Below are 461,373 nucleotides of genomic sequence, written 5' to 3'. Positions count from 1 at the left end.
GCGACCGAGCCGACCGCCACCGTCATCCGCTCCTGCGGCAGGTTGTGGCCGAGGTAGCCGAAGGCCGCGCCCTCCTCGCCCAGCCGGTTGGCCACCGGGACCCGTACGCCGTCGAAGGCCAGCTCGACGGTGTCCTGGACCTTGATGCCCATCTTGTTCAGCACCCGGCCGCGCGTGAACCCCGGCATACCGTCCTCGACGACCAGCAGAGTCAGGCCCGCCCGCCGGTTGCCGGGATCGGTCGACGTCCGCGCCACCACGATCACCAGGTCGGCGAGAAGGCCGCCGGTGATGAACGTCTTGGCCCCGTTCAGGACGTACGCGTCCCCGTCGCGCACGGCGGTGGTCCGGATGCCCGCGAGATCGGAACCCGTGCCCGGTTCGGTCATGGCGATGGCGGTCAGGAGCGTGCCGGCCGCGAGACCGGGGAACCAGCGCCCGCGCTGCTCCTTGTCGGCGTAGGCGAGGAAGTAGGGGAGCACGACGTCGAGTTGGGTGCGTACGGTGCCGAGCGTGACCAGGGCGCGTGCGGCTTCCTCCTGGAGCACGACGTTGTAGCGGTAGTCGTCGAGGCCCGCTCCGCCGTACTCCTCGGGGACGGCCATGCCCAACAGCCCCAGTGAGCCCAGCTGTTCGAAGAGCGCGCGGGGCAGCCGCCCGGCCTCCTCCCACGAGGCGTAGTGCGGGACCACCTCGTTCGCCACGAAGTCCCGCACCAGCCGCCGGAACGCCTCGTGGTCGGGGGTGAAGAGCTCTCGGCGCACGACGGCCTCCGGTTCAGGGCGTGGTCATCGACTTCACGGCGTGCTCGGGTTCGGCTTCAGGGCGTGATCAGCTCGACAAGGGTGGCGTTGGCGGTGCCGCCGCCCTCGCACATGGTCTGCAGGCCGTGGCGGATCCCCTGATCGCGCATGTGGTGGATCATGCGGGTCATCAGGACGGCACCCGACGCGCCGAGCGGGTGGCCCAGAGCGATGGCACCGCCCAGCGGATTGAGCAGCGCCGGGTCGGCGCCGGTCTCGGCCAGCCACGCCAACGGCACAGGGGCGAAAGCCTCGTTGACCTCGAAGACCCCGACCTCGGACAGCGCGATGCCCGCCTTCCGCAGGACCTTCTCGGTCGCCGGGATCGGACCGGTGAGCATGAGCACCGGGTCGCTTCCGGTGACAACTCCCGCGCGGTAGCGCACGATCGGCCTCAGCCCCAGCTCGCGCGCCTTCTCCGGCGTCGTCACCAGCAACGCCGCCGCCCCGTCCGAGATCTGGGAGGCGTTGCCCGCGTGGATCACCCCGGCGTCGGCGAACGCGGGCTTCAGCGAGGAGAGACTCCCGACGCCGGTCCCACGCCGGATCCCCTCGTCGGCCGCGACCGTCGTGCCGTCCGCGGTCACCGGGACGATCTGCGCGTCGAAGACCCCGGCGTCCTGCGCCGCCGCCGCCCGCTCATGGGAGAGCGCCGAGAACGCGTCGAGCCGCGCTCGCGAGAAGCCCCACTTCTGCGCGATCTTCTCGGCGGACAGTCCCTGGTTGAAGGAGAAGTCCTGGTAACGGGCGAGGACTTGGGGCCCGTACGGCATTCCGGTGGCCCGCGCGGAGCCGAGCGGGACCCGGCTCATCACCTCGACGCCGCCCGCCACGACGATGTCCTGCTCGCCGGACATGACGGCGTGCGCGGCGAAGTCCAGCGCCTGCTGGCTCGACCCGCATGCCCGGTTGACCGTGGTTCCCGGGATGCTCTCGGGCCATCCCGCGGCGAGGACCGCGTAGCGCCCGATGTTGCTGGACTGGTCGCCGACCTGGGACACGCATCCCCAGATCACATCGTCGATGACCTCCGGATCGATCCCGGCCCGTTCGACCAGCGCGCCCAGTACGACGGCGGAGAGGTCGGCCGCGTGCATGCCGGACAGCCCACCGTTCCGCCTCCCCACCGCGGTCCGGACCGCTTCCACGATCACCGCTTCACGCATGACGGCCTCCGTTGTCGGCCCGGGCACTCGGCGCGGCCCAGCGCCCGGTGAACGTCGGTTCGCGTTTCTCGGCGAACGCCGCGTACGCCTCGGGGACGTCCGCCGTGGCGAAGTTGACCGCCTGGGCGCGTGCCTCGCCCGCCAGCGCGTCGCGCATCGTGCGGTCGGAGCCCTCGTTCAGCAACGCCTTGTTCTGGGCGAGGGCGATCGAGGCGCCCGCCACCAGCCGCGCCCCGAGGTCGGCCACGAAGGCGTCGATCTCCTTCGGGGACACCACCCACGTCACCAGGTTCAGCGCCCGGGCCTCCTCGGCGTCGATCGTCTCGGCGAGCAGCGCGAGCCGCTTGGCCTGCTGCAGTCCGACGAGCTTCGGCAACAGCCACGAGCCACCGCAGTCCAGCGACAGCCCGCGCCGCGCGAAGATCTGCGAGAACCTCGCCTGAGGGGTCGCCACCACCAGATCGCAGCCCAGCGCGAGATTCCATCCCGCGCCGACCGCGACCCCGCTCACCTTGGCGATCGTGGGAACCGGCAACTCGTGGAGCAGCAGGGCGACTTCGCTCAACGTCCGCATGCGGTACAGCGGATGGGCGCTGCTCACCCCCTTCGAGATGTCGGCGCCGGAGCAGAACGCGCCCCCGGCTCCGGTCAGCACGATCGCTCGTACGGTGTGATCGCGTCCGGCGTCCGAGAGCCCGTCCCGCAGCGCGGTCCACAGCTCTTCGTCGATCGCGTTCTTGCGGTGCGGCCGGTTCAGCGTCAGGGTGCGTACGCCGCCGATGTCGCTGGAGAGCAGAACGGGCTGGTCGCTCACAGCACTTCCCCTTCGTCGCTGATGCCCAACTCGGCGAGTACGGCGGCGGTGTGCTCGCCGAGCGCGGGGATCGCGCCCATCGGCGGCTCGTAGCCGGAGAGCACGGCGGGCGGCAGCAGAGCGGGTACCGGGCCGCCGGGTGTGTCGACCCGGCGCCACCGGTCGCGGGCTGTCAGCTGCGGATGCGTGAGGACGTCGCTCGGGGAGTTGAGCCGGGAATTCCCGATCCCGGCGGCGTCCGCGCTGTCCTGCACATACGCCAGATCATGGCGGGCACACCACGCGCCGATCTCCGCGTCCAGGGCGGAACGGTGCTCCACCCGGCCCGAGTTGGTCGCGAAGCGCGCGTCGTCCGCCAGGTCGGGACGGCCGAGCAGCTCGCGCGCCAGCCGCTGCCATTCGCGGTCGTTGGTGGTGCCGAGGACGACGGTGTGGCCGTCGGCCGTGGCGTAGGCCCCGTACGGCGCCACGGCGGGCGACCCCATGCCCACCGGCTCCTGATCGACGCCCGTGTGCCGGGTGTAGGTGAGCGAGTACCCCATCAGCTCCGTCATCGTGTCGAACAGACTCACCGCGACCGAGGCGGGACCGTCGCCGCGACCGCGCGCCCTCTCATGGAGCAGCGCCATGACCGACAACGCGGCGTACAGGCCGCTGCACACGTCCGCGATCGGCGGACCCGCCTTGGCCGGCGCACCGGGACGGCCGGTCGTCGCGCACGCTCCCGACTCCGCCTGGACGAGCAGGTCGTAGGCGCGCTTGTGGGAGAGCGGGCCGCCCGCACCGTACCCGTCGATCTCCACCGCGATGAGCTCCGGATGGCTCACGGCCAGGTCGGCCGGGGAGATGCCGAGTTTGGCCGTCGCCCCGGGAGCGAGGTTGGACACCAGGACGTCGGCGCGGTCGAGCAGCCGGTGCAGTGCCGTCATGCCGGCCGGAGTCTTCAGATCCAGCGCCACCGACTCCTTGCCGCGGTTGGCCCAGACGAAGTGCGCCCCGAGGCCGCCCACCACGTCGTCGTAGTGCCGGGCGAAGTCGCCGCCCTCCGGGTTCTCCACCTTGATCACCCGGGCCCCGAAGTCCCCCAGGGTGCGGGTGCACATCGGAGCGGACACGGCCTGCTCCAACGCCACCACCGTGATGCCCGCCAGCGGGCCGGTCGTTCCCATGTCAGTCCCCGCTCACGAATCGCGCGCGCAGCTCGTCCTTGAGTACCTTCTGGCTCGCGTTGCGCGGGAGCTGACCGCTGAACCGGACATGGCGCGGGACCTTGAAGTTGGCCATGTTCTCGCGCGCCCACTCGACGATGTCCTTCTCGGTGACGTGGTGGCCGGGCTTCACGACGACGAAGGCGCAGCCGACCTCGCCGAGGCGTTCGTCGGGAACTCCGATGACGGCGGCCTGTTCGATCAGCTCGTGCCCGAGCAGCGATTTCTCTATCTCCGCCGGATAGGCGTTGAATCCGCCGACGATGTACATGTCCTTCTTGCGGTCGACGATCGACAGATTGCCGTCCTCGTCGAGCCGCCCGATGTCACCGGTGCGCAGCCAGCCCTCCGGATCGATGGCCGCGGCGGTGGCCTCCGGATCCTCCCAGTATCCGCGCGTGACGTTGTAGCCGCGGACCAGGACCTCCCCGTCCTGTCCAGGGGGAGCGCTCTTTCCCCCGGCGCCGGAGCTTTCGTCGTCGGCGATCCTTATCTCGACATCCGGAATGACCCGTCCCGTGGTGCGGGCGACGGTCTCCTCGGAATCCCCGATCCGGGTGGTCGTCACCAACGCGGTCGACTCGGTCAGCCCGTACGCGCTCATCACGATGTCGAAGGACAGCTCACTCTTCATCGCACGGATCAGTGATTCCGGAATGGTGGTGCCGCCGGTCATGGAAACCCGCAGCGACGACAGGTCGTACGACGGGCGGTCCGGGTGCCTGATCAGGTCCTGGAAGATCGTGGGCGGGCCCAGCAGAATGCTGACCTTCTCCCTGGCGATGATGTCGAGCGCCCGTCCGGCGTCGAAGACGGGCATCGGAATGACCGTCACCCCGTGCATCAGGGAGGCGAGCCAGCCCGCCTTGTATCCAAAACAATGGAAGAACGGCGGAATGACCAGAAAACTGTCGGAACGGGCGAAAGTGTATTCCTCGGCCATCCAGCCGTACGCGCGCAGCGACTGGCCGTGCGTCAGGACGACCCCCTTGGGATGACCGGTGGTTCCGGACGTGAACATCACGTCGGAGACGTCGTCGGGGGTCAGTTGGTCGATGAGCTCGTGCACCAGGGAGGTGGAGACACCCCGGCCGCGCAGGAGGAATTCCGGCCATGAGGGAATCGACACCGTCTTGCGCAAGGCCGGCAGTCCGGGGTCGGTTTTTCTCAGCTCGGCGATGTAGTCGTTGCCGAGGAAAGGCGAGGCGATCAGGGCCTTGGCGCCGGATTTCCGCAGAATGTACGAGATTTCCGGAGCCTTGAACCGTGTATTCAGGGGCACGATCACGCCCCCGGCCCCCTGAATGCCCAGCGCGGCGAAAATCCACTCCGCCGAGTTGGGCGCGCACAGCCCGACCCGATCGCCCGGCTCGACCCCCAGCGCGACGGTCGCTTTCACCGCCTCGGCCATCTGCCGCTCCAGCTCGCGGAAACTCCACCGCCGGGATCCGTCGATCAGCGCGGTGTCGTCGCCGAAACTCCTGGAAGCGATCCTGATGGCGTGCGGAATGCTCAGGAAGGTGTCGTCGTAGCGCATCACGTCGCTCCAGGGTTGGGGGGCTTCGAGAGCGAAGGCAGGTGCAGGACGCGTTTCGCGATGATGTTCCGCTGGATCTGCGAGGTACCGCCGTACACGGACGCGGCTCTGGAATAGAGGTAGTCCCCGAAGAGTTCCCCGCCCTCTTCGTGGAGTTCCCCGGGAAACACCTTGAGCGCCGTCTCGTAGAGCCGTTGTTCGGTCCGGGTCATCAGGAGTTTGTCGATGGACGACTCGGGCCCCGCGGCCTGCCCGCCGAGCCGTTCGGCGGTCCGGCGCCGGGCGTGCGCCACGAGGACCTCGTAGTCCACGAAACACCGCCCGATCTCGGAGAGCAGCCCGTCCGGCAGCTCGCCCCGACGGTCACGGGCGACGCGCCGTAGACGCTCGACGAGCAGCCCGTACTTCGAGATGTGGCCGGTGTCGAGTGCGTTGCGCTCGTACGACACCGTCGTCATCGCCAGCGGCCAGCCGTCGCCCTCGGCGCCGATCCGCTCGGACTCCTCGATCCGTACGTCGTCGAGGAACAGCTCGCAGAACTCGTCGTCGCCGTTCATCGCCCGCAAGGGCCGTACGGTCACGCCCGGACGGTCGAGGGGCAGGGCGAACGCGGTGATCGACCGGTGCGCGGGCGCCCCTCGGTCCGTCCTGGCCAGCAGCAGACAGAGGCCGGAGTACTGCGCGTAGCTGGTCCAGAGCTTCTGTCCGCGGACGCTGTAGTGGCCGTCGTGCCGGGTCGCGAGCGTGCTCATCCCGGCGAGGTCCGACCCGGCACCCGGCTCGCTGAACCCCTGGCACCAGACGTCGTCCCCGGCGAGCATCCGCGGCAGCCACCGCCGACGCTGGTCCTCGCCCGCGAACTCCATGAGCGCGTGGGCGAGATAGCCGATGCGGGGGATGCCCGGCGCGTGGCAGGCCCCGAGTTCGTCGCTGATCGCGACCTGGTGCAGCGCGCTCAGGCCCCGCCCGCCGTAGCGCTCGGGGACATCGAGGCCGACCCAGCCGCCGGAATGCAGCTGACGGTGCCACCGGTGCAGGAAGACCGGCAGCGGCTCGTCCGGCCGGCGCTCGGGAAGCGGGTGTCCGGCCAGCCAGGCACGGAAGTCCCGGCGCAGCCGGTCCAGGTCGGCGGGGTCACCGAAGTCCAGGGGGGTGTCGGTCATCGTGTGACCTCCGGTTCGGCCAGGGGCACCAGCAGGTCGGCGGTGGTCGCCAGGACCGTGGCGCCCAGCAGGACCTTGCGGAGGTAGAGGTGCGCGATGTGTTCCCAGGTCTGGGCGATGCCACCGAAGACCTGCATACCGGCCTGGACCGCCTCCACGGTCGACCGGTTCACCTCGGCCTTCGCGACGCGCGCGGCCGTCAGGGCGCGCTCCGGGGGTTCGTTGTCGAGGCACCAGGCGGCATACCGGGTGGCGCTGACGCAGGCTTCCAGGGCGACCGTCGCGTCCGCGAGCAGATGCTGGACCGCCTGGAACTCCCCGATGGCCTGCCCGTACTGCCGGCGCTCGCGGGCGTAACCGACGCTCAGCTCGACGAACTCCCTGGCCGCGCCGACGAGTTCACCGCTCACCATGACGAGCGCGTACGCCTGCCAGTGCTGATGCCCCGGTGCGTCGAGCCGTCCGATGATCCGCTGCGGAGACCGCACGGTCCGGATGCCGCGCAGGAGGTCCGCGCTCGGTGCCAAGGGGCCCAACTCGGCTTGTGTGACGGCCCCGTCGGGGGTGACGCAGAGCGCGCTGTCCGCGCCCTCGCAGTCCCAGGCGACCAGTTCGGAGGTGTCCGCCCGCGGGAACCGCAGATCGCGGGCGAGCGCGACCGTCGCAGTGGTGCCGCTGTCCGATCGCCGCCCGGCGCCCAGGACGCGGAGGAGTTCCGGGGCGAGGAGAACCGTCCCCAGCAGGGACGTCGTGAGAGGCTGTCTCCCGTGCTCCTCCGCGAGCAGGGCGCACTCCTGGACGGTCGCGGCCGGCGGTGAGGAGCGACGCAGCTCGCCGAGGCCCAGCTCCGCGAGTGCCCGTTGCGCGGCCGCTCGCGGCGATGGCTTCACTTCGTCGGCCGAACCGATGCGGAAGCGCCCGGCGAACGAGCGGAACAGGTCGCGCACCAGCAGGAACTCCTCGGCCTCCACGGTCAGTCCTCCCCGGCCGCGGTGGCCGCCGGTCCCGCGGAGGGTGCCGTCGACCGCCGGCGGGCTCCGGATGCCAGCTCGTCGATGATCCGTATGTGGTCCGGGCTGGTCATGGTGGCCCGCTCGGCCATGAGGGCCGCTTCCATGGCGCCCCTCGACACCTGCTCCACCAGCACGGCGAGCGCCGCCTTGGTGGCGCGCAGCGCCTCCGCGGGCTGCGCCGCCAGCCGTCCGGCCAGGGCGAGGGCCTCGCGCTGGAGGTCCGCGGCGGGGACCGTGCGGTTGGCCAGGCCCAGTTCGACCGCCGTGGCGGCGGGAATGCGGTCTCCGGTGAAGAGGTACTCCTTCACGCGGAGCAGACTCGTGAGCAGAGGCCACAGGGACACACCGCCGTCGCCCGCGACCAGACCGACCGAGACATGGGGATCCGCGAGGTAGGCGTCCTCGGCCATCAGCACCAGATCGCAGGCCAGCGCCAGGCTGCAACCCAGCCCGACCGCAGGGCCGTTGACCGCCGCGACGACGGGCAGCGGGAACCGGATCATCTCCGTCTGGATGGTCCGGTCGAGCCGGATGGAGCGCTCCCGCAGGTCCGGATCGGTGTGGTGCCGTCGCAGATGGTCGAAGTCGCCGCCCGCGCTGAACGCTCGGCCCGCGCCGGTCAGGACGACGGCCCGCGCCTTCGGATCCGCCGCGAGCTCGCGCCAGACCTCGGCCAGCCGCTGGTGGAGCTCCTCTGAAACGCCGTTCAGCCGCTCGGGCCTGTTCAACGTGACGACGCGGACATCACCGTCGGCCACCACGGTCAGGACGGGATTCGGCTCGCCCATGGGACCCCCTCTCCACCTCGGATCCTATTTAAGGTCAGACCAAAAGTGAAGAGTGGCGTTCGCGTGATGTGAATATGGCGTTCTCGTTCGGGCCCCGGGCTGGATGTGGGCCCGGGCCGTTCGAGCCCGGGCCTACACGTGGGCCCGGGTGATGCTCACTCGTCGGGCGGCCCCGACAGCTCCACCTGGTCCCGCCGGTCGACTCGCGCGGCCGCGTCCGCGAAGCCGCACACGTGCCGCGCCATACGCCGCATCGCCGCCGCGCCGTCCCGCTCGCGGATCGCCTCGGTGATCTTCGCGTGCGCGCGGGCGGTGACCTCGCGGATCTCCGCGTCCATGAACTGTTCGAGGTTCGTGGCGGCGTAGATCGACTGCGACAGCGCGCTCATGAACCCGATGAGCAGTTCGTTCTCGCTGGCCCGCGCCACGGCGCTGTGCCAGCGGATGTTGGCCCGCAGGAACCGCGGGATGTCGTCGCCGGCCTCGACGAGGTCGACCTGTGCGGCGTCCAGCTCGGCGAGGTCCTGGTCCGAGCGGCGTTGCGCCGCCAGCGCCGCGCAGGTCGGCTCGATCGCCTCGCGCGTCTCGTGCAGCGCTTCGAGCCGGATCCGCTGCCCCCGGATGACCAACTGCACCGTACTGGCCACGGATTCGCGATTGGGCCGGTGCACGAAGGCGCCGCCGCCCCGCCCCGGCCTGATCTGGAGGAGCTTCTCGACCTCCAGGATCCGCAGCGCCTCCCGCACCGTCGCCCGGCTCAGCCCGGTCTGCTCGACCAGCTGGCGCTCCGGCGGCAATGCCATGCCCTCGGTGAACTCGCCGGAGAGAATGCGCTCGCGAACCTCCGACGCCAGCACGTCCGAAGCCTTCGGGACGGTCAGCGCGTCGAAGTGCGGATGGGACCTAGCCGACATGGGACCTACCGGACATCTCTCGTACCCCTGAGTCGTGCGACCACTTTGGCCGAACCATTTCAATCATCCGGAATGGTACGCGCGCCCATGGTCACCCCAGGTCCTCACATGACCATTCCCCCGTCCACCGGCAGCACTTGACCGGTGATGAAGGACGCGGCGTCCGACGCCAGGAAGACGAAGGCCCCGGCGATCTCCTCGGGCTCGGCCCACCGCCCCAGCGGGATCCGCGCGAGCATCGCCTCGGCGAACTTCTTGTGGGTGCGGATGGTCTCCGTCATCGGGGTCGCGGCCAGCGGTGCCAGCGCGTTCACCTTGATCTGCCTGCCCGCCAGTTCGCGCGCCAGTGACTTCGTCAGGCCGATGATGCCGGCCTTGGCGGCGGAGTAGTTGACCTGCCCGAGCGTGCCGACGATGCCGGCCGACGACGTGACGTTGATGATCCGCCCCGTGCCGTCGGCCGGCAGGAACGGCAGGGCCGCCTGCGCGCAGTGGAAGGCGCCCACCACATGCACGTCGAGCATGCGGCGGAAGGCCTCCTCCTGGAGGTTCTCGAACATGTCCGGTGCGATGGCCCCGGCGTTGTTGACGAGGATGTGCAGGGTCCCGCCGGTGAGCCCGGCCGCCCGTGCCGCCGCGGCGTCGGCGGCCGCCCGGTTCCGTACGTCCAGGGCGGCACTGTCCGCCCGTACGCCGGTGGCGGAGATCTTCTCGGCGACGGCGGCGGCCGCCGCCCCGTCGACATCGGTCACGAGGACCGCGGCTCCGGCCCGGGCGAGCGCCTCGGCCACCGCCGATCCGATACCGCCCGCGGCTCCCGTGACCAACGCCGATCGTCCCGTGAGATCGAACAGCCCGGAATGGTCGGCCATCAGTAACTCCTCGGCATTCCCACCATCAGTAACTCCTCGGCATTCCCAAAGTATGTGATCCCAGATAGTTCAGGATCATTTCCTGACTGATCGGTGCGATGCGCATCAGACGGGCCTCGCGGAAATAGCGGGCGACGTTGTACTCCTCGGAGTAGCCCATTCCGCCGTGTGTCTGCAGTGCGCGGTCCGTGGCGGTGAACCCGGCGTCCGCGCACAGGTATTTGGCGGTGTTCGCCTCGCGTCCGCAGGGCCGGCCGTTGTCGTAGAGCCAGGTCGCCTTGCGCAGCATCAGTTCGGCCGCGTCGAGGCGGGTCAGTGAGTCCGCGAGGGGGAACTGCACGGCCTGGTTCATGCCGATCGGCCTGCCGAACACCACCCGCTCATTGGCGTAGGCGACGGCCTTGTCCAGTGCCACTCTGCCGAGCCCGAGCGCCTCCGCGGCGATCAGCATGCGTTCCGGATTCAGGCCGTCGAGGAGATACCGGAACCCCTGGCCCTCTTCGCCGACGCGGTCCTCGACCGGAACGCGCAGGTCGTCGATGAAGAGTTCGTTCGAGGTGACGGCGTTGCGCCCCATCTTCGGGATGGGGCGGACGTCGATCCGGCTCCGGTCCAGATCGGTGAGGAAGAGCGTCATTCCGTCGGTCCTCTTGGTGACGTCACCGAGTTTCGAGGTGCGCGTCAGGAGAAGGATCTTCTCGGACTCCATGGCCTTGGAGATCCACACCTTGCGGCCGTTGACGACATAGCTGTCGCCATTCCGCCGCGCGAAGGTGGTGATGCTCGTGGTGTCCAGTCCGGCTCCCGGCTCGGTCACCCCGAAACAGACGTGGAGATCGCCGGTGGCGATACGCGGCAGCGTCCGGCGCTTGAGTTCTTCGGAGCCGTGCACCACGACGGGGTGCATTCCGAAGATCGACATGTGAATGGCGCTGGCGGCGTTCATTCCGCCACCGGACCGCGCGACTTCCTCCAGCAGCAGCGAGGCCTCGGTGATACCGAGCCCATGGCCGCCGTACTCCTCGGGAATCGTGATGCCGAGCCAGCCGCCGCTCGCGACGGCGGCGTAGAACTCCTCGGGAAACGCGTGCTCCCGGTCCTTCTCCATCCAGTACCGGTCGTCGAATTCACGCAAGAGGCCGGCGACGGCCTTGCGGATGGTCTCCTGGTCTTCGCTCAGCTCAAAGTCCACAGCATGGACCCCTCCGCAGCCTCGGTATCGCTGAAACATATCAAAGGTCAGACCGAATGCCTAGGTGAGGAACAGCGGGGTGGCGAGGGCGAGTTCTGGGTGCCGGCATCGTGCTCGATCGAGGTGCCGGGAGGGGTCGGCGAGAACCGGGACCATCAAGTCGGCGTGTTGGTGATCGGTGGCATGGTCCGGGCCGTGGGTCTGAGAGCGGAGTGGGTGCTGTGACGGAAGTGGCGAAGGATCCGCAGGATGTCGGGGCGGAGACCGAACGTCCGAGCCTGTGGCGTCAGCGGGATTTCATGCTGCTGTGGAGTGGCCAGACGGTCAGTGAGATGGGATCGGCGGTCACCCAGATCGCCCTTCCGCTGGTCGCTGTCGTCGCGCTCAACGCGAGCACGTTCGAGGTCGGGCTGCTGGCCGCCGCCACCACAGCGGCGTTCGCGGTGATCGCGCTGCCCGCGGGGGCGCTCGTGGACCGCGGCTCCAAACGTTCCATCATGACCATCTGCAACATTCTCCGCCTGCTGGTCATCGGCTCGGTCCCAGTGGTGGCTGCCCTCGGCACCCTGACGATGACGCAGCTCTACCTCGTCGCCGTGACAGCCGGCGTGTGCACGGTGTTCTTCGACGTCTCCTACCAGAGCTATGTGCCGTCGCTGATCCGCGTCGATCTCCGGATGGACGCCAACGGCAAGCTGGGGACCACCCAGGCGTTCGCGCAGCTCGGGGGCCCCGGCCTGGGCGGGGGACTGGTGGCGGCGTTCGGCGCCGCGGGAGCCATGACGGCCGACGCGATCTCTTACCTGGTCTCGGTCGTCTCCCTATGCGGAATCAGGGCACGCGAGGAGCCGCCGCCCGCGCGGCGGGCGGACGAGACGCTGCGGAGCCAGATCGCCGAGGGACTGAGATTCGTCGTCGGGCACAAGATATTGCGGAGGGTCGTGGCGTGCACGGGCACCGCGAACCTGTTCAACGGCATGAGTTCGGCGCTGGCGATGGTCTTCCTCGTTCGGGTGCTGCACGTGCGTCCCGGGCTGACCGGGCTGGTCATGGCGGGCGCGGCCGTCGGCGGGATCGCCGGGGGAGTGTTCGCCGGCCGGCTCGCCAAGAAGATCGGCTCGGCACGGATCATCTGGATGTCGATGCTGGTGTTCAGCGCGCCGCAGGTCGTCGCGGCGGCCGCCTGGCCGGGCTGGGGGGTGCTGCTGTTCCCGCTGGGCTGGGGCATCGCGTACTTCGCCGGGATGGTCTACAACGTCGCGCAGCTCAGCTACCGGCAGTCGGTGACACCGCCTGAGCTGATGGGCCGGATGAACGCGGCCGTGCGCTGGGTCGTGTGGGGCACACTGCCGCTCGGCAGCATCCTCGGCGGGGTACTTGGCACACTGATCGGGGTGCGGCCCGTGCTCTGGCTGGCGTTCATCGGTTCCTGGGCGGCCGGCTGGTTCGTGTTCTTCTCCCCGCTCCGCCACCTGCGCGATGTTCCCCAACCAGCGCCCGCGTCCGCCCCCGTTGCCACGCGTTGATGGCGACTTGATGGCGACATCAATCCCGTTGTGCGAAGCGGCATTTCATGACCTGTCAGAGAGGTCGGTACGGTCGGATTCATGGATGGGAATTTTCATTCGGCCGAAGAACTCGCGGCCGCGTTGCGTGCCGGTGAGGTGACCTCGGCGGAACTGACCGACGAGGCGATCGCCCGTATCGAGCGGGACGACAAGGCGATCAACGCGATCTGCGTGCCGGACTTCGACCGTGCGCGGGCCGCCGCGCGCGGTGCCGACCAGGCGCGCGCCCGCGGCGAGGACCGGCCGCTGCTCGGCATTCCGGTGACGGTCAAGGAGTCCTACAACATCGCCGGGCTGCCCACGACCTGGGGCATGCCGCTGCACCGGAACTACATACCGGCCGAGGACGCCGTGCAGGTGTCGCGGCTCAAGGCCGCGGGCGCGGTGGTGCTCGGCAAGACCAATGTGCCCTTGGCGCTGCAAGATGTGCAGAGCTTCAACGAGATCTACGGCACCACCAAGAACCCGTGGGATCACGGTCGCACGCCGGGTGGGTCCTCCGGCGGATCGGCGGCGGCCCTGGCGTCCGGATTCGGCGCGCTGTCCATCGGCTCCGACCTCGCCGGTTCGTTGCGCACCCCCGCACACTTCTGCGGTGTCTACGCGCACAAGCCGACACTCGGGCTGGCGGCACCCCGCGGTATGGTCCCGCCGCCCGCGCCGGCATGGCCGGCCGACCTTGACCTCGCCGTCGTCGGTCCGATGGCGCGCACTGCCCGCGACCTCGCGCTCCTGCTCGACGTCATGGCCGGACCGGACCCGCTGACGCTCGGTGTGGCGCACGACTTGAGGCTGCCGCCCGCGCGCCACGAGCGGCTCTGCGACTTCCGGGTCCTCGTCCTCGACACGCATCCGCTCATTCCGACCGGGGCCGCTGTGCGGGCGGGCGTGAACCGGGTGGCCGACGCGCTTGCCGACGACGGCGCCCGCGTCGAACGGCACAGTCCGCTGCTGCCCGATCTCACCGAAGCCGCGCTGCTCTACACGCAGTTGATGTTCTCGGGCGCCGTCGCACGCTTTCCCGCCGAAGCGTACGAGCAGCTGCGGATCAGCGCCGCCGGACTGAGCGCGGACGACCGGAGTCTCGATGCGGCGCGGCTGCGCGGCATGGTGTTCAGCCACCGCGACTGGATCGAGGCGAACAGCCGTCGCGAGCTCCACCGCCACGGCTGGCGGCAGTTCTTCGCCGAGTTCGACGCCGTGGTGTGTCCCATCACGCCCACTCCCGCGTTCCCGCACGACCACAACCCCGATCTGAGGGAACGCCGTCTCGACATCGACGGCGTCGAGTACCCGTACCTCGACCAGCTCGTCTGGGCCGGTCTGGCCACCATGCCCGGCCTGCCCGCCACCGCCGTACCAGCGGGCCGGTCCCCCGAGGGTCTGCCGGTGGGAGTGCAGCTCATCGGTCCGATGTTCGAGGACCGCACCCCGCTACGGCTGGCCGAGCTGCTGGAGCACAGGATCGGCGGCTTCCGGGCACCGCGGTAGGGCGTACTAGTGGTGAGGCGTTCCCGGCGGTGGGTGGGCGTCGTTGAGTTGCTCGCGGACCTGGGCGTTCTGAGCGTTCACCGCGGGATGCGCGTCACCGCTGTCCGCGCCCAGGCCCGCGAGCAGGCGCAGCCCGTCCTCGGCGGGGCTGCCGGGGGCCGCGGACAGCACCAGCAGCTCCATGCTTGATTCGTCCGGTAACGCGAAGTTCTCCTGGTGCAGTTCTAGCAGTCCGACCAGCGGGTGCCGGTATGTCTTGCGTCCATGTGTGCGGGCGCGCACGTCCGCGCGGGCCCAGAGGCGGCGGAAGCGCTCGCTGCCCATCGCCAGTTCGCCGATGAGCGAGGCCAGGCGGGGATCCTCGGGATATTTGCCGGCGGCCAGGCGCAGGTGCCCGACCACGTCGAGGGTGCATTTCTCCCAGTCCGCGTAAAGGCCGCGCTCGGCCTCCTCGAGGAAGATGTGCCGGGCGGTGTTCAGGCCCGGCATCGGCCGTCCGTAGAGGAGCCCGGCGAGGCGGTTCCCGGCGAGCACGTCCAGCCGGTGGTCCATGATCAGCGCGGGTGCGTCGGCGACCAGGCCGAGGACGCGCAGCAGCTCCGGCCGGACCCGCCCGCCCGGAGCCTTCGCGCGGCGGCGCCGCTGCCGGGCGAGCCGGTAGAGGTGCCCGCGTTCGGTCTCGTCGAGGCCGAGGACGCGGGCGAGCGCGTCGAGAACCTGCTCGGACGGCTGGGTCGCGCGGCCCTGCTCCAGGCGTACGTAGTAGTCGACGCTGACTCCGGACAGGTGCGCGACCTCTTCGCGGCGCAGTCCTTCGACCCGGCGGCGGCTGTCGGTGGGGATGCCGACGGCTGCCGGGTCGACGCGGGAACGCCGGGTCCGCAGGAAGCCCGCAAGATCATCCATGCCCCCAGTATGGCCTCGCTGGCGCCCGCGAAGGTGGTCCTGCCGTTACCAGGAAGTCCCGTCCGACGGAAGAGGCGCCCCTGAACGCCGCGCGCCGCGGAGCCCAGGATCGAAGGCACCGATCCGAAGGAGTTCCTATGAAGACGCTGGTCGTCTACGCCCACCCGGAGCCGAGGTCGCTCAACAGCTCGCTGAAGGACCTCGCGGTGTCCACATTGGAGACCGCCGGGCACGAGGTGCGGGTGAGCGATCTGTATGCGATGAACTGGAAGGCGGTCGTGGACGCCGCGGACTACGGCCCCGACGCCTCAAGTCCGCTGAAGGTCGCCCTGGACTCGGGCCGGGCCTTCGACGCCGGGACGCTCACCCCGGACGTCCTCGCCGAGCAGGAGAAGCTGCTGTGGGCCGACACGATCATCTTCCAGTTCCCGCTGTGGTGGTACACGATGCCCGCGATCCTCAAAGGCTGGGTGGACCGGGTGTTCACCTACCACTTCGCGTACGGCGTCGGCGAGCACAGCGACACCCGGTACGGCGAGCGCTTCGGCGAAGGCACCCTCAAGGGCAGGAAGGCTCTGCTGTCGGTGACCGCCGGCGGCCCGGAGTCGCATTACGCCGCTCGCGGGATCAACGGCCCCATCGACGATCTGCTGTTCCCGATCCAGCACGGCATCCTCTACTACCCGGGCATCGAGGTACTGCCGCCGTTCGTGCTGTACGGCACCGACCGGATGACCGGCGAGGACTACCCGGACGTCGCCAAGGCCTGGGAGCAGCGCCTGCTCACCCTGGAGTCGACCGAGCCGATCGCGTTCCGGCGGCAGAACTTCGGTGACTACGAGATCCCCTCGCTGCACCTGAAGGAGGGACGGGAACCCGCGGGCCGCACGGGTTTCGGGCTGCACGTGCGCGGCTAGCCGCTGGCCACGGACAGGACGAGCTGGGGTGTACGGCCGTGATGGACGGCGATCTGACGGGGTCACGGACCGAGGGCCGACAGGTCGACGTCCGTGCTCGACAGGGTCATCGGTGCCGCCGAGACGGCCCGTACGCGGATCCGGACGCCCGCACGGGGCAGGACGAACTTCCCGTCGGGCGGCCGGAGTTCGTAACTCGCCGAGCCGTGAGCGGGGAGCGTGGCCGGGCCGGCCGCCACGGACCAGTAGCGATTCATGCCCGAGCCCGAGGTCAGGGTGAAGTGGGGGTTCAGGGCCGCGCCGCCGAGGTTGGTGACGCGCAGGGTGAGTCCGGTCAGCGCCCCGGTGGCCCGGCGCGCGCCGACGACGTCCATACGCAGGGGCGGTGACCCCGACACGGCCAGGGTCGCCGCTGCCGCCGCCGGGGCCATCAGGAGCACGGCCGCCGCCACCCGGGCCCCGCGCCGGTGCCGGCCGTGCAGGAAGGCGGGGCGGGGCTGCCACGCGCTGGTGAAGGACTGCCAGGGCGCGGTGACGGCCGCGGCCAGCCACAGCGGGGTCATCAGCAGGTAGTAGCCGTCCTGCGAGCGCGTCGCCACGAAGAACGCGCACCAGGGCAGCACCGTCGCCGCCGGCCCCAGCCGTCGTACGAACAGGACGAAGAGGCCCAGCAGACCCGCGGCCAGCAGCAGACTCGCGTGGGAGTACCAGGCCAGCCGGTCGCTGCCGTCGGTGAAGTAGAGCGAGATGTCGACCAGACCCTGGCCGTGGATGTCCGCCTTCTGCGTGAGCGGCAGCGCGATGCCGGAGACCCAGGAGCCGGGTTCGCTCACGATGAAGTACGCGTTGATCAGCAGCCAGGTCGTCGCGGCCACGCCGGCGATCCGGCCCACGGCGGCCGCCGCCGCGCGCGGGCCCAGCTCACCGCGGCGCAGCGCATAGACCCCGGCCAGCAGGAACGGCGCGAGGAACCAGGGCAGTTGCTGAGCCGCGCAGGCCGCGCCCAGACACACCGCGCGCGTCCAGTCGCCCCGGCCGCCGCGCCCCATCCGCGGCCAGTTCACCACCACCGGGATGAGCAGCGCGCAGGCGACGATCGCCGGATAGCCGAGCCGGGCGTACGCCGGCAGCAGGCCGAAGCCGAGGCAGACCAGCGTGGCCGCCGAGCGCCACGGCACCGGCAGCAGCCGCCACATCACGATCGCGCCCACGATCAGGGCCCCGGTGCTGACCAGCGTCGCCGCGGCCGAGCCATGCCCGATCCAGAGCAGCGGCGCGGTGAGCATCAGGGGCAGTGGCGGATAGCCGTACGTGAAGTCGTAGCCGCCGTTCATCGTCGCGGTGAGGGCGATGCCGTGGCCGAAGAGCCAGGGCCACGGCCGGTCGTAGACCTGGTGTCCGGCGAGGAACTCGTGGGCGGCCTGTGTGGTGAGGACCGACTCGTCGCTGCCGCCGTGGTTCATCGCCCACCCGCACACGGCGAGCGCCACGGCGGTCACGAGGACGCACAGGTCGAGCCGCGCCAGCGTGCGGCCGCGGCGTACGACCAGGGTCAGGACGCCCGTCACGAGGATCGAGGCGTAACAGAGCGAGACGACCGCGGCCACGACGAGACGGTGGCTCGCGGCCTGCGTCCACAAGGGGCGCGTACCGATGAAGAGGCTGATGTCGGCGAGCAGGGTCAGGACACGGTGCCACTGGGCGGGCGCCTCGTCCGGATGCCACTGCGCGGGCGCCCCGTCGGGCGATGCCTTCGAGGGGGTCTGCCGACCGGTGGGCGACAGCCTGGTTTCTGCCAAGTACACGGCTCCAGACGCTAATTCCCGCAGGTGAGCGGGGCGCGGCAGGACGTGAAGAGTCCGGTGTGAGGCAGGTAAGAAGGGCGGCCGCCCACCTGGTGCGTCACGCGTTGGACAGTGACACCTCGGTGGACTTGATGAGCGCCACGACCTGGGCGCCGGCGGCCAGACCGAGCTCCGTGACGGCGTCCTTGGTGATCGCGGAGGTCAGCTCACCGCCCGCGACGGTGACCTTGACACGGGCCATCGCGCCGCCGACGGCGACGTCCGTGACCGTGCCCGGCAGCTGGTTGCGGATGCTCACCCCGTCCAGCGGGCCGGTGGCCAGGGACACCTCCGTCGACTTGACCAGGGCGCGAACCGTGGACCCCGCGGTCAGGCCCAGGTCCCCGACGGCCTCCAGGGTGACGGCCGCGGTGATCTCCTGACCGCCGCCGAGACGGACCTTCACCGTCGCCATCACCTCGCCCGGAGTGACGGAGATGACAGTGCCGGGAAGCTGGTTGCGGATGCTCAGGCTCATGGGGGGAGGCCTCGATTGCGATGAAGGGGGATGAGTTTGGACAACTATGCGCAGTTTGCCGTAGCCGCCGCTCCCCGGACCGCGTCGCGGACCGTGTCGCTGTTGAGCCGAACGGGTGACCATGCGTAAGAATTGGCCGGTGCAGATAACGAGTGCGAGCCAGGACGGGGTGGTGTGGTGAACAGCCGCGACGTCACCGATGAACAGTGGGAGGGGCTCGCCCAGGTCGTTCCGTTGCGGGGCCGGGACGCGTGGCCGTCGGCGGTCGACCACCGGTCGATACCCGAGGCCCCGACCGAGGCCCGCCGCCGTTTCGTGGTCCTGCGGGTCAACATCTTCGCGGACGCCCGCGATGTCGCCGAGACGCTGATGGCGGGCATCCCCGTGCTGCTCGACCTGACCGGCGCGGAGACCGAGGTCGCCAAGCGGGTGCTGGACTTCAGTACGGGCGTGGTCTTCGGCCTCGCGAGCGGCATGCACCGGGTGGACCGGAACGTGTTCCTGCTGACGCCACCGGGGACCGAGGTACGGGGGCTGATGGAGGGGGCGGGGGTTCCCGGGGTCTGATCGCGTGACGGGATCCGGCGGCCGTACGACGGCTTCCGGGTTCCGGCTGCCGCGAGAAGACGGCGTCCGGCTCCCGGGAGCAGGGGTCGGGAGGAGAGGCCTGGAGCAGGGGTCGGGAGCAGAGGCCAGGAGGAGAGGTCGGGAGGAGCGGTCGGGAGAAGGGGACCGGGAGAGGGGAGCTGGTCCCTCGATCGTAGGAAGGTCTCCGGGGTGGAACGGTTCGCCTGGCGATGGAGGCCTACCGTCCGGATATGACCGTGTCATCCCTGGAGGCCCCCGCGGCGGCTGAGGCGCGCCCCGACCGACCGGGCCTCACCGAGCTGCGGCTCGCCGCCTTCGCCACGCATCGCCGCGTCCGGTTCCCGCTCGGACCGCTCACCCTCGTCGCCGGCCCGAGCGGCAGCGGCAAGACCGTCGCCCTGCGCGCGTACGAGGCACTCGCGCGACTCGGCAGCGGCGCCGGGCTCGCGGAGGTGTTCCCCGACCCGGTCACCTGTGTACCGGAACGGGCCCGGCCCGATGCCCAGCGCAGACGCGGCTTCCGTATCGGCTGCACGGTCGACGGCCCCGAGGGCCCCGTACGGCTCGACATCGCCGTACAGGCCGAGCCCGAACTGCGCATCGTGGGCGAGCGGTTGACGGCGGGCGGACAGACCCTGCTGGAGACGGCGCTGCGCGATCCGGGCCGCCCGGTCGTCCAGGCGGCCTGGCACACGGCGGGCTCGTCCGCGGTGACCCGGGTCCCGCTCCCCGACGACCGCCTCGGCACCGCACTGCTGCCGCTGCGCGTCGCGGGCCGCACGGACGGCGAACGCCAAGTCCTGGCCGCCGCCGAACAGATGGTGCTCGCGCTGCGGTCCGTCTACGTCTGCGACCCGAGCCCGCAGTACATGCGTACCCCCGCCCCGCTCGGCTCGGGCCGCCTGCTGAGGGGCTGCGACAACCTCGCCGAAGTCCTTTGGCGTACGCGGTCGGAGTGCGGCCACCGCTACCAGCACCTGGTGGCAGCGGTCCGGGCCGGATGCGCGGGCCCGGTCGCGGACGTGCTGGCCGAGCCGCTCGGCGACGGCACGGTCCGCGCGCTCCTCGACCGCGGCGACGGTGTCCGTACGCACCTCGGGCTGCTCGGAGACGGCGAGTTGCGGTATCTCGCGCTGGCCCTGGTGCTGCTCACCGGGCCCGGCGTGCTGGAGGTGGACCTGGCGGGGGAGGTCCCCGCGGCGCTCCAGTCGCTGACGGTCCTGGCCGACGGCTTCGACCGCTGCCTGGACGCCCGGCAGGCGGGGGAGCTGGTGCGGCTGGCGGCGCGGATGTGCGAGCGTGGGCACATCCGGCTGCTGGGTGCGGTGAACGACGCCTCGGTGGCCCTCGGGGTGGCCGGCGCCACGGTGGTGAACCTTGAGCGGTAGATCTACGGCAGACCTGCGGTAGATCTACGGCAGACCTGCGTCAGACCTGCGGTAGACCTTTAGCCGTGACAGAACTGGACGTAGCGAAGTTGCAGCGCCGACTGGCCGAGTTCGCGGCCGCGCGGAACTGGCAGCCCTACCACACCCCCAAGAACCTGGTCGCCGCGCTGAGCGTCGAGGCGTCCGAACTGGTCGAGATCTTCCAGTGGTTGACGCCGGAGGAGTCGGCCCGGGTCATGGACGACGCGGACACCGCGCACCGCGTCACCGACGAGGTCGCGGACGTCCTGGCGTATCTGCTCCAGCTGTGCGAGGTGCTCGGCATCGACCCGCTCGCGGCGCTCGACGCGAAGATCGACCGGAACGAGCGGAGGTTCCCGGCGCCGGAGGGCCCGTGACGACGACTCGATCCCTCACCGACTCCATTCGTCACCGACTCCATCCATCACTCTCCGGAGTCATTGAGCTGTCTACATTCGATTGCGTGTCCACAGATTTCGGTCTTCCTCTGGCTTTTCGTCTCAGGGGCTCTCACTCTGGGTAGTGGACAAGGGAGTTCGGGCGGACGTGCGACCAGCGCGTCGGGACAGACGGGGGCAGCGCATGGAAGCGGTGCGGCTCATCGTGGCGAGCAGGCGTGCCCTGGCGGAGAGCGGTGACACTCCGGAGGTGATGAAGGAAGCCTGGCAGGCACAGTCCCTCGCCCAGGCGATAGGCAGCCGCCTAGCCGTCTCCGGCCCCCCTGAACTCCGGGGCGAGGCCCTCGGACTGACCGAGCTGGCGGGCCGGGGCTGTGGTGTTCTCGACGCCCCCACCCTCGGCATCGGCGCCCTGCGCGCCGCGCAGCTCACGGAGTTGGGTGACGCCCGCGAGGCGCTGCTCTGCCTGGGCGGGCTGCTCGGCGAGGTCGGCATCGCCCTTGTCGGGATTGCCTGCGCGGCGGATGACGAGGGTACGTACTGGCAGTGCATGGAGGCCATCGATGCGGCGGACGAGTCCCGGGATCGGGTGCTCGAGATGCTGAGACGGCTGGCGGTGCGGGATCAGAAGGCGGTGGTGGAGCGGGATTCGGCGGCGGGGTAGGGGGTTGGTTTTTTCGCCCCCGCCGCCCCTACCCGTCCCATCCCGTTCCTGGGGCTCCGCCCCAGAACCCGGGGTGGGTTCTTCGGCTGCGGGCTGGTGGGGGCTGGTCGCTCAGTTCCCCGCGCCCCTTGCGGGGCGCTCCTGTCGGCGAGGCCTGCAGCCTTCAGCCCGTGTCGCAGGCCCGGCAGACGCGGGCGCTCATGACGCAATGCTCCGGCGGTGACAGGCGCAGCCGCAGCGATGCACGAGAAGGATGCCGTTGGAGTGCGGCAGCGGTACGTCCTTGGTCTGTCTGCACTCGGCATGCAGGTCTTCATAGCCCCGCCGCTCCGCCAGAGTGCATTCGGTCGACAGTGTCACCTCGCCGGACGCGGTAGACGTCCTCACAGCCGCTCACCCCGGCTCGTCGCGTTGACCAGTGCAAGATCACAGGACAGCCGTTCCGCCTGCGTGGCGGGGCGCAGGGGGCCGTGGGCGTCCCATTCGCGGCCACCGCCCGGGGGCTTGAGCTGCCAGTAGGGGCCGACGTGATCGACGATCTCGCCGACCTTGCGGGTTGCCTCGTCGAACACGAGATCGCCGACGTCCGGCTCGTACGCGTTCATGCGCACCCCCGCCGGACAGCGTCGGCGAGCCTGAGTGCGACGTCGGCGTGCACCCGGCCCAGGTTGATCAGGTTCAGGGCAGGGGAGGCCGTGTCGGCTCCCAGGGACGGTAGGACGATCCCGGCCTCCGTCAGCGCTCCACGCAGCACTTCGACCGCATTGACGGCTTCGGTCGTGCCCGACTTCTGTGCAGTGGTCATGAACTCAGCTTTGGGATGCACCAGTTGAGGCACTAGCGGATATTCATGAATATCCAGGGGTATCGATGACTTATGCACGAGCTTTCTCATGCGGCAGCACGCGAGCCGTAGCCGACGAGCAAGTGGCGACGCAAAGCTGATCGAAAGCCCAACGAGAGGGGCACGATCATGAGGCGACTGCGCTTCAACGGCACCGGCAGCGGTGAGGGCGGCTGCCCGTCCGTGCACGAGGACTTGGACAGTGGCGAGATCATCGTCCACGGGCCGCCGCTCGCCGATGCCCAGGACATCGCGCAGCTCCGGCACCTCGGAGAGGGAGAGGTACCGATCGTCGTACCTCGCGAATTGCTTGTGGACTGGGGGCCCAGGGACGTGACGCGCAGCGCAAGGATCATCGACTTGGACGCGTTCGGTCAGCTCTTCGAGCGATTCGAGCACACAGCCTGGCGGCTGGAGACCCGGCGCCGCTACGCCTCCGACGAGACCACCGACACCTACGCGCAGTTGCTCCGGGGCGAGACGCCGACGTGGGACCTGAGCACCCCGTGGTCCGTGACGATCAGGGACAAGACCGCAGGCGGCGCGAGGGTCGGCCGGGTGCGCCTGGTAGACGCCCCGGCGACGGAGGGGCAGCGCTACCTGCTCGCGCACGCCGAGAAGAACACCGCCCTCGGCGAGGACATCCGCAACCTCTCGCGTGCCGAGGCTGATCGCCTGAGTCTCCCCGCTGAGGACTTCTGGATCTTCGACTCCCGGCTGGTCGCGCTCCTTCGCTTCGACGCCGACGACAACTTCGTCGACGTCGAGCTGATCACCGAACCGGCCGAGGTGATCAGGTACTCCATGGTCCGGGACGCTGCTATGCACCACGCTGTCCCGTACAAGGAGTTCGCAGCTGACATGACCTCCAAGGAGCAGTGATCACGGAGTGCCGAAGGATCAGGACCGGTGAGCACCGACTTCCAGCAGGCACGCGCAGCCCTCGGCGAGCGGCTCCGAGAGCTGCGCGAGTCCGCCCCCGGAGGTCGGCTCACCGGCACGATCCTGGCCCAGCGGCTGGGCTGGCCCCAGTCGAAGATCAGCAAGTTGGAGAACGGCAAGCAGACGGCCACGGCTGACGAGCTCCGGGCATGGGCCGAGGCGACCGGCCAGCCGGAGGCGGACGGCGAACTCATCGCCCGTCTCCGGGGACTTGAGTCCCATGTCCGGTCCTGGCGGCGCCAGCTCGCCTCCGGCCACAAGGCCGTGCAGGACGCCCACAACGCGGCGCAGGCACAGGCGGCGGTCCTCCACGCGTGGGAGTCATCGTGGATCGTCGGCGTGCTCCAGACGCCGGACTATGCGCGGGCGATTCTCAGCCGGTTCACGGAACTTCACGGCTCGGTGCGGGACATCGAGGAGGCCGTGCGCTCCCGCATGAAGCGTCAGGAAGGGCTCTACAGCGCGGGCAGGAAGTACCACATCCTTCTCTGGGAGCCGGTCCTCCGGACGCTGATCTGTCCGCCCTCGGTGCTCGCCTCGCAGCTCGACCGCATCTCCGGCGTGATCGGCCTGGACACGGTCGAGCTCGGGATCGTTCCGATCGGCGCGTCTCTGAAGATCCCGCCCGGCGGCGGCTTCTGGATCTACGACGAACAACAGGTCGTCGTCGAGAACTGGCATGCCGAGCTGTGGCTCGACGACGCCGACAGCGTCGCGACCCATCTGAAGGTCTGGCGCACGCTGCGCGAGTCGGCCGTGTTTGGCAAAGATGCATACCGGATCATCACTGCCGCGCGTCAGGCGCTCAACGTCTGACAATTGACTTGGGAAGCAGGACGCTGGGACTCCGGTCGGGGCGGGCGGGGGATCGCGGGGCGAAGCCCCGCGCCTTCAAGGGCGCGGGGAACTGCGCGAACGGCCCCCACCGGCCCGCAGCCGACACACAACCCCCGGGGTCTGGGGCGGAGCCCCAGAAGGATGGGACGGGTAGGGGCGGCGGGGGCGAGGAACCGGCTTGTGGTCAGGGGCGGTCAAGGCCGGACGGAAGCGTGGGGCGGGACCCGGAAAGGCCCGCGTTCAGCGCAGCCATCAGCTCCTCCATCTGCTGGAGCAGCCCCTTCGGCGGTGCGGGCGCGCCCTGCTGTGGCACGGCTTCCTGGGACACGGCGGCCTCCTCGGCCCCCGCGCAGGGAGGGCTACTGACGAGCGTGACGCCCCGGCAACCGCCGGCGACGGGTGCCGGGCGGTCCGGCTCCGCCCGAGCCAACGATCACCGCTGACCCGGTCACTGCCACGGACCCGCCCCACACACGGGGTTGACGGATTTTCATCCGACCGAGGACGACCGCGCCCACCAGGGCCGACCGAGTTGACCAGCCGAGTGACCGGCCGGCCCAGGGCCACCCCTACCCGAGCTGGCGCATCACCTCGGACGCGATCAACTCCAGATGATCCAAGTCGTCCAGGTCCAGCATCTGCAGATACATGCGCTGCGATCCGACGGCCTCGAACTGAGCGATCCGCTCGACGACCTCCGCGGGCGACCCCGCAAGCCCGTTCGCCTTCAGCTCCTCGACATCACGCCCAATGGCATCGGCCCGGCGCTTCACCTCGGCGTCGGTCCTCCCGACACAGGCCACGAGCGCGTTGGAGTACATCAGCTCGTCGCTCTTGCGCCCGGCCTGCTCGGCCGCCGCGCGCACCCGCGCGAACTGCTGCTCCGTGTCCGCGACCGAAGCGAAGGGGATGTTGAACTCATCCGCGTACCGCGCCGCGAGCGCCGGGGTCCGCTTCGCGCCATGACCGCCGACGAGGACGGGCACCTTCGACTGCGCCGGCTTCGGCAGCGCGGGCGAGTCCTTGAGCTGGTAGTACGTCCCGTCGAAGGAGAACCGCTCGCCGGCGGGCGTGCTCCACAGGCCCGTGACGATGGCGAGCTGCTCGTCCAGCCGGCCGAACTTCTCCTTGGGGAACGGAATGCCGTACGCCTCGTGTTCGGCCTCGTACCAGCCGGACCCGAGACCGAGTTCCACGCGCCCGCCCGACATCTGGTCGACCTGCGCGACCTGGATCGCGAGGACACCAGGCAGCCGGAAGGTCCCGGCGGTCATCAGGGTGCCGAGGCGGATCCGGCTGGTCTCACGGGCGAGACCGGCGAGCGTGATCCATGCGTCGGTCGGCCCGGGGAGGCCGCTGACGGATCCCATGTGCAAGTAATGATCCGAGCGGAAAAAGGCTCCGTAATTGAGGTCTTCAGCGGCCTTGGCGACGCGGAGCAGCGTCTCGTAGGTCGCGCCTTGCTGGGGTTCTGTGAAGACTCGAAGATCCATGTATCCATCATGCACCGGTCACAACTACCGCCCCACCTTGAACCGCTGGCACATCCGTAACACGGTCCCCGCCGATGTCCGTTCAACCGGTTCAACCGTTCGGTTGAACCCGGCTTCCACCTCTGGCACGCGTCCCGCTCCGTACGGGCGACGTGCGCGTCCTCTCCGCGGCGAAAGACTCACCACAGGCCATGGCGCCGGGTCCCCGCCCATGTCCGCACCCCCCAGCAGAGAGGTCCCCGCAGAGTGTCCAGCTTCCTCAGTAGACGACGTGTCCTTGCCACCGGAGCCGGTGCCGCCCTCGGCCTCGGCGCGCTCGGCGCCCCGGCGACCCCCGCCGCCGCCTCGCCCGCCGCCTCCCGGCGGGCCGCCGGGACGGAGGAGACGAGGACGCTCGACGAGCTGTACCAGGCGGCCCTCGCGGAGGGCGGCAAGCTCGCCATCTACGCCGGCGGGGACACCCCGACCCAGCAGGACGCCACCAAGGCGGCGTTCCTCAAGCGCTTCCCCGGCATCGACCTGACGCTGATCGTCGACTACAGCAAGTACCACGACGTGCGCGTGGACAACCAGTTCGCGACCGGCACCCTCGTCCCCGACGTCGTACAGCTCCAGACGTTGCAGGACTTCACGCGCTGGAAGGAACTGGGCCGCCTGCTGCGCTACAAGCCGGCCGGCTTCGCGAAGGTCCACGACGCCTTCAAGGACCCGCACGGCGCGTGGGTCGCCATCGGCGCGATCGGCTTCAGCTTCCTGTACGACGTCGCCGCGGCCGGCGCGGACGCCCCGCGGACCCCGCTCGATCTGACCGACCCGAAGTGGAAGGGAAAGATCGCCTCGTCGTATCCGCACGACGACGACGCGGTCCTCTACCTCTTCACCCTGTACGCCGAGCAGTACGGCTGGGACTGGGTGGCCGCGCTCGCCGCCCAGGACGTGCGGTTCGCCCGGGGCAGCAACTCCCCGGGGGAAGCGGTCTTCGGCGGGCAGAAGACGATCGGCATCGGCACGGCAGGCTCGCTGGCCGCACCGGCGTCCTCGCCCGCGAAGTGGGTCGTCGCCGACGGCCACCCCTTCATGGCCTGGGGCCAGCGCGCCGCGATCCTCAAGCAGGCCAAGAACCCGACGGCCGCCAAGCTCTACCTGAACTGGCAACTGTCCACCGCCCAGCAGCAGTCGTCGTTCAACGGCTGGTCCGTACGGACCGACGTCACGCCCGCCGCCGGCCTGAAGCCGATCTGGGAGTACCCGAACGCGCATGTCGACGGCTTCCCCCGCTTCATGGCCGACCGCGCGCAGGTCGAGCGCTGGAAGCAGACCTTCGCCCTCTACTTCGGCGAGGTGAAGGGCGATCCCACACCGGGCTCGCTCGGACTGCACCCGGGCGCCTAGCGGCCAGTGGGGGCCGTGGGGCTGTGGGGCTGTGGGGCCGTGGAGTTGTCACATGGACCAACAGCCCCACTCCTCACATGAGTCATACAGGCGGTCGATAGACTCGGGGGCCCTGCCCGACCGGACCAGTCCGCCCAAGGGGATCTGCCGTGCCCGACCGCGCTCCCGCCCGATCACCGCTGAGGATCCGCGGCAGCCGGCCCACCTTGGAACAGGTCTCGCATCTGGCGTTCTTCCTCGTGGTCGGCGCCGCCCTCGTGCGCCTCACCCAGCTGCGCTCACCGCTGTGCTGGGACATCGTCGCCGTCAGCGGGCTGCTGGCACTGGCGTACGCGGGCGGGCCGGCGTGCTGGAACCGGCTCGGCGCGATCGGCCGCCACGCCTGGGTCGCGGTGCTGCTCGTGCTCTGGAGCGACCTCGTCTTCCTCGCCCCGGCACCGCTGACGACCGCCTATGTGTGGTGCGCCGTTCCGCTGGCGTGTGCGGCCCTGCGGGTCCTCGGCCGCCGCTCCGCCCTGGTCGCGGTGGCCGTGATCACCGCCGTACTCGTCTGGGCGTTGATCCGGTCCACGGGCCGGTTCGACCTGGAGGTCGTGCTCGTCCCCGTGACGGCCGTCTGGGGAACGGTCGCCCTCTACCGGTCCCAGCAGCGGGACGCCGCCGTCCGCCAACGCCTCGTGGAGGAACTGCGCGGCACGCGGGACACCCTGGCCAGGCAGCAGCGCCAGGCCGGTGTCCTCGCCGAGCGGACCCGTATCGCCCGCGATCTGCACGACACCCTGGCCCAGGAACTCGCCGGCGGCCTGATGCTGCTCCAGGCCGCCGAGCGCGACTGGGAGGAGCGGCCGGACACGGCGCGCACCCGCGTCCGTGCGGTGGCCGACGGGCTGGGCACCAATCTCGCCGAGACCCGGCGGATCATCCGGGACCTCACCCCGTCGGCCGTCGCCGAGGCCGGTCTGGAGGGCGCTCTACGGCTGCTGTGCGCCCGCGCCCAGACGGACGGGACCGCGGCCCGGGTCCGGTTCCGCACGGTCGGAATGGCTCGGCCCGTCCTCGACGAGCACTCGGCCACCACCTTGTTCCGCGTCGCGCAGAGCACGCTGGCGAACGTCCGCGAACACGCCCGCGCGGTGAATGTGCTGGTCACCCTCCACTGGCACCGGGACCGGGTGGACCTCGACATCAGTGACGACGGAATCGGCTTCGACCCGGCGGAGGTCCGCGCGGTCGTGCGGCCGGACCGCGGAATGGGCCTGCCCGCCGCCCGGGCACGCCTGCGCGAATGCGGCGGCGACCTCGATGTCGGCAGCGGACCGGGCCGGGGCACCAGGATCCGCGCCACCGCGCCGGCCGTGCCCGAGCGCCGGCCGACCACACCCACTGCACCCACCGCACCGGTCACCACGGCGGCGACCGCCGGATGACCGCCGAACCGCTTCGCGTCCTGATCGCGGACGACCACGCCGTCGTACGTGCCGGACTGCGCGCCCTCCTGGAGGGCGAACCCGACCTCGATGTGGTCGCCGAGGCGCACAGCGGTGAGGAAGCCGTCCGCCTGACCGCCCAGCTGACGCCGGACGTCGCGCTGATGGATCTGCGGTTCGCCGGGCCGGGCGACGGCATCGACGGCGTCGAGGCGACCCGCCGGCTCGCCGTCAGGGCCCCGCGCGTGGCCGTGGTGATACTGACCAGCTATGCCGGACGGGCCGACGTCGTCCGCGCGTTGGAGGCAGGCGCCCGTGGCTACGTACTCAAGGCGGGACCGCCCGAGGAGCTCTTCCGGGCGGTCCGCACCGCCGCCGCCGGTTCCATGGGGCTCGCCCCGGAGATCGTCGGTGAACTCGTCGGCCAAGTGGTCAGCCCGCGGCACGACTTGAGCGACCGCGAGATCGAGGTCGTCCGGCTGATGGCCGAGGGTCGCAGCAACCGCGCCATCGCCGAGGCCCTGTTCCTCAGCGAGGCCACGATCAAGACCCATCTCGTCCGCGTCTACCGCAAACTCAAGGTCGACAACCGGGCGGCGGCGGTCGCGGAGGCCGTCCGCCGAGGCGTCCTCGAACTCACCTGACCTCGCACTCCCTCACCTGACCTCGCACTCCGCGCGATGAAAATTCCCGGGTCCACCTGGGGCTTTCGCTGTACGTTGTGCAGGCGCGCCGGAGAGGGGCGTTGCGCGGGCGGATGACCGCAGCGCGGCGTACACACCGCTACGAGGTTGAGAAAGGGCCAGGAGCAGTGATCACCGAGGCGCGCTTTCCCCTCGCTGTGGTTCACCGGCATGCGGCGCATGCGCACATCATGTGCGCGGCGACACTCAGCCCGGTGAGTTTCCGCAGCTCAGAAGACCTATCGAGGCACCCACTGTGTTCCTGACGATCAGTACCACCGGTACCCCAGAGCGCCCCGCCACCGACCTCGGCTTCCTGCTGCACAAGCATCCCGACAAGGCGCAGGTGTTCTCGACCTCCTACGGCACGGCGCACGTCCTGTATCCAGAGGCGTCCGTCGAGCGGTGCACGGCCGCGCTGTTGCTTGAGGTCGATCCGGTGGCGCTGGTCCGGCGCGGCAAGGGCAAGGGGCGCGGCGGCGCGCCCGACGCCGCGCTCGCGCAGTATGTCAACGACCGCCCGTACGCGGCCTCGTCCCTGCTCGCCGTGGCGCTGAGCGGTGTGTTCTCCAGCGCGATGAAGGGCCAGTGCACCGCGAAGCCGGACCTTCCCGGGCAGCCGCTGCCCCTCCGGATCGAGGTGCCCGCGCTTCCCGCGCGCGGCGGCGCCGACCTCGTACGGGCGCTGTTCGAGCCGCTCGGCTGGACGGTGACGGTCGAGGCCGTGGCGCTGGACAGTGAGTTCCCCGAGTGGGGCGACTCGCGGTATGTGCGCCTCGTCCTGGAGTCGGCGGAGCTCACGCTCGCCGAGGCCCTGCGCCACCTCTACGTACTTCTCCCGGTGCTCGACGACGCCAAGCACTACTGGGTGTCGTCCGACGAGGTCGACAAGCTGCTGCGGGCCGGTGAAGGCTGGCTGCCGGACCACCCGGAGCAGAAGCTGATCACCAGCCGGTATCTCTCGCGCCGCTGGTCGCTGACCCGTGAGGCGATGGAGCGGCTGGAGCTGGTGCGGCTCGCCGAGGCCGACGACAGCGACGTCGAGGAGATCGACAACGCCGTCGAGGAGGAGACGGAGGCCGAGGAGAAGCCGGCGCCTCTGGCCGTGCGGCGCCGGGACGCGATCGTCACCGCGCTCAAGGCGTCCGGGGCCGCCCGGGTCCTCGATCTCGGGTGCGGACAGGGCCAGTTGGTGCAGGCGCTGCTCAAGGACACGCAGTTCACCGAGATCGTCGGTGTCGATGTGTCGATGCGCGCGCTCACCATCGCCTCGCGGCGGCTCAAGCTGGACAGGATGGGCGAGCGGCAGGCGTCGCGCGTGCAGCTCTTCCAGGGCTCGCTCGCCTACACCGACAACCGCCTCAAGGGGTACGACGCCGCCGTGCTCAGCGAGGTCGTCGAGCACCTCGACCTGCCGCGGCTGCCCGCCCTGGAGTACGCGGTGTTCGGCTCCGCCCGCCCCAGGACGGTCCTCGTGACGACGCCGAACGTCGAGTACAACGTCCGCTGGGAGACCCTCCCGGCCGGACACTCCCGGCACGGCGACCACCGCTTCGAGTGGACGCGGGAGGAGTTCCGGGACTGGGCCGGGCGGGTCGCCGGGCGGCACGGCTATGACGTGGAGTTCGTACCCGTCGGACCCGACGACCCCGAGGTGGGCCCGCCCACCCAGATGGCCGTTTTCTCTCTGAGCGCGGCCACACCGACCACGAAGAAGGAGGAGAAGGCCGCATGACGGACGAGACCAAGAAGGCGCGCACCCTGCCCGTCACCGACCTCTCCCTCGTGGTGCTGATCGGCGCGTCGGGCTCGGGCAAGTCGACCTTCGCCCGCAAGCACTTCAAGCCGACCGAGGTCATCTCCAGCGACTTCTGCCGCGGCCTCGTCGCCGACGACGAGAACGACCAGAGCGCCAGCGGCGACGCCTTCGACGTACTCCACTACATCGCGGGCAAGCGGCTCGCGGCCGGCCGGCGCACCGTCGTCGACGCGACCAATGTCCAGCAGGAGAGCCGCCGCCAGCTGATCGACCTCGCCAAGAAGCACGACGTGCTGCCCATCGCGATCGTGCTGGACGTGCCGGAGGACGTGTGCGCCAAGCGCAACGCCTCCCGCACCGACCGCGCCGACATGCCGCGCCGCGTCATCCAGCGGCACACCCGCGAACTCCGCCGCTCCCTGCGGCACTTGGAGCGCGAGGGCTTCCGCAAGGTGCACGTCCTGCGGGGTGTGGAGGAGATCGAGAGCGCCGAGGTCCGCACCGAGAAGCGCTTCAACGACCTGACCCACCTCACCGGCCCGTTCGACATCATCGGCGACATCCACGGCTGCGCCTCGGAGTTGGAGACCCTCCTCGGCAGGCTCGGTTACGTCGACGGCACGCACCCGGCGGGCCGTACGGCCGTCTTCGTCGGCGACCTCGTCGACCGCGGCCCCGACTCGCCCGGTGTGCTGCGCCGCGTGATGTCCATGGTCACCTCGGGCGACGCGCTGTGCGTGCCCGGCAACCACGAGAACAAGTACGGGCGTCACCTCAAGGGCCGCAAGGTCCAGCACACGCACGGCCTCGCCGAGACCATCGAGCAGATGGCGGGCGAGAACGACGAATTCCGGGCACAGGTACGGGAGTTCATCGACGGGCTCGTCAGCCACTACGTCCTCGACGGCGGCCGGCTGGTGGTCTGCCACGCCGGGCTGCCCGAGAAGTACCACGGCCGTACGTCGGGCCGGGTGCGCTCGCACGCGCTGTACGGGGACACGACGGGGGAGACCGACGAGTTCGGGCTGCCCGTGCGCTACCCGTGGGCGGAGGACTACCGGGGCAAGGCGGCCGTCGTCTACGGCCACACCCCGGTCCCGACGGCCACCTGGCTGAACAACACCATCTGCCTCGACACGGGTGCCGTGTTCGGCGGCAAGCTGACCGCGCTGCGCTGGCCGGAGCGCGAGCTCGTCGACGTACCGGCCGAGCAGGTCTGGTACGAGCCGACGAAGCCGCTGGCCTCCGAGGCGCCCGGCGGCCACGAGGGCCGTCCGCTGGACCTGGCGGACGTGCACGGACGGCGGGTCGTCGAGACGCGGCACGCCGGACGGGTCTCGGTCCGCGAGGAGAACGCGGCGGCGGCCCTGGAGGTCATGAGCCGCTTCGCCGTGGACCCCCGGCTGCTCCCGTACCTGCCGCCGACCATGGCGCCGACCGCGACCTCGCACATCGAGGGCTACCTGGAGCACCCGGCCGAGGCCTTCGCGCAGTACAAGGAGGACGGGGTCGCCCGGGTCGTGTGCGAGGAGAAGCACATGGGCTCGCGGGCGGTGGCGCTGGTCTGCCGGGACGCGGGGGTGGCGCGTGAGCGGTTCGGTGTGGACGGGCCCACGGGCTCGCTGTACACACGCACCGGCCGTCCCTTCTTCGACGACGCCGATGTCACCGAGGAGATCCTCGGCCGGGTGCGGGCCGCCGCGACCGAGGCGGGACTGTGGAAGGAGCTGGAGACCGACTGGCTGCTGCTCGACGCCGAGTTGATGCCGTGGTCGCTGAAGGCGTCCGGGCTGCTGCGCGGTCAGTACGCGGCGGTCGGCGCCGCCGCCGGGGCCGTGTTCCCGGGGGCGCTGGCCGCGCTCGAAGGCGCCGCGGCGCGAGGTGTCGACGTGACCGGCCTGCTGGCCCGGCAGCGCGAACGGGCCGCCGACGCCTCGGCGTTCACCGACGCCTACCGGCGCTACTGCTGGACGACGGACGGCCTGGACGGCGTCCGCCTCGCCCCGTTCCAGGTCCTCGCGGTCCAGGGGCGCAGCCTCGCCGGGCTCCCGCACGACGAGCAGCTCGCCCTGCTCGACCGCCTTGTGGAGCACGACGGGACCGGTCTGCTGCAGACGACCCGACGGCTGTATGTCGACACCGGTGACCCGGAGTCGGTGCGGGCCGGCATCGACTGGTGGCTGGAGATGACCGGCCGCGGCGGCGAGGGCATGGTCGTCAAGCCGGTTGGCGCCCTGGTGCGCAGCAGTGAGCAGGGCCGACTGGTCCAGCCCGGCATCAAGTGCCGGGGCCGCGAGTACCTTCGGATCATCTACGGTCCGGAGTACACCCGTCCGGAGAACCTCGCGCGGCTGCGGGGGCGCTTCCTGAACCACAAGCGGTCGCTGGCGATCAGGGAGTACGCGCTGGGGTTGGAGGCCCTGGACCGGCTCGCGGAGGGTGAGCCGCTGTGGCGGGTGCACGAGGCGGTGTTCGGGGTGCTGGCGCTGGAGTCGGAGCCGGTGGATCCACGTCTGTGAATCTTTCGCCCCCGCCGCCCCTACCCGTCCCATCCCCAGGGGCTCTGCCCCTTCGACCCCGGGGTGGGTGGGGGCTGGTCCAAAAGATTGCGCAGTTCCCCGCGCCCCTAAAAAGGGGCGCGGGGAACTGCGCAATCTTTTAGGGGGGTCTGGGGGCGCAGCCCCCAGGAACGGGATGGGACGGGTAGGGGCGGCGGGGGCGAAGAACCCCCGCGCGGCGCGTCGTGTCACCCCACCAACCGCAGCCGAACCCCCGCCACCCCCACCCGCACCGTCTGCCCCCACACCAGCTGCACCGCGTCCCCCTCCATCCCGTCCCCGAACACGATGAGCCGGTCCGACTCCACGGTGAGGGACAGCTGCGCGGACGCGGTGAGTTCGCCGGAGACGAGTGAGGTGCCGGTGGCCGGTGACGGCCAGGCCTCGCGGACGAACCAGAGGAGGCGTTCGTCCGTGGGGCCCGGCAGCGGCACAGTGCCGCCCCGCTCCTGCCAGACCGAGCGGAGCCAGCCGCTGGCCCCCGTCCCGGTGCCCACGAGGACACCGGAGGAGGCCTGGGGCTCGACGGCACCCCCGTACTCGTCGAGCCCCAGCCGATAGCGGGCCGTCTGATGGCCCGCGGCTCCCAGGTAGATCTCGTTGAGCGCGACCAGCCGCTGCGTGTCGTCCGCGACCGCCTCGACCATGGTCAGCTCGTCGGCCCGGCCCCCGTGCGCGGAGGCGAGCAGCGTGCCCGCGTCCCGGGGGCGGTGCCGCACCAGCACCCCTGGATTGCGTCCGGGGTCGGCGTCGATTCCCACCACCGGCTGCCCCGCCAGGTACTTGGCCACGTTCGCGACCAGCCCGTCCTGCCCGACCACGACCACCACGTCCTCCGGCGCGAAGAGGAAACGATCCAAGTCTCCGCGCTCCACGCGTGACTGACGCCATGTCATCGGCACCGCGGACACCACCTCGGCCAGCGCCTCCCGGGCCCGCCGGTGCCGCTCGGCCACCTCCTCGATGTCCCGGCCCCGGGAGGAGAGGAAGAACGCCGCCTGCCCGTGCGTGCCGTGCCGGGCCACCAACTCCTCGTACTCCGTGGTGCGATGGACGAGGACGACCCGCGGGGCGAGACTCACGCCGGTTCCCCGGAGGCTCCGTTGCCCAGCTTGGCGAGCAGGCCTGTCAGGACGTCCGGCGACACCGTCAGGCTCTCGATCCGCGGCAGGTTCTCCGCGAGCCGGGTGCCGGTCAGGGCGTGCAGCGTGGCGACGTCCGCGTCGCCGTGGACCCGCAGCCAGGCCGCCTGCGCCTCGGCCTGTGCCTCGCCGACCTCCCGCGCGGCCTGTGCCTCGGCCCCGGCGAGCCGCACCTTACGGGTGGCCTCGGCCTCGGCGAGCCGCAGCGACCGGGTGGCCTCCGCCTCCGCGAGGCGCACCGTGCGCGCCGCCTCCGCCCCGGCGCGCACCGCGTCCGCCGCCGCGTGCTCCTCCGCCTCGCGCCGCGCGTTCGTCCCGCGCTGGTCGACCAACTGCTCCTCGCGCCGGGCGAGTTCGATCTGGCTGTCGAGTTCGTTCTCGGCGATGGCGCGCTCCCGCTCGACGGCGACGGCACGGCGTTCGTACGTCGCCTTGTCCGCCTCCTGCTGGATCTGCTCGCGGGCGGGGGTGCGCAGCGCCCGCTCCACCTCGGGCTCCGGGCGCAGCGCGACGACCCGTACGGCCACCACCTCGATCCCCGTCGCGGGCAGCCGGGGTTCGGCGTCGAGACCGCCCGCGATCCGTTCCCGTACCGCCGCGACGCCGTCGACCAGGGCGGCCGCCAGCGACGTACGGGCCAGCACGTCCAGCGCGTGCTGCTGGGCCGTCTCGGTCAGCAGTCCCGCCAGCTGCTCCAGGGGAGTGCCGCGCCAGGCGCCCGTGTCGGGGTCGATGGAGAAGTCGAGGCGCGCGGCCGCGATCGCGGGATCGCTGATCCGGTAGGTGACGGTCGCCTGCACCGCCACGTCCTGGAAGTCGGACGTACGGGCATGGAAGGTCATGGCCAACTCACGGTCGTCGACCGGGACTTCGGAGAGCGCGGCGGTCAGGGAGCGGTACCAGAAGCTGAGCCCGGGGCCGTCGTGCACCAGGCGGCCCGAACGGTGGTGCCGTACATGGGCGGTCGGCGCCCCGCGCAGATGGCGCCAGCCGAGACGCCGGGTGATGTCGGCCATGAGTACCCCCTTGTCGCCGGGCGGTCCCGGCGACCCCTCGCTCCTTGTTGTCGTCAGTAAGACGATAATGGCTCGGTCCACTTATCGTCAAGGGGACGAAATGAAAGAGACCCGGGTCGGTCGATCAGCGGGTGAACGGGCGTTTGGATGGTCAGGATGGAGGCATGGGATTCCACGTCGACTCCGAGGCCGGGCGGCTGCGCCGCGTCATCCTGCACCGACCGGATCTTGAGCTCAAAAGGCTCACCCCCAGCAACAAGGACGCCCTCCTCTTCGACGATGTGCTGTGGGTGCGCCGGGCGCGCGCGGAGCACGACGGGTTCGCCGACGTGCTGCGCGACCGCGGGGTCACCGTCCACCTCTTCGGCGACCTGCTCACCGAGGCCCTGGAGATCCCGGCGGCCAGATCGCTCGTCCTGGACCGCGTCTTCGACGAGAAGGAGTACGGACCGCTCGCCACCGACCACCTGAGGGCCTCCTTCGAGACCCTGCCCGCCCCGGAACTGGCGTCCGTGCTCGTCGGCGGCATGACCAAGCGGGAGTTCCTGGACGCGCACGAGGAGCCGACCTCCGTGCGCTTCCACGTCATGGACCTCGACGACTTCCTGCTCCGGCCGCTGCCCAACCACCTCTTCACCCGGGACACCTCCGCCTGGATCTACGACGGTGTCTCCATCAACGCCATGCGCTGGCCGGCCCGGCAGCGCGAGACCGTGCACTTCGAGGCGATCTACCGGCACCATCCGCTCTTCCGCGACGAGACCTTCAACCTCTGGTCGGAGGGGCAGGCCGACTATCCGTCCACCATCGAGGGCGGTGACGTGCTCGTCATCGGCAACGGCGCGGTGCTCATCGGTATGAGTGAGCGGACCACGCCGCAGGCCGTGGAGATGCTCGCGCACAAGCTGTTCGCCGCCGGGTCCGCGCGCACCATCGTGGCGCTCGACATGCCCAAGCGGCGGGCCCTCATGCATCTCGACACCGTGATGACGATGGTCGACGGCGACATCTTCACGCAGTACGCGGGGCTCGGCATGCTCCGCTCGTACACCATCGAACCGGGCGCCGGGGAGAAGGAGTTGAAGGTCACCGACCATCCGCCGGAGCACATGCACCGGGCGATCGCCGCGGCGCTGGGGCTGAGCGAGATTCGGGTGCTGACCGCCACGCAGGATGTGCATGCGGCGGAGCGGGAGCAGTGGGACGACGGGTGCAATGTCCTTGCGGTGGAGCCGGGGGTGGTCGTGGCGTATGAGCGGAACTCGACGACCAATACGCATTTGCGGAAGCAGGGGATCGAGGTGATCGAGATTCCTGGGAGTGAGCTGGGGCGGGGGAGGGGCGGGCCTCGGTGTATGAGCTGCCCGGTGGAGAGGGATGCCGTGGGGGCTTGATGTCGGGTGCCGGCCGGTGGGGGCTGGTCGCGCAGTTCCCCGCGCCCCTGACGGGGCGCTGATGCTCCCGGTCCCCGAATAGGTGCCGTATAGAAATGTGGGCGATCGTATAGACTTCCAATCGTTTCCTTGTTCGCCCTCGTCCTCGTACCCCTGGAGCGCTCCCCATGGCGACAGTCCCGACCGCCCTCGCCGGCCGCCACTTCCTCAAGGAGCTGGACTTCACGGAGGAGGAGTTCCGCGGTCTGATCGAGCTGGCCGCCGAGCTGAAGGCGGCCAAGAAGGCCGGGGCCGAGACCCAGTACCTGCGGGGCAAGAACATCGCGCTGATCTTCGAGAAGACCTCGACCCGTACGCGCTGCTCGTTCGAGGTCGCCGCCGCCGACCAGGGCGCCTCGACGACATACCTCGACCCCTCCGGCTCGCAGATCGGGCACAAGGAGTCCGTGCGGGACACCGCGCGCGTTCTCGGGCGGATGTTCGACGCGATCGAGTACCGGGGTGACAGCCAGGCCTCCGTCGAGGAGCTGGCCGCGTACGCCGGAGTGCCCGTCTACAACGGTCTGACCGACGACTGGCACCCCACCCAGATGCTCGCCGACGTGCTCACGATGACTGAGCACTGCGCCAAGCCGCTCGGCGAGATCGTCTTCGCCTACCTCGGCGACGCCCGCTTCAACATGGGCAACTCGTATCTGATCACCGGCGCGCTGCTCGGCATGGACGTCCGCCTCGTCGCCCCGCGGGCCTACTGGCCCGCCGACGAGATCGTCGCGCAGGCCCGCAAACTCGCCGAGAACAGTGGTGGCCGCATCACGCTCACCGAGGACGTCACCGAGGGCGTGCTCGGCGCCGACTTCGTGGCGACTGACATCTGGGTCTCCATGGGTGAGCCCAAGGAGGTGTGGGACGAGCGCATCGCCGCCCTGGCCCCGTACGCCGTGACGATGGACGTCCTGCGCGCCACCGGCAACCCCGGCGTCAAGTTCCTGCACTGCCTCCCGGCCTTCCACGACCTCGGCACCAAGGTCGGCCGCGAGATCTACGAGACCCACGGGCTCGACTCCCTGGAGGTCACCGACGAGGTCTTCGAGTCGGCCCACTCGGTCGTCTTCGACGAGGCCGAGAACCGGCTGCACACCATCAAGGCGATCCTGGTCGCCACGCTGGCCTGACGCGAGGTCGGTCGCCGTCATTCCCGGCTGGCCGAAGCCGGGGCTAGGCAGGCCGTCGCTGCGGAGGAACCACGGGCAGTCTGAACCAGACCGCCTTGCCGGAGTCGGTGGGCCGGTGGCCGCAGGACGAGCTGAGGGCGCGGATCAGCAGGAGACCGCGCCCGTGCTCCTGCCAGGGGTCGGGTACGCCGATCGGGTGGGGGACCGTGAGATCGGCGGGCGGCACCGGGTCCGGGTCGTGCACCTCGACCCGGCAGCCGCCCGGCATCAGCTCCACGACCAGCTCTATGGGGCCGTCGCCCGCGGCGTGCTCCACGGCGTTGGCGACCAGTTCCGCCGTGAGCAGCTCAGCGGTGTCGCTGTCGGCCGCGTGCTCCACCTCTGCCAGCGCCGTGCGAACCAGGGCGCGGGCGACAGGCACGGCCGCGACGGTGTGCGGCAGTGCGATGCGCCAGGAGGCTGGGGCGGGGGTGTCGTGCAAGGCGAGTCCGTTCATGAGCAGGCTGTCCTGCTTTCAACTTTAGAAATGGTACGGCGCGTCCGGACAGAGGAGCTCGGCGGGCGCTGTCCGGGTCGTTCGGTGGGCGTTCCGCCGGGACGTTCGGCCCGGCATGAGGCTGTGTACCCAGGTGAACGGTCCGTCTCCCGCGCGGTGCTCCCGCTGTTACGGGGCTATCGAGGACCCGTGACTCGGTGACGGGAAGCGGTCATTTCGCGACAGGTCTATCGCGCACTCATGACGACAGTCACAGATCGGTGATAGCTTCGAGGAGTAGTCGCAGAGCGCCGCCCCCGCCCGAGGAGGCCGCACGTCATGAGTCCCTTCACCGGCTCCGCCACCCGCACCCCCGACTGGCAGCACCTGAGGTGCGAGATCGCCGACGGGGTCGCCACGGTCACCCTGGCCCGCCCCGAGAAACTCAACGCGCTCACCTTCGGCGCCTACGCCGACCTGCGCGATCTGCTCGCCGAGCTGTCCCGGGAGCGATCCGTCCGCGCCCTGGTGCTGGCCGGCGAGGGACGCGGCTTCTGCTCCGGCGGCGACGTCGACGAGATCATCGGCGCGACCCTCTCCATGGACACCGCCCAGCTCCTCGACTTCAACCGGATGACCGGGCAGGTCGTCCGGGCCGTACGGGAGTGTCCGTTCCCGGTGATCGCGGCGGTGCACGGGGTGGCGGCGGGCGCCGGAGCCGTGCTCGCGCTCGCCGCCGACTTCCGGGTGGCCGACCCGAGCGCCCGCTTCTCCTTCCTCTTCACCCGCGTCGGGCTGTCCGGCGGCGACATGGGCGCGGCCTATCTGCTGCCCCGGGTCGTCGGCCTGGGCCACGCGACCCGGCTGCTGATGCTCGGCGAACCGGTGCGCGCGCCCGAGGCCGAGCGGATCGGCCTGATCAGTGAACTCGCCGACGAGGGCAGCGCCGACGAGGCCGCCCAGCGACTGGCCCGCCGCCTCGCCGAGGGCCCGGCCCTCGCCTACGCCCAGACCAAGGCCCTGCTCACCGCCGAACTGGACATGCCGCTCGCCGCCTCCGTCGAACTCGACGCCTCCACCCAGGCCCTCCTGATGAACGGCGAGGACTACGCCGAGTTCCACGCCGCCTTCACGGAGAAGCGGGCGCCGAAGTGGCGGGGGAGGTGAGTACGGGATGCGCGTGGGTGAGCAGGCGATGCGCGTGGGCGCGAGTGCGATGCGCGTCGCGGTGATCGGTGGCGGACCCGGTGGCCTCTACGCCGCCGCCCTTCTCAAGCGTCTCGACCCCGGCCGCGAGGTCACCGTCTGGGAGCGCAACGCCCCTGACGACACGTTCGGCTTCGGCGTGGTCCTCTCCGACGAGACGCTCGGCGGCATCGAACACGCCGACCCGGCCGTGTACGCGGCGCTCCAGGACGAGTTCGTCCGCTGGGACGACATCGACATCGTGCACCGCGGAGTGCGCCACACCTCCGGCGGCCACGGCTTCGCGGCGCTCGGCCGGCGCCGGCTCCTGGAGATCCTGCACGCACGCTGCGACTCGCTCGGCGTCGAGCTGCGCTTCCGGTCACCGGCCCCGCCGGTGGCCGAGCTGATGACTGCGTACGACCTCGTCGTCGCCGCCGACGGCGTGCACAGCCTCACGCGCGCGGCGTACGCGGAGGTGTTCGGGCCGTCCGTCGAAGAGCACCGCTGCCGCTACATCTGGCTCGCCGCCGACTTCGCCTTCGACGCCTTCCGCTTCGAGATCGCCGAGACCGAGCACGGCGTGATGCAGCTGCACGGCTACCCCTACTCGGCCGAAGCCTCCACCGTCATCATCGAGATGCGCGAAGAGGTCTGGCGGGCGGCCGGGTTCGCTGACCTCGACGAGGAGGAATCCGTCGAACGGTGCGGCAAGATCTTCGCGGACGCGCTCGGCGGGCGGCAGCTGCGGTCCAACGCCTCGGCCTGGACCACCTTCCGGACGGTGGTCAACGACCGCTGGTCGCACGGGAATCTGGTCCTCCTCGGCGACGCCGCCCACACCGCCCACTTCTCCATCGGCTCCGGCACGAAGCTCGCCGTCGAGGACGCGCTGGCGCTGGCCGCCTGCCTGGAGGAACGGCCCGCCCTCGAAGAGGCACTTCTCGCGTACGAGGAGGAGCGGCGCCCGGTCGTCGCGTCCACGCAGCGGGCGGCGCGCGCCAGCCTGGAGTGGTTCGAGAACCTGGGGCGCTATCTCGACCAGCCCGCCCGCCAGTTCGCCTTCAACCTCCTCACCCGCAGCCGCCGCGTCACCCACGAGAACCTGCGGCTGCGCGACGCGCACTTCACCGCGGCGGTCGAGCGCGAGTTCGGCTGCCCGCCCGGCACCCCGCCGATGTTCACGCCGCTGAGACTGCGCGGCCTGAGGCTGCGCAACCGCGTCGTCGTCTCGCCCATGGACATGTACTCGGCCGTGGACGGCGTCCCCGGCGACTTCCACCTGGTCCATCTGGGCGCACGGGCACTCGGCGGGGCCGGACTGGTGATGACCGAGATGGTGTGCGTGAGCCCCGAGGGCCGCATCACACCCGGCTGCGCGGGGCTCTACACACCTCGGCAGGCCGAGTCCTGGCGGCGGATCACCGACTTCGTACACCGGCAGGCGCCGGGTACCGCGATCGGCATCCAGCTCGGCCATTCCGGCCGCAAGGGTTCGACGAAGCTGATGTGGGAGGGCATCGACGAGCCGCTGGAGGACGGCAACTGGCCGCTCATGGCCGCCTCCCCGATCCCGTACAAACCGGAGAGCCAGCCACCCCGCGCGCTGTCCCGTGCCCAACTCACCGATCTACGGGAGCAGTTCACGGCAGCCACCTGGCGCGCCGCGCGCTGCGGCTTCGATCTGCTCGAACTGCACTGCGCGCACGGCTACTTGCTCTCCGGCTTCCTCTCACCGCTGACCAACCGGCGCACCGACGCCTACGGCGGCTCGCTCACGAAGCGGCTGCGGTTCCCGCTCGAAGTCTTCGACGCCGTACGGGCCGTGTGGCCCGAGGAACGGCCCATGACCGTCCGTATCTCCGCCACCGACTGGGCCGACGGCGGCACCACCGGGGACGACGCCGTCGAGATCGCGCGGGCCTTCGCCGCGCACGGCGCCGACGCGGTCGACGTGTCGACGGGCCAGGTGGTGGCGGACGAGCACCCCGAGTACGGGCGGTCGTACCAGACTCCGTACGCGGACCGGATCCGCCACGAGACCGGCCTCCCCGTGATCGCCGTCGGCGCGATCTCCTCCTGGGACGACGTCAACTCCCTGATCCTGGCCGGTCGTACGGACCTGTGCGCGCTCGCCCGGCCGCATCTGTACGACCCGCACTGGACGCTGCACGCGGCGGCCGAGCAGGGGTACGAGGGGCCCGGTGTCGCCTGGCCGATGCCCTACCGGGCGGGCAGCCGGCGCCCGCAGACCGGACGCACCGACGCCCCCAAACCCCGGCTTTCGCTGGGGACTTGAGGGCGTCGCACGTAAGGCCTGCGTACAGGGAGTGGCTACGACAGGTCGGCCATCCCGGCCGTCAGCGTCGAACCGTCCGCCGGGTCGACCAGGATGAACGCGCCCGTGCGGCGGGAGTCGGCGTAGTCGTCGAGCGCCAGCGGCTCGGCGGTGCGCAGGGTGATCCTGCCGAGGTCGTTCGCGGTCAGCTCCAGGGCGCCGCCCAGGTCCTTGACGATCGCCTTCACGGTCCGCGTCGTGTGCTTGACCAGCACCCGGTCACCGACCCGCAGCGCACGGTCGGCCAGATGACAGACCGCCGCCCGGACGTCCTGCGTGAGCGCCGGCGCGTCGGGACCGGCGGTGATCATGTCGCCGCGCGAGACATCGCGCTGGTCGGCCAGGCGCAGCGTCAGCGACTGGGGCGCGTACGCCATGTCCGCGTCGTTGCCGAGTACGTCGATGCCGATGATCTCGGAGGTCTCGCCGGACGGGTGGACAGTGACACGGTCGCCGACGCGCAGCTGGCCGGAGACCAACTGGCCCGCGTAGTGGCGGACTTCATCGTGCCGGATCACGTACTGCACCGGGAAGCGCGCCGGGGCGGCCGACACGTCGGAGCCCACCGGCACGGTCTCCAGGAAATCGAGGAGCGCCGGACCCGTGTACCAGTCCATGTGTGCCGAACGCTCCACCACGTTGTCGCCGCACAGCGCGGAGACCGGGATCGGCGTGAAGCCGGGCAGACCCAGCTCGGCGGCGTGGCCGGCGAAGTCCTCGACGATGCGGTCGAACTCCTTCTCCTCGTACCCGACGAGGTCCATCTTGTTGACGGCGAGGACGACGTGCGGGACGCGCAGCAGCGCGGCGACGGCGGCGTGCCGGCGGGTCTGCTCGACCACGCCGTGGCGGGCGTCGACCAGGATGATCGCCAGCTCGGCCGTGGACGCGCCGGTGACCATGTTCCGCGTGTACTGCACATGGCCCGGGGTGTCGGCCAGGATGAACCGGCGCAGGGGCGTGGCGAAGTAGCGGTAGGCGACGTCGATGGTGATGCCCTGCTCGCGCTCGGCGCGCAGACCGTCGGTGAGCAGTGCGAGGTCGGGGGCGTCCTGGCCGCGGCTGGCCGAGACGCGCTCGACGGCCTCCAGCTGGTCCGTCAGGACCGACTTGGAGTCGTGCAGCAGACGTCCGACGAGCGTGGACTTGCCGTCGTCGACGGAACCGGCAGTCGCGAAGCGCAGCGTGTCGATGGTGGCGCCGGTCACGGCGGTGGTGGTGCTGGTCATGTCTAGAAGTACCCCTCGCGCTTGCGGTCTTCCATCGCGGCCTCGGACACCTTGTCGTCGGCGCGGGTGGCGCCCCGCTCGGTGAGGCGGGAGGCGGCGATCTCGGCGATGACGGCGTCCAGCGTGGTGGCGTCGGAGTCGACGGCGCCCGTGCACGACATGTCACCGACGGTCCGGTAGCGGACGAGCCGCTTCTCGACGACCTCGTGCTCGCGGGGCCCGCCCCATTCGCCCGCGGTCAGCCACATGCCGCCGCGCTGGAACACCTCGCGCCGATGGGCGAAGTAGATGTCGGGGAGTTCGATGCCTTCGCGGGCGATGTACTGCCAGACGTCCAGCTCGGTCCAGTTGGAGAGCGGGAAGACGCGGACGTGTTCGCCGGGTGCGTGGCGGCCGTTGTAGAGCTGCCAGAGTTCGGGGCGCTGGCGGCGGGGGTCCCACTGGGAGAACTCGTCGCGCAGGGAGAAGACGCGTTCCTTGGCGCGGGCCTTCTCCTCGTCGCGGCGTCCGCCGCCGAAGACGGCGTCGAAGCGTTCGGACTGGATCTTCTCGGTGAGCGGCAGGGTCTGCAGCGGGTTGCGGGTGCCGTCCGGGCGTTCCTTGAGGACGCCGCGGTCGATGTAGTCCTGCACGGAGGCGACGTGCAGGCGCAGGCCGTGCTTTTCGACCGTGCGGTCGCGGTACTCCAGGACCTCGGGGAAGTTGTGTCCGGTGTCCACGTGCAGCAGGGTGAAGGGGATCGCGGCGGGGGCGAACGCCTTCAGTGCCAGGTGCAGCATGACGATGGAGTCCTTGCCGCCGGAGAAGAGGATCACCGGCCGCTCGAACTCGCCCGCGACCTCGCGGAAGATGTGGACGGCCTCGGACTCCAGCGCGTCCAGATGCGACAGCGTGAAGGCACGCTCAGTCGTGGGGGAGGTCACACGAGCCCCCTCGCCGCGAGCACCGCGTACACGGACGCCGCGGACTCCTCGGGTGTCTGCACGTGCGTCTCCAGGGTGAGCGCCGGGTCGAGCGGCGGCTCGTACGGATCGTCGACGCCGGTCAGCCCGCTGAGCTGACCCGCGGCCTGCCGGGCGTACAGCCCCTTCACATCGCGCTCGCTGCACACCTCGACCGGGGTGGCGACATGCACCTCGATGTACGGCGTCCCGCTCGCCTCGTGCCGCTTGCGGACGGCCTCGCGGCTGTCGGCGTACGGCGCGATGACCGGCACCACGGCGAGCACGCCGTTGCGTGCGAGGACCTCGGCGACCAGGCCGATGCGCTGCACGTTGGTGTTGCGGTCCTCGCGGGAGAAGCCGAGCCCGGCGGAGAGGAAGCGGCGGATTTCGTCACCGTCGAGGACCTCCACGCGGTGCCCCTCGGCCTTCAGGCTGCTGCCCAGAATGCGAGCGATGGTCGTCTTGCCCGCGCTCGGCAGGCCCGTGAGCCAGACGGTGGCTCCCTGAGCCCTTGCCGTGGTGGTCATACGTGCTGTCCTCTTCCTGTCCTGGCGTGCGGCTCACGACGCTAGGTAAGAAACATGAGAAGAGGGATGGAGGAGCCTGAGGGTTCCCTTAGCGACTGGTGATGTAACTGAGGTCACATCCCGGTGGACTCCGGGGGAACGGCGGCGAAACGCGCCCCCGCGTCCCGCAGCCGCTCGTGCAGCGCCCGGAAGACGGCGGCCGAGCGGGCGCCCGGCCAGTCCTGGGGCAGCAGCGCGGCGGGCAGTCCCGGGTCGGCGTACGGGAGGTGGCGCCAGGAGTCGAGGGCGAGCAGATAGTCGCGGTACGCCTGCTCGGGAGGGGTGTCCGCGCGCCGCTCCCAGGCGTGCAGCACGGGCGCGTGCTGGTCGAGGAACTCCTCGTGCTCCTTGGCGATCGCGGCCAGGTCCCACCAGCGCGCGACCGCTTCCGCCGTCGCCGCGAAGCCCAGGTGCTCCCCGCGGAACAACTCCACGTACGGATCGAGCCGCAGCCGCTCCAGGGTGTGCCGCGTCTCCTCGTAGAGCCGCGCCGGGGCGAGCCACACTCCTGGGGCCGCCGTCCCGAAGCCGAGACCGGCGAGCCGTGAGCGCAGCACGTGCCGCTTCTGGCGCTCGGACTCCGGCACGGAGAACACGGCGAGCACCCAGCCGTCGTCCTCGGGAGGTGCCGTCGCGTACACCCGCCGGTCGCCGTCGTCGAGCAGCTGCCGCGCGTCCGGCGACAGCGCGTACCCGGCCGCGCCGGACGCCGTGCGCGCCGGCTCCAGGAGGCCGCGGCGCTTGAGCCGGGACACCGACGACCGTACGGAGGGCGCGTCTACGCCGACCGCGGCGAGAAGCCGGATCAACTCGGCCACCGGCACGGGGCCGGGCATGAAGCGGCCGTACGCGCCGTAGAACGTCACGATGAGGGACCGGGGGGCGTGCTGCTCTGACACGTTGATCACTCTAGTGCTCGAAGATCACTTGGGGCCGCCGCCTGTGGACAAGTCACCCTCCGGCGCGGGCGGCGGCGGTGCGTCCGGATCGCCCGGCTCCCGCAGCCGGAACCGCTGGAGCTTTCCCGTCGCGGTGCGCGGCAGCGCGTCCAGGAAGACGAACTCCCGGGGGCATTTGTAGGGTGCCAGCTCGGCCTTGAGAAAGGCGCGCAGCGCCTCCGTGTCCTTGCGCGCACCGGGTCGCAGTACCGCGTAGGCCACCACGACCTGTCCGCGCGACTCGTCCGCCTGTCCCACGACCGCCGTCTCGACCACGTCCGGGTGGCGCAGCAGCGCGTCCTCGACCTCCGGGCCCGCGATGTTGTACCCCGCCGAGATGATCATGTCGTCGGCGCGGGCGACATAGCGGAAGTAGCCGTCGGGGTCGCGCACATAGGTGTCGCCGGTGATGTTCCAGCCGCCGCGTACGTACTCCCGTTGCCGGGGGTCGGCGAGATAGCGGCAGCCGACCGGGCCGCGCACGGCGAGCAGCCCGGGCTCGCCGTCCGGCACCGGCACCCCGTCGGCGTCGACCACGCGCGCGTGCCACCCCGGTACCGGGATGCCCGTGGTGCCGGGGCGGATGTGCTCGTCGGCGGCGGAGATGAAGATGTGCAGCAGCTCGGTGGCGCCGATGCCGTTGATGATGCGCAGCCCGGTGCGGGTGTGCCAGGCCCGCCAGGTCGCGGCGGGCAGGTTCTCGCCCGCGGACACACAGCGCCGCAGCGACCCGGTGTCGTGGTCCTCCAGCTCCGCCAGCATCGCCCGGTACGCGGTCGGCGCGGTGAACAGCACGGAGACGCGGTGCTCGGCGATCGCCGGCAACAGCTGCTTGGGGCCCGCCTGTTCGAGCAGCAGGGAGCTGGCCCCGGCGCGCATCGGGAAGACGACGAGACCGCCGAGCCCGAAGGTGAAACCCAGCGGGGGACTGCCCGCGAAGACATCGTCCTCATGTGGCTGCAACACATGCTTCGAGAAGGTGTCCGCTATCGCCAACACATCGCGGTGGAAGTGCATACAGCCCTTGGGCCGGCCGGTCGTGCCCGACGTGAACGCGATCAGCGCGACGTCGTCGGCGGCCGTGTCGGCGGCCTCGAACGGCTCGTCCGGCGCGCCCGTGATCCGCAGCAGCAGGTCGTCGGGCGCGTCACCGCCGTACGTGGTGACCCGCAGCCCCGGGATCTCCGCCTTGACCAGGTCGTCGACCGAACGGATGTCGCACAGCGCGTGCGTCACCCGGGCGATCTCGCACATCGTGGTCAGCTCGTGCGGCCGCTGCTGCGCCAGCACGGTGACGGCGACCGCGCCCGCCTTCAGCACCGCCAGCCAGCACGCGGCCAGCCAGGGAGTGGTGGGGCCGCGCAGCAGAACCCGGTTGCCGGGGACGACGCCCAGTTCGGTGGTGAGCACATGGGCGATGCGGTCGACGCGGGCGCGGAGCTGTCCGTATGTCCACAGGCCGCCGGACGCGGTGCGGAAGACGGGGCGCTCGGGCAGGGTCCGGTGGAGGAGCTCGGCGGCGCAGTTCAGCCGTTCGGGGTAGCGCAGCTCGGGCAGATCGAAGTGCAGTTCGGGCCACTGCGCGGGGGGCGGGAGGTGGTCGCGCGGGAAGGTGTCGACGTGGGCCGAGGTCGTCGGCTCCAAGGTGTCCCTGGGGTCCATGGCGGTTCCCCCCTTGCCTTGGTGGGCGTCGTGGTGGGCTCGCACAAGGAGCGTATCGTGTTAGTGACGACAGTCAACGGTCCGCGATAACGTGGGAGAGGTGTCCGACGGGGAGAGAGGGCCGGCAATGACCGCATTCTCGCTTGATCCGGCGCAAACCGCCTGGTGTGCCGAGCTGCGCACCCTGGCCGCGGAACACCTGCGGCCACTGGCGGAGAAGGGTGAGGCGGGCCACGTCAACCGCCCCCTCGTCGCCGAACTGGGCCGACTCGGCCTGCTCGCCCGCCTGTTCACCTCGGGCGCGCTGGAGCTCTGCCTGATGCGCGAGTCCCTGGCCCAGGCGTGTACCGAGGCCGAGACCGCCCTGGCCCTTCAAGGGCTCGGCGCGCACCCGGTCCACACGTACGGGACACAGGCCCAGCGCGAGCACTGGCTGCCCCGGGTCTCGGACGGCGGCGCGGTGGCCGCCTTCGCGCTGAGCGAGCCCGGCGCGGGCTCCGACGCGGCCGCGCTGGCGCTCGGGGCGGCCGAGGACGGCCCCGACGGCTGGCGGCTCACCGGCGAGAAGTGCTGGATCTCCAACGCGCCCGAGGCCGACTTCTACACCGTGTTCGCGCGGACGACCCCCGGCGCCGGAGCCCGCGGCGTCACCGCCTTCCTCGTCCCCGCCGACCGCCCGGGCCTCACCGGCACCCCGCTCGACATGCTCTCGCCGCACCCCATCGGAGCCCTCGCCTTCGACGCCGTACCGGTGACGACGGACGACGTGCTCGGGGAACCGGACCACGGCTTCCGGGTGGCCATGCACACCCTCAACCTCTTCCGGCCGAGCGTGGGCGCCTTCGCGGTCGGCATGGCGCAGGCCGCTCTGGACGCGACCCTCGCGCACACCGCGGGGCGGGACGCGTTCGGCGGCAAGCTGAAGGACCTGCAGACGGTGGCCCACCAGGTCGCCGAGATGGCGCTGCGCACGGAGGCGGCCCGCCTGATGGTGTACGCGGCAGCGGCGGCGTACGACGAAGGGGCCCCCGGCGTACCCGGGCGGGCGGCGATGGCGAAGCTGCTGGCCACCGAGACGGCCCAGTACGTCGTCGACGCGGCGGTCCAGCTGCACGGCGCCCGCGCCCTGCGCCGCGGCCATCTCCTCGAACACCTCTACCGGGAGGTCCGCGCACCCCGGATCTACGAGGGGGCGAGCGAGGTCCAACGGGCCGTCATCGCCAAGGAGTTGTACCGAGGGACCGAGCGGACGGCGGAGGCCTCATGAGCACCGAGCGCGTCAATCCGCCCGAGCTCTCCCCGCCCACCGGCTTCTCCCACGCCGTCGTCGCGACGGGCACCCGCGTCGTCTTCCTGGCGGGCCAGACCGCGCTCGACACGGACGGAAAGGTGGTCGGCGGAACGCTGCCCGAGCAGTTCGCGCTGGCGCTGACGAACCTGCTGACCGCGCTGCGGGCCGCGGGCGGAACCCCGGCCGACCTCGCACGGGTCACGGTCTACGCCACGGATGTCGCCGACTACCGCGCCCATGCCCCCGAACTCGGCCGTATCTGGCGCGAGTTGGCGGGCCGTGACTACCCCGCGATGGCCGTCATCGGCGCCGCCCGCCTCTGGGACGAACAGGCCCTGGTCGAACTCGACGGCTTCGCGGTGCTGGACTGAGCGGTTCCGGGAGCGGGCCCGCGCTTCCCCGGTACCGCTCGGCGCGGACTCAGGCGGCGATGACCAGCTGCTCGGCGTACACCCGGTGCGGAGCGACCACGCTGCCGTCGGGAAGCAGTTCGCCGGTGTCGTCGAAGACGATCGCGCCGTTGCACAGGAGGTTCCAGCCCTGCTCGGGGTGGGCCGCCACGATGTGCACGGCGCCCGGGTCCACGGACGGGCACGAAGACTGGTGGGAACACATGGCGCACCTCCAGGTCGGATGCGATGGACGGCGGCGGCTGTGTCGCCGCCTCGCATGGTTAGACCATGCGCGCGCGGCGAACTCATCGGAACAGCCGGTCGTGAAGCGTGACAACACACGGACAACACTCGGACGTCCCCAAGACGGACGGTGCCAACTCGCCACCAAAGGGGTGATGATCACCGCCCTCGGGGCGCCGGACCGGTACCTCTGGAGCGCCCGTTCCGGGCCCTACCCCGGCCCCATTCCAGGCCCCGTTCCAGGAGGTACTCCCATGTCCATGCGCCAGGCCGTCGGCGCGGCCGCCGCCGCCGCACTGCTGCTGCTCGTCGCCCCGTCCGCCGTCGCCCTGTCCGACCCGTACGACGAGGTGACCGTCGACCCGACCGGCTACGTCGCGGCCGACGGAACCGTCACCCTCTCCGGCACCTACCGCTGTATGAGCGCCGCCGGGCCCGTGTTCGTGTCCTCCTCGGTGTCGCAGGGCGACCCGCAGGTCCGCCACGGGATCGGCGGCACCTCGGCGGTCTGCGACGGCGTGGAACACCGCTGGACCAACTCGGAGAAGCGCACGCCCGGCACCCTCACCCCCGGCGCCGCCCACGTCGAGGCCACCCTCATGGAACTGAGCGCCACGGGCCTGCCGCTGCCGGCCTTCCACGCGACCCAGCAGCAGGACATCACCGTCGCCCAGGGATGAGCACACGTGCGGAGAGCCGCCGCCCCGAGAACGGGCGGCGGCTCTTTGCACGCTGCGGGACGGTTTCCGTACGAGGACGAGGAGCGGTCCGCCGCCGGCTCGTGCCTCGCTCCGGCCTCGACCGCCCGGCTGGTCGGCGGCGGGCCGAACATCGGGCGATCTTCGGGTGGGGGTTCACGCGGTGAGAGGTCCGCTGCTTCGCTGGCGCTGTGGCGGAACAGGGATGGAGGCCGCGTGGACGTCAGTAGCACGACCGCTCTCCTGGTCGCGGTGGTAGGAGTCGTCGGGACGCTGCTGTCCGCGCTGTTGACCCAGCGAGCGGCGGACCGCAGCCGGCAGCGCGAGCGGGAGCGGGCCGAACGGTTGCGGGAGCGGCGCAGCGAGGCCCAGGAGCTGCGGTCGTGCTACGTGGCGCTCAACACCTCGGCCCGGCAGTATCTGGCCGCGCTCACCGACCACGTGCACGCGCTGGGCCGCGACGAGGAACTGCGGTCCGTGCGGCAGCGGCTGGCCGAGGCGCGTGACCAGCACCGGGACGTGTACGCGGAGGCTCAGATGCGGGTGCCGGAGCGCGTGCTCGAACTCGCGGGCGGCCTCAGCCATGACCTGGGCGCGGTGTTCGGCATGGTGCGGCGTCTGGACGACGGCGTGCCGCGAGCGGGCGACTCGCCGGTCGTCGCGAAGGAGAACCTCGACGCACTGTGGGGCCGGCTGCGGGAGATCCGGCGCGAGATGAGGGCCGAACTGGGCGCGTCCCGGGCGGATTTGGGGCGTTGAGGAGGAGAAGCGCGGGATCTTGTCGCCATGCGGCCGGCGGATCGGCATAGTGGCGTTGATTCCCGGGGCGGTCGAGGTCCGGGGGGAGGGGCAGGGTGCCGGTGCACGACGAGGAGAGCGGCGGCGTACAGGGGCTGCGCGCCTGGGCGGCGGACGCCGCGGAGCGGGTCAAGCGGCTGACCCCCGCCATGGGCGCGAGAGACGTGCCGCCTCGGGCGTACGACGCGTCGATCGCCGAACTGGAACAGCTGGCAGGGCTGCTGGACCACGACCCCGCCCTCCGCGGCGCGGTGAGCGTATGGCTGGGCGGTGCGCTGGCCATGCGGCAGTCCGCCGGGGGCGGTGGGCCCGCGGACGGCGAGCGCGCGGAGCGGCTGCTGCGGGAGGCGCGGGACCGCGGGACGGCACTGGGAGCCGCGACGGCCGAGGAGGACCGGCGATGGGCGGCCTTGTACCTGGTGTCGATCATTACGCCGATACGGTCGCAGCAGGGCGGGTACGGTGCCGTAACCGACCTCTCCGCCTTCGTCGACTGGGTCAACCGGGCGGGACTCGCCGGGATGACGGCCTTCACGACGGAGCTCGAGGAGCTGACCGCGGAGGTGCTGGAGCTGCCGTTGCCGCCGGAGTTCCTGGGGGAGTTGCGGCGGATGCGGGGGATCTTCTCGACTCCTCCGGGGGCGGAGTTCACCGACCTGCTGACCAGCATGATGCCTGCCGGGGATCCCTTCACGGACCAGCTGCGGCGGATGATGAGTCAGATGTCCGGCCCGTCCCCCGAGCCCGAGCCGGAGCCGGATCCTGAGCCCGCCCCCGACCCCGAGCCGACTCACACGCTCACCCCCGACGACCTACGTCGGCTCGCCGCTGGCCTGGACGCCATCCACGCCTCCTCGCACGGCCTCGCCGACGTACTCAAGAGCGGCGATCCCGAGGCGCTCAACGAACTTCTCCGCAGGCTGGACGCCGTCCAGAAGGACCCGCCCCCCGGGCCCGACCCGGCCTCCGGGCTCGAGGCCGTCAGGGCGCTCCTCCTCAACATCAGTCCCTACGTCGGCGGCTCCATCAAGGACCAGTCGGCGGGCCGGGCCCACCTGGAGCAGATCGGCCGCGCCATGGAGAACTTCGAGGAGGCCGTGGGGAAGCTGCCTCCGGGAATGGAACATCCCGCCGTCGTGGGGCGGACGTTGACGCTGTACGCCCGGGTCATGGACGCCGGGGAGGCGGAGGACGTCCAGGCGCTCCGGGACCTCGTGGACGAGGCCGAAGAGCTGGAGCGGAACGTCCCCGAGGACAATCAGTACCGCTTCACCGTCCTCGCGGCCCTGGGTGCGGCCTACGGCAGGCTCGGCGCCCTCACCGGGGACAAGGAACTGCTGCTGCGCGCCCTGCCGTACATGGAGAAGGGGCTCACCGGCGTCAAGGAGAGCGGACTGCCGTTCGCCGACGAGATCTCCCTGCCGTATGTCCCGGACCTCGATCTGCTGCGCCGCGGCCTCTCCGGCGACGGCACGGAGGAACTGCCGGAGCACGTCCCGCCGCCCGCCGGGGCCTCGACGGAGGATCTGCACAGATCCGCGGGCGCGTTGGCCGTGCGCTTCTCCCTCACCCACGACCGCGCGGACCTCGACATCCTGATCGACGAACTGGAGCGGGTCCGTGACGGCGTCCGGGCGGGGATGGCGCCGCGGATCGCCGTTGACGCGCTGTGGCAGCTGGCGATGGCCTACCGCGAGCGCGGAGTCCTCAATCAGGACGTGAAGGACATCAGGGCCTTGGAGGCCGCCAATGAGGCGCTGGCCGCGCTCGCCGCCGACGTCCTCCTCCAGTCCGGTGCGGAGCACGGGCTGCGGGCGGCCCGTTCCGGGGCGAGCAAGGCCGTACAGGCCGCTCTGTGGGCGGGCTCGCAGGGACGGCTGCACGAGGCCGTGGCCTCGCTGGAACTGGGCCGGGCCCTGGTGCTGCACGCCGCGTCCACCTCGTCCGCCGTACCCGAACTCCTTGACGCGGGCGGGCACCACGAACTCGCCGAGGAGTGGCGGTCGGTCGGCGCGGCCACCCAGGGCCCCGGAGCGGGAGCCGGGGCCGGAGCCGGCGTCCCCGGTGAGCTGCCCAGCATCCTGCGCCGCCGGGCTCTCGAAGCCCTCGGCTACCGCCGGGAGGGCGGACTCCTCGCCACGCCAACGCTGAGCGACCTCGCGGACGGGGTCGAGGAGAGCGGCGCCGACGCGCTCCTCTATCTGGTCCCCGGCGAGGACGCGGACGCCGGCGTGGTCATCACGGTGGCCCCGCGGCTCGGCGCCGGACTGGCGGTGCGGAAACAGCTGTCCGGCGCCGAGAGCGGCCCGTTGGAGCGCTATCTCGACGCCACCGCCGTACGCGATGCCGCGGCACGCGACGGCGGCCGCAGCGACCCGTCCGCCGAACAGGCCTGGGAGGAGGCCCTCAAGGCGCTCTGCGAGTGGGCCTACCAGGTGCTCGGCCCCGTGCTCGCCGAGGTGGACAAGGGGCTCGCGGCCAACGGCCGGCCGCTCCGAGTCGTCCTGGTGCCCTGCGGCCGACTCGGCATCGTCCCCTGGCACGCCGCGCGTTATACGGAAGACGCGCCCTACGACTACCTGTGCCAGACCGACGTGATCAGTTACGCGGCGTCCGGCAGCCAGTTCCTGCGTACGGTGAAACGCGCGCCGCGGGATCCGGCGGCCGCCCCCGTTCTGCTGGCCGACCCGACCATGGACCTGACGTATGCCGAGGTCGAGGTCATGGCCCTGAGGGACGCCTTCTACCGGCAGGCCCGGATGTGCGGGGGGATCTTCGAGCTGCCCGAGGAGGAGCTGGTCCCCGGCACACCCGACGACGTCCTCGGGTTCCTCGCCGACGGGGCCTCGCTGCTCCATATGGCCTCGCACGGCTCGGCCGGCACGCGTCCCACGGTCTCGGCCCTGCACCTCGCCGCCCCCGAGCACGGTGGCGACGGGCCGGATCCGGGCATGCTGACGGTGACTCGGCTCCTCGACCGGCCGGATGCCCAACAGGCCTCCGAGGGCGGGCCGTTGGTCGTGCTGAGTGCCTGTCAGACCGACCTGAGCACCCGCGACCACGACGAGGCGCTGACCCTCACCACGGCGTTCCTCGCGGGCGGAGCGCGGGACGCCATCGGATCACGGTGGACGACGAATGACAGCGCGTCGGCGCTGCTGATGGCGGTGTTCCACCACCACCTGACCGTCGACGGGCTCAGCCCCGTCGACGCGCTCAGGGCCGCGCAGCTGTGGATGCTCGACCCGTGCCGCCAGAACCCGGGCTCGCTCCGCGGTGAGCTGCTGCGGCAGATGGAGCGACCGGATCTCGACCGGATATCACTCTGGGCCGCCTTCATTCATCAAGGGCACCCGGGGCAGCAGGAGAAGCAGGAGGAAGAAAGGGAGGGGGGAACGGATGAACGACGGTCATGAGAGTGCAGCCGGCCGGCTGTTCGCCCTGATCGGGGAGCACCAGGTCACCATCCGCGAGGCGCTCGACGACGAGCAGTACGCGCAGCTGCTGGCCAGGCTGGAAGCCCTCACCGGTGTGGCGCCCGACGACGACAGGGCGGTCCGCAGGGCACTCCGCGGCGTGCAACTTGCCCTGCTGCTGCCGCTGCCGCTCGGCCATCCGGTGCGCACCGAGCTCGACGCGGTGCGGCTGGTCGCGGCGCCGCCCGGGCCGACGGCCGTGGCGGGAGCGCGGGAGCTGATGGCCGCGCTGGCGAGCCCCTCGCCGGCCCCCGGCACTGAGGGCGTCGCAGCCGGCGCGCAGGACGAGTTGCTCCGGGCGCCGGCCCTCTCGGCGGACGAGGCGCGGGCCCGCTGCGGCGGCGCCGCACCGCCGCCCGAGTTGATCAGGCTGTCGGACCCGGGCGGTGACCGCTACCCGGAGTTCCAGTTCGCCGCGGGCGGCGGTACCCCGTACGAGGTGGTCCTCGAGGTCAACCGTCTTCTCCTCGCGGACATCGACCCCCGGGGTGCCGCGGCCTGGTGGTTCAGCGGGAACACCTGGCTGGGCGGGACACCCGCGTCGCTCCTCGGCCGGCTGCCCGATCAGCAGCTGGTCGGGGCGGCCACCGCACTGGTGGAGGGGGACTGATGAGCGGCCTCTTCCCCATGACCCCGTTGGAGCTGCGACCCAACCGTCATGTGATCCCGGCCGGCACGGAGCTGTGGCGCGTCCACAGCACCAAGTACGTGCCGAACGAGTTCAACCCGAAGCTCGCTGACCCCTTCGAGTTCAAGGACGGCAGCCGCTTCGACGGCACGCTGCTCGATCCGTATCACTGTCTGTACCTGGCGGACACGGCGACCACGGCCCTCGCGGAAAGCGTGCTGCGCTCCAGGCCGTTCGAACCGTCGGCGGGCATGCGGCTCATCCCCTACGCCGCGGTCTGGCGCCGGTCGCTGAGCGTGCTGCGCACCAGGTGCGAGCTGAACCTGGTCTCCCTGATCGAGTCGCCCGATCTGGCCGCCGTCTGCCAGGACTCCACACTCCTGGAGGACGAGCGGAACTACGTACAGGCAAGGCGCTGGGCGAGCGAGATCCGGGCGCAGGTACCCGACGTCATGGGGCTGATCTGGCAGTCCCGGCACAACCGGCCCCGGCGCGCCCTGGTGCTCTTCCACGACCGGTTCGGCCAGGGCGACGGCGAGCCGCTGGAGGTGCTGCCGGAGAAAGGTATTGCGGACCTCGACTCCGATGCCGGCATCGAGAAGGCGAACCAGCTGCTCGAACCGCTGCGGTCGGAGATCTCGCGGCCGAGACGGGAGTGACGTCCTCGGGCCGGCGGTCCCGCTTGTCCGCGGGTGAAGCGTGATGCCATGGTGAACGCATGGCATCGTCCCTTCCTGACCCTGCGTCACTTCTCTCTGAACTGAGGGAAGTCAGACGCGCGGGCCTGGTCCGGCTGCGTGGGCGTGCCCTGCCGGCGCTGGAGGCGGCCGCGGAAGCGGTGACCGCGACCGCGGCCCGGAGTCCGGGCGCGGCCGTCGAGGCGCTGCTGCGGCTCGCCGTGTCGCGCCTCGACGCGGGCACGCTGCGCACCGCCGCCGAGTACACCCTGGGGCTGGCGCAGGGCACCCGGGACTGGCCGGCGTCCTCGCGTCGCGCCCGGGCGGCCTCGGTGTACGGCGTGAGCGTCGAGCGCTTCCGCAAGGACCACGAGGTGATGGTCCTCGGGCAGGTCGCCGAGCACGTCCTCCGGCTGGTGCCGCAGGAGACAGGGGTACCCGGTGCCGAAGGGGACGAGTGGGGCGTCGGTACACACCGGTTCGTTCACGTCCGGGCCGGCGGCCGACAGGTGAGGCTCACCCTCCATGTGCATCCCGTGGACCTGCTGCGGGACGTGGACGTGGTCGTCTCCCCTGCCAACGTCCACCTCGCGCTCCCCGAGCAGTACAAGTCGTCGGTCGCCGCGTCGCTCCGCCGTGCGGCCGCCGTCCGCGGGGTGACCGGCGATGTGCTGGACGACCCGGTCCACGACGAACTGCGCAAGTGGGCGGCCCGGCAGGGGACCGCGGGACGCCCGGTGCTGCCCGGCACGGTGGCGGCCACCAGCTCGGGGGCCCTGGCCGGACAAGGTGTGCGGCGGATCTACCACGCCGCGGTCGCCGTTCCCCGGGCCGGGACCAACGACTACGACGTGCTCCCGGCCGACGTGACCCGGGCCGTGTCCCGGGCCCTCGCGCTCCTGGCCGAGGAGTGCGACCGCCACGCGCCGCCGCTGCGCTCGGTGTGCTTCCCGCTGCTCGGCTCGGGGCGCGGCGGGCTCCCGTACCGCGTCAGTCTGGCCGCCATATGGGCCGCCGTCGAGGCGGAGTTGGCGCGCGGGGCGCGGTGGGACGTCCATTTCGTGGTGCGCACCCCCGAGGCGGCGGCGCTGGTCGAGCGCGTCCCGGCCGGGATGTGACCGGCCCGCGACCGGTCCCCGCCCGGGCGACCCGGTGGAATGGAAGGACGTCCTTCCGCTCCGCATGAGGAGATGCCGGGGGCGCGAGGGGGGATGCGGAGCGGAAGGACGGGTGAGTGGGTTCATGGAGTGTGACGCCTGGACGGTCGCGGAGCCCGGCGGCCCAACAGATCGACGTCGGTAATCCGCTTCCCCGCGCGGTGAATTGGCCAGGTGAATCGGAGTATGGAGTTCCGGCGACTGAACCCGGACGGGGTTGTCAACGGATTGTCGGCGAACTGTGGAACCGGGGAATTGATCACGGCGTCGTGTCATCATGATGCGTCCATGGAACGGGTGTTGCGTGAAGTGCTCGTCCGCGCCTTCCGGGGCGGGGCGGGGCAAGGCTCGGACCGAGGCGGGGAGTCGGGGGAGTGGACAGATGACGGGGGCCTGTGATCCGCAGGCCGCCTGCCCGGTGTGTGCGACCCCGGATCAGCAGGGCGACTTCTGTGCGGATCAGCGGAGCGCCTTCTGTGCGGTGTGCGGATGGCAGCTCCAAGACGACCCCGTACTGGGGGAGTTGACCGCCCGGGACCTGGAGGCCGCCGGGGCTGAGCTCCTCGCGGCCGAGCACGCCTGGGACATCCGGGCGGCGGCCCTGTCGGCCCGGCGCCCGGAGGGCAGCGAGCGGGTCGCGGAGGTGACCAGGGGAGGTCCGCCGGGACGGGACGAGAAGAAACCGCCCGAAGTCGCTTCGGCCGACCTCGGGATTCCGTCCGGACGCGGCGATCTCCTCGACGACCTCCACCAGGGCCTTTTCAAGGAATTGTCGTTCGTGGAATTCACGGCCGACGGCCTCCACATGATCAAAGTGACCATCGGGGAGGCCGGAATCCCGCTGCAGAACGACGCGGGAAGCAAGACATGGCATTTAGTCGTACCGGAGTTCGATTTCGACGAGGATGTGTGCCGTTTCCAGCTCGCGGGCGGAATAGGCACCCTGCCGCCCGTGGACCGCGGGGAATTCGACTCCGCCGTGCTGGAGTGGCTCAAGGCATGCCTGCCGGCGGTTCCCGACCCCCCGGTCGTCCTGCTGCGGCCCCCGCCCGGGTGGGAGCTGCTGGAGCGTGCGGCCGCCGCCGTGTGGGACGCCGGCGTCTCCCGGGTGGAACTGCACGCGGGCAGTACGGAGTTGGCTGAGGGCATACCGGCCCGCCGTACGACCGCCGACGCGGTGCGCCGTCTCGTGCGAACCCTGCCGCTTCTGGCCGACCACACGCTGCTGCTGGCCCGGGCCGACCGTGACACCGGCGCCGTGCACCCCCACAGCCATGTGCTCTTCCCCGCAGGCTCTCGGCTCGCCCCCGGTGAGACCGAGACCGCCGAGGTCACTGTGCACGGCGGAGTGACCGGCCGCGACGCCCTGTACCTTCCGGTGCTGGCCGGTGTACCCGCCGCCGACGGGACCGGTGCTCCGCCCGTGAGCGTGCATCAGATCGAGGTCGGGGCCCTGGAACCGGCGCGGCTGACCTTCGTCCTGCGCGGACCGGGGGAGGTGGACCTCGTCACCCCCGGCGCCCCCGTTGCCCGCCCGCCCGGCGGGCGCCGGAATCCGGCCGCCGTCGACGTGCCGGGTCTGTTCTCTTCCCTGCCGCGGCGGATCGTACGGCCGCCGCGGCTGGAGCTGTTCCTCACCGTCGAGCTCAGCGGCGCCGATCAGGCCGAGACCGAGGAACGCCTCACCTTCGTGCGGGACGTCGCCGCCCTGCTGGCCCGGCGGGATCGCGCCGGCACCGCGATCCGCGTCGGAGCCGTCGGCCACTACGACCACACCGTCTACGAGAGCCGTTTGGCCAAGGAGGGCATCCTGCTGCAGGCCCCCGTCTCCGCGCGCCCGCCCGCCGCGTTGCCGGCCGCCCTGGACGGATGGTCGCACGCCCGGCGCCGGCAGGACGCCGTGTCGTCCCTGGAGGAGGCTCTGTGGGAAGTGGCCCGGCTCGCTGCCGAGGGCCGGGGCGCCACCGAGGACCCGGGCGCCGCCGACGTACGGAGGGTGGTCCTGATCGTCGCCCGCCGTCCGCCCGCGCCGGCCCGCCAGCAGGGCCTCGTCCCGGCCTGTCCGCACGGCGTGAACTGGCGGACGGCCCTCGACCTGCTGCACTTCCACGAATTCCAGGTGATGACCCGGGCGGATCCCCCAGCCGGGCCGCCACCGCCGGACCTTCCGGGCCGCGAGGCCCGGCGTTACGCCGACGAGGCCTGGAGCGCCCTCGGCGCCGACGGCGTCTTCCGGCCGGGCGCCGACCCGGCGGAAGCCGTGGCCCAGAGCCTCGCCCCACCTTGGGGGGTGGAGGGCCCGGACTGCCCTCTCGCCTTCGCCGACCCGCTCGTGTGACACCGCCCCGCGTCCCCTCCGGCCCTCCGCCCCTGCGTCCCCGGTACGAGGAGAGTTCATGTCCGATCTCTACAACCCGAACAAGAAGGAGTCCGGCGGCCCGGAGCCGGCCCCCGTGACCGCGCCGGCCGGGGGCGGTCTCCCGCCCAGCGCACCGCCGAGGCAGGCCCTCACCGGCGCGGGCGATGCCCCGGAGCCCGCGCCGGTACCGGATTCGGTGCCGGTCTTGGAAGCCGTGCCGGTTCCGTCAGCGGGCCAGGCGAACGGGACGGCCCCGGACCGCATAAGAATCGGGCTGTGGGGCGCACCCCGCTCAGGCAAGACGACGTATCTCACCGCCCTGCCGATCGCCGCGATGCAGTACCAGCGGCACAACGAGGGCAGCTGGAACATCGCCGGCATGACGCAGGAGGCCAACGCCTTCCTCACCCAGGGCGTGGACCTGCTGACCCGGCGGCGGGCCTTCCCGCCGGCCAGCATGGGTGTCCACGGCATGGCCTGGTCCGTCCAGGGGCCGGAGGAGAAGGGAAAGCTGGGATTCCGGAGCCGGCGGCCCAACTTCGTGCTGGAGATCCAGGACGCGGCCGGGGAGGTGTTCCGGCACGATCATCCCCAGCAGGCCCAGCTCGTCGGTCATCTCGCACGGTCCCATGGGCTGATCTATCTCTTCGACCCGGTCGGTGACGCCGAAGAGGCCACCGAGAGCTTCACCTATCTCCAGGCGACTCTGATCCAGCTGGCCGCGAGGGTCCGGGACCAGGGCGAGCTCGTCGACGGCAGGCTTCCGCACCATGTGTCTGTCTGCATAGCCAAGTTCGACCACCCGGACGTCTTCCGGCCCGCGGTGGAGGCGGGCTGGGTCACCCAGGACACGGTGGGCTCACGGCTTCCCCGCGTGCCCCGGGAACAGAGCGAGAAGTTCTTCCAGTGGATGTGCGACGAGTTCCGCGGATCCAACGCCCGGCTGGTACGCGACGCCCTGTACGCCCATTTCGACCCCCGGCGCATCTCCTACTACGCGGCCTCCGCCGTCGGCTTCCGGCTGAACCCGCAGCACGTGTTCGACTACGGGGACTACGTCCAACCGGTCGCGGTGGACGGGACACTGCGCATCCGTACGTCCCCGGTGCCGATCAACGTCCTGGAACCGCTGATCGACCTGGAGAGCCGGATTCACCGGGACCGCGGCCGGGGCGGCGGCTGGCGCGTGGGGAAGCGGCGGTGAACGAGGGCCTCGGAGAGGAACGACTGACCGCGCACTGGGCGGTGCTGGGCAAGCATCCGGGGCAGACCATGGGCTACGAGGTGTTGCGGAGCAGCCTTCCGGACGACCGGGCGAGCACCTACCTCTGGAAGGCCTCTGCCACCGGCGCACCGGGCGGCCGTGACCCGGAGGGCGAACTGCCGTGGCGGGTGTTCCTCGGCGGAACGGACACGCATCCGGAACCCGTCTGCGCCTGCGTGGAGACCACATGGGACGGGTCGACCGACGGCACCGGCGCCCCCAGTTACGCCTGGAGGCTGACCCTGCTGGAGTGGGCGGAGGCGGGCCGGGCCGCCCTGACCTGGTCCGGGATCGACCGTGCGCTGCTGTCGGATCCGCCGGCGCTTCCCGGCGACGCGGTCCCGATGACCGTCGCTGTGCCTGGCACGCCTCCCGCTGAACTCGCCGAAGTGATCGATCAGTTGGGCTTCGACTGGGCGGCCGGCGTGGCCGCGCTGCTGCTCGGCAACCGGCAGGTGGCGATCACGCCGAGTCCGGGTAAGGCACTGCCCGACGTCACCGACCGCGTCCGCGTGCTCGACGCGGTCTGCTCTCTGCTGCCCTACGAATGCCGGGCCTGGCTCAGCGCCGCGACCTGGACCGGCCCGTCGCAGCACGACCTGAGGCTGTTCTTCGCGTCCGCGGCACGGACAGGGCAGGTCACGTCGGTGCTCGGCGGCAGCCCGCCGGGTGAGCCGCGGGACGAGACCGCCCGGGCCTATCTGCACGGGCTTCGCAGGCTGCGGGCGAAGACCGGCGACACCACCGAGATCGTGGCGTATCTGCTCACGGCCGCCGTGGAACCGGCCGCGGCACCACGCCCCGGGGCGGCTCTCAGGACCCTGCGCGAGGCGGACCTGATGGACGTCGTGGTCGAGGAGATCCGGTCGGGCGGAGGGCAGTTCGGGGACGTCCGCCGGGTCCTGGAACGGTATCCGGCCGCGTCCCTGAACGAACATCGCCTGGGCGCGCTGACCCTCTTCCTGGTCCGATGCGCGCACGGCGGCAACGCGGTCGCGGGGAGCCTGCTGGGGGAGCACTGGTCCGAGCGCACCCCGTCCCTGCTCGTCCGGGAGGTCCTGGGCGCCGGCACTCCCACCCTGTCCTTCGAGCGCGCCAAGCAGTACCTGGGCGTCGTCCACAACACTGTCGAGGCGTGCCGCCCCGGCAGCTTCGACGAACTGTTCAGCACCCTGGTCGAGGCCCCGGAAGCGACGCACGAATGGACCGGGACGCTCATCTACATGGCTGACAACGAGTGGGGCCGCCACACAGACGGCGCCGACCGCCTCCTCGTCAGCGAGTCCGCCGTCGGGAAGACATGGCTCAAGTGCCTGCTGGACCACGAGGACCGCAGCCTGGCACCGCTCCACCGCCTGGTGCAGCGAGCGCGGGACGACATGGCCGCCGACGTCACCCCTGGCTGGCTGCGCTTCGCGGCCGTACTGCTCGGCGAATCCCTGGACCTGGCCACCGCCACGGACGCGGCCGAGTTCGCCGGGGCACTCGAGGGCGGCGGGCGGATCACCCTGGAGATCGCCCGGGCGCAGAGGCGGCCGGAGGTGCTCGCTCTGATGTGGCCGCGGCTCTGGAGGGTCGCCCGCACGGAGCGCGGACTGGGGGAAGCCGTAGAGCAGTTGGTTCCTGTCGGGGAGCCGCAGACGTCCGGGATTGTGGCAGCCGACGCCGACCTCTTCTGCGCGGCTGTCCGAGGCGGAGCCACGGCGGGAATGCCCCGGCTGGAGCGGCTCACCGCGGAAGAGGCACTGCACGACTACGTGTCTGTTCTGATCCGCCGGATCGAGTCCGACGGAGAACTCAGGAGGGTGGCGGTCGAGGCACTTCTGGGCGGGGAGTTGTCCGGGAACACATGGTGGGCGATCGAGGAGCTGAGCCGCGCGCTGCCGGACAGCCTCCTGCGCCAACTCTGCGAGGAACTGCACAGGCGGCTCACCGGACGGGGCAGGCCCCTCAACGATCTCGACGTTCCCGAGTACCTCATGGAGGAACTGGAGAAGCGGTACGACCTGGGATGGCTACGGCCGGTCCGTGACTTCCGGAAGGCGGCTCAGGATCAGGGCCGGGCGCCGTACCAGGAGTTGGCCCGGATCGTTCTCGAAGCCCATGAACAGGGTCGTCTCCCCGCACCGCTGCTGGACGCGATCGCCGCGTGGACGCTCGAGGTCGGAGCGGACGGCCTGGAGCGGGTCGCCTGGCACATGGACGGCCTCGTGGCGGGCTTCCCGGGGCTGGAACTGTACGCGGCCCTCGCACGCGGGGACCGGCACGGAGAACTGCGTGACCAGCTGATGAATCACAGCGAGATCCAGAAAGCCCGGCACGAATGGATCCTGACGGAACTGCAGGGCCGACAGGATTCGTGGCCCCCGCCGCCCGGAACCGCGACGGAGCGCCGGGGGGTCCTCAAGAAGATAAGTCGGCATCTGCCCGGGGGATCCCGATGACGACTCGCGCCGCGCCCGCCATCGCTGTCGACGCCGGCACACGGTTCCTCCGGGTCGCGCGCACCCGTGCGGACGGGACGCCGGAGTTGGTGGAGCTGCCCGGGACGGTGCCCGGAGAGGGGCTGCCCACCCCCGTCGGCGTCCGCCGTGACCGCGGGGCGGCGCTGAGGGCGGCGTACACCGCGTACCGCGAGCACTGCGGTACGCCCGGTCAGGTGGTGCTGGTCGTCCCACCGCAGGAGCGGGCCGTGCCGCCGCCCGGGGACGGCCGGATGCCGCGGCCCCGGCTGCTGGACACCCCGCACGCGGTGCTGGCGCTGCTCCGGCATGCGGGCACCCGGACAGCACCCCGCCTGCTGGTGTGCGACTTGGGCGCCTTGGCGGCCGAGGTCACGGAGTGCTCCGTCGTCGGTGGGGCCGTGACCGTGGCCCGGGTCGGCGGGTACGCACCGGGCGGCGACGGCTACGGCGCCGCGTTCGACGCGGCGGTGCTGGCCGGGGCGGGGCTGCCGACCGACGACCCCGAGGTGCTGCGGAAGCACTGCGAGGCCCGGGCGCAGAGCGTCCGGCGCATAGAGGTCGTGCTCGACCGGATGGCGGACCGGCCCGACCGGGCCGACCGGTTGGCGGACACGGTGCTCTACGAGGTGGCCGGCCGGGCGATCACCGCGGGCATGGTGTACCGGGCGCTGGACCGGCTCACGGACGGGCTCGAACGGGCCCTGGACGGCCTGACGGAAGCCCGGGCCACCGGTCCGGCCTCCCCCCGCACAGGGGTGATCGCGGTGGGCGGTCCGGCTCGGTCCGGGGCGCTGCTGCGGCACCTGACCGGCCGTCTGGGCCGGCCGGTTCCGCTGCCCGACGGGACGGACCCCGCGCTGGCCGCGGTGTTCGGGGCCGCCCTGGTCGCCGGCGGGCACATCGACCCGGCCGACCGCTATCCGCATGCCGTGGCCGTGCGCGTCCACCGGACCGTGGTCGGCAGACCCCGGGACGAGGAACTGCTGATCAGCCCGCCCGGGACGCTGGAGCCGGGTGGTGCCACCGTGTTCGCCGAGGCCGGCGGAGACCGGGTGCGGGTCCGGACCGGATCCGCCGACGGGGCGGGTGGACGCGCCGAAGGAACGGCCGGACCTGCCGACAGGACGGGCGGACGGGCCGACGGGACGGCCGGACCCGCCGGGGGGACGGGTGGACGCGAAGTCCGGATCGTGGTCCGCGCGGCCGGGAGCGGCGCCGTCGCCCCGGCCGGTGTGGTGACCGTCCCTCCGTCCGGCGACGGCGCGCGCTTCCACGTCGGCGTGCGCCTCGCCGTCGACGGGACGGCCCGCCTCGTCCTGCAACCGCTCGGGCGGAGCCGCCCCGGCGTGCACCCGGCCGAGGACGGCATGGCCGCGCAACCCCCGTGCGAGGAGTTCGAGTTGGGCGTCCTGCCGAGCGATCTCCAGCCCGACTCCCCATCCGACCCACCGCCCGACAGCGAGGGAGCCCCTACGTGAAGCGATCCGTCCGGTCACCGCGCGCGGTGACCGCGCTGCGGCGCGGGGCCGCCGTGGCCACAGCCGCACTGTTGGCCGTCCTGACTGCGACTGCCGTTCCGGCGACCGCCGCCGGGACGGCGCCGACCCGGGACGAGATCTACCGGGAACTCGGCGTGGCCGATCAGCCGGTCGACTACGTCGTCCTGGTGGACACCTCCGGTTCGATGGCAGCCAAAGGCCGCTACAGCACCGTACGTTCCACCCTGCGCGTCTTTCTGGACGGGCTGACGCCTGCCGACCATGTCGCCCTCATCACCTTCGACAACCGCCCCGAGGAGCGGTACATCGGACCGGCCGGCGACGCGGCGAAGATCGTCTCCCGGCTGCCCAAGGCACCCAACCGGTCCGGTGCGACCGACATCGGGGCCGCTCTGGACCAGGGCCTGCACGAACTCGAACGGACGGACGCCGCGGACGTCGCCTCCGTGGTCCTGCTGACCGACGGCAAACACGATCCGCCACGGGGGTCCGACTACCCCAAGTCGTCCGGCGCCCCCTGGGACAAGCTGCGCAAGCGGGCCAAGGCCCTCGGCGGGCGCACCGAACTCGCCGGATACGCACTGCCGTTGGGCAGCGGTGCCACCGGCGTGAATCTGCTCGGGAAGGTCGTGGAGAACACGCTCGTCCTGCGCCCGGACAGCATCCAGGACCTCAGCGCCTATCTGCGAAGGGCCGGGGACAGCACCCGGGCCCGGTCGGCGGCGCGGCTGCTCGTCGAGGACAAGGGGAAGGGCGTCACGGCGTCCTGGACGGACACCGGCGTCCGCGATCTCACCGACGGCTCCGCCACCGCCTCCGTCACCTTCCGGTCGGCCACCCGGCACGTGCCGCTGACGGTGAGGGGTGTGCGGGTCTCGGCGGACGGTGTCCCGCTCGACGTCACCGGCGTGCCGAAACAACTGACCCTGAAACCGGGCGAGTCACGCACGTACACCGTCCGACTGGCCGGGGGTCCTGGCGCGGGCGCACTGCCCTACCGGCGGACCGAGGACGGCAGGGCCGCGTTGCGGGTGTCCGGCCAGGTGTCCTCCACGTGGCAGCGGGCGCTCGCCCCCGACGTGGACCTGAGGATTCCGGACGGGGTCGCCGTCACCGGTGATCCCCTGGTGGCGCGGGCCGAGGTCGGCTCGGTGTACTTCCTGCCGGCCGTCCTCTTGGCGCTGGTGGCGGCCCTGGTGCTCGGGTGGCTGTGGTGGCGGAGTGTCAACCGGCCTCCGCTGCACGGGGTACTGACGGCCGTACCCGTGTTCGGCGTGGAGATCCCGGACCGGATCGCGCTGTCCGGGAGGCGGGTGGGGTTCCAGCCACGCCGCGGCGGGCAGGGCACGGTGCACGGCCGGCGCCGCCGGACGGCCGAGGGGTCCCGGGTCGATCTGCTGATCCGCTACACGCCGGCCGGCGCCTCCGGACGGCCGGACCAGGTGACCTGCGAGCCGGGGGGCGAGGCCATGGTCGGCGGCCTGTCGTTCACCCATCTCCCGCACGAGCCGGCAGCCGGCCCCGGTTCCGGGGCCGACGCCGTCGCGCCGGGCACGGGACGGTCCTGATGACCACTCAGCCGCTGCTCAACGTGGCGGCCACACACGTCGGCACCCGGGCGCTCGGACCCGGCGTCCGGTCGGTGGTGTGGGTGCAGGGGTGCCCCTTCCACTGCGCCGGGTGCGTCGCCCCGGAGTGGATTCCCGACCGCCCCGCGCGGCAGGCCGGCCCCGGGGAGCTGGCGGCCGAGCTGCTCGCCGACCCCCGGGTCACCGGCCTGACCCTGTCGGGAGGCGAGCCGATGCAGCAGGCGGCCGGGCTGGCCGAACTGGTCCGGCAGGCGCGGGAGATCCGGGACGTCTCCGTGATCTGCTTCACCGGCCATCGCCTGGAACGGCTGCTGGCCCGGCCACCGTCGGAGGGCGTACCGGACCTGCTCGCCGTCGTCGATGTGCTGATCGACGGGCTGTACGTGGCCGGGCTGAACGACGGGCGCGGCCTGCGCGGCAGCACCAACCAGCGGATCCACCATCTCACCCGGCGGCTGGCGGACAGCGGATACGACTTCGCGCACCGGGCCCGCGACGCGGAGATCGCCGTCAACGGCCCGGAGACGCTGCTCATCGGAGTGGCGCCGAAAGGGTTCCCCGCGGTGTTCGAGACAGCGGTCGACATGGTTCGCGCCCGGATGTCGGGAGCGGACACCAGCAGCCCGAATCCAGGAGAGGAAGGGTGGTCATGAGCGGCAGGAAACGCATTCAGGTCGACCAGTCGGAGTGGTACCGCCTGCAACAGAGGGCGCGGCAGCTGCGGGAGGTCAAGCGGGACATCCCACGGCTGTTCGCCGATGTGAGGGCACAGACCCGGGCCGACATCGACCGGGCGTTCTCCCCCTTGCAGGACCGGCAGCGCCGCCAGCAGGAGGCGGTCGACAGGCTGAGCGACCGGACACGCCATCTGGAGGCCGACACCACCCGCAGGCTTCAGGAGCAGGCCGATCGCCTCCACCAGGACCTGCGGGAGACGGCCGGCCGGATCGAGCAGGACACCCGGCAGCGGCTGGAACAGCAGCGCAAGGAGGCCGAGAAAGCCCTCGCCGCCGAGCGCGCCGAGCGTCGCGCCGAGACGGCCCGGCTCGCCCAGGAGATCGACGCCTTCAAGGAGGACCGGGCGCGCGCCGAGACCACCGTACGGACCTGGCTGGTGGACGCCCGCACCATGGCGGACCTGGTCGACGGGGAGCTGCCCCACGACCGGTATGCGCCCGGCCGGCTGGACAGGCTGCGGCACCGGATCGCCACGGCCGAGGAGAACGCCGCTGACGGCCGGTTCGACGCCGCTCTGGCCGTGGCGCAGGAGACCTTCCACGAGCTGAGCGATCTGCGGGTGGACATCGAGCAGCGGGAGTTCGAGCGCTGTCTGGCCCAGAAGGAGGCGGTCGAGGCCCTGGTGCAGATCGAGATGCTGGCCGAGGAGAACCGGCAGCGTCCGGTCGTCGGACCCGACGCCGAGGTCATCGCCGGCTATCTGCTCGACGTCGTGCACTGGTCCGAGGGCGAGTACGACCGGGTACGGCAGGACACCGGTCAGGCGCTTGCCCGGGCCCGTGACCCGCGCACGGGCGTGGAGGACCTGCGCGGCCTGCGCGACGAGGAGGCGCCCCGGCTCGAACGGAGCCTGGGCGAGGCCGTCGAGCGGGCCGGGATGCGCCAGCTCACCTCGCAGCTGCGGGTGAACCTGGCCGACGTCGTGGCCGAGACACTCGCCGAGGTCGCCTATTACGACCTCGTGGAGGAGGAGTCCGGGTACGACGACGGTGATCCGCGGGGAGCGTTCCGGGCCCGGCTCCGCCACGCCGGCGGCAACGAGATCACGGTCGAGATCGAGCAGGCCGACAAGGACTCGCCCCAGTGCGTGATCCGCGTGGTGTCCCACGACCACGACAGCACCGCCGAGGCCGATCTCCGGGACCGGGCGGACGCGGTCTACCAGGCGCTGCGGGAGCAGGGCGTGCCCATCGGTCTTGAGGCGTCGGCGCCCGAGGCGGAGCGCGGCACTCCGGTCCTCCGTCCCGGGGAGCAGCACCGGGCAGGCAGGGAAAACCCCGGCACATGAACAGGAGCCTGACGAAGCAGAGCCGTCCTCCCCGTCCGCCGGGGACGGAACGGCTGGACCCGGCGGCCGTCCGCACCGGCGAACCCTTCACCGTCCTGTACGGGCCCGGTGTGGGCGACGCCTTCGTCGACACCGCCGCCCAGGTGTGCTCGATGGAGCAGGCGCTCTGGCGCGTGCTGCGTGCCGCCGGGTTCGAGCGGATCGTCTTCAGCACCCTGACCAGCCCGGTCTACTTCCGGGACAGGGCGTCGTGGGATCTGTCCCGCCGGCCGGCCCGCCGTACCGCGGAGATGGCCGGCCGACGCGTGCCGCGCACCATGCGACACGCCAGTCTGCAGGGGCCCCTCGGCGGGACGCGGCTGCTGGGTGCCGCACCCCGCTCCGCGGCGGAACCTGCCCCGGAACCGGCCCGAGGAGCCGGTGCGGCACCCACGGCCGGGATCTCCGATCCGTTCGGCGTGATGACCCTCACCGCTCATCTCCGCGACCCGGAACACCGTACGGCCGTGGTCTTCCCGCACGCGGACGCGTTCCTGCTCCACAACCGGGCCCCGCGGCAGCTGGCCGGAGCCATGGCCGAGTGGGCGGCCGACACCGTGGCGGGAAACCAGTGGATCCTCGTGTTCCGCAACCCCTCCCTGGACGGAGTGTCCGAGCTCCTGGCGGGGCTCGGCCACTATCCGCAGCTGGAGACCTTCGTGCGGGAACGGCGGGACGAGCCCGCCCGCGGCGGCACCTTCCGGGTCGAACTTCCGCAGGCGGCGGAACTGGAGCGCCTTGTGCACTCGGTACGGCTGCGGAAGGGGCTGCGGGTCGAGTGGCAGGACCTGGACCGGGTGGTCCGGGCGATGGCCGGCCAGCCCGAGACGGTCCGCGTCTGGAGTGAGCGCCTTGAACAACTGCCGACGGACGGGGCGTCGTTGAGCCACCACTCGGTCCGGCGGTGGGTGGGAGGAGCCGTGTCCGACGAACGGACGCCCTGGGAGCGGCTTGCCGCGATGCCCGGCATGGAGGATCTGATATCTCGTTTCGAGGCCATCCGGAACGAGACGGAGGCGGCCGAGGAACTGCGCGCCCGCGGGCTGGCCACCGTCGATGAACCGCCCGCCCGGCACCTGGTGTTCACCGGCAACCCCGGGACCGGCAAGACGACCGTGGCCCGGCTGGTCGGCGAAATGTACCGGGACCTGGGAGTGCTCAGCCGTGGGCACTGCGTGGAGGTGAAGGTCAGCGACCTGATCGCCGGGTACGTGGGGCAGACCGCCATCCAGACCAACGCGGTGGTCGACCGGGCCCTGGACGGCGTGCTGTTCATCGACGAGGCGTACGCGCTCAGCGACCAGAACGACGGATTCGGCCAGGAGGCCATCCAGACGCTTCTCACGCGCATGGAGAACGACCGCGGCCGCCTGGTGGTCGTCGTGGCCGGCTACCCGGAGAAGATGAAGGAGTTCGTCGAGGCGAACGTCGGCCTCAGGAGCCGGTTCCCCACCACCGTCGAATTCCCCGACTACGACCCCGGCACCCTGCACACGATCCTGCTGGGCCGCCTGGAGAAGCACGGCCTGCGTCCCGGGGAGGAGGCGGCACAGGCGCTGCGGCAGATCGTGGAGGGCATGCACCGCTCCCGGGACGAGGGCTTCGGCAACGCCCGGGAGATGCGCACCCTCGCCGACGCGCTCCGCACCCCGTGGGCCGTCCGCGTGCGACGGGACGTGGAACAGCCCGTCATCGTCGACGACATCCCGGAGAGGTACCGGGACCACCTGCCGCGCCCGGTGCCCGAACTCGCCGAACTGCTCGCCGGACTCGACCGGTACATCGGCCTCGGGCCGGTGCGCAGGGAGCTGGAAGGACTCGCGAACCGGCTGCGGATGCGCCAGGAGCGTGGCACGGAGGCGTTCGCCCCGCCCCACCTGCTGTTCACCGGCCCTCCGGGCACCGGCAAGACCACGGTGGCCCGGTTGATCGGCGATCTGTTCCGTGGACTGGGGCTGCTGCACAAGGGGCATGTCGTGGAGGTGACCCGCACCGACCTGGTGGCCGAGTTCGTGGGGCAGACCGCGCCCAGGGTCCGCGAGGCGGTCGAGCGGGCGCTGGACGGCGTGCTGTTCATCGACGAGGCCTACAGCCTGGTCCGGGACACCGGGGGTCACGGCGGTTTCGGCGCGGAGGCCGTGGACACCCTGCTGCGTGAGATGGAGCACTGGCGCGGCCGGCTGGTCGTGATCGCGGCCGGATATCCCGAGGACATGGAGCGGCTGCTCGACTTCAACCCGGGGCTGCGGTCACGGTTCACCACCGAGGTGCCCTTCCCCGGCTACACCCTGGACGGCCTGGTGGAGATCCTCCACCGGATGGCTGCCGAGGCCGGCTACACCCTGGGCCCCGGGACCGCGGAGCGCGCCAGGCTGTGGCTGGAGACGACCCGGCAGGCCCGTCGGGCCTCGTTCGGCAATGCCCGGGAGGTGCGCAGGCTGCTGGAGCTGATGGAGGGCCGCAAGGCGGCGCGGTGGAGTCAGGGGGACAAGGGTGCGGAGTATCTGCCCGAGGACGTGCCTGATCCGCCCGCCGGTCAGGGCTGAGCGCCGGTGACTTTCGTCCCGCCGTCCTCCTCCGCCCCCTGGCGATCGGCCAGCACGCGGCGCAGGGTCTGATCCGCGAGGCCGAGCTGCTCCTCGACGGTCCGGGTGAGGGCCTCCACCTCCTCCAGGGAGAGGCTCCGCTCCGGCGCGGCGCGGCGGGAGTCCGTACCGGCGGCCTTGAGCAGGGCTTGCGCCAGCTCCTGGTCGGCCTGGGCATAGCGCTTCAGGGATGTGATGACTTTGCCGTGTTCCTCCTGGATGCGCTCCAGTTCCTCCTGGATACGCTCCAACCGGTCCTGGTCGGCGGTGAGTTGGTGGGAGACCTCGCTCAGCTCGTGCTCCGTGGCCGCCAGCACGTGCTGCGCCGCCGCGGCGTCCTCCAGGCTCTGCCGGGTCCGTGGCTCCAGCACGGCGAGCTGCTCCTTGGTGAGCCGCAGCAGGTCGTCGGCCCCGGTGCGCAGCTCCCGGTCGGCCGCTCCAAGGTCCCGGCCGCGCAGCTCCCGCAACCGTGCGTCGACGACTTCGCGCTGCGCCTGGAGCCCGTCCAGCTCCTCCGCCAGCCGTTCCAGCCGCCGAAGCTCGTCGGCCTCCTGCCGCAGCTTCTCGTGCTCCGCGAGGCGGCGGCGCAGCTCCTCCTCCCTCTCCACGAGGCTTTCCAGAGCCGCCCGTTGCGACGCCACCCGCTCGGTCGCCGCGGTGAGTTCGTTCATCACGTCACGGGTGCTCTGTGCCACACTCTCGCCCGGCCGGGCCTCCGCCAGCAGTTCGGGCAGTGCCTTGGCCGCCAGGTCACGGGTGTCGGCCAGTGCGTCGTCCAGCGCGAACAGGGTCTCCAGAGCGTCGGCCCCGTCGGTGTCGTCCGAACTGCCGCCATCGGATGGGGAGTTCAGCCGGCCGAGGGCGTGTGCGGCCCACCGGGCGGCGGATCCCAGTACGTGGAGGGCCGTTTCCCGGTCGGTGCGCCCTGAGTCCGCCAGCGCATCCGCGATCTCTCGCCTGTGGTCGTGCACGACGCCCCCTCGCGTGAACCCTCGGCGGGGCCGCTCGGCGACCCAGGCTGCCCTGATCGCCAGCGTATCGCCGTGAAGCGGGCGCTGAAGGCCCACTTGTGTGACTGTCCTGTCGCAAGCGACCTTCAGCACGAGGCGCGCGAGATCGTCGTAGCGCGCGGCCACGGTGGTCAATCGCCCGCGTGGGGTGCAGGATGCGGAGGGGCCCGTACGGCCTGGAACCACCGCGTCCCTCGGCACTGTGAGAGAGCCCGTCGACCTGCGCGGTGAGCCGGCCCTTGGAGACACGGGGACGAGGCAGGCGCACGGCGGGGGGCCGATGGTCAGCGAAGCGCGACAGGGCGACGACGGCACTGGGTCGGCGGAGCTGCGGGAGAAGGCGACCGGCGCCGTTCTGGAGGCCCGACGGCTGCTGAACGTCTCGGGAGCCCGGCCGTCCGCCGAGAGTCTGGGGCCGGTGATCGACCAGTTGGCCGGTGTCGAGGCCGCGTTGGCGAGGAAGAACGAGGATTTCTCCACCGTCTTCGTGCACTTGGGCCGCCTGCTCGGGGCGCGTTGCCTGAACGGGAAGGAAAGCGCGACGTTCGATTCCGGGGAGCGGGCGGAAGCGCTACGGCGCCTGCGGTGGGCGGACCGCATCGGGCCGTCGGCCAACCCGCTGGTGGTGGAGGCCCGGATGATGCTGATCTTCCTGCTCGCGCCCTGGGCCCTGCCCCGCACCGACGGCACCCGCACCGCCCTCTTGGACGCGCTGCTCGCCGCCGCCGACCAACGGGTGCTGACCGAGTCGTTGCTCCGGGATCTCACCGAGGCCAAGGACGTGGTCGACCGCATCGCCGAGGCCCCGCTCGGCCCGGAGTTCCAGCGGCAGACCGCGAGAGTCAAGCGGGACATCGAGCAGATGCTCGCCGCCGGCTCCGCTTACCCCGACACGACGGAGGAGACGGCAGCGGCGGCTGCCAGGGCCGCGGCTCCCGAGGCGGCGACCACGGGCACGGCGGTACCCGGCCACGACCAGGACACCGTTGCCCCCGATGACGCCGACGCCCCCGAGAGCGCGCTGCTCGACGCAGTCCGCGGCTTGGTGGCCCTGGCCGGCTCACGCAGCACGCCGCAGTTCACCCGCGTCCTGGTCTGGCTGGTCAACGCGTTGCGGCCGCAGACCGGCGGTCACGACGGCGAGATCCTGGAGCTGGACCCGGAAGTCGCAGCGCTGCTGCGCCGGGCCGCCGCCGGCAGCGGAGCTGGCGCCGACGGCGTCCGCGGCGGCGCCGACCTGGCACTGCGAGCGCTCCGCGCGTTGCCACCGGACGCACCCGAGCGGGCCCGGACCGCTCGGCTCCACGCCTACCTGCTGGTCGCGGCGGAGCTCCTGGAGCCCGGATCGGTCGACTTCTCCACGGCGGAGCGGCCCACGCCAGAACCGGGCGGCGACGGCGGCAACCCCTTGGACGACTGGCCGGTCAGCCTCACCCTGGAACCGGGTCTGGTCGCCTATCTCGACAGTCATCACGGCCATCTGCGGGCCTTCGCTGCCCACCTCGGCGTCCGCGAGCGGCGCTTCGCGGCATACTTCGACCGGCTGCTGGCCTACCGAACCGGTGATCCCGGCTACCTGGAGGACGCCGCCACCCTGCTCAGGGAGGCGGTCGACGCGAGCCCCGCGGATTCCTGGTGGGCCCTGGCCCTGCAAGCGGAGCTGGCAGAGGTCCTGGGGCAGGCCGCCTCGCTCGGCGGCAGCTTCCACGACGCCGACGTCTCCCTGGCCACCATGCGAGGGCTGGCCGCCACCCTCGAACGCGACGGCTCGCTGCCGCCCGACGCGCCGTTCAGCCTCAGCCTCGCGCTCTCCACCGCCGACGGTGAACTGAGCCACGCGCAGCGCACCGGAAACCACGAGGCGCTGCCGCGTCTGATCGACGAACTCCGTGGCCGGTACGCCGCCCTGCCACCGGACAGCAGCTGGCGCGGCGAGTTGGCGAAGCGGCTGAGCCGGCTCGAGGAGCTGCGCGGGGACACGCAGGAGGCCACCGGGCGCGCTCTGCCCGGAGCGGCCGGAGCAGCCGGAGCGGCCCGGACGGGAGACCACGCCGCCGAGCGAGAGGTCGCCTCCGAGCGAGAGCTTCTGGAACGCGAACTCGCGGAAATCCGCCGCGAGTCCGACAAACCGCAGGTCTACCACGAGCAGGAGTACGACCGGCGCGCCAGGCTCGGCCTGCGGCTGCTCCTCGCCGTCGTGCGCGGCGATGACGACCCGGCGCTCCTGGACGAGGCCATCGCCGAGCTGACCCGCGTCCGCGTCCTGCTCGCCGAGGGGCGTGGCCGGACGCAGTGCGTGGACGTCCTGACGAAGCTGGCCGAGGCCCACATGATGCGCGCCGCTCGGGGCGGCCCGCGTGCCGACGACGACAGGCGGGCGTTCGTGGAGATCACCCGCGAGGCGCTGGACGAACTGGCCGCCGACGTCCTGCTCCAGATCGGCGCCGACCACGGCCTGTCGTCGGCCCTCAACGGCGCCCTGCTGTCGCGGCGACTGGCATTCGTCGCCTTCCTCACCCACCGGCCGGCCGACGCGGTGGCCGATCTGGAGAGGGGACGTGCCCTGGTGCTCCAGGCCGCCGACGCGTCCCGGAGCATCCCCGAGCGCCTCGACGCCGCCGGTCACCCCGAACTGGCCCGGAAGTGGCGGGCCCAGGTACCCCCAGCCCCTCTGCGGCCCAAGACCCATCACGCACCGCCCCCGCCGGCCGGCGGCCCGCCGATCCCCAGCGGCCTGCGGCGCGGGGCACTGACCGCGCTGGGCGTCCGCCCCGGTGCCGGAGAAGGCTCAGGCACCCGGCAGTTGGTGGGCATCGCGGATGTCGCCGAGCTGACCGCCGGCCTCGCCGCCACGGGCACCGACGCGTTGGTCTACCTGATCCCCGGCACGCCCCTGCCCAGTCGCTCGTTCCCTGGCCACGCGCTGATCCTGCGCCCCGGCGCCGGTCCCGCCATACTTCCCCTGCCGGAGTTGCTGACCTCGGACAGCCCGCCGCTGGAGCGTTACTTCTTCGCCGCGGCGGAACGCTCCCGGTCGCTCGCCGACCCGGCCATGAGCGCGTCGTGGAGGGCCGCCTACGAGGTGGAGTGGCAGGCCGCGCTGTCCGCGGTGTGCGACTGGGCCTGGAAGGCGGTGATGGGCCCGGTGCTCTCGGCCGTGCGCCCGGTACTGGCGGCGCGGTGGCCGCTGGCCCGGCCCCCGCGGATCGTGCTGGTGCCATGCGGCCGGCTCGGCGCCGTCCCGTGGCACGCCGCGCGCATCCGGGGTCTCGGCCAGCACGGCCACCGGTACGCCTGCCAGGAGGCCGTCCTCAGCTACGCCCCGTCCGGCACCCAGTTCCTGGCCGCGGCCACCCGGCGGCGGATGCCTCCAGCCACCGGGCGGCAGGTGCTCGTCGCCGACCCGGAACTGACCCTCCCCTGGGCCGAGGTGGAGACGGCCGCGCTGCGTGCCGCCTGCTACCCCGACGCGCTCTGTTACGGCGAGTTCGTCACCACCGGCGAGGTACCGGACGCCGCGGGCACGCCGGCGGAACTGCTCGCCGTGCTGCCCGGCGGCGCGTCGCCGGCGTCCTTGGTCCACCTGTCCTGCCACGCCATCGCCGCACCGCGCCCCACCGACTCCGCGCTGTGGCTGGCCGGCCCGCCCGGCGCGAGCCAGGACGCCGGCCGGCTCACCGTGGCCGGCATCCTCGACGGCGCCGCCGGCCGCCGGACGGACACCGCCGGCCCGTTGGTGGTGCTCAGCGCCTGTGAGACAGACCTGAGCACGCGCCATCACGACGAGGCGTTGACCCTTGCCACCGCGCTGGTCGCGGGCGGCGCCGCCGACGTCGTGGGGTCCCGCTGGGCGGTGCGTGACGGTCCGACCGCCGTGATGATGGCGGTCTTCCACCACCACCTCACCACCGGCGCGCTGGCCCCGCCGGATGCCCTGCGCGCCGCCCAGCTGTGGATGCTCAACCCGCACCGCGAGCTCCCCGACACCCTGGACGGCCCCCTCCGCCGCGAGGCCACCCGCCCCGACCTCCACCGCCTCCATCACTGGGCCGCCTTCACCCACCAGGGCAACCCGGCGTCCGCGCGGACGGGGTGAGGGCCCCGAGGGGGGCCGCCTCTCAGATGTCCCGGAAGATCTCGATCTGCGCGCCGATCGAGTTGAGCCGCTCGGCGAGGTCCTCGTAGCCCCGGTTGATGACGTACACGTTCCGCAGCACGGACGTGCCGTCGGCCGCCATCATGGCCAGCAGGACGACCACGGCGGGCCGCAGCGCGGGCGGGCACATCATCTCGGCGGCGCGCCAGCGGGTCGGGCCCTCGACCAGCACGCGGTGCGGGTCGAGGAGTTGGAGCCGGCCGCCGAGGCGGTTGAGGTCCGTGAGGTAGATCGCGCGGTTGTCGTAGACCCAGTCGTGGATCAGCGTCTTGCCCTGCGCGGAGGCCGCGATGGCCGCGAAGAACGGGACGTTGTCGATGTTCAGGCCCGGGAACGGCATCGGGTGGATCTTGTCGATCGGCGCCTCCAGCTTGGAGGGCCGGACGGTCAGGTCCACCAGGCGCGTACGGCCGTTGTCGGCGAAGTACTCCGGAGTGCGGTCGTGGTCGAGGCCCATCTCCTCCAGGACCGCGAGCTCGATCTCCAGGAACTCGATCGGCACCCGGCGCACCGTCAGCTCCGACTCGGTGACCACGGCGGCGGCGAGCAGGCTCATCGCCTCGACCGGGTCCTCGGACGGCGAGTAGTCCACGTCCACGTCGATGTTCGGCACGCCGTGCACGGTGAGCGTGGTCGTGCCGATGCCGTCCACCCGTACGCCCAGGGCCTCCAGGAAGAAGCACAGGTCCTGGACCATGTAGTTGGAGGAGGCGTTGCGGATGACGGTCACGCCCTCGTGGCGGGCGGCGGCGAGCAGCGCGTTCTCGGTCACCGTGTCGCCGCGCTCGGTCAGCACGATCGGGCGGCCGGGGACGACCGAGCGGTCCACCTGGGCGTGGTACAGGCCCTCGGTGGCGGCGATGTCGAGCCCGAACCGGCGCAGCGCGATCATGTGCGGCTCGATCGTCCTGGTCCCCAGGTCGCAACCGCCCGCGTACGGCAGCTTGAAGTGGTCCATGCGGTGCAGCAGCGGGCCGAGGAACATGATGATGGACCGCGTACGACGCGCGGCCTCGGCGTCGATCGCCTCCATCTCCAGCTCGCCCGGCGGCACGATCTCCAGGTCGACCCCGTCGTTGATCCACCGGGTGCGGACGCCGATCGAACCGAGCACCTCCAGCAGGCGGTACACCTCTTCGATGCGGGCCACGCGGCGCAGTACCGTGCGCCCCTTGTTGAGGAGCGTCGCGCACAGCAGCGCCACGCACGCGTTCTTGCTGGTCTTGACGTCGATCGAGCCGGACAGACGACGCCCGCCCACGACACGCAGATGCATCGGACCCGCATAGCCCAGAGAGACGATTTCGCTGTCCAGGGCTTCGCCGATTCGGGCGATCATCTCAAGGCTGATGTTTTGGTTGCCGCGCTCGATGCGATTGACGGCGCTCTGGCTGGTGCCGAGCGCCTCGGCGAGCTGCGACTGTGTCCAGCCCCGGTGCTGCCGGGCGTCACGGATGAGCTTGCCGATACGTACGAGGTAGTCGTCTGCCATGGCGCGACCGTATATCGGATGTGAGATAAAGAAAAATGGAGTGCGTCCTTCCGAGTGGGGGTGCTCAGGCAGTGGCCATCACGGGCCGGTCACAGGGGAGTTCGGGCGCTGTGCTCCAGCAGTGCGGCGACGGTGGTGGTGCAGCCGGGCCGCAGCCAGTTGACGTCACCGCCGGTGAGTGCCGCGAAGAGACGCTTCCATGACGGTTCATCGATATTGAGGAGTTTTGTCGCAAGTTCCGCCACTTCGTCGGTGGCCTCCCTCACAAAGGCGCGCACGGCGTCGGGGAGTTCGCGGCGTACGGCGCCCTCGGCCAGGTAGTGGAGAACGCCTGCCGCCCCCGAGGCGTGATGGACCAGGTCGGCGCCGGTGATCAGGCCGTGCTCGCCGAGGAAGTCGAACATCGCGCTCCGCGTGGCACGGCTGCCCGCGCGGTGGCGGTGCGCCACGGCGGCGCGAGCGCAGTCGGGGCCGCGGCCGATGGCGGCGCGGTCGCGCAGCCGCTCCCAGGTCATGCTCGCCGCCGTGACCGCGTCGGGCGCGTCCGGCAGATCGCCGAGCGCACTCCACACGGCGGACGAGAAGGGCTCCTGTTCGTGCGCTTTGAGCAGTACGTCCCAATCGCGCATGTACGGCAGTTCGAGGACGCGGACCGGCTCGCCGTACTCCACGCACGCCCGCAGCCGCGTCACCAGCCGCTCCGGCCCCAGCTCGCGGTCGAGCCGGTCGTCGATCACGGCGTCCGGGTCGGCCGACTCCAGCGCCTTGACGGCGAACTTCGCCGCGGCGGGCTTGAGCAGCCCTCGCTCGGCCAGCGACCGCAGCTGGTCCCGGCCGCCGTACCGCAGTGAGGCACGCGCGGCGAGCAGATGGTCCAGCAGCGGGCGCCGCTTCCCCCAGGAGGCGAGCGCGTGTTCGACTATCTCGGGGTCGGCGGCTTCGAGCTGAACGCGCTGGCGGTGCTCCGAACCCGTCACGAGGTACGACGACTTCAGGAGCGTCTCCCGCAGCTCCGGCGCGAGCGGCACGAGGTCGCCCGGGCCCTCGGCCACACGACCGCGCGGCCGGCGGGAAAGGATCATCCGGCGGACCGCGACGGAGGCCGGGCCGTTGAACGCGTTCCCGTACAGGGCCGCGTTGACGCCGGGGTCGTCCAGACCGAGGAGCCGCAGTTGCAGCGCACGGTCGCGGTACAGCTCGCGCCACGACCGGGTGAGGGCGAGCAGCGCGGCCCGGTCGTCCGCGACGAAGAGATACGTCACGAGGTCGTCCGGCAGGAAGGAGCTCGCGCACGCGTGCTCGGTCAGCGCGACCGTCGCGTCGGGACCGAGCAACGGCATCACGGCCGTCAGGGCGGCGACGTCCGCGTGCAGCAGGAGCCGCCCGCCCAGCGGAGTGAAACAGGTGGCGTCCCTCCCGGAGTCGCCCTCGGAGAGCACCTCACCGAAGGTCCGGTCGGCCCAGCCGTTGTTCATCGCCGACAGGGCGCGCACCCAGCGCCCGGTGTCGGTGCCGAGCCGCTCGGCGACCAGAGCGCGGGCGGCCCGCAGCTGCGGCTCCTCCGCGTGGTGCGTACGCCACTGCTTGGGCACGGGATTCATCTCGCGCGCGGGCGTGCGGGCGACCAGCTCGCTCGGGGCGACGAATCCGTGCCGGTAGTCGTCCAGGGCGGAGAGCGGGATACCGCGGCGCTCCTTGGGAACCAGCGGCTCCCCGGTGGTGGAGGAGTTGTGGGCGGCGCAGGCCTCGATCAGCCAGTCGGGGCGTTCGACGCCGGGGACGCTGTAGGGGGCGGCGTCCGCCAGGGTGCGCAGGACGCCGGCGCCGGTGGGCAGGGGCGAGCCCGGCACGAGCGTACGCAGCAGATGCACCGCGGCCTGGGTCGACAGGGGCTCCAACTCCTCCCGCAGGGCGCGCTCTTCCGCCGGTGTGAGCCGGGGGGCGGCCGCGACGGGTTTCAACTCCGCCGCCACACGAGCGAGTTCACCCGCATCGCGGCGGGCCAGCTCCGCCGCGTCGGGCCGGGGCCCCGCCACCTGCGCGGCCACCTGGATCAGTTCGGCGAGCGTCCCGGCGTACGTGCCCACCAGGCCGAGCGCGACGACCCAGCCCTCCGGATGGCCCGCCAGGTGTTCCCGTACGAGTTCCGCGGTGTACCGGCGCGCCCGCCCGGCCACGGCGTCGTCGAAGTGCCGCAGGCTCCCCAGCACCTCGTGGGCGGGGTGGGCGGTGTCGACCAGCCGCTCGGGATCCACGAAACCGCCTTCGACCGCCCGGGTGAACCACTGCCACCCCGGGTACGGCGTGGAGCGCAGCAGCTCGACCGGATCGGCTCCATGGTCCTTGGAGTCGAGCCACTGGTTGACGTTCACCACGGTGAGCGCCTCCCGGGCCGCCTCGTCGACGTCCTCGTGGCGCAGCAGCTCGGCGAGCGGCTCCGGCTGGAAGGGCACTTTGCGGTGCGAGGCCGCCAGACGGGTGAAGTCGTAGGCGTACGGCTCGTGGACGAGCGTGTACACCAGACGCCGGGTGGCGTTGCGTCCGCGCGGCTCCGTGAGGATGCCGCACAGGGTGTCCGGGTCGTCGAAGGGGTGGAGGTCCTCCCTCAACCGGCCCAAGTCGCCTGTGGCGGCGGCCCGTTCCAGCACGGGATGGGCGGTGAGGACGTCCTCCGGGAACAGGCCGAGCAGCCGGCGCACCCCTTCCTCCCCGGCGCGCTCCCAGACCCGTACGACGGCGTAGTGCTGCCCGTCCTCGCTCAGGAACCGCCAGGCGTGGTGGACGAGTTCGGGGTCCCCACTGGTGACGAGCGGCGTCCGCCGGTGCTTGTGGGTCTCGCCGAGCAGCTCGGCGCGCAGCCCCGCGTCGAGCGGGACGGGCTCGGTGCGGCCCGGAGTGCGCGGGACGCCCGAGGCGATCGCGCGGCACAGCGAGAGCGTGACCTTCTGATGACGGAACACGGCGGCGTTGACGGCCGGTTCGTCCAGCTCGGTGAGCCGGCGCAGTTCGCGCACGCCGAGCGCGACATTGCCGCCGATGGCGGCCACCACGCGCGGATCGCCCGCCGCGAGCGCGGTGCCGAGGGCGTGCGGCGGCAGCGAGCCCTTGCCGAGCAACGCCGTCAGCAGCTCATCGGGCAGCCGTGGCAGCAGCCTGCTCAGATCGCCCGGCTCGGTGGCGTACAGCAGAAAGCGGTACGGCTTCGTCAGCGCCGGAGGCTTGGCCGAACCGGCGAGCGGCTCGCCGTCGGCGATGGCCGCGAGCAGGGCGGCGAGCGTGCCCTTGTACCGGGACAGGGTGGTCCGCAGCGTGGCCCAGTGCCCCGGGTCGGCCCCGAGCCGCCGGTGCAGGGACTCGCGCAGGGGCCCGGACGGGCCGAGCTCGGCGAGGGCGGTGGCGGCGGTGCGGGCGGGGGTGACGGTGTCGAGGATGAGGGAGGAGAGGGAGGAGAGGTCTTCGTCCGAAGGGGCGGCGATGTCGGGCTCGTCCGGGCGACCGACGGCACCGGCTTGGTCGGCGCGGGCGTCGGTACCGGTGCCCGCGCCGTCCGGGCCGACGGAGTGATCGGCTCCGTCGGCGCTCAACGCCGTGCAGATCCGCACCAGTTCGGGATGGCCCGGAGTCCCGGCGGCGGCCCGTACCAGCGCCGCACAGGGCCGGGCGACCCCGGCCACGACCGTCGGGTGGGTGCGGTACAGCTCCGCGAGCACCGGCTCGGGGCATTCGGGCCGCTGGGCGAGGAACCGTACGGCGGCCTCGGGCAGCGGATCCGCGAGGTGCGCGGAGACGAGCGCGTCCCACTCGAAGGCCCGGCGCCAGTGCGGCTCGGCCTCGCTTGCGCGCAGGCCCGCGACCAGACCCTCGGCGCCCTCGGCCGCGGCGACGGCGGCCCGCAGTGCGGCGCCGTCCGTGCCGAGCGCGGCGCCTGCCTGTTCGGCGACCGCCGGACGCAGTGGCGCGTCCGCGCTGCCGAGCAGAGCCCGCAGCCGATCCGGGTGGTCCAACAGGCCCAGCACACCCCGGAGTTGCTCGGCACTGGTCATCGCCCGACCACAGACACGCAACGCGTGCTCGACCACCTCGGGCGCGTCGCTGACCACCCCGGCGGCCACGAAGTGCGCGATGGCGGGCAACTCCCGCTGGGTGGAGAGGATCCGCTCACTGAGCGGCGCGAGAGCGGCCGGATCCGCGTGGCGCCCCGGCGTGAGGACGAGACGGCGCATCCACGGCCGCGCCGAGCGATGCTCGTACACCTGCCGGTCGGTGACCGGGTCCGGGCGTTCGAGCAGCGTGGCCAGATCGTCCGCGGTCACGCCCTCGGCCCTGATCAGTGCGCGGCGCACCAGCGGATCCGGATCCCGGGCCGCGTTCGCCCGCGCCTCGGCGGACAGCGGGACCCAGGTCAGATAACGCGGCTCCGCCTCCCCGAGCCGCCGCCGCATCCGCCCGGCCTCACCCGGTTCGCCCCCGGCGAGGAGCAGGGCGAGCAGATGGGCGCCCCGGTAGTCGTAGCCGCTTGTCGTCGAGTCCGCTGCCACGGATCGTCCCCCTGCGCACGTCGTCCGCGTACGCCATGCGCGTACGCCGCCTGTGTTCGTCACCGTTGCCGTGCCCACTTCATCACAGGGGCCTGTGACACCCGAAGGTCACCGCCCCCGCCGCCCCTACCCGTCCCATCCCTTCTGGGGCTCCGCCCCAGACCCCGTTGGGTTGTGTGTCGGGTGCTGGTGGGTGGGGGCTGGTCGCGCAGTTCCCCGCGCCCCTAAAAGACCGCCGGTCCGCCCCGGGTGCTTTTAAGGGGCGCGGGGAACTGCGCGACCAGCCCCCACCCACCCGCAGCCAAAGAACTCACCCCGCCGCAGGTGTGTGGAGGACGAAACACGGGACACCCGGGGGAGGCCGGGCATGACCAGCCCGCCCCCATGTACTAGAGTTATCTCGACATCGAGATATCTGCCGAGGCGCACCGCAGCCGCACGCATCATCGGTCTGGCAGTAAGGGTTACCTAACTTAGCCTTACCTTAGCGGATCGGCCAAGACGTCGTGGCGGCAGGATGCGGTGGGAACGCGCACATCAATGAAGGAGACTGTCGTGTCGGCGAACAGCTTCGACGCCCGCAGCACGCTGCAGGTGGGCGACGAGTCGTACGAGATCTTCCGGCTGGACAAGGTGGAAGGCTCGGCTCGCCTTCCGTACAGCCTGAAGGTGCTGCTGGAGAACCTGCTCCGCACCGAGGACGGCGCGAACATCACCGCCGACCACATCCGGGCCCTCGGCGGCTGGGACTCGCAGGCCCAGCCCAGCCAGGAGATCCAGTTCACGCCGGCCCGCGTGATCATGCAGGACTTCACCGGCGTGCCCTGTGTCGTCGACCTCGCCACCATGCGTGAGGCCGTCAAGGAGCTCGGCGGCGACCCGGCGAAGATCAACCCGCTGGCCCCGGCCGAGCTGGTCATCGACCACTCTGTCATCGCCGACAAGTTCGGCACCAACGACGCGTTCGCGCAGAACGTCGAGCTTGAGTACGGCCGCAACAAGGAGCGCTACCAGTTCCTGCGCTGGGGCCAGACCGCCTTCGACGAGTTCAAGGTCGTCCCGCCGGGCACCGGCATCGTCCACCAGGTGAACATCGAGCACCTGGCGCGTACGGTCATGGTGCGCAACGGCCAGGCGTACCCCGACACCCTCGTCGGTACGGACTCGCACACCACCATGGTCAACGGTCTGGGTGTCCTGGGCTGGGGCGTCGGCGGTATCGAGGCCGAGGCCGCGATGCTCGGCCAGCCGGTCTCCATGCTCATCCCGCGCGTCGTCGGCTTCAAGCTCACCGGTGAGCTGCCCGCCGGCACCACCGCCACGGACCTCGTGCTCACGATCACCGAGATGCTGCGCAAGCACGGCGTCGTCGGCAAGTTCGTCGAGTTCTACGGCGAGGGTGTGGCCGCGACCTCCCTCGCGAACCGCGCCACCATCGGCAACATGTCGCCGGAGTTCGGTTCCACCGCCGCGATCTTCCCGATCGACGACGAGACCCTGAAGTACCTGCGCCTGACCGGCCGTGACGAGCAGCAGGTCGCGCTCGTCGAGGCGTACGCCAAGGAGCAGGGCCTCTGGCTCGACCCGGCCGCCGAGCCCGACTTCTCCGAGAAGCTGGAGCTCGACCTCTCCACGGTCGTCCCGTCGATCGCCGGCCCGAAGCGCCCGCAGGACCGGATCATCCTCGCCAACGCCTCGCAGCAGTTCGCGCAGGACGTCCGCAACTACGTGGACGAGGACGACGAGGCGGGCAAGGAGTCCTTCCCGGCCTCCGACTCCCCGGCCGCCGCCAACGGCGTACCGACCCGTCCGACCACGGTCACCGCCCCCGACGGCTCGACCTACGAGATCGACCACGGTGCGGTGACGGTCGCGGCCATCACCTCCTGCACCAACACCTCGAACCCGTACGTCATGGTCGCCGCCGCGCTCGTCGCGAAGAAGGCCGTGGAGAAGGGCCTGACCCGCAAGCCCTGGGTCAAGACCACCCTCGCGCCCGGCTCCAAGGTCGTCACCGACTACTTCGACAAGGCGGGGCTCACCCCCTACCTCGACAAGGTCGGCTTCAACCTCGTCGGCTACGGCTGCACCACCTGCATCGGCAACTCCGGCCCGCTGCCGGAGGAGGTCTCCAAGGCGGTCAACGAGCACGACCTGGCCGTGACGTCGGTGCTCTCCGGCAACCGCAACTTCGAGGGCCGGATCAACCCCGACGTCAAGATGAACTACCTGGCCTCCCCGCCGCTGGTCGTCGCGTACGCCCTCGCGGGCTCCATGAAGGTGGACATCACCCGCGACGCCCTCGGCACCGACCAGGACGGCAAGCCGGTCTTCCTGGCCGACATCTGGCCCTCCGAGGCCGAGGTCAACGACGTCGTGGCGAACGCCATCGGCGAGGACATGTTCAACAAGTCCTACGCCGACGTCTTCGCGGGCGACGCCCAGTGGCAGGCGCTGCCGATCCCGACCGGCAACACCTTCGAGTGGGACGCGCAGTCGACGTACGTCCGCAAGCCCCCGTACTTCGAGGGCATGACGATGGAGACCACCCTGGTCTCGGACATCGCCGGCGCCCGTGTCCTCGCCAAGCTGGGCGACTCGGTCACCACCGACCACATCTCCCCGGCCGGCGCCATCAAGGCCGACACCCCGGCGGGCAAGTACCTCACCGAGCACGGCATCGAGCGGCGTGACTTCAACTCCTACGGCTCGCGCCGAGGCAACCACGAGGTCATGATCCGCGGCACCTTCGCCAACATCCGCCTGCGCAACCAGGTGGCGCCGGGCACGGAGGGCGGCTTCACCCGCGACTTCACCCAGGCCGACGCGCCGGTGTCGTTCATCTACGACGCCTCGCGCAACTACATCGAGCAGGGCATCCCGCTGGTCATCCTGGCCGGCAAGGAGTACGGCTCCGGCTCGTCCCGCGACTGGGCGGCCAAGGGCACCGCGCTGCTCGGCGTCAAGGCCGTCATCGCCGAGTCCTACGAGCGCATCCACCGCTCCAACCTCATCGGCATGGGTGTCATCCCGCTGCAGTACCCGGCGGGCCAGTCCGCCGAGTCCCTCGGCCTGACCGGCGAGGAGGCCTTCTCCATCGCCGGCATCACCGAGCTGAACGACGGCACCACCCCCGGCACGGTCAAGGTCACCACCGACACCGGTGTGGAGTTCGACGCGGTCGTCCGCATCGACACCCCCGGTGAGGCGGACTACTACCGCAACGGCGGCATCCTGCAATACGTGCTGCGCAACCTGATCCGCAACTAAGCGGTACGGCAGGGCAGTTACCAGCGGTTGAGGGCCGCACCCCCGGTGAACGGGGGTGCGGCCCTTCGCCGTTCGTCCGCGTCCTTCGCCCGTCTCGTTCCCCCGAGATCATCGGCAGGGCTCAGGTGGAACACAGGGTTCCCTCAGCGGACCGGGACACGATTACTACATGTCTGGCACTTCTGGGGTCCATGGCGGCCGCGTCCGTGTGCTGATCGTCGACGACGAGCCGGGGCTCACCGAGCTGCTGTCCGTCGCCGTGACCGAGGCGGGCTGGCGGCCCTATCCGGCGGCCGACGGGCAGAGCGCGCTGCGCGTGGCGCGCGGCTGTGCCCCGCACGCCGTCGTGCTCGACGGGATGCTGCCCGACCTGGACGGACTCCAGGTGCTGCGGCGGCTGCGGTACGAGAATCCCAGGCTGCCCGTCCTCATGCTCACCGCGCGCGACGCGCTGGAACACCGCATCGACGGGCTCGCCGCGGGCGCGGACGACTATGTGACGAAGCCGTTCTCCCTGGAGGAGGTCGTGCTGCGGCTGCGCGGGCTGCTGCGCCGCTCCGGTGCCGAGGAGCCGCAGCCCGACGGGGCGGCGCTCGTACTCGGTGATCTCGTCCTGGCCGACGAGACCCGCGAGGTGCACCGCGACGGCGTGTCCGTCCAGCTCACGGCCAAGGAGTTCGACCTGCTCCGGCTGTTGCTGAGCCATCCGCGGCAGGTGCTGAGCAAGGCCCAGATCCTCGACCACGTGTGGAGCAGCTCCTTCGACGGCGGCGGGAACCTCGTCGAGGTGTACATCTCCAGCCTGCGCCGGAAGATCGACAAGGGCCGCACCCCCATGATCCACACCGTGCGCGGGATGGGGTACGCCATCAAACCGCCGGAGGACGGGAGATGAGCCCCCGGTTCCGCGGTCGTTCGCTGACCGCCCGGCAGCCGCGGACGCAGCCCTCGGCGCGCTCGCGCGGGCAGTCCTGGTGGGCGCGTCTGCGGGGGAGGTCCCTGCGGACGCGGCTGCTCGTCTTCATCTGCGCCGCGCTGGTGGTGGTGTGCACGGCCATGGCGCTCACCACCGTCTTCGCGCAGCGCGCGTATCTGCTCGGCAACCTCGACCAGCGGGTCAGCGACGCCGCTTCGCGCAGCCAGGGCGGGGTCCGTATCGGGCCGAGCGGTGACACGGACCTCGGGTTCCTCAACGAGCAGGGGCAGCCCATCGGCACCGTCGCCGCCAGGCTCGGCGACGACGGGCAGGTCATCGCCGCCAAGGTGGTGAGCCGCGCCGGCGGGCTGGAGATTCTCAACCCTGCCCAGCGCGCGGCGCTCTCCGGCATCGAGGCCGACGGCTCGCTGCACACCAGGACCGTCCCCGGCCTCGGCACCTATCGGGTCACCGCCCTCGATGGCGGCGGTGAGCAGGCCGTCATGACGGGGCTTCCGATGGACGACGTACAGGACATGATCCGCGGCCTGGTCGTGGTGGAGGCCGTGGTGGCGGCCGCCGGGCTCACCGTGGCCGGCTGTGTCTGCGCCGTCGTCATCCGGAGGCAGCTGCGCCCGCTCGGGCGGGTCGCCGCCACGGCCGTCGAGGTGTCCCGATCCCCGCTGGGGCACGGCGAGGTCACGGCCCTCATCCGGGTACCGGAACGCGACACCGACCCGGGCAGCGAGGCAGGCCAGGTGGGCGCCGCGCTCAACCGCATGATCGACCATGTCGAGACCTCGCTGGCCGAACGCCAGCGCGGCGAGGAGGAGATGCGCCGCAGCGAGGAACGCATGCGCCGCTTCCTGGCCGACGCCAGCCATGAACTCCGTACGCCGCTCGCGTCCATCGCCGGATACGCGGAACTGATGAACCGGGGCACCCAGAAGATCGAGCCGACGATGGCCTGGCGGCGGGTCTCCGCCGAATCGGCGCGGATGACGGGCCTGGTAGAGGATCTGCTGCTGCTCGCCCGGCTCGACGAGGGACGGCCGTTGCAGTCGGCCGAGGTGGACCTCGCGGCGCTGGTCGCGGAGGCGGTGTGGGACGCGCGGGCCGCGGGCGACAGCCACAACTGGCAGCTGGCGCTGCTCCTGGACTCCCCGGCGCTGGTCGTCGGCGACGAGGCCAGACTCCATCAGGTGGTGGCCAACCTGTTGGCCAACGCCCGTGTGCACACGCCTGTTGGCACGACGGTCGTGGCCTCGGCGGAGGCGACGGACACGCACTGCACGATCCGGGTGCGCGACGACGGCCCCGGCATCCCGCCCTCGCTCCTGCCCAGGGTCTTCGAACGCTTCACCCGCGCCGACGCCTCCCGCTCCCGCGCCTCCGCCGAACACGGCGGCTCGGGTCTCGGCCTCGCCATCGCCGCGGCGATCACCACCGCCCACGGCGGCACCATACGAGTGGAAAGCGCCCCGGGCCGTACGGAGTTCACCATCGAGCTGCCGTCGGCCGAGGTCCTCACACCGGCGGCCGGGGCGGGAGGGAAGACCGCCGTCTCCCCTCGGGTGTGAACCTGAACGTGTCGCGGAACCGCCCGTCCCCGAAGCACACGGCCGGCAGCCGGGGCTCCTGAGACCGCGGCCACTCGCCGTCGGGGGACATGCCGCTCCGCAGAAGGAAGACGACGATCGGTTCGTCCGGGTCCTCGCTCAGACAGCCGAGGGCCTTGCCGTGCCGGGGACGGGTCCCGCCGGACAGGGCCGAGGGCTCCCCGAACGCGTCGCTCGCATCCGCCCGCACGCGGCCCTCGCCGGCGGCGGATCCAGCAGCAGGCGCGGCCCCGACGCGCCTCCGCACCTGCTCAGATCCACCCCATCGCCTGCCCCACCACGAACGGCACGGGGATCAGGAGCGCCATGCCCAGCCAGGACCCCACCGGGCCGCCCTCCTGGTGGGGCATCAGGATGTCCACCACCAGCACCATTCCGAGGACGAATCCCAGGCCCAGCACGGCGCCGGTGATCATGCCGAGCGCGCTGTGGGAGGTGCCCCCGTGGCAGCCGACGCCGCTGCCGCAGTGCACCGACGGGTACTTGGTCAGCAGCCAGCGCAGGCACAGCCCCGGGACGATCGCGACCAGCCCGATCAGGAGATTCGCCAGCGCGGGCGCCCACAGGCCGCGGCCGACCCTCGGGCCGCGGCCGGCACCGCTCTCGTCGTCACCACCCGTTTCAGACCTCCGCACCGGCCCGCCCTTTCCCCTTGCCCGTATTCATGTCGTTTTCACAGGTAGAGGGAGCGAGCGCGCACGAGGTTCCGGAGAACCCCAGTTGGGGCGGCGTCCCACGGGAAATACAACGGTTGTTTGTCATGCTCGGCTTCAGCTTCGCCTCAGGTTCGCCCAGAAGAGTCAGCGGCGCGCGGCCGTTCGTCATGGACGCGCCCATGACGACGGGAGCCTGTGACGATGACGGAGCTCGACACCGGGGAGCCGACAGAGCCGACGGAGCCGCAGTCGGAGCCGGGCAGGCGCGCCCACGCGAGCCGTCGCAACTTCATGCGGAAGGTCTTCTTCGCCAGCGGCGCCACTGCCGTCGCGACGATGGGCGGTGCCGGTGCCTGGCCCGCGATGGCCGACGACGGCACCACCGCGACGGCGGACGCCTCCGCCACGCCGAGCGGCGCGCCCAGCGGCGCCCCCGGCGGTGGTACCGGTGGACCCGGCAACCAGTCGATCACCGAGGAGTTCTTCGGTCTGACGACCGACGGCAAGCGGATCGACGACCTTTACACCATCCACTCCACCGGCGTTGCGACCGCACCGGTGGTCGCCGCCGCGAATGCCTTCCTGGCGGGGCTCACGGACACCCAGAAGACCGCGACGCAGTTCACCGTCCGCTCCACCGAGTGGCGGCTGTGGAACAACGTCGACTCCTACGAGCGCCAGGGCGTCACCCTCGCCGACATGACGGACGATCAGAAGGAGCTGGGCACCGCCCTGTTGAAGTCGGCTCTCAGCGCCGACGGCCTGGAGACCAGCGAGAAGATCCGCAAGATCAACCAGGCGGCCGGCGAGGCGATCGACAACACCAACTCCTTCAACGAGGACGCCTACTACTGGACGCTGATGGGCACCCCGTCGGCCACCGAGCTCTGGGGCTTCCAGTTCGACGGCCACCACCAGGTCATCAACTACTGCCCAGAAGAAGAAGCTGCTCGGCATCGTCGAGGCATTCGTCGGCCGCGCCAAGGCCGATGTCGCGAAGGTGCGGATGGCCGAGGTCCGTAAGTACATCGACGACACGTACGTGACCTGGGCGGGCGGCATCGCCGACGACTCCGCCTTCTATGTCCGGGTGCACAGCCCCGTGGTCTGGGTCGAGGTCGACTGCCAGGCTCCCGGTCCGCCGGCGGGAGCGTACGGCGCCTCGCAGGGCAGCGGCGCGACCCAGAAGCACGTGCACTCCGTCATCCGCACGCCCAACGGCAACGACTACGGAAGGGAGCTTCTTCGACAGCACTATCTGACGTCACCTCACCACCAGTGACCTGACACCGGTTTTCAGTCATCGCGAGGGCCGCACCCACCACTGTGGGGTGCGGCCTTTGTGTGTGAGCTGTGCGATCCGCTCTGGTGCGCGAGGTGTGCGGCGGGCGTTTACAGAGGTTCGAGTGCGCGCTACTTTCCGAATGAGGTGGGAGCGCTCCCATCCATGCGGACCGGAACCCGCCCCGGGAGTCGCTCCCGCCTCACCCAGGACGAACACGACACCCGCGAAGAGGTTATTTGTCATGCCCCCACCAAATACAACGGCCTCGACGGCCTCGGTGACTTCCCGATTACCGCTCCCCACCCGCCGCAGATCCCCACTCCTCATCCTGCTCGCCCTGTTGGCCGTGCTCCCGGCCCTCACCCTCATCGTCGCCACTGGCGGCCGGGCCGAGGCCCACGGCACCCCCATGAAGCCCGGCAGCCGCACCTTCCTGTGCTGGCAGGACGGGCTGACCGACACCGGTGAGATCAAACCCGTGAACCCGGCCTGCAAGGCGGCGCAGCAGGTGAGCGGCACGACGCCGTTCTACAACTGGTTCTCGGTGCTGCGCTCCGACGGCGCCGGCCGCACCCGCGGCTTCGTCCCGGACGGCGAGCTGTGCAGCGGCGGCAACCCCAACTTCACCGGCTTCAACCTGCCGCGGAACGACTGGCCGCTCACCCACCTCACCTCGGGCGCGACCGTCGACTTCTCGTACAACGCCTGGGCCGCGCACCCGGGTTGGTTCTACGTCTACATCACCAAGGACGGCTTCGACCCGACCAAGACGCTCACCTGGAACGACATGGAGGACCAGCCGTTCCTCACGGTCGACCACCCGCCCCTCAACGGCACCCCGGGCACGGTCGAGGCCAACTACTCCTGGAGCGGCAAGCTCCCCACCGACAAGTCGGGCCGCCACATCATCTACATGGTCTGGCAGCGCTCGGACAGCGCGGAGACCTTCTACTCCTGCTCCGACGTCGTCTTCGACGGCGGCAACGGCGAAGTGACGGGCATCCACGACCCGGGCAACCCGACCGAACCCCCGCCCGGCGTGTGCTCCGCGACCCGCCGTACGACCAACAGCTGGCCCGGCGGCTATCAGTCCGAGGTGACCGTCACCAACACCGGTGACGTGCCGATGCTCGGCTGGATGGTCGACTGGACGCTGCCGGGCGGGCAGTCGGTCGCCAGTCTGTGGAACGGTAACGCGACCTACGACGGCCAGGACGTGATGGTGCACAACGCCGACTGGAACGGGTCGCTGGATCCGGGCAAGAGCACGACGTTCGGGTACGTCGTCCAGGGCACCGGTGACGATCCGTCAACGAGCCTGCCCTGTCAGGTGGGTTGACCGCGCAAGGCTCAGGGCGGACCGGGTGGGTGATCGTACTCACCCGGTCCGCGAGCCCGGGCGGGGTCGGGGGAGGCCCGGCCCGGGATGGTGCGGCTTGTGGTGACCAGGGTGTGCGACAACGTTGTCGGATGGTCTGTACATGACTCTACCGCCTCAACGGACAACGATGTCAAGCCAGTTGACCTTCGACGGGGCGCGCGCTGCGCCAATGGGGTGTGCGCCGGTCGCGTCTCCCGTGCCGGAGGCGGTCTTCCGTGGTACCCGTGGCGCACGTTACTGTCCCTGCGGCTTGTGCGACCTGTGGTGCGCGACCCGTCCGAAGGAGGAGGGGCCGCGTCATGCGTTTCCGTCCGTCATCCGTCCTGCTGGCCGTCGCTCTGACGGTCGGCGGCGCCACCCCGGCGCTCGCCGCGACCGCCGCACCACCGGACCCAGGCGGTCCTGGGGAAGTTCAGGCACGCCCCCACGCCGCCCGGCACGCACTCTCGCCGCACCGGACGAAGGCCCAAGTAGCTCCGCTACGAGGACCTTCGTCCGGCACGCCGAGAGCACGCACCGAACGACGCGGGAACGCACCCGCTCTTCCCCAGGACCGCCTGGTCCGGGACCCCACCACATACGTCGATCCGCTCATCGGCACCAAGAACGGCGGCAATGTCTTCCCCGGCGCCGTCATGCCCTTCGGGATGCTCTCCTGGAGCCCCGAGAACACCCGCGGGGACGCCACCCGCACCGCCGCGCCCGGCGGCTACCAGTACGACGCCACCCGCATCCGGGGCTTCAGCCTCACCCACATGTCCGGCACGGGCTGCGCCGGCGGCAGCGGCGACATCCCCTTCTTCCCGTACGCCGGTGAGGTCACCTCCTCCCCGGCGAGCGACACCAAGGACGCGGTGTACGCGTCCGACTTCACGCACGCCGACGAGACCGCCGAGCCCGGCCACTACAAGGCCGGGCTGGCCTCGGGCGTGACCGCCGACCTGACGGCGACCGCGCGCACGGGCTCGGCCCGCTTCGCCTACCCGGCCGACAAGCCCGCCTCGCTGCTGATCCGCACCGCCAACTCCGAGGTCGGGTCCACGGATTCCTCCGTCACCATCGACCCGGCGACGCGCACGGTCTCCGGCTCCGTCACCTCCGGGAACTTCTGCGGCTACCTCGACCCGGAGGGCCGACGCGCCTACTACACCCTCTACTTCACCGCCCGCTTCGACCGCGACTTCAAGGCGACCGGCACCTGGCAGGACGACAGGCTGAGCCCGGGCAGCACCGAGGCCGCCGGCGGCACCGGCGGATTCGGACAGGGCGGCCGGCCCGTCGCGGGCAAGGGCGCGGGCGGCTATGTGGAGTTCGAGCCCGGCGCCGACCCGGTGAACGTCAAGGTCGGCATCTCGTACGTCAGCCGGGCGGGCGCCGAGGCCAACCTCGCGGCCGAGAACCCGCCCTCCCGGTCCTTCGCCTCGGTCCAGGACGCCGCCCACCGCGCCTGGCGCGACCGGCTCGGCGCGATCAGGGTCGGCGGTGGCAGCGACACCGACCGCACCACCTTCTACACCGCGCTCTACCACGCCCTCCTGCACCCGAACGTCATCAGCGACGCCGACCGCAGATACCGGGGCCCCGACGACAAGGTCCATGTCGTCACCCGCGGCCACCAGGCGCAGTACGGCACCTTCTCCGGCTGGGACGTCTACCGCTCCCAGGTCCAGCTGCTCACCCTCCTCAACCCGGACACCGGCTCGGACATCGCACAGTCCCTGCTCGAACTCGCCCGGCAGAACGGCGGAGTCTGGGACCGCTGGCTGCATGGCGCGAGCGGCACACACGTCATGAACGGCGACCCGTCGGCACCCGCGCTCGCGGGCATCCGGGCCTTCGGCGGCACGGACTTCGACCTGCGGGGCGCGCTGGACTCGCTCGTCACGGCGGCGACCGTGCCGACCGGGCAGGACCTCTCCGCGGCGGGCAAGCCGGTCCTGTCGGTGGGCCAGCGGCCGTCGCTCGACAAGTACCTGAAGCAGCACTACATGCCGTCCGTGTCCAACGCCTGGGGCGGCGCCGCCGAGACCCTGGAGATGTCGGGTGCGGACTTCGCGATCTCCCAACTCGCCACGGCAGCAGGGGAGAAGAAGACCGCCGCCGACTTCGCCCGCCGCTCCCAGTGGTGGCAGAACAACTTCAACATCGCGGCCGACCCGAGCGGCGGCTACGTAGCCAACCGCAAGGAGGACGGCAGCTGGGTCACCGGATTCACCCCGGCCACCGGCAACGGCTTCGTGGAGGGGACGGCGGCCCAGTACACCTGGATGGTGCAGCACGACCCCGCCGGGCTCTTCGCGGCCATGGGCGGCCGCGACAAGGCCCTCGACCGCCTCGACACCTTCTTCCACGAGGCGGACGGCAGCTGGGCCTTCACCGGCAGCGGCGGCGACAAGTCCGAGCTGGACAACGAGCCGTCGGTCAACGTGCCGTACCTGTACGACTACGCGGGTGCCCCCTACAAGACGCAGGCGACCGTCCGCGCGGCGATGAGCCGGCTGTGGTCGACGCAGCCGGGCGGCATCCCCGGCAACGACGACCTCGGCGAGATGTCGTCCTGGTACGTCTTCTCGTCCCTCGGCATGTACCCCCAGGTGCCCTCCCGCAGTGAACTCACCCTGTCCTCACCGCTGTTCCCGAGGGTGGAGATCGAGCGCCCGGGCGGCGGCGACATCGAGATCCGGGCGACGGGCGCGGCCGCCGACTCCCCGTACATCCGCTCCCTGAAGGTCAACGGCCGTACCAGCGACCGGCCGTGGCTCCCGGCCTCCTTCGTCCGGGACGGCGGCACGCTCGACTACACGCTGAGCGACACCCCCGACCAGCAGTGGGGCAGCTCCGAGGCCGCGGCCCCGCCCTCCTTCCGCGAGGGCGAGCAGCCGTACCAGATCGGCGTGGGCCCGACCACGGCCACCCTCGCCCCCGGCGGCAGCACGAAGCTCGACATCCGCGCCCTCGCCCTGAGCGGCGGCGCGGGCCCCGAGGTCCGCTTCCACGTGGACGTGCCGCAGGGCGTGACGGCGACTCCCGCCGAGGGCACGGTGACCGACGGCGCCCAGCAGATCACCCTGTCGGCCGGAGAGGCCGCCCAGCAGGGCTTCTACGACGTCTTGGTCACGGTCACCTCGGCCGACACGTCGTACGAGCAGCCGGTGGCCCTCACCGTCGCGGCCCCCGGCTCCCTCCTCGCCGCGTACAACAACACCGGCGTCTCGGACGACTCCGGTGACCACGACGAGGCCGACTACGACGGCGGAGGCTGGAGCTACTCCCGCCAGGCCCTCGCCGACGCGGGCCTCACGCCCGGCAAGCAGGGCACCGTCGACGGCCTCACCTTCACCTGGCCCGACTCCCCGACGGGCCGCCCCGACAACGCCTCGGCGACCGCCCAGACCATCGAACTCGCCACGCCCGCGACCCAGTTGTCGTTCATCGGCAGCGCGGTCAACGGCAACCAGCAGACCAAGGCGACCGTCACCTACACCGACGGCACCACCGACTCCATAGACCTCTCCTTCACCGACTGGACCGTCGGCGGCGGGGGCGGCACCGTCCAGTACGGCAACGAGACCGTGGCCAAGACCGCGTACCGCAATGTCGCGGGCGCCGACAAGGACCCGGTCGCGACCTACGTCTTCGCCACCAAGCCCTTCCAGGCCCCGCAAGGCAGGACCATCAAGAGCGTGAAGCTGCCGGACAACGCGGATCTGCACGTCTTCACCCTCGCGGTGGGCTGAACCGCACCGGCGAACGAGGGGCGGGCGCGGAGAATCTCCGCGCCCGCCCCTCTCCCATGGGGGGTACGTCAGGCCAGCAGTTCCACCTCCGCCAGCGTCGCCTCACCGTCGAGGACCAGACGGTAGTGCGCGTACGAGCCCGGGTCCGCGACCGTGAAGGCGCGGGTCTGCCGGTCCCAGGTGAACGACTCTCCGGAGCGCTGGTCGACGTCGGTCCACCGGGTGCCGTCCGACGAACCCTGGAGGGTCCATCCGGTGGGGGCCTTGGTGCGGTCCGACGATGTCAGGGTGTACTGAACTCCCTTGGCGGCAGCGGAGACCGGCAGGTCCACCGAGGTGACCGTCGCGTCCGTAGCCGACGTGTTGTCGAAGAGCGCGCCCTCGCCCTTGAGAGCGTCCGTGCGCGGCGTGGGCACCTGGTCGTCCTGGGTGATCGACACGGGCGCCGCGTTCTTGCCGGAGCCCCACGAGGACGGCTTGGCGCCCATGTCGAACTCCAGTACTCCGCCACGGGAGATGAGGGAGTGGGGGAGTGAGGTCGAGCTCCATTTCTTGCCGTTGACCCTCACACCCTGCACGTACACGTTCTTCGCGCTGTTCTTCGGGGCCTTGACCACCAGGTCCTTCCCGTTCTCCAGATGGACCGTCGCCTTGGTGAACAGCGGTGAGCCGATGGCGTAGTCGCCGCTGCCCATCACCAGCGGGTAGAAGCCGAGCGAGGAGAAGAGATACCAGGCCGACTGCTCGCCGTTGTCCTCGTCGCCGTGATAGCCCTGGCCGATCTCGCTGCCGGTGTAGAGGCGGGAGAGGACCTCACGGACGTTCTTCTGGGTCTTCCACGGCTGTCCCGCCGCGTCGTACATGTAAGTGACGTGGTGGGCCACCTGGTTGGAGTGCCCGTACATGCCCATCCGTACGTCACGGGCCTCGGTCATCTCATGGATGACCCCGCCGTACGAGCCCACGAAGTCCGGCGAGGCCGTCTCGGGTGTGGCGAAGTACGCGTCCAGCTTCTGCGCCAGCCCGCTCCGGCCGCCGTACAGGTTGGCCAGACCCCGGCTGTCCTGCGGCGCCGTGAACGCGTAGCCCCAGCCGTTCGTCTCCGTGTAGTCGTAGCCCCAGACACGCGGGTCGTACGCCGACGACTCGACCCGCCAGTCGCCCTTCTCGTCGCGGCCCTGGAAGAATCCGGCCTTCGAGTCGAAGAGGTTCACATAGTCCTGGGCACGGTTGAGGAAGTACTCCGCCTCCTCCTCGTAGTGCTTCTCGCCGGTCTTCTTGTAGAGGGCCTGGCCCATCTTCGCGATGCCGTAGTCGTTGAGGTAGCCCTCCAGCGCCCACGACAGACCCTCGTGGGTGTCGGTGCTCGTGTAGCCGAGGAACGGCGAGGTCGACATGCCCTTGCGGCCCACGCCCGACGTCGGCGGGACGACCGTCGCGTTCTTCAGGGCCGCGTCGTACGCCGACTCCGCGTCGAAGCCGACCCCCTTCACATACGCGTCCGCGAACGCCACGTCCGACGACGTACCGGTCATCAGGTCCGCGTACCCGGGGGAGGACCAGCGCGAGGTCCAGCCGCCGTCCTTGTACTGCTGCACGAACCCGTCGACCATCTCCCCGGCCTGACCGGGTGTCAGCAGGGAGTACGCCGGCCAGGTCGTCCGATAGGTGTCCCAGAAGCCGTTGTTGACGTACACCTTGCCGTCGACGATCTTCGCGCCGGTGTGGGTGGGGGTGTCCGGACCCGGCATCGGCGAGAACGGCGACGCGTACTGGTCCTTCGAACCCACCCTCTCGAAGCCGGAGTTGGGATACAGATACAGCCGGTACATGCTGGAGTACAGCGTCGTCAGCTGGTCCGGTGTCGCGCCCTCGACCTCGACCTTGCCGAGCAGCCTGTCCCACTGCTGCTGCGCCCGCGCCTTGACCGCCCCGAAGGACGTGCCGTCGGGGATCTCCTGGCGGAGGTTGTCCTTGGCCTGGTCGACGCTGATGAGGGAGGTGGCGAGGCGCAGGGTGACGGTGTGGTCCTCGGACGGCGTGAACCGCAGATAGCCCTTGACCCCGGCGGAGTCCCCGCCGGTCACCTTCGCGTCGAACACCCCGTACACGAACAGCCGCGTCGCCCCCGTCGACAGCCCGGACTTCACGTCCGAGTACCCGGTGACGATCCCGTTCTCCTTGTCGAGGGTCAGACCGGCCTGCTCGGTGACGTTGTCGAAGAGCACGCTCGCGTCCCCACCCGGATAGGTGAAGCGCAACGCCGCCGCGTGATCCGTCGGCGCCATCTCGGCCTTGAGCCCGTTCTCGAAGGTCACCCCGTAGTAGTAGGGCCGCGCGGTCTCGTTCTCGTGCCGGAAGGTGAGCGCGCGGGCGGTGCGGCCGGTGTCCGGGGTGCCGGAGGCGGCCGACGGCATCACCTGGAAGGTCTGCCGGTCGCCCATCCAGGGGCTGGGCTCATGGCTGGCGCTGAACGCCTGGATGGTCGGGAGGTTGTCCGCGTTGTTCGCGCGGGCGTAGTCGTAGAGCCAGCTCAGCGAGCCCGCGTTGGTCACCGGCGTCCAGAAGTTGAAGCCGTGCGGGACGGCCGTCGCCGGGAAGTCGTTGCCGCGCGAGAAGCCACCGCTGGAGTTGGTGCCGCGGGTGGTCAGCGCGTAGTCCGACAGATGCGCCCTGGGCTTCTCCGGAGCGACCGTCTTCAGCGACACGTCGTCCAGCCAGCCACGGAACTTCGCGGGCCCCTTCGGCGAGTCGTACGCCAGCACGATCCGGTCGACGGTCCGGCCGGCCGCGACCGAACCGATCCGCGAGACCACGTTGTTCCACTGGTTGACGTACAGCGCCTTGGCCGCGCCCTGCCCCTGCGGCGTCAGCGCGAAGCCGTGCTGGTCGGTCGGGTTCAGGCCGCTCAGCGAGGTGCCGTCCGTGAAGACCAGGTCCACGGACACGTTCGCGGCGTCGTAGTCCCGGTCACCGTCCGCCATGGACGGGAAGATCCGGTACGACAGCTCGGTGTCGCGACCGACGGCCACGTTCACGTCGAAGACCTTGTTGTACGAGTACGCCCTGCCGTCCGCCTTGTGCGTACCGGCGTAGCGCAGGGCCCGCTTGCCCGTGAAGCCCGCGCCCGCCTTCGCGGTGGGCGAGCCGCTCGGGCCGCGGTCCACCAGCGAGAGCATGTCCTTGGGCGCCGGGTCGTCGCTCGGGCCCGTCGAGAACTGGACATCGGCGAGCTGGAGGATGTCCCCGCCGTTGTTCTTGGTGACGTCGAGCCGGAAGTGCTGGTACTCGACGGGGCTCGCGATGTCGTACGACTTCGTCTGGAACCGCTCGCCGAAGGACTCGCCGGAGCGTGTGTCGAGGGTCTTCCAGTCCTTGCCGTCCGTGGAGCCCTGGAGGGTCCAGTCCTTCGGGTCGCGCTCGTCGTGGTCGTTGGCCGAGGTAAGCGCGTACGTGACCGCCTTGACCGGGGCGTCCAGGTCGAACTCCGCCCATCCGGTGGGCTCGAAGGTCAGCCACTTGGTGCTCGACTCGCCGTCGGCGAGGTTCTCCTTCACCTCGCCCGCACCGGTGTTCTCGCCGCTCGCGCGGACGTCCGTGACGTGGTCGGTGACATTGCCGGGGATGCCGGTGCTGTAACCGCCGTCGACACCGGAGGCCCGCTTTGTTCCATCCGCCGATGTATCGACGGTATTCAGCCAGTCCGGTGCGGGATCGCCGGATTCGAAAGAGGAGGCGAACTCGCGGTCGGCGACCGCCGCTTGGGCGGGAAGGGCGATCGCCGCGCCCTGCGAGGCCGCCAGGAGAGAAAGCGCTATCACCCCCAGCGCCGTTGGAGAAAGCCATCTCTGGCGGGTTGAAGAACTCCGTCTGTACCGGGTTCCGTGCTGCATGCGCGAGCACCCTCCCTGCGCCTGGACAACGTTGTCAACTTTGCTGCGCAAGGATCAGTAGGGGGTCAAGTTGTCAGTGATGTCAAGGGTGTTGGGTGTGGCATCCAGGGTGAATACGAAGCGACGAACTGCGCATTGCGTTCAATGCGGGAGGTTGGCACCTGTCGATCTTCGCTGGGGTGGTGCACAGGTGCCCCATATTTCCGGGAGGTCTCAACTCGGAAAAGACCCACCGGCAAACCTGCATTCGATCTTGCTCCGCTGGCGGGAAGTGGACTATACCTGTCGGCGTCTGCTCAGTCGTTCGACGGCCGTGGACAGGCAGGACCCAGGGGGGAAATCGGGAGGCGACGGACCGTGTCACATACACCTACCGTCGCGTCGTCCCACTGAATCCCCCACGTACAACCCCAGCTTGACCTAATCGCGGTGCCGGGGAGGATCCGGTTCACCGCCTGAGTCCTGGAGAAGGCGAGGACTTGAGCATGGGATCCACTTCCGCCGAGAACAGCAACACCGAGGGTGTCGGCCGCCGCGATCTGATCAAGCGGTCAGCGGCGCTCGGACTGATCTCCGTTCCCACGATGAGCTTCCTGTCCGCGTGTGCGAGCGGCGGAGGCGACGACAGCAACTCGGGCGACAAGGGCACCGGCAAGACCAGCAAGACCAACCCCTTCGGCCTGAAGAAGGGCGGCAAGCTCGAAGTCGTCGTCTTCAAGGGCGGTTACGGCGACGACTACGCCAAGGCGTGGGAGGCCGCGTTCGACAAGAAGTGGGGCACCACCACCGCCCACACCGGCACCCAGGAGATCACCGGCAAGCTCCAGCCGCGCTTCAACGGCGGCACCCCGCCGGACGTCGTCGACGACTCGGGCGCCCAGCAGATCAAGCTGGACGTGCTCTACAAGGCCGGCCAGCTCCTCGATCTGGCCTCGGTCCTCGACGCGCCGTCCATCGACGACCCGAGCAAGAAGGTCCGCGACACCCTGATCGCCGGCACGCTCGACCCGGGTCTCCAGGGCGGCAAGGTCGTGTCCCTGAACTACATCTACACGGTGTGGGGTCTGTGGTACTCCGGCAAGCTCTTCAAGGAGAAGGGCTGGGAGGTTCCGAAGACCTGGGACGACTTCCTCGCCATCTGCAAGGACGCCAAGTCGCAGGGCATCGGCGGCCTCGCCCACCAGGGCAAGTACCCGTACTACATCAACGTCGCCATCATGGACCTGATCGCCAAGAAGGGCGGTCTGGACGCCATGAAGGCGATCGACAACCTCGACCCCAAGGCGTTCGTCGGCAGCGACGCGGCCGCGGCGGCCATCGACGCGATCTACGAGGTCGTCGAGAAGGGCTACCTGCTGCCGGGCACCAACGGCCTGACGCACACGGAGTCCCAGACCCGCTGGAACCAGTACAAGGCCGCCTTCATCACCTGCGGTTCCTGGCTGGAGAACGAGCAGCTCAAGCAGACCCCGGCCGACTTCGACATGAAGTTCATGCCGATGCCGAGCCTGCCCGACAGCAAGCTGCCGTTCGAGGCGATCCGGGCCGGCTCCGGCGAGCCCTTCATCATCCCGGCGAAGGCCGCGAACCTCCCCCAGGCCAAGGAGTTCGTGCGCTCGATGCTCTCCAAGGAGTGGTCGACGCTCTTCGCGCAGAAGGCCAACTCGCTCACCATCCTCAAGGACGGCGTCAGCGAAGGCGTCACGCTGCGTCCCGGTACGCAGTCGACCGTTGAGGCCTCGAAGGCGGCGGGCGACAATACCTTCAACTACCTGTACCCCAACTGGTACAGCGAGATGGGTACGTCTCTGGAGAACGCGTCCAACGAGCTCATGGCCAAGCGAATTCAGCCGAAGGAATGGCTGAAGCGAGCCCAGGCGGCCGTCGACAAGGCGGCCAAGGACCCGGAGTCCAAGAAGAACCACCGCGACTGATCTCGGAAACCCGGAACACCAGGGTCACGCACACCCGGCACACCAGGGGCAGGATGCCATGCGAAAAGGGCAGTACCGGTTCGTCGCGGGGTTTCTCCTCGCACCTTTGGCGCTGTATCTGATCTTCGTGATCTGGCCTTACATACAGACCATCGGCTACTCCTTCACCGACTGGAGCGGCCAGTCCCAGAGGTTCAGTTTCGTCGGCCTGGACAATTACAAAGCGTTGTTCCAGGACGACGCGTTCATGGGAGCCATCTGGCACAACGTCCTGTTCCTGGTGTTCATCCCCGTGATCACCATCCTGCTCGCCCTGTTCTTCGCCTTCATGGTGAACGCGGGCGGGCGGGGCGGCTCCGGCGGCGTGTCGGGCGTCGCCGGCGCCGGCTTCTACAAGATCGTCTACTTCTTTCCGCAGGTCCTGTCGCTGGCGATCGTCGCGGTGCTCTTCGGAGCGCTCTACCGCAGCGACGGCGGCGGCCTGCTCAACGGCGTCCTGATCAAACTGGGCCTCGTCGACGCGAACAATCCCATCGAGTGGATGAACGAGCCCAAGCTGGTGCTCTGGTGCCTGATGGCGGTGGTCGTCTGGCACGGCGTCGGCTTCTATCTGGTGCTGTTCTCCGCCGCCATGCAGTCCATCCCGAAGGACATCTACGAGGCCGCGCTGCTCGACGGCGCGAACCGCACCCACACCTTCTTCCGGGTCACCCTGCCGCTGCTGTGGGAAACGGTGCAGACCGCCTGGGTCTATCTCGGCATCATCGCGATGGACATGTTCGTCCTCGTCTCCACGATGACCCAGGGAACGGGTTACGGCGGCGGCCCCGACCACCACAGCGACGTCATGGCGAACGTCATGATGCGCAACTTCCTCTACTTCGGAAAGAGCGGTTACGCCTGCGCCATGGGCGTCGTCATGCTCCTCCTCACCCTGGTCCTGTCCGTGGTCACGCTGCGCGCCACCCGCCGCGAGCGCATCGAGTTCTGAGCGGGAGACAGACGACTATGAGCGCACCCATCACCGAGCCGACGAAGGTCGACGGCAACGGCGTACCTCCCCAGCGGACGGTCAAGAAGGCTCCACCGCGTCCCGGCGACCGGCGCAGCGAGGGCCTCACCCTCAACGTCTTCTCGCACGGCTTCCTCGTCCTGTGGGCCGTACTGATCATCCTGCCGCTGCTCTGGCTGGTCCTGAGCTCCTTCAAGACCGACGCGCAGATCGGCGGTTCGGCCCTCGGCTGGCCCTCGAACTGGCAGCTGGACGTGTTCAGCAGGGCCTGGAACAAGGGCATCGGCGACTACTTCACCAACACCCTCATCGTGCTGGTGTTCTCCGTCCCGCTGACCATGCTCTTCGGCTCGATGGCGGCCTACGTGCTGGCCCGCTACGAGTTCCCGGGCAACCGGCTCATCTACTACTTCTTCGTCGGCGGGGCCATGTTCCCCGTCTTCCTCGCCCTCGTTCCGCTGTTCTTCATGGTCAAGCGTCTCGACATGTTGAACACGTACCAGGGTCTGATCCTGGTGTACGTCGCCTACTCGATGCCGTTCACCGTGTTCTTCATGCACGCCTTCTTCCGCACACTGCCCACGGCGGTCTTCGAGGCGGCCGTGCTCGACGGGGCCTCGCACACCCGGGCGTTCTTCCAGGTCATGCTGCCGATGGCCAAGCCCGGCCTGCTGAGCGTCGGGATCTTCAACGTGCTGGGTCAGTGGAACCAGTACATCCTGCCGTCGGTGCTGATGCAGCCCCAGAACAGTTCGGAACCGGAACGCTACGTGCTCACCCAGGGCCTCATCCAGCTCCAGCAACAGCAGGGGTACGCCACCGACCTCCCCGTCCTCTTCGCGGGCGTGACCATCGCGATGATCCCCATGCTCGTCGTGTACCTCTCCTTCCAGCGCCAGGTCCAGGCGGGCCTCACCTCGGCGACCCTCAAGTAGCACTCAGCGACCGTCGAGTAGCACCCCGACACCGCTTGCGCGTACGCCACCTCCGACCCGGGGTGGCGTACGCGTGTCCGCATGGTGACGGAAATGGAACATGACTCGGTGGTCCCGATTTCCGTCAAGGACTTGACTGCGGTAACCCGTTCAGCGGAGCTTGGAGTTCACAACTTGTAAGTGGGCCGGGCTCAGATGCCGTGACCCGGATCACACGGACGGCATCGGGGCCGTCCGGCTGAGGGCAGGAGTGGATGAGTCGATGGAGACTCCGGGGTCGCAGTCGTCGCTGCACCGAGCCAATCTTGAGCGCGTCGTACGTGCGGTGCGCCTTGCGGGTTCGCTCACGCAGGCGGAGATCGCGAGGACGACGGGCCTGTCCGCCGCGACCGTTTCCAATATCGTCCGAGAGCTCAAGGACGGCGGAACGGTCGAGGTCACACCCACTTCGGCGGGCGGTCGCAGGGCCCGCAGCGTCAGTCTGAGCGGGGACGCCGGCATCGTCATCGGGGTCGACTTCGGGCATACCCATCTGCGCGTGGCGGTCGGGAATCTCGCCCATCAGGTGCTGGCCGAGGAGTCCGAGCCACTGGATGTGGACGCCTCCGCGGCGCAGGGCTTCGACCGGGCGGAAGAGCTGGTCAGCCGCCTGATCGCGGCAACCGGCGTCGACCGTTCCAAGATCGCCGGGGTAGGTCTCGGCGTGCCGGGCCCGATCGACGTCGAGTCGGGGACCCTCGGCTCCACCGCGATCCTGCCGGGCTGGACCGGGGCGAGACCCGCCGAGGAGCTGGGGCGCCGGCTCGGAGTGCCCGTACACGTGGACAACGACGCCAACCTGGGCGCACTGGGCGAGATGGTCTGGGGCAGCGGGCGCGGGGTCAGGGACCTGGCCTACATCAAGGTCGCCAGCGGTGTCGGCTCGGGCCTGGTGATCAACGGGAAGATCTACCGCGGCCCGGGGGGCACGGCGGGGGAGATCGGGCACATCACCCTGGATGAATCCGGCCCCGTCTGCCGCTGCGGCAACCGGGGTTGCCTGGAGACCTTCGCGGCGGCGCGCTATGTCCTGCCGCTCCTCCAGTCCAGCCACGGCACCGATCTGACCATGGAAGGCGTCGTCCGGCTGGCGCGGGACGGTGACCCGGGCTGCCGTCGCGTGATCGCCGATGTCGGACGTCATATCGGCAGTGGTGTCGCAAATCTCTGCAACCTGCTGAACCCGAGCCGGGTGGTTCTCGGCGGCGATCTGGCCGAGGCCGGGGAGCTGGTTCTCGGGCCGATCAGGGAGTCCGTGGGCCGCTACGCCATCCCCAGTGCGGCACGTCAACTGACCGTTCTCCCAGGGGCACTTGGGGGCCGCGCGGAGGTGCTCGGAGCGCTCGCTCTCGCGCTCAGCGAGATGGGCGATGCGTCCCTTTTGGACGGCACGCTGACAGCAGCTGCCCCCGCGTTCACTTAGAGAACGCATAGGGCCGTTGCCATCTCGTTAAGTATTTACTTCTTGACGTCTTACCTGCGGCCGAGTTGACTTCGAGCCACCTCGGCCGCAGCGTTGCGGCCCTGTCAGGGAGGCACACCCCCAATGAACGCAACGATGCGTAGAGTCGTGATCGGTACCGCCGCGGTTTCGATGGCCCTTTCCGTGGCCGCCTGTGGCAAGGCCGGTGACAAGAGCTCTGACAGCAGCAGCTCGGACAGCAAGACCATCGGTCTTCTCCTTCCCGACAGCGTCACCACGCGCTACGAGAAGTTCGACCACCCGCTGTTCGACGCCAAGGTCAAGGCGCTGTGCTCCGACTGCAAGGTCGAGTACGCGAACGCCGCCGGTGACGCGGCCAAGCAGGCCCAGCAGGTCAGCAGCATGATCACCAAGGGCGTCAAGGTCCTCGTGATCAGCGCTCAGGACTCCGCGGCCATCAAGTCCTCGATCCAGACCGCCGTCGACAAGGGCATCAAGGTCGTTGCGTACGACCGTCTCGCCCAGGGCCCGGTCTCCGCGTACGTCTCCTTCGACAACGTGAAGGTCGGCGAGCTCCAGGGTCAGGCGCTGCTCGACTCGCTCGGCTCCAAGGCCACCACGAAGTCCAAGGTCGTCATGATCAACGGTGACGACGCCGACCCGAACGCCGGTCAGTTCAAGAAGGGCGCCCACAACGTCCTCGACGGCAAGGTCGACATCGCCTACGAGCAGTCCGGCCTCTGGAAGGACACGGTCGCCGCGCAGAAGATGTCCGCGGCCATCACCCAGCTCGGTGCCAAGAAGATCGCGGGCGTCTACTCCGCCAACGACGGCATGGCCGGTGGCATCGCCAACACCCTCAAGGGCGCCGGCATCGACGGTATCCCGCTGACGGGTCAGGACGCGGAGCTCGCGGGCATCCAGCGCATCGTCGCGGGCACCCAGTCCAGCACCGTCTACAAGGCCTTCAAGCCGGAGGCGGACGCCGCTGCCCAGCTCGCGGTCAACCTGCTCGAGGGCAAGAGCATCAAGGACCTGGCCACCCAGACGCTGACCAGCGGCTCCGGCACCAAGGTGCCTTCGCAGCTGCTGACCCCGGTGTCGGTCACCAAGGCCAACATCAAGGACACGGTCATCGCCGACAAGCTCTACACCGTCGCCGATATCTGCACCTCCGAGTACGCCAAGGCCTGCAAGGCCGCCGGCCTGCAGTAATCACTCGACACCGGCCTGCTGGAGATCGACTTCTCCAGCAGGAGGTCGAGTAAGGACCGCTCGGCGGTCCCGCGAAAACCTGTCCGACGCCTGCCCCACCTACATACCCCGCTGCGGGGTGGGCGTCGGACGGAACCGTTGCCAAGCGCAGCGGATTCGCGCATGTTCATCTTGTAAACCTTGTGCGTCTCGCACATCCCTCCGCGCCTGTCCCCCCATGCGCGGCATCCCCGCCGGTCAGGCGGCGAAGGAGATGGTTCACGTGTCCGCTACGCCCGTGCTGGCGTTGCGCGGAGTCTCCAAGCGATTCGGTGCGGTCCAGGCACTCACCGACGTCGAGCTGGAGGTCCAAGCCGGAGAAGTGGTCGCCCTGGTGGGCGACAACGGCGCAGGAAAGTCCACCCTGGTCAAGACGATCGCGGGTGTCCACCCCATCGATGAGGGCGTCATCGAGTGGGAGGGCAAGCCGGTCAGCATCAACAAGCCGCACGACGCCCAGGGACTCGGCGTCGCGACGGTCTACCAGGACCTCGCCCTGTGCGACAACCTCGATGTGGTCGGCAATCTCTACCTCGGCCGGGAGCTGCTGCGCCGCGGCGTCATCGACGAGGTGACGATGGAGCAGAAGGCTCGCGAGCTGCTGAGCACTCTGTCGATCCGCATCCCGAGCGTCCGCATCCCGATCGCGAGTCTGTCCGGTGGTCAGCGCCAGGTCGTCGCCATCGCGCGCGCCCTGATCGGCGACCCCAAGGTCGTCATCCTCGACGAGCCCACCGCCGCCCTCGGCGTCGAGCAGACCGCGCAGGTCCTCGACCTGGTCGAGCGGCTGCGTGAGCGCAACCTCGGCGTCATCCTCATCAGCCACAACATGGCCGACGTCAAGGCGGTCGCGGACACCGTCGCCGTCCTGCGGCTGGGCAAGAACAACGGCTCCTTCCCTGTGAAGAACACCAGCCACGAAGAGATCATCGCCGCCATCACGGGAGCCACGGACAACGCCGTGACCCGTCGTGCGGGGCGTCGCAGCACGGAGGCGGCAAAGTGAGCGACACGTCCAAGGTCACGAAGTCTGACCCCGAGCCGGAGCTGCGGGACACGGTGGCTCCCGCCGACGACCCCACGGCCGCGCCGGTGACCGTCGTGGACCCGCGACTGCTGGTCCGCGAAGAGGGTCTGAAGGGCTACGTCACCGAGTTCAAGCGCAAGGTGAAGGGCGGCGAGCTGGGCTCGCTGCCGGTCTTCGTCGGTCTGATCATCATCTGGACGATCTTCCAGTTGCAGAATGACCGTTTCCTCAGCGCCGACAACCTGTCCAACATCAGCTACTTCATGTCGGCCACCGGCATGCTGGCCATCGGCCTGGTGTTCGTGCTGCTGCTCGGAGAGATCGACCTCTCCGTCGGCTCGGTCAGCGGTCTGGCGTCCACGCTGTTCGCCGTCTTCGTGGTCAACCACGGCGTGAACGCGTGGCTGGCCCTGGTCCTGGCCGTCCTGACCGGTGTCGGCATCGGCGCGCTGCAGGGCTGGTTCTTCGCCAGGATCGGCGTACCGGCCTTCGTCGTGACACTGGCCGGCTTCCTCGGCTGGAACGGTCTGATGCTGTGGCTGCTCGGTTCGAGCGGCACCATCAACGTCCCGTCCGAGTCGGGCCCGGTGCACCTCCTCGGCCAGAACTCCTTCTTCATGGACCAGGCCGTCATCGGTGCCTACGTCCTGGCCGGCCTCGGCGTCCTGTCCATGCTCGTGGGCTCGTTCGGCGAGCAGCGCCGGCGCCGTGCCGCCGGTGTGCCCTTCCGGCCCACCAGCGAGATCCTCGTGCGGGTCGGCGCGCTCGCCGTGGCGTCCTTCGCCGCCGCGGTCGTGCTGAACAACGCCTCGGGTGTGTCCAACGCCCTGGTGATCTTCCTCGGGGCCCTGGTGGTCGTCGACTTCGTGCTGCGGCGCACCACGTACGGCCGGAAGATCTTCGCGGTCGGCGGTGGCATCGAGGCGGCCCGCAGGGCCGGTATCAGCGTGCCCATGGTTCGTATCACCGTGTTCGCCATCTCCGGCGGCTTCGCGGCGGTCGGCGGTATGTTCTTCGCCGGTCAGACCGCGAGCGCGACGCTGAACGCCGGTGGCGGCAACACGCTGATGCTGGCCATCGCGGCCGCGGTCATCGGTGGTACCAGCCTCTTCGGTGGACGGGGCAGTGTCTGGTCGGCCCTGCTGGGCATGCTGGTCATCCAGTCCATCCAGACCGGTCTTGACCTGCTGAACATGAACACGTCGATCCAGTACATGATCACCGGTGCGGTGCTGCTGGGTGCCGTGGTCATCGACTCGGTGTCGCGCAAGTCGCAGAAGGCTGCGGGGCGCGCATAACGCGGGGGTTTCGCGGGAGCGCCGTCGGAGTGCGGTGGGTCTGCGGCTGACCGTCCGTCGTGGCTGGTCGCGCAGTTCCCCGCGCCCCTGACGGGGCGCTGCAGTCCCGCCCGCTGAAGAGACGCGGAAATCCTGGCCCCTCTTGAACCTGTGCCCGGTACCAATGGCGGTGCCGGGCACAGTCATGTTCGGGGGCGGGGGGAACGGGTGTTCCCCTTCGTGCGACCGTTCGTGTGGCGTAGATCGCCAGGGGCGGGCCACGTGCGTAAAGGCGGAACATTAGACTCGACTAGCCCGGCAACAGCTCTACTGCAAGGAGGCACGGGTGCCGCTGCTGACCCGCATCAGGGGACCGCGTGATCTGGACCGGCTCAGCCTGGAGCAGCTGGACCAGCTGGCAGGCGAGATCAGGACCTTTCTCGTCGACGCTGTCTCCAAGACCGGCGGCCACCTCGGCCCCAACCTCGGTGTCGTGGAGCTCACCATCGCCCTGCACCGGGTCTTCGAGTCACCCAAGGACAGGGTGCTGTGGGACACGGGCCACCAGTCCTACGTCCACAAGCTGCTCACCGGCCGCCAGGACTTCTCGAAGCTGAAGATGAAGGGCGGCCTCTCCGGCTACCCCGCGCAGGCCGAGTCCGAGCACGACGTCATCGAGAACTCGCACGCCTCCACGGTCCTCGGCTGGGCCGACGGCCTGGCGAAGGCGAACGAGGTGCTCGGCAGGAACGACCACGTCGTCGCCGTCATCGGTGACGGTGCCCTCACCGGCGGTATGGCCTGGGAGGCGCTCAACAACATCGCCGACGCCAAGGACCGCCCCTTGGTGATCGTCGTCAACGACAACGAGCGGTCGTACGCGCCGACCATCGGCGGCCTCGCGAACCACCTGGCGACCCTGCGCACCACGGACGGCTACGAGCGCTTCCTGGCCCGCGGCAAGGACCTCCTGGAACGCACCCCGGTCGTCGGCAAGCCCCTCTACGAGACGCTGCACGGCGCCAAGAAGGGCCTCAAGGACTTCATCGCCCCGCAGGGCATGTTCGAGGACCTGGGCCTGAAGTACGTCGGCCCGATCGACGGCCACGACATCGAGGCCCTGGAGTCGGCGCTCGCCCGCGCCAAGCGCTTCGGCGGCCCGGTCATCGTGCACTGCCTCACCGAGAAGGGCCGCGGCTACCAGCCCGCCCTCCAGGACGAGGCGGACCGCTTCCACGGCATCGGCCCCATCCACCCCGACACGGGCCTGCCCATCAAGGCTTCCGGCGCCGACTGGACCTCCGTCTTCGGCGACGAGATGGTCGAGCTCGGCAGGGAGCGCAAGGACATCGTCGCGATCACCGCGGCGATGCTGCAGCCGGTCGGCCTGAAGAAGTTCGCGGACGCCTTCCCGAACCGCATCTACGACGTCGGCATCGCCGAGCAGCACGCCGCCGTGTCGGCGGCGGGCCTGGCCACTGGCGGACTGCACCCCGTCTTCGCCGTCTACGCGACCTTCCTCAACCGCGCCTTCGACCAGGTCCTGATGGACGTGGCCCTGCACAAGTGCGGCGTCACCTTCGTACTGGACCGCGCGGGCGTCACCGGCACCGACGGCGCCTCGCACAACGGCATGTGGGACATGTCGATCCTCCAGGTCGTCCCGGGCCTCAGGCTCGCCGCGCCGCGCGACGCCGACCAGGTCCGCGCACAGCTGCGCGAGGCCGTCGAGGTGACCGACGCGCCGACCGTGGTCCGCTTCTCCAAGGGCGCGGTCGGCCCGGCCGTGCCCGCCGTGGGCCGGATCGGCGGCATGGACGTGCTGCGCGCGCCCGGCACCGACGCCCCCGACGTCCTGCTCGTCTCCATCGGTGCGCTCGCGCCGATGTGCCTGCAGATCGCCGACCTTCTCGACAAGCAGGGCATCACCACGACGGTGGTCGACCCACGCTGGGTCAAGCCGGTCGACGAGGCCATGGCCCCGCTCGCCGAGCAGCACCGCGTGGTCGTCACCGTCGAGGACAACTCCCGCGTCGGCGGCGTCGGTTCGACGATCGCGCAGGCCCTGCGCGACGCGGGCGTCGACGTCCCGCTGCGCGACTTCGGCATCCCGCCGCGCTTCCTCGACCATGCCTCCCGCGCCGAGGTCATGACGGAGATCGGCCTGACCGCACCGGACATCGCCCGCCAGGTCACCGGCCTTGTCTCCAAGCTCGACGGCCGCTTCACGGCCCCCGCGCAGGCCGTGGACTCGGTGGAGCCCGCGCGCGACTGACGTACACCGCAGGTCCAATGGGCCGGTTTCTCCACCCCCTACGGGTGGAGAAACCGGCCCATTCGCGTGAACCCACTCATGTCGGGGCGTACGAAGCGCCCGCCCTCCCGATCATGTCGAGGACGACAAGCGTGGGAGGTACGCCCGTGAGCAGCACCCTCTTCAGAACGAAGAAGGTCGAACAGTCGATCTTGGACACTGAGGAGCCGGAGCACGCACTCAAGAAGTCGCTGTCCGCTCTGGATCTCACCGTCTTCGGCGTCGGTGTCATCATCGGCACCGGCATCTTCGTCCTCACCGGCAAGGTCGCCAAGGAGAACGCGGGCCCCGGGGTGTCCCTCGCGTTCGTCGTGGCGGGCATCGTCTGCGGTCTGGCGGCCCTCTGCTACGCGGAGTTCGCGTCCACGGTCCCGGTGGCGGGATCGGCGTACACCTTCTCGTACGCCTCGCTCGGCGAGCTGCCCGCCTGGATCATCGGCTGGGACCTGGTCCTGGAGTTCGCGCTCGGCACGGCGGTGGTCGCCGTCGGCTGGTCGGGGTATGTGCGCTCGCTGATGGACAACGCGGGCTGGCACATGCCGGTGGCGCTCAGCGGCCGGGAGGGCGCCTCGGGCTTCGGCTTCGACATCCTCGCCTCGGCCCTGGTGCTGGTGCTCACCGGCATCCTCGTGCTCGGTATGAAGCTGTCCGCGCGGGTCACCGAGGTCGTCGTCGCCATCAAGGTGACTGTCGTCCTCATTGTGATCATTGCGGGCGCCTTCTTCATCAACTCCGACAACTACAAGCCGTTCATCCCGAAGGCCCAGACGGTGGAGGCGGGCGGCAGTCTCAAGGCGCCGCTCATCCAGCTGATGTTCGGCTGGGCGCCCTCCAACTTCGGTGTGATGGGCATCTTCACCGCCGCCTCCGTGGTCTTCTTCGCCTTCATCGGATTCGACGTCGTGGCCACCGCCGCCGAGGAGACCAAGAACCCGCAGCGGGACATGCCGCGCGGCATCCTCGGCTCGCTGTTCATCTGCACCGTGCTGTACGTCGCCGTGGCCATCGTGGTGACCGGCATGCAGCACTACACCGAGCTGTCCGTGGACGCCCCGCTCGCCGATGCCTTCAAGGCCATCGGGCACCCCTGGTACGCGGGCGTGATCAGCTTCGGCGCCGCCGTCGGCCTGACCACCGTCTGCATGATCCTGCTTCTCGGCCAGACCCGGGTGTTCTTCGCGATGAGCCGTGACGGACTGCTGCCGCGCTTCTTCTCCCACGTCCACCCCCGCTTCAAGACCCCCCACCGGCCGACGATCCTGCTCGGTGTGATCATCGCGGTCCTGGCCGGCTTCACCAGCCTCAGCGAACTCGCCGAACTGGTGAACATCGGCACGCTCTTCGCCTTCGTCGTCGTCGCCCTGGGCGTGATCATCCTCCGCCGTACCCGCCCCGACCTGCACCGCTCCTTCCGTACGCCGTGGGTGCCGTTCCTCCCGATCGTGTCCGTCCTCGCCATCCTGTGGCTGATGCTGAACCTGCCCTCCGAGACCTGGCTCCGGTTCGTCATCTGGATGGTGATCGGCATCGTCGTCTACTTCCTGTACGGGCGCTCGCACAGCCGTCTCGGCCGGCAAGAGGAGACGACGGTGGGCGAGGTGCTGAAGGGGCGGCACCATGAATCCGAGTAATCGGCCCAGTTGACGCTCCGGCCCCGTATGTCCCGCTTCGGTGGAGACTGCGGGGCCGGATAGCGTGCACCGTATGCTCGCCGAGCTCCTGGAATCATCACGCCCCGTAGTCAAGTCGCCGGCATCGGACCACGGCTACTGGAGACGGGTCCTGCCCGTGCTGACGGTGCTCGCCTGCGTCACCCGCGCCCCCTCCTTCATACGGCCGCTGTGGAACCCGGACGAGGGCTATCTCGCCGTACAGGCGCGGATGCTGGCGCACGGGGGAGAGCTGTACGAGACGGTCGTCGACCGCAAGCCGCCGCTCGTGCCGTGGCTGTACGAGGCGGCGTTCGCGGTGTGCGGCTCCGGCTCGCTCACTTCCGTGCGGGTTCTCGCGGTGCTGGCCCAGCTGTCCACCGCCGTGCTGCTGGCGTCCCTGGCCCGGCGCCGCTGGGGCGGGGCGGCCGGGTGCACGGCGGGCGTGCTGTATCTGCTGGCCTCCATCGGGCTCAACCCCGAGGATGCGCAGGCCGCGACGTTCGAGGTCTTCATGCTCCCGTGCACGGCCGCGGCGATGTGGTGCGCGGACCGGCGCCGCTGGGGTGCGGCCGGACTCGCCGTCGCCTGCGCGTTCCTGGCCAAACAGACGGGCGGGGCGGTGCTGGTGCCGGTGGTGTGGCTGCTCTGGCAGTCCGGGGCGCCGCCCCGAAACGCCCTGGTACGGCTGGGAGTCGGGGCCGTCCTCCCGGTCCTCTGCGCGGCGCAGCTCACCGACCCCGCGGGTTTCCTGTTCTGGACGGTCACCGGATCGGGCGCGTACGCCTCCTTCACCGGGTCCGAACTCCATGTCCTCGCACGGGGGTTGACCAACGCGGCGATCCTGGCGGTGGCCTGCGCGGGCCTGATCCCTCCGGTCGTACGGGTGCTGCGCATCGCCCGTACCGGATCGGCGGAGCTGTGGCTGTGGCTGGCCTCGTCGGCGGTGGCGGTCGCCCTGGGCTTCCACTTCTTCGGCCACTACTACCTTCAACTCATCCCGCCGGTGGCCCTGTTGGCGACGGCGGCGCTGCAGATCCTGCCCCGCGACCGAATGGTGACCGCGCTGCTCACCTCGGCCTGCTGCTGCACCCTGTTCCTGGCCTGGGGGCTGCTCGCGCCGCGCCCCGAACTCGCCCACGCGCAGCGCCTCGCGGACGCGCTCGCCCATCGCACGGATCCCGGTGACCGGGTCCTGGTCTGGGGCATACACCCGGAGACGTACTGGCTCGCCGACCGCGCCCCCGCCAGTCGCTACCTGACCGCCGGCCTCCTCACCAACTACAGCGGCGGCCGCAACGGTCCCCAAGTCGGCGAGAAATACGCCGTCGAGGGTGCCTGGCCCGTCTTCCGCGAGGAGATGACCACCCACCCGCCCGCCCTCGTCATCGACGACTCCACCGACCAGCCCTACGCCCCGGACCGTGTCCCGTCCCTCCGCCGGCTGCTCGCCGCGGGGTATGAGCAGGCGGGGGTGGTGGACGGCGCGACCTTGTACACACGAACACCGCCCGCCGACTGAGGGCCCGTCTTCGCCCCCGCCGCCCCTACCCGTCCCATCCCTGGGGGCTGCGCCCCCAGACCCCCGCTAAAAGATTGCGCAGTTCCCCGCGCCCCTTTTAGGGGCGCGGGGAACTGCGCAATCCTTTAGATCAGCCCCCACCCGCCCGCAGCCGAAACACAACCGAACGGGGTCGAAGGGGCGGAGCCCCTGGGGGATGGGACGGGTAGGGGCGGCGGGGGCGAGGAACGGCTCATGCGTCACCGCGTGCGGCCCGCGGCCCCGTGACCTCCGCCCCCAGCTCACCCACCCGGCCCCGAAGCTCACGGTCCGCCGTGATGACGAGGACGGAACGGTCGCCGGCCTCGGCGACCAGTTCCACGATCTTGTCGTCGCCGCTGCGGGGCGCGGCGACGACGCGTACACCCGGGACGGACTCCACACCCTTGGCCGCGCCCTCCACCACGAGGACGAGCTCAACGGGGGAGGAGCGCCCGGGAAGACCGTCCCGGGCGAGCCGGTCACGGAGGCGCTCCGCGGCTCCACGCCGGTCCCGCCACCACCCATCGGGCACGGAACCGACAACATTCGCACCGTCGACGATCACGAGCAAGGGGCTGGCCATGGCCCAAGAATCGCACGGCTCAGCGGCTGAAGTCCTCGCCGAAGTGGGCAGCGCCCGACGGCCCGGAGAGCGCGGAGAGGTTGAAGCTGGTGCTGCCCGTTCCGGTGACGCCCCCGGCGGTGGCAGGCAGCCGCCAGACGCGGCCCTTCCAGCCGTCCTCGCCGTTCCCGCCGACCAGGAGCTCACCCGCGGCCACGTGCACCGCCGCACCGAAGTGGTCCAGCACCTCCGACGTACTCGGCACGCCCTTGGTGTTCTGCGTGAGCACCTGGGCACCCGTGGTGGTGACACCCTGCGGACCGCCGCGCAGCACGGTGACCGCTCCCGCCCGGAACGTGCCCTCGGCGTCGCTGCCGGTCTCGAACGGCGTGCCGATGACCAGGTCCGCGTAGCCGTCGCCGTTCGTGTCGCCCAGGGCGACGCTGTCGCCGAACCGGTCGTCCTTCTCGTCGGTCCCCGGTACTCCGGCGGTGGCCTGCGTGATGGTTCGTGCCGCCCGGGTCGTGCTGAGGCCCTTCGGACCGCCGTACGTCACATAGACGGCACCGCCGGGCGCCGCGGCCGTCCCCGCGTCGCCGTTCCCGCCGACGAAGTCCTGGTAGCCGTCGTGGTCGAGGTCGCCGAACGCGCCCGTGCCGGTGGCCTTGATGGTTCCGGCGTCGGTGAGACCCGCCGCCGAGCCCACGTAGAGGCGCCCGGTCGAGGCGAAGTCCCGCGTGTTGCCGCTGGTCACGATGTCGGCCACGCCGTCACCGGTCATGTCGCCCACGAACACGGCGCCGGGCGCGTACCCGGCGTCCTTCGTCACGGTGTCGCGGAACCCGATGCGCGCGGGGGCGCCCGTCCGGTCGAACGGGCCGTAGTACACGGCCAGGCCCCACGCGCCGTCCGCCTGGGCGGGCGCGGCCACGTCCGCCGTGCCGTCGCCGTCGATGTCACCGACGTCCGCCTGGTAGTTGAACAGCCACGGGGAAGTCGCCGTACCCTCGCCGCCCTCACCCGCGGGCAGTTGGCCGGCGCCGCTCAGCCCGTCCGCGCCGCCCCACAGGACCGTCCAGTGGGAGCCGTAGCGGATGAGAAGGTCGTCGTGGCCGTCGCCGTTCAGATCGCCGTTGCCGCCGAGGTGGCCCCAGCGCCGTTCGGCGGTCGGGTCGCCGGGCACACCGTCGGTCGCCTGCGTGATGATCTGGCGGTGCGCGGTGTCGTATCCGCCGGCGGAGCCGTAGACCACGGTCACCGCCCCGGCCTGCTTGAGTCCGTTGACCGTGGCGGTGGGCGCGGTGATCGCGAGATCGGGCAGGCCGTCACCGTTGAAGTCCGAGGTGAGGTCCGACGAGGCGCTGTCGGGCGCGGCCGGAGCGGCGGTCGCGGCGCCGGGAGTCAGTCCGATCACACCGAGAACCGTGGCCGCCGACAGGGCCACGGCCGCGGCGGAACGGGTGTGGGCGCGGGTGCGGGTGGTCATCCAGGTTCCCCCTGTGTCACTTTCGCATCAGTGGACGCTCGCGTTCGAACATCCAGTGAACAGACCGCTCGGTGATCAGAAGGTTGTACGCCGGACCGGCTCAGGCACGCTTCGTCCAGCGTTCGGTGATCGTGTCCACGGCGGCCGCCGCTTCGGCGAGGCGCCGGTCGTCCGCGCGCACGGAGCGGGCGAACTCGATGTGCAGGAACGGCACGTGCTCCGCGGCGGCCTTGCGGCCCTGGACGTTGTCGTGGCCCTCCAGCGGGCAGGAACGGACCCAGGCGCGGCACACCGAGAAGTCCCGCGCGCCGAGCGCGGTGGCGAGCCGGCGGCCGTCGGCGCGGCCCTCCGTGCCCTGTCCGGTGGAGGCGACGACATCGTGGCCGGGGACGGAGTCGTCGGCGAAGCCGTGCAGCTGGATGCCGGGCAGCCGCCGTTCGGCCAACTCGTCGCACACGGCGTCGAAGACGGAGTCACGGCGGTGCGCCATGTCGGCGGCGTCGCCCTCCCCGGCTCTGCGGTGCGCGCCCGCGAGAACCAGCACCCCGCCGGGCGAGCCGAGCAGCACCCGGGCGCCGAGCCGTTCGGTCTCCGCGTCGGCGACGGGGTGCGGCACCTGCACCGACCAGCGGACCGGGGCGGACAGGTCGATGTAGACACGGCCCCAGCCGCGCGGCGCGGTGCTCGCCTCCGTGCGGTCGGACAGCTCCGCGTACCGGCGTCCGGTGGTGGAGTCCGTGAGCGTACGCAGCTGGAAGTCGATGTCGGAGAGCAGTGTGCGGGCACGGTCGGGGTGGCCGTCGAGGATCTGGCCCACGGCGTCGGCGACCGCCTGCCGTTCGGAGCGGTGCGGCTCGCGGTACCCGGTGTCCGGGCCGAACCCGGCGGTGTAGTCGGTGATCCGCCGTTCCAGGCGGACGCCCGCGGGAGTGGCGGCGCCGGTCCGGTCCGGGGACGGGCCGTCCCCGCGCGCCTGGTTCGCGCGGCCGAATCCGTACGCGACGATCCCGGCCGCGAGCACGCCGAGCACCACGACCGCCGCCGCCAGGCTGATCGACTTCGCGCTGTTCACGTTCACTCTCATGGCCGCACCCAAGATAGTCACAGGGCAGGCACAGGGATCACGGGGGCCCGCACGGTGGGCCGAATGCGGTGGACCGGGTGCGGTGGGCTGGAGTGAAGCATGGGAGGCAAAGACTCCGTATGCCCAGATGTGATCGATGTCAATCAGAGTTTCCTCAATGTTTCCTGAGCGTGTGCAACCCTTTTCTTAGTTAAACGGTCTGAACTGACCGAGTCGCACTCTTGTGCGCTCTGGGGTGCGATGTGTCTCCCGTGGCACGCGCACCACCTGTAACTGCATGAGAGGAGCACCCCGTTGGCCGCTGCGCGTCCGAAGCGGCGACACAAGGTCCGCCGAAGGGCTGACATGTCCCTGATTGGTGGGATACGTCCACCCATAGCTGTCTTGTCCGTTCTGCTCCTCACGCTCGCGGGCATCACCGCGCTCACCCTCGGCAAACCGGACAACGTCCTTGTCCCGAAGGCCGTCCTGACCTCACAGCAGTACATCGCCGAAGACGGCGCCGTCGCCCTGCGGACCTCGCTCGACGAGTCGATCAGCGACCTCACCAACACGGCCACCCTCTTCAACGAGGGCCAGCCCGTCTCCGCGGACACCGTCCTGGACAAGGTCGGCGACGTCTACCAGAAGTGGCGCGGCACCGCCGTCGTCGAGATCAAGTCGGGCGACCTGCTCGCCGCCCGGGGCGAGAGCGTGCCGCTCTCCGCGATCGACCGGAGCAAGCTCTCCGCCAAGGACGGCCTTGCCCCGCGCATGGTGCGCATGGACAACGGCCAGACCCGCCTGGTCATCCTCGCCCTGCTCTCCTGGAAGGGACAGCCGCAGCAGCTCCTGGTCGCCTCCAGCAGCCTGACCTTCCCCGGCGTGAGCCTCTCCGGCGGACGCGCCATCGGTGTCGTCGACTCCACCGGGCGGCTGCTCAGCAGCCACGGCAACCTCGACGCCAAGCGCGCCCAGCAGCAGCTGAAGTCCTTCGCCGGCGTCGCCGCCAAGAAGGCCGAGCAGAACCCCATCACCGCGAAGAAGCCCGGCTCGGGCGGCTACACCGGCGTCAGCGGCCATCTGACCGGAGACGCGGCCAAGAGCCTGCGCACCGTCGGGGGATACGCCACGCTCGCCGCACCCGTCGCCGGCGAGTCCACCGTGGCCAGCGGCCTCGGCCTCACCGTCGTCACCCAGGTCGACGTCAAGGAACGCACCTCACAGCTGACCCGGCCGGCCTTCGGCATCGCGGCCGCCGGCGCCCTGCTGCTCATCGGCGGACTCGCCGTCATGCTGCTGCTCGGCACCGTGCAGCGCCCGCTGATCCGGCTGTTCCTGGAGAGCCGCCGCCTCACCCGCGGCGACCTGGCGCGCCCGGTGACCGTCCCGAAGGCCGGGGAGGCCGCCCGGGTCGGGGCCGCCCTGGAGCGCCTGCGCCAGCAGTTGCGGGGCGCCCCTGTCGACGCGGACGGCCCCACGCCCCGCAAGGGCCTGGGCGCCCGCGCCCTGCTCGCCGTCTGCGCGGTCCTGCTGCTCGTCTGGTCCGCGCCGCTGATGCTGGTGCTCAACCGCGCCGACAGCTCCGTACGCGTACCGAACCAGATCGTCCGGGACCAGAAGTCGCGCACCGCCACCGTCAGCGACCGGGTGCGCCGCGCCCTCAACGAAGGCCACGCGGACCTCTCCGCCGTCGCCGCGCTGATCGGCGACCGCACCTCGGCCGACGACATGCGCACCGTCCTGGAGCGCACCCTGGAGGACCACCAGCGCTACCAGTCGCTGTACGTCCTCGGCGCCGACGGCACGATCCTCGCCCAGGCCGGCCACACCCCCCACCACACGGCCGGTAAGGGCCCCTCCTCGAAGTCCCTCGAAGTGACCGGCGAGGGTGGCAAGAAGCCCGTCATCACCGCCACCGCCGAGGCACCCGGACGCGACGGGGCCGCCGTGGTCGGCGAGTTCCGCATCGAGTTCCTGAACGCGCTGCTCAGCCGCCAGGGCATGGGCGACGTACGGGTCCTCGACGCCGAGAACCGTGTCATCGGCGGCGACTCCGGCTACCTCGCCTTCCAGAAGGCGCCCTCCCACCTCACCGCGCTGCTCGGCAAGAAGGACGCGTACGCCACTGTCCAGCGCGGCGGTACCGTGCGCGTCGCCGCCGTGGCGCCCTTCACCGGCGGCGGCGAGGCCAAGGTCCTGCAGTGGAAGGTCGTCAGCTGGCAGCCCGCGTCGGGGCTCGCCATCCCCGAGTACAGCCTCCAGAACCGCACGGTCCTCGCCGGACTGCTCGGGCTGACCGCCGCCGCGGCCTGCCTGGGCTGGCTGCACATCGTCGTCGTCCGCCCATTGCGTGAACTGGCCCGCCAGGCCGAGACGCTCGCGGGCGGCGACCGCAAGACCGTGCTCTACCCACGCCACCACGACGAGGTCGGCGCCGTCGCCCGCAGCCTGGAGCTGATCAGACAGCAGCTCCAGGGGCAGCGGCGCGGACGTGACGGCGGGGCACGCACCCCGGCCGGAGTCGGAAGGAACCAGGACTAAACCGTGCTTTTCCTCTACGCCGTGCTCGTGGTGTGCGGAACCATCCTGCTGATCGCCGGAATCGTCGAACAGCGGCGCCACTTCGTGAACCTCGACCACATCCCCTCCCGCGTGCTCGTCAACGGCATCCGCGGCAAGTCGTCCATCACGCGCCTGTGCGCGGGCGCCCTGCGCGGCGGCGGGCTCACGACAGTGGCCAAGACCACCGGCACCGCGGCCCGGTTCATCCACCCCGACGCCACGGAGGAGCCGGTCTACCGCAAGTTCGGCATCGCCAACGTGGTCGAGCAGATCGGCATCGTGCGCCGGGCGGCTGCATACAACCCGGACGCCCTCGTCATCGAGTGCATGGCCGTCATGCCGGCCCTCCAGGAGATCAACCAGTCCAAGCTGATCCGCTCCACGATCGGCGTGCTGTGCAACGTCCGTGAGGACCACCTCGCCGAGATGGGCCCCACCCTCGACGACGTGGCACGCTCGCTGTGCCGGTCCATGCCCGAGGGCGGCATCTGCGTCACCGCCGAGAAGGACCGCTTCCACATCCTTCAGGAGGAGGCGGACGCCCGGGACTGCAAGCTGATCTACGCCGACCCGGAGATCGTCAGCGACGAGGAGCTGCGCGGCTTCAGCTGGTTCACCTTCAAGGAGAACGTCGCCATCGCGCTGACCGTCGCCGACCTCCTCGGCGTCGACCGGCACACCGCCCTCCAGGGCATGTACGACGCCCCGCCGGACCCCGGTGTCCTCTCCGTCGAGCGGTACCTCACCCACGACGACAAGAAGCTGCGCTTCGCCAACGTCTTCGCGGCCAACGACCCCGAGTCGACGCTGATGAACATCAACCAGCTGCTCGACCTCGGCGCCATCAACCGCCCGCTGAACGTCGTCATCAACTGCCGTCCCGACCGCGTCGAACGCAACGGCCAGATGGGCGAGATCATCCCCGAGCTCGACCCCGAGCAGGTCTTCGTGATCGGCCACCCGGCCAAGTCCGCCATCGACGCGATCCCGGCCGCCTACCGCGACCGCGCCGTCGACCTCGGCGGCGACCGGCGCGACCCCGAGGAGTTCATGGAGCAGCTCCTCGGCCGCCTCGGCGCCGACTCCTCACTCGTCGCCATCGGCAACATCCACGGCCAGGGCGAGGTACTCCTGGAGCACCTGGCCGAACTCCCGGCCGACGAGAGCCCCGACGACGCGCCGACCCGGCCCGCCGGTGCCGGTGCCGCACCGGCGCCGGTCCAGCAGCCGCGGACGCAGCAGCCGCAGCACGTCGAGACGGTGCAGTTGTACGCGCCGCACCTCGACCCGTTCCAGCCGTACTCGGAGGCGTACGAGGCCCGGTACACGCCGCACGCCGGCATCCATGTGCCGACGCAGCGCGACGCGGAACGCCCGTACCCGCAGGGGCAGCCGCAGCCGCAGCCGCCCGAGCCGTACGCCCCTCAGCAGTACGCGCGGCCCCAGCAGGGCGGGCACCCCCAAGAGCCCTGGCCGACCGTCGTCCAGGCGCCGGCCGCACCCCAGCAGTACCAGGGGGAACCTCAGCAGTTCCAGGGGGAGCCTCAGCAGTTCCAGGCAGAACCCCAACAGCACCGGGAACCCCGACCGCGGCACCCCGAACTCCCGCAGCACCCCGAACCGCCGCAGCACCGCGAACCCCCGCAGTCCCGTGGCCTGTTCGAGCCCCGCATCCCGCCCGCGTCCCCCGCCGACGACTCGCAGCAGTGGCAGAACCCAGGAGAGCAGCACCGTTGATCCCCTCCGTCCTCACCCCCGAGATCGCCGCGATCGGCATCGCCATCGGGCTGCTCTTCTCCCTGGTCTGCTACCTCACGACCAACCTCTCGCCCGGCGGCATGATCACCCCGGGCTGGCTGGCGCTGACCCTCGTCGAGGACCTCCAGCGCGCCGCGATGGTGGTCGGCGTGACCGTGCTGACGTACGTCGGCACGCTGCTGATGCAGAAGTTCGTGATCCTGTACGGCAAGCGGCTGTTCGCCGCGGTCGTGCTGCTCGGCGTGACGCTCCAGGCGACGGTGATGATCGTCCTGTCGCTGGAGTTCCCGCTGATGTACGCGAACCAGACCCTCGGCTTCATCGTGCCCGGCCTGATCGCCTACCAGCTCGTCCGCCAGCCCAAGGGTCCCACCCTGCTGGCCACCGGCTCGGTGACGCTCATGGCCTATGTCGTCCTCACCGCCGGAATCCTCCTCGGCGTCATGCCGTCCGCCTGACCACCGGAGTCGACTCACATGCCCCCCAAGAAGAAACGTCCCGTAGTCCACGCCGTGACCGTGCTCGCGCTGCTCGGCGCCAGCGGCTACCTCACGGTGGAACTGCGCAAGGACGAGCAGGCCAAGGCGCCTTCGGTGCAGGCCGTCACGGACGAGCCGAACCTGGAGTCCAACACCGGGCAGCAGGGCGGAAAGCAGAGCTGGGAGCGCCTGAAGAACCCCGAGCGCACGGTGCTGCGCGGCGCCAAGGGCCAGGTCCTCGCCACCTTCACGGACAACGCCCGCACCGCCACCCTGCGCGGCCCCTCCCGCACCTTCAGCGAGCCCGCCAGCACCAAGTCCAAGGTGGTGACGGAGGACTGGGTGCGGCTGATGCCCGAGCCGTGGACCAAGGGCGCCGAGAAGGAGAAGTGGTTCAAGGACTGGTTCAAGCAGAACTACGGGAGCCAGGAGGACGACATCTTCGCGTACGCCTTCCAGTACGTGCAGGGCGCTCCGGTCAAGAAGGACGACGAAGGCATCCCGTACGCGGGCGACGCGGTGTTCGGTCCGTTCAAGGCGGACGGCGTCGACCGTCTGGAGCAGAACGACTTCTACGACTACCTCGGCATCTCGTACACCTTCCGCAGCGGCACCACCATGCCGGCGCGCAAGGAGCGCTACCGGGCCCTGGACTGCTCCGGCTTCATGCGGATGATCTGGGGCTACCGCGCCCGCTATCCGCTGATGGCCACGAACACCCTGGGCGACGGCCTGCCGCGCACCGCCGACGGCATGGCCCGCTCCAAGGTGGGCGTCGACATCATCAAGATGCAGGGCCCCGCCCCCTGGTACACGCGTCCGAAGAACATCGACGTCCTGCAACCCGGCGATCTGCTGTTCTTCAAGATGGACCACCGCACCGGCAACCACATCGACCACGTCGCCCTGTACCTGGGGCTGGACACCGACGGCCACCGCGTCTTCATCTCCAGCCGCAAGGAGGTCAACGGTCCGACCATGGGCGACACGGGCGGCGCCTCGCGCATCGACGGCAACGGCTTCTACGCCGGGCTGTTCCGCAGCGCCAAGCGTCTGTGAGCGGGGCGGGGGTGGGCCTCGGCGACCGGCCCGCCCCCGACTAAAGTGAACCGGTGAACGGCGACTGGCTCATACGCGGCCGCGACGGCAGGCTCTGTGTGTACCTGCTGTCGGAGGCCGCCGTCCGCTGCCGGGCCGAGCGCGGCCCCGGCGGCCCCTGGGATCCTCAGCGCACCGTGGGCGGCGCCCAACGCCTGCATCCCGTACTCGCCGTGGGCCAGGGCCCCGACGGCTACGCCCATCTCGTCTCGTGGCGCCCGACCGTCACCGGCGAGTCGGGCCTGGTCCACTCCACGCACTTCCGTCCGCGTCTGGCCGCCCTCGACTGGAATTCGATCGGGCACCCCGACAAGAAGGGCGACCGTACCGGGACGCCCGCCGTCGCGGTCGACGCCGAGGGACGCGCCCATGTCTTCGTACGCAACAAGGGCGGCGGAGTGAGCATGGTCGCGCAGAAGGCGAAGGGCGGCTGGGATCCCTGGCGCGACCTCAAGGGGCGTGACGTACACGGGGACCTGGCGGCCGTGACCGGGGAGTCCGGGCGCGTCGAGCTGTACGCGGCCGTCCCGGACGGCATCCTGCACTGGCGCCAGGAGGAGCCGGGCGCGCAGCCTGTCCTCCAGGAGGCCCTGGAGACCCCGGTACGCCCGGGCACCCTCCGCGCCCTCGCCACGTCCCCCGACTCCACCACCCTCTTCTTCACCGACGAGCGGGGTGACCTCTGCGCCTGGCGCTCCGGCAGCAAGCCGGTGCCCCTGCTGGCCGCCGCCGGGCCCGGTCCCGTCTCGGCCGTTCGCTGCGAACTCGACGGCTACGACTGCACGTTGCTCGCTCAGCGTTCGGCGAGCGGGCGGGTTGCTTTCGCCGCGTACCCGACCGAGGAGGAGTCGGCGGGGGCGTGGTGGGCGGAGTCCGGGCCGCAACTTCCCGCCGACGCCCAGGTGTCCCTCGCGGAGGACGACGCCGGCCGCGTCGTCGCGGCGAGCCTCGCACCGGGCAGCGGCGACCTCCTCCTCACCCGCCGCAAACCCGAACCGGGCCTCGCCCTGGAGGCCTGGCGCCCGGTGTAACTCCGGGTTTCCTCGCCCCCGCCGCCCCTACCCGTCCCATCCTTCTGGGGCTCCGCCCCAGACCCCGTAGGCCGGTTCGTCGACTGCGGGCCGGTGGGGGTTGTTCGCGCAGTTCCCCGCGCCCCTTCGGCGGGGCTTCGCCTCGATCCCCCGCCCGCCCCGGTTTCTTTGGCTGCGGGCCGGTGGGGGTGCCCCTAAAAGGGGCGCGGGGAACTGCGCAATCTTTTAGGGGCACCCCCACCGGCCCGCAGCCGACGAACTACCCGGGGGCGCAGCCCAACGCCGGGTGCCCTGCACACCAAGAAGGCGTGCAGGGCACCCGGTGAACCCAGTGGAACGCTTACGCGGGGACGGAAGCCGCGCCCGGCGAAAGGAACCGCTTCCCGTTCACCCGCTCGGAGACGCCCTCACGGTCCAGGTACGGAGTGATACCGCCCAGGTGGAAGGGCCAGCCGGCACCGGTGATCAGGCAGAGGTCGATGTCCTGGGCCTCGGCGACGACACCCTCGTCGAGCATCAGACCGATCTCCTGGGCCACCGCGTCCAGGACGCGGTCACGGACCTGCTCCTCGGTGAGGACGACGTCGCCCTGCTTCAGCAGCGCCGCGACCTCGGGGTCCAGCTCCGGCTTCCCGCTGTCGTACACGTAGAAGCCGCGCTTGCCCGCCTTGACGACGGCCGCGAGGTTCGGGGAGACCGTGAAGCGGTCCGGGAAGGCCCGGTTGAGGGTCTCGGAGACGTGCAGACCGATGGCCGGGCCGACCAGCTCAAGGAGCACCAGCGGCGACATCGGCAGACCCAGCGGCTCGACCGCCTTCTCCGCGACCTCGACCGACGTGCCCTCGTCGATGACGTTCTGGATCTCGCCCATGAAGCGCGTGAGGATGCGGTTCACGACGAACGCCGGGGCGTCCTTCACCAGAACCGCCGTCTTCTTCAGCTTCTTGGCGACACCGAACGCCGTGGCGAGCGAGGCGTCGTCCGTCTGCTCGCCGCGCACGATCTCCAGCAGCGGGAGGATCGCGACCGGGTTGAAGAAGTGGAAGCCGACGACCCGCTCGGGGTTCTTCAGCTTCGACGCCATCTCCGTCACCGACAGCGAGGACGTGTTCGTCGCGAGGATCGCGTGCGCCGGGGCGACGGCCTCGACCTCGGCGAACACCTGCTGCTTGACGCCGATCTCCTCGAAGACGGCCTCGATGATGAAGTCGGCGTCGGAGAAGCCCTCGGCCTTGTCCAGCACACCGGTGACCAGGGCCTTGAGGCGGTTGGCCTTGTCCTGGTTGATACGGCCCTTGCCGAGCAGCTTGTCGATCTCGGCGTGGACGTAGCCCACACCCTTGTCGACGCGCTCCTGGTCGATGTCCGTGAGGACGACCGGCACTTCGAGGCGGCGCAGGAAGAGCAGGGCGAGCTGCGAGGCCATCAGGCCCGCGCCCACGACGCCCACCTTGGTGACCGGACGCGCGAGGGACTTGTCCGGGGCGCCCGCGGGGCGCTTGCCGCGCTTCTGGACCAGGTTGAACGCGTAGATGCCGGAGCGCAGTTCGCCACCCATGATCAGGTCGGCGAGCGCCACGTCCTCGGCGTCGTAACCCTTCTGCAGGTCACCGTCCTTGGACGCCTCGATGATGTCCAGGGCGCGGTACGCGGCCGGAGCCGCCCCGTGCACCTTGCTGTCGGCGATGAAACGGCCGCGCGCGACGGCCTGGTCCCAGGCCTCACCGCGGTCGATCTCGGGGCGCTCGACGGTGACGTCACCCTTGAGGACGGACGCCGTCCACAGCAGCGACTGCTCCAGGAAGTCCGCGCCCTCGAAGATCGCGTCGGCGATACCGAGGTCGAAGACCTGCTGGCCCTTGAGCTGCTTGTTCTGGTTGAGCGAGTTCTCGATGATCACCGAGACGGCCTTGTCCGCACCGATCAGGTTCGGCAGGATCGTGCAGCCGCCCCATCCGGGTACCAGACCGAGGAAGACCTCGGGGAGGGAGAAGGCGGGCAGCGCCTTGGAGACCGTGCGGTACGCGCAGTGCAGACCGACCTCGACGCCACCGCCCATCGCCGCACCGTTGTAGTACGCGAAGGTCGGGACCGCGAGGCCCGACAGGCGCTTGAAGACCTCGTGGCCGCCCTTGCCGATGGCGAGCGCGTCGTCGTGCTTCTTCAGCAGCTCGACGCCCTTGAGGTCGGCGCCGACCGCGAAGATGAACGGCTTGCCGGTGACGCCGGCACCGACGATCTCGCCGGCCGCCGCCTCCTTCTCGACCTGGTCGATGGCGGAGTTCAGATTCGCCAGCGACGCCGGGCCGAAGGTGGTCGGCTTGGTGTGGTCGAAGCCGTTGTCCAGCGTGATGAGCGCGAAACGCCCGGCGCCGAACGGCAGGTCGAGGTGGCGTACGTTCGCCGAGGTCACGACCTCGTCGGGGAACAGCTCGGCCGCGCCCTTGAGGAGTTCGGTGGTGCTCACTTGTCGCCTCCGGCGTCCTTGTGGTGCGGGTTCTCCCAGATCACCGTGGCGCCCATGCCGAAGCCGACGCACATGGTGGTGAGGCCGTAACGGACCTCCGGCTGCTCCTCGAACTGGCGGGCCAGCTGCGTCATCAGACGGACGCCGGAGGAGGCCAGCGGGTGGCCGTACGCGATGGCGCCGCCGTACTGGTTGACGCGCGCGTCGTCGTCGGCGATGCCGTAGTGGTCGAGGAACGCGAGGACCTGGATGGCGAAGGCCTCGTTGATCTCGAAGAGGTTGATGTCCTCGATGGAGAGACCGGCCTTCGCCAGCGCCTTCTCCGTCGCCGGGATCGGGCCGTAGCCCATGACCTCCGGCTCGACGCCCGCGAAGGCGTACGAGACGAGCCGCATCCTGACCGGCAGGTTGTTCTCGCGGGCGAAGTCCTCGGACGCGATGATCGACGCGGTGGCGCCGTCGTTCAGACCGGCCGCGTTACCGGCGGTGACCCGGCCGTGGACGCGGAACGGCGTCTTGAGCCCGGCGAGGTTCTCCAGGGTGGTCCCCGGACGCATCGGCTCGTCGGCGGTGACGAGGCCCCAGCCGGTCTCACCGACCTCCGCGTTGGTGTTGCGCACCGAGATCGGCACCAGGTCCTGCTGGATCTTGCCGTTGGCGTACGCCTTGGCGGCCTTCTCCTGCGAGCGCACGGCGTACTCGTCGGCGCGAAGCTTCGTGATGTGCGGGTAGCGGTCGTGCAGGTTCTCGGCGGTCATGCCCATGAACAGGGCGGACTCGTCGACCAGCTTCTCGCTGACGAACCGCGGGTTCGGGTCCACGCCCTCACCCATGGGGTGGCGGCCCATGTGCTCGACACCACCGGCGATGACGGCGTCGTACGCACCGAAGGCGATGGAGCCCGCGGTGGCGGTGACGGCGGTCAGCGCGCCCGCGCACATGCGGTCGATCGAGTAGCCGGGGACCGACTGCGGCAGCCCGGCCAGGATGCCGGCCGTGCGGCCGAGCGTCAGGCCCTGGTCACCGATCTGCGTGGTCGCGGCGATGGCGACCTCGTCGATCTTCTTCGGGTCGAGACCCGGGTTGCGGCGCAGCAGCTCCCGGATCGCCTTCACGACGAGGTCGTCGGCGCGGGTCTCGTGGTAGATGCCCTTCGGGCCCGCCTTGCCGAACGGGGTGCGGACGCCGTCGACGAAGACGACGTCCCTGACGGTACGAGGCACGATGGCTCTCCTCCAGATGCGGGATGGCACTGCTGCGCGACACACGCGACTGAGCGCGCGCTCACCCCCACATGCTACTTACGAGTAACCACCCTGCCCAGTCCCGAGAGCGGGAGCGGCGAACGTCACACAAAAACGAGCCTGTGCAGGAGCGCCCCTTAAGGGGCGCGGGGAACTGCGCGACAAGCCACATACGGCCCGCACCCCGCATCAGACCCCGGACTGTCACCCCCTGGGCGGCGCAGTAGACCCCCGAGGAGTCAGCACAGGCGTAGCCACAGGATGCGACCCCCCACCCTCCCCAGTGATCACCCCGAACAACGTCCGAGCCACATCCGCCCCGAACCCATGCACGTCATGACTCATCGCGGACAACGTGGGATGAGTGAGCCGGCACAACTGAGAGTCGTCCCACGCCAGCAAAGAAACATCCCCCGGCACCGACAACCCCATCTCGGCCGCCACCGACAACCCCGCCACAGCCATGATGTCGTTGTCGTACACAATCGCGCTGGGCCGATCAGAAGCCGCGGCGGTCAGCAAGGACCGCGTCGCCCGAGCCCCCGCATCCCCCGAGAAATCCGTAGCCACCTGCCACGCCCCCTCAAGCCCCAGCCCCCGCCCCACCTCGTCGAACGCGGCCGTACGAATCGACGTATGCCCCAGCGCCGCCGCACCCCCCACCCGGGCGATCCTCCGATGCCCGAGCGCCGCGAGATACCGCACGGCCTCCGTGACGGCGGTCGCGTCATCGGTCCACACGGAGGTGAGGCTGCCGGTGAGCGACGGATGCCCGACCGCGACGACGGGCATGCCCAAGCGCTCCACCGCCGCCACCCGAGGATCGCCGTCCCGGAAGTCGACCAGAATCGACCCGCTGACCTGCTTCCCCTTCCACCACGCGTCCTGGAGCCCGACCTCCTCCTCCAGATTCCGTACGAGCCGCAGCAGCAGCGAGCACGCATGCTCGGTCAGCACGCTCTCCACCCCGGAGATGAACTCCATGTAGAAGGGTTCGAGCCCCAGCAGCTTCGCCGGCCGGCAGATCGCCAGCCCGACGACGTCCACCCGCTGGTTCGACAGCGACCGCGCGGCGAGATTCGGCACCCAGCCCAGCTCGCGGGCCGCCTCGAAGATCCGGTCCCTGGTGGCGTCGGAGAGCCCCGGCTTGTGGTTGAAGGCGAGCGACACCGCCCCCTTGGACACGCCGGCGCGCGCGGCGACGTCCTTGATGGTCACGCGGGGGGTCGGCGCTGTCGTCATCGGGTCGGCTCCACGCAGTACAGGGCGGACCGGGCGGTGGCCGCGTCAGGAGTCTCCCAGCCGCGTACGCCCATGGTGACCTGTTCGCCGGGGAGCAGGGTGACCAGCCCGGTGTCGGTCTCGGCGCCGGGGTCGAGCCGGTCGGCCTGCAACAGCAGATCCCGTACGAGGGTGTGGGCCGTCACGGTCACCGCGCCCGGCGCGACCCTCACGTTGAACTCCGGCCTCGGGTAAGGGACTTCGCGGTCCGGCACGGGGAAGTGCAGCGCGCGCAGCCCGTCCGCGTCCGCCACGAGGAACTCCTTGGGCCCCACGGGCTCCAGCTCTCGCTCCACGCGGACCTCGGCGACCGTACGCGCGGCGGCCGACAGATCGACGCTCGCCTCGGCCACGACGGCTCCGTCGACGGACATCCGCCGCAGCGCGAGTGACGGTGTCCATGCGTCCGCCGCCTGGTTCACGGCGGCCAGCACCAGTACACCGCCCCGGGGTTGCAGCGTCAGTAGCCGGTCCGCGTACAGCCGGCGCAGCTCGTGGTAGAGCGGTTTGGTCCGCCCGTCCCCGTCGATCGCGGCCCAGGACGTCACCGGCCAGCAGTCGTTGAGCTGCCAGACGATCGTGCCCGCGCACACCGGCCAGTGCGAGCGCCAGTGCTCGATCCCGGCGGCGACGGCGCGGGCCTGGTTGACCTGGGTGAGGTAGTGCCACCGGTCGAAGTCGCCTGCCGAGAAGCCCCCTTGGGGCACGGGGAAGTGCCGGGCGAGTCCGCGCTCCAGCTTGCCGTTCCCGTCGTCCGCCTTCTGGTGGTGCAGCATGCCGGGGGAGTCGGGGGCGAGCGTCTCGCCGGGCAGCGCGCGCCGCAGTGTCGCGTACGCGGGCGGTGCCTGCCAGCCGAACTCGGCCACGAAACGGGGGACTTGGAGCCGGTAGCCGGCGTAGTCGTCGCGGTTCCAGACCTCCCAGGAGTGGTGCGTCCCGTGCGCCGGGTCGTTCGGGTGATGGTCCCAGGAACCGGACCAGGGGCTGCCCGCCGTGTACGGCCGCGTCGGATCCAACTCGGCGACCACACGAGGCAGTAGCCCCAGGTAGTACCCCTCACCCCACGAGTCCCCGGCCAGCCGCCGCTCCCAGCCCCAGTCCCGGAAGCCCCACAGGTTCTCGTTGTTGCCGTTCCACAGCACGAGCGAGGGGTGCGGCATCAGCCGTACGACGTTCTCGCGCGCCTCGGCCTCCACCTCGCCGCGCAGCGGCTGCTCCTCCGGATAGGCCGCACAGGCGAAGGGGAAGTCCTGCCAGACCATCAGCCCCAGCTCGTCACAGGCGTCGTAGAAGTCCTCGCTCTCGTAGATTCCGCCGCCCCAGATCCGTACGAGATCGACGCCCGCGCCGGCTGCCCGCGCGAGACGTTCGCGATACCGCTCGCGGGTGATCCGGGACGGAAAGACGTCGTCAGGGATCCAGTTGACGCCCCGCGCGAACAGCCGCTCACCGTTCACGACGAAGGTGAAGCCGGTGCCGTGGTCATCGGCCGACGTGTCCAGCTCGACGGTCCGGAAGCCGATCCGTCGCCGCCAGACATCGAGCGGGCCGTGCGCATCGGAGAGCGTCAACTCGATGTCGTACAGCGGCTGTTCGCCGTATCCGCGCGGCCACCACAGCTCGATGTCCGGGACCTCCAGCCGTACGGAGCCGCTCGTGCCGTCGACCGTCGCGCTCGCGCGCACCCCGCCGACCCGGGCCTCCACGGTGAGGTCGGCCTCGACCCTGCTCCGCTCGACCTCGACGGCCAACTCGACGTGCCCCAGAGCGTGTTCGACGGTCACCAGCGGCCGTACGCCTGCGATCCGCGCCGTCGACCAGTGCTCAAGGCGTACCGGCCGCCAGATACCGGCCGTCACCAGCGTCGGCCCCCAGTCCCAGCCGAAGGAGCACGCCATCTTCCTGAGGTACTGGAAGGGCTCGGGATACGCGTTCGGCCGCTCGCCGAGCCGGTCCCGCACCGCCTCGGCCGCGGTGTACGCGGAGGTGAAGCGCACCGAGAGCGGGCCCTGGAGGCCGGTGACGTCGAAGCGGTACGAGCGGTGCATGTTCCGTACAGAGCCCAGGAGTCGACCGTCCGGACCGCCCAGACGGATCTCGGCGGCGGTGTCCAGACCGTCGAAGACGAGGTCGGTCTGCTCGTGCCCCGAGAAGGCGGGCACTTCGATCTCGTACGTCCAGTCCCGCCGCCCCACCCACGCCACCTCGGTCTCGTTCCGCCCGAGGAACGGGTCCGGAATGACCCCCGCCGCCAGCAGATCCGTGTGCACACAGCCCGGTACCGCGGCCGGAAGTACGGCTCCCTCGTGCCGCAGGGTCCATCCCTCGGTGAGCGGTGTGACGTCCAGCATGCGCACTCCCTAAACCGGTCGAGTCAGAAGATGCCCAGGGCCGCGAAAGATTTCGAAATCGTTGGCGGAATAAGGACTTTACCGGTTTAGCAGCGGCTGTCAGAGTGCCGAATCAGCCAACCGACGTGAACGGAGCTGGTGCAGATGAACCACCGCACGACACTCGCCGGAACACTCCTCGCCGGGGCCCTGTTGGCATCGGGCTGCACCGGGACCGGAGGCTCGTCGCAGGGCGCGGACGCCAAGGCACCCGACGACCCGAAGACGGTGTCCGGGACCATCAAGGTCCTCACCCAGCGGACCGACCTCGTGCAGGACGGCACGATGAAGAAGTACGCCGCCGCGTTCAACAAGACGTATCCGAAGGTCAAGGTCGAGTTCGAGGCCCTCACGAACTACGAGACCGAGGCCAAGATCCGGATGAACACGGAGAATTACGGCGACGTCCTGCTGATCCCCGCCGTGATCAAGAAGACCGACTACCCGAGATTCTTCGCCTCCCTCGGCACCCGGGCCGAGCGCGCCAAGAAGTACCGGTTCACCGACTTCACCACCGTCGACGGCAAGGTCTACGGGCAGAGTCCGATCGGTGTGACCCCCGGCTTCCTCTACAACAAGAAGGTCTGGCAGCAGGCCGGGGTCACCCAATGGCCCACCACTCCGGCCGAGTTCCTCACGGACCTCAAGGCCATCAAGTCCCGGACCGACGCGACCCCGTACTACACCAACTTCTCCGCCCAGTGGCCGCTGACCTCGTGGACGGCCGTCAACGGCTCGGTCGGCTGCGACACCGAGGCCACCACCAAGCTGGCCGACGGCGATCCCTGGGCGAAGGGCGCCGACCTGAGAGTCGGCGACACGCTCCTGTACGACATCGTGCACCAGGGGCTGATCGAGAAGGACCCGACGACCACCAACTGGGAGGCGTCCAAGCCCCGGTTGGCGAAGGGGCAGATCGCCACGGAGTGGCTCGGCACCTGGGCGATCGTCCAGTTCCAGGACGCCGCCCGGCAGGCCGGGATCGATCCGGACGACATCGGGTTCATGCCCTTCCCGGCCCAAGTGGGCGGAAAATTCTGCGCGGTGGTCGGCCCGGACTACAACCTGGCCGTCAACGTCCACTCCCCGCACAAGGAAGCGGCCCGTGCCTGGATCGACTGGTTCACCGACAAGTCCGGCTACGACAAGGACAACCTGGCGATCTCGCCGCTCAAGGACGCGCCGCTGCCCGACGTCCTGAAGCCGTACGAGGACGAGGGCGTGAAGTTCATCGAGGTCTCCGACGCCAAGGGCGCCGAGGTCAAGGCGATCGACGACCAGTCCGAAGTCGGCATCAACAAGCCCGAGTACCGGCAGAACCTCGTCGACCTCGCACGCGGAGCCAGGAAGGGCAGCCTGGACAGCTTCCTGGGCGACCTCTCCAAGAAGTGGGCCGACGCCCGGAAGACCGTGGACTCCCGATGACGGACACCACCGAGAAGGCGGCCGCCACGGCCGCGGGGGCGGTCGCTCAGGCCGCCCCCGAACCGGCGCCGCCCCCGCGCACGGCACGGCTGTGGCGGGGCCTCACCCCCTGGCTCTTCCTGATCGCCCCGCTCGCCCTGCTGATCACGTTCACCTACGCGCCGATCGCCAACATGATCGCGTACAGCTTCACCGACTGGGACGGAGTGAGCCCCGAACTGCACTACATCGGGGGCCAGAACTACACCGAGATCTTCACCCGGGAAGACCTCTTCCAGGTGTTCTTCGTCAGCGGCTACTACCTGGCCGCCTCCGTGGTGCAGATCGTGGCCGCGCTCTATTTCGCGACGATCCTGAGCTTCAACGTCCGCTTCCGGAACTTCTTCAAGGGCGTGCTCTTCTTCCCGTATCTGATCAACGGGGTGGCGATCGGTTTCGTCTTCCTCTACTTCTTCCAGGACGGCGGCACCCTCGACGCGGTGCTCGCCCTGTTCGGCTACCACGCGGACCACGCCTGGCTGGGCACCCCGGCCTCCGCGAACGTCTCCCTCGCCGGCGTCTCGGTCTGGCGCTACATGGGCCTGAACTTCGTCCTGTTCCTGGGCGCGATCCAGTCCATCCCGGGGGAGTTGTACGAGGCCGCCGAACTGGACGGCGCGGGCCGCTGGCACCAGTTCCGCTACATCATCGCGCCCGGCATCAGACCGGTCCTGAGCCTGACCGTGATCCTCTCGATCTCCGGTTCGCTGTCGGTCTTCGAGATCCCCTACATCATGACCGGCGGAGCGACCGGCACCGAGACCTTCGTGATCCAGACGATCAAGCTGGCCTTCCAGTTCAACAAGACGGGGCTCGCCTCGGCGGCCGCGGTCGTGCTGCTGCTGATCATCCTGGCGGTGACCTGGGTGCAGCGACGCCTCGTCCCCGACTCCGCCGACAACAGGATGGACCTCGGATGACACGCCGCGCGCTGGCCCGCACTCTCGTGTACCTGTCGCTGATCCTCGCGGCGGTCGTCGTGCTGCTCCCGCTCGGCGTGGTCGTCCTGACGTCCCTCAAGTCCTCGCAGGAGATGGCGGACGACAGCGGAGCCCTCACGCTCCCCGACAACCTGCTCAACTTCCACAACTACGTGACGGCGTTCCAGGACGGCCGGATGCTCTCGGCGTTCGGCAACACGGCCTTCATCCTGCTCTTCGCCATCGGCGGCACGGTCCTCATCGGCTCGATGACGGCGTACGCCATCGACCGCTTCACCTTCCGCTTCAAGAAGCTGGTGGTGGCCCTGTTCCTGATCGCCGCCCTGGTCCCCGGCGTGACGACCCAGGTGGCGACCTTCCAGATCGTCAACAGCTTCGGCCTCTTCGACACCCGCTGGGCCCCGATCGTGCTCTACATGGGCACCGACATCGTGTCGATCTACATCTTCCTGCAGTTCGTCCGGTCGATCCCGATCTCCCTGGACGAGTCCGCCCGCCTCGACGGCGCCAATACCTTCACGATCTACTGGAAGATCATTCTTCCGCTGCTCAAGCCCGCGATCGCGACGGTCGTGATCGTGAAGGGGATCACCGTCTACAACGACTTCTACATCCCCTTCCTCTACATGCCGTCCGAAGATCTTGGCGTGATCTCGACGTCGCTCTTCCGCTTCAGAGGCCCTTTCGGAGCCCACTGGGAGACGATCTCGGCAGGAGCGGTCCTCGTCATCCTGCCGACCTTGATCGTCTTCCTGTTCCTCCAAAGGTTCATCTACAACGGCTTCATGCGAGGGGCAACGAAGTAGCCGCCGGGTGAGGCAGCGCCCCTTAAGGGGCGCGGGGCTGTGACATATGCGGCTCCGCCGCGTGGGCGCGACCAGCCACAGACAACCCGCACCCGCCGTACGTCAGACCCCCCTACGGAGCCGAGGCACCCTTCACAGCCAGCGCAGCAACCAGCACCGGAGCAACCAGCTCAACCTGCCAAGCCCGCGCCCCGTACCCGGCAAGCGCGGCAGCCACGGCCCCCGAGTCCAGCGAACCCGGCGGCTCCCAGCAGACCCTCCGCACCGTGTCCGGAGTGATCAGGTTCTCCTGAGGCATGTTGAGCTCCTCGGCCAGCGCCGACACGGCGGCCCGCGCGGCGGACAGCCGAGCCGCGGCGGCCGGGTCCTTGTCGGCCCAGGCTCGCGGCGGCGGAGGCCCGGTGACGGGCTGCCCCGGCTGCGGCAGCTCGGAGTCCGGCAGCGCCTTCGCGCGATCCACGGCGGCCTGCCACTGCTCCAGCTGGCGCCGCCCCATGCGGTGTCCGAACCCGTTCAGCGCGGCGAGCGCCTGCACGTTGACCGGAACAGAGAGCGCGGCCTCCACAATGGCCGCGTCCCCGAGCACCTTGCCCGGCGAGATGTCGCGGCGCTGCGCGATCCGGTCCCGGGCCTCCCACAGCTCCCGTACGACCGCCATCTGCCGGCGGCGGCGCACCTTGTGCATCCCGGACGTACGGCGCCAGGGGTCCTTGCGCGGTGGCGCGGGCTCGGCCTGCGCGATCGCGTCGAACTCCTGCCGGGCCCAGTCCAGCTTGCCCTGCCGGTCGAGCTCCTTCTCCAGGGCGTCGCGCAGGTCGACGAGCAGCTCCACGTCGAGCGCGGCATAGCGCAGCCACGGCTCGGGCAGCGGACGCGTCGACCAGTCGACCGCGGAGTGCCCCTTCTCCAGTACGAAGCCGAGCACGCTCTCGACCATCGCGCCGAGGCCCACCCGGGGGAACCCGGCCAGGCGTCCGGCCAGCTCGGTGTCGAAGAGCCGCGTCGGCACCATGCCTATCTCGCGGAGACAGGGCAGGTCCTGGGTGGCGGCGTGCAGCACCCACTCGACTCCGGAGATGGCCTCGCCGAGGCCGGAGAGGTCGGGGCAGGCGACGGGGTCGATGAGCGCGGTGCCCGCGCCCTCGCGGCGCAGCTGCACCAGATAGGCGCGCTGGCCGTATCGGTACCCGGACGCGCGTTCGGCGTCCACGGCGACGGGGCCGGATCCGGCGGCGAAGGCGGCGATCACCTCGGCGAGCGAGGCTTCGTCGGCGATCACGGGCGGAATGCCGTCTCGGGGCTCAAGCAAAGGGATCGGCGCCGGTTCGACGTCGTCCGGAGGGGCGCCTCCGGTGGTTCGCAGTGAGCTGTCTGCTGCGGTCTCTTGGGCGTCGGTCACCTGTCAAGGGTATCTGTGTATGGACAACGCCCGCCGACGGAACGTTCCGTCGACGGGCGTCTGAGGGTCGTAAACCAGTCAGGTCAGTGAAAGATCCGGTTCACGGTCGGTGGGGACGGGGTGCGGGGTCGGCGGAATCGGTGGTTTCGGCGGGCTCACAGGTCACGGGGCCCGGCTGGGCCAAGTGGACTCGGTGTGGGCTCAGTGTGGGCTTAGTGGATGATCCCGGTGCGCAGGGCCACCGCCACCATCCCGGCGCGGTCGCCCGTGCCGAGCTTGCGGGCGATGCGGGCGAGGTGGCTCTTGACGGTCAGTGCGGACAGGCCCATGGAGACGCCGATGGCCTTGTTCGACTGGCCCTCCGCGACCAGGCGGAGCACCTCGACCTCACGGCCGGACAGCTCGCGGTAGCCGCCCGGGTGGCTCGGGGCACCCGGGGGGCGGCGGTGCATACGGGCTGCGGCCGAGCCGATGGGCGCGGCGCCCGGCCGGGTGGGGAGGCCGACGTTCGTACGGGTGCCGGTGACGACGTAGCCCTTGACGCCGCCCGCGAGGGCGTTGCGCACGGCACCGATGTCGTCGGCGGCGGAGAGGGCCAGGCCATTGGGCCAGCCGGCGGCTCTGGTCTCGGAAAGGAGGGTGAGGCCGGAACCATCCGGCAGGTGGACATCGGCGACACAGATGTCGCGCGGGTTGCCGATTCGGGGACGGGCCTCCGCGACGGACGACGCCTCGATGACGTCGCGCACTCCGAGCGCCCACAAATGGCGGGTGACGGTGGAGCGGACCCGGGGGTCGGCCACGACCACCATGGCGGTCGGCTTGTTCGGGCGGTAGGCGACCAGGCTTGCGGGCTGCTCGAGGAGAACGGACACCAGGCCTCCTGGGGTGCGGGACGGTACCGGCTCTGGGGATGAAGCCGGGGACGAACCGTGCTTTCAAGGTCACAGACCTCTTCGGCACTAAACCCGTCCTCCTTTAGAGAATGATCACGATTTGGTGAGTAACAATCCGTGCAATTCGGACACGCGATCGATCATCCGAAGATCGAACCGAGTCGCTCGACGTCGATACGCGGCCGAAAGTGGTCGTATCGACAAAGAACCGGTAAGGACCGGTAATGAGGTGCGCGAGTCGGCGTGCCGGCCGGCCGGTTCGGCGGGACCGTGGGCAGGGCATGGCGGGCCCGCGGACCCAGGGCGGGCCCGCGGGAACCAGGCGGAATCAGCGCGACTGCGGGCCGCGGCGCTGCGGAAGGGAGACCACCGACGCGTCGCCCGGGTTCACCGGCGGGAGCCCGGCGATCTGGCACAGCAGGTCGCACCATGCCGCGAGGTGCGCGGCGGTGTCCGGGACATCGCCCAGGCCCTCGCGCGGTGTCCACGACGCCCGGATCTCGATCTGGGAGGCGGCCGGGCGCTCCGCGAGGCCGCCGAAGTAGTGCGAGCTCGCGCGCGTGACGGTGCCGCTCGGTTCGCCGTACGACAGACCACGGGCCTGGAGCGCGCCAGTCAGCCATGACCAGCAGACCTCGGGGAGCAGCGGGTCGGCGGCCATCTCCGGCTCCAGCTCCGCGCGGACCAGGGTCACCAGGCGGAAGGAGCCCTGCCAGGCGTCGTGTCCCGCCGGGTCGTGCAGCAGCACGAGACGGCCGTCGGCCAGATCCTCGTCGTCCGCGACGACCGCGGCCTCCAGCGCGTACGCGTACGGGGCCAGGCGCTGTGGTGGGCGCGTCGGGTCGATCTCGATCTCCGGCCGCAGCCGCGCGGCCCTCAGCGCGTCGACGGCGGCCCGGAAGGGCGGCGGAGCCGTCTCCATCGCATTGCGGTCCCCCTCCTTCGAATCGTCCATTCCGCCAGCGCCGTCCGACAGTCGTCCCTGAGCCGCAGCCATGCGGGGAAGATTAAGGGGAACGGAGCCTTTGCGCAGGGAGAGACACCCCTGCCTCCGGCGGTTCGGCGGGAACGGGTTGGTTTCGCCGTGTTCGTGACCGTGACTGTGGGTGGTCGTTCGCGAGTTCGCCGTGGGTTGTTCGCTTCTACGGCGGCCGCAGGTAGTTGTGGGTTGCTCGCGCCCACGCGGCGGAGCCGCACAGTGTCACAGCCCCGCGCCCCTTTCGGGGCGCGGCTGCCCCCGGGCCTGGTTGTCTGTGCGGCGTGGGAGACTTTGCGTCGTGAGTGATAACCACGGCCCTTCCGGCCAGCCGCCGACCGCCACGTACGAGTCCGCCTTCCTCAAGGCGTGCAGGCGCGAGCCCGTGCCGCACACGCCGGTGTGGTTCATGCGGCAGGCCGGTCGCTCGCTGCCCGAGTACCTCAAGGTGCGCGAGGGCATCCCCATGCTGGAATCGTGCACACGGCCCGAGCTGGTCACCGAGATCACGCTCCAGCCCGTGCGCCGGCACAACGTGGACGCGGCGATCTACTTCAGCGACATCGTGGTCCCGCTGAAGGCCATCGGCATCGACCTCGACATCAAGCCGGGCGTCGGCCCGGTCGTCGAGAACCCGATCCGCACCCGCGCCGACCTCGCCCAGCTGCGCGACCTGACCCCCGACGACGTGTCGTACGTCACCGAGGCGATCAAGCTGCTGACGGCCGAGCTCGGCTCCACTCCGCTCATCGGTTTCGCGGGCGCGCCTTTCACCCTCGCGAGCTACCTCGTGGAGGGCGGTCCGTCCAAGAACCACGAGCACACCAAGGCGCTCATGTACGGCGACCCGCAGCTGTGGGCCGACCTGCTCGACCGGCTCGCCGAGATCACCTCCGCGTTCCTGAAGGTGCAGATCGAGGCGGGCGCCAGTGCCGTCCAGCTCTTCGACTCCTGGGTCGGCGCCCTGGCCCCGGCCGACTACCGCCGCTCGGTGATGCCGGCGTCGGCCAAGGTCTTCGAGTCCGTCGCCGGGTACGGCGTCCCGCGCATCCACTTCGGTGTCGGCACCGGTGAGCTGCTCGGCCTCATGGGCGAGGCGGGCGCCGACGTGGTAGGCGTCGACTGGCGTGTCCCGCTCGACGAGGCCGCCCGCCGCGTCGGCCCCGGCAAGGCGCTCCAGGGCAACCTCGACCCGGCCGTCCTGTTCTCCTCGACCGAGGCCGTGGAGACGAAGACCCGCGAGGTGCTCGACGCCGCCGCCGGTCTCGAAGGCCATGTCTTCAACCTCGGCCACGGCGTCCCGCCGACCACCGACCCGGACGCGCTGACCCGGCTCGCGGAGTACGTCCACGAGCGCACGGCCCGCTGACGCCTCACCAGCTGTGCCGCGCCTGCCTGCCCCACAGCAGGCGGCGCGGTTCCGGTGGGGGCGGGGTGCCCGGGCGCAGCGGCCAGGCGAGCAGCATGCCCGCGAGGAAGCCGACCACGTGCGCCGAGTACGCCACCGTTCCCGCGGTCGAGACTCCGCTGCCGGACGAGTACACGGCCTGGAGCACGAACCAGAAGCCCAGCACGATCCACGCGGGCAGCCGCAGCGGCAGGAAGACCAGGAACGGGACCAGAACCCAGACCCTGGCCTTCGGATAGAGCACCAGATAGGCGCCGAGGACCCCGGCGATCGCTCCCGAGGCGCCGATCAGCGGGTCGGACGAGGTGTCGTTGAGGAGCGCGAAGCCGTATCCGGCCGCGTAGCCGCAGGCCACGTAGAACAGCGTGAACCGCACATGCCCCATACGGTCCTCGATGTTGTTGCCGAAGATCAGCAGGAACAGCATGTTGCCCAGCAGATGCAGCCAACTCCCGTGCAGGAACATCGCCGTGAACACCGACAGCGGCGGCGACTTGTCGTAGCCCGGCGGGCCGACCACACAGCCGGTTCCCCGCGGCCCGGCGCCGACCTCGCCCGTGGGCACCGTCCGGGGCAGCTGATGGTGGATCAACTCCTGTGGCACCGCGGCGTAGTGGTCCAGGAACGCGTGGAGGTGGCACAGCTGCGACAGGGCGCTGTCCCCTGCCACCGATCCGGCTATGCCGGGGGTGTAGAGGAATACGAGAACATTCGCGGCGATCAGCGCGTACGTCACATAGGGCGTGCGCCGTACCGGGTTCACGTCATGGACGGGGATGACCACAAGGAATTAGTGCCCTCGACGCGCCGTCGCTGAACGCCGACATCCCCTCGTGCGTATGTCTCCTCAACCGCCCGCGCCGCGACGAAGACGCGACGCGAGGAAGACGTGAGGACACAGGCGATGAACGACCGAGTTACTCCTCCGATGCATGCCCTGCCCGACGGCGAGGCGGAAATCGCCCTGGTGCTGCACCTCCCGTGGGAGGACGTCGCCGCGCTCGGCCAGGAGGCGGGACGCCTCGCGGCGCGGATGCAGCGGCCGGTGACGCTTGACGAGGCCGTCAGCCATCGGTTGCGGTCCGCCCGGTCGGCGGCCCATGCGAAGCCGGCGCAGGCGCCTCCGGCGGTTGTGGCGCCGGCGTCGGTCTCGTCGCTGCCGGCGCGGCCGCCTGCCGAGCAGGCCCGGCAGGCGATCGACCGGATCAATGGGAGCGCCGGGCACGAGTCGGCGTAGTCGCGCCGCGGGGGCTGGGGTCGAGTGTTGGCTGCCGGTTGTGTGTGGCTGGTCGCGCAGTTCCCCGCGCCCCTTTGGGGCGCTCCTGTTACCCGGCGTTTTTACGTACCTTTGCTACCGCCTTGCGGGCCGCGACCAGCACGGGGTCCCACACAGGTGAGAACGGGGGCGCGTAGCCCAGGTCCAAGGCCGTCATCTGTTCCACCGTCATGCCCGCGGTCAGGGCCACCGCGGCGATGTCGACGCGTTTCGCGGCGCCCTCGCGGCCGACGATCTGGACGCCGAGGAGGCGGCCCGTGCGGCGTTCGGCGAGCATTTTCACGGTCATGAGGGCGGCGTTCGGGTAGTAGCCGGCGCGGCTGGTCGACTCGATGGTGACGGTCTCGAACTGGAGGCCCGCCCTGTGAGCGTCCTTCTCGCGGAGCCCGGTGCGGGCGATCTCCAGGTCGCAGACCTTGCTCACCGCCGTGCCGACGACGCCGGGGAACGTGGCGTACCCACCGCCCACGTTGGAGCCGATGACCTGCCCGTGCTTGTTGGCGTGCGTGCCCAGCGCGATGTGCCGTTCGCGCCCGGAGACCAGGTCGATCACCTCGACGCAGTCGCCGCCCGCCCAGATGTTCTCGTGCCCACGCACCCGCATCGCCAGGTCGGTGAGCAGCCCGCCGTGCTCGCCGAGGGGCAGCCCGGCCGCCTTGGCGAGCGTCGTCTCGGGGCGTACGCCGATACCGAGGACCACCACGTCCGCCGGGTACTCGGCGTCCTCCGTGGCGATCGCGCGGACCCGGCCGTCCTCACCGGTGAGGATCTTGGTGACCTCGGCGTCGTCGACCATGGTGATGCCCATGGCCTCCATGGCCGTGTGCACCAGGCGGCCCATGTCCGGGTCGAGCGTGGACATCGGTTCCTTGCCACGGTTGACGACCGTCACCTCGTACCCGCGGTTGATCAGCGCCTCGGCCATCTCCACACCGATGTAGCCCGCCCCGACGACCACCGCGCGACGGCCCTCCGTGGCCGCCAGCGTGTCCAGGAGGGCCTGGCCGTCGTCCAGGGTCTGCACACCGTGCACGCCCGGAGCGTCGGCGCCCGGCAGGTCGGGGCGGATCGGGCGGGCGCCGGTCGCGATCACGAGTTTGTCGTACGACGTCCACTCCTCGGCCCCGGATTCGAGGTCCCGGGAGCGCACCCGGGCGCCCGCGACGTCGATCTCCGTGACCTCCGTACGCATCCGCAGGTCGATGGCGCGTTCCCGGTGCTCCTCGGGTGTCCGCGCGATCAGCCGGTCCCGTTCGGGGACGTCGCCGCCCACCCAGTACGGGATGCCGCACGCCGAGTAGGAGGTGAAGTGCCCCCGCTCGAACGCCACGATCTCCAGCTCGTCCGGCCCCCGCAGCCGGCGTGCCTGTGACGCGGCGGACATGCCCGCCGCGTCACCGCCGATCACGACCAGTCGTTCCCCGGCCCCGTCCTTACCGCCCGTACGGCTCATGCTCATACGAACACGCTACGGGGGCCCGGCATTTCAGTCCTCCTCACCACCCTCTGCGGACACCGGCGGAGCCGTGGGCAGCGAGCCCGTCGTCGCCGGAACGGGAGCCGTCGCCGGTGCTGTGCGACGCGAGAGGCGGGGCAGTACCAGACGTACCCACAGCAGCACGAGCAGTGCCGCGCCCGCCGCGAACGGGAGGATCGCGCCGAGCGCCATGGCGATCCAGCGCAGCATCGTGACGAAGGCGTTCCAGCCGCCCGTGACCGCGTCCACGAAGCCCGGGTCGTCGTCCTTCTTCTCGGCCTTCTTCACCGGGGTCTCGGACAGCGAGAGCGTGATGGTGGCCAGGCTGGTGCGGTCCTTCAGGGACGCCTGCTGGGCGAGCAGCGCCTCCAGGTCGGACTCACGGCTGCTCAGCTCGCCTTCCAGGGTGACCACATCGCTGAGCTTGGTCGCCCGGTCCATGAGTTCGCGGACCCGGGCCACGCTGGCGCGCTGCGACTTGATGCGGCTGTCCACGTCCACGACCTGGTCGGTGACGTCCTGTGCCTTGGCCGTCCGCTCGATGACCTTGCCCGCGCCCTCCAGGTCGGCGAGTACCTCGTCGTACCGCTCGGTGGGCACGCGCAGCACGACGCGCGTGCGCTCGTGGCCCTTCCCGTCGCGGGTGGTGGTCTCGTTGCCGACGTAGCCGCCCGCGTTCTCGGCCGTGGTGCGGGTGTCGTCCAGGGCCTTGGGCACGTCCTTGACCTGCACGGTCAGGGAGGCGGTGCGGATGATGTGGCTCGCGGTCAGCTTCGGCGGAGCGGTGGCCTTGGAGCCGTTCGCCCGACTGCTGCCCGCGGCGCCGGGGTCGGCCTTCCCGGCGTCCTGGGCGGCCGCCTTGTCGGCAGCGCCGCCGGCGTCGCTGCTGCTCGCGCTGTCGTTGGCACCGCTGCAGCCCGTCAGCGCCAGGGCGGCGGCGAGGAGCATCCCCGCCAGGACCTGGACGGGCCGTACGGAGCGTGCGGAGTTTCGTGTGCGCATAAGGGCCTACCCCCGAGGATCGCGTCGACTGACGCTCCTTCGACGCCCGGACGGGCCGGGACGTTGGCCTGATCCGGTCCCGATGCGGTCACGGTCAGGACTCGTGCGGGACACCGGACTCCTGAGGGGAGTGTCGGTGGGGTCTGAGAGGGTGGAGGCATGCGCGAAGAGGAGACTCGTACGGGTACGGGACACGTCGTGGTCATCGGGGGCGGGATCGCCGGTCTGGCCGCCGCTCACCGATTGCTGGGCCGCGGCGCGCGCGTGACCGTCCTGGAGGCGTCGGACCGCGTCGGCGGCAAACTGCTGCCCGGCGAGATCGAGGGCGCGCGGGTCGACCTCGGCGCCGAGTCGATGCTCGCGCGCCGCCCCGAGGCGGTGGCCCTCGCCCACGAGGTCGGCCTCGCCGACCGCCTCCAGCCGCCCGCCACGGCGACGGCCTTCCTGTGGACCCGCGGCGCGCTGCGCCCGATGCCCAAGGGCCATGTCATGGGCGTCCCCGGCACCGCCTCCGCCCTCTCCGGGATCCTCTCCGACGAGGGCCTGCACCGCATCGAGCGCGACGCCGACCTGCCCCGCACGGAGGTGGGCGACGACGTGGCGGTGGGGGAGTACGTGGCGGCCCGCCTCGGCCGCGAGGTCGTCGACCGCCTGGTCGAGCCCCTCCTCGGCGGTGTCTACGCGGGCGACGCGTACCGCATCTCCCTGCGCCTGGCCGTCCCCCAGCTCTTCGCGGCAGCCCGCACCCACACCTCCCTGACGGAGGCGGTCCGCGAGATCCAGGCGAAGGCGGCGGCGGCCCAGCAGACCGGCCCGGTGTTCATGGGCATCGAGGGCGGTGTCGGTCAACTGCCGCTGACGGTGGCCGAATCGGTCCGCGCGCGGGGCGGCGAGATCGTCACCGGCGCCCCGGTGACAGAGCTGCGCCGCGCCGGCGGGGGTGCCGGCTGGCAGGTCGTCGCCGCAGGCCGAGCGCTCCGCGCGGACGCCGTCGTCCTCGCCCTGCCCGCCCCGGCGGCCGCCACGCTGCTGCGCGCCGAGGCACCCGCCGCCGCGACCGAGCTGGCCGCCGTGGAGTACGCCTCCATGGCGCTGGTCACCCTCGCCTACCGGCGCGGCGACATCTCCCTCCCCGAAGGGAGCGGTTTCCTGGTGCCGCCCGTCGACGGGCACACCATCAAGGCGTCGACCTTCGCCTCCCAGAAGTGGGGCTGGATCGCCGAGGAGAACCCCGGCCTGCTCGTCCTGCGTACATCCGTCGGGCGGTACGGCGAGACGGAGATCCTCGGCCGGGAGGACGCCGACCTCGTGAAGGTGTCCCGGCACGACCTGCGGGAAGCGACCGGCCTGGCCGCCGAGCCCCTCGCGACCCGGGTGACACGGTGGGACGACGGGCTGCCGCAGTACCCCGTCGGGCACCACGCGCGCGTGGCCCGCATCCGCGAACACGTCGGCAAGCTCCCGGGCCTCGCCGTGTGCGGCGCCGCGTACGACGGGGTCGGCATCCCCGCGTGCATCGCGAGCGCGTACGCCGCGGTCGACCAGCTCGGCGGCGACGGCACAGGCCTGGACGCGCTGAGGGCGAACCCGGTGCAGAGCCTGCACGGCGGAGCGGGAGAATAGCCCCATGAGTGACGACGCCCCCACCACCGGCCCCGCCAAGATCCCGAACAAGGGCAAGCTGGCCAAGGACCTCAACGAGGTCATCCGCTACACCCTGTGGTCCGTCTTCAAGCTGAAGGACGTGCTGCCGGAGGACCGCGCCGGTTACGCCGACGAGGTCCAGGAGCTCTTCGACCAGCTCGCCGCGAAGGACGTCACCGTCCGCGGCACGTACGACGTGTCGGGGCTGCGCGCCGACGCCGACCTCATGATCTGGTGGCACGCCGAGACCGCCGATCAGCTCCAGGAGGCGTACAACCTCTTCCGCCGCACCAAGCTGGGCCGCGCCCTGGAGCCGGTCTGGTCGAACATGGCGCTGCACCGCCCCGCCGAGTTCAACCGCTCGCACATCCCGGCGTTCCTCGCGGACGAGACGCCGCGCAACTATGTGAGCGTCTACCCCTTCGTGCGCTCCTACGACTGGTACCTGCTGCCCGACGAGGACCGCCGCCGCATGCTCGCCGACCACGGCAAGATGGCCCGCGGCTACCCGGACGTGCGCGCCAACACGGTCGCCTCGTTCTCCCTCGGTGACTACGAGTGGCTGCTGGCCTTCGAGGCCGACGAGCTGTACCGCATCGTCGACCTCATGCGCCATCTGCGCGCCTCCGAGGCCCGCATGCACGTCCGCGAGGAGGTCCCGTTCTACACGGGCCGCCGCAAGGACATCGCCGAACTGGTCGCGGGCCTCGCCTGATCAGGGCGCCTGCCGGGCGGTCTTCGAGTGCTCGGAATGCGATGAACTCTTCGAGCTTTCCGGGCCCGCTGAGCCCGCGGAGGTCTCCGCGCTCTTCGAACGACCGCCCGGCGCCGCCGGCTTCGGCTGCGCGTGCGGCGCGCACGCCGCACTGCGCTCCGGGAGCCGGCCCTCCAGCACATACGCGTTGAGGTAGCCGTTGACGCACTGGTTGGGCCCGCCCCCGATACCGTGCGTCCCGGCCCCGTTCTCGGTCACCAGGACCGAGCCCGACAGCCGCCGCTCCAGCTCCAGGGCCCCGTCGTACGGCGTCGCCGCGTCCCGCTCGGCCGCCAGGATCAGGGTGGGCGGCAGCTCCCCGGGCAGCGCCCGCACATCGAGCGGTTCCTGTCGCGGCACCGGCCAGTACGCGCACGGCAGGTTCATCCACACGTTGTCCCACGTCTCGAACGGCGCCCTGCGCGCGAGGCGCGTGTTGTCGCGGTCCCAGGTGCGCCAGTCGGTCGGCCAGGACGCGTCGTTGCACTCGACGGCCGTGTAGACCGCGTTGCCGTTCTCCTGCTCGGCGGCCGCCTCCGGATGCGGACCGGCCTGCTCGATCAGCGGCTTCGGGTCGCCCTTCAGATAGGCGGACAGCGCCATGGCACTCTGCGGCCAGTAGTCGTCGTAGTACCCGGCCTCCAGGAACGCGCCCTGCAACTGCCCCGGCCCCACCTTGCCGCCCGCGGGCGACGCGGCCAGCTGCGCCCGCGCCTTCTCGTAGCTGTGCAGCACCTCCTCGGGGGTGGCGCCGAGCCCGTACACCTTGTCGTGCCGGGCGATCCAGGCACGGAAGTCCTCCCAGCGGCCCTCGAACGCGGCCGACTGGTCGAGGTTGTTCCGGTACCAGATCTGGTTGGGGTCGGGGTTCACCACCGAGTCGAAGACCATCCGGCGTACGTGCGAGGGGAACAGCGTCGCGTAGAGGGCGCCGAAGTACGTCCCGTACGAGGCGCCCATGAAGGTCAGCTTCCGCTCGCCGAGCGCGGCGCGCAGCACATCCAGGTCACGGGCGTTGTTGAGCGACGTGTAGTGGCGCAGGGCGCTGCCCGAGCGCCGGGCGCAGCCGCGCGCGTACGCCTTCGCCTCCGCGATGCGCTCCTTCTTGTACGACTCCGAGGGATGCGTCGGCGACTGCGAGGGCGCCTTCACGAAGTGCTTCGGGTCCTGGCAGGACAGCGGAGCGGAGCGGTCGACACCACGCGGGGCGTAACCGACGAGGTCGTAGGCCGCCGCGATCGGTTTCCACTCGGGGAGGAAGCCGATCAGCGGGAAGTACATGCTGGAGGCGCCCGGGCCGCCGGGGTTGTAGACGAACGCGCCCTGGCGCGGCACCTTCCGCTTGGAGTTCTTGGCGTCCTTGCCGGTCGCCTTGACGCGGCTGACGGTCAGCTTGATCCGCTTGCCGTCGGGATGGGCGTAGTCGAGGGGCACGGTGACCGTGCCGCACTGGAGATCACCCGGGATCGGCTGTTCCTTGGAGCACTTCCCGAAGTGGATGCCGGCGGCCGCGGCGCGCTGGGCGGCGACGGCGGTGCCGTGCATCTCGGCCGCGCCCGCCGGGTCCGGCCAGATGGGTTCGCCGCCCGCCGGGGCGGCGACGAGGGCGGTCAGGATCATGGACCCTGCGGTTCCGTATAGGACGGCGGCTCTCATCGGGAATCCCTTCGGCGCGCGGCAGCGACAAAAGGGATGTTTCGTTCGACGGTTGGCGAAGTAAAGCACCGGGCCGCCGGTGTCGGCCCCAATGACCCCGATGCGCCCCCTGGGGCGCCCCTCAGCCCCTTTCCCCGGCCTCGCGCCCGGGGCCGCGGTCGCGGTGCGTGAAGGCCGCGCGCAGGTCCGGCTCGCCGATCGCGCGAATGCCGCGTACGGCGATGGAAGTGAGGTACGTACGGTCGTCGCCGGTGTCGTCGCCGCGCCGGGCGAGGGTGCCCAGCAGCCGCTGACCGGCCGGGGAGGCCCAGCGCGTGTAGGGGTGCACCTCGATGCGGGCGATGGCGAGGCAGCTCAGTGTGAGGATGAGCGGGAGCAGGAACCAGACCGCGACCGGCACCGCGTTCTCGGTGGTCTGTGCGGGCAGCAGCACGGCCACCGCGCCCAGCGCGAGGACGGCCGCGGTGGCGGCCTGCACCTGGCGGACCGCGCCCGCGACGGTGGTGCGGGCGCCGTCGGGCACGGCGAGGCCCGCCGCGACCAGGTGGTCGGCGAGGTGGCGTACCGAGTCTGCGGCGGCCGTGGTCGCCCGTACCGGCGCTATCCGGGACTGGCCCTCCGGGCCGATGGCCCCGATGACCGAGCGCTCCATCTCGTCGCGCCCGCGCGGGTCCACGACGGTCGCCCAGCCGGTGTGCGCGAGCAGCAGCCGGCGCTGGCGGGCCATCGACACCAGGGTCAGATCGGCGACCCGGTCGGGGCCGCCGCACAGGAACGCCGCCTCGTACAGCGTGAGGTCGTGACCGCGCGCCGCGTCCGCGTCGACGGCCGCCGCGCGTACGGCGGCCAGGCACAGCCGGGTGCAGGAGGTGCCGGCCGCGGCCCAGGCCAGGAGCAGGAGAAGGACCCAGAACATGGCGTGTTTCTATGCGAACGGCCGGGCGGGCGCCATGGTTTGTTCACTATATGGACGGAGTGTTGTCGGGGCGTGACGTTCCGCTTGACGTCCGGGGAGCCCCGAGTGGCTGTGGATGGCCAGGGGGAGCTACGGGGTTGAGGAGGGATTGGCGCGCGAGGCGGCCGGCGGGAGGGAATAACCCGCGGCCGGGGTCACCGGGATCGGCGAACCCGGCGACCGCGTCGGGCCGGGCGGGGCCGGGGAGTTGGTGAGGGGCGGCGGGCTCGCGGTGGCCGCGTCCTGGGCGAGGGCGTCGAAGTCGACGTATCCGGTGGCTTCCAGGACCTTGATGTGGTCGAGCACGGTGGTGTTCGCGTCGTCGGCGAGATCGCGTACGAGCGAGTTGCGGGTGTTCGCGCGGACCTGGGCGACCACGGAGAAGACCTTGCCGTGGGCCTTGCGCAGGATGTTCGCGAACTTCCGGTCGTAGTCCGTGCCGTGCGCCGCGTCGAGCGTGGCCAGCCACTGACGCTGCTGCGGATTGGGCTGGTTGGGCAGCTCCAGACCGAGCCGCGCCGCCACGTTGCGCACACGGGAATCCAGGAACGTGTGACCCTCGATGAGGTGCTCGCCCGCCGCCCGCACGGCCTGGGTGGTGCCGCGCTCCTGGGCCTGCTGGCCCGCGGGCAGCTCCCACAGCCCGGCGAGGCGGACCTTGGTGATGAACTCCCGGTCCAGCGCCGACAGCGGACCGAACTGGGTCGACACGGTCTGCGCGTTCAGCGTGTCCAGGCCGGTGCCGGAGCGGTCCGCGTACGACCAGATCGGAAAGACCAGCGCGACGAGCGTCGCCGTGAGGGCCGTGATGATGAGCCCTGTTCCACTGACCAATCCGGTGCGGTTGATGGATCGCATGGTGCCTCCTGTTGCGGCACCGCACGCTAGTGCGCTTCGGGTGCGGCTTGGCATATTACTGCGGCCGCTACGCCAACTGCCGTACGAGGAGAAGGGCTTGGACGGTGGGTGGAACGCGCGGGATGGGGTACTTCGGGCGTACGCCAGACCATCCGAAACACCCGCAAACCACTCCCCGACAGCAGCCGCACAGGGAGCGGTGTTAACCCCGGCACACTCCGCGGCGGGGCCGGGCCACAAGGCGCGTACTCAGGGGCGGTCGCCCGGCGCCGCGCGCGTACTCAACGGCGCAGCAGCACCCGGCGGGTGGCGCGGGCCAGCCGGGCCGTGGGGCGCCGCGACAGCGGGGCGGGGCCCGAGCGCTCCAGCCACCAGTCGCGCAGCCGGCTCCGCCTCTCCGCGTCCTCGGGACGACCCGCGAGGAGCAGCTGCTCGGCGAAGTCGAGGGCGTCGCGCCGGTAGCCGCCGGTCATCGGATGACCCTGCGCATACGCGAGAAACGCCGGCCGGTACCCCGTGCCCAGGATCTCCGGCAGCTCCGCCGCCACCTTGGCGACGACGTCCGCACGCTTGGCCGCGAGGGCTCGCGCCTGCACTCCGAGCCGCACCCGGTCGAACCCTTCGGGCACGGGGGTTCCCGCGACGAGCGCGGACAGCACGGCGGCCTGCGCGAGGGCGAGGCGCTGCCGGGCTCCGGTGTCACCGGGGGGAGGGTTCGTGACGTCACCGGCCGGCGCGGCCGTGCCGCTTTCGGCCGCTCCGGCCGCTCCGGCCTCGGGGGAGGGGCCGTCCGTACCGGAGCGCCCTGCCGGAGCCGCTCCCCGGGTGACCGTCACCCCGGCCCCCGCCTTCTCCAGCGTTTCCCGAATCGCCCCCAGTTCCCGCTCCAGCTCGCCCGGCTCCGGGAAGTTCTCGTCCCGTTCGAGGAGGACCCCCGGTGGGGACACGCGGGAGGCGAGGTCGGCCAGGATGTCGAGGACGGGCCGGGGGACGGGGTGGGCGTGGCTGTCGTGCCAGACGCCGTCACGTTCGAAGCCGCCGGCGACATGGACGTACGCGATGGCTTCGACGGGGAGTTCGTCGAGGGCCTTGGCGGGGTCCTCGCCCCGGTTGACGTGGTTCGTGTGGAGGTTGGCGACGTCGATGAGGAGGCGTACGCCGGTGCGGTCGACCAGGTCGTAGAGGAACTGGCCTTCGGTCATCTCCTCGCCGGGCCAGGAGATCAGCGCGGCGATGTTCTCCACCGCGAGGGGAACGGGCAGGGCGTCCTGCGCGATCCGGATGTTCTCGCACAGGACGTCGAGAGCGTCCCGGGTGCGGGGAACCGGCAGCAGGTGCCCCGCCTCCAGCAGCGGCGACGCGGTGAGGGGACCCCCGGCCCGCACGAACGCGATGTGCTCCGTGACCAGCGGCGAGCCCAGCGCCTCGGCCCGCTCGGCGAGCGCGACGAGCTGGGACGCGTCGGGCCGGTCCGCACCGCCGAGGCCCAGCGAGACCCCGTGCGGCACCACGGTGACCCCACGCTCGCGCAGCCGCAGCAGCGACTCGGGGAGATGCCCGGGGCACACGTTCTCGGCCACGGCCTCGACCCAGTCGATGCCGGGCATGCGCTCCACGGCCTCGGCGATCTCCGGCCGCCACCCGATTCCCGTCCCCAGCCGCTTCAGCTGCTTCATGTCCCCGGCCCCCTTTTCCGTCTTCTCTGTCCGTTACGACCCGACCAGACCTTGCGTGTCGTCTCCTTACGACGGACCTGTGTTCCGGCGTGACGGAGTCATGGCCCCGGGACCCGGGGCCGAACCCATGGAAGAGGACGTTCAGAGCAACATTTGAGGTTTCGCGTGGCTGCTGGAGCGTGGCTACTGCAGCACGTTGTCGGAGTCCTTGGGATCCGGCCGACTGGTGTTGATGTCGGCGCCGGCCGTGGGCAGCGCCGACGGATTCGACGAGACGTCCACGCCGTTGCCGGGCTGGACGGGCGGCGCGGAGGCCGCCGACGCCCCGATGGTCGGTGCCGGGGGACCGGTGGGGCTGGCCGTCGTGGTGGCGGCCGCGGCCGCGGCGATGGCGTCGAAGTCGACGTTCCCGGTCTTCTCCAGCATTGTGATGTGGTCGAGCACGGTCAGGTTGGCGTCGCTGGCCAGCTGTCGCACGAGCGTGTTGCGGGTGCTGTTGCGGACCGCGCCGATCGCCGGAAAGATCTTGCCGTGGGCGGCCCGCAGCAGGTTCGCGAACTTGTACTCGTACTCCTTGCCCGACGCCGCCGTCAGCTCCTGCAACCAGCCCTGCTGCTGCTCGTTCGGCTGGTTCGGCAGCTCGACATTGAGCTGGGCCGCCACGATCCGCACCCGCTTGTCGAGGTCGGTGTGCCCGACGATCAGATGGTCGCCCGCTTCCTTGATGGCCTTGGTGGGGGCCCGCTCGATGGCCTGCTGCCCGGCCGGCAACTCCCACAGCCCGGCCAGCCGCACCCGGACGATCAGATCCCGGTCCGCGGCGGTCAGCGGCCCCCAGCGTGTGTTCACCGTCCCGGCGGCGACATTCGCCGCGCCCGTGCCGGAACGGTCGGCGTACGACCACACGGGGAACGCGAGCGCTCCGACGGTGGCGACGAGTGCCGCGATGACGAGGGCGCTGCCGTTGATACGCCGCAAATTGAGCCTCCCGGGGCAAACCAACTGGTCGTTGGGATCCATTACTTGGCCAGTGCCAGGAGGTACGTACGGGACGACCGTGCTGTTCAAACGTGTGGGCGGAAGGCGCGGGGCATCCTGGCGGAGACGCCGGACCGGAAGCCTCCTACTTCGCCGGCGGCCACTTCTCCGGGTCGCGTCCCAGCAGCCGCAGCGCCTCCTCCAGGGGGTCCGGCCCGGCCGGCCCGTCGAGGACCGGCGCGAACGCGAAGCCCGGCCCCCTGCCCGCCGGATCCGTCGGCACGCGCCGCGCGACGGCGAGCGCCACGTCGAGGACATGGCCCGGCAGGCCGATGCCGACGCCGAGCGCGGCGGCCACGTCCCACGCGTGCACCACGTAGTCGATGAAGTGGAAACCGACGGCGACCCGCCCGGGAAACCCGGCCCCGAGTTCAGGCAGCGCGAACTCCCGCTCCGTGAGGCCCGGTTCGGCGAACGCGGCGAGCACCGTCGTCGCCGCGCCCCGATACGTCCGCCCCGGATCGCTCATGTCCTCCGGCTCCCGCCAGTACGCCGCCTCGCGCCCCGCCCCGCGTGCGGCCGCCGCGAACCCGTAGTGCTGTGCGGCCATGTGCGCCACCAGCCGCCGCAGCGTCCACCCCGTGCAAGGGGTGTCCCGCTCCCAGTCCGCCTCCTGGGCCAGCCCCACGACCCTGAGCGACTCCTGTACGGCGATCCGGTCGAGCTCGACGATGTCCGGTCCGGTCGTTCTCGTCATGTGCGGTGTCCTCCAGCCTCGCTGTTCCGGTCAGGCGCGTGCCCGATCGGACGCGTTCTTCGGCAGGTGCCGTTGTTGATCAGGTGACGTGCGTGCGCCCAGGCCTCCGCCGCGTCGAAGCGCTCGGTCTCCCATCCCGCCGACCGCAGCACTCCGCGACCGCGGTGCGCGCGCACGATCCGTACGTGGTCGGGCCGGCCGACGAACTCCTTGAGCCCCACCGCGTCCGCCCAGACCGAGACCGACCCCGAGCGCCGCCGCATCGGATCGGCCCACAGCCACATGCCGATCGCGCCGGGGGTGTCGGGCCAGGTGCCGCGCAGCCGCAGTCCCGCGAGGGCGACGGACCAGGACTGCCGGAAGGTGTCGGCGGTGAAGTCGGTGAAGCTCACCACCGCCGGTCCGGCGGGGAAGTGCCCCTGGGGGCCTGGCTGCCAGCGCGAGCGAAGGATCCTTGGGTGGCTCATGGAACCGAGCATAAAACTAAGCGAACGGTCGTGCTACTTGTTTCATCGAACCGTGAGGGCTGCTCAATTGCCGTACGTGTTACGAGACTTCAGGAACCGCGGACGGATCCGTCGCCGCCGCCCGCAGCCGGGAGGCGATCGCGACGCGGGCCCTGCGGTAGGCGACCGTCTCGTCGCGCAGGACGGAGATGGCGTTGGCCGTCTCCATCAACGCGATGAGTTCGAAGGCGAGTTGGGGGGCGTCCGTGTCGGGGTGGAGGTCGCCGAGGTCGCGGGCCTCGGCGACGGTGCGCTCCACGTGGTCCGTCCAGTCCCGCTGGGCGCGGACCACCGCGTCGTGCACCGGCCCCGGCCGGGCGTCGAACTCGGCGACGACCTCGTAGAAGAAGCAGCCGCCCGGGAAGACCCGGCCCTGGGAGTAGTCCAGCCAGAGTTCGCACAGGCGCCGGACGCGGGCGATCCCGGCCGGGGCCTGGGCCGCGGGCCGGATCACCTGCTCGACGTAGACGCGCCCCGCCTCCCGCACGGTGGCCAGTTGCAGTTCCTGCTTGGAGCCGAAGAGGGCGAAGACGCCGCTCTTGCTGAGCTGGAGCTCGGTGGCGAGACGCCCGACGGACAGCGCCTCCAGGCCTTCGACGGAGGCGATGTCGACGGTGCGGCGGAGGACCAACTGCCGCGTACGGTTGCCGCGTTCGACCCTGCCGTCCAGCCGGGTCCCGGCCATCGTGCCCTCCCCATGTTCGTACCTGTGGGAAAAGCCTAGCCCGGGCCCCTTCTCACGCCGCGAAGAGCAGTGCGGCGCTGACGAGGACGACCACGGCGGTGGCGAAGTGGATCCCGAAGGCGACGGCCTTGGTGCCGCCGTGGCGCAGCACTATCAGTGTGTCGCCGAGCGGTGCCAGCGCCACGATCAGCATGAACCACGCCTCGGCGGTGGCGCCGGCGAAGGCGAGCAGGGCCAGGCCCATGACGCCGAAGGTGGCGTCGCGCAGACCCTTGATCTCCAGGTAGGCGGCGTCGCCGTGCGGCTTGGCCGGAACGCCGTAGCCGGTGGCGGCGGGCACTGGCTGGAGCAGGAACCGCGCGCCGATGAACAGGACGAGGAGGTCGAGCACGAGGGCAAGGCCGTAGGCCGTGGGAGTAAGCACGTCGGATCTCCTTGCTAGCAACGCTAGGGACAAGAGCGAAGGTAGCATAGCGTCGACCTGAATACTAGCGATGCTAGAATCGTGGCCATGTCGATCCAGACGCGCCGGGAGCGCGAACGAGCGGAGCGTGAGCGGCTGATCGTCAGGGCCGCGCGGGAACTGGCCGAGGCCGAGGGCTGGGACGCGGTGACGACACGACGGCTCGCCGCCGAGATCGAGTACAGCCAGCCCGTGCTGTACAGCCACTTCAAGGGCAAGGGTGCCATCATGGCGGCGGTCGCGGTGCAGGGCTGCGCCGAGCTCGTGGAGGAGCTGCGCGAGGCCCGCACGTCGGCGCCCGATCCCGGTGCGGCCCTCGCCGCGGTCGGCGCGGTCTACGCGGATTTCGGTGAGCGGCGCCCCGCGCTGTACGACGCGATGTTCACGTACGCCGTCGACCTGCCGTTCGCGACCGCCGAGGCACCCCCGGTTCTGTGGGACGCCTTCGGCGAGCTGTGCCAGGCCGTCCAGCCGTTCGCGGGCGACGACGACCCGGACATCCTCACGGAGACCTTCTGGAGCGGCCTGCACGGCCTCGTCACGCTGATGCGCGGCGGACGCCTGCCCCGCGAGGGCCACGCCCACCGCCTGTCCCTGCTGGTCGGGCACTTCGCCCCGGCCGCCTGACCGTCTTGGCTCGGGACGTGCCGGGGCCGGTGTCGGTGTCGGTGTCGGTGTCGGTGAGGAGTGTGGGGGTCAGCCGCGCAGTGCCGGATGGTCCGCGACCACCGTGCACGAGCCCGGTGCGATCTCCGTGAAACCAGCGTCGCGGACCAACGGGAGCCCGGAGGTGGTGAGTTCACGCCAGCGGGCCGGGTCGGCGGTGCGCACGGCGAGCGGGAAGCCCTCGTCGCGCCAGGCCGCGCGCTCCTCGTCGGACAGGTCCCACCAGGCCAGCTGGGCGCCGTGGCCCGCCTGCGCCATCGTCTTGCCGGCCGACATGCCGAGGTCGGGGTTGAGCCACAGCACCGGCGCCGTCGCGTCGGCGTCCAGCGGCGGCTCCGGGTCGTCCAGGTCCGTGCCGGAGACCTGGAGCCGGGCCAGGTCCTTGGGCCAGCCGTCCAGCGGGACCGGCGGGAAGACCCGCACCTCGGCGGACTTCCCGGTCACCGTGATCCCGGGCAGCGCCTCGGCCCGCCGCCACTCGGCGCCCCGGGCCCGTCGTACGACCTTGCGGATCCGCGCGTCCTGCCAGTCCCGCATCGCCTGCGCCCATTCCCCGTCCCCGAGGGACCGCTCGTCGCTGAGGACGGTCAGCACGGCGCGGGCGGCGGTCTCCAGCGCGTCGGTACGCGCCGGGGGAGCGGCCTTCTCGATACGGACGACCAGAGGCAGCACGAACTGAGGTGCCTCGTCGCGCGCGGTGCGCTCGGAACGGAAGGGGCTGTCGCCTGCGGGGGTCGGGTCGCTGCTCACGCCCTCCAGTCTGCCAGGCGGAAGATCCGTTCTTCCGGGAGTCCGCCGGGCGGAAGATCCATTCGCCCCCGGGCGCCCGTCCGCCCGGGAGAGGATGGTCCCCATGCGAGACGATCTACGGCTGGCGGGCGTCGGCCGCCGCTACGGGCTGCACGGCCCCTGGGTGCTGCGCGGCATCGACCTCACCCTGGCACCCGGCACTCTGACCCGTGTCGAGGGCGCCAACGGCACCGGAAAATCAACCCTGTTGCGCCTCCTCGCCGGGATCGACGCGCCCACCGAGGGCCGGATCACCGGGCGTCCGCGCACGGCGTACGTCCCCGAGCGCTTCCCGGCCGCGCTCCCCTTCACCGCGACCGGTTACCTCACCCACCTCGGCGCGGTCCACGGCCTGTCCCGTACGGCCGCCGCCCGCGCCGCCGACGTATGGCTGGAGCGGCTCGGCGCCGCCGCGTACGCCCGTACGCCCATGGCGGAGCTGTCCAAGGGCAGCAGCCAGAAGGTCGCCGTCGCCCAGGCCCTGCTCGCCGATCCGGATCTCCTCGTCCTCGACGAGGCCTGGACCGGCCTCGACACCGCGGCCCGCGCCGAACTGGAACGCGCCGTCGCGGAACGCACCGCCGCCGGGGCCGCCGTGGTCTTCGTCGACCACGACCCGAGGCGATTGGCGGGGGTGCCGGACGCCACCTACGCGGTGATCGGGGGGTCCCTCAACCGCCGTACGGAGCAGGCCACTTCGGTGGCGACCGGACCGCACGTCGTCGTCGAGGCCGAAGGCCCGCCGGACGCGGAGCCGCCCGACCGGGCAGTCGCGCCGTCGACGTCCGTCGAGCGCACCGCAGCCGGGACGACACGCTTCACCGTCCCCGAGTCGCACTCCGACGTGCTGCTCAGGTCACTGCTGGGCGAACGGCCGCCCTGGCATGTGGTGAGCGTGAACCGGCCACTCCCGAAGGACTCCTCCGCGTATTCCGAGAGTTCCGAGACCTCCGAGTCCTTCGGCAGCGCCGAGAGCTCCGACAACGCCGTACGCCCGCTCGAAAGCGAAAGCCGCCGATGACCGCCCTCCTCCGCTACCAGACCGCCCTGCTCCTGCGTTCCCAGCGCTGGCTGCCGCCGTTCATCCTGTACGCGGCGTTCCTCGGGATCGGTGTGCAGAGCGGTCAGCCGGTGCTCGACTCGCTCGGTTACTCGGCGGCGGCCGTGCTGCCCGTCGCCGCCTGGCTGGTACGGATCTGCGCGACCAACGAGCCGCCCGCGGCCCGCAGTTGTGTGGGCGCGGCGGTCGGTCCCGCGCGGGCGCACCTGGCCTGTCTGTCCGTCGCGCTCGGCGTGGCCGTGCTCATCGGGGCGGCGGCGACACTGGTCGTCACGGTGATCAGCGATCCCACGAGTACGGACCACCAGAAGCGGGTGCCGGTGCTCGCGGCGGGCGGCGCCGGGCTCCTCGCAGCGCTCGTCTGCGCGCTGCTCGGCACGGCCGTCGGCGCGCTCACGACCTGGCCGCTGCTGCGCTCACCGGGCCGCGCGGTCCCCGCGATGCTGCTCGCGGCGCTGCTCGCCCTGGTGGTGACGGGCTCACCTGCCCACGCCGCGCTCACCGACCTGATCACGGGCTCGCAGGCGGGCACGGTCCCCGTACCGCTGCTGCCCCTGGCGGCCGCCGCACTGCTCACGGCGGCCGCGATCGCCGCGGCCTGCGCGCTCACCTCGCGCCGGTCAGCCTGAGCAGGCGGTGCGCTGTGCCTCCTGCCACTCGCAGACGGGGCACAGCGTGATCCCCTTGTGCGACTCCGGGTACTCCGTCGGCTTCCGGCACAGCACGCACTCGGCGAACGGGGGGCCGTCCGCCGGAGAGGAAGCCGGTGCCGGTGCCGGATCCGCCCCGGTGTCGCAGTAGTCGCTCATGGCTCCAGGGTAGGACGGGCGGCCGAGCCGCTCAGCGGTGGCGGCCCTCCGCCCGCCCGATCAGCTCGGACACCTTCACGAACCGGTACCCCTGCTCGCGCAGCTCGGGGATGATCGTCCGCAGCGCCTTCTCGGTCGCCGGAGCCGCGCTTTGCGTGCAGTGCATCACGACGACGGACCCGGGCCGTACGCCCTCAAGGACCTGCCGCGCCACGGCATCCGCGTCCGTCGCGAACGCGTCCCCGCTCACCACGTCCCACTGCACGGCGGTCACGCCGACCGCGCTCAGCGCCCGCAGCGCCGTCCGGTCGTAACACCCGCCCGGGAAACGGAAGTACGGCATCGCATGGCGCACCCCCGCCTTCTTGAACGCGGTGTACGCCCGCTCCACGTCCGCCCGCATCTCGTCCTCGGGCACGGTCGGCAGCCCGTAGCAGTCGTCCGTGAAGGCGTAGTGGCTGTACGAGTGGTTGGCGACCTCGAACTGCGGGTCCTGCCCGATGTCCCTGGCCTCCTCGGGATACTCGTCGGCCCATCGCCCCGTCATGAACACGGTCGCCGGCACCTTGAACCCGCGCAGCGTGGCGATCAGCTTCGGATTGTCGAAGTGCTCCCCGGCCGCCGCGCGCGCCCCTTGATCCGCGGTCATGTCCGCGTCGAAGGTCAGCGCGACGGTCTTGTCCGGCGTCCTGGGGCCGTTCTTGAAGACGGGGGTCAGTCCGGCGGGACCGGGGGCGAGCGTCGGGGGCCGCGACGGCGCGGCACTGGCGGACGTGGGGTGCCCCGGGCGGGCGTGCGGGGTGTCGGGGGCACCACAGGCGGCGAGCGCGACGCCGAGGGTGCCGAGGGCACAGGTCGCGGCGAATCGACGTACAGGAATGATCACCCGATGAAGATATCTGCGTAAATGTGACGATTCGCCCCTCTCGTGCACGTGCCGCGCGTATCCGGTCCTGAAGTCACCCGCCTAGAGCCGCCTCGGTGCTCTGTGGGCGGGTGGTCAAGCGGGCAGCCGCTTCTCGCGGCTCTCCTTTACATCGAAGTCCACCGGCGTTCTCGCAGGTCGGCGAGGCGGGAGCCGTGCCCTTGGCCTTCCGGCCGCCTCCCTTGATGGTGCGCCGGGCGGCTTGGAACCGCTACTCGCGCTTCAGGCCTCCCGGCTGAGCGGATCGGTGGTGTGTACGTCGATCAACTGTGCGAATTGGCACGGGTTCGGGATGGGGGCCCGGCGGCGGGCCGGTTTGCTACCGGGCCCGGCGTACGCCCGTCCGGTCAACTCCCGTGCTGTGCGGGCTTCTTCTGTGGCTCCCAACTCGGCCATGTGAAGGGGTAGTTCGAGCCCGAGGGCGGGCGCTCGGTCGCAACATCACGTGCTGCCCGCCGGGTTGGTGGTGGTCCTGCACCCGCATCGGTAGTCGGCGTGCCGGGATGCACTCCGGCGTCGAGCGCGGGGTCACGCGACGCGAAATGGGCGTCAATTGCTCCGTGGTGAATGGGAGTTGCGCAGGGTGCCGTGGGTTTCGCCAGGTGCGACGGTGGGGTGCCCGTCCAGCTTGACTTCTATGTATGCGTATGCCTAGTTTGGATGTGGATTGAACGAAATACACCGTCTTTTGCCTGGTGAGAGACGAGCAATCTGAACATTCCGTTCGACGGTCACCTGGCCGTCGAACGTCCGACGGACGGATGCTCCGCCGCGGGGTCTGCTGCACTGGGCAGCCCGGGCGGGCCCGATGCCGCGCATACAGCGCGTGAGTCGACGGCGGGAACTCCCGCTCACTTTCACAGTCGATGAAACCGGACCCCCCTTCGAGGTCGATGAACCGGACCCCGCGAACGCTGTACGGGGCCCGGGCCCGTCCACGCTCCCTGGAAGGGAAAGGATCATGCGGGTTACGACATCCAGGATCATCCGGCTGGTCGGCGGCGGCTTCGCTGCCCTGGCTCTGGCCTTTGGCGGAGCCGGCATAGCCAGCGCCAACAGTGACTCCCACTCGGACTCTCACCACTCGTCCGACTACTGCTGGGGCAACTACGGCAACAGCTGGCGCGGTCACGACGACAACTGCCGCGGCGACAACGGACGCGGCGACAACGGACGCGGCGACCACAATGGGTACGACAACGGGCGTGACAACGGCCGTGGCGACCATGGTGGGTACGACAACGGACGTGGTGACAACGGACGTGGTGACAACGGTGGCTACGGCAACGGCCACGACAACGGTGGCAACGGCCACGGCAACGGAGGTTATGGCAACGGAGGGCACGGCGGTCGCTGACGCTTGAACATCGACGGCGAATCGTCTCGGCAAGGCCGGCTGTGCCTTCCCCAGCGGTCCCGCGCAGCGAGAGCTGCACGGGACCGCTTGTGTCATGTGTGTCGTGGCGTCACCCGTTGTCCTGGGGTTCGTCCTTCCCCTCGTCCCTCTCTTCGGGAGTGCCGCTCTCTTCGGGAGTGCCGCTCTCTTCGAGAGTGCCGCTCTGGTGATCGTCGCCCTTGGGGGCTGTCTGGTGCGGCGCCTCTTCGACCGCCGCCGGACCCGGTTGGGCCGAACCCGGTGGGACTTGGGCCCGCTCCAGGAACCGCAGCAGCTCAACGGGGAACGGGAGTACCAGCGTCGAGTTCTTCTCGGCCGCGACCGCCACCACCGTCTGCAGCAGCCGCAGTTGGAGCGCGGCGGGCTGCTCCGACATCACTTCGGCGGCCTGCGCGAGCTTCTTGGAAGCCTGGAGCTCCGCGTCCGCGTTGATGACCCGGGCCCGCCGCTCACGGTCGGCCTCGGCCTGCCGGGCCATCGACCGCTTCATCGTCTCCGGCAGCGACACGTCCTTGATCTCGACGCGGTCGATCTGCACACCCCAGCCGATCGCCGGGCTGTCGATCATCAGCTCCAGCCCCTGGTTGAGCTTCTCGCGGTTGGACAGGAGGTCGTCGAGGTCGCTCTTGCCGATGATGGACCGCAGCGAGGTCTGTGCCATCTGCGAGACGGCGAAGCGGTAGTCCTCGACCTGGATGACCGCGTCGGGGGCGTTGACCACCTTGAAGTAGACGACCGCGTCGACCCGGACGGTGACGTTGTCCCGCGTGATGCCCTCCTGGGCCGGCACGGGCATCGTCACGATCTGCATGTTGACCTTACGAAGCCGGTCGACGAAGGGCACGATCAGGGTGAACCCCGGAGAGCGTGGGAGGCTCATCACGCGTCCCAGCCGGAAGACCACGCCGCGCTCGTACTGCTTGACGACCCGGGCCGCCGCCGCGAGATACACCAACCCTGCGGTACCGGCTGCCACGCCCGCGACCAGGAGTTCTTCGAGCATCACGACCCCCTTCCGAGCCGCCCATTATGTCTAATAGGTCCACTTTACGTCGAAGGGCCGGGCCCGCCATGAGACGGGCCCGGCCCCAGGTCAGGCCCCCGGCGTGACCTTCACCGGCTCGATCCCCGTCGCGCTGTGCCGCGCCGACCAGTTCTCCAGCGCGGTCCGGCACGCATGGTCGAGGTGGTGCAGACCCGAGAGGTCCAGCTCGACCGGCCGGTCCTGCGGCAGCGCCTCCAGGCTGTCGAGTATCTTCGGCAGCCGCAGGAAGGTCGCGTTGCCCGAGAGATACGCCTGAACGGGCCCGGCGCCCTTGTCCATGACCTCAAGGCGCACATGCGAGGCCTCCCAGGCCGTCTTGGCGACGGCCAGCGCCAGCCCGACGAGGACGCCCTCGAACATACTGACGGCGACGATCGACACCGCGGTGACCACGAGGATCAGCGCCTCACCCCGGTGCGCACGCCACAGCGCGGCGATCTCGCGCAGCGGGATCAGCTTCCAGCCCGCGTGCACCAGGATGCCGGCGAGGGCGGGCAGCGGAATGACCCCGAGCACGGCGGGCAGCAGCGCCGCGAACAGCAGCAGCCACACCCCGTGCAGCACCCGGGACGCCTTCGTCCGCGCGCCCGCCTGGACGTTCGCCGCGCTGCGTACGATCACGGCGGTCATCGGCAGCGCGCCGAGCAGCCCGCACACCGTGTTGCCCGCGCCCTGCGCCATCAGCTCCTTGTCGTACTCGGTCCGCGGCCCGTCGTGCAGCCGGTCCACGGCCGCCGCGCTGAACAGCGACTCCGCGGAGGCGATCAGGGTGAAGGCGAGGACCGTGCCGAGCACACCGACGTGCGCCAGCTCGCCGAAGGCGCCGAGGGAGGGCAGCTGGACGGAGCCGACCAGCCCCCGCACCTCGACCTTGGCCACGGGCAGCCCGAACGCCGACGTGGCGAGAGTGGCCAGCGCGACCGCGCCGAGCGCCCCCCGGCACCGTACGCACGCGCCGCGGCAGCCGCTTCCACAGGACCAGTACGGCGACCGTGCCCGCCCCGAGCCCGGCCGAGGCCAGCGCCTCGGTGCTCCGGGCCGCGGCGGCGAGCGCCTCCGGCAGCCCGGTGAGCTTGTCGAGCCCGGACGCCGGAGCCTTGAGGCCCGCCATCGAGTAGAGCTGGCCCGCGATCAGCACGAGCCCGATCCCGGCCAGCATGCCCTCGACGACAGCCACCGAGATCGCCCGGAAGTAGCGCCCCAACTTCAGAGCGCCCATGAGGAGTTGGAGAACGCCCGTCGCGAGCACCACGACTCCGAGGACGGCGAGCCCGTACTCCCGTACGGCCTCGAAGACCAGCACGGTCAGCCCCGCGGCCGGCCCCGACACCTGGAGGCTGCTGCCGCGCATCAGCCCGGTGACGAGACCGCCCACGATGCCGGTGACCAGGCCGAGTTCGGCCGGAACACCGGAGGCGACGGCGACGCCCACGCACAGCGGCAGGGCGACGAGGAACACCACGATCGACGCGGCGAAGTCCTGCCGCAGGTGGGGGAGTCGCCTGGTGGGATTCGAGAGGGTCATCGCGCGGCTCACAGCGCCTCGAAGGAGTCGGTGTCGGGGCTGTGCACGCGTACGGCGCCGGTGTGGACCTCGTAGTACCAGCCGTGCAGGCGCAGTTGACCTGCCGTCAGGGCCCGTGGCACACACGGGTACGCACGGAGCCGGAGCAGTTGCGCGAGGACATGGTTCTGCACCGCCCCGGCGACGGCCGGGTCGTCGTCCGGCGCCTCGGACGGGGGTTCGGCCTGTGCGAGCCAGTCGCGTACGGCCGGTACGGCGGTCAGGTCCTCGCCGCGCACCAGCGCGCCCACGGCGCCGCAGTGCGAGTGGCCGCAGACCACGATCTCGGTGACGCCGAGCACGTCCACCGCGTACTCGACGGTGGCCGCCTCGGAGGTCGGCCGGTCAAAGACGTACGGCGGGACGATGTTGCCCGCGGTGCGCAGCTCGAAGAGCTCGCCCGGGCGGGCGCCGGTGATCAGGGCCGGGACGACCCGGGAGTCGGAGCAGGTGACGAACAGGACCTGCGGGGACTGGCCTTGGGCGAGTGAGGCGAAATCCTCGGGCCGCCGGCCGAAGGAGCGGGCATGGTCGATGAGGGGCTGCATGTCAGTTCCTCCTGGCGCGCCATGAGGGCGCGTCGGCTTACGAAACGGAGCGTGGGGGGACGCGCTCCGCTCAGCAGCGGAAGACCTGAAGTCCCGCGGGGGACAAGGCCGTTGAGGCCATCGACGTACGGGGGTGCGCGGCGGTGAGCGACGCCGGCGGATACGCCTCCGCGGGATCGCCGGCCAGCAGGGCGCGCGCCGGTGTCTCCGGTACGAGGTCGTCCTCGTCACGGACGTGCCGGCGGGCACCCAGCGGCGGGGCCGCCTTCTGCGGATGCTCGGCCTCGGCACAGGAGGCGACCTCGCCTTTGTGCGCGGACGCGAACGACTCGGTGGGAGTGAAGAGTTGCAGGGCGATCAGGACGGCGGCGAGTACCACGAACAGGGTCCGGGCCGTCGTACCACGTAACATGCGCCCCCTCCGGCACCTCATCCACCACTGCGCTCAAGGTCGACTCACAGAATAACGTGGCGAGTTGTTTGCAGGGTTAACTCGACGTTTCACCTGTGAAGAGGAGCTGAAACGGGAGGGGGAGTGGCCTGAATCAGCTCTCCACGAGCTTCTTCGCGTCCCGCGCCAGCGCCGTGAGCCGGGATATCGCGCGGAAGTACTTCTTGCGGTAGCCGCCGTTCAGCATCTCCTCGCTGAAGAGCTTGTCGAAGGGCATTCCGGAGGCGAGGACCGGCACCTCACGGTCGTACAGCCGGTCGGCGAGCACGACGAGCCGCAGCGCCGTCGACTGGTCCGGGACCGGCTGGACGTCGGTGAGGCAGACGGCCCGGACGCCGTCCGTCAGGGCGCCGTACCGGCTGGGGTGGACGCGCGCCAGGTGGTCGAGCAGATGCGGGAAGTCGTCGAGGGACGCGCCGTCGGTGGCGTACGCCGCCTTCGTGACCTGCTCGTCGGAGAACGGTGCCGGGGCCTCGGGCAGCCCCCGGTGGCGGTAGTCCTCGCCGTCGATGCGCAGCGGCCGGAAGCGCGCGGACAGGCCCTGGATCTCGCGCAGGAAGTCGGCGGCGGCGAACCGGCCCTCGCCGAGCTTGCCCGGCAGGGTGTTCGAGGTCGCCGCGAGCGCGACACCCGCGTCGACCAGCTTGCCGAGCAGGGTGGAGACGAGGACGGTGTCGCCCGGGTCGTCCAGCTCGAACTCGTCGATGCACAGGAGCCGGTGCCCCGACAGCGTCTGCACGGTCTTCTGGAAGCCGAGCGCGCCGACCAGGTTCGTCAGCTCCACGAAGGTGCCGAACGCCTTGAGGGTGGGCTCCGCCGGGGTCGCGTGCCACAGGGAGGCCAGCAGATGGGTCTTGCCGACGCCGTAGCCACCGTCCAGGTAGACACCGCGGGGACCGGCGGGGGCCGCCTTGGGGGCCTTCCCGAAGCCGAACAGCCGGCGCTTGGCGCCGCCGATGGCGTGCGCCCCGCCGAGACCGCTCGCGAAGCCTTCGAGGACGCCTACGGCCTCGGTCTGGCTGGGCTGGTTCGGGTCCGGGATGTACGTGGCGAAGCGGACCGAGTCGAAGCGGGGCGGCGGCACCATCTCGGCGACGAGCCGGTCGGCGGGGACGTACGGCTCGCGGGCGGACAGGGACAGCGGGGCCGCTTCGGCTATCGGGTCGATCCCGGAGGCGGTGGTGGAGGACGACACGGTTCCCCACTCTAAGGGCCGTGCCACACTGCACGTCATGCGACGCCTGTTCCCTGTGACGTACGAAACAGCAGCCCAGGCCTCGGGCGGGGCCCCCGAGGCGGATGCGGCGGACCGCGAGTGGGGGCTTCAGGAGCTGGCGGAGGTGTACGCCTACCCGTCGGTGAGCGGGCTCTGGCTGCGCGCCAACATGGTGTCCACGCTCGACGGCGCGGGCCAGCACGAGGGCCGCTCGCAGCCCATCTCCGGCGACACCGACATGCGGATCTTCGGGGTGCTGAGGGGGCTCGCCGATGTCGTGATCGTCGGCGCGGAAACGGTACGCCAGGAGGGTTACCGTCCGACACGCGCGCGTGAGGCCTTCGCGGCGCTCCGGGAGGCCGCCGGGCAGGGCCCCGCGCCCGCGATCGCGGTGGTGACCGCGAGCCTCGACCTGGACTTCTCGCTTCCGCTTTTCACCTCGCCCCTGGTGCCCACGCTGGTGCTGACGGGTGCCGGGGCCCCTCCGGAGCGGGTCGCGGCGGCCGAGAAGGCCGGCGCCCAGGTGGTGATCGCCGGGGACGGGAAGGGCGTGGACCCCGCCCGCGCCGTACGGGCCCTCGGGGATCTCGGCTTCACCCGGCTGCTGACCGAGGGCGGACCCCGGCTGCTGGGCCAGCTGGTCGCGGCCGGAGTGCTCGACGAGCTCTGTCTGACCGTGTCCCCCATGCTCACCGCGGGTGACGCGCAGCGCATCGCCGGAGGGCCCTCGATCGCGGTCCCGAAGCGGTTCGAACTCGTGTCCCTGCTGGAGGAGGCCGGGTTCCTCTACACCCGATACCGTCGGTCGTGACAAGTCGGCGGAAATGCCCCGTTCCGTTTTTCTTCCACTCGGCACACTAAATCTCGCAGACCCCGTGCGGTCTCGGGGCAGGATGGTTTCCGCAGGGGCCTACGGACGGCCCACGGAGGAGAAGGGCGCCTGTCGTGTTCACAAGCGTATTGATGATCGAGAAGGCCCTGACGTCCGCCGACGTGGAGTTCGTCACCACCTTGCACGGTGACGAGACGGTCGCCTTCCACGTGCTGCTCCAGCCCCGTGGCGACCAGGCGGACCGGCTGCTGCGGGCCATCGACGACGTCGCGCTCGGTGAGCTGGACGAAGCGGCGCGCGAGCGGGAGACCCCGGAGGGCGCGGACGCGGCGGCCCTCGGTGGGCAGGCGCTGGAGGTGTCCCTTGAGGCCCTGCACGCGTCGGGCAGCCAGGCGGTGGGCCGGCTCATCGAGGACCATCCGCTGGACGCGCTGAAGGCCCTGGTCGACGAGACCGGCGCCGACGAGGTCATCGTGCTGACCGACCCCCACTACGTGGAGGAGTTCTTCCACCGGGACTGGGCCTCGCGGGCTCGGCACAAGGTGGGGGTGCCGGTGTTGAAGCTCTTCTCGCACAGCAAGGCGTGATCGCTGCCGCTTTGGCTTGTCTGTGGGTGCCGTAGGGGTTGCTCGGGTTTATCGGGTGCGACTGGTACGTGGCTGGTCGCGCAGTTCCTCGCGCCCCTTACGGGGCGCCTGTCGCCGTACGCAATAGGCTGGGGGTGCGTGCCTTCACTCGGGCACGCCTGTCGTCGTACTGGATCTTGGGAGAAACGCGCATGGCACCCGGCCTTCCTACCGCCATGGACCGACCGCACTTCATCGGCATCGGCGGCGCCGGGATGTCGGGTATTGCGAAGATTCTCGCGCAGCGCGGGGCCAAGGTGGCGGGGAGTGACGCGAAGGAGTCGGCTACCGCCGAGGCGCTGCGGGCGCTCGGTGCGACGGTGCATATCGGGCACGCGGCCGACCACCTCGCCTCCGACGCCACCTGCGTGGTGGTCTCCTCGGCGATCCGCGCGGACAACCCGGAGCTGGCCCGCGCGGCGGAGCTCGGCATCCCGGTCGTGCACCGGTCGGACGCCCTCGCCCGGCTGATGGACGGCCTGCGCCCGATCGCGGTCGCCGGCACCCACGGCAAGACGACCACGACGTCGATGCTGGCGGTCTCGCTCTCCTCCCTGGGCCTGTCCCCGTCGTACGCGATCGGCGGCGACCTCGACGCCCCCGGTTCGAACGCCCTGCACGGCGACGGCGACATCTTCGTCGCCGAGGCCGACGAGTCGGACCGCAGCTTCCACAAGTACGCGCCCGAGGTCGCGATCGTCCTCAACGTAGAGCTCGACCACCACGCCAACTATGCGTCCATGGACGAGATCTACGAGTCCTTCGAGACGTTCGCGGGCAAGATCGTCCCCGGCGGCACGCTGGTGATCTCGGCCGACCACGAGGGCGCGCGCGAGCTGACGCGGCGCCTGCCCGACGACGTCCGCGTGGTGACGTACGGCGAATCGGCGGATGCCGACGTCCGTGTGCTCTCCGTGGTCCCGCACGGTCTGAAGAGTGAGGTGAAGGTGCTCCTGGACGGCTCGGAGCTGACCTTCGCGGTCTCCGTGCCCGGCCGCCACTACGCGCACAACGCGGTGGCCGCCCTCGCGGCGGGCGTGGCGCTCGGCATCCCGGCGGACCAGTTGGCCCCCGCGCTCGCCTCCTACACGGGGGTGAAGCGCCGCCTCCAGCTGAAGGGCGAGGAGGCGGGCGTCCAGGTCATCGACTCCTACGCGCACCACCCGACCGAGATGACGGCGGACCTGGAGGCCATGCGTGCGGGCGCTTCCGGCCGCATCCTCGTGGTCTTCCAGCCCCACCTGTTCTCCCGCACCCAGGAGCTGGGCAAGGAGATGGGCGAGGCCCTGTCGCTGGCGGACGCCTCGGTCGTCCTGGACATCTACCCGGCCCGCGAGGACCCGATCCCGGGCGTCACGAGCGAGCTGATCATCGAGGCGGCGCGGGCGGCGGGCGCCGATGTGACGGCGGTCCACGACAAGTCCGAGGTTCCCTCCGTGGTCGCGGGAATGGCGAAGCCCGGTGATCTGGTTCTCACCATGGGTGCGGGCGACGTCACGGACCTCGGCCCCGAGATCCTGACCCGCCTGTCCAAGTAGCCGTAGCTCTTGTGAGCTTCCTCAGCTGTGTAAGGGGTTGAGCTTCATGTCGTACGACATCGAAAAGCCGGACGAGCAGTGGCGCGCGGAGCTGACCCCGTCCGAGTACGCGGTGCTGCGGAAGGCGGGTACCGAGCCCGCCTTCACCGGTCAGTACACCGACACCAAGACCACGGGCGTCTACTCCTGCCGTGCCTGCGGCGCCGAACTCTTCACGTCCACGGAGAAGTTCGAGTCGCACTGCGGCTGGCCGTCCTTCTACGACCCGAAGGACACCGACGCGGTCGAGCTGATCGAGGACCGGACGCTCGGGATGGTGCGGACGGAGGTGCGGTGCGCGCGGTGCGGGTCGCATCTTGGGCATGTGTTCGAGGGGGAGGGGTATGCGACGCCGACCGATCAGCGGTACTGCATCAACTCCATCTCGTTGCGCCTGACGCCTGACGCCTGACGCCTGACGCGGGCTGAGACGGTACGCGCGAGGACGAGTGTGGCCTCCGCGTCAGGGCTTTGTCAGCCCTTCTCAAAGTGCGTTGCCCGCGCCGGGAGCGCGCGCTGATCCTGAGCCGATGCGCATACTCATACTCGGTGGATCGGTGTTCCTGGGGCGGGCGTTCGCCGAAGAGGCGACCCTCCGCGGCCATGCCGTGACGGTGTTCAACCGGGGCCGCTCCGGGCCGGACGTGCCCGGCGCGGAGGCCCTGCGGGGAGACCGTGAGAACCCCGCCGACCTCGAACGGCTCGCGGCCGCCGGGCCCTGGGACGCGGTTGTCGACACCTGTGGCTTCCAGCCCCGGCCGGTGGGCGACTCGGCCCGGGCGCTCAGCGGCCGGGCCGGCACCTATCTGTTCGTGTCCTCCTTCCACGCCCACTCCGACTGGCCCGCCGCCCCGGTGGACGAGACCGCGCCCCGGCACGTCTGCGGGCCCGACGCCACACCGGACGAGGTGCCGGGCAACGCGCTGAAGGCCGGCTGCGAACGCGCGGTCGAGAAGTACTTCACCGGCGGCACCCTGATCCTCAACCCGGGCCTGATCGTCGGTCCCTGGGAGAACACCGGACGGCTGCTGTGGTGGCTGGAGCGGGCCGCCCGCGGCGGGGAGTTCCTCGCCCCCGGCCGCCCGGAGCAGCCCGTACAGCTCATCGACGCGCGCGACGTCGCCGCCTTCGGCCTGGACCTGCTCGAACAGCGCGCCACCGGCCGCTACTTGGTGACCGGCCCCAAGGACGGCGCCACCTTCGGCGAACTGCTCGGCCGGTGCGCCGAGGTGACCGGTTCCGGCGCCGAACCGGTCTGGGCGGACGACGACTTCCTCCTGGACCAGGGCGTCGGACCGTGGACCGAACTGCCCTTGTGGGCACCGGACGAGCCCGCCATGGCCGGCACCTGGGCGGTCGTCCCCGCGAAGGCCGAGGCGGCCGGGCTGCGCCGCCGCCCGCTCGCCGAGACCGTCGCCGACACCTGGCGCTGGCTCGGTGAACGCGGCCCCGCCACCGGCCCGTACAAACAGGGCGAGACCGTCCTCGGCATCGCCCCGGACAAGGAGCAAGAGGTGCTGCTGGCCTGGCACGCGCGGACCGGTGTCCGATGAGCGCCCCGCGCCGCGAACCCCGCACCCTGTACGAGTGGTTCGCCACGACCGCCGAGGCGTACCCGGACCTGACCGCGCTCGAAGTGGACGGTGAGCGGCTGACCTACCGTGAGCTCCGCGAGCTGGCCGAGGCGCTGGCCGGCGAGATCGTGACGGCCTGCGGGGGCCGGGCACCGCGCCGGGTGGGTCTGGCCACGAGGCCCGGCGTCGGCACGTACGCGGGTTATCTGGCGGTACTGCGCCTGGGTGCCGCCGTGGTCCCGCTCAACTCGGCCTTTCCCGCCGCGCGGATGGCCACGATCGCCGAGAACGCGGCGCTCGATCTGTTCCTGACCGGCAGGAGCGCTCCCGAGGGCTGGTCCGTGACGCCGGTGCTGCACCTGAGCGAGGAGCGGCTGACCGCGCTGCGAGCGGACCGGGATCGGGGCCGGGACCGGGACCGGGTTCTGACGGGGGCGCCGGACGAGTCCGCCGCCGTACCGGACGACGACGGTCTCGCCTATCTGCTGTTCACCTCCGGCTCCACCGGGACCCCCAAGGGCGTCCCGGTCAGCCACCGCAACATCTCGGCCTTCCTGCGCTACGTCATCGACCGGTACGAACTGGGACCCGGCTGCCGCATGGCGCAGAACATCGGCCTCGCCTTCGACCCTTCGGTCTTCGAGCTGTTCGGCGCCTGGGGCTCGGCGGCGACGCTCGTGGTGCCGCCCGCCCATGAGCTCGCCAAGCCCGCCCGGTTCGTGGCCCGCGAGGGGATCACGCACTGGTTCTCCGTGCCCTCGGTCATCACCATGGCCGACCGGACGGGGGGACTGGCGGCCGATTCCATGCCCTCCATGCGGTGGAGCCTGTTCGGCGGGGAGCAGCTGACCGCCCAGCAGGCCGCGGCCTGGAAGCGGGCGGCGTCCCGCAGCGTCGTCGAGAACCTCTACGGGCCGACCGAGGTCACCATCGTCACCACCCAGTACCGGCTTCCGGAGCGGGTCGAGGACTGGCCGCGCTCGGCGAACGGCACCGTTCCCATCGGCGCTGTCTTCCCCCATCTGGAGTCCCTGGTACTCGACGAGAGCGGGAAGCCGGCCGGCGAGGGCGAGGAGGGCGAGCTGTACGTGCGCGGGGTGCAGCGGTTCGCCGGGTATCTGGACGAGGCCGACAACGAGGGACGGTTCCTGGACGCTTCGGGCGTGGCCGGTACCCCGCCGGCGGGTGGGGTGCCCGGTGAGAAGGACTGGTACCGCACCGGGGACCTGGTCCGGGTGCTCGCGGACGGGGTGCTCGTGCACCAGGGCCGGGTCGACCAGCAGGTCAAGATCATGGGGCAGCGGATCGAGACCGGTGAGGTGGAGGCGGCTCTGCGCGCGCAGGACGGCATCGTCGAGGCCGCCGTGCTCGCGCTGCCGGGACCGGACGGCCAGTTGAGGCTCGAAGCGGCCTGCACCGGGCGGCCGCGGACCGCCGCCGAGCTGCGGCAGGCCCTCACCGCGACCCTGCCGCGCTACATGTTGCCGCAGAGGTTCTCCCACCTCGACGGCCTGCCGCTGAGCGTCAACGGGAAGCTGGACCGGCGGGCGCTGGCCGAGATCCTGGCCGCGGCGCGGGACTGAGTCCGCGGGCGTCGTCGTCCCCCGTACGGACCCTGACAGGACGTCTCCGGCCCGGCACCGATCAGGTGCCGGGCCGGAGGCATTCAGGTGCCGGGCCTGGGGGGATCAGCGGGATGTCCGACGTTCCCTTGACGCTCCCCGGGTGTCTCACGCCTCCCGGTGGAGTACGGAGCCGAGAGTTTTCCAGAGCAGGGGCCAGTCCTCGCTGAAGTACATGTGCCCGCCGGGCAGGTCGATCAGTTCGCTGCCCTCCGTGGTGCACGCGTCCCAGTGCGCGGCGTCGGCGCGGCCGACGAGGTCGTCATCGATGCCGCGCAGGACGCTCACCGGTACGGGCAGCGGGCCGCCCGGCGCCGGGACGTAACGGTCCTGGATGCCGAGGTCGGCGCGGAGCGCGGGCAGTAGCAGTTCGCGCAGCTCCGGCTCGTGCCAGGCCTCGTGGTCGTAGCCGACCAGACTCCGCAGCCGGGCGACGAACGCCTCGTCGTCGAGCGCGTCCCCGTCCATCCGGGGGCGGGGCAGACCGGGGGCGGCGGCGCCGCTGACGATCAGCCGGACCGGCAGGCGGTCTCCGCCGGCGGCGAGCAGCCGGACCGTCTCATGAGCGAGCAGCGCGCCGAAGCTGTGCCCGAACACCGCGTACGGTCCGCTGCCGGCCGCCTCCCTGATCTGTTCGGCACACTCCCGGGCGGCCTCCGCCATGGTCGTGCAGGGCTCCCGCACGAACCACTCGTCCCGGCCGGGGAGTTGGACCGGCACCACGCGGAACGGCAGACCGGGATCGTCCTGCCAGGGGCGGAAGAGCCCGGCGCCGGCTCCGGCGTAGGGCAGGCACATCAGGGTGAGCGTCATCGGGGCTCCAGGGAGAAGGGGGAAAGGATGAGGGAGGTACGGGGCCCGGGGCGAGCGGTGTCCGGGCGGGCCGCTCGCCCCGGATACGTCAACGGCGTGCCCGTGGGGCCCATTGGCCCAGGGCCCGCGCCCGCCGTGCCCCACGCCCGGAGCCGTCGGTCCGGGCGGCGGGGACGGCGTCAGCGGTGTCCGCCGGCTCCTCCCGCGCGTCCGCCCGGGTCAGGTCCGTCAGGTCCGTCAGGTGCGCGGCCAGGGCCCGCGCCGTGGTGTGCCGGAACAGGCCGGCCGGCCGCAGGTCCGGGTAGCGGGGCTGGAGCAGGGCGAGGACGCGGATGATCCCGGCGGAGGTGCCGCCCAGGTGGAAGAAGGTGGCGCCCGGGTCCGTCACCCGCTCGCCGAGCACCTGCTCCCAGACCTCCAGGACGACGCTCGCCGCCGAACCGGACAGCTCCTCCGTGCCCGTACGCGGGGCGGCCGGGGCGCTGCGCGCCGCCCAGTCGGCCAGGGTCAGCCGGTCCAGCTTTCCGTTGGGCGACTTCGGCAGGACGGCCACCGTCTGCCAGACGGTGGGCAGCATCGCGCCGGTCAGCCAGCCGGCCGCGTGGCGGCGCAGCCCGGCCGTGGCCGCGGCGGACAAGGGCACCGGCGACGCCCCCGCCGCGGCGTCGCCCCGCGGGACGAGATCCGCGGCACCCTCCTCGGGGACGAGGAAGGCGGCGACCCCGGTACGGTCGGGCAGGACGGCCACCGCGGCGTCCCGTACCCCCGGGTGCAGACGCAGCGTGGCCTCGATCTCCCCGGTCTCGACGCGCTGTCCGAGGACCTTGATCTGCTGGTCGGCGCGGTGCAGGAACCGCAGGCCGGTGCCCGGGGCGAAGGACACCACGTCGCCGCTGAGGTAGCCGGTGTCGCCGCCGGCCCAGGGCAGGGCGGGGAAGCGCTCGGCGGTGAGTTCGGGGCGCCGCCAATATCCGCCGCCGATCCCGGTGCCCGTGATCACCAGGTCGCCGGGGCAGCCCGGCGGCATGGCCCTGCCGTGCGCGTCCACCACGTGGCAGCGCACCCCGGGCAGGGGCAGGCCGATGTGCACGGGGGTGTCCGGGCGTACCCGCCACAGCGTGGTGTAGACGGTGGCCTCGGTGGGCCCGTACCCGTTGACGACCGGTCCGGGGACCAGCCCCGCCAGCTCGGCGGCGAGGTCCGCGTCGAGCGGTTCGCCGGCGACGACGAGCGCGCCGAGCCGCCCGAGCAGCCGGCGGCCCTCGGGGGAGGAGGTGTGCAGCCGGGCCGCGGAGGGCGTGCACTGGTAGAACGTGCCGTCGGGGACGCCGTCCTCGTCGAGCACGGTGCGATGGCTGGTCAGATGCACGGCGCAGCCACGGGTCAGGGACCAGAACAGTTCGATGAGGCAGATGTCGAACGACAGGCTGGTGCCCGCCAGGACGACGTCGGGTATCGCGTCGAGCACGTGGTCGAAGCCCGCGAAGAGGGCCCAGAGGTTGTCGTGCCGTACGACCGTGCCCTTGGGCCGTCCCGTGGAGCCGGACGTGTACATCACATACGCCGGTGAGTCGGCCGGAACCTGCGGCCAGGCGGCGGGCAGCGGCGCCTCGGCGTCCGGGGCCAGCGTCGGCACCCCGGGCAGCAGGGGGGTCTCGGCGATCACGGCGGCGGGGGCGGAGTCCTCCAGCATGTAGCGCAGGCGGTCACCCGGATAGTCGGGGTCGAGCGGCACATAGGCGGCGCCGGCCCGCCAGGCGGCCAGCACCGCGACGACCAGGCCGGCCGAGCGTTCCAGGCACACGCCCACCCGGTCGCCGGGCCGTACACCGGCCGCGATCAGGGCCGCGGCGAGGCGCTCCGCACGGGCGTGCAGCGTGGCGTGGTCGAGGAGTTCGGCGGAGGTGACGAGGGCCGTGGCGTCCGGGGTGCGCCGGGCCTGCTCCTCGACGAGCCGGTGGACCGGTGCCGGGGTGCCGGGGACGGGGGCGCCGGTCAGCGCCGCGAGCTCGGCCCGCTCCCCGGTGGACAGCAGGTCGTGTCCGGTGAGGGGTACGGAGTGCGGCGCGGTGAGCGCGTCGAGGGCGGCGACGAGATGGGCGAGGAACCGTTCGGCGGTCCGCCCGTCGAGGGCCTGCACGGGGTGGGCGACGACCAGGTGTTCCTCGCCCCGCGGGCCGTGCAGCAGGGTCACGCTCAGGTCGTACTCGACCTGGTCCGACTCGGGCGGGTCCATCCGCCACAGCAGCCCGCCGCTCTCGGCCTCGGTGAACAACTCGCCCTGCGTGCACATGAGCTGGGTGAAGGGCTTGCGGTCCGGGTGCCGTTCGGCGCCGGTCGCGGCGAGGATCTCCTCCAGGGGCAGCTCGGAGTGCTCGACCGCGTCGAAGAGGGCTTCCAGCGTGCGGTCGAGGAGCTGTTCCGTGGTGGCGCCGGACAGCGGGACACGGACGGGGATGGTGTTCTGCAGGCAGTTGATCACCGATGCCCCGCTGGTGTCCCGGCCCGCCCCGCTGGCCGTGGCGATCACCACGTCGTCGGTGCGCGCGTACCACCCGGCGACCCAGGCGAGGGACGCCATCACCTGAGTGAAGACGCTCGCCCCCGTCTCCCTCGCGCGGTCGCGCATCCGGGACACCAGGGCGGCGGGCAACTGGGCCGTGACCGAGCCGCGGGTGCGGTCCGCGCCCGGGACCAGTTGCGGCAGGGTGCAGTCGGCGGGTGCGTCCTTGAGGGTACGGGTCCAGAACTCCCGTAGCGCGGTGGCCTGTTCACCCTGCGGCGGGGCCGGCAGCTCCCCGGCGTCGGGCAGCGCGTCGGGGCCCTGCGCGTACGCGGTGGTGAGGGCGTCGAGGAGCGCGGCGGCGGAGCCGTCGTCGAAGATCCCGTGGTGGACGCCGAAGAGGAGCTGCGCCCGGTCGTCGCCGAGCAGCACGGAGACCCGGCACAAGGGGGCGCCGGCGTGGTCGAAGGGGGCGCCGAGCGCGTCGACCCGCTCGCGGAGCAGCCGCCCGGCCGACGCGGCGTCCGCGGGCAGCCGGTGCACCTCGACTGGGACGTCGGCCACCGGATGGACGCGCTGCATCAGCCCGGCCGGCTCCGGATGCAGGGAGAGGCGCAGCGCGGGCTGGGCACGCAGCACCGCGCGTACGGCGGCGAGCAGCCGGTCACCGTCCACGGGGCCGGTCGCGGTCAGCCGGTGCACGATGGCGGGCCGCGGCTTCTGCAGGTCGAGCGTGAAGAAGCGGAGCTGCCCAGGGATCGCGGGTTTCTGCATGTGGATTCCTCCGAAAGTCCATGCCATTCCCGCACCGCTGAATTACCTGGCGCCGTGCGGCTCGTTTCATCAATCCAGGCGGATACTAATCAGTCGCACGTCAGCTTTGCGTCAACTATGTGTGAATAACATCCAGAAAAGTAAATGGATCTCCAAACTCCCAGGAAGGGGCGTTGACGCTGCTCGATTCCGGTCGCCATGCTCCTGTTCGGTCCACTGCGATTCGCCGAATTCAAAAAGAGCGCACAAGCGGGATGGGTGAGCACTTATGCCGGAAGAGCGGACGTCCGTCGATTCTCCTGAGGTATCCGCGGAGCAGGATCTCTCCCAGAGAATTCTGGATCTGTGGTACGAGTCTCTCGGGCCGGATGCCGATATCTCCCAGGGGTTCATCGAGAACGGCGGCGACTCCTTCAAGGCGGTGCTTCTCGCCCATCAGCTCTTCGAGCTGACCGGCGAGGAGCTCGACTATCTGGACATCCTGGAAGCGCCGGACGCCGCCGCGCTCCAGGGCGCCGTCCGCGCCGTCCGCCATGGCTGAGCGGCACCAGGGAGACCAGGAAAACGGGGCCACGCACCGGCTGACCCCCGGCCAGGCCGATCTCTACGCCGCCGACCAGCAGGCCGAGTTCCCCGCCACGTACAACTCCTCACTCGTCCACCGCGTCGACGGCGCCCTCGACGAGGAGCTGCTGCGCGACCGGTTCGCACGGCTGCTCACCGCCCATCCGCTGCTCGCCTCCCGGGTCGCGGAACGGGACGGTGCCCTGCTGTTCGCCCCGGCGCGGCGGGCTCCGCGGCTCCACACCATGACGGCCCCGGTCGACCCCGAAGGCCCGCTCGCCCGCGCCCGGCTGCGGCGCGAGGTGCTGCGCCCGTTCGACCTGGAGCGCGGTCCCCTGCTCCATGCCGTCCTGGTCCGCTACACCCCCCGTACCGCCGATCTCGTCCTGACCGCACACCACTTGGTGGTGGACGAGACGTCCATGGCACTCATCGCCCAGTGGCTGCTGGCCGGCGAGGAGGCCGCCGCGGTCCAGTCCTTCGCCGATTGGGCCGACGGCCGGCATCAACTGCCGCCCGCCCGCGAGGAACGGGCCGCCGCCCTGCGCGCCGAACTGGCGGGCGGGGTGTCCTGCTCGCTCGACTGGGCCCGCACCCCGGCCGGCGGACCGGCCCCCACCGCCACGGCGCCCGACGAGGCCGTGGGCCTGCGCGTCCCGGAGGAGTCCTGGGAGGGCGCGGCCAAGCTCGCCGCCGAGCTGGGCATCACCCAGCACTCCCTGATGACCGCCGCCGCGGCCCTGGTCCTCGGCCGCAACAGCGGCACCACCCGCCCGGTGCTCGGGGCGGCCGTGTCACGGCGCACCCCGCGGCATGCCTCCACCGTCGGCTACTTCAACGCCACCGTGCCGGTCCCGCTGGACCTGGACGACGAGCAGTCCGTCGCCGACTGGCTGCGCCGCGCGCACCGCCGCTGCCTCGACGCGTACCGCGACGCCGATCTGCCGCTGTCGTCCGTGCTGCCCGCCACCGACCGCGCCGGACTGTCCCTGGTCGTGGTCCCCTGCCGGACCCTGCCGGAGATCACCGCACCGGACCTCACCGCCCACCCGCTCCCGGACCCCGGCTTCGGCCCGGCCCAGTTCCCGCTCGCCCTCTATCTCCGCCAGGACCTGGGCGGGGAGCTGCGAGGGCTGCTGCGGTACCGGCACGACCGGGTCGACGCCCGAGCGGCCGAACAGTTCTGCCGCCAACTGGAGGCCACGCTCACCGCCATGGTCGGACAACCGCACACCCCGCTCGGCGAACTCTCCGTCCTGCCGCCCGCCGCCCGCGCCCGCCTGCTGACCGCCGAGGGGCCCACCGGGGCGCCCGAGGAACCGGGCGGCGCGCCCTCGGCGAACCCCTTCACCGCCCCCGCGGCCGATCTGCCCACGCTGTTCGCCGCCCGGGCCGCCCGGCTGCCCGACCGCACCGCGGTCGTCTGCGAGGACGAACGGCTGACCTACCAGGAGCTCGACGAACGCTCCACCGCGCTCGCCCTCGCCCTGGCCGAGCGGGACGTACGGCCCGGCGACCGGGTGGGCGTCTGCCTGGAGCGCGGCCTCGACCTCGTCGTGGCGCTGCTCGCCGTACTGAAGGCCGGTGCCGCCTACGTTCCGCTGGACCCCGGCTACCCCCAGGACCGGCTCGCCTTCATCGCCGAGGACACCGGCCTCGCCACCGCCGTGACCGACCGCGACCCCGCCCTGCTGCCGCCGGGCCTGACGCTGCTGCTGCCCACGGCCGTCCCCACGGGGCCGGGCCGTGAGCTGCCCGCCGCCGACCCGGAGCGCGTGGCCTACGTCATCCACACCTCGGGCTCGACGGGCACCCCCAAGGGCGTGCTGGTGCGGCACCGCAACGTCACCGCCCTGCTGGCCGCGACGGCCGGCCCCGAGGGCTTCGCCTTCGACGAGCACGACGTGTGGTCCTTCTTCCACTCCTTCGCCTTCGACTTCTCGGTCTGGGAGATCTGGGGCTGCCTGCTGACCGGCGGGCGGCTCATCGTCGTACCGCACTGGAGCGCCCGCGACCCCGAGCGGTTCCACGCCCTGCTCGCCCGTGAGCGCGTCACGGTGCTCAACCAGACGCCCTCCGCCTTCGCCCAGTTGCTAGGGCCTGTGTCGGAAGTGGCGCCTGCCGGCCGACGCCCGGCACGCACTCTCGCCGCACCGGGCGAAAGCCCAAGTACGTCCAGTACGAGGGCTTCCGCCCGGCACGCCGAGAGCACGCACCGGACGCCGCCCGGCCCGCCCTTCGGGCGGACGACGCCACTTCCGACACAGGCCCTAGCCGCCGACGAGAGTGCCGAAGTCCCGCTGTCCGTACGGCTGTTGATCTTCGGCGGTGAGCCGCTCGAACCCGCGCTGCTGCTTCCGTGGTTCGACCGCTACCCGGAGCGTGTCTGCCGGGCGGTGAACATGTACGGCATCACTGAGACCACCGTGCACTGCACCTGGCGCACCCTCACCCGGGCCGACGCGCTGAGCGGCACGCGCTCGGTGGGCCGGGCGCTGCCGGGCTGGCGGCTGTACGTCCTGGACGAGGAGGGCCGCCCGGCCGCCCCCGGCGTTCCCGGGGAGATCCATGTCAGCGGCGCCGGTGTGGCCGCCGGGTACCTCAACCGCCCGGAACTGACCGAAGGGCGCTTCGTCCGGGGACGGCTCGCCGAACGCCCCGACGAGCTGCTCTACCGCTCGGGGGACCGGGGCCGGCTGCTGCCCGACGGGGAGCTGGAGCATCTGGGGCGTCTCGACGACCAGGTGAAGATCCGCGGCCACCGCATCGAACTCGGCGAGATCCGCGGCACGTTGCTCGCCCATCCCGCCGTCACGGCGGCCGCGGCCGTCGTCCGCGACGCGCACGACGCGGCCGCCGCACGGATCGACGCCTATCTGGTCACCCCGGAACAGCGGGCGGACACGGCGGAGATCCGGCAGTGGCTCGCCGAGCGGCTGCCCGCGCACGTCCTGCCCGCCACGCTCACCGTGGTGCCCGCGCTGCCGCTGACCGCCAACGGAAAACTCGACGCGGCCCGGCTGCCCGCCCCCTCACCCCGGCAGGCGCCCGCCCGGCCGGCCGAGGAACCGTCCGGCCGAGCCGCACTACCGGCCTCGTCCGGCCCGCACTCCGCCGCACCCCGGGCCGGAGGCACGGCGGACACGCCGGACACCGCGCACCAGCTGTGCGAGGTGTGGCAGCAACTGCTCGGCGTCCCGGTGGGCGTGGACGACAACTTCTTCGAGATGGGCGGCAATTCGCTGCTCGCCGTGCGGCTCAACGCCCTGCAGCGCTCGACGGGCTTCACCGGCTCCCAGCTCAAGGACATTTTCCGCAACCCGACCCCGCGCCGACTCGCGGCCGTCATCGGTCCGCCCCCCGCCGGGCGCCACCCCCAGGAGGAAGCGTGAGCGACCAGCACACCGTGAACGACGCGGACGGCACTGGCCCCGGCTCCGGCGCCGCGGACCACGCCGTCGCCGTCGTGGGCATGTCCCTGCGGGTGCCGGGGAGTTCGCAGCCGCAGGAGTTCTGGGCGTCCCTGGTCGCCGGCACCGTCAGCCTGCCGGCCGCCGTCCGCACGGACTCCGTCGGCGCGGACGGCGCCGGCTCAGACGCCCCGGGGAAGCCGCCGACGCGCGCGGGCCAGATCGACCGGTACGACCGCTTCGACGCCGAGCTGTTCGGGATGCTGCCCGCCCAGGCCGCCGCCACCGACCCCCAGCACCGCGTGCTGACCGAACTGGCCTGGCACGCCCTGGAGGACGCGGGCATCGACACGACGCGCACCGCCGACCGGGTGGGTGTGTTCGTGGGCTGCGGCACCGACGCCTACTTCCGCGACCACGTGCTCAAGGACGAGAAGACCGTACGCGCCCTCGGGCCCGAGCAGCTCGCCCTCGGCAACTCCCGCGACTTCCTCGCCACCGGACTGTCGTACCGGCTCGGCCTGACCGGCCCCAGCATCACCGTGCAGACGGCCTGTTCGACCTCCCTGGTCGCCGTCCACCAGGCCATCCGCAGCCTGCTCACCTACGAGTGCGACATCGCGATCGCGGGCGGTGCCACGGTCCACACCAGCCAGGACCCCGCGTACGAGTACACCGAGGGCGGCATCACCTCGCCCGACGGCCGCTGCCGCGCCTTCACCCGGGGCAGCGCGGGCACCGTGCCGTCCAGCGGTGCGGGCATCGTGGTGCTGCGCCGCGCGGCCGACCTGCCGGACACCGGCGAGCGGGCCCGCGCCCTGCTCCTGGGCAGCGCGGTCAACAACGACGGCGGCGACCGGATGAGCCAGACCGCGCCCAGCCCGACCGGCCAGACCGAGGTGCTGCGCGAGGCGCTCGCCGCCGCCGGGCTCGACCCGCACGACGTGGGTTACGTCGAGACCCACGGCACCGGCACCCAGCTGGGTGACCAGGTCGAACTGTCCGCTCTCGCCGAGGTGTACGGGCGGTCGGCCGCACAGCCCGCTCTCGCCCTGGGATCGGTCAAGCCGAACATCGGCCACTGCGACACCGCCGCCGGAGTCATCGGGCTGATCAAGGCCGTCCTCGCGGTGGAGGCGGGCGTGCTGCCCCCGACGCCCGCGCAGCCCGGCGACGGCCCGGACGCGGACCTGGGGTCGCCGCGCTTCGAACTGCCCCGCACCGCCCGGGCCTGGCCGGCCGACCGGCCCCGTACCGCCGGGGTGAGCTCGTTCGGTCTGGGCGGGACCAACTGCCATGTCCTGCTCACCCGGGCACCGGAGTCCGCCCCCGAGAGCGCACCGGCCGACGTCACCCCGTCCACCGTCGTGCTCTCCGCGGCCGATTCCCGGGCCCTGCGCCACAAGGCGCGCGATCTGACCGCGTGGCTGGACGGTCCGGGGGCCGAGGTTCCCCTCGACGTGCTCGCCGGAACCCTCTGGCACCACCGCCGGGTCCTGCCCGAGCGCTGGGCCGTCACCCTGCCCGCCGATCCTTCCGCCGCCCGGCAGCGGCTGCGCTCCGCCCTCACCACGCTCGCCGAGGAGGGCGGCGGCCGCCGGGCCGAACCGGAGCCGCTGCTCGGCGTCGTGCTGCCCGGCCAGGGCATCGACCTCGCCGCAGCCGGGGCCCGACTGGCGGACGCGGACCCCGAGTTCGCGGCCGACCTCGCCGAACTCGCCTCCGTGGTCCGCGATGCGGGCGGACCGGACCTGGGGGACGCCCGGGACTGGCCCGCCGGCGACCCGAGGCTGCTCGACACCGCCGTCGTACAGCCCCTGCTGTTCGTGCTCGGGCTGTCCGGGCTGCGGCTGCTCGAACGCCGGGGGATCCGCCCCGGCCTGCTGCTCGGGCACAGTGTCGGTGAGCTGACCGCCGCCGCGTACGCCGGTGTCTTCACCGTCGAGGACGCGGCCGCCGCCGTCGTCCACAGAGGCCGCCTGATGGCCGCCGCGGAGCCGGGGGCGATGGCCGCCGTACGGGCCGGGGAGAGCCTGGCCGTGGAGCTCTCGGCCGGACTCGACGTGGACGTCTGCCTGCTCAACGGGCCGGACAACACGGTCTGCGGAGGCCCCGAGGAGGCGCTCGCCGCCTTCGAGGAGCGCTGCCGCGAGGCCGGGGTGCGCACCACCCGGCTGCCCGCGACCCGCGCCTTCCACTCGCGCATGATGGCCCGGGCCGCACGGGAGTTCACGGAGTTCGTCGCCACGCTCCCCGCGTCGGCGCCGGCCGTCCCCGTTCTCTCCGGTCTGACCGGCGCCCCGCTCACCGGCCAGGAGGCCACCGATCCCGCGTACTGGGGACGGCAGTTGGAATCCCCGGTCCGCTTCGCCGACGCGGTCACCGCCCTCCTCGACGCCCGTCCCGCCGCCGTGTTCGGGCTGCACCGCGCGAACGCCCTGACCGCGCTCGTACGGCAGGCGGCCCGGGGCGCGGGACGCGATCCGCTCGTCGTGGACGCGGCCGGGCGCGCCCCGCAGGGCGGCGCCGCCGCCGACGAACCCGCGGAGCTGCGGGCCGCGCTCGCCGCGCTGTGGACCGCCGGGTATCCGCTGCCCGCCCCGGCCCGGCCCGCCGAGGCCGTCCCGCTGCCGGGCTACCCCTTCGCCGACGACCGGCACTGGGTGGCGGCACCGGCCGACGAGCCCACGGCGGGCGGCGCCCAGGATCCGTACGCCTCTCCCGCACAGGCCTGGTCCGCCAAGGACGTGACGCACCAGGCGCCGGACACAGCGGCCGGCCCGGGTGACATCCCGGCCGGCGCGGACGCCGAGGAGACCACCGCCGACGCCGTCCGCCGCATCTGGGCGGAGGCCTTCGGCGTCACCCACCTGCGCACCGAGGACAACTTCTTCGACCTCGGCGGCACCTCCCTGCACGCCGCCCAGCTGGTCAGCGTCGTCAACGACGCGCTGCTCGTCGAGGTGCGTCTGCAGGACCTGTACGAGCACTCGTCGCTCGCCGGGTTCACCGCCCGGATCGACGAACTCGCCGCACAGCGCGACGACGCCGAACTGCTGCGGCTGCTGGAAGAGATAGAGGCAGAGAGCGGGCAGCACGATGAGTGACCTCTCCGCGCGCCTCGGCGCGCTCACCCCCGAACAGCGGCGCAGGCTGAGCTCGGGCCTGCGGGCCCGGCAGACACGGCAGCCGGAGGCGGCCACCGCGCCGCCCGCCCGGCTGCGGCACAGCCTGTACTTCTTCGCGAGCGCCGACCACGCCGACGCGTCCGCGTACTATCCGTTCGTCCTGGAGGCCGCCGCCCGCGCCGACGAGGCGGGACTGCACGCGGTCTGGCTGCCGGAGCGCCACTTCGTCGACTTCGGCGGTTTCTCCCCCAACCCGGCGGTGCTCGCCGCCGCGGTGGCCGCCCGTACCCGCTCCATCGGGATCCGGGCGGGCAGCGTGGCCGCACCACTGCACCACCCGGCGCGCGTCGCCGAGGACTGGGCGCTCGTGGACAGCCTCTCCGGCGGCCGGGCCGGGATCTCCTTCGCCAGCGGCTGGCACCCGGATGACTTCGTCCTGGCCCGCACCGACTACGCCGGCCGGCGCGAGACCACCTTCCGGTCCATCGAGGAGATCCGCGCCCTGTGGCGCGGCGACGCCCTGCCCTACCCCTCCACCGCGGGCACCAGCCCGCAGATCCGCACCCGTCCCCGCCCGGTCACGGCCGAGCTGCCCGTCTGGCTCACCGCGACCGGTACGCGGCGCACCTTCACCGACGCGGCCCGGGCCGGGTACGGCGTGATGACCGCGCTGCTCGGCCAGACGATGACCGCGCTGCGCGAGAACATCGCCCACTACCGGCAGGCCTGGCGGGACGCCGGACACCCCGGCGAGGGCGACGTGGTGGTCATGGCCCACGCGTACGTCAGTGAGCGGGACGACCTGGAGGACTTCCTGCGCCCGGCGATGCACGCCTATCTGCGGTCCTTCCGCAACCAGACCGGCGGCGGGGACGACGAGGTCCTCGTGGAGAGCGCCTATCTGGACTTCCTCACCGGCCCTTCCCTGCTCGGTTCCCCCGCCAAGGCCCGCGGCGTCCTCGCCGAGCTGGCCGCCGCGGGCGCGGACGAGGTGGGCTGCCTCGTCGACTTCGGCCTGCCCGCCGCCGACGTCCTCGCCGCGCTGCCCGCACTGTTCGGCCTGCGCACGGCACCGGCTCCGACCGCCGCGCCGGACCAGCCGGCCCTGATCCCGGAGGTGTCCGCGTGAGCGCGCCCGTCGACAAGTCACGCCTGGCCGGCCGGCTCGCCCGGCTCAGCCCCGCCCAGCGGGCCGCCCTCACCGCCCGGCTCGCCGAGCGCGACGGCCCGCAGCTGCGGCGCAGGCCGGGCCCCCGCGACCGGTTCCCGCTCGGCATGGACCAGGAACGCCTGTGGATCCTCGACCAGTTGGACCCCGGGACCACCACCTACACCCTCGGGTACGGGCTGCGCGTGGCCGGCGCGTTCGACCTGGACACCTTCACCCGGGCCGCGGACGCGGTGGTGCTCCGGCACGAACTGCTGCGCGCGAACGCCGAGTCCGAGGGCGGCAGACCCTATCTGCGGGTCCACCAGGACCGGCGGGCCGAGATCAGCTACGCCGACCTGTCGGCCGCCGACCCGTCCCAGGACTCCGACGAACGGATCGAGCGGCGCCGACAGGAGTTCATCGCGGAACAGGTGCGCCGCCCCTTCGACCTGGCCCGTGACCCCGTCCTGCGGCTCGCCGTGGCGAAGGTCGCCGAGGGAGACCACCAGATCGTCGAGACGATGCCGCACTCCTTCGTCGACCAGTGGTCGTACGTACGCCTCAACGACGAACTCCTGGAGCACTACCGGGCGCTGTCCGAGGACCGGGAACCCCAAGTGGCCGAGCTGCCCGTGCAGTTCGGCGACTGGGCGCACTGGCAGCGCGAACGCTTCGCCGGCCCGCACGGCGAGCGTCACCGGGAGTTCTGGCGGACCTTCCTGGACGGGGTGCCGGAGCGGCTCGCGCTGCCCTACGACCACAGTCCCGACACCGCCGACCATGCCGGGGAGCACTACGGCTTCATCCTCGACCGGGAAGTGGGCCTCGCCTTCGCCGCCCGCGCCCGGGCGGCGCGCACCACCCCGGCCACGGCGATGACGGCCGCGTACGCCGCCCTGTTGTACGAGCGGACAGGTCTGCGGGACCTGGTCGTCGGGATCCCCGCCGCCACCCGGGGCGAACCGGAGACCACCCCGCTCATCGGGTTCCTGCTCACCAGCATCCCGCTGCGGATCCGGCTGCCCGAGAACCCCACCCCGAACGACGTGCTCACCGCCACGGCCGCGGCCGCCGCAGCGGTGGCCGACCACCGTGAGGTGCCCTTCGGGGAGATCGTCCAGGCCGTGGCACCCGACCGGTCGGCCACCCGGCATCCGCTGCTCCAGACCATGCTGGTGCAGCTCGACATCGACGACTCCAAGGCCCTGGGGCTGCCCGGGGCCGAGGTGTACGCCAACGCCGTGCCCGAGGGCGTCTCCACCATGGACCTCACCACCGCCTGGTGGCAGGTGGGCGACGTGGTCTACGGGCGCATGGAGTACCGTACGGCGCTCTTCGACCGCGCCACCGTCGCCTCGCTCACCGGGCGGCTGCTGCAGATCGTCGAGCAGTTCGCCGAGCGGCCCGACGAACCGCTGCGCCGGCCCGCTCCCCGGCCCGCGCAGCCCCCCGTCTCGCTGCTCTCCCCGCCCGCCGAGGCGGGGCCGCGAGCGGAGCCGGGACGGGCCGGGGACGAGGACCTGAGCCGGGTCACCGACGCCTGGTGCGAGGTGCTCGGCACGGACCGGGCCGCCCCCGAGGACGTCTTCTTCACCTCCGGCGGCACCTCCCTGCTCGCCGTGCGCCTCGCCCACCGGCTCCGGGAGGCCGGGTTCACCGCCACCCTCAAGGACGTCTTCACCCACCCGGTGCTCGGCCGGCTCGCCGAGACGCTCGGCGCCCGTCGCGCCGGAGCCCCGCAAAGCGGCCCGGTGCCGGCGGCGGGTCCGCTCGGCCCCGAGCAGGAGATGCTGCTCGGCCGTGGCCTGGACCGGGTGGAGTCCTTCGCCCACAGCTACGTCCTGGAGGCGGCCGGGCCGCTGGACGCGGACCGGCTGCGGGACGCGGCACGGGCGGTGGTGCGCGCCCATCCGACGCTGACCACCGCCTATCAACCCGCCGCCGGTTCCGGCGAGTTGGGACCGCGCATCGTGCCCGGCGAGGCCTGGCGCTGGTCGGCCGAGCCCGCCGGGGCCGACCCGGAGCGGGTCGTCGCGGCCCAGCGCGCGGACTTCGACCTGACGGCCGGCGTGCTGTTCGCGGTCAGCCATCTGCCCGGGGCGTCCGGCGCCCCGGACCGTGTCGTGCTCGGCGCGAGCCACCTCGTCATCGACGGGATGTCGTGGGGCATCGTCATCGCGGACCTGGCCCGGGGCTACCGGGGCGAGCCGCTCACCGGCGAGAAGGCGGGCTACGCGGAGCACGCGGCGGCCGTCAGGGCCCTCGACCCCGCCCCGCACGCCGCGTACTGGCGGGCCCAGCTGGCCGGAGCGGGCGCGTACCGCTGGAGCCTCGACGGGCCCAACGTGTACGGCGGCGAGCGGCAGTTCGAGGTGGAGGTGGAGCTGCCCGCCGAGTGGCACGGGCCACTGGAGGCCGTGACACTGACCGCCGTCGCCCGCGCCCTGCGCCCCTGGGCCCCGGACGAGCAGGCGTCGTACTGGCTGATCGGCCTCGGCCGCGATCCGCTGGCCGCGCTGCCCGGCTGGGACCCCGACCGGGCCGTCGGCTACTACTCGGCGCCCTTCCCCCTCCGGGTGCCGCTCACCGGCGGCAGCGCGGCGGACGACCTGCGGGCCACCGCCGCGGCACTGCGCGCCGTGCCCGACTCCGGCAAGACCTTCGGGCTGCTCGGCTGTGCCGCGGACGCCCGGCTGCGCGAGGAGTTCGCCGCGCTCGGCGAGCCCCGGGTGATCGTCAACTACGTCGGCGAACTGGCGGATCCGGCGAACGGAACCGGCGGGCTCTTCACCCGGTCCACGGAGACCGCGGCGACCGGCAACGAGGACGTCGAACGCCCGGTGGACGTCGACGTGGCGATCGCGCTGCGCGACGGCGCCCTGGTCCTGCGCTGGCTCCACAACCCGGACGCGGTGGACCCCGAGGCGGTCCGCGCCACCGCGGAGCTGGCGGCACGAGAACTGCGCGATCTGCTCAACGCGCCGCAGCAGCCCCAGGATCCGGACGGTGTCCCGGGAGTGACAGGAGTGATGGAGGAGACCATGGAACGCCTCTTCGAGCGGCTCAGCCGCGAGCGTCGCGACCGGCAGGGGGTACGGCGATGAGCGCGGCGCCCGGCACGACGGTGAGCGGCGCCCGCACCGCGTCGGCAGGCCGCCGAAGCCCGCTCGCCGCTCTCCTCACGGCCCAGTACCTGTCGGCGTTCGGCAACGCGATCACCGTGGTGACCGTGCCGTTGTACGTGCTGCACACCACCGGCTCCACCGCCACCACCGGTCTCGCCGGCTTCATCGGCGCGGTCCCGCTGATCTTCGCGGGGGCCGTCGGCGGCGTCCTCGTCGACCGCTTCGGCGGGCGCCGGCTGAGCGTGCTGTCGGACCTGGCGGCGGGTCTGCTCGTCCTGCTCGTGCCACTGCTCGACGCGACCACGGGGCTGCCCATCCCGCTGCTGCTCGCCCTGCTCTTCGCGCGGACCGTGGTGGCGACACCCGCGACCGCGGCCCGCATGACCCTGCTCAAACCGGTCACCGAGAACGCGGGCGCGCGCCTGGAGAGCGTCAACTCCTGGTACCAGGCCGCCCCCCGGCTCGGCCTGGTGGCCGGTGCTCCGCTGGCGGGTGTGCTGGTCGCCGCGACCGACTCGGTCGTCGGCATGTACGTCGACGCCGGCACCTTCCTGGTCGCCGCCGCCCTGGTGACGTTCGCGGTGCCCGGCGGCGAGGCCAACAAGGGCTCCGCGCAGAGCGGCTTCGGCTTCTTCGGCCAGCTGCGGGAGGGCATGGCACTGGTCAGGACGATGCCGGTGATCGGCGCCATGACCGCGTTCGTGGTGGTCACCAACTTCCTCGACGACGCCTTCACCCCGCTGTTCCTGCCGGTGTACGCGCAGGACGTGCTGCACAGCAGCGCGGCCATGGGGTGGTTCCTCGGGGCGGTCGGCATCGGCTCGATCGTGGGCACCTTCCTGTACGGGCCCGCCAGCAGGACCTTCCTCTCCAGCCGCCGCTACACCCTCTTCGGCTGCTTCGCGATGGTCGCGGTGCTGCGGCTGCTGCTCGTACTCCAGCCCGGCGCCGTCGGCGTCACGGTGATCTGTTTCCTCACCGGTGTGGCCGGCGGGCCCCTCAACCCGATGCTGTCGACCGTCATGCTCGAACGCGTCCCCGAGGAGCTGCGCGGCCGGGTCTTCGGCCTCACCGGGGCCATGGCCCTCACCTCGGCCCCGCTCGGGGTCCTGACCGCCGGCTGGCTGGTGGACCTGGCCGGGCTGCGCGTCCCGATGCTGTGCTTCGCCCTCGTCTACCTGGTCCTGATCGCGGCGAGCTGGCGTCGGCCCGCGCTCAAGGACATGGACGTACGGCCGGCCGCCGACGGGCCCCGCGCGGCCGAGGAGGCCGACGGAGCCGTGACGTTCACGTCAACTGCCTCCGCCGACAGCTCCGTTGAGACGGACCGGGCCTTGGACACGGGCCCGGGAAAGGTGCGTACCCGATGACCCCGCTGCACCCCGCCCCGCCCACCGGCCGCCTCGAAGGCCGCACCGCGGTGATCACCGGAGCCGCCCGCGGGGCCGGACGTGCCTGCGCGCTCGCCTTCGCGGCCGAGGGCGCCGACCTGGTCCTGCTCGACACGGCCGCCGACATCGCCGGGGTCCCGTACCCGCTGGGCACCGAGAGCCAGCTCGCGTACACCGCCGAGCAGTGCGGCAAGCTCGGCGCCGCCGTCCTGACCGCGGCCGTCGACGTACGGGACCTGGACGCGCTGACCCGGCTGCGGGAGACGGCGACCGCCCGCTTCGGTCCGCCGGACCTGCTGGTCAACAACGCGGGCGTGGTCGCTCCCTCCGGGCGGCCGGTGCACGAAACGGCCGAGGAGGACTGGCAGTTGATGCTCGACATCGACCTGAGCGGGGCCTGGCGCACGACCAAGGTGTTCGCGCCCGCGATGGTCGAGCGGCGCCAGGGATCGATCGTGAACATCGCCTCCACCGCCGGCCTGGTCGGCTACCGCAACTTCGCCGGGTACGTCGCGGCCAAGCACGGTCTCGTCGGTCTGACCAAGGCGAGCGCGCTCGACTACGCCTCCCACCGGGTGCGGGTCAACGCGGTCTGCCCGGGCAACATCCGCGACGAGCCCGCGATGGACGGCCGGATGCTCTCGGAGGTGGCGCGCGCCCTGGACATCCCCGCCCAGGAGCACGAGGCGCTGTTCACCGCGGACCAGCCGATGCACACCCTCGTCGACCCCGAGGACGTGGCCGCCGCCGCCCTGTGGCTGGCGAGCGACGCCTCGCGCCATGTCACCGGCACCACCGTGACGGTCGACGCCGGATACACGGTGCGGTGACGCGATGAGACTCGAACTCCCTTCGCAGCAACAGCAGCAACAGCACCAACAGCCGCACCAGCAGCCGGAGCCGGAGCCGCAGTCGCAGTCGCGGCCCGTCTCGCCGGCCGAGCGCCAGTTCTGGTTCGCCGAGCGGATCGCGCCGGGTTCCCCCGCCTGGCGCGTGCTCAGCGCGATACGGGTCGAAGGGCCGCTCGACCGGGCGGCGCTGACCGAGGCGGCCCGCCGGGTCGTCGCGCGCCACCCCGCGCTGCGCTCGGTGTTCACCGCCAAGGGCGGGCGACTGCTGCGCACGGTCGTCCCGGCGGCGGCCGAACCGCCGCTGCTGCCGCTGGCTCCCTGCGCCGGCTTCCGGGACGCGGAGCGGGCACTGTCCGCCCCGGACCTGCTCGACCTGGACCACGGCCGCCATCTCGCCCTCGCGCTCGCCCCGGACCCCGGTGCGGCCACGGCGGACGGCGGCCCGGACACGTACGGCACCGCCCCCGTGCCCGCCGCCACGCTCTATGTGCTGACGCACCACATCGCGTACGACGGGCTGTCCCACGAGGTGTTCACGGCCGACCTGGCCCGTGCCTACGCCCGGACGGTCGCGGGCGAGCCCGAGCCGCCCGCGCCGCCCCGGTCGCACGGCACCCCGCCGGAACCGTCCGCCGCCCGCGGGGAAGAGCTCGTCGCCTACTGGCGTGCCGCACTCGACGGCGTACCCGATCTGCCCGTCGAAGGCCCCGGCCCCTCGCAGCGCGAACTCGCCGGTGCCGAGGTCCGCACGCATCGCGTCCGGTTCGCCGACGGCCTCGGCCCCGCGGTGCGGGACGCCGCCCGGCGCGCCGCCTGCCCGCCGTTCGCGGTGCTGCTCACCGCGTACGGGCAGGCGCTCGCCGAACTCAGCGGCGCGGACGACTTCTGCGTCGGTACGCCGGTCTCCCTGCGCACCCCGGACCAGGCCGACGAGATCGGCTGTCTGCTCACCACGCTGCCGGTGCGGCTGCGGCACCTCGACGCGCCCGCCGCGCTGCCCCGGGTGTGGGAGACGTTCACCGACGGCGTCCTGCACATGGAGCTGCCGTACGACGAGACGGTCCGCGCCACCCGGACGCGGCCGAGCCGCCGGATGCCGCTCCACCAGGCCCTGTTCGCCTACGAGAGCTGGCAGCGGCCGCTGCATCCGGCGGGACCGGTACGGATGCACACCGTTCCCGTGTACCCGCTGGGCGCCCAGGCGGAGATCCAGTTCCAGCTCAACGAGCTGCCGGGCGCCCGCCTCGAAGGCGTCCTGCAGGCCCCGGCCGACGGGGTCTGGGCAGGCAGGCTGCCCGCACTCGCGGCGGCCGTCACCCGTCGGCTCGTCGCGTCGGCCCCGAACGCACCGACGATTGAGGAGAAGGTCCGATGACACAGGTCATGTGTCTGCCGTACGCGGGAGCGGGAGCGGGGGTGTACCGCCCCTGGAAGGCCCTGGCCTCGGACCGCGCACGCGCCGTGCCCATTCAACTCCCCGGCCGCGAGGAGGAGTTCACCAAGGCGTGCTGGACCGACTTCGCCGAGGCCGCGGCGAGCACCGCCGAGCGGATCGTCGCGGCGGCGGCCGGACAGCCGTTCGTGATCTTCGGGCACAGCTTCGGCGCGCTCCTCGCCTACGAGACCGTCCGTCATCTGCTCGCCACCGGCGGCCCGTTGCCACGGCGGCTGATCGTCAGCGGCTCGCGCAGCCCACGGCACCGCGGCTACCTCCCGCTCAGCGACAACGACGACGAAGCCGTCGCCGGCCTGGAACTGGACGGGCAGCGGGGCTTCGAGGCGCTCAACCACCCCGAGCTGCGTGCCCTGTTGCTGCCCGTGCTGCGCGCCGACGCGCGGCTGCTGAGCACCTACGAGCCCAGCGGACTCGACCCGCTGCCGGTGCCGCTCACCGCGCTGCGCGGGACCACGGACACCGTGGCCGCCCCCGTCGAGGAGTGGGACGACTGGAAGACCTTCACCACCGAGGAGTACACCGCCCTGCATCTGCCCGGCGGTCACCTCTATCTGCTGGACGCCATGCCGGAGCTGTGGCGCGTCATCGAGGAGCAGCTGTGACCCCCACGACGACCACGCGGCCGGCCGCCGCGTCGGCACAGGACGCCCAGAACACCCAGGACGCGCAGGAGGCGCGGGGTGCCCAGGACGCGCTCCTGCGCACCGGGATGACCGCCCTGCGCCACACGGACCCCGAACTCGCCGGGCTCCTCGACGCGGAGGTGCACGACCAGAACACCACCCTCGCGATGGTCGCGTCCGCGAGCATCGCCGACCCCTCGGTGCTCGCCGCCGGCGGGGCGGCCCTGTCCAATGTGACGGCCGAGGGGTATCCGGGGGCCCGCTACCACCCCGGAGCGGGCAACTTCGACGGGGTCGAGCGGCTCGCGGTGGAGCGCGCCAAGCGGCTGTTCGGGGCCCGGTACGCCAACGTCCAGCCGCACTCGTGCTCCTCCGCCAACCTCGCGGTGCTCGCCGCGCTCATGTCCCCGGGCGGCACCCTGCTCGGCCTGGACCTCGACGCGGGCGGGCACCTCACGCACGGCTCCCCGGCCTCGGTCAGCGGACGGCACTACCGCGCGATCGCCTACGGTCTCGACGCACACGGCCGTATCGACTACGCGCGCCTCGCGGACCTCGCCGCGGAGCACCGCCCCACGGTGCTGATCGCGGGCGCCAGCGCCTATCCGCGCGTCCTGGACTTCGCCCGGTTCCGGGCCGTCGCCGACTCCGTCGGGGCCTATCTTGTCGCGGACATCTCCCACATCGCGGGCCTGGTCGCCACCGGTGAACACCCCAGCCCCGTCGACCTCGCGCACATCACCACGACGAGCACCTACAAGCAGCTCGGCGGACCGCGCGGCGGTCTGATCCTCAGCGGGCGCGAGCATCTGACGCCCGGGCCCGACGGAAGGACACCGCTCGCGCGGCTGATGCAGGGGGCGGTTTTCCCGCGGTCGCAGGGCACCCCGGCCCCCGCGTCGATCGCCGCCAAGGCCCGCGCCTTCGCGCTGGCGGCACAACCGGAGTTCGCCGAGACCACGCGCCGCATCGTGGCCGACGCCGGCGCGCTCGCCGGGGAACTGTCCCGCCTTGGCCACCGGGTGCTGACCGGGGGCACCGACAACCACATGGTCCTGATCGACCTGCGGAGCACCGGCCTGACCGGAGTGATCGCGGAACGCGCCCTGGAGGAGTGCGGCATCCTCGTCAACCGCAACCGGATCCCCGGGGACACCCGCAAGCCGCTGGTCACCAGCGGCATCCGGCTCGGCACCAACATCCTCGCCCAGCGCGGCCTCGGCCCGGACCGGATGCGCGAGTGCGCCGCGCTTCTGCACCGGGCCCTCGCCGCCACCACCGCGCTGAGCGACACCGAGTACCGGATCGACTCCCGCGCCCGCGCGACGCTGCGTGCCGAGGTCCGCGCCCTGTGCGCCCGCCACCCACTGCCGCGGGCCGGCACCGCCACCCCGGTGACGCCGCACGCCGACCTGCTCGCCGAGGCCGCCCTCGCGCCCCCGGACAGCACCCTCGCGACCCCGACAGGAGCACGCCTGTGACCCCCGAGACGTGGCCCCGTACGGAGGACTCCCGCACCGCCGCCAGGGACAACTGGCCCCCCGCCCTGGTACCCGCCGACCGGCCGCGCCGGGCCGGGCACGAGCCGCTCGCCTCCGCCCTGCTCCGTGGCGAGCTGCCCGCGCCGCCGGCCCTGCCCGGTGTCTCCCCGCAGGACGCGCTGACCGCGTGTGTCGCGGCGCTGCTGCACCGGCTCACCGGCCAGGACCGTATCGCCCTCGCCCTCGAACGGCCCGGCGGGGAACCGGAGTTCGCCGGGTTCGCGGTCACCGGCCGGCCTACTCTCGCGGACCTCTCCGCCGGCCGCGTCACGATCTCCGCCGCACCGGAAGAGGGCGCGCCTCCCGTGGGCCTCCGGATCACCGACGGCACCGACGCGCCCGGATCCTCCGCCGCCCCCGCCCACGAGCTGCACCTCACCGTGCACCCCCGGGCGGACGGCTGGGTCACCGAACTCCGTTACGACGAGCGGCTTTTCGACCGGGAGACGGTCCAGCGCCTGGCCGACCACCTCGTGACGCTGACGACGGACGCCGCGCGCACCCCCGACCGCCTCGTCGCCCTGCTGCGTCTGCTCACCGCCGAGCAGACGCACCACACCCTGGTGGAGTGGAACCGCACCGCCGTCCCCCTGCCGGACAAGGCGTGTCTGCACGACGCGTTCGAGGAGCGGGCGGCCCGGGAGCCCGGGGCGGTCGCCTTGATCCAGGGCGAACGGCAGTGGACGTACGGCGAGATCAACGCGTCCGCGAACCGGCTCGCGCACCACCTGCGGGAGGCGGGCGTCGGCCCCGACACCAGGGTCGGACTGTGCCTGGAGCGCTCGGCCTCGCTGCTGACCGGTGTGCTCGGCATCCTCAAGGCCGGCGGCGCGTACGTTCCGCTCGACCCGGACTACCCGGCCAAGCGCCTGGCCACCATGCTCGACGGCACGTCCTGCGCCGTCGTGGTCACGGACACCGTACGGGCGGCCGCTCTGCCCGCCACGCAGACGCCCCGCCCGCTGGTCCTTCTCGACGTGGACACGGACGCCCTGGCCCGGCACCCCGCGCACGATCCCGTCCCGGCGGCGGGTCCGGACAACCTCTGCTACATCATCCACACCTCCGGTTCCACCGGGCAGCCCAAGCCGATCGCCCTGCGCCACCGCGGGGTCGTGAACAACCTGGCCGACCTCAACTCCCGTTACACGGTGGGCGATCAGGACCGCGTCCTCGCCCTGTCCTCCCCGAGCTTCGACATGTCGGTGTACGAGTTCCTGGGCATCACCGCGGCCGGCGGCACCGTCGTCGTCCCCGATCCGGAGCGGGCCAAGGACGTCGCGCACTGGGCCCGGCTGCTCGTCGAACGGGACATCACGGTCTGGAACTCCGCCCCCGCCCTCCTCGAACTGCTCACCGACCACCTGGAGCGCACCGGCCACGGCCGGCTCGGCCGGCTGCGTCTGATCATGCTCGGCGGCGACTGGATCCCGGTCCGGCTGCCCGACCGCATCCGGGCGTTCGCCGGCCCTGTGCGGTTCATCGCGCTCGGCGGAGCCACCGAGGCCTCGATCCACTCCACGGTGTACGAGGTGGAGAAGACGGACCCCGACTGGACGAGCATCCCCTACGGCCGTCCCATGGCCAACCAGCGCACCTACATCCTCGACGACTTCCTCCAGCCCGTACCGCCCGGCGTCGCGGGCGAACTCCACCTGGCGGGCACCGGCCTGGCCCGCGGCTATCTGGAACGGCCCGAACTCACCGGCGAGCGCTTCCTCGACTGGTCGTACGACGGTGTGAGCGACCGGCTGTACCGGACCGGTGACCTGGCCCGGCACCGGCCGGACGGCCTGATCGAACTCCTCGGCCGCAAGGACTTCCAGGTGAAGATCCATGGTCTGCGGGTGGAACTGACCGAGATCGAGGCCGTGTTGCGCGGCCACGAGGAGGTGAAGGACGCGGCCGCGGCCGCCGTCACCTCCGCCGCGGGCGGGTCCCGGCTGGTCGCCTATGCCGTCCCGCACCCCGGCCGGACGCCCCGCCCCGAAGATCTCCGGGCCCATCTGGCCCAGCTGCTCCCGGCGTTCATGGTGCCGGGATCCGTACGGGTCCTGGACGCGATGCCGCTGAACGCCAACGGAAAACTGGACCGCAAGGCCCTGACCGCCCTCGCCCCCGAGGTGCCCGCGGCGGATTCCCCGGGGGCTCCCGAACCCGCTCAACTCCCGGTCGGCGACTGGGAGCAGCGGATCGCGGCGGTGTGGCAGGAGACCCTGCGGACGGGGCCGGTCGGCCGGGACTCCGACTTCTTCGCCCTGGGCGGCGACTCGATGTCGGCCCAGCGGTGCCTGCCCGGCATCGATCCGGAGCTGCGCTGGGCCGAGCTCTACAAGTACTCCACGGTCCGCGCCCTGGCGGCCCACCTCACCGCCCGCGGACGTACTCCGGCCGGCCCCTGACCGGTGCCCGTCCGCCGTACCCGGTGACCGCGGTGACCGGTCGCCCGACCCCGCACACTCAGACCGAGAGGGCAGGAACATGACCGAAGCGCCACCGTCGCCCCACACCGTTCCGGGGCTCAGGACTCCCCTCGGTCCGCGCCACGCGGACCAGCCGTGGTGGAACGCCCAGCGCGGCTCCGCCATGCCCTACGGACGGTACGCGCGGCCCGCCCGTCCCCAGGCCGACCCCACCGGCCGTACCTGGCCGTCGAATTCGCTGGTCAAGGCGCCGCTGTGGGCGTCGGTCGACCTGCGCGACGGGAACCAGGCGCTGAGCAGCCCCATGGACGTCGAGCGCAAGAGCCGGATGTTCGACCTCCTCGTCCGCATGGGGTTCAAGGACATCGAGGTCGGCTATCCCTCGGCCGGCGACGCCGAGTTCTCGTTCGTCCGCACGCTGATCGAGCAGGACCGCATCCCCGACGACGTGACGATCTCCGTCTTCACGCCGGCCCGCCCCGAACTCATCGACCGTACCTTCGAGTCCATCGAGGGCGCGGACCGCGCGATGGTGCACCTGTGCCACGCGACCGCCTGTCTGTGGCGCGACGTCGTGTTCGGTATGACCCAGGACGAGGTACGGCGGATGGCGCTGGACTCGGCCGGGCAGGTGGCCCGCAGGGCGGACGCCGCCAAGGGGACCGGGCTGCGCTTCCAGTACTCCCCGGAGACGTTCAACGTCACCGAGCCGGAGTTCGCGCTGGGCATCTCCGACGCCGTCACCTCGCTCTGGGACGCGAGCCCGGAGCGGCCCGTCACCCTGAACCTGCCGACGACGGTCGAGACCGACTCGCCGAACGTCTTCGCGGACCAGATCGAGTGGATGCACCGCAACCTCGACCGCCGCGACGGGATCATCCTGTCGGTGCACCCGCACAACGACCGCGGTACGGCGGTGGCCTCGGCGGAGCTGGCCGTCCTCGCCGGCGCCGACCGCATCGAGGGCACCCTCTTCGGCAACGGCGAACGCACCGGCAACGTCTGCCTGGTGACGCTGGCCCTCAACCTCTTCAGCCAGGGCGTCGACCCGCAGCTGGACCTCTCCGACCTCGACGAGATCCGTCGCACGGCCGAGTACGCGACGCGGCTCCCCGTCCCCCCGCGCCACCCGTACGGCGGCGACCTCGTGCACACCGCCTTCTCCGGCACCCACCAGGACGCCATCGCCAAGGGTCTGGCCGCGACCGACCGCCGGATCGCCGAGACGGGCGACGCGCGGGCCGTGCCGTGGAACGTTCCGTATCTCCCCATCGACCCCAAGGACATCGGCCGCAGCTACGAATCGGTGGTCCGGGTCAACAGCCAGTCCGGCAAGGGCGGGGTGGCCCACGTCCTCAAGACGGCGTACGGCCTCGACCTGCCCCGCGGGATGCGCGTGGAACTCGCGCGCGAGGTGCAGCGCGTCGCCGACGGCGACGGCGCCGAACTCACCCCGGCCGACCTGCGCGCCGTCTTCACGCGGATGTACCTCGACTGCGCCCAGCCGGCCCTGCTTCTCAAGGAGTTCGAGATCTCCCGTGGTCCCCGGGTCACCGTGGACGCCCTGGTCGCGCACGCCGCCGGGAGGACCACGCGGCTGACGGGCTCGGGCCCCGAGGTGCCGAGCGCGTACGCGGCAGCTCTCGCCGGCGCCGGCCTCACGGTCGAGGTCACCGAGGCGCACGGGCACCCGGTCGGCGCCGGCACCAGGTACGCCGCCTACGTCAGGATCACCCTCGACGGCACCCCCTGGTACGGCGCCGCCCTGGCCGACTCGGAGGAGGAGGCCCACCTGTCCGCCGTCAACTCGGCGGTGAACCGCGCCCATACCTGAGCGCGCGTTCACCAGGTGCCGGTTCACAGCACCTTGCGATGGACGAGGGCCGCGAGCACCAGCGTGCCCGCCAGCAGGGGCACCCAGACCGTCAGGACGCGATAGCCGATGACGGTCGCCGTGGCCACGTCCATCGGTGCGCCGAACGCGGCCATGGTGAACACCAGCGCCGCGTCCACGGGGCCGATCCCGCCCGGCGCGGGCACGGCCCCGACGGCGGTACTGGCGAGGAGGAGCGCGAGGACCACCTGCGCCCAGGACAGTGGCAGCCCGAGCGAGAACCCGACCGAGGCGATCACACTCCCCTGGAGCAGGGGTCCGGCGGCAGCACCGCCCCAGAGCGCGAGGACGCGGCTGGGCCGGGTGTGCAGGAGCCGTGCGTCGGTCAGGGCGGTGCGGACGAGTCCGAGGGCCGGGCCACGCAGCGGACGGACGACCGCCAGGAGCAGGGAAACGGCGGCGGGGCCGAGCAGCATGCCGCCGGCGGCCAGGAGCAACGTCCACTGTTCCGGGACGAGTTCGCCGAGCCGCAGCAGGTCCGGGAAGGCCACGAGGAAGACGACCAGCACCAGTGTCTTCGCCAGCGGCTTGACCAGCGAGTACAGGGCGAGCGAGGCGGTGGCCCGGGCCAGGGGCACGCCGCGGCTTCGCAGGAAGCGCAGGGTGACGGCATGGGCGCCGATGCTCGCCGGGAGTACGTGGTTCGCGGCACCGGCGGCGAACTGCGACGCGAGCAGCGGTCCCGGCGGCAGCCTTTCCGGCAGGGCCCCCTGCCGGGCGCACGCGGCGGCCACCCAGCCCAGGCTGGTGAACAGGATCCCGGCCAGCAGCCACCAGGGGTCGGCGGCGGCCAGCCGGGCGGCGCCGTCGCGCACCGTGTGCCGGTCGACCGCCGCCCACACGCCGATCAGCACGAGCGGGAGCAGGGTCAGCGCCGGGCGGATGAGGCGTACGAACGTGGGGGAGGGGGAGGAGGAGGAGGGGGAGGGGGAGGGGAGCGCGGTGGGGAGATCGTCGAGCGGGAGCGGGAGCGGGAGCGGGAGCAGGGACACGGCGCACGTCGTCCTTCCGCGGTGGGGACGCTGGAAGCGTTCCCGCCCGGTGTGACGCCACGGTGTCCGGCAGTGGAAGCCGCACCAGCGGGTGGGCGACGCGGCCGGCCCCCTGCCCGCGCCCGTTACGACGTGCAGACGCTCTTCAACGCGTCGGCCGCGTCGTCGATCTTGCTGGAGTCGGGGTTCGTGTCGCCGTTCAAAATGGCCTTGTTGTAGTCCGCGATCGCCTTGTCGAGGTCGTCGACGGCCTTGTCGACCTTGTCGTTGTCCGACTTGTCGCCGATCTTGGCGTCAATCTCGTTGAGGTGCTCGTCGATGCTGTCGATGGATTCGTCGGTCCGCGTCGGGTCCTTCGCCGCGTCCACGCCCGCCTCATGGATGGCCTTGAGGCTGTCGGCGATCGTGTCGGCGTTCCGCAGGCAGCCCAGTGAGTTGTCGACGTCGTCGCAGCCGGTGACAAGCCCGGCGGTCAGCGCGACGGCGGCAACGGTGGTGGCGATGGTGGCGGTGCGGCGTCCACGTCGGCGGTTCGCGGCCATGGATGGGTCCCCTCCTGGATGGGCTGTGCGGTGACTTGGGCAGGCGTTCGACGGGTGCGGGGACCTCAACGCGACGCGGTGGGCAGTCCGGCAGGCTTCCGGCGGCTCGCGATCAGACCGCCGGCCGCGCCCAGCGAGACCAGGCCCATGCCGGCGGCGGCCATGATCCCCTTCGCGCCGTCCATGGTGAGGTAACAGACGGCGGCGACGGCGCCGTTGAACAGGAACAGGAACCAGAGCACCGGCGGCGTCGACAGGAACGCCTTGATCCTCGGCTTCTTCGCGATGCGCGAACCGGCCAGCAGCGAGACGGCGATACCGGCGTAGGTGGCCACATCCTTCTGGGTGCCGTCGAGGACGGCACCGGACGCGGAGCTCGCGGCGAGTCCGCCCACGAAGAACGACCAGAGCAGAAGGTTGGCGACGAACGCCTTCACGGCGGCGAGCAGCGACTTCACGGAGGTTTCCTTCTGAAGGGGAGACGTGGGCCTGTCGCGATCCGTGGATCTCTTGCGATCGCTGTCGACTACGATCCCGTCGCCCGTTCCCCGCCACGAGGGGCCGGCCTCCCGATTCCATGGTGCAGCCCGCTGCACCATGGCATGAGCGCGCACGTCTGGGACCCCAGCAGCGTCACGCCCCCTTCCTCATGCGTCGAGGGGCCGCAGCAGCCGGAGGATCATCTCGACGGTGCGCTCGATGGGGCGGTGCCGTGCCGTGACCGCGAAGAGCAGGGTGCGGGTCAGGACGGCGCCGAGGAGCAGGTCGAAGACGTCGTCGGGGTCCACGTCGGGGTCGACGCTCCCGGGCGGAGCGGCGCGCAGGATGTCCTGGAACTGCGGTCGCGCCGACACCCGCAGGTACATCTCCGGCGGACGGGCGCGGCCCGCTGTCTGATAGTGCGTGAGGAGTCCGGCCGCCGCCGCACGTGCCGCGGGCGCGCCGAAGGCCGCCAGGTAGGCGCGGATGAACCGGCGCAGATCGCGGCGGAGGTCCCCCGTCGGCTGGACGCTCACCGGGCTGAGTCCGGGAAACGTGGCCTCCTCGATCAGCTCGATCCGCGACGGCCAGCGACGGTAGATGGCGGAGGCGTGTACGCCGGAGTGGTCCGCCACGGCCTGGATCGTCGTCGCCTCGAAGCCGCGTCCGACCAGCAGCTCGCGCGTTGCCGCGAGGGCCCGTTCATTGATGCTCGTGTCACGTGGACGGCCCGGGCGACGGCGAGGCTCTGTCATGGGGGCCATCGTAATGACCAGGGGTGCAGGCGGCCCATTTCAGGAGATGGTCTTCTATAACTCCCGTCGCGTCGCTACAGTCCCAGGACCGGATGGTGTGCCTCTCGAAGAGGGGAAGCCGATGCGTGCTGCGGACCTGGAGTGAGGATCGGATTCCTCGGGCCGGGCCGGATGGGCAGGCCGATGCTCGACCGTCTGGTGGCCGCGGGTCACGACGTCACCGTCCTGGTGCGCCGCCCGGGGGCCCGCGCTGCCGCCGAGGCCGACGGGCGACCGGTCCTTCACCGCTCGGCGCGCTGAGCCGCCGCGACGCGGTGCTCGCGATGAGCCGGGGCGCGTCCGCGAGCCGCCAGGGGAGCACTCCATAACGCGTAGGGGCGGGCCGCCGGTGGGGATGTCCGGCGGCCCGCCCTGGTGGGAGGAACGGTGGGGTCAGCTGACGTCGGAGGCGTCCAGGCGGTAGAGGCCGCTGGAGCTGGAGCTGGAGCTGGAGCTGGAGCTGGAGCTGGAGCTGGAGCTGGAGCTGGAGCTGGAGCTGGTGGATGAACTCGTGCTGTACGCCGAGGACTTGACGGCGGTGCCGTGCTTCGCGACCCAGGTGGCGATCTCGGAGTCGGTGCCCTGGCCGCCGGTGCTGCTGATCATGATGTAGTGCAGCTTGCCGGACTTCACCAGGCTCTTGAGCTTGGCGAGGGTCATGGCGTTGTCGCTGCCGGACCAGCCGCCCATGGAGATGACGGGCTGTCCGGACTCCAGGATGATCGAGGACGCGGTCTGGTCGGTGGCCACCGCCAGCAGCCAAGTGGCGCCGTCCTGGTGCTTCTTGAGATACGTGATCATGTCCGACGAGACCTGGCTGTCGCCGCCCATCTGACCACCGCCACCGCCGCCCGTCTGGCCGCCGCTCGGCCGGGTGCCGGACTCGGCCGTGGACGACGAGCCGCTGCCGGACGGGGGCTCGCCCATGGACTGGCCGCCGTCGGCACCGGTCGGTGCCTCACCGCCCATGGCGCCCTTGCTGCCGCTGCCGCCCGGACCGCCGCCCGTACCGCCCATGCCGCCGCCGGTGTTCGGGCCGGCCGTCGGGTTGGTGCCGTTGCTGGAAGCACCGGTGGCCGCCGAGAGCGAGTACGCGGTGGGCCCCGCCAGCAGGGCGACGACGGCCGCCAGGGCCGCGAAGCCCAGGAGCCGCTGCCGCTTCATGAACCGTCCGGCGAGCAGACCGAGCACCGAGAATGCGCCCGCGACACCGACCACGACCTCGGCGACGGTGTAGAGCGTGCCGGAGCCCGAGACCCGCTGGAGCAGGACGATCGCCCAGCCCGCGCTGGCCGCGACGGCGGCCGGGAGGACCCAGCCCCACTTCGCCGCCGAGCCTTCACGCAGCGCCTTGTACAGCATCACGCCGCCGGCACCGGCCAGGGCCGCGATACCGGGGGCCATGGCGGTGACGTAGTACGGGTGGAAGGTGCCCTCCGCGAGGGCGAAGGTCAGGTAGTGCAGGACGAACCAGCCGCCCCACAGCATCAGCGCCGCGCGCTTGGCGTCGGTGCGGGGCGCCCGGCCGCGCAGGATCAGGCCCGCGACGAGGGCGATGGCCGCGAAGGGGATGAGCCAGGAGATCTGGCCGCCCATGATCTCGTTGAAGAGCCGGTAGACGGACGCCGTACCGCCGAAGCTGGCGCCGTTGCCGGCCGAACCCACCGACGAACTCGCGCCGAAGATGCGGCCGAAGCCGTTGTAGCCGATGACCAGATCCCAGACCGTGTTGTCGGTCGAGCCGCCGATGTAGGGGCGGGAGGAGGCGGGGATCAGGTCGACGATCACCATCCACCAGGCGCTGGAGACGACCAGCGCGACGGTGGCGACGCCGAGGTTGCGGATCCGGCGGCCCACGGAACCCCGCGCGGCCCAGAGGTAGACCAGGAAGAACACCGGCAGGACGACGTACGCCTGCATCATCTTGGTGTTGAACGCGAAGCCGATCGCGACCGCCGACCAGACCAGCGGCATCAGCCGGCCGGTGCGGACGGCCTTCAGCAGGCCGGCCGCGCCGAGCAGCATCAGGAAGACCAGGATCGGGTCGGGGTTGGTGTCGCGGGTGATGGCGACGGTGATCGGGGTGAGGGCCAGTGCCAGCGCGGCGATCGTCGCCGCCACCGGGCCGAAGTCCCGCTTGACCAGGCGGTGCAGCAGAGCCACGGATCCCGTGCCCACCGCGACCATCGGCAGCATCAACTGCCAGGTGCCGTAGCCGAAGGCGCGGGCCGACAGACCCATCACCCACAGCGCGAACGGCGGTTTGTCGACGGTGATGAAGCTGCCGGAGTCCAGGGCGCCGAAGAAGAACGCCTTCCAGCTCTTGGTGCCGCTGTAGACGGCGGCGTTGTAGAAGGTGTTGCCGGTGAGGGAGGACAGGTTCCAGGCGTACAGGGCCGTGGCGAGGAGCGCGATCGCCCACAGGGCCGGGCGGGCCCAGCGCGGGTCGTCCTCGGGTCCGGTGAAGACCCTTCGGGCGCGGGCGGCGATGCCGCCGTCGGCGGGCGGGGCGGCCCGGTGCGAACGCCGGGAGCCCTCCTGCTGGGGCGGCGGGGCGAGGGTCGTCATGACGCATACTCCAAGTGATCCGAGCGGGACGAGGTGCTTGCGTCGGCCGCCTGAACAGGCGTGACCTCGGCGGTCTTTCGGGTGGCCGGTACCTGCGGGACGCTGCCGCGGCGCGGTACGGCGGCGATCCGGGCGCGGCCGGTCAGGGTGGCCTTCAGCATCCGGCCCATGCCCATGAGGTCGTCGACGGCGGTGCGGACGATGTCGACCCGGCTGTCGGGGTCGTCGACCCAGTCGACCGGGACCTCGTGGATGCGCAGCCGGTTGCGCTGGGCGAGGACCAGCAGTTCGGTGTCGAAGAACCAGGCGTTGTCCTCGATGTGCGGGGCGAGCGCCCGGAACACGTCGGTGCGTACGGCCTTGAACCCGCACTGCGCGTCCGAGAAACGGGCCGCGAGCCCCGCCTTCAGCAGCAGGTTGTAGGAGCGGGAGATGAATTCACGCTTCGGCCCGCGCTCCACCGCCGACTGACGGTGCAGCCGGCTGCCGATGGCCACGTCGCTGTGGCCGGAGAGCAGGGGAGCGACCAGGGGGAGGAAGCCCTCAAGGCCGGTGGACAGGTCGACGTCCATGTAAGCGACCACATCCGCGGTCGACTGGCTCCACACGTGCTTCAGGGCTCGGCCCCGGCCCTTGGCGTCCAGGTGGACCGCGTGCACATGGGGCAGCCGGTGGGTCAGGTCGATCGCCGTCTGCCAGGTGGCGTCGGTGCTCGCGTTGTCCGCGACGGTGATGCGGAACGGGAACGGGAAGGAGGCTTCGAGGTATGCGTGGAGACGGCCGATGCTGTCGGCGAGGACATGAGCCTCGTTGTAGACCGGCACCACGATCTCGACCGAGCGCTGCCGGACGCCTCCTGCGTTCTGTTCGTTCATGGCAGCGACCATCCAGCCCGCGTCTGGGGCATCGGTGAGGCTTCACTGAGGGCCGGATGAGAATCAGCAAACCCACAGGTTGCCCACAGTCGCCCCACGCCGGACCCCAAGGAACGCGAACGCCCGCTGCCCATAAGCGAGTTCCCCGCGCCCCTTTTAAGGGGCGCGGGGAACTGCGCGATCTTTTAGCGGGGGTCTGGGGGCGCAGCCCCCAGGAAGGGATGGGACGGGTAGGGGCGGCAGGGGCGATCAGATCGGGTAGTGCGCATGGCCGACGGCCTGCGCGGTGACCCACCGCGTGTCGGTGAACGCCTCCGCGCCCGCCTGCCCACCGAACCGCCCGTACCCGGAACTCTTCACACCACCGAACGGAGCCTGCGGTTCGTCCGCGATGGACTGGTTGTTGACATGCACGATGCCGGTACGCAGGCGGGCGGCGACCGACAGTCCCTGCGCCAGGTTCTCCGTAATGACACCCGCGGTCAGCCCGTAGGGAGTGTCGTTGGCGAGCACGACGGCCTCGTCGACGCTGTCCACGACATGGATCACGGTCGCCGGGCCGAAGATCTCGTCGTAGTAGACCTTCATCTCCTTGGTGACCCCGGTGAGGACGACCGGCCGGATCAGCGTGCCCGGCTCCTCGATCTCACCGGTACCCGCGGCCAGTTCGGCGCCGCGAGCGACCGCGTCCGCGACGAGCGCCGCGACCCGCCGCGCGGCGGCCGCGTTGACGACCGGGCCGACAGCCGTGCCCGGATCGGCCGGATCGCCGTACGGGAGTGCCTGGACGCGGGCGGCGAACTTGGCCGTGAACTCCTCGGCGACCGCGCGGTGCACGACGACCCGGTCCACGCACATACAGATCTGTCCCGCGTTCATGAAGGAGCCGAAGACCGCGGCGTCCACCGCGTAGTCGACGTCCGCGTCCTCCAGGACCAACAGGGCGTTCTTGCCGCCGAGTTCGAGCACGGCGGGCTTGAGGTGCTGGGCGGCCTGGACGCCGATGGTGCGGCCGACCTCCGTGGAACCGGTGAAGTTGATCATCCGTACCCGGGGGTCGGCGATCAGCGCGGAGACCACCTCGGCCGCGTCGGCACGGTCGTTGGTGACGACGTTGAGCACGCCCGCGGGCAGCCCGGCCTCGTGCAGCACGTCCGAGATCAGCAGACCGCAGGCGATCGGTGCGTCCTCGCTGGGCTTCATCACCACGGTGTTGCCCATCGCGATCGGCATCGCCACCGCGCGCACCCCGAGGATGACCGGCGCGTTCCACGGCGAGATCGCGGCGATCACGCCCTTGGGCACCCGCACCTGCGCGGAGTAGACGCCGTCGGAGTTGGTGGCGAGGGTCTGCCCGGTCGGTCGGCTCACCTCCGCCGCGGCTTCCAGGAAGATGTCGGCGGCCAGGTGGGCGTTGAACCCGGCCCAGGGCGCGACGCCGCCGACCTCGGCGGCCATCAGGCGCACAATCTCCTCCGTGCGCTCGGCCATCAGCTGCGCGGCGCGCAGGAAGATCCGGCGGCGCTCGGCCGGCCTGGTCGCGGCCCATGCCTCGAACGCGGCGTCGGCGGCGTCCACGGCACGGCGTACGTCGTCCGTGGTGCCGGCGGCGACCTCGGCGCAGACGGCGCCGGTCCAGGGGTTGATGTCGGACGCGGTGCGGCCGGAGGAGGCGGGGACCTCCTGGCCGTTGATGATCAGTCCTCGGGTGGTGGACACGGGGTGCTCCTGAGGTGAGGAAGGGGGGAGGCTCACGCCTCGGCGGACGCGGACGCCGGCGAAGGTGCGGCGGCCCGGCGGGTGAGCAGGGCGCGGTGGGCGAGGCCGACAAGTGCCGGGGCGACCAGCGGCGCGATCATGTAGTTCCAGAAGTGCTCGTGGTGACCGGAGAGCAGGGCCGGACCGAAGGCGCGCGCCGGGTTGATGCTCGCCCCGGTCACGGTGCCCAGCGTCGCGATGACCACGCCCACACCGATGCCGATGACCGCCGGGATCAGACCGCGCAGGGCGGGCCTGGCCATCACCAGCGCCACCGCGACGAACACCGCGGCGAGCGCTGCGCCCTCGATGAGGAACAGTTCGACCGCGCCGGTCCCGGGCGCGGGCGCCACGGCGCCGTAGCCGACCTGGCGCACGGGTTCGCCCCACACCGCTCCGGCCAGCGCGGTGCCGGCCACCGATCCGGCGAGCTGCGCGGCGAGGTACGGGAGGACCGCGCGGGCCGGGAAGAGACCGCTCGACCACAGGAAGACGGTGACACCGGGGTGGAGGTGGCCGCCGGAGGCGCGGCCGGGCGGCGAGTACATCAGCGCCGCGATCAGCGCGGCGACCGCGATTCCCGCGACGGCGAACAAGGTGTGCGGATTGCCGATCGTCAGTGACGAGCCGGGGAGGGCCAGCCAGCGGACCAGGCTCACTACGACGAAGAGAAGCACCGTGGTCAGCGCGAATTCATAGGCGCTGTGCCGGACGAGGTCCGCGCGGCTCTGGGCGGAATTGCTCATGGGAGTCCTCAAGGCAAGGGCAGGGGCAGGGGCAGGGGCAGGGGCAGGGGCAGGGGGAGGGGCGAAGGAGAGGGGCGGGGCCTGGTGGGGTGCGTCCCGCACCGCGCCGAGCTATTATTTTTCGCTGAGTGAACTTAGATTCATTGAGCGAGTGCGCCGAGTCTGCGCGATCGTCGTGACGGCTGTCAATGGCCGGTAGCGTTCTCCGGACGACGGGTACGGCCTCATGCGCCGGAGAGCGGAAGTACGGGAGGAGAAGCCATGGCGCCGGGCGTTCCGGGGGCGGCATCGCGGACATCGGCGTCGGCGGACCCTTCGCCGACGGACACCGGAGCGGAAGCCGCCGGCCCCCTGGAGCGCGGCCTGGCCGTGCTGCGGATCATGGCCGACGCCCCGCACCCGATGCGCCCGGGCGACCTCGCCCGCGCCACCGGCCTCGCCCGTTCGGCCGTCGACCGGGTCACGGCCACGCTCACCCACCTCGGCCATCTGCGGGCCGAGGGGCGTGAACTCGTGCTCGCCCCGCGCCTGATGGAATTCGGCAACGCCTACCTGGACGCGAGCGGCCTGTCCCACGCGCTGCGGCCCGGCCTGGAGCGGCTGACCCGCACCCTGGACGAGTCGGTCTCGGCGATCGTCCTGGACGGCTGCGACGCGCGCATCGTCGGCAAGGCCGTCCCGCCGGGCCGGGTGATCCCCCTCGGCTTCCGCGTCGGCGACCTGCTGCCCGCCGAGCGCTGCGCGGCCGGCGCCGTACTCGCCACCGGGTGGGAACCGGACACGTACGACGTCTGGCGGGCCCGCCGGGCCGCCGACCCCCTCGACACCGGGTTTCCGGCCGTCCCCACGCGCCGCACCGCTCCCGGCCCCGAACGGACGGAGGCCGACTTCGCCGCCTGGACTTCGGCGGCGGCCGCGAACGGCTGGGCGCTGGACGACCAGCTGGTCGCCCCGGGCCTGGTCGCACTGGCGGTCCCCGTGCGCGACCCCGACGGCCGGCCCGTGTGCGCGATCAGCGTGCTCGCGCACACCAGCCGCCACGGCGGCGACGAACTGCGCGCGCACGCCCTGGCCGCGCTGACCGCCGCCGCCCAGGACATCGCCGACGAGCTGTACGGCACCGCGCCCGCGGCAGCCCCGGCGCCGCCCGCCGCCCCCGCCTACACGGACGCCAAGCCCGAACTGGGCCCGTCCTTCCTCCAGGCGCTGGCCAGGGGCCTGGCCGTACTCGCCGCGCTCGGTCGGCGGCGCGGCGGACTCACCCTCGCCGAGGCCGCCGAGGCCGCCGGGCTGTCGTACCCCAGCACCCGGCGCAATTTGCTGACACTGCGTCAACTCGGTTACGTGGAGCAGCGCGCCCGCCGTTTCCTGCCGGCCCCGCGCGTCCTGGAGCTCGGCTACGCACGGCTGTCCACCCTCACCCTCGCCGACATCGCCCAGCCCCATCTCGCCGACCTGGCCGGACAGGTGAGGGAGTCGACGTCGCTGGCGGTCCTCGACGGTGCCGAGGTCCGCTATGTGGCCCGGGTGGCCGCCGAGCAGATCACCAGCGCCCGCATCACGCCCGGCACCCGGCTGCCCGCGTACGCCACCTCCATGGGCCGGGTGCTGCTCGCGGATCTGCCCGAGGCGGACCGGCAGGAGCGGATCGGTGCCCTTCGGCCGCAGGCTCTGACCCCGCACACGCTCACCTCGGCCGCCGCGCTCGGCGCCGCCCTGGACCGCGTCGCGAGCGAGGGATTCGCCCTGGTGGAGCAGGAGTTGGAGGCGGGGCTGCGCTCGCTCGCCGTACCGGTCAGGGACCGGAGCGGGCGGGCCGTCGGTGCCCTGAACGTCGCCCTGCACGCCGGACCGGAGTCGCCCGAGCACACCCGCGACACCGTGCTGCCCGCCCTCCGCGCGTGTGTCGCCCGCATCGAGGCCGACCTGGCCGTCGCGTTCGCCGAGGCTCCGGTACAGACCGGCTGACCGCCACCACCTGACGGTGTGACTACGGGACGGGAAGCGCCTGTTCGGCCCAGATCGTCTTGCCGGTGCCCGTCGGGCGGGTGCCCCAGCGGTCGGTGAGCTGGGCGACGAGGAGGAGCCCGCGGCCGCCCTCGTCGTAGGTGCGGGCCCGGCGCAGATGGGGCGAGGTGCTGCTGGCGTCGGAGACCTCGCAGATGAGGGCGCGGTCGCGGATGAGCCGGAGCTGGATGGGGGCGCCGCCGTAGCGGATGGCGTTGGTGACCAGTTCGCTGACGACGAGCTCGGTGACGAAGGCGGCCTCGTCGAGCCCCCATGCCGTGAGCTGCTCGGTGGCGTACTGCCGGGCGGTGGCCACCACCGCGGGATCGGCGGGCAGGTCCCAGACGGCGACCTGCCCGGTGTCCAGGCCGCGGGTGCGGGCCAGCAGCAGGGCCACGTCGTCCGCGGGGCGCTCCGGGAGAAGAGCCCTGAGTACGTTGTCGCAGGCGTCCTCCAGGTTCCCGGCCGGGGCCGCCAGGGCGGCGCACAGCACGGCGGTGCCCGCGTCCACGTCGAGGTCGCGGGCCTCCACGAGCCCGTCCGTGTAGAGGGCGAGTACCGCGCCCTCGGGCACGTCCAGCTCGGTGGACTCGAACGGCAGACCGCCGACTCCGAGCATCGGCCCCGCGCTCACCTCGACGACCTCGACGGTTCCGTCCGGGAACAGCACGGCGGGCGGCGGGTGCCCCGCGGAGGCGATCGTGCAGTGCCGGGACACCGGGTCGTACACGGCGTACAGACAGGTCGCGCCGATCTCGGCGCCCACCCCGCTGTCGTCGGCCGCCAGGTGCTCGACCAGATCGTCCAGGTGGGTCAGCAGCTCGTCCGGGGGCAGGTCGACATCGGCCAGCGTCCACACCGCCGTACGCAGCCGGCCCATCGTGACGGAGGCGTGGATGCCGTGTCCGACGACGTCTCCGACGATCAGCGCCACCCGCGTGCCGGACAGCGGGATCACGTCGAACCAGTCGCCGCCGACGCCCGCCTGGGACAGCGCCGGAAGGTAGCGGGAGGCGAACTCGACCGCGGCCTGGCCCGCCACCGCCTGGGGCAGCAGGCTGCGCTGGAGCGCCAGCGCGGTCGTGTGCTCCTTGGTGTAGCGGCGGGCGTTGTCCACGCAGACGGCGGCGCGGGCGGCCAGCTCCCGTGCGAGCGACACGTCGTCCTGGTCGAAGGGGTCGGGGCTCTGCGGGGTGAGCAGCCGTACGAAGACCGACACCCCGAGCGTCGTACCGCGTGCCACCAGCGGTACGGCCATCAGGGAGAAGTCGACGTTGTCGCTCTCCCGCAGTTTGGCGGACCGGCCGTCGTGCCGTGCGACCCAGTCGTCGAGGTCCGCCTCGCCGGTTCTGGTGAGGACCGCGTGACCGGTGGCCAGCGCGCGGGCCGGCGGCGAGGCGGGCGGATAGACGTCCGCGGTGCCCAGGCCGATCGCCGCCTCGGGCACCCCGGCGGTGCGGGAGTGATGGGCGACGCGGCGCAGCTCCAGATCGCCGCCCACCGGGCCGACGGCGGGTTCCTCGCCCTGGAGCACCGAGTCCAGCAGGTCCACGCTGACGAAGTCCGCCAGCCGGGGCACCGCCAGTTCGGCCAGCTCCCGGGCGGTGTGGATCACGTCCAGCGTGGTGCCGATGCCGGTGGCGGCCTTGTTCAGCAGGGCGAGCCGCTCCTTGGCCCCGTGCTGCTCGCTGCTGTCGAACGCGGCCAGCGCGACCCCGAGCAGCTGCCCCGAACGGTCCCGCAGCGGCCACATCTCGGTGTTCCAGGCATGCATCCGCATCCCGGAGGGCGCGCGGGTCCAGCTCTCGTAGTGCACCGGCTGTCCGGTCTCGACGACCTTCCGGAGGTGGCGCAGGAAGCCGCGGCTGTGCTCCGCGTCCTCCACGGTGTCGGGGAAGAAGCGGCCGGTGAACTCCGTCTCCGGCCGTCCCATGATCCGGGACGCCGTGTCGTTCATCCGCAGATACCGCTGCCCGGTGTCGAAGATCGACATCGATATCGACGCCTGCCGGAACGCCAGCTCACCCAGTACACGACCCTCGTCGTCCGGCACCGCGGAGATCACATATCCCCCCGGCTCCCCCTTGGCGCCCCGCAGCGGGCACACCCGCAGGGCCAGTTCCGTCCGCCGCCCGTCCCGACGCCGTACGGCCACCACCGCGCCGCCGCTCGTCCGCAGCTCCCGCCGGACCGCGTCGGCGTCCCTGTCCACCAGCTCCGACACCGGCCGTCCGGTGATCTCCTTTGCCGTGTATCCCGTCAGCAGGCGAGCCCCCTGGCTCCAGCCCGTGACCACTCCGTGTGCGTCGACCACCACCATGGCGTCACCGGCCGCGCTCTCCCGCCCCGCATTGCCCGGCAATATCACCATATGTACAAGGATGATGCGATCGGTCAGCCGTATCAACCCAAGGGCCGGGGCGCGCCTTCATCCCTGGGGCCGGGCAAAGCCTGTGCCCGCCTGAGCCTTGTACGGGGACTTCGCCGGCCTGGTCAGGACCAGGGGAAAGGCCTTGGGGTGCCGGAGCGCGGTGGCCCGGAAGGCGGTCGCGTGTGCCCGTACGCGATCCTGCCGGGCGCCGGATATGACTTACACGGCAAGTCCAGCGTCGCGAGGAACCGCGACGATCACGGCCGCCTCGCCGAGCCGTACCGACGCGGGGATCCCGGCCCGGCGATCTTCTCGGCTCACGATCCGGTGTTGGACGAGAGGGTGCGGGCGCAGGCGCAACGACCGCGCGGAGCGCCGTACGGCCGTGGTGTTCTCGGCCGTGTCGCGTCGGCGCGAACCCGTCGCCCGCGACCGGGGATTCGGCGAGTCGCCGAACGCCTCACCGCCGTACGCCCCATGCTGACCGGGGTGGGCGGCTCCCGGACGTCCGGGAGCCGCCCACCCCGTACGCCGGTCCCGTTCCGCCCCGGAACCCCTGGAGAACCATGGACGCCGACAGCAACCACCGCGACGACGCCCACCCCGACGCCCCCGTCCAGGCTCGTGCCGCCGCGCTCCTGCGCCGTCCGATGCTGTGGCTGGTGCCCACCGTCCTGACCGGGCTGCTCGCGCTGCTGCTGTCGCTGCTCTATATGGGCGGCATCGTCAACCCGAACCAGCACCTGCACGATCTGCCCATCGGCATCGTCAACGCGGACACGGGCACACCGCTGCCCGGCCAGAAGCAGAACGTGGGCACGCAGGTCACCGAGGCCGTCATCTCCGGCGACCCCTCGGGCAAGGCGGACTGGCGCCGGCTCACCCAGGCTCAGGTCCAGGCGCAGCTGTCCTCCGGCAAGGTCTACGGCGCCCTGGTCATTCCCCCGGACTTCACCACCTCCGTCGCGGCGCTCACCACCGCGAACGCCACGGCCCGGCCGAAACTGACGGTGCTGACCAACCCCGGCATGGGCAGCCTGGGTTCGTCACTGGCGAGCCGGATCACCACGGCGGCCGCCCAGCAGACCTCCACGACCATCGGCAAGCAGCTGACGGCGGCGCCCGCCGCCGCGCAGGCCGATTCCACCACGCGTCTGCTGCTGGCCGACCCGGTCCAGGTCATCACCGCGGTCGGCCACCCCATCGGCGAGCACAGCGGTCTGGGGCTGAGCGCGTTCTACTACACCCTGCTGCTCGTGCTGGCCGGCTTCATGGGCGGCAACCTCATCAGCACCGGCGTCGACACCGCCCTCGGCTACGCGGACAGCGAGATCGGCCCCTGGCACACCCGCCGCCCCACCGTGCCCATCAGCCGTACCCAGACGCTGCTGCTGAAGATGGTCATGACCGCCGGGATCACCGTGCTCACGACCACGCTGGTCATGCTGGCCACCATCTCGATCCTCGGCATGGACGCCTCGCATCTGCCGCTGCTGTGGATCTACTCCTACTGCGCGAGCCTCGCGGTCGGCCTGGGCGTCCAGGCCATCAACGCCGCCTTCGGCGGGATCGGGCAGCTGGTGTCCATGTTCGTGTTCATCGTGCTGGGCCTGCCGTCGTCGGGCGCCACCGTCCCGCTCCAGGCCGTCCCCGGCTTCTACCGCTTCCTGTCGATCTTCGAGCCGATGCGGCAGCTCAGCGACGGAGTACGCGCCATCCTCTTCTTCGACGCCCGCGCCGACGCCGGTCTCTCCCGCGCCTGGACCATGATCGCGATCGGTACCGCCCTCGCCCTGATCTTCGGCTTCGCGATGACCCGCTACTACGACCGCAAGGGCCTGCACCGCCTGACTCCGCAGCCCGCCTGACGGGTGCTCAGGCGCTCCGGCCGGCCGACGGGAGCGTGACGAGCCCGGCGCGCAGAAAGGCCATCGCTGCGTCTCCGGTCAAGTCATCGCTCACGCCGTGGAGCCGGGAACCGTCCTCTGCCGGGACGGGGGCGGGCGAGTGATCAGGAGACCCGCACAGGGAGGGAGCGGTGGCCGTTGGATATGAAGGAGTCCACCGGCCGCAAATCCTCCTGGGGGACGGCGAGTTGGAGGTCCGGGAACCGCTCGAAGAGTGCCGGGAGCGCGATCCGGGCCTCCAGGCGGCCGAGCGGGGCGCCGAGGCAGTGGTGCACGCCGTGGCCGAAGGCGAGGTGTTCCTTGTCGGCGCGGGTGACGTCGAAGCGGTCGGCGTCCTTTCCGTGCCGCTCGGGGTCGCGTCCGGCGGCGGCGTACGCGGCGAGAATGGCCTCGCCCTTGCCGATGAACGCCCCTTGCGGACCGCCCAGTTCGGCGATGTCGAGGTCCTCCACGGCATACCGCAGCGGCAGGCTGGCGACCGGCGCGTCGACCCGCAGTGTCTCCTCGACCACGTCCTCCCACGAGGCCCGGCCGTCCCGCACCGCCGCGAGCTGCTCGGGATGGGTGAGCAGAGCGTGGACGGCGTTGTCGATGAGGTTGACCGTGGTCTCGTGCCCCGCGCTGATCATCAGCACCAGGGTGTCGAGCAGTTCCTGCTCGCTCAGCCGGGTGTCGCCCTCCTCGTCGCGGGCCGCGATCAGGCCGGAGGTGAGGTCGTCACCGGGCGACTCCCGCTTGGCGGCGACGAGTTCGGCCAGGACGACGTACAACCGCTCGTACGCGGCGGTCATCTCACCCGGGTCGGCGGAGGTGGCGAAGAGGCGGTCCACCAGCTGTCGCAGCTCGGGGCCCCGCTCCTCGGGCAGGCCGAACAGCTCGCTGATCACCTGGATCGGCAGCGGGTAGCAGAACTCCTCGCGCAGATCGACGGCCCGGGACCCGCGCCCGGCCTCCTCGATCCGGTCCAGCAGTCGCGCGGTGATCTCCTCGATACGCGGCTGGAGCGCGGCCGTCCGGCGCGCGGTGAACGCCTTGGAGACCAGAACGCGCAGGCGTTTGTGCTCGCCGCCGTACGTGGTGAACATGTTCCGTACGGCGACCCATGTGAACAGCGGCCACTCCGGCGTGATCTCTCCGCGGGCGAACCGGGGCCAGTGCTGCCGGGCGTCCTTGGACACCCGGGGATCGGTCAGCAGCCGCTTGAGCAACTCCGGACTGCTCACCGCCCAGGCCTCCACACCACCGGGCAGCACCACCCGCGTCACCGGCCCGCCCTCGCGGATACGGGCGGCTTCTCCATGGATGTCGCGCCCGGTCGCGTCGATCACTAAGGGACTTGGATTTCCCATCGGGAGCCTCCCTGGCCCGCGGACGTCAATACGGCACGTCACGCTACGCGAGGGTACGGTGCCTCAGCGAGACCGCCTGGGCGCCCGGTGCGTACTAGGGCAACTCTGGCCTGCGCGTACGGGGGTAACTTCCCTGCGCGTACAGGTCAGTCGGTCGGGGGTGTGGTGCTCGGAAATTGCGGAAGGTCCGCGACGCGCGCAGTCTGAAAGTAGTGCACCCTGCCCTGCGACCCTGAGGGTGGCAGGCGGTGCGGAGGAGGATCGTCATGACGAACTATGCCGCCCCTTCCTCTCCGAGGGGGAAAGGCCTCCATATCTCCCTGGACGTGTCCCATGACTGGCCGTTGCTGGCTTCCGCGGTAACTGCCCTTCTCAGCTTCCTCATGCTCTTCGTTCCCTGGATATCGGGCTACGTCAGTCCCAACGCCTTCGGCACAGGCATGCAGGCGGCTGGACCCGCACTGATCATCGTCATGGTGGCCGCCGTTCTCGCGCTGGAATTCATGGCTCTGGCGGTGGACAGGAAATACGCGCCCGTGGCTCTGATTCCCGCGAGCTGTCTTCTGGTGGTCTACATCATGAAACTCGGCGACGTGGGCGACCTGATCAACTTCAATCAGCAGGTCACCGGGATAAGTGTGGGCTCCATCGGGGTCGGCCTCTGGCTCGGTTTCTTTTTCGCCCTGGCAACCTTGATATTTCTCATTCTGTCCCTTGTGCTGGCCGCGAGGACACGACCGGGGCAAGCGTCCCGGCAGTCCCCGCCACCACCCCCCGACCATCCGCCGCGGCCCCCTGCGGAGTAGCCGCGACGATGCCCGCCTTGAGCGGTAGGCCGGTCTCGCTACGCCGTTCGGCGCGGGCGCAACCGCAACCGCCGCCGGCGCGGTTCCTGGTCCGGGAGCCAGCCGAAGGTGAGGCAGCTGCCGATGGCTCCGAGCAGGAGGCCGATGAGGAAGCCGCCGAGGTTGGAGGTGAGCCAGGTACCGAGGGAGAGCAGGATGCCCAGGAGGGAGTAGAAGAGCCGCTGGGCCGGGTTGAAGAGGATCAGCAGGCCGCACAGCAGCATCAGGGTGGGGAGCAGATAGCCCGCCAGCCCCTGCATACCGATGTGCATGACGACCTTCAGGGACGCCTTCTCGGTGAGGAGGATCTCCGCCCCGGCCAGAGTGAGCAGCAGCCCGCCCCAGAAGGGGCGGTGCGCGCGCCACTGCCGGAAACCGGATCTCAGGTTCCGGACGGAGGACATCAGCAACCCGAGTCGCTGAAGCGGAGCTTGAGACCGGGGAGCTTGAACACCGCTGCCGTGGTCGCGTAGTTGGTCTGCCGCAGGTTCGCGATGTGCACGGTGTCGGCCTGCTGGCTGAACACACCCTTGGGGCCCTGGACTTCGGCCTTGTCGAGTGTGCTGGCGTCGTTGCCGATCTCGATGTTGCCGAACGACGCGTCGCCCGACAGCTCCGTGGAGTCGGTGGTGAGGTGGCTCGCCTGCACCTTGTCCGCTCCGCTGCCCGCCGTGATGAGCAGGTTCGTGCCGCCCAGGTCGACGCTCTGGCACAGCTTGGTGAGCGTGGCGCTCTTGATCGCGGAGGTGACGATCAGGACCTGGCCGCCGGTGTCGCCGGCGTTCGGGCTGCCGTCCGCCATGTTGTCGAGGCCGCCGAACTGCTCGAAGCCCGTGCCGTCGAGGTCCGTCGCGGTGACCGTGAACGCCATGCCGGAGATGGCGAACTGGACGCCGAGCGCGCCCTGGGCGGTGAGGATCATCAATCCCGCGGCGATCGCGGTGGCGGGCACCGCCATCACGGCGGCGCGACGCAGGCGGACCCGCCCGCGTCTGTCCGGAGTGTCGGCGGCTGAACCGCTTTCCGTGTTCTCGGGGGTCTCGGGGCTGGAACCGTTGGATGCCGTGGCGTCCGAGGACGAGGCCATGTCTGCTCCCTGGGCATGTTCGATGCGGGTAGGGGTCCAGTGGCCCGTTGTCCTGGCGCGGACAGCGGCTGCCGCGCACGCCTCCTCACCTCTCCCGGCTCGGGCAAGGGCTTTCTGGTTACGCAGCAGTAGCCGCCGAGGAAGTTACCCGGGGTTACATTCGCGGGTCAAGGGACTTGTGGGAAAAGGGTGTTGGTTGTGCCGCACCTGTGAACCCGCGCCGCGACAGGGCCGCGTTGACCTTCAACTTCCTTGCTACGCCTTGACGTTGACCATTCATCAGGTCTACAACTCTCCCTTGTTTCCCATGGATCCGTGGCGCCGGATCCATTGCGCGACGCGCAGGTCACCTCCCGGCCCCCACCCCTTCCCGGGGCATGCCGTGACACGTCTGAACGCGCGGAGCGCCACCTCGTCCCACCCCCCACCCCGCGGCACCGGCACGGTCGCCTTCCCCCCTGGGCCGTGCCCGGTCGCCCGGCTGTCGCTGCCGGCCCGTGGCGTACGGAGAAGGCGCCACGGACCGGCAGCGGTCTCTCCGTTCACCCCCGCACACGCATGTCCCGCACGGACACCCCGCACCAAGGCACCCCACACCCCCCTTCGGAGAAGAGGCACCCCCATGCGTACTCGATCCCTCCTTGCCCTTGTCGGCGTCGCCGCAGCCCTCTCGGTGTCCGCGACCGTCCCCGCCTCCGCCGCCGACACCCCGGTGCTCACCACCGGCAGCGCCGGCGGGACCGCCGTGGCCGGCGGTGACGTCCTCAGTGCCTCGCTGGCGAGCGGCACCGCGGCCACGCTCTACTCCAGCAGCACCGGCACGAGCGGCGTCTCCTGCTCCGCGTCGACCTTCACCGCCACCGTCACCGACAACCCGGCGGCCCCCGGTACGGCGACCGAGTCGCTCACCGGGCACACCTTCGACAGCAGCACTTGCACCAGCAACGTCGTCGGCGTGCTCGGCGTCACCAGCATCACGGTCGACAACCTGCCGTACACCACCACGGTGGCCTCCGACGGCACCGTCACCGTCACTCCGGCCGCCGGCTCCGTCATTCAGACCACGGTCAAGCTGCGCACCCTGCTGGGCAGCATCACCTGCGTCTACCAGGCGTCCAGCCTGTCCGGCACGGCGTCCAACACGGACAACAGCATCGCCTTCACCAACCAGCAGTTCGCGAAGACCTCCGGCTCGTCCCTGTGCTTCAGCAACGGCTACTTCACCGCCAAGTACGCGCCCGTCCAGGACACCAGCCAGTCCGGCAGCCCGTCGGTCTACGTCAACTGACCGCTTCGAGGCCTGAGTTCAACTCGGCCTCCGGGCCCGGTCGATTCAGCGGCGGCGCCGGAGTGAGACGGCGGCGCCCGCGGTGAGAAGCAGTGCCGCGGTTCCCCCGGCGATGAGGGGGAGCGCGGCGCTGCTGCCGCCCGAGGTGCTGTCGGCGGCCGGTGCCAGGTGGTCCGGCGAGGTCGCCTCGGCCGGTGAAGTGGTCGCCGGCGTCGGGGAGGCGGTCGTCGGTGACGGCGAAGCGGTCGTCGGCGTGGGAGTGGGTTCCCGCTCGGCCGGAGCCGTCGTCTTCTGGGCGCCTTCGCCGCTCGTCCCCGCCTGCCGCGTGGGCGTCGAGTGCCCGCCCGACAGCACCACGTCCGAGCACGAGTAGTACGTATCCGTCGTGCTCGAGTTCTGCCAGATCGTGTAGAGCATCTGACGGCCGGTCCGGTCGGACGGCAGCGTGGCCTTGATGCGGTAGGCGCCGTTCACCAGAGCCGGGTCCGTGGCTGTGGCGAACGGCTGCGCCGGCAGGTCGGACCACTTCAGTGGCCGGGCCGGGTCGTAACCCGGCTTGGTCAGAAACAGCTTGAAGGTCCCCGTGTGCGGAATCGTCGAGCTGTACGTGAGGGTGAAGGTGCCGCCGGGAGTCAGCCGGGTCGACGGCCAGTCCGCGCGGGCGAGGTCGAGGCCCTTGTAGGCGGCGAGGCCCCCGCTGCACAACTGTCCGTCGGGGATCACCTGGCGGTCCCTGCCGTTGACGCCGGCCACCCGGAGGTTGTCCCAGGCGGTGAAGGGCGCGCCGTTCGCGGCGATCGCCGCCTGGCAGGCCGCGGTCCGGATCAGGCTGCCGCCCTCGGGCGAGCACGCCGCCACCCGGCTGACCGGATACGTCGGCGCGCCGTGCGCCTGGGCGGGCCCCGCGGCCCAGGTCGCGAGGAGCAGCGGAGCCGCCACGGCGACAGCGGCCGCGGTGGCGGTGCGGTAGGCGGTCATCCGGTGGGTCTCCTCGGTACGTCGGCGAAGCGGATCGGGATTCCGCCGCCATGGCTGAGCGCCGTCAGGCGGAAGCCACCGCGCGCGGCATGGACGTACTCCTCGCCCGGGGCACTGTGAAGTACGGGTCCACGCGGCCGTACGTTCAGAGCGGGGGTGCGGTGCCGTAGGGCACCGCCGCGATAGGTGCGAAACGGAACCTTCCGGCGAACTGCCCGCATATGAGGGTCGGTTACCAGCCAGATCGAGGGTTTCCCCTATATCTCTCTTACCTGCTCTTTGCTTATCGTTCGAGCACAGCCGACCCACAGGTAACCCCTCGCCGGGTCGTACGCGCATGGCCGGCCACCGCGCCGCTTTCTGGTTCTGCACCCCCCGCCGCTTCGACGACGAAGCGAATCGACCGCTGCTCCGCATCGCACCGTGCTGCCCGGAGCCGGCCCCGAAAGGCAAGCCCTTGCGTCCCTCCCCCACCCGCGACGCCCGGCGGAAGCTGATCTCCGTCGCCGCGATATCCGCCGCCCTGCTGGCCGGAATGACCACCACGGTGGCTGCCCAGACGTCGACGTCCCCCTCTGCCTCCACCTCCACCTCCACGGAGAAGGCGGACGTCACTCCCGCCGCGCAGGCCGCCGCCGCGCCCGCCGAGCGCCTGATCGTCGGCTACAAGTCCGGCGCCGCCGAGGCGAAGTCCAACAAGGCCGCCGACGCCGACGCCGAGGCGAAGGGCAAGAAGGCGGGCGAGGACCTCGACTTCCAGCGCCGTCTCGGCACCGGTGCTGCCCTGGTCGACCTCGGCGCCGAGCTCAGGAAGGCGGACGTCGCCGACGTCATCGCGCAGTACCAGGCCGACCCGCAGGTCGCGTACGTCGTCCCCGACCGGCTGAACAAGCCGCAGGCCGACCCGAACGACACCGAGTACAGCAAGCAGTGGGACCTGTTCGAGTCCACGGCGGGCATGCGCGTCCCGGGTGCCTGGTCCACCTCCACCGGCAGCGGTGTGACCGTCGCGGTCATCGACACCGGTTACGTGGCGCACTCCGACGTCGCCGCGAACATCGTCGGCGGCTACGACTTCATCTCCGACACGGCGGTCTCGGTCGACGGCGACGGACGCGACAGCAACCCTGCCGACCCGGGCGACTGGTACGCGACCGACGAGTGCGGCACGGGCACCGGCTCCAGCAGCTCCTCCTGGCACGGCACCCACGTCGCCGGCACCATCGCCGCCGTCACCAACAACAGCAAGGGCGTCGCGGGCATCGCGTACAACGCGAAGATCTCCCCGCTGCGCGTCCTCGGCAAGTGCGGTGGCTACGACTCCGACATCATCGACGCCATCACCTGGGCGTCCGGCGGCACGGTGTCCGGCGTCCCGGCCAACACCAACGTCGCCAAGGTCATCAACATGAGCCTCGGCGGCTCCGGTGCCTGCACCTCCGCCACCCAGACCGCCATCAACGGCGCCGTGAACCGCGGTACGACGGTCGTCGTCGCGGCGGGCAACGACAACGACAACGCCTCCAAGTACTCCCCGGCGAGCTGCAGCAACGTCATCACCGTCGCCGCGACCGGCCGCAGCGGCTCCCGGGCCTCGTACTCCAACTACGGCTCGATCGTCGACATCTCGGCCCCGGGCGGCGACATGAGCACCGCCACCGCCAACGGCATCTACTCCACGCTCAACTCCGGCACGAAGACCGCGTCCACGGAGTCGTACGCCTACTACCAGGGCACCAGCATGGCCACCCCGCACATCGTCGGCCTCGTGGCGCTGATGAAGTCGGCGAACCCGTCGCTGACCCCGGCGCAGATCGAGTCGGCCATCAAGACCAACGCCCGTGCCCTGCCCGGCACGTGCTCGGGCGGCTGCGGCGCCGGTCTCGCGGACGCGACCAAGACCGTCCAGGCGGTGGCGACGAGCGGCGGCTCCACCGGCGGCGCCACCTTCTCCAGCACCGCGGCCGTCTCCATCCCGGACGCCGGCTCCGCCGTCGAGTCCCCGATCACCGTCAGCGGCCGCAGCGGCAACGCGCCCTCCACCCTCCAGGTCGGCGTCGACATCACCCACACCTACCGCGGTGACCTGGTGATCGACCTGGTCGCCCCGGACGGTTCGACCTACCGCCTGAAGTCCTCCAGCACCTCGGACTCCGCGGACAACGTCAGCGCCACCTACACGGTCGACGCCTCCAGCGAGACGGCGAACGGCACCTGGAAGCTCCGCGTCCAGGACACGGCCGCGCAGGACACCGGCACGATCAACAGCTGGAAGCTGACCTTCTGACCTGGCTGACCTGCTGAGCTCTACGGGGGGAGGGGCCGTCCGGCGCGGAAACGCGTCGGCCGGCCCCTTCTGCTCAGCCGGTACGGTGAGCCGCATGCCCGAGACCAGCGAGTCCAGCGAACCCAGCGTGATCCTCAGCAACACAGTGGGTTCGTTCCCCTGGAGCGTGCTGGCCGAGCGGCATCCCGCGCTCATCCGAAAGGTGCGGGACGCCTTCCCGTACGGCCCCGAACAGCGCCGCGCGCTCGACGCACTGCTGAAGAGCGGCTCCGAGGGCGTCATCGAACCCCTCGGAGCCGAAGCGGAGGACCGCGAGCAGTGGGAGACCTGGGGGCGGGAGTACTACGGCCGCTCCTGGTTCGACGTGCCCTTCCTGTGGTCCGAGAGCTACTTCTACCGTCAACTCCTGGAAGCCGTCGGCTACTTCGCCCCGGGACCGTGGAAGGGCATCGACCCCTTTCGCCCCTTCAAACTGGCGGAGCTGGACACCCCCGAGGCGGACGAGGAACTGGCCGCACTCGACGAGCTCGCCCTCCGGCCGGCCGAGGACCAGGAGGAGGCGCTGCTGCACGGCTCACTGTGGGGCAACCGCGCGGACCTCGGCTTCAGCCTGGCGGGCGGGGTGGGGGAGCAGGCCGACTTCCAACTCGTCGCGAACGACGGCGAGTTGCTCCGCTCGATGTTCGCCGGCGGCACCCTCTGCCTGGTCGCGGACAACGCGGGCCGGGAACTCATCCCCGACCTGCTCCTGATCGACCACCTGCTCCGCCACGGCCGCGTCGAGCGGGCCGTTCTCCAGGTGAAGCCGTACCCGTATTACGTCTCGGACGCCACGACGGCGGACGTGATCGACGCATTGCGCCGCTTGACCGCCGCGAAGGGAGCGGCCGGTCAGTCGGGCCACCGCCTCTGGTCGGCCCTGACCGACGGCCGCCTCACGGTCCGGGCGCACCCCTTCTTCTGCGCCCCGCTGCCGTTCGCCGACATGCCCGACGACCTGCGCCAGGAGTTCGCGGCGGCCGACGTGACCGTCATGAAGGGCGACCTGAACTACCGCCGCCTCATCGGCGATCGCCTCCGCCCCGCCACCACGCCCTTCGCGGTCCCCACCGCGTACTTCCCCGGCCCGGTGGCCGCCCTGCGCACCCTGAAGTCGGACGTGATCGTCGGCCTCGACGCCCGCACCGAGGCCGCACTCGTCGCCGCCGAGGAGCAGCGCTGGCGCACCAGCGGCACGCACGCGCTGATCCAGGTCAGGACGTGAAACCGGCACGGCACTCTCTAATCTGATCTCCATGCATTCGATGATCAGACGATCGCTCGTCGCGTCCGGAGTCCTCGCGCTGCTGGCCGGTTGCGCCGGTTGCGCCGGTGGAAACGGTGGCACCGGCGGCTCGGGGTCCGGCACCACCCCCACAGGGGAGGTGAAGCCGAGTTCCGCCCCGGCGTCCGCCGGGGGATACGGCGACATACTCGTCGGCGGAAAGCCCGTCACCGGATCGAAGGCGATCGCGAACACCAAGTTTCCCTATCGACGCACCTACACGGACGGTGAGTTGTACGCCCCTGTCACGGGCTACAGGACCCTCATGTACGGCACGGCCGGCCTGGAGAGCGTGTACGACGACGCCCTGGCCAAGCGGTCCGAGGACGTAGTGACGACAGTCGACCCTGACGTGCAGAAGGCGGCCTTCGCGGCGCTCGGGGACTCGCGCGGGGCGGCGATCGCCCTCGACGCCAAGAGCGGCGAGCTGCTCGCCGTCGTGAGCACGCCCTCGTACGACGCGACGAAGTTCAGCAACAACACCCCCAGGGATCTGGCCACTTGGAAGGAGCTGAACAACGACTCGCGGCAGCCGTTGTTCAACCGGGCGCTGCGGGAGGCCACCGCCCCGGGGGAGACGTTCGACGTGGTGATCGCGGCCGCGGCTCTGGAGCACGGGCTGTACACGGGCGTCGACGAGCGCACGGCCGGCGGATCAGGAGCGTGCGAGCGCGCCTCGATCCGTACGGCGCTGAAGAACTCCTGCGATGCCGTCTTCACGAAGATGGCCGCGGACCTCGGGGAGTCCCAACTCCGCGAAACCGCGGAGAAGTTCGGCTTCAACCAGTCCGACCCGAAGATCCCTGTCCGCACCAACGCCGGCACCTTCGAGGGTGACGGCAGCACCGCGACACCGCTTCAGATGGCCAGGGTGACGGCCGCCCTCGCCGACGGGGGCCGCCTCGCGGCCCCGCATCTCGTAGAGCGGTCGTCGACCGGCGAGGCCCGGCGGATCCTCTGGGCGAAGACGGCGGAGTCACTGCGTTCGGCCCTCCAGGACAAGACGGAGTGGACGCCCACTGACGCGGGGGAAGGGAGCCCTTCCTCGTGGTCCCTCGCGTACGCCCGCAAGGGGAACGGCGATCTCGTCGCACTCGCGGTCCGGGTGACGGGGCAGGACGCAGGGGCGGCCGCACTCGTCGCCGAGAAGATGGCCGGGGCGGTTTCCTGAAGGAGGGCTGTCGGTGTCTGCGGCCTCAAGTCACCTGAACTGGCAGTGACTTGAGGCCGTTGATGAAGTTCGAGACGAGATGGCGAGGAGGCCCGGCGGTCCGGAGGGACGGCAGGGCTCGCACGGTCTCCTCGTACAGCACACGGAGTTGCAGGCGGGCGAAGTGCGCGCCGAGGCAGACGTGCGGGCCGTCGCCGAAGGAGACGTGCGGGTTCGGGCTCCGGGCCAGGTCGAGCCGGTGCGGGTCGGTGAAGACGCGTTCGTCGTGGTTGGCCGAGGCGTGGAAGACGACCACCTTGTCGCCCGCGCGGATACGCTGCCCGGCCAGCTCGGTGTCGACGGCCGCCGTACGGCGGAAGCTGAGGACGGGAGGATGCCTGCGCAACAACTCGTCCACCGCTGTGCCGAGTTGGACGCGGCCCACGCGTAGTTCCTCGTACGCGTCCGGATGCTCCGCCAGCGCCAGCAGGCCTCCGGGAGCCGCGCTGCGTACGGTGTCGTTGCCCGCGACCGTGAGCAGGAAGAAGAACATCTCCAGCTCGGCGGGGGCGAGTTCGGAGTCGGTGGCGAGGGTGGTCAGCACGTCGTCGCCGGGATGGTTCCTCTTGTGGAGGGCCAGCTTCCGCGCGTACGCGAACATGTCCCGCAGCATCGCCGGGGAGCGCGGATTGACGGGCCGGCCACGCCCGTCGAGCACGGGTTCGCCCGCCTCGTCGGGGTCCTGGTAGCCGATGACGCGCTGCGTCCAGTGCAGCAGCAGCCCCCGGTCGCCCTCCGGCACGCCGAGCAGGTCGGCGAGGTTCAGCAGGGCGTAGTCGTCGGTGACGGTGGCGACAAGGTCGCAGGTGCCGTCGCCCGCGCGGGCCCGCTCCACCGCCCGCCCGAGCAGCGTACGGGCCCGCTCGCGCACGACCGACTCGAAGCGGTCGACGCGCCGCGGCGTGAACGCCCGGCTGACCAGCCGCCTCAACCGGCCGTGATCCGGAGGGTCCTGATTGAGCATCATGCGCCGGATGAACGGCAGATCGTCCGGGTCGGGATCGCGGATCTGGGTCGCTCCGAGATACGAGGAGTACGTTGCCGAGTCCTTCAGCACCCGGACCACGTCCGCGTGCCGGGCGACCGCCCAGAACCCCGGTCCCGCCGGCCAGCCGAGCACGTCGGGCTCGTCCTGCCAGGCGACCGGGTGATGGTCGCGGAGCGTTCGGTACGCGGCGTGGGGGACCCCATTGGCGTACCGCCGAGGATCGAAGACGTCCGGCACGGGCGGCGCGGTCCGTCGTGCGACGCTCACGCCTGCTCGCCCTCGCCTACCCCGTCGCTGTCGCCGTCATCGCGCAGGAAGGCCTCCACGACGCGGATCAACTCCAGCGGGGTCTCGTCCATCGCGTAGTGGCCCGCCCCGAGCAACTCGTGCACCTCGCCGCCCGGGTACCAGCTCAGCCAGGTCTCCCGCATCAGGGCCGCCGAGAGCGCGGGATCCAGCGCGCCCGTCACGGCCAGTGCGGGCACCCTGGCCCCCTCGACCTCGGCATGGAAGTCCTCCCCGGCCCAGGAGTCCAGCCAGGCACGGAACGCCTTCGCGTCGCTCAGGGCGATCGAGCGCGCGACCATCCGGTCGAGCCAGACCGCGGGACGGCGGCTGCCGGTCGTGAAGTCGATGATGGCGCGCCGGTTCTCCGGCTTGTGCGCGGCGTCGGCGAAGAGTTCCCACTGATCCGCGGGCATCGGCAGCCCCGACGCGGGCACCGGAGAGACGCCGACCAGACGGCGCAGCCGGTCCGGGACGAGGGCCAGCAGGCGCTGGGCCACGGCACCGCCCATCGAGTGACCGATCACCGAGAACCGCTCCCAGCCGAGCCGGTCCGCCAGCTCGGCGAGATCGGCGGCGGCCTCGGCGGTCGTGTACGCGCCGACCGCGTCCTTCGCCTCCCCGTAGCCGCGCAGATCGACCAGCGCGTACTGGAACGTCTCGCGGTCGAGATCCGGCAGCACCGCCGCGTACGCGGACCGGTCGGCGAACCAGCCGTGCACGGCGAACACCTTGTGGGCGCCGTCGCCGTGCACTTCATGGGGGAGCACGAAGGAGGTCATGCGACCACGGTGACCGGGCGGGCGCGGGTCGGCAAGGGGGAGGACACGGCGCCGCGGTGTTGACCCTGACGCTAGTGTCAAGGTCGTAGCGTCGCGGCGTGCGAAGGGATTCCATCGACATGCGCATCGGGGAGCTGCCCCGCAGAACCGGCGTCAGCACTCGGTCACTCAGGTACTACGAGCAGCAGGGCCTGCTGCGCGCCGAACGGGCGGCCAACGGCTACCGGGACTACGACGAGTCCGCCGTGACCCGCGCCGCCAACATCCAGGGCCTGCTGCGGGCGGGCCTGACCGTCGACGACATCCGTGAGCCGCTGGACAACGGATGTCTGAACGAACCGCTCGGCCAACTCCCCTTGTGCGAAGGCGCGTTGCAGACCGCCACCGACCGGCTCGACGAGCTGGACCGGCGCATCGGCGCACTGCGGCAGCTGCGCGAGCGGCTGGCGGAGCAGGTGACGCGGACACGGAACGCACTGGCCGCGAGTGAGAGGAACTGAGGGATGCGTATCGGAGTGGGCCCGCACCGGCTGTGGCCCGGGCGGGAGAGCGAGCTCGACGAGGTCCTGGAGACCGCCCGGACCGCAGAGCGCCTGGGTTTCGACCACCTCATCGCCGGGAGCCACCTCCTCGCCGGTGACCTGGGGGTGACTCCGGACCCGCTGGTGCTGCTGTCGGCGATCGCGGGCGCGACGGAACGGATCCGGGTGGTGACCAGCGTCCTGATCCTGCCGCTCTACAACCCCGTCGTCCTCGCCCACCAGGCCGCCACCCTCGACCGCCTCTCGCGCGGCCGCTTCACCCTCGGCGTCGGCACCGGCTGGGACACGGCGGAGTTCGCCGCCGCGGGGGCGTCGTTCGGCGGGCGCGGCAAGCGGCTGGACGAACAGCTGGCCACCATCAGGGAGTTGTGGGAGGACAGGGCCGAGGGAATGCGGCTGGGCGTACGGCCGCGCACCGCCGGTGGCCCCGACGTGTGGATCGGCGGGCAGAGCGACGCGGCCCTGCGCAGGGCGCTGCGGTACGGCGACGGATGGCACGGTTCGGCGGTCGACGCGGACGCCCTGACCGCCGTACGGGAGCGTCTCGCGGTGCTCGGCAAGGAGGCCGGCCGGGATCCGGACACCCTGACCCTGACCTCGGGCACGCTGCTGCTGCCACCGGGTTTCCCGCCCGCGGTGGACCTCCCGTGGCGCCCCCTCGGCGGCGAACGGGCCACCGCCGGCAGCATCCGCCACGAACTCGCCCAGCTGGAGGCGGCCGGCCTCTCCTCCTGCTCCCTCTGGTTCCCGGTAGCCACCGAGGCACTCCCGGACGCCCTGGAGTGGACGGCGCAGGAACTGCTACTGACGGCTCCCGCCGACTGAGCGGCCCGCTTCCTCGCCCCCGCCGCCCGTACCCGTCCCATCCCTGGGGGCTGCGCCCCCAGACCCCCGCTAAAAGATTGCGCAGTTCCCCGCGCCCCTAAAAGGGGCGCGGGGAACTGCGCGACAAGCCCCCACCGGCCCGCAGTCAAGGAACCGGCGGCCGTTGCCCGTACACCAGGCCTGCGCGTGTGTCTTTGGCATCGATTCACGCGATGGTGTGATCATGTCCCGGCTCGTGGATGTCGCCGGAGGGCCCTGGGTAGGGCCCCGGCCATGACGCAGCCGTTCGCACTCCCGCACTTCTACATGCCGTATCCCGCGCGGCTGAACCCGCATCTCGACGAGGCGCGGGCCCATTCCGTCGAGTGGGCCCGCGGAATGGGCATGCTGGAGGGCTCCGGCATCTGGGAACAGTCCGACCTCGACGCGCACGACTACGGACTGCTGTGCGCGTACACGCACCCCGACTGCGACGGGCCCGCGCTCTCCCTCATCACCGACTGGTACGTGTGGGTCTTCTTCTTCGACGACCACTTCCTGGAGACCTTCAAGCGCAGCCAGGACCGCGACGGCGGCAAGGCCTACCTGGACCGGCTGCCCCTCTTCATGCCGCTGGACCTCTCGACTCCCGTACCGGAGCCAGAGAATCCGGTCGAGGCGGGCCTCGCCGATCTGTGGGCTCGTACGGTGCCCTCGATGTCGATGGCGTGGCGCGAGCGGTTCGCCGTCTCCACCGAGCATCTGCTGAACGAGTCTCTGTGGGAACTCTCCAACATCAACGAAGGGCGGATCGCCAACCCCGTCGAGTACATCGAGATGCGCCGCAAGGTGGGCGGCGCCCCCTGGTCGGCGGGGCTCGTCGAGTACGCGACCTCCGAAGTGCCCGCCTCCGTCGCCGAAGCCAGGCCCTTGCGGGTGCTCATGGAGACCTTCTCCGACGGTGTGCACCTGCGCAACGACCTCTTCTCCTACCAGCGGGAGGTCGAGGACGAGGGCGAGCTCAGCAACGGCATCCTCGTCCTGGAGACCTTCTTCGGCTGCACCACCCAGGAGGCCGCCGAGACCGTCAACGACATCCTCACCTCGCGGCTCCACCAGTTCGAGCACACGGCCCTGACCGAAGTACCCGCGCTGGCCGTGGAGAAGGGCCTCACCCCGGACGAGGTTGCTGCGGTCGCCGCGTACACGCGGGGCCTGCAGGACTGGCAGTCGGGCGGCCACGAGTGGCACCTGCGCTCCAGCCGCTATATGAACGAGGGAGCCCTGGAGGCGGAGCGGCCCTTCGGCGTCGCCGCGTTCGGCACGTCCGCCGTCGACATCGGTGCCCTGCTCTCGGCGGCCGGCGCGGAGCGGCTGCGCTCGTACACCCATGTTCCCTTCCAGAAGGTCGGCCCCTCTCAACTCCCCGACTTCTCCATGCCGTTCGAGGTGACGCTCAGCCCGCATCTGCCGGGCGCCCGCGACCGTCTCACCGGCTGGATGCACGCCATGGGCATGCTCCAGGAGGGCGTCTGGGACGAGGACAAACTCGCCGCCTACGACCTGCCGTTGTGCGCGGCCGGCATCCACCCGGACGCGACGCCGGAGGGCCTCGACGTCAGCTCCCAGTGGCTGGCCTGGGGCACCTACGGCGACGACTACTACCCGCTCGTCTTCGGCAACCGTCGCGACCTGGCCGCCGCCAAGCTGGTCACCGCACGCCTCTCGGCCTGTATGCCCATCGACGGCGAGGAGGTCCCCGTCGCGGTCAACGGCATGGAGCGCGGCCTCATCGACCTCTGGCAGCGCACGGCCGCGGGGATGACCCCGGACGAGCGACGACAGTTCCGGGCCGCGGTCGATGTGATGACGGAGAGCTGGCTGTGGGAGCTGTCCAACCAGATCCAGCACCGCATCCCCGACCCCGTCGACTACCTGGAGATGCGCCGCGCCACGTTCGGCTCCGAGCTCACCATGAGCCTGTGCCGTCTGAGCCACGGCCGAAAGGTTCCGCCCGAGGTCTACCGCAGCGGTCCCGTCCGCTCGCTGGAGAACGCGGCGATGGACTACGCGATGCTCATGAACGACGTCTTCTCGTACCAGAAGGAGATCGAGTACGAGGGCGAGGTCCACAACGGCATTCTCGTCGTGCAGAACTTCTTCGGCTGCGACTACCCGACCGCGCTCGGCATCATCCACGACCTGATGACCCAGCGCATGCAGCAGTTCCAGCACGTCGCCGCCCATGAACTGCCCATCCTGTACGAGGACTTCAAGCTCTCCGAGGAGGTGCGCGGGATCATGGAGGGCTATGTCGTGGAGCTGCAGAACTGGCTGGCCGGGATCCTGAAGTGGCACCAGGACTGCCACCGCTACGGCGCGGCGGACCTGGCCCGGCGCGCCCACGGATTCGTACCGGACAGGGTGCCCGCGCTGCCGTTCAGCCGGCCGGGGACTCCGGTATCGGCCGCTGTCTGACGCTCGCCCGGGCCGCTTCGGAGAGCTCCGCGAGGATCTCCGCGGCGGCCCGGGTGACCTCGCGGACCTCCTCGGCGAGGCTCGCGTCGGCCGAGGCGGCGCGGACCACCTCGTGGTGCTCCTCGACGATGAACGCACCCAGGTTGGTACCGCGCCAGTGCCGCAGGGTGTCATCGGCGGGCTTGGCCAGTGTGTCGCGCAACCGCGCCAAGGTGCCTATGGCTTCTCGGAGTTGATGCCCCTCCCGCTCCATCCGGGTGAGGGTCAGGAGTGCCGAGACGCGGTCCTGCGCGGTGTCCTGGAGGCGCGAGTAGAGGCGCTGGGCGCGCAGTGCCTGGAAGGCGTCGCCCAACTCCTCGAACGCGTAGGGCAGTGCGCGGAGCGGGTGTGCGTCTCGTCTCTTCGGCGGCATTGCGTCGTAGCGACGCCCCCCGAAGTCGATGTCGTCCAGCAGGCGGATCAGGGCGGTGCGGGCCAACTCGGCCATCCCCTGTTCGAGCGCCAGGCCGGTCCAGGTGAGCAACGGCTCGTCCGAAGGGTCGGTGCCGAAGAGCGAGTCGTCGAGCCCCAGAGCCCACTCCCGCAGTTCCTCCCCGCTCGCCCCCGGCTCCGGCATGCCGCCGAGGCCGCACCAGGTGTCGTATGTCGTCTCGCGGACCTCGTACAGCAGCGGCAGGTCCTCGGCCAGGCCGTGCAGCCCCACCAGGACGGCGGCGAGCCGCAGTTCGTCGGTCATCGACGCCTCCGCCTCGTGCTTCAGCAGGTGGCGCAGCAGCGCCAGATCGTTGTCCTGGCGGTCGTACTGGGCGGCGTGCAGGGCGAGTGCGCGGCGCCCCCGGTCCCGGGCCACCTCGTCCCACGACGAGCCCTCTCGCAGCAGCGCCAGATCGGCACGGCCCGGTGCGAGAACCGTCTCCCACAGCGGCGGGCGGGGGTGCCGGTCGAGGAGGCTGTAAGCACACCCCTCCACCCCGTTGAGCAGCAGAAAGTCGGGCTCGGTGCGCAACAGCGCGGCGTGCAGCCTGCCGATCAGCTCCACGGGCGAGCGCACGGGCAGCCCCAGCGCGGCCCGGAGTTCGTCCCGCTCGGCGTCGATCCCGTGGTACTCCCGGATCTCCTCCTCCGTTTCGGCGATCGCGGCGAGGATCTTCTCCTCGCCGTCGCTCGGCGCGAGGTCCACGTAGTCGTGCCAGCCGGGCAGCCCGACCAGGATCTCCAGCGCCTCGTCGACACTGTCCCCGATGATCCCGGCCGAGCCCTCGGAATCGGCGTACAGCACGGAACCGTCCGCGCACACGAAATACGTACCGCCCGTGTCGTCCCCGGCTATCGGCTTCAGTGGGCCGTCCGAGGCCAGCCTGACGTCCTCGACGTGGTCCGCGCGGGCCATGTCGAAGTTGAAGGGGAACGCGGCCAGTTCGGCCAGGTGAGGGTTCTCCTGGAGCAGCCGCAGGGCGTGATCGGTCATGTCACAGAAAGTAACAGCCGCCACTGACAACGGCGGAGTCCGCGCCCGGACGCGGCTGTCGTGAGGGTCACACGGGCAGGCTCTGTCGCGCGCCGGCCGCGTGGGCCACGGCGGCCCGGGCCAGCGCCCGCACGATCGGATGCGGACGCGAGCCGTCCCCGGACAGCTCCGGCTGGAAGAGGGTGGCCAAGTAGAAGGGGTGGCCGGGAAGTTCGGCGATCCGGAGGTGCCCGTCCTCGTCGTGCCCGCTGAAGCGCAGCCCGTGCGCACGCAGGGTGTCGAGGTGGCGGGAGGGCCCGTACGCGCAGAAGTAGCGCTCGACCGTCCGCTCGGAGCCGATCACCGACTGGGCGAGCGAGTCCGGTTCGACGACGACCGTGGCCTCGTGGCCCACGAGGGAGCAGGCGAGCGGCTCGATGAGGAGGTCGTCGGCGTCGGGGTCGTTCTCGGCGTGCGCGACCTTCGTGAGACCGCACACGTTGCGGGCGTATTCGAGGAGCGCGTGCTGGAAGCCGCCGCACGTGCCGAGGAACGGGATGCCGTCCTCGCGTGCGGTGCGGACCGCCGTGAGCACTCCCGCCTCACTGCGGTACGGGCTGCCGGGCAGCACCCATACGGCGTCGAAGCCGCGTACCGCCTCCTCGTCCTCGGCGTCCTCGGACGGGATCCAGTAGGCGTCCAGGACGATCCGGTCGCGGGTGGCGAGCGCGTCGAGCAGGAGCGGGATGCGGGTGTGCGAGACGACGTTCGGGGAGCGGTCGCCGACCAGGGCGATCCGGGCGGTCCGCGCCGAGCCGGCGGTGACGTCGTTCGTGGAGGCGTTCGCGGTGTTCGTGGTCATGCCGTTCATCCTGGGCGCGCCCCGTAGTTCACGTCCAACGATGATTTCTGCATCCTCGATAAGCAACGCTGATGACGTGCGGCATCCTGGAGCGCATGGACCCGCATCTCCTGCGTACGTACGTCACCGTGGCGCGGCTCGCGTCCTTCTCGGAGGCCGCGCGCGAGCTCGGTTACACCCAGTCCGCCGTGTCCCAGCACATCGCCGCGCTGGAGCAGGACCTCGGCACGTCTCTGCTCACCCGGCGCCCCGTCACACCGACCGCGGCGGGCGAGCGGCTCCTCGAACACGCGGGACCGCTGCTGCTGCGCCTGGACGCGGCCCGCGCCGACGTCGCCCGGATGGCGGCGGCACCCGAGCACGGACTGACGCTCGCCGTCGCGCCGACCGCGCTCGGACCGCGTACTCTCGCGGCGCTCCCCGCCGCCGGCGTGACCCTGCGCGTGCTGGCCCGCGACGAGATCCCCGCGGCGGTCGCCACCGGAACCGCGGACCTGGGCCTCGTCGACGGTCTCGCCGCGCCCAGCGACCCCCTCCGGCTGCCCGACGTGGCGCCGCTGACCACGCACAGCGCGGGCGAGGAGCCGGTCTGCGTACTGCTGCCGCGGGCCCATCCGCTCGCCCGGCGCACGGGACTGCGCCTCGGCGACCTGGTCGACGCCCGCTGGCTGGACGCCCCCGGCGCGGGCCTGCCGCTGGCCCACCTCCGTGCCGCGAACGGCGGCGGTGGCTTCCGCCCGGCCCTGCGCTACGAGGGCACCGACCTCCGCACCCTCACCGCGCTGGCCGCCGCGGGACACGGCCTGACCCTGCTGCCGTGTACGGCGGCGGCCGGCGTGCCCGGAGCGGTGGCCGTCCCGCTCGTGGCGCCACGCGTCGTGCACCGCGTCGAGCTGGTGCACGGCGCGTCGCTGCGGGGAGCGGCGGCGACGATGGCGGACGGACTTCTCGAACGCGTGTGACAGTCTCACTCGTTCGTGAATCGTCGCGCGCCGGGGCGCCGGGTAGAGCAAGGGCCGGAGGCGGTCCGTAGAGCATCTGCCGGAGGCGACCCATGGAACAGACCGCGTTGCGTCCCAAGCCGATGCCCGGTCAGGAACCGGGCGGCGGCGGCCGTCCGTCCGCCGACCCCCGGCGCCCGCATGCCGCACGGAGGCGCGGCAAACGGTTGATGACTTTGCTGTTCAGCCTCTTCGTCGGGGCCGTGCTGGTCCTGTCGGGTGTCGGGCTCGGCACCGTGGGCGCCACGGTGATCGGCATGAGCAAGCTGGCGGACCTTCAGAAGCAGGCCGCGGAGCAAGGCGCGGCGGGGAAGCCGGGGCGGACCTCCGGCACGCCCCAGGCCGGTGACTCCAAGTCGGCGCCCGGCGCGGGCGGTCCGACCCCCTCGGAGGAGCCCGTGCGGGCAACCCTCGGGGTCGAGGCCGTCGATGCCGTCAAGGACGCGGGCGCACTCGTCGTCGGTGTCCACGTGCCCGGCCCGGGCTACACCGCGGGTCTGGTCCGCGGCGATGTCCTGATCGCCTTCGGCGGGAGCCGGATCGCATCGGCCGCCGAACTGGCGGGGGCCGTCGCCGCCGCGCGTCCCGGACGCGCCGTCACCTTCACCGTGCGGCACGCGAACGGCGGTCGTCAGCAACTGTCCGTGGTTCCCGGGGTCGTGACGTGAGAGCCATCGCTCTTGCGTCGCCCTTCAGGCGACCCTGAAGTGGCTCGTCAACCGTCGCTCGTCGTCGAGCACATGGAACGCGAACCCAGGAGGAGCATCCCGGTCCGCGGCACCCTCGCCCTCCCAGGGCAGCCGTAGCGTCCACGTCACACCGGGGCCGACGACCAGCGGCCGTCCGGCGAAGGTGGTCGCCGCGGGCGTGTGCGCGTGGCCGGTGATGAGCCCGACGACCTCGGGCCTGCGCTCCAGCAGTGCGGCCAGGGAACGCGGTTGGCCCAGCTGGTACGCGTCCGGCAGAGGGTGGTGGAGTGCGACCGGCGGGTGGTGGAAGGCGAGCAGCGCCGGAAGGCTGCCGTCCAGTTCGGCGAGCGTCGCCTCGATCCAGGCGTACGTCTCCCTGTCGAACTCCCCCTCGTCCCGGCCCGGAATGCTGGAGTCGCACATCAGCACGGCCGCCTCGTCGAAGACGTGGACGCTGTTGACCGGCCCCTCGGCCGCGGGGTGTCCGAGCAGCGCCTTGCGGTAGGGCGCGCGGCTGTCGTGGTTGCCCGGGCAGGTGAGTACGGGGAAGGGGGCCCCGCCGTCGCGCAGCCCGAGCATGCGGGCCGCCTCCTCGTACTCCGCCTCCGCGCCGTGATCCGCGATGTCCCCGGTCACCAGCAGTGCGTCCACCTTCCCGGGCAGCTCCCACAGCCGGTCGCGCACGCGCTCGGCCCGCTCCGTGGCCCGCTCGGTCCCGTCCAGATGGAGGTCGCTGATGTGCGCCAGTACGAGCATGCTCATCCCCTCGTTGCCCTAATGGAACACGCTCATCTAAGCATTAGTGCTAACGGCAGGGCAACGCTCAACCGTTAGGCTGGCGGCTGGATAGGGACACGCCGCACGAAACCGGAACGGGCCGGCCGCTGGCGTCGGAAAAGGAGTTGGTGCACGAAAGGCGGCACGCCACGATGGCCGCATGCTGAGCACCCTTCTCGCCTTCCTCGGCGCCTGCACCCTGATCGCGGCCTCGCCCGGCCCGAGCACCGTGCTGATCATCAAGCAGTCGCTGCGCAGCCGGCGGTCCGGCTTTCTGACCGTGCTCGGCAACGAGACCGGCGTCTTCATCTGGGGCGTCGTCGCCGCGTTCGGCCTCACCGCGCTGCTCGCCGCCTCCGAGATGGCGTACGACGTCATGCGGATCGTCGGCGCCGTCGTACTCGTCGGCTTCGGCGTCCAGACGCTCCGGCAGGCGCGCCGCTCCAACGGGGCCGTGGACGGAGGTGGCTGGGAGGGCGCGGAGAAGAGCGGCTGGGCCTCCTATCGGGGCGGGCTGCTCCTCAACCTCGCCAACCCCAAGGCGGCCATCTTCGCGATGTCCTTCCTGCCGCAGTTCGTGCCGGAGGGTGCCCCACAGCTGCCCTCCATGGTCGGCCTCGCCGCGCTCTGGGCTGTCTACGAGGTCGGCTACTACGGCCTGTACGTGTGGTTCGTCGGCCGTATGAAGGCCGTACTGTCCCGGACCGGTGTCCGCCGACGACTGGAGCAGGTCTCCGGAGGCGTACTGCTCCTCCTGGGCGCCCGCCTCGCCCTGGAGAGCTGACGCGGCGGAGGTAACCGGCTCGCGCGTGCCTCACCGGAAGGGCAGGATGCTGCCCGTAGCCCCCTGGGGAACTCCGGACAGACGGAGGCATGCATGACCGCCACGCCCGCGCCCTTCACGGCCGGTGACTACGAGGCCCGTATGCGGCGCGCGGCCGAGGCCGCCGCGGACGCCGGGCTCGACGGCGTCCTGGTCGCGCCCGGGCCCGACCTGGTGTGGCTGACGGGCTATCGGCCCGTGGAGACCGAGCGGCTCACCCTGCTGGTGCTGAGGGCCGGACAGGACCCTGTCCTCGTCGTGCCCACCCTGGAGGCCCCCGACGCGGCCAAGGCGGTCGGCGCGCCCGCGCTGACGCTGCGCGACTGGACCGACGGCAAGGACCCGTACGAGGCGGCCGCGTCCCTCCTCGACCGCGCGGGCCGCTTCGGAGTCAGCGACAACGCCTGGGCCCTGCACCTGCTCGGCCTCCAGAAGCGGCTGCCGGACACCCGCTACACCGCCCTCACCGAGGCCCTGCCGATGCTGCGGGCCGTGAAGGACGCGGCGGAACTGGAGCGGTTGGCGGCCGCCGGGGCGGCCGCGGACGCAACGTTCGAGGAGATCCGGAAGGTTCCCTTCGCCGGCCGCAGGGAGACCGAGGTGGCCGCCGACGTCGCCGGTCTGCTGCGGCGGTTCGGGCACTCCCAGGTCGACTTCACCATCGTCGCCTCGGGCCCCAACGGCGCCAACCCGCACCACGAGGCCGACGACCGTGTCATCGAGCGCGGCGACATGGTCGTCCTGGACTTCGGCGGCCTCAAAGAGGGCTACGGCTCCGACACCTCCCGCACGGTCCACGTCGGCGAACCCGACGACGAGGAGCGCAAGGTGCACGACATCGTGCGCGCCGCCCAGGAGGCCGGCTTCCGTGCGGTGCGGCCCGGTGCCGCCTGCCAGGACGTCGACCGCGCGGCCCGAGCGGTCATCACCGACGCCGGGTACGGCGACTACTTCATCCACCGCACCGGGCACGGCATCGGCGTCACCACCCACGAACCGCCGTACATGATCGAGGGCGAACGACAGCCCCTCGTCCCCGGAATGTGCTTCTCCGTGGAGCCCGGCATCTATCTGCCCGGCCGCTTCGGGGTGCGCATCGAGGACATCGTGACGGTGACCGAGGACGGCGGACGCCGCCTCAACACCACCTCCCGCGAGCTGGTGATCGTCGACTGACGTGCATGACCCGACCGTGCGGCAGCAGCTCCGCCCACGCCCCCGAACGACAAGGGCGCGACCATGACCCAGGCACCGACACCGACCGCGGACACCGTCCGCCGACTGGTCCGTTCGCTGCTCGCCGATGCCGCCGCGGCGGGCGGGGGACCCGATGTGCGGCCCGTCCACGAGGGCGGCGGGCACTCCACCTGGTGGGTCGGCACGCGCCATGTGCTGCGGCTCGCCCAGGACCGGGAGGCCTCCGTACGCCAGCGCCGCGAACTGCGCCTGCGTGACCTGGTCCGCCCGCACATCGGGATCGCGGTCCCGGTGAGCGTCGCGCAGGGCGAATGGGCGAGCGGACTGAGCTGCACCCTCGACAACAGACTGCCCGGCGTCTCCGGCGAGGAGCAGGACGTCTCGGCCGTCGGCGAGGCCGACCTCGCGGGACTGCTCACCGGACTGCGCGAAGTGCCCGTACGCCAGGCCGAGTCGCTCGGCGTCCCGCGCGCCGCGCCGCGCTCCCTGGAGGAGCTGCGGACGGCCGCCGCACACGCCGCCGAGGAGCTCGCCGCCGCCGACGAGTTCGACCCCGCGCGCCTCGCCCAGCTCACCGCGCCCGCCGCCGTCCAGCTCGCCGCACAGCCCGGCGCCGCGGTGCTCGTGCACCACGACCTCAAGGGCGAACACCTCGTGGTCAGCGCCGACGGGCGGGTGCGCGGCGTCCTCGACTGGACCGGCACGGTGATCGGCGACCCCGCCGAGGACATCGCCGGGCTCGCGATCGCCGTCGGCGCCCCCGCGGCCGTACGCGCCGCCACGCTCGCCGGGTACGGCGCCCGTCCCTGTCTGCGCGGCCTGTGGCTGTCCCGCTGCGACACGGTGATCCGCCTCGCAGACCGCCTCCAGGGCCGCGACGACAGCCCCGTCCCACTGCTGGAGACACAACTGCGCCGCGCCTGGGAGGCGATCCTGCTGGAGCGGGTCACCGACCTGCGGGACGGCGGGCCGGACGAGGCGCCGTAAACGCTTGCGTAAGCCTTTACGTGAACGCCTACGCCTACGCCTGGGTCAGCACCACACACGACTCGCCCGGCACGTTCAACACCCCGTCCGCGCCCGGCGCTTCGACCGGTTCCCAGGCGGCCAGCACGCGTGCGTGGCGGATGCCGAGGGGGATCGCCGCGGTCGCCTTGGAGAGGTTGACGGCCACCCGGACGTCACCGCGCCGCAGGGCCAGCCAGCGGGCCTGCGCGTCGTGGGCGACCCTGACCGCCGCGAGATCGGGGTCCGAGAGGTCGGCCTGGCGGTGGCGCAGGGCGATCAGGTCGCGGTACCAGGCCAGCACGCGCGCGTGGAGTGCCTTTTCGGGTTCCGACCAGTCGAGACAGGAGCGGTCCCGGGTCGCCGGGTCCTGCGGGTCGGGGACGTCCCCCTCGGCCCAGCCGTGCGCCGCGAACTCCCGGCGCCTGCCCCGCCGTACGGCCTCCGCGAGCTCGGGATCGGTGTGATCGGTGAAGAACTGCCAGGGTGTGCCCGCGGCCCACTCCTCGCCCATGAACAGCATCGGCGTGAAGGGCGCGGTGAGCGTCAGCGCGGCGGCGCAGGCCAGCAGCCCGGGGGAGAGGGAGGCCGAGAGCCGGTCGCCCTGGGCGCGGTTGCCGATCTGGTCGTGGGTCTGGGCGTAGCCGAGCAGGCGGTGCGCCGACACACGCGTGCGGTCGAGCGGCCGTCCGTGACGTCGCCCACGGAAGCTGGAGTACGTGCCGTCGTGGAAGAAGCCGGACGTCAGCGTTTTCGCGAGCGCCGTGAACGGGGCCCGTGCGAAGTCCGCGTAGTAGCCCTGCGCCTCGCCTGTCAGCGCGGTGTGCAGGGCGTGGTGGAAGTCGTCGTTCCACTGGGCGTGCAGCCCGAGACCACCCTCCTCGCGGGGCGTGACGAGCCGAGGGTCGTTCAGATCCGATTCGGCGATCAGGAACAGAGGCCGGCCGAGGTCGTCGGCGAGCGTGTCCACGGCCGTCGACAGCTCCTCCAGGAAGTGCACCGCGCGCGTGTCGCGCAGCGCGTGCACCGCGTCCAGGCGCAGCCCGTCGAGCCGGTAGTCGCGCAGCCACGCCAGTGCGCTGCCGACGAGATAGGCGCGCACCTCGTCCGAACCGGGCGCGTCCAGGTTCACGGCGGAGCCCCAGGGCGTCTGATGGGTGTCCGTGAAGTACGGCCCGAACGCGGGCAGATGGTTGCCGGACGGCCCGAGGTGGTTGTGCACGACGTCGAGGACGACGCCCAGACCGAGCCCGTGCGCCCGGTCGACAAAGCGCTTCAGCGCTTCGGGGCCGCCGTACGGCTCGTGCACCGCCCACAGCGACACACCCTCGTACCCCCAGCCGTGCCGCCCCGGGAACGGGCACAGCGGCATCAACTCGACGTGTGTGACGCCCAGTTCCTTGAGATGGCCGAGCCGCTCGGCGGCCGCGTCCAGCGTGCCCTCGGGTGTGTACGTCCCCACGTGCAGCTCGTACAGGACCGCGCCGGGCAGCGGGCGCCCCGCCCACTCGGTGCGCCAGGCATGGCGCGTCTGGTCGACCACCGCGCTCAGCCCGTCGGGACCGTCCGGCTGCCGCCGTGAACGGGGATCGGGCAGCACGGGCCCGTCGTCCAGCGCGAACCCGTACCGCGTCCCGTCCTGCGCGTCCGCGTCGCCCGTCCACCACCCGGCTCGCTCCGGATCGCGCTCCAACGCGCGCGTGGTGCCCGCGCAATGGAGCGTCACCCGGTCGGACTGCGGTGCCCACACATCGAACCGCACAGACGGTTCCCCCTTGTCAGCTCACCGTGACCTAGCCCGTCCATGGTGCTTCACGGGAGATCAATTCGCTTTCGAATCCACCCTTTTGCCGCGTGTTTGCCGCGCGTTTGCCGGTAGGAACGCTCCGATCGGCCGCAGTGGCCGTTTCCTTGTTTTCTGGACACCCCGCTCTCGCTGCCCGACAATCACGAGCGTGACGTCGTCTTTCGAGTTCCACACGTACCCCGCGCGGCTGTCCGACGCGGAGCGCGACCGGGCGCTCAAGTCGCTCCGTGACGGCGTCGCCCTCGGCCGCCTCTCGCACGACACGTTCATCCGCCGCATGGAGCTGGCGCTCGCCGCCCGCATGCCGGACGAACTGGCCGTGCTCACCGCCGACCTGCCCACCGAGGGCCGCTGGTCGAAACTGGTGTTCGGCACCGTGGAGGCGGTCTCCGGCTTCACCGTACGGCTGCGCAGGGCCTGGCAGGCCGAGCGGCTCCCGAAGCTGCAACTGCCCCACCCGGGCAACCCGTACCCGCTGCGCATCGGCCGCGACCCCGCCAGCGGACTGCGGCTCAACCACGAGACGGTGTCCCGGGTGCACGCCGAGCTGAGCCGGCAGGGCGGACGGTGGGTGCTGCGCGACCTCGGCTCGACCAATGGCACCACGGTCAACGGACGGCGTGTCATCGGCGCCGCCGTCGTCAAGGACGGCGACCAGATCGGCTTCGGGCGGATGATGTTCCGCCTCGCGTCCGACTGAGCCACGGCCCCGCCGACCTTTGGCCTGGGTTTCACACACCGGCGTCGTCAACATCCCTTACGTTCCGTGGTGTTGACGTACCCCAAGAGCCGTGACTGACTGTGCGTACACCATGCACATCAGGTGAACCGACGGCACCACATAAGTGGAGGTGTGCCCTGCCGCCACTCCTCCGCTACCCGACTGTGGACGAACTGGGAGCCCGTGCGGCCGCGCTCGTCGCCCGCCGTCCGCGGGACGCCCGGCTGCGCCGCGTCGGCACCTCACGGGCGGGCACGCCGCTGTTGCTCCTGTCCGTCGGGCACGGCAGCCGCCAGGCCCTCGTCGTCGCCGGACCGCACGCCAACGAACCCGTCGGCGGCGCCACGGCCCTGCGCCTCGCCGAACGGGCGCTCGCCGACCCCCGGTTGACCGAGGGGGCGGACGCCACCTGGAACCTGCTGCTCTGCCTCGACCCGGACGCCGCCCGCCGCAACGAGGCCTGGCTGTCGGGCCCGTACACCCTCGGCCACTACTTCCGGCACTTCTTCCGGCCCGGCTTCCTGGAACAGCCCGAATGGCTGCCCGAGGGCGCGGACGGCGCCGTTCTGCCCGAGACCCGCGCCCTCCTCGGCCTCCAGGACGAACTGCGGCCCTTCCTGCAGTGCTCCCTGCACGGTGTCGACGTCGGCGGCGCCTTCGTCGAGCTGACCCGAGAGCTGCCCGGGCTCGCCCAGCGCGTCGCGCACACCGCCGCGCGCCTCGGCATCCCGCGCGAACTCGGCCCGTACGACACTCTGTACTGGCCGATGCTCGGGCCCGCCGTCTACCGCATCCCACCGCCCCACAGGGGAGACCTGGCCGCCGCCATCACGGAAGCCGCGGTCGAGTCCACCTGGTTCCACCCGCACCCCTACGGCACGGTGACGGCCGTCGTCGAGGCCCCCATGTGGGGTGTCCCGGCCGTGGAGGACCCCGCGCGGCCCGCCGACGCCGACGCGATGCTGCGCACTGTCAGCCGTACGCTGCGCCACGACACACGGCTCCTGGAGGGCATCCTCGCGCGCGTGCGGTCCGGCCTCGGCACCTCCCCGGACGTGGCCTGCCTCCTCGCGCCCGTCGACGACTATTTACTGGTCGGCCCCGGGCTCGCCGACTCCTGGGACCCCGACACATACGACCCCGACGCGCGCCCCCTGCCCCCGCTCGACACGGCCCGCCTGACGGCGCTGCGCCTCGCGGGACGCCGGGTCGCGCTGCGCACGGCCGGGCTGCTGCACCAGCTCGTGACCGGCTCCGAGCGCGACCAGCATGGCGTGCTGCCGGAGCTCGACCGGCTCATCGACGAGTGGTGCGCCGACTACCGCGACGGCTGCGGGGCGCGCTGGATCCCGGTCGCCCGCCAGGTCGAGTACCAGGCGCGCGTGGTGCTCGCCGCGTTCGAACTCGCCGGGCGGCACGCGCCCGTGCACTCCCGTTCGGGTGAGTCCGGGTGGGGTTCGCAGGCCGCGGTGCCGATGCATCAGGAATGACGAACGCACCTGGATCGACCAACGCACCCGGATCGACGAACGCACCCGGAACGACGAACGCACCCGGAATGACGAAGACCCTTCGAGCGGTACGTGCCGGTCTGCTGGCCTCGGTCGCGCTCCTCACGACGGGTGCGGCCCCGGCCCACGCGGCGGCGGCCCAGGAGTCGATCCCCGGCAACGGGCTCTACCTCACCGTCACCCACGGCGACGCCCGGTCCAGCGACACCCGCGGCACCCTGCTGCTCTGCGACCCGCCCCAGGGACACGCGCACGCGGAGGAGGCCTGCGAGGAACTCCGTGCCGCCGGGGGCGACATTGACCGGATCCCACCCAGGGCAGACGTCCTGTGCCCCCTGATCTACGCCCCGGTGACGGCCTCGGCGCGGGGCGTATGGGACGGCCGCCGGGTCGAGTACACCCACACGTTCTCGAACTCCTGCGTGATGGGAGCCGAGACGGGAGCGGTGTTCGCGCTGTAGCGCTGAGGCTCGGGACAGCCCTCACGCCGCGTTGTCGCGCGCGTGCCGGGCCGCCGCCAGTACCGTGCGGGCCTGGTGCTCGACCTGGTGCTCCAGCGGCACCCAGCGGGCGCGGAACCGTTCCGCGAAGGCCTCGCTCCAGACGGCCACGAGGCGTTCGAGACGCGCCGCCTCGCGGTCGTCGGCCTCCTGAAGGACACGCAGCAGCATCGCGGCGGCCCGCAGCGGGAGCCGGCGGCCGAACGCGTCGACACTGCCGACGTACGCCATCGTCGTGTCCGGAGGCGGTGTCTGGACCCAGTCGTCGGCGAGGCCGGGCACCAGTGCCAGCGCCCACTTGGCGGCCCTCAGGAGCGGCCCGTCGGGGCCCGGCAGCCTCGGCAGCGCCTCCGCGAGCACCGCCTCCACCTGGAGTGCGTCACGCAGCAGCCGGCGCGCCAGACGCCGCATCGCCGCCGTCGGGGCGGGGTGCGGCGCCGGATCGTCCACCAGGTCGCTGGCCCACATCGGCACCTCGACGACGGCGGTCAGACCGCCGTACAGGTGGGCGTGGTACCAGGTGCTGTGCCGCGCGTCGTCGGGCATGCTCGGGTACGCCGTGTCCGAGCCGGGCGCCGGCATGACATGCACCCCGGGCCCGGAGGCGGGCCAGCCCGCGGCGTCCGACGCGGCCGTCTCCACCGGGATGTTCAACTCCGCCGCGGACTTGGCGAACGGCTCGGCGAGCCCTGGGATGTCCTTGGTCAGCTGTACCCAGCTGCCGCCCAGATCGGTTCCGTGCAGCGTCACCTGGAGGTAGGGCCGCAGTTCGTCGATGACCCGGGTCAGGGCGCGGGTCTCCGGCGGCAGCCGGTCGGGGGGCAGGACGGACGGCGACCACTCGGGCTGCTCGGGCCCGGCCGGACGGAAGAAACCCAGGTGGTAGTCGAGCAGGGTGCGCGGCGCCGGCGTCACATGGAGGCTCGCCCCGTCCGGGTCCGCGCAGAGCAGGAAATGCCAGGAGGTCCCGTCCCGCAACTCCCGCTCGTGCAGTGCGCGTTCGGCCAGGGCCAGCAGGGTCGAACCGCCCGTCGGTTCGTTCGCGTGGGCGCCCGCCACGACGAGGACCGCGCGCCGCGCGTGGCCGACGGACAACAGGTGGAGGGGCCTGCCCGCGCGCGAGACGCCCACTTGTCTGAGGACGCACAGGCCGGGTCGGTGAGCCGCCAACGCCCGGGCGGACGAGACGATTTCGGTCACACTGGGGTAGCGCAACTCCGGCAGGAGACTCACCCCCGACTTGTCCGCCCTGCGTCGCTTTTGGCAGTACTCCACGGACTGAGTGAACTGTCAAGGAGATGACGGGGCGGCTCCAGGGGGCGCCATGTGGCATTTACCGCTGGCAGGGGGGTGTGCACCGTCAGAGGGGGAGTCTCCGTCGGCTCCGCGGGGGATGCGCCACGGGCCGGGCAGCCGACCGGCACGCGTCGTCCAGGACCTCGGCGTGGAGCAGCTGGGCGCCCGTCCGCACGTTCATGGCTTTACGGAGAGGGGCTCTACGGAGACGGGCCTTTCAGAGACGGCTCTACGGAGACGGGCCTTATGGAGTGGCCTCCCACGGAGTGGCGCCCGTTTCACCCGTTCGGGTGTACGGGGACTGCGGACCGGAGGCCGCGGTGGTCGGCTGGGAACAACCGCGCGCGGGTCCTGCGCGCACATCCGAGGTGGGAGGCCGGCGGTGCTGTGTCCTCACGGCCTTCCGGGCGAAGGCGCGCCCGCTGCCACGCCGACGGGACCGCCGCCCGTACGGCTGCTGTCGGCACCCCCAGGGATCGGAGCACGGAACCCGTCCGCGCCACCGAGCCCGCTCCCCCCGGAGACCCCCTTCACGCCGCTGAGCCGGTTCGAGCCACCCAGCCCGCGCCCGGTGAGCCCGTCGGTGCCGCCGAGCCTGCTCGCGCCCGGAACCGAGCGTGACCCGTACCCGCTGTACCGGACCCTCCGCGAGCGCCACCCGCTCGTGTACGACGAGCCGTTCGGTGCCTGGCTGGTCAGCAGGTACGCCGATGTGCGCGCCGCGCTCGCGGACCCGCGACTCGTCGCTCCGCCTCCCGGACGCACCCTGACCCACCTGGAGGGCGGCACGCACAGCGCGCACCGCGCCCTCGTCTCAGCGGCGTTCCGCGGGCGCGCGCTGGCCGCCCTGACCGCGGGTGTCGCACGCACGGCGTACGTCCTCGCCCGCCGCCTCGCCGCCCGCAGGGAGGCCGATCTCGTCGCCGAGTTCTGCCACTGGCTGCCCACCGCGGCGGCCGTAGCCGCGCTCGGGCTGCCCTACGAGGACACCGCACGCGTGCACGCGTGGTGCCGCACGGGCCTCGACCACCTGGGCGGCCACCACCCCGAACTCGACGCCTTCCTGCGCCCGTACATCGCCCGCCGCCGCGCCCACCCGGGCGCCGATCTGCTGTCCGCGCTGTGCACGGCCCGGGCGGACGGGCGCCCGCTGTCCGACGAGGCCGTGGCGGGGCTGGCCGGGACGCTGCTGGGCGCGGGCGGCGAGGCGACCGCACGGGCGCTGGCGTCGTTCCTCGCCAATCTGCTCGACCACCCGGGCCAGTTGGGGGTGATCCGTGCCCGCCCCGAGCTGACGGCCGGCGCCTGGGCCGAGTCGCTGCGCCGCGATCCGCCACTGCACGTCGTGGCGCGCCAGGCCGTCGAACGGGTGGGTCCGATTCCCGAGGGCGCCACCGTGGCGTGTCTGCTGGGCGCCGCCGGCCGTGACCCGGCACGGTTCGCCGACCCGGACCGCTACGACGCCTTCCGCGCCGACCCGGGAGAGCTCGCGTACGGCTCCGGACGGCACTTCTGCCCGGGTGCCCCGCTCGCCCGGCTCACGGCGGAACACGGCCTGCACGCCCTGCTGACCGCCCTGCCCGACCTCCGCTGGGCCCCTGGTTTCCGGCCCGCTCCGGAGGGCCTGGTCAGCCGCTCGCCCCGGACCCTGCTGGTGCGCCTGCGCTGACCCGCTCCAGCAGCACCACGGGCAACCGCTCGAAAAGCTCCGCCACGCGCGCGTGCCCGGTGAACTCCCGCTCTGGCGAGAGCACATCGATCCAGCGCCCCTCGGGGAGCACGAGACGGGTGTCGCGCCAGCCGCCGGCGTCGGCCAGCCGCAGCGACATCCGCGTGACGGCCGTGACCACCTCTGCGGACCGGACGAACGCCACACAGTGCGCGGCGCCCGGGCCCGTTGCCGACAGCGGCGCGTACGTCGCCGAATCGCCGAAGACGGCCGGGCGCCGCCCGCGCAGTCGCAGCGCGGCCGTGGTCAGCGCCGCCTTCTCCGAGGGGTGCCCTCGCGGCTCCTGGGGCTCCTGGGGCTCCTGGGGCTCCTGGGGCTGTTGGGTCTCCTGCGACTCCTGCGACTCCTGCGGCGCGAACGGCTGCCGGTTGTCCGGGTCCACCAGCGCGAGGTACTCGCCCTCCGTTCCCTGGTAGACGTCCGGCACCCCGGGCATCGTCAGATGGACCAGAGCGGCCCCCAGGACGTTCGCCCGCACATGCGGCGCCAGGGAGGCCCGGAAGTCGGCCACGCGCCGTCCGGGCGCCCCGCACGGACCTTCGGCGACGAACGCCGCGACCGTGTCCTCGTACCCGGGATTCCGCTCGGTCCAGGCGGTGTGCAGTCCGGCCTCCCTGACATGCTTCAACAGGGCTCCCTGGACACGCTCCTCGGAGGCCGGGCCGAGTCCGAACACCGTCTGCCACGCGGCCCACGCCAGCTGCGGGTCGGGCACACCCGTGCCGTCGCGCGTCACCTCCGCCAGGACATCGGCCCATCGCTCGGGGCACTGGGTGAGCACCGAGAGGGCCGCGCGTACGTCGGCACTGCGTTTCGTGTCGTGCGTCGACAGGACGGTTCCGGTGGCGGGCCAGTCGCGCTGCACGCGCGCGCAGTAGGCGTGGAAGTCCTCGGGGAACACGGCCGGACCGCCCGGGGCGCCGCCCACCTCGTTCGCCGACAGCAGGGGCACATAGCGGTAGAACGCCGTGTCCTCCACGGACTTGGCCCGCAGGGCGGACGAGGTCTGCGCGAACCGGGCCCGGAACTCCGTGTGTCCGGGCCCGTCACCGGCCCGCCCGGTCACCAGGTCCCGTACGACATCCACGGCGTGTGCCTCCTCGGGCACCGCGAAGACCGCCCGGGCCTCGTCGGCGGCCTCCTCGGTCACCACCAGGGAGGCGTCGGTGGAGGGGTAGGGCCGGTACACCTCAAGGCGTACGAGGAGTTCCCGCAGCGCGGTGCCCAGGGCCCAGGGGGCGTGATCGCGCGACGCCGGGTCCGCGGACGTGGCGCACACCTCGCTCACCTCGCGCGTGAGGCGGTCGATCTCCGTGGCCAGCTCGTGCGTGACCACCTTGTACGCCGCCCTGCGCACCGTCGCTCCCCAGTGGCCGCCCCGGTCGGCCTGCGGGGCCGCGAACCGCCGGTACTGGCCGAGGAGTTCGCCCGCGCCCGCCGGGTCCGTGAACAGGCCGTCGATGTGCCGCAGCGCGTCGTAGCCGGTGGTGCCCGCGACGGGCCACGCGGCCGGCAGCGGCTCGCCGTCCGCGAGGATCTTCTCGACCACCGTCCAGCGGCCTCCGGTCGCTGCGTGCAGGCGGCGCAGATAGGCGTCCGGGTCCGCGAGACCGTCCGGGTGGTCGATGCGCAGCCCCTCGACCACGCCGTCGTCGAGCAGCTCCAGGATCTTCGCGTGGGTCGCCGCGAACACCTCCGGGTCCTCGACGCGCACTCCGATGAGCTCCGAGATGCTGAAGAACCGGCGGTAGTTGAGCTCGGTGCGGGCCAGCCGCCACCACGCGGGGCGGTACCACTGCGCGTCGAGGAGCTGCGGCAGCGGCAGCTTCGCGGTGCCCTCGCGCAGCGGGAACACGTGGTCGTAGTAGCGCAGTACGTCGCCGTCGACCTTCAAGTGGTCGATTTCCGCGCCGAGCCGATCCCCGAGCACCGGCAGCAGCAGCCGGCCGCCCTGGGCGTCCCAGTCGATGTCGAACCATCGCGCGTACGGCGACTCGGGGCCCTCGCGCAGCACCTCCCACAGGGGGCGGTTGTGGCGCGGGGCCATGGCCATGTGGTTCGGCACGATGTCCACGACGAGGCCCAGGCCGTGCTCCCGCGCGGTGCGCGCCAGGGAGCGCAGCCCCTCCTCGCCGCCCAGTTCGGCCCGCACGCGCGCGTGGTCCACCACGTCGTAGCCGTGCGTCGAGCCCGGGACGGCCTCCAGGACGGGCGACAGGTGCAGATGCGAGACGCCGAGCGAGGCCAGATACGGCACGGCCGCCTCGGCGGCCCCGAAGGGGAACTCCGGCTGCAGCTGCAGCCGGTACGTGGCGGTCGGCACGGCGGGAACCACCGGGCCGGGGACCACCGAGTCCGGAATCACCGGGTCGGGACGCTCAGGTGTCATGCGAACCTACGTACCCGCCCCACCGTGTTTCGTGTCATCGACGCATGCATACGGGCCCGCGCGCGTGGCTAACGTCGAACGATGGGGAGCGCGGGGCGGGGCGGCAGACGGGGTGTCAACCGGGGCACGCACGGCGCGAACAGAGCGCAGGAGGCGCACGAAGACGCGCACACCGCACTCGACGTGCCCCTAAGCGTCGGCGATACGCCCCTCGGCACCGACGACACGCCGGCCGCGACCGACGGCGTGAACGGAACGCCCGGAGCGCGTCGCGGCGCGAACGCGCCCCCGGACCCGCCGCCTCCCGGTGCGCACAGCACTCTCGACACCTACCGCCGCGTCGTCGCTCTCACCGGTGCCGCACTCCCCGTCGTCTCCTTCCTCGCACGGCTGCCCACCGCCACGATCCAGTTCGGCAGCGTGCTGCTCGTCGCGCGGACGAGTGGCTCGCTGGGCACGGCGGGCCTGGTCGGTGGCGCGCTCGCCGTCGGACAGGTCGGCTGCGGGCCGCTCGTGGGCCGCCTCGCGGACCGGCACGGCCAGCGCACCGTCGTCCTCGTCTTCTCCTTCGCCAACGCCCTCGCGATCGCCGCCCTGGTGACGGGCGCGCTCACCCATATGGACCCGGTGCCCCTGGCCCTGCTCGGCGCCCTCGCCGGAGCGAGCGTCCCGCTCATCGGTCCGCTGGCCCGTGCCCGCGTGGTCGCCCTGGCCCGCGGCACCGGCACCGGCGACCGCACGGTGAGTACCGCCCTCTCCTTCGAAAGCACCCTGGACGAGATCTCCTTCGTGCTGGGCCCGGCGCTCGTGGGGCTCGCGGCGGTGCTCGCGCACCCGGCGTACGCGCTGGGCGCCGCGACGCTCCTGGTGGCCGTGTGCGGAACAGGCTTCGCGCTGCACCCCACGGCCACTGCCGTGAGCCCCGCGCGCACGGCTCGCAAGCGGGCGCCCATGAATGCCGCACGCCCCCACATTGCCCTGCCCGCTCCTCCCCGCATCCCGCGCTCCGTCCACGCCCTGCGCGCCGCCCTCGCGCTCCAAGGCGCCATGTTCGGCGCCTGCCAGGCCGGAATCACCGCGCTCACCGAGCGGCTGGGAGCGGCGGACCAAGCCGGGCTCGTGTACGCCGCGATGGGGGTCATGAGCGCCGTCGCGGGACTCTCGATGGCCGCCGTGCCCGCACGCGTCGGGCTCCGAGCGCGCTGGCGTGCGGCCACCGCGGCGGCCCTCGTCCTGTCACTGCCGCTGCTCCGGGCGGACAGCCTGTGGAGTCTGTACGCCGTTGTCACCGTCCTCGGTGTCGCGTACGCCCCGCACCTGATCACCGTGTTCGGGCTCACCGAGCGGGCCGTGCCACCGGCGCGGCTCGCGGAGGCGATGGCCTTCGCGACGAGTGCGATCGTCGGAGGCCAGGCCCTCGCCGTGGCCGTCACCGGACGCCTGGCGGAGGCCTACGGCCCCGGCGCGGCGTTCGCGGTGGGGAGCGCGGTCGCCGCACTGGCCTGCGCCATCGCACTGACGGCACGCCCGACGACGTACACGGAAACCGAAAAGACCCTCCACGCGCGCGTGCACACCGAGACGGCGGCGGAGACGGAGGACGATTCCCACGCGCGCGTGCCCCAACAGGACACGTCCCCCTAGGCAGGCCGCTGCAGCACCGTCATGCTCCGGTCGATCAGCGTCAGCCGGTCGCCGGCCTCGACCTTGGCGCCCGTCCCCGGGGCCACTCCCTCCGGGCGGGCCGTGTCGACGACGACCTGCCACTGCCGGCCGTGGTCGACCGGTACCAGGAACTCCAGCGGCTTCGGTGAGGCGTTGAACATCAGGAGGAAGGAGTCGTCGGCGATGCGCTCCCCGCGCGGGCCCGGCTCGGAGATCGCGTTGCCGTTGAGGAAGACGGACAGCGCCCGCGCCTGCGCGGAGCCCCAGTCGCGCTGGGTCATCTCCTTGCCCTCCGGGGTGAACCAGGCGATGTCGGACAGCTCGTCGTGGGTGCCCTGCACGGGCCGTCCGTGGAAGAAGCGGCGCCGTCGGAAGACCGGATGGTCGCGCCGCAGCCACACCATCGCGCGCGTGAAGTCCAGCAGCTCGCAGTCGCCCTCCGGCCACGGCACCCAGGCCAGCTCGCTGTCCTGGCAGTACGCGTTGTTGTTGCCCCCCTGGGTGCGCGCGAACTCGTCGCCGTGGCTGAGCATCGGCACGCCCTGGGAGAGCATCAGCGTCGCGATGAAGTTGCGCATCTGGCGCGCCCGCAGCGCCAGCACGGTCTCGTCGTCGGTGTCGCCCTCGGCGCCGCAGTTCCAGGACCGGTTGTGGCTCTCGCCGTCGCGGTTGTCCTCGCCGTTGGCCTGGTTGTGTTTGTTGTTGTACGCGACGAGGTCGTGCAGGGTGAAGCCGTCGTGGCAGGTCACGAAGTTGATGGACGCCAGGGGGCGGCGGCCGTCGTCCTGGTAGAGGTCCGAGGAGCCGGTCAGCCGGGACGCGAACTCCGCCAGCGTGCGCGGCTCGCCCCGCCACATGTCCCGTACGGTGTCGCGGTACTTGCCGTTCCACTCGGTCCACAGCGGCGGGAAATTGCCCACCTGGTAGCCGCCCTCGCCGACGTCCCAGGGCTCGGCGATCAGCTTCACCTGGGAGACCACCGGGTCCTGCTGCACCAGGTCGAAGAAGGACGACAGCCGGTCCACCTCGTGGAACTGGCGGGCGAGGGTGGCGGCCAGATCGAAGCGGAAGCCGTCGACATGCATCTCGGTGACCCAGTAGCGCAGCGAGTCCATGATCAGCTGGAGGACGTGCGGGGAGCGCATCAGCAGGGAGTTGCCGGTCCCCGTGGTGTCCATGTAGTAGCGGGGGTCGTCCGCGAGGCGGTAGTACGAGGCGTTGTCGAGGCCCCTGAAGGACAGCGTCGGGCCCAGGTGGTTGCCCTCGGCCGTGTGGTTGTAGACGACGTCCAGGATGACCTCGATACCGGCCTCGTGCAGTGCCCGGACCGCCGACTTGAACTCCAGGACCTGCTGGCCGCGGTCGCCCCAGGAGGCGTACGCGTTGTGCGGGGCGAAGAAGCCGATCGTGTTGTAGCCCCAGTAGTTGCTGAGGTCCATCTCCACCAGCCGGTGGTCGTGCACGAACTGGTGTACGGGCATCAGCTCCAGCGCCGTGACGCCCAGTTCCGTCAGGTGTTCGATGATCGCCGGGTGCGCCAGCGCCGCGTAGGTGCCGCGCAGCTCGTCGGGCAGCGCCGGATGCTGCATCGTGAGGCCCTTCACATGGGCCTCGTAGATCACTGTGTGGTGGTACTCGGTGCGCGGGCGCCGGTCGTCGCCCCAGTCGAAGTACGGGTTGACCACGACCGCCGACATGGTGTGCGGCGCCGAGTCCAGGTCATTGCGCTTGTCGGGGGCTCCGAAGGGATAGCCGTACACCTCCTCGCCCCATGTGACCGAGCCGCTGATGGCGCGCGCGTACGGATCGAGGAGCAGCTTCGCGGAGTTGGTGCGCTGCCCGCGCTCGGGCGCGTACCGCCCGTGCACCCGGAAGCCGTACCGCTGTCCGGGCATGATCCCCGGCAGATACGCGTGCCGGACGAACGCGTCGGTCTCGCGCAGCTCCACCGCCGTCTCCGAGCCGTCGTCGTGCAGCAGACACAGCTCGATACGGTCGGCGGCCTCCGAGAAGACCGCGAAATTGGTACCGGCACCGTCGTACGTGGCACCGAGTGGATATGCCTCTCCAGGCCAGACCTGCATGGATACGACTCTTCCAGTAGTGCCGTGCCCCTGGGGGCGACTCCGAGCCGAGTCTCCCCGAAAGTGATGGAACCTCCTATGACTTACGTCCCTCTTACCCGATGACCAGGCATACGTCGTATGCCGAACCAGTGGGGCTCAAGCGACTCCTGATGACATAGGGGGAGTAGGGGGAAATGTGCGCAAGATAGTGCACCGCCACCTGGGCAAGGTGGTGGCAGGTGCGGCCATCGCGGTGGCCGGGACGGCCGTGATGGTCGGCATCACCCTGCCGGGCACGGCGGGGGCCGACGACTCGGGCGGGACCAAGGGCGGCACCGGGACCTCGCAGCAGGCCGGACAGCAGGGGCAGGCCGCGGCGCAGCCGGGCGTCGTCGAGCAGGCGCCGGCCGAGGGCCAGAAGGGCAAGGGCCGTGACCCGCTGACCGACGACGAGATGAAGCGGGTCGAACAGATCGCGCGGAACCAGCAGTCGTTCAGCGCCAGTGAGAACGTCGAGGGCAAGCGCGGCCCGCAGCGCGTCAGCCTCAACCTCGCCGAACCCGACACGAACGAACTGGACGACCCGAACGCGCCCAGGCGTGCCGACGTGTCCTTCTACGACTACAAGAACGACACGCTCGTCACCAAGACCGTCAACCTCGACACCGGGAAGGTCGAGCAGACGGGCACCCAGCGGGACGTCCAGCCGCCCATCAGCCGCGACGAGATGACCGAGGCCGCCAAGCTGCTGATCGCCGACCCGCTCGGCGCGGGTCTGAAGGCGGACTTCAAGGATGCCACCGGCAAGGAACTGACCTCGCCCGACCAGCTGATGCTCAACAGCATGGTCTACCGGGCGACGTCCGGCGCCCAGCCCGCCGTCCTCGACGCATGCGGCAAGCACCGCTGCGTACGGCTCTTCCCGAAGGTCAAGAACGGGCCCTGGATCGACAGCCGTGACCTGGTGATCGACCTGAGCGCCCGCAAGGTCGGCAAGCTCGGCTGAGCGCCGCTTCTCCGGCCTTCCCTCTGACCTCCCACCCTTTCCTGCTTTCCGCAAGGAGTCACTTCTTCATGCGCGTCAACAGAAACAGCCGTGCCCGCAGCCGGACGGCGGTGGGCCTCTCCGCGCTCGCCCTCGCCGCCGGGGCGACGACAGCCGCGGGACCGGCCGTCGCCCAGCCCAAGGCCGCCTCCGCGGCGGCCGCCGACTGCAGCGCGGCGTACAAGATCGAGCAGAAGCTCTCCACCGGCACCACCTGGCGGATGTGCTGGCACTACGAGAGCGAGGCCGGGCTCGTCCTGGAGAACATCTCCTACCAGCCCCCCGGCGAGGCCCAGCCGATCAAGGTCCTCGCCAGCGCGAAGCTCGCCCAGATCGACGTCCCCTACGACGACGGCTCGGTCGAGTACAGCGACCTCACGGGCGCCGGCTTCGGTCAGGGCCTGGTCGACATGGTGCCCGCCGAGTGTCCGGGCGGCACCATCAAGACGGTCAAGGTGCCCGACGCCTGGGACCCGACGCACGCCAACGTCAAGGGCCTGTGCACCACGACCCGTTCGCGCGGTCACGCCTACCGCATGGAGGCCGACACGGGGAACAAGGTCTTCCAGAAGCAGGGCAAGGACCTGTTGATCTACACGGTCAACAAGGTCGGCTGGTACGAGTACATCACCGAGTGGCGCTTCCAGGACGACGGCACCCTCAACATGAACGTCGGTGCCACCGGCAGCCTCTCGCCCGGTGACTACGACGCGGGCGACGGCCGCGGCTGGCCGCTCGGCAAGGGCGCCAAGGCTTACGCCACCAGCCACAGCCACAACATCTTCTGGCGGCTCAACTTCGACCTCGACGGCTCCTCCAAGGCCAAGGTCGAGCAGTACGACTCCGCGGTCAGCCCTCCCGCGCAGGGCGCCGAGGCCCCGAGCAAGAAGACCACGCTCACGAAGATCACCAAGGAACTCGCGGGCGACGCGAAGAACTCGCGCTGGTGGCGCCTCGTCAGCAACACCGGCAAGAACAAGGACGAGCACGCCCGCTCGTACGAGATCGTCCCGGGCGCGACCACCAAGTACCTCGGCCGCCCCTTCACCAAGCACGACATCTACTTCACCGAGTACAACAAGTGCGAGCAGTTCGCCAGCGACAACCTGCGCAACTGCGGTGCCGGACACGGCAAGTCGGTCGACAAGTGGATCGGCGGGCAGACGCTCACGCACCCCGTGGTCTGGGTGAACTCGGGCTTCCACCACATCGCGCGCGACGAGGACCAGCAGCCCATGCCGGTCCACTGGCAGGGCTTCTCCATCGCCCCGCGTGACGTCACCGCTATGAATCCGCTCACTCCGCCGGAGCTGGCGGACCAGAACGGGCATGTGGAAAACGGTAGTTGAGAAACGACCTGTCCATCGGGCTGCACCGCCCGCCGCTCCCGGAGTACCCTTCCTTGATCGTTGAGTAGGGGAGAGCTCGGGGGAGCGGAAGGCGGTGCGCGGGTGGGCTCGGGAGGGCTGGAGTTGCCTCCTGGTGACGAGGGTCACGAGGGGAACTCCACAGATGTCCCACCCGGCGCGGTGTCCCTGGCGCGGCCGATGGAAATGGGATCCATTGGACCGGAGTTGGACTGGGGTGCCGACGCCTGGCGCGAGGTGCGTACGCGCGCTCAGCGAGCCGGGCGCGCCTACATCTGGCTGAACCTGGTCGAACAGCGGCTGCGCGCGGTCGTGGCCGCTGTTCTCCGTCCCATCTACGAACCCGTCCACGGCGACGAGTGGGTGGTCGCCGCCGCCGGGCCCGCCGGGCAGGAGTGGGTGCAGCGCGCGGTCGCCGTACGCGAAGTCAGCCGCCGCAAGGGGTACTTGCTCGATCCCGCCGACGACAACGTGCTCAGCTTCCTTACGCTGCCGCAGCTGCGCGAGCTGATGGTGCAGCACTGGCCGTGCTTCGAGCCCTACTTCGACGAGCGCCGCGACGTCGAACTCGCGCTGGACGAGCTGGAAGTCACCCGGAACGTGGTCTCCCGCAACCGGGCCCTGTCCGAGGCGGTGCTGGGCCAGGCGGAGCGGGCCGCGGCGAAACTCCTGGAGATACTCGGCGCGGGCAGCGATGTGCCCTCCGCGCGACGGCTGCCCGTCGACGCGGTGGAGGACCTGGTCGGCGACCGGTACGCGGACGTCGTCGGCGTGCACTCGGACCGGGTGCGGCTGCTGCGCCAGTTCCCCGCCGAGGACCTCTTCGGCGGCGCCCGCCGCCTCGACGCCATCGGTATCGGCCTCAACCTGCTGGTGCAGAACTTCTCCGGGCGGCGGCTCGTACGCCTCGCCGAGTCCGGCTGCCGGGTACGGCTGCTGTTCCTGAACCCCGCCTCCAGCGCGGTCAAGCGGCGCGAGCGCGAACTCGGCATCAAGCGCGGAGAGTTGAGCCGCGCCGTCGAGATGAACATCCTGCACATGCGCCGGGTGCGGTCCAAACTGCGTGACCCGGGCGCCTTCGAGATCCAGGTCTTCGACGAGACGCCCCGCTTCACCGCCTACCTCGTGGACGGCGACGGCTCGGACGGCGTCGCGGTCGTGCAGTCGTATCTGCGCCGCACGCGCGGCATGGAGGCGCCGGTGCTCGTCCTGCGTGGCGGCGGCCGGGTGGTCAAACCGGGCGACACGGACGAAGAGGGACTTTTCCCGACCTATCGCGAGGAGTTCGAGGTGGCTTGGGCGGATTCGCGTCCTGTGTCCTGAGCCCCCGCCTCTTCCGGAAGCGGAACGCGGTCCTCGAATTGTCAGTGGCTCATGGGATCGTGGAGACCACTGGGGGAAAGCACCACGAAGAAGGGGGGCCGCCCATGGGCTGGCACCGGGAGCTGCTGATCGGCTTCGACCTGGAGACGACCGGGACCGATCCGCGCGAGGCGCGCATCGTCACGGGTGCCGTGATCGAGGTCAGGGGCGGAGAGCCGATAGGGCGCCGCGAATGGCTGGCCGATCCGGGCGTGGAGATTCCGGTGGACGCGGTGGCCGTGCACGGGATCACCAATGAGCGGGCGGCCGCCGACGGCAGGCCCGCCGACCAGGTCGCCGACGCGATCGCGGAGGTCCTCGTCGGGTACTGGAAGACGGGCGTTCCGGTCGTCGCCTACAACGCGACCTTCGATCTGACCCTGCTCTCCGCCGAACTGCGGAGGCACGGACTGCCGTCGCTGCGCGAGCGGCTCGGCGGCATCGACCCCGCCCCGGTCATCGACCCCTACACGATCGACCGCTCCGTGGACCGCTACCGCCGGGGCAAGCGCAACCTCGAAGCGGTCTGCACGGAGTACGGGGTGGCGCTGGAGTCCGCCCACGACGCCTCGGCCGACGCGCTCGCCGCGGCCCGGCTCGCCTGCGCGATAGCCGGCCGCCACCCGAAGGTCGCGGCTCTCGGCCCGGCGGAGCTGCACCGCCGCCAGATCGAGTGGTACGCCGAGTGGGCCGCCGACTTCCAGAGCTTCCTGCGCCGCAAGGGGGACGCTGAGGCGGTGGTGGACGGGACATGGCCGCTGCGGGACCTGGCGGACGAGAAGGTCTGACCGGCCTTCCGGTTCAGAAGACCGGGGCCCGGGGCCCGGGGCCCGGCACAGGGTCGACAGGCGTCGGTGCAGGGCTGGTAAGGGCCGGCTCAGGGTCGACAGAGGCCGACGGGGGCCGGCGCACGGTCAGAAGGAATACCAGCGCACCGTCTCGTCCCCGTCCCGCAGCGACGCCACCCGGCGTTCGAACTCGGCGAGGGCCTTGGGGTTGGTCGGCGCGTGCTGGGCGACCCAGGCGCAGCTGGCGGTCTCGCGGGCTCCCCGCAGCACGGAGCAGCCCTCCCACTCGCGGACATCCCAGCCGTATGCCTCGGTGAACGAGTCGTACGCCTCGGCCGGGAGCCCATAGCGGTCGCGGGACAGGGCCATGACCACCAGGTCGTGCTCGCGCAGGTCGGCGGAGAAGGTCTCCAGGTCGACCAGGACCGGGCCGTCGGGGCCGACATGGACATTGCGGGGCAGCGCGTCGCCGTGGATCGGGCCCGGTGGCAGATGCGGGGTGAGCGCGGCCGCGGCATCCGCGAAGCCGTCGCGCCTGTCCCGCAGATACGCCGCGTCCGCGGGGTCGATCGCGTCGCCCGCCAGGCGCAGCCAGCGCTCCACACCGCCCAGCAGCTCGCGGGGCGGCAAGGCGAACGAGGGGGAGGGCAGCGCGTGCACCACCCGTAGCAGTTCGGCCAAATCCCGCGGCTCCGCGGGGCGTACGGAGTCGGGCAGCCGGTGCCACACCGTCACCGGGTGACCCTCCACCAGCAGCGCCTTGGCCTCGGCGGCCCGCACCGCGGGGACGCCCGCGTCGGCGAGCCAGGCCGCGATGTCCAGTTCCCGCCGCGCACGGTCGAGGAGTTCGGCGTCGCGCCCCACCTTGACCACCAGGTCACCGGCGGCGAACACCGCGTTCTCGCCCAGGGCGAGGAGCGTTGCGTCCCGTACCGGCCCCGGCAGCACACCCGCCATGGCCAGTACGTCCCGCGCCCGTGCCTCGTCCATCCTTCGCCTCCGTGTCCTCGCGGTGTCTTCGCCGTCTCGCCGTGACCGCGGTGTTCGCCGTCCGCGCGCTCCGCGCGCGCACGGCGTCGTGTTCACGCCATTCGCTGGCCAGTGTCGCATTCCCGCAGGCCGGACGGCGTGCACGGTGTCTTGACGACCCACCGTGCCTTCACGACCATGACGGGGGCCGCGTGGGCGTTGGGCCTGGTCGTCATGGTGGCGCCTGCCGGGCGGCGTCTGGCATGCCCTCCGGGCGGACGACGCCACCGTGACGACCAGGCCCAAACCATGACGAGCCGCCCGAAGGAGCCGATTCCATGACATTGGCGACCGCGACGAGGCGGTCGGTGAAGCAGGCGACCGGCAGGGGCGGGGACCGCCGTCCCGTCGATCACGGGGCGTGGTTCCTGGTGCTGCCCGCGCTGATCCCGATCCTGGTGCTCAGTGTCGGACCGCTGCTGTACGGGATCGCGTTGGCGTTCACCGACGCGCAGTCCGGGCGGACCGCGTCCACGCGGTGGATCGGGGTCCTCAACTTCCAGGACCTGCTGCACGACACGCTGTTCTGGGACTCGTTCCGGATCGGTCTGCTGTGGGCGGTCGGAGTGACCGTGCCGCAGTTCCTCCTCGCGCTCGGGCTCGCCCTGCTGCTCAACCAGGAGCTCCGATTCCGCTGGCTGGCGCGTGCCCTCGCGATCGTCCCCTGGGCGATGCCCGAGGTCGTCGTCGGCATCATGTGGCGGCTCGTCTACAACCCGGACGCGGGCATCCTCAACGAGACCCTGCGCGACCTCGGCCTCGGCGACGGCCGCGACTGGCTGAGCGGCCTCGGCACCGCCCTGCCCGCGGTGATCGTGGTCGGCGTCTGGGCGGGCATGCCGCAGACCACGGTGGCGCTGCTCGCCGGGCTGCAGAACACCCCGCGCGAACTCCACGAGGCGGCTGCGATGGACGGCGCGGGCGCCTGGCGCCGCTTCCTGACGGTCACCTGGCCCGCCCTGAGACCGGTCGCGCTCGCCATCACGGCGCTCAACTTCATCTGGAACTTCAACTCGTTCGCGCTGGTCTACGTGCTGACCAACGGAGGACCGGGAGGGCGTACCCGGCTCCCGATGCTCTTCGCGTACGAAGAGGCCTTCCGCTACGGGCAGTTCGGCTATGCGGCGGCGATGGGCTTTGTGATGGTCGCGGTGATCTCGGTGATCCTCGCGGTGTATCTCGTGGGCCGGCTGCGGGGAGATGAGGACGCGTGAAGACGAGCAAAGGGGCCCGCGCGGGCCAGTACCTCGCACTGCTCGGTTATCTCGTCTTCCTGGCCTTCCCCTTCCTCTGGCTGATCTCCACCGCCTTCAAACCGGCCCGCGAGCTGGCGAGCCTGCACCCCACCTGGATACCCAAGGACCCCACCCTCGCCAACTTCCGCCAGGCCTTCGACGAACAGCCGCTGCTTCGCGCCGCGCTCAACTCGCTGATCGCGGCGCTCGGCGCGGCGGTCGTCGCCGTCGTCATCGCGACCCCGATGGCGTACGTCATGGCGCGGCACCGGACGCTGCTGGCGAAGGCCGGCACGGGGTGGGTCGTGGTGAGCCAGGCGTTCCCCTTCGTCCTCGTGATCATTCCGCTGTTCCTGGTGCTCAAGAACCTCCGGCTGATCAACTCACTGCCCGGGCTGGTCATGGTGTACGTGGTGTGGGCGCTGCCGTTCGCGCTGTGGATGCTGGTGGGGTACGTACGGGCCGTGCCCACCGAGCTGGAGGAGGCCGCCGCGGTGGACGGCGCGGGCCGGGTGCGGACGCTGGTCTCGATCACGGCACCGCTGCTCGCGCCGGGCATCGTGGCGACGGCGCTGTTCGCGTTCATCAGCGCGTGGAACGAGTTCTTCTTCGCGCTGGTGCTGCTCAAGACGCCGGAGAAACAGACTCTGCCGGTCGTCCTCACTCACTTCCTCGGGGCGGAGGGCGTCGCGGACCTCGGCCCGCTGGCCGCGGCGGCGTTCCTGGCGACCCTGCCGTCGCTCGTCATCTTCGCGATCATCCAGAAGCGGATCACGGGCGGCATGCTCGCCGGGGCGGTGAAGAGCTGATGCGGACGAGACTCCTGGCCGTCCTGGCCGTCTTCGGCCTGCTGCTCGCCGCGTGCACGGGCGGCAGCGGTGGCCGATCGGGCGGAGTGATCACCCTCCACTTCCAGTCCCTCGCCTGGCAGCAGGAGTCCGTCGCCGCCAACAAGGAGCTCGTGAAGGAGTGGAACGCGGCGCATCCGGACGTCAAGGTCGAGTACGTACAGGGGAGTTGGGACAGCGTCCACGACCAGCTGCTCACCTCCTTCGAGGGTGGTGAGGCGCCCGACATCATCCATGACGCCTCGGACGACCTCGCGGACTTCGCGTACGGCGGCTATCTCGCCGATCTGCGGGAGCTGCTGCCCGAGCGGCTCAAGTCCGACATCCCGCAGCACAGTTGGGAGACGGCGACCTTCGGGGGAGGGATCTACGGCGTGCCGTTCCTCCAGGAGCCGCGCGTTCTGATCGCCAACGCCAAGTGGCTCCGTCAGTCGGGCGTCCGCATTCCCACTCCGCGGAAGCCGTGGACCTGGGACGAGTTCCGCACGATCGCGAAGCAGCTGACCGGCGACGGTAAGTACGGCGTCGCGTGGCCGCTCAGGGAACCGGTCTCGGCGACGCTCAATCTCTCCCTCTCCACGGGCGGGCAGATGTTCCACCGGGGCGAGGACGGCAAGGTGACGGTCCGCTTCGACGCGGCTGACGAAGTGGTGCCGCGGACCGTGCGCGACGAGGTGAACGCGGACCAGAGCGCGTCGGGCGCGACCCTCGGCATGGGCGGCTCCGACACCCTGCCCGGATTCTTCGGCGGCAAGTACGCGATGGTCCCGCTCGGCTTCTCCTACCGCCAGCAGATCGCGCAGCAGGCCCCGAAGGGCTTCGACTGGCAGGTGCTGCCCGCCCCGGCCGGCGCGGACGGGCTCACCCAGGGCGTCAGCCCCCAGACCCTGTCCATCGCCGAGGACAGCCCGCACAAGAAGGAGGCCGCCGAGTTCATCGACTTCCTGCTCCAGCCGAAGAACATGGTCCGGCTCGCTCTTGGCGACTGGATGCTGCCCACCGGTACCGAGGCCCTCAAGGACCCCGCCCTGCACACCGCCAAGGACGACTGGGCGACCGGCACCGCCCTCGCCGCCCACCTCCGCTCGGCGCCCGCCCAGTCCGTCCGCGGCTACCCGGAGTGGAAGGACAAGGTCGCGACCCCCGCGTTCCAGGAGTACTACAGCGGGGCGATCGATCTCGGGGAACTCCACCAACGCCTGGTGAGGGACGGCAACCTGGTGCTGGCCCGCTATCAGCGCTGAGGGTCGTCCCGGGATCAGGGCTGAGGATCGTCCCGGGATCAGCGCTGAGGATCCGGGGACGCCGGCAGGGCCCGTACCTCTCGCATGTCGCAGCTGTTCCGGAGCTTTCGCGCCTCCTGGAAGTCCGCGTACGCGTCGGCGTACCTGTGGCCCGCCGTGAGGGCGCTCGCCCGGTCGAAGAGGGCACGCGCCGACCGTGCCTCGTCGCCCAGCCGGCGGGCCAGTGACACGCCCTCGTCGAAAAGCGGCAGCACGGGTTCCAGGAAGCGGCTCCCGCGGCGGAGTTCGGACTGGAGCGCGGAGCGGATCGTCAGCTTGCGGTGCGCCTCGACCCGGTCGGCGGGGTCCTCCGCACGCTCCACGGCCTCCCGCAGCGCGGGCAGCTCCGCGAAGTGGCGCTCCCAGATGTCGGGCGCCCAGTCATGAACGTAGGCGCCGAGAGCTGGTCCCGGACGGCCGGGAGCGGGCAGCTCGGCCGCCCGGCCGGACAACCCGAACAGGACCACCCAGTAAGTGAATTGGTAACCGCTCCACACCTTCGGCTCACCGTTCGCGGCCAGTTCGGCGAGCAGCGTCGCGGCCTCGTCGAGCGCGGCGGAGGCCGCGTCGCGCTGCCCGTACCCGTCGTACAGCTCCGCCTGACGCAGGAGGGCCAGCAGGAGTGAGGTCAACGAGCAGTGGCCTAGGGCGAGTTGACCGCGTTGCAGCTCGACGAGTTCCGCGGCCGCGTTCTGTGCCGTGTCCCGCAGTCCGGCCGCCTCGGCCTCGGCGCACCACTCGATGAGAGACCAGGCGAAGGTGCCTTCCCGCGCGCCGCCCGGCCGGGAGTGCCGTACGAACTCCTCCAGCAGTTCCGCGGCCTCGGCGTGCCGCCCCTCCTCGGCCAGGGAGCGCGCCCACAGGGTCAGACCCGACCGCAAGGGGGCGTCGGAGCCGGCGTCGACGGCCCGTCGGCTGACGCTCGCCATCTCCTCGCCCACGGTCAGCGCCTCGGGGCGCCGCCCCAGCTCGAACAGCCTGCGCTGGTACCACTTCAGCGCGTCCAGCAGGACCTCCGCATGGCGCGGGTCCGACTCCTCGAGTCCCCGTGCGGCATCGACGGCCTCCCGGCAGAGGTTCAGCCGGGCTTCCGGCAGTTCCCGCAGTGAGTCGTCGAAGCTGAGGTGAATCAGCGCGTTCGCGAGCTTCGGCGCATACGACGCCGGGCTCACCTTCGCCAGCACCCGGTACGCCTCGGCCTCCTGCCGGCGGGTGAGCCGCGCGGAGCTCAGCAGCACATTGCGCGCCTGGAGCACCGTGTCCTGATCCACGTCCCCGCTCATGGTCCTTGCCCCCGCCCCCGGTAACGCCCGCTCGCCCACTTCGGCTCGAACGTTTATACGTCATTCCAGTACGGGATGCGGCCCCGTCGGCACACTCGGCTGCCAGACGAACCGACGCGAAAAGGGCCTGTCGGTCCCTCAGGGGAACCAACAGGCCCTGTCGCGACAGGAGTTACACCCCGGCCCGCTCACCCTCCCGGGCCGGCGGCAGCGCGGCCTCCGGTGCCTCGTCGTGCGTGAGGTCCGGCAGCCGGTTCAGCCACTTCGGCAGATACCAGTTGCGCTCGCCGAGCATCGCCATCACGGCGGGCAGCAGCACACCCCGGATGATCGTCGCGTCGATGAGCACCGCGGCGGACAGGCCCACACCCATCTGCTTCATGGACTGCATGGACAGCGTGCCGAAGATCGCGAAGACGGCGACCATGATGATCGCGGCGCTGGTGACGACACCGGCCGTGGTGACCACCCCGTGCCGGATCGCCTCCTTGGTGGAGCGGCCGCGCAGCCGCGCCTCACGGATCCGCGAGACCACGAACACGTGGTAGTCCATCGAGAGCCCGAAGAGGATCACGAAGAGGAACAGCGGCAGCCAGGTGACGATGGCACCCACGCCCTCCGCGCCCACCAGCGAGGCACCCCAGCCGTGCTGGAAGACGGCGACGAGGATGCCGTAGGCGGCGCCCACCGACAGCAGGTTGAGGGCGATCGAGGTGATCGCGACCGTCAGCGAGCGGAACGACAGGAGCATCAGCAGGAAGGCGAAGACCACGACGAACGCGAAGACCGGCACGACGGACCCGATCAGCTGGTCGTTGAAGTCGTGCGAACCCGCGACCTGTCCGGTGATCGGTGCCTGGACGCCGTCGACCTTGCCGAGCGTGGCGGGCCGCACCTCGTCGCGCAGCTTCTCCAGGCTCGCTCCGGCCTTGTCCTGGTCGGAGCCGCCGACCAGCGGCACGTACACGAAGGCGACGTTCTGCGCGTCGTGCAGCTTGATCTCCACCGGGCCGCGCGAGGCGCCCGAACTGACGGCCCGGGCCTTGAAGTCGGCCAGCGCGTCCCGGACCTCCGGCGCGTTGATGTCCTTCGCCGTGACGACCACCTCGGCCGGATCGGAGCCGCCGGGGAAGGCGTCGTTGACCCGGTTGTACGTGCCCACGATCGGCAGCGAGTTGCCGAACTCCTGGTCCAGCGTGAGGTTCTGCGTCTTCATGCCGACCGCGGGCGCCGCGACGGCGAGCAGCGCGCCCGCCGCGAGGACGACGGAGAGCGCGGGCTTGGCCAGCACGCCCCGCAGTACGGCCGTCCAGAGCCGGCTCTCCCCGTTGCCCTTGCGCCGACGCCGCCGCAGGAACGGAATGCGCCCCTTCTCGACGCGCTCGCCCAGCAGGGACAGCAGCGCCGGCAGCACCGTGACCGACCCGACCATGGCGACCGCCACGACCATCAGCGAGGCCAGGCCCATCGCCTCGAACCCGGCGAGCCCGGTGAAGAGCATGCCCGCCATCGCCACGCACACGGTGACACCGGAGACGATGATCGCGCGGCCACTGGTCGCGGCGGCGATCCGCAGCGCGGCATCGGCGTCCCGCCCGGCCTCGCGCTCCTCGCGCTCACGGCGCAGATAGAACAGGCAGTAGTCGACACCGACGGCCAGACCGACCAGCAGCATCACGGAGTTGGCGGTGTCGCTCATCGGCTGCAGATGGCTGACGATGCCCATCAGGCCCATCGTCGCCATGATCGCGGTGATCGCGAGGGCCACCGGGAGCAGCGCCGCCACCAGGGCGCCGAAGGCGATCAGCAGAATGCCGAGGGCCACCGGAACCGCGGAGTACTCGGCCTTCTTGAAGTCGTCGCCGAACGCGTCGGAGAAGGTCTTCTGCATGCTGGCGCCGCCGATCTCCTCGATCCGCAGCTCCCCATGGTCCTTCTGGACGCCCTTGACGGCGTTCAGCACCGGCTCGACGCGGTCGCCCGCGGTCTCCGCGTCGCCGCGCAGGTCGAACTGCACGAGCGCGCTGCGGCCGTCCTTCGAGATCGTCTTCGTGTCGTACGGCGACGTCACGTCCGTGACCTTGCCGGTGCCCTCGACCGCCTTGACCACGGCGGCGACGGCGCCCCGGAACTCGGCGTCCGTGGCCGTGGTGTTCGCGTCCTTCGCCTGGATCAGGACGGTCTCACTGGCCGGCTCCGTGATGTCGGCGTCCTTGATGATCTGGGCGGCGGTGTGCGTCTCGCCCTTGAGCTGGTCGTCCTCCTTGAGGTCGACGCGGCCCGCCGCCGAGCCGATCCCCATGGCCAGGACGACGAACAACACCCAGATTCCGACGGCCGCCCATCGGTGCCGGGCGCTCCAGCCGCCGGCCCGGGCGGCGATGCCCCGCACCCGTATATCTCCGTTCGCCATGACGGGCTAGCCCCCTTGTGTGCGGTGACAGCCCCCTGCCGTCACCTTTAGTTATGAAGGTATGGGCCGGATAAGAACCTCTCGTCGTGCTGCCTGGTGAACCCCCGAGGCCGTGAGTCGTCCCCTGGGACCCCGGGGTCTCCGCACTGGGGAGGATGGAAGCCCCTTACACGTAACGGGACTTCTCGGGGATGTGGATCAGGGGTGTCCGTTCTGTCGGGTGGAGCCCGCTTTGTTATTTCGGAAGGTTGTTGATTAAGTCACAGCTTCATGTAGGTGTTGATCTGCGCGGACCGATCGGCCAGGGTTTCGTGCCAACCCGCCGGTAACTTTCGGTGCGGGCCGCGGCCTTCGTGCCCACCCCCACGGGGCACGAAGGCCGCCTTAAGGTGTGCGGATGACGACGACGTACGCGGCGCTGTTGCGCGGGATCAACGTGGGCGGCAGCAAGAAGGTGCCGATGGCCGAGCTGCGCACCCTGATGGAGGGGCTCGGGTACGGCGGCGTACGCACCTATCTCCAAAGCGGCAACGCCGTCTTCACCAGCGGCCACGGCGACGAGGACGCGCTCGCCGCGGAGCTCGCGCAGGCCATCGAGAAGCACTTCGGTTTCACCGTCGCCGTGCTGGTGCGCGACCACGCCTATCTGAAGGCCGTACGCGAGGCGTGCCCGTTCCCGGCCGCCGAACTGGAGGGCAAACAGCTGCACGCCACGTACTTCTCCGGCCCTGTCGACGCCGAGCGCTTCGCCTCGATCGACCAGGCGGCCTTCCTCCCCGAGGAGTTCCGCCTCGGCGACCGCGTTCTGTACCTGTACGCCCCCGACGGCCTCGGCCGGTCCAAACTGGCCGAGAACCTGTCGAAGCCCAAGCTTCTCAAGGGCATCGTCGCCACCACCCGCAACTGGAACACCGTCGTCAAACTGGAGGAACTGACCCGTGCCTGAGCGCGAGGCCGCCGTCGGAACCGCCGTCGAAGCTGCCATCGAGGGCGAACTGCGCCTGCTGGACCCGGAGACCCGCCGCTCGCCCGAACTGGTCGGCGCGCTGCTGCACCCCGACTTCCACGAGTTCGGCGCGTCGGGGCGCATCTGGGACCGCGCCTCGATCATCGCTTCCCTGGCCGCGGACGACGACTCCGAGGGCCGGCCCATCGCCCCCTCGCACATGAAGGGCGTACAGCTCGCCCCCGACCTGGTTCACCTCACCTTCGACACCGACAGCAACGGCCGCCGTGCGCACCGGAGTTCACTGTGGCGGCTCACCGGGCAGGGATGGCGGCTGTACTTCCACCAGGGGACGCTGTACGGCTCCGGCGCAGCGTGACGTTGCGTACGCCGCCGTCGGTCGTGTACGAGCGGATCTCGTCCGGCACGGTGAGGCGCGGGTCCTGGTAGAGGCGTCGGAGCTCGTCCTCCGTACGGGCCCCGGCGACCGTGTCGGTCAGGGCGATGTCGTCGTCGGTGAGGGCGGTGTCGTCGAGGATCTCGGGGCCCCAGCCGTCCCAGGGGAGCATCTCGACGCCGTTGAGGGCGGCCAGATCGTGGCCGACGTTGGCGCGGACGTACCACAGGCCCCTGATGTCCTCCAGCCAGCTGACTCCGAAGGCGGCCGGGTCGGCCCGCCCGGCCCGGCACTCCCGCCAGGCCTGCCCGGCCACGACGAACTGATCCCTCGGGACGTCCAGCGGATCGAAGGACACGTCGTACGGGCCGTACGCGATCTGCGCGTCCACGAGCCGCCAACTGCCGTCCGGCAGACGGTACTCGGTGACCCAGTGGTCCTCGTGGAACCCCTCGATGAAGTAGGTGGCGAAGCCGCAGCGCAGCCGGGCGGGTGTGCCTGTCGCCCGCAGCAGCGAGCACAGCAGCAGGGAGAAGTCGCGGCAGGTTCCGACGAACCGCTCGGCCGGCTCCCGCCGTTCGGTCAGCGGCCGGCCGGAGCGCTCCCGCAGGATCCGCAGCACTTCCGTGACGTACCGCGACTCGGCGTCCTCCGCCAGCCACCGCTCGGGGATGGCGTGCCCGAAGAGCTCACCCTCGCCCCGATGGATGATCACATCCCGTACGAGACGGGTGAGTTGACCCGGTTCCCGGGGAAGCCCGTCGACATCGAGGTCACCGGGGTCGCTGAACACGCTCTGGCTCAGGTAGAAGTCCATGCCGAGGACCCTCGGGTCTGCCCCAGGGGCAAGGTCAAGCCGGCGTTTCCAGTGGGGACTCCTGTGCCCGTCGTGCCCGTCGCGCGCTGGTGACGCGGTATCCGACGACGAACAGCAGGCCCGCCGTGCCGAACACCGTCACGAGTATGTAGACGGGAAAGACGTCGTCGCCCTGCGGGTAGTGCTCCACGCACAGCCGGACGACCTCGGGGTGCGTACGGGCCGCCTCCAGGCACACCTTGTGCCCCGGCTCGGAACGGCTGAGGTCGGTGTCGAGCTTCCGCACCGTGGTGTGGCGGTGTCCGTCCACCGTGTACGCGATCTCCTCCCTGCGGTACTTGGTGGTCGGCTCGATGACCCGGGAGACCACCCCGGTGACCCGCACCGGGTCGTCGTCGATCAGCTCCGCCCGATGCCACTGGAGCGTCGCCGAGCACGCCCCGAACCCGGTGAGCACCAGGAACAACGCCCCGAACAGCCAGGTCAGTTTGCGCACGGCGGACAGCGTCGCACGTGCCGTTGTGGAGGGCCAGGGACATACGGGAGCGCGGTGATTGCGGGATTGTGGGTGGCCGCTACAGCCATCTGTGCAAGGCTCGTGGGTATGCGCTACATCATCATCGGAGCAGGAGCGGTCGGCGGGGCCATCGGTGGCCGGCTGGCCGAGGCGGGGCACGAGGTGGTCCTGGTCGCGCGGGGCGCGCACTACGAGGCGCTGCGCGCGGACGGGCTGCGCTTCATGACCCCCGAGGGGACGCACACGCACCGGCTGCCCACGGTCGACGGGCCGCGGGCGCTGGGGGAGTTGCGCGCGGACGACGTGCTGGTGCTCGCCGTGAAGACACAAGACAGCGAGGCGGCCCTGGAGGCGTGGGGGCCGAGCCCGGTCGAGGGCGGCGGTACGGCGGCCGAGCGGCTGCCGCTGGTCTGCGCGCAGAACGGTGTGGAGAGCCAGCGCCTCGCGCTGCGCCGCTTCCGCAGGGTGTACGGCGTCTGCGTCTGGCTGCCCGCGGCCTTCGTCGAACCCGGTGTCGTGTCGGCGGCCGGCACCCCGCTCACCGGGATCCTGCACATAGGCCGCCATCCGCACGGCACGGACGAGACGGCCCGCCGTATCGCCGCCGACCTGGAGAAGTCCCGCTTCGAGGCGCCGGTCGTGCCCGATGTGGCCCGGTGGCAGTACGCCAAACTCCTCGGCAATCTCGCGAACTCGATCGAGGCGGTCACCGGGGTGCTCACCAGCGACGAGGGCCTCGCGCTCTTCGGGCGCGTCCGCGCGGAGGGCGAGGCGGTGCTGGACGCCGCCGGCATCGCGTACACCGGTGAGGAGGAGCAGAAGAAGGCCCGTGGCGGCAAGATCCGGTTCGAGCCCTTCGGCGGCTCCGAGCGCACCGCCGGCTCCTCGTGGCAGTCCCTCAACCGGGGTACCGGCACGATCGAGGCCGACTACCTCAATGGCGAGATCGCGCTCCTGGGCCGCCTGCACGGCGTACCGACTCCGCTGAACGACCTGCTCCAGCGGCTCGCGAACGCGTTCGCGCGCGAACGCAGGGAGGCGGGGTCGATGACGGTGGCGGAGCTGGTGCGGCTGGCCGACGAGGCGGTGGCGGCCGCCGCCGAATCGACCGGTTCGTAGGCTGTCGCGTTTCTTCAAGAGGGCCGCGCCCGGCGTCTTTAACGTGGAACGCATGAACAACGCGTACAAGAACGTGCACCCGTACATGGTGGAATGCGCCGCCGAGGCCGCCCGCGTCGCCCGCGGTGTCACGGCGGCGCGGCTGGCGGAGCCCGGTCCCACGCACTGCCCGGACTGGGACGTCCGCACCCTGGTGAACCACTGGGTTCTCTACACCTCGCACGGTATGGAGCACCGGGCGCTGCGCAAGCAGCTCTCCGATGAGCTGACCGGGCGTGACTTCACGGCCGACCCCGGCTGGGCGCGGGCCTACGCCGACCAGCTCGACCGCGCCGTCGCCGCCTGGGACGACCCGGCCGTGTGGGAGGGCGAGGTCGACCTGGGGATGGCGAAGATGCCCGCCGCCGAACTCGCCCCGATGATCGTCAAGGAGATGGCGGTGCACGGCTGGGACGTCGCCACCGCCACCGGCCAGGAGTTCCGGATCTCGGACGGCGCGGCCCGGCTCGTCCTGGACGTGGTGGACACGCATGGCGAGCTCTACCGGCAGTACGACGGCTTCGCCGACCCGGTGGACGTGCCCGACGACGCCCCCGTCTTCGAGCGCGCCCTCGCCCACAGCGGCCGGGACCCGCGCTTGGCCCGGATCTAATTGGACCAGTGATTCCGGGTGGAATTGGACCGTGTTTCTATGCCATTGGGTGACTAGCCTCGACGGCATGACGACCACAGCGCCCACCCGGGTCGACTTCTACTTCGACCCCGCCTGCCCCTTCGCCTGGATCACCTCCCGCTGGATGCTGGAGGTCGAGCGTGAGCGGCCGCTCGACCTGCGCTTCCACGCGATGAGCCTGTACCTGCACAACATCGGCAACGAACTGCCCGCGTGGTACCGGGAGTTGGTCGACAAGTCCCTGGGCCCCGTCCGCGTCGCGGTGGCCGCGGCCGAGCGGCACGGCGAGAAGGTGCTGCGCGACCTCTACACGGCCTTCGGCACCCGCATCCACGAGCGCGAGGCCGAGGACTTCGACGCCGTGGTCGCCGACTCCCTCGCCGAGCTCGGACTGCCGGCCGAGCTGGCCGAAGCGGCCCACGATCCCGCGTACGACGAGGCGGTGCGCCGCAGCCATGACGCGGGCAAGGAGCGCGACTCCGATGCCTATGTGGGGACGCCGACCATCCATGTCGACGGAACGGTGTGGTTCGGACCGGTGCTGCGCGCCATTCCCCGTGGGGAGAAGGCGGCGGAGCTCTTCGACAGCTTCCGTGTCCTCGCCGCGCACCCGGACTTGTTCGAGCTCAAGCGGACCCGGACGGGAGGGCTTCGCTTCGACTGAACAGCGGTCAGAGTGCTGAACGCAGCTCGGATGAATCTCGGCCTGACGGAAGGGATTTGCGTGATTCTTTGCCGCCTTCATTGACGGTGGCACGCCATAGATCCTACCTTTCTCGGCGTTGGGTACGGCTGATCCCACGGGAGGGGAACATGCCCATGCGTCGAAGAGCCGCCCTGGTCTCTCTGATCTCCACGCTCCTGTCCCTCGGAATTCCGGGCGCCGTCTCCTCCGCGGAGGCCGCCTCCTCCGACCTCTACGTCTCCCCGGCCGGGGACGACCACGCGAATGGCACCGCCCGCCACCCCGTACGTACCCTGGAACGCGCCCGCGACCTGGCCCGCGCTCGTGTCGCGGACCTGAGCGGCGACCTGACGGTCCACCTCGCGTCGGGCACCTACCGCCGCACGAAGCCGCTCGTCCTGGACGCCCGCGACTCGGGTACCGGCGGCCACAAGGTGATCTGGCAGGGAACGGGAGAGTCGGTCATCAGCGGCGGCCGCCAGGTCTCCGGATGGCGGAAGGTCCCGGACAGACCCGGCCTCTGGTCCGCACCCGCCCCCCAAGGCCTCACCGACACACGGCAGTTGTACGTCGACGGGGTGCGCGCCCAGCGGGCCCGCGGCGCCGTTCCTGTCGGCCTCACCCAGACCGCCACCGGCTACACGGCGTCCGCCGACACGCTCGCGCACTGGAAGCGCCCCTCCGACGCCGAGTTCGTGTACACCAGCGGCGAGGCCCTCTGGAACGTCGAGCGCAACGGCCTGGGCCAATGGACGGAGCCCCGGTGCCGTATCGCCGCCGCCGAGGGCACCACCATCACGATGGTCCAGCCGTGCTGGGACAACTCCAACAAGCGGGTGGAGTTCCCCGACATCCCCGGCCGCACCGTCAGCATGGTCGGCCCCGGCCATCTCACCAACAGCGGCAGGGCGACGTACATCGAGAACGCCTACGAACTCCTGGACCAGCCCGGCGAGTGGTATCTCGACCGGGCCACGCGGACCGTGTACTACCTGCCCCGCGAGGGCGAGAACCTCGCCCGGGCCGACGTCGAAGCGGCGCAGGCCGAGAAGCTGATCGATGGACAGGGCACGGCCGGAGCCCCCGTCCAGGACATCGCCTTCCGAGGTATGCGCTTCAGCTATGCCACCTGGCTCACCCCGTCCCGCCCCGAGGGGTTCTCCGAGATCCAGGCGGGTTACACCATCACCGGCGAGCAGGGCTGGGCGACACAGGGGCTGTGCCAGTACGTCGAGGGCGGCACCTGCCCGTTCGCCTCATGGACCAAGATGCCGGGCAATGTCTCCGTCACCTACGGTCAGCGCATCGAGTTCAGCGACGACGTCTTCGCCCATCTCGGCGCGTCCGGACTGGAGTTGGGCACTGGATCCAAGGACTCGACGGTCAGCGGCACCGTCTTCACCGACATCTCCGGCAACGGTCTGGAGATCGGGGGAGTGGACGGACAGGCCCCCGCCTCCGGAGTGCGGGTGACGGACAATCACCTCTACGGCCTGCCCCGTGAGTTCCATGGCGGCGTCGCGATCCTCAACGGCTACACCCAGCACACCACCATCGCCCACAACCAGATCGACCACGTCGGCTACAGCGCGATCTCCCTGGGCTGGGGCGGCTGGCCCGACAAGATCGGCGACCCGGCGACCCCGAACCCCAGTCACGACAACACGGTCCGCGACAACCTGATCTTCGACTACATGCAGATGCTCGACGACGGCGGCGGCATCTACACCCAGGGCCTCACGGGCACCTCACTGGCCGACGGCGAGAAGGTCACCGGCAATGTCATCCACGACCAGTGGGGCCTCGGCAAGAACGTCTACACCGACAACGGCTGCACCTACGAGACCGTCGAGGGCAACGTCCTCTACAACGCCTCGTACGCCAACGTCGCCTCCCGCCACACCGACTATCGCGACGACCTCGGCAACAACGACCCGACCCTCGTCAAGGGCAACTGGTGGGAGGAGGGCACGTCCGACGGCGACAACAAGGGCCTGGTGACGAGCGGCAACACCATCATGGCCTCGCCGTCCGGCGTACCGTCAGCGATCCTCGACAACGCGGGACTCGAACCCGCCTACCAAGGCCTGCTCGACCGTCCTGTCGGCGCTCCATCGACACCCGAGCCGCCCTCCCGCGTCGGCACGAGCACGGCCGGTGCGGACGCGCTGTACGTCACCTTCAACCCGAGCTTCGCGGACGGCGGTTCACCGGTGACCGGGTACACGGCACGGGCCTACGACGCGTCGGGCCGGCAGGCCGGCGAACAGGCCGTCACGGCGGCCGAGTTCCGGCGCACGGCCCTCGTCCGGATCGGTGGACTCCCGTCGTCCGGCGGCCCGTTCACGGTCACCGTCACCGCGAGCAACGCCCACGGTGCGAGCGCTCCGTCCCTGGCCTCGCTCCCGCTGAGCCCGACGAACGCGACCGTGCTGCCCGGCGCACCCACAAGTCCCAAACTGCGTACGGCATCCACCGCCGCCACCGTGGCCTGGACCCCGCCCACCGCGACGGGCGACGCCAAGGTCATCGGCTACCGCGTCACCGTCTCCGACGGCCGCGAACCGCTCGCCGTCACCGGCCGGGACGCGCTGGTGACCCAGCCCTCCGCCAAGGGAATGTTCCGGGTGATCGGCGGACTGGAGCCGGGCACCTCGTACACCGTCACGATCGCGGCCGTGACGGCGGCGGGCACCGGGCCCGCAGCCACCGTCACGGCAACCACCCGAACGTAACGGTCAGTTGGGCTCGCCCCGCCAGGTGTCCCGCCGTGCCCAGCGCGCGGCGGGACGCACCGCGAGCCCGGCGACCGCGAAGAGGACGGCGAGCAGGGCCCAGCCCGCCGTACCGTGCCGGATCGCGGTGACCGTGATCAGCGCCGGGCCCACCATCATGCCCGCGGACATGCCCGAGCCGAACACGCCCTGGTACACGCCGTGGGCGCGGGCGTCGGCGAGCTCGTAGCCGAGGGTCCAGCCGCCGGCGGCCGACAGCACCTCGGCGAAGACCTGGATCACCGCGCCGACCGTCAGCGCGACCACCGCCCACACGGGGGAGAGGCCCGCCGACAGCGCGTACACCGCACAGGCCGCCGCGAGCAGCAGCCCCGCCCAGCCCATCGCCCGTACGGCACTGGGTACTTGGGAGGCGCGACGGGCCACCCGCACCTGAAGCAGCGCGACCAGGACGCAGTTCACGATCATCAGCAGGGCCGCCGTCCAGCGCGGAGCCTCGGTCCGCTCCACGATCCACAGCGGCAGACCGACCTCGGCCAGCGTGTACTGCACCACCAGGAGGGCGTTGAGTACGGTCACCGCCAGATAGGGCAGATCGCGCACGGCACGCCAGCGGTCCTCGGCGGCAGCCTGGGAGACGGCCGGACGCTCCTCGGTCGGTGCGGCCGACGGCAGCGTCCGCAGCATCAGCGCTGGTGCCGCGAAGGTCAGCGCGTTCAGCAGGATGACGACGACGTACGCCGCACGGGTGTCGAGCTGCAGCGCCACCGCGCCGCACGCGCCGCCCACGGCCATCGCCACGTTGACGATCATCCGTAGATAGCCGCGGGCCTCGACCCGGCCCGCGGCGGGCAGCACGTCCGCGTACACCGCGCCCATGACACCCCGACTCGCCATGAACAGCGCGGTCACGCAGATCACGGCGATCAGGAAGCCCGCGTACGAGGTGACCAGGGCGTACGCGGCCGTGGCCAGACCGCAGCCGGCCCACAGCAGTCCGCACACCCGGCGGGCGCCCCAGCGATCCGCCGCCCGCCCCGCCGGAATCCCCGCCGCCACGCCGGCCAGCCCCGCCACCGTCATCCCGAGGCCGACCGAGGTCGCGTCGAGCCCGACGATCCGTGTGAAGTACAGGACGCCCAGCGGGAAGAACAGCCCGTTGCCGAAGGCGTTGAAGAGCGTGATCACGGACAGTCGGCGCAATACGGGCTCGACGGGCAGAAGCCCGGCCGCCCGCGTGAGCTGGTCGGTAGCGGTCATGTTCACACCCAACCCGGCGTCCACTCTCCGGCGACAATCATTTAGCGTGACGCTCAATGATTGAGTTCCGTTTCGGCGTCGGCGACCTCGCGACCACCTCGTTCGCCTACTCCCCGCTCCAGGAGGCGGTGTTCTCGCTGCGCTCGTGGGCCGACCCGCAGCGATTCCCGTACCAGGCGCCCTGGTTGCGACGGCTGCGCCCGGCGTACGAACGGCAGGACACCGAGATCCTCGGCGCGCTGCTCACCGCGAGCAGCTGGATCCCCGACTTCCTGACGCCGCGTCCCACCCGGGCCCGGCCCGCCTTCGCCGAGGAGCTGCGTGCCCTGCGCATGACGCCCGCCGGGCGGCTCGCGGTCGACTTCGCGGAGGCCTTCGCGTACGAACCCGCCGTCCCGGAGGTCATCGTGCGGGGCCTCGCCGATCCGCCCGCACTGCTGGAGCGGATCGCCGACGGCCTGGACGGCTACTGGCACGAGTGCCTGGCCCCCGACTGGTGGCCCCGGGCCCAGTCGATCCTGGAGGCCGACCTCAACCACCACGCGAAGGTCCTCGCGGAACAGGGCGCGGCCGTACTCTTCCCGAGTCTCGACCGTCGTCTCACCTGGACCGGGGACGGCGTCCGGCTGATCCACCCCACCGACCGCAACTGGCCCGATGGCGGCATCCGGATCGCGGGCCGCGGCATGGTGCTGACGCCGACGATGTTCGCCCGGGGCGCGGCCACCTGGGTCGATCACGGACTGCCGCCCGTGCTGTCGTACCCCGCCCGCGGCCGCGCCACCGTCTCGGAGGCGCCGCCTCCGGTCACCGACCGTGCCCTCGTACGGCTCCTCGGCCGCCCCCGCGCCCGTCTGCTGCTCCTGCTCGCCGAGCCCGCGTCCACCACCGAGCTCGCCCACCGCCTCGACGTGACGCCGGGCGCGGTCAGCCAGCATCTCGCCGTGCTCTACGACGCGGGGCTCCTCAGCCGCACCCGCAGCGGCCGGATCGTGCGGTACGCGCGCACGGCACTTGGCGACCAGCTGTGCCGATAGGGGGGAAGCGCCCTGAAGGGGCGCGGGGCTGTGACGTCATGCGGCTCCGCCGCGTGGGCGCGACCAGCCACGACACACCCGCGCCACGGCGCACGTGACGTCCGGCGGAGCGCTCAGGCGCCGACCGCCGCCAGCGCCGGCATCCGTGCCTCGTCGTAGCGTTCCAGCAGCACCCGGGCCACCTCCGGCGCCGGGCCCAGCACATCGGCCAGCACGTCCGCCTCCGCGGCGCCCCGTGCGATGCGGTCGGGCAGGCGGCCGGGGGCCAGGACGTACGGGGCGACCGCGACCCGCTCGCAGCCGAGCGCCCGCAGTTCGCGCACCGCGTCCTCGGTGCGCGGAAGGGATGCGGAGGCGAACGCAGGCCGCACGGCGCACCAACCGGTGTGCCGCCACTCCCGCGCGATTTCAGCGATCACTGCGATCGCCTCCGGGTCCGTGGACCCCGCCGAGGCCAGCACGACCCCGGTCGAGGACTTGTCGGCGGGGGTCAGCCCCGCCTCGTACAGACGACGTTCGAGCGCGGCCGTAAGGAGCGGGGAGGGGCCGAGCACCTCCGCCTGACGGATGCGCAGCCGCGACGGCGCCTCCCGCAGCACCGCCGGGATGTCCGCCTTCGCGTGGAAGGCGCGCGTGAGGAGCAGGGGCAGCGCCACCACGTCGCGTACGCCCTCTGCCGCCAGGGACTCCAACACCCCCTGCGCCGAGGGGATGTTGAAGTCCAGGAAACCGGTCTCCACCCGCAGGCCGGGGCGCTGGGCCCTGATCCGCCGGATGAGGGCATGCACCGTGGCGGCGTGCCGCGGGTCGCGGCTGCCGTGGGCGATGACCAGGAGGACCGGCTGGTTCATGACGGGCGGCTCAGCTCTTCACCAGGAGACCGCGGCTGCGCAGCACCCACCGCTCCACCGGGCTGAAGATCAGCAGGTCGATGGCGATACCGACGAACAGGATGAGGAAGATGGCGAGGAAGACCATCGACATGGAGCTGGCGTTGCGGCCGTTCTCCAGCAGCTGGCCCAGGCCCACACCCAGATCGGGGGAGGAGGCGATGATCTCCGCCGCCATCAGCGAACGCCAGGAGAACGCCCAGCCCTGCTTCAGGCCCGCCAGATAACCGGGCAGCGCGGCCGGCATGAGGATGTGCCAGGTGCCCTTCAGACCCGTCGCGCCCATCGTGCGGCCGGCGCGCAGGAACAGCGGCGGCACCTGGTCGACGCCCGACACCAGGCCGTTGGCGATCGACGGGACGGCGCCCAGCAGGATCACCGCGTACATCATCGAGTTGTTCAGACCCAGCCAGATCACGGCCGGCGGCACCCACGCCACCGAGGGCAGGGACTGCAGGCCCGACAGGACCGGGCCGATCGCGGCGCGGATGAACCTCACGCGCGCCACCACCAGACCCAGCGGGGTGCCGATCGCCAGGGCGAACAGGAAGCCGAGCAGACCGCGCGAGACGCTGGTCCAGATGTAGTCGAGCAGGGTGCCCTGCAGCCAGGCGTTCTTGACCTCGCCCCACACGTCCGAGGGCGTGGGCAGCTTGGTCGGGTCGGTGACGATGTCGAACGAGATCAGCGACTGCCAGATCACGAGCACCACCGCGAACGCGATGAGCGGCGGCAGCACCTTCTGCTTGAAGGTCAGCCCGAAGGACCGGCCGCTGGAGAGACCGGTGACGCCTACGTCGAGGGCGTCGAGCCCCGCCTCCAGTCCGGCCAGCTGGTAGTTGTCCTTGCCGGGGCTGTCGTTGACGGCAGTGTCCGTCCGCTTCGTCTCAGTGCTGGCCATGGCGGCGGATCTCCCCACGAAGTTCTTCGGTGATCTCGATGGACAGTTCCGCCACGGGCGCGTCCTCGATGCGCCGCGGCTGCGGAATGTCCACCGTCCATTCGCGGGCGATCCGCCCGGGACGGGAGGACAGCAGGATCACGCGCTCCGCGAGCCGCACCGCCTCCCGCACGTTGTGCGTGACGAAGAGGACGGACAGACCCGTCTCGCTCCAGATCCGGGTCAGCTCGTCGTGCAGCATGTCCCGCGTGATCGCGTCCAGCGCCGCGAACGGCTCGTCCATCAGCAGGATCTGGCTGTCCTGCGCGAGCGCGCGGGCCATCGCCACACGCTGGCGCATACCGCCGGACAGCTCGTGCACCCGCTTGCCGTACGCGCCCTTCAGCCGTACGAGTTCGAGCAGCTCCTCGGTCCTGTCGCGCCGCTCGTTCTTCGGAACTCCCCTGAGCCTGAGGGCGAGTTCGATGTTCTTGCCCGCGGTCAGCCACGGGAACAGGGCGTGCTCCTGGAACATCAGAGCCGGGCGCCCGTTGGTCGTGATGCTGCCGACGGAGGGCTCGTCGAGCCCTGCCACCAGATTCAGCAGCGTCGACTTGCCGCAGCCCGAGGCCCCCAGGAGGGTGACGAACTCACCCGGCGCGACATCGAGGCTGATGTCGTCGAGGACGAGCTGCTGCCCGCCCGGCCCGGCGAAGGACTTCGAGACGTGCTCGATCCGGGCGGCGTACTCGACCGCTTCGGCGCTGTCGGCGTCCTTGGCGAGGGTCGTGGTCGTGGCCATGGTCGTCACCTCCTGGGAACTCATCGGGATCCGGGCTTACTTGACGCCGAGACCGGCGTCGTCGACCGTGCTCTCGCCGTCGGCCTTCAGGACCTTGTTCAGCAGCGTGAGGTCGTAGATGCCGCTCAGGTCGGGCTTCTCCAGCAGACCCGCCTTCACCGCGTGCGCCGCCTCGGTGTTGAGGGTGGAGGCCAGCGGGTCATTGGTGATCTGGATGGACTTCCAGGCCGGGTCGAGCACATCGGCCGGCAGGGCCTTGCCCGAGTCCGCCTCCAGCTGCTTGTTCGCCGCCGCCTTCGCCGCGTCCGGGTTGGCGTTGATCCACTTGTTGGTCTCGACCGACGCCTTCAGGACCGCTTCGACGGCCTTCGGGTGCTCCTTGAGGAACTTCTGCGACACGATGATGTTCGTGATCACGAACTTCTTGTCGGGCCACAGCGTCGACTCGTCGAGCAGCACCTTGCCGCCCTCGGCGACCAGCTTGGACGCGGTCGGCTCCGGCACCCAGGCGCCGTCGATGGAGCCGGACTTGTAGGCGTCCGGGGTGATCTTGTTGTCCGTACGGACGACCGAGACATCGCCCTTGCCGCTGTTCGCGTCGACGTTCCAGCCCTGGTCCGCGATCCAGTTGAGGAACGCCACGTCCTGCGTGTTGCCCAGCTGGGGGGTGGCGATCTTCTTGCCCTTGACGTCCTTCAGGGACTTGATCTTCTTCGGGTTGACCACGAGCTTCACGCCACCGGACGCCGAACCGCCGATGATGCGCAGGTTCGTGCCCTTGGACTTGGTGAAACCGTTGATCGCCGGGGAGGGGCCGATCCAGCCGATGTCGATGGAGCCCGAGTTCAGCGCCTCGATCTCGGAGGGGCCGGCGTTGAACGTCTGGTACTTCGCCTCGGTGGCGCCGAGCTCCTTCTGGAAGTAGCCCTTCTGGTTGGCCACCAGCGCGGTCGCGTGCGTCAGGTTGCCGAAGTAGCCGATCTTCACGGAGTCGAGACCGTCGATCTTCTCGGACCCGGCGGCGACCTTCGCCTTGGTGTCGTCCTTCGCGTCGGAGCCGTAGCTGCAGGCGGCGAGGGCGAGGAGGGGGAGAGCGGTGGCAACGGCGATGCCGCGGCGGAGAAGCGCGGAGCGCGTGGAGCGGATGGCAGGCACGGGAGGGGTTCCTCTCGTTGGCCCGGCGGTCACGTTTCAGGCGTGGCCGGGAAGGTCGGCAGGTCTTCGTCTTGTCCGCGACGGCGGGTGGGGGGACGGGGCGCGCAAGCGGTGCGCGTACGTCATCGCGCACATCGCGCCACTCCGCCCTGCCCGCTGCCGAGGGCGCCGCTGCCGACGCGGCCGCCCTCCTTCGCGAACGTGGAGTAGATGTCGACCGGGTTCATGTCAGAAGTCCCAACCGTCGTCGTCGGCCTCGTCCTTGACCGGCTGCGGCGCGGCGAACGACTCGCCGACCATGCCCGCGGTCAGGGTGGTGCCGTCCGCCGGGTCGATCAGGATGAACGCGCCGGTGCGGCGGGAGTCGGCGTACGAGTCGAGCGGCAGCGGCTCGGCGGTACGGATCACGACGCGGCCGATGTCGTTGGCGACCAGCTGCCCGGGGTGCGGGTGCAGCGACAGGTCGTCCAGCGTCAGCCGGGACGGGATGTCCTTGACGATCGCCTTGACCGTGCGGGTGCCGTGCTTGAGCAGCACGCGGTGGCCGACGGTGAGCGGCTGGTCGGCGACGTGGCAGACGGTCGCCTCGACATCCTGGGTGGTCGCGGGCGCGTCCTTGCTCGGCACGATCAGGTCGCCGCGCGAGATGTCGATGTCGTCCTCCAGCAGGAGGGTCACCGACTGCGGGGTCCACGCGACGTCGACCGCCTTGCCCAGCAGATCGATCCCGGAGACCTTCGAGGTACGGCCGGAGGGCAGCACGGTCACGCTGTCGCCGACGCGGAACGTACCGGCCGCGATCTGACCGGCGTAACCCCGGTAGTCCGGGTGCTCGGCGGTCTGCGGGCGGATCACGTACTGCACGGGCAGCCGGGCGTGGCAGTGCGCCAGGTCGTGGCTGACCGGCACCGTCTCCAGGTGCTCCAGGACGGTCGGGCCGCCGTACCAGTCCATGTTCGCGGACGGGTCCACCACGTTGTCACCGGCGAGCGCCGAGATCGGGATCGCGGTGATCTCGGGAACGCCCAGCTCGGAGGCGTACGCCGTGAACTCCTCGGCGATCGCCGCGAAGACGGACTCCTTGTACTCGACGAGGTCCATCTTGTTGACGGCGAGGACGACGTGCGGGACGCGCAGCAGCGCGGCGACGGCGGCGTGCCTGCGGGTCTGCTCGATGACGCCGTTGCGGGCGTCGACGAGGACGACGGCCAGGTCGGCCGTCGAGGCGCCGGTGACCATGTTCCGCGTGTACTGCACGTGACCCGGCGTGTCGGCCAGGATGAACCGGCGGCGCGCGGTCGCGAAGTAGCGGTAGGCGACGTCGATGGTGATGCCCTGCTCGCGCTCGGCGCGCAGGCCGTCGGTGAGCAGTGCGAGGTCGGGGGTGTCCTGGCCGCGGCTCGCCGAGACGCGCTCCACTGCCTCCAGCTGGTCGGTGAGGACGGACTTGGAGTCGTGCAGCAGACGGCCGACGAGCGTGGACTTGCCGTCGTCGACGGAGCCCGCGGTGGCGAAGCGCAGCAGGGTCGTCGCCGACAACTGCTCGACCGACAGCGGCTCGGTGGGTTCGGTGGTGCTGGTCATGTCTAGAAGTACCCCTCGCGCTTGCGGTCTTCCATCGCGGCCTCGGACACCTTGTCGTCGGCGCGGGTGGCGCCCCGCTCGGTGAGCCGGGAGGCGGCGATCTCGGCGATGACGGCGTCCAGCGTGGACGCGTCTGAGTCGACGGCGCCCGTGCACGACATGTCACCGACGGTCCGGTAGCGGACCTGCCGCTTCTCGATCGTCTCCCCGTCCTTCGGACCGCCCCACTCACCGGCGGTCAGCCACATGCCGGCCCGCTGGAACACCTCACGCTCGTGCGCGAAGTAGATGTCGGGGAGTTCGATGCCTTCGCGGGCGATGTACTGCCAGACGTCGAGCTCGGTCCAGTTGGAGAGCGGGAAGACGCGGACGTGTTCGCCGGGTGCGTGGCGGCCGTTGTAGAGCTGCCAGAGTTCGGGGCGCTGGCGGCGGGGGTCCCACTGGGAGAACTCGTCGCGGAGGGAGAAGACGCGTTCCTTGGCGCGGGCCTTCTCCTCGTCGCGGCGTCCGCCGCCGAAGACGGCGTCGAAGCGTTCGGACTGGATCTTCTCGGTGAGCGGCAGGGTCTGCAGCGGGTTGCGGGTGCCGTCCGGGCGTTCCTTGAGGACGCCGCGGTCGATGTAGTCCTGCACGGAGGCGACGTGCAGGCGCAGGCCGTGCTTTTCGACCGTGCGGTCGCGGTACTCCAGGACCTCGGGGAAGTTGTGTCCGGTGTCCACGTGCAGCAGGGTGAAGGGGATCGCGGCGGGGGCGAACGCCTTCAGTGCCAGGTGCAGCATGACGATGGAGTCCTTGCCGCCGGAGAAGAGGATCACCGGCCGCTCGAACTCGCCCGCGACCTCGCGGAAGATGTGGACGGCCTCGGACTCCAGCGCGTCCAGATGCGACAGCGTGTACGGGCTGATGCCCCCGGCGTTGCCTTCGGAACTGCCGGCCGACTCGGAGACAGTGGCTGCGGTCGTCATGCGAGACCCCTTTCGGTGAGCAGCGCATGCAGCGCGGCCGCGGACTCCTGCACGGTCTGGGTGTGCGACTCGATGCGCAGATCGGGCGAAGCGGGCGCCTCGTAGGGGTCGTCGACGCCGGTGAGCCCCGAGATCTCGCCCGCGGCCTGCTTGGCGTACAGCCCCTTCACATCGCGTACGGAGCAGACCTCGACCGGGGTCGCGACGTGCACCTCCACGTACGCGGTGCCGCCGGCCTGGTGGCGCTTCCGCACCGTCTCACGGCTGTCCGCGTACGGCGCGATCACCGGGACGAGCGCCTTGACGCCGTTACGGGCGAGCAGCTCGGCGAGGAAGCCGATGCGCTGCACGTTGGTGTCGCGGTCCTCGCGGGAGAAGCCGAGACCCGACGAGAGGAACTCGCGGATCTCGTCCCCGTCGAGCACCTCGACGCGGTGGCCCTCTTCGCGCAGCCGGCCGGCCAACTCGTACGCGATGGTGGTCTTGCCGGCACTCGGCAGACCCGTGAGCCAGACGGTGGCTCCGGTCGTCACTTGCTGCTCCTGGAAAATCGTGGGGTCCGCGGCGTGCGCGGTCGTGTGCGGGGTCGTGTTCGTGGTCGTCATTCGTGCAGCCCGCACTCGGTCTTGGCGCGTCCCGCCCAGCGGCCGGCGCGCGCGTCCTCGCCCTCCAGCACACGGCGGGTGCAGGGCGCGCAGCCGACGGACGCGTAGCCGTCCATCAGCAGGGGGTTGGTGAGAACCCCGTGCTCGGCGACGTAGGCGTCCACGTCGTCCTGCGTCCAGCGGGCGATCGGCGAGATCTTGACCTTCTGCCGCTTCTCGTCCCAGCCGACGACCGGGGTGTTCGCCCGGGTCGGGGACTCGTCGCGGCGCAGCCCGGTCGCCCACGCGTCGTACTTGGTCAGGCCCTCTTCCAGGGGCTTGACCTTGCGCAGCGCGCAGCACAGGTCCGGGTTGCGGTCATGCAGCCTGGGGCCGTACTCGGCGTCCTGCTCGGCCACCGTCTGGCGCGGGGTGAGCGTGATGACGTTGACGTCCATCACGGCCTCGACCGCGTCCCGGGTGCCGATGGTCTCCGGGAAGTGGTAGCCGGTGTCGAGGAAGACGACGTCCACACCGGGCTTGGCACGGGAGGCGAGGTGGGCGACGACCGCGTCCTCCATGGAGGAGGTCACGCAGAACTTCCTGCCGAAGGTGTCGACGGCCCATCGGAGGATCTCCAGGGCGGAGGCGTCCTCCAGGTCGCGCCCCGCCTGCTCGGCGAGGCTCTTCAAGTCCTCGCCCGTACGCTCTTCCTGAATCGTCGTCATATCTCTGCCCCTCCACGATCGTCCTGCCGAAGCCCCCGGGCCAGCAGCCCGAGGAACTTCAACTGGAAGGCTCGATTGCACGCCGCGCATTCCCACGCGCCGTGGCCCTGCTCGCTCGGACGAAGGTCTTCGTCACCGCAGTAGGGGCAGTGGAAGGGGGCCGCTCGCTCGCTCATGAGAGGGACTCCTCGGAGGCTCGGGTGGCCCACTTGGCGAAGCGCTCGCCTTCCTCGCGCTCCGCCTGGAAGCGCTTGAGGACCCGCTCGACGTAGTCGGGCAGCTCCTCCGAAGTGACCTTCAGGCCACGGACCTTGCGGCCGAACCCGGCCTCCAGACCGAGCGCGCCGCCCAGGTGCACCTGGAAGCCCTCGACCTGGTTGCCGTTGTCGTCCAGGACCAGCTGGCCCTTGAGACCGATGTCCGCGACCTGGATACGGGCGCAGGCGTTCGGGCAGCCGTTGATGTTGATCGTGATCGGCTCTTCGAACTCGGGGATGCGGCGCTCGAGTTCGTCGATCAGGGAAGCACCGCGCGCCTTGGTCTCGACGATCGCGAGCTTGCAGTACTCGATGCCGGTGCAGGCCATCGTGCCGCGCCGGAACGGGGAGGGCTTGACGGTCAGGTCGAGGGCTTCGAGGCCCTCCACCAGCGAGTCGACCTGGTCCTGCTCGACATCGAGCACGATCATCTTCTGCTCGGCGGTGGTGCGCAGACGGCCGGAGCCGTGTCCCGCGGCCAGCTCGGCGATCTTCGTGAGGGTCGTGCCGTCCACGCGGCCGACGCGCGGCGCGAATCCGACGTAGAAACGGCCGTCCTTCTGCCGGTGCACACCGACGTGGTCGCGCCAGCGGGCGACCGGCTGGTCGGGGGCCGGGCCGTCGACGAGCTTCCGCTTGAGGTACTCGTCCTCCAGGACCTGGCGGAACTTCTCGACGCCCCAGTCAGCGAGCAGGAACTTCAGGCGGGCGCGGGTGCGCAGCCGCCGGTAGCCGTAGTCGCGGAAGATCGAGATGACGCCCTCGTAGACGTCCGGGACCTCGTCGAGCGGGACCCAGGCGCCGAGGCGCTGGCCGATCTTCGGGTTGGTGGAGAGGCCGCCGCCGACCCAGACGTCGAAGCCGGGGCCGTGCTCCGGGTGGTTCACGCCGACGAAGGCGATGTCGTTGATCTCGTGCGCCACATCCAGCAGCGGCGAGCCGGAGACCGCCGACTTGAACTTGCGGGGCAGGTTCGAGAAGTCCTTGTTGCCGACGATCCGGCGGTGGATCTCGTCGATCGCGGGCGTGCCGTCGATGATCTCGTCCTCGGCGATCCCGGCGACGGGCGAGCCGAGGATGACGCGGGGCGTGTCACCGCAGGCCTCGGTCGTGGACAGGCCCACGGCCTCCAGGCGGTTCCAGATCTCCGGGACGTCCTCGATGCGGATCCAGTGGTACTGCACGTTCTGCCGGTCGGTGAGGTCGGCGGTGCCGCGCGCGAACTCCTGCGAGATCTCGCCGATGACGCGCAGCTGCTCGGTCGTCAGCCGGCCGCCGTCGATGCGGACGCGCAGCATGAAGTACTTGTCGTCCAGCTCCTCCGGCTCCAGGATCGCGGTCTTGCCGCCGTCGATCCCGGGCTTGCGCTGGGTGTACAGGCCCCACCAGCGCATCCGGCCGCGCAGGTCGTTGGGGTCGATCGAGTCGAAGCCCCGCTTGGAGTAGATCGTCTCAATGCGTGTCCGCACGTTGAGACCGTCGTCGTCCTTCTTGAACTGTTCGTTGCCGTTGAGCGGGGTGAAGTGACCCACGGCCCACTGACCCTCGCCGCGGTGACGGCTCACCTTGCGGCGGGGCGCGGCGGCGGGATTCTGCGGGGTGGCGGCCATGGTTGCTACGTCCTTCGAGACTGCGGGACAGATCTGTCAGCGGCTCTGACCTGCGCATACGGGCGCATACGGAAGTATGGGCGCGTCACTGCGCAAGGGTCGCAAAGAGGGGAGAGTCGGGCGTTGCTGGACTGGTCAGCTCGCCGGACAGATGGCGCTGGACATGCGGCCGAGGTCGACGTGCCGCCGACTCACCAAGGCAATTCCAGTTCCAGACATGACGGAAGCGTGTCACGGGGATCTCGGGCCAGTCCACCTTCATCCACCATGTGGACACCCTGGTCCCGCATCGTGAGACAAGGGTGGCGTCGGTCACATGTCCGGGCCCCCGGCGCCGCCGAAACGCGCCGGAAGCCGGTCACGGACAGGCCACCAGCAGGTCAGACGGCCCGGGCTCCCGGCCAGGGACCCGGTGCGGTGACCTCCGGCTGCTCCTCGACCTTGGTGTCGAAGAGCTTGAAGCCCCGCCGCAGATAGTTGTCCATCGCGTGCTCCCCGTCCAGGCTGCACGTATGCAGCCAGACCCGCTTGGTCTCGGCCCGCCCCGGCCAGCGCCCGGCCAGATCCCAGGCCCGCGCGACCCCGTAGGAGAGGAGATGCCCGCCGATCCGGCGCCCCCGGAAGGCGGGGATCAGCCCGAAGTACACGACCTCCACGACACCGTCGTCCTGCGGGTCCAACTCGACATAGCCCGCGGGCGTTCCCTTGTCGTACGCGACCCAGGTCTCCGCGCCCGGCCGCTCCAGGGCCTCCTGCCACTGCGCGTACGTCCAGCCGAGCCGGTCGATCCAGCGGATGTCCCCGCCGACCGACGCGTACAGGAAGCGGCTGAACTCGGGCGAGGGCACCTCGGACCGTACGATCCGGACGTCCCCGTCGGGCGCGCTCGCGGGGAGCAGGTCGGTCGGGGCCGTCTGCTCCAGGGACCAGGTGGTCACAGTGACGTTGCTCATGCGAGCCAGGGAACCATGGGGGCACGCCGGCCTCCAAAAGTGACCCCGGAACCGCTTTCGGGAACCCGGGCGCGATCCCGGGCCCGAGTCGACTCCCACTTCAGCGAGCCGTCCGTTCCAGCGAGCGGTCTGCTCCAGCGAGCCGTCTACTCCATCGATTCGTCGACTACTCCATCGATCCGTCGACCGAGGACAGCGGAACGGCGTACAGCACCCGCTCCCGCACCGAGGTGCCGTCGGAGGCCCCGGTCATCGTCCACAGCTCACCCGTCTCCTGCCAGTAGGAGAGGGACGCGGTGCCCAGGCCCCAGCACGCGTGCGACTGGTCCGCCGTGCAGGTGGCGGCCTTCGCGCCGCTCCCGGTCTGCCGCCAGAGAGTGCTGTGCTGGGTGCGGCTGTCCGGTGCGTGGCCGACGTACCACCGCGCCTCGCGCGTGCCGCTCGGAGTGTGCGACAGGACGCCGGACACTCCTGCCGCCTTGGTCTCGTAGGCCTCGACCGCGTCGGCATACCCCCGGGAGTCGGCGAGCAGGCCCGTGCGGTAGGCGGCGGTGCTGTAGGAGTACCGCCAGACACGGGACCGCGCCGCGCCGCCGGAGGTGGACCGTTCGGTCGCGACCAGGCTGTCCGGCGCCGTCGTACGGTCGAGGGAGAGGGAGCCGAAGCACGGGACCGCCTTGTCGCTGCCCGCCGTACACGCGCCGCCGGTCACGTCGTAGGAGCCGACGGCCGGGAGCACGTACTGGTAGCCGTCCGCCGAGTAGCCGTCGCTCACCCTGCCGACGGCGCCGCTGTTCACGTCGGCCTTCAGGATGCGGTGCATGTCGAAGACGAGCAGGCCCGCGCCGTGCGCGGCGGTGACGATCAGCTTGTCCTGGTACCAGACCATGCCGCCGAGGCCCGAGCGGACCGCCGTGAAGTCCTTGCCGCCGTCGCGCGGGGCGACGAGCAGGACCCAGCGGTACGTGAGGGCGTCGGGGTCGGTCGCGTCGACGAAGGCGATCCGGGCCAGGCCCTCGTCCCGGGTCGGCGCGGTGGCCTGCTGGTCGTTGTGCGTCCAGCCGGCCAGGATCACCCGGTGCCCGCCCCACTGGCCGTCGTCGTCGGCGTCACCGGAGGTGGTCACGGACCGTGGCTGCCACTGGAGGGTCCTGGCGTCGCCGCTGTCCCAGCAGTACGCGCGCGTGGCCGCCGGCTCGACGGGCAGCGCTCCCTGCTCGCCGGCGGCGCAGCCGGCCTTGTCGCGCATCGAGCGGTCGGCGCTCCGCAGGACGCCGTCGACACCGACGTTCCCGCCCATGTCCTCGGTGAGCGTGTTGAGGGTGTCCCGGGCGACCAGGTTCTCGTGCAGACGCAGTTCACCGGTCGCGGTGGCCGACGTGAGCGGCGTCAGCCCGCCCGGAGTGCCGCTTCCCGTGGCCTGGGAGGTGCTGATCAGGGTGGCGGCCGCGGTCAGCGCGAGGGCGGTTCCGGCCAGGGTGGCGCGCAGCGCCTGTCCCCTTCTACGACGACGGTGCCTGCCGCGCTGCTTCATGCGTCCTCCTGAGAAGGCCAACTGCCTCTCACACTCCGGGGGTTGACGGAGAGACGGGTGGGGTGGCCTGTGAGGGGATGCTACGGCAGATGCCCACGGGCCCGGTCGAAGACCCCGGAAGACACTCACGAAATACGCATGCCACGGCATTCGTCATCCGCACGCGACGGCACTCGTCGACCAGGAGTCACCCACGAAACACCCTCAGGACATGCCCTCACGACAGACCCTCACGACAAGCCCTGCCCCTGCCACGGTGCCCCGCCCGCCCGCGCCCCCAGTACCGCCGGGGCCGTCGAGTGCGGCAGCAGGTCCAGCGGATCGTCCGGCAGCAGCACCTCGACCTCCACCTCCTCGCGGAAGCGGTACGGCCGGTGGTCGAGCAGGCCCGTGAAGCGTCGCCGTACCCGGGAGAGTTCGGCGCGGACCGTCACCGTGCGGGTGGGGTCGCCGAACAGGTCGACGGCGAGCTGGGCGGCGCTGCGCCCCTGGCGGTGCACGGCGAGCACGTACAGCAGCTCGGCGTGGCGGGGGGTCAGGTCCTGCGCCCAACTGCCCGCCGCTCCCGCGACGGTGGCGCACGGCCGCCGGGGCTCGCTGAGGTCCAGCACCACACGGCTCGCGGACCCGGAGGTGTCGGTCTCCGTGACCCGCAGCAGCCATCCGCCGGGCATCGGCTCCGCGACGCACATCCCGAGCGAGGGCAGCCAGACCCGGCCCGCGCCGAAGGAGCTGGGGAGGGGGACCCGGTCCACGGGCGGCATCCCCGTGACGGCCGCGAGCCAGCCGTTCAAGTCGACCACCAGCGCCTTGCCGCCCAGCCGGCACAGGAGGGGCGCGGCCACCGCGCGCAGCCGCTCGATGGCCGTCAGATGCCTGCTGCGCAGTTCACTTTCGGCCAGCCGGGACACCGAGTCGACCAGGGCGAGCGTGGCCGGATGAAACGTGCTGTCCGGCCCGCTCACGTCGATGATGCCGAGCAGCCGCCCGTCCCGGGGGTCGTGCACCGGCGCGGCGGCACAGGTCCAGTCGTGCAGCGTGCGCACGAAGTGCTCGGCCGAGTGCACCTGGACGGCCGCGCCCGCCGACAGCGCGGTGCCGATCGCGTTGGTGCCCGTCGTGTCCTCGCTCCACGCGGCGCCTTCCTCCAGACAGATGGTGTCGGCCCGGCGCAGCACCCCCGCGTTGCCCTCGCGCCACAGCACCCGACCCTCGGGGTCGGTGACCACCATGATCTGCAAGGAGGCGTCGGCGACCGATCCCAGCCCGCCGCTGAGGATCGGCATCACCTCGGCGAGCGCCGTGGATGTCCGGCGATGTTCGAGTTCGTCCGTCTGCAACAGCACACTGTCCGTGCCTTGTTCGGGATCGACACCGAAACGTTTCACTCGTTGCCATGACTGGCCGATGACCGGTCGCGGTGCGATCGGGGAGCGTTCGCCTCTGAGCGTCGCGGCCCAGGTTTCCTGGAGGTGCCGGACCGTTTCGGACGCGTCCAGTGGAGCGAAACGGGCGGGGTTGAACGATGTGGTCTTCACAGGGCACTCCTGAAACCAGTACCGCGCACGAGCAGTGACGCCGCCGTCTCCCCACATCGTGCCTGCTCCCGGCGCGGTACGCGGGGAGTTCGCATAAGGAGCACAAAGGAATGCAACGGTCTGCAACTCTCGCCAACGGTCACAAGGTTCCTTGAAACTGACAACGACGTCACCTCGCGCGGCGTCCGTGCTCCTTGAACGGGGCCACAAGATGCGGGGGTGGTGCCGTGTCGGCGCAGCACCACCCCCGTTCCCGTGTGCTCCCGTACGAAGAGCGACGGAATCCGGCCGCTCACGGTTCAGGAGACCGGCCGCGCCCGCTCCACCACCGTGGCCAGATCCAGACTGTGCGGCAGCGTCCCGAAGGCCGAACCCCAGTCCCCGCCCAGCCGTGAGGCACAGAACGCGTCGGCGACCTCCGGGGGCGCGTACCGGACGAGCAGCGACCCCTGGAGCACCGTCGCGATCCGCTCGACGAGACGGCGGGCGCGGCCCTCGATGCCGTCCAGGTCGGCGAGTTCGGCCAGCAGGTTCTTGATGGCGCCGTCCAGGCGGTGGTCGGCGCCGCGCGCCTGGCCCACCTCGCGCAGATAGGCGTCGAGGGCCCCCGGCTCCCGTTGCAGCGCGCGCAGGACGTCCAGCGCCTGGACGTTGCCCGCGCCCTCCCAGATGGAGTTGAGCGGCGACTCGCGCAGCAGCCGGGGCATGCCCGACTCCTCCACGTATCCGTTGCCGCCCAGGCACTCCAGCGCCTCCACGGCCACCGGCGTGCACCGCTTCGTCACCCAGTACTTGGCGGCCGGCACCGCGAGCCGCAGGAACGCCCGCTCCTGCTCGCTCCCGTCGTCGTAGGCGGCGGCCAGCCGCAGCGCGAGCGTCGTCGCGGCCTCGGACTCCAGCGCCAGATCGGCGAGTACGTTCCGCATCAGCGGCTTGTCGACCAGCCGGCCGCCGAACGCCTCACGGTAGGTGCAGTGGTGGATCGCCTGCGCGACCGCCTGCCGCATCAGCGAGGCCGAGCCCAGCACACAGTCCAGCCGGGTCGCCGCGACCATCTCGATGATGGTGCGCACCCCGCGCCCCTCGTCCCCGACCCGGCGCGCCCAGGTCCCGTCGAACTCGACCTCGCTCGACGCGTTCGACTTGTTGCCGAGCTTGTCCTTGAGCCGCTGGATGCGGAACGTGTTCCGCGAACCGTCCTCCAGAACGCGCGGGACGAGGAAGCAGGTGAGCGCCCCTTTGTCCCCGGAGGGGGCTGCCTGCGCCAGCACCAGGAAACCGTCCGACATCGGCGCCGAACAGAACCACTTGTGGCCCGTCAGCTCATACGTCCCGTCCTCGGCGAGCGGCCGCGCCTCGGTCGTGTTGGCGCGTACGTCGCTGCCGCCCTGCTTCTCCGTCATCCCCATCCCGAAGAGCACGCCGGCCTTCTGGGAGGCGGGCCGCAGCCCCTGGTCGTACACCGTGGACGTCAGCCGCGGCTCCCACTCGGCGGCGAGCGCCGGGTCGGTGCGCAGCGCGGGCACCGCCGCGTGGGTCATCGACAGCGGGCAGCCGTGGCCCGCCTCGGCCTGCGTCCAGACCACGAAGGAGGCCGCGCGCCGCACATGGCCGCCCGGACGGTTCCAGGCCGCGGTCAGCCCCGCGGACACGCCCTTCCCGAGGAGCCGGTGCCAGGCCGGATGGAACTCGACCTCGTCGATCCGGTTGCCGTAGCGGTCGTGGGTGCGCAGCTTGGGCGGGTTCTCGTTGGCGAGCGTCCCCCACTCCTGTACCTGAGCGGAACCGGCGCTGCGCCCGAGCGCCGACAGATCGTCTCGCGCCTCCTCAAGGATCTCCGGATCGAGATGTCGGCCGACCGCCTCCGCAAGGGCCCGGTCGGCGGTGAATACGTCATATCCGACCAGGGGAGGAGCCTGGTTGGTCACGGTGTGGGTGCTGGCTGCCATACGGATACGGTAAGGACGTGCACCAGGCAAAAGAAACACCTGAACGGCCTCCCTCGGGCCGCTTCCACCGCGCTCGCGCGCTGTACCGGAACGTATCGAAGCGCAGGACCGCCTGGCTGCTGCTCAAGGACACCGTCAACTCGTGCATGGAGTACCGGATCCTGGGGCTGGCGGCCGAGGCCGCCTTCTTCACGCTCCTGTCCGTGCCACCGCTGCTGCTGAGCATGATCGGCCTGCTCGGATACGTGGACGCCTGGACCGGCGCCGACACGATCGCCAGCCTGGAGACCAACATCCTGGAGGCCTCGCGCACGGTCCTGTCCGACAAGGGCGTGCACCAGATCGCCGAACCGATCCTCCACGACGTGATGAAGGGCGGCCGGCCCGACATCATCTCCCTCGGCTTTCTGTTCGCCCTGTGGTCGGGCTCCCGCGCGGTGAACGTCTTCATCGACACCATCACCGTGATGTACGGCCTCGACGGCGCCCGGGGGATCGTGAAGACCCGGGTGATGTCGTTCCTGCTGTTCATCGTGGCGCTGCTGATCGGTTCGATCGCGCTGCCGCTGATGGTGGCGGGCCCGGACGCCGTGGTGAACGTCGTGCCGTGGTCGGCGACGCTCGTACAGGTCCTGTACTGGCCCGTCGTCATCGTCCTGTCGGTCGTCTTCCTCACGACGCTCTACCACGTGTCCGTGCCGGTGCGCTCCCCGTGGGTCGAGGACGTGCCGGGCGCCCTGGTGGCCCTCGGGATGTGGGTGCTCGGCAGCTTCCTGCTCCGCATCTACCTGACCAACACGGTCGAGGGCCCCACGATCTACGGCTCGCTCGCCGCGCCCGTCGCCGTTCTGCTGTGGATCGGCGTGTCCGCCTTCGCGGTACTGGTCGGCGCCGCCGTCAACGCCGCCATCGACCGGATCTGGCCGGCCGCCGCCACCGCCGCGGCCCGCGCCGCCAACGAACGCCTGCGCGAGGCCCAGGCCGCCGAGTACGTCGCCCGCGCCGCCGCGCACCGCTCGTACGACGCCGACCCCGACGACGTCGACGACTCCGACATGCCCTCCGAGTTCCCGGAACGCTGGTCGCGCTTCCTGCCCCCGGAGGACGTCACCTCCCGGCTGCGCACACACGCGAAGAGCACGCATCACCATCCGCACCGGAACGGGGACGCACCGCCACCGGAGCAGTGATCAGGCCTTCCACGTGCCCGCCGCCGCGGCCTCCCGAGCGAAGTCCGTGAAGTCGCGCGGCTCGCGGCCCAGGATCTGCTGGACGCCGTCCGAGAGGTAGGAGTTGCGGCCGTCGAGGAGGCTCTCGAACAGGTCGACGAGGAACTCGACCTCCTCGGGCGGCACCCCGAACCCGGCCAGATTGTCGCCGTACTGGCGCGCCGTCACCGGGGTGTACGTCAGCTCGCCGCCCGTCGCCTTCGCGATCTCCGCGACCGCCTCGCGGAAGGTCAGCAGCCGGGGCCCCGAGATCGCGAGCTCCTGACCGACGTACCGGTCGCCCGACGTCAGGGCGGCCACCACGACGTCCGCGATGTCCCGTACGTCGATGAACGGCTCGCGCACCTCACCCGCGGGGAAGACCAGCTCCCCGTGGCGCAGCCCCTCCACCAGCGGGCCTTCGCTGAAGTTCTGCGCGAACCACGCGGCCCGTACGATCGTCCAGTCCGCGCCCGACGCCCTGAGCGCCTCCTCGGTCGGCCGGGCCCGCTCCTCGCCCCGCGACGACAGCAGCACCAGCCGCCGTACGCCGAGATCGACCGCTTGCCGCCCGATACCGCCGACATCCACCGCGGCCCGCGGGGAGCCGACGTCCGAGGGATACACGAGATACGCGGCGTCGCAGCCCCGCAGGGCGTCCGCCCATGTCGTGGGGTTCTCCCAGTCGAAACCCTGGGCGCGCGATGCGGCCCGCACCGTCAGCCCGGCCGCCCGCGCGGCCTCCGCGACCCGGCGCCCGGTGCGCCCCGAGGCGCCTGTCACCAACACCGTCATGTTCTTCGTGTTCTCTGCCATGCCTGTCAGTCAACTGCCGCCCGGTGTACGGAACCATCGCTGAACGGCTCATTCCCATGCGTACGCGTCTACGCTGACGCCATGGACGCACCCCCACGCTCGAACATGCTCACGCGGGGGGACCCCCTTGCAGGCCTGTTGGAGGGTCCACGCGCGCGTGGCGCCTTCATGATCCGTGCGTGCTTCGACCCGCCGTGGTGTGTACGCGTCGAGGACCGCGCCCCCCTGACGATCATGCTGGTGGTCCGCGGCGACGCCTGGGTCGTACCGGACCGGGGCGAGCGGGTGCGGCTGAAGGCGGGCGACCTCGCCATCGCGCGCGGCCCGGACCCGTACCTCTGCGCCGACGACCCGGGGACCGCGCCGCAGGCGGTGATCCTGCCGGGCGGCGAGTGCACCTACCCCGACGGGCGCTCCCTGAAGGGCCAGTGGGACCTCGGCGTACGCAGCTGGGGCGACCGGCTCGACGGCTCCACGGTGCTGCTGATCGGGACGTACATGATGCAGGGCGAGATCAGCGGACGGCTGCTCGACGCCCTGCCGCCCCTTCTCTCCCTCACCTCCGACGTGTGGGAGTGCCCGCTGACGCCGATCCTCGCCGAGGAGATGGTGCGCGACGAGCCCGGGCAGGAGGTCGTCCTCGACCGACTGCTCGACCTGCTGATGATCGCGGCGCTGCGGGCCTGGTTCTCGCGCCCCGAGGCCGCGGCGCCCGCCTGGTACCAGGCTCTCGCGGACCCGGTCGTCGGCCGGGTGCTGCGGCTCTTGCAGGACGACCCGGCCCATCCCTGGACGGTGGCGACCCTCGCCGCCAAGGCCGGAGTCTCGCGGGCCGCGCTGGCCCGGCGCTTCAGCGAACTCGTGGGCGAGCCCCCGATGACGTATCTGACCGGCTGGCGGCTGGCCCTGGCCGCCGACCGCCTGGTCGAAACGGACGACACCCTCGACTCGATCGCCCGCCACGTCGGCTACGGCAGCGCGTTCGCGCTGTCCAGCGCGTTCAAGCGGGTGTACGGGGTCAGCCCGCAGGAGCATCGGACGCGGGCGGCGTAGCCTGGCGACGTGTACGTGGAACGCGCGTCCCGGCTGGCGGGCGCCGTGGTGTGGAGCCGTGTCCTGCCGGGGAGCGGCTCGGCCGTACGGCCCGTGCTGCCCGACGGTTGCATGGACCTGCTGTGGACCGAGGGACGGCTGCTGGTCGCCGGTCCCGACACGCGGGCGTACGTGCCCGGTGGCGTGCCCGGTGGCTGGGCGGGCATCCGGTTCTACCCCGGTACAGCGCCCACGTTGCTGGGTGTTCCCGCGCACGAACTCCGCGACCGGCGGGTGGAGTTGGCCGACCTGTGGCCCGTTACGGAGGTTCGGCGCCTCACTGGGAAGGTCGACGGGGCCGCCGACCCCGTGAGTGCCCTGGAGGAGGTGGCTCTGGAGCGTGCGGTGGACGCCGATCCCCCGGATCCGCTGCTGCGGGGTCTGGTCGCGGCGCTGGACCATGGCAGACCGGTCGCTGCGGTCGCTGATGAACTGGGCCTGAGCGCAAGGCAGTTGCACCGCCGCTCGCTGGCCGCGTTCGGCTACGGGCCGAAGATGCTGGCCCGGGTGTTGCGGCTGCAGCGGGCCCTCTCGCTCGCGCGGGGCGGGGTGCCCCTCGCGGAGACCGCGGTTCGCGCCGGGTTCGCGGACCAGGCCCATTTGGCGCGGGACGTAAGGGAGTTGGCGGGGATGCCCGCGCGGGAGCTACTGCGTCTCGGGTAGCCGCGCGAACAGGTCGACGCCGTTGCCGTCCGGGTCGTGCACGACGGCGTACCGCTGGCCCCAGAAGGCGTCCCACGGCTTGAGCTCGCCGTGATGCCCGGCGCCGACCAGTTCCTCGTACACGGAGTCGACTTCCGCGGGGCTGTCGCAGAGGAAGGCGAGCGCGATCCGGCCGCCGCCGGCCGGGGGCCGCCAGCCGCTGTGGAACGAACGGATCGTCTCCTCCGTGTCGAGCGCCAGCCGCAGCCCGCCGGGCAGCTCCGCCTCGACGTGCGGCTGGTCCTCGGAGCCGTCGGGGAACTCGATTCCGAGGCGACGGTAGAAGGCGAGGGAGGCGGCCATGTCGGAGACGACGAGGCCGATCACATCGAATCGTGGAGTCATGAGGGCAGGGTAGGCAGGGCGGGGGAGCGGGGTCTTGAACGAATCGGACACGGATGGCAGGGTTCGGCCCCCGCCGCCCCGCCACGGAAATGGGCTCGGCACATGCCTGCGCCGTCATCCCGCTGACACGCCCACGGAGGAGCCGGTCCCCGGACGGCTCGGCGGCGAGCCCGACTGGCTCCAGGGCGAGGAGACCCCCGACTGCCCCCGCTGCGCCGGCCGCATGACGTTCGTGGCCGAGCTGGAGGAGGGGGTGCGACATCGCCGCCTCGGCGAACTTCGGCGGCGGGGGCCGCGGTTATGTCTTCGGCTGCCGTCCCTGTGACGAGGCCGCGTTCCTCTGGCAGCGCTGACGGCTGTCGAGAGGGTCACGCTGGGGCTGGGGCTGGGGCTGGGGCTGGGGCTGGGGCTGGGGCTGGGGCTGGGGCTGGGGCTGGGGCTGGGTCTGGAGCCGGATATCGCCCTGCGGCGACTCTTCCGCTGCCCGCCCCGCCCCGCCCCGCCCCACCCTGCCCCGTGCCACTGCCTAGCCGGGCGCCGGGCCCGTGCTCGCCCTCTCCACCAGGCGGGTCGACAGCTCCGTGCGCGTGCCCTCCGGCTGGTCGCCCGCCATCATGCGGACGAGCAGGCGCAGAGCCGTCGCCGCCATCTCGGAGAGCGGCTGGCGCACGGTGGTGAGCGCCGGGGTGGCCCAGCGGGACTCGGGGAGGTCGTCGAAGCCGACCACGCTGATGTCGTCCGGGACGCTCAGCTTCCGCTCTGCCAGGGCCTGGTAGACGCCGAGCGCCATCTTGTCGGAGCAGACGAAGACCGCGGTGGGCGGTTCGGGGAGGTCGAGGAGTTCCAGCATGCGGCGGTGCGCGCCGGTCTCGTTGAAGCTGCCGTAGCGGATGAATTCGGGGCGGTGCCGGATCCCGGCCGACGCGAGGGCCGAGCGGTAGCCGGCGATCCGGTCGCTGCTGCATATCTTGCGGCGGTAGCCGCCGACGGCGGCGATGCGTTCATGGCCGAGGGAGAGCAGATGCTCCGTCGCGAGCAGGCCGCCCTGCCAGTTCGCCGCGCCCACCGACACCACGCCCGGCGGCGGTTCGAGGACCGGGTCGATCATCACGAACGGGATGCGGTGCTGGTCGAGCCAGGCGTACTGCGACGCGGTCAGCTCGGCCAGGTTGAACAACACCCCTGACGATCCCCGGGTGGTGAGCTTGTCCAGCCAGCCGCGCTCGGGACGCCCGCCCCTGGTCCGGGTGAGCCCCGCCGACACCACCACTTCCAGGCCCGCGTCGTGTGCCGCGCCCTCCACGCCGTGCAGCACCGCGCCGGACCAGGAGCTCTCCAGGGAGTGCACCACCAGGTCGACCAGGCCGGGCGCCTTTGACGCCTCGAAGCGGGGTCTGCGGACGTAGCCGAGCCGGTCGAGCGCCTCGGTGACCCTGCGGCGGGTTTCCGGCGCCACGTCCTCGCGGCCGTTGACCACCTTCGACGCCGTCGGCACGGACACCCCGGCCTCGCGCGCGACGACCGCCAATGTCGGCCCGGTCGCGCTTCCCGTACGGACCATGGAGTCCGCCCCTCCGGCCCGCCCGAGGGCCATCCCTGTGGCCCCCGAGGGCCATCGAAAGTTTCGAATAGCGCTGCTCACGCGACCGAAACATTGACCGCGTAGCAACCGGTTCCTACATTAAGCCCGCCTCAACACGGCGTGAAGAAGCAGGGATTCGCAGAATTCTTCCGAGCCGAAACTTTCGAAATGCCGAACAAGCGAGCCGCATTGCCGAACGCGGAGACAGAGGGGTGAGGGCATGAAGTACCAAGCCAGCCAAGGGATACGGGTGGCGGTCGGCGCCGCGGTCATCGCCCTCATGGCGTCCGGCTGCGGCGGGGGCTCCTCCGACAGTGCCGACGGCGGAACCATCACGCTCACCGTCACGACCCACGTCGACTACGGCTACCGGGACCTCTACAAGGAGTACGAGAAGAGCCACCCCGGCATCAAGATCAAGGAAGTCCTGATCGACGACCTGCCGAAGAAGCTCGTCACCCAGCTCGCGGCGAACCGCGGCGCCTCCGACGTGGTCGGCCTCGGCGACGACATCATCGGCAAGTTCAAGCCCAGCCACCAGCGCTTCCTCAACCTCGCCGACTACGGCGTCGACAACACCTCCGACCCGTGGGTGCAGTGGGCGTACGACTACGGCACGGTCGACGGCGGCAAGTACGTACTGGGCATGCGCACCGACCTCGGCGGGCTCGGCATCTGCTACCGCACCGACCTGTTCAAGCAGGCGGGACTGCCGACCGACCCCGAGAAGGTCGCGGCGCTCTGGCCCACCTGGGACAAGTTCACCGAGACGGGCGAGAAGTTCAGCGCCAAGGTCAAGAACGCCTCCTTCACCGCCAATACGGGTGACGTCTGGGTCGGCATGGGCAATCAGCTCAAGGAAACCTTCTTCGCCGAGTCCGACGACTCGTTCATCGCCGACAAGAACTCCGACCTCAAGACGGACTTCCTGACCGCCGCGAACATGTCCGTGAAGAAAGTCAGCGGCGGATATCCGCCCTTCACCCCGGAAATGGCGAACGCCCTGAAGACGGGCAAGGCGGCAACCGCTGTCTGTCCCGCCTGGAAGCTCGACCGCACCAAGGAGGCGTCCGGTGCCGCCAACGCCGGCAAGTGGTCGGTGGCCGCGGCCCCGCAGGGCGGCAACTGGGGCGGCTCCTATCTCCTGGTGCCCAAGCAGACCAAGCACCCCAAGGAGGCTGTGGCGCTGGCCCGTTGGCTGACCTCCTCCAAGGTGCAGAAGCAGCTCTTCCTCTCCAAGGGTTACCTCTCCAGCCACCCGTCGGTCTACAACGACCCACAGGTGCAGGCGAAGAAGGACGCGTACTTCTCCAACGCCCCCACCGGCAAGATCTTCGCCGAGGCCGTCGACGCGATGCAGCCCCTCTACCGGGGCACCAAGGACAGCGACGTCGCCACCGCCTTCATGAACGCCCTGCTCCGCGTCGAACAGGGCAAGCAGAAGCCGGAGGACGCCTGGAACCAGGCCGTCTCCGACGCCAAGAAGGTCGCGGGGGAATGACCCGATGACGGTCACCGAGACCCGTCCCGGCACGGGGGCACCCATGGCTCCCGTGCCGGGACGGCACCACCGCCGAGGCGGCTGGCGCACCCGCCTCACCCGCTTCGACCTGCGGTACACCCCGTACGTCCTCATCGCCCCGTTCTTCGTGATCTTCGGCGTCTTCGCCGCCTATCCGCTCCTCTACACCGGCTGGATCTCCTTCCACAAATGGGCGATCATCGAGGGCGACCAGGGCTGGACGGGCCTGCACAACTACCAACTCCTGTTCCAGGACTCGTACTTCTGGAACGCGCTCCTCAACACCACGCTCCTGCTGGTGTTCGGCACCGGAGTCCAGCTGCTCCTCGCGCTCTGGCTCGCCGGCATCCTCAACCGCAAGCTCAGCGGCAGCGCGGTGTGGCGGGCCGGGGTCGTGCTGCCGCACATCGTGTCGGTGGTCGCCGTCAGCCTCGTCTTCGCGCAGCTTTACGGCTTCCACACCGGCATCATCAACGACGTACTGAGCCTGGCCGGCATCGACCGGATCGACTGGCAGGCCAGCCGCTGGACCGCCATCCCCGCCGTCTCCACCATCATCATCTGGCGCTGGGCGGGCTACTACGCGCTGATCTTCCTCGCCGCGATGCAGGGCGTCCCGCGCGAACTCCACGAGGCCGCGATGCTCGACGGCGCCTCCCACCGACGCATCTTCTGGTCCATCACGGTGCCGTCCATCCGCCCCACCGTCATCTTCTCCGTCGTCATGTCGACGATCGGCGCGATGCAGACCTTCACCGAGCCCCAACTCTTCGACACCCAGGGCACGGAGGGCACGGGCGGCAGCGACCGGCAGTTCCAGACGCTGATGATGTACCTCTACGAGAAGGGCTTCCGCGAGTTCAACGCGGGCTACGCGGCCACCCTCGCCTGGGTGATGTTCCTGCTCATCGCCGTTCTCTCCGGCATCAACTACGCGCTGTCGCGGCGCATCGCGTCGAAGGACTGATGCCGTCATGACCCTTGCCCTGCCCAGCCGGAAGACCCGGCAGGCCTCCGGACGGCCCGGTTTCCTCGTGTACGGCGTCCTCGTCGCCGTCCTGGCCGCCTCCCTCTTCCCCCTCTACTACTCCTTCGTGCTGCCCACCCGCGACAACTCGGTGATCGGCGACTCGGCGCTGACCCTCACGCCCGGCGGCAACCTGGTCCACAACATCCAACGCGTCTACGACACGGTCGACTTCTGGCTCGCGCTGCGGAACTCCCTGATCGTCTCGACCACGGTGACGGTCTGCTGCGTCCTGCTGTCGTCCCTCGCCGGGTTCGCCTTCGCCAAGCTGCCGTTCCGCGGCCGCAACGCGCTGTTCCTCGCGGTGGTCGTCACCGCGATGCTCCCGACCCAGCTCGGCATGATCCCGCTCTACATGCTGATGGGAAAGCTCGGCTGGATCGCCACCCTCAAGGCCGTCATCGTCCCGGCGCTCGTCAACGCCTTCGCCGTCTTCTGGATGCGCCAGGCCAGCGAGGAGTCCGTCCCGTACGAACTGGTCGAGGCCGCCCGCGTCGACGGCTGCTCCACCCTCGGCATCTTCTGGCATGTGGCGCTGCCCGCGATCCGCCCGCAGGCCGCCGTGCTCGCCATGTTCACCTTCATGGCCACCTGGAACGACTTCATGTGGCCGCTGATCGTCCTGGACCCCTCCGTCACCCCGACGGTCCAGACGGCCCTGTCCTCACTCGCGAGCGGCTACGCCCTCGACTACACCCTGATCCTCTCCGGCGCCGCGATCGGCGTACTGCCGCTGCTGCTCGTGTTCCTGCTGCTGTCCCGGCAGATCGTGGCCGGTGTGATGCAGGGCGCGGTGAAGGGCTGACCTCACCAACCACCCATCACCAACCACCAACCTGCGTGCCCCGAACCCTCTGCTGAAAGGACCTGCATGACCGCGGGCCATATCCGCAACCCCGTGCTGCCCGGATTCCACCCGGACCCGAGCATCCTGCGCGTCGGAACGGACTACTTCCTCGCCACATCCACCTTCGAATGGTTCCCGGGCGTGCCCGTGCACCGCTCGACCGATCTCGTCCACTGGGAGCCGGCCGGTCACATCCTGGACCGGACGGACCTTCTGGACCTGCGCGGTGTGGCGGACTCGGCCGGCGTGTGGGCGCCGTCCCTCTCGCACCACGACGGCCGGTTCTGGCTGGTCTACAGCATCGTGCGGACCATCGGGCACCCCTACAAGGACGTCGACAACTACCTGATCACCGCGCCCGCGATCGACGGACCGTGGTCGGAGCCGGTGTTCCTGAACTCCTCCGGCTTCGACCCGTCCTTCTTCCACGACGAGGACGGCCGCAGCTGGCTGCTCAACATCCAGTGGGACCCGCGCGAGGGGCACCCCTCGTTCGCCGGAATCCTGCTCCAGGAGTACGACGCCGAGAAGCAGGCCCTGATCGGGGAGCCCCGCACGATCCTCACGCACGAGGAGCTGATCGAGGGCCCCAACGTCTACCGGCACGACGGCTGGTACTACCTGATGCTCGCGGAGGGCGGCACCGGCTGGAACCACGGCATCCTCATGGCCCGCTCGCGCGACCTGCCGGGCCCGTACGAACTCGACCCGGACGGCTCGCTGTTGACGACCCGGGACACCCCCGACTGGCCCCTGCAGAAAGCGGGCCACGGGGAACTCGTCCAGACCCCGGAGGGCGAGTGGTACCTCGCCCACCTGGCCTCACGCCCGGTGCGCACCGCGGAGGGGCCGCGCTGCATCTTGGGCCGCGAGACGTGCCTTCAGCGGGTGACGTGGACGGGGGAGGGGTGGCTGCGGTTGGCGGACGGGGGCCGCAGCCCGAGCCTGGAGGTTCCGGCGCCTGCGGGGGTGGAGCCGGGGCGGGAAACGGTGACCGATGTCCGCGACGACTTCAACACACCAGCCTTGGACGGAAGTTGGAGCACGCTGAGAGGACCCGCCTCCCCCGACTGGCTGACGCTCACCGAGCGCCCGAGCCACCTTCGGCTCCGCGGCCGCCAAAGCCTCCACTCTCACTTCGACCAGAGCCTGATCGCACGACCGCTCACCTCGGTCCACTGCGAGGTGACGACGGTCGTCGACTTCCGCCCCTCGCACTTCTCCCAACTCGCGGGCCTGGTCTGCTGGTACGACACCTCCACGCACTACTACCTACGCCTCACCCACGTCGAGGGCAGGGGCCGGGTACTGGGCGTGGTCCTCACCGACGACGGCACGTACCGCGAACTCCCCGACACCGAACTGGCCGTGGACGACTGGCCGTTGGTCCACCTACGAGCCCGCTTCGACGGCGCGGAACTCCACTTCTCCGCCTCACCCGACGGAGCCGCCTGGCACGACCTGGGCCCGGCCCTGGACGCGAGCAGGCTCTCGGACGACTACGGGGACCGGTTGCGGTTCACCGGGGCGTTCGTCGGCGTGTGCGTGCAGGACCTGGGCGGGACCCGAGCGGTGGCGGACTTCGACTGGTTCGAGGTGCGGGAACTGGGGGATGAGGTTCGGGTTGTAGTTCGAGGGTGACGGTTCGACTCCCGGAGCCAGGCGTCCCAGTACGTGGCGAGGGAGGTCGGGGAGGCTTGTACCAGTCACCCGGGAGCCCGGAACCCGCTAAGCCGGCCCCAGACACTGCACCGCGCGCCCCACAGGATGCCGCAAGGTCCCTGCGCGCCCGGGTCGTTGTGCCTACCCTGAAGAGTGCGCCTGATGGGGAAGCACCCGTCGGCCAAGCCACACATCACCGGGGGAGCAGGCATGGTTGATGCGGAGATCGTGCAGTTGCTGGAGCAGGCCGGGCCCTACCTGACGGCCGCGGTCGGCGCCTACGGGGCGGCCGTGCTCACACGGGCGGAGGACACCGCCGCCGAGGCCACCGTCACCCTGGGCCGCCGAATCCTGCGAGCCGTGTGGAGTCGCCGGGACGAACCCGGGCGGGCCGCGCTGGAACAGGCCGTGGCCGAGGCCGCCGACGAGCCCGACGACCTCGATGCCGCGGCCATGCTGCGCCGGCAGCTCAAGCAGGCCCTGCGCGAGGACGCCGAACTGCGAACCGAACTCGCCGAGATGCTGCGGACAGCGGCCACCACGGTCGGCGGCGTGTGGGCCGGGGACCACAGCCCGGCGGTGTCACACAGCCGGATCGGCGGAGACAACATCCAGATCGGACATGCGGGGGGAGACGTCCGGATCGGCCCGGCCTGACCGGCATCGTCAGTGTCATCACGCAGCACAGGAGCGGCAGGGGTGGACGGACCGAGCGTAGACAACTCCTGGATCGGCGGACACAACATCCAGCTCGGCGATGTCGCCGGACACGTCACGATCATGCTGGAACAGCGCTCGTTCCGGCTTGAGCTGCTGCGGCCGTTGGAGTCCCCCGAACTGCCCGAGAAAGTGCGGCACCAGCCGAGCTATCTGCTGCACCCGGGCAACCAGGTCGTGCCCTATCGGCCGCCGGTCGTGGACCTGGAGGCACTAGCCGGCTGGCGGGACAGCAGAGAGGGCCTGTCGGTGCTCCTGCTCCACGGACCGGGCGGGCAGGGGAAGACCCGTACCGCACAGTACTTCGCCTCCCGCGCCGTGGCTGACGGCTGGTCGGTGGCGCAGGCCAGGGATCTCGCGACGGCGGCGCCCCTCTTGCCATCGGGCGAAGGACCGCCCTCCGAGCGACTGCTGATCGTCGTCGACTACGCCGAGCGCTGGCGGTATCTCAGCCTGCTGGCGATGCTCGAGTCGTCGCGCGGTGCAGGTGGGGCCCGGGTGGTACGGGTCCTGCTGCTCGCCCGCTCCGACACTCACCTCTGGGACCAGCTGGAGGCCGAGCTCGACGGTTTGGGTATTTCCTACGCTCCGCCGATCGCACTGGCCGGCTTCGCCGGGCCGTCGAGGGAAGCACTCTTCGCCGAGGCCGCCGCGGCATTCGCCTGTGCCCTGGACGCTCCCGACCTGGCCCCGCCCGTCCCGGACGACCTCGCCGACCCGGCGTACGCCTCGCCGCTGACCCTCCACATGGCGGCCCTCGCGGGAGTCGTCGCCGCGCGCGAGGACGACGCGCGCCCGGCCGACATCTCGCGCTACCTGCTGTTGCACGAGCAGCGCCGCTGGAACGCCTCCGATGCCGCGGACACCATGCGTGCTCTGGTGGTCCTGGCCACTCTGTTCGGTCCCGCCCGCACGCGGGAGTCGGCCCGGGCGCTGCTGCTCGCCACCGGAGCCGCCGACGGGCCCGCCGAGGCAGACCGGGCGCTGAGGGCGCACCGGACCCTGTATCCGTCCGACCAGAACCTGACGCCACTGCGTCCCGACCGGTTCGCCGAGGACTTCCTCGGCTGGCATCTGGGCCGCGACCAGGAGGCGGGGGACGATCTCGCCGAGCTGCTCACCGGCGACGGCTCTCTGCTGCAGGACGGCGACATCCGCCAGGCGCTGATCGTCCTTGCCAACGCCGTCCGCCACGATCCCGTCCGCGACCTCCTGGACACGGTGATCGGCGAGCGACCTGATCTCGCAGAGACCTCGCCCGCGATCATGCTCGCTGTCGCCGAACATCTTTCGCCGTACACGGCGATGCTGATTGCCCTGCGACCGGTCAGAGGCGTGGAACTGACCTACGCTCGGCTCAAGCTGACCCAGCAGAGCGCGAAGGCCATTCCGGACGGTGCTCCCGCCGCCGTCGACATCGCGTTCCGTTGGATGCTCGCGCGGAGCCTGATGGACTATGGGGAACACGTCGAGGCGTCCGACGTGCTGGCCAAGGCCGTCCAGCAGGTGAGGGAGCACAGTGACGACCCCGAGATCGGGGATCCCGTAGACCTGGCCGAGCTGCTCAACCACTATGCCGAGACGCTCGCCTACACCGGGAGGCAGTCCGAGTCGGCGCTCGTCATGTCCGAGGCGATCGAGCTCCTGCGGCAGCATCCCCAGGGGCCGTCCCCTGACGAAGCGTCCCGGCACAAGGACATCCTGGCGAGGAGCCTGAGTAACCACTCCAACGTTCTCTCGGACGCCGGGGATCTGCAGGGAGCGCTCGCTGCCGCCGAGGAATCGGTCGCTCTGTACGGGGATCTGGCGGCCCAGGACGAGGAGAGCTACGGAGCGTCACTGGTCGGCGCCGAGGCGGGTGTCGCCCGGCTGCTGCACGAGTTGGGTCATGCCGAGGAAGCCGTCCAGGTGGGTCGGCGTGCCGCCGACGCGCTGCGCTGGCTGTCAGCGGACGATCCCGAGACTCACCGGATCGAATACGCCCGCACCCTGCACAACCTGGGGCTGAGCCTCGAAGAGACCGGCCAGTCCGGACAGGCGGCCCTCGCGTTGTCCGAGGCGGCCGACCTCTATCGATATCTGGCGCAGCACATTCCCCTTCGCTTTCTGGCTCACCTTGGTGAGTGCCTTTTCGCGTTGGCTGGAGTTCTGGGGGAGCTCCAACGCTCGGCCGAGATGATCAGAGTGCTCCGTGAGCTGGCGACCGTGGAGCGGCAGTTGCGGGAAACGGCGCCTGATTGGGACGCCCGCAGGCTCGCCGTCACGATGTATTCCCTCGGTCAACAGTTGGCGATGCTGGAGGATTACGAGCACGCGTTGTCGACGCTGACCGAATCGGTGGGGCTGTTCCGGAGCCTGACCGCGTTACATCCGGGCTCGGCCGAGGCCATGTCACGCGCTCTCGTCTTCCTCAGCATCGTGCAGAGCGCCCTCGGCGACAGGCCCGCGGCGGCGGTTGCCGCCCGGGAGGCGGTCGGGTTGTTCCGTGTGCAGTCCGACGGCTCCGATGAGGCGGTTCATCGGCTGCGTCTTGCGCTGCAACGGCTGGCATCCTGCTTGCCTGAGGATGGCACGGAACACGCGGCCGTCCTGGCTGAGCTCGACGAGAATCTCGAGCCCGGCCTGCCTTGGGCCGAGGACGCGCTGGACTTGGAGTAGGACGACCGGCGGAACCATGCCCGGACTGCCCAGGAGACAGAACGAACGGCTCGTCCCGGAGATCGCCTTGGGGTTTCATGGACATCGACTCCGGGGGTCCGTGAGCCAAGTCCGCCAGACGTGCCGGGTGTTGGGGACCTCGGGGTGGTCGAGGAGCCAGAGCACATAGCCCGCGTGGAGTTGCGCCCAGGGGTTCTCCATGTGGTGGGCCCGGTGGAGTCTGGTGCGCAAGTCGTCCCCGTCGAGGGTCCGGGCCACCCGCACATACTCACGGTCCTTGCAACGGTAGGCCCGCTGGACGACGACCTCGACGAGAGCGAGGAGCTTCGCCTTGACCGCCTCGTCGCTGGGGCTGCGGCGCGCCAGGTCTCGGATGAGTGCTTGTTTCGTTCCCCACGCCTTGGCGTGCTGTGTCCACTCCTGCGGGAAACGCGCCTCCCATTCCAGGAAGAGCAGGGCGAAGGGCAGCTTCGGCGACATGCGGATGTCATCGCGATACGGTGCGTGCCACAACGCCTCCGGCAGGCAGCGGCTTCCGGCCTCCTCGTACAGCCGTTGGGCCGCAACGACCGATGGCTCCTGGTGCCAGTCTTCCGAGCCCGCCCTGGATGCCCGGAGCCAGGCTTCGTTGTACCGAGCACGTGCTGCCTGGGCTTCCGCGCGGGCCGCGTCCAAACGGGCCAGGGCCGCACCCCGTTCGACAGAGTCGGGCGCTATCAACCCGTAGCTCCATCCCAGACGCTCAGCCCACTCGCGGGCGCCCTCCACGCTGGGGCCTGCCGCTTCTGTCATGTGGCACTTCTTCCTCGACCTGTACACAAAGGCGATCCCCATGGTGGCCTACCCCGCCGTGGTCAAGGGAGACGGTCGAGTAACGGCCCGGTGGGTGGCTGTGCATGTGCGGAGGTGTGGAGGTCGCATACGATCGGCGCATGATGCCACGAAAGGGCCGTGCCGCGTAGGTCCCCGCATGCGCTTCGGGACAGGCTGCCCGAGCGCCGAAGCCGCAGTCCGTTCAGCCCATTCAGCACGTTGCTCCTCGGCACGTGCCCCGGGCCGCCCGTGTGCACCGGCGTGCATACGTACCTCTTCGTCGACGGCCTCGACCTGATCTCGCGCAGCGACAGCGGGAGCGTGGGCATGGATCCGGAGCGGCTTCTCCGGCCCGGGGGACCGCTCTATCCGACGGATGCCGCCCGCAGCGTATGCCTGACGTCTCAGGCGCAATCCGACCCGGGCGGCTCTGCGGGGCTCCGCGTTCGCGTGCGATTGAGTGGTGAAACGGTCGTCTGGAGCGAGCTGATGTATCCGGGGCTCGACCACGGGGTCATTGAGGAGGCCCGCTTCCACCTGGGGCAATATCTGGGCGAGATCGAGCGGGCGTACCGACTGCACACCCGGTAGGCATCCCGGGGGCGCGTGTTGCCGCGCAGGTCGGGGGTGAGAGCGGCGGACAGTGCTGCGACCGGGGTGTTCACCATGAGGTGAGCGCGGTGACCGTGCCGACTCCGCCGGGTGCGATGACCCCGCTGAGTCCGCCCAGTACCGCCGGAATCCCCGCATACAGCACCAGGCACCCCCGATTGCCGCACGGGCACGGCGGCCCGTCGACCCCCACCGACACATGGCCCAGCTCTCCCGCCGCCCCGACGGCCCCGCGATACAGCCGTCCGTCGAGGATCAGCCCGGAGCCGATGCCGTTGGACAGGCCGAAGTAGAACAGACTCACCGCTCCGCTCCCGGCGCCCCAGCGGGCCTCCGCGACACCTTCGAGCCGGGTGTTGTTCTCCACGGTGACCGGAACTCCGAGGGCCCGTTCGAACTCCTCGGCGGCGTGCACGTGCGACCAGGGCTGCCCGGGCAGGGACACCCCGCCGACGCCGGTGTCGCGGTGGATGGGCCCGGGGACGCCCACTCCGACACCGATGACCTGGGTGCGCTCCAACTCCTAGGCGTCGAGGAGTCGTTGGAGAAGCGACGCGCCGACCGTGATGCGTTCGGCGGCCGGGGTGGCCGGGTCCAGCGCCGCGCCCTCGCTCGCGACCCCCCGTGCGGCCAGGTCGCTGAGGTGCACCCACACACCGTCGAAGGTGTGGTTCATCCCGGCCACAACAGCCGCACGCGGATTGAACGGCAACCGGTTTCCTGCACGGCCGTCGAGATCGCCGTCCCGTTCCTCCTCGGACTCGGCCCAGCAGTCCGCGCGCCATCAGCTCGCCGGCGATGGTCGACACGGTGGTCCGCGATACACCCGCCTGACGTGCCAACTCGGGTCGGTGCAGGGGGCATTGGGCCAACAGGCTCCGGGCTGATGGCTCATGGCGCAGAGGTTACCCAGTCTTTTCGAAAGTTCGTCAAGACTCTTGACGCAGTTTCCGGACAGGAAGAAGCTCTGCCCCATTGCACAACAACCGGTTTCTACGTCGGCCGAGTTGTGGCCGGCAGGCCGATCCCTGGCCGCGATCGCCGCGATCCCGAACGGTCGCCCGAACAGTCCGAAGCAGGAGGTGGTGCGTTCATGCCCTCACGTGCTGGTGCTCCGGGTGCTCCCCTGAGCCGCCGCCGATTTCTCGCCCTCTCGGCAGCCGGTGCCGCGACCGGTGCGGCAGCGCTGAGCGGCTGCGCACTGCAGGTGTCCACTGGGGTCGGTGGGTCGGGCGAGACCGTCACCGTGATGGCCAAGCCCGGTGACATCACCCCGGAGCTGGTCGCACAGGCGCGGAAGGACCTCGGGGTCAAGATCGTCACGGTGCCGTACAGCATCACCAAGCTGGTCGCCATGATGACCAACGGCAATCCGCCCGATCTGGTGCGCGGTGTCGGCGCCGTGGACGCGCCGTACTTCGCGGCGCGCGAGGTGATGGAGGACCTGGACCCGTACTTCGCCGGAAGCAGCGTCCTCAGGCTCGACGACCTGGACCCGGTCAACGACCTGTGGCGCTACGACGGAAGGACCCAGGGCAAGGGCCCTCGCTACGGCATGGCGAAGGACTTCTCCCAGGACTCCATGTTCTGGTACAACACCGCGCTCTTCGACGAGGCGGGTGTCGGCCATCCGCCGGAGACCGACCCGGTCACGTACGAGGAGTGGCTGGACAAGGCCAAGCGGCTCACCCAGCGCAAGAACGGCCAGACGACCGTCTTCGGCGGCAGCTACAACGGCGTACTCACGCCCAATCTCCTGGCCAGCCTGACCGTGGCCGCCGGAGGAAGTCTCTTCAGCGACGACTTCTCCCGGGTCGACTTCACCACCCCCGAGGCCCGCAAGGCGCTGGGCTGGTACATCGACTACTGCCGGACCAGGGTCGGGCCCAGCATCATCCAGCCGGATCCCAACACCTGGGACGGCCCCACGTACTTGGCGAACCGGCTGGCCATGTCGAACTCGGGCTACTGGCTCGGCGGCATGATCAACACCGACAAGAAGCTGGCGCCGGTGTCCCGTCTCGCCCCCGCCCCGGTCTTCGAAGGCGGCCGGCGGGTCAGCCCCTGCCAGGCCGGCACCGGTCTGTGGATGCCGAGGAAGGCCCACAACAAGGACGCCGCCTGGCGGGTCTTCGAGTGGTTCTTCGGCGAGGCGCCGGCCAAGGCGCGCGCCTCAGCCGGCTGGGGCATTCCCACCCTGAAGTCCCTGCGTTCGCTGATGCCGGCCCAGGAGGACTACCAGAAGCGGGTGTTGAAGGTGCAGAACGCCGAGCTGAAGCACTTCTCGGTGATCGCCTTCACCCCCTACGCCTCGGTGGATTCGCTCTTCGCCCTCTTCAACCAGACCGCCCCGGCCGCGATGAAGGGCGAGATGTCCCTCGACACTCTCGCCGGGCGCCTGAACTCGGCCATGAACGAGCAACTGAAGCGCGGGAAGGAGCAAGTGGGATGACGGCCGATCAGATCTCCACCGTCGTGGACCGGCCCGGCACGACCGCGTACGCCGACCGGGCGGGGGGCGCGGACCGCCGGCCCCGGACGTCCATGACCACGCGCAGGCGCCGGGCGTTCTACCTGTTCACCTCGCCCTGGATCATCGGGTTTCTGCTGCTGACCATCGCTCCCATGGCGTACGCGCTGTGGCTGAGCTTCACCACGTTCGACGGTATCTCGCCCCACTGGAGCTATGTCGGCCTCGACAACTACCGTGAGTTGTTCGCCGACGCGCAGACCTGGGACGCCCTCGGCAGGACGGGCCTGTTCGCGGTGACCTCGGTGCCGCTGTCGATCGTCGCCGGGCTCGGGCTCGCCGTCCTGGTCAACCGGCCGCTCAAGGCACGCGGCCTGTTCCGCACCCTGCTCTACCTGCCGGCCGTGGTGCCGCCGGTGGGCGCGGGCATCGCCTTCAAGCAGCTCTTCGACCAGAACTCCGGTGCCGCCAACGGTGTCCTGAGCCTCTTCGGCATCGACGCCCTCGGCTGGCTCGCCGACCCCTACGCCCGCTACGTACTCGTGATGACGGTGCTGTGGAGCGCCGGAAACATCATGATCATCTCGCTGGCCGGGCTCCAGGACGTACCCCGCGAACTCCACGAGGCGGCCCGCATCGACGGCGCGAGTGCCTGGCGGAGCTTCCGCAGTATCACCGTGCCGCTGCTCTCGCCGGTGCTGCTCTTCCAGACCGTGACCGGCGTGATCGCCTCGGTGCAGACCATCATGCCGCTGCTGCTGGCGCCCGACGGCAGCGTGGCCGGCGTCACCGCGATCCCGCAGTCCAACTACCAGTACATGATGCACGTCTTCGTGGAGTACTTCGCGTTCGGCCGCTACGGCTACGCCTCCGCGCTGCTGTGGGTGCTTTTCGTCCTGATCCTCCTCGCGACCGGACTCATCTTCAGACTCACGTCCGGCGTGGTGTTCTACAACGTCGACCCGGAGGCGAAGAAGTGACCGCCACCAGCCCGCCCAGCGGCTCCGCACCCCGCGTACGGATACGCGCGAACCGCCTCGTTCTCTACACGGTCCTCGTCGCGCTCACCGGTCTGTTCCTCGGCCCGTTCGGCTGGCTGGTCCTCACCGGCCTGAAGACCCCGGCCGAACTGGCCGCCTCGCCCGTGCACTGGCTTCCCGACCACATCCAGTGGCACGACTTCGCGGACGCCTTCAACCTCGTCGACTTCCTCGGCTACGCCCGCAACTCCCTGATCATCGCGCTCATCTACGCCACCCTGGTCACCCTCAGCTCGGCCTGGGTCGGCTTCGGGTTCGCCCGTCTGGACGCGCCCGGCAAGAAGACACTGTTCGGCATCCTCATCGGCTCGATGATGCTGCCGCAGATGATCACCCTGCTCCCGACCTACCTGATCTTCGCGAAGCTCGGCATGGTCGACACCTACTGGCCGTGGGTGCTGTGGGGCCTCGGCGCCGCTCCGTATCTGGTCTTCCTCTTCCGGCAGTTCTTCGCCGGCCTGCCCCGCGAGCTGGAGGAGGCCGCGATCGTCGACGGCTGCGGATACGCCGGGATCTTCTGGCGGATCTTCCTGCCGCAGTCCTGGCCGGTCCTCTCCGCGAGCTTCGTGATCGCCTTCACCTGGACCTGGGGGGACTACATCGCCCCGCAGTTGCTGCTGTCCACGGACAAGTCCACGCTCGCCGTCGCCGTCATGTCCACCTACGTCACCTCCGCCGGAACGCCGGTCACCAACCTCCAGGCCGCGGCCTCCGTGATGTACGTCGTCCCCATCCTGCTGATCTTCCTCGTGGCCCAGCGCGGTTTCGTCGCCGGGATGTCCACCTCCGGACTCAAGTGACCGTCCGTATCTGACGTCCGTACCTGTCGTCCGTATCTCTCATCCGTTCCGTTCCGCACCCGCAAGGAGTCGAACATGACCCCGTCCCCGTCCCCCGCTCCGTCCCCGTCCCTGTCACGCCGCACCGCCCTCCAGGCGGCGGGCGCCACCGTGCTCGCCGCCGGACTGTCCGGCCTGACGGCCACAGCGGCCCGGGCGGACGACGACAACGCCGCGCCGAAGCTGGTCACCTACCCGCGCCCGTCCACCATGGCGACCAACACCAGCTTCAAGGTGCGGGTCCGGGTCGCCCCCGACGGTGAGTGGCAGACCCTCGACATCTGGCGTCCGCAGCTGGAGGAGATCAACCCGAACACCGGCTCCGGCAAGGTCTACAACACCTCGATGGTGTACTTCGACTTCTGCGGCTCGGCCGAGATCGAGATCACCTACCTCAAGGGCGGCACCACCAAGGCCCGGGTGAGACCCGACGCCCTCGGCATCACCCCCGAACTGCTCGGTGACACCCTCCGCTTCACCCTCGACCAGCCGCGTGACGTCGTCGTCCAGATCAACGACGAGATCTTCGACTGCCTGCATGTGATCAGCAACCGCGTCGAGCACCACCCGCCCGCCGAGGACGACCCGGACGTCATCTACTTCGGCCCCGGCGTGCACACCGTCACCGGCAACGTCCTCACCGTCCCCAGCGGCAAGACCGTGTACCTCGCCGGCGGCGCGGTCCTCACCGCTCAGGTCTTCTTCAAGGACGTGGAGAAGGCCTCCCTCACCGGACACGGCATGCTCTACGCCAACCCCGGCGGCGCCATCCTCTGCGAGGGCAGCAAGAACATCCGCGTCGAGGACGTCATCATCATGAACCCGAGCGGCTACGCGGGCATCTTCGGGGAGAGCGAGAACGTCCACGTCAAGAAGGCGCGTTCGTTCAGCTCGAAGGGCAACGGCGACGGCTTCGACGTCTTCTCCTCGTCCGGGATCGTCTTCGACGGCTGCTTCATGCGCAACTCCGACGACTGCTTCGCGATCTACGCCCACCGCTGGAACTACTACGGCGACACCCGCGACATCACCATCCAGAACTGCACCCTGTGGGCCGACGTCGCCCACCCCGTCAACATCGGCACGCACGGCAACACCGACGCCCCCGAGACCATCGAGAACCTGGTCATCAAGAACGTCGACATCCTCGACCACCGCGAACCGCAGATGGGCTACCAGGGCTGCATCGCCCTCAACCCGGGCGACTCCAACCTGATCAAGAACGTGCGTATCGAGGATGTCCGTATCGAGGACTTCCGCTGGGGCCAGGTCATCCACATGCGGATCATGTACAACACGAAATACAACACCTCGGTCGGCCGCGGCATCGAGGACGTCTACGTCAAGAACCTCAGCTACACGGGCACCCACGCCAACCCGTCGCTGTTCCTCGGCTACGACGCCGACCACGCCATCAAGAACGTCACCTTCGAGAACCTGGTGATCAACGGCGTGGTCGTCGCCGACTCGATGAAGAAGCCGAGCTGGTACTACACCACCGACTCCGTGCAGTGGTTCTACAACGAGCACGTCACGGGCCTCAAGTTCCTCACCACCGCCGAGGCCGCCGCGTCATGACCCACGGACCCAGCCGCCGCGGCTTCCTCGGCGGGAGCGCCGCCCTGCTGCTGGCGTCGGGCGCGAGCACTCTGCTCGTGTCCGGCACGGTACGGGCGGCGACCGACAGCGGTTTCACCCACCCCGGACTGCTGCACAGCGCCGACGACCTCGCCCGGATGAAGGCCGCGGTCGCCGACAGACAATCGCCCGTGTACGAGGGCTACTTGGCGCTCGCGGCCCACGCGCGCTCCTCGGCCACGTACACCGTCCAGAACACCGGCCAGATCACCTCGTGGGGGCGCGGCCCCTCCAACTTCATGAGCCAGGCCGTCGCGGACTCGGCCGCCGCCTATCAGAACGCCCTCATGTGGTGCGTCACGGGCGAGCGCGCCCACGCGGACAAGGCGCGCGACATTCTCAACGCCTGGTCGGCCTCGCTGACGGCCATCACCGGCGCGGACGGCCAACTCGGCGCCGGGCTCCAGGCCTTCAAGTTCATCAACGCGGCCGAACTGCTGCGGCGCAGCGGCTACGACGGCTGGGCCGACACGGACATCGCCCGCTGCGAGGACTCCTTCCTGCGCGTCTGGTACCCCTCCGTCTCCGGCTACATGCTCTACGCCAACGGCAACTGGGACCTGACGGCCATTCAAACCATCCTGGCCATCGGTGTGTTCTGCGAGAACCGCACCCTCTTCGAGGACGCCCTGCGGTTCGCAGCGGCCGGCGCGGGTGACGGCAGCGTGCCCCACCGCATCGTCACCGACGCGGGCCAGGGCCAGGAGAGCGGCCGCGACCAGGGTCACGAACAGCTCGCCGTCGGTCTGCTCGCCGACTCCGCCCAGGTCGCCTGGAACCAGGGCGTCGACCTCTACGGCCACCTCGACCACCGGATTCTGGCGAACGTCGAGTACGCGGCCCGCTACAACCTCGGCGGCGACGTGCCCTTCACCCCGGACCTGGACCGGACGGGCAAGTACATCAAGACCACCGTCTCCGCCGTCTCCCGCGGCAACCTGCCCCCGATCTACGAGATGGTCTACGCGCACTACGCCGGTGTACGCGGACTCGACGCCCCGTACACCAGGCAGGTGCTCTTCCGGGGCTCCGGCGGGACCCGCGTGGTGGAGGGCGGCAACGACGACCTGCCGTCCTGGGGCACGCTCACGTACGCCGGGGCGCAGGCTTCCCCCGCGACACCGACGGCACCCGCCGGCCTCTTCGCCACCGGCGACGACAACGCTGTCACGGTGTCCTGGCTGCCCTCGGCCTGGGCGAGCACGTACACGGTACGACGGTCCACCGACCCCGAGGGCCCGTACGAGAGCCTCGCGGCCGGGGTGGAGTCAGCGACGTACACCGATCGCTCGGTGCGTGCGGGGCGGACCTACCACTACACGGTCTCCGCGACGAACGCCCGGGGTGAGAGCGGTGGTTCGGGTGCGATCACCGCCACGGCCGGGCTCCCGGGCCCCTGGGACTCCGACGACGTGGGCGAGGTGCGGCGCGCGGGTGCCGCCGTCTTCGACGGTGAGCGGTTCCTTCTCGAAGCGGGCGGGGCGGACATCGGTGACACGGCCGACGCGTTCCGTTTCGTGCGGCTGCCGCTGCGCGGGGACGGCGTGATCACGGCGCGGGTCGTGCATCCGCTCAGCTCGCAGTACTCCAAGGTGGGCGTGAGCGTCCGTGGCTCCCTGGCGGCGGACGCGGCGCACGCCTCGATGCTGATCCAGGGGCTGCCGCTGCACACCTGGAGCGGGGTGTGGACCACCCGGACGTCAGGGGGCGGGCAGACCACCGGCACCGGCAGCACCCCCGTCCCGCCGTCCCAGCGGCAGGCGATCACCACCGGCGCCTCCTTCCCGATCTCCGCCCTCGGCACGCTTCCCGAGTCGGCGACACCCCTGACCGCGCCCTACGTGGAAGGGGCGGGCGACGGCTACCGGCTCCGGAAGCCCTACTGGGTGCGCGTCGAGCGCCGCGGCAACCGCTGCACCGGATCCCTCTCCCCGGACGGCGTCGAGTGGACCGAAGTCAGCTCCACCGACGTCGAGTTGGGGCGCACGGCGTACGCCGGTCTCGTGCTCACCTCCTGCCTGGGCGTCGACGCCTCGTACGCCGAGACCGGCACCGGCGCCTTCGACAACGTCAGCGTGACGTCCTCGGCCGGAGCGGTCTGGTCCGTCCCGCGCCCCGCCCGCACCGCCACCGACCCGCGGGCGGCGGCGACGGCCGACGCCATCGAGCTGACCTGGACCGACCCGGACCTGTCGGCCAGGTACGCGGTGATGCGAGCCGACAGCCCCGACGGGGCCTACGGGAAGATCGCCACCGGCGTGGGGCCCGTCGGGTTCGGCACGCGGACGCGGTACGTCGACGCGACCGGGACGCCCGGACGGACGTACCACTACAAGGTCGTGAAGACCAACACGACGGGGCACGGCCCGCGTTCGGCGAGCGTCAGCGCGGTGATGCCGACGCCGTCGGTGCCGGGTGTCCTCTCCTCCGCGATCGCGTTCGCCAACCAAGGCGTCCCCTTCCGGCATCTGATCAGGGCCTCGCACGAGCCGGTGCGCTTCTCCGCCGCGGGTCTGCCGCGAGGGCTGCGCGTCGACCGGCGTACCGGACTCATCTCCGGAATCCCGCTGGAATCAGGCGAGTTCACGGTGACGACGGCCGCCTCGAACGCCTCCGGCACCGTTGCCTCCGACCTCGCCCTCACCGTCGGCACACCCCCGCCCGCTCCATGGTCGTACGGCGATCTCGGCGATGTCGTGGTCGACGAGCGGGAGTTGGGGACGTACGGCGTGGTGTTCGTCCGGACCCCCGGGATCACCAGCAGCGACGGCGCAGCCTTCGTCGTGCGTGGGTCCGGAACCGACCTGAATGTCAACGGCCAAGGAATGACAGGGCAGTTCGTACGTCGCCCGGTGAGCGGCGACTGCGCGATCACCGCCCGGCTCGTGTCCCGCGCGGGCGCGGTGACGGCCGACCGGGTGGGGCTGCTGATGACCAAGTCCCTGTCGCCGTTCGACCAGGCGGCCGGGGCGATCGTGACCAGTGGCGGGACGAGCGCGGCCGGGACGCCGCAGCTCATGCTCCGCAAGACGGTCGCGGGCGCCTCCGCCTTCACCGGGGCGGCGGGAACCACCGGCCTGCCCTGCCTGCTGCGGCTGACGCGGACCGGGACCGCCTTCGCCGCCGCCGTGTCCACCGATGACGGCGCCACCTGGACCCCCCTCGCCACGGGCGAGATCCCCGGCTTCGGTGACGCCCCCTATTACGTGGGTCTGGTGGTCTGCTCCCGAGACCCCTTGGCCCACAGCACCTCGCACTTCGAAGAGGTGAGCATCACCCCCACCTAGCGGCCGCGCGGCCGCGAATCCTCCAGAGGATTGGAGATGCAAGAGTGATGAGCCGCATCACAAACCCCCACACGCAAGACAGGCCAGGGGAGTTGAGCCGTCGGGGTCTGCTCAGGACCGCCGGCGGGCTCAGCGCAGCCCTGGCCGTCGGAGCGTCCGCCACCGCCCTCACCGGCACCACCGCGGACGCCGCACCGGCGACCTTCACCCACCCCGGAATGCTGCACGCCTACGGCGAACTCAACCGCGCCAAGGTACGGGTCGCCGCGGGCGACGACCCGTGGCTCTCCGGCTGGAACCGCCTCACCGCCAACAGCCACTCGGCGAGCACCTGGACGCCGAACCCGCAGGCCACGATCATCCGCGGCGGGACCGGCGAGAACTACGGCATCCTCTACAACGACATCCACGCCGCCTACCAGAACGCGCTGCGCTGGAAGATCGCGGGAACGACCGCGAACGGCGCCACGGCCGTGAAGATCCTCAACGCCTGGTCGTCCACCCTGACCACCGTCACGGGCAACGCCGACCGGTTCCTGGCCGCCGGGATCTACGGCTACCAGTTCGCGAACGCCGCCGAACTCATGCGTGGCTACAGCGGGTTCGACCTCGACGCGTTCAAGACGATGATGCTCGACGTCTTCTACCCGCTCAACAACGACTTCCTGCTCAACCACAACACCGCCTGCATCACCAACTACTGGGCCAACTGGGATCTGTGCAACATGAACTCGATCCTGGCCATCGGCATCCTGTGCGACGACGCCGCGAAGTACGACCAGGCGGTGAACTACTTCAAGAACGGCGCGGGCAACGGCTCCCTCGCACACGCCGTCCCCTTCCTCTACGGCGACGTGGACGGCTACGACCTCGGCCAGTGGCAGGAGTCGGGCCGCGACCAGGGGCACACCATGATGGGCATGGGCCAGATGGGCGCGTTCTGCGAGATGGCCTGGTCGCAGGGCGACGACCTGTACGGCTACGACAGCAACCGGTTCATGAAGGCCGCGCAGTACGTCGCCAAGTACAACCTGGGCTACGACGTGCCCTTCACCACCTACAGCTGGGGCACCGGACAGAGCTGCGCCTACAGCGAGCAGACGGTGATCTCCAGCGGCTCACGCGGCCAGGTCCGGCCGGTGTGGGACATCCTCCACTACCACTACGCGCGCCGCAGGGGCCTCGACGTCCCGTACATCACCGCCATGGCCGAGAGCGTCCGCCCCGAGGGCGGCGGCGGTGACTACGGCTCGACCAGCGGAGGCTTCGACCAGACCGGCTTCGGGACGCTGATGTACGCCAAATAGCACGTTCAGCACGCGGTACGTCCGCCAAACGGGGACGTCCGCAGGAATACCGGGAGGTGATGTGATGCTCTGATGTGAACGATTCGCGGCGCGGTGAGGAGCTGGTGGTCGGATGGCGGTGGACGCGGTGGACCCGGTGTCCCGGACGGAGGACCCGGAGGTCGCCACCCCGTACGGAGCGGTGCGCGGCCGGTACGAGAACGGGATCGCCGTCTTCCGCGGCATTCCGTACGCGGCACCGCCGTTCGGCCCCCGCCGCTTCCGGCCACCGGAGCCGCCCGAGCCCTGGGACGGGGTGCGTGACGCGGGCGCGTTCGGGCCTACGCCGCCCAAGCCGCCGTACTCGGAGGCGTTCGCGCGGCTCCTCGCCGACCCCGTCGTGCCCGGCGACGACTGCCTCAACCTCAATGTGTGGACGCCGGAGCCGGGCCCCGGCGCCCGGCTCCCCGTCATGGTGTGGATCCACGGCGGGGCCCTGACCCGCGGCTCCTCGGCCGTGCCCGTCTACGACGGGCGCGCCTTCGCGCGCGACGGCGTTGTCTTCGTCTCCTTCAACTACCGTCTGGGAGTGGAGGGTTACGGCCTCTTCCCGGACGCGCCCGCCAACCCGGGGCTGCGCGACCAGCTCGCCGCGCTGGAGTGGGTGCACCGGTCCATCACCCAGTTCGGCGGAGACCCCGGCCGCGTGACCGTCTTCGGCGAATCGGCCGGAGCCATCAGCATCGGCGCGCTACTGGCAAGCCCGCGCGCCCGGGGCCTGTTCCACCGGGCCGTCCTGCAGAGCGGGCCGCCCGAGGCGAGCGACCGCGACAAGGTGCGGCGGATGGTGCGCAGGATGGCCACCCGGCTGAAGGTCCCCGCGACGGCGGAGGCGTTCGCCGCCGTGGACCGCGAGCTGCTCCTGCGCACCCAGGCCGACGTGGGGAAACTCAGCAGCCCGGTGCTCGGCGGGCCCGCCTTCGGCATCGTCGTCGACGGCGACGTCGTCCCACGCGATCCGCTGGAGGCCCTGGTCGAGGGTGCCGCGCCGGACATCGACCTGCTGCTGGGCTGGACGAGTGAGGAGTACCGGCTGTGGCTGGTCCCGGGAGGTCTGCTGGAGCGGGTCGACCTGCTCGGACCCGTGGCCCTGGCCGGCGCGATGGCCCGTTGCCACTGCGGTCACGAGGTGCCCCGCGGCTACCGCGCCATCCACCCGGACGCGGGCACCGCGGACCTCGTCGGCCAGATGGTCACCGACCATCTCCTGCGGGTGCCGCTGCACCGCCTCGCGGACGCGCGCCGCGGACGGACCCCCGCGTACGTGTATGAGTTCGCATGGCCCTCGAACGTGCCGGACCTCGGTGCCTGCCACGCCCTGGAGCTGGGCTTCGTCTTCGACACCGCCGACGTACCGGAGTCGGCGAAGCTCGCGGGTCCGGGCGCCCCGCAGGAGCTGGCCGAGGCCATGCACACGGCGTGGGTACGGTTCGCGGTCGACGGTGACCCCGGCTGGGCCGCGTGGGACGCCTCGCACCCGGTCCGTATCTTCGGCACGGGCGAGCCCCACACCGTCCACGGACCGCGTGACCGCGAACTCGCCCTGTGGGACGCCGAGTCGGGCAAGGTGCCGGGCACGCCCGCCGGCCTTTCGGAATCCACCACCACGGCGCGTGGACCCGCCGGTTCGTCCTCGCGGGCTACGGCACCGCTGTCAGCCGTACGCCGCTTCCGTCGCTCCGGCGGCGCCGGGCGGTGGTGACGTCGGGACACCGTCGGGCCCGCCGTCACTCACCGTCCCCCGCTCCACTGGGGCCACCGAATCGCGGATCACGACGTGCGTCCCGAGGAGAAGGTGTTCGTTCGGGGCGTCCGGGGTGCGGCCGAGGGCGGTGCGGACGGCGAGGCGGCCGAGTTCCTCGTAGGGGACGTGGACGGTGGTGAGCGGGGGGTGCAGGTCCCGGGCGAAGGCGATGTCGTCGTAACCGGCGAGGGAGACGTCGGCCGGGACGCGCAGGCCCGCTTCGTGGAGGGCGGTCAGCGCGCCGGAGGCGACCATGTCGGTGGAGGCCATGACGGCGGTGAACTCCAGCCCCTGCGTGAGGGCTTGGCGCATCAGGCGGTGGCCGGAGTCGCGGGTGAAGTCGCCGTACAGCCGCAGCGCCGGGTCCGGGTCGAGGCCGCGGGCCCGGTGGGCGGCGAGATAGCCGCTTTCGCGGCCCTGGGCCGTGGTGTTGTCCGCGAGGCCTCCCAGGAACAGCACCCGCCGGTGGCCCTGGGCCAGGACGTGCGCGCACAGGGCGTAGGCGCCGCCCTCGTTGTCGTACTCGATGACGGTGACCGGCGTCCCGGGCGCGAGCGGCGGGCGTCCGCACAGGACGAGCCGCGATCCCGCCGACGCCAGTGAGTCGGCGATGCGGGCCATTCGCTCGCGGTACTCGGCGGTGTCGGTGGCGCCGCCGACCAGGATCACCGCGGCGGCCCGCTGGGCGCGCATCATCTCGATGAACTCCAGCTGGTGTTCGGCGTCGCCGTCCGTGCTGCACACCAGGCACAGATGCCCGAGCCGGGTCGCTTCGCGCTCCACCCCGTGCGCCATGTGCGCGAACGACGGGCCGGTGATGTCGTCCAGCACGAACGCGAGCGTCGGGGTGCCGGCTCCCGCGATCGCCTTGGCGCGGGCGTCGGCGACATAGTCCAGATCGCGCACCGCCCGCATCACCCGCGTACGTGTCGTCGTGCTCACCGGGTACTCGCCGCCGAGCACCCGCGACACCGTCGACGCCGACACTCCCGCGTGCGCCGCCACGTCCCTGATCGTGTGCCGGCCCCCGGTGTCCGTGGTGCTCTTCCTCGTCATCCCCTGGCCCCTTTCCTCCGGCCCGGGCGACGATGTCTCCGGCGCCGGAGCCCCTCGGGAAGTGCGGCAACACAGACGGCAACCGGTTCCCGAGCCGGAGGCTAGCAGGGGGAGCGGCGCAGGACGAGGGGCGGGAAAGGGGCGGGCAATTCGAAAGTTTCACTCCTGTACCGCGGCTCGTCCTGGGCGCTTTGGGGCGCCTGGCATCACGCGGCGAGATAGAAAGTGGTTGCTGTGGAAGGTGCGGCTAGGCGCGGCTCATGGGGGCTCATCGCGGGTCGTCGCAGGGAGGCACCGCCCATGCCCGGGATCTCCACGGCGGTGCTGCGGCGGCGCCGAGTCACGTCAGGCGGAAGCGGCGGCCGCCTCTTCGGCCGAGAGCCGGGGCCGCGCGGTGGCCGCCGTCTTCGTACGGGCCAGGCCGGCCGCGGTCATCGGGTCGGCCGGCCGTCGCGTGTGCCAGTCGGTGACCGCCTGATACGCGGCGGCGACCTCCAACAGCCGGTCCTCCTCGTACGGTTGGCCGCCGAGGATCGCGCCGACGGGTACTCCGGCCGCGTCGAAGCCGATGGGGAAGGCGATCTCGGGCAGCCCGAGGATGTCGAACGGCACCGGCCCGGTCTGGAGGAGTACGTCGCAGCGGTCCATGAGTCCGTCGAGGACCTCCCGCAGCAGGTGGTTCTTGGCGCGCTGGGCCGTGATCCACTCGTCGCCCGAGAGCATCAGCCCCTGGAGCCAACTCAGCAGTGACACACCGAACTTGGCCGGATCGGCGCGCAGCCAGTGCCGGAAGAGCTCGGTGCGCTCGGCGAGCCGGGCCGCGTTGAAGGTGCCGGTCAGCAGGGCCCAGTCGGTGGGATACGCGATGTCGACGAGCGTGATGCCCGGGATCGTGTCGAGCTGGTCGAGAAGGGCTCCGCGCAGCTCTTTCTGCGCGCTCAGGAAGTCGGCCGGCACGCCGACCCGGGTGGCTCGCCGCATGCGTACCGCCCCGCCGCGCGAGAGGACGGGCGTCGCGGCCCGGACCAGGTCGGGTACGTCCGGCAGCCCGAGCGTGCGTGGATCCTGGGCGTCCGGACCGGACATGACCTGAAGCATCAGCGCCGCGTCCATGGCGTCGCGGGCGAGCGGGCCCGAATGGTCGCGCGTGAAGGACAGCGGGATGACGCCGTGGACGGACACCCGGCCCATGGTGGGTTTCAGGCCGGTCAGGTTCTGCTGGTTGGAGGGCAGCACGATGGAGCCGCCGGTCTGCGTGCCGATCGACGAGGCCGCGAGCCGCGCGGCCACCGAGCAGGCGGGGCCGGTCGAGGAGCCGCCCGGGTCGACGGTCGGGTCCAGGGGTGTCCAGGCGTTGACCGTGGTCACCGTCCCGTTGGGCTTCGTCGCCCGCGTGGTGGCGAGCGGCCCCATCTGCCCCTTGCCCAGGACGATGCCGCCGGCCGCCTTCAGCCGGGCCACGGCCGTGGCGTCCTCGTCCGGCACGAAGTCCTCGAAGATGTACGAGTTGCAGCGCGTCGGCACGCCGTCGGTGAAGTAGTTGTCCTTGACGCAGAGGGGGATGCCGCGCAGCACCCCGCCCACACCCTGCCCCCGGTCCGCCTTCCGGGCCGCCGCGAGCGCCGCGTCGCCGGTCACCTCCGCGTACGCCTGATACGTGGTGTCGTACCGCTCGATCCGCTCCAGGTACGCCTCGGTCAGCGTCGTGGAGCTCAGCTTTCCGCGCCGCATGAGGACAACGGCCTCGGTGAGGGTGGCCTCGGAGGGGTCGTCCAGGGCTGCCTGGCGTACGTCGACGTCGGGGACGCGAGGTGTCGTCGACGCTTTCGCGGGAGTGGCCGTCCCCAGGGCGACTCCGCTCGCCGCCGCCGCCGAACTCGCCAGGAACACACGTCTGTTGAGTGCGCGGCTCATCGGGTTCCCGCCTTCCCCGTCCAAGCCTCCGTGATGGACGGGTAGATGAGGGGAGGCGAGGTCTGCTGAGCGTACGCAGGGCCGTCCGCCGACGGGGTCCACCCGGATATCGCCCCGGGCGTGGACGCCACGAACGACCGCAGGGAGGCGAGCACTTGGTCCCGGGTCGGTACCCCGGTGTCCGGGTCGTACTGCTCGGGCAGCAGCCCGAGATCGAATCCGGCCAGCGCGAGACGAGTCCGTACGTAGCTGTCCAATTGCTCTTGAGTGGGCGGTTGTACGTCGCTCAAGCGGGCCTCCCGGATCGTCGCACGGTCAGGGGGACTTCATCACCCGGCCGTGAAGTTCCCATTGAGCCCGTGCTTCACAGGAGTTACGTGGTGACGGCAGCGCCGAACCACTTGGGCAGCCGGCTGAGCAGATCCTGCTGATCTTCACCGACCCACGCCACGTGGCCGTCCGGCCGCAACAGCACTGCGGGTGCGTCCAGTTCGTCGCTGACGTCGACGACGTGGTCGACCCGGTCCGCCCAGCCCGCCACCGAGAGCCGGCCGGTCTGGTCGAGCAGCAGGCCGCGGCCGCCGTGCATCAGTTCGTAGAGGCGCCCCTGCTTCAGCTTCACGTCCCGCAGCCGCCGGCCGAGCAGTTCGTGGCCCTCGTCCTCGCCGAAGTCGTAGCGGATCTCGACCGCGGTGATCATTCCGGTCACGTACCGGTTCACCTCCTCGAAGTCCATCAGCTTCGAGAACAGCTCCCGCAGTGCGGTCGCACCCGGATCGGTCCCCAGCAGCGTGATCCCCGCGCGGGTGTTGGCCAGCACGGCGGCGCCCACCGGGTGCCGTTCGGCGTGGTAGCTGTCCAGCAGCCCCTCCGGCGCCCAGCCGTTGACCTCGGCGGCCAGCTTCCAGCCGAGGTTGAACGCGTCCTGCACGCCGAGGTTCATCCCCTGTCCGCCGGTCGGCGGGTGGATGTGCGCCGCGTCGCCGGCCAGCAGCACCCGGCCGACCCGGTAGCGCTCGGCCTGCCGGGTGGCGTCGCCGAACCGGGACAGCCAGCGCGGCGAGTGCACGCCGAAGTCGGTGCCTGCGACCGCCCGCAACTGCTTCTTGAAGTCGTCGAGGGTCGGCGCGGTCGCACGGTCCTCGGCCACACCGTCGGCGGGCACGATGACGCGGCACACCCCGTTCTTGCCGGGGGCGACGCCGAACCGCAGTTGGGTCTTGCGGACTTCCTCGACGACGGCGGCGATCGTCGCCGGATCCTCGGTCACCTCCATTTCCCCCAGCAGCGTCTCGACCGTGGCAGGCTCGCCGGGGAAACCGACGCCGAGCAGCTTGCGCACCGCGCTGCGGCCGCCGTCGCACCCGACGAGGTAGCGCGAGCGCAGGTGCGTGCCGTCCGCCAGAGTGACGGTCACCCCGGCCCCGGCCCCGGCTCCGTCATCGGGCTGGCTCAGCCCGACCACTTCGCAGCCGCGCCGGATCTCGGCGCCGAGTTCGAGCGCACGCTCGTTGAGCAGCCGCTCGCTGACCGGCTGCGGAGTGGCGAGGCCGTACGCGTGTGCCGTGTCCAAGCGGTCCGGCCACGGCTTCATGATGCCGCCGAAGAGACCGCCGACCTGGAACTTCTCACTGACCGCGAGGAACCGGTCCAGCAGGCCGCGCTGGTCCATCATCTCGACGCTGCGCGCGTGCAGGCCCTGCCCGCGGGACTCCCCGGTCGGCTCGGTCAGCTTCTCCAGCACGACCACGTGCACGCCGTGCAGCCGCAACTCGCCGGCCAGCATCAAACCGGTCGGTCCGCCGCCGACCACGATCACGTCAATCATCAAAACGCCCGTTCAACGAGATTGGCTTCCGGCCGGCCGTTCCGCGCAGTCCCACCAGCGGTTCGACGTTTGCGCAGGTCCTGGCCTTGGGCGACGATTCTGCGGCACGACCCGGGTCTTGCCGCAAGCCCCCCGGTGCGCTATATGTTGAGAGTGGCAAGGAGTGGGCAACCTCCTTGCCTTTGCCATGTCTCGTCCGCTCTGGACGGACAGACTCTTCCAGGACACCCCCTGACGACCACCGCTCCCACCTGCCGACCTTGCATGAAAATGCGAGATGTTGCATAGTCTTGCCATGTCCAAGGTCCTCACCTCCCTCCCCACCGGCGAGCGCGTCGGCATTGCCTTCTCCGGCGGGCTCGACACGTCGGTCGCTGTCGCCTGGATGCGCGACAAGGGTGCCGTCCCGTGCACGTACACCGCCGACATCGGCCAGTACGACGAGCCCGACATCGCCTCCGTGCCCGACCGAGCCTTCGCGTACGGCGCCGAGATCGCCCGGCTCGTCGACTGCCGTGCCGCGCTGGTCGAGGAAGGGCTGGCGGCGCTCGCGTGCGGCGCGTTCCATATCAAGTCGGGCGGGCGCCCGTACTTCAACACCACGCCGCTGGGGCGTGCCGTGACCGGCACGCTGCTGGTGCGGGCCATGCTCGAGGACGGGGTGCAGATCTGGGGCGACGGCTCCACGTTCAAGGGCAACGACATCGAGCGGTTCTACCGGTACGGGCTGCTCGCCAACCCGCACCTGCGGATCTACAAGCCCTGGCTGGACGCGGACTTCGTCACGGAGCTCGGCGGCCGCAAGGAGATGTCGGAGTGGCTGCTCGCGCACGCGCTGCCGTACCGGGACTCGACCGAGAAGGCGTACTCCACGGACGCCAACATCTGGGGCGCCACGCACGAGGCCAAGACCCTGGAGCACCTCGACACCGGCATCGAGACGGTCGACCCGATCATGGGCGTGCGGTTCTGGGACCCGTCGGTGGAGATCGGCACGGAGGACGTGACGGTCGGCTTCGACCAGGGCCGCCCGGTCACCATCAACGGCAAGGAGTTCGCCTCCCCGGTCGACCTCGTCATGGAGGCCAACGCGATCGGCGGCCGGCACGGTCTGGGCATGTCCGACCAGATCGAGAACCGGATCATCGAGGCCAAGAGCCGCGGCATCTACGAGGCGCCCGGCATGGCGCTGCTGCACATCGTCTACGAGCGCCTGGTCAACGCGATCCACAACGAGGACACCGTGGCCGCGTACCACAACGAGGGCCGTCGGCTCGGCCGGCTGCTCTACGAGGGCCGCTGGCTCGACCCGCAGGCCCTGATGGTGCGCGAGTCGCTCCAGCGCTGGGTCGGCGCGGCGATCACCGGCGAGGTGACCCTGCGGCTGCGGCGCGGCGAGGACTACTCGGTCCTCGACACCCGCGGCCCGATGCTCAGCTACCACCCGGACAAGCTCTCCATGGAGCGCACCGAGGACTCGGCGTTCGGCCCGGTGGACCGCATCGGCCAGCTCACCATGCGGAACCTGGACATCGCCGACTCCCGTGCGCGCCTTGAGCAGTACGTGGGCCTCGGCCTGGTCGGCACCGCCCACCCGACACCGATCGGCGCCGCGCAAGCGGCCGCGACCGGTCTGATCGGCGCCATGGACCAGGGCGGCGCCGAGGCGATCGCCTCCCGCGGCGAGGCCACGGCCGAGGAGACCGCCGAAGAGGCGATGCTGGACCGCGCCGCGATGGAGTCCGGAACGGACTGAGACCGGTCCCCGGTCGTACGTACCTGGGCAGCGGCCCCGGCGGACACTGTCACGCCGGGGCCGTCAGAGCGCCCCTTTAGGGGCGCGGGGAACTGCGCGAGCAACCCCCACCGCCCCGCAGCCGGCTCTCAAGGGGCGCGGGGAACGGCGCAATCTTTTAGCGGGGGTCTGGGGGCGGAGCCCCCAGGAACGGGATGGGACGGGTAGGGGCGGCGGGGGCGAAACCCTCGTTACGCCGCCCGCAGCGTCTCGCTGATCCCCGAGATCGCCCCCGGCCCCACCCGGCAGCACCCACCGACAAGCCGCGCCCCCGCCCGCTCCCACCCGGCAACCTGCTCGGCGGCGAACGAGGACCGCCCGGTCCACGCACGAGCCTCCGCGTCCCACGCCTCCCCACTGTTCGGATAGACGACGACCGGCTTGCCGGTGACGCGCGCCGCGGTCGCGATCGCCCCGTCCACATCCTCTGGCGCACAGCAGTTCACACCGACCGCGATGATTTCGTCCGCGTCGGCGGCCAGAGCGAAGGCCTCCTCCAGCGGCTGCCCGGCCCGCGTACGGTCTCCGGCGACGCTGTACGACAGCCACGCCGGCACACCGAGCCCCCGCACACCCCGCAGCAGCGCCCGCGCCTCGTCGGCGTCCGGCACGGTCTCCAGGGCCAGCACGTCGGGCGCCGCGGCGGCCAGTACCTCCAGGCGCGGACGGTGGAACCGCTCCAGCTCGGCCACGCTCAGCCCGTACCGCCCCCGGTACTCCGACCCGTCCGCGAGCATCGCCCCGTACGGTCCGACCGACGCGGCCACCCACAGCGGCCGCGAGACGCCCTTCGTGTGCGCGCGCCGGGCGGCCTCGCGGGCCAGTTCGACGCTGAGGCCGAGAAGTTCGGCCGCCCTCTCGTGGGGGATGCCGCGCTTGGCGAAGCCCTCGAAGGTCGCCTGGTAGCTCGACGTGATCGCCACGTCCGCGCCCGCCTCGAAGTAGGCGAGATGCGCCTCGACGATCGCCTCGGGCCGCTCCGCGAGCAGCCGTGCCGACCACAGCTCGTCACTCAGGTCGTGACCGGCCGATTCGAGCTGGTTGGACATGCCGCCGTCGAGGACGACCGGGCCGGCGGAGAGGGCGTCGGCGAGGCTGCGGGAGGTGTTGCTGGTCATGTCACGACGCTAGTCGATACGGGAGGCCGCGCCTCTTCGCGTCCACCAGATGAACAAAATGCCCGTGATGTGGGACATAGGAGTACCTGGCCCTGGCAAGGTCTCTCCGCATGGAATTCTCCGAGGTGGTCCGCCGCCGACGCATGATCCGGCACTACTCCGACAAGCCCGTGGCCCCGGAGGTGGCCGAGCGCATCCTCGCCTCCGCGCTGCGTGCGCCTTCGGCCGGCTTCTCCCAGGGCTGGGCATTCCTCGCCCTGACCGATCCCGCCGACCGCGCCCGCTTCTGGCCGTTCGTACCGACCCGCGTCGAGAACACGCCGACCATGCAGGACGCCCCGCTGGTCGTGGTGCCGCTGGCCCACAAGGCGGCCTACCTCGAGCGCTACGCCGAACCCGACAAGGGCTGGGAGGACCGCGCCGAAGCCCGCTGGCCCGCTCCCTACTGGTACATAGACACGGGGATGGCCGCACTCCTCATGCTGCTGAGCGCGATCGACGAAGGACTCGACGCCTGCTTCTTCGGCATCATGCCCGAGCACCTGCGGCCCTTCCGCGCCGAGTTCGGGGTGCCCGACGCGTACGACCCGATCGGCGGGATCACGATCGGCTACCGCGCCGATGATGTTCCTCCGCCGAGTCCACAGGTCGCGGAACGCCGACGCGGAGCGGACCAAGTCATCCACCGAGGCCACTGGGGCCGACACGGCTGACCGGGAGACGTCAACTCGTACGTCACGTAGAGGCGAGGTCACCTAGAGGCGAACTCACATCGGGGTGAGGTCACCGTGAGGCCGCGTGCCGTCGTCCGCCGCGCCGGCGGCCGCGCCTGCGTCGGGCCGAGGGGACGACCAGCGCGCCCAGCAGCATCGGGACGAGCAGGAGGGGCCACCAGGTGCGCGTGTGGTCGGTGCTGTCGAGGGCGGTGTGCTTCACGGAAGGCGCGGCGGAGGCCGACGGGCTTGCCGGGGGACGCTTCGACGCGGCGGCCTTGAGGACCACATCGTTGCCGTCGCCCCCGTGGTAGCTGATGCGGTACGTCGTGTCGGCGAGCTTGAGGGTGGCGCCCTCGGCGAGGTGGGTGAAGGTGCCGGTGGTCTTCTCGTGGCCCGTGTGGTCGAGGAGGGTGATCTCGGGAGCGGGGTCGCTCGCCGCGGCCGAGAGGTCCAGATCGCCGGCCAGGCGGACCGCTCCGGTCACCTTCAAGGGCTTGTCGCGGAGGACCAGTTCGCCCTGGGCGCGCTGGGTGTAGTCGCCGGTCACGGTCAGGGCGCCGGCCACCACTCCCTCGTTCGTCAGCGAGCCTCGCACCGTGCCCTTGCCGGTGAGCGACGTCGTCACCCGCAGGCCGCTCGCGCGGGCGTCCAGTCGCGCGCCCGCGGATGTGAGCCGGATCGCCTTGCTGTGGGCGAGCGAGGCGCCCCCGGTCAGGGCGAGCGTGCCCTTCGTGACCGTCGTCGTTCCCGTGTACGTCACCCCGCCACCCGTGAGCGTCGTCGTCGCGGCGCCCGCCTGGGTGAACCCGCCGCTGCCGCCAAGTCGGGAGAAGGACAGGGGAGTTGAGGTGTTGCGGACGACCAGCGTGCCGTCGTTCACCACGCGGCGCCGCGCCGTGCCTGTCATCAGCGCACCGTCGCCGCCCCGTTCGCCCGAGCCCAGGCGCAGCACGGCTCCCTTCTCGATGGTGGTCGACCCGTCGTAGTACTGCTTCGCCGCGAACGTGACGTCATTGCCCCGCGTCCCCTTGATCACGACGTCCCCGGCGCCGGGCGCGGCCAGCGTGTCGTGATACCTGCCGCCGCCGATCGAGGCGCCCAGCGTGACCGGGCCGTCGTAGGCGAACGTCAGCAGCGAGCGCCGCCCGCTCGCCTCGTGCAGGTTGATGTAGACGGTGTCCTTGGTGCCCGGCATGAAGATCTTGTGGGTCGTGCCGTCGCCCCACTGGACGTTCGCACCCTCGATGTTGGTGCCCCGCTTGTTCAACTGGTGGGCGATCGCGCGCCAGTTGATGCCAGGGTCGCTCAGGGACGGATTGGTGTCGCCGCCCCGGTCGCTGTAGCTGTACTGGCCGGTGAGCACCACCTTGCTGCCGGGCCGCGTATGGACGTTGACGTCGCTGCCGTACGCGCGCTGGTAGAAGTTCTGGCGAAGAGTGATCGTCTGGTACAGCGGGGTGTCGATGATCCAGGAGCCCTGGTTGAGGATCGCGCGGGCGTTCGGGAGGGCCACGGGGTACTCGGGGCGGCCCACCGCCATGCCCGTGCCGTTGTCGATCACCCCGGAGAAGGGGTGGGTTCCGGCCAGGTCCAGCGTGCCCCACATGTTGCGGGGCTGGGTGACCAGGCCCGAGCCGCTGATCGTGCCGATGTTGAAGGTGCGGGTCAGGGAGAGGCGGAGGGTGCCGTCGACCCGGACGTTGAGCTGGTTGAGCTGGTAGCCGGGCGTGCTGTAGGGGAAGTGGCCGATGAGGCCCGTCCCGCCGCCGGTGCCGTACTGCAGGGTCGTACCGCGGGCGACCGTGATCGCCGGCGGGTCGGGGTTGCTGACGGTGGTGTACGGGTGGTTGCCGCCCTGGGTGGTCACCTTCTGCCGCCGCCGGGCCGCCGGGAGCGTGAAGTCGCTGTCCTTGGTCAGGATCAGGGTCCCGCCGCCGCGCACGGTGAGCGTCCCCTCGCCATGGAACACCCCGTCGTACGTCGTCGTCCCGGCCGGCACGGTCACCACCGTGTCGCCGGTGAGCGTCACGTCCCGGCCGGCGAGCACATCGGCCGTGACATCCCGGCTCGTGGCGGCCGTCGCGGTGGGGGCGGTGAGCATGACAGCGACCGCCGCGAGGACCCCGGCGGCGGCCGCTGACTTCTGGGGGATATGGCTGCGCACATCATCGGAGACGGTCCGGGCGGCCGCCGATAACAGAAACTTCGCGACCGTTTCTCTCCCCCGCTGCCGTGTGCCAGGGGTCAGCCGTCACACGTCGAACGCCGTGTCCCGTGCCACCTTCTCCCACACGGCGATCTCCGCACGCTGCGCGTCGAGCTGGCCGGTCACGGCATCGACCCCGTCGTCACCGAGCGGCAGCCGCAGCGGGGTGTGCTCGGCACCGAGAGCGGTCAGTACCGCCGCGACGCCCCTCGCCGGGTCGCCGGGCTGGGCGCCGTCACCGGCGGCGACGGCCTGGCGGGTCGGGCCGACCGTGGCCGCGTAGTCGGCGATCTCCTCGCTCACGCCGGCCGCTCCCATCAGGTTCGTACGGAACGCGCCCGGCTCCACGATCAGCACCTTGATGCCGAGCGGGCCGACCTCGGCCGCCAGCGCGTCCGAGAAGCCTTCGAGCGCGAACTTCGTGCCGCAGTACGCGGAGAACCCCGGGTAGGTCATCTGCCCGCCCATGCTGCTCATCTGGACGATCGCCCCCGAGCGTCGCTCCCGCATGTGCGGAAGGACGGCGCGCACCAGTGCGGCGGGCCCGAAGAAGTGCAGGTCGAACAGGGACCGCAGCTCGCTGTCCGTGGTCTCCTCGGCGGCGCCGACATGGGTGCGGCCGGCGTTGTTGACCAGGACGTCGACCCGCCCGTGCCGCTTCACCACATCGGCCACGACGGAGTCGATGCCCGCCGGGTCCGTGACATCGAGGGCGAGCGCCTCGACCTGGTCGGGGTGGGCCGCCACCAGGTCGGCCAGTGCCTCGGGCCTGCGGGCCGTGGCGACCACGACGTCTCCCTCCGTGACGGCCGCCTCGACGAAGGCCCGTCCGAAACCGCTGTTCGCGCCGGTGACCAGCCACACCTTGCTCATGTCCGACTCCCTCGTACATTCCCTCGTGCGTTCCTGCCTTCGATATGTCGAGCTTCGCCCCGCACCCGCTCGCCCGTCCAAGACCCTTCGTGATAACCAATGGCTATGGCCATGGACGTGCACGGACGGGACCTCCGCTATTTCGTCGCGGTCGCCGAAGACCTCCACTTCACGCGTGCCGCCGAGCGCCTCTTCGTCTCCCAGCCCGCGCTGAGCAAGCAGATCCGCATGCTGGAACGGCAGCTGGGCGCCGAGCTGTTCGAGCGGGACCGGCAGGGCGTGCGGCTGACCGCCGTGGGCTCGGCCCTGCTGCCGTACGCGCGCCGGGTGCTCGCCGACTGGGACGCGGCGTCCGACGCCGTCGAGCGCGCCAAGGCCGAGCAGCAGGCCACCCTCGTCGTCGGCATGAGTACGAGCCCGGGGCGCGGCGGTCTGCTGCCGGCCATCAGGTCCCGGTTCAGTGAGGCGTGCCCGGCGGCCAGGGTCGAGCTGCGGCAGGTGAGCTGGACGGATTCCAGTGCCGGGCTCGCGGACGGCTCGGTGGACGCGGCGTTCGTGTGGCTGCCGGTGCCGGACGAGGAGCGCTACGAGTGGGTGGTGGTGGCTGAGGAGCCCCGCCATGTCGCGCTGCCGGACACACATCCCCTCGCGCCCCGGCCGGAGATCGACTTCGCGGAGCTCCTCGACGAACCCTTCATCGCCATCCCCAAGTCCGCCGGTGTGCTGCGCGACTACTGGCTCGCCCTCGACGCCCGCGCCGGAAGTCCGGCACGGATCGGCGCGGAGGCCGCGAGCGCCGACGAGACGTACGAGGCCCTCGTGGACGGCCGCGGCGTCTGTCTGCTCGCCGCGGGCAACGCGCCCCTGCTCACCCGGGGCGGCGTCGTCACCCGCCCTGTGCGCGGCATCTCACCGAGCCGGCTCGCCCTCGCCTGGCGTGCGGGCGACCGCCGTCCGCTGGTGGGGGCCTACGCGGAGGCGGCCCGCCTGGCCTCGGGCGACCGCCCCGGCTGAAGCGTCCGCCGCACAAGTCGCGGGCGCTGCACGGGAAGCGCTTGCTCGAAGAGAAGTGTTCAGTTCTGTCCGACCCGTTGACCTTCCCGTAACACACCCTTACCTTTTCGGCGTTCGGTAATGGCAGATGTCGTTTCAAAATGTTGGACCTCTTTCGTTTCCTGCCACGCCCCCCTCCTCCGAGAGGCATGAGATGAGACGTGTGTATGCAATCCTCCTCGCCCTGTGCTGCGCACTCGCCGCAGCGCTCGTGACCGCGGGGCCCGCCCAGGCGGCGGCGCAGACCATCACCAACGGCACCCAGTTCACGGACACTTCGGGCAACGCCGTGCACGCGCACGGCGGCGGGGTCATCAAGGTCGGCAGCTACTACTACTGGTTCGGTGAGGACCGCAACGCCGACAACACCTTCAAGTACGTCGACGCCTACCGGTCCACCGACCTGAAGAGCTGGGAGTTCCGGGGCCACGTCCTGACCCAGTCCAGCGCCTCCGAGCTGGGCACCGCCTACATCGAGCGGCCCAAGGTCATGTACAACGCGTCCACCGGCAAGTTCGTCATGTGGATGCACAAGGAGAACGGCGTCGACTACAGCGAGGCGCGTGCCGCCGTCGCCGTCTCGGACACGGTCGACGGCAACTACAGCTACCAGGGCAGCTTCCAGCCGCTCGGCCAGTACATGTCCCGCGACATCACGACGTTCGTCGACACGGACGGCACCGGCTACATGATCTCGGCCGCCCGCGAGAACTACGACCTCCAGATCTACAAGCTCACCGCCGACTACACCGGCATCGACAGCCTCGTCGCCGACCCCTGGCACGGCGGACACCGTGAGGCACCGGCCCTCTTCAAGCGCAACGGCGTCTACTTCATGCTGACTTCGGCCGCCACGGGCTGGAACCCCAACCAGCAGCAGTACGCGACCGCCACCTCCCTCGCCGGGCCGTGGACCGCGATGACGAACGTCGGCGACTCGACCGCGTACGGCTCGCAGACCGCGTATGTCCTTCCCGTGCAGGGGACTTCGGGCACCTCGTACCTCTACATGGGCGACCGCTGGGGCAACTCCTTCGGAGGCACGGTCAACGACTCGCGTTACGTATGGCTGCCGTTGACCTTCCCGACGACGACCACGATGTCGATGTCCTGGTCCCCCGAGGTCACCGTCGACACGACCGCCGGCACGGTCAGCGGCAACACCGCCACCTACGAGACCCTGACGGCCCGTCACTCCGCCAAGTGCGCCGACATCCCCAGCCAGTCGTTGTGGCAGGGCGTCGCGCTCACCCAGTACACCTGCAACAGCGGCAACAACCAGAAGTTCTGGTTCAAGGACATGGGCAGCGGCTACTACGAGCTGATGGGCCGGGGAAGCTCCCTGTGCCTGACGGAGAGCGCCACCAACGTCACCCAGGAGAACTGCGCCGGCGCCACCACCCAGCAGTGGTCGGTCACCACCTCGGGCAGTTACGTCCTCATCAAGTCCCGCGCGAGCGGCGAGTGCCTGGACGTGAACGGCGCGTCCACCGCCAACTCCGCCGCGATCATCACGTACACCTGCAACGGAGGTACCAACCAGCAGTGGACACGCGGTAGTTGACCGACAGTCAGCGGACTGGATTCCAGCCGTCCGTGCCCGCCAGATATTTCTGGGCCGTGTAGTTCGAGGCCTGGGAGTCGGTGAGCTGCGGGCGGTTGGAGTTCACCGTCGCGCCCGCGCCGGTGTTCTTGTACTCGAAGAAGCGGGCGTTCTTCCATGAGTAGCCGCTCATGTCCGTCCAGGGTCCGGCGACCTTGACGGCGGCCGGCAGCGAGGTCTGCCGGATCACCAGCTGGCCGACCGCGTCCGACGTCGGATGCCAGGGGCGGCCCAGGTAGTAGGTGTTGGCTGCCGCCGAGCTGGAGACCGAGCTGCCGGTGACGAGGATGCCGTACGTCTTCGCCGAGCTGGTGTTGGGTGCCGACAGGAAGCCGTTGAGGCCGCCCGCCGCGGCGCCCGAGTCGCGCAGCTGGATGTTCACCCGGTCGTAGACGGCGGTCGCGTTGCCGAAGACGAAGTCGACGTCGCCGGAGATGAAGGACGAGTAGAAGTACTGCCGGTACTGGCCGGTCGACGACGGCGACCAGTTCAGCACCGTGTCCTGGCGGCTGATGAACCGGTCGTTGGTGAACGTCTGCCGGTCTCCCTGCGCGGTGACCGCGACGGCCTGCGTGTCCGTGATCTCCGGATGCGCCGACTTGTCGAAGGTGTTCCGGACGGTGATCCCGGTGACGGTGAGGTTGCCCGCGGAGAAGGTCGCCACCGAACTGCCCAGCGTTCCGTACTTGTTGCCGCTCGCGTCGGTGTACCCGGCGGCCCGGTCGTAGGTGATGACGACGTCTTCGGCGTTGCCGGTGGCGCCCTTGATGGTCAGCCCGGTCTTGCTCACGGGCACGTTGACGATCTCTGTGTACGTCCCTTCCGCGACGGAGACCGTGTCGCCGGCGGCGGCCGCGTTCACGGCCGCCTGCACGGTCGTGTACTGGCCCGAACCGTCCTTGGCGACGGTGATGACGGTGGCGGCCTGCGCCTGGGTCACCAGCGGTACCGCGGCCAGCCCGAGGGCGGCCGCGGTACCGGTCGCCACGGCGGTGGCTCGGCGCCGGGCGGGGGAGAGGCGGTGCGTGGTCGGCTCATTCATGCCTACTGGTCGCCGCCCCCCGCCCGGACGTTGCCGGACAGCGGGGAATTTTGACCACAGCCCTAGGCGAGCAGGTCGATCGCGTCGATCGAGGTGCCCGCACTCAGGAACGCCGTCGTCCCCGAACCGCTCACCACGTCGATCTTCAGCACGTTGTACTGGCTGGTGTCCGTGAGCCACGCGCTGGCCGGAACGCTGTAGGTGAACGTGTTGTTGTTGCCGCGATACGAACCCACCGTCAGTGATCGCGTGCTCGGCTGGGTGGGCGGCGAGGGGATCGACGACACCCAGCTGTTGACGGTGACCTGCGGCCGGCCGTTGGCGTACGCCGTCGTCACCCCGATCCGCAGCGTGTGCGCGGCGGCGGCCTGCGCCGCGGTCAGCTTGAAGTAGACCAGCAGACCGCTGTTGACGTCCTTCCAGATGTACGCGGGGAAGGCCGACGTCTCGCTGCCGCTGCCGATCACCACGTTGCCGGTCCACGCCGAGGCCCGGACGTCCGACGGATGCGCGTACGTCATCAGGTCCGCGTTCTTGAACCCGCTCGGCGTGCCGTCCCAGTTGCCGATCCGCCAGATCGCGCTGGCGTTGCCCGGGTCGTTGGAGGAGGGGATCGCGATCGTGTTGAGGGTGGTCGTGCCGCCCGCCGTGACCGTCACCGAGGTGGTGTAGACGGCGAGTTCGCCCTTGAAGACGGTCAGCGTGTACGTCCCCGGCAGGACGCCCCCGATCGAGTAGTAGCCGTCGGACGCCCGCGCCGAACCCCAGTACTGGGCATCGGAGTTGGCGAGCCCGACCGTATACGCGTACGCCGTGTCGCGCCCGGAGATCCCGACGCCCGCGACCCGGCCGCGACCGCTCGCGGCGACGTACCCGGAGATGCCGAGCGAGTCCGCCCACGAGGTGCTGAGGGTGCCCGGGTACAGCGAGGAGGAGGGCGCCCCGCCGTCCGTGAGGGCGATGACGTACGGGCCCTGGAGCCCGAAGCGCTGGGCCTCGGTCTGGTTCTCGCCGTAGTACAGGATCTCGTACAGCCCGCCGCCGTCCGCGCTCTGGTGCCGCAGCAGGGAGCGGTAGAAGGGGCCGCCCGAGGCCTTCTCGTGGTTGCTGCGCACGACCCACAGGCCGACGCTGCCGGTGGTCCAGCCGACGTAGTCGTAGTCGATGACCCGGCGCTTCGAGTAGTGCTTGGAGCGGGTCTGGCCGTCGGACTTCTGGAAGACGTCCGAGGCCTCGATGGTGGTGGGCGCGTAGGTGTAGGAATCGGGCTCGTCGTTGAGGAACAGGCCCGCCTTGACGCGCACGATGTAGCGGGTCGCGCTGACCGAGGTGTCGGCCTTGTTGGTCCACAGATAGACGTTGTTCTCGCCGCTGCGGGCCGCGTAGTAGTGCTTGAGCGTGCCGTACGCGACGGAGACGAGGATCGTCGAACCGGACTGCGCGATCGTCACGGTGGAGGTGCCGAGACCCGACTCGACGTGCGAGTTCTTGCCGCCGTAGCCCTGGTATTCCGTGCCCTTGTAGACCAGCGACGTCAGATCGCCGTTGGTCTTGCTGACCTTGAAGACCAGGTTCGCGCCGGTGTCGATGACGTAGTTCGAACCGTCGTCCGTGTAGCCGAAGCTCGCCGCGCTCGCCGTCGTGGCGAGGGGACCGGCGAGGGCGGCCGAACCGGCCACGGCGGCGCTGCCGAGAACGAAGGTGCGGCGGCGGACCGATCTGGGAGCGGATCCGGACATGGGGGTGCCTCCTTCGGGAGGTGTGGGGGTGCGGGTGTCTCGCAGCGTGACAGTTGAATCGATTTCGCGAAAGGCCTTACGCGCGCCTGGAGTTGGCAATCATGTGAAATTGACCCCAGGACTAGAAAGCGCTTGCCCATAGCGGTACGGTCCAGCCGCCAGGTCCTGTCGCCCTGTTGGAGGAGCCGCACATGAGACGTTTCAATACCGCCGTGCTGGTGGCGGCCGTCGCTGCGACCGCGCTGTCGGTCACCCCGGCGCAGGCCCGGTCGGACGAGGGGCGGCGCGCCCTGGGCCTGGAGAACTGCACGGCGACCGCCTGCCACTTCGACGTCGAGCCCGGCACGTACGACGTGAAGGTGCTGCTCGGCGGGGACACCGTGGCCAGTACCGCCATCAGCGGCGAGACCCGCCGCTCCCTGCTTCCCGAGACCGCCACCGAGGCCGGCCGGCGTGTGGCCCGCAGTTTCACCGTGAACGTCCGCACCCCCGAGGGCGAGCCGACCGGGCCCGAGGGCACCCCGGGCCTGGACCTCGTCCTCGGCGGTTCGGCGCCCGCGCTGGCCGACATCCGGGTGACCCCGGCGCGCCCGCACACCCGCCAGATCTTCCTGGTCGGCGACTCGACGGTGTGCGACCAGCCCGGCGACCCGTACTCGGGCTGGGGCCAGCAGCTGCCGCAGTACCTGCGCAAGGGCCTCTCGGTCGCCAACTACGCGGACTCCGGGGAGAGTACGGTCACCTACCTCGCCACCCCGGCGCTCTTCCCGACCGTCCAGCCGCTCATCCGCAGCCACGACCTGGTGCTCATCCAGCTCGCGCACAACGACAAGACGACCGACGAGGCGACGTATCGCGCGAACCTCGAAACCCTCGTCGCGGGCGTCCGCGCCCAGGGCGGCGAGCCGGTCCTCGTCACCCCGATCGTGCGCCGCTGGTTCAACGCCGACGGCACCCTGAACAACAACATCGCGCTGCTGGTGAACGGCCTCGGCGTCGACCACCCGGCCGTCATCCGCTCGGTCGCCGCCGCCGAGAACGTCCCGCTCATCGACCTGACGGCCAAGACCAAGGCCCTTGTCGAATCCCTGGGCGTCGAGGGCTCCAAGGCGATCTACCTCTACAACGAGAAACGGGACAACACGCACACCTCGGTGCACGGCGCGACGGTGTACGCGGGTCTGGTCCGTGATGAACTCGTCGCCCAGCATCTGGTGCCGGAGGGCCAGGTGAGGGTGGGATGAGCCCCTGGGGCGTCCCGACCGGAACCGGGGCGCCCCAGGTATCCACCGCCCGGACCGCAGTGAGACAGGAAGCCCGAGACGATGCCCTCTGAGTCCGCCGAGCCCTTCGAGCTCTCCGAGTCCTCCGAGTCCTCCGAGTCCTCCGAGCGCTCCGAGCGCTCCGAGGACCGCACCCTCAGCCCGTACACCGGCTACACGCGCGCCCACTGGGAGGCGGTCGCGGACAACCTCCTCGCCGCCGTCGCGCCGTACGCCACCGGGGACGGCGCGCTCTACCACCTCCCCGGGGAGCACACGAGCTGGTCCGGCAGGCTCTCGGACGGCCTGGAGGGTTACGCCCGTACGCTGCTGCTCGCGGCCTTCCGCCGCGACGAGAAGGTCCTGGAGCGGTACGCGGACGGCCTCGCCGCCGGAACCGCCGGTGTCTGGCCCCGCATTGAGGACCGCGGCCAGCCGCTCGTGGAGGCCGCGTCGATCGCCCTCGCGCTGCGGCTGACCCGGCCGCTGCTGTGGGACCGCCTCGACGACGGCGTACGGCAGCGGGCCGCGGAGTGGCTCGGCGACGGCCTGACGGCCGAACCCTGGCCCTGCAACTGGGAGTTGTTCCCGGTGACGGTCGGCGGTTTCCTCCAGGAGATCGGATACGAGCCCGAGGCGTCCGCCGCCGCGATCGACCGCGGTCTGGAGCGCATCGAGCAGTGGTACGTGGGCGACGGCTGGTACACCGACGGCGACGGCCGGAAGTACGACTACTACAACGGCTGGGCGATGCACCTGTACCCGGTGCTGCACGCGTGGCTCTCCGGCGACACGCGCCTGCTCGACCTGTACGGCGGCCGTCTGGAGACCCATCTGGCCGACTACGCCCGTCTGTTCGGCGGAGACGGCGCGCCGATGCTCCAGGGCCGTTCCCTGACCTACCGCTTCGCGACCACCGTGCCGCTGTGGCTCGGCGCCCTCACGGGCCGTACACCGCTGTCGCCGGGCGAGACCCGGCGGCTGTCCTCCGGCGCCCTGCGCTACTTCCTCGACCGGGGCGCGGTGGACGACCGGGGCCTGCTCAGCCTCGGCTGGCACGGCCCCGACGAGGCTGTACTGCAAGGCTATTCGGGCCCGGCCTCCCCGTACTGGGCGAGCAAGGCCTTCGTCGGGCTGCTCCTGCCGCCGGAGCACGAGGTCTGGACGGCGCCGGAGGAGCCGGGCCCGACGGACCGCGCCGACGCCGCCACTCCGGTCGGCCCGCCCAACTGGCTTCTCCAGTCGACCAGTTCGGACGGCCTGGTCCGTCTCCACAACCACGGCAGCGAGGACGTCCGCTACGACCCGTACTACACGCGGCTCGCGTATTCGACGGCGACGGAGCCGTCGGCGTCGTACGACAACAGTGTGATCGTCGGCGACGACCCGAGCCGTACGGGCATCGAGCCGCTGGGGGTGGGCGAGGGCTGGGCCGCGTCGCGTCACACGGCGGGCGGCGGCGCCCGGGTCACCAGCCTGGTCCTCGCGCACGGCGCGGTGGAGGTGCGGGCCCATGTGGTGGCGGGAGCGGCCCCCGGGACAGGGGTGAGGGTCACAGGGTGGGCGGCGAAGGGCGACGCGCGTGCCGAACTCCTGCCGATTCATGGTCTGTTGGACGCGCCGACGGGCCTGACGGGTCTGACGGGTCTGTCGGGACTGTCGGGCACCGTCATCGGCGAAGGCTCTCTCTTCGTGGCACTCGCCCGCCTCACCGCCGAGCCGGACCCCGTTCCGCTGGCGGAGGCGGCGGACGTACGGGTGGACGGGACGGGGGAGTTGACGGTCGCCTGGAGCGGCGGCCGCGAGGTCCGGGTGCGGCTGGGCGACGGTGTGGCCGAGGTGCGCAGCCACTGACCGGCGCTTCGACGTGGACCGTGACCGGCACGTCGTATCTGAGCGTGCTCTCCCTCGACACCGACTCCACCGTCACCGCCCCGTCCGGCGGAACGGTGACGATGACGATGACGGTGGACGGCGTGAGGCGTCCTATGGAGTGACGCGAGCGATCTTCAGGGTCGTCGAGGTCGGGGACGCGCCGTTGAGCGCCGTGGTGTACGAGGGCGTGACCGGGGCGTACGCCCAGGTGAGCGCGCCGTTCGCCGATACGGCGATGTCACCGGTGATCCTGGCCCCGACGACCTTGTCCGCGCTCTGGACCTTCCCGGTCCAGTCGATGAGACGCAGGTGGGTGCCGGTGAAGGTCCCCGTGCAGGTGCCGGCCGAGCACTTGGCGCTCTTCAGGGACTCCCAGGAGACGAGCAGCCGGTCCTTGCCGTACGGGGCGACGTGGACGTTGACGTTCTCGGTGCCCTTGGCGCTGGTCAGGTAGACGGGCTTGCCCGACGGGGTGGTCTTGTTCTTCAGGAACGCCACCGCCACCTGGTGGGTGCTCGTCTTCGGCTTCACCGTCCAGCCGCGGCCGCTCGCGTCGTCCAGGTTCTTCGCGGCGGAGGCGGCGCCGCGCGAGGCGAACGCGGTGGCGTACCGGCCCGTCGAGGACTTCACCAGGTCACCGGTGCGGCCGGCGAACGTGCCGCCGCAGTAGCCGGCCCAGCACTGCTCGCGCTGTACGACCGGCGCGGTGTCGGGCGCGCCGATGCCCGTCGACACGAACAGGCCCGAGCGCCAGTCGTCGAAGCAGAGCGAGGTGAAGGCGCCGGACTTCTCGGCGTGCAGAGCGATGCCCTCGTTGTGGCTGCAGCCCCAGCTCCAACCGCCGCTGAGCTTGGCGCCCTTGGAGCTGACGTACGCGAGCTTGTCGCCGTAGTGGCCGTCGGCGAAGCCCCCCGCGCCGTGCACCACGAAGTATGTGCCGTACTTGGTGCCGTTCCAGGTGAGCTGGCCGTCGAGGAGCGGCGCCGTGTCGTTCGAGGCGGTGCCCGTGAGCTTCGTACGGAAGGCCTGCTTGCCGTTCTTGTAGCGGATGATCGCCGCCGCCGTCTCCTTCCACTTGTTCGTGTCGGCGACGCGGGTCAGCAGCGCGAACCCGTCGTTGTGCGCGACGAGTCCGCCGACCTCCTTGGTGCCCTTGACCACCGTGTCGGCGCCGGAGCGCTTGCCCGCCGCGGTGAGCGGCGTGACGTGGATGCCGTCGGAGGCGGGCCAGGCGACGCGCAGGGTGCCGTTCGGCGCCACGGCGGTGGCCGTCCGGTTCCACTCGCGGCTGTTGTTGTAACCGGCCGACAGATAGGGGAACTTCGCCGAAAGACTCACGGTGGTGTTCGTGACGGTGAGGCCGGTGGTGGCCGTCGTCGCCCCGTTGGCGGTCGCGTACCAGGCCCCGGCCAGTAGGGAGGCGGCCGCGAGCGCGCCCACGACGGGCTTGCGGGCGACACGGCGACGGCGGTGTGTTGTGGTGGGTCTTGCGTTGGTCATGCCGGGTAGTCGCCACCGACGGCGGAAAGGTTGCCGCTGTGTCTGTGGGTGTCTCTGTGGCCGTGGGTACGGTTCGGCGGGCGCCGAAGTGTTCCGCCTCTAGCGTTCCCGCATGACCGATTCCCCGAAGGAAACACCTGCTGAAGCCGTTGTCGCCATGGTCGATCATGTCCTTGCCCTGGCGGCCACCTGGACCACCTGGGACGGCAAGCCCGCGCACGTCGACGACCGCTTCTACACCCCGCACAAGGCCGTCCGCCGCGTCGCCGACCATCTCATCGACCACTTGGCCGAGTTGGAGGCCCGCCTCGTGGGCGAGGAACCCCGGCCCGACCACTGGCACGCGTCGGCCAGCACCACGGAGGCGGACCTCGCGCCGTTCACCCAGGAGGACCTGGACGAGGCCCGCAGCCGCCTCACCCGGCTCGCCCGGATCTGGGCGAACCGGCTGGGCACGCTGACCGAAGACCAGCTCGACGACTCCCCGGGCGAGGGCTGGACGTTCCGCGAACTCGCCCTGCACCTCAAGGGATCGACGTACTACGCCGATGCGGTAGGAAAGCTGGCATGACCCCCTTCGCCGCGCTCCACCACGCCGACACCCCCCTCCTCCTGCCCAACGCCTGGGACCACGCCTCCGCGGCGCTTCTCGCCGCCCAGGGCTTCGAGGCGATCGGCACGACGAGTCTGGGCGTGGCCGCGCCCGCCGGTCTGCCGGACGGCGCGGCGGCGACCAGGGACCTTACGCTGAGCCTCACCCGGCTCCTCGGCGCCGGCTCGTACCTGCTGTCGGTGGACGCGGAGGACGGCTTCGCCCAAGATCCGGACGAGGTAGCCGAGTTGGCGCGCGCACTGGCCGACGCCGGGGCCGTCGGCATCAACCTGGAGGACGGCCTCGGCTCCATCGCCCTGCACGCCGCGAAGATCGCCGCCGTGAAGGCCGCCGCGCCGGACCTCTTCGTCAACGCCCGCACCGACACGCACTGGCTGGGCGACGGCGACAAGGACGAGCGGGAGACGCTCCGCCGCCTCGACGCCTACCAACAGTCGGGCGCCGACGGCGTGTTCGTCCCAGGCCTGACCGACCCGGTCCGGATCTCCGCCCTGTTGAAGACCCTCGACGTCCCGCTCAACATCCTCTACTCACCCTCAGGACCGACCGTCGCCCACCTCGGCGACCTGGGCGTACGCAGGGTCAGCCTCGGCTCGCTGCTCTACCGGCGGGCGCTCGGCGCGGTTCTGGAGGCGGTGGCGGACATCCGGGGCGGGCGGTCGCCCCAGGGCGCCGTGCCGTCGTACGACGAGGTGCAGGCGCTGAGTTCTCCCGAGCGGAGCTGAAAGGCCTATAGGCCGGGGCAGAACCATCATTCCGACAGGTTCTGTCGCGAGTGTGGTGAAACGTGCTCGTCCGGCCACACAATGGAGCGATGGCTCGGCCAAGGGGGTGGTCCGGCTATGGCGTCGAACGGTGCCAACGGGGAGCACATGCTCGGTGCTGCCCGATCGGTCCTCTCCGCTTCCCGCTATCTGCGTGACGCGCTGGAGCAGGGCCAAGGGGCGGTCGGTTATGCGGTACAGGAGCTGGAGGCGGCCGCACTCGAGGCCATGGGACAGACCGGCTCCGGGGGTGTCCGGCACTTCGAGGCCGGCGAGGAGCTTGCCATGGGCCGCCCGGAAGGGCTGGACGACTCCGTGACAGCGGCCTTCTGCCAGTTGTCCTTGGCGGGGTCGCTGTTCGCCGCGAGCGAGGCTGTTGGGGAGGGTGGCGGGTCTCCGGATCCCACAGCGCTCGACCACTCGATCGGGGAACTCCAGGCCGTCACCCTGGTCCTGGAGCGCGCCACTGGTTCCGATCCCTCGCTCGCCCTGGGCGTCGAGGACGCGACGGCGGTCTCGGCCGATGCGGAGACCGCCGCGGCGAGGGTGCGGCGGGAAGCGGCGGCGACGCTGAACGTGATCGCCGAGCGGGCGGCCGGTGTGGTCGGGGATGTCGTCGCCGAACTCTCCCGGAACAGGGTTCCGGTCGCGGAGTGGCTCGACGGACTCGGCCGGACCCTGCGTCTGCAGGAGGCGGGCGGCACCCTGTTACGGCTTGCCCTGCGTGCCGTGGAGCGGGCTCTGGCGGCGCTCAGCCGGCTTGTGTCCGGCGAGGTTCTGGAGCGCGTCCGCGAGGATACGGCCGGTCTGCTGGAACGGCTGGCCACCGGAACCGCTCCGGGAGCCGTGGTGGTGAGCGGGCTGCTCGGCTTCCAGGGCGTCGAGCGCGACATCGACAGCTGTCTGGCCGGGACGGGCCTGGACCGGGACCGGCTGGACGGGGCCGCCGCGTCGTTGCTCGATCTGACGCGGCGATACGACCGGACCGCCGACATGCTGGCCGGTGCGGCGGCGGCCCTGGTGGGCGTCGTGGGCTGGCTGCTGGGCCTGGCGGGCGGCGCCGTTCATCTGCCCATGGTGCTCGGCGGGGGCGGAGTGCTCATCCTGGCCGGTGCGTTCGTGCTCGCCGCCGACTACTCGGACGCCTGGAATCTGCCGTCCGGGGTCACCGGTGTACGGAGCATCGTGCGGGGCGCGGTGCGATGATCTCCGACTACCCCGGTTCCGTCGACGTGCTGACCCAGCGCGTGCACTGCGAGCGGGAGAAACTGCTGCGCATCGCCGCGTTGATCACGGATGTGGTGGACGGCGACGCGCGGTTCCTGCCCACGGCGAGGCATTACGACTCCCTGGCCCGGGACTTGGCGACGGAACTCGACGGCATCGCCGCACTGGCGGCCGGGAGAAAAGGCGACACCATCTCCTGGGATCGGCTCAACCGCCTTCTCGAGCGGGCCGAAAAGGTGGTGATCGAGGCGCAGTGCTTTCTGGAGAGTGTGCTGTACCGGGTGCATCTTCTGGACAGGGGAAGCGGAGACGCGGCCGACGCCTTCCTGGCGTACCTCGGCGCCGGATCACAGGTCCGCCATCGGATCGTCACGGGCATGTCGGCCGGGTCCGCGTCGATCAACCACACGCTCGACCTCGTGCGGCTCCCGTTCCCCGCGGTGACGGTCTGGGATCTGCCGGTCGTAGCCCATGAGTTCGGGCACCACCTGGTCCGGGAACTGCGCCATGTGAGCGGCAACGACGAGCGGCCGCTGAAGCGCTTCACCCAGGACAACCTCGCTGCCGAGGTGCGGTTCAGGAAGGGGGACCCGCAGGCTTCCGCGGACGCGGACGCCGCGAAGCTCCGCCTCGAGGAGACAGCCGCCGACGCCTACGCGACGTACACGCTGGGACCGGCCTACGCCTACGCGTGCCTGGTCCTGCGGGTCGACCCCACGAGAGCGATGCGGAGTCCGACGACGCACCCCTCCTGGTGCCGGCGCATCCATCTGGCCGCCGCGGTGCTGCGCGCGATCAAGCGCCGCACGGGACGCCAGCAGTACGCCCAGGCGGCGGACTGCGTCGAAGCCCTGTGGCGGAGCATGACGGACAGTCCGCCCGTCGCCCCTCGCACGGCAGCTCACGTGGCCCGTCACGCCGATGTCCTGGTCGAATGCCTGGCGAGGCACGCCCATGACGCGCTGTACGACGCGGGCTCACGACCGGCTTCGATCATGGAGTGTCTGACCGCGGACGGTGAAGTGAGCCTGCCGTCCGGCACCACGCCGGCCCACGTCGTCAACGCCGCGTGGTCGTGGCGACTGGGTGAGTGGGATCGCTTCTCCGCTCTGGGCCCCCGCGTCAACGCCCGGGCGCTCAAGCTCATCTGCTCCACGTCGGGCCCATAGCGAGGAGGCACTGGGATGCCGGATGACCGAGGAGTGCTGCGCACCCGCCTGGAGACCCTCACCTCCGCCATGAAGAAGGTGGGCGAAGCGGTCGAGACGGCGCGTCAGCGTGCCGCGGGCCTCCGGAGAGCCAATGAACTGCTGTTGGAGATGCTGGCTCCGATCGGGAACGTGGACCGCCTCGTGAGCGATCTGGGCCGCGCCCACGACCTCGGGTTCCTCGACCTCGACGAGGACGAGGTGAAGCGGGTGGACGGGGAGTTCTTCGAGGTTCTCACCCGGTCGGCCGACGACGTCAGGTCGATCTGGCAGAAAGTGATGGAGACCAGGAGGACCCTCCAGTCCATCCAGGACGGCATGGTCAATCTCTCCGGCGACCGGAAGAGGATCGGGGACAAGATCAAGATCGAGATCGATCAGAAGTGCGCCACGGTCACCAGCAAGATCGAGCAGCTCACGGAGCGCCTGGACGAGGAGGGGGAAGAGGCCGCCGAACTGTGGAAGCAGTACCGCCAGATCATGGATGAGACCGTCCAGCCCCTGTTCGCCGCCTACGTCGACTTCCTCGGGGGTATCGCCGTCCGGGACACCGCGCTCGACGGCCATATCTGTGACCTTGTCGACGAGCTCATCAGCGCGACCCTTCCTCATGCCCCGGCGCTGTCCATGCCCGCGCACGAGGCCGCCCTCAGCCTCAGCCACGTGGTGAAGGTCGGCTTTCCCGAGTGGACCGTATGGAGTGTTCCCGCGGCGGCCCATGAGATCGGACTGGCCTTCGCCCACGCCGAGTTGCCCAAGGAGGGTCCCGGAGAGCTGGCCCCCTTCGTCGGGGAGGACCGGCTCGGCACGCTGGAGCAGGTTCAGCATCTGCTCGCCGACGCGTTCGGGGCCTACACGCTGGGGCCGGCCTACGCCCACGCCATGCTGGAACTGCGGCTGTATCCCTACAGCGGTCACAAGACGCCGGACCTCCCGGACGACCTGTCGCGGGCACAGGTCATTCTGGACATGCTGTCGCACGCGGCGCCGCGCTACGAATTCGACGACTACAGCGGTGCGGTCGCCGAACTGAGCGACATGTGGCGGCTCGCCGTTCAGGTATTCCTGCCCCAGGATCCCCCGGACGCGACACCGGCGGACACGGAGGTGAGGCGGCAGTTCGTCGCTTGGGCGCACGGTTTTCTGAACGGCCTCGGCGTTCCCAGCAGCCGTGATGTCGTGTGGGAGAACGTCACGCACACGGCCGCCCTGCTGTTGGAGGACACCGTGACGCGGTCGGTCAGGCCCGTGGATGTCAACGTGGTGGTGCTCCTCAACGCCGCGTGGCGGGCCCGCACCCACAAGGGGGCCGACGTCGAAGCCATAGCCGGCCGGGTCGTCGAGTTGCTCCCGGGCAACAAACAGTCACAGGGACGGCCTTCCCCGCGCGGAGCCGGCAAGCCGCGCCCCTCACACAGCACTCCGATGGCCTGGGAGCGACCTGATGAGTACCGACGACAGCAGTAGCCCGACTTCCCCGCCGTTCTCCGTCCCCTTCGACGGGCTCTGGCGCGATGGGCGCCGGGCCAGGCTGACCGTCTCGCCGAGCGTCCTGTGGCTGCGGATCCGGTCGGTGTGGAACGCGTACTGGTATTCCGGTACGGACGTTCTCGGCAGCGGGCTCGACGCCATCGTCGAGGCATGCGAGCACGCGCTGGAGTTCGACCGCGAGAGCAACCACCCGGTGCTGCACGGTGCTCTGGAAAGCGTACGAGCCATGCGGTGGCTGGCCGACGAGCCGCTGGACACACCGCCGTCACCGAACTTGGCGCCCGGATACGCCGACCTCACCCCGGACGATCAGCTCGGCGCGATGGTGCTGCTCCACCACGGCCATACCGATGAGGCGGTCAGACTGCTCCAGTCCATGGCGAAGTCCCGCCCGGACGGCACGACCGCCTACCTCCTGGCCCTCGCCGTCCACCGGGCCGGGAACCCGCGACAGGCGTACCTGCATGCGCTGGCCTCCTTCGAGGCTTCCCCGGGCTGTGAACATCCGGCCAGGCTTTGCGCGGAGTTGGCGGGGGACGTCGGTGAGGAAGTGGTCGCGGCCCGGGCCTGGGCCGCTCTCGGCGACCTCCACCTCTCCTCGGGGGACACCGAGGCCGCCTTACGCGATTACGCCCAGGCGTTGACGATGGATCCGGAACTGAGCCGTCTGTACGTGCCGCTGGCCGAGCTGATTCCCGCGGCGGTGAGCCAGCCTCTGGCGGATACGTGGATGGGTACCCTCACGGACCGGACGGACCACCTCGACGTCCAGCTCGCGGCCGCCGAGCTGGCTGCTCGCAGTGGCCGCGACGACGACGCGCTGGCGACGGTGGAACGTGTGCTGCGTACCGAAGGGAACGAGCCGGGAGTCCTGTTCGCGGCGGCCCAGATCCTGCTCGCCGCCGGGCACGCCGAGGAGGCTTTGAACGCTGCTCTGTCCCTGCGCGACCGCGTGCCCGAGGACCCTCGCGTCACGGTGCTCACGGGCCTCGCCGAACACGGACTCTGGCGTTGGGCCGACGCCGAGGAGGCGCTGCGAGCGGCGCACGAGCGGCTGCCCGACGAGCCTGTGGTCGTGCGGGACTTGGCCATCGTGCTGTGCGAACAGGGGCGTTTCCCCGAGGCAGAACCGCTGCTGGACCGGGCGGTCGAGCTGGTTCCCGACGACATGACGAACGTGTGGGTGCGTGCCCAGGCGCGCCGCCGTGTCGCCGACTTCGCGGGCGCCAAGGCGGACCTCGACACCGTCATCGACTCGGGAATCCGGTTCCACCGGCTGGAAGGAGAGCTCGGGCTGACGCTGTTCGGGCTGGGCGAGCACGAAGCCGCGCTGGACCACCTCGCCGCCGCCACGCGCGACGCGCCACGGTGGGTGGAGGCGTGGGTGCGTCTGGGGGACGTCCAGTCCATCCGGAGGAATTCGACGAGCGAAGCCGTGGAGTCCTACCGGAAGGCGCTGCGCGTCGATCCCTTCGCGGAAGAGGCGCTGATCGCCCTCGCGGACATGGCGATGACCGCGAGAGACGAGGAGCTGCTGAACGAGGTCGTCAAGTACCTGCGGGAGGCCGTGGACCGGACATCACCCGTCGTCCGCTTCCGTCTCGGGGTCGTCCTGTCGTCGCTCGGGGACAGCGAGGGCGCGCGGCGGGAGGTGCGGCGCCTGCTCCTGCACAAGCCGAGCACACCGGAGGATTACCAGATGCTGGCGTTCGCACTTGTCGTGGACGGGAGGCCCGAGGACGCCGTCACCGTGATGGAACGGGCCCTGGCACTTGCTCCCGACGACGTCAGGCTGCACGACATCATGGGCTGGGCCCTGCTGATCGCGGGACGGCCCCGCGACGCCGAGGTCCATATGGTCATCGCGGCCGAACCCGCTGAGGGCGTGGTCGCGACGGCGGAGACCCACGCCCGGCTGGGTGCCGTACGACTGGAGCTCGGGAAGTTCGCCCAGGCCGAGGAGTCGCTGCGCACCACGGTCGAGATGGACCCCGACGCCATCGCGGCACGTATCAACCTGGCCGAAGCCCTGGACCAGCAGGGCCGGATGGAGGCCGCTCTCGACGAGCTGGACGAGGCGGTGCGCAGGGCGGACGAGTCGGGCATCGACCGAGCTCAGGCGCACAGCGCCCGCGGATTCCACTTGAAGAACCGCGACCGTCTCGCCGAGTGTGTGGGGGAGTTGGAGTACGCCCTGGAGCTGGACCCGGAGATGCTCTGGGCACGTTCGCAGCTGTGCGACGCGTATCAGTCCCTCGGCAGGGCGGACGATGCCTTCGACCAGGCGGAGCGGGTCCTGGCCGAAGTGGCCGACGACGCGCCGGCACGTTTCGTACGCGGCTCGGTCCGGCTCGGCCGAGGTGAGGTGGAGGGCGGGGAGGCGGATCTGCGGGTGGCGGCAGAGGCGCGGCCTCGGCTGATCGGCGCGCTCCGGCTGTTGCGCGACACCTTGCTGGACACCGACCGTGCCGATGAGGCAGTGGAGCTGGTGCGCGCCGCCGCGGAGGACGAGGAGGCCACCGCGGGCCTCGTCGCGCTCTACAGCGAGACCGAGCGTCTGGTCGGGCGGCCGACGGAGGCGATCGGCGTCATCGAGCAGACACTGTGGCGCTGGCCCGAGGACATCGAACTGCGCAGCGCGCTGGGCTGGGCGCAGTGGGAGTCGGGGAGGCAGGAGGAGGCCCTGCACAATCTTTCCCAGCTCGCGTGGGAGGTCCCGGAGGACCCTTACACACAGGCCGACTTGGGCGCCTTGCAGGCACGAGCGGGTCACTACGCGGAGAGCATCGAGGCGTTCCGCCGCGCGACGGATCTGGACCCCATGGACCCGTGGATCTGGACGCTGTACTGCGAGGTCCTGGTAGAGATCGGTGCGTGGACGCACGCCGCTGAGGCCGGCCGCATGGCACTGGCGGGCCGCACCGCCATGGCGGAGGCGGCCGACGCGCTGGGCAGCGCGCTCGAGAACGGGTCGGAGTCGCTGTGGCAGGAGGCCCTCGCCGCCTTCGAGCTGGCGCTCAGGCTCAAACCGGCCGACGCCGACGCCAAGAAGGGACAGGCGAATGTCCTGTACGCCCTGGGCAGGCGCGATGAAGCGCGTGCGGCGTACGAAAAGGCCCTGAGCCGCTACGAGGGATCCTCCACCCGCTACGAATGGAACAGGGGATGGTGTCAGTACAGGCTGGGGCGGTTCGACGAAGCGGGAGCGTCACTGCGCTCGGCTCTGGCCAACGGCGAGTCCACCCCTTCCGGAATCCTGTTCGATATCGCCCTGGTGGCTCTGGCCTCGCAGAACGACGACGAGGCGGAGGTCGCCCACCGGCGCGCCATACGCCTGCTGGACCAGGAGCCCGAAGCGCGCCGCTGTGGTCTGGTCGACGTGGCCATGGTGGATCTGCGGGTGGAGTCGGAGCACTTGAGCGCCACGGGGAAGCGATTGCTCGGGCGCCTTGTCGAGCTGCGATCCGGTCTCACCTGGGGGGATGAACTGGCGGCACTCCTTGGCGCCGGACCGGACGTCACCTCTCCAAGCCTCGGCGATTCAGCGCTGCGTCTGGGGGGTGACCGCAAGTAGCGCACGGGCGAGGCGTTCCGCGAACTCGACGGGGTGTTCCAGACAGCCCAGGTGCCCCCCGGGGAACTCGATGAGGTCGGCGCCGCTGTGTTCGGCGAGCGACACGGCCGTACGGTGCGGGAGTTGGTGCCGCGAGTCGTGGCCCGCGCCGAGGGTGAGCCGGGAGGACTGGCGCTTGAGGGTGTCCAGGTCCGGTGTGTGGGTGGCGAAGGGGCGCAGGACGTGGGCGAGGAAGATGCCCATGGGGGTGCCCGTGCCCGTGTCCGCGTCGGCCGGGCGCGGGGACGGCGTCGGAGGAGTCCAAGTGCGGTACTCCAGACCGGCGTTGAGGCGCGCCATCGCGGGCCCGACACCCTCCGTGCGGCAGATCGTGTCCACCTCCCCGACCATCGCCCGCTGTCGAGCCGCGTCGGGCAGCACCTCCACGGTCGGCGGCTCGTGGGCGACCACGCGCCGCAGCCGTTCAGGGTGGCGGGCCAGCAGGTCCAGGGCGACGATGCCGCCGGAGCTGGTGCCGAAGACGTACGCGGACTCGCCGTCCGGAAGCACGGCTTCGAGGAGCTGGTGGGCGTTGTCGCTCCACGCCTCCACCCGCTGGTCGCCGACCGGCTCGTCCAGCGGCCCGCGCGACAGCCCCAGCGGGTCGTACGTCACGACGGTGAACCGTTCGGCGAGGCGCGTGGTGACGGCCTCCAGGCCCATGGGATGACCGGCCCCGCCAGGGATGACCAGCAGTACGGGGCCGCTGCCGCGCACGTCGTAGGCGTAGGGCAGATGGTCACTCATCAGCGTCGTCCTTATCGTCTTCCTTCGTCGGCGGCCAGTTCTCCAGCGCCACGTGCAGGGCGTCCAGCGCGCGCTCCCAGGACCTCTGTACGTCACGGGGGGCGCCGAATCCGCCGATCGCTTCGAGGTTGCAGTAGCCGTGGAAGGTGCTGCGCAGCAGGCGTACCGCGTCGGTGAGGTCGGGCTCGGACAGCCCGTAGGCGCGCAGCATGCCGTACGTGACCTCGGCCGTGCGGAGGTACGTCGTGGACCCGGCGATCACGGCGGGGTCCTGCTGTGTGTGCGTGGCGCGGTAGCGGCCGGGCCGCTCCAGGGCGTACTCCCGGTAGGCGCCCGCGAAGGCGACGAGCGCGTCCTTGCCCGCGCGCCCCGCCACGGCCGTGGCGATCCGGTCGATCATCTCGCCGGCCGCGAGCAGCCCGATCCGCGAACGCAGGTCCTGCACGTTCTTGACGTGCGAGTACAGGCTCGCGTCCTTCACCCCGAAGTGCCGTGCCAACGCGGACACGGTCACGTTCTCGAACCCGACCTCGTCCGCGAGATCGGCCGCGGCTTCCACGACACGTTCGGTCGTGAGCCCGACGCGAGCCATGGGGACCACCTCACACTGGACTGTTACCTAGGATGCCTAGGTAGCAGCCTAGTGCAGTCAGCTTCGGTTGTGCGCGGCGAATTCCACGAAGTCCGACCAGGCGGTGGGGGAGAGGGTGAGCTGGGGGCCGCGGGTGTTCTTGGAGTCGCGGATGTGGATGGTGGTGGGGCAGGTGGCGACTTCGACACAGTCACCCTCGCTGCCGCTGCTGTAGGTCGACTTGCGCCAGGAGAGGGCGACTTCGACGCAGTCGTCGCCTTCCGAGCCGCTGTAGCTGCTCTTGAACCAGGCAAGTTCGGTCGTGCTCGTGCTCATAGCGCCCCTCGCATTTGCTGGAGCAGGCTCGCCGTGTCCCCTGGGGTGAGAGCCTGTGAGCGCATCTTGGCATACCGCTGTTGGAGCACGCTGATCGCTTTACGGTCACTGATCAGGTGGCCGGTCTTCTGGCCCTCGGCGTACGCGAACCACTCGTTCTCCGGGGTCTCCAGCAAGTGCATGGGGCCGTCGAGGCCCGCGTGCACGGGTTGCCGCAGCGGCATCAGCTGGATCTCGACGTTCCAATGTCGCTCGTTCACGTCCAGCAGGTGGTCGATCAGATCCCGGGTGACCTCCTCGCCGCCGGTGTGCCGCTCCAGGATGGCCTGTTCGATGATGAAGCTGAACACCGTGGGCCGCTCCCGGCTCGTGCTGAGCAGCTCCTGCCGTGCGAGCCGGGCGGCCACGCGCTGCTCGACCTGCTCGTCGGTCGGCCGCAGCGGCACGCTCCACATCACCGCTCGCGCGTACGCATCCGTTTGCAACAGGCCCGGAATCAACCGGCATTCGTAGGTGTACAGGCTGATCGCCACTTCCTCCAGGTCCGCCCACTTCCGGAACCAGGACGCCAACCCGGGTTGTCGGCCGAGGTACTTGGCGGCCGCCCACAGGGCACCGAAGGCGTCCAGTACCTCCTCCGCCCGCTCGATGTAGACCCGCGGCGGCAGTCGCCTGCCCTGCTCGATCGACGCCACTGTCGACGGCTGGAACCGCACCAAGGGTGCGAACTCCTCCTGTGTCAGACCCGCCCGCTTGCGGAAGGCCTTCTGAACGGCCCCGAACGTCTTCAGGCTGTCCGACGGCTCGGGCTCATTCGTGGTGCTGTTGGTCATGCCGGGTACTCCCGAGTGCTGTGGTGCCAACCCCGCCAAGTCACCCATAGTTACGGACTGTTACCCTTACTGTCCACAGCGTGAACTCGTACGCCGCGCAGCGTACGAGTGGCGGACCTGGTCGACCGGCCTGCCCATGGGCACCGTTGACCCATGCAAGGAGACATCCGGGCCCAAGAAGCCGTCACCGTACGTACGTTCACGCAGCTCTTCAGCTGCACCCCGCGAGGGGCCCGGCTCGCGCGGCGGCTCGTCGAGCATCGGATGGACGCGTGGGGGTTCGCGTACGACGGGAACGCGAGCCTCGACGTGGCGCTCGTCGTCGCCGAGCTCGCCGCGAACGCCGTGCTGCACGGGCGGGTGCGTGGGCGCGACTTCCGCGTACGGCTGGTGCTGCGCGACGGGCTCGTACGTGTGGAGGTGGCCGACGGGCGGACGGACCGGCTGCCCGTGCTGCGGGCGTCGGCCGACGAGGGCGGCCGCGGGCTGCTGCTCGTCGCGGCGACTGCCGAGCGGTGGGGCGTGGAGCCTCGGACGGGCGCGCCGTACAAGGTCGTCTGGGCGGAGGTCCGGGTCGAGTGCTGACTCGGGACCCGGAGGGCAGTCGGCTGGAACCGTGGTGAGCGTTCCAGCCGACATTGCTCCCCCGCACACCAAGCTACGCACCCGACGCCCGGCCGAGTCTCCGATTCCCGCCCGCGGTGTCGCCGATTCGCGCCACGGAACCGGGCAACTATCGTTTACGTCAAGGGAGATGAGTTGTCGGTGTGTGAGGGGCGGCGCCATGAACGACGACGGTGCGGCAGGTGTCTTAGGCGCGTTACACGTACGCCGAGCCACCGTGGGCCAACTCCAGACCGCCGCTTCCTCGATCCTCGCGCCGCTCGCGGTGACCGCTCCGGGGGTCGACGGCTTTCACGCCGACATCGACGCGGCGGCGGTGGGGCGTGCGGCCGTGGCGCGGATCCGGGGCTCGGCGCATCTGGTCGCGCGGACACCCCGGGCGATCACGTCCACCGATCCCGAGCTGCTGAAGGTGACGCTGCACCGGTCGGCCTGGCCCGCCGCCGCGGACCAGGGCGGACTGCAATCCCGGGCGCACGGCGGGGACTTCGTGGTGTTCGACATGACGCGGCCGTACCGGCTCGCGGTCCCCGACGGCTGCGACGTGATGGCCGTCGGCATCTCGCGCACCGAGCTGGGCCGCCACGCCGACACCGTGGCCCGGCAGGCGGCCCGGCGGCTGCCGGCCGACGCGGGGGCGCAGGCGGTGCTCTCCGCGTTCCTGCTGGGCCTCGGCCGGCACCTCGACGAACTGACGGGACCGGCGCAGGCGCATGTCGGTGACGCACTGGTGTCCCTACTGATCGCGGCGTTCACGGATTCCGCCCCCGGCAGGATGGACACGGAGACGGACCTCGTGGACCGCATCCGTGTCTACACCCTGGCGAACATCTCCGAACCGTCCCTGTGCGTCGACTCGGTCGCCGCCGCGCACGGCATCTCGGCACGTCGGCTGCACCGCCTGTTCCACCGCACCGGCACCCCCTTCGCGGCCTGGCTCCGCGAGGAACGCCTCGAACGCATCCGCCGCGACCTGCTCGACCCCGCCCACGACGGCCGTACGGCGGCGGCGGTGGCCGCGCGCTGGGGCATCCACGACCCACGGCACCTCGCCCGCGCGCTCAAGGCGCACTACGGCCAGTCGGCGCGCGACCTGAGGCACGGGCGAAGGGAGCCGGGGCGTCCGTCGTGATCGCCGCGGGAGCGCTACGCGTTCGGATTGACCCCGTTCGACAGGCCCGTGTAGGCGGGCTTCGCCGCGTAGTTCTCGTCGTACGGGAGGGCGGCACCGTATCCGCTGAAAGTGCCCGGAATCCATGAGTACTTGTCGCTGACGCCCCACACGGTGACGCCCGCGCAGCGCGGGACGCCGAGGCAGTTCTCGCTGGCCGTCTTGTAGTCGGCGGACTGCTGGGCGAGTTCGGCGGAGGAGGCGGGGAGCGGGATGCGGATGTCGAGCTCGGTGACGGAGACTTCGAGGCCGAGGTCGGAGAACCGCTTCAGGTTCGCCTTCATGGTGGACGGCACCTGCCCGACCACGAAGTGCGACTGGAAGCCGATCCCGTTCAACGGCACGCCGTCCGCGAGAAGTTGCTTGGCGAGGGCGTACAGGGCGTCGCTCTTCGCGTTGTCCGCCTCGATGCTGTAGTCGTTGATGTACAGCTTGGCGGCGGGATCGGCGGCGTGCGCCCACTTCAGGGCGTTCGCGATGTACCCGGTCCCGAGCTTGTCCTGCCACAGCGAACCGCGCATCGAACCATCGTCGTTGAACGCCTCGTTGACGACGTCCCAGGCGTACACCTTGCCCTTGTAGCGCCCGACCTCGGTGTCGATGTGGCTCTTGAGGATCGAGTTGAGCTCGGACGCGGAGAAGTTCCCGTTCTTCAGCCAGGACGGCAACTGGGCGTACCAGGCGAGCGTGTGCCCCCGTACTCCTTGGTTGTGCGCGCTCGCATGGGCGACGAGCCGGTCGGCGGCGGCCCAGTTGAAGGATCCGCGGGTCGGCTCGACGGCATCCCACTTCATCGCGTTCTCGGCGGTCACCGAGTTGAACTCCCGGTCCAGCACGCTCGTGTACGCGGAATCGGAGGTGAGCGGTGTGTCCCCGACTGCCGCGCCGATCTTCACGCCACGCCCGTCCGCGTACCCGCGCAACGTGGTGGCGGCGCTGGCGTCGGGCGTGAGCTGTGGCAACGCGACGGCCGCCGCGGCGACGAGCACGCCGGCGGCGACGAGGGGGAGGGGACGGAGGCGACGGCGACGCCGGTGTGCGGGTGAGTGCGGCACGGCTGCTCCTCTACTCCTTGCGAAGTGGGATGGGGGTGTGCGGGTGCGGTGCTTTCCCTCTGTGTCGCCGCCGTGAGCGGAAAGGTTGCCGCGGGCCGGCCTCCTGTCGCGGCGGGTACCGTCACTCCGGGGGTGGATCTTCGGCACCCAGTGAGCCCAGCGCATGGCCCGGCGTACGGAGTGGTCGTACGGACGTGCGGATGCTGGGCTCATGTCCACCCTCACTTACCGGCATCCGTATCGCGCGCGCGTGGGGCGGGTCGCGTCGGCCCTCGCCGCGGCGCTGGCGCTCGTCATCGTCCTGCCCGGTGGGGCGGTCGCCGCGCCCGGCGATCTCGACCCCTCCTTCGGCAGTGGCGGCAAGCTCACCATCGACCGTGGCTACTTCGAGGAGGGGCAGGACGCGGCCCTCCAGCCCGACGGCAAGATCGTCACCGTCGGCACCGACCAGCAGGCCGGGTGGCTGACGCCCGACTTCTCCGTGACACGGCACAACGCCGACGGCAGTGCGGACACCTCGTTCGGCGACGCCGGCGAGACGGTCACCGACTTCGGCGGTGGCACGGACCAGGCGCAGGCCGTCGCGCTCCAGCCCGACGGAAAGATCGTCGTGGTCGGCCGCACCGAGGTGCTGCCGGAAGGCGAAGGAGGCTGCTGCTGGTTCACGGTGGCCCGTTACACGGCGGGCGGCAGCCTGGACACCACCTTCAGCGGCGACGGCTGGGTCCGCGCCGACTTCGGCGACAACGGCTCCTCGGACGCCCAGGCGGTCGCGGTGCAGCCCGACGGAAGGATTGTCGCCGCGGGCCAGACCGGCGGCCGGTTCGCGGTGGTCCGCTACGACACCGACGGCAACCTCGACACGAGCTTCGGCGGCACCGGCAAGGTCGTCACCCCCTTCGACCAGGGCGCGCTCGGAAACGACATGGCGCTCCAGCCGGACGGCCGGATCGTGGTCGCGGGCTACACCGGGAGCACCGCCTTCGACTTCGCGCTCGTCCGCTACAACACCGACGGCGGCCTGGACACCACCTTCGGCACGGGCGGCCGCGTGATCACCGACTTCGGCGACTACGACGTGGCACAGAGCCTCGGTGTCCAGCCGGACGGCCGGATCGTCGCCGCCGGATACAGCGGCGGCGACTTCGCACTGGCCCGGTACACCACCAGCGGCGGCCTGGACGCCACCTTCGGCACGGGCGGCAAGACCACCACCGACCTCGGCGGCAGCGCCGACCGGGCGAACGACATGGCACTCCAGTCCGACGGCCGGATCGTCGCCGCGGGCATCAGGAACACCGACTTCGCGGTGGCCCGCTACAACACCGACGGCACTGTGGACACCGGTTTCGGCACGGGCGGCCGTGCGGTCACCGACTTCGGCTACTACGACGAGGCGCGTTCCGTGGCCGTACAGTCCGACGGCCGGATCCTCACCTTCGGCAACACCGGTGACGACCGCGCCATGGTCCGCTACCTGGGCGGCAATGGCACCCCGCCGCCCCCGGACCTGTCGGTCGCCAAGTCCGGTACGGCCACGGTCGGCATCGGTGACCGGGCCACCTACACCGTGACCGTCACCAACAACAGCACCACGACCGCCGCCACCGGCGTCGCCCTCACGGACACGCTCACCGGCCCCGCCGCCACGGTTATCTCGGCCACGCCCGGCCAGGGCACCTGCACCACCACCGCCACCGGCGCGAACTGCTCCCTGGGCACGCTCGCCGCCGGCGCCCACACCACGGTGACCGTCGTCGTCGAACCCCGCGCCACCGGCACCCTCACCGACCGGGGCACGGTCACCGCCACCCAGACCGACCCCATCCCGGGCAACAACAGCGCCACGGCGACCACCACCGTCAACAACAGCCACGGCTGCACCATCATCGGCACCAGCGGCAACGACACCCTCAACGGCACCTACGGCAACGACGTGATCTGCGCCCTCGGCGGCGACGACACGGTCAACGCGAGCTTCGGCAACGACACGGTGTACGGCGGCTACGGCAACGACCGCCTCGACGGCAGCTACAGCGACGACACGCTGAACGGCGGCCCCGGCAACGACAACCTGATCGGCAACTACGGCAACGACAAGCTCAACACCGTCGACAGCGTCTCCGGCAACGACACCGCCAACGGGGGCCTAGGCACGGACACGTGCACGACGGACACGGGGGACACACGGATCAGCTGCCCCTAGGGCACATCAGGGCACAGCAGTGAGCGGGGCCCGGACCGGTCGGCGGTCGGGCCCCGCTGCCGTCACACCCGACCGCCACTCGCCCGCCGGCAGGGGCCGACGCGGTCAGCCATTGACCCCCGCGTAGTGGCGAAGGCCCCAGCGCCACAGCAGGCGGGAACCGAGGTAGGCGGCCACACCCAGCAGCGGGGATCCGGCGGCCAGCCAGTACGGCACCCCCGAGTCGCCGCCGTGACCGGTCAGCACGGAGACCGGGAAGTACGCGACGAACGCCAGCGGCAGCCCGTACGTGAGGAAGCCGCCGACCGCGCGCGGCAGCACATTGAGCGGATAGCTGCCGAAGGTGCCGAGCAGTTCCTCCAGCCAGCGGCCCCAGTAGTCGGCGGCGGGAAAGCGCAGCGAGGCACAGGCCACCACCGTGAACAGCGCCGCCTCAAGAAGCATCCCGCCGAGCACGCAGACGACGAGATACGAGATCCGGGCGGCGTTCCAGTCCAGGTGACTGCGGCCGATCGCGCCCGCCATCAGGCCGGCCGCCACCGTCAGGTCGCCGATCGCGTTGGTGGGGAAGTGGGACAGCTGGAGCTGGCGGTGGACCGGCATGGGGCGGACGAGGTACGTGTCGATCACGCCCTCCTGGATGCGGTGGCCGAGGCCGTGCACGCGGCCCAGGAAGAGCACGAAGAGACCGTGCGCCACCAACCGCGTCGCCGCGATCAGCAGCACGTCCTCGCTCGCCCAGCCGCCCATCCCGGTGAACCGGGTGAGCAGCACCGTCGCGAACACGATCACCGACACCTGCCAGACCGCGCCGATCGCGATCATCATCAGGAACTCGGAGCGGTACTCCAGTTGCGCACGGAAGTTGAGGCGCGTGATACGCCACACCACCCGCCAGGGTTCCAAGGACATGGTCAGCCTCCCTGCGAGATCACGCGCCGGGCGGCGCGCCGCCACAGCAGTCGGGTGAACAGGGCGAGCGCCACCACCCAGGCGGCCTGCACGGCGAGCTCCGGGCCCGCGTCGGACAGCGGGATCCGGCCCACGTACAGCGAGAGCGGCACACTGAGCGTCGCCTGGAACGGCAGGAAGCGGCTGAACGTGATGAACCAGTCGGGGAAGAACCACAGCGGCGCGTACACCCCCGACAGCAGGTTCTGCGCGAAGATCAGGATCATGATCGCGACGTCGTTGCGGAGCGTCCAGAAGCACAGCTGGTCGATGACGAGCATGATGTAGTACAGGACCCACTGGCCGAGCAGCACGCTCAGCGCGAACACCCCCGCCACGGCGGCCGACTCGGGGGGTTGCACGACCCCGGCGGCCAGACAGATCGCGTAACCGGTCAACGCCCAGGCGAATCCGTACAGTTGCTCGCCGAGCGCGCGCAGCGCGTAGTAGCGCTGTGGTGGCAGCGGGCGCAGATACCAGTACACGATCGTGCCGAAGTGCATGTGCTGCTGGACGGTGTCCCGTCCCGAGTACTGGTCCAACTCCCTTATCCGGATGGCCAGTACGGCGAGGACGGCATAGGTGACCGCCTGGTCGCGGCTCATCCCGGCCGTGCTGCCGGTCGACGCGTACAGGCCGCGCCACAGCGACGCCACCAGCACCACCTGCACGGTGAGCCGGAGCAGCGCGGCGGTCATCCGGGGCGGGGTGTGCAACTCGCCCAGCGGAGTGACCCGCGCGGTCCGCCAGCCCCGGGGAAGGGTGATGCTCATGCTGCCTCCGCCTGGACGTAGGCCGCCCGCATCACGTCCTCCAGATCGGCCTCGTCCACGGCGACATCGGTCACCTCGTACCGCTCGATGACCTGCTTCAACGCCTGGTGGACGGTGGGCGCGGTCGCCCCGTCGGGCCCGAACACGACCCGCGCTCCCTCACGCCGCAGCACGGCGATCCCGGGCAACGGCCCGACGGGCGCGAGCGGATCGGCCAGCGTGGCCCGCACCTGCCAGGTCGAGCCGAACTTCCGGCGGATCTCGTCGAGCGTGCCGTCCAGGACGAGCCGCCCGTGGTTGATGAGCACGACCCGCTCGGCGAGCCGCTCGACCTCCGTCATGTCGTGCGTGGTCAGCAGTACCGTCCGGCCGCGCTCCTCCACCTGGTGCTTGAGGAAGCCGCGCACCTGCTCCTTGACCACCACGTCCATGCCGATGGTGGGCTCGTCGAGGAACACCACGGGCGGGTCGTGCAGCAGCGACGCCGCGAGATCGCAGCGCACCCGCTGGCCCAGGGAGAGATGCCGTACGCGGGTGTCCCAGAAGACGGAGAGTTCGAGCAGCTCGTCGAACTCACCGAGCCGGACGCGGTGTTCGCTCTCCGGCACTCCGTAGATGTCGCGGAGGATCGCGAACGACTCGCGCACCGGGAGGTCCCACCACAGCTGGGTGCGCTGCCCGAACACCGCGCCGATGTTGCGCGCGTTGCGCTCGCGCTCCTCGTACGGGACCACTCCCGCGACGCGGGCCTCGCCGGACGTCGGGGTGAGGATGCCGGTGAGCATCTTGATGGTGGTGGACTTGCCCGCGCCGTTCGGGCCGAGCAGCGCCAGCAGCTCGCCGGGCGCGACATCGAAGCTGACGTCGGCGACGGCCTCCTTCGCGACGCGCTCGGGCTTGACGAGGGACTGGAGGGCACCGGTGAACCCGGGGCGGCGGACGGTGGTGTGAAAGGTGCGGGAGAGGCCGCGGACTTGGATGCTGCCGTTCACGGTGTTGTCGCGGTTCACAGCATTCATGTCGTTAACCCCTTTGCACCGTGCACCTTCTGCGTGTGATTCATACGGTTCACCCCGTTCGGGGCGAACGCGACGCGGGACGCGAGCGCGGCCGGACGGCAGAAGAGCCGTCCGGCCGCGGGGCGTAGGTGAGGATCAGTCATGGATCTCCGAGAAGACGAACGAGAACTCCGCGGGAGCGGCTCGCAGTTGGTACTGAGGCAGCGCACCGGGGCCGCACGACTGTGAACCGATGCCCTGCTGGCCGTGGTCGAGGTTGACCCAGACCGTGTCGCCCGGCGCCAGATCCGTCAGATGCTCGGCGGCGTCGAGCTGCTCCGTCGTCCAGCGGCGCGCGGTGAACCAGAAGCATGGATCACCCTCGACACGCAGTCCACCGATTTCCGCCCAGCGGACGTCCGCCCGCGCGCCGTTCTCCTGAGGGCGGACGTAGGGCGTCTGCAGCTCGTCGACCGTCGACTCCCAACGCCCCACCATGGAAGCGGACTTGGTGTCCGGATACCCCTCGCCGGGACCGCCGCCGAACCACTTCACCCGGTCCGCCGAGCTCGCCAGCCCCAGCCGGATCCCGAGCCGCGGCAGCGGCAGCGTCCAGTCACCCTCGGGTGACACGGACACCGTCAGCAGCAGCCGCGTCCCGTCGGACGTCCACCGGTACACCGTGCGCAGGCCCACCTCCCAGGCGGCGGGCGCCACCCGGGTGCGTACGGTCAAGGCGTCGTCGCCCAGTTCCACCGCGTCGAGCCGGTGCCGCATCCGGTGCAGGCCCAGCTTGCGCCAGAGCAGGCCGTAGCGGGCGTCCGGCTGCCAGGGCGCGCCGTTGTCGTTGTCGGTCGGCGCCCGCCACACATCCAGGCGGAGTCCGGTGACGTCGACCCCGCCGATCGTCCTCAGCGCACCGGTGCGGGCGTCGAAGGCGGCCGGGCCGAGCGTGATGACCTGCTCGCCGGGCACCGGACCGTCGGACCGGGCGACCTGCGTCAACGCACCGTCATTCAGCGGCAGTTGGACCCAGGCGACCTGATGACCCCGCGGGCCCCACGCGGTGTCGGCCGCGAGTACGGCCCGTACCGTCCACTGCGTCTCGGCCCCCCGCCCGTCCACGGGCGGCGCCGGCAGCTTCACCTCCGCGGACTCGCCCGGGGTGAGCGCGGGTACCGACAGGGCGCCCGTCTCGACCGTCTCGCCGTCGACCTGGTACGACCACTCGAAGGCGAGGCCGGCGAGGTCGGCGAAGTCGTAGGCGTTCTGGACCCGCACGGTTCCGGCCGGCCCGTCGCCGTCGATGCGGACCGGCTCGATCACCTTCTTGTACTCGACGAGCCCCGGCGACGGCGTCCGGTCCGGGAAGACCAGTCCGTCGCAGACGAAGTTCCCGTCGTGCAGTTCCTCGCCGAAGTCACCGCCGTACGCGAAGGTGTACCGCTCGTCCTTGATGCCGTGGTCGATCCACTCCCAGATGAAGCCGCCCTGGACGCGGTCGTACGCCTCGAAGAGGTGCTGGTAGTCGGCGATGCCGCCCGGGCCGTTGCCCATGGCGTGCCCGAACTCGCAGAGGATGAAGGGGAGTTCGCGCCGCTTCAGCCCCCCGCCGTCCAGGCCCCGGCCGATGCGCTCGACCTCGGCGTGGTCGGCGTACATCCGTGAGTACATGTCCGTGTCACGGCAGTCGATGTCACCCTCGTAGTGGATGAGCCGCGAGGTGTCCCGGCCGCGGATCCACTCGGCCATGGCGGTGAGCCCGCGCCCGGTGCCGGCCTCGTTGCCGAGCGACCAGATCACGACGGACGGGTGGTTCTTGTCGCGCTCGACCATCCGGGCGGTGCGGTCGAGCAGCGCCGGGGTCCAGCGGTCGTCGTCGACGGGGTTGTCCCGCCACGCCTGTTCGGTGAAGCCGTGGGTCTCCAGGTCGCACTCGTCGATGACCCACAGACCGTACTCGTCGCACAGGTCGAGGAAGGCGGGGTGCGGCGGGTAGTGCGAGGTGCGGACGGCGTTGATGTTGTGCCGCTTCATCAGCAGCACGTCCTCGCGCATGGTCTCCAGGTCGAGGGCGCGGCCCTTCTCCGGGTGCCACTCGTGCCGGTTGACGCCCTTGAAGAGGATCGCCCTGCCGTTGACCTTGATCAGACCGTCTTCGAGCGCGACCGTGCGGAAGCCGATCCGCAACGGGACGCGCTCGCCCTGGGTGACCAGTTCGCCGTCGTACAGACGGGGCGTCTCGGCCGTCCAGGGCCGCGCCGGCACCGTCACCGGCTCGCCGGTCGCGACATCGATGTCCAGGGCGGGCACGAGGACCCGCCCGTCGACGTCGGAGTCGACGCGCAGCGTGCCCTCACCGGCGAGGTGGTCGTAGGAGGCGTGCACGAAGAAATCGAGCGCGCTGCCCGCCGGACGGTGCAGCAGGGTGACGTCCCGGAAGATGCCGGGCAGCCACCACTGGTCTTGGTCCTCCAGGTACGAGCCCGCCGACCACTGGTGCACCCGGACCGCGAGCACATTGCCGCTGGGCTTCAGCAGGTGCCCGACCGCGAACTCGTGCGGCAGCCGGGAACCCTTGAACTCGCCGATGTCCGTGCCGTTCAGCCAGACCCGGGCACAGGACTCGACGCCGTCGAAACGCAGCACCGCACCGCCGTCCGAGGGCCACTCGGACGGCAGGTCGAAGGTGCGCACATGGTCACCCGTCGGGTTCTCGGTCGGCACGCGCGGCGGGTCGACCGGGAAGGGGTAGAGGTGGTTGGTGTAGATCGGTGAGCCGTGTCCCTGGAGGACCCAGTGGCCGGGGACGGAGACCTCCGCCCAGTCCCCGGCGTCGTACCCCTCCGCGGCGAAGGAGTCGTCCTCGGCGTCGACGGTCGCCGAGAGACGGAAGCGCCAACTGCCGTTCAGCGACAAGGACGTGGCATCCGAGGACGCGTACCAGGCGCGCGGCGGCAGTGCACCGCTGCCCGGCGAGACGTCCTCGACATAGTCAGTGGCGGTGGTGCGGAAAGACATCGGTCTCCAGGTCCTCGGAAGAAGGTGTCAGCCCTTGATGCCGGTCTGCGCGATCCCCTGCACCAGCCAGCGCTGGAGGAAGAGGAACACGAACAACAGGGGCAGGATGGAAATGGCGGTGGCCATGAAGATCAGGTGGTAGTTCACCGTCTGGTTGGTCATGTACGACGAGAGCGCGACCTGCACGGTCCAGGCGCTGGGATCCTGGCCGATGACCAGCGGCCACAGGAAGGAGTTCCAGCCGTTGATGAACGTGATGGTGGCGATCGCCGCGAAGAAGTTCAGCGAGTTGGGCACGACGACGCGCCAGTACGCGCCCCAGTAGCCGAGCCCGTCCACGCGCGCCGCCTCCTCCAGCTCCTTGGGGAACCCCAGGAAGTACTGCCGGAAGAGGAAGCAGGTGAAACCACTGAACAGGCCCGGAATGATGAGACCGCGGTAACTGTCGACCCAGCCGAGCGAGGAGACCAGCACGAAGCTCGGGACGAAGGTGACGGCGGTCGGCACCATCAGGGTGAACAGGACGGCGTAGAAGATCTTGTTGGCGTGCCGGTAGGGGATGCGGGCCAGGCCGTAGCCGGCCAGCGAGCACACCAGCAGGGTGCCGAGGGTGTGCAGCACACCCACGATCATCGAGTTCACCATCGACTGGCCGAAGTCGACCGTGGTGTCGTGGAACGGCTCGGTGATGTTCTTCCACTGGATGTCCGTGGGGAAGAACTTCCAGTTCTCGCCGGTGATGTCGGGATCGGTGGAGAGGGAGTTGCGGATCAGCAGGTAGAACGGGATCAGGAAGAGGAGGGTCGCGACGCCGGTGGCGATGTACAGGCCGGTGGAGCCCATCACGCCGCCGCGCTTCGCGCGCAGCGGCCCCTGCGTCGGCCGCTCGCTCTTCCTCGCCCCGGGTACGGTCGTGGTCACTTCGACTCGTCCCCCTTTCCGAAGCCCATGATCTTGCCCTGGAACAGGGTCACGATGACGATCAGCATGGTCAGCATGACCGCGCCCGCGCTGCCCGCGCCGTAGTCCTGGTTCTGGCCGAGGGCCATGTAGTACAGCTCGACGAGCGGTGGGCGGCCCCAGGTCGTCTTCGCCAGGAGGTTGAAGAACTCGTCGAAGGCCTGGTACGCGGCCACGAGCAGCAGCAGGATCACGGCCGTCGAGGTGGCCCGCAGCTGCGGCAGCGTGATGTGGCGGAAGGTCTGCCAGCCCGGCTTGGCACCGTCGATCGCGGCGGCCTCGTAGAGCTCCTGCGGGATGTTCTGCAGCGCGGCCAGGAACAGGATCATGTAGAAGCCGGACTGCAGCCACAGGCGGGCGCTGACGATGACCAGCCAGTACCACGGCGGGTCGGGGTTGGCGAGCCAGGCGACGTTCTCCACGCCGAACCAGCCGATGACGGTGTTCGCCAGACCGAAGCGGACGCCGTTGAAGATGGACATCTTCCAGATCAGCGAGGCGGCGACATAGCTGCACGCGGTCGGCAGGAAGAACACCGAGCGGAAGAACGCCCGCATGAACCGCAGCCGGTTCACCAGCATCGCCAGACCCAGCGACAGCGCCCAGGTGGTCGGCACGATGAACGCGGCGAAGACGGTGAAGGTGAGGAGCGCACCGGTGAAGTTGCCGTTGTCCAGCATGAACCGGTAGTTGTCGAAACCGATGAACTTGCTCGGCGTGACGGTGAAGCGCGCCTCGAAGAAGCTGAGCCAGATGCTCCAGCCGATGGGAACGTAGACGAAGATCACCAGACCGATGAGGAACGGGCCGGTGAAGAGCCAGAAGTTGAAGGTGGGGCTGCCCCGCAGACCCCGCCGCGGCCGGGCCTTGGAGGCCTTGGCAGGGGCGGGGCGCGCGAGGTCGAGCTTGGTGGTCGTCGACATGTCGTGATCCGTCCGGTGGCCTATCCGAAGAGCTTCTTGAGCTCGGCGCTGACGGTCTTCTCGGCCTTGTCGAGCGAGGCCTTCGGGTCACCGTTCTTGCGCACGGTGTCGGCGAAGACGTTCTCCGTGGCGGTGATCATGGCCTGGGTCCAGCCGATGTTGTCGAAGTGGCCGTAGTCGGTGAAGAGCTTGACGCCCTCAGCGGGCAGACCGGACTTGAGCTTGGTGGCGGACGCGGCGATCGAGGTGCGCGGCGGGATGTGGAAGCCGTACGAGGTCGCCCAGTCCTCCTGGTACTTCTTCTGCTCGATCCACAGCCACTTCACGTACTCCTTGGCCGCGTCGACGTTCTTGCCCTTGGCGTTGACGAACATCGACCAGCCGCCGTTGTAGACCGAGGGCTTGCCGGCGTCGTTGACCTTCGGGAAGGGGAAGATGCCGAGGTCGTCGCCGAGCGCCTTCTGCATCGTGGGCATGGCCCACATGCCGCAGAACTGGATGGCACACAGGCCCTGGTCGAGCGCCGACGGGTCCCAGTAGTCGGCCGGGGCGTCCAGGAGGAGGTCGCCGCTGGTGAACAGCTTGCGCAGCTTCTTCAGGCCCTCGGCGACGCCGTCCGTGTTGAAGGCGGGCTGGTTCTGGGCGTCGAGGGTGTCGGCGCCGGCCGACCAGATCAGCGGGTTGATCACCGCGTGCAGGTCGTTGCCGAGGAAGGCGCCCTTGACCTTGCTGGTGGTGAGCTTGGCAGCGGCCTCGATCAGCTCGTCGAGGGTCTGCGGCACCGCGACGTTCGCCTTCTCCAGCATCGACTTGCGGTAGAAGAAGAACTGCGGGTCGTCGATCATCCGGACGCCGTATATCTTGCCGTCGACCGTGTGGGACTGGATGTCGGCCTGGTTGAAGTCGTCCTTGACCGGCTCGATGATGTCGGTCAGATCCGCCACCTGGCCGCTCTTGACGAGCTGGATCTGCGGGTGGAACTCGAACAGGTCGGGCGCGTTCTTGGTGAGCAGCGTCGCGAACAGCTTGCTCTCGAAGTCCGATCCGGTGATCCACTGCGTGCTCACGTTGGCCTTGTCGTAGGCCTTCGCGTACCGCTTGATGGCCTGCTCGGTGCCGGCCTCGCCGTACGCGTGGAAGTACTGGGTCAGGTTCGTGCCCGAACCGCTGCCCCCGCCACGGCCGTTGTTGCTGCCGCACGCGGCCAGCGGGCCGAGGGCGGCGAGGCCCGCGGCGGCCCGCAGTACGGATCGGCGGTCCCAATTGCTGCTGCTCATTGCCGACATGCTGACGTCCTTGTCTCGAGTACGGCTACGGCTCAGTTGTTCATGCGCCAAGTGGCTCAAATGGCGTTGCGGTGCGGGACGTTAACCTTCGGCTAAGGCTTCGGCAAGGGGTTGGACGAAGTCTGTTCGAAGTGTTGTGGAGGGTTCGGAATACCGGACACGGCGGGGCTGCGGGCCGCCGCACCAGCGGCCCGCAACCCTCAACTCTCGTCAGTTCACTCCTGCTTGGCCCAGACCTCGTTCGTCCCGCCGGTGCAGCTGTAGAGGATCACCTTGCTTCCGTCGGCGGTCGCCTGACCGCTGACGTCCAGGCACTTCCCGGATGCCTCGCTGACGATCTGTCCGTTGGCGTTGAACTGCCATCGCTGCTCCGGACTGTCGGCGCAGGCGGCGGCCACCAGTCCCGAACTCCCGGCCGTCAGGCATCCGTTGACGCCCCGCACGGTGCCGTTGGCGTCGTACGTCCAGTCCTGGGCGCCGGTGCCCGTGCAGCCGCTGATTGAGGCCCCCGAGGCGTCCGCGGTCAGGCACTTGCCCGACTGCTTGCCCTGCCAGGCGCCGGTCACGGCCGTGGTGTCATGACCCTTCTGGTCGAAGACGTACGTCGTGATGGAGCGCGCGGCGAGCGTCGCGGAGACCTGGCCGTCCTTGCCCACCGACGGCCCCGCGACGTTCGCCCAGTCCTCGGTGGCGGACGTCCGCACGGCCTGGGCCACACGGCCCGGCGTCTTGCTGTTGAAGTGCAGGTTCAGCGCCGTGTCGGTGGTGTTGTGGTTGTTCACCACGACCACCCACTTGCCCTTCCGGTCGTACGAGGTGACGTCGACGCCGCTCGGAGCGCCCGTCACGTTGTGCGCGACCGCGCCCGGCTTCACGAACTTGCTGTACTGGCCGAGCGCGTAGTAGCGCTTGGTGAAGTAGAGCGTCTGGTTGCCGTTGGTGGCGTAGTTCGGGTCGTAGTAGATCAGGCCGTCGTTCCAGCCGTCGTCGTTCTTCGCGTACGGGTCGCTGCCGATCATCTCGGAGAGCGCGACCCACCACTGGAACGCCGAGTCGTGCGCGGTCGCGAAGTCCTTGTAGATGATGCTCGACAGGTTCAGGCCGCCGTCGATGGTCGGGTCGTACTCCTGAGCCCAGCCCGTGCCGCCCTTGCCGAAGCAGCAGATCTCGGTGGACCAGGACTGCTTGCCGACCGACTTCGACGTCTCGTAGATCTTCGCCCGCTGGTCGTCACCGGGGTTGTTGTACGTGTGATGGGCGAGCTTCGACACGTACTGGGCGGTGCCCGGCTGCGAAATCCACTGCGGGACCTCGGTGTTGAAGCTGACCGTGCTGCTGGACTCGTCGGCGATGATGCCGGTCTTCTGATGCCGTGCCCGCTGTTCGGCGCCCAGCGCACGCACGATGTCGTCGCGTTGGTCGACCGGCACCAGCATGCCCTCCTGGCCGCAGCTGTCGAAGCTGTTGTTCGGCTCGTTGAAGGGGCTGATGTAGTCGAACTTCGCGCCCTGCTTGGCGAAATGGTCGGTCACGTCGGCGACGTACTTCGCGAAGTCGGCGGTGTTCTCCGCCTTCAAGTACCCGCCGCAGCTCTGGGAGTTGGTCTTCCAGGCGGCGGGCGCGCTGTTGACGAAGGCGACCAGGTCCTCGACGCCGTACTGCGCCGCGTACTTCAGGAACGTACGGCCGCCCTTGTCCTTGCTCCAGTCGTACGTTCCGTCGGAGTTCAGGAAGTCCTCGGGGGCGCGGGACGGGGTGGTGACCGCGGTGCCGCCACCGCCGATGTTGTAGCGGTAGTTGCTGAGGTCCAGGCCCTTGGAGGAGAACAGCAGCTTCGCGACCCGGGCCTGCACCTTGGGGTCGAAGTTCTCGAGGTCGTTGACCCACCAGGCGCCGGACGCACCGATGTTGTCGATGGTCTGGGCGGCGTGCGGGGAGACCTCGGCGGCCGCGGGGTCGGCGGCTGATGCGGGCGGGGAGGATATCAAGGTCCCGGTGACAGCCAGCGCGGCTGCGGCTGTCGCGAGAACCGATCTGTTCGTGCGCGTCAACGTGCATCCCTTCCGTCGTCATGAAGGTGGTGCGGTACGGCTCCTTGCTGGGGTGGTGCGCTTCGGGGGCCTCTGGCCGACCGACTGGAGCGCCCCTTCCAGGGCGAACGTCGCGGCTCCGAGACAGACCGGATCGGTCGGGATGGGGGAGAGGACGATCTCGGTGGCGGCGTACGGCCGCTTCAGCGCGTGCCGGGCGACGGCCTCGCGCACCTCGTTCAGCAGCGGCTCGCCGAGCGTGGCCGCGACCCAGCTGCTGAGCACGACCACCTCCGGGTTGAGGAGGTTCACCAGGTCGGAGATCCCGGCACCGAGGTAACGGGCGGTGTCGCGCACGACCTTGAGCGCCACGGGATCCTGCGCGGTGACGCCCTGGGCGAGCGCGTTGATCGTGGCCGTCTGGTCCTCCGGGTGCAGCAGTGTGCTCCCGGGGCTCAACTCCCGCAGATTCAGCATGATTCCGGGCGCCCCGACGTATGTCTCCACACAGCCGTGGTTGCCGCAGTGGCACAGCCGCCCGTCCAGGACGAGGGTCGTGTGCCCCCACTCGCCGGCGCTGTTGCTGACGCCCCGGTGCAGCCCGCCGCCGAGCGCGAGCCCCGCGCCGACTCCCGTGCCCAGGTTGACCACCACGGCGTCGCCGCGTCCGCGGGCCGCCCCGAACCACAGCTCGGCGACCGCGCAGGCACGCAGCGGGTTGTCCAGGTACAGGGGGTAGGCGATGTGTTCGGAGAGCAGATCGAGGAGCGGCACGTCGTGCCAGTCCCAGTTGGGCGCGTACTCCGAGATCCCCGTGTCGCGGTCGACCTGCCCGGGGACACTCACGCCCACGCCCAGGACGCGCGCGCCCTCGACGCCGGCCTGCGCGACCACCGAACCGAGGGCCGCCGCGACATGCCCGACGACCTGCTCCGGGCGGCTCTCACCGGGGCGCATGTCCTCGTCGGCACGGGCGAGCACGTTCAGCGCCAGGTCGAACAGCTCGACCCGTACGTATGTCTCCGCGATGTCGACGCCGATCAACGCGCCCCCCGACGCGTTGACGGCCACGAGTCCCCGCGGGCGGCCACCCGCGGAGTCCTCGAACCCGACCTCGGTCAGCATCCGGAGGTCGAGCAGCTCGCCGACGAGGGTGGCGACCGTGGCCAGGCTCAGCCCGGTGGCCGCCGCCAACTCCTGCCGGGAGGTGGGCGATTCGGCGATGATCTGGCGCAGCACCTCGTAACGGTTCGCGGTGCGGATGTCGCGTGATGTGCCGCGCTTCATCGGACTCCCCTCGGTCCCTCCGGGCCATGGCGAGGCCCTTCGGCCCCGGCGCGGCGCAAGGCTATGGCCTGTGAGGGACTTTCGACAAGGGGTTAGGAAAGGGGGTGGAGAAAGTCCCCCACGAAGGTGTTGGTGAACTTGCCCCCCGGGTCGAGGGAGTCGACCAGCGTCCTGAACTCGCCCCACCGCGGATAGCGCCCGCGCAGCACCGTCGGCGCCACCGTGAACACCTTGCCCCAGTGCGGCCGGGGCTCGAACGGCTCCAGCGCCTCCTCGACCCGCCGCACCACCGGCAGTACGGCCGCCGTGTCCTCGACCCAGGTGAAGTGCAGCGCCACGGTGTCCCGGCCGTACGCCGGGCTCAGCCACTGGCGGTCGGCGGCCACGGTCCGCACCTCGCAGATCTGCAGCACCGGAGCGATCGTCTCCCGGATCGCGTCGAGGGCGTGCAGCGCGGCCAGGGCGTCCGAGCGCGGCAGCAGATACTCGGACTGGAGCTCGGCGCCGCTGCTCGGGGTGAACTCGGCGCGGAAATGCGGGAGCCGCTCGTGCCAGGGACCCGGGACGCCGAACTGCTCGGTGCAGTTCCGCGCGGGCATGCCCGGCACCGGGTGCATCGCCTCGGTCGCGGGCGCGGCCCACGGGAAGTCGGGCAGCGGCTGGTCGGTGCGCCGCTTGAGCCACACCTGGCGGAAGCCCGGCCGCACCCAGTCGGTGAACAGACTCACGCTGTACGCCGCCGCCGCGACCGCCTCGAAGTCCAGTCCGTCCAGGGGGAGTTCGGTGAAGACGTGCTGACTCACCTCGAAGTCCGGCTCCAGGTCGAGAGTGAGCGCGGTGACGACACCGAGCGCGCCCAGCGAGGTCACGGCACCGTCGAAGCGCTCGTCGCCCCGGCCGATCCGCACGGACGAGCCGTCCGACGTGACCACCTCGACCTCGCGCACGGCGGAACCGAGCGAGCCGTTCGTGACGCCCGAGCCGTGCGTGCCGGTCGCCACCGAGCCCGCCACCGAGATGTGCGGGAGGGAGGCCATGTTGTGCAGCGCGAACCCGTGCTCGTGCACCGCGCGCGCGAGTTCGGCGTACCGGACGCCACCCGACACCCGTACCGTACGGGCCGTCGTGTCGACGTCCACGGCGGGTGGCAGCGCGCCCAGTGACAGCAGTACGCCGTCGGGGCCCGGCTCGGCGATCTCGTTGAACGAGTGACCGCTGCCCAGCACCCGCACGCGCGGGCTGTGCGCGACCAGCGTTCGGAGCGCCTGGAGCGTGTGGGGCCGGTGCAGTTCCTTGGTCGTGTACGTGATGTTGCCGGCCCAGTTGGTCAGGGTCTCTGTCATCCCTGTCGTCCCTCCCCGGGAAGTCGCCGTCCGCGGCCGGTGTAATGGCCACCCGGGGAAACTACCCCGCCGGTCCGGTGCGTTGACGGGTGCGTCCATTGACCCCCTCGTTCGGCCGCACCTACCGTAGAGACCGGTTGCTATATCTGACGTCACCGAGCCGGAAGGTCACCTCCTTGCCCGAGCGTCCACTGGCGATGTTCGCCATGACTGCCGAGAACGTGCCGCAGATCTTCCCTCCGGACGTACTGGCCCGGCTGCGCGAGCTCGTAGAAATCGATCCCGCTCTGGTGGCGGAGAACTTCACCGACCCGAGGGTGCGCGAAGCCCTCGCCGGAACCGAGATCCTGATCACCGGCTGGGGCTGCCCGCCGCTCGACGAAGCCACCCTGGACGCCGCCCCGAAGCTGCGCGCCGTGCTGCACGCCGCCGGGTCCGTCAAGAGCTTCACCACGCCCGCGGTCTGGCAGCGCGGGCTGGTCGTGTCGTCGGCGGCCGGTGCGAACGCGCTGCCCGTCGCCGAGTACACGCTCGCCATGATCCTGCTCGCGGGCAAGGACCTCTTCGCGTACCGCGACCGGCTGCGCGCCGAACGCGTCTTCCCCTACGGGGAGATCGTGCCCGGCATCGGCAACTTCGGGCGTCGTGTCGGGGTCGTCGGAGCGTCCCGGATCGGGCGCCGGCTGATCGAGCTGCTGCGCCCGTTCGATCTGCGGGTGAGCCTCGCCGATCCGTACGTCGACGAGGGCGGGGCCGCCGCGCTGGGTGTTCCTCTGCTGCCGCTGGACGAGCTGCTGAGCGGCAGTGACATCGTGACCGTCCACGCGCCGCAGACCGCTGAGACCCGGCACATGATCGGCCGCCGTGAGCTTGCTCTGATGCCGGCCGGGGCCGTGCTCATCAACACCTCGCGGGGTGCGCTGGTCGATCATGACGCGCTGGCCGATGAGCTGAGGGGTGGGCGGATCAGCGCGATTCTCGATGTGACGGATCCTGAGCCGTTGCCTGCCGATTCCTTGCTCTACGAGCTGCCGAACGCGTTCATTACTCCGCATCTGGCGGGGTCGCAGGGGAACGAGGTGGCTCGGCTGGGGCTGACGGTGGTGGAGGAGGCCGAGCGGCTGCTGGCGGGGAAGGAGTTGGCGTTCCGGGTGGATGGGGAGGGGCTGGAGCGGGCTGCCTGAGTGGGGTTTTCCCGCCCCCGCCGCCCCTGCCCGTCCCATCCTTCTGGGGCTCCGCCCCAGGCCCCGTGGGGTTGTGTGTCGGCTGCGAGTGGGTGGGGGCTGGTCGCGCAGTTCCCCGCGCCCCTCAGGGCGGCCTCGTTCTCAAGTCAGGAACGTTGCCGTGGTCGTCACGAAACGGGTGGCGTCGTCCAGCCAGGGGAAGTGGGCGGTGGCGGGCTGGACGGTCAGGGTGGCGTGGGGGAACAGGGCGGCGAGCTCGATCATCGCGGGTGGGGGTGAGTTCAGGTCCAGTTCCCCGGCCAGCACGAGGACGGGTGAGGTGAGGCGGGCCAGCGCCGTGCGGGTCGCGGTCGGGGCGAAGGCGCCCTCGGTGCCGTAGACGGCCGCGGCCTCGTCGTTTCGTTGGTCGTCCTCCGCCGCGCGATGGGCCCGAGCCGTGTCGTCCCAGCGGGCGTACCAGAACGGGGCGATGGCCGGGAAGGAGTCGGCGTCCGCCTTGCCGGCGACGATCGCTTCCAGGGCGGCGTACGCCTTCGGGAACCACGGCTCGTCGCGGCGGAGCCGTGCCGTCTCGCGCCGGACGTCCGCCGGGATGGTGATGCCGAGTGCCATGACGCTCGGTGTGATCAGCGCGAGCCTGCCCACGCGGTCCGGATGGCGCGCCGCGTACAGGACGGCAAGGTTCGTGCCGCCGGAGTGCGCCAGCAGGTCCATCCGGTCGAGGCCCAGGTGCTCACGCAGGGATTCCACGTCGTCGACGAGCCGGTCGCAGCGGTAGGAGGAGGGGTCCTCCGGTGTCGCCGACCGGCCCGTTCCCCGAAGGTCCAGCATGACCAACTGGCGGTGCGCGGAGAGGCCCCCGAGGTCCCCGAGGTAGCGGGAGTCCTGCATGGGACCGCCCGGGAGGCAGACCAGGGGTGGGCCGTCACCGAACACGTGATACGCCAGCTCGGTCCCGTCCGGCGCGGAGAAGGTAGGCATGGCCGCGACTCTGTCAGCGGTGCCGGGGTGGAGCAACCGGGTTCCCCGGCGACCGCCGCCAGGGTCCCCCGTTCGCCCTGCCGGTCCCCGTCCCGGCCCCGGTCCACGGCCCGGTCCCCGTCCCGGCCTAGGCCCCGATCCCCGTCCCGGCCCCGGCCCGGGTCACCCATTGCTCCACCGCTTCCACGAATTCCCGCGGTCGTTCCTCGTGCAGATAGTGCCCGGCCCCTTCGAACACGGTCACCCGCGACCTCGGGTCGGTCAGTGTTCCGCGCTCGAACTCCGCCGCCCCGGGCGTCGCGTACACGCCCAGTACCGGGCACTCGCGCCGGGCGAGGTAGGTGACCGTGGCGGGCCGCAGACCGAAGGCGTCCGGGTTCAGATACATCCCGTTCCTGCACTGGACGAGCACGTCCGTGTCCATCTCCGTCATCAACTGCCGCTGCCGGTCGCGGAGTTCGTCGTACACCCCCGGCCGGAAGGCCCCCGTCACGAAGCGCGCCGCCCACTCCGGACCCTCCGCGCGCAGCTCCTCCTGCTCCGCGGGGATCCGCGCCGCCTCCGCCTCGTCCGCGCCGTACGCCGGATCGACGACCACCAACCCCCGTACGAGTTCCGGGTGTTCGACCGCGAGTGCCGTCACCGCCTGCCCGCCCATGGAGTGCCCGACGGCCACCACCGGCCCGGTGTCCAGCCCCCGCAACAGCTCCGCCAGATCGGCGGCGAAGTCCCGGGCGCCGTATCCCTCCACGGGCTTCGGCGAGCGACCGTGGCCGCGCAGATCGGGGACGATCACCCGGTGCCGCCAGTACGGGAGCGTGGGGTCCCAGTCGCCGCCGTTGCCGCCCCAGCCGTGGACGAGCAGGAGGGCGGGGGCCGTGCCGGGGTGGTCCGCGTGGTGGAGGGGGGTGGGTGTCGTGGTCACGGGAGTGACTTTAGAAGGGGGGCCGCAGCATGATCGCGTGCTGCGGATTTCGTTGTTCTGATGGATTTGAGTGACTGATTTCGTTTATTTGTAGCCATTCGGATTGCGATATCGCTAGCGTCGAGTCCATGACGTACGGACCCCTCCCCGAAACCGACCTCACTCGGCACCGTCGCCTCCGCGAACAGGGCAGCCTGGACCGCGCCGATCTGGACGCGATCCTCGACGCGGGATTCATCTGCCACCTCGGTGTGATCGTCGAGGGGCGGCCGATCGTGGTGCCCACGGTGTACGGGCGGGACGAGCGGCAGCTGTACGTGCACGGGTCGGTGGCCAGTCGGAGTCTCGCGGCCGGCGCCCCCGTGTGCGTCACCGTCACCCACGTCGACGGGCTCGTCCTGGCCCGCTCGGTGTTCGAGCACGGTGTGAACTACCGCAGCGCCATGATCCACGGCATACCCCGCAAGGTCACCGACCCGGACGAGAAGACCGACGGTCTGCGGCGGCTCACCGAGCACGCCACGCCCGGCCAGTGGGACTACGCGCGCAGGCCCAGCCGCAAGGAGCTGGCCGCGACGACCCTGCTCGCACTGTCCCTCGAAGAGGCCTCGGTGAAGATCCGTACCGGCGCCCCGGACGACGGGGACGGGCCTGACGCCGCACTCGGTCTGTGGGCGGGAACGCTGCCGCTGACCTCGACCTGGGGCGCGCCCGAGACCGACCCGCTGCTGCCGCCGGACCTCGTCCCTCCGGCGCACATCGCGCGACGCGAGGGGACCCGGCACGGCTGATGTCCGAGCGGGGGCATACCGTGAGGAGCCGAGCACAGCAGACGGAACAGGTCGGGAGCGAGGAGAACGGGATGGGCAGCCGCACCGCGCTGGTCGAGGATCTGATGGAGCGGTTCCCGCACGTGCCGAGGGAAGCGGTCTTCAAGGAGGACCTGCTTCGCGGAGGTGTCGCCTTCGACGCGTCCGCCCTCAGCGACAACGAGGGCGGCGAGGTCAAGCCGAAGTCCTACTTCATCTTCTCCTTCGACCACGGCACCCTTCCCGAGCTGGGCGAGGCCGCGCTGCGGCGCCCGCCCGAGGAGATCATCCTCACGGGCGGCCCGTACGACCTGCGGCGGACCGTGGTGTCCGTACGGGTCAATCCCGCCTCGCCGTACCGCGTCGCCGCCGACGAGGACGGCATGCTCGGGCTCTACCTCGACGGGAAGCGGATCTCCGACGTCGGGGTGCCGCCGATGCCCGAGTACTACCGGCACAAGCTCTCGAACGGGAAGTCCGTGATGGAGGTGGCGCCCACCATCCAGTGGGGGTACCTGATCTACCTCACCGTCTTCCGCGTCTGTCAGTACTTCGGCGCCAAGGAGGAGTGCCAGTACTGCGACATCAACCACAACTGGCGCCAGCACAAGGCGGCGGGCCGCCCGTACACCGGGGTGAAGGACGTCGAGGAAGTCCTCGAAGCGCTGGAGATCATCGACCGGTACGACACCGCCAAGGCGTCCACCGCGTACACCCTCACCGGTGGCGCGATCACCAAGACGGTCGCCGGGCGCGACGAGGCCGACTTCTACGGGCACTACGCCAAGGCCATCGAGGAGCGGTTCCCCGGGCGGTGGATCGGCAAGGTCGTCGCGCAGGCGCTGCCGCGTGACGACGTCCAGCGCTTCAAGGACTACGGGGTGCAGATCTACCACCCCAACTACGAGGTGTGGGACCGGCGGCTCTTCGAGCTGTACTGCCCCGGCAAGGAGCGCTACGTCGGCCGCGACGAGTGGCACAAGCGCATCCTCGACTCGGCGGAGATCTTCGGCGCGCGCAATGTCATCCCCAACTTCGTGGCGGGCGTGGAGATGGCCGAGCCCTTCGGCTTCACCACCGTCGACGAGGCGATCGCGTCGACGACCGAGGGACTGCGCTTCTTCATGTCGCACGGCATCACGCCCCGGTTCACCACGTGGTGCCCGGAGCCGACGACCCCGCTCGGCAAGGCCAACCCGCAGGGCGCGCCGCTGGAGTACCACATCCGCCTGCTGGAGGCGTACCGCTCCACGATGGACGAGTTCGGTCTCGCCTCCCCGCCCGGATACGGGGAGCCCGGCCCGGGCCGCGCGGTCTTCTCCGTCAGCTCCTTCATGGACAGCCTTCCCGCGCAGGAGCCGTCCCAGGTGTAATCCTCGTTGGCGCGAGGGCTCGACGTCGGATGAAGGCCGGGACGGGTTATGAGATGGCCCGGAGCCGGCCGTGGGTACGGCGGCGGAGTTGGCCGACGGCCTGGGCCGTCCTCTCGTCCGCGGGGAGGAAGACGACGAGTTGTTGTGCGTCCGAGGAGAGTTCGAGCGTCTCGCGGAGCAGTTGAAGTTCGCATCCGGAAGGGTGGTTGAGCCGGAGGACTCCACGTGGCGGAACCACGTGACGGTTCAGGCGCCGTGTGAAGTCGGGGCCGGCGACGGGCGCGAGCTCTGTGGTGAACCACTCCGAGTTCTCGACGGACGGTGCGAGCCACAGGTCGAATGCCTGCTGGTCCGCGACGTCGTCCCAGTCGGCGAAGAACGTCCGGGCGCGGGAGTCGGTGAAGACGAAGCGGGTGAGATTCGGCGTGCCGGCGTCGAGCAGTCCGGTCCCGCTCGTCACCGACTCGAACGCGCTGGTGCGGGCGAGGACATCGCCCAGCCGGTTGGTCACCATGGCGATGCCCGGTTCAAGGAGGCGGAGGGTCTGCAGGACGGACGGGCGGACGCCTCGCTGCGGTGGTGCGGGCCGGGTGTGAGAGGGACATGCGCCGCCGGTGATCTTCGTGAGGTAGCGCAGGTGGCTGCGCTCCGAGGGGTCCAGGCTGAGCGCATCGGCGAGGGCGTTCACCACCGCCGCCGAGGGATTGCGGTCGCGGCCCTGCTCGATGCGGGTCAGGTACTCGACGCTGATGCCGGCCCGCGTGGCGAGATCCAGGCGCCGTAGGCCCGGTGCCCGGCGGCGGCCGTGCTCCGGCAGCCCGAGCGAGTGGGGCTGGATGCTGTCACGCTTGGCCCGGATGAAGTCCCCCAACGGCGTACCCATGCCCTGAGGATAGGGCGGTTGCCCATTGGTCGCGCAGGGCGCAGGGTGGCCCTGCGGGGGCCAGCCTGAGCACGGTCTGGCTGCGGCCATGGTGCGGCCTGATCGTCGTGGGCATGGACAACAACACGCTCAAGCTGGTGGTCATCGTCGGAAGCGTCCGGGAAGGACGGTTCGGCCCGGTCGTGGCCTCGTGGATCGCCGAACAGGCCGGCCTTCACGGTGGATTCGACGTGGACGTCGTCGATCTGGCGGAGATCGACATCCCGCTGTCACTGCCTGCGGCATCGCCGAAGTACGCCGGCGACGCCTACCCCCGTCCGGCCGGGATGGCGGCACTGACGTCGGCGCTGGAGGGCGCGGATGCGTTCATCGTGGTCACGCCGGAGTACAACCACAGCTACCCCGCGTCCTTGAAGGCGGCCATCGACTGGCACTTCACCCAATGGACGGCCAAGCCCGTCGCGTTCGTCAGCTACGGCGGCGCGGCAGGCGGTCGGCACGCGGTGCTGCACCTGGAGAACGTGCTGACCGAGTTGCACGCGGTGACCGTCCGCGACGGTCTCGCCTTCCCGAACTACTTCACGGCGTGGCAGGACGGTCGCCCGCTCGACCCTCAAGCGCCCGGGTACGCCAAGACGCTGCTCGACCAACTGGTCTGGTGGGCGGGCGCACTCCGGTCAGCCCGCGAAGCCGCTCCGTACCCGGCATGAGGACGGCGACGACGGAGTACGTCCCGCTCGGGAAGGTCCTGTGAAAGTCGCCGGGAATCGATACGTTCCGGCTTTCCTTCCGTACAACACTCGGGACGCCGAGAAGTGGTCGGTCTGCAAGGCCGAAGCCCCGGACGCCGAGGGGCGGGTTGTGGCGACCGAGCGGCAGGGCCGGTAGGCGAACGCGGTTGCACCGCATCACGGGGCCGCGCCGCATCGCGCGGTCGCCCCGGCGGAGCAACCGCTTGCCGCATCATTTGAATACGCCGCTTGTCAGTTGTGTGGGAACCGTGAAAGGCTCGGGCCCCGTCGTGAGAGACGGGCCCCAACTCTCTTGTGTGGACGGCGAGTTGGGCATTGCATGATTTTGCACATGGAAGCAGTGGATGCAGGAGCCCCCCATGCCTGACCTGCCGACCCCTCAGGACGCCGCCGAGGCCGCGCTGTTCTCGGAGTGCTGGGACGCGGTCCTGTCGTACGCCGATCTGTGCACGTCCGGTTCCGCCGCGGCCTCCCAGCTGGCCACCGAGGCGTTCACGCACGGCATCCAAGAGGCGCGCGCGGCCGCCGAGGGAACGAAGAGTACCGGCCGCAGGACGCCCCGGCTGCCCCGGATTCCGTTGCTGCTGACGTCGGTTCGTACCACGGCCGCCGCCTGGGAGGCGCACGGGCAGGGCCATCGGCTCGACCCCGACCTCAGGCTGTGGCTCCACTCCGAGAAGGCCGCCCGCTACACCGGTCCGCCGCTGCACCGCCCGCTCGCGCTGCGCGGCCTCAGGGACATGCAGGAACCGGACGCGGCGCTGCTGTGGCTGGCCGAGGTCGAGGCGCTGCCGCTGCCCGCGGTGGCCCGGCGGCTCGGCCTCGACCCGGCTGCCGCCGCCGAGGAACTCGCCCAGGTACGCGCGCTGTTCAGGGACCGGTGCCATCGCAACCACCTCGACACGCCGATGGACGCCAACTGCCGCAGCTACGCCCGGCTCCTCGACGCGGTGACCCGCTCGCCCGGCGCCGAGACGCCCGAGGACCTGTCCCGGCATCTCGCCCGGTGCGTGGAGTGCGCGGAGGCGGCCGCCTGTCTGCGGCTGCACGGCGGCGGGCTGCCCTCGGCGCTCGCGGGCGGGGTGATCGGCTGGGGCGGTCTCGCCTATCTGGAGCGCCGGCGCCGGGCCGCCGAGGCGGGTCTGGCGGGCGGACGTACGGACGCGACCGTGGACACGGGGCTCGCCGAGGGCAAGGTGACCGGGCCCCGGATCGGCCGGACCGGGGTCCTGGTCGCGGCCGTCATCGTGTCGGCGCTGGCGCTCACCGTCTCGCTGATGCCCTTCGACGGCGCGGGCGACGGGAGTGTCGACGCGCGCGGCGACTCGGCGGACCGGCAGCCCGTCGCGGACCCCGGCGTGTCGCCCCCGTCGTCCCCCTCGGCCACCGCGCGCCCGGCGGGCACGCTGGTGTCGCCCGAACCGTCGGAGTCGGCGAACGGCTCCGAGACGAACCCCGACCCCGAACCCCAGGGCACCTCCACGTCCCCCGCCCAGGGGACGGACGACTCGGCGGATCCCACGCACAGCGCGTCGTCCTCCTGCGAGGTGACGTACGAGATCGTCAACCAGTGGCCGGACGGCTTCCAGGCCAGTGTCACCGTCACCTCCGCCAAGGCCCTCGACGGCTGGAGCGTCGCCTGGACCTTCCACGACGGTCAGCGAGTCAGCCAGATGTGGGACGGCACCTTCGTCCAGAACGACTCCCGGGTGACCGCCACCGCCGCCGACTACAACAAGTCCGTCGCCGCCGGCGGGACCTTCGCCGTCGGGTTCATCGCCTCCTGGCACGACGGGAACTCGGTTCCGAAGAACTTCTCGCTGAACGGCGGGAGTTGCACGAGCGCGGGCTGAGCGCTCTGGCGTAAGCACGGACCCGGCGGTGACTTCCACCGCCGGGTCCGTCGCGTTGTCCACCGTCCACCGCCCACCGTCCACCGCCCACCGCCCACTGTCCACTGGGCGAGACATTTCACGGGAGCTGTTGCGTGCCGCGTGGGCGTGACTTAATTTCTGAAATTAAGTCACCGAGCTGAGGGGGAACGATGCGAGCCGAAGGCATGCGCCGGGGCAACGCTTCGGCGGTACTGCGTGCCGTGCTCGCCCAGGGGCCGCTCTCCCGGGCGGACATCGCACGCGGTACGGGCCTCTCGGCGCCCAGCGTCACCAAGCTCACCGCCGTCCTCATCGAGGCGGGAGTACTGCGCGAGGAAGCGCCGCTGGAGGCCACGCAGGGGCGGCCCCGTGTGCCGGTCGGCGTCGACCCGTTCGGGCCCGCCGCCCTCGGCGTGCACATCGGCCTGCTGCGCACGACGCTCGGGCTCGTCGCCCTCGACGGCACCGTCGTCTCCCAGCGCGTCCTCGACCACGACGCGCCCGCCGACGGCGGCCTCGACCCGCGCCGCATCGCCGAGCAGGCCGCGGAGGGAGCCCGGGAGTTCCTCGCCGACCGGCTCGGCGGACGCCGGCTGCTCGGCACCGGGATCAGCCTCGGCGGCTGGGTGGACGGCGACGCGGGCACGGTCGTCGAACACAGCGCCCTGGGCTGGAGCGACGTACGCCTCCTCGATCTGCTCGACGGTCGGCTGCCAGGACCCGTGCTGCTCGACCAGAACGTCCGGGCCGCGGCCCGCGCGGAGCTGTGGTTCGGCGCCGGACGCGAGGTCGACGATTTCGTGTACGTCTTCTTCGGCAACATCCTCGGCGCCGCCGTGGTCGTCGACCGCTCCGTGCACCGCGGACCCGGCGCGGCGGCCGGCGGCATCGAACACCTGCCGGTGAGCGGCGAGTCGAGCACCGCCTGCCCCTGCTGCGGCGCCGCCTGCCTCTCGGCGGTCGCCAGCGACGCCGTCCTGGTGGAGCGGGCCCGCGCCGAGGGCATCCTGTCCGCGTCCGACGAACACCTCCCGCTGGAGCGCCTCATCGCCGCCGCGCGCCCTGCCGGGTCCGGCTCCGGCGACCTGCGTGCCCAGGAACTGCTGCGCAACCGCGCCCGGCACGCGGGACGCGCCGTGGCGACCGTCGTCGATCTGCTCAACCCGAGCCGTGTCGTCCTCGCGGGCGGAATCGTCGCCGCCGACGAGTATCTGACGGACCTGCGCGAGGAGGTCACCGACCGCGTGCACCGCGGCTGGAGCGCCACCGAACGCATCGTGACCAGCACCTTCGGCTCCGGCACCCTCGTCGTCGCCTCCGCGATGCCCCTGTTGGAGGGCGTCTACCAGGACCCGATCGCACTGCTCGGCCCCGATGCGCGGGGGGTCGCGTCGTGAGCCCCGCACAGGAGGAGAGCTGGGAGCTGTTCCGGATCACCGTGAGCCCGCGCACCGAGTGGCTGGTGCTGCGGGTTGGCGGACCGGACGGCGATCACGGGTACGGGGAGTGCTCGGACGCCGGGCCGGCGGAATACGTGGTTCGCGAACTCGACCGGTTTGTAAGGGGGTTCGGAACGGATGGGCTTCACACGGGCGACGACTTCGCCGCCATCACCGTACGCGGTGGCATCGAGCAGGCCCGCCTGGACCTGACCGCCCGCCGTGCCGACGTACCGCTGCGGAAGCTGATCCTGGGTCAGGATTCGCTGAGGTCCGTCGAGTTGTATGCCAACATCAACCGCGCCCCCGGCGGTCGCACCCCACGCGAAGTCGCCGCGACCGCCGAAGCCGCCGTCCTGGACGGCTTCACCGCCGTGAAACTCGCCCCGTTCGACACCCCGGACGCCGACGGGCGGCACACCCTCGCCGGGATCGGCCTGGAGCGCGTACGGGCCGTGCGCGAGGCGGTCGGTGCGGACGTCGACGTGATGGTGGACGCCCATGAGCGCCTCAGCCTCGACGAACTCACCCCACTTCTGGGCCCGTTCGAGGAGCTGGGCCTGTACTGGCTGGAGGACGGCGTCGGCATCGCCCGCCCGGGCGAACTGGCCGAGCTGCGCTCCCGCACCCGACTCCCGCTCGCCGGAGGCGAGTTCGCGCACCGGAGCGACGAGGTCGACGCCGTACGCGGACTCCTCGACGTACTGCTGCCCGATGTGAAGCACGCGGGTGGTCCACGTGCCGCTCTCGACCTCGCCCACCGGACCGGGGGCATGGCGCGCATCTCGTTCCACAACCCCTCGGGCCCGGTCGCCACCCTGCACGCCGCCCACCTCGCGCCCCTCGACGCGGCGGTGGCGGAGCGCCTGGAGTACGCGTACGGCGAGGTCGCCTGGCGCTCCGACGTCGTGCACGGTGCCGAGCTGGTCCGGCGGGGCCGGCTCACCGTGCCGGACGCCCCCGGCATCGGCCTCGAACTCGACACCGATCACCCGGCGGTCACCCGGGTGTGGAGCGGACGCCTCGAACCGCGCCCCTCCTGTTGTCGCTGACCGCTGACCCCTCGCCACGCACTTTCGCAGCTTCCGGCTGCCCTCATCTCCCTTTCTGCGACCCGGAGTTCCGCCATGCCCTCGTACAGCAACCCCCGTACGCCCGAAAGACTCGTCATATCCCGCCGCAGGCTGCTCGCCGCGATCGGTGCCGGAGGCGCCCTGCTCGCCGTCTCGGCCTGCCGCAGTGCCGCAGACGAGAGCGGGAAGTCGTCAGGAGCGGCCGCCAAGGGCGGCACGCTGAAGATCGCGCAGTCCGCCGACATCGCGCCCGCCACGCTCTTCGGCCAGAACAACCCGAACTTCACGCTCGCCCGTACGGTCTTCAACACGCTGACCGAGTGCGACCACAAGACGCTTCAGCCCAAGCCGTCGCTCGCCGAGTCCTGGACCGAGGCGAAGGACGGCACGTCGATCACCCTGAAGCTCCGCCAGGGCGTCACCTTCCACAGCGGGCGTGCCTTCACCTCCGCGGATGTCGCCTTCGCCATCGAGAACCTGCGGAAGGACACCACCGCCTCCCAGCTCAAGCACGTCGCGCTCGCCATCGAGAAGATCGACCAGACCGACGAGCACACGGTCACGCTGCATCTGGCGCACCCGGTCAGCAACCTCTTCGACCTCTTCGAGATCCTCCTCATCGTCGACAAGGAGTCGATCGACGAACTGCTCAAGGGCACGAAGATCATCGGCACCGGCCCGTTCAAGGTCGCGGACTACACGCCCGGCACCGGCTTCCAGCTCAAGCGCAACGACGCGTACTGGAAGAAGGGCGTCCCGCTGCTCGACGCCGTCGAGGTGTCGGTCGTCAGCCAGTCGCCGTCGATGGTCTCGTCCCTGCGCTCCGGCGGCACCCACCTCCTCGTCGACGTTGCCCCGCTCGACGCGGCCTCCATCAAGAACGACGACCAGTTCGAGGTCACCGTCTCCGACGCCCACGACTCCGGCTTCTACATCGCCTCCAACGTCAAGGTGAAGCCCCTCGACGACAAGCGCGTCCGCCAGGCGATCGCCTGGGCCGTCGACCGCGAGCGCATCCTCAGCCAGGTCCTCGGCGGCATCGGCACGGTCACCTCCCTTCCCTGGGCGACGAGTTCACCGGCGTACGACAAGACGAAGGCCGCCCACTACAGCCGCGACCTGAAGACAGCCAAGGCGCTCATCAAGGCCGCCGGAGCGGGCGGCAAGACCGTCAAGGTCGTCTACAACGCCGGCCTCGCCACCAACGCGAAGATCGCCGAGATCGTGCAGTACGACCTCACCCAGCTCGGCCTCAAGGCGAACGCCGAACCCCTCCAGGCCGCCGACTTCCTCGCCCAGCTCCAGGCGGGCGAACTGCCGGGCCTGTTCATCAACGGCCACGGCTTCGGACAGCTGCACCCGGCCACCCTCGTCAAGGGCGCCTTCCCCTTCAACGCCGACAAGAACGCCTCCAACTTCGACAGCGACGCATACCGCACACTCGCCGACCAGCTGTGGCAGGCCACCGAGGAGACCGAGGCCAAGAAGGCCGCCGACGCCCTCAACGACCTGCTCCTGGAAGAGCAGTTCGTCTCCGACCTGGTCGCGAGCTCCCACACCTTCACCCGCGCCAAGAAGGTCCAGGGCCTCAACTGGACGATGTACGACTACCTCGACCTCGACCAGACCTCGATCGGCTGACCGTCATGCTCCGCTACGCGACTCGGCGGGTGCCGTCCGCCCTGCTGGTGCTGCTCGTGGCGTCAGTGCTGGTGTTCGGTGTCCTCCGGCTCGCACCGGGGGACCCGGCCGTCGTCCTCGCGGGCCCGGACGCGTCCCCCGCCACGGTCGCCGAGGTCCGGGCCTCGCTCGGCCTCGACGCGTCACTGCCCGTCCAGTACGGGACCTGGCTCACCGGCGTCCTCACCGGCGACCTCGGCACCTCCTTCATCCTGGGCGCGCCGATCGCCCAACTGATCGGCCAGGGCCTCGGCAACACTCTCGAACTCACCGCCGCCGCCCTGCTGTTGGCGCTGATCGGCGGAGGCGCGGCGGGCATCGTCCTCGGCACGGCCCGCCGCGCGCGCCTGCTGACCGCCGCGGTGAACCTGGCGCTCGCCGTCCCGCCGTACGTCACCGGCGTCCTGCTCGTCCTCGTCTTCGCCGTCACCTTCCGGGTGCTGCCCGCCTCCGGACACGAGTCGCTGCTCGCCGACCCGGTGATCGGCGTGCAGTATCTGCTGCTGCCCGCCCTCTGCCTGGCGCTGCCCACCGGCGCGGTCCTCGCCCGCTTCCTCGCGGCCTCCCTGCGCAGATCCCGGCAGGAGGACTTCGTCCGCACCGGCCGCGCCAAGGGCGTCTCCGAGCGATGGCTGCTGGCCCGCCATGTGCTGCCGGGCGCGCTGCCACCGGTCGTCACCGTCCTCGGCATCCAGATCGGACAGCTGCTCGGCGGAGCCATCGTGGTGGAGGCCGTCTACGCCTGGCCGGGGGTGGGGCAGCTGCTGCTCCAGGCGGTCCTGAGCCGCGACTATCTGCTCGTCCAGGACCTGCTGCTGTTCGCGGTCGCCGTGTTCGTGGTGCTCCAGACCCTCACGGATCTGGTGCAGGCCGGGCTCGATCCCCGGGTGCGGATCGGGGGCTCCGTATGACCGCCGTTCCGGCTGTACGGGTACGGGGACGCGTATGGACACGGGTCCGGCGTGCCGCCGGCTCCCGCGCGCTCAGTGCGCCCGGCGCCCGCTGGGGTCTCGCCCTGGTCGTCCTGCTGGTCCTGCTCGGGGCGGCCGCCCCCCTGCTCACCGGGCACTCCCCGCTCACCCAGGGCCCCGACGCGCTGGCCGCGCCGAGCGGTGAACACCCGCTCGGCACCGACGAGTTCGGCCGCGATCTGCTCAGCCGCACGCTGTACGGGATCCGGCTCGACCTGCTCGTCGCCTTCACCGCGGTCCCGCTCGGCGCGGTCGCGGGCATCGGCCTGGGGCTCCTGTGCGCCCTGCACCCGTCGCTCGACGTCGTTCTGCAACGTGCCTTCGACGTCATGCTGGCCTTCACCGCCCTGGTCCTCGGCGTCACCCTCGCCGCGATCCTCGGCCCGGGCACGGCCGCCGTCTTCTGGACCGTCACCGGTGTCAACATCCCCCTCTTCGGCCGGATCACCCGCGACGCCGTCCGCGTCGAGAGGGACCGCGAGTACGTCCTGGCGGCCGTGGCCCTCGGCGCCCGGCGCCTGCGGATTCTGCTCGGTGACATCCTGCCCAACATCCTCGACGCTCTCGTCGTCCAGGCCGCGCTCTCCCTCTCCACGGCCGTCTTCGTCGAGGGCGCGATGAGCTTCGTGGGCATCGGCGTCACCCCTCCCACCCCCTCGCTCGGCGCGTTGCTGCGCACCAGCGTCTCCTTCCTCGCCGACAATCCCGCCTACGCACTCGGACCGATCACCGTCGTCGTGGGCCTCGTCATCGGCTTCAACCTCCTCGCCGACGGACTGAACAAGGGATTGCTCAAACGATGACCACAGACGCCGACACGGCCACCGGCGCCACCGCCGGCATGTCCCATGGATCCACCGCTGTCGTCACCGGCGCCGCCCGGGGCATCGGGCACGCCATCGCCGTCGAGCTCGCCGCCCGTGGGCACGAGGTCGTCGCCGTCGACATCCTGGAGACCGTACGGAAGACGGCGACCGAGCGGATCCGCCCTGTCGTCGTCGACCTCACCGACCCGGACGCCCCCGGCCGCGTACTCGACGGAGTCGCACCCGGCATCCTGGTCAACTGCGCCTTCGCCGAGGAGCGTTCACCCCTTCTCGACGCCACGGAGTTCGGCTGGGCGCTCACCTTCGATGTCAGCCTGCACGCGGCCGTCCGGCTCTCGCGGGCCTTCGCCGACCGCCTCATCACCGAGGAACGGCCGGGGTCGATCGTCAACATCGCCTCCGTCCATGCCCGGTTCGCGGCGACCGGCTTCGGCGCGTACTCCGCCGCCAAGGCCGGACTCGTCGCCTTCACCCGTACCGCCGCGCTCGAATGGGGCCCGCACGGAATCCGCGTCAACGCGGTCGCGCCGGGGCTCGTCATGGTCGAGCGCAATGCCCAACTGGCCGACGACCCCGAGGAGTTCGCTGCCCGGGTCCGGCCCTATCCACTGCGCCGGGCCGGTCTGCCGCACGAGGTGGCCCGGGCCGTCGCGTTTCTCGCCGGGGACGACGCCTCGTTCGTCACCGGTGCCGTTCTGCCCGTCGACGGCGGTCTGTCCGCCCGTATCCCGGAGGCCACCCTCTGATGTTCCGCACCCGATGTAGCCGTCCCCGTCTCCGCAGCGCTTCCGTACGCGTCCCCGTCCCCGCCGTCTCCCACGGAGTCCCTCCATGCGATCGCGCAGCACCGCCCTGCTCATAGGCCTGGCGGCCCTCGCCGCCGGCCTTGTCGCCACCCCCGCCGAGGCCGCCTCGACGACGTACTACGTCGACTGCTCGGCCGCCGCGGGCGGCACCGGCAGCTCCTCCTCCCCGTTCAACTCCCTGACCTCGGTCAACGCCCTCACCCTCACCGCCGGCGACCAGGTACTCCTCCAGCGCGGCACCGCCTGCTCCGGGCAGCTCGCCCCGAAGGCCACCGGGACCGCCGCCGCGCCGGTCGTCATCGGCGCCTACGGCAGCGGAGACCGGCCCGCGATCAACGCCGACGGCGCCACCAACGCCGTACTCCTCGACAACACCCCCTACACCACCGTCCAGGACCTGGAGTTGACCGCCGACGGCGACAACACGGCGTATCGGCGCGGGGTTTATGTGTACGCCGCCGACGCGGGCGTCGTCAGCGGCATCACGCTGCGGCGGCTCGACATCCACGACGTACGCGGTGTGCTGCCCACGACCGTGAGCGGCAACTACCACGGCACCGGCAAGTACGCGAACGCCACCGGCGGCATCGTCATCGAAGCCCAGGGCACCACCACACCCACGGCCTTCGCGAACACGAGCATCCTCGACAACGAGATCCACTCCGTGGACCGCGAGGGCATCTACACCTGGTCCAACTGGTGCAAGCGGACCCAGCTCGCCGCCTTCTGGCAGGACTCCCTGTGCTTCGCCGACTGGAAGGCCTCGACCGGGCTGGTCGTCCGCGGCAACGACCTGCGCGACATCGGCGGCGACGGCATCGTCGCCAAGGGCCAGGACGGCGCCCTCGTCGAGCACAACCAGGTCACTGGCTTCAACGAGCGCGCGGGCAGCGTCAACATCGGCATCTGGACCGCCAACAGCGACAACGGCCTCTTCCAGTACAACGAGGTGTCGGGGGGCAACACCACCAGCGACGGCCAGTCGTACGACGTCGACCACTCCACCAAGGGCACGGTCTTCCAGTACAACCTCTCCCACGACAACGACGGCGGCTTCTTCCTCCTCTGCCCGTACGACACACCGGTCGCGGACTTCGTCATCCGGGACAACATCTCCATCAACGACCGCACCCGTACGTTCCAGGTCTGCTCGGGCCAGATCGACAACGGCCAGATCTACAACAACACCATCAGTGTGGGCAGCGGACTGAGCCCGGTGTTCCTCACCGAGTCCACCTCCGCGGCCCTCGATCTGGCCTTCACCGACAACCTCGTGCGCAAGACCGGCAGCGGTTCCGTCAGCTGGAACTTCTCCGACTCCCACGTCACCTTCGACCACAACGCCTTCTACGGCGTGACCGCACCGACCGGCGCCACCAACACGGTGACCACCGCCCCGGGCCTCGTCGCCCCCGGCACCCGCGACCCCCACGGCTACCGCCTGATCACGGGGTACGGCACGCTCGGCACCGGCGCGGTCGTCTCCGGCAACGGGGGACTGGACTACTACGGCAACACGGTCTCGGCCACGGCCGCCCCGAACATCGGCGCGTACAACGGCGCCGGTACGACCACTCCCGTCCTGACAGACCTCTTCGACACCCTCTCGTCCAGCTGGACGGTGACCGGCACCGCGTCCGCCACCGCCGACCCGTCGGGCGACCTCGGCAACTCCGCGAAGATCACGGGGACTTCGGCCCTCACCCGGGCGGTCGGCGGCACCACCACGCGCCGTGTCTCCGCCCTCGTGCGCTCCGACTCCGCGTCGGCGCCCGTGGTCGTCGAGGTCCTCGACTCCGCGGGCACGGTGGTGGCCACCGCCGCGCAGTCCGACACCACGGCCGGTGAATGGCACCGCGTGGAGCTGTCCGCGCCGTCGACGGCCACGACGGTGCGGGTGCGGGCGACGTCGAGTGGGGCGTCGTACGTGGACGACGTGATCGTGCAGCCCGTCGGCTGACGCGCCGAAGGTCCCGGCCGCTGGGAGGAGGGCCGGGACCTTCGCCGTCGTCCGCCGGTCAGTACTCCGTCGTCTGCGACCGCAGATAGTCCTTCAGGAAGGTGTACTTGGCGTCGGTGTCCGCTGCCTGGAGGGGCGCGAAGTTGTCGCCGAGCTCCATCGACAGCGGCTTCGCCGTGCGCAGCGCGGGCCAGCCGGGCAGGGACGGGCGGCCGCCGTGGCTGTTGGGGTTGCCGGTGGCCGCGAAGTTCGCCACGTACGACGAGGTGGTGTCGGCGATCGCGTAGTCCTTCTCGGTCCACGGCCGGTCAGTGCCGTAGAGGTTGCCGAAGAGGTAGTACTTCTCCGCACCGTGATACGCGCCCGCGCCGTTCGCGGGCTCGATCGGATTGGTGGTGTCCGAGCCCGGGGGAACGTGCGTCCACCAGTAGTTGTAGACCGGGCTCCGGTTGCCGGCGGTCTCCTTGAACTGCGTGCCCCACAGGAACGTGGAGACGCGTTCCTCGTCCCGCGCGTAGTTGTTGTACTGCTGTGCCGCCTCCGCGTCGGTGGCGGCCGGATAGAGCGCGAGGAAGTCCGCCGCCCGGTCGCCGAACGTGGACGCGGCGTACGCCTGGAACTGGGCGACCGTCATGGCGAGGGTCGGCGAGGCGCCGTTCTCGTCCTTGTTGTTGCCGGTGAGGACCGGCACGTCGTACTCGGATCCGGAAACCATCGCGGCCGTGTACGTCGTCGGCAGTACGTAACCGTCGAGGACGTTCCCGAAGGTGGTGCCGGCGGCCGGGGCGCCGGACGCGTAGACCTTCGAGACGATCTCGTCCGCGGTCAGCGCCCGCAGGCCGGCGGTCGAGGAGGCGCCCATGTACGCGGCGAACGCGGTGCCGTTCGCCTCGGCAGTGGCCAACGGCGCGTATCCGCCCGCCACATGGCCGAGCGCCGGGTCCTTGGTGTACTGGACCCCGGCCGCGAGGAGCGCCCGGTGATACAGACCCCGGGCGAGCCGCGAGATCATGAGGATGTTGACGAACGACGAGCCGTGCGACCAGCCGCCGATCGTCACCCGGTCCGGGTCACCGCCGAACGCGGCGATGTTCCGCTTGATCCACTTCAGCACCGCCACGGTGTCCTGCACACCCCAGTTGCCGGAGCCGCCGTGTCCGGACTCCGCGCTCAGCCCCGGGTGGGCGAGGTTGCCGAAGGCGCCGACGCGGTGGTTGTAGGTGACGACAACCGTGCCCTTGGCCGCCAGGTTGGCGCCGTCGTAGACCGGTTGCGAGGCCCACATGGCGCTGTTGCGCCCGCCGTAGATCCAGACGAAGACCGGACGGCGCTCGCGCGAAGAGGCCGCGCCCGTCCAGATGTTGAGGTTCAGGCAGTCCTCGCTCAGCACGGGCACCTTGTCGGCGGCTATGCCCGTGACGGGCTGAGGGCAGGCGGCGCCCCAGGTGTCCGCCTTGCGGACGCCCTTCCAGGACGGGGCCGGCTGCGGCGGACGCCAGCGATTGCCGCCGGCGGTGGTGGCGGCGTAGGGGATGCCCTTGTAGACGGTGACGCCGTCGAGGGCGGCCGGGGCGCCGGTCACCAGACCGGACTCCGTACGCACCGGCCGGTCGGCGTCGCGCTCGGAACTCCTTGAACTGTCAGAGCTGTTGGAGGCGGCCGACGCGGGGCCGGTCTCCAGGCCGCCGAGCAGCGCGGCACCGGCCGCGGCACCGGCGGTGCGGCCGAGGAAACCGCGGCGGCCGCACTCGGTCGCGGCGGGGGTGGGGGGTTGGACGTCTCGCAAGCTCACAGAGTCTCCCGATCGGCAGAGGGGATGAACGATTCGCGTGCACGGCGCTGTGCGCGGGCCCGCCTGCGAATGAGTCGCCTCATGCTGTGCCGGGTCTCAGGGGTCGACAAGAATCACGGCAGCGACTCACAGTGTTCAACCGGGGAACTTAGGTTGCGTGCCGTACGGGTTGACAGTTCAGATGGTGAAGGCGCCGGGGGCTTCAGGGCGCTGACGTACACCGGGTGGACCCGCCCGACGAGCGGAAGAGCGGGGTCCACCCGGTCGCAGTGTGCCGGTCAGGCTGTGTGCCGGTCAGCAGCCCGACTTGTAGAAGTACTTGCTGACCGCCGGTTGGTTCATGTTGGCCTTGGTGATGGCGACCATGTTGGTGCCGACCGACTTGCTGACGGTCTTGCCCTCGAAGGCGGCGGCGAGTTGGTCGACGGCCTCCTTGCCGATCGCCGCGGGATCCTGGGCGACCAGGACCTGGAGGGTGCCCGCCTTGAGCGCGGCGATCTCGTCGGGCTCGGCGTCGAAGGCGGCGACCTTCACGGCGCCCTGCTTGCCGGCCTGCTTGAGGCCGGTGGCGATGCCCTGGCCGGTGTTGGTGTTGCCCGCGAAGACGCCCCCCAGGTCGGGGTGGGCCGCCAGCGTCGACTGGATCTGGGAGGCGGCGGTGGCCGGCAGGTCGTTGTCGTAGAGGGTGGGCAGCAGCTTGATCTTCGGGTACTTGGCCATCTCCTCGGTGAAGCCCTTGATCCGGGCGTCGGTGGTGGAGACGCCGGGCTTGACGCTGATCACGATGGCCGAGCCCTTCTCGTTCATCAGCTTGGCCAGCGCGTCGGCGGCCACCCGTCCGCCCTTCTCGTTGTCGGACGAGATGCGGGTGATGCCGATCGACGAGTCGGTGACCGTGGTGTCCACCAGGGCGACCTTGGTCCCGGACGACTGGATCTGCTTGAGCGACGGGGTGAGCGCGGCGGTGTCGACCGGCGAGATCATCAGCCCGTCGGGCCGGGCCGCCGCGACGGAGTCGAGGAGGGGACGCTGCACCGACACGTCCCACTGCGCGGAACCGTCGGCGGTGAAGTCCATGCCCTTGGCCTTGGCCTCGGTCTGCGCGGCGCAGGTCATGGTGATGTAGAAGGGATCGCTCTTCACACCGGTGATCAGCCTGACCTTCTTGCCGGCGGCACCGCCGGCCGACCCCGAACTTCCGCTGTCGTTCGACGAACTGCATGCGGCGGCGCCGGTGAGGGCCAGTACAGCACCTGCGGCGACCAGGACCCTGCGCTTGCTGCGAATGCTCGGCATAACGGTGTTCTCCTTAGCGTGGGCTTGCTGTTTCGGCACACGTGGGGTGTTGAGAAGGGCAGGGGTGGTCATGCGCGCTCTCGGGTCCTCCTGCGCATCTGGTCGATGTACACGGCCGCGACCAGCACGACGCCCACCGCCACGTCCTGCCAGTACTGCTGGACGCCGATGACGATCAGTCCGGTGGTGAGCACGGCGGGGATGAACACGCCGATCACGGTGCCCACCACCGATCCGCGCCCGCCGAACAGGCTGGTACCGCCGAGGACCACCGCGGTGATCACCTTCAGGTTGTCGGTGGAGTGCCCGGCGATGGATGTCGTGCCGTAGGAGGCCAGCCACATCACCGCGCCCAGTCCGGCCAGCAGGCCCATCAGCCCGTACACCTTGATCAGGTGCCGGCCCACCGGGATGCCCGCGCGGCGTACGGCGGTCGGGTTGGAGCCGATGGCCAGGGTGTAGTTGCCGAACCTCGTACCGCCGAGGAGCGCGCCGAACAGGGCGGTGACCACCGCGGCGAGGATCACCATCCACGGGATGCCGAGCACTTTGCCGAAGCCGAGGCTGTTCTGCAGGTGGGCGGCGGACGCACCAGCCGGATCCTGGCCGCCGGTGGCGAGTTCGGCCAGCCCCAGCGCCGCGCCCAGACCGCCGAGCGTCACGATCAGCGGGGGCACCTTCCCGGTCGCCACCACCGCTCCCTGCAACGCGCCCCACGCGGTGCCGACGGCAAGAGCGATCAGGACACAGACCGCGACCGTGCCCCAGCCGGCGGTGGGCCCGCCGTGGTGGACGTTGTATTCGCCCGCGGCCACCGCGGCCAGGACCAGGACCGAGCCGATCGACAGGTCGATGCCCGCGGTGATGATCACGTACGTCATGCCGACACCGAGAACCACGTAGATGGCCGCGTTGACGGCGATCTGCGTGAGGTTGTACGTGGTGAAGAACTTGCCGGGAGCGGCGATGGTGAAGAACGCGACCAGCGCCACGAGGATCAGGAAAGTCCACAGTTCACTGATCGAGGCCGCCCGGCGCAGCCAAGGGGGTACGGCGATCTTTCCGTTGGCGGATCGGTGCGGATCCCGCGCCGGCGCGGCCGACTGGATGTCCTGGCTGTCGGCGGTCATCGCCCGTCCTCCGATTCCGTAGGCTCCGTCGATTCCGTCGATTCCGTCGATTCCGTCGCACCGGCTGGGCCTGCCGGGCCGGCAGGGCTGGCAGGGCCGAGGGCTCCGTTCGTCGGCGCGGTGCCGTCCAGTGATCCGGTCATGGCCCCGACGAGTTCCTCGATCGTGGTGTCGGCCGCGGTGAACGAGGCGACCCGTCGGCCCAGCCGCAGCACCTCGACCCGGTCCGCCACCGACAGCACCTCGGGCATGTTGTGGCTGATCAGCACCACGCAGATGCCCTGGTCGGCGACCCTCCGCACGGTCTCCAGGACGCGGGCGCGCTGCACGACACCCAGAGCGGCGGTCGGCTCGTCCATGAAGATGACCTTGTTGGCGAACGCGACCGCGCGCGCCACGGCCACGGACTGACGCTGACCTCCCGACAACGTTGTCACAGCTGCCGTCACGTCCTTGAGTTCGACGCTGAGTTCGGCGAACGCCTTGACCGCCCGCCGTCGCATCGCGGGTCGGTCGAGGACGCCCAGACGGCCGAGGAGGCCACCGCGGACAAGTTCCCTGCCGAGGTACAGATTGGCCGCCGCGTCCAGATCGGGCGCCAGTGAAAGATCCTGGTAGACGGTCTCAACGCCGTGGCGCTGCGCCTCCATTGGCCCGCTGAACCGGACCGGCGCCCCGTCCAGGCGGACTTCGCCGTCGTCAGGGGTGATCACGCCCGAAAGGACGTTCACCAAAGTCGACTTGCCGGCGCCGTTGTCGCCGATCAGCGCTACGACCTCTCCGGGGTACGCCGTGAAATCGGCGCCCTGGAGCGCCTGGACATGGCCGAAACGCTTGACCACGCCGTGTGCCGTGAGAAGTGGTTCCCTTGCAGAGGCCATGTGGTGCCTTCGGGTTGGTATCGTTAACAGCTCGTCGATTCTGGGAGGCCCGTGGGTGGGCGTCAAGGGTCGGGTACGAACGGGAAGTTGTGCGGACACCTTCGGTGCGTCACTCCCGGTCGCACCGGCTGAGATCTGGGAGGACGCGGCGTGGCCACGCGGCCCAGGATGAAAGACGTAGCCGCGGAAGCGGGCGTCAGCGTGATGACGGTGTCCCGGGTCGTCAACGGCGATGCGGGTGTGGCGCCTCCGACCGCCGCGCGAGTCGAGGCCGCGGTCCGCAAGCTGGGCTACCAGCGCGACGACGTGGCCCGACAACTGCGCCGCACCGATCAGTTGAGCCAGACCATCGGGCTGATGGTCGACAACGTCGCCGACCCCTTCATGGCCGCCGTCGCGTCGGCCGCCGAGGACGTCGCCCGCCAGCGCGGCAGCATGGTGCTCATCGGCTCCAGCCGTGCCGACGTCCGCCGGGAACAGGAGGTCATCGAGACCTTCACCGCTCGCCGCGTCGACGGACTGATCCTCATCCCGGCCGCGGGCAGCCACCGCTTCCTGCGCTCGGCCCAGGCGCAGGGAACCAAGATCGTGTGCGTGGACAGGGCGGCACCCGGCCTGGACGCGGACGCCGTGGTGGTGGACAACTTCGGCGCGGTGAAGGAGGCCGTCCACCACCTGATCGCGCACGGCCACCGCCGCATCGCCTACGTCGGAGACAAGCCGGAGATCTGGACCTTCGGCGAACGCCACCGGGGCTATCGGGCAGCGCTGGAGGCCGAGGGCATCGACGCCGACCCGGCGATCGTCCGGCACGGACTGAGGTCGGGCCCGGAAGCCGCGCAGGCCGTCACCGAGATCCTCTCCTCGCCCGAGCCCCCCACGGCGGTACTGGCCGGCAACGAAGTCCTCGCGTTCGGGGTGCTGGCCGTCCTGCCCCCCGACATCGCGTTTCTCAGCTTCGACGACTTCGCCCTGGCCGCGCAGCTGACTCCGCCGGTCACCGTCATCGCCCAGGACCCGGTCGCGCTCGCGACGAGCGCCGCTCATCTCCTGTTCGCCCGCATCCACGGGGACACGTCCCCGCCCCGCACCGTCGTCATGCCCACCGAACTGATCCCGCGAGGGTCGGGAGAGATCCCGGGGCCCCACGCGCCGTACGGGCGTTGAAGTCGATGGGGAAGCAGGGCGGGGCGACTTGAGGGAGGCCCGCGACAAGAGGTGGGGGGAGCACGGTAATTGGGGAGCACGGTAATTCGGTGGCACCCCGGTCCGGATGTCTTTATCTTGGGTGTCGTTCGCACGGCGGCGATGGCCGCCGCTGTCTGCCGAGTGAGGAAAGGGAGGTGTGACGGTGATGACTGTCTCTGTGATGGGCGCTGCCCGCATTCCGAAGTTCATCAAGTCCACCTCCGTGGCCGCCGGCTGACCTTCCTCTTCCTACGCGCCGAAGCGCGCGTGCCGGGGCCGCCCTTGTGAAGGGTCTCCCTTGACTTCCAGCTCTGCCTCTTCTGCCCTTTCCGTCTCTTCCGCGCTCACTCCCTATGGCTGGGACGACGCATGGGCGGACGAGTTCGCCCCGTACGCCTCCGAAGGGCTGATCGCCGGCCGCGTGATCCGGGTCGACCGCGGTCAGTGCGACGTGGTCACCGCCGACGGGGTCGTGCGTGCGGACACCGCGTTCGTGACGCCGCACGATCCATTGCGGGTCGTGTGCACCGGTGACTGGGTCGCCGTCGAACCCGCGGGCAACCCGCGCTATGTACGTACGTATCTGCCGCGCCGTACCGCCTTCGTGCGCTCCACCTCCTCCAAGCGGTCCGAGGGGCAGATCCTCGCCGCCAACGTCGACTACGCGGTCGTGGCGGTGTCGCTCGCCGTGGAGCTCGACCTCGGCCGTATCGAACGCTTCCTCGCCCTGGCCTGGGAGTCCGGTGCGCAGCCGGTGGTCGTGCTCAGCAAGGCCGACCTCGTGCCGGACGCGGTGACGCTCGGGTATCTCGTCGAGGACGTCGAGACGACGGCGCCGGGTGTGGCGGTGCTGCCGGTCAGCTCCACGACCGGGGAGGGCCTTGATGTCCTTGAGGCCGTCCTCGCCGGGGGTACGTCCGTGCTCCTCGGTCAGTCCGGGGCCGGCAAGTCCACCCTCGCCAACGCGCTGCTCGGTGAGGACGTCATGGATGTGCAGGCCACGCGCGACATGGACGGCAAGGGGCGGCACACCACGACCACCCGCAACCTCCTCGCCCTGCCGGGCGGCGGTGTCCTCATCGACACGCCGGGGCTGCGCGGTGTCGGTCTCTGGGATGCCGAGACCGGGGTCGGGCAGGTCTTCGCCGAGATCGAGGAGCTTGCCGCCGATTGCCGCTTCCACGACTGCGCGCATGTCGCGGAGCCCGGCTGTGCGGTGATCGGCGCCCTCGAGTCCGGTGTGCTTCCGGAACGCCGTCTGGAGAGTTACCGCAAGCTGCTGCGGGAGAACCAGCGGATCGTTGCCAAGACCGATGCGCGAGTGCGGGCCGAGATCCGACGGGACTGGAAGCGGAAGGGGGCGGAGGGGCGGGCCGCGATGGAGGCCAAGCGGGGTCGTTGGCACTAGGCCTGGGCAGGGGCTTTCTGGGGGCTGCGCCCCGAGCCCCGGCTTGTTCTTTGGCTGCGGGTGGGTGGGGGTTGCTCGCGCAGTTCCCCGCGCCCCTGAGGGCTCGGGGCTGCGCCCCGCGACCCCCGGCTTGTTCGTCGGCTGCGGGTGCGTGGGGGCTGGTCGCGCAGTTCCCCGCGCCCCCAGACCCTCGGCTTGTTCTTTGGCTGTGGGTGGGTGGGGGCTGGTCGCGCAGTTCCCCGCGCCCCCAGACCCTCGGCTTGTTCTTTGGCTGCGGGTGGGTGGGGGTTGCTCGCGCAGTTCCCCGCGCCCCTGAAAGTGTCCGGCCCGCCCCGGGTTTTTAGGGGCGCGGGGAACTGCGCGACCAGCCCCCACCCACCCGCGGGCAAATAGACAAGCTCAGCCCACCCTCACCCCCACCCCAACCCTCACCCACCCGCAGCCAGAGAACAACGCCATGTCCGATTTCCGCCAGCCCAGCCGCAGGCGACCCCGCACACTGGATGGTGTGATCGTCGAAGACACCAGATACGAGGCCGTGCGAAGCCGGGACGCCCGGTTCGACGGGGAGTTCTTCTTCGCCGTCGAGACGACGGGGATCTACTGCAGGCCGAGCTGCCCCGCGGTGACGCCGAAGCGGCAGAACGTCCGGTTCTACGCGACGGCCGCCGCGGCGCAGAGCTCGGGCTTCCGGGCCTGCCGCAGATGCCGCCCGGACGCCGCGCCGGGCTCCGCGGAGTGGAACGTACGGGCCGATGTGGTGGGCCGGGCGATGCGTCTGATCGGTGACGGCGTCGTCGACCGCGAGGGTGTCGGAGGTCTCGCCGGGCGCCTCGGGTACAGCGCCCGCCAGGTGCAGCGGCAGCTCACCGCGGAGGTCGGCGCGGGCCCCGTGGCGCTGGCCCGCGCCCAGCGTGCTCACACGGCTCGGGTACTGCTCCAGACCACCGGCCTCCCGATCACGCAGATCGCGTTCGCGGCCGGGTTCGCCAGCGTGCGGCAGTTCAACGACACGATCCGCGCGGTGTACGCGTCGACACCGAGCGAGCTGCGCGCCGCCGCCCCGCGCACCGGCGCAGGTGCCCGGCGCGCGGCCACTCCCACCGCCGGGATCCCGCTTCGGCTCGCCTATCGGGGGCCGTATCAGACCACCGCCGTCTTCGACCTTCTCGCGGGCGAGGCGATCGCCGGGGTCGAGGACGTCGGCGGCACCCGCGGGCGCCGTACGTACCGGCGCACACTCCGGCTCCCGTACGGCACGGGAATCGTGGCGGTGGACGAGCGCCCGGGCGGCGGCACGGGCCGGCCCGCAGCCGGGCGCGCGCCCGTCGGAGCCGGCGCCGCGCACCCCGGCGGCTGGCTCGACGCCCGGCTGCATCTCACCGATCTCCGGGACCTGACCACCGCCGTGCAGCGGTTGCGCCGGCTGTTCGATCTCGACGCCGATCCGTATGCCGTCGACGACCGGCTGGGGGCCGATCCGCGGCTGGGGCCGCTGGTCGTGGCGCGTCCGGGGCTGCGTTCGCCTGGCGCCGCCGATCCGGACGAGCTGGCGGTGCGTGCGCTGGTGGGGCAGGCGGAGGCCGAGCGGCTGGTGGCGCGGTACGGGAAGGCGCTGGACGCCCCGTGCGGCACGCTCACCCATGTGTTCCCGGAAGCGGCCGTGCTCGCGGAGGCGGAGCCGGACGGCACCCTCGGTGCGCTGACCGCCGCCCTCGCCGACGGCACCCTGCGGCTCGACGCGGGCGCCGACCGCGACGACGCCCAGGAGGCGCTGCTCGCGCTGCCCGGCATGGACGCGGGCACCGCCGCGGTCATCCGTACCCGAGCGCTCGGCGACCCCGATGTGGCACCGCCCGGCGAGGACGTTCCGGACACCTGGCGCCCCTGGCGTTCCTACGCGGTACAACACCTCAGGGCGGCAGGTGAGTTGGAGGGGAGCGGCTCGAACTGGTCCCGCTAGTCCCGCGGTGACGGCAACACGCGCGGCTCGATGCGCTCCTCGACCGCCGAGTCCCCCTCGCGCCTGACCACATACGCGCCCTTGCCCGGTATCTCGGTGACCGCCTCGACGAGTTGGGTGCCCCGGTACACCAGCCCCACCCCGTCGTCCGTGCAGTGGGTGACGGGCAACGTGCCGTCGGCGACGAGCCGGTGGACCAGGGGGCGGCGGCCCTGGTCGCTGTCGTAGTGGACGCCGTTGCCGTACGGCAGATATCCGAGCCCGTTGGTGAGCGGGCGCAGTTCGGGTCCGAAGGAGTCCGTGGTGCCGCCCTGGAACCAGCAGATCGACCCGGCGCTCACCCCGCTGAGCACGACCCCGGCCTCCCACGCACGCCGGAAGACCGCGTCGAGTCCGTGGACACGCCATACGGCGAGCAGGTTCGCCGCCGAGCCGCCCATGACCCAGACGACGTCCTGTTCGAGTACCGAGCCCTCGATGTCCTTGAGGTTCGGCATCGGGAAGAGATGGAGGGGAGTGAGATCGAAACCGGCCACGCGGGCCGCCTCGCTCATCCGGGTGGTGAAGTGTTCGGCGTCGCCGATCGCCGTGCCGACGTACAGGACGCGGGGGCGGCGCCCCTGGACGTCGGCCAGGTCCACGGCGTGGTGGACGAGCGCGTCGAAGGTCACCCGGGTCCGGTCTCCGAGGCGGTGACCACCCGAAGTGGCCAGGATGGTGGGTTCCGTGGCGGTCATGGTCGGTGACCCTACCAAGCAGTCCACGACTCCTGATCTTCGCCACTTGCACGGTCGCCGTCCACGGTTTCTGATCTTCGCCACCTTCAACGGCCGTCGTTCACAAGGCCGTTCAGTCCTCCAGCCCCCAACTGTGGATCCGCTTCGGGTGGATGCGGATCAGCTCCTCGCTGAAGTGCGGACCCAACTCGTGTGGTCCCGTGAGGAGTTCGGCCTCACCCCGGATGTCGATACCCCGTACCTTCCACGGCCGGACGCTGACGATGTCGTCGACGACGAGGGCGACCTTCGGGTTCTTCAGCAGGTTGCGCCACTTCTTCGTGGCGCCCATCGAGTAGCCGCCGATCAGGATCGTCCCGTCCTCCTGCGGGAAGAAGCCGACCGGGTTCGCCTGCGGCTGTCCCTGGGGGTCGACGGTGGCCAGCCGTCCCAGCCGCTGCGACTTCAGGTACGCACGCTCGGCCTCGCTGAATTCGGTCATGACAGCAGCCAAACACTCCCGGGCCCGCACCGCATCGGGTCCTGGTCCTAGGTCCAGGGGAGGAGTGGGGTGCCGTACGGGTGCGTCCAATGGTGTGACAGTGCGTTGCGGGGGCCGGCGGGCAGGGAAGCCATGCCTCCATGACCCGCGCGATCAAGGTCCGGCACGTTCTCGCCACCCTGGTGACCACAGTGATGCTCACCCAGCCGACCGCGATCGCCGACGCGGAGTCCGCGCCCGTGGGCCGTACCGCCACGGCGCAGACCTGGACCGGCACGTGGGAGGCCGCCGCCTCCGGCACCACCCCCGCGCTGCCCGGCGCCTCGATCCGCAATGTCGTGCACACCAGCGTCGGCGGCCGCGCCGCACGCGTCCGCATCTCCAACCGGCTCGGCACGAGACCGCTCCAACTCGGGGCCGTCACCCTCGCATTGCAGCAGCCGGGCGCGCCGGGGAGCCCGAGGGCCGTCGCGGGCTCGATGCGTACCGTCACGTTCGCCGGCGCCGGGTCGGTGACGATTCCCGCCGGCAGAGACCTGGTCAGCGATTCCGTCGCCGTCCCTGTCCCCGCCGGCTCCAACCTCCTGATCTCGCTGCACACCCCCGCCGACTCGGGCCCGGCGACCTACCACCGCTCCGCTCTCCAGGCCAACTTCCTTGCCCGCAAGGGAGATCGGACCACCCAGGAGAGCGGCACCGCGTACACCGCGACGCTCGGCAAGTGGTACTACGTGACCGGCGTCGACGTACTCGGCTCACCTGCCGTGGGCAGCGTGGTCGCGCTCGGCGACTCCCTCACCGACGGCACCGGCTCGACGTTCGGCGCCAACCACCGCTGGCCCGACCGGCTCGCCGACCGCCTCCGCGGCCTCCCGCCGTACCGCAGACTCGGCGTCCTCAACGCGGGAATCGCCGGAAACCGCGTCCTGCTCGAAGGCCGCGGCCCCAGCGCCCTGTCCCGCCTCGACGCCGATGTCCTCTCCCGCACCGGCGTACGCGCGGTGATCGTGATGGAGGGCATCAACGACATCAAGGGCACGCCGGAGCAGACGGACCCGGGCACGTTGGAGGACGCGTACCGCGGCATCGTGCGCCACGCCCACGCCCGCGGTATCCGTGTCATCGGCGCCACGATCACTCCGTTCGGCGGCCACCGGGCGTATACGCGGGCCCGCGAGGCCGTACGGCAGGCCGTCAACGCCGTCATCCGCACACGCGGTCTCTTCGACGAGGTCGCGGACTTCGACGCCACCGTCCGCGACCCGTCCCACCCGAACCGCGTCCGCCCCGCCTACGACCCCGGCGACCACCTCCACTTCAACGACGCGGGCATGAAGGCGCTGGCCGGCACCATCGACCTGACGACCCTCGCCCCCAGGGAGACGCGCTAGGCGGGCAGTCCCCACCTGGGAGCAGGCTCGTTCGCCGGCACGGGCGCGACAGTGAGGTCCGGGCGGTCGCCCTTCGCCGTGATCAGCGCCGACTCGCCCTTCCGCAGGGCCACTTGGATCACCCCGCCGCCCGTCTCCTCGTACCGCAGCGGCCGTCCCCGCCCGTCCCGCACATCGACCGTTCCCGCGATGCCATGCCGTACGGCGCAGGGCGCGCCCGCCTCGCTGACCAGCCGGACCCAGCGGGTGACCCCGCCCTCGCGTACCGCGCTGAGCAGAAAGGCGCCCTGCGTACGGAAGTTGTGGACCGTCAGGTCCGCCCAGGCGGCGGGCAGCGCCGGGAAGACGCGGACGACGCCGCCCCACGACTGGCAGACCATGTCGTGCAGGGACTGGGCGGCCGAGAGCGGGGTCTCGATGACCGGGCCCGACTCCTTGTACATGGTGTTGGCCTGGATGAAGCGGGTCATCAGCTGACCGAGGTACTCCAGTGCGTCCTCGCCCTTGCCGAGCAGTGCGGACATCGACGCGGCGCCGGTGAACGTATAGCCCTGGAGTGCTCCCTCGAAGCCGACCCAGTGCGCCAACGACCTTTCGATCAGGTCCCGTTCGTCGGGGGTGCGGCCCGTCAGCTCGTACAGCGGGTACACCGCGAGCAGATGCGAGTAGTGGCGGTGCGACTTCGCGAAGGGAATGTCCGCGCCGATCATGAAGCCGTTGGCGTCGGTCGGATACGGCACCCGCTTGGCCAGTACCTCCCGCCAGCGCGGCGCCAACTCGTCGTCGATGCCGAGGAGTTCGGCCGACTCCAGCAGGGTCCGGCAGCCCCAGGTCAGCAGCATCAGGTCGTAGTTGCAGTCGCGGGTGTTGCCGCCGTACTCGGGGGAGAAGGTGGCCGGGAGATGCAGTCTGCCGTCCGTACCCGGCTCCAGGAAGTGCAGGTAGTAGGTGACCGCCTTGCGGAGGAGGGGGAAGAGGACGTCGCGGAGGATCGACTCGTCCATGGTGTGGCGGTAGCTGAGCCAGACGTTGTGCAGCGCCCAAGTGAGGTTGCCGACCTCGGGGGTTGGAGGGTCCTGGCCCGGGATTCCGACGCCGTAGCCGGTGAGGGTGCCCGCCGCGCCGTTGACGAGCTGCGGGTCCGTGGTCCGCGGGATGCCGAGCGAGTCGGCACGGTACCGGGACGACACCTCCATCGACAGATTGTCCCGGAACTCGCTCAACGCCCTGGTCACCGCGTCGAGTTCGAGATGGTTGGAGCCGTGGATCAGCCAGTACTCCAGCTGCACGTTGAGGTTCCACCATGTGTTGGGCCACGGTGTGGACTCCAGCCAGGGACCGCTGGTGGCCATCACGGGCGCGTCCCGGCGGGCGGCCGCCGCCGTCTTGTACAGCTGAATCCAGTAGAAGCGCTGGATGCGCGCGTCGGGGAGGGAGAGGAAGCTCCTGCGGAAGTAGGCGTGCCACCAGTCGCGATGAGTCCGCGCCAGCCGGTCGTACGGTGACGCCGATGCCTCGCGCACGGCGGCGAGCGCCCGGCCCAGCGCCGTGGACCGCGGGTACGAGTGCGCGACATGGACGTACAGCGTCCGTGCCGCGCCCCGTGTCCGCTCCCGCCACGCGGTCACGTGGTGTCCGCCCGACAGCAGGGGCTGTACGGCGGCGGAGACGCCGTCGTGCTCGGCGACCTCGGCGGGCGGGTTGCCCCGGTAGCCCTCCGGCAGCGGTTTGAAGGCGGCGCGTGGGCTGATCGCGTCCGCCGGATGGAACACCCACCGGAAGTCGCGCTCGCCTTCGCTCGGCGTCACCTCCACGGCGAGGACCGAGCGGGAGTTGTGCACCAGGGCGCGGAACGTGAGCGTGCCCCGGTCCGTGTTCAGTGTGCCGGTCAGCTCGGCGTCGCGCAGCCCGAGGCGCCAGTCCAGGCCGGTGATGACGCCCACCGGCTCCAGCGTGAAGTGGCCGATGGGCAGGCGCGCGAGCCCGAAGAGCGAGCCGAACTCGGGGCGGTGGTCCTGCACCTCGGAGTGCTGCACATTGAAGCGCACGGCGCTGGTCTCGGCGCCCGGCTCGGCGTAGATCCCCGAGCCGAGGAAGCCGTTGCCGAGGTACGGGCCCTCGTACCAGGTCGTCGGCATGCGCTGCCAGACCAGATCGGCGTCGTCGAGGACCGCCTTCCAGGGGTCCGTGTCGGGCTGCGCGCCCGCGGAGGCCTGCGCGGGTACGCCCGCGGCGAGCAGCGTCCCTCCCAGGGCCGTTCCGGTGGCGAGGACGGTACGTCTGGACGGGCTGGGCATGCGGGTGCCTCCAGGCGGCTCGGGCGAGGGCGATTCATCGGAGCTATCCCGCGATGCAACGTAGAGAAGGGGATTCGTATCGTCAATAAGGTGATAGAGATCCGATGTGTCGATCCGCTGGGAGCCAGTGCCTGGAAACGCTGGGGCTCGGCCTCCTGAAACGCCGGGGGCTCAGCCCCAGATCACCGCCCCCAGCCACGCCCCCATGATCAGCAGGCAGGCGAACAGCTCCGTCAGCACGCTCCACCCGCCCGCCCGCATCACCGTCCGCACCGCCGCCTTCGCCCGCCCGTGCCCGCCCAGGCGCGGCCGCTCGTAGAGATAGATCCCGGCGAGGAAGCCGGGTATCGCGCCGATCACCGGCAGCAGAAGGAAACCGAGCAGCGCCCCGGCCCCGGCGTACACCGCCATTCGGGGGGTGGCGCCGCTCTCTCGCAGTCGTCGGGGCGGGAGCCCCCAGCGGATCGCCTGGGCCAGCAGCAGGACGGCGGTCGCGCCCACCAGCACGCCCCAGGACAGGGCCTGCGGGTCGCTCAGCGCCCACCACAGGACCGCGGCCCAGACGAGCCACGACCCCGGCACGCCGGGCACCAGTACTCCGGCCAGGCCGAGCACGATCACCACGCCGACCAGCAGGAGTTCCCACACTCCCATCTGCCCAGGGTGACTGAGCGGGCGGGAAACCGCAGGTCAGTCCCGCGCCACCCAGGCCCGCTCGTACGCGTGCCAGCCCAGCTGCAACCGGGTCGTCACGCCCGTCAGCTCCATGAGCCGCTTCACCCGGCGCTGCACGGTCCTCAGGCCGAGGTCCAGCTGCTTGGCGACGCTGGCGTCGGTCAGCCCGGCGAGGAGAAGGGAGAGGATCTCCAGGTCGATGCCGTCCGGCCCGTCCGGTTCCTGCTCCGTCACACCCCGGCTGCCGAGCCGCAGCGGCAGTGCGTCGCGCCACACCGACTCGAACAGTCCGGACAGCAGTTCCAGCAGCCCGCTGGCGTGCACGACCAGCGCGGCGGGCTCCGCGGTGTGCGAGGTGAGCGGGACCATCGCGAGCGTCCGGTCGGCGATCACCAGCTTGGTCGGCACCTGGTCCACGACCCGCACCTGCTCGTCCCGGCCGAGCGCGGCGGACAGCTCGAGGATCCCGCCCGGCATGTCGAGGACGGCCCGCTCGACGACCACGCGGTAGCCGACGCCCCGCCCGGCCGCCTGTTCCTCCGCGACGTTGTCCGTCCCGGAGACGACCAGCGGGTTTCCGGTGACCAGCGCGCACACCTCGTCGCTCGCGCCGAGCTGGAGCTGGAGGAAGCGCTGCGCGACCGCCGCCGCGCCGATCACCACCTCGACCAGGTCGTGCACCGCGGGCTCGGCCGCCGCCGCCCGGTACTCCTCGGCGAGCAGCGCGGCCGCCAGCTCCGCCTTCTCCAGCTCGTGCCGCTGCTGGGTGAGCAGCGCGCCGAGGGCGACCCCGGGCGGCGCCGCGACCCAGCGCCCGGGCCGGGCCGACGACTGGGCGGCGAGACCGTGCCGCTCAAGGCGGCGCAGGGCGCGCTCCGTGTCGTACTCGCCGAGCGTGAGCCGCCGCGCGAGATCGGGCACGTCGGCGGCGCCCACGGACACCAGCGCCCGATACGCCGACTCGTGTGTCTCGTCCAGACCTATCGCTCCGAGCATGCGGCGACATCCCTCCCCAAGGATCCGTTCTGGCCGGTCGGTGGCGTCCGTGGCGGAAAACAGCCACGGCGCAAACCCGCCTCGGCACATCATCGCCGCACCCCCCGCCCCTCTGACAAGCTCACGCCACCGCAGCATCAACCACCGCCCGTAATGCCCTGCTTGGGCCTGCCTTGGCCTGCGCGGACACGGGTCGCATCGGCCCATGCGGACGCGGGCGGAACGATCTTGGGGAGTGGGATTTTGGGGAAAGCGACCGTGCGTACGGTGCTGGGCGCGGCGACCGCCGCCGTCCTGGCCGTCGCGACCGCCGTGCCCGCAGGGGCCGCGCACGACACGCGGGGGCCACTGACCGGCAGCGAGGCCACCGCCTCGGGTGCCGTCGTCACCCTCGTCACCGGTGACCGCGTCCTGGTGACGAGGGACGGGGCCACCGCCCTGCCCGGTGAGGACGGCACCACTCCCTTCACCCAGACCCGCCAGTCCGGCAAGGACCTGTACGTCTATCCCGAGGGCGCTGTCGCGGCCATCGCCGCCGGCCGCGTCGACGAGGAACTCTTCAACGTCACCGGCCTGGTCCGGCAGGGCTACGACGACGCGCACAGCACGACGCTGCCGCTCATCGCCACGTACGACACCTCGCTCGCCCGCAGCGCCCCGGTCACCCCGCGCGGCGCCGAACGCGGGCTCGTCCTCGACCCGATCGACGGCGTCGCGCTCAAGGCCGACAAGAAGAAGGCCGCCGAGTTCTGGGCCGACGTCACCAACCCCCGTACACGTGCGGCCGGTGACCTGAAGAAGCTGTGGCTCGACGAGAAGGTGCAGGCCACCCTCGACCGCTCGACCCGGCAGGTGCGCGCCCCCGAGGCCTGGGCCGCGGGCTACGACGGCAAGGGCACCAAGGTCGCCGTCCTGGACACCGGAGTCGACGCCGACCACCCCGACCTCAAGGGCCGGATCGCCGCGTCCAAGAACTTCACCGACTCCGCGGACACGAGCGACCACCAGGGCCACGGCACCCACACCACGTCCACCGTCGGCGGCACGGGCGCGGCGAGCGGTGGCAAGAAGAAGGGCGTCGCCCCGGGAGCCGACCTGCTCAACGGCAAGGTCCTCAACGACTACGGCTCCGGCGAGACTTCCTGGATCATCGCCGGCATGCAGTGGGCGGTCGACCAGGGCGCCGACGTCGTCTCGATGAGCCTCGGCAACCCGGCACGCACGGACTGCACCGACCCGATGGCCGTGGCCACCGAAGAGCTCGCGCGGTCCAGCGAGAACACTCTCTTCGTCATCGCGGCCGGGAACACCGGCCCGACCCTCAACTCCGTCTCCTCGCCCGGCTGCGCACCCGGCGTCCTCACCGTCGGCGCCGTCGACCGCGACGACTCCACGGCGTCCTTCTCCAGCCGTGGCCCGGCCTACGGCTCGCACACGCTGAAGCCGGAGATCTCCGCGCCGGGCGTGGGCATCTCGGCCGCCAACGCGGGCGGGCGCGGCGTCTACGCCTACCAGTCCATGAGCGGTACGTCGATGGCGACCCCGCACGTCGCGGGCGCCGCCGCGATCGTCAAGCAGCGCCACCCCGACTGGAATGCCCAGCAGATCAAGGCCGCCCTCGTCTCCTCGGCGGACTCCGCCGTCCCCGGTGACGTCCGCGAGACCGGCGGCGGACGTCTCGACGTGAAGGCCGCGATCGACGAGACCGTGCTCGGCGCGCCCGCCGTGCAGGGCGGCACCTTCAACTGGCCGCAGGACACCAGCGACCGTACGACCGTCGACGTGCCCTACACCAACACGGCCGACACACCAGTCGAGTTGAAGCTCTCACTCAGCGGTGTCACCGGCAACGACGGCTCCGCCGTGCGTTCGTCGATCGCCCGGCTCGCCGCGCGTTCGGTCACCGTCCCGGCGGGCGCCACCGTCGAGGTCCCGCTGAAGCTCGACCCGGACGCCTCGCTCGCCCGCGCCCAGTACGGCGACATCACCGGCCGCGTCCTGGCCACCGCCGACGGCGTCTCGGTCTCGACCCCCTTCTCCCTCTATGTCCAGCCGGAGACCGTCACCCTCCGCGTCAAGCTCGTCGACCGGCTCGGCCGGCCCGCGGCCGGTGCCTCCTCCGTCGACCTCATCGGCACGGACGACGCGAGCGGCGAGCGGCGCTTCAACGCGGGGGCGAGCGACCAGACGTACGAGATACGCCCCGGCAGTTACTTCCTCTCCAGCTTCATCGCCACCCCCGAGACGGAGGGCACGCTTCTCAACTCCCTCTCGTACCTGGCCCGTCCGCAGCTGGAGATCCGCAAGGACACGACCGTCGTCCTCGACGCCCGCGAGGCCCACAGGCTGAGCGTCAAGACCGACAAGGCCTCCGAAGTCCGGGGTGCCACCCTTGGGTTCGCCCGTTCCTGGGACGACACCTGGCTGCACGCGGGGACGGCGGCGGGCGGACGTGCCCTGCGCGGCTACTACGCCTTGGTCGACGGCCACGCGAGTGACGGCACCTTCGAGTTCGACAGTTTCTGGCGGGCGGCGGCTCCGCAGATCTCCGAACTCGCCGTCGTGGGCGGACAGTCGCTGCACCCCGTGACCGGATCCACCAGCTCCGCCAACCTCGACGGCACCGGACAGGCTCAACTCGTCGACGCCAAGTCGGGCACGGCGGCCGAACTCGCCGGAGCCCAGGGGAAGATCGCGCTCGTCAAGCTGCCCGACAGCGGCAGCGCGACGGCCGTCGCCGCGGCGGCGAAGGCGGCGGGCGCGCTCGCGGTCCTCGCCTACCGCGAGGCACCCGGCCGCTGGTACCCGTCCACCGGATTCACCGGTGGCCCGCTGCCGGTCCTCGCCATCCCGGCCGCGGAAGCGCAGGCGCTGCTCGCCGCCACCGAGGTGACCTTGCGCTGGAAGGCCACCGCCAAGAGCCCGTACCTCTACAACCTGGCCTTCCCGGAGACGGGCCAGATCCACGAGGACCGTACCTATCGGGTGCGCGACAAGGACCTGGCGGCCACGAGCGCCACCTACCGCGCGATGGGCACCGCCACCGACTACATCGACCTGCCCTCCGTCACCCGCCCGAGCGGACTCGCCGGCTACTTCGGTGACTTGGAGACCGTGCCCGCGCCCTTCGAGCGCACCGAGTACTACTCGGCGGGCACGACCGGCTGGGGCCACGAGGTCTCCAGCAGCTTCCCGTGGGGCGAGTTCATGATCGACCCGGTGCGGACGTACGAGAAGGGGGAGCGCCGGACCGAGGAGTGGTACGGGGGAGTCCTCGCGCCGACGACGCCGCTCGACTCCTCCGGTGCGCAGGCGCTCGCCGCAGAGCGGCAGGGCGATCTGATCGGCGTCGCGCCCGGGTTCTGGGGCGATGCCCAACACCAGGGCGTCCAGGGGAGTTTCGGGGACATCGGCAGCATGGTCCTGAAGCGCGGCGGCGAGACCATCGGCGAAAGCGGCTTCCCTTCCGGGGTGTTCACGGTCCCGGTCGACGACTCCTCGTACGAACTCACCCTCACCACGATGAAGATCGGCTCGCGGGTCTGGAAGCGCTCCCCGCAGACGGTCACCACCTGGTCCTTCCGCTCGCACCTCGACAAGGACGCGTACTCGCAGGGCATCCCGCTGCTCTTCCCGCGCTACGGGCTGCCGGAGGACGGGCTCAAGACCCTGCCGGCCGAGGACGGTCAGCTGATCACGCTGACCGCGACCGGACATGCCGGGTACACGCCCGGCGCGCTCACCTCGGTGCGGTTGTCGTACTCGTACGACGGTGGTGAGACCTGGACGCAGGCCGAGACCGCTCAGCGCGGCGGCCGGTGGACCGCGACCGTGAATCACAGCGGAGCCAAAGGGAAGCAGGTCACACTCAGGGCCGAACTGACCGACGCCAACGGCAACTCGGTCGTCCAGACCGTGACCAGGGCCTACGACGTGCGCTAGGTCCCGGTCACCCCGGCGCCGCCGGGCGGTTCTCCCGTGGGGGGTGGGACCGCCCGGCGGTCCGCTTTTCGGAACGGCCGCTCTCGTACCATCGTTCGACGCTTCACCCGACACGCCGTTCGAGAGCCAGTCCCCTGGCCGGTTTTTCCGGATGCCCCGTTTTCATCCGGCTCCTGAGGTGGACAATTAGGGGCATGAGCCAGCAGGGGGAGAAGCCCACCGGTCACGAGGACGACTGGTGGGGGCAGTTGTACGACGACTCCACCGAGGACACGGGGCCCGCGGCCGTGGCCGATTCCCTGGACGACCGCTTCGCGTCGGCCGCGGGGACGATGGGACTGGGGCAGCCCGATGTCCCGCCGCCGCCGGAACGGCCTCCCGCGGCGCCGGACTCGTCTCCAGGCCGGCCCGAACAGCCTCCCGCCGTACCGGAGCAGCGCGGTGGCCTCACCCGGCGGCTCGCCCCCTGGGAGCCCCCGCGCGACGGGCCACCGGCGCCCGCGACCTTCCCGCCCGGGCCGACACCGCCGGGCTTCCGCACACAGGAGCCCCGGAGCGGTCCGCCCCAAGAGCCGCTGAGCCGTACGTCCCCGCAGTCACCCGCCGCCGCCGTACCCGCGTCGAGGGCACCCTTCGACGCGCCTCCGGCACCCATGTCGCCACCCGCCGTGGCCCCGGGCGGCGACACCTTGCCCATCACCCCGTCCGACGCCCGGCCCCCGCGACCGGCCTCGGCCCCGCAGGACACCCCGCCCTCCGCCCCGGAGGCCGCTCCACCTCGCCGGCCCACTCTCTCCGTCGCGCACCAGCCGCCCGCCGTCGACCACGTCGGCTCGGGCCCGCCCACCTACGACGCCGAACCCACCGCGCTCCCGCCCGCCGACCCGGACGACCTCGACGACCTGGTCGCCGACACCGTGCTGGACGGCGCGCGCTACGGAACCAGCACCCTGCGCGCCGTGTCCGTGCGTGGGGACTCCGCGCGGTACCGGGGCGAGCCGCGCCGGGACTCGCTGCTCACCGCCCGGTTCGGGACCGGGGAGCAGGCACTGGTGCTCGTCGCGATGGCGACCGGCGCCCGGGCCACGCCGGGCGCGCACCGGGCGGCCGCCGAGGCGTGCCAGTGGATCGGGCGGGCCGTGGGCCGCAGCCACGCACGACTGGCCGAGGACATCCGGGCCGCCCGGCGCGGGGACCTGAAGTCGGGGCTGCACCGGCTCACCGACCGCAGCCTCGGCAAGCTGCGGGCGACCGCGGCCGAGCAGGGCATCGAACCCGAGGAGTACACCGCCAGCCTGCGCTGCCTGCTGCTCCCGGCCGATCCGGCGTGCCGTACGCGCGTCTTCTTCGGCGTCGGCACGGGCGGCCTGTTCCGGCTGCGGGACGGCGAGTGGCAGGACATCGAGCCCCGGGCCGCGGAGGCCACCGGAGAGGCCGTCGTCGGCTTCGGATCGCCGCCCCACGAGACGCCCGAGGGCGACCGGCTCACCATGGACCTGGGCATCACGACGCCGCCGAGCCCGTACGAACCGGCTCCCGAGCCGCCCCGCGACCCCTTCCGCTTCCGCGCCTCCGTCGCCCGCCCGGGTGACACGCTCCTGCTCTGCACCGGCGGTCTGGCGGACCCGCTGCGCGGCGAACCCGAACTGGCCGGGCATCTGACCACGCGGTGGTCGGCGGGGGAACCGCCCGGCCTCGCCGCGTTCCTCGCGGACACCCTCGTGCGGGTCAAGGGGTACGCGGACGATCGGACGGCCGCGGCCGTTTGGGAGGCGTAACCGCGCTCCCTGTGAATTCATGGATCCAAGGGACGGAGATCCAAGGATCGCGAAGAGGTGCGTGAAGCATGGCCAAGCAGAACGTCGCCGAACAGTTCGTCGACATCCTCGTCCGCGCGGGCGTCAAGCGCCTGTACGGAGTCGTCGGCGACAGCCTGAACCCGGTCGTCGACGCCATCCGGCGCAACTCCGCCATCGACTGGATCCACGTCCGGCACGAGGAGACCGCCGCCTTCGCCGCGGGCGCGGAGGCCCAGATCACCGGCAAGCTCACGGCCTGCGCCGGCTCCTGCGGCCCCGGCAACCTCCACCTCATCAACGGCCTGTACGACGCCCACCGCTCCATGGCCCCGGTCCTCGCCCTCGCCTCGCACATCCCCTCCAGCGAGATCGGCCTCGGCTACTTCCAGGAGACCCACCCCGACCAGCTCTTCCGCGAGTGCAGCCACTACAGCGAACTGATCTCCCACCCGAAGCAGATGCCGAGGCTGCTGCAGACGGCCATCCAGCACGCCGTCGGGCAGAGCGGCGTCAGCGTCGTCTCCCTCCCCGGTGACATCGCCTCCGAGCCCGCCCCGGACAAGCCCGCCGAGACCGCCCTCGTCACCTCCCGGCCCAGCGTCCGTCCCGGCGACTCCGAGATCGACAAGTTCGTCGCGATGATCGACGAGGCCGAGAAGGTCACGCTCTTCTGCGGCAGCGGCACCGCGGGCGCGCACGCCGAGGTGATGGAGTTCGCCGAGAAGATCAAGTCCCCGGTCGGGCACGCGCTGCGGGGCAAGGAGTGGATCCAGTACGACAACCCCTTCGACGTCGGCATGAGCGGACTGCTCGGCTACGGCGCCGCCTACGAGGCCACCCACGAGTGCGATCTGCTGATCCTGCTCGGCACCGACTTCCCGTACAACGCCTTCCTGCCCGACGACGTCAAGATCGTCCAGGTCGATGTGCGCCCCGAGCGTCTGGGCCGCCGCTCCAAGCTGGACCTGGCGGTCTGGGGCGATGTGAAGGAGACCCTGCGCTGTCTGACCCCGCGCGTGCAGCCCAAGCAGAACCGGCGCTTCCTCGACAAGATGCTGAAGAAGCACGCGGACGCGCTCGAAGGAGTCATCAAGGCCTACACGCGGAAGGTCGAGAAGCACGTTCCCATCCATCCCGAGTACGTCGCCTCCGTGCTCGACGAACTCGCCGACGAGGACGCGATCTTCACGGTGGACACGGGTATGTGCAATGTCTGGGCGGCCCGCTACATCTCGCCCAACGGCCGCCGCCGGGTGATCGGTTCGTTCTCGCACGGTTCGATGGCGAACGCGCTGCCGATGGCGATCGGCGCCCAGTTCACCGACCGGAACCGGCAGGTCGTCTCGATGTCCGGCGACGGCGGATTCGCCATGCTGATGGGCGACTTCCTCACCCTTGTCCAGTACGACCTGCCGGTGAAGGTCGTCCTCTTCAACAACTCCGCCCTGAGCATGGTCGAGTTGGAGATGCTGGTGGCCGGGCTGCCCTCGTACGGGACGACGAACAAGAACCCCGACTTCGCGGCCGTCGCCCGGGCCTGCGGGGCGCACGCCATCCGGGTCGAGAAGCCCAGGCACCTCGCCGGCGCCCTGAAGGACGCCTTCAGCCACAAGGGCCCCGCTCTCGTCGACATCGTCACCGACCCGAACGCCCTGTCCATCCCGCCGAAGATCAGCGCGGAGATGGTGACGGGATTCGCCTTGTCCGCGTCGAAGATGGTGCTGGACGGGGGAGTCGGCCGCATGGTGCAGATGGCCCGCTCCAATCTGCGGAACGTGCCGCGGCCCTAGGGGCTCAGCAGCGGTTCGAGCGGCGGCGCCGCGGCCACCCGCGCATGTTGGCATGGTGTTGGCATCGGACTCCACCACATGGGGCGTCCTCGTCGCGTACGGCGAGATCGGCAGTCGCGAATCGGTAGATGGGCCGATCGCCCGCGGTCAGCACGTCCCCGATGGACGTAAGCTCGAAGCCGTGCGGGACCGCCGGGTCGGCGGCCGCTTCCAGTAGCAGCCGCACGGTCTCGCCTGTCCTCTCGGGCGCCGCGACGGTCGGATGCCGGTTGCGCGGGTGAATGCCCTTGAAGGGGACGCCCGCGACGTCGTACAGAGTCCCTCCGCCTGGAAATTGGGGCTGTCATCCGTGAACCCGGGGTCGACCACCATCTCCACTCGGCGGCCCGACCGTTCCTCGGGCACGCGGCCCTCGATCCGGAACCAACTTCTCGACCAGGGCTTTCCGCAGACCGCGCCGGTCGTGAAGGGTTCGTACGCGGCCCTCAACGCCTCATCCACGGGCGTCGGTTCGCCGGGTATGTGCCACACGGACAGCACCAGCGGCACCGGGTCGGAGTACTGCGCGGGGCGCAGGAACTGTCGCAGCGCGCGCTCCGGACGCCCCTCCACCGGCGAACGGTCGTCGTGCGCGGCGGCTTCCCGGTGCTCGGACGGCTGTGTCCAGCGATTCACTTCCCCACGGAGTTGCCGCGCATCCGCGGCCGCCCGGCGGGTGGTTGACGATTCGACATGACTGTCACGTGCCCTACGGGGCATGGATCCCCGTGAGCGTGTTCGAGCAGGAGGGGAACCGACATCGGCGTGCAGGCGGGGGTCATGAAGAGGCAGGTACGAGGAGGTGGTCCCATGGCCATGGGGGTCTCCTCAGCGAAGGCAGCGGAGGAAGAGGCCGACAGGGCGACGGACCAGCCGGACGGCGCACAGCTCAGGCGCAGGCTCGGCAGGGCGGACCTGCGGGCGGTGCCAGAGGCCCGTAAGGCGCTGAGGGAACTGTTACGGCACTGGGGGAAGCCGGGAAGGTCCGAGATAGCCGAGCTGCTGACCAGCGAGCTCGTCACCAACGCACTCATACACACCGACCACGACGCGGTTCTGACGGCCACCGTCGGACCCCGCGGACTCCGCGTGGAAGTAAGGGACTTCGTGGGACGCAGGCCCAGACTGCGGGTACCGAACGCCGACGACGGTACGCACGGCAGAGGCCTCGTTCTCGTACAGTCCCTCGCGGACGCGTGGGGTGTACGGGCACACGGCGTGGGCAAGGCGGTGTGGTTCGAACTGGACGGCGGCGCGGTGTAGGTAACCACCGCGCCGCCGTAGTCCTGTCCGGGCCCGGCCGGAGAGATCCGGCCGGGGCACCCGGGCTGGGGATCAGGTCCGGGCCTGGGCCTCAGGCCTCAGCCGAACTGCTGCTCAAGGTCCTTGAGCTTGCGCTCCAGGGAGTCGAGCCGGGGCAGGGCCATCGTGTCGTCCTCCGCGGTGAGGTCGACGGTGATGGGCTCAGTGCTCTTGCGGACGGGGGTAAGGGACGGCCGTGAGCGTACGGGCAGCTGCTCCGCGGTAGATATGGCAGGCTCCGCGGAAGCCTGGGCGGGAGCCCGCTCCACGGTCGTCTCCAGCTCTCGTCGGCCGCCTCCGCGACCCGGCAGGCCCCGGTGGCCGCGGCTGAGCGCCTTGAGGTGCGCCCGCTCGACCCGCTCCTCGTTCCGGCGGCGCAGACGGGTCTGCTCCTTCTGCCGCTTGTCCTCGCGCACCTCGTCCACGGCCTCGTCAAGGGTGCGGACGTTCTCCAGCAGCATCAACGACCAGGCGCTGTACGTCTCACGGGGCGCGCGCAGCCAGCGGACGATGCGGATCTGCGGCAGCGGGCGCGGAACCAGGCCCTGCTCACGCAGCGCGGCACGGCGGGTCTGCTTCAGCGCGCGGTCGAAGAGCACAGCGGCCGACATCGACATGCCGGCGAAGAACTGCGGAGCGCCCGCGTGGTCGATGCCCCGCGGCGCGTGCACCCAGTTGAACCAGGCCGCGGCACTGGCGAACGTCCATACGAGTATCCGGGAGCCGAGTGCCGCGTCGCCGTGGCTGGCCTCGCGCACCGCGAGGACGGAGCAGAACATGGCCGCGCCGTCCAGGCCGAACGGAACCAGGTACTCCCAGCCGTCGGAGAGGCCGAGGTTCTGCTGGCCGAAGCCGACCAGGCCGTGGAAGGAGAGTGCCGCGGCGACGGCGGCGCAGCAGAACAGCAGCACATAGGAAGCCGTGCCGTAGAGGGCCTCCTTGCGCCGGCGGCGCTCCTCGCTGCGCTCCCATGAGTCGTCGCTGCTCGCGCTCTCCCCGGACCGCTTGCCGCGCGCGAGCACAGCCACCGCCGCCAGCAGGCCCAGGAGCAAAACGGCGCCCGGAAGCAGCCAGTTCAGCGATATATCGGTCAGTCTCATCTGGGGTCCCTTGCATTGGGATAGGGCGTAACGCCCGCCATAGTGGCCCAAACCCGTCGGCCCTCAGGGGGTTTCGGGGCAAGAGGCCGCCAAGGGAGTGCAAGGGGATGCGCAGGGCGACTTTCTGCTCGAACTGCCGCGCGAGGGACGGGAGTTGAGTGCGAATAAGATTACCCGTACGGATGGTTCCACGGAAAGTTCCTGCGACAAGTGAGGAAATTGTGAATCGCCTGTAATCCGCAGGGGGTCTCAGTCTGTGGTGATCTTAGGGCACGTACGGCCCGGCTCGTGACCACGGCCGCCCTTCGCGGGCTGCCTCAACTGGCGGCGGAGGCCATCAACTTGGTCACACGGTCCGCGTCGCAGGTGCGCGGGCAGGTGGCGCAGGTGTCCTCGGGGCGCACGGTGTAGAAGAGGCAGCAGCTCGCCCGGTCGCGGGTCGGCAGGGACTCCCCGTTCGGACCCGTCAGTTCGCGGAACGCGGCGGAACCGGCGTACGGCCGGGTCGCCCCCGGCAGCAGCAGCTCCAGCTCGCGCATCGCGCGCCGCTCCTCGCCGAGCAGATGGGCGACGTACCAGAGGCCCTCGACGACCTCGTCGGTCGCCATGCCCCACAGGGCCCGGCCGCGTCGCCGCATGCGCGGGCCGAAGCCGCCCAGGACCGGCTCCAGGTGCTCGGCCACGGCGGCCCGCACCTCCGCCCGCAGCGCCTCCTCGTCCGGTACGACCCGGGCGCCGGGCAGGGCGGCCGCCGGATCGTCGGGCAGGCAGGCGAAGGAGGTGACGCGGACGGCCATACGGCCGAGGGCGCGCTCGTATGTGACGTGCTCCACAGGGAAGCGGGGTACGCGGCGCCGCAGGAACCAGGGAGCGGTGATCAGCAGACAGGCGGGCCAGGCGTAACGGTGCAGCGCGAAGCTGGCCACGACATCCGGCCGCGCCCGCTGCCCGTAGTCCCGGATCACCTGCGCCTCGTCCCAGGCGAGAAACGCGTCGAGGCCGGCCCCGCCCTCCGCGAGCCCGGCGGCGGCGACCCAGCCGCCGTCCCGTGGCGGCGCTTCCCCGTGTCCCAGCTCCATGACGCTCAGCCCCGGAAAGACCCTGGTCAGCTGGGCGTACGCGTCCGTGACGGCCGAGGGGGCCGGGCGGGCGCCGGTGCCGGCCGGGGTGCCCGAGGGCAGGGCGGGAGCGGGCATGGGGGACCATCGCCTCACGATCGTTAAAAGGTTAGGCTTACCTTACTCATTTTTTTGGATGTTTGAACTGAGGCCATGTGCGCCTATGGTGCTTGACGGACGGGTAACAACCGCCGCAATGACCCCCAAGTACCACCAAGCCCGGAGGAGGACCCCGTGGAGCAGGCCGGTCCGCGCAGCGCGCACGGCTCCGCCGGGGCGGGGGTCCCGGACATCCGTACGGCGGCCGTTCGGGTGCCCGCGCAGGCGCAGGCCTCGGACGTGGAGCGGAAGCGGGGCGTCGGCTCCGGAGGTGCCGGGTCCGGAACCGGTGTCGGTGTCGGCGCCGGGGCCACGGCTCGCGGTGAGCACACGCACAGTGAGACGCCCATCCCGCGCCCCCGCACCGACGTCGCCCGCCCCGTCGTGCAGCGTGCCTCCGTGCGCGGGCAGATCCTCGACGCCCTGCGTACCGCGCTCGTCGCGGGAGAGCTCGCCCCCGGAGCGGTGTACTCGGCGCCCGCGCTCGGCGAGCGCTTCGGAGTGTCCGCGACGCCCGTACGGGAGGCGATGCAGCAGCTCGCGCTGGAGGGCGCCGTCGAGGTCGTCCCCAACCGGGGGTTCCGCGTCATCGAGCGCGGCACACGGGAGCTGGCCGAACTCGCCGAGATCCGGGCCCTGATCGAAGTCCCCGTGATGCTGCGCCTCGCCCGCACCGTGTCCGCCGCCCGCTGGGCTGAACTGCGCCCGCTCGCCGAGGCGACGGTACGGGCCGCGTCGTCGGGCTGCCGCGCGACCTACGCCGAGTCCGACCGGGCCTTCCACCGCGCGGTGCTCGCCCTCGCGGGCAACGCCCAGCTGGTGCAGATCGCGGACGACCTGCACCGCCGCGCCCAGTGGCCGCTGGTCGGCGGCCCCGTCTCCCGCGGCCGCGCCGACCTGGTGGCCGACGCCGCCGAACACACCGCCCTCCTGGACGCCTTGATCGCCGAGAACCTGACGGTCGTGCAGTCCCTGGTGCGGGAGCACTTCACCGGCGCGTGCTGAGCTTGCTCCCCGGCCTCGGGGCCGGGCGCCCGAAAAACGCGTATCGCCGCAGGTGGCGGCGCGTCTAGCCTGTGGGCCATGCATCAGGACCGAAGACGCGAGCGGCGGTCGGCCCGCCGCGCGGAGCGGGTACGGACCCGGCACCGGGAAGCTCCGGCCCTGGCGGTCGCGGGGGCCGATGTCGTCCTCGTCGGGTACTTCTCCGCCAAGCAGAAGGACTTCGCCGCGCTCATGGACTCGGCGGCCGCGGAGATGACAGCGCGCGGCGCACGGGTCGTGGGCCGGATCACCCAGCGGCGCGGTGTCTCGGGCGGCGGAGTCAAGAAGATGGCCCTGCCGTATTCCAGGCGGACTCTCCTGAGCCCGGGGAAGGCCCGCGAGGTGGCCGAGGCCTGCGAGCGGACCGATGCCGACGCGGCGGTGTTCCTGACACCTCTGACCACTCTGACGGATCGTCAAGCAGAGCTGCTGACCACGCTGTTCGGCTGCCTCGTGATGAGTCTCGGCGAAATCCTCGCAGCGGACGGTCTCGCGGACGGCCACTGAAGCCGCGGGTACGTACCCTTCCGCTCATCCGTGTCACGGACCCGTACGGTCCGCGCAACACACCCCGACACCGGGAACCCGGCCCGCCCCGCCCGCGTGCCCCTGGATACACGGCGAGAGCCGGACCGAACCCGGGGGAGATTCCGATGCCCGACCCGTCCTGGATGGCACAGCAGCAGGCCCAACAGGCCGCCCAGCAGGCCCAGCAGATCCACCAGAACAACGTGCGCCACCACCGCCACATGCACGACATGGCCCGCATCCACGGCGGCACACCCCAGATGCACCGCCCCATGCCGTACAGCGGGAGCCGGGGCGGCAGCCTGCGCGGCTTCCTGACGCTCCTGGTGATCGTGGCCGTGGTCGTCTACGTGGCCCACGACCCCGAACTCCGCACCACCGTGACGACGTTCGCCCGCGACCTGTTGGCACGAGTCCAGAGCAACTAACGGTTTCTGGTGGCCCGGGGCTCAGCAGCGCCCCTTTAGGGGCGCGGGGAACTGCGCGGCCAGCCACGATCTACCCGCAGCCGCCCAACACACATGCTCTCCCGAGCTCTCAGGCGCTCGCCGCAGGCGGAGCCAACTGCTGCGCCAGCCACGTAGGCACACCCCCAAGCAACCGAAACAACCGCCCAGCCTCCGCCCGCAACCGAGACGCCTCAGGTTCGGCCTCGGCGTCGGCCAAGGACGCCAACGCCGGTGCCGTACCGACCAGATACCCCAACTCCTCGCGGATCCGCAGCGATTCGGCGAAGCCATGTCGCGCCTCCGCCAACTCCCCGTCCCGCAAGGCAAGTCCAGCGAGATGCCGCCAGGTGAACGAGAGCAGCAACGGGTCCCCCTGAGCGACCGCACCCGCATGAGCCCGCCGATACGCCGCGCGAGCGGCCTGCGGCGACCGCGCGAGATTCTCGGCGAGCAGCCCACGCCGGAAGTCGAGGAGGGCCCGCCCGGGGGCGCCTGGCGTGATCAGGGCCGCGGCCCGGCCGAGCGCGGCGCGCGCCTCGTCCGCACGGTCACGCACGCCGAGCAGCGTGGCCGCGTACGCCAGTTGCCCGCGCTCACAGGCCGCCGCGCCCCGCTCGTCGTCGCTCTGGGCCACCGCCTCCGCCGTGCGCAGCGCGTCCTCCGCCTCGGCCCAGCCCTGCTCGGTGTACAGACACCGTTCGACGAGGAGTGAGGCCCGCTGGAGCGACGCTCCCGCCGTGTGCGGTTGGAGCAGTGCCGCCGCGTCGGCCCAGCAGGCGCGCGAGCGCAGCCGCCATACCGCGGTCTGGAGTGGATCGTCCCCTGCAGTCGTTCCGGAACCAGACATGGCGGTATGCGCCACGTTGCCCTCCCCGAGCACGCCATTGAGCTGTTGAGTGGTGGCATCTCAGCACGGATCACGGGGCCCGGCCAAGGGGGCGGGTGAAGGATTTCACAAAGTCGTGGGACACCGGCGGCACTTGGGGAGTCCGGGGCCGCCGGGCCCGCGACCTCAGCTCATGCGCAATGCCAGGAAGAAATCGAGCTTGTCCTCCAGGCGCGACAGGTCCCGACTCGTCAACTGCTCGATACGGCCCACCCGGTAGCGCAGCGTGTTGACGTGCAGGTGCAGCCGCGTGGCGCACCGCGTCCAGGAGCCGTCGCAGTCGAGGAACGCCTCCAGGGTGGGGATCAGCTCGGCACGGTGACGGCGGTCGTAGTCCCGCAGCGGGTCCAGGAGCCGTGCGGTGAAGGCGCGGCGTACGTCGTCCGGCACGAACGGCAGCAGCAGTACGTGCGAGGCCAGCTCCTGGTGTCCGGCCGCGCAGACCCGGCCCGGACGCGCCCCGGCGACCCGGCGTGCGTGCCGGGCCTCCTCCAGCGCGCCGCGCAGCCCCTCCGCCGAGTGCACGGCGGCGCTGACGCCGAGCGTGAGCCGCCCGTCGTCGTTCAGACCGGCCGAGAGCGGGGCCCGTACGGCCTCCAGAAGCGTGTCGGCGAGCAGGCCCGACTCGGAGCCGTCGTGCTCCGCCGAGACCGCCGGAAGGGGTACGAGAGCGATCGCCTCGTCACCCGTGTGGGCGACGGCGATACGGTCGGAGTGCTCCGGTCCCGCCGACAGCGGGTCGACGAGGATCTCCTCCAGCAGCGACTGGGCGACCGGACCGCCCTCGATCTCGCCGCCCTCCCACTCGACGCGGGCCACCACGACCTGCCAGTGCGGCGCGGCGCCGAGGCCCGGCAGCAGCACCGGCGCGGCCACCCGCAGCCGCGCCGCGATCTCGGCGGGCGCGGCGCCGGTCTGCACCAGCTCCAGAACCTCCTGCGCGAGCCGCCGCCGCACCGTGCGCGCCGCGTCCCGCCGGTCCCGCTCGACCGCGATCAGCTGGGTGACACCCTGGAGCAGGTCGAGCCGCTCCTCGGGCCAGTCCCCGGCATCCGCCTCGACGGCGAGCACCCAGTCGGAGAGCACCGTCTCGCGCACGTCCCGGGACGCGCCCGTGGAGCGCCCGGACGAGCGGACCGGGAAGAGCGAGTACGGCGTCGTGCCGACCGTCACCCGGTGCGGCCCCCGCCGTCCGGTGCGCGCCGCCGCCAGGTGCTCGGCGGCCAGCTTGGCGCACACGTCCGCGGGCAGCGCGCCCCCCTCGGCCTTGGAGCCCGCGATGGGCCGTCCGGTGGGCGAGAGGACCCAGGCCCGCAGGTCCAGGTCGGTGCCGAGCAGATCCAGCACCACGTCCGGGCCGCCGCCGGCCGGACCGGAGGTCATCATCCGCCGGTGGCGGTCCACCACGGCGGCCAGATCCCCGGCGCGCTCGCCCGAGACCTGCCGTACGACGTGTTCGGTGATCGTCGCGAAGGCCACCCGCTCGTTCACCGCGAACAGCGGCAGCCGGTGCCGGACGCAGGCCTGGACCAGGTCGTCCGGCACAGCGCCCAGCTCAGCCTCACCGGCGGCGAGGGCCGCGACCCCGGCGCCCGCGAGGATGCGTACGAAGGGCTCGGAGTCCCCGGCGTCGTGCCGCCAGGCGAGGCCGGTGAGGACCAGCTCGCCGCCCGAGAGGTAGCGGCTGGGGTCCTTGAGGTCCGTGGTCATCACACCGCGTACGGTGCGGTCCAGCTCGTCCTCGCCGCCGAGCAGCCGCAGGCCCAGCGCGTCGGTGTCCAGCAGTGCGCGCAGCCGCATTCTCGTCGCCGCCGTTCTTTGTCTCGAAATCTACGATGGATCTGTGGGATCTGGGAGCGGATCCCCCCGCGAGTGGGTCGGGCGAGCCGTACCGGTCGGCTCCCGGGCTGTGACCTGGCTCTCAAGGGCTGTGACTGACGTTTCCCCAGGAAAACGAGGAGGTTACTGATGACCTCCGTTCATACGAATCTACAAGATGCGCGCGCTGGCCAGCCAACTCCTTCATGGTTTCGGTGACTGACCCCGGTGCGGGACGGCGCTGTGTACTGGCGTCAATCCGCGTTAACAACTCATGAACGAGCCGGGCCCGCCGCACACGATCTGGCTTGATCAGAACCACCACGATACGAATGAAGAGAGCCACTCATGGACTTCCTTCGCCCCGCCAGCTGGGAGGAGGCGCTCGCCGCCAAGGCTGAGCACCCCACCGCTGTGCCGATTGCGGGTGGCACCGATGTGATGGTCGAGATCAACTTCGACCACCGCCGGCCCGAGTACCTCCTGGATCTGAACCGCATCGGCGAGCTGAGCGAGTGGGAGGTCGGCGAGGAGAGCGTGCGCCTGGGCGCCTCCGTTCCCTACACCCAGATCATGGAGAACCTGCGCGGCGAACTGCCCGGCCTGGCCCTCGCCTCCCACACCGTGGCCTCCCCGCAGATCCGCAACCGCGGCGGCGTCGGCGGCAACCTCGGCACCGCCTCCCCGGCCGGTGACGCCCACCCCGCGCTCCTCGCGGCGGGCGCCGAGGTCGAGGTCGAGTCCGTACGCGGCTCGCGGCTGATCCCGATCGACGAGTTCTACACCGGCGTGAAGCGCAACGCGCTCGCGGCCGACGAGCTGATCAGGGCCGTACACATCAAGAAGGCGGACGGCCCGCAGCAGTACTCGAAGGTCGGCACCCGCAATGCCATGGTCATCGCGGTCTGCGCCTTCGGCCTGGCGCTGCACCCCTCGTCGCGTACGGTCCGCACCGGCATCGGCTCGGCCGCGCCGACCCCGGTCCGCGCCAAGGCCGCCGAGGAGTTCCTGAACGCGGCGCTCGAAGAGGGCGGCTTCTGGGACAACGGCAAGATCATCACCCCGTCGGTCGCCAAGCAGTTCGCGGACCTGTGCTCCGCCGCCTGCAACCCGATCGACGACGTCCGGGGCACGGCGAGCTACCGCCGCCACGCGGTCGGCATCATGGCCCGCCGCACCCTGACCTGGACCTGGGAGTCGTACCGCGGCACCGCCGCCCGCACGGAGGGAGTCGCGTAATGCGCGTCAATTTCACGGTCAACGGCCGTAAGCAGGAAGCCGACGACGTGTGGGAGGGCGAGTCCCTTCTGTACGTGCTGCGTGAGCGCATGGGCCTGCCCGGCTCCAAGAACGCCTGCGAGCAGGGCGAGTGCGGTTCCTGCACCGTCCGCCTCGACGGGGTGCCGGTGTGTTCGTGTCTGGTCGCGGCCGGTCAGGTCGAGGGCCGCGAGGTCGTCACCGTTGAAGGTCTCGCCGACTTCGCCAAGCAGCGCGCCGAGCACGGCGGTTGCGCCACCGGAGCCTGCGGGACGTCCGGGACATCGGGCACGACACTCGACGAGGCCAAGCACTGGGCCGCCAAGGGCCACGACTCGCAGACTGGCGAGGGCGGCGAACTGTCGCCCATCCAGCAGGCGTTCATCGACGCCGGCGCCGTCCAGTGCGGCTTCTGCACCCCGGGTCTCCTGGTGGCCGCGGACGAGATGCTGGAGCGCACCCCCAACCCGACCGACGCGGACATCCGCGAGGCGCTCTCGGGCAACCTGTGCCGCTGCACGGGCTACGAGAAGATCATGGACGCGGTCCGCCTTGCGGCCGCCCGGCAGTCCGAGGCGGTCTGACCATGGGTACGACTGGTACGCCCACCAACATCACGCAGGGCTCCAAGACCAAGGGCGGCATCGGCGAGTCGACGCTCCGCCCGGACGGCACCCTCAAGGTCACCGGCGAGTTCGCGTACTCGTCCGACATGTGGCACGAGGACATGCTCTGGGGCCAGATCCTGCGCTCCACGGTCGCCCACGCGGAGATCGTCTCGATCGACACCTCCGAGGCCCTCGCACAGCCCGGCGTCTACGCCGTCATGACGTACGACGACCTGCCGACCGAGGTGAAGAACTACGGCCTGGAGATCCAGGACACCCCGGTCCTCGCGCACGGCAAGGTACGCCACCACGGTGAGCCGGTCGCGATCGTCGCCGCCGACCATCCGGAGACCGCGCGCCGCGCCGCCGCCAAGATCAAGGTGGAGTACAAGGAGCTGCCGGTCATCACGGACGAGGCGTCCGCGACCGCGCCCGACGCGATCCTGATCCACGAGGGCCGCGACGACCACCACATCGGTCACGTCCCGCACCCGAACATCGTGCACCGTCAGCCGATCATCCGCGGCGACGTCGAAGAGGCCGCCAAGAAGGCCGACTTCATCGTCAAGGGCGAGTACACCTTCGGCATGCAGGACCAGGCCTTCCTCGGCCCCGAGTCCGGTCTCGCCGTGCCGTCGGAGGACGGCGGTGTAGAGCTGTACATCGCCACCCAGTGGCTGCACTCGGACCTCAAGCAGATCGCGCCCGTCCTCGGCCTGCCCGAGGACAAGGTCCGCATGACGCTCTCCGGCGTCGGCGGCGCGTTCGGCGGCCGCGAGGACCTGTCGATGCAGATCCACGCCTGCCTGCTGGCGCTCCGCACCGGCAAGCCGGTCAAGATCGTCTACAACCGCTTCGAGTCCTTCTTCGGGCACGTCCACCGTCACCCCGCCAAGCTCTACTACGAGCACGGCGCGACCAAGGACGGCAAGCTCACCCACCTGAAGGCCCGGATCGTCCTGGACGGCGGCGCGTACGCCTCCGCCTCCCCGGCGGTCGTCGGCAACGCGTCCTCGCTCGGCGCCGGCCCGTACGTCGTCGACAACGTCGACATCGAGGCCATCGCCCTCTACACCAACAACCCGCCCTGCGGCGCCATGCGCGGCTTCGGCGCGGTCCAGGCGTGCTTCGCCTACGAGGCCCAGATGGACAAGCTCGCCGACAAGCTGGGCATGGACCGGGTCGCCTTCCGTCAGCTCAACGCGATGGAGCAGGGCACGATCATGCCGACCGGGCAGCCGGTCGACTCCCCGGCCCCGGTCGCCGAACTCCTGCGCCGCGTCAAGGCGATGCCGATGCCGCCGGAGCAGCAGTGGCTCGCGGCCGGCGAGGCCGCCGACGTACGGCAGCTGCCGGGCGGCCTCTCCAACACCACCCACGGCGAAGGCGTCGTACGCGGTGTCGGCTACGCGGTCGGCATCAAGAACGTCGGCTTCTCCGAGGGCTTCGACGACTACTCGACCGCCAAGGTCCGTATGGAGGTCGTGGGCGGCGAGCCCGTCGCGACGGTCCACACGGCCATGGCGGAGGTCGGCCAGGGCGGCGTCACCGTCCACGCGCAGATCGCCCGCACCGAGCTGGGCGTCACCCAGGTGACGATCCACCCGGCCGACACGCAGGTGGGCAGCGCCGGTTCGACGTCCGCGTCGCGTCAGACGTACGTCACCGGTGGCGCCGTCAAGAACTCCTGCGAGCTGGTGCGCGAGAAGGTCCTGGAGATCGGCCGCCGCAAGTTCGGTACGTACCACCCCGCCTGGGCCACCGCCGAACTCCTCCTGGAGGGCGGCAAGGTCGTCACCGACGGCGGCGAGGTCCTCGCCGACCTGGTCGACGTACTCGAAGGCGAGGCCGTCGAGATCGAGGCCGAGTGGCGGCACCGTCCGACGGAGCCCTTCGACCTGCGCACCGGGCAGGGCTTCGGCCACGTCCAGTACACCTTCGCCGCGCACCGCGCGGTGGTCGAGGTGGACACCGAGCTGGGCCTGGTCAAGGTCATCGAGCTGGCCTGCGCCCAGGACGTCGGCAAGGCGCTCAACCCGCTGTCCGTCATCGGCCAGATCCAGGGTGGCACCACCCAGGGCCTCGGCGTGGCGGTCATGGAGGAGATCATCGTCGACCCCAAGACGGCCAAGGTCAGGAACCCGTCCTTCACGGACTACCTGATCCCCACCATCCTCGACACGCCGACCATCCCCGTCGATGTGCTCGAACTCGCCGACGACCACGCCCCGTACGGGCTCCGTGGCATCGGCGAGGCCCCGACCCTCTCCTCGACTCCGGCCGTCCTCGCGGCGATCCGGAACGCGACGGGTCTGGAGCTCAACCGGACGCCGGTACGCCCCGAGCACCTCACGGGCACCGCGTAACCCCCGGGGGGCGTGGGAGAGAAACTTCTTCCTGGGGGGACTTCGTCCCCCCACCCCCCCTCGCAAGGCTCTCCGGGCGGCGCCGGGAACGTCACACTTCGCCGCGCCGCCCGGAGTACTCAAGTACCGCACCGCTCGCGGCACTTGACGCAACACCCTTAGTTGATCGCTCAATCCCTTAGTTCGCCTCGGGCCGTCCCCCGGGTCGTGCAGCCGAAGCACCTTCCCAAATCCCGCAGCCGATCGAGGCCAGGCGGGTGCCCCTGTGAACCTTGGGAGTAAGGCACATGACCCAGCAGTCACTGGAGCCGCAGACCGTCGCGGAGGACGCGGGCACGGGTAGCCGTGTCCCGGCCGGACGGTTGTGGCTCGACCGGTACTTTCACATATCCCAGCGGGGAAGCTCGATCGCGCGTGAGGTGCGCGGTGGCGTCACGACCTTCATGGCGATGGCGTACATCCTGCTGCTCAACCCCCTGATCCTGTCCGGCAAGGACGCGGCGGGGGACATGCTCGGCCAGAAGGCCCTGATCACCGCGACCGCGTTCGCGGCGGCCTTCACCACGCTTCTCATGGGCTTCGTCGGCAAGGTGCCGCTCGCCCTGGCCGCCGGACTCTCCGTCTCCGGTGTGCTCTCCTCGCAGGTCGCCCCGCAGATGACCTGGCCGCAGGCCATGGGCATGTGTGTGATGTACGGCGTGGTCATCATGCTTCTGGTCGTCACCGGCCTGCGCGAGATGATCATGAACGCGATTCCGCTGGCGCTGAAGCACGCGATCACCATGGGCATCGGCCTCTTCATCGCGCTGATCGGCCTGGTGAAGGCCGGCTTCGTCCACCAGGGCAAGGCGACCCCGGTCACCCTCGGCCCCACCGGTGAACTCGCCGGCTGGCCGGTCCTGCTCTTCGCGGCGACCCTGCTGCTGATCTTCATGCTCCAGGCGCGCGGCGTCCCCGGCGCGATCCTCATCGGCATCGTCTCCGGCACGGTCCTCGCCGTCGTCCTCAACGGCCTCGGCGTCATCGACCCCAAGCAGTGGGCCAGCGGCGCTCCCGAACTGCACGGCAGCGCCGTCTCGATGCCGGACTTCTCGCTCTTCGGCAAGGTCGAGTTCGGCGGCTGGGGCCAGGTCGGCGCGATGACGGTCGGCATGATCGTCTTCACCCTCGTGCTCGCCGGGTTCTTCGACGCGATGGCCACCATCATCGGCGTCGGCACGGAGGCCAACCTGGCCGACGCGCAGGGCCGGATGCCGGGTCTGTCCAAGGCGCTGTTCATCGACGGCGCGGGCGGAGCGGTCGGCGGTGTCGCCGGTGCGTCCGGCCAGACGGTCTTCGTCGAATCGGCGACCGGCGTCGGCGAGGGCGCCCGCACGGGCCTCTCCTCGGTGATCACCGGCCTGTTCTTCGCGGCCTGTCTCTTCTTCACCCCGCTGACGGCGATCGTCCCCGGCGAGGTGGCGGCGGCGGCACTGGTGGTCATCGGCGCCATGATGATGATGAACGCCCGCCATGTGGACTGGGCCGACCGCGCCACGGCGATCCCCGTCTTCCTCACCGTGGTGATCATGCCGTTCACGTACTCCATCACGGCGGGAGTCGCGGCCGGCGTCATCAGCTACGTCGCCATCAAGATCGCCCAGGGCAAGGCCCGGGAGATCGGGGCGTTCATGTGGGGCCTGACGGCGGTCTTCCTCGTCTTCTTCGCCCTGAACCCGATCGAGAGTTGGATGGGCGTCCACTGACGCTCAAGAATCCCGTACGCAACCGCTGTTAAGGAGACCGAGAGATGCTGGACATCGCCGAAGAGCTGCACCGGTGGGTCGAGCAGGGACGCGACTTCGCCGTGGCCACCGTGGTGGCCGTCGGCGGCAGCGCGCCCCGCCAGCCGGGCGCCGCCCTCGCCGTCGACTCCGACGGCACGGCGATCGGCTCGGTCTCCGGCGGTTGCGTGGAGGGCGCGGTCTACGAACTCTGCCAACAGGCGCTGGAGGACGGCGAAACCGTCCTGGAGCGCTTCGGCTACAGCGATGACGACGCTTTCGCGGTCGGCCTGACCTGCGGTGGCATCATCGACATCCTGGTCACCCCGGTCCGTTCCGGCGACCTCGCCCGCCCGGTGCTCGCGACGGCGCTGGCCGCCGCGTCGGGCGGCGAGGCGGCGGCCGTCGCACGGATAGTCTCGGGCCCGGGGGAGCTGATGGGCCGCGCCCTCGTCGTACGCCCCGACGGCTCGTGCGACGGCGGCTTCGGCGCCCACCCCGAACTGGACCGCACGGTGGCGAGCGAGGCAGCCGCCTTCCTCGACACGGGCCGCACCGGCACCCTGGAGATCGGAGAGCAGGGCTCTCGTTGCGGAGCACCGCTCACGGTGCTGGTGGAGTCCTCGGTTCCGCCCCCGCGCATGATCGTCTTCGGCGCGATCGACTTCGCCTCGGCACTGGTCCGCATCGGCAAGTTCCTGGGCTACCGCGTCACGGTCTGCGACGCCCGCCCGGTCTTCGCCACGGCGGCCCGCTTCCCGGACGCGGACGAGATCGTCGTCGAGTGGCCGCACAAGTACCTGGAGCGCACGGAGACCGACTCGCGGACGGTGCTCTGCGTCCTGACCCACGACGCCAAGTTCGACGTACCTCTGCTCCAGCTCGCGCTGCGGCTTCCGGTGGCGTACGTGGGTGCGATGGGGTCGCGCCGGACACACCTCGACCGGAACGACCGGCTGCGTGAAGTCGGCGTCACCGAGCTGGAGCTGGCGCGGCTGCGCTCGCCCATCGGCCTCGACCTCGGCGCCCGGACGCCCGAGGAGACGGCGCTGTCGATCGCCTCGGAGATCGTCGCCAACCGGCGCGGGGGGAGCGGGGTCTCGCTCACGGGCGCGCACACCCCGATCCACCACGAGGGGGCGTCGGCGTCCGTGGGGCGGATCGGGTCGGTGGCCTGACCGGCGTACGCACGAGGAGAGGGCCCGCCGCAGACCGTGGCGGGCCCTTTCTCATCCGCAACCGTGTCATCGGTATTGACGCGAGCATGACCCTCGACGAATCTCCCATGGGAGCGCTCCCGCAAGTTCCTCGTGACCGTTGCGATCCAGGAGTGAACCCGGATGAGACGTACCTCAACATGGCTTGCCGCCCTGTCCGTCGGGCTGGCGTCCCTCTTCGTCGCACCATCGGCGCACGCCGCGGATTCGGTGGACCGCGGCCCCTCGCTGTATGTCCCCGACGCCAACCCGGCGGCGTACGACCAGGCCCTGGAACTCGCCCGGGCCGGCCAATTCCTCGACGCGGCGGGCGTCCTGGCCATGGTGAACACCCCGCAGGCCGTGTGGTTCGGGGATCAGAGCCCCGCCCAGGTGGAGCGGCTGATCCGCGAAGTCGTGCGGGACGCGGACAAGGAGGACGCGATCCCCGTGCTCGCGCTGTACAACATCCCCGGCCGCGACTGCTCCAACTACTCCGCGGGCGGCGCCGCCGACACGGCGGAGTACAAGGAGTGGATCGATGCCGTGGCGCGGGGGATAGGAGGGCGTGACGCGCTCGTCACCCTTGAGCCCGATGCCCTCGCGCTGCTGCCGTCCGACTGCGGGCAGGACGACGCGCAGGGGACGAAGACCGCCGCGCGGTACGCGGAGGTCAACTACGCGGTGGACAAGCTGGAGCCGCTGGCCGGGACCCGGGTCTATCTCGACACCGGTCACTCGGGCTGGCACACCGTCAACTCCATCGTGCCGCGGCTGATCAAGGGCGGCGTGGCGCGTGCCTCCGGCTTCTACACCAACGCCTCGAACTACAACACCGACGACGCCAACTCCTGGTACGGCAAGCTGATCTCATCGTGTCTGGCGTATGTGGACGGAGGCGGTGACGTCGCCGAGTGTCCGCATCAGTGGTGGCCACGGGCCGACGCGCAGGCCTGGCTCGACACGCATGTGAAGACGCCCCCGTCGCGGATGAAGCACTTCGTCACCGACTCCAGCCGTAACGGACAGGGGCCCTGGACTCCGCCCGCCGGCAAGTACACCGACGCGCAGGACTGGTGCAATCCGCCGAACCGGGGCCTCGGTGCCCGCCCGACCCTGCGCACCGGGGACCCGTTGCAGGACGCCCGGCTGTGGATCAAGACGCCCGGCGAGTCGGACGGGCTGTGTCTGCGCGGTACCGCGGGGCCCGAGGACCCGGAGCGCGGGACGGTCGACCCGGACGCGGGGGACTGGTTCCCCGAACAGGCCCTGGAACTGGTCCGGTTCGCCAGTCCGCCGATCCTGCGCTGACGTTCGAAGGCGTGCCGGCCCCGCCTCGGCCGGGTGGCAGCCCCGCCTCTGTGAGGCGTCGGCTTCTCCCCGGCCGGGCGGCCGCTCTGCCCGGTCAGACGTCCCCCTCTCCGCCGTCACCTCGCAGCAACCCCTCCACCGCCCGCCCGAACATCCACCGCGCCACCCACCGCAGCGGCCGATCGGCGACCCCGGGCAGCCACCGCACCCTCAAGTCCTCCCGCCACACCACCCGTGAGCCCCCGCCGTCCACCGGCCGCACCTCGATCTCGGCCCACCCCGTGACGAACGTGCCGTGCTTGACCAGCCGGCACCGACCCGGGCCGCCGTCCCGCGGCGGCTGCCATGTGACGACCTCCATCGGGTCGTCGAACGCCACGGGCCCCACCCCCGATCGCGCCACGAAGGCGGTGCCCACCTGTGTCGGCGGCGGGGTGAGCACCGTAACCCGGGTCAGGGGGACGACGTCCGCGTGCCGGGGCCAGTCGGTGAGGCGCCGCCAGCTCCGGTCGACGGGCAGGGGAGACGCGCGTTGCAGCAGGAAGAGGACCACCAGGTGATCGTAGGCAGGAGAACGCCAAGTGAATTCTCACGTAACCACCCGATATCGGGCATCATCGCCCTACCATTCCCTCATGGGGCGAGCAACGGCGCCCGCCCCCACGGGGAAGTTGGTCACCATGCCGCTGAAGGCGTACGGCGTACTGGTCACACGGGCGGTCGACACCCGCCGGGAGGGCTCCGCCGACAGCCCGCACTACCAGATCCATCTGACGGACGACCAGGGGACGCACTACCGGGCGTCGGTCAACGTGAAGTCGCAGGAGCGGCCGTCCGAGCTGCTCTATCTCGTCAACGACGACTTCCAGCACCCGGTCACCGCGCACCTGGAGGGTCTGGCCTCCGGCTGGAACACGCTGCCGCCCGGACCCGGCGGCCCGAACCTCGACTTCGTGCGGGGCAACCTCTTCGACCCGGCGAAGATGCGCACGCTGCCACCGGACGTGCAGGGTCCCGACAACGACCTGGCGGATCTGCTCGACCACTACGTACGGCGCGCGGTCGACGACCCGGCCGCCAGGCTGTACGTCTTCGGTGAGCGCTTCGGCCCGGAGCCGGGCGTCCGGGACAAGGTCTTCGGGTTCCTGCCCGGCAACGGCGTGCACGACATCCATATGAACCAGGGCAACAGCGCCCGCTTCCAGGACGACGACGGCGTCTGGCAGGACGGCGGACTACTGATCCACTTCCCGGCCCAGTCGCGCTGGGTCGGCGTCTTCCTCGCCTTCCAGAGCCAGTCCTGGCACACGGACGACGTCACCGGACACACCATCGTCCCGGACGGCGGCGGCTCCCGCCCGGAACCGGGCAGCCAGCCGGTGCGTATCGTCGCGGCCCTCGTCAATCCCCGGGGCCCGGCGCCCGAATCCGAGAACGTCACGCTGATCAACGCCTCACCCGACCCGGTCGACCTCACGGGCTGGCGCATCGCCGACCGCCTGGGCCACACCTGCCCGGTGCCCGCCGGACAGCTCGCCCCCGGTGCCAGCCTGTCGGCCTCCCTGGCGGATGGCGTCCAACTGGGCAACAGCGGCGGCCAGATCACCCTGCTCGGCGCCGACGGCCTGAAGGTGCACGGCGTCTCGTACACCGCCCAGCAGGCCGCCCGCGAGGGCTGGACCGTCGTGTTCTGACACCGCGTCTCCGTCCCTTCTCGACCCTCGTCGACCCCGCTTGGCCAAAGGCGCCCTACCACCCCGCCCCACCCTGCGGCACCATGAGCGCGACCCCGCACCCATGGCCGGAGGGCGCCCCGTGGACGATCAACTGCACGGCAGGCTCGACGAGTTGCAGCGTGATCCCTACCCGCACTACACGCGGGCACGGCGGGCCGAGGGGCTCGTTCACGTGCCCGAGCTGGACGCCTGGCTGGTGGCCCGGGACGCGGACGTACGCGAGGTGCTGCGGCGGCCGGAGGACTTCTCGTCGGCCAACGCGCTCACGCCCGACGTGTTCCCGTCGCCCGCCGCGCTGGCCGTGCTGGGCGGCGGATTCGGCGGCCGTCCGGTCGTCGTCACCTCCGACGGGGCCCGGCACCAGGAGCTGCGCGCCCCGATCGTCCGGGGCCTGTCGCCCGCGCGGGTCGCGGCGGCCCTCCCGTACGCCGCCGAGCGCGCCGCAGCCCTCGTTGACGCCTTCGCCAAGGACGGCCACGTCGAGCTGATGTCCGCGTACGCGCGGCGGTTACCGGGCGAGGTCATCGGGCGGATCGTCGGGTTCGACCCCCAAGACGTACCCGCCGTCGTCCACGGCGGCCACCGCGCCGAAGAGCTGCTGTTCCGCCCGCTGGACGAGGACGGGCAAGTGGCCGCCGCCCAGGACGTCGTGACGATGCAGCACATCCTCGACGCGCTCATACGCGAGCGGCGCGACCGTCCGGGTGCGGATCTCGCCGACGAACTCATCCACTCCCTCGCCCCCGGTGACGGTGAGCTGACGCTCGATCAGCGACACGAACTCGTCGCGCATCTGCAGAACCTGCTCATCGCGGGCCATCTGACCACCACCGCGCTCATCGGCAGCACGGTGCTGCACCTGCTGCGCCATCCGCGCCAGTGGGAGCTCCTGTGCGCGGAACCCGACCGCATTCCGGCGGCCGTCGAAGAGGCCGCGCGCTACGACACGGCACTGCAGGGCTTCCGGCGCGTTACCACCCGAGCCGTGACCCTGGCGGGCACCGAACTCCCGGCGGGCTCCGCCGTGTTCGTCGCCTTCGGCGCGGCGGGCCGGGACGGGGCGCGCCACCCGCGGCCCGACGAGTTCGACATCACCCGGGCCCCCGGCCGCCATCTCGCCTTCGGTTTCGGCGTGCACAGCTGCCCCGGATCACAGCTCGCGCGCGAGCAACTCCGCATCACGCTAGAGGTGTTGACACACCGGCTGCCAGGACTGCGGCTTTCCGGGGACCACTCCCCGGTTATCATGCGTCCCACGATGATCCACCGATCGCCCGAGGCGCTGCACCTCGCCTGGTGACCGACCCCGCGACAGGAGACCACGTGCCGGACCAGCCCTACGTCATCGACCCCGCAGGCGCCGACCTTCACGGGGAGGCGGACCGGCTGCGCGAGCGCGGCGCCGTCGCCCTCATCGAACTCCCGGGCGGGATACGGGCCTGGGCCCCCACCCAGTACGAGATCCTCAGGCAACTCCTCGCCGACGACCGGGTCTCCAAGGACCCGAACCAGCACTGGCCCGCGTGGATCGACGGCCAGTACCGCGAGAGCTGGATCACTCTCTGGGTCGGTGTGACCAACATGTTCACCGCGTACGGCGCCAACCACCGCAGGCTGCGCAAGCTCGTCTCGCCCGCGTTCACGAAACGCCGTACGGACGCCCTGAAGCCCCGTGTCGAAGAACTCGCCGCCACCCTCCTCGACCGCATGGCCGAGGCGCCCGGCGGGCGGGTCGATCTGCGGTCCGCGTACGCGCACCCGCTTCCGATGCGGGTGATCTGCGAGCTGTTCGGCCTGCCCGAGGACAAGCGGGCCGACATCGCGCGGCTCATCGAGGCCAACATGGACACCACCATCACCCCCGAACAGGCCATGGCCACCTACCGGGAGATTCACGAACTGCTCGGCGGACTCGTCGCGTTGAAGCGCGAGCAGCCCGGTGACGACATGACGACCGCCCTGATCGCCGCCCGCGACGAGGAGGGCTCCCGGCTCACCGAGCCCGAACTGATCGACACGCTCCTCCTTGTCATCGGCGCGGGTCACGAGACGACCGTGAACCTGATCGGCAACGCGGTGCACGCCCTGCTGAGCCACCCCGGCCAGCTCGCCCGCGTCCTCGGCGGCGAGATCCCCTGGAGCGACGTCATCGAGGAGACCCTGCGCTGGGCCCCCTCGATCGCCAACCTTCCGCTGCGGTACGCCGTCGAGGACATCAAGCTCCCCGACGGCTCGCTGATCCCGCGGGGCGACGCGATCCTGGCGACGTACGCGGCGGCCGGCCGCGACCCCCTTCGGCACGGTGAGAGCGCGGCCCGCTTCGACATCGCCCGCGCCGACAAGGAGCACCTCGCCTTCGGCCACGGCGTCCACTACTGCATCGGCGCCCCGCTGGCCCGCCTGGAGGCGTCCGTCGCGCTCCCGGCCCTCTTCGAGCGCTTCCCCGGGCTGAGCCTCGACACCTCCGAAGGGCCGGCCCGGCTCGCGGAGTCGTTCATCGGCCACGGCTACCGGACACTGCCGGTCCGGCTCGGCTGATTCCCCGTAGAAGACTTGGACTGACATTCTGTCAGGGGCGGTACACCGTACCGGGCTTGGCCTTCGCCGGCGCCAGCAGCTGCGGCACCGTCACGAACACGTACCCGCGCTTCTTCAGCGCGTCGATGATCCCGGGCACCGCGGGCACGGTGCCCGGGTAGAGGTCGTGCAGCAGGATGATGCCGTCGCGGGACGACTGCTCCAGGACGCGCTTCTGTATCAGCTTGGGGTCGCTCGTCTGGTAGTCCTTGGCGGTCACGCTCCACAGGACCTCCGCGAGCCCGAGCTCGCGGCTGATCTTGTGCACCGTGTCGTTGGTCCGCCCCTGCGGCGGTCGCATCAGCGTCGGCTTGTGCCCGGTGAGCTTCTCTATCGCGTCGTTGGGCTTCTTGAGCTCCTCGCGTATCTGCTCCGGCGTGATCCGCGTCAGTATCTTGTGGTCCCAGGTGTGGCTGGCCACCTCGTGCCCCTCGGCGGCCATGCGCTTGACCAGCTCGGGGTACTTCTCGATGTGCCGCTTGCCGAGCAGGAAGAAGGTCGCCGGGACCTGCTTCTCCTTGAGGATGTCGAGCAGCTTGGCCGAGTGCTCGCTCGGCCCGGCGTCGAAGGTCAGCGCGATGCACTTGGCCTTCCGGCAGTCCACGGTCCCGAACTTCGCCTGCGCACCGGCCGCGGCCTGCGCGCGAGCGGCGCTCGGCGCGGTGGTGTGGAGGGTCGTGCACCCCGTCAGGGGCAGGGCCAGCGCGACGGCCGCGGAGATCACCGCCGCCGCACGCAACCTGGCCGCCGGTCTTTTCGTCTTCTTGATCTGCGTAGGCATGTTCTTGATCTGAGTAGGCATGCCGAGACTATACACGTCGTGTATACACCGCGTGCATAGTAGAGAGCGCTGCGCGAAATGCCTGGTCAGGCTTTCGGTGGCGCGCCAACCTCCACTCCGAATGGGCGTGCCGGCGGCGGCCTTTACCGACTAAGTCACCATGTGTAGAATTCAACGCGTCAAGAATTATCGGCCACCGGGCGGCGGTGAGGCACGTGGACGTGACCGGCAAGGACAGTTCGCGCACGGTGTACGACGTGGCCGTGATCGGTGGCGGGTTCGCGGGTTCGCTGCTCGCGGCGGTGCTCGCACGGAACGGGGTGCGGACGCTTCTCGTCGAGGAGGAGGCGGGACCGCGCTTCTCGGTGGGCGAGTCGATGGTTCCGTACACCGCGGCACTCGCCCGCGTGGTCGCCCGGCGTTACCGCGTGCCCGAGGTCGAACACCTCACCCGTCTCAAGGCGGTTCAGGGCAAGGTGTCGGCCAACTGCGGAGTGATGCGGAACATGGGGTTCGTCCACCATCGCGAGCGGCTGCGCCAGCACCCGGGGGAGATCTACCAGGTCGTCAACCCCTCGGTCGTACCGCCCGTGCCCCACCTCTTTCGGCAGGACGTCGACGCCTATTTGCTGGGCGTCGCACGGCAGTACGGGGCCGACGTGTGCACGGGCTCCCGGGTGGACGGGGTGGATGTCGACCCGGACGTCGGAGTGAGCCTGCGCACCGGGAGCGGTGACGAGTTCGCCGCGCGGTACGTGGTCGACGCGGGCGGTCATCGGGCCTCGCCGACAGGGGGGTTGGGGCTGCGGGAGGAGCCGAGCCGGGCCCGGCACCACTCCCGCACGCTCTTCACCCACATGACGGGCGTGACCCCGTACGACGAGACACCGGCCGGGCGGCTGCACGACCAGCCCAGCCCCTGGCATCAGGGCACCCTGCACCATGTCTTCGACGGCGGCTGGCTGTGGGTCATCCCCTTTGACAACCAGCCACGCTCCGCCAACAGCCGGTGCAGTGTCGGCCTCACCCTGGACCCGCGCAGGCACCCCGTCTCCGGACTGTCGCCGCAGGAGGAGTTCGATGCGTTCCTCCGCCGATTCCCCGATGTGGCAGGGCAGTTCACGCACGCCGTGCCGTCCCGGCCCTGGACCTCGACCGGGCGGCTGCAGTACTCCTCGCAGCGCGTCGTGGGCGACCGGTTCTGCCTGGTCGCCCACGCCGCCGGTTTCGTCGATCCGCTCTACTCGCGCGGTCTCGCCCACAGCCTTGAGGTCGTCAACGCGCTCGGCCGACGCCTGATCGACGCGGCGCGCGACGGCGACTGGTCCACCGAGCGTTTCCAGTACGTCGAGGACCTCCAGCAGGCCCTTTTCGACGCGCACGACGATCTGGCGTACGCGTCCTTCGTGTCCTTCCGCGACTTCGAGCTGTTCAACGCCGTCGTACGGACCTGGACGGTGAGCACCGTGCTCGGCGCGCTCGCCGTGGAGAACGCCTGTGCCGCGTACGGCCGGAGCGGCGACGACTCCGTCTTCCGGGATCTGGAGGACACCCGGCACCCCGGATCGCCGCTCCCCGGGAGCGCGCACTACAACGGCCTCGGGCCGCTGACCCGGACCCTGTGCGAGGAGGTGGAGGCCGGCGCGCGCACGTCACGGTCGGCGGCCGAGCGCATCTTCGACGCCATCCGGCAGGCGGATTACCTTCCGCCGTCCCTCGGCCTGGGGGACCCGGCCGACCGGTTCTTCCACAACACTCCCGCGCGCATCGTGCGGGCCGCCAGGTGGGTTCGCGCCGACGCTCCCGACGAGGTCGGCGCCCTGCTGAAGGGGGCCATGGGCGGGCTGATCAGGGAACGTCTGCGCGGCGCGCGCCGCCCTCACTGACGCGGCCGGGTCCGTCCGGCGGACGAGGGCCCGGCCGCGCGGTCTCCCCGTGCCGGTCGCACGGTCGCACGGCACCTACGGCTGCCGTGCGCCGGCCACAGTCCTGTCCGACCGACGACAAGGAGAGAGCACGTGAAACCAACGGGCAACTCTGAGCCGCAGAAGAAGACCGCATGGGAGAAGAGGACCGAACCGGAGAGCGCGACCGAGCTGGAGAAGCAGACCTACGACGTCGCGATCCTCGGATCGGGCGTCGCCGGATCCCTGCTCGGGGCGATCCTGGCGCGGAACGGGGCCAAAGTCCTGCTGCTGGACGCCGGTTCGCATCCGCGGTTCGCGATCGGCGAGTCGACGATCCCGTTCACCCTGGTGTCGCTGCGTACCCTCGCGGAGCGCTACGACGTGCCGGAGATCGCCGCGCTCGCCTCGTTCACCGACACCACCCGGACGATCGGGCCGCGCTTCGGCGTCAAACGGCACTTCGGGTTCCTGCTCCACCACGAGGGTGCCCCGCAGAACCCCCGCGAGGTCAACGAGTTCAACACCCCGCCCCAACTGCTGCACGAGGCAGCCCACTTGTTCCGCCAGGACACCGACTCGTACCTCTTCCAGGTGGCGGTCAAGTACGGCTGCAAGGCCCGGCAGAACTTCTTCGTCACCGACATCGACTTCGACGGCTCGGGTGTCACCCTGGCCGGGAAGGACGGCGAGTACCGGGCCCGCTATCTGGTCGACGCGAGCGGATTCCGTTCCCCGGTCGCGGACAAGTTCGGTCTGCGGGAGGACCCCTGCCGCTTCAAGCACCACTCCCGCTCGATCTGGAACCACGTCGTCGACCTGACCCCGACCGACCGGCTCTTCGACCACCTCCCGGACAGCCAGCGGCCGCCCGTGCCCTGGTACGAGGGCACCGTCCACCACATGTTCGACCGGGGCTGGGCCTGGGTGATCGGCTTCAACAACAACAAGTGGTCCAAGAACCCGCTGTGCAGCGTCGGCATGACGGTCGACCCGCGCCGCTTCCCCAAGCCGGAAGGGGTGGGCCCGGAGGAGGACTTCCACCGGCTCGCCGCGCCCTTCCCGGACATCGTCCGGCAGTTCGAGGGCATGAAGGCGGTACGGGAGTGGACCTCGACCGGACGCCTCCAGTACTCCTCCAAGCAGACCGCGGGCGACCGCTGGTTCCTGCTCTCGCACGCGGCCGGCTTCCTCGACCCGCTCTTCTCGCGCGGCCTGTCCAACACGACCGAGGCCCTGAACGTGCTGGCCTGGCGGCTGCTGAGCGCGGTCAAGGACGACGACTTCTCCGGTGAACGGTTCGCGCCGGTGGACCGGCTCCAGCAGTCGCTGTTCGACTACAACGACTCGCTGGTCAACTCGGCCTTCATCTCCTGGTGCGACTACGACCTGTGGAGCGCGGTCTTCAGGATCTGGGCCTGGGGCGCCAACGCGGGCGTGTACCGGATGCAGACCGCGCTCACCAAGTTCCGCAAGGACGGCCGCGACCGCCACTTCGTGGACCTGGAGGACGTCCCGTACCCCGGCCTGTACTGGCCCGACCACGACGGCTTCGCCGAGCTGTACGAGACGATGGTCAAGCAGTGCGAGGCCGTTGAGGCCGGTGCCGTGAGCGCCCCGGATGCGGCGGACCTGCTGTACGAAAGGCTGCTGGCGGCCGACTTCGTGCCCAAGCACTTCGGATACGCCGAGCGCGAGGTGCGCTTCATCAATCCCAGCCCCAAGACCCTCCTGAAGATGCTCCGTTGGGCCGCCACGGAGGCGGACCCCGTCGTGCGCCGGCTGGTCCTGGGCAACGGGCGCGAGGCGGTCAAGGCGAGGCTCAGGGGCACCAAACTGTTCTGACGGCACGTCAGGAATCTCTGTGACGCACGGGTTTGCCGCCGAAGTCAACGTGTGTAGAATTCAATGCGTACGGAATTCCGGCCCCTCTCGGAGACCCCGGGGGCCGAGTTCCGCAACCCATCGTTGGCAATGGCGCTGAACGAGAGGTGCGGTGCGATGTCAGAGACCCTGACGTGGAGCGGAACGCGCGAGGCGGTGCGGTGGTGCTGAGCCGAGTCCTCCCGCCGCGCGGCCCCGCCCGCACCCTCACCGGAATCACCCTGGTGCACACCCTGGGCCAGGGCCTGTGGATGGCGCTCAACGCCGTCTACGCGACGGCCGTACTCGGGCTGTCGCCCGGTCAGTTCGGGCTCGGCGCCGGGGCGGCCGCCGCGGTGGCCCTGGCGCTGAGCACCCCCACCGGACACCTCGCTGACCGCGTCGGCCCCCGAGCCGTACAGATCTGGTCCTTCGTGGCGCTCGGGCCGCTGACCGCCGCGCTCCTCGTCGTCGACGGATTCGGCGCGTACGTGGCCGTCATGTCCGTGCAGGCGGTGGCCTACAGCGCCAGCCGCAGCGCCCGGATGGCCATGATCGCCGGCCTGGTCCCGGCCGCCGAGCGCGTGAGAGTCCGCGCCCATCTGCGCGCCGCGAGCAACGTCAGCGTGTCGGTCGGCGCGGGAATCGCGGGCGCCCTGCTCGCCGTGGGGACCCCGGCGGCGTACCGGGCGGCCGTCGTCTTCAACGCGCTCACCTATCTGACCACCGGACTGCTCACCCTGCTGCTTCCGCCGGTACCCCCGCAGCCCGCCCGGCCGGGCCCCGCGCTCGTGGTGCTGCGCGACCGCCCCTTCCTCGCCTTCGTCGTCCTCGACGGACTGCTGTCCATGCACAACCTCCTCCTGGACGTCGTCCTCCCGCTCTGGGTCCTGCACCACACGCACGCCCCGCGCTGGATGATCGCCGTCATCCTGCTCACCAACACCGTGTCTGTGGTGCTGCTCCAGGTCAGGGCCGCCCGTGACACGGACGAACCCGCGAGCGCGGCACGCGCCTCCCGCACCGGATCCTGGTGCCTGGGCGCCGCCTGCCTGGTCTTCGCCCTCAGCGAGGGCGCCCCGGCACCGCTCGCCTCGGCCCTGCTCGTCCTCGGCGCGCTCGCCCATGTCCTCGGCGAGGTCAGACAGTCCGCCGGCAGCTGGGGCATCTCCTTCGGGCTCGCCCCGGAAGGCGTCCAGGGCCAGTACCAGGGCACGTACGCCATGGGCGCCGACATCGGCAAGATGCTCGCGCCCGCCCTCCTGACCTGGCTGGCGATCGAGCACGGCACGGCCGGGTGGCTGGTGATGGCCGCCGGGTTCGCCGCGCTCGGCTCCGCGATGCCGTCCGTGGTGGCGCTGGCCCGACGGCGCGACAAGGCGAGGGCGGTCCCGGCGACGGTGTGAGCGACCGCTTCTCCGGTACGCCCATGCCGCCGGCCCCGGGTGCGCGCACCGCGCTCGGCCGCCCCGCCTGGACGCCTCCCGCGCAACACAAGTCCCGTACGGAACAAGGGAGTCAAGCCCGTGGATGACACGCTCGCCGTCGCGGTGCACGCGGCGCGGAAGCCCGAACCCCCGGCCGGTGGTGCCGTGCCCGCGCTCCGGATGCCCGTCACCCGAAACGGCGACAGCGCCGGTGACCGTCGTGCGGTGTTCTCCTGGTCCCTGGAGGCGGGCGCGTACCTCACCGAGCTGTCCCTGGCCGCGTTCGCCGTCCTCGTCCACCGCTACAGCGGGCAGAACGACATCGCGCTGGGCCGAGTGGTCGACCCGGCAGGTGTGACTGTCATCCGCTCCCGGGCCGGCGCCGACACCTGTCTCGCCGACCTGGCCGCCTCCCTCGAACAGCAGCAGCGGCCCCGCGGCACGGCGGACCTCGGCAACGGACTGCGCGTCGGCTACCTCAGCGGTTCGGGATCCGGCCGACTCCCTGTCATATCAAGGGACTTCGACCTGCTCCTCGAAGTCGCCCCCGCCGCCCGCTTCACCCTCCACTACGACCCCGACCGCTTCCCCCACGAGGTCGTCTCCCGCATGGCCGCCAACCACCAGGCCCTGCTCCTGGACGGCGCCCGCCGCCCCCACGCGCCGGTCCACGAGCTGAACCTCTCCGAGCGGGAGACCCGCTTCCTCCTGGACGAGACCACCGCCACCGCCCGGCCCTTCCCGCGCGACACCTCGCTGCACTCGCACATCGAGGCCCAGGCCGCCCGCACCCCCGACGCGCCCGCCGTGGAGTGGCGGGGCACCGTCCTCACGTACCGCGAACTCGACGCGACCGCCAACCGGATCGCCCGGGCCCTGCTCGCCCACGGCGTCGAGCCCGGCGCACGGGTCGGCGTCTCGACGGCCCGCACCCACCACACCGTCTGTCTGCTGCTGGCCCTGCACAAGGCGGGCTGCGCGTATGTGCCGCTGGACCCGGCCTACCCGGCCGACCGGCTCATCGGCATCGCGGCCACGGCCGGCATGACCGCCGTGGTCCTCGACGACCCGGCGGGGGCGGGGGAGTGGCTCCACTCCGTCGGCGCCACCCCGCTGTCCTGGACCGAGTTGTGGGAGAAGGCGCGCGGCGAACGGCCCGACCCCGTGGACGTCGTCGTGCGTCCCGAGAACGCGACCCACCTGATCTACACCTCCGGGTCGACCGGGCTGCCCAAGGGCGTCGTGATCAGCCATCGCAACGTGGTGGCACTGCTGGCCTGGGCCTGGGACACCTACGACCAACAGGACATCTCCCGTGTGCTGTTCGCGACCTCCCTCAACTTCGACCTGTCGGTCTTCGAGCTGTGGTGCCCGCTGACCATGGGCGGCTGCGTCGTGGTCGTCGACAACGTGCTCGCGCTGACGGAGGACCCGGGGCTGCGGCCCTCCCTCGTCAACACGGTGCCCAGCGCCCTCAATGTGCTGCTCCAGCGCTCGGCCGTGCCGCCGTCCACCGCCGTCCTCAACGTCGCGGGCGAACCGCTCGCCAGGGAACTGGTCAACGCGGCCTTCGGCAGCACCTCCGCACGGCGGGTCTTCAACCTGTACGGGCCCTCGGAGGACACCACGTACTCGACGTGGAAGTGCTTCACCGGACCACTCACCGACCAGCCCACCATCGGCGTGCCGCTCCCCAACACCGTCGCCTACCTGCTCGATCCCGCCGGCCGCCCGGTGCCGCGCGGCGCGATCGGCGAACTGCACCTGGGCGGCGCGGGGTTGTCCACCGGATACATCAACGACCCGGAACGCACAGCCGCGTCCTTCGTGCCCGCCCCGGCCCGCCTCGCCCGCCCCGGCGTCAACACCCTTTACCGCACAGGCGACTTGGCGCAGTGGACCGAGGACGGCGAGCTGCGCTTCATGGGCCGCAAGGACACCCAGGTCAAGGTGCGCGGGTTCCGGATCGAGCTGGGCGAGATCGAGGCAGTGCTACGGGAGACGGTCGGCCTGCGCGATGTCGCCGCCCTCGCGGTGCGCCGCGGGGACGACACCCTCCTCGTCTGCCATGTCGGTCTGGAGGGCGACCCCGTCACCGTCGACACGATGAGCGCCCAACTGCGCCGGAAGCTGCCGCACTACATGCAGCCCGCGAAGATCGTGGTCGAGGACCGGCTGCCCCGGCTGCCCAACGGCAAGGTCGACCGCAAGGCGCTGGCCGCACGGACGGTCGACTGGGGAACCGCCGACGGTACGGGATACGCGGGCGACGACCCGGACGAGACCGTCGTGGCCCGCGTCTGGACCGACCTCCTCGGCCTCTCCCGACTCGCCCCGGACCTCGACTTCTTCTCCGTCGGCGGCCACTCGCTGCTCGCCACCCTGCTCGCCGCCCGCCTGGGCGACGAGAGCGGGGCGACCATCCGCGTGGCCGACATCCACGAGAACCGCACCCTCGCCGCCCAGGCCGCGCTGCTGCGCCGCGCCCGCGAGCGGGCGCCCGCCGCCCCGCAGGCTGCCGCCGGTACCGCCGCGCGCTTGAAGGCGGTCGCCCGGACCCTGCACGAATCCGCGCACGGGCACGGTGTCCCCGCCGCCGCGGTCGCCGTATACGCCGACGGCGCACTGGAGTTCACCTACCACGGCATGGACGACACGGAGACCGGCCCCGCCCGCACCGCGGCCTCCCGGCAGCGCGTCACCTGTGTCACCAAGGCCCTCCTCGCCTTCGTCGCGCTCCGCCTCGTCGACCGGGGACTGATCGGCCTCGACGACCCCCTCGACGGTCACCTTCCGCAGGCGTTCGCACGACGTGACGGCCGTACGGTGTCCGTGACACTCCGTCAACTCCTCTCCCACACCAGCGGAATCGACGACTCCTACGAGGTCTGGCACGACACCGACCACCCGGACCTCGACCACTACCTCGCGACCTTCCGCGCGTACGGGCAGCTCTTCGAACCCGGCGAGGTCTTCGCCTACTCCGCGTGCGCCACCTCGATCGTCGCCGGTCTCATCGAGAAGCTCCTCGGCGTGCCCTGGCGGCGGGCGCTCAACGACCTGCTGCTGACCCCGCTCGGCATCCAGGAGATCCCGGAGGGCGGAACGGCGGAGGCCCACTACGGCGCCGTATCCACCGGATATCTGTGGAGCGAGGCGAGCGGGCGGTACGTACGGCACGCACCCGGGCCGCAGACCATCGCCGACGACGCCGCCGGATCGTTCTCGATCTGTCTCACCCTCCCCGAACTGGCCCGTATCGCCCTGCTCGCCCTGAACGACGGTGTCACCGAAAGCGGCGAGCGGCTGCTCTCCGCCGAGCTGGCCGAACAGATGCGCACCCCGCAGATCGACGTCCCCGGCCATCACTTCATGCACGCCTGGGGACTGGGCTGGCTGATGTTCGGGCCCACCGCCTTCGGCTTCAACTCCAACGGCAGCGGCCACCACAACTTCATCCAGATCTTCCCCGAAGAGCGCTCCTTCCTCCTGCTCCTCGCCAACGCCTACCCCGCCTTCGGCCTGTACGAGGACCTGCTGCGCGCCTTCACCGGCGAGGGCCTCATCCGCACCGGGCGCGGCTTCGACATGGAGCTCGACGACTGCGTGGGCGTCTACGCCTCCGACGGCTACCGGCTGGAGGTCCTGCCGGGACCCGAGCGGCTCCGGTACGCCTACTCCGAGCGGCGCCGCGACGGCGGCTGGCAGCTCCTCGACGAGGGCGACCTCGTCGCCTCCGGAGCCGGCGGGTTCAGCTCCATGTCGCAGAAGAACGTCCTCGCCGGATCCATCTCCTTCATCCCCACGCCCGGGACCGGCACCCCGGGCTTCGTCCGCATAGGCCAGAGATTCACAAGGAAGGTCCGATGACAGACCCAGCCAGTGGGCCCCCGGCCAGTAGGCGCCCAGTCAGTGGGCATCCGGCCACTGGGCGCCGACATGTGGTGTTCGTGACCTGGAAGACCGGCAACGCCCCGGCGTTCCGGGCGGCCAAGCGGCTCGGCCACGAGGTGACGCTGATCCGGTCGCTGCGCATGGAGCGGTCCCAGCACATCGACTTCACGACCTCGCCCTACCAGGAGTACGTCGACACCGTGCACGTCCTGGACGACGCCACCGACGTCGGGGCACTGCGCACCTGCGTCGCCGCTCTCCACGAGGAGCGGCCGATCGACGGTTTCGTCGCCACCGTCGACGCGCTGGTCCTCCCCGTCGCCCGGATCGCCGAGGAGCTCGGCATCCCGTTCACCAGCGCCCACGGCGCCGCGACCGCCAAGCTCAAGCACCGCTGCCGCCAGGCCCTCGCGGCGGCCGGGGTCGACTCCACCCGGCACGCCGTCGTCGGCGGCTACGTCGAGGCCGCCGCGTTCGCCGCCGAGGTGGGCTACCCCGTCGTACTCAAGCCGGCCAGGGGCTCGGCGAGCGAGGGCGCGCACATCGTCCACGACCGCGCCCGGCTGTGGGACCTGTGGCGGCACGTGCGGCCCGGCCGGGCCCCCTACCAGGACGGTGTCCTCGTCGAGGAGTACCTCACCGGACGGTTCCTGTCCGCCGAGATCGGGCTCTCCCACGGCCGATTCCTCCGTCTCGCCGTCAGCGAGCGCAAGACCTGGGACCGGCACGAGGCGCTGGAGGTGGGGACCACGATCCCGGCGGCCATCGACGCCGGGCTCCACGAACGGGTCATGGAGTTCGCCGAGGCGGCCGTCCGTGCCGTGGACCTGCGGCTCGGCATCTTCCACGTCGAGATCATGCTGGGGGAGGACGGCCGCCCCCGGCTCATCGAACTCAACCCGCGCCTCATGGGTTCCTGCCTGCCCAATCTCTTCCAACTCGCCGGCGGAGGAGACCCGTTCGAGCTGCTCGTCCGTATTCACCTCGACGAGGAGGTGGACGTCGGCGAGATCGCGTTCAGCCGCTATGCGACCGTCCGCTGGTTCGGCGCCGCGGACCGCGTCCCCAAGCCGGCGGGGCCGCCGCCGAGCCTGGACTGGGCGCACGAGTACGGCGACGCCCTGCACGCGCTGACCCTGAACCTCCCGGACGGCGACGTCCTCGCGCCCTGCCGCGGCAATCTCGGCAACTTCGGCGAGGTGCAGGTCGTGCACCCCGACCACGCGACCTCGATCGGCGTCGCGGAGGAGATCGTCGCGCGGGCGGCGGAGCAGCTGGGGATCGAGGTGACGAGATGAGCACGGTGACCTCCTTCTTCAACGAGACCCGGGCCCAGCTCGGCCGGCTCGGACTGCCCACGGGGGACGGGGAGTCCGTCGCGGACTCCGAGCTGACCTTCGACGACGGCTGCCACTTCCGGATCGAGGTCCCCACCGTCAACTCCGCCCAGGCAGCCGAGACGCTGCTGTCGGAGAGCCGCCGCAGAGGCTTCACCATCAACCGTGTCACCGAGACCCGGGGCATGTACCGCCACACGGCCCGCGAACTGCGCGCGTACGCCGAACTGGGGGAGGAGTACGGAGCCCAGATCCTGATGTCGGTCGGGCCGCGGGCGGCGTACGACATCGGGGCGGGCGTGCAGACCCCTGAGGGCGCCCGCATCGGCTACCGGCTGCGCGGGCAGGAGCAGGTCGTCCGGGCGATCGAGGACGTCAAGCGGGGTGTCGAGGCCGGAGTGCGCGGCTTCGTCGTCTACGACGAGGGCCTGCTGTGGGTGCTGCACCGGATGCGGACCGCGGGCGAACTGCCCGCCGACATCCATCTGAAGATCTCCGCCCACTGCGGTCACGGCAACGCCGCCTCCGCCCAGATGCTGGAGATGCTCGGCGCCAACAGCTTCAACCCGGTGCGCGATCTGCCGCTGCCGATGATCGCGGCCATCCGCGAGGCGGTCGCGATCCCGCTGGACTGCCATGTCGACAACCCGAAACTGTCCGGCGGATTCGTCCGCACCTACGAGGCACCCGAGTTCGTCCGCGTCGCCGCCCCCGTCTACCTCAAGACCGGCAACAGCGCCCTGGAGGGCCACGGCGTGAGTCCCACACCCTGCCAGCTCGACGACATCCTGCGCCAGGTCGAGATCGTCACCGAATTCCTGGACCGCCATCTGCCGACGGCCCGCCAGACACCGGCCGGGCGCCACCACGTGCCCGTCGCCGGGTGACCGGGGGAACCAGGGATGTGTCGCATCTACGGCAGCTTCGGCGGCGAGCCCGTCGGCCCCGACGCCCTGCACAGGGTCGCCGAAGGCCTGCGTCACGGCGGCCCCGACGCCCAGACCCTGCTGCGAGGCGACGGCTGGGCACTCGGCAACAACCGCCTCGCCGTCCAAGGTGTCACCCACGGCCAACAGCCCTACGTCCTGGGCGACATGACGTGCGTCTTCAACGGCGAGATCTACAACCACCGGGAGCTGCGCGCCGAACTCGCGGCCCACGGGTACGCGTTCCGGGGTGACTGCGACGGCGATGTCCTGCTGCCGCTGTTCGAGCGGTACGGCGACGCGTTCGTCCGGCGCCTGGAGGGGATGTTCGCCCTCGCGATCGTGGACCGGCGCACCACCGAGCCGTGCCTGAAGCTCTTCACCGACCACGCCGGCATGAAGTCCCTCTTCTACTACCTCTCCGCCGACGGACACCGACTCTGCTTCGCCTCCGAGATGGAGGCTCTCAGCCGCTTTCCGGATTTCCCGGCCGCCGTCGACCCCCTCGCCATCGACCGGTACCTGGGCGGGAAGGCCGTCTGGGGGCCGGACACGATCCACACCGGTGTACGCACCCTGCCGCCGGGGAGCGCGCTGAGCTTCAAAGGAGATGAACTCTCCCTCACTCAGTGGCAGTTGGAAGCCATGGCCATTGAGGAGGGAGTCCCGGCCGCCGAACTCCTCGACGCCACACTCCGCGACGAACTGAGCCGCATGCTCGACGCCGACGTGCCGGTCTGTGTCATCACCAGCGGCGGTCTCGACTCCAGCTATCTCACGGCGCTGGCGGCCGCCACCGTGCCCTTGCCGCACTCCTTCAACATCGCCTACCGCGGCGACTGGCCGGACGACGAGCGGCACTACGCCCGTGAGGTGGCCGCGCACTGCGGTACCCGCCACCACCAAGTCGTCGTGGACCCCGCCGACTTCCCGGGGTTGATCGACCGGTTCGTCCGCCATCTCGACCAGCCCAACAACGCCCCGCACAGCCTGAGCACCTTCGCGCTGTTCGAGGCCGTCCACGAGGCCGGGTTCAAGGTCGCCCTCACCGGTGACGGCGCCGACGAACTGTTCGGAGGCTATACCCGCTTCGTCAAGGCGGCCCGAGACGACAGCGCGACCTGGCACCGGGCCTACCAGGACACGATGGCGGCGGCCGGCACCGCGACCCTGGCCCGCCTCTACACCCCCGACCACCTCGCCCGACTCCGCGCAGAGAACGGCTACTTCGGGGACGCCAACGGCGACGAACTCGACCGGCGCGTCCGTGGCGGCCGGCACGAGAAGCTGGAGGCGCTCCTGCGCCACGACCAGGAGTCCCGCTTCCCGTACTACATCCTGCGCCGCGTCGACCATCTGAGCATGGCGCACGCCGTGGAGGCACGGATCCCGTTCCTCCAGCCGTCCGTGATGCGCCTGGCCCACGCCCTGCCACCCGGACTCAAGGTCGTCGGCGAGACGGTCAAGGCGCCGGTCGTCGAGGCCGCCCGCCGCTGGGTTCCCCGGAGCGTCGTCGAGCGGCCCAAGCAGCCGTTCACCCTGCCCGTCGCCGCGATGATCAGGCCGGGCGAGGCACTGTACGACCTGATCGGCGACACCCTGCTGGGACCGCACACCCGCTGTGAGGCCTACATCCGCCGCGACACCGTACGCGAGCTGTTCCGGATGCAGACCGAGCGCCCCGACGCCCACGCGGCCGAGGTGCTGTGGTCACTGCTGATCCTCGAAACCTGGTTCGCCACCAGAAGCCTCCGACCGTAAGCCGCCGTACATTCAAGGAGCCCACCCATGCCGCACGCCCAACAGGCCACCGTCACCGCCGAGTCACTCCTCGCGAAGGCGACCAGGGCCGACATCCGTCGCGACCCGTTCCCGCACATCGTGCTGCACAACCCGCTGAGCCCGGACCTGTACGAGGCCCTCGCCACCACGATGCCGACCGCCGAGTACATCGGCACCCGCATCGGAAAGCCGATCACCTCGAACGAGCGCTACAACTACATGTCCCAGCACATCCTGGACGACGGGGAGATGGCCCCGGTGTGGAAGGACTTCGTCACCCGCAACGCCTCGCCGGAGTTCTACCGTGAGTTCCTCGACCTGTTTCGCGACGACCTGATCGCCGCGCTTCCGGACGCCGAGGCGAAGTGCGGCCCCTTGGGCTCGCTGCGCGTGGGCCGCCGCAACCACGACACGTTCGCGACCCACGACATCCTCATGGACTGCACGGCCGTCATCAACTCGGCGGTCTCCGGCCGCCCTTCGTCGTACCGGGGCCCGCACGTCGACAAGCCGTACAAGCTCTTCGGCGGGCTCTTCTACATGAAGCACCCCGACGACGACGCCACCGGAGGCCACCTGGAGCTCTACAAGTACCGCGAGGGTGCACACCGGTTCACCACGAGCGCCTCCGAGTACGGGGACAACCGCTTCGACATCGACCCGCGGTATGTCGAGGAGGTCGGCACCATCACCTACGACAGCAATGTCCTGGTGATGTACCCCATCAACCCCCTTGCCCTGCACGGTGTTTCGGTCCGCAGCGTGACACCGCACGAGCGCCGCTTCGTCGCCCTCGTCGGAGACCTCCAGCATCCGCTCTTCGACCTGGCGCTGTGAGGTGACCGTCGTGGGCCCCGACGCACCCCTGCTCCCCGACGCACCCCTGGTCCCCGAGGCGTCCCCGCTCCCCTTCGACCGGCGCACCGGAGAGATCTGGCTCGACGGCTCCCTCGTCCCCTGGGCCGAGGCGCGGCTGCACGTCCTCAGCCACGGACTGCACTACGCGAGCAGCGTCTTCGAGGGCGTACGCGTCTACGGCGGCTCCCCGTTCCTGCTGCGCGAGCACATCGCCCGGCTGCGCTCCTCCGCGCGCATCCTCGACTTCGACCTGGAGTACGACGACGAGATGCTGCATGGCGCGACCCTCGACGTCGTCGCCGCGGCGGGCATCCGCGACGGGTACGTCCGCATGAACGCCTGGCGCGGCTCGGAGGTCATCCAGACCGCGGCGCTGCACACCTCCGTGCACACCTCGGTCGCCGCCTGGGAGATCCCGGTCGGCTACTACGCGGCTGCCGACGCCCTCGACCGGGGCATCGCGCTGCGGACCGCCGAATACCGCAGGCCCTCGCCGCTGTTCGCGCCGGTCAAGAGCAAGGCCGCCGGCAACTACATGATCGGCACGGTGAGCAAGAACCAGGCGCTGCGGGCCGGTTACGACGACGCGCTCCTGCTGGACGACGCGGGAATGATCGCCGAAGCCACCGGAGCCCATGTCTTCTTCACCCGGGCGGGCGCCCTGCACACCCCCACCACCCGCTGCACGATCGACGGCATCACCCGCGCCCGGGTCCTGGTACTGGCGCGGGCCGAGGACATCCCCTGCGCGGTGGAGGACCTGAGCCCGGCGTTCGTCCGTGAGGCGGACGGGGCCTTCATCTGCGGGACGGCATGCGAGCTGCTGCCGGTCGCGCGGATCGACGACCACACGTACGAGCCGCGCGGGAACTCCGTGATCCGCCGGCTGATCAGCGGTTACCGTGCGCTCACCGACCACGGGGAGGCCGTACGTCCATGGGGACACTGACCGCGCTGGAGAAACTCGTACCCGTCGTGCTGGCCTTCGGCTGCGGAGTGCTGCTCGCGCGCCGCAAGGTCGTGCCCGCCGACAGCTCGCGGGTCTTCGTCGACTACGCGTTTCTCTTCGCGGTCCCCTGCTACCTCTTCGGCAATATCTACGGCAGCGACCTGGGCGCCCTGTTCGACTGGCGCGCCATCCTTGGCTACGCGACCACGGCCGCCCTCGCGGTGCTCACCATCGGCGTCCTCGCGGGCCTCGGCGGCCAGCGCGATCCCCGCGCCATCGCGCTGCGCATCATGGCCGGCGTTCAGGTGAACACGGCCTACTTCGCCGTACCCGTCTTCATCACGCTCTTCGGGAACGCGGCCCCGATCTTCCCGGTCCTGCTCTTCCAGGTCTGCGTCCTGACCCTCGTCATCATCTCGATCATGGAGCTGGGGCGGCCGGTGCGCGACGCCGGCCAGGGGTCGGGCCCCCGGCTGCTCCTCCGCGCCGTTGGGGCCTCCCTGGTCACCCCGGTCGTCCTCGCCTGCAACGCGGGCATCCTGCTCAACCTGCTGTCGCTGCACGTCCCGAAACCCCTCCTCGACGGCTTCTCGTTCGTCGGGGACAGCGCGTCGCCCGTCGCGCTGTTCGCCCTCGGCCTGCACCTGGGCGGCAGCGGTCTCTCCGTGCGCGGCACGACCCGGGAGGAGATCGGGCTCATCACCTTCAAGTGCCTGGTCTTTCCGCTGATGACCTGGGCCGTCTGCGCCACCGTCTTCGGCATCGACGGCCGCTGGCTGCAGTACCTCGTGCTGATCGCCGCGATGCCGGCCCCGCAGAACCTGTTCATCTTCGCCCAGCGCTACGACATCGGCGTCGACATGTCGGCAGCGCTTGTCATCAAGAGCTCGGTCGCCGCGCTGCTCCTGCTTCCGCTGTGGATGCAGTGGGCGGTGCACGTCGGCTGAGCCGCGGCCAACTCCTCGCAAGCTTCACGCGGAAGGCGGAACCATGACCTTGTCCATGGCAACGAGCACCCCGGCCACCCGTATCGGTGTGCGTCGCATCGCCGGCCGGATAGGCGCCGAGATCACCGGAGCCGACCTGACCGATGACCTCGACGACGCCTCGGTGGCCGAGATCCGGCAGGCCCTCCTCACCCATCGCGTCGTCTTCTTCCGGGGCCCGGACATCGGGCACGCCCGGCACATCGCGTTCGGGCGGCGCTTCGGCGAGCTGACCCGGCGCCCCGGCACGAAGCACGGGGTGGCGCCCGACGGCTTCCCCGAGATCCTCACCGTGGACCCGAAGGCGGACGTCGAGCGCTACGGCGGCGACTTCGAGGAGCACTACCGCCGCAAATGGGTCTCCCCGCTCGCAGGCTGGCACAGCGACCTCACCCAGGCCGTCAACCCGCCCGACGCATCGATCCTGCGCGCCGAGACGACCCCCCAGTTCGGCGGCGACACCCAGTGGACGAACACCGTGGCCGCGTACGAGGGCCTGTCCCGGCCCCTGCGCGACCTGCTGGACTCGCTCCAGGCCGAGCACGCCTTCTTCACCGGTGTCCACCTGCGTCACTCCGACGAGCGCGACCGCGAGATCCTGAAGATCTACTGCGAGGATCCGCAGGTCGCCGTGCACCCCGTGGTGCGCGTGCACCCCGAGACGGGCGAGAAGGCCCTCTTCGTGAGCCCGGGCTCCACCACCCGCATCGTCGGATTCTCCGAGCTGGAGAGCCGCCGCCTGCTCGACCTCCTCTTCGAACAGCTGACCAGCGCCGAGTACACGGTCCGCTTCCGCTGGGAGCCCGGCAGCATCGCCTTCTGGGACAACCGCACCACCTGCCACCTCGCCCCGACGGACTTCGCCCAGCTGGGCGTGGACCGCGTCATGCACCGCGTGACCCTGCTGGGCCAACCCGCCGTCGGCCCGGACGGCTTCACCTCCCGGCTCGTGGCGGGGGAGCCCCTGAGGGCCTGGTGACTCCCCGAGCCCTCAGGGCGCGTACGAGGCGTTCCGCGCCGTATCCGTCACCTTCTGCCCGTCGCTCGCGCCGAGCAGTCCCGCCGACACCCACGCGTCCACCGTGCTCCGCGACCGGAGTCCCGCTCACCGCACGGCCGTTGACCGTCACCCGGAATCCGGTCGCCCACGACGGCACCCGCAGCCGCAGCGTCAAGGAGCCCGCGCAGGCCACCCGGGGCGATCGCGCCGCGCGTCGGGAGACCGGAGTTGGGCGAGTCACTCGGCGTAGAACGTGGCGTCCGCCTTGGCGAGTGTCGTGTCGGCCGGCTGCGTGTAGAGCAGATAGTTGTAGTGCCGCAGATAGCGGCCGGCGCTGCCGTACCACTCGAAGGAGAGGCCCGAGGCCGAGTCGGCGAGGCCCGCCCGCTGGTAGAAGGTCGCGTCGCTCCTGAAGGCGGCGGTGCCGTCGTCCTTCTCCACCCAGACCTCGTAGTTCTTCTGGCGGAGGTAGTAGCCGGGGTAGTTGGCCGATTCGAGGGAGACGGTCCCGGTGCCCGCGAGCCCGGTCACCACGCGGAACTGCGAGTCGGCGAGGTTGGTGACGTTCGGCTCGATCTTGGCGCGGTAGTCCCAGTGGCGGATGTAGCGGTCCGGGAAGTTGTACGAGGAGAAGCGGACCGGGGAGACGCCGTCGGCGACCGGGATGCCGAAGTTGGGCGTGCCGTCCGCGTTCCAGTAGATCTTCTGCACGCGGGTACGGCGGTTGGGGTCGTTCAGTGGATCGCCGCTGATGTCCTTGTAGTTGCGGTCGTGGTAGACGAGGATGTCCGACTTGCCGTCCTCGGAGACCGTGAACGAGTTGTGGCCGGGCCCGTACTGCGAGGTCGCGGCGTTGCTCTGGAACACCGGCTGCGAGCCCTTGGTCCAGGAGGCGGCGTTCAGCAGATCCGCGGAGGCGGAGGCGGTCAGCATGCCCATGCAGTAGTTGGCGTCGGTGGCGCTGGCCGAATAGGTCAGGAAGACCTTGCCGCCGTGCTGGATCACCGACGGCCCCTCGTTGACCTTGTAGCCGACGGTCTCCCACGACAGCGTGGGCTGGGAGATCTCGACCGGAGTGCCTTGAATCGTCCAGGGGTTGGCCAGCTTGGCGATGAACAGGCTGGTGTTGTTCTCCTCGGACGGATTGCGCTGCGCCCAGGCGAGGTAGCGGACGCCGTTCACGGCGAAGGTGGTGGCGTCCAGCGAGAAGGAGGACACCGGGGTGGCGATCTGCCCCTTCTCCGTCCAGGTGCCGGTCAGCGGGTTCGCGGCGTCGCTCTCCAGGACGTACATCCGGATCGCCCACACATCGCTGGTCGACCCGGCGGCGAAGTAGACGTACCACTTGCCGTCGATGAAGTGGATCTCCGGCGCCCAGATGTGCGCGCCCATCACCCCGCTGGCGTGCTTGGTCCAGATCGTGGTCTCGGGGGCGGTGGCGAGGCCCTGGAGGGTGGTCGCCCGGCGCAGCACGATCTTGTCGTACGCGGGCACGGTCGCCGTGAAGTAGTAGTAGCCGTCGGTGTGCTTGAAGATGTGCGGGTCGGCCCGCTGTTCGGCGACCGGGTTGGTGAAGGTCGCCGCGGGGGAGGCCGGGGCGGCGGCGTGGGCGGGGGTGACGGTGGTGGAGAGGGCCAGGGCGGCGAGGCCCGTCAGCACCACTCGGCGGCTGGGACGGCTCATGGTCGTACTCCTGTGGGGGTGGCGGTGGCGGTGACGGTCAGGCGGTGGTGGGCTGGAGCCGCCACTGCTGGCAGGTGTTGTTCAGCCAGGTCCACTGGCGTACGTCGATGCCGTCGCCCGTCCCGCAGTTGGCGACGTCGGCGACCTTGCCGCTGTTCGCGTTGACGATCCGTACGTAGTCGCCGCCGGTGTAAATGAGCCGGAACTTCTGGCAGTTGTTGTTCAGCCACGACCACTGCCGGATGTCGGCGCCGTCGGCGGTGGAGCAGTCGGCGGTGTCCACGACCTTGCCGGTGGCGACATTGACCAGCCGGCTGGTGTCGTTGCCCTGGTCCTCGATCCGCCACTTCTGGTTGGCCCCGCCGCTGCACGTCCACTGGAAGATGTTGGTGCCGTCCGCGGTGTTGCCGCCCTCGACGTCCAGGCACTTGCCGCTGTTGCGGTTGACGATCGTGTACGCCGTCGGAGTCGTCGCGGTCTCGCCGGACGGGCCCGCGAGGGAGGTGCCGGTCGCCACCGGGGTGCCGAAGTTCGGGGTGCCGTCGGCGTTCCAGGTGAACTTCTGCGCCCGGGTCGTACGGCCGTTTCCGCAGCCGCCGCTCGACGAGCTGTTGGCGTGGTAGACGATCCAGTTCTCGGTGCCGTCCGGCGAGGTGAAGAACCCGTTGTGGCCGGGCCCGTAGACCCCGGCCGCGTCATTGCGCTCGAACACCGGAGTCTGCTTCTTCGTCCAGGAAGCGGCCAACAGCGGGTCGCTGCCGGTCAGTTCGAGCTGGCCGAGCTTGTAGTCCGCGGTCTGGCAGTAGCTGGCGGAGAAGGTGAGGAACGTCCTGCCATCGTGATACAGCGGCTCGGGCCCCTCGTTGACCGGGGCACCGGAGGTCTCCCAGCTCAGCGTGGGGCTGGAGATGACGGTGAAGGTGGAACTGCTCAGCGTGTACGGGTTGCTCATCGGCGCGATGACCAGGCTCTGCTTGCTGCCGCCGACGGAGCCGCTGCCCACCAGGTACAGCTTGCTGTTGTACTGGAGCACGCTGGCGTCGATCAGCCAGCCGCCCGGGTCCAGATTGGAGCCGGTGAGGCTGTTCTTGTACGTGTACGGGCCCATCGGGTCGGAGCCCGCGCTCTCCAGGACGTGTGTGCGCTGGGTGTCGCAGCAGGCGGCTCCGCTCTGCGCGCCCGAGTAGTACAGGTACCAGTGGCCGTTGAAGAAGTGGATCTCCGGCGCCCAGAAGTTCGCGTTGCGGCCGGAGGTGGTGTCCGACCAGATCTGGACGCTGGGGGCGGTGCTCAGCCCGGCGAGGGTCGGCGACTTGCGCATGGTCAGCTCGTTGGTGAACGAGGTCGTCACCAGGTAGTAGTTGCCGTTGTAGTACTCCAGCCAGGGGTCGGCGCCCTTCTGGGACTTGATGGGGTTGGTATACGGCTGCCCGGCGGCCGCGGACGCCGGCTGGCTGACGAACGACGCGAGCAGAGCCAGCAGCGCTGCCCCCAGGACGTACCAATGGCGGGTGCGGAACACGGCGAGTCCCCTTTGACGGCCTTAACTGTTCGAAATCTCGTACGCTGTACGGAGGTTCGACCAGAAGATAAGTTTCCGGCAAGGACACGTCAACGCTTCTGACACGTTTCGATTCCGGTTGCCCACAGGACACTTGGGGCTCAACTCGCCACAGGGAGCCCCGCCGTGCGGAAGACCCGGCGCTCGGCGTCGACCGCGAACACCTCGCAGCCCTCGCGCGCGGCGGCCCACTCGATGCCCTCCGCGCCCATGGCGAAGGCCGCCGTCGCCGTCGCGTCCGCCTCGGTCAGCGAAGCGGCCACGACGGTGACGCTCAGCAGCTCGGTCGCCGGACGGCCGGTGCGCCCGTCGAGGATGTGGTCGCCCCGCTCGTACCGCGCGGAGGTCGCCACCGCGCCGTCGGTGATCTCCAGCACCGTGCACAGCTGGTCGGCGTGTTCGGGGTGACGTACGCCCACCCGCCACGGGCCGCCGGCGGCGACCACGTCGCCACCGGCGTTCAGACAGAACCGCCGTGCCCCCGCGGCCGTCAGCAGGCCGGCGGCCCGCTGCACCGACCAGCCCTTCACCATCGCGCACGGATCCAGTCCGCGGCCGGGCAGCCGCACCTGGAACGCGCCACCGGTCGCGACCCGGTACTCCTCGCACAGGCCGAGCACGTCGGCCAGATCACGGCTGAGCTCATCGGGCCTCAGCTCGCCCCGGTCCAGCCGGGACACCTCGCTGTCCGCACGGAAGGGGCTGAACCGCGCGTCCACCTCGTGCAGCCACGCGAACACCGGGTCCGCGGTCTCGTCGTCGGCGTACTCGTCGTCGATCCGCACCGAGACCGGGAAACCCATGACGTGTTCGACGCGGCGCACCTCAGGAACCCTTCGCGTCGAGGGCGGCCTGGAGCGACTGGACGTATCCCTCGCTGGTGATGGTGGCGCCGGACACCGTGTCGATGTCGGCGCTCTGCGCCTGGAGCGTCTCCTGAATGAGCTTGGGCACGGCCGCCGTGGTCTGCGGGTGGTTCGGCTGCTGGAGCATCCGCACCGAACTGATCTTGCCGCCGTCGAAGGTCACCTCGACCTGCACGACGCCCTTCGAGGTGGTGACGGTGCTGCCCTGGACGACCTGCGAGGCGGCGGGCGAGGACGATGAGGACGGCGCGGATGACGAAGACGATGAAGGCGACACAGACGATGAAGAGGTCGCCGACGGGGTCGGGGCGGGCTCGGCCACCTCCGTGGTGGTGGACGTGGTGTCCTGCGACGGTGCGTAGCGCCACAGCGGGATCAGGCCCGCGATGGACAGGACGACGACAGGCAGTGCTCGTTTCACGGTGTCCCTCTCATCCCGCCAGGCTGAAGCGCTCGAAGTGGATCTGCGGCTTGGGCACGCCCAGGTCGCGCAGGGTGCGCAGCACCGCACTCGTCATGGCGGGCGGCCCGCACACGAAGACATCCCGTTCGGCGACGTCGGGCACGAGCCGGGCGAGCTCGCGCGGCGCCAGCCTGTCCGGCGTGGCCGGTCCGGTCACCAGGTGCAGCTCGGCGCCCTTGGCGTGCGCCAGCTCCCGCAACTCGTCGTAGAGCACCGCGTCCTGATCCGTGGCCACCCGGTAGATGAGCACCACGTGGTCGTGCAGGTCCTCCAGCAGGGCCCGGATCGGGGTGATGCCGACGCCGCCGGCGATCAGCAGGGTCTCGGAGCGGGTCCGGTGCAGGGTGGTGAAGGCGCCGTAGGGGCCCTCGGCGAAGACCCGCGTGCCCACCTTCAGATGCCGCAGGGCCGCGGTGCCGTCGCCGGCCGTCTTCGCGGTCAGCCGCAGCCTCCGGCCGTCCGGCGCGGCCGACAGGGAGAACGGATTGGCCTGCCACCAGCGGTCCTTGGTGAGGAACCGCCACAGGAAGAACTGGCCGGCCCGCGCGGGCAGCCGGTCCAGGTCCCGCCCCGTGATGTAGACCGACACCACGTTGTCGGACTCGGGTACGACGGCCGAGACGCGCAGCTGGTGCCGCAGGTTCCGCCACAGCGGCAGCACCAGCCGGCCCAGGCAGACCGCGCCGAGCGCGACGCCCCACAGGGTCCACCAGTACGCGGTGGCGGCGGGCGACGTGGTGAAGGTCGTACCGGCCGCGACCTGGTGCGTGAACGCCAGCACCACCGCCACGTAGGTGTAGAGGTGGATGAAGTGCCATGTCTCGTACGCGAGGCGGCGCCGGGCCCAGCGGGCCGACACCGCGCCGACCACCAGGATCAGCAGCAGCGCGACGATCGCGCGCAGCACGCCCTCGACGGTCTCGGCCAGCTCGACCAGCTCGTCCACGGGCCCCATCGACGACGACTGCGCGTAGCCGAAGGTGATGAACACCGCGTGCGACAGCAGCGTCCACAGCAGCCCGAAGCCGACCCAGCGGTGCCAGGAGGTCAGCCGGTCCATGCCGATCCGGTGGTCGAGCCAGGGCAGCCGGGCCACCAGCAGCAGCTGGAAGGCCATGAGGAGCGCCGCGTACAGTCCCGCCAGCCGGCCCAGCACGATCAGGGCGTTCGAAGCGAACCCGGCCTGGACGAAGAAGACGGTCACCACACCCGCGTTCGCGACCAGCAGGGCGTACAGGCCTGCGCCGGCGACCATCTTCGGGCGCACCGCCGTGGGAGGCGGCTGGACACGTTCGACAGTGGTCACGGAGGGCAGCTCCTCGTTCGGGTGTGGGGAACACCGAGCCTGCCCGCTCGGAGCTGTCGTTTTCCTGTCGGACGACTTTCAACTCTTTATCGATGTGGATCACGCAGGCCCGCGGCTATGGCGCCGGGAGACACGTGAAGCACTATGAGCAGGTGGAAAAAGTGCGCCTTCTGGTCGTGGACGACGACCCTCCCATCGCCGATCTCGTCGCGACGGTCGCCCGCTACGAGGGCTGGGAGGCGGTCACCGCGTACTCCGGGGAGGACGCGCTGCGGCGGGCCGCCGACTTTCACCCCGACATCGTGGTGCTCGACCTGATGCTGCCCGGCCTCGACGGATTCGCCGTCCTGGACCGGCTGCGGCAGTCCGGGACCATGGTGCCGGTCGTGTTCCTCACCGCGCGGGACGGCGTCGCCGACCGGGTCGCGGGCCTTACCCGGGGCGGCGACGACTACCTGGTCAAACCGTTCGCGGTGGAGGAGCTCATGGCGCGGCTGCGGACCGTGCTGCGCCGCAGCGCGGGCCCCGGTTTCCAGCGGTCCGTGCTCCGGGTGGCCGACCTGACGATGGACGAGGACACCCGCGAGGTCCGGCGCGGCGACCGGCTGCTCACGCTCACCCCCACCGAGTACGAGGTGCTGCGCTACCTCATGCGCAAGTCGCCCACCGTGCTGACCAAGGCGCAGATCCTCGACCATGTCTGGGAGTACGGCTTCGGCGGCCGCTCCAATGTCGTGGAGCTGGTCGTCAGCCGGCTGCGCCGCAAACTCGACGGCCTCGATGACAGCGATGCACCGCTCATCCACACCGTGCGGGGCGTCGGATACGTGGTGCGGCAGGTCGCCGAGTGACGAGCCGAGCGACCGGGTCCGGAATACGTGGTGCGGCCGGCCGCCTGTGGGGGACCTACCGCCGGACGCGCCTGGGCACCCGGCTGGCCCTCGGCATGGGCGTGCTGTCCCTCGTCGTGTTCGCCGTCGTCGGCACGGCGCTGACGACGTACATGCGCGACTACCTGGACCGCCAGCTCGGCGAGCAGATGAAGCTCGTCCAGGTCACCCAGTCCAAGGACGCCGCGGCCCACGGCACCGTGCAGCGCCGGCCGTACTACGGCTGGTTCACCGCCGTGTACGACGTCTCGGGCGACACGGCCGTGCTCCGCAAGCCCGCCGACGTACCGGCGGACACCGCCGCACTCACGGCCGCCGCCGAGGCGCTGCCGCCCGCGCGCTCCGAACACATCCTGCGCACCGCGAACATCGCGGGGGAGGGCACGTACAAGCTGCGCGCCTGCGAGGTCGAACCCGGGGTGGTGCTGGTCACGGCGGCGCCCGTGGCGGACCTTCAGGGCACCATGCGGCAGCTGATCACGGTCCAGGTCGTCACCTTCGCGCTCGCGCTGCTGGCGCTCGTCGTGGTCGGCCGGGCGGTGCTGCGGCGCGGCCTGAAGCCGTTCAGCGACATGGCACACACGGCCCGCGGCATCACCTCGCACAACCTGACCGGCTCGGCACGGCTTCCGGTGCGCGCCGGCGGCGGGAAGGGCGGACCGGAGGTCGAGGAGCTGCGCACCGCGTTCAACACCATGCTGGAACACATCGACGACGCCCTCGCCGTCCGCACCGAGGCCGAACAGCGGCTGCGCCGCTTCGTCGCCGACGCCTCGCACGAGCTGCGCACCCCCCTGATGTCGGTACGCGGCTACGCGGACCTCTTCCAGTACGCGGCGGCCAACGCGCCCGGGGAACGCGAGAAGCACCTGGCCCGGCTGCGCGCCGAGGCGGCCAGAATGGGCGTACTCCTCGACGACCTGCTGCTGCTCGCCCGCCTGGACGCCGCCGAGGTGGAGACCCCGCTGCGGCTGGAGGACGCCGACCTCGCGGAGCTGACCCGGGAGGCGGCGGACGCCTTCCGCGCGGGCCACCCCGGGCATCGGCTGACGGCCACGGTCGGCGCCGACCCGGTGCGGCTCCGGCTGGACCCCCTGCGCATCCGGCAGGTGCTGGACAACCTGCTCACCAACGCCGCCGTGCACACCCCGGCCGGCACGAAGGTGTGCGTGGAGGTGTCCGTCTCGTCCGGCACGGCGGTCGTACGGGTCGCCGACTCGGGACCGGGCGTTCCGGCCGCCGACCAGGAACGTGTCTTCGACCGCTTCTACCGCGTCGACAAGGCCCGCAGCCGCGACCGCGGCGGCAGCGGCCTGGGCCTGGCGGTCGTGCGCTCCCTGGTCCGGGCGCACGGCGGCACCGTCGAACTGACCAGCCGGCCGGGCTCGACGGCCTTCACCATCAGGCTGCCCTTGCCGTGAACGGCGCCGTCCCTCGCTAGGGAGCGTCGAGAGATACGACCAGGTCGTCACCGTCTACGCGCCGTCGTCCGGCGACTTCCCGCCGGCCCCGTGAGCAGGCCGTCATCTCCGGCCCGTACGCACCGGAAGGTGCATCAGATCCGTGCCGAGGAGCACGCGACCGCCGAAGTCCGCCGTGCGCGCGCTGTCACGCAGCAGTTTCCGCCACGTCGAGTCGGAGACCACGCTCCGCTGCCCGGGACCGAGGTGGGTGGCGACCAGGGTGCCGACGCCGCTCTCGGCGGCGATCCTGCCGAGCTCGGCCACGTCCGTGTGCGTGCTCAGGATGTGGTCGATCAGGGCCTGGGTGAGGCCAAGGCCCGCCAGCCCGTCGGGGTAGAGGGCCTCGTGCACCAGGACGTCCGCGTTCCGGGCGAGCGTGATGACGTTCGGAGTCGGAGCCGTGTCGCCGGAGAAGACGACACTGCCGTGGTCGGTGTCGAAGCGATAGGCGTAGGCGGGGAACACCGCGCCGTGCGGGACCAGTACGGCGGTGACCAACACGTCGTCGTTCTCCATGACCGTGAAGGGAGCCATCGCCGGTGCCGTGTGCGCCGCCGAGGCGCCGGCAGCGGACGGCGGCAGCACGTCGTGGACGTTGAGCAGGGTCGCCGGGTCGATGCCCGCGTGCTCGGTCATGAAGAACGTGGGGGAGGCGGCGTACGCCTGCCCGGCCAGCTTTGTCATCTCCACGGTGCCCGGCACCGGCCCCGGAGCCCCGGTGACCGTCGAGGAGATACCGGCGGACCCGGGGCCGTGGACCTCGATCGGGCTCCGGAAACCCTGCGCTCCCGAGGCACCGGCGGCGAGCAGCGGAAAGGAGTAGTAGTCGACGATGTGGTCGGCGTGCAGATGGGTCAGGAAGATGCCGGCCAGCGAGGGCATCGACAGCCCGGCCCGCAGATACTGGGTGACCGCGCCCCGGCCGCAGTCGACGACATAGGTCCGGCCGTTCACCACCAGCGCCGACGAGATGCCGTACCGGTCCGCGAGCGGCGGCGGCCCGCCGTTGGTCCCCAGCAGGACGAGGGACAGGGCGGCATCGGATGGGCTCGTCGGCGCCGCCGTGGCCGGAGAACTCGTCAGCAGGGGAGCGGCGGCCACGGCGGAGGCCGCCATGGCGCCCAGCAGCGCTCTGCGTGACGTCTCCGGAGCCGGTCCCGTGCATGACCCCGTGGTCGTCTCTCCGGCGGATGTTCCAACGTCTGCGGCTCGGCACATGGTGCGGCAACTCCTTCGCGGCTCACACGACTTGGCGCGGCCGGGCAGGAGGATTCCACGAGACCCGAACCGCTCACCTCCCCCGATCGCGTGCGGCGGCCGTGATCAGGGACGGTGAGCGGAATGCTGCCCATGGCCGGACACGTACGGGGACCCCGAGGGACGAAACCTAAGATGACGCCGTTCGACGCGCCCCTCGTGGTCAGACCGAGTCGCGCACGATGATCCGGGCCGGTACGGGCACCAGGCCGCCGGTGTCGAGGCCGAGGGCGGTGCGGGCGGCGAGGCGGCCGTGGGCCTCGGCGTCGATGTGGACGGTGGTGAGGGCCGGGGTGACGAGTTCGCCGTACTCGGTGTCGTCGTAACCGATGACGGCGACGTCGCCGGGGACGCTGAGGCCGAGGTCGTGCAGCGTGGTCAGGGTGCGCAGGGCGACGTCGTCGTTGAAGCCGGCGATGGCCGTGACACCGGGGTGGGCGGCCCGGAACTCCCGTACGGCACTGGTGCCCGCGCTCCTCGGCCGGGGCACGACGAACGAGGCGAGGGGAGCCAGGCCCAGCGCCGCCGCGGTCTGGCCGGCGAACCGCAGCCGCGCCTCGGCCAGCGGGGTGCCGCTGTCCGGCAGGGCCAGCGCCATGCGGGTGTGGCCGTGCTCGGCGAGGTGGCGGATCTGCAGGGCGGCGTGGGCGGCGAGGCCGTCCCGCCAGCCGCCGCCGCGGTCGTCCAGTTCATGGCCGGTCAGGTAGGGCTCGCCGAACCGGAGGACGGCGCGGGGGGCGATCGTGTCGAGGACCTGCTGGGTCGCCTGGGGGGTGTGGTGTCCATGGCGGACGAGGAGGACGTGGTCGTGGGCGGCCAGTTCGTCGTCGAGGCCCCGGACGTAGCTGCGGGAGTAGTTGCCCTCCAGGCCCCAGTCGATGTTGAGGACGACGACGCGGGAGGCTCCCTCGCGCAGCGCCCGGGCGACGCCGTGCGGTACATAGCCGAGGTCGCTGGCGGCCTGCTGGACGCGCTCGCGGGTGGCTGCCGAGATCGTCTGGTTCGGGGCGTTGTTGAGGACGAAGCTGACGGTGGCGCGCGACACTCCGCTGGCGGCGGCGACGTCGTTCAGCGTGACTCTTCCGGAACCGCCCATCACCCTGCCCCGATCCGCTGTGACGCGTCACGTTTCCGCACCGTGCCGCTGGATCAGTCTAGTCAGCGGCCACCGCGCGGCGGGCCGTGTGATCGCCGGGCACCGGCAGCCGCACGATGCGGAAGCCGGGGGCGGACGCCTGCTCCTCCCGTCCCGGTGCGCGTCCTCCCGCCGCACAGGGCTCACCCGGCGCAAGCAATGAGTGCGCCGCATGATGCTCGCCAACGCCGGAACCGCTCTGCTAGCTTCCCACTAGATCGATTTAGCCGCACCCATGCATGCACCCATGCACCCATGCACGCACGCTTGCATGCCCGAACGTCCGCCCCACCGAGCCGAGTTCAGTCGTGGAGTGGAGAGATTCCCCGCCAGTTCCTCGCCGCTCACTAGATCGATTTAGTCCATCGTTGGGCGGACGATGATGAGAAGGAGCCGCATGGCAATCCCCAGTCTTCAGGACGGCATCGACAAGGCCGGATCGCCCATCAAGCTGCTGTGGAAGCCGGGCGCCGCGCCGTGGACTCCCGAGGTGGTCGAGCGCGAGTACGCCGGCTGGCGTCAGGAACAGGCCGCGTGGCACGAGGGCGTCGCCCTCCTCAACCTCTCGCACCACATGTTCGACATGTGGATCGAGGGCCCGGACGCCACCCGTCTGCTCGCCGACCACGGCGTCAACAACTTCGAGAACTTCGCCCTCGGGCAGGCCAAGCAGTACGTTCCGGTGACGAAGGACGGCAACATCGTCACGGACGGCATTCTCGCCCGCGAGGCCGAGAACAAGTACCTCCTCAGCGGGATCCCCGCCGCACAGCACTGGGTCCAGTACCACGCGGAGAAGGGCGGCTACGACGTCGCCTTCGCCACCGACGCGTCCTCCGCCTTCCGGCAGGGCGGCGGCGACCCGAAGCTGTTCCGCTACCAGATCCAGGGCCCACTGGCCAAGGACGTGGTGGAGCGGGCCTTCGGCGGGCCGCTGCCGGAGACGAAGTTCTTCCACTCCGCCCCGGTCGCCCTGGACGGCCGCCACTTCCGTGCCCTGCGGCACGGCATGGCGGGCCAGGCCGGCTTCGAGTTCATCGGCCCCTGGGAGCACGCCGCGTACGTCCACGAGGCGTTCCTCAAGGCCGGCGAGCCGTTCGGCCTGGTCCAGGTCGGCGCCCTGGCCTACACCACGCCCAGCGTGGAGAGCGGCTGGATACCCTCGCCGGTGCCCGGCATCTACAGCGACCCCGACCTGCGGGAATACCGTGAGCAGCTCGCCCTGTTCGGCATAGAGGGCCAACGCCCCCTGAACGGCAGCTACTTCTCGGAGGACATCGAGGACTACTACGCCTCTCCGTACGAGCTCGGCTACGGCAAGATGATCTCCTTCCGCCACGACTTCCTGGGCCGGGACGCCCTGCTGAAGGCGAAGGAGGCCGTCCGCCGCACGAAGGTCACCCTGGTCTTCGACGCCGACGACGTGCGCGAACTCATCGGCCGGGGCCAGGACCCGGGCTTCGTGCTCACCTACGCCCGGCACCGCGTGGAGAACGTGACCGGCCTGGTCGGCATGACCATGCAGACCGCGTCGATCGACCCGGTGGGCACCGTCCTGTCGCTGACCCTGATCGACACCGCGTACGCCGAACCCGGCACCGAGGTGTGGGTGGTGTGGGGCGAGCACCCCGGCCCCGGTACCGACCCCGAGGCCGACCTCGGACTGCCGCGCATCCGCGCCACCGTGCGGCCCGCGCCGTTCAACCAGCACGCGCGCACCCTGTACCGCCGCAACGCCTGACCCATCCGCCCGGCCGCCACGCACGGTCCGCCATGAGTGCGTCAGGCGCGAGGACGAGGACACAGCGCCGGACAAGGACACAGCGCCGGACGAGGACACAGCGGCCGGATCGCGGTGCGCCGCCCGGCGGCGCCCGCTCCGGCCGTCCGGCCGACGGCCTCCGGACCCGGCGCACACCCCGTCACCGCGGCCCCGTCACGAGCCCGGGCGCCCGCATCGCACGGCTGCCCGCTCGTGACGGCCGGCACGGTGCCCCCGTCTGTGGCGCACCGCAGAACAAGACGTCGAAGAGGAGCACGATGAACCCCGGTTCCACGGTCCCGGCAGCGGTGGGCACATCGCTGTTGGAGGACTTCTCCCTGGAGATGACGGGCAAGGACGTCCCGAAACTCCAGGAAGCCAGCGACACCATCCCCCAGGGCACACGCGTCAACGTCACCTTCCTCGGCAACGAGGACCTGCGGATGCGCCTGGATGCCGCCCGCGCGGTCAAGCGGCTCGGCTTCGTCCCCGTACCGCATCTGTCCGCCCGCCGTCTCGCCTCGCAGGCCGACCTGGAGAAGTTCCTCGCCGGTCTGCGGGCCGACGGCACCGGGGAGAACGTCTTCGTCGTAGGTGGCGACCCCGCCCGCCCCGAGGGCCCGTACGAGGACGCGTTGTCCGTCATCCGCACCGGGCTGCTTCAGGAGTACGGGGTGCGCCATGTCGGCATCAGCGGTTACCCCGAGGGCCACCCCGCCATCCCGGACCGGGCGCTGTGGTCGGCCCTGGAGGACAAGCACACGGACCTGGCGCAGGGGGAGTTGAGCGGCAGCGTCATCACCCAGTTCGGCTTCGACGCCGACCCCGTCCTCGCCTGGATCGAGGACGTACGCCGACGGGGCATCGGCCTGCCCATCAGGATCGGCGTCCCCGGCCCGGCCGGCGTGCGCCGCCTGATGACGTACGCCGCGCGCTTCGGCGTGGGGACCAGCGCCGCCATCGCCAAGAAGTACGGCTTCTCCCTGACCAACCTCATCGGCACGGCCGGTCCCGACCGGTTCCTCCACACCCTGGCCTCCCACTACGACCCGGGGCGGCACGGCGAGGTGAAGGTGCACTTCTACACGTTCGGCGGGCTCAGGACCACCTCGGAGTGGGTCGCCCGGTTCAGGAAGGGAGCCTGACATGACGCTCACCCACGAGGCCCCCGCACGCCCCGAGCGGCGCCCGCGCCCCGGCCAGCAGGCATCGCTGATCGTCCAGGGAGAGGACCGCACCGGCATCGTCGCCGCCGTCGCCTCGGTGCTCGGCGGACACGGAGCGAACATCGTCTCCCTCGACCAGTACTCCGACAATCCGCAGGGCGGCGCCTTCTTCCAGCGCACCGTCTTCAGCCTCGACAATCTTCCCGCGGTCCTACCCGCCATCGAGGAGGACCTGCGCAAGCGTCTGGCCGACGGCTACGGGCTGACCTGCACGTTGCGCGACCTGTCGGTGCCCCAGCGCGTGGCGGTCTTCGCGTCGAAGTCCGACCACTGTCTGCTGGACCTGCTGTGGCGCCACCGGCGCGGTCAACTGCCCGTCAGCATCTCCATGGTGATCTCCAACCACCCGGACACGGCCGAGGAGGTACGCGGCTTCGGCATCCCCTTCTTCCACGTGCCCTGCCAGGGCCCGGACAAGTCGGCGGCCGAGGCGGAACACCTGCGGCTGCTGAAGGGCAACGTGGACTTCGTCGTCCTGGCCCGCTACATGCAGATCCTCTCCGCCGGCTTCATCGAGAACCTCGGCGTCCCCGTCATCAACATCCACCACTCCTTCCTGCCCGCCTTCATCGGCGCCGGGCCCTACGCCAAAGCCAAGGAACGCGGCGTGAAACTGGTGGGCGCCACGGCCCACTACGTCACCGAGAACCTCGACGAGGGCCCGATCATCGAGCAGGACGTCGTACGCGTCAGCCATGCCGACACCGCCGCCGACCTTCAGCGGCGCGGCGCGGACGTCGAACGTGCCGTGCTCTCCCGTGCCGTGCTCTGGCACGCCGAGGACCGCGTCATCCGCAACGGCAACCACACCATCGTCTTCGCGTAGCGAGGACCCGTTCCATCGACAGGGAAATCGACAGGGAAACCGTCCGGTGCGGGCTCGCGGTCCTCGGCTCGCCCGGCTCCTCCACGCACGAGACGGATTCAGCACCATGACCACACGCATCGACGGCAGAAAGCTCGCCCAGCAGATCCGGTCGAAGGTCGCCGAGGACGTCGCGGCGGCCGGTGCCTCGGGGCGGGTGCCGGGCCTCGCCACCATCCTCGTCGGCGACGACCCGGCGAGCGCCGTGTACGTCGCCGCCAAACGGCGTGCCATCCGGGAAGCGGGGATGCGCGACTTCCACCGCGCACTGCCGGCGCAGGCCACGCAGGAGGAAGTCGCGTCCGTGATCGACGAGTTGGCGGCAGACCCGGCCGTCTCGGGCATCCTGCTGCAACTGCCGCTGCCCGGCCGGCTCGACGCGCCCGCGCTGATCGACCGCATCCCCGTCACCAAGGACGTGGACGGTCTGACCACGGCCAGCGCCG

The 461,373-nt window shown here is 70.9% G+C and carries 366 protein-coding genes and 2 pseudogenes (2 of these 368 running past the window's edge); 204 read left to right on the top strand and 164 right to left on the bottom strand.

Translation table 11 applies throughout. The annotated features are described in order from the left end of the window. From OIC96_RS11680 to OIC96_RS11630, 11 genes are all read right to left on the bottom strand, one after another. Nucleotides 1-764 carry the 5' portion of an acyl-CoA dehydrogenase family protein gene (locus tag OIC96_RS11680; RefSeq protein ID WP_330307899.1) on the bottom strand. 385 nt of this gene lie to the left of the window's left edge, so the window shows 764 of its 1,149 coding nt (coding positions 1-764); it begins with the start codon at nucleotides 762-764; the stop codon falls past the left edge of the window. Between the two features lie 56 nt (nucleotides 765-820). Continuing rightward, nucleotides 821-1,969: a thiolase family protein gene (locus tag OIC96_RS11675; RefSeq protein ID WP_330307900.1), complete on the bottom strand. Its 1,149-nt coding sequence runs from the start codon at nucleotides 1,967-1,969 to the stop codon at nucleotides 821-823. Continuing rightward, the gene (locus OIC96_RS11670; RefSeq protein WP_330307901.1) at nucleotides 1,962-2,783 is read right to left on the bottom strand and encodes an enoyl-CoA hydratase/isomerase family protein; all 822 of its coding nucleotides are present in this window, start codon (nucleotides 2,781-2,783) and stop codon (nucleotides 1,962-1,964) included. Before OIC96_RS11670 ends, OIC96_RS11675 begins: the two co-directional genes overlap by 8 nt. Then, nucleotides 2,780-3,952: a CaiB/BaiF CoA transferase family protein gene (locus OIC96_RS11665; protein WP_330307902.1), complete on the bottom strand. Its 1,173-nt coding sequence runs from the start codon at nucleotides 3,950-3,952 to the stop codon at nucleotides 2,780-2,782. Before OIC96_RS11665 ends, OIC96_RS11670 begins: the two co-directional genes overlap by 4 nt. Nucleotide 3,953: 1 nt before the next feature. Beyond that, a complete protein-coding gene (locus OIC96_RS11660; protein ID WP_330307903.1) occupies nucleotides 3,954-5,528 on the bottom strand; it encodes a FadD3 family acyl-CoA ligase in 1,575 nt (524 codons plus the stop codon). Beyond that, a complete protein-coding gene (locus OIC96_RS11655; protein WP_330307904.1) occupies nucleotides 5,528-6,691 on the bottom strand; it encodes an acyl-CoA dehydrogenase family protein in 1,164 nt (387 codons plus the stop codon). The genes OIC96_RS11660 and OIC96_RS11655 overlap by 1 nt, the downstream gene beginning before the upstream one ends. Continuing rightward, on the bottom strand, nucleotides 6,688-7,662 hold the full coding sequence (locus OIC96_RS11650; RefSeq protein ID WP_330307905.1) for an acyl-CoA dehydrogenase family protein: 975 nt from the start codon (nucleotides 7,660-7,662) through the stop codon (nucleotides 6,688-6,690). Before OIC96_RS11650 ends, OIC96_RS11655 begins: the two co-directional genes overlap by 4 nt. 2 nt (nucleotides 7,663-7,664) lie before the next feature. Further along, a complete protein-coding gene (locus tag OIC96_RS11645) occupies nucleotides 7,665-8,492 on the bottom strand; it encodes an enoyl-CoA hydratase/isomerase family protein (protein ID WP_330307906.1) in 828 nt (275 codons plus the stop codon). 155 nt (nucleotides 8,493-8,647) lie between these two features. After that, on the bottom strand, nucleotides 8,648-9,406 hold the full coding sequence (locus OIC96_RS11640) for a FadR/GntR family transcriptional regulator (protein ID WP_330307907.1): 759 nt from the start codon (nucleotides 9,404-9,406) through the stop codon (nucleotides 8,648-8,650). A 104-nt stretch (nucleotides 9,407-9,510) separates the two neighbouring features. Next, nucleotides 9,511-10,278: an SDR family NAD(P)-dependent oxidoreductase gene (locus OIC96_RS11635; protein ID WP_330307908.1), complete on the bottom strand. Its 768-nt coding sequence runs from the start codon at nucleotides 10,276-10,278 to the stop codon at nucleotides 9,511-9,513. Nucleotides 10,279-10,303: 25 nt separating this feature from the next. Then, a complete protein-coding gene (locus tag OIC96_RS11630; RefSeq protein ID WP_330307909.1) occupies nucleotides 10,304-11,470 on the bottom strand; it encodes an acyl-CoA dehydrogenase family protein in 1,167 nt (388 codons plus the stop codon). A gap of 3 nt (nucleotides 11,471-11,473) precedes the next feature. Here OIC96_RS11630 and OIC96_RS11625 point away from each other — a divergent pair, with 3 nt between their 5' ends. The 3 genes from OIC96_RS11625 to OIC96_RS11615 all read left to right on the top strand — a co-directional run bounded on the left by OIC96_RS11625 (nucleotide 11,474) and on the right by OIC96_RS11615 (nucleotide 14,529). Beyond that, the gene (locus OIC96_RS11625; protein WP_330307910.1) at nucleotides 11,474-11,695 is read left to right on the top strand and encodes a hypothetical protein; all 222 of its coding nucleotides are present in this window, start codon (nucleotides 11,474-11,476) and stop codon (nucleotides 11,693-11,695) included. After that, the gene (locus OIC96_RS11620; protein WP_330307911.1) at nucleotides 11,692-12,996 is read left to right on the top strand and encodes an MFS transporter; all 1,305 of its coding nucleotides are present in this window, start codon (nucleotides 11,692-11,694) and stop codon (nucleotides 12,994-12,996) included. The genes OIC96_RS11625 and OIC96_RS11620 overlap by 4 nt, the downstream gene beginning before the upstream one ends. Nucleotides 12,997-13,077: 81 nt before the next feature. Further along, nucleotides 13,078-14,529, top strand: a complete 1,452-nt coding sequence (locus tag OIC96_RS11615) for an amidase (RefSeq protein WP_330307912.1) — start codon at nucleotides 13,078-13,080, stop codon at nucleotides 14,527-14,529. 6 nt (nucleotides 14,530-14,535) lie between these two features. On the opposite strand, the gene OIC96_RS11610 is transcribed toward OIC96_RS11615, so the two are convergent. Next, entirely contained in the window at nucleotides 14,536-15,435 is a 900-nt protein-coding gene (locus tag OIC96_RS11610) for a helix-turn-helix transcriptional regulator (protein WP_330307913.1), read from the bottom strand. A 137-nt stretch (nucleotides 15,436-15,572) separates the two neighbouring features. Here OIC96_RS11610 and OIC96_RS11605 point away from each other — a divergent pair, with 137 nt between their 5' ends. Further along, on the top strand, nucleotides 15,573-16,352 hold the full coding sequence (locus OIC96_RS11605; protein ID WP_330307914.1) for an NAD(P)H-dependent oxidoreductase: 780 nt from the start codon (nucleotides 15,573-15,575) through the stop codon (nucleotides 16,350-16,352). Nucleotides 16,353-16,414: 62 nt separating this feature from the next. Here OIC96_RS11605 and OIC96_RS11600 read toward each other — a convergent pair whose 3' ends face one another. Both OIC96_RS11600 and OIC96_RS11595 read right to left on the bottom strand, forming a co-directional pair. Beyond that, entirely contained in the window at nucleotides 16,415-18,157 is a 1,743-nt protein-coding gene (locus OIC96_RS11600) for a hypothetical protein (RefSeq protein ID WP_330307915.1), read from the bottom strand. Nucleotides 18,158-18,254: 97 nt separating this feature from the next. After that, nucleotides 18,255-18,674: a TOBE domain-containing protein gene (locus OIC96_RS11595; RefSeq protein WP_330307916.1), complete on the bottom strand. Its 420-nt coding sequence runs from the start codon at nucleotides 18,672-18,674 to the stop codon at nucleotides 18,255-18,257. A gap of 177 nt (nucleotides 18,675-18,851) precedes the next feature. Here OIC96_RS11595 and OIC96_RS11590 point away from each other — a divergent pair, with 177 nt between their 5' ends. From OIC96_RS11590 to OIC96_RS11575, 4 genes are all read left to right on the top strand, one after another. Then, complete coding sequence (locus OIC96_RS11590) at nucleotides 18,852-19,241, top strand: cell division protein SepF (protein WP_327432410.1); 390 nt, start codon at nucleotides 18,852-18,854, stop codon at nucleotides 19,239-19,241. 251 nt (nucleotides 19,242-19,492) lie between these two features. Beyond that, nucleotides 19,493-20,650: an AAA family ATPase gene (locus OIC96_RS11585; protein ID WP_330307917.1), complete on the top strand. Its 1,158-nt coding sequence runs from the start codon at nucleotides 19,493-19,495 to the stop codon at nucleotides 20,648-20,650. Nucleotides 20,651-20,715: 65 nt separating this feature from the next. Further along, a complete protein-coding gene (locus OIC96_RS11580) occupies nucleotides 20,716-21,048 on the top strand; it encodes a nucleotide pyrophosphohydrolase (RefSeq protein WP_330307918.1) in 333 nt (110 codons plus the stop codon). A 205-nt stretch (nucleotides 21,049-21,253) separates the two neighbouring features. Continuing rightward, complete coding sequence (locus OIC96_RS11575) at nucleotides 21,254-21,733, top strand: DUF6099 family protein (protein WP_330307919.1); 480 nt, start codon at nucleotides 21,254-21,256, stop codon at nucleotides 21,731-21,733. 383 nt (nucleotides 21,734-22,116) lie between these two features. On the opposite strand, the gene OIC96_RS11570 is transcribed toward OIC96_RS11575, so the two are convergent. Both OIC96_RS11570 and OIC96_RS11565 read right to left on the bottom strand, forming a co-directional pair. Beyond that, complete coding sequence (locus OIC96_RS11570) at nucleotides 22,117-22,338, bottom strand: hypothetical protein (protein WP_330307920.1); 222 nt, start codon at nucleotides 22,336-22,338, stop codon at nucleotides 22,117-22,119. After that, nucleotides 22,335-22,538 carry a hypothetical protein gene (locus OIC96_RS11565; protein ID WP_330307921.1) on the bottom strand — a complete coding sequence of 68 codons (204 nt, stop codon included), beginning with the start codon at nucleotides 22,536-22,538 and terminating at the stop codon, nucleotides 22,335-22,337. Before OIC96_RS11565 ends, OIC96_RS11570 begins: the two co-directional genes overlap by 4 nt. 165 nt (nucleotides 22,539-22,703) lie before the next feature. Between OIC96_RS11565 and OIC96_RS11560 the strand changes: the two genes are divergently transcribed. Together OIC96_RS11560 and OIC96_RS11555 are read left to right on the top strand one after the other, a co-directional pair. Beyond that, nucleotides 22,704-23,459 (top strand): DUF6879 family protein, encoded by a 756-nt coding sequence (locus OIC96_RS11560; protein ID WP_330310322.1) that lies wholly within the window; start codon nucleotides 22,704-22,706, stop codon nucleotides 23,457-23,459. Nucleotides 23,460-23,486: 27 nt separating this feature from the next. Then, a complete protein-coding gene (locus OIC96_RS11555; RefSeq protein ID WP_330307922.1) occupies nucleotides 23,487-24,335 on the top strand; it encodes a helix-turn-helix domain-containing protein in 849 nt (282 codons plus the stop codon). 205 nt (nucleotides 24,336-24,540) lie between these two features. On the opposite strand, the gene OIC96_RS11550 is transcribed toward OIC96_RS11555, so the two are convergent. Next, nucleotides 24,541-24,684 (bottom strand): hypothetical protein, encoded by a 144-nt coding sequence (locus OIC96_RS11550; RefSeq protein ID WP_330307923.1) that lies wholly within the window; start codon nucleotides 24,682-24,684, stop codon nucleotides 24,541-24,543. Between the two features lie 241 nt (nucleotides 24,685-24,925). After that, the gene (locus OIC96_RS11545; protein ID WP_330307924.1) at nucleotides 24,926-25,849 is read right to left on the bottom strand and encodes an LLM class F420-dependent oxidoreductase; all 924 of its coding nucleotides are present in this window, start codon (nucleotides 25,847-25,849) and stop codon (nucleotides 24,926-24,928) included. A 246-nt stretch (nucleotides 25,850-26,095) separates the two neighbouring features. On the opposite strand from OIC96_RS11545, the gene OIC96_RS11540 reads away from it, so the two are divergent. The 5 genes from OIC96_RS11540 (at nucleotide 26,096) to OIC96_RS11520 (ending at nucleotide 33,629) form a co-directional block, all read left to right on the top strand. Then, entirely contained in the window at nucleotides 26,096-27,241 is a 1,146-nt protein-coding gene (locus tag OIC96_RS11540; protein WP_330307925.1) for an ABC transporter substrate-binding protein, read from the top strand. A gap of 149 nt (nucleotides 27,242-27,390) precedes the next feature. Further along, complete coding sequence (locus tag OIC96_RS11535) at nucleotides 27,391-28,668, top strand: sensor histidine kinase (protein WP_330307926.1); 1,278 nt, start codon at nucleotides 27,391-27,393, stop codon at nucleotides 28,666-28,668. After that, on the top strand, nucleotides 28,665-29,312 hold the full coding sequence (locus tag OIC96_RS11530) for a response regulator transcription factor (RefSeq protein ID WP_330307927.1): 648 nt from the start codon (nucleotides 28,665-28,667) through the stop codon (nucleotides 29,310-29,312). The genes OIC96_RS11535 and OIC96_RS11530 overlap by 4 nt, the downstream gene beginning before the upstream one ends. 295 nt (nucleotides 29,313-29,607) lie before the next feature. Further along, nucleotides 29,608-31,086, top strand: coding sequence for a 3' terminal RNA ribose 2'-O-methyltransferase Hen1 (locus OIC96_RS11525; protein ID WP_330307928.1), 1,479 nt, complete (start codon nucleotides 29,608-29,610; stop codon nucleotides 31,084-31,086). Next, nucleotides 31,083-33,629, top strand: coding sequence for a polynucleotide kinase-phosphatase (locus OIC96_RS11520; RefSeq protein ID WP_330307929.1), 2,547 nt, complete (start codon nucleotides 31,083-31,085; stop codon nucleotides 33,627-33,629). Before OIC96_RS11525 ends, OIC96_RS11520 begins: the two co-directional genes overlap by 4 nt. Nucleotides 33,630-33,856: 227 nt before the next feature. Here OIC96_RS11520 and OIC96_RS11515 read toward each other — a convergent pair whose 3' ends face one another. Next, nucleotides 33,857-34,750, bottom strand: coding sequence for a hypothetical protein (locus OIC96_RS11515; RefSeq protein ID WP_330307930.1), 894 nt, complete (start codon nucleotides 34,748-34,750; stop codon nucleotides 33,857-33,859). Then, nucleotides 34,747-35,826 carry an SPFH domain-containing protein gene (locus OIC96_RS11510; protein WP_330307931.1) on the bottom strand — a complete coding sequence of 360 codons (1,080 nt, stop codon included), beginning with the start codon at nucleotides 35,824-35,826 and terminating at the stop codon, nucleotides 34,747-34,749. Before OIC96_RS11510 ends, OIC96_RS11515 begins: the two co-directional genes overlap by 4 nt. Nucleotides 35,827-35,990: 164 nt before the next feature. On the opposite strand from OIC96_RS11510, the gene OIC96_RS11505 reads away from it, so the two are divergent. Both OIC96_RS11505 and argF read left to right on the top strand, forming a co-directional pair. Continuing rightward, on the top strand, nucleotides 35,991-37,220 hold the full coding sequence (locus OIC96_RS11505; RefSeq protein ID WP_330307932.1) for an arginine deiminase: 1,230 nt from the start codon (nucleotides 35,991-35,993) through the stop codon (nucleotides 37,218-37,220). A 167-nt stretch (nucleotides 37,221-37,387) separates the two neighbouring features. Beyond that, nucleotides 37,388-38,395: an ornithine carbamoyltransferase gene (gene argF / locus OIC96_RS11500; protein WP_330307933.1), complete on the top strand. Its 1,008-nt coding sequence runs from the start codon at nucleotides 37,388-37,390 to the stop codon at nucleotides 38,393-38,395. A 43-nt stretch (nucleotides 38,396-38,438) separates the two neighbouring features. On the opposite strand, the gene OIC96_RS11495 is transcribed toward argF, so the two are convergent. Then, a complete protein-coding gene (locus OIC96_RS11495) occupies nucleotides 38,439-38,891 on the bottom strand; it encodes an ATP-binding protein (RefSeq protein WP_330307934.1) in 453 nt (150 codons plus the stop codon). Between the two features lie 318 nt (nucleotides 38,892-39,209). Here OIC96_RS11495 and OIC96_RS11490 point away from each other — a divergent pair, with 318 nt between their 5' ends. Then, nucleotides 39,210-40,037, top strand: coding sequence for an enoyl-CoA hydratase family protein (locus OIC96_RS11490; RefSeq protein WP_330307935.1), 828 nt, complete (start codon nucleotides 39,210-39,212; stop codon nucleotides 40,035-40,037). 49 nt (nucleotides 40,038-40,086) lie between these two features. Then, a complete protein-coding gene (locus tag OIC96_RS11485; RefSeq protein ID WP_330310323.1) occupies nucleotides 40,087-42,354 on the top strand; it encodes a bifunctional salicylyl-CoA 5-hydroxylase/oxidoreductase in 2,268 nt (755 codons plus the stop codon). Between the two features lie 35 nt (nucleotides 42,355-42,389). Here the strand turns inward: OIC96_RS11485 and OIC96_RS11480 are convergent, their stop codons facing one another. The 5 genes from OIC96_RS11480 to OIC96_RS11460 all read right to left on the bottom strand — a co-directional run bounded on the left by OIC96_RS11480 (nucleotide 42,390) and on the right by OIC96_RS11460 (nucleotide 47,732). Next, a complete protein-coding gene (locus tag OIC96_RS11480) occupies nucleotides 42,390-43,622 on the bottom strand; it encodes a sulfate adenylyltransferase subunit 1 (RefSeq protein ID WP_330307936.1) in 1,233 nt (410 codons plus the stop codon). Nucleotides 43,623-43,624: 2 nt separating this feature from the next. After that, nucleotides 43,625-44,545 carry a sulfate adenylyltransferase subunit CysD gene (gene cysD / locus OIC96_RS11475; RefSeq protein WP_330307937.1) on the bottom strand — a complete coding sequence of 307 codons (921 nt, stop codon included), beginning with the start codon at nucleotides 44,543-44,545 and terminating at the stop codon, nucleotides 43,625-43,627. Then, complete coding sequence (gene cysC, locus OIC96_RS11470; RefSeq protein WP_327432429.1) at nucleotides 44,542-45,093, bottom strand: adenylyl-sulfate kinase; 552 nt, start codon at nucleotides 45,091-45,093, stop codon at nucleotides 44,542-44,544. Before cysC (OIC96_RS11470) ends, cysD (OIC96_RS11475) begins: the two co-directional genes overlap by 4 nt. 113 nt (nucleotides 45,094-45,206) lie before the next feature. Beyond that, complete coding sequence (locus OIC96_RS11465) at nucleotides 45,207-46,040, bottom strand: PaaX family transcriptional regulator (protein WP_330307938.1); 834 nt, start codon at nucleotides 46,038-46,040, stop codon at nucleotides 45,207-45,209. 15 nt (nucleotides 46,041-46,055) lie between these two features. Further along, nucleotides 46,056-47,732 carry an AMP-binding protein gene (locus tag OIC96_RS11460; protein ID WP_330307939.1) on the bottom strand — a complete coding sequence of 559 codons (1,677 nt, stop codon included), beginning with the start codon at nucleotides 47,730-47,732 and terminating at the stop codon, nucleotides 46,056-46,058. 127 nt (nucleotides 47,733-47,859) lie between these two features. On the opposite strand from OIC96_RS11460, the gene OIC96_RS11455 reads away from it, so the two are divergent. Next, nucleotides 47,860-48,999: an acyl-CoA dehydrogenase family protein gene (locus OIC96_RS11455; RefSeq protein ID WP_330307940.1), complete on the top strand. Its 1,140-nt coding sequence runs from the start codon at nucleotides 47,860-47,862 to the stop codon at nucleotides 48,997-48,999. Next, nucleotides 48,996-49,394, top strand: coding sequence for a RidA family protein (locus OIC96_RS11450; protein WP_330307941.1), 399 nt, complete (start codon nucleotides 48,996-48,998; stop codon nucleotides 49,392-49,394). Before OIC96_RS11455 ends, OIC96_RS11450 begins: the two co-directional genes overlap by 4 nt. Nucleotides 49,395-49,443: 49 nt before the next feature. Here OIC96_RS11450 and OIC96_RS11445 read toward each other — a convergent pair whose 3' ends face one another. Beyond that, nucleotides 49,444-49,638 carry a DUF5999 family protein gene (locus OIC96_RS11445; RefSeq protein WP_330307942.1) on the bottom strand — a complete coding sequence of 65 codons (195 nt, stop codon included), beginning with the start codon at nucleotides 49,636-49,638 and terminating at the stop codon, nucleotides 49,444-49,446. Between the two features lie 274 nt (nucleotides 49,639-49,912). On the opposite strand from OIC96_RS11445, the gene OIC96_RS11440 reads away from it, so the two are divergent. From OIC96_RS11440 to OIC96_RS11375, 14 genes are all read left to right on the top strand, one after another. Then, nucleotides 49,913-50,338, top strand: coding sequence for a DUF6299 family protein (locus OIC96_RS11440; RefSeq protein ID WP_330307943.1), 426 nt, complete (start codon nucleotides 49,913-49,915; stop codon nucleotides 50,336-50,338). Nucleotides 50,339-50,572: 234 nt separating this feature from the next. Further along, nucleotides 50,573-51,115 (top strand): hypothetical protein, encoded by a 543-nt coding sequence (locus OIC96_RS11435; RefSeq protein ID WP_330307944.1) that lies wholly within the window; start codon nucleotides 50,573-50,575, stop codon nucleotides 51,113-51,115. A 95-nt stretch (nucleotides 51,116-51,210) separates the two neighbouring features. Further along, a complete protein-coding gene (locus tag OIC96_RS11430) occupies nucleotides 51,211-54,570 on the top strand; it encodes a CHAT domain-containing protein (RefSeq protein WP_330307945.1) in 3,360 nt (1,119 codons plus the stop codon). Then, nucleotides 54,554-55,240 (top strand): hypothetical protein, encoded by a 687-nt coding sequence (locus OIC96_RS11425; protein WP_330307946.1) that lies wholly within the window; start codon nucleotides 54,554-54,556, stop codon nucleotides 55,238-55,240. Before OIC96_RS11430 ends, OIC96_RS11425 begins: the two co-directional genes overlap by 17 nt. Beyond that, nucleotides 55,240-55,917: an RES family NAD+ phosphorylase gene (locus OIC96_RS11420; RefSeq protein ID WP_330307947.1), complete on the top strand. Its 678-nt coding sequence runs from the start codon at nucleotides 55,240-55,242 to the stop codon at nucleotides 55,915-55,917. The genes OIC96_RS11425 and OIC96_RS11420 overlap by 1 nt, the downstream gene beginning before the upstream one ends. Before the next feature lie 59 nt (nucleotides 55,918-55,976). Next, the gene (locus tag OIC96_RS11415; RefSeq protein WP_330307948.1) at nucleotides 55,977-57,053 is read left to right on the top strand and encodes a macro domain-containing protein; all 1,077 of its coding nucleotides are present in this window, start codon (nucleotides 55,977-55,979) and stop codon (nucleotides 57,051-57,053) included. Between the two features lie 421 nt (nucleotides 57,054-57,474). Then, nucleotides 57,475-59,430 (top strand): hypothetical protein, encoded by a 1,956-nt coding sequence (locus OIC96_RS11410; protein WP_330307949.1) that lies wholly within the window; start codon nucleotides 57,475-57,477, stop codon nucleotides 59,428-59,430. 58 nt (nucleotides 59,431-59,488) lie between these two features. Then, nucleotides 59,489-60,655, top strand: a complete 1,167-nt coding sequence (locus OIC96_RS11405; RefSeq protein ID WP_330307950.1) for a hypothetical protein — start codon at nucleotides 59,489-59,491, stop codon at nucleotides 60,653-60,655. Further along, nucleotides 60,652-63,159, top strand: coding sequence for a hypothetical protein (locus OIC96_RS11400; protein ID WP_330307951.1), 2,508 nt, complete (start codon nucleotides 60,652-60,654; stop codon nucleotides 63,157-63,159). Before OIC96_RS11405 ends, OIC96_RS11400 begins: the two co-directional genes overlap by 4 nt. Further along, nucleotides 63,156-64,658, top strand: coding sequence for a sugar kinase (locus OIC96_RS11395; protein ID WP_330307952.1), 1,503 nt, complete (start codon nucleotides 63,156-63,158; stop codon nucleotides 64,656-64,658). Before OIC96_RS11400 ends, OIC96_RS11395 begins: the two co-directional genes overlap by 4 nt. Continuing rightward, the gene (locus OIC96_RS11390) at nucleotides 64,655-66,247 is read left to right on the top strand and encodes a vWA domain-containing protein (protein WP_330307953.1); all 1,593 of its coding nucleotides are present in this window, start codon (nucleotides 64,655-64,657) and stop codon (nucleotides 66,245-66,247) included. Before OIC96_RS11395 ends, OIC96_RS11390 begins: the two co-directional genes overlap by 4 nt. After that, nucleotides 66,247-66,921 (top strand): 4Fe-4S single cluster domain-containing protein, encoded by a 675-nt coding sequence (locus OIC96_RS11385; protein WP_330307954.1) that lies wholly within the window; start codon nucleotides 66,247-66,249, stop codon nucleotides 66,919-66,921. The genes OIC96_RS11390 and OIC96_RS11385 overlap by 1 nt, the downstream gene beginning before the upstream one ends. Then, a complete protein-coding gene (locus OIC96_RS11380; protein WP_330307955.1) occupies nucleotides 66,918-68,294 on the top strand; it encodes a hypothetical protein in 1,377 nt (458 codons plus the stop codon). The genes OIC96_RS11385 and OIC96_RS11380 overlap by 4 nt, the downstream gene beginning before the upstream one ends. Continuing rightward, the gene (locus OIC96_RS11375) at nucleotides 68,291-70,879 is read left to right on the top strand and encodes an AAA family ATPase (protein WP_330307956.1); all 2,589 of its coding nucleotides are present in this window, start codon (nucleotides 68,291-68,293) and stop codon (nucleotides 70,877-70,879) included. Before OIC96_RS11380 ends, OIC96_RS11375 begins: the two co-directional genes overlap by 4 nt. Here OIC96_RS11375 and OIC96_RS11370 read toward each other — a convergent pair. After that, nucleotides 70,870-71,889: a hypothetical protein gene (locus OIC96_RS11370; RefSeq protein WP_330307957.1), complete on the bottom strand. Its 1,020-nt coding sequence runs from the start codon at nucleotides 71,887-71,889 to the stop codon at nucleotides 70,870-70,872. The genes OIC96_RS11375 and OIC96_RS11370 overlap by 10 nt on opposite strands. Nucleotides 71,890-72,208: 319 nt before the next feature. On the opposite strand from OIC96_RS11370, the gene OIC96_RS11365 reads away from it, so the two are divergent. After that, nucleotides 72,209-76,024, top strand: coding sequence for a CHAT domain-containing protein (locus OIC96_RS11365; protein WP_330307958.1), 3,816 nt, complete (start codon nucleotides 72,209-72,211; stop codon nucleotides 76,022-76,024). 22 nt (nucleotides 76,025-76,046) lie between these two features. On the opposite strand, the gene OIC96_RS11360 is transcribed toward OIC96_RS11365, so the two are convergent. After that, nucleotides 76,047-77,576, bottom strand: a complete 1,530-nt coding sequence (locus OIC96_RS11360) for a helix-turn-helix domain-containing protein (RefSeq protein ID WP_330307959.1) — start codon at nucleotides 77,574-77,576, stop codon at nucleotides 76,047-76,049. Between the two features lie 89 nt (nucleotides 77,577-77,665). Further along, nucleotides 77,666-82,114: a hypothetical protein gene (locus OIC96_RS11355; protein WP_330307960.1), complete on the bottom strand. Its 4,449-nt coding sequence runs from the start codon at nucleotides 82,112-82,114 to the stop codon at nucleotides 77,666-77,668. Nucleotides 82,115-82,669: 555 nt separating this feature from the next. On the opposite strand from OIC96_RS11355, the gene acnA reads away from it, so the two are divergent. The 3 genes from acnA to OIC96_RS11340 all read left to right on the top strand — a co-directional run bounded on the left by acnA (nucleotide 82,670) and on the right by OIC96_RS11340 (nucleotide 87,880). Next, nucleotides 82,670-85,384: an aconitate hydratase AcnA gene (gene acnA / locus OIC96_RS11350; protein ID WP_330307961.1), complete on the top strand. Its 2,715-nt coding sequence runs from the start codon at nucleotides 82,670-82,672 to the stop codon at nucleotides 85,382-85,384. Nucleotides 85,385-85,553: 169 nt separating this feature from the next. Continuing rightward, the gene (locus OIC96_RS11345) at nucleotides 85,554-86,279 is read left to right on the top strand and encodes a response regulator transcription factor (protein ID WP_330307962.1); all 726 of its coding nucleotides are present in this window, start codon (nucleotides 85,554-85,556) and stop codon (nucleotides 86,277-86,279) included. Next, a complete protein-coding gene (locus OIC96_RS11340; RefSeq protein ID WP_330307963.1) occupies nucleotides 86,276-87,880 on the top strand; it encodes a sensor histidine kinase in 1,605 nt (534 codons plus the stop codon). Before OIC96_RS11345 ends, OIC96_RS11340 begins: the two co-directional genes overlap by 4 nt. 290 nt (nucleotides 87,881-88,170) lie before the next feature. On the opposite strand, the gene OIC96_RS11335 is transcribed toward OIC96_RS11340, so the two are convergent. Continuing rightward, nucleotides 88,171-88,554, bottom strand: a complete 384-nt coding sequence (locus OIC96_RS11335) for a hypothetical protein (RefSeq protein ID WP_330307964.1) — start codon at nucleotides 88,552-88,554, stop codon at nucleotides 88,171-88,173. A 222-nt stretch (nucleotides 88,555-88,776) separates the two neighbouring features. Between OIC96_RS11335 and OIC96_RS11330 the strand changes: the two genes are divergently transcribed. From OIC96_RS11330 to OIC96_RS11315, 4 genes are all read left to right on the top strand, one after another. Beyond that, complete coding sequence (locus tag OIC96_RS11330; RefSeq protein ID WP_330307965.1) at nucleotides 88,777-89,598, top strand: DUF3500 domain-containing protein; 822 nt, start codon at nucleotides 88,777-88,779, stop codon at nucleotides 89,596-89,598. After that, complete coding sequence (locus tag OIC96_RS11325) at nucleotides 89,522-89,857, top strand: DUF3500 domain-containing protein (RefSeq protein WP_330462167.1); 336 nt, start codon at nucleotides 89,522-89,524, stop codon at nucleotides 89,855-89,857. The genes OIC96_RS11330 and OIC96_RS11325 overlap by 77 nt, the downstream gene beginning before the upstream one ends. Before the next feature lie 244 nt (nucleotides 89,858-90,101). Further along, nucleotides 90,102-91,199, top strand: coding sequence for a lytic polysaccharide monooxygenase auxiliary activity family 9 protein (locus tag OIC96_RS11320; RefSeq protein WP_330307966.1), 1,098 nt, complete (start codon nucleotides 90,102-90,104; stop codon nucleotides 91,197-91,199). Nucleotides 91,200-91,540: 341 nt separating this feature from the next. Then, nucleotides 91,541-94,978 carry a GH92 family glycosyl hydrolase gene (locus tag OIC96_RS11315; RefSeq protein WP_330307967.1) on the top strand — a complete coding sequence of 1,146 codons (3,438 nt, stop codon included), beginning with the start codon at nucleotides 91,541-91,543 and terminating at the stop codon, nucleotides 94,976-94,978. 68 nt (nucleotides 94,979-95,046) lie between these two features. On the opposite strand, the gene OIC96_RS11310 is transcribed toward OIC96_RS11315, so the two are convergent. After that, nucleotides 95,047-98,871 carry a GH92 family glycosyl hydrolase gene (locus OIC96_RS11310; RefSeq protein ID WP_330307968.1) on the bottom strand — a complete coding sequence of 1,275 codons (3,825 nt, stop codon included), beginning with the start codon at nucleotides 98,869-98,871 and terminating at the stop codon, nucleotides 95,047-95,049. A gap of 485 nt (nucleotides 98,872-99,356) precedes the next feature. On the opposite strand from OIC96_RS11310, the gene ngcE reads away from it, so the two are divergent. The 10 genes from ngcE (at nucleotide 99,357) to OIC96_RS11260 (ending at nucleotide 113,257) form a co-directional block, all read left to right on the top strand. Next, the gene (ngcE, locus tag OIC96_RS11305; RefSeq protein WP_330307969.1) at nucleotides 99,357-100,805 is read left to right on the top strand and encodes an N-acetylglucosamine/diacetylchitobiose ABC transporter substrate-binding protein; all 1,449 of its coding nucleotides are present in this window, start codon (nucleotides 99,357-99,359) and stop codon (nucleotides 100,803-100,805) included. 58 nt (nucleotides 100,806-100,863) lie between these two features. Then, entirely contained in the window at nucleotides 100,864-101,796 is a 933-nt protein-coding gene (locus OIC96_RS11300; RefSeq protein ID WP_330307970.1) for a carbohydrate ABC transporter permease, read from the top strand. Nucleotides 101,797-101,813: 17 nt separating this feature from the next. Beyond that, the gene (locus tag OIC96_RS11295; RefSeq protein WP_330307971.1) at nucleotides 101,814-102,752 is read left to right on the top strand and encodes a carbohydrate ABC transporter permease; all 939 of its coding nucleotides are present in this window, start codon (nucleotides 101,814-101,816) and stop codon (nucleotides 102,750-102,752) included. 262 nt (nucleotides 102,753-103,014) lie between these two features. Next, the gene (locus tag OIC96_RS11290; RefSeq protein WP_330307972.1) at nucleotides 103,015-104,214 is read left to right on the top strand and encodes an ROK family transcriptional regulator; all 1,200 of its coding nucleotides are present in this window, start codon (nucleotides 103,015-103,017) and stop codon (nucleotides 104,212-104,214) included. Nucleotides 104,215-104,349: 135 nt separating this feature from the next. Beyond that, a complete protein-coding gene (locus OIC96_RS11285; RefSeq protein WP_330307973.1) occupies nucleotides 104,350-105,429 on the top strand; it encodes a sugar ABC transporter substrate-binding protein in 1,080 nt (359 codons plus the stop codon). A gap of 253 nt (nucleotides 105,430-105,682) precedes the next feature. After that, a complete protein-coding gene (locus tag OIC96_RS11280; RefSeq protein WP_327435245.1) occupies nucleotides 105,683-106,474 on the top strand; it encodes an ATP-binding cassette domain-containing protein in 792 nt (263 codons plus the stop codon). Continuing rightward, a complete protein-coding gene (locus OIC96_RS11275) occupies nucleotides 106,471-107,793 on the top strand; it encodes a sugar ABC transporter permease (RefSeq protein ID WP_330307974.1) in 1,323 nt (440 codons plus the stop codon). Before OIC96_RS11280 ends, OIC96_RS11275 begins: the two co-directional genes overlap by 4 nt. A 325-nt stretch (nucleotides 107,794-108,118) precedes the next feature. Continuing rightward, nucleotides 108,119-110,047, top strand: coding sequence for a 1-deoxy-D-xylulose-5-phosphate synthase (dxs, locus tag OIC96_RS11270; protein ID WP_330307975.1), 1,929 nt, complete (start codon nucleotides 108,119-108,121; stop codon nucleotides 110,045-110,047). Between the two features lie 146 nt (nucleotides 110,048-110,193). Continuing rightward, nucleotides 110,194-111,717 (top strand): amino acid permease, encoded by a 1,524-nt coding sequence (locus tag OIC96_RS11265; RefSeq protein ID WP_330307976.1) that lies wholly within the window; start codon nucleotides 110,194-110,196, stop codon nucleotides 111,715-111,717. 73 nt (nucleotides 111,718-111,790) lie between these two features. Then, a complete protein-coding gene (locus OIC96_RS11260) occupies nucleotides 111,791-113,257 on the top strand; it encodes an ArnT family glycosyltransferase (RefSeq protein ID WP_330307977.1) in 1,467 nt (488 codons plus the stop codon). 232 nt (nucleotides 113,258-113,489) lie between these two features. Here OIC96_RS11260 and OIC96_RS11255 read toward each other — a convergent pair whose 3' ends face one another. From OIC96_RS11255 to OIC96_RS11245, 3 genes are all read right to left on the bottom strand, one after another. Then, complete coding sequence (locus OIC96_RS11255) at nucleotides 113,490-113,861, bottom strand: NTP pyrophosphohydrolase (RefSeq protein WP_330307978.1); 372 nt, start codon at nucleotides 113,859-113,861, stop codon at nucleotides 113,490-113,492. 19 nt (nucleotides 113,862-113,880) lie between these two features. Beyond that, a complete protein-coding gene (locus tag OIC96_RS11250) occupies nucleotides 113,881-115,326 on the bottom strand; it encodes an FG-GAP-like repeat-containing protein (protein ID WP_330307979.1) in 1,446 nt (481 codons plus the stop codon). Between the two features lie 100 nt (nucleotides 115,327-115,426). Next, entirely contained in the window at nucleotides 115,427-116,410 is a 984-nt protein-coding gene (locus OIC96_RS11245; RefSeq protein ID WP_330307980.1) for a hypothetical protein, read from the bottom strand. A gap of 345 nt (nucleotides 116,411-116,755) precedes the next feature. Here OIC96_RS11245 and OIC96_RS11240 point away from each other — a divergent pair, with 345 nt between their 5' ends. Genes OIC96_RS11240 through OIC96_RS11220 form a run of 5 tightly spaced genes read left to right on the top strand, consistent with a single transcriptional unit; the run spans nucleotide 116,756 to nucleotide 123,320 of the window. Further along, nucleotides 116,756-118,933 carry a HAMP domain-containing protein gene (locus OIC96_RS11240; RefSeq protein WP_330307981.1) on the top strand — a complete coding sequence of 726 codons (2,178 nt, stop codon included), beginning with the start codon at nucleotides 116,756-116,758 and terminating at the stop codon, nucleotides 118,931-118,933. A 3-nt stretch (nucleotides 118,934-118,936) separates the two neighbouring features. Next, nucleotides 118,937-120,691 carry a poly-gamma-glutamate synthase PgsB gene (gene pgsB, locus OIC96_RS11235; protein WP_330307982.1) on the top strand — a complete coding sequence of 585 codons (1,755 nt, stop codon included), beginning with the start codon at nucleotides 118,937-118,939 and terminating at the stop codon, nucleotides 120,689-120,691. After that, nucleotides 120,688-121,170: a poly-gamma-glutamate biosynthesis protein PgsC/CapC gene (locus tag OIC96_RS11230; RefSeq protein ID WP_327432493.1), complete on the top strand. Its 483-nt coding sequence runs from the start codon at nucleotides 120,688-120,690 to the stop codon at nucleotides 121,168-121,170. Before pgsB ends, OIC96_RS11230 begins: the two co-directional genes overlap by 4 nt. An 18-nt stretch (nucleotides 121,171-121,188) precedes the next feature. Continuing rightward, nucleotides 121,189-122,250, top strand: coding sequence for an NlpC/P60 family protein (locus OIC96_RS11225; RefSeq protein ID WP_330307983.1), 1,062 nt, complete (start codon nucleotides 121,189-121,191; stop codon nucleotides 122,248-122,250). A 53-nt stretch (nucleotides 122,251-122,303) separates the two neighbouring features. Then, nucleotides 122,304-123,320, top strand: coding sequence for a hypothetical protein (locus OIC96_RS11220; protein WP_330307984.1), 1,017 nt, complete (start codon nucleotides 122,304-122,306; stop codon nucleotides 123,318-123,320). Between the two features lie 340 nt (nucleotides 123,321-123,660). On the opposite strand, the gene OIC96_RS11215 is transcribed toward OIC96_RS11220, so the two are convergent. From OIC96_RS11215 to OIC96_RS11200, 4 genes are all read right to left on the bottom strand, one after another. Beyond that, nucleotides 123,661-125,787: a 3-hydroxyacyl-CoA dehydrogenase NAD-binding domain-containing protein gene (locus OIC96_RS11215; protein ID WP_330307985.1), complete on the bottom strand. Its 2,127-nt coding sequence runs from the start codon at nucleotides 125,785-125,787 to the stop codon at nucleotides 123,661-123,663. Further along, nucleotides 125,784-127,010 (bottom strand): thiolase family protein, encoded by a 1,227-nt coding sequence (locus tag OIC96_RS11210; protein ID WP_327432497.1) that lies wholly within the window; start codon nucleotides 127,008-127,010, stop codon nucleotides 125,784-125,786. Before OIC96_RS11210 ends, OIC96_RS11215 begins: the two co-directional genes overlap by 4 nt. A gap of 225 nt (nucleotides 127,011-127,235) precedes the next feature. Continuing rightward, nucleotides 127,236-128,273, bottom strand: coding sequence for a LacI family DNA-binding transcriptional regulator (locus OIC96_RS11205; protein WP_330307986.1), 1,038 nt, complete (start codon nucleotides 128,271-128,273; stop codon nucleotides 127,236-127,238). Beyond that, nucleotides 128,270-130,663, bottom strand: a complete 2,394-nt coding sequence (locus OIC96_RS11200) for a glycoside hydrolase family 2 protein (RefSeq protein WP_330307987.1) — start codon at nucleotides 130,661-130,663, stop codon at nucleotides 128,270-128,272. The genes OIC96_RS11205 and OIC96_RS11200 overlap by 4 nt, the downstream gene beginning before the upstream one ends. Nucleotides 130,664-130,807: 144 nt before the next feature. Between OIC96_RS11200 and OIC96_RS11195 the strand changes: the two genes are divergently transcribed. The 3 genes from OIC96_RS11195 to OIC96_RS11185 are packed head-to-tail and all read left to right on the top strand — an operon-like array spanning nucleotide 130,808 to nucleotide 133,913. Further along, entirely contained in the window at nucleotides 130,808-132,127 is a 1,320-nt protein-coding gene (locus OIC96_RS11195) for an ABC transporter substrate-binding protein (protein WP_330307988.1), read from the top strand. After that, a complete protein-coding gene (locus OIC96_RS11190; protein WP_330307989.1) occupies nucleotides 132,124-133,086 on the top strand; it encodes a carbohydrate ABC transporter permease in 963 nt (320 codons plus the stop codon). The genes OIC96_RS11195 and OIC96_RS11190 overlap by 4 nt, the downstream gene beginning before the upstream one ends. Then, nucleotides 133,083-133,913 carry a carbohydrate ABC transporter permease gene (locus OIC96_RS11185; RefSeq protein WP_330307990.1) on the top strand — a complete coding sequence of 277 codons (831 nt, stop codon included), beginning with the start codon at nucleotides 133,083-133,085 and terminating at the stop codon, nucleotides 133,911-133,913. The genes OIC96_RS11190 and OIC96_RS11185 overlap by 4 nt, the downstream gene beginning before the upstream one ends. A gap of 112 nt (nucleotides 133,914-134,025) precedes the next feature. Here the strand turns inward: OIC96_RS11185 and OIC96_RS11180 are convergent, their stop codons facing one another. The 3 genes from OIC96_RS11180 to OIC96_RS11170 all read right to left on the bottom strand — a co-directional run bounded on the left by OIC96_RS11180 (nucleotide 134,026) and on the right by OIC96_RS11170 (nucleotide 137,163). Beyond that, nucleotides 134,026-135,312, bottom strand: coding sequence for a ribonuclease D (locus OIC96_RS11180; protein ID WP_330307991.1), 1,287 nt, complete (start codon nucleotides 135,310-135,312; stop codon nucleotides 134,026-134,028). A gap of 212 nt (nucleotides 135,313-135,524) precedes the next feature. Beyond that, the gene (locus OIC96_RS11175) at nucleotides 135,525-136,187 is read right to left on the bottom strand and encodes a response regulator transcription factor (RefSeq protein WP_019073943.1); all 663 of its coding nucleotides are present in this window, start codon (nucleotides 136,185-136,187) and stop codon (nucleotides 135,525-135,527) included. Between the two features lie 349 nt (nucleotides 136,188-136,536). Then, nucleotides 136,537-137,163 carry a DUF3000 domain-containing protein gene (locus OIC96_RS11170; protein ID WP_330307992.1) on the bottom strand — a complete coding sequence of 209 codons (627 nt, stop codon included), beginning with the start codon at nucleotides 137,161-137,163 and terminating at the stop codon, nucleotides 136,537-136,539. A 322-nt stretch (nucleotides 137,164-137,485) separates the two neighbouring features. On the opposite strand from OIC96_RS11170, the gene hemE reads away from it, so the two are divergent. Then, on the top strand, nucleotides 137,486-138,553 hold the full coding sequence (gene hemE, locus OIC96_RS11165) for a uroporphyrinogen decarboxylase (protein ID WP_330307993.1): 1,068 nt from the start codon (nucleotides 137,486-137,488) through the stop codon (nucleotides 138,551-138,553). 4 nt (nucleotides 138,554-138,557) lie between these two features. Here the strand turns inward: hemE and OIC96_RS11160 are convergent, their stop codons facing one another. After that, on the bottom strand, nucleotides 138,558-139,376 hold the full coding sequence (locus OIC96_RS11160; protein ID WP_330307994.1) for a rhomboid family intramembrane serine protease: 819 nt from the start codon (nucleotides 139,374-139,376) through the stop codon (nucleotides 138,558-138,560). A 120-nt stretch (nucleotides 139,377-139,496) separates the two neighbouring features. Between OIC96_RS11160 and OIC96_RS11155 the strand changes: the two genes are divergently transcribed. Further along, the gene (locus tag OIC96_RS11155; protein WP_330307995.1) at nucleotides 139,497-139,829 is read left to right on the top strand and encodes a hypothetical protein; all 333 of its coding nucleotides are present in this window, start codon (nucleotides 139,497-139,499) and stop codon (nucleotides 139,827-139,829) included. Between the two features lie 88 nt (nucleotides 139,830-139,917). Here the strand turns inward: OIC96_RS11155 and OIC96_RS11150 are convergent, their stop codons facing one another. Together OIC96_RS11150 and OIC96_RS11145 are read right to left on the bottom strand one after the other, a co-directional pair. Then, complete coding sequence (locus OIC96_RS11150) at nucleotides 139,918-141,327, bottom strand: FAD-dependent oxidoreductase (protein WP_330307996.1); 1,410 nt, start codon at nucleotides 141,325-141,327, stop codon at nucleotides 139,918-139,920. 27 nt (nucleotides 141,328-141,354) lie between these two features. Beyond that, nucleotides 141,355-142,347, bottom strand: coding sequence for a DUF4349 domain-containing protein (locus OIC96_RS11145; protein ID WP_330307997.1), 993 nt, complete (start codon nucleotides 142,345-142,347; stop codon nucleotides 141,355-141,357). A gap of 159 nt (nucleotides 142,348-142,506) precedes the next feature. Between OIC96_RS11145 and hemG the strand changes: the two genes are divergently transcribed. Both hemG and hemQ read left to right on the top strand, forming a co-directional pair. Further along, nucleotides 142,507-143,970, top strand: coding sequence for a protoporphyrinogen oxidase (gene hemG, locus OIC96_RS11140; protein ID WP_330307998.1), 1,464 nt, complete (start codon nucleotides 142,507-142,509; stop codon nucleotides 143,968-143,970). A 4-nt stretch (nucleotides 143,971-143,974) separates the two neighbouring features. Further along, nucleotides 143,975-144,706, top strand: a complete 732-nt coding sequence (gene hemQ / locus OIC96_RS11135) for a hydrogen peroxide-dependent heme synthase (RefSeq protein ID WP_330307999.1) — start codon at nucleotides 143,975-143,977, stop codon at nucleotides 144,704-144,706. On the opposite strand, the gene OIC96_RS11130 is transcribed toward hemQ, so the two are convergent. The 9 genes from OIC96_RS11130 to OIC96_RS11090 all read right to left on the bottom strand — a co-directional run bounded on the left by OIC96_RS11130 (nucleotide 144,707) and on the right by OIC96_RS11090 (nucleotide 153,240). Then, nucleotides 144,707-146,401, bottom strand: a complete 1,695-nt coding sequence (locus tag OIC96_RS11130; protein WP_330308000.1) for an alpha/beta hydrolase — start codon at nucleotides 146,399-146,401, stop codon at nucleotides 144,707-144,709. It abuts the gene before it with no gap. Between the two features lie 121 nt (nucleotides 146,402-146,522). Continuing rightward, nucleotides 146,523-147,317 (bottom strand): TIGR04222 domain-containing membrane protein, encoded by a 795-nt coding sequence (locus tag OIC96_RS11125; protein ID WP_330308001.1) that lies wholly within the window; start codon nucleotides 147,315-147,317, stop codon nucleotides 146,523-146,525. Nucleotides 147,318-147,446: 129 nt separating this feature from the next. Beyond that, a complete protein-coding gene (locus tag OIC96_RS11120; protein WP_330308002.1) occupies nucleotides 147,447-148,214 on the bottom strand; it encodes a DUF4142 domain-containing protein in 768 nt (255 codons plus the stop codon). 281 nt (nucleotides 148,215-148,495) lie between these two features. After that, nucleotides 148,496-149,890: a DUF692 domain-containing protein gene (locus OIC96_RS11115; protein WP_330308003.1), complete on the bottom strand. Its 1,395-nt coding sequence runs from the start codon at nucleotides 149,888-149,890 to the stop codon at nucleotides 148,496-148,498. A 183-nt stretch (nucleotides 149,891-150,073) separates the two neighbouring features. Beyond that, nucleotides 150,074-150,868: a DUF4142 domain-containing protein gene (locus tag OIC96_RS11110; protein WP_330308004.1), complete on the bottom strand. Its 795-nt coding sequence runs from the start codon at nucleotides 150,866-150,868 to the stop codon at nucleotides 150,074-150,076. A gap of 145 nt (nucleotides 150,869-151,013) precedes the next feature. Further along, complete coding sequence (locus tag OIC96_RS11105) at nucleotides 151,014-151,625, bottom strand: TIGR03086 family metal-binding protein (RefSeq protein ID WP_330308005.1); 612 nt, start codon at nucleotides 151,623-151,625, stop codon at nucleotides 151,014-151,016. Next, nucleotides 151,622-152,092, bottom strand: a complete 471-nt coding sequence (locus OIC96_RS11100; protein ID WP_330308006.1) for a hypothetical protein — start codon at nucleotides 152,090-152,092, stop codon at nucleotides 151,622-151,624. Before OIC96_RS11100 ends, OIC96_RS11105 begins: the two co-directional genes overlap by 4 nt. Before the next feature lie 79 nt (nucleotides 152,093-152,171). Continuing rightward, on the bottom strand, nucleotides 152,172-152,816 hold the full coding sequence (locus OIC96_RS11095) for a TetR/AcrR family transcriptional regulator (RefSeq protein WP_330308007.1): 645 nt from the start codon (nucleotides 152,814-152,816) through the stop codon (nucleotides 152,172-152,174). A gap of 52 nt (nucleotides 152,817-152,868) precedes the next feature. After that, nucleotides 152,869-153,240, bottom strand: a complete 372-nt coding sequence (locus tag OIC96_RS11090) for a DUF4267 domain-containing protein (RefSeq protein WP_330308008.1) — start codon at nucleotides 153,238-153,240, stop codon at nucleotides 152,869-152,871. Nucleotides 153,241-153,327: 87 nt separating this feature from the next. On the opposite strand from OIC96_RS11090, the gene OIC96_RS11085 reads away from it, so the two are divergent. Beyond that, nucleotides 153,328-153,906 (top strand): TetR/AcrR family transcriptional regulator, encoded by a 579-nt coding sequence (locus tag OIC96_RS11085; protein ID WP_330308009.1) that lies wholly within the window; start codon nucleotides 153,328-153,330, stop codon nucleotides 153,904-153,906. Nucleotides 153,907-153,975: 69 nt separating this feature from the next. On the opposite strand, the gene OIC96_RS11080 is transcribed toward OIC96_RS11085, so the two are convergent. Next, nucleotides 153,976-154,695 carry an aminoacyl-tRNA hydrolase gene (locus OIC96_RS11080; protein WP_330308010.1) on the bottom strand — a complete coding sequence of 240 codons (720 nt, stop codon included), beginning with the start codon at nucleotides 154,693-154,695 and terminating at the stop codon, nucleotides 153,976-153,978. A gap of 103 nt (nucleotides 154,696-154,798) precedes the next feature. On the opposite strand from OIC96_RS11080, the gene OIC96_RS11075 reads away from it, so the two are divergent. Both OIC96_RS11075 and OIC96_RS11070 read left to right on the top strand, forming a co-directional pair. Next, nucleotides 154,799-155,755 (top strand): ABC transporter ATP-binding protein, encoded by a 957-nt coding sequence (locus OIC96_RS11075; RefSeq protein WP_330308011.1) that lies wholly within the window; start codon nucleotides 154,799-154,801, stop codon nucleotides 155,753-155,755. After that, the gene (locus OIC96_RS11070; RefSeq protein ID WP_330308012.1) at nucleotides 155,752-156,423 is read left to right on the top strand and encodes an ABC transporter; all 672 of its coding nucleotides are present in this window, start codon (nucleotides 155,752-155,754) and stop codon (nucleotides 156,421-156,423) included. The genes OIC96_RS11075 and OIC96_RS11070 overlap by 4 nt, the downstream gene beginning before the upstream one ends. Here OIC96_RS11070 and OIC96_RS11065 read toward each other — a convergent pair. Next, complete coding sequence (locus OIC96_RS11065) at nucleotides 156,415-156,603, bottom strand: hypothetical protein (RefSeq protein WP_330308013.1); 189 nt, start codon at nucleotides 156,601-156,603, stop codon at nucleotides 156,415-156,417. The genes OIC96_RS11070 and OIC96_RS11065 overlap by 9 nt on opposite strands. 31 nt (nucleotides 156,604-156,634) lie before the next feature. Then, nucleotides 156,635-157,489, bottom strand: a complete 855-nt coding sequence (locus OIC96_RS11060) for a polysaccharide deacetylase family protein (RefSeq protein ID WP_330308014.1) — start codon at nucleotides 157,487-157,489, stop codon at nucleotides 156,635-156,637. A 1,000-nt stretch (nucleotides 157,490-158,489) separates the two neighbouring features. Between OIC96_RS11060 and OIC96_RS11055 the strand changes: the two genes are divergently transcribed. After that, entirely contained in the window at nucleotides 158,490-158,885 is a 396-nt protein-coding gene (locus OIC96_RS11055; RefSeq protein WP_330308015.1) for a hypothetical protein, read from the top strand. A gap of 109 nt (nucleotides 158,886-158,994) precedes the next feature. Here OIC96_RS11055 and OIC96_RS11050 read toward each other — a convergent pair whose 3' ends face one another. The 5 genes and pseudogenes from OIC96_RS11050 to zapE form a co-directional block, all read right to left on the bottom strand. Next, nucleotides 158,995-159,927 (bottom strand): slipin family protein, encoded by a 933-nt coding sequence (locus OIC96_RS11050; RefSeq protein ID WP_330308016.1) that lies wholly within the window; start codon nucleotides 159,925-159,927, stop codon nucleotides 158,995-158,997. A gap of 90 nt (nucleotides 159,928-160,017) precedes the next feature. Continuing rightward, a pseudogene (locus tag OIC96_RS11045) lies at nucleotides 160,018-161,494 on the bottom strand (SulP family inorganic anion transporter). A gap of 8 nt (nucleotides 161,495-161,502) precedes the next feature. After that, a complete protein-coding gene (locus OIC96_RS11040) occupies nucleotides 161,503-162,081 on the bottom strand; it encodes a carbonic anhydrase (RefSeq protein ID WP_330308017.1) in 579 nt (192 codons plus the stop codon). A 70-nt stretch (nucleotides 162,082-162,151) separates the two neighbouring features. Beyond that, on the bottom strand, nucleotides 162,152-162,493 hold the full coding sequence (locus OIC96_RS11035; protein ID WP_330308018.1) for a hypothetical protein: 342 nt from the start codon (nucleotides 162,491-162,493) through the stop codon (nucleotides 162,152-162,154). Between the two features lie 133 nt (nucleotides 162,494-162,626). Continuing rightward, entirely contained in the window at nucleotides 162,627-163,766 is a 1,140-nt protein-coding gene (gene zapE, locus OIC96_RS11030; protein WP_406502148.1) for a cell division protein ZapE, read from the bottom strand. Between zapE and OIC96_RS11025 the strand changes: the two genes are divergently transcribed. The 6 genes from OIC96_RS11025 to OIC96_RS11000 all read left to right on the top strand — a co-directional run bounded on the left by OIC96_RS11025 (nucleotide 163,765) and on the right by OIC96_RS11000 (nucleotide 169,940). Then, nucleotides 163,765-164,559 carry a pyrimidine reductase family protein gene (locus OIC96_RS11025; protein ID WP_330308020.1) on the top strand — a complete coding sequence of 265 codons (795 nt, stop codon included), beginning with the start codon at nucleotides 163,765-163,767 and terminating at the stop codon, nucleotides 164,557-164,559. The genes zapE and OIC96_RS11025 overlap by 2 nt on opposite strands. A 134-nt stretch (nucleotides 164,560-164,693) precedes the next feature. Further along, complete coding sequence (locus tag OIC96_RS11020; protein WP_330308021.1) at nucleotides 164,694-165,167, top strand: indole-3-glycerol phosphate synthase; 474 nt, start codon at nucleotides 164,694-164,696, stop codon at nucleotides 165,165-165,167. A gap of 191 nt (nucleotides 165,168-165,358) precedes the next feature. After that, a complete protein-coding gene (gene murC, locus OIC96_RS11015) occupies nucleotides 165,359-166,744 on the top strand; it encodes a UDP-N-acetylmuramate--L-alanine ligase (RefSeq protein WP_330308022.1) in 1,386 nt (461 codons plus the stop codon). A 46-nt stretch (nucleotides 166,745-166,790) separates the two neighbouring features. Then, complete coding sequence (gene msrB / locus OIC96_RS11010) at nucleotides 166,791-167,195, top strand: peptide-methionine (R)-S-oxide reductase MsrB (protein ID WP_330308023.1); 405 nt, start codon at nucleotides 166,791-166,793, stop codon at nucleotides 167,193-167,195. 118 nt (nucleotides 167,196-167,313) lie between these two features. Next, nucleotides 167,314-168,336 (top strand): NAD-dependent epimerase/dehydratase family protein, encoded by a 1,023-nt coding sequence (locus OIC96_RS11005; RefSeq protein WP_330308024.1) that lies wholly within the window; start codon nucleotides 167,314-167,316, stop codon nucleotides 168,334-168,336. Continuing rightward, nucleotides 168,333-169,940, top strand: coding sequence for an amino acid adenylation domain-containing protein (locus OIC96_RS11000; RefSeq protein ID WP_330308025.1), 1,608 nt, complete (start codon nucleotides 168,333-168,335; stop codon nucleotides 169,938-169,940). Before OIC96_RS11005 ends, OIC96_RS11000 begins: the two co-directional genes overlap by 4 nt. Nucleotides 169,941-170,087: 147 nt before the next feature. Here the strand turns inward: OIC96_RS11000 and OIC96_RS10995 are convergent, their stop codons facing one another. Then, entirely contained in the window at nucleotides 170,088-170,792 is a 705-nt protein-coding gene (locus tag OIC96_RS10995) for a thioesterase II family protein (protein WP_330308026.1), read from the bottom strand. Nucleotides 170,793-170,880: 88 nt separating this feature from the next. Beyond that, nucleotides 170,881-174,069, bottom strand: a complete 3,189-nt coding sequence (locus OIC96_RS10990) for a non-ribosomal peptide synthetase (RefSeq protein WP_330308027.1) — start codon at nucleotides 174,067-174,069, stop codon at nucleotides 170,881-170,883. Between the two features lie 268 nt (nucleotides 174,070-174,337). Here OIC96_RS10990 and OIC96_RS10985 point away from each other — a divergent pair, with 268 nt between their 5' ends. From OIC96_RS10985 to OIC96_RS10930, 12 genes are all read left to right on the top strand, one after another. Then, nucleotides 174,338-174,610, top strand: coding sequence for a phosphopantetheine-binding protein (locus tag OIC96_RS10985; protein WP_330308028.1), 273 nt, complete (start codon nucleotides 174,338-174,340; stop codon nucleotides 174,608-174,610). Beyond that, nucleotides 174,603-178,025, top strand: a complete 3,423-nt coding sequence (locus tag OIC96_RS10980; RefSeq protein ID WP_330308029.1) for a non-ribosomal peptide synthetase — start codon at nucleotides 174,603-174,605, stop codon at nucleotides 178,023-178,025. The genes OIC96_RS10985 and OIC96_RS10980 overlap by 8 nt, the downstream gene beginning before the upstream one ends. Next, on the top strand, nucleotides 178,022-181,150 hold the full coding sequence (locus OIC96_RS10975) for a type I polyketide synthase (RefSeq protein WP_330308030.1): 3,129 nt from the start codon (nucleotides 178,022-178,024) through the stop codon (nucleotides 181,148-181,150). The genes OIC96_RS10980 and OIC96_RS10975 overlap by 4 nt, the downstream gene beginning before the upstream one ends. Next, nucleotides 181,143-182,300 (top strand): MupA/Atu3671 family FMN-dependent luciferase-like monooxygenase, encoded by a 1,158-nt coding sequence (locus OIC96_RS10970; RefSeq protein WP_330308031.1) that lies wholly within the window; start codon nucleotides 181,143-181,145, stop codon nucleotides 182,298-182,300. The genes OIC96_RS10975 and OIC96_RS10970 overlap by 8 nt, the downstream gene beginning before the upstream one ends. Continuing rightward, a complete protein-coding gene (locus tag OIC96_RS10965; RefSeq protein WP_330308032.1) occupies nucleotides 182,297-185,425 on the top strand; it encodes a condensation domain-containing protein in 3,129 nt (1,042 codons plus the stop codon). Before OIC96_RS10970 ends, OIC96_RS10965 begins: the two co-directional genes overlap by 4 nt. After that, complete coding sequence (locus tag OIC96_RS10960; RefSeq protein ID WP_330308033.1) at nucleotides 185,422-186,816, top strand: MFS transporter; 1,395 nt, start codon at nucleotides 185,422-185,424, stop codon at nucleotides 186,814-186,816. The genes OIC96_RS10965 and OIC96_RS10960 overlap by 4 nt, the downstream gene beginning before the upstream one ends. Further along, a complete protein-coding gene (locus tag OIC96_RS10955) occupies nucleotides 186,813-187,667 on the top strand; it encodes an SDR family oxidoreductase (RefSeq protein ID WP_330308034.1) in 855 nt (284 codons plus the stop codon). The genes OIC96_RS10960 and OIC96_RS10955 overlap by 4 nt, the downstream gene beginning before the upstream one ends. 4 nt (nucleotides 187,668-187,671) lie before the next feature. Next, a complete protein-coding gene (locus OIC96_RS10950) occupies nucleotides 187,672-189,063 on the top strand; it encodes a condensation domain-containing protein (protein WP_330308035.1) in 1,392 nt (463 codons plus the stop codon). Beyond that, nucleotides 189,060-189,746: a thioesterase II family protein gene (locus tag OIC96_RS10945; protein ID WP_330308036.1), complete on the top strand. Its 687-nt coding sequence runs from the start codon at nucleotides 189,060-189,062 to the stop codon at nucleotides 189,744-189,746. Before OIC96_RS10950 ends, OIC96_RS10945 begins: the two co-directional genes overlap by 4 nt. Before the next feature lie 107 nt (nucleotides 189,747-189,853). Beyond that, nucleotides 189,854-191,248, top strand: coding sequence for a serine hydroxymethyltransferase (gene glyA, locus OIC96_RS10940; RefSeq protein ID WP_330310325.1), 1,395 nt, complete (start codon nucleotides 189,854-189,856; stop codon nucleotides 191,246-191,248). Further along, nucleotides 191,245-193,710 carry a non-ribosomal peptide synthetase gene (locus OIC96_RS10935; protein ID WP_330308037.1) on the top strand — a complete coding sequence of 822 codons (2,466 nt, stop codon included), beginning with the start codon at nucleotides 191,245-191,247 and terminating at the stop codon, nucleotides 193,708-193,710. The genes glyA and OIC96_RS10935 overlap by 4 nt, the downstream gene beginning before the upstream one ends. Before the next feature lie 79 nt (nucleotides 193,711-193,789). After that, on the top strand, nucleotides 193,790-195,565 hold the full coding sequence (locus tag OIC96_RS10930) for a 2-isopropylmalate synthase (protein WP_330308038.1): 1,776 nt from the start codon (nucleotides 193,790-193,792) through the stop codon (nucleotides 195,563-195,565). Between the two features lie 23 nt (nucleotides 195,566-195,588). Here the strand turns inward: OIC96_RS10930 and OIC96_RS10925 are convergent, their stop codons facing one another. From OIC96_RS10925 to OIC96_RS10910, 4 genes are all read right to left on the bottom strand, one after another. Next, a complete protein-coding gene (locus OIC96_RS10925) occupies nucleotides 195,589-196,617 on the bottom strand; it encodes a lysylphosphatidylglycerol synthase transmembrane domain-containing protein (protein WP_330308039.1) in 1,029 nt (342 codons plus the stop codon). A gap of 125 nt (nucleotides 196,618-196,742) precedes the next feature. Continuing rightward, nucleotides 196,743-197,159, bottom strand: a complete 417-nt coding sequence (locus OIC96_RS10920; protein WP_330308040.1) for a hypothetical protein — start codon at nucleotides 197,157-197,159, stop codon at nucleotides 196,743-196,745. 65 nt (nucleotides 197,160-197,224) lie between these two features. Then, nucleotides 197,225-197,617 (bottom strand): hypothetical protein, encoded by a 393-nt coding sequence (locus OIC96_RS10915; protein WP_330308041.1) that lies wholly within the window; start codon nucleotides 197,615-197,617, stop codon nucleotides 197,225-197,227. Between the two features lie 189 nt (nucleotides 197,618-197,806). Further along, nucleotides 197,807-198,394 carry a helix-turn-helix domain-containing protein gene (locus tag OIC96_RS10910; RefSeq protein WP_330308042.1) on the bottom strand — a complete coding sequence of 196 codons (588 nt, stop codon included), beginning with the start codon at nucleotides 198,392-198,394 and terminating at the stop codon, nucleotides 197,807-197,809. A gap of 141 nt (nucleotides 198,395-198,535) precedes the next feature. On the opposite strand from OIC96_RS10910, the gene OIC96_RS10905 reads away from it, so the two are divergent. Continuing rightward, a complete protein-coding gene (locus tag OIC96_RS10905; protein ID WP_330308043.1) occupies nucleotides 198,536-198,694 on the top strand; it encodes an NAD(P)-binding domain-containing protein in 159 nt (52 codons plus the stop codon). Between the two features lie 132 nt (nucleotides 198,695-198,826). Here the strand turns inward: OIC96_RS10905 and OIC96_RS10900 are convergent, their stop codons facing one another. The 4 genes from OIC96_RS10900 to OIC96_RS10885 all read right to left on the bottom strand — a co-directional run bounded on the left by OIC96_RS10900 (nucleotide 198,827) and on the right by OIC96_RS10885 (nucleotide 204,380). Then, complete coding sequence (locus OIC96_RS10900; RefSeq protein WP_330308044.1) at nucleotides 198,827-201,001, bottom strand: ArnT family glycosyltransferase; 2,175 nt, start codon at nucleotides 200,999-201,001, stop codon at nucleotides 198,827-198,829. Beyond that, complete coding sequence (locus OIC96_RS10895; RefSeq protein WP_330308045.1) at nucleotides 200,998-201,876, bottom strand: dolichyl-phosphate beta-glucosyltransferase; 879 nt, start codon at nucleotides 201,874-201,876, stop codon at nucleotides 200,998-201,000. Before OIC96_RS10895 ends, OIC96_RS10900 begins: the two co-directional genes overlap by 4 nt. Before the next feature lie 249 nt (nucleotides 201,877-202,125). Then, complete coding sequence (locus OIC96_RS10890; protein ID WP_330308046.1) at nucleotides 202,126-203,595, bottom strand: aldehyde dehydrogenase family protein; 1,470 nt, start codon at nucleotides 203,593-203,595, stop codon at nucleotides 202,126-202,128. Nucleotides 203,596-203,627: 32 nt separating this feature from the next. Next, nucleotides 203,628-204,380, bottom strand: a complete 753-nt coding sequence (locus OIC96_RS10885; RefSeq protein ID WP_327432577.1) for an aquaporin — start codon at nucleotides 204,378-204,380, stop codon at nucleotides 203,628-203,630. A 261-nt stretch (nucleotides 204,381-204,641) separates the two neighbouring features. Here OIC96_RS10885 and OIC96_RS10880 point away from each other — a divergent pair, with 261 nt between their 5' ends. Continuing rightward, nucleotides 204,642-206,348, top strand: coding sequence for an IclR family transcriptional regulator domain-containing protein (locus OIC96_RS10880; protein WP_330308047.1), 1,707 nt, complete (start codon nucleotides 204,642-204,644; stop codon nucleotides 206,346-206,348). A 22-nt stretch (nucleotides 206,349-206,370) separates the two neighbouring features. Here OIC96_RS10880 and OIC96_RS10875 read toward each other — a convergent pair whose 3' ends face one another. Beyond that, complete coding sequence (locus OIC96_RS10875) at nucleotides 206,371-208,758, bottom strand: SpoIIE family protein phosphatase (protein WP_330308048.1); 2,388 nt, start codon at nucleotides 208,756-208,758, stop codon at nucleotides 206,371-206,373. A 566-nt stretch (nucleotides 208,759-209,324) separates the two neighbouring features. Here OIC96_RS10875 and OIC96_RS10870 point away from each other — a divergent pair. Next, on the top strand, nucleotides 209,325-210,626 hold the full coding sequence (locus OIC96_RS10870; protein ID WP_330308049.1) for a YhgE/Pip domain-containing protein: 1,302 nt from the start codon (nucleotides 209,325-209,327) through the stop codon (nucleotides 210,624-210,626). A gap of 143 nt (nucleotides 210,627-210,769) precedes the next feature. Here the strand turns inward: OIC96_RS10870 and OIC96_RS10865 are convergent, their stop codons facing one another. After that, complete coding sequence (locus tag OIC96_RS10865) at nucleotides 210,770-212,014, bottom strand: cytochrome P450 family protein (protein WP_330308050.1); 1,245 nt, start codon at nucleotides 212,012-212,014, stop codon at nucleotides 210,770-210,772. Nucleotides 212,015-212,280: 266 nt separating this feature from the next. Between OIC96_RS10865 and OIC96_RS10860 the strand changes: the two genes are divergently transcribed. Next, nucleotides 212,281-212,820, top strand: coding sequence for a hypothetical protein (locus tag OIC96_RS10860; protein WP_330308051.1), 540 nt, complete (start codon nucleotides 212,281-212,283; stop codon nucleotides 212,818-212,820). 38 nt (nucleotides 212,821-212,858) lie between these two features. Here the strand turns inward: OIC96_RS10860 and OIC96_RS10855 are convergent, their stop codons facing one another. Both OIC96_RS10855 and OIC96_RS10850 read right to left on the bottom strand, forming a co-directional pair. Continuing rightward, nucleotides 212,859-213,263, bottom strand: a complete 405-nt coding sequence (locus OIC96_RS10855; protein ID WP_327432585.1) for a DUF6114 domain-containing protein — start codon at nucleotides 213,261-213,263, stop codon at nucleotides 212,859-212,861. Then, entirely contained in the window at nucleotides 213,263-213,946 is a 684-nt protein-coding gene (locus OIC96_RS10850) for a DUF6230 family protein (RefSeq protein ID WP_330308052.1), read from the bottom strand. Before OIC96_RS10850 ends, OIC96_RS10855 begins: the two co-directional genes overlap by 1 nt. Before the next feature lie 622 nt (nucleotides 213,947-214,568). Between OIC96_RS10850 and OIC96_RS10845 the strand changes: the two genes are divergently transcribed. After that, the gene (locus OIC96_RS10845; RefSeq protein ID WP_330308053.1) at nucleotides 214,569-215,234 is read left to right on the top strand and encodes a Tat pathway signal sequence domain protein; all 666 of its coding nucleotides are present in this window, start codon (nucleotides 214,569-214,571) and stop codon (nucleotides 215,232-215,234) included. Between the two features lie 45 nt (nucleotides 215,235-215,279). Here the strand turns inward: OIC96_RS10845 and OIC96_RS10840 are convergent, their stop codons facing one another. Further along, nucleotides 215,280-216,212 carry a lytic polysaccharide monooxygenase auxiliary activity family 9 protein gene (locus OIC96_RS10840; RefSeq protein WP_330308054.1) on the bottom strand — a complete coding sequence of 311 codons (933 nt, stop codon included), beginning with the start codon at nucleotides 216,210-216,212 and terminating at the stop codon, nucleotides 215,280-215,282. Between the two features lie 457 nt (nucleotides 216,213-216,669). On the opposite strand from OIC96_RS10840, the gene OIC96_RS10835 reads away from it, so the two are divergent. From OIC96_RS10835 to OIC96_RS10825, 3 genes are all read left to right on the top strand, one after another. Then, nucleotides 216,670-218,499 (top strand): S8 family peptidase, encoded by a 1,830-nt coding sequence (locus tag OIC96_RS10835; protein ID WP_330308055.1) that lies wholly within the window; start codon nucleotides 216,670-216,672, stop codon nucleotides 218,497-218,499. A 94-nt stretch (nucleotides 218,500-218,593) separates the two neighbouring features. Further along, the gene (locus tag OIC96_RS10830) at nucleotides 218,594-219,763 is read left to right on the top strand and encodes a damage-control phosphatase ARMT1 family protein (protein ID WP_330308056.1); all 1,170 of its coding nucleotides are present in this window, start codon (nucleotides 218,594-218,596) and stop codon (nucleotides 219,761-219,763) included. A 31-nt stretch (nucleotides 219,764-219,794) separates the two neighbouring features. Next, entirely contained in the window at nucleotides 219,795-220,994 is a 1,200-nt protein-coding gene (locus OIC96_RS10825; protein WP_330308057.1) for a penicillin-binding transpeptidase domain-containing protein, read from the top strand. Between the two features lie 25 nt (nucleotides 220,995-221,019). Here the strand turns inward: OIC96_RS10825 and OIC96_RS10820 are convergent, their stop codons facing one another. After that, a complete protein-coding gene (locus OIC96_RS10820) occupies nucleotides 221,020-222,288 on the bottom strand; it encodes a cytochrome P450 (protein ID WP_330308058.1) in 1,269 nt (422 codons plus the stop codon). Next, entirely contained in the window at nucleotides 222,285-223,088 is an 804-nt protein-coding gene (locus tag OIC96_RS10815; RefSeq protein WP_330308059.1) for an alpha/beta fold hydrolase, read from the bottom strand. The genes OIC96_RS10820 and OIC96_RS10815 overlap by 4 nt, the downstream gene beginning before the upstream one ends. A 98-nt stretch (nucleotides 223,089-223,186) precedes the next feature. Here OIC96_RS10815 and OIC96_RS10810 point away from each other — a divergent pair, with 98 nt between their 5' ends. The 3 genes from OIC96_RS10810 to cyc2 all read left to right on the top strand — a co-directional run bounded on the left by OIC96_RS10810 (nucleotide 223,187) and on the right by cyc2 (nucleotide 226,912). Continuing rightward, a complete protein-coding gene (locus OIC96_RS10810) occupies nucleotides 223,187-223,588 on the top strand; it encodes a MerR family transcriptional regulator (protein ID WP_330308060.1) in 402 nt (133 codons plus the stop codon). Between the two features lie 3 nt (nucleotides 223,589-223,591). Then, nucleotides 223,592-224,455, top strand: a complete 864-nt coding sequence (locus tag OIC96_RS10805) for a TIGR03619 family F420-dependent LLM class oxidoreductase (RefSeq protein WP_330308061.1) — start codon at nucleotides 223,592-223,594, stop codon at nucleotides 224,453-224,455. Nucleotides 224,456-224,728: 273 nt separating this feature from the next. Then, nucleotides 224,729-226,912: a germacradienol/geosmin synthase Cyc2 gene (cyc2, locus tag OIC96_RS10800; protein ID WP_330308062.1), complete on the top strand. Its 2,184-nt coding sequence runs from the start codon at nucleotides 224,729-224,731 to the stop codon at nucleotides 226,910-226,912. Here cyc2 and OIC96_RS10795 read toward each other — a convergent pair. Continuing rightward, nucleotides 226,875-228,380: a hypothetical protein gene (locus OIC96_RS10795; protein ID WP_330308063.1), complete on the bottom strand. Its 1,506-nt coding sequence runs from the start codon at nucleotides 228,378-228,380 to the stop codon at nucleotides 226,875-226,877. The genes cyc2 and OIC96_RS10795 overlap by 38 nt on opposite strands. 67 nt (nucleotides 228,381-228,447) lie before the next feature. Continuing rightward, complete coding sequence (locus OIC96_RS10790; protein ID WP_330308064.1) at nucleotides 228,448-229,221, bottom strand: CTP synthase C-terminal region-related (seleno)protein; 774 nt, start codon at nucleotides 229,219-229,221, stop codon at nucleotides 228,448-228,450. A gap of 95 nt (nucleotides 229,222-229,316) precedes the next feature. On the opposite strand from OIC96_RS10790, the gene OIC96_RS10785 reads away from it, so the two are divergent. Next, a complete protein-coding gene (locus OIC96_RS10785; RefSeq protein WP_330310326.1) occupies nucleotides 229,317-230,183 on the top strand; it encodes a LysR family transcriptional regulator in 867 nt (288 codons plus the stop codon). A 92-nt stretch (nucleotides 230,184-230,275) separates the two neighbouring features. After that, nucleotides 230,276-230,890, top strand: a complete 615-nt coding sequence (locus tag OIC96_RS10780) for a S1C family serine protease (RefSeq protein ID WP_330308065.1) — start codon at nucleotides 230,276-230,278, stop codon at nucleotides 230,888-230,890. A gap of 24 nt (nucleotides 230,891-230,914) precedes the next feature. Here the strand turns inward: OIC96_RS10780 and OIC96_RS10775 are convergent, their stop codons facing one another. Beyond that, a complete protein-coding gene (locus OIC96_RS10775) occupies nucleotides 230,915-231,667 on the bottom strand; it encodes a metallophosphoesterase (protein WP_330308066.1) in 753 nt (250 codons plus the stop codon). Between the two features lie 181 nt (nucleotides 231,668-231,848). Between OIC96_RS10775 and OIC96_RS10770 the strand changes: the two genes are divergently transcribed. The 3 genes from OIC96_RS10770 (at nucleotide 231,849) to OIC96_RS10760 (ending at nucleotide 234,695) form a co-directional block, all read left to right on the top strand. Then, nucleotides 231,849-232,472, top strand: coding sequence for a LysE family translocator (locus OIC96_RS10770; protein WP_330308067.1), 624 nt, complete (start codon nucleotides 231,849-231,851; stop codon nucleotides 232,470-232,472). Between the two features lie 93 nt (nucleotides 232,473-232,565). After that, nucleotides 232,566-233,687 (top strand): aminopeptidase P family protein, encoded by a 1,122-nt coding sequence (locus tag OIC96_RS10765; protein WP_330308068.1) that lies wholly within the window; start codon nucleotides 232,566-232,568, stop codon nucleotides 233,685-233,687. Between the two features lie 63 nt (nucleotides 233,688-233,750). Further along, nucleotides 233,751-234,695, top strand: a complete 945-nt coding sequence (locus OIC96_RS10760; RefSeq protein WP_330308069.1) for an aminoglycoside phosphotransferase family protein — start codon at nucleotides 233,751-233,753, stop codon at nucleotides 234,693-234,695. Nucleotides 234,696-234,729: 34 nt separating this feature from the next. On the opposite strand, the gene treZ is transcribed toward OIC96_RS10760, so the two are convergent. After that, complete coding sequence (gene treZ / locus OIC96_RS10755; protein ID WP_330308070.1) at nucleotides 234,730-236,475, bottom strand: malto-oligosyltrehalose trehalohydrolase; 1,746 nt, start codon at nucleotides 236,473-236,475, stop codon at nucleotides 234,730-234,732. Nucleotides 236,476-236,668: 193 nt separating this feature from the next. Here treZ and OIC96_RS10750 point away from each other — a divergent pair, with 193 nt between their 5' ends. From OIC96_RS10750 to OIC96_RS10740, 3 genes are all read left to right on the top strand, one after another. Continuing rightward, nucleotides 236,669-237,220, top strand: a complete 552-nt coding sequence (locus OIC96_RS10750) for a DUF1707 and FHA domain-containing protein (protein WP_330308071.1) — start codon at nucleotides 236,669-236,671, stop codon at nucleotides 237,218-237,220. Nucleotides 237,221-237,405: 185 nt separating this feature from the next. Continuing rightward, a complete protein-coding gene (locus tag OIC96_RS10745; RefSeq protein WP_330308072.1) occupies nucleotides 237,406-238,731 on the top strand; it encodes a M14 family zinc carboxypeptidase in 1,326 nt (441 codons plus the stop codon). Between the two features lie 68 nt (nucleotides 238,732-238,799). Beyond that, the gene (locus tag OIC96_RS10740; protein ID WP_330308073.1) at nucleotides 238,800-239,213 is read left to right on the top strand and encodes a subtilase-type protease inhibitor; all 414 of its coding nucleotides are present in this window, start codon (nucleotides 238,800-238,802) and stop codon (nucleotides 239,211-239,213) included. Between the two features lie 21 nt (nucleotides 239,214-239,234). Here OIC96_RS10740 and OIC96_RS10735 read toward each other — a convergent pair whose 3' ends face one another. After that, the gene (locus OIC96_RS10735; RefSeq protein WP_330308074.1) at nucleotides 239,235-240,485 is read right to left on the bottom strand and encodes a M14 family zinc carboxypeptidase; all 1,251 of its coding nucleotides are present in this window, start codon (nucleotides 240,483-240,485) and stop codon (nucleotides 239,235-239,237) included. 634 nt (nucleotides 240,486-241,119) lie between these two features. Between OIC96_RS10735 and OIC96_RS10730 the strand changes: the two genes are divergently transcribed. Continuing rightward, on the top strand, nucleotides 241,120-242,217 hold the full coding sequence (locus OIC96_RS10730) for a cytochrome P450 (protein WP_330308075.1): 1,098 nt from the start codon (nucleotides 241,120-241,122) through the stop codon (nucleotides 242,215-242,217). On the opposite strand, the gene treY is transcribed toward OIC96_RS10730, so the two are convergent. Next, entirely contained in the window at nucleotides 242,177-244,666 is a 2,490-nt protein-coding gene (gene treY, locus OIC96_RS10725) for a malto-oligosyltrehalose synthase (protein ID WP_330308076.1), read from the bottom strand. The two genes, OIC96_RS10730 and treY, sit on opposite strands and share 41 nt — an antisense overlap. A gap of 183 nt (nucleotides 244,667-244,849) precedes the next feature. On the opposite strand from treY, the gene OIC96_RS10720 reads away from it, so the two are divergent. Further along, nucleotides 244,850-246,310 (top strand): MFS transporter, encoded by a 1,461-nt coding sequence (locus tag OIC96_RS10720; protein ID WP_330308077.1) that lies wholly within the window; start codon nucleotides 244,850-244,852, stop codon nucleotides 246,308-246,310. Here OIC96_RS10720 and glgX read toward each other — a convergent pair. After that, entirely contained in the window at nucleotides 246,307-248,415 is a 2,109-nt protein-coding gene (glgX, locus tag OIC96_RS10715) for a glycogen debranching protein GlgX (RefSeq protein WP_330308078.1), read from the bottom strand. The genes OIC96_RS10720 and glgX overlap by 4 nt on opposite strands. Before the next feature lie 178 nt (nucleotides 248,416-248,593). Between glgX and OIC96_RS10710 the strand changes: the two genes are divergently transcribed. From OIC96_RS10710 to OIC96_RS10695, 4 genes are all read left to right on the top strand, one after another. After that, a complete protein-coding gene (locus OIC96_RS10710; RefSeq protein WP_330308079.1) occupies nucleotides 248,594-249,403 on the top strand; it encodes a Tat pathway signal sequence domain protein in 810 nt (269 codons plus the stop codon). Nucleotides 249,404-249,471: 68 nt separating this feature from the next. Further along, complete coding sequence (locus OIC96_RS10705; RefSeq protein WP_330308080.1) at nucleotides 249,472-250,791, top strand: copper amine oxidase; 1,320 nt, start codon at nucleotides 249,472-249,474, stop codon at nucleotides 250,789-250,791. Nucleotides 250,792-250,893: 102 nt separating this feature from the next. Next, nucleotides 250,894-252,132: an SAV2148 family HEPN domain-containing protein gene (locus tag OIC96_RS10700; protein ID WP_330310327.1), complete on the top strand. Its 1,239-nt coding sequence runs from the start codon at nucleotides 250,894-250,896 to the stop codon at nucleotides 252,130-252,132. A 104-nt stretch (nucleotides 252,133-252,236) separates the two neighbouring features. After that, on the top strand, nucleotides 252,237-252,959 hold the full coding sequence (locus tag OIC96_RS10695) for a 3'-5' exonuclease (RefSeq protein WP_330308081.1): 723 nt from the start codon (nucleotides 252,237-252,239) through the stop codon (nucleotides 252,957-252,959). 126 nt (nucleotides 252,960-253,085) lie between these two features. On the opposite strand, the gene OIC96_RS10690 is transcribed toward OIC96_RS10695, so the two are convergent. Then, nucleotides 253,086-253,949, bottom strand: a complete 864-nt coding sequence (locus tag OIC96_RS10690) for a phosphotransferase enzyme family protein (RefSeq protein ID WP_330308082.1) — start codon at nucleotides 253,947-253,949, stop codon at nucleotides 253,086-253,088. Nucleotides 253,950-254,266: 317 nt separating this feature from the next. On the opposite strand from OIC96_RS10690, the gene OIC96_RS10685 reads away from it, so the two are divergent. The 3 genes from OIC96_RS10685 to OIC96_RS10675 are packed head-to-tail and all read left to right on the top strand — an operon-like array spanning nucleotide 254,267 to nucleotide 257,315. After that, nucleotides 254,267-255,202, top strand: coding sequence for a carbohydrate ABC transporter permease (locus OIC96_RS10685; RefSeq protein WP_330308083.1), 936 nt, complete (start codon nucleotides 254,267-254,269; stop codon nucleotides 255,200-255,202). Next, complete coding sequence (locus tag OIC96_RS10680; protein WP_327432617.1) at nucleotides 255,199-256,032, top strand: carbohydrate ABC transporter permease; 834 nt, start codon at nucleotides 255,199-255,201, stop codon at nucleotides 256,030-256,032. The genes OIC96_RS10685 and OIC96_RS10680 overlap by 4 nt, the downstream gene beginning before the upstream one ends. After that, nucleotides 256,032-257,315 carry an ABC transporter substrate-binding protein gene (locus tag OIC96_RS10675; RefSeq protein ID WP_330308084.1) on the top strand — a complete coding sequence of 428 codons (1,284 nt, stop codon included), beginning with the start codon at nucleotides 256,032-256,034 and terminating at the stop codon, nucleotides 257,313-257,315. The genes OIC96_RS10680 and OIC96_RS10675 overlap by 1 nt, the downstream gene beginning before the upstream one ends. 38 nt (nucleotides 257,316-257,353) lie before the next feature. Here the strand turns inward: OIC96_RS10675 and OIC96_RS10670 are convergent, their stop codons facing one another. Together OIC96_RS10670 and OIC96_RS10665 are read right to left on the bottom strand one after the other, a co-directional pair. Further along, nucleotides 257,354-258,637, bottom strand: coding sequence for a hypothetical protein (locus tag OIC96_RS10670; protein WP_330308085.1), 1,284 nt, complete (start codon nucleotides 258,635-258,637; stop codon nucleotides 257,354-257,356). Between the two features lie 172 nt (nucleotides 258,638-258,809). After that, complete coding sequence (locus tag OIC96_RS10665) at nucleotides 258,810-261,050, bottom strand: MMPL family transporter (protein WP_330308086.1); 2,241 nt, start codon at nucleotides 261,048-261,050, stop codon at nucleotides 258,810-258,812. 397 nt (nucleotides 261,051-261,447) lie between these two features. On the opposite strand from OIC96_RS10665, the gene OIC96_RS10660 reads away from it, so the two are divergent. Beyond that, nucleotides 261,448-261,996, top strand: coding sequence for a DUF1697 domain-containing protein (locus tag OIC96_RS10660; protein ID WP_330308087.1), 549 nt, complete (start codon nucleotides 261,448-261,450; stop codon nucleotides 261,994-261,996). Continuing rightward, nucleotides 261,989-262,375 (top strand): nuclear transport factor 2 family protein, encoded by a 387-nt coding sequence (locus tag OIC96_RS10655; protein ID WP_330308088.1) that lies wholly within the window; start codon nucleotides 261,989-261,991, stop codon nucleotides 262,373-262,375. Before OIC96_RS10660 ends, OIC96_RS10655 begins: the two co-directional genes overlap by 8 nt. On the opposite strand, the gene OIC96_RS10650 is transcribed toward OIC96_RS10655, so the two are convergent. Both OIC96_RS10650 and OIC96_RS10645 read right to left on the bottom strand, forming a co-directional pair. Then, nucleotides 262,311-263,210, bottom strand: coding sequence for a transglutaminase-like domain-containing protein (locus OIC96_RS10650; protein WP_330308089.1), 900 nt, complete (start codon nucleotides 263,208-263,210; stop codon nucleotides 262,311-262,313). The two genes, OIC96_RS10655 and OIC96_RS10650, sit on opposite strands and share 65 nt — an antisense overlap. Nucleotides 263,211-263,244: 34 nt before the next feature. After that, a complete protein-coding gene (locus OIC96_RS10645) occupies nucleotides 263,245-263,706 on the bottom strand; it encodes a hypothetical protein (protein WP_330308090.1) in 462 nt (153 codons plus the stop codon). A gap of 108 nt (nucleotides 263,707-263,814) precedes the next feature. Here OIC96_RS10645 and OIC96_RS10640 point away from each other — a divergent pair, with 108 nt between their 5' ends. From OIC96_RS10640 to OIC96_RS10625, 4 genes are all read left to right on the top strand, one after another. Beyond that, entirely contained in the window at nucleotides 263,815-264,846 is a 1,032-nt protein-coding gene (locus OIC96_RS10640; RefSeq protein ID WP_330308091.1) for a ketopantoate reductase family protein, read from the top strand. Between the two features lie 52 nt (nucleotides 264,847-264,898). Continuing rightward, the gene (locus OIC96_RS10635; protein ID WP_330308092.1) at nucleotides 264,899-265,498 is read left to right on the top strand and encodes a TIGR03086 family metal-binding protein; all 600 of its coding nucleotides are present in this window, start codon (nucleotides 264,899-264,901) and stop codon (nucleotides 265,496-265,498) included. 67 nt (nucleotides 265,499-265,565) lie between these two features. Further along, a complete protein-coding gene (locus OIC96_RS10630; RefSeq protein WP_330308093.1) occupies nucleotides 265,566-266,183 on the top strand; it encodes a mycothiol-dependent nitroreductase Rv2466c family protein in 618 nt (205 codons plus the stop codon). A 155-nt stretch (nucleotides 266,184-266,338) separates the two neighbouring features. Continuing rightward, a complete protein-coding gene (locus tag OIC96_RS10625) occupies nucleotides 266,339-268,939 on the top strand; it encodes a fibronectin type III domain-containing protein (RefSeq protein WP_330308094.1) in 2,601 nt (866 codons plus the stop codon). 3 nt (nucleotides 268,940-268,942) lie between these two features. On the opposite strand, the gene OIC96_RS10620 is transcribed toward OIC96_RS10625, so the two are convergent. Then, a complete protein-coding gene (locus OIC96_RS10620; protein ID WP_330308095.1) occupies nucleotides 268,943-270,199 on the bottom strand; it encodes an MFS transporter in 1,257 nt (418 codons plus the stop codon). A 56-nt stretch (nucleotides 270,200-270,255) separates the two neighbouring features. Between OIC96_RS10620 and OIC96_RS10615 the strand changes: the two genes are divergently transcribed. Next, nucleotides 270,256-271,236 carry an ArsR/SmtB family transcription factor gene (locus tag OIC96_RS10615; RefSeq protein ID WP_330308096.1) on the top strand — a complete coding sequence of 327 codons (981 nt, stop codon included), beginning with the start codon at nucleotides 270,256-270,258 and terminating at the stop codon, nucleotides 271,234-271,236. Between the two features lie 113 nt (nucleotides 271,237-271,349). Here the strand turns inward: OIC96_RS10615 and OIC96_RS10610 are convergent, their stop codons facing one another. The 15 genes from OIC96_RS10610 to OIC96_RS10540 all read right to left on the bottom strand — a co-directional run bounded on the left by OIC96_RS10610 (nucleotide 271,350) and on the right by OIC96_RS10540 (nucleotide 286,665). Next, complete coding sequence (locus tag OIC96_RS10610) at nucleotides 271,350-272,087, bottom strand: sirohydrochlorin chelatase (RefSeq protein WP_330308097.1); 738 nt, start codon at nucleotides 272,085-272,087, stop codon at nucleotides 271,350-271,352. A 10-nt stretch (nucleotides 272,088-272,097) separates the two neighbouring features. Then, nucleotides 272,098-273,027, bottom strand: coding sequence for an ABC transporter permease (locus tag OIC96_RS10605; protein ID WP_330308098.1), 930 nt, complete (start codon nucleotides 273,025-273,027; stop codon nucleotides 272,098-272,100). Next, nucleotides 273,014-273,832, bottom strand: coding sequence for an ABC transporter ATP-binding protein (locus OIC96_RS10600; protein ID WP_406333759.1), 819 nt, complete (start codon nucleotides 273,830-273,832; stop codon nucleotides 273,014-273,016). The genes OIC96_RS10605 and OIC96_RS10600 overlap by 14 nt, the downstream gene beginning before the upstream one ends. A 12-nt stretch (nucleotides 273,833-273,844) precedes the next feature. Further along, nucleotides 273,845-274,954 carry an ABC transporter substrate-binding protein gene (locus tag OIC96_RS10595; protein WP_330310328.1) on the bottom strand — a complete coding sequence of 370 codons (1,110 nt, stop codon included), beginning with the start codon at nucleotides 274,952-274,954 and terminating at the stop codon, nucleotides 273,845-273,847. Nucleotides 274,955-275,191: 237 nt separating this feature from the next. Beyond that, a complete protein-coding gene (locus OIC96_RS10590; protein ID WP_330308100.1) occupies nucleotides 275,192-276,547 on the bottom strand; it encodes a sulfate adenylyltransferase subunit 1 in 1,356 nt (451 codons plus the stop codon). Nucleotides 276,548-276,549: 2 nt separating this feature from the next. Further along, nucleotides 276,550-277,512 (bottom strand): sulfate adenylyltransferase subunit CysD, encoded by a 963-nt coding sequence (gene cysD, locus OIC96_RS10585; protein ID WP_330308101.1) that lies wholly within the window; start codon nucleotides 277,510-277,512, stop codon nucleotides 276,550-276,552. Further along, complete coding sequence (cysC, locus tag OIC96_RS10580; protein WP_330310329.1) at nucleotides 277,509-278,045, bottom strand: adenylyl-sulfate kinase; 537 nt, start codon at nucleotides 278,043-278,045, stop codon at nucleotides 277,509-277,511. The genes cysD (OIC96_RS10585) and cysC (OIC96_RS10580) overlap by 4 nt, the downstream gene beginning before the upstream one ends. Nucleotides 278,046-278,113: 68 nt before the next feature. Beyond that, complete coding sequence (locus OIC96_RS10575; protein ID WP_330308102.1) at nucleotides 278,114-278,824, bottom strand: phosphoadenylyl-sulfate reductase; 711 nt, start codon at nucleotides 278,822-278,824, stop codon at nucleotides 278,114-278,116. Next, nucleotides 278,821-279,000, bottom strand: coding sequence for a hypothetical protein (locus OIC96_RS10570; RefSeq protein WP_327432637.1), 180 nt, complete (start codon nucleotides 278,998-279,000; stop codon nucleotides 278,821-278,823). Before OIC96_RS10570 ends, OIC96_RS10575 begins: the two co-directional genes overlap by 4 nt. Further along, complete coding sequence (locus tag OIC96_RS10565; protein WP_330308103.1) at nucleotides 278,997-280,691, bottom strand: nitrite/sulfite reductase; 1,695 nt, start codon at nucleotides 280,689-280,691, stop codon at nucleotides 278,997-278,999. Before OIC96_RS10565 ends, OIC96_RS10570 begins: the two co-directional genes overlap by 4 nt. A gap of 135 nt (nucleotides 280,692-280,826) precedes the next feature. Further along, on the bottom strand, nucleotides 280,827-280,910 hold the full coding sequence (locus tag OIC96_RS10560; protein ID WP_309486338.1) for a putative leader peptide: 84 nt from the start codon (nucleotides 280,908-280,910) through the stop codon (nucleotides 280,827-280,829). A gap of 161 nt (nucleotides 280,911-281,071) precedes the next feature. After that, the gene (locus OIC96_RS10555; RefSeq protein ID WP_330308104.1) at nucleotides 281,072-281,644 is read right to left on the bottom strand and encodes a GNAT family N-acetyltransferase; all 573 of its coding nucleotides are present in this window, start codon (nucleotides 281,642-281,644) and stop codon (nucleotides 281,072-281,074) included. A 166-nt stretch (nucleotides 281,645-281,810) separates the two neighbouring features. Next, on the bottom strand, nucleotides 281,811-283,178 hold the full coding sequence (locus tag OIC96_RS10550; protein WP_330308105.1) for a hypothetical protein: 1,368 nt from the start codon (nucleotides 283,176-283,178) through the stop codon (nucleotides 281,811-281,813). A 230-nt stretch (nucleotides 283,179-283,408) separates the two neighbouring features. Next, nucleotides 283,409-284,677 (bottom strand): GAF domain-containing protein, encoded by a 1,269-nt coding sequence (locus OIC96_RS10545; protein ID WP_330310330.1) that lies wholly within the window; start codon nucleotides 284,675-284,677, stop codon nucleotides 283,409-283,411. Between the two features lie 338 nt (nucleotides 284,678-285,015). Further along, nucleotides 285,016-286,665: an acyl-CoA dehydrogenase family protein gene (locus OIC96_RS10540; RefSeq protein ID WP_330308106.1), complete on the bottom strand. Its 1,650-nt coding sequence runs from the start codon at nucleotides 286,663-286,665 to the stop codon at nucleotides 285,016-285,018. A gap of 17 nt (nucleotides 286,666-286,682) precedes the next feature. Between OIC96_RS10540 and OIC96_RS10535 the strand changes: the two genes are divergently transcribed. Next, entirely contained in the window at nucleotides 286,683-287,855 is a 1,173-nt protein-coding gene (locus OIC96_RS10535) for a YihY/virulence factor BrkB family protein (RefSeq protein ID WP_330308107.1), read from the top strand. Here OIC96_RS10535 and OIC96_RS10530 read toward each other — a convergent pair whose 3' ends face one another. Beyond that, a complete protein-coding gene (locus OIC96_RS10530) occupies nucleotides 287,856-288,689 on the bottom strand; it encodes an NAD(P)H-binding protein (protein ID WP_330308108.1) in 834 nt (277 codons plus the stop codon). Nucleotides 288,690-288,794: 105 nt separating this feature from the next. Here OIC96_RS10530 and OIC96_RS10525 point away from each other — a divergent pair, with 105 nt between their 5' ends. Both OIC96_RS10525 and OIC96_RS10520 read left to right on the top strand, forming a co-directional pair. Next, a complete protein-coding gene (locus OIC96_RS10525; RefSeq protein WP_443058533.1) occupies nucleotides 288,795-289,742 on the top strand; it encodes a cupin domain-containing protein in 948 nt (315 codons plus the stop codon). 9 nt (nucleotides 289,743-289,751) lie between these two features. Continuing rightward, nucleotides 289,752-290,444, top strand: a complete 693-nt coding sequence (locus OIC96_RS10520) for a helix-turn-helix transcriptional regulator (protein WP_330308110.1) — start codon at nucleotides 289,752-289,754, stop codon at nucleotides 290,442-290,444. Here OIC96_RS10520 and OIC96_RS10515 read toward each other — a convergent pair. Then, complete coding sequence (locus OIC96_RS10515) at nucleotides 290,427-290,828, bottom strand: VOC family protein (RefSeq protein ID WP_330308111.1); 402 nt, start codon at nucleotides 290,826-290,828, stop codon at nucleotides 290,427-290,429. The two genes, OIC96_RS10520 and OIC96_RS10515, sit on opposite strands and share 18 nt — an antisense overlap. A 526-nt stretch (nucleotides 290,829-291,354) precedes the next feature. After that, a complete protein-coding gene (locus tag OIC96_RS10510) occupies nucleotides 291,355-292,389 on the bottom strand; it encodes a LacI family DNA-binding transcriptional regulator (protein ID WP_330308112.1) in 1,035 nt (344 codons plus the stop codon). A gap of 241 nt (nucleotides 292,390-292,630) precedes the next feature. Between OIC96_RS10510 and OIC96_RS10505 the strand changes: the two genes are divergently transcribed. From OIC96_RS10505 to OIC96_RS10480, 6 genes are all read left to right on the top strand, one after another. Then, on the top strand, nucleotides 292,631-293,911 hold the full coding sequence (locus OIC96_RS10505; RefSeq protein ID WP_330308113.1) for an ABC transporter substrate-binding protein: 1,281 nt from the start codon (nucleotides 292,631-292,633) through the stop codon (nucleotides 293,909-293,911). Nucleotides 293,912-293,915: 4 nt separating this feature from the next. Next, the gene (locus tag OIC96_RS10500; protein ID WP_330308114.1) at nucleotides 293,916-294,899 is read left to right on the top strand and encodes a carbohydrate ABC transporter permease; all 984 of its coding nucleotides are present in this window, start codon (nucleotides 293,916-293,918) and stop codon (nucleotides 294,897-294,899) included. A gap of 7 nt (nucleotides 294,900-294,906) precedes the next feature. Beyond that, the gene (locus OIC96_RS10495) at nucleotides 294,907-295,764 is read left to right on the top strand and encodes a carbohydrate ABC transporter permease (RefSeq protein WP_330308115.1); all 858 of its coding nucleotides are present in this window, start codon (nucleotides 294,907-294,909) and stop codon (nucleotides 295,762-295,764) included. A 66-nt stretch (nucleotides 295,765-295,830) separates the two neighbouring features. After that, complete coding sequence (locus tag OIC96_RS10490; protein WP_330308116.1) at nucleotides 295,831-297,447, top strand: glycoside hydrolase family 43 protein; 1,617 nt, start codon at nucleotides 295,831-295,833, stop codon at nucleotides 297,445-297,447. A 231-nt stretch (nucleotides 297,448-297,678) separates the two neighbouring features. Continuing rightward, nucleotides 297,679-298,125, top strand: coding sequence for a hypothetical protein (locus OIC96_RS10485; RefSeq protein ID WP_330308117.1), 447 nt, complete (start codon nucleotides 297,679-297,681; stop codon nucleotides 298,123-298,125). A 42-nt stretch (nucleotides 298,126-298,167) separates the two neighbouring features. After that, the gene (locus tag OIC96_RS10480) at nucleotides 298,168-300,843 is read left to right on the top strand and encodes a tetratricopeptide repeat protein (RefSeq protein ID WP_330308118.1); all 2,676 of its coding nucleotides are present in this window, start codon (nucleotides 298,168-298,170) and stop codon (nucleotides 300,841-300,843) included. A 75-nt stretch (nucleotides 300,844-300,918) separates the two neighbouring features. Here OIC96_RS10480 and OIC96_RS10475 read toward each other — a convergent pair whose 3' ends face one another. Next, nucleotides 300,919-301,635: a hypothetical protein gene (locus OIC96_RS10475; RefSeq protein WP_330308119.1), complete on the bottom strand. Its 717-nt coding sequence runs from the start codon at nucleotides 301,633-301,635 to the stop codon at nucleotides 300,919-300,921. A gap of 282 nt (nucleotides 301,636-301,917) precedes the next feature. Between OIC96_RS10475 and OIC96_RS10470 the strand changes: the two genes are divergently transcribed. Continuing rightward, complete coding sequence (locus OIC96_RS10470; protein WP_330308120.1) at nucleotides 301,918-302,247, top strand: hypothetical protein; 330 nt, start codon at nucleotides 301,918-301,920, stop codon at nucleotides 302,245-302,247. Between the two features lie 70 nt (nucleotides 302,248-302,317). On the opposite strand, the gene OIC96_RS10465 is transcribed toward OIC96_RS10470, so the two are convergent. Further along, nucleotides 302,318-302,788 (bottom strand): ROK family protein, encoded by a 471-nt coding sequence (locus OIC96_RS10465; protein ID WP_330308121.1) that lies wholly within the window; start codon nucleotides 302,786-302,788, stop codon nucleotides 302,318-302,320. 3 nt (nucleotides 302,789-302,791) lie between these two features. Then, on the bottom strand, nucleotides 302,792-302,944 hold the full coding sequence (locus OIC96_RS10460) for a hypothetical protein (RefSeq protein WP_330308122.1): 153 nt from the start codon (nucleotides 302,942-302,944) through the stop codon (nucleotides 302,792-302,794). Nucleotides 302,945-303,361: 417 nt separating this feature from the next. Between OIC96_RS10460 and OIC96_RS10455 the strand changes: the two genes are divergently transcribed. The 7 genes from OIC96_RS10455 (at nucleotide 303,362) to OIC96_RS10425 (ending at nucleotide 314,590) form a co-directional block, all read left to right on the top strand. After that, complete coding sequence (locus OIC96_RS10455) at nucleotides 303,362-304,720, top strand: extracellular solute-binding protein (RefSeq protein ID WP_330308123.1); 1,359 nt, start codon at nucleotides 303,362-303,364, stop codon at nucleotides 304,718-304,720. Continuing rightward, on the top strand, nucleotides 304,717-305,718 hold the full coding sequence (locus tag OIC96_RS10450; RefSeq protein ID WP_330308124.1) for a carbohydrate ABC transporter permease: 1,002 nt from the start codon (nucleotides 304,717-304,719) through the stop codon (nucleotides 305,716-305,718). The genes OIC96_RS10455 and OIC96_RS10450 overlap by 4 nt, the downstream gene beginning before the upstream one ends. Further along, nucleotides 305,715-306,578, top strand: a complete 864-nt coding sequence (locus OIC96_RS10445) for a carbohydrate ABC transporter permease (protein WP_330308125.1) — start codon at nucleotides 305,715-305,717, stop codon at nucleotides 306,576-306,578. The genes OIC96_RS10450 and OIC96_RS10445 overlap by 4 nt, the downstream gene beginning before the upstream one ends. 75 nt (nucleotides 306,579-306,653) lie before the next feature. Further along, nucleotides 306,654-308,195: a glycosyl hydrolase family 28 protein gene (locus OIC96_RS10440; RefSeq protein ID WP_330308126.1), complete on the top strand. Its 1,542-nt coding sequence runs from the start codon at nucleotides 306,654-306,656 to the stop codon at nucleotides 308,193-308,195. Then, on the top strand, nucleotides 308,192-311,542 hold the full coding sequence (locus OIC96_RS10435) for an alginate lyase family protein (protein ID WP_330308127.1): 3,351 nt from the start codon (nucleotides 308,192-308,194) through the stop codon (nucleotides 311,540-311,542). The genes OIC96_RS10440 and OIC96_RS10435 overlap by 4 nt, the downstream gene beginning before the upstream one ends. Nucleotides 311,543-311,589: 47 nt before the next feature. Then, nucleotides 311,590-312,849, top strand: coding sequence for an alginate lyase family protein (locus tag OIC96_RS10430; protein ID WP_330308128.1), 1,260 nt, complete (start codon nucleotides 311,590-311,592; stop codon nucleotides 312,847-312,849). 112 nt (nucleotides 312,850-312,961) lie between these two features. Next, nucleotides 312,962-314,590 (top strand): carboxylesterase/lipase family protein, encoded by a 1,629-nt coding sequence (locus tag OIC96_RS10425; protein WP_330308129.1) that lies wholly within the window; start codon nucleotides 312,962-312,964, stop codon nucleotides 314,588-314,590. Here OIC96_RS10425 and OIC96_RS10420 read toward each other — a convergent pair. The 4 genes from OIC96_RS10420 to rox form a co-directional block, all read right to left on the bottom strand. Continuing rightward, a complete protein-coding gene (locus OIC96_RS10420; RefSeq protein ID WP_330308130.1) occupies nucleotides 314,543-315,688 on the bottom strand; it encodes a LacI family DNA-binding transcriptional regulator in 1,146 nt (381 codons plus the stop codon). The genes OIC96_RS10425 and OIC96_RS10420 overlap by 48 nt on opposite strands. Nucleotides 315,689-316,033: 345 nt before the next feature. Further along, entirely contained in the window at nucleotides 316,034-317,602 is a 1,569-nt protein-coding gene (locus OIC96_RS10415; RefSeq protein ID WP_330308131.1) for an amidase, read from the bottom strand. Then, nucleotides 317,599-317,892, bottom strand: a complete 294-nt coding sequence (locus OIC96_RS10410; RefSeq protein ID WP_330308132.1) for a hypothetical protein — start codon at nucleotides 317,890-317,892, stop codon at nucleotides 317,599-317,601. The genes OIC96_RS10415 and OIC96_RS10410 overlap by 4 nt, the downstream gene beginning before the upstream one ends. An 83-nt stretch (nucleotides 317,893-317,975) precedes the next feature. After that, complete coding sequence (gene rox / locus OIC96_RS10405; RefSeq protein WP_330308133.1) at nucleotides 317,976-319,430, bottom strand: rifampin monooxygenase; 1,455 nt, start codon at nucleotides 319,428-319,430, stop codon at nucleotides 317,976-317,978. A 295-nt stretch (nucleotides 319,431-319,725) separates the two neighbouring features. Here rox and argG point away from each other — a divergent pair, with 295 nt between their 5' ends. After that, complete coding sequence (gene argG, locus OIC96_RS10400; RefSeq protein ID WP_330308134.1) at nucleotides 319,726-321,186, top strand: argininosuccinate synthase; 1,461 nt, start codon at nucleotides 319,726-319,728, stop codon at nucleotides 321,184-321,186. 230 nt (nucleotides 321,187-321,416) lie between these two features. On the opposite strand, the gene mmuM is transcribed toward argG, so the two are convergent. Beyond that, nucleotides 321,417-322,343, bottom strand: coding sequence for a homocysteine S-methyltransferase (mmuM, locus tag OIC96_RS10395; protein ID WP_330308135.1), 927 nt, complete (start codon nucleotides 322,341-322,343; stop codon nucleotides 321,417-321,419). 110 nt (nucleotides 322,344-322,453) lie between these two features. Here mmuM and OIC96_RS10390 point away from each other — a divergent pair, with 110 nt between their 5' ends. Beyond that, nucleotides 322,454-323,056 (top strand): nitroreductase family protein, encoded by a 603-nt coding sequence (locus tag OIC96_RS10390; RefSeq protein WP_330308136.1) that lies wholly within the window; start codon nucleotides 322,454-322,456, stop codon nucleotides 323,054-323,056. A 70-nt stretch (nucleotides 323,057-323,126) separates the two neighbouring features. Here the strand turns inward: OIC96_RS10390 and OIC96_RS10385 are convergent, their stop codons facing one another. Beyond that, entirely contained in the window at nucleotides 323,127-325,223 is a 2,097-nt protein-coding gene (locus OIC96_RS10385; protein ID WP_330308137.1) for an autotransporter, read from the bottom strand. A gap of 87 nt (nucleotides 325,224-325,310) precedes the next feature. Beyond that, nucleotides 325,311-326,138 (bottom strand): oxidoreductase, encoded by an 828-nt coding sequence (locus OIC96_RS10380; protein WP_330308138.1) that lies wholly within the window; start codon nucleotides 326,136-326,138, stop codon nucleotides 325,311-325,313. 105 nt (nucleotides 326,139-326,243) lie between these two features. Between OIC96_RS10380 and OIC96_RS10375 the strand changes: the two genes are divergently transcribed. Both OIC96_RS10375 and OIC96_RS10370 read left to right on the top strand, forming a co-directional pair. Then, the gene (locus tag OIC96_RS10375; protein WP_330308139.1) at nucleotides 326,244-327,152 is read left to right on the top strand and encodes a LysR family transcriptional regulator; all 909 of its coding nucleotides are present in this window, start codon (nucleotides 326,244-326,246) and stop codon (nucleotides 327,150-327,152) included. Between the two features lie 193 nt (nucleotides 327,153-327,345). After that, nucleotides 327,346-328,755, top strand: coding sequence for an RICIN domain-containing protein (locus OIC96_RS10370; protein WP_330308140.1), 1,410 nt, complete (start codon nucleotides 327,346-327,348; stop codon nucleotides 328,753-328,755). Between the two features lie 7 nt (nucleotides 328,756-328,762). On the opposite strand, the gene OIC96_RS10365 is transcribed toward OIC96_RS10370, so the two are convergent. Both OIC96_RS10365 and OIC96_RS10360 read right to left on the bottom strand, forming a co-directional pair. Beyond that, nucleotides 328,763-329,836 (bottom strand): pectinesterase family protein, encoded by a 1,074-nt coding sequence (locus tag OIC96_RS10365; RefSeq protein ID WP_330308141.1) that lies wholly within the window; start codon nucleotides 329,834-329,836, stop codon nucleotides 328,763-328,765. Between the two features lie 62 nt (nucleotides 329,837-329,898). Beyond that, nucleotides 329,899-331,575: a rhamnogalacturonan lyase B N-terminal domain-containing protein gene (locus OIC96_RS10360; RefSeq protein WP_330308142.1), complete on the bottom strand. Its 1,677-nt coding sequence runs from the start codon at nucleotides 331,573-331,575 to the stop codon at nucleotides 329,899-329,901. Nucleotides 331,576-331,766: 191 nt separating this feature from the next. On the opposite strand from OIC96_RS10360, the gene OIC96_RS10355 reads away from it, so the two are divergent. From OIC96_RS10355 to OIC96_RS10345, 3 genes are all read left to right on the top strand, one after another. Beyond that, nucleotides 331,767-332,819 carry a rhamnogalacturonan acetylesterase gene (locus OIC96_RS10355; protein ID WP_330308143.1) on the top strand — a complete coding sequence of 351 codons (1,053 nt, stop codon included), beginning with the start codon at nucleotides 331,767-331,769 and terminating at the stop codon, nucleotides 332,817-332,819. 81 nt (nucleotides 332,820-332,900) lie between these two features. Further along, nucleotides 332,901-334,691, top strand: a complete 1,791-nt coding sequence (locus OIC96_RS10350; RefSeq protein WP_330308144.1) for a DUF2264 domain-containing protein — start codon at nucleotides 332,901-332,903, stop codon at nucleotides 334,689-334,691. A 20-nt stretch (nucleotides 334,692-334,711) separates the two neighbouring features. Next, nucleotides 334,712-334,834: a hypothetical protein gene (locus tag OIC96_RS10345; RefSeq protein ID WP_330308145.1), complete on the top strand. Its 123-nt coding sequence runs from the start codon at nucleotides 334,712-334,714 to the stop codon at nucleotides 334,832-334,834. On the opposite strand, the gene OIC96_RS10340 is transcribed toward OIC96_RS10345, so the two are convergent. Continuing rightward, nucleotides 334,824-336,212 carry a hypothetical protein gene (locus OIC96_RS10340; RefSeq protein WP_330308146.1) on the bottom strand — a complete coding sequence of 463 codons (1,389 nt, stop codon included), beginning with the start codon at nucleotides 336,210-336,212 and terminating at the stop codon, nucleotides 334,824-334,826. The two genes, OIC96_RS10345 and OIC96_RS10340, sit on opposite strands and share 11 nt — an antisense overlap. A gap of 112 nt (nucleotides 336,213-336,324) precedes the next feature. On the opposite strand from OIC96_RS10340, the gene OIC96_RS10335 reads away from it, so the two are divergent. From OIC96_RS10335 to OIC96_RS10310, 6 genes are all read left to right on the top strand, one after another. After that, nucleotides 336,325-336,783 carry a hypothetical protein gene (locus OIC96_RS10335; protein WP_330308147.1) on the top strand — a complete coding sequence of 153 codons (459 nt, stop codon included), beginning with the start codon at nucleotides 336,325-336,327 and terminating at the stop codon, nucleotides 336,781-336,783. Next, nucleotides 336,780-337,550, top strand: coding sequence for an isocitrate lyase/PEP mutase family protein (locus tag OIC96_RS10330; protein WP_330308148.1), 771 nt, complete (start codon nucleotides 336,780-336,782; stop codon nucleotides 337,548-337,550). The genes OIC96_RS10335 and OIC96_RS10330 overlap by 4 nt, the downstream gene beginning before the upstream one ends. A gap of 117 nt (nucleotides 337,551-337,667) precedes the next feature. Then, nucleotides 337,668-338,795, top strand: coding sequence for a hypothetical protein (locus tag OIC96_RS10325; protein ID WP_330308149.1), 1,128 nt, complete (start codon nucleotides 337,668-337,670; stop codon nucleotides 338,793-338,795). Continuing rightward, on the top strand, nucleotides 338,792-339,985 hold the full coding sequence (locus OIC96_RS10320) for a hypothetical protein (protein ID WP_330308150.1): 1,194 nt from the start codon (nucleotides 338,792-338,794) through the stop codon (nucleotides 339,983-339,985). Before OIC96_RS10325 ends, OIC96_RS10320 begins: the two co-directional genes overlap by 4 nt. Before the next feature lie 15 nt (nucleotides 339,986-340,000). After that, nucleotides 340,001-341,491 carry a hypothetical protein gene (locus OIC96_RS10315; RefSeq protein WP_330308151.1) on the top strand — a complete coding sequence of 497 codons (1,491 nt, stop codon included), beginning with the start codon at nucleotides 340,001-340,003 and terminating at the stop codon, nucleotides 341,489-341,491. After that, nucleotides 341,469-345,089, top strand: a complete 3,621-nt coding sequence (locus OIC96_RS10310; RefSeq protein WP_330308152.1) for a tetratricopeptide repeat protein — start codon at nucleotides 341,469-341,471, stop codon at nucleotides 345,087-345,089. The genes OIC96_RS10315 and OIC96_RS10310 overlap by 23 nt, the downstream gene beginning before the upstream one ends. On the opposite strand, the gene OIC96_RS10305 is transcribed toward OIC96_RS10310, so the two are convergent. Genes OIC96_RS10305 through OIC96_RS10290 form a run of 4 tightly spaced genes read right to left on the bottom strand, consistent with a single transcriptional unit; the run spans nucleotide 345,057 to nucleotide 347,615 of the window. Beyond that, nucleotides 345,057-345,875 (bottom strand): alpha/beta fold hydrolase, encoded by an 819-nt coding sequence (locus OIC96_RS10305; RefSeq protein WP_330308153.1) that lies wholly within the window; start codon nucleotides 345,873-345,875, stop codon nucleotides 345,057-345,059. The two genes, OIC96_RS10310 and OIC96_RS10305, sit on opposite strands and share 33 nt — an antisense overlap. Continuing rightward, nucleotides 345,868-346,467, bottom strand: coding sequence for a TetR/AcrR family transcriptional regulator (locus tag OIC96_RS10300; protein WP_330308154.1), 600 nt, complete (start codon nucleotides 346,465-346,467; stop codon nucleotides 345,868-345,870). Before OIC96_RS10300 ends, OIC96_RS10305 begins: the two co-directional genes overlap by 8 nt. A gap of 57 nt (nucleotides 346,468-346,524) precedes the next feature. Then, nucleotides 346,525-346,782, bottom strand: a complete 258-nt coding sequence (locus OIC96_RS10295) for a DUF397 domain-containing protein (RefSeq protein WP_330308155.1) — start codon at nucleotides 346,780-346,782, stop codon at nucleotides 346,525-346,527. Next, the gene (locus OIC96_RS10290; protein WP_330308156.1) at nucleotides 346,779-347,615 is read right to left on the bottom strand and encodes a helix-turn-helix domain-containing protein; all 837 of its coding nucleotides are present in this window, start codon (nucleotides 347,613-347,615) and stop codon (nucleotides 346,779-346,781) included. The genes OIC96_RS10295 and OIC96_RS10290 overlap by 4 nt, the downstream gene beginning before the upstream one ends. A 153-nt stretch (nucleotides 347,616-347,768) precedes the next feature. Here OIC96_RS10290 and OIC96_RS10285 point away from each other — a divergent pair, with 153 nt between their 5' ends. Both OIC96_RS10285 and OIC96_RS10280 read left to right on the top strand, forming a co-directional pair. Continuing rightward, a complete protein-coding gene (locus OIC96_RS10285; RefSeq protein WP_330308157.1) occupies nucleotides 347,769-348,200 on the top strand; it encodes an ATP-binding protein in 432 nt (143 codons plus the stop codon). A gap of 199 nt (nucleotides 348,201-348,399) precedes the next feature. After that, the gene (locus tag OIC96_RS10280; RefSeq protein ID WP_330308158.1) at nucleotides 348,400-349,371 is read left to right on the top strand and encodes a helix-turn-helix domain-containing protein; all 972 of its coding nucleotides are present in this window, start codon (nucleotides 348,400-348,402) and stop codon (nucleotides 349,369-349,371) included. Nucleotides 349,372-349,385: 14 nt separating this feature from the next. Here the strand turns inward: OIC96_RS10280 and OIC96_RS10275 are convergent, their stop codons facing one another. Further along, nucleotides 349,386-350,465, bottom strand: a complete 1,080-nt coding sequence (locus OIC96_RS10275; protein WP_330308159.1) for an endo-1,4-beta-xylanase — start codon at nucleotides 350,463-350,465, stop codon at nucleotides 349,386-349,388. A 211-nt stretch (nucleotides 350,466-350,676) separates the two neighbouring features. On the opposite strand from OIC96_RS10275, the gene OIC96_RS10270 reads away from it, so the two are divergent. After that, nucleotides 350,677-352,671 carry a calcium-binding protein gene (locus tag OIC96_RS10270; RefSeq protein ID WP_330308160.1) on the top strand — a complete coding sequence of 665 codons (1,995 nt, stop codon included), beginning with the start codon at nucleotides 350,677-350,679 and terminating at the stop codon, nucleotides 352,669-352,671. Nucleotides 352,672-352,776: 105 nt separating this feature from the next. Here OIC96_RS10270 and OIC96_RS10265 read toward each other — a convergent pair whose 3' ends face one another. The 10 genes from OIC96_RS10265 to OIC96_RS10220 form a co-directional block, all read right to left on the bottom strand. After that, entirely contained in the window at nucleotides 352,777-353,583 is an 807-nt protein-coding gene (locus OIC96_RS10265; protein ID WP_330308161.1) for an ABC transporter permease, read from the bottom strand. A gap of 2 nt (nucleotides 353,584-353,585) precedes the next feature. Then, nucleotides 353,586-354,395: an ABC transporter permease gene (locus OIC96_RS10260; RefSeq protein WP_330308162.1), complete on the bottom strand. Its 810-nt coding sequence runs from the start codon at nucleotides 354,393-354,395 to the stop codon at nucleotides 353,586-353,588. Beyond that, the gene (locus OIC96_RS10255; protein WP_330310331.1) at nucleotides 354,392-355,387 is read right to left on the bottom strand and encodes an ABC transporter ATP-binding protein; all 996 of its coding nucleotides are present in this window, start codon (nucleotides 355,385-355,387) and stop codon (nucleotides 354,392-354,394) included. The genes OIC96_RS10260 and OIC96_RS10255 overlap by 4 nt, the downstream gene beginning before the upstream one ends. A gap of 162 nt (nucleotides 355,388-355,549) precedes the next feature. Further along, nucleotides 355,550-358,414 (bottom strand): glycoside hydrolase family 2 TIM barrel-domain containing protein, encoded by a 2,865-nt coding sequence (locus OIC96_RS10250; RefSeq protein ID WP_330308163.1) that lies wholly within the window; start codon nucleotides 358,412-358,414, stop codon nucleotides 355,550-355,552. Nucleotides 358,415-358,441: 27 nt separating this feature from the next. Next, nucleotides 358,442-359,335, bottom strand: coding sequence for a carbohydrate ABC transporter permease (locus OIC96_RS10245; protein ID WP_406502150.1), 894 nt, complete (start codon nucleotides 359,333-359,335; stop codon nucleotides 358,442-358,444). After that, a complete protein-coding gene (locus OIC96_RS10240; RefSeq protein ID WP_330308164.1) occupies nucleotides 359,332-360,297 on the bottom strand; it encodes a carbohydrate ABC transporter permease in 966 nt (321 codons plus the stop codon). The genes OIC96_RS10245 and OIC96_RS10240 overlap by 4 nt, the downstream gene beginning before the upstream one ends. Before the next feature lie 20 nt (nucleotides 360,298-360,317). After that, complete coding sequence (locus OIC96_RS10235) at nucleotides 360,318-361,583, bottom strand: ABC transporter substrate-binding protein (RefSeq protein ID WP_330308165.1); 1,266 nt, start codon at nucleotides 361,581-361,583, stop codon at nucleotides 360,318-360,320. A 215-nt stretch (nucleotides 361,584-361,798) separates the two neighbouring features. After that, complete coding sequence (locus tag OIC96_RS10230) at nucleotides 361,799-363,634, bottom strand: glycoside hydrolase (RefSeq protein ID WP_330308166.1); 1,836 nt, start codon at nucleotides 363,632-363,634, stop codon at nucleotides 361,799-361,801. An 18-nt stretch (nucleotides 363,635-363,652) separates the two neighbouring features. Then, the gene (locus OIC96_RS10225) at nucleotides 363,653-364,900 is read right to left on the bottom strand and encodes an ROK family transcriptional regulator (RefSeq protein ID WP_330308167.1); all 1,248 of its coding nucleotides are present in this window, start codon (nucleotides 364,898-364,900) and stop codon (nucleotides 363,653-363,655) included. A gap of 92 nt (nucleotides 364,901-364,992) precedes the next feature. Beyond that, on the bottom strand, nucleotides 364,993-366,243 hold the full coding sequence (locus tag OIC96_RS10220; protein ID WP_330308168.1) for an FAD-binding protein: 1,251 nt from the start codon (nucleotides 366,241-366,243) through the stop codon (nucleotides 364,993-364,995). Between the two features lie 176 nt (nucleotides 366,244-366,419). Here OIC96_RS10220 and OIC96_RS10215 point away from each other — a divergent pair, with 176 nt between their 5' ends. Next, nucleotides 366,420-367,427 carry a hydroxyacid dehydrogenase gene (locus OIC96_RS10215; protein WP_330308169.1) on the top strand — a complete coding sequence of 336 codons (1,008 nt, stop codon included), beginning with the start codon at nucleotides 366,420-366,422 and terminating at the stop codon, nucleotides 367,425-367,427. A 141-nt stretch (nucleotides 367,428-367,568) separates the two neighbouring features. Here OIC96_RS10215 and OIC96_RS10210 read toward each other — a convergent pair whose 3' ends face one another. Further along, nucleotides 367,569-368,408 carry an alpha/beta fold hydrolase gene (locus OIC96_RS10210; protein ID WP_330308170.1) on the bottom strand — a complete coding sequence of 280 codons (840 nt, stop codon included), beginning with the start codon at nucleotides 368,406-368,408 and terminating at the stop codon, nucleotides 367,569-367,571. 127 nt (nucleotides 368,409-368,535) lie between these two features. Beyond that, nucleotides 368,536-369,333, bottom strand: a complete 798-nt coding sequence (locus tag OIC96_RS10205) for an alpha/beta fold hydrolase (protein ID WP_330308171.1) — start codon at nucleotides 369,331-369,333, stop codon at nucleotides 368,536-368,538. 128 nt (nucleotides 369,334-369,461) lie between these two features. Here OIC96_RS10205 and OIC96_RS10200 point away from each other — a divergent pair, with 128 nt between their 5' ends. Continuing rightward, the gene (locus OIC96_RS10200; RefSeq protein ID WP_330308172.1) at nucleotides 369,462-370,124 is read left to right on the top strand and encodes a pyridoxamine 5'-phosphate oxidase family protein; all 663 of its coding nucleotides are present in this window, start codon (nucleotides 369,462-369,464) and stop codon (nucleotides 370,122-370,124) included. Nucleotides 370,125-370,195: 71 nt separating this feature from the next. Further along, a complete protein-coding gene (locus OIC96_RS10195) occupies nucleotides 370,196-371,515 on the top strand; it encodes a radical SAM protein (RefSeq protein ID WP_327432723.1) in 1,320 nt (439 codons plus the stop codon). 46 nt (nucleotides 371,516-371,561) lie between these two features. Here the strand turns inward: OIC96_RS10195 and OIC96_RS10190 are convergent, their stop codons facing one another. Further along, the gene (locus OIC96_RS10190; protein WP_330308173.1) at nucleotides 371,562-372,398 is read right to left on the bottom strand and encodes a helix-turn-helix domain-containing protein; all 837 of its coding nucleotides are present in this window, start codon (nucleotides 372,396-372,398) and stop codon (nucleotides 371,562-371,564) included. A 113-nt stretch (nucleotides 372,399-372,511) separates the two neighbouring features. On the opposite strand from OIC96_RS10190, the gene OIC96_RS10185 reads away from it, so the two are divergent. From OIC96_RS10185 to OIC96_RS10145, 9 genes are all read left to right on the top strand, one after another. After that, a complete protein-coding gene (locus tag OIC96_RS10185; RefSeq protein ID WP_330308174.1) occupies nucleotides 372,512-373,108 on the top strand; it encodes an NADPH-dependent FMN reductase in 597 nt (198 codons plus the stop codon). 401 nt (nucleotides 373,109-373,509) lie between these two features. Next, nucleotides 373,510-375,003 carry a cellulose-binding domain-containing protein gene (locus OIC96_RS10180; protein WP_330308175.1) on the top strand — a complete coding sequence of 498 codons (1,494 nt, stop codon included), beginning with the start codon at nucleotides 373,510-373,512 and terminating at the stop codon, nucleotides 375,001-375,003. A 191-nt stretch (nucleotides 375,004-375,194) separates the two neighbouring features. Next, the gene (locus tag OIC96_RS10175; protein WP_330308176.1) at nucleotides 375,195-376,421 is read left to right on the top strand and encodes an ROK family transcriptional regulator; all 1,227 of its coding nucleotides are present in this window, start codon (nucleotides 375,195-375,197) and stop codon (nucleotides 376,419-376,421) included. Next, a complete protein-coding gene (locus OIC96_RS10170) occupies nucleotides 376,418-377,515 on the top strand; it encodes a mandelate racemase/muconate lactonizing enzyme family protein (protein WP_330308177.1) in 1,098 nt (365 codons plus the stop codon). Before OIC96_RS10175 ends, OIC96_RS10170 begins: the two co-directional genes overlap by 4 nt. A gap of 75 nt (nucleotides 377,516-377,590) precedes the next feature. Continuing rightward, a complete protein-coding gene (locus OIC96_RS10165; RefSeq protein WP_330308178.1) occupies nucleotides 377,591-379,177 on the top strand; it encodes an ABC transporter substrate-binding protein in 1,587 nt (528 codons plus the stop codon). A gap of 5 nt (nucleotides 379,178-379,182) precedes the next feature. Continuing rightward, nucleotides 379,183-380,127, top strand: coding sequence for an ABC transporter permease (locus OIC96_RS10160; RefSeq protein ID WP_330308179.1), 945 nt, complete (start codon nucleotides 379,183-379,185; stop codon nucleotides 380,125-380,127). Beyond that, nucleotides 380,124-380,990, top strand: coding sequence for an ABC transporter permease (locus OIC96_RS10155; RefSeq protein WP_330308180.1), 867 nt, complete (start codon nucleotides 380,124-380,126; stop codon nucleotides 380,988-380,990). Before OIC96_RS10160 ends, OIC96_RS10155 begins: the two co-directional genes overlap by 4 nt. Next, nucleotides 380,987-381,760, top strand: a complete 774-nt coding sequence (locus tag OIC96_RS10150; RefSeq protein WP_330308181.1) for an SDR family NAD(P)-dependent oxidoreductase — start codon at nucleotides 380,987-380,989, stop codon at nucleotides 381,758-381,760. The genes OIC96_RS10155 and OIC96_RS10150 overlap by 4 nt, the downstream gene beginning before the upstream one ends. Before the next feature lie 85 nt (nucleotides 381,761-381,845). After that, on the top strand, nucleotides 381,846-383,780 hold the full coding sequence (locus OIC96_RS10145; RefSeq protein WP_330308182.1) for a right-handed parallel beta-helix repeat-containing protein: 1,935 nt from the start codon (nucleotides 381,846-381,848) through the stop codon (nucleotides 383,778-383,780). A gap of 58 nt (nucleotides 383,781-383,838) precedes the next feature. On the opposite strand, the gene OIC96_RS10140 is transcribed toward OIC96_RS10145, so the two are convergent. From OIC96_RS10140 to OIC96_RS10125, 4 genes are all read right to left on the bottom strand, one after another. Beyond that, the gene (locus OIC96_RS10140) at nucleotides 383,839-385,572 is read right to left on the bottom strand and encodes a carboxylesterase/lipase family protein (RefSeq protein ID WP_330308183.1); all 1,734 of its coding nucleotides are present in this window, start codon (nucleotides 385,570-385,572) and stop codon (nucleotides 383,839-383,841) included. Nucleotides 385,573-385,866: 294 nt separating this feature from the next. Further along, nucleotides 385,867-386,868: an ABC transporter substrate-binding protein gene (locus OIC96_RS10135; protein ID WP_330308184.1), complete on the bottom strand. Its 1,002-nt coding sequence runs from the start codon at nucleotides 386,866-386,868 to the stop codon at nucleotides 385,867-385,869. A gap of 68 nt (nucleotides 386,869-386,936) precedes the next feature. Then, nucleotides 386,937-387,998, bottom strand: coding sequence for an ABC transporter permease (locus tag OIC96_RS10130; protein WP_330308185.1), 1,062 nt, complete (start codon nucleotides 387,996-387,998; stop codon nucleotides 386,937-386,939). Then, on the bottom strand, nucleotides 387,995-388,840 hold the full coding sequence (locus OIC96_RS10125) for an ATP-binding cassette domain-containing protein (protein ID WP_443058307.1): 846 nt from the start codon (nucleotides 388,838-388,840) through the stop codon (nucleotides 387,995-387,997). The genes OIC96_RS10130 and OIC96_RS10125 overlap by 4 nt, the downstream gene beginning before the upstream one ends. Nucleotides 388,841-389,047: 207 nt before the next feature. Between OIC96_RS10125 and OIC96_RS10120 the strand changes: the two genes are divergently transcribed. The 3 genes from OIC96_RS10120 (at nucleotide 389,048) to OIC96_RS10110 (ending at nucleotide 393,438) form a co-directional block, all read left to right on the top strand. Further along, entirely contained in the window at nucleotides 389,048-390,046 is a 999-nt protein-coding gene (locus OIC96_RS10120; protein ID WP_330308187.1) for a LacI family DNA-binding transcriptional regulator, read from the top strand. Nucleotides 390,047-390,365: 319 nt separating this feature from the next. Further along, nucleotides 390,366-391,475, top strand: a complete 1,110-nt coding sequence (rsgA, locus tag OIC96_RS10115; RefSeq protein WP_330308188.1) for a ribosome small subunit-dependent GTPase A — start codon at nucleotides 390,366-390,368, stop codon at nucleotides 391,473-391,475. A gap of 457 nt (nucleotides 391,476-391,932) precedes the next feature. Continuing rightward, entirely contained in the window at nucleotides 391,933-393,438 is a 1,506-nt protein-coding gene (locus OIC96_RS10110; protein WP_330308189.1) for a DNA-3-methyladenine glycosylase 2 family protein, read from the top strand. On the opposite strand, the gene OIC96_RS10105 is transcribed toward OIC96_RS10110, so the two are convergent. Further along, on the bottom strand, nucleotides 393,435-394,175 hold the full coding sequence (locus OIC96_RS10105; protein WP_330308190.1) for a peptidase E: 741 nt from the start codon (nucleotides 394,173-394,175) through the stop codon (nucleotides 393,435-393,437). The genes OIC96_RS10110 and OIC96_RS10105 overlap by 4 nt on opposite strands. Nucleotides 394,176-394,287: 112 nt before the next feature. Beyond that, nucleotides 394,288-394,656, bottom strand: a complete 369-nt coding sequence (locus OIC96_RS10100; protein WP_330308191.1) for a PPOX class F420-dependent oxidoreductase — start codon at nucleotides 394,654-394,656, stop codon at nucleotides 394,288-394,290. A gap of 140 nt (nucleotides 394,657-394,796) precedes the next feature. On the opposite strand from OIC96_RS10100, the gene OIC96_RS10095 reads away from it, so the two are divergent. Further along, nucleotides 394,797-396,047, top strand: a complete 1,251-nt coding sequence (locus OIC96_RS10095) for an SGNH/GDSL hydrolase family protein (protein WP_330308192.1) — start codon at nucleotides 394,797-394,799, stop codon at nucleotides 396,045-396,047. On the opposite strand, the gene OIC96_RS10090 is transcribed toward OIC96_RS10095, so the two are convergent. From OIC96_RS10090 to OIC96_RS10080, 3 genes are all read right to left on the bottom strand, one after another. Continuing rightward, on the bottom strand, nucleotides 396,044-398,344 hold the full coding sequence (locus OIC96_RS10090) for a glycosyl hydrolase family 95 catalytic domain-containing protein (protein ID WP_330308193.1): 2,301 nt from the start codon (nucleotides 398,342-398,344) through the stop codon (nucleotides 396,044-396,046). The genes OIC96_RS10095 and OIC96_RS10090 overlap by 4 nt on opposite strands. A gap of 171 nt (nucleotides 398,345-398,515) precedes the next feature. Next, nucleotides 398,516-398,998 (bottom strand): DUF456 domain-containing protein, encoded by a 483-nt coding sequence (locus tag OIC96_RS10085; protein ID WP_330308194.1) that lies wholly within the window; start codon nucleotides 398,996-398,998, stop codon nucleotides 398,516-398,518. Nucleotides 398,999-399,034: 36 nt separating this feature from the next. After that, nucleotides 399,035-400,015, bottom strand: coding sequence for a helix-turn-helix transcriptional regulator (locus tag OIC96_RS10080; protein ID WP_330308195.1), 981 nt, complete (start codon nucleotides 400,013-400,015; stop codon nucleotides 399,035-399,037). A gap of 258 nt (nucleotides 400,016-400,273) precedes the next feature. On the opposite strand from OIC96_RS10080, the gene OIC96_RS10075 reads away from it, so the two are divergent. The 3 genes from OIC96_RS10075 (at nucleotide 400,274) to OIC96_RS10065 (ending at nucleotide 407,546) form a co-directional block, all read left to right on the top strand. After that, nucleotides 400,274-403,957 (top strand): S8 family peptidase, encoded by a 3,684-nt coding sequence (locus tag OIC96_RS10075; RefSeq protein ID WP_330308196.1) that lies wholly within the window; start codon nucleotides 400,274-400,276, stop codon nucleotides 403,955-403,957. A 194-nt stretch (nucleotides 403,958-404,151) separates the two neighbouring features. Next, the gene (locus OIC96_RS10070) at nucleotides 404,152-405,735 is read left to right on the top strand and encodes a PP2C family serine/threonine-protein phosphatase (protein ID WP_330308197.1); all 1,584 of its coding nucleotides are present in this window, start codon (nucleotides 404,152-404,154) and stop codon (nucleotides 405,733-405,735) included. A gap of 68 nt (nucleotides 405,736-405,803) precedes the next feature. Beyond that, nucleotides 405,804-407,546 (top strand): pyruvate dehydrogenase, encoded by a 1,743-nt coding sequence (locus tag OIC96_RS10065; protein WP_330308198.1) that lies wholly within the window; start codon nucleotides 405,804-405,806, stop codon nucleotides 407,544-407,546. 85 nt (nucleotides 407,547-407,631) lie between these two features. Here OIC96_RS10065 and OIC96_RS10060 read toward each other — a convergent pair. Next, a pseudogene (locus OIC96_RS10060) lies at nucleotides 407,632-408,221 on the bottom strand (alpha-mannosidase); the annotation flags it as partial. 174 nt (nucleotides 408,222-408,395) lie between these two features. Here OIC96_RS10060 and OIC96_RS10055 point away from each other — a divergent pair. Then, the gene (locus OIC96_RS10055; protein ID WP_330308199.1) at nucleotides 408,396-408,848 is read left to right on the top strand and encodes an ATP-binding protein; all 453 of its coding nucleotides are present in this window, start codon (nucleotides 408,396-408,398) and stop codon (nucleotides 408,846-408,848) included. 98 nt (nucleotides 408,849-408,946) lie between these two features. On the opposite strand, the gene OIC96_RS10050 is transcribed toward OIC96_RS10055, so the two are convergent. Both OIC96_RS10050 and OIC96_RS10045 read right to left on the bottom strand, forming a co-directional pair. After that, on the bottom strand, nucleotides 408,947-409,987 hold the full coding sequence (locus OIC96_RS10050) for a DUF2637 domain-containing protein (RefSeq protein ID WP_330308200.1): 1,041 nt from the start codon (nucleotides 409,985-409,987) through the stop codon (nucleotides 408,947-408,949). A gap of 317 nt (nucleotides 409,988-410,304) precedes the next feature. Further along, nucleotides 410,305-411,183 carry a (2Fe-2S)-binding protein gene (locus OIC96_RS10045; protein ID WP_330308201.1) on the bottom strand — a complete coding sequence of 293 codons (879 nt, stop codon included), beginning with the start codon at nucleotides 411,181-411,183 and terminating at the stop codon, nucleotides 410,305-410,307. A gap of 156 nt (nucleotides 411,184-411,339) precedes the next feature. On the opposite strand from OIC96_RS10045, the gene OIC96_RS10040 reads away from it, so the two are divergent. The 3 genes from OIC96_RS10040 to OIC96_RS10030 all read left to right on the top strand — a co-directional run bounded on the left by OIC96_RS10040 (nucleotide 411,340) and on the right by OIC96_RS10030 (nucleotide 413,204). Next, nucleotides 411,340-412,209, top strand: coding sequence for a GntR family transcriptional regulator (locus OIC96_RS10040; protein WP_330308202.1), 870 nt, complete (start codon nucleotides 411,340-411,342; stop codon nucleotides 412,207-412,209). 78 nt (nucleotides 412,210-412,287) lie between these two features. After that, nucleotides 412,288-412,755, top strand: a complete 468-nt coding sequence (locus OIC96_RS10035; protein ID WP_330308203.1) for a hypothetical protein — start codon at nucleotides 412,288-412,290, stop codon at nucleotides 412,753-412,755. A gap of 146 nt (nucleotides 412,756-412,901) precedes the next feature. Beyond that, complete coding sequence (locus tag OIC96_RS10030) at nucleotides 412,902-413,204, top strand: hypothetical protein (RefSeq protein ID WP_330308204.1); 303 nt, start codon at nucleotides 412,902-412,904, stop codon at nucleotides 413,202-413,204. A 109-nt stretch (nucleotides 413,205-413,313) separates the two neighbouring features. Here OIC96_RS10030 and OIC96_RS10025 read toward each other — a convergent pair whose 3' ends face one another. After that, nucleotides 413,314-414,087: a hypothetical protein gene (locus tag OIC96_RS10025; RefSeq protein WP_330308205.1), complete on the bottom strand. Its 774-nt coding sequence runs from the start codon at nucleotides 414,085-414,087 to the stop codon at nucleotides 413,314-413,316. A 150-nt stretch (nucleotides 414,088-414,237) separates the two neighbouring features. Then, nucleotides 414,238-415,911, bottom strand: coding sequence for a PucR family transcriptional regulator (locus OIC96_RS10020; RefSeq protein ID WP_330308206.1), 1,674 nt, complete (start codon nucleotides 415,909-415,911; stop codon nucleotides 414,238-414,240). Nucleotides 415,912-416,277: 366 nt separating this feature from the next. On the opposite strand from OIC96_RS10020, the gene OIC96_RS10015 reads away from it, so the two are divergent. The 6 genes from OIC96_RS10015 to OIC96_RS09990 all read left to right on the top strand — a co-directional run bounded on the left by OIC96_RS10015 (nucleotide 416,278) and on the right by OIC96_RS09990 (nucleotide 424,430). After that, a complete protein-coding gene (locus OIC96_RS10015; protein ID WP_327432755.1) occupies nucleotides 416,278-417,168 on the top strand; it encodes an FAD binding domain-containing protein in 891 nt (296 codons plus the stop codon). Continuing rightward, entirely contained in the window at nucleotides 417,168-417,770 is a 603-nt protein-coding gene (locus OIC96_RS10010) for a (2Fe-2S)-binding protein (protein ID WP_330308207.1), read from the top strand. The genes OIC96_RS10015 and OIC96_RS10010 overlap by 1 nt, the downstream gene beginning before the upstream one ends. A 2-nt stretch (nucleotides 417,771-417,772) precedes the next feature. Next, nucleotides 417,773-420,160: a xanthine dehydrogenase family protein molybdopterin-binding subunit gene (locus OIC96_RS10005; RefSeq protein ID WP_330308208.1), complete on the top strand. Its 2,388-nt coding sequence runs from the start codon at nucleotides 417,773-417,775 to the stop codon at nucleotides 420,158-420,160. Nucleotides 420,161-420,447: 287 nt separating this feature from the next. Then, on the top strand, nucleotides 420,448-421,905 hold the full coding sequence (locus tag OIC96_RS10000) for an NCS2 family permease (RefSeq protein WP_330308209.1): 1,458 nt from the start codon (nucleotides 420,448-420,450) through the stop codon (nucleotides 421,903-421,905). Nucleotides 421,906-421,949: 44 nt separating this feature from the next. Then, on the top strand, nucleotides 421,950-423,101 hold the full coding sequence (locus OIC96_RS09995; RefSeq protein ID WP_330308210.1) for an XdhC/CoxI family protein: 1,152 nt from the start codon (nucleotides 421,950-421,952) through the stop codon (nucleotides 423,099-423,101). Between the two features lie 162 nt (nucleotides 423,102-423,263). Continuing rightward, a complete protein-coding gene (locus tag OIC96_RS09990) occupies nucleotides 423,264-424,430 on the top strand; it encodes a glycoside hydrolase family 6 protein (RefSeq protein ID WP_330308211.1) in 1,167 nt (388 codons plus the stop codon). A 94-nt stretch (nucleotides 424,431-424,524) separates the two neighbouring features. Here OIC96_RS09990 and OIC96_RS09985 read toward each other — a convergent pair whose 3' ends face one another. Continuing rightward, the gene (locus OIC96_RS09985; RefSeq protein ID WP_330308212.1) at nucleotides 424,525-424,983 is read right to left on the bottom strand and encodes an SRPBCC family protein; all 459 of its coding nucleotides are present in this window, start codon (nucleotides 424,981-424,983) and stop codon (nucleotides 424,525-424,527) included. Nucleotides 424,984-425,110: 127 nt separating this feature from the next. Between OIC96_RS09985 and OIC96_RS09980 the strand changes: the two genes are divergently transcribed. From OIC96_RS09980 to OIC96_RS09970, 3 genes are all read left to right on the top strand, one after another. Continuing rightward, nucleotides 425,111-426,124, top strand: a complete 1,014-nt coding sequence (locus OIC96_RS09980; protein ID WP_330310333.1) for a DUF2278 family protein — start codon at nucleotides 425,111-425,113, stop codon at nucleotides 426,122-426,124. 121 nt (nucleotides 426,125-426,245) lie between these two features. After that, on the top strand, nucleotides 426,246-427,466 hold the full coding sequence (locus OIC96_RS09975) for a cytochrome P450 (RefSeq protein WP_330308213.1): 1,221 nt from the start codon (nucleotides 426,246-426,248) through the stop codon (nucleotides 427,464-427,466). Nucleotides 427,467-427,489: 23 nt separating this feature from the next. Beyond that, the gene (locus OIC96_RS09970) at nucleotides 427,490-428,704 is read left to right on the top strand and encodes a cytochrome P450 family protein (protein WP_330308214.1); all 1,215 of its coding nucleotides are present in this window, start codon (nucleotides 427,490-427,492) and stop codon (nucleotides 428,702-428,704) included. Nucleotides 428,705-428,735: 31 nt separating this feature from the next. Here OIC96_RS09970 and OIC96_RS09965 read toward each other — a convergent pair whose 3' ends face one another. Then, nucleotides 428,736-429,545, bottom strand: a complete 810-nt coding sequence (locus tag OIC96_RS09965) for a polysaccharide deacetylase family protein (RefSeq protein WP_330308215.1) — start codon at nucleotides 429,543-429,545, stop codon at nucleotides 428,736-428,738. Between the two features lie 185 nt (nucleotides 429,546-429,730). On the opposite strand from OIC96_RS09965, the gene OIC96_RS09960 reads away from it, so the two are divergent. From OIC96_RS09960 to OIC96_RS09910, 11 genes are all read left to right on the top strand, one after another. Next, nucleotides 429,731-431,410 (top strand): NAD(P)/FAD-dependent oxidoreductase, encoded by a 1,680-nt coding sequence (locus tag OIC96_RS09960; RefSeq protein ID WP_330308216.1) that lies wholly within the window; start codon nucleotides 429,731-429,733, stop codon nucleotides 431,408-431,410. Between the two features lie 132 nt (nucleotides 431,411-431,542). Further along, entirely contained in the window at nucleotides 431,543-433,273 is a 1,731-nt protein-coding gene (locus OIC96_RS09955) for an NAD(P)/FAD-dependent oxidoreductase (RefSeq protein WP_330308217.1), read from the top strand. A 200-nt stretch (nucleotides 433,274-433,473) separates the two neighbouring features. Further along, nucleotides 433,474-434,697 carry an MFS transporter gene (locus tag OIC96_RS09950; protein WP_330462123.1) on the top strand — a complete coding sequence of 408 codons (1,224 nt, stop codon included), beginning with the start codon at nucleotides 433,474-433,476 and terminating at the stop codon, nucleotides 434,695-434,697. A 120-nt stretch (nucleotides 434,698-434,817) separates the two neighbouring features. Further along, nucleotides 434,818-438,588 (top strand): non-ribosomal peptide synthetase, encoded by a 3,771-nt coding sequence (locus tag OIC96_RS09945; RefSeq protein WP_330308219.1) that lies wholly within the window; start codon nucleotides 434,818-434,820, stop codon nucleotides 438,586-438,588. An 80-nt stretch (nucleotides 438,589-438,668) separates the two neighbouring features. Beyond that, a complete protein-coding gene (locus OIC96_RS09940) occupies nucleotides 438,669-439,910 on the top strand; it encodes an ATP-grasp domain-containing protein (RefSeq protein ID WP_330308220.1) in 1,242 nt (413 codons plus the stop codon). Then, nucleotides 439,907-440,836: a peptidase gene (locus OIC96_RS09935; RefSeq protein WP_330308221.1), complete on the top strand. Its 930-nt coding sequence runs from the start codon at nucleotides 439,907-439,909 to the stop codon at nucleotides 440,834-440,836. The genes OIC96_RS09940 and OIC96_RS09935 overlap by 4 nt, the downstream gene beginning before the upstream one ends. Before the next feature lie 15 nt (nucleotides 440,837-440,851). Beyond that, complete coding sequence (gene asnB / locus OIC96_RS09930; RefSeq protein ID WP_330308222.1) at nucleotides 440,852-442,636, top strand: asparagine synthase (glutamine-hydrolyzing); 1,785 nt, start codon at nucleotides 440,852-440,854, stop codon at nucleotides 442,634-442,636. A 27-nt stretch (nucleotides 442,637-442,663) separates the two neighbouring features. Next, nucleotides 442,664-443,494, top strand: a complete 831-nt coding sequence (locus tag OIC96_RS09925) for a hypothetical protein (protein WP_330308223.1) — start codon at nucleotides 442,664-442,666, stop codon at nucleotides 443,492-443,494. 10 nt (nucleotides 443,495-443,504) lie between these two features. Next, nucleotides 443,505-444,464: an aminotransferase class IV gene (locus OIC96_RS09920; protein ID WP_330308224.1), complete on the top strand. Its 960-nt coding sequence runs from the start codon at nucleotides 443,505-443,507 to the stop codon at nucleotides 444,462-444,464. Next, nucleotides 444,452-445,411: an AEC family transporter gene (locus OIC96_RS09915; protein WP_330308225.1), complete on the top strand. Its 960-nt coding sequence runs from the start codon at nucleotides 444,452-444,454 to the stop codon at nucleotides 445,409-445,411. The genes OIC96_RS09920 and OIC96_RS09915 overlap by 13 nt, the downstream gene beginning before the upstream one ends. A gap of 55 nt (nucleotides 445,412-445,466) precedes the next feature. After that, nucleotides 445,467-446,429, top strand: coding sequence for a TauD/TfdA dioxygenase family protein (locus OIC96_RS09910; protein ID WP_330308226.1), 963 nt, complete (start codon nucleotides 445,467-445,469; stop codon nucleotides 446,427-446,429). A gap of 258 nt (nucleotides 446,430-446,687) precedes the next feature. Here the strand turns inward: OIC96_RS09910 and OIC96_RS09905 are convergent, their stop codons facing one another. The 5 genes from OIC96_RS09905 to OIC96_RS09885 form a co-directional block, all read right to left on the bottom strand. Continuing rightward, nucleotides 446,688-448,133: a family 43 glycosylhydrolase gene (locus tag OIC96_RS09905; RefSeq protein WP_330308227.1), complete on the bottom strand. Its 1,446-nt coding sequence runs from the start codon at nucleotides 448,131-448,133 to the stop codon at nucleotides 446,688-446,690. A 37-nt stretch (nucleotides 448,134-448,170) separates the two neighbouring features. Then, on the bottom strand, nucleotides 448,171-449,655 hold the full coding sequence (locus OIC96_RS09900) for a family 43 glycosylhydrolase (RefSeq protein ID WP_330308228.1): 1,485 nt from the start codon (nucleotides 449,653-449,655) through the stop codon (nucleotides 448,171-448,173). 140 nt (nucleotides 449,656-449,795) lie between these two features. After that, nucleotides 449,796-450,518 carry an FAD:protein FMN transferase gene (locus OIC96_RS09895; protein ID WP_330308229.1) on the bottom strand — a complete coding sequence of 241 codons (723 nt, stop codon included), beginning with the start codon at nucleotides 450,516-450,518 and terminating at the stop codon, nucleotides 449,796-449,798. Between the two features lies 1 nt (nucleotide 450,519). Then, nucleotides 450,520-450,981, bottom strand: coding sequence for an FMN-binding protein (locus OIC96_RS09890; protein ID WP_330308230.1), 462 nt, complete (start codon nucleotides 450,979-450,981; stop codon nucleotides 450,520-450,522). Nucleotides 450,982-450,991: 10 nt separating this feature from the next. Continuing rightward, nucleotides 450,992-452,278 (bottom strand): ferredoxin reductase family protein, encoded by a 1,287-nt coding sequence (locus OIC96_RS09885; RefSeq protein ID WP_406502287.1) that lies wholly within the window; start codon nucleotides 452,276-452,278, stop codon nucleotides 450,992-450,994. A 143-nt stretch (nucleotides 452,279-452,421) separates the two neighbouring features. Between OIC96_RS09885 and OIC96_RS09880 the strand changes: the two genes are divergently transcribed. Both OIC96_RS09880 and OIC96_RS09875 read left to right on the top strand, forming a co-directional pair. Further along, on the top strand, nucleotides 452,422-453,180 hold the full coding sequence (locus OIC96_RS09880) for a response regulator transcription factor (RefSeq protein ID WP_330308232.1): 759 nt from the start codon (nucleotides 452,422-452,424) through the stop codon (nucleotides 453,178-453,180). Beyond that, nucleotides 453,177-454,640 (top strand): sensor histidine kinase, encoded by a 1,464-nt coding sequence (locus tag OIC96_RS09875; protein ID WP_330308233.1) that lies wholly within the window; start codon nucleotides 453,177-453,179, stop codon nucleotides 454,638-454,640. The genes OIC96_RS09880 and OIC96_RS09875 overlap by 4 nt, the downstream gene beginning before the upstream one ends. A gap of 102 nt (nucleotides 454,641-454,742) precedes the next feature. Here OIC96_RS09875 and OIC96_RS09870 read toward each other — a convergent pair whose 3' ends face one another. Beyond that, nucleotides 454,743-455,798 carry an MBL fold metallo-hydrolase gene (locus OIC96_RS09870; RefSeq protein ID WP_330308234.1) on the bottom strand — a complete coding sequence of 352 codons (1,056 nt, stop codon included), beginning with the start codon at nucleotides 455,796-455,798 and terminating at the stop codon, nucleotides 454,743-454,745. Nucleotides 455,799-456,102: 304 nt separating this feature from the next. Continuing rightward, nucleotides 456,103-457,035, bottom strand: a complete 933-nt coding sequence (locus OIC96_RS09865) for a LacI family DNA-binding transcriptional regulator (RefSeq protein ID WP_330308235.1) — start codon at nucleotides 457,033-457,035, stop codon at nucleotides 456,103-456,105. 436 nt (nucleotides 457,036-457,471) lie between these two features. Between OIC96_RS09865 and OIC96_RS09860 the strand changes: the two genes are divergently transcribed. The 4 genes from OIC96_RS09860 to OIC96_RS09845 all read left to right on the top strand — a co-directional run. Continuing rightward, nucleotides 457,472-458,815 (top strand): aminomethyl transferase family protein, encoded by a 1,344-nt coding sequence (locus OIC96_RS09860; RefSeq protein WP_330308236.1) that lies wholly within the window; start codon nucleotides 457,472-457,474, stop codon nucleotides 458,813-458,815. A 299-nt stretch (nucleotides 458,816-459,114) separates the two neighbouring features. Beyond that, nucleotides 459,115-459,981 (top strand): methylenetetrahydrofolate reductase, encoded by an 867-nt coding sequence (locus OIC96_RS09855; RefSeq protein WP_330308237.1) that lies wholly within the window; start codon nucleotides 459,115-459,117, stop codon nucleotides 459,979-459,981. Between the two features lies 1 nt (nucleotide 459,982). After that, nucleotides 459,983-460,888, top strand: coding sequence for a formyltetrahydrofolate deformylase (gene purU, locus OIC96_RS09850; protein ID WP_330308238.1), 906 nt, complete (start codon nucleotides 459,983-459,985; stop codon nucleotides 460,886-460,888). A gap of 106 nt (nucleotides 460,889-460,994) precedes the next feature. After that, nucleotides 460,995-461,373 carry the beginning of a bifunctional 5,10-methylenetetrahydrofolate dehydrogenase/5,10-methenyltetrahydrofolate cyclohydrolase gene (locus OIC96_RS09845; protein ID WP_330308239.1) on the top strand. The gene runs 473 nt beyond the window's last position, so only the first 379 of its 852 coding nucleotides appear in the window; its start codon is at nucleotides 460,995-460,997; its stop codon lies off the right edge, out of view.

Source organism: Streptomyces sp. NBC_00775 (genome assembly GCF_036347135.1).
Taxonomy (GTDB): Bacteria; Actinomycetota; Actinomycetes; order Streptomycetales; family Streptomycetaceae; genus Streptomyces; species Streptomyces lutosisoli.
The sequence above is the reverse complement of the archived record's forward strand: the minus strand, read 5'-3'. Positions and strand labels throughout refer to the sequence as shown.

Excerpts from the sequence above, each read along its gene's own strand:
- OIC96_RS11675 (WP_330307900.1), bottom strand. The coding sequence starts at position 1,969 with ATGCGTGAAGCGGTGATCGTGGAAGCGGTCCGGACCGCGGTGGGGAGG.
- OIC96_RS11665 (WP_330307902.1), bottom strand. The coding sequence starts at position 3,952 with ATGGGAACGACCGGCCCGCTGGCGGGCATCACGGTGGTGGCGTTGGAG.
- OIC96_RS11660 (WP_330307903.1), bottom strand. The coding sequence starts at position 5,528 with ATGCGCTACGACGACACCTTCCTGAGCATTCCGCACGCCATCAGGATC.
- OIC96_RS11655 (WP_330307904.1), bottom strand. The coding sequence starts at position 6,691 with ATGACCGACACCCCCCTGGACTTCGGTGACCCCGCCGACCTGGACCGG.
- OIC96_RS11645 (WP_330307906.1), bottom strand. The coding sequence starts at position 8,492 with ATGGGCGAGCCGAATCCCGTCCTGACCGTGGTGGCCGACGGTGATGTC.
- OIC96_RS11640 (WP_330307907.1), bottom strand. The coding sequence starts at position 9,406 with ATGTCGGCTAGGTCCCATCCGCACTTCGACGCGCTGACCGTCCCGAAG.
- OIC96_RS11635 (WP_330307908.1), bottom strand. The coding sequence starts at position 10,278 with ATGGCCGACCATTCCGGGCTGTTCGATCTCACGGGACGATCGGCGTTG.
- OIC96_RS11625 (WP_330307910.1), top strand. The coding sequence starts at position 11,474 with ATGGACCCCTCCGCAGCCTCGGTATCGCTGAAACATATCAAAGGTCAG.
- OIC96_RS11615 (WP_330307912.1), top strand. The coding sequence starts at position 13,078 with ATGGATGGGAATTTTCATTCGGCCGAAGAACTCGCGGCCGCGTTGCGT.
- OIC96_RS11610 (WP_330307913.1), bottom strand. The coding sequence starts at position 15,435 with ATGGATGATCTTGCGGGCTTCCTGCGGACCCGGCGTTCCCGCGTCGAC.
- OIC96_RS11605 (WP_330307914.1), top strand. The coding sequence starts at position 15,573 with ATGAAGACGCTGGTCGTCTACGCCCACCCGGAGCCGAGGTCGCTCAAC.
- OIC96_RS11595 (WP_330307916.1), bottom strand. The coding sequence starts at position 18,674 with ATGAGCCTGAGCATCCGCAACCAGCTTCCCGGCACTGTCATCTCCGTC.
- OIC96_RS11585 (WP_330307917.1), top strand. The coding sequence starts at position 19,493 with ATGACCGTGTCATCCCTGGAGGCCCCCGCGGCGGCTGAGGCGCGCCCC.
- OIC96_RS11575 (WP_330307919.1), top strand. The coding sequence starts at position 21,254 with ATGGAAGCGGTGCGGCTCATCGTGGCGAGCAGGCGTGCCCTGGCGGAG.
- OIC96_RS11570 (WP_330307920.1), bottom strand. The coding sequence starts at position 22,338 with ATGAACGCGTACGAGCCGGACGTCGGCGATCTCGTGTTCGACGAGGCA.
- OIC96_RS11565 (WP_330307921.1), bottom strand. The coding sequence starts at position 22,538 with ATGACCACTGCACAGAAGTCGGGCACGACCGAAGCCGTCAATGCGGTC.
- OIC96_RS11545 (WP_330307924.1), bottom strand. The coding sequence starts at position 25,849 with ATGGATCTTCGAGTCTTCACAGAACCCCAGCAAGGCGCGACCTACGAG.
- OIC96_RS11530 (WP_330307927.1), top strand. The coding sequence starts at position 28,665 with ATGACCGCCGAACCGCTTCGCGTCCTGATCGCGGACGACCACGCCGTC.
- OIC96_RS11520 (WP_330307929.1), top strand. The coding sequence starts at position 31,083 with ATGACGGACGAGACCAAGAAGGCGCGCACCCTGCCCGTCACCGACCTC.
- OIC96_RS11510 (WP_330307931.1), bottom strand. The coding sequence starts at position 35,826 with ATGGCCGACATCACCCGGCGTCTCGGCTGGCGCCATCTGCGCGGGGCG.
- OIC96_RS11505 (WP_330307932.1), top strand. The coding sequence starts at position 35,991 with ATGGGATTCCACGTCGACTCCGAGGCCGGGCGGCTGCGCCGCGTCATC.
- argF (WP_330307933.1), top strand. The coding sequence starts at position 37,388 with ATGGCGACAGTCCCGACCGCCCTCGCCGGCCGCCACTTCCTCAAGGAG.
- OIC96_RS11495 (WP_330307934.1), bottom strand. The coding sequence starts at position 38,891 with ATGAACGGACTCGCCTTGCACGACACCCCCGCCCCAGCCTCCTGGCGC.
- OIC96_RS11490 (WP_330307935.1), top strand. The coding sequence starts at position 39,210 with ATGAGTCCCTTCACCGGCTCCGCCACCCGCACCCCCGACTGGCAGCAC.
- OIC96_RS11485 (WP_330310323.1), top strand. The coding sequence starts at position 40,087 with ATGCGCGTCGCGGTGATCGGTGGCGGACCCGGTGGCCTCTACGCCGCC.
- OIC96_RS11480 (WP_330307936.1), bottom strand. The coding sequence starts at position 43,622 with ATGACCAGCACCACCACCGCCGTGACCGGCGCCACCATCGACACGCTG.
- cysC (WP_327432429.1), bottom strand. The coding sequence starts at position 45,093 with ATGACCACCACGGCAAGGGCTCAGGGAGCCACCGTCTGGCTCACGGGC.
- OIC96_RS11460 (WP_330307939.1), bottom strand. The coding sequence starts at position 47,732 with ATGGACCCCAGGGACACCTTGGAGCCGACGACCTCGGCCCACGTCGAC.
- OIC96_RS11455 (WP_330307940.1), top strand. The coding sequence starts at position 47,860 with ATGACCGCATTCTCGCTTGATCCGGCGCAAACCGCCTGGTGTGCCGAG.
- OIC96_RS11450 (WP_330307941.1), top strand. The coding sequence starts at position 48,996 with ATGAGCACCGAGCGCGTCAATCCGCCCGAGCTCTCCCCGCCCACCGGC.
- OIC96_RS11445 (WP_330307942.1), bottom strand. The coding sequence starts at position 49,638 with ATGTGTTCCCACCAGTCTTCGTGCCCGTCCGTGGACCCGGGCGCCGTG.
- OIC96_RS11440 (WP_330307943.1), top strand. The coding sequence starts at position 49,913 with ATGTCCATGCGCCAGGCCGTCGGCGCGGCCGCCGCCGCCGCACTGCTG.
- OIC96_RS11425 (WP_330307946.1), top strand. The coding sequence starts at position 54,554 with ATGAACGACGGTCATGAGAGTGCAGCCGGCCGGCTGTTCGCCCTGATC.
- OIC96_RS11420 (WP_330307947.1), top strand. The coding sequence starts at position 55,240 with ATGAGCGGCCTCTTCCCCATGACCCCGTTGGAGCTGCGACCCAACCGT.
- OIC96_RS11415 (WP_330307948.1), top strand. The coding sequence starts at position 55,977 with ATGGCATCGTCCCTTCCTGACCCTGCGTCACTTCTCTCTGAACTGAGG.
- OIC96_RS11410 (WP_330307949.1), top strand. The coding sequence starts at position 57,475 with ATGACGGGGGCCTGTGATCCGCAGGCCGCCTGCCCGGTGTGTGCGACC.
- OIC96_RS11405 (WP_330307950.1), top strand. The coding sequence starts at position 59,489 with ATGTCCGATCTCTACAACCCGAACAAGAAGGAGTCCGGCGGCCCGGAG.
- OIC96_RS11395 (WP_330307952.1), top strand. The coding sequence starts at position 63,156 with ATGACGACTCGCGCCGCGCCCGCCATCGCTGTCGACGCCGGCACACGG.
- OIC96_RS11385 (WP_330307954.1), top strand. The coding sequence starts at position 66,247 with ATGACCACTCAGCCGCTGCTCAACGTGGCGGCCACACACGTCGGCACC.
- OIC96_RS11380 (WP_330307955.1), top strand. The coding sequence starts at position 66,918 with ATGAGCGGCAGGAAACGCATTCAGGTCGACCAGTCGGAGTGGTACCGC.
- OIC96_RS11375 (WP_330307956.1), top strand. The coding sequence starts at position 68,291 with ATGAACAGGAGCCTGACGAAGCAGAGCCGTCCTCCCCGTCCGCCGGGG.
- OIC96_RS11365 (WP_330307958.1), top strand. The coding sequence starts at position 72,209 with ATGGTCAGCGAAGCGCGACAGGGCGACGACGGCACTGGGTCGGCGGAG.
- OIC96_RS11360 (WP_330307959.1), bottom strand. The coding sequence starts at position 77,576 with ATGGCAGACGACTACCTCGTACGTATCGGCAAGCTCATCCGTGACGCC.
- OIC96_RS11345 (WP_330307962.1), top strand. The coding sequence starts at position 85,554 with ATGTCTGGCACTTCTGGGGTCCATGGCGGCCGCGTCCGTGTGCTGATC.
- OIC96_RS11340 (WP_330307963.1), top strand. The coding sequence starts at position 86,276 with ATGAGCCCCCGGTTCCGCGGTCGTTCGCTGACCGCCCGGCAGCCGCGG.
- OIC96_RS11330 (WP_330307965.1), top strand. The coding sequence starts at position 88,777 with ATGACGGAGCTCGACACCGGGGAGCCGACAGAGCCGACGGAGCCGCAG.
- OIC96_RS11320 (WP_330307966.1), top strand. The coding sequence starts at position 90,102 with ATGCCCCCACCAAATACAACGGCCTCGACGGCCTCGGTGACTTCCCGA.
- OIC96_RS11315 (WP_330307967.1), top strand. The coding sequence starts at position 91,541 with ATGCGTTTCCGTCCGTCATCCGTCCTGCTGGCCGTCGCTCTGACGGTC.
- OIC96_RS11310 (WP_330307968.1), bottom strand. The coding sequence starts at position 98,871 with ATGCAGCACGGAACCCGGTACAGACGGAGTTCTTCAACCCGCCAGAGA.
- ngcE (WP_330307969.1), top strand. The coding sequence starts at position 99,357 with ATGGGATCCACTTCCGCCGAGAACAGCAACACCGAGGGTGTCGGCCGC.
- OIC96_RS11300 (WP_330307970.1), top strand. The coding sequence starts at position 100,864 with ATGCGAAAAGGGCAGTACCGGTTCGTCGCGGGGTTTCTCCTCGCACCT.
- OIC96_RS11295 (WP_330307971.1), top strand. The coding sequence starts at position 101,814 with ATGAGCGCACCCATCACCGAGCCGACGAAGGTCGACGGCAACGGCGTA.
- OIC96_RS11290 (WP_330307972.1), top strand. The coding sequence starts at position 103,015 with ATGGAGACTCCGGGGTCGCAGTCGTCGCTGCACCGAGCCAATCTTGAG.
- OIC96_RS11285 (WP_330307973.1), top strand. The coding sequence starts at position 104,350 with ATGCGTAGAGTCGTGATCGGTACCGCCGCGGTTTCGATGGCCCTTTCC.
- OIC96_RS11280 (WP_327435245.1), top strand. The coding sequence starts at position 105,683 with ATGGTTCACGTGTCCGCTACGCCCGTGCTGGCGTTGCGCGGAGTCTCC.
- OIC96_RS11260 (WP_330307977.1), top strand. The coding sequence starts at position 111,791 with ATGCTCGCCGAGCTCCTGGAATCATCACGCCCCGTAGTCAAGTCGCCG.
- OIC96_RS11255 (WP_330307978.1), bottom strand. The coding sequence starts at position 113,861 with ATGGCCAGCCCCTTGCTCGTGATCGTCGACGGTGCGAATGTTGTCGGT.
- OIC96_RS11250 (WP_330307979.1), bottom strand. The coding sequence starts at position 115,326 with ATGACCACCCGCACCCGCGCCCACACCCGTTCCGCCGCGGCCGTGGCC.
- OIC96_RS11245 (WP_330307980.1), bottom strand. The coding sequence starts at position 116,410 with ATGAGAGTGAACGTGAACAGCGCGAAGTCGATCAGCCTGGCGGCGGCG.
- OIC96_RS11240 (WP_330307981.1), top strand. The coding sequence starts at position 116,756 with ATGTCCCTGATTGGTGGGATACGTCCACCCATAGCTGTCTTGTCCGTT.
- OIC96_RS11225 (WP_330307983.1), top strand. The coding sequence starts at position 121,189 with ATGCCCCCCAAGAAGAAACGTCCCGTAGTCCACGCCGTGACCGTGCTC.
- OIC96_RS11205 (WP_330307986.1), bottom strand. The coding sequence starts at position 128,273 with ATGACGACAGCGCCGACCCCCCGCGTGACCATCAAGGACGTCGCCGCG.
- OIC96_RS11200 (WP_330307987.1), bottom strand. The coding sequence starts at position 130,663 with ATGCTGGACGTCACACCGCTCACCGAGGGATGGACCCTGCGGCACGAG.
- OIC96_RS11195 (WP_330307988.1), top strand. The coding sequence starts at position 130,808 with ATGAACCACCGCACGACACTCGCCGGAACACTCCTCGCCGGGGCCCTG.
- OIC96_RS11190 (WP_330307989.1), top strand. The coding sequence starts at position 132,124 with ATGACGGACACCACCGAGAAGGCGGCCGCCACGGCCGCGGGGGCGGTC.
- OIC96_RS11185 (WP_330307990.1), top strand. The coding sequence starts at position 133,083 with ATGACACGCCGCGCGCTGGCCCGCACTCTCGTGTACCTGTCGCTGATC.
- OIC96_RS11170 (WP_330307992.1), bottom strand. The coding sequence starts at position 137,163 with ATGGACGATTCGAAGGAGGGGGACCGCAATGCGATGGAGACGGCTCCG.
- OIC96_RS11155 (WP_330307995.1), top strand. The coding sequence starts at position 139,497 with ATGAACGACCGAGTTACTCCTCCGATGCATGCCCTGCCCGACGGCGAG.
- OIC96_RS11150 (WP_330307996.1), bottom strand. The coding sequence starts at position 141,327 with ATGAGCATGAGCCGTACGGGCGGTAAGGACGGGGCCGGGGAACGACTG.
- OIC96_RS11145 (WP_330307997.1), bottom strand. The coding sequence starts at position 142,347 with ATGCGCACACGAAACTCCGCACGCTCCGTACGGCCCGTCCAGGTCCTG.
- hemG (WP_330307998.1), top strand. The coding sequence starts at position 142,507 with ATGCGCGAAGAGGAGACTCGTACGGGTACGGGACACGTCGTGGTCATC.
- hemQ (WP_330307999.1), top strand. The coding sequence starts at position 143,975 with ATGAGTGACGACGCCCCCACCACCGGCCCCGCCAAGATCCCGAACAAG.
- OIC96_RS11130 (WP_330308000.1), bottom strand. The coding sequence starts at position 146,401 with ATGAGAGCCGCCGTCCTATACGGAACCGCAGGGTCCATGATCCTGACC.
- OIC96_RS11125 (WP_330308001.1), bottom strand. The coding sequence starts at position 147,317 with ATGTTCTGGGTCCTTCTCCTGCTCCTGGCCTGGGCCGCGGCCGGCACC.
- OIC96_RS11120 (WP_330308002.1), bottom strand. The coding sequence starts at position 148,214 with ATGCGATCCATCAACCGCACCGGATTGGTCAGTGGAACAGGGCTCATC.
- OIC96_RS11115 (WP_330308003.1), bottom strand. The coding sequence starts at position 149,890 with ATGAAGCAGCTGAAGCGGCTGGGGACGGGAATCGGGTGGCGGCCGGAG.
- OIC96_RS11105 (WP_330308005.1), bottom strand. The coding sequence starts at position 151,625 with ATGACGAGAACGACCGGACCGGACATCGTCGAGCTCGACCGGATCGCC.
- OIC96_RS11100 (WP_330308006.1), bottom strand. The coding sequence starts at position 152,092 with ATGAGCCACCCAAGGATCCTTCGCTCGCGCTGGCAGCCAGGCCCCCAG.
- OIC96_RS11095 (WP_330308007.1), bottom strand. The coding sequence starts at position 152,816 with ATGGCCGGGACCCGGCTGGACGGCAGGGTCGAACGCGGCAACCGTACG.
- OIC96_RS11085 (WP_330308009.1), top strand. The coding sequence starts at position 153,328 with ATGTCGATCCAGACGCGCCGGGAGCGCGAACGAGCGGAGCGTGAGCGG.
- OIC96_RS11075 (WP_330308011.1), top strand. The coding sequence starts at position 154,799 with ATGCGAGACGATCTACGGCTGGCGGGCGTCGGCCGCCGCTACGGGCTG.
- OIC96_RS11070 (WP_330308012.1), top strand. The coding sequence starts at position 155,752 with ATGACCGCCCTCCTCCGCTACCAGACCGCCCTGCTCCTGCGTTCCCAG.
- OIC96_RS11065 (WP_330308013.1), bottom strand. The coding sequence starts at position 156,603 with ATGAGCGACTACTGCGACACCGGGGCGGATCCGGCACCGGCACCGGCT.
- OIC96_RS11055 (WP_330308015.1), top strand. The coding sequence starts at position 158,490 with ATGCGGGTTACGACATCCAGGATCATCCGGCTGGTCGGCGGCGGCTTC.
- OIC96_RS11050 (WP_330308016.1), bottom strand. The coding sequence starts at position 159,927 with ATGCTCGAAGAACTCCTGGTCGCGGGCGTGGCAGCCGGTACCGCAGGG.
- OIC96_RS11040 (WP_330308017.1), bottom strand. The coding sequence starts at position 162,081 with ATGCAGCCCCTCATCGACCATGCCCGCTCCTTCGGCCGGCGGCCCGAG.
- OIC96_RS11035 (WP_330308018.1), bottom strand. The coding sequence starts at position 162,493 with ATGTTACGTGGTACGACGGCCCGGACCCTGTTCGTGGTACTCGCCGCC.
- OIC96_RS11025 (WP_330308020.1), top strand. The coding sequence starts at position 163,765 with ATGCGACGCCTGTTCCCTGTGACGTACGAAACAGCAGCCCAGGCCTCG.
- zapE (WP_406502148.1), bottom strand. The coding sequence starts at position 163,766 with ATGACGTGCAGTGTGGCACGGCCCTTAGAGTGGGGAACCGTGTCGTCC.
- murC (WP_330308022.1), top strand. The coding sequence starts at position 165,359 with ATGGCACCCGGCCTTCCTACCGCCATGGACCGACCGCACTTCATCGGC.
- msrB (WP_330308023.1), top strand. The coding sequence starts at position 166,791 with ATGTCGTACGACATCGAAAAGCCGGACGAGCAGTGGCGCGCGGAGCTG.
- OIC96_RS11005 (WP_330308024.1), top strand. The coding sequence starts at position 167,314 with ATGCGCATACTCATACTCGGTGGATCGGTGTTCCTGGGGCGGGCGTTC.
- OIC96_RS11000 (WP_330308025.1), top strand. The coding sequence starts at position 168,333 with ATGAGCGCCCCGCGCCGCGAACCCCGCACCCTGTACGAGTGGTTCGCC.
- OIC96_RS10995 (WP_330308026.1), bottom strand. The coding sequence starts at position 170,792 with ATGACGCTCACCCTGATGTGCCTGCCCTACGCCGGAGCCGGCGCCGGG.
- OIC96_RS10990 (WP_330308027.1), bottom strand. The coding sequence starts at position 174,069 with ATGCAGAAACCCGCGATCCCTGGGCAGCTCCGCTTCTTCACGCTCGAC.
- OIC96_RS10985 (WP_330308028.1), top strand. The coding sequence starts at position 174,338 with ATGCCGGAAGAGCGGACGTCCGTCGATTCTCCTGAGGTATCCGCGGAG.
- OIC96_RS10980 (WP_330308029.1), top strand. The coding sequence starts at position 174,603 with ATGGCTGAGCGGCACCAGGGAGACCAGGAAAACGGGGCCACGCACCGG.
- OIC96_RS10970 (WP_330308031.1), top strand. The coding sequence starts at position 181,143 with ATGAGTGACCTCTCCGCGCGCCTCGGCGCGCTCACCCCCGAACAGCGG.
- OIC96_RS10960 (WP_330308033.1), top strand. The coding sequence starts at position 185,422 with ATGAGCGCGGCGCCCGGCACGACGGTGAGCGGCGCCCGCACCGCGTCG.
- OIC96_RS10955 (WP_330308034.1), top strand. The coding sequence starts at position 186,813 with ATGACCCCGCTGCACCCCGCCCCGCCCACCGGCCGCCTCGAAGGCCGC.
- OIC96_RS10950 (WP_330308035.1), top strand. The coding sequence starts at position 187,672 with ATGAGACTCGAACTCCCTTCGCAGCAACAGCAGCAACAGCACCAACAG.
- OIC96_RS10945 (WP_330308036.1), top strand. The coding sequence starts at position 189,060 with ATGACACAGGTCATGTGTCTGCCGTACGCGGGAGCGGGAGCGGGGGTG.
- glyA (WP_330310325.1), top strand. The coding sequence starts at position 189,854 with ATGACCGCCCTGCGCCACACGGACCCCGAACTCGCCGGGCTCCTCGAC.
- OIC96_RS10930 (WP_330308038.1), top strand. The coding sequence starts at position 193,790 with ATGACCGAAGCGCCACCGTCGCCCCACACCGTTCCGGGGCTCAGGACT.
- OIC96_RS10920 (WP_330308040.1), bottom strand. The coding sequence starts at position 197,159 with ATGGCCGCGAACCGCCGACGTGGACGCCGCACCGCCACCATCGCCACC.
- OIC96_RS10910 (WP_330308042.1), bottom strand. The coding sequence starts at position 198,394 with ATGACAGAGCCTCGCCGTCGCCCGGGCCGTCCACGTGACACGAGCATC.
- OIC96_RS10900 (WP_330308044.1), bottom strand. The coding sequence starts at position 201,001 with ATGACGACCCTCGCCCCGCCGCCCCAGCAGGAGGGCTCCCGGCGTTCG.
- OIC96_RS10895 (WP_330308045.1), bottom strand. The coding sequence starts at position 201,876 with ATGAACGAACAGAACGCAGGAGGCGTCCGGCAGCGCTCGGTCGAGATC.
- OIC96_RS10885 (WP_327432577.1), bottom strand. The coding sequence starts at position 204,380 with ATGAGCAATTCCGCCCAGAGCCGCGCGGACCTCGTCCGGCACAGCGCC.
- OIC96_RS10880 (WP_330308047.1), top strand. The coding sequence starts at position 204,642 with ATGGCGCCGGGCGTTCCGGGGGCGGCATCGCGGACATCGGCGTCGGCG.
- OIC96_RS10875 (WP_330308048.1), bottom strand. The coding sequence starts at position 208,758 with ATGGTGATATTGCCGGGCAATGCGGGGCGGGAGAGCGCGGCCGGTGAC.
- OIC96_RS10870 (WP_330308049.1), top strand. The coding sequence starts at position 209,325 with ATGGACGCCGACAGCAACCACCGCGACGACGCCCACCCCGACGCCCCC.
- OIC96_RS10865 (WP_330308050.1), bottom strand. The coding sequence starts at position 212,014 with ATGGGAAATCCAAGTCCCTTAGTGATCGACGCGACCGGGCGCGACATC.
- OIC96_RS10860 (WP_330308051.1), top strand. The coding sequence starts at position 212,281 with ATGACGAACTATGCCGCCCCTTCCTCTCCGAGGGGGAAAGGCCTCCAT.
- OIC96_RS10855 (WP_327432585.1), bottom strand. The coding sequence starts at position 213,263 with ATGTCCTCCGTCCGGAACCTGAGATCCGGTTTCCGGCAGTGGCGCGCG.
- OIC96_RS10850 (WP_330308052.1), bottom strand. The coding sequence starts at position 213,946 with ATGGCCTCGTCCTCGGACGCCACGGCATCCAACGGTTCCAGCCCCGAG.
- OIC96_RS10845 (WP_330308053.1), top strand. The coding sequence starts at position 214,569 with ATGCGTACTCGATCCCTCCTTGCCCTTGTCGGCGTCGCCGCAGCCCTC.
- OIC96_RS10840 (WP_330308054.1), bottom strand. The coding sequence starts at position 216,212 with ATGACCGCCTACCGCACCGCCACCGCGGCCGCTGTCGCCGTGGCGGCT.
- OIC96_RS10830 (WP_330308056.1), top strand. The coding sequence starts at position 218,594 with ATGCCCGAGACCAGCGAGTCCAGCGAACCCAGCGTGATCCTCAGCAAC.
- OIC96_RS10825 (WP_330308057.1), top strand. The coding sequence starts at position 219,795 with ATGCATTCGATGATCAGACGATCGCTCGTCGCGTCCGGAGTCCTCGCG.
- OIC96_RS10815 (WP_330308059.1), bottom strand. The coding sequence starts at position 223,088 with ATGACCTCCTTCGTGCTCCCCCATGAAGTGCACGGCGACGGCGCCCAC.
- OIC96_RS10805 (WP_330308061.1), top strand. The coding sequence starts at position 223,592 with ATGCGTATCGGAGTGGGCCCGCACCGGCTGTGGCCCGGGCGGGAGAGC.
- cyc2 (WP_330308062.1), top strand. The coding sequence starts at position 224,729 with ATGACGCAGCCGTTCGCACTCCCGCACTTCTACATGCCGTATCCCGCG.
- OIC96_RS10795 (WP_330308063.1), bottom strand. The coding sequence starts at position 228,380 with ATGACCGATCACGCCCTGCGGCTGCTCCAGGAGAACCCTCACCTGGCC.
- OIC96_RS10790 (WP_330308064.1), bottom strand. The coding sequence starts at position 229,221 with ATGACCACGAACACCGCGAACGCCTCCACGAACGACGTCACCGCCGGC.
- OIC96_RS10785 (WP_330310326.1), top strand. The coding sequence starts at position 229,317 with ATGGACCCGCATCTCCTGCGTACGTACGTCACCGTGGCGCGGCTCGCG.
- OIC96_RS10780 (WP_330308065.1), top strand. The coding sequence starts at position 230,276 with ATGGAACAGACCGCGTTGCGTCCCAAGCCGATGCCCGGTCAGGAACCG.
- OIC96_RS10775 (WP_330308066.1), bottom strand. The coding sequence starts at position 231,667 with ATGCTCGTACTGGCGCACATCAGCGACCTCCATCTGGACGGGACCGAG.
- OIC96_RS10770 (WP_330308067.1), top strand. The coding sequence starts at position 231,849 with ATGCTGAGCACCCTTCTCGCCTTCCTCGGCGCCTGCACCCTGATCGCG.
- OIC96_RS10765 (WP_330308068.1), top strand. The coding sequence starts at position 232,566 with ATGACCGCCACGCCCGCGCCCTTCACGGCCGGTGACTACGAGGCCCGT.
- OIC96_RS10760 (WP_330308069.1), top strand. The coding sequence starts at position 233,751 with ATGACCCAGGCACCGACACCGACCGCGGACACCGTCCGCCGACTGGTC.
- OIC96_RS10740 (WP_330308073.1), top strand. The coding sequence starts at position 238,800 with ATGACGAAGACCCTTCGAGCGGTACGTGCCGGTCTGCTGGCCTCGGTC.
- treY (WP_330308076.1), bottom strand. The coding sequence starts at position 244,666 with ATGACACCTGAGCGTCCCGACCCGGTGATTCCGGACTCGGTGGTCCCC.
- glgX (WP_330308078.1), bottom strand. The coding sequence starts at position 248,415 with ATGCAGGTCTGGCCTGGAGAGGCATATCCACTCGGTGCCACGTACGAC.
- OIC96_RS10705 (WP_330308080.1), top strand. The coding sequence starts at position 249,472 with ATGCGCGTCAACAGAAACAGCCGTGCCCGCAGCCGGACGGCGGTGGGC.
- OIC96_RS10695 (WP_330308081.1), top strand. The coding sequence starts at position 252,237 with ATGGGCTGGCACCGGGAGCTGCTGATCGGCTTCGACCTGGAGACGACC.
- OIC96_RS10690 (WP_330308082.1), bottom strand. The coding sequence starts at position 253,949 with ATGGACGAGGCACGGGCGCGGGACGTACTGGCCATGGCGGGTGTGCTG.
- OIC96_RS10685 (WP_330308083.1), top strand. The coding sequence starts at position 254,267 with ATGACATTGGCGACCGCGACGAGGCGGTCGGTGAAGCAGGCGACCGGC.
- OIC96_RS10675 (WP_330308084.1), top strand. The coding sequence starts at position 256,032 with ATGCGGACGAGACTCCTGGCCGTCCTGGCCGTCTTCGGCCTGCTGCTC.
- OIC96_RS10670 (WP_330308085.1), bottom strand. The coding sequence starts at position 258,637 with ATGAGCGGGGACGTGGATCAGGACACGGTGCTCCAGGCGCGCAATGTG.
- OIC96_RS10665 (WP_330308086.1), bottom strand. The coding sequence starts at position 261,050 with ATGGCGAACGGAGATATACGGGTGCGGGGCATCGCCGCCCGGGCCGGC.
- OIC96_RS10660 (WP_330308087.1), top strand. The coding sequence starts at position 261,448 with ATGACGACGACGTACGCGGCGCTGTTGCGCGGGATCAACGTGGGCGGC.
- OIC96_RS10650 (WP_330308089.1), bottom strand. The coding sequence starts at position 263,210 with ATGGACTTCTACCTGAGCCAGAGCGTGTTCAGCGACCCCGGTGACCTC.
- OIC96_RS10640 (WP_330308091.1), top strand. The coding sequence starts at position 263,815 with ATGCGCTACATCATCATCGGAGCAGGAGCGGTCGGCGGGGCCATCGGT.
- OIC96_RS10635 (WP_330308092.1), top strand. The coding sequence starts at position 264,899 with ATGAACAACGCGTACAAGAACGTGCACCCGTACATGGTGGAATGCGCC.
- OIC96_RS10630 (WP_330308093.1), top strand. The coding sequence starts at position 265,566 with ATGACGACCACAGCGCCCACCCGGGTCGACTTCTACTTCGACCCCGCC.
- OIC96_RS10625 (WP_330308094.1), top strand. The coding sequence starts at position 266,339 with ATGCGTCGAAGAGCCGCCCTGGTCTCTCTGATCTCCACGCTCCTGTCC.
- OIC96_RS10620 (WP_330308095.1), bottom strand. The coding sequence starts at position 270,199 with ATGACCGCTACCGACCAGCTCACGCGGGCGGCCGGGCTTCTGCCCGTC.
- OIC96_RS10615 (WP_330308096.1), top strand. The coding sequence starts at position 270,256 with ATGATTGAGTTCCGTTTCGGCGTCGGCGACCTCGCGACCACCTCGTTC.
- OIC96_RS10610 (WP_330308097.1), bottom strand. The coding sequence starts at position 272,087 with ATGAACCAGCCGGTCCTCCTGGTCATCGCCCACGGCAGCCGCGACCCG.
- OIC96_RS10605 (WP_330308098.1), bottom strand. The coding sequence starts at position 273,027 with ATGGCCAGCACTGAGACGAAGCGGACGGACACTGCCGTCAACGACAGC.
- OIC96_RS10600 (WP_406333759.1), bottom strand. The coding sequence starts at position 273,832 with ATGAGTTCCCAGGAGGTGACGACCATGGCCACGACCACGACCCTCGCC.
- OIC96_RS10590 (WP_330308100.1), bottom strand. The coding sequence starts at position 276,547 with ATGACCAGCACCACCGAACCCACCGAGCCGCTGTCGGTCGAGCAGTTG.
- cysD (WP_330308101.1), bottom strand. The coding sequence starts at position 277,512 with ATGACGACCGCAGCCACTGTCTCCGAGTCGGCCGGCAGTTCCGAAGGC.
- OIC96_RS10575 (WP_330308102.1), bottom strand. The coding sequence starts at position 278,824 with ATGACGACGATTCAGGAAGAGCGTACGGGCGAGGACTTGAAGAGCCTC.
- OIC96_RS10570 (WP_327432637.1), bottom strand. The coding sequence starts at position 279,000 with ATGAGCGAGCGAGCGGCCCCCTTCCACTGCCCCTACTGCGGTGACGAA.
- OIC96_RS10565 (WP_330308103.1), bottom strand. The coding sequence starts at position 280,691 with ATGGCCGCCACCCCGCAGAATCCCGCCGCCGCGCCCCGCCGCAAGGTG.
- OIC96_RS10560 (WP_309486338.1), bottom strand. The coding sequence starts at position 280,910 with ATGTCTGGAACTGGAATTGCCTTGGTGAGTCGGCGGCACGTCGACCTC.
- OIC96_RS10555 (WP_330308104.1), bottom strand. The coding sequence starts at position 281,644 with ATGAGCAACGTCACTGTGACCACCTGGTCCCTGGAGCAGACGGCCCCG.
- OIC96_RS10550 (WP_330308105.1), bottom strand. The coding sequence starts at position 283,178 with ATGAAGCAGCGCGGCAGGCACCGTCGTCGTAGAAGGGGACAGGCGCTG.
- OIC96_RS10540 (WP_330308106.1), bottom strand. The coding sequence starts at position 286,665 with ATGGCAGCCAGCACCCACACCGTGACCAACCAGGCTCCTCCCCTGGTC.
- OIC96_RS10530 (WP_330308108.1), bottom strand. The coding sequence starts at position 288,689 with ATGGCAGAGAACACGAAGAACATGACGGTGTTGGTGACAGGCGCCTCG.
- OIC96_RS10525 (WP_443058533.1), top strand. The coding sequence starts at position 288,795 with ATGCTCACGCGGGGGGACCCCCTTGCAGGCCTGTTGGAGGGTCCACGC.
- OIC96_RS10515 (WP_330308111.1), bottom strand. The coding sequence starts at position 290,828 with ATGACTCCACGATTCGATGTGATCGGCCTCGTCGTCTCCGACATGGCC.
- OIC96_RS10510 (WP_330308112.1), bottom strand. The coding sequence starts at position 292,389 with ATGGTCCGTACGGGAAGCGCGACCGGGCCGACATTGGCGGTCGTCGCG.
- OIC96_RS10505 (WP_330308113.1), top strand. The coding sequence starts at position 292,631 with ATGAAGTACCAAGCCAGCCAAGGGATACGGGTGGCGGTCGGCGCCGCG.
- OIC96_RS10500 (WP_330308114.1), top strand. The coding sequence starts at position 293,916 with ATGACGGTCACCGAGACCCGTCCCGGCACGGGGGCACCCATGGCTCCC.
- OIC96_RS10495 (WP_330308115.1), top strand. The coding sequence starts at position 294,907 with ATGACCCTTGCCCTGCCCAGCCGGAAGACCCGGCAGGCCTCCGGACGG.
- OIC96_RS10490 (WP_330308116.1), top strand. The coding sequence starts at position 295,831 with ATGACCGCGGGCCATATCCGCAACCCCGTGCTGCCCGGATTCCACCCG.
- OIC96_RS10485 (WP_330308117.1), top strand. The coding sequence starts at position 297,679 with ATGGTTGATGCGGAGATCGTGCAGTTGCTGGAGCAGGCCGGGCCCTAC.
- OIC96_RS10475 (WP_330308119.1), bottom strand. The coding sequence starts at position 301,635 with ATGACAGAAGCGGCAGGCCCCAGCGTGGAGGGCGCCCGCGAGTGGGCT.
- OIC96_RS10460 (WP_330308122.1), bottom strand. The coding sequence starts at position 302,944 with ATGAACCACACCTTCGACGGTGTGTGGGTGCACCTCAGCGACCTGGCC.
- OIC96_RS10455 (WP_330308123.1), top strand. The coding sequence starts at position 303,362 with ATGCCCTCACGTGCTGGTGCTCCGGGTGCTCCCCTGAGCCGCCGCCGA.
- OIC96_RS10450 (WP_330308124.1), top strand. The coding sequence starts at position 304,717 with ATGACGGCCGATCAGATCTCCACCGTCGTGGACCGGCCCGGCACGACC.
- OIC96_RS10440 (WP_330308126.1), top strand. The coding sequence starts at position 306,654 with ATGACCCCGTCCCCGTCCCCCGCTCCGTCCCCGTCCCTGTCACGCCGC.
- OIC96_RS10435 (WP_330308127.1), top strand. The coding sequence starts at position 308,192 with ATGACCCACGGACCCAGCCGCCGCGGCTTCCTCGGCGGGAGCGCCGCC.
- OIC96_RS10430 (WP_330308128.1), top strand. The coding sequence starts at position 311,590 with ATGAGCCGCATCACAAACCCCCACACGCAAGACAGGCCAGGGGAGTTG.
- OIC96_RS10425 (WP_330308129.1), top strand. The coding sequence starts at position 312,962 with ATGGCGGTGGACGCGGTGGACCCGGTGTCCCGGACGGAGGACCCGGAG.
- OIC96_RS10420 (WP_330308130.1), bottom strand. The coding sequence starts at position 315,688 with ATGACGAGGAAGAGCACCACGGACACCGGGGGCCGGCACACGATCAGG.
- OIC96_RS10415 (WP_330308131.1), bottom strand. The coding sequence starts at position 317,602 with ATGAGCCGCGCACTCAACAGACGTGTGTTCCTGGCGAGTTCGGCGGCG.
- rox (WP_330308133.1), bottom strand. The coding sequence starts at position 319,430 with ATGATTGACGTGATCGTGGTCGGCGGCGGACCGACCGGTTTGATGCTG.
- argG (WP_330308134.1), top strand. The coding sequence starts at position 319,726 with ATGTCCAAGGTCCTCACCTCCCTCCCCACCGGCGAGCGCGTCGGCATT.
- mmuM (WP_330308135.1), bottom strand. The coding sequence starts at position 322,343 with ATGACCAGCAACACCTCCCGCAGCCTCGCCGACGCCCTCTCCGCCGGC.
- OIC96_RS10390 (WP_330308136.1), top strand. The coding sequence starts at position 322,454 with ATGGAATTCTCCGAGGTGGTCCGCCGCCGACGCATGATCCGGCACTAC.
- OIC96_RS10380 (WP_330308138.1), bottom strand. The coding sequence starts at position 326,138 with ATGAGCAAGGTGTGGCTGGTCACCGGCGCGAACAGCGGTTTCGGACGG.
- OIC96_RS10375 (WP_330308139.1), top strand. The coding sequence starts at position 326,244 with ATGGCCATGGACGTGCACGGACGGGACCTCCGCTATTTCGTCGCGGTC.
- OIC96_RS10370 (WP_330308140.1), top strand. The coding sequence starts at position 327,346 with ATGAGACGTGTGTATGCAATCCTCCTCGCCCTGTGCTGCGCACTCGCC.
- OIC96_RS10365 (WP_330308141.1), bottom strand. The coding sequence starts at position 329,836 with ATGAATGAGCCGACCACGCACCGCCTCTCCCCCGCCCGGCGCCGAGCC.
- OIC96_RS10360 (WP_330308142.1), bottom strand. The coding sequence starts at position 331,575 with ATGTCCGGATCCGCTCCCAGATCGGTCCGCCGCCGCACCTTCGTTCTC.
- OIC96_RS10355 (WP_330308143.1), top strand. The coding sequence starts at position 331,767 with ATGAGACGTTTCAATACCGCCGTGCTGGTGGCGGCCGTCGCTGCGACC.
- OIC96_RS10350 (WP_330308144.1), top strand. The coding sequence starts at position 332,901 with ATGCCCTCTGAGTCCGCCGAGCCCTTCGAGCTCTCCGAGTCCTCCGAG.
- OIC96_RS10340 (WP_330308146.1), bottom strand. The coding sequence starts at position 336,212 with ATGACCAACGCAAGACCCACCACAACACACCGCCGTCGCCGTGTCGCC.
- OIC96_RS10335 (WP_330308147.1), top strand. The coding sequence starts at position 336,325 with ATGACCGATTCCCCGAAGGAAACACCTGCTGAAGCCGTTGTCGCCATG.
- OIC96_RS10330 (WP_330308148.1), top strand. The coding sequence starts at position 336,780 with ATGACCCCCTTCGCCGCGCTCCACCACGCCGACACCCCCCTCCTCCTG.
- OIC96_RS10325 (WP_330308149.1), top strand. The coding sequence starts at position 337,668 with ATGGCGTCGAACGGTGCCAACGGGGAGCACATGCTCGGTGCTGCCCGA.
- OIC96_RS10320 (WP_330308150.1), top strand. The coding sequence starts at position 338,792 with ATGATCTCCGACTACCCCGGTTCCGTCGACGTGCTGACCCAGCGCGTG.
- OIC96_RS10315 (WP_330308151.1), top strand. The coding sequence starts at position 340,001 with ATGCCGGATGACCGAGGAGTGCTGCGCACCCGCCTGGAGACCCTCACC.
- OIC96_RS10310 (WP_330308152.1), top strand. The coding sequence starts at position 341,469 with ATGAGTACCGACGACAGCAGTAGCCCGACTTCCCCGCCGTTCTCCGTC.
- OIC96_RS10305 (WP_330308153.1), bottom strand. The coding sequence starts at position 345,875 with ATGAGTGACCATCTGCCCTACGCCTACGACGTGCGCGGCAGCGGCCCC.
- OIC96_RS10300 (WP_330308154.1), bottom strand. The coding sequence starts at position 346,467 with ATGGCTCGCGTCGGGCTCACGACCGAACGTGTCGTGGAAGCCGCGGCC.
- OIC96_RS10295 (WP_330308155.1), bottom strand. The coding sequence starts at position 346,782 with ATGAGCACGAGCACGACCGAACTTGCCTGGTTCAAGAGCAGCTACAGC.
- OIC96_RS10290 (WP_330308156.1), bottom strand. The coding sequence starts at position 347,615 with ATGACCAACAGCACCACGAATGAGCCCGAGCCGTCGGACAGCCTGAAG.
- OIC96_RS10285 (WP_330308157.1), top strand. The coding sequence starts at position 347,769 with ATGCAAGGAGACATCCGGGCCCAAGAAGCCGTCACCGTACGTACGTTC.
- OIC96_RS10280 (WP_330308158.1), top strand. The coding sequence starts at position 348,400 with ATGAACGACGACGGTGCGGCAGGTGTCTTAGGCGCGTTACACGTACGC.
- OIC96_RS10270 (WP_330308160.1), top strand. The coding sequence starts at position 350,677 with ATGTCCACCCTCACTTACCGGCATCCGTATCGCGCGCGCGTGGGGCGG.
- OIC96_RS10265 (WP_330308161.1), bottom strand. The coding sequence starts at position 353,583 with ATGTCCTTGGAACCCTGGCGGGTGGTGTGGCGTATCACGCGCCTCAAC.
- OIC96_RS10260 (WP_330308162.1), bottom strand. The coding sequence starts at position 354,395 with ATGAGCATCACCCTTCCCCGGGGCTGGCGGACCGCGCGGGTCACTCCG.
- OIC96_RS10250 (WP_330308163.1), bottom strand. The coding sequence starts at position 358,414 with ATGTCTTTCCGCACCACCGCCACTGACTATGTCGAGGACGTCTCGCCG.
- OIC96_RS10240 (WP_330308164.1), bottom strand. The coding sequence starts at position 360,297 with ATGTCGACGACCACCAAGCTCGACCTCGCGCGCCCCGCCCCTGCCAAG.
- OIC96_RS10235 (WP_330308165.1), bottom strand. The coding sequence starts at position 361,583 with ATGTCGGCAATGAGCAGCAGCAATTGGGACCGCCGATCCGTACTGCGG.
- OIC96_RS10225 (WP_330308167.1), bottom strand. The coding sequence starts at position 364,900 with ATGAAGCGCGGCACATCACGCGACATCCGCACCGCGAACCGTTACGAG.
- OIC96_RS10220 (WP_330308168.1), bottom strand. The coding sequence starts at position 366,243 with ATGACAGAGACCCTGACCAACTGGGCCGGCAACATCACGTACACGACC.
- OIC96_RS10210 (WP_330308170.1), bottom strand. The coding sequence starts at position 368,408 with ATGCCTACCTTCTCCGCGCCGGACGGGACCGAGCTGGCGTATCACGTG.
- OIC96_RS10200 (WP_330308172.1), top strand. The coding sequence starts at position 369,462 with ATGACGTACGGACCCCTCCCCGAAACCGACCTCACTCGGCACCGTCGC.
- OIC96_RS10195 (WP_327432723.1), top strand. The coding sequence starts at position 370,196 with ATGGGCAGCCGCACCGCGCTGGTCGAGGATCTGATGGAGCGGTTCCCG.
- OIC96_RS10190 (WP_330308173.1), bottom strand. The coding sequence starts at position 372,398 with ATGGGTACGCCGTTGGGGGACTTCATCCGGGCCAAGCGTGACAGCATC.
- OIC96_RS10185 (WP_330308174.1), top strand. The coding sequence starts at position 372,512 with ATGGACAACAACACGCTCAAGCTGGTGGTCATCGTCGGAAGCGTCCGG.
- OIC96_RS10180 (WP_330308175.1), top strand. The coding sequence starts at position 373,510 with ATGCCTGACCTGCCGACCCCTCAGGACGCCGCCGAGGCCGCGCTGTTC.
- OIC96_RS10175 (WP_330308176.1), top strand. The coding sequence starts at position 375,195 with ATGCGAGCCGAAGGCATGCGCCGGGGCAACGCTTCGGCGGTACTGCGT.
- OIC96_RS10165 (WP_330308178.1), top strand. The coding sequence starts at position 377,591 with ATGCCCTCGTACAGCAACCCCCGTACGCCCGAAAGACTCGTCATATCC.
- OIC96_RS10160 (WP_330308179.1), top strand. The coding sequence starts at position 379,183 with ATGCTCCGCTACGCGACTCGGCGGGTGCCGTCCGCCCTGCTGGTGCTG.
- OIC96_RS10155 (WP_330308180.1), top strand. The coding sequence starts at position 380,124 with ATGACCGCCGTTCCGGCTGTACGGGTACGGGGACGCGTATGGACACGG.
- OIC96_RS10150 (WP_330308181.1), top strand. The coding sequence starts at position 380,987 with ATGACCACAGACGCCGACACGGCCACCGGCGCCACCGCCGGCATGTCC.
- OIC96_RS10145 (WP_330308182.1), top strand. The coding sequence starts at position 381,846 with ATGCGATCGCGCAGCACCGCCCTGCTCATAGGCCTGGCGGCCCTCGCC.
- OIC96_RS10135 (WP_330308184.1), bottom strand. The coding sequence starts at position 386,868 with ATGCCGAGCATTCGCAGCAAGCGCAGGGTCCTGGTCGCCGCAGGTGCT.
- OIC96_RS10130 (WP_330308185.1), bottom strand. The coding sequence starts at position 387,998 with ATGACCGCCGACAGCCAGGACATCCAGTCGGCCGCGCCGGCGCGGGAT.
- OIC96_RS10120 (WP_330308187.1), top strand. The coding sequence starts at position 389,048 with ATGAAAGACGTAGCCGCGGAAGCGGGCGTCAGCGTGATGACGGTGTCC.
- OIC96_RS10110 (WP_330308189.1), top strand. The coding sequence starts at position 391,933 with ATGTCCGATTTCCGCCAGCCCAGCCGCAGGCGACCCCGCACACTGGAT.
- OIC96_RS10105 (WP_330308190.1), bottom strand. The coding sequence starts at position 394,175 with ATGACCGCCACGGAACCCACCATCCTGGCCACTTCGGGTGGTCACCGC.
- OIC96_RS10100 (WP_330308191.1), bottom strand. The coding sequence starts at position 394,656 with ATGACCGAATTCAGCGAGGCCGAGCGTGCGTACCTGAAGTCGCAGCGG.
- OIC96_RS10095 (WP_330308192.1), top strand. The coding sequence starts at position 394,797 with ATGACCCGCGCGATCAAGGTCCGGCACGTTCTCGCCACCCTGGTGACC.
- OIC96_RS10090 (WP_330308193.1), bottom strand. The coding sequence starts at position 398,344 with ATGCCCAGCCCGTCCAGACGTACCGTCCTCGCCACCGGAACGGCCCTG.
- OIC96_RS10085 (WP_330308194.1), bottom strand. The coding sequence starts at position 398,998 with ATGGGAGTGTGGGAACTCCTGCTGGTCGGCGTGGTGATCGTGCTCGGC.
- OIC96_RS10080 (WP_330308195.1), bottom strand. The coding sequence starts at position 400,015 with ATGCTCGGAGCGATAGGTCTGGACGAGACACACGAGTCGGCGTATCGG.
- OIC96_RS10070 (WP_330308197.1), top strand. The coding sequence starts at position 404,152 with ATGAGCCAGCAGGGGGAGAAGCCCACCGGTCACGAGGACGACTGGTGG.
- OIC96_RS10065 (WP_330308198.1), top strand. The coding sequence starts at position 405,804 with ATGGCCAAGCAGAACGTCGCCGAACAGTTCGTCGACATCCTCGTCCGC.
- OIC96_RS10055 (WP_330308199.1), top strand. The coding sequence starts at position 408,396 with ATGGCCATGGGGGTCTCCTCAGCGAAGGCAGCGGAGGAAGAGGCCGAC.
- OIC96_RS10050 (WP_330308200.1), bottom strand. The coding sequence starts at position 409,987 with ATGAGACTGACCGATATATCGCTGAACTGGCTGCTTCCGGGCGCCGTT.
- OIC96_RS10045 (WP_330308201.1), bottom strand. The coding sequence starts at position 411,183 with ATGCCCGCTCCCGCCCTGCCCTCGGGCACCCCGGCCGGCACCGGCGCC.
- OIC96_RS10035 (WP_330308203.1), top strand. The coding sequence starts at position 412,288 with ATGCATCAGGACCGAAGACGCGAGCGGCGGTCGGCCCGCCGCGCGGAG.
- OIC96_RS10030 (WP_330308204.1), top strand. The coding sequence starts at position 412,902 with ATGCCCGACCCGTCCTGGATGGCACAGCAGCAGGCCCAACAGGCCGCC.
- OIC96_RS10020 (WP_330308206.1), bottom strand. The coding sequence starts at position 415,911 with ATGCGGCTGCGCGCACTGCTGGACACCGACGCGCTGGGCCTGCGGCTG.
- OIC96_RS10015 (WP_327432755.1), top strand. The coding sequence starts at position 416,278 with ATGGACTTCCTTCGCCCCGCCAGCTGGGAGGAGGCGCTCGCCGCCAAG.
- OIC96_RS10010 (WP_330308207.1), top strand. The coding sequence starts at position 417,168 with ATGCGCGTCAATTTCACGGTCAACGGCCGTAAGCAGGAAGCCGACGAC.
- OIC96_RS10005 (WP_330308208.1), top strand. The coding sequence starts at position 417,773 with ATGGGTACGACTGGTACGCCCACCAACATCACGCAGGGCTCCAAGACC.
- OIC96_RS10000 (WP_330308209.1), top strand. The coding sequence starts at position 420,448 with ATGACCCAGCAGTCACTGGAGCCGCAGACCGTCGCGGAGGACGCGGGC.
- OIC96_RS09995 (WP_330308210.1), top strand. The coding sequence starts at position 421,950 with ATGCTGGACATCGCCGAAGAGCTGCACCGGTGGGTCGAGCAGGGACGC.
- OIC96_RS09990 (WP_330308211.1), top strand. The coding sequence starts at position 423,264 with ATGAGACGTACCTCAACATGGCTTGCCGCCCTGTCCGTCGGGCTGGCG.
- OIC96_RS09980 (WP_330310333.1), top strand. The coding sequence starts at position 425,111 with ATGCCGCTGAAGGCGTACGGCGTACTGGTCACACGGGCGGTCGACACC.
- OIC96_RS09965 (WP_330308215.1), bottom strand. The coding sequence starts at position 429,545 with ATGCCTACTCAGATCAAGAACATGCCTACGCAGATCAAGAAGACGAAA.
- OIC96_RS09935 (WP_330308221.1), top strand. The coding sequence starts at position 439,907 with ATGAGCACGGTGACCTCCTTCTTCAACGAGACCCGGGCCCAGCTCGGC.
- asnB (WP_330308222.1), top strand. The coding sequence starts at position 440,852 with ATGTGTCGCATCTACGGCAGCTTCGGCGGCGAGCCCGTCGGCCCCGAC.
- OIC96_RS09925 (WP_330308223.1), top strand. The coding sequence starts at position 442,664 with ATGCCGCACGCCCAACAGGCCACCGTCACCGCCGAGTCACTCCTCGCG.
- OIC96_RS09915 (WP_330308225.1), top strand. The coding sequence starts at position 444,452 with ATGGGGACACTGACCGCGCTGGAGAAACTCGTACCCGTCGTGCTGGCC.
- OIC96_RS09910 (WP_330308226.1), top strand. The coding sequence starts at position 445,467 with ATGGCAACGAGCACCCCGGCCACCCGTATCGGTGTGCGTCGCATCGCC.
- OIC96_RS09905 (WP_330308227.1), bottom strand. The coding sequence starts at position 448,133 with ATGAGCCGTCCCAGCCGCCGAGTGGTGCTGACGGGCCTCGCCGCCCTG.
- OIC96_RS09885 (WP_406502287.1), bottom strand. The coding sequence starts at position 452,278 with ATGGTCGCCGGCGCAGGCCTGTACGCCCTGCTGGTCGCGAACGCGGGT.
- OIC96_RS09880 (WP_330308232.1), top strand. The coding sequence starts at position 452,422 with ATGTGGATCACGCAGGCCCGCGGCTATGGCGCCGGGAGACACGTGAAG.
- OIC96_RS09870 (WP_330308234.1), bottom strand. The coding sequence starts at position 455,798 with ATGGCGGCCTCCGCCGTGGCCGCCGCTCCCCTGCTGACGAGTTCTCCG.
- OIC96_RS09865 (WP_330308235.1), bottom strand. The coding sequence starts at position 457,035 with ATGGGCGGTTCCGGAAGAGTCACGCTGAACGACGTCGCCGCCGCCAGC.
- OIC96_RS09860 (WP_330308236.1), top strand. The coding sequence starts at position 457,472 with ATGGCAATCCCCAGTCTTCAGGACGGCATCGACAAGGCCGGATCGCCC.
- OIC96_RS09855 (WP_330308237.1), top strand. The coding sequence starts at position 459,115 with ATGAACCCCGGTTCCACGGTCCCGGCAGCGGTGGGCACATCGCTGTTG.
- purU (WP_330308238.1), top strand. The coding sequence starts at position 459,983 with ATGACGCTCACCCACGAGGCCCCCGCACGCCCCGAGCGGCGCCCGCGC.